At 42.7% G+C, this 461,373-nt stretch carries 365 protein-coding genes, 3 tRNA genes, 1 other RNA gene and 1 pseudogene (2 of these 370 only partly in view); 188 read left to right on the top strand and 182 right to left on the bottom strand.

Annotation, left to right across the window (positions count from 1 at the left end):
• Positions 1–781 carry the beginning of a hypothetical protein gene (locus DXK30_RS07095; protein ID WP_114701092.1) on the bottom strand. Its footprint begins 1,304 nt before the window's first position, so the window shows 781 of its 2,085 coding nt (coding positions 1–781); the start codon lies at positions 779–781; its stop codon lies off the left edge, out of view.
• Positions 782–1,120: 339 nt separating this feature from the next.
• On the opposite strand from DXK30_RS07095, the gene ggt reads away from it, so the two are divergent.
• Positions 1,121–3,070 carry a gamma-glutamyltransferase gene (ggt, locus tag DXK30_RS07090; RefSeq protein ID WP_114701091.1) on the top strand — a complete coding sequence of 650 codons (1,950 nt, stop codon included), beginning with the start codon at positions 1,121–1,123 and terminating at the stop codon, positions 3,068–3,070.
• 97 nt (positions 3,071–3,167) lie between these two features.
• Here ggt and DXK30_RS07085 read toward each other — a convergent pair whose 3' ends face one another.
• Complete coding sequence (locus tag DXK30_RS07085; protein ID WP_114701090.1) at positions 3,168–4,298, bottom strand: restriction endonuclease; 1,131 nt, start codon at positions 4,296–4,298, stop codon at positions 3,168–3,170.
• 337 nt (positions 4,299–4,635) lie between these two features.
• Between DXK30_RS07085 and dnaE the strand changes: the two genes are divergently transcribed.
• The 4 genes from dnaE to cysE all read left to right on the top strand — a co-directional run bounded on the left by dnaE (position 4,636) and on the right by cysE (position 10,787).
• Positions 4,636–8,355 (top strand): DNA polymerase III subunit alpha, encoded by a 3,720-nt coding sequence (gene dnaE / locus DXK30_RS07080; protein WP_114701089.1) that lies wholly within the window; start codon positions 4,636–4,638, stop codon positions 8,353–8,355.
• Between the two features lie 72 nt (positions 8,356–8,427).
• Positions 8,428–8,808, top strand: a complete 381-nt coding sequence (locus DXK30_RS07075; RefSeq protein WP_114701088.1) for an Hpt domain-containing protein — start codon at positions 8,428–8,430, stop codon at positions 8,806–8,808.
• The gene (locus tag DXK30_RS07070; RefSeq protein WP_114701087.1) at positions 8,808–9,689 is read left to right on the top strand and encodes an RNA methyltransferase; all 882 of its coding nucleotides are present in this window, start codon (positions 8,808–8,810) and stop codon (positions 9,687–9,689) included. Before DXK30_RS07075 ends, DXK30_RS07070 begins: the two co-directional genes overlap by 1 nt.
• A gap of 189 nt (positions 9,690–9,878) precedes the next feature.
• Complete coding sequence (gene cysE, locus DXK30_RS07065) at positions 9,879–10,787, top strand: serine O-acetyltransferase (protein ID WP_114701086.1); 909 nt, start codon at positions 9,879–9,881, stop codon at positions 10,785–10,787.
• A 170-nt stretch (positions 10,788–10,957) separates the two neighbouring features.
• Here cysE and DXK30_RS07060 read toward each other — a convergent pair whose 3' ends face one another.
• From DXK30_RS07060 to pheA, 6 genes are all read right to left on the bottom strand, one after another.
• Positions 10,958–11,491: a 2-amino-4-hydroxy-6-hydroxymethyldihydropteridine diphosphokinase gene (locus tag DXK30_RS07060; RefSeq protein WP_227670821.1), complete on the bottom strand. Its 534-nt coding sequence runs from the start codon at positions 11,489–11,491 to the stop codon at positions 10,958–10,960.
• Positions 11,481–11,918 (bottom strand): dihydroneopterin aldolase, encoded by a 438-nt coding sequence (gene folB / locus DXK30_RS07055; RefSeq protein ID WP_114701085.1) that lies wholly within the window; start codon positions 11,916–11,918, stop codon positions 11,481–11,483. The genes DXK30_RS07060 and folB overlap by 11 nt, the downstream gene beginning before the upstream one ends.
• Before the next feature lie 42 nt (positions 11,919–11,960).
• Positions 11,961–12,923 carry an EamA family transporter RarD gene (gene rarD, locus DXK30_RS07050; RefSeq protein ID WP_114701084.1) on the bottom strand — a complete coding sequence of 321 codons (963 nt, stop codon included), beginning with the start codon at positions 12,921–12,923 and terminating at the stop codon, positions 11,961–11,963.
• Between the two features lie 195 nt (positions 12,924–13,118).
• The gene (locus tag DXK30_RS07045; RefSeq protein ID WP_114701134.1) at positions 13,119–15,410 is read right to left on the bottom strand and encodes a bifunctional prephenate dehydrogenase/3-phosphoshikimate 1-carboxyvinyltransferase; all 2,292 of its coding nucleotides are present in this window, start codon (positions 15,408–15,410) and stop codon (positions 13,119–13,121) included.
• Positions 15,411–15,562: 152 nt separating this feature from the next.
• Positions 15,563–16,705, bottom strand: coding sequence for a histidinol-phosphate transaminase (gene hisC, locus DXK30_RS07040; protein ID WP_114701083.1), 1,143 nt, complete (start codon positions 16,703–16,705; stop codon positions 15,563–15,565).
• Positions 16,706–16,822: 117 nt separating this feature from the next.
• A complete protein-coding gene (gene pheA, locus DXK30_RS07035; RefSeq protein WP_114701082.1) occupies positions 16,823–17,995 on the bottom strand; it encodes a prephenate dehydratase in 1,173 nt (390 codons plus the stop codon).
• A 475-nt stretch (positions 17,996–18,470) separates the two neighbouring features.
• On the opposite strand from pheA, the gene DXK30_RS07030 reads away from it, so the two are divergent.
• Both DXK30_RS07030 and DXK30_RS07025 read left to right on the top strand, forming a co-directional pair.
• Positions 18,471–19,415, top strand: a complete 945-nt coding sequence (locus tag DXK30_RS07030) for a transaldolase (protein ID WP_102092478.1) — start codon at positions 18,471–18,473, stop codon at positions 19,413–19,415.
• Between the two features lie 110 nt (positions 19,416–19,525).
• Positions 19,526–19,993 carry a hypothetical protein gene (locus tag DXK30_RS07025; RefSeq protein ID WP_114701081.1) on the top strand — a complete coding sequence of 156 codons (468 nt, stop codon included), beginning with the start codon at positions 19,526–19,528 and terminating at the stop codon, positions 19,991–19,993.
• 151 nt (positions 19,994–20,144) lie between these two features.
• Here DXK30_RS07025 and DXK30_RS07020 read toward each other — a convergent pair whose 3' ends face one another.
• On the bottom strand, positions 20,145–20,711 hold the full coding sequence (locus DXK30_RS07020; protein WP_101204455.1) for an adenine phosphoribosyltransferase: 567 nt from the start codon (positions 20,709–20,711) through the stop codon (positions 20,145–20,147).
• Between the two features lie 365 nt (positions 20,712–21,076).
• Here DXK30_RS07020 and DXK30_RS07015 point away from each other — a divergent pair, with 365 nt between their 5' ends.
• Both DXK30_RS07015 and DXK30_RS07010 read left to right on the top strand, forming a co-directional pair.
• Positions 21,077–21,241: a rubredoxin gene (locus DXK30_RS07015; RefSeq protein WP_057759803.1), complete on the top strand. Its 165-nt coding sequence runs from the start codon at positions 21,077–21,079 to the stop codon at positions 21,239–21,241.
• A gap of 27 nt (positions 21,242–21,268) precedes the next feature.
• Positions 21,269–22,318 carry an alpha/beta fold hydrolase gene (locus tag DXK30_RS07010; RefSeq protein WP_114701080.1) on the top strand — a complete coding sequence of 350 codons (1,050 nt, stop codon included), beginning with the start codon at positions 21,269–21,271 and terminating at the stop codon, positions 22,316–22,318.
• A 220-nt stretch (positions 22,319–22,538) separates the two neighbouring features.
• Here the strand turns inward: DXK30_RS07010 and DXK30_RS07005 are convergent, their stop codons facing one another.
• Positions 22,539–23,561: a WG repeat-containing protein gene (locus DXK30_RS07005; RefSeq protein ID WP_114701079.1), complete on the bottom strand. Its 1,023-nt coding sequence runs from the start codon at positions 23,559–23,561 to the stop codon at positions 22,539–22,541.
• 481 nt (positions 23,562–24,042) lie between these two features.
• Between DXK30_RS07005 and DXK30_RS07000 the strand changes: the two genes are divergently transcribed.
• A complete protein-coding gene (locus DXK30_RS07000; protein ID WP_114701078.1) occupies positions 24,043–24,975 on the top strand; it encodes a DMT family transporter in 933 nt (310 codons plus the stop codon).
• Between the two features lie 144 nt (positions 24,976–25,119).
• On the opposite strand, the gene DXK30_RS06995 is transcribed toward DXK30_RS07000, so the two are convergent.
• Positions 25,120–26,544, bottom strand: coding sequence for a solute carrier family 23 protein (locus tag DXK30_RS06995; RefSeq protein ID WP_102092484.1), 1,425 nt, complete (start codon positions 26,542–26,544; stop codon positions 25,120–25,122).
• A gap of 586 nt (positions 26,545–27,130) precedes the next feature.
• Here DXK30_RS06995 and DXK30_RS06990 point away from each other — a divergent pair.
• Entirely contained in the window at positions 27,131–28,564 is a 1,434-nt protein-coding gene (locus tag DXK30_RS06990) for an L-serine ammonia-lyase (RefSeq protein WP_114701077.1), read from the top strand.
• A gap of 107 nt (positions 28,565–28,671) precedes the next feature.
• Here DXK30_RS06990 and DXK30_RS06985 read toward each other — a convergent pair whose 3' ends face one another.
• The 3 genes from DXK30_RS06985 to xthA all read right to left on the bottom strand — a co-directional run bounded on the left by DXK30_RS06985 (position 28,672) and on the right by xthA (position 31,668).
• The gene (locus DXK30_RS06985; protein ID WP_101204449.1) at positions 28,672–29,070 is read right to left on the bottom strand and encodes a DUF4377 domain-containing protein; all 399 of its coding nucleotides are present in this window, start codon (positions 29,068–29,070) and stop codon (positions 28,672–28,674) included.
• Positions 29,071–29,418: 348 nt separating this feature from the next.
• A complete protein-coding gene (argJ, locus tag DXK30_RS06980) occupies positions 29,419–30,642 on the bottom strand; it encodes a bifunctional glutamate N-acetyltransferase/amino-acid acetyltransferase ArgJ (protein ID WP_114701076.1) in 1,224 nt (407 codons plus the stop codon).
• Positions 30,643–30,843: 201 nt separating this feature from the next.
• Positions 30,844–31,668: an exodeoxyribonuclease III gene (xthA, locus tag DXK30_RS06975; protein ID WP_114701075.1), complete on the bottom strand. Its 825-nt coding sequence runs from the start codon at positions 31,666–31,668 to the stop codon at positions 30,844–30,846.
• Positions 31,669–31,873: 205 nt separating this feature from the next.
• Between xthA and DXK30_RS06970 the strand changes: the two genes are divergently transcribed.
• The 5 genes from DXK30_RS06970 to DXK30_RS06950 all read left to right on the top strand — a co-directional run bounded on the left by DXK30_RS06970 (position 31,874) and on the right by DXK30_RS06950 (position 38,715).
• On the top strand, positions 31,874–32,461 hold the full coding sequence (locus DXK30_RS06970) for a thioesterase family protein (RefSeq protein ID WP_114701074.1): 588 nt from the start codon (positions 31,874–31,876) through the stop codon (positions 32,459–32,461).
• Positions 32,462–32,468: 7 nt separating this feature from the next.
• Positions 32,469–33,305, top strand: coding sequence for an ABC transporter ATP-binding protein (locus DXK30_RS06965; RefSeq protein WP_162799518.1), 837 nt, complete (start codon positions 32,469–32,471; stop codon positions 33,303–33,305).
• A 150-nt stretch (positions 33,306–33,455) separates the two neighbouring features.
• Positions 33,456–34,232: an ABC transporter permease gene (locus DXK30_RS06960; RefSeq protein WP_227670822.1), complete on the top strand. Its 777-nt coding sequence runs from the start codon at positions 33,456–33,458 to the stop codon at positions 34,230–34,232.
• 458 nt (positions 34,233–34,690) lie between these two features.
• On the top strand, positions 34,691–36,388 hold the full coding sequence (locus DXK30_RS06955) for an AMP-binding protein (protein ID WP_114701071.1): 1,698 nt from the start codon (positions 34,691–34,693) through the stop codon (positions 36,386–36,388).
• A 626-nt stretch (positions 36,389–37,014) separates the two neighbouring features.
• Complete coding sequence (locus DXK30_RS06950; RefSeq protein ID WP_114701070.1) at positions 37,015–38,715, top strand: AMP-binding protein; 1,701 nt, start codon at positions 37,015–37,017, stop codon at positions 38,713–38,715.
• 94 nt (positions 38,716–38,809) lie between these two features.
• Here DXK30_RS06950 and DXK30_RS06945 read toward each other — a convergent pair whose 3' ends face one another.
• From DXK30_RS06945 to sohB, 5 genes are all read right to left on the bottom strand, one after another.
• Entirely contained in the window at positions 38,810–39,679 is an 870-nt protein-coding gene (locus DXK30_RS06945; protein ID WP_114701069.1) for an SDR family oxidoreductase, read from the bottom strand.
• Between the two features lie 125 nt (positions 39,680–39,804).
• The gene (locus tag DXK30_RS06940; protein ID WP_114701068.1) at positions 39,805–40,569 is read right to left on the bottom strand and encodes a histidine phosphatase family protein; all 765 of its coding nucleotides are present in this window, start codon (positions 40,567–40,569) and stop codon (positions 39,805–39,807) included.
• 92 nt (positions 40,570–40,661) lie between these two features.
• Positions 40,662–41,882: a phosphotransferase family protein gene (locus tag DXK30_RS06935; RefSeq protein ID WP_114701067.1), complete on the bottom strand. Its 1,221-nt coding sequence runs from the start codon at positions 41,880–41,882 to the stop codon at positions 40,662–40,664.
• Between the two features lie 172 nt (positions 41,883–42,054).
• Positions 42,055–43,305, bottom strand: coding sequence for an acyl-CoA dehydrogenase family protein (locus DXK30_RS06930; RefSeq protein WP_227670698.1), 1,251 nt, complete (start codon positions 43,303–43,305; stop codon positions 42,055–42,057).
• A 258-nt stretch (positions 43,306–43,563) separates the two neighbouring features.
• Entirely contained in the window at positions 43,564–44,544 is a 981-nt protein-coding gene (sohB, locus tag DXK30_RS06925; RefSeq protein ID WP_114701065.1) for a protease SohB, read from the bottom strand.
• 374 nt (positions 44,545–44,918) lie between these two features.
• On the opposite strand from sohB, the gene aspS reads away from it, so the two are divergent.
• The 4 genes from aspS to DXK30_RS06905 all read left to right on the top strand — a co-directional run bounded on the left by aspS (position 44,919) and on the right by DXK30_RS06905 (position 49,751).
• Positions 44,919–46,748 carry an aspartate--tRNA ligase gene (gene aspS / locus DXK30_RS06920; RefSeq protein WP_114701133.1) on the top strand — a complete coding sequence of 610 codons (1,830 nt, stop codon included), beginning with the start codon at positions 44,919–44,921 and terminating at the stop codon, positions 46,746–46,748.
• A gap of 67 nt (positions 46,749–46,815) precedes the next feature.
• Complete coding sequence (locus DXK30_RS06915) at positions 46,816–47,847, top strand: lysophospholipid acyltransferase family protein (protein ID WP_114701064.1); 1,032 nt, start codon at positions 46,816–46,818, stop codon at positions 47,845–47,847.
• Between the two features lie 149 nt (positions 47,848–47,996).
• Entirely contained in the window at positions 47,997–48,797 is an 801-nt protein-coding gene (locus tag DXK30_RS06910; protein WP_114701063.1) for a glycosyltransferase, read from the top strand.
• Positions 48,798–48,893: 96 nt separating this feature from the next.
• Complete coding sequence (locus tag DXK30_RS06905) at positions 48,894–49,751, top strand: hypothetical protein (RefSeq protein ID WP_114701062.1); 858 nt, start codon at positions 48,894–48,896, stop codon at positions 49,749–49,751.
• 59 nt (positions 49,752–49,810) lie between these two features.
• Here the strand turns inward: DXK30_RS06905 and DXK30_RS06900 are convergent, their stop codons facing one another.
• Complete coding sequence (locus tag DXK30_RS06900) at positions 49,811–50,977, bottom strand: glycosyltransferase (RefSeq protein WP_227670692.1); 1,167 nt, start codon at positions 50,975–50,977, stop codon at positions 49,811–49,813.
• 259 nt (positions 50,978–51,236) lie between these two features.
• Here DXK30_RS06900 and DXK30_RS06895 point away from each other — a divergent pair, with 259 nt between their 5' ends.
• From DXK30_RS06895 to DXK30_RS06880, 4 genes are all read left to right on the top strand, one after another.
• Positions 51,237–52,238: a Stealth CR1 domain-containing protein gene (locus DXK30_RS06895; RefSeq protein ID WP_114701061.1), complete on the top strand. Its 1,002-nt coding sequence runs from the start codon at positions 51,237–51,239 to the stop codon at positions 52,236–52,238.
• Positions 52,239–52,338: 100 nt separating this feature from the next.
• Positions 52,339–53,505 carry a nucleotide sugar dehydrogenase gene (locus DXK30_RS06890; RefSeq protein WP_114701060.1) on the top strand — a complete coding sequence of 389 codons (1,167 nt, stop codon included), beginning with the start codon at positions 52,339–52,341 and terminating at the stop codon, positions 53,503–53,505.
• Positions 53,505–54,518 carry an NAD-dependent epimerase gene (locus DXK30_RS06885; RefSeq protein ID WP_114701059.1) on the top strand — a complete coding sequence of 338 codons (1,014 nt, stop codon included), beginning with the start codon at positions 53,505–53,507 and terminating at the stop codon, positions 54,516–54,518. Before DXK30_RS06890 ends, DXK30_RS06885 begins: the two co-directional genes overlap by 1 nt.
• A 93-nt stretch (positions 54,519–54,611) precedes the next feature.
• Positions 54,612–55,379 carry a hypothetical protein gene (locus DXK30_RS06880; RefSeq protein WP_114701058.1) on the top strand — a complete coding sequence of 256 codons (768 nt, stop codon included), beginning with the start codon at positions 54,612–54,614 and terminating at the stop codon, positions 55,377–55,379.
• Here the strand turns inward: DXK30_RS06880 and DXK30_RS06875 are convergent.
• From DXK30_RS06875 to glnE, 6 genes are all read right to left on the bottom strand, one after another.
• Positions 55,376–56,503, bottom strand: a complete 1,128-nt coding sequence (locus tag DXK30_RS06875; RefSeq protein WP_227670691.1) for a glycosyltransferase — start codon at positions 56,501–56,503, stop codon at positions 55,376–55,378. The genes DXK30_RS06880 and DXK30_RS06875 overlap by 4 nt on opposite strands.
• Before the next feature lie 52 nt (positions 56,504–56,555).
• A complete protein-coding gene (locus tag DXK30_RS06870; protein ID WP_114701057.1) occupies positions 56,556–57,647 on the bottom strand; it encodes a glycosyltransferase in 1,092 nt (363 codons plus the stop codon).
• 66 nt (positions 57,648–57,713) lie between these two features.
• Positions 57,714–58,580, bottom strand: a complete 867-nt coding sequence (locus tag DXK30_RS06865; RefSeq protein WP_114701056.1) for a glycosyltransferase — start codon at positions 58,578–58,580, stop codon at positions 57,714–57,716.
• 107 nt (positions 58,581–58,687) lie between these two features.
• Positions 58,688–59,524: a glycosyl transferase gene (locus tag DXK30_RS06860; RefSeq protein WP_114701055.1), complete on the bottom strand. Its 837-nt coding sequence runs from the start codon at positions 59,522–59,524 to the stop codon at positions 58,688–58,690.
• 106 nt (positions 59,525–59,630) lie between these two features.
• A complete protein-coding gene (locus DXK30_RS06855) occupies positions 59,631–60,560 on the bottom strand; it encodes a branched-chain amino acid transaminase (RefSeq protein ID WP_101204426.1) in 930 nt (309 codons plus the stop codon).
• 376 nt (positions 60,561–60,936) lie between these two features.
• A complete protein-coding gene (glnE, locus tag DXK30_RS06850; RefSeq protein ID WP_114701054.1) occupies positions 60,937–63,801 on the bottom strand; it encodes a bifunctional [glutamate--ammonia ligase]-adenylyl-L-tyrosine phosphorylase/[glutamate--ammonia-ligase] adenylyltransferase in 2,865 nt (954 codons plus the stop codon).
• Between the two features lie 408 nt (positions 63,802–64,209).
• On the opposite strand from glnE, the gene tusD reads away from it, so the two are divergent.
• The 4 genes from tusD (at position 64,210) to DXK30_RS06830 (ending at position 65,805) form a co-directional block, all read left to right on the top strand.
• Entirely contained in the window at positions 64,210–64,677 is a 468-nt protein-coding gene (tusD, locus tag DXK30_RS06845; RefSeq protein ID WP_114701053.1) for a sulfurtransferase complex subunit TusD, read from the top strand.
• 67 nt (positions 64,678–64,744) lie between these two features.
• On the top strand, positions 64,745–65,068 hold the full coding sequence (locus tag DXK30_RS06840) for a hypothetical protein (protein ID WP_101204423.1): 324 nt from the start codon (positions 64,745–64,747) through the stop codon (positions 65,066–65,068).
• A gap of 54 nt (positions 65,069–65,122) precedes the next feature.
• Positions 65,123–65,452, top strand: a complete 330-nt coding sequence (locus DXK30_RS06835; protein ID WP_114701052.1) for a hypothetical protein — start codon at positions 65,123–65,125, stop codon at positions 65,450–65,452.
• 8 nt (positions 65,453–65,460) lie between these two features.
• Positions 65,461–65,805 (top strand): TusE/DsrC/DsvC family sulfur relay protein, encoded by a 345-nt coding sequence (locus tag DXK30_RS06830; protein WP_224737920.1) that lies wholly within the window; start codon positions 65,461–65,463, stop codon positions 65,803–65,805.
• A gap of 155 nt (positions 65,806–65,960) precedes the next feature.
• Here the strand turns inward: DXK30_RS06830 and DXK30_RS06825 are convergent, their stop codons facing one another.
• The gene (locus tag DXK30_RS06825) at positions 65,961–66,521 is read right to left on the bottom strand and encodes a tRNA (cytidine(34)-2'-O)-methyltransferase (RefSeq protein WP_114701050.1); all 561 of its coding nucleotides are present in this window, start codon (positions 66,519–66,521) and stop codon (positions 65,961–65,963) included.
• 257 nt (positions 66,522–66,778) lie between these two features.
• On the opposite strand from DXK30_RS06825, the gene DXK30_RS06820 reads away from it, so the two are divergent.
• Positions 66,779–66,919, top strand: a complete 141-nt coding sequence (locus DXK30_RS06820) for an entericidin A/B family lipoprotein (protein WP_057759705.1) — start codon at positions 66,779–66,781, stop codon at positions 66,917–66,919.
• A 100-nt stretch (positions 66,920–67,019) separates the two neighbouring features.
• On the opposite strand, the gene hemW is transcribed toward DXK30_RS06820, so the two are convergent.
• On the bottom strand, positions 67,020–68,330 hold the full coding sequence (gene hemW, locus DXK30_RS06815) for a radical SAM family heme chaperone HemW (protein WP_114701130.1): 1,311 nt from the start codon (positions 68,328–68,330) through the stop codon (positions 67,020–67,022).
• A gap of 316 nt (positions 68,331–68,646) precedes the next feature.
• On the opposite strand from hemW, the gene DXK30_RS06810 reads away from it, so the two are divergent.
• The 4 genes from DXK30_RS06810 to accC all read left to right on the top strand — a co-directional run bounded on the left by DXK30_RS06810 (position 68,647) and on the right by accC (position 73,073).
• Positions 68,647–69,126, top strand: a complete 480-nt coding sequence (locus DXK30_RS06810; RefSeq protein WP_114701049.1) for an EVE domain-containing protein — start codon at positions 68,647–68,649, stop codon at positions 69,124–69,126.
• A gap of 420 nt (positions 69,127–69,546) precedes the next feature.
• The gene (locus DXK30_RS06805) at positions 69,547–70,914 is read left to right on the top strand and encodes an MATE family efflux transporter (protein ID WP_114701048.1); all 1,368 of its coding nucleotides are present in this window, start codon (positions 69,547–69,549) and stop codon (positions 70,912–70,914) included.
• Between the two features lie 240 nt (positions 70,915–71,154).
• Positions 71,155–71,586: an acetyl-CoA carboxylase biotin carboxyl carrier protein gene (gene accB, locus DXK30_RS06800; RefSeq protein WP_102092842.1), complete on the top strand. Its 432-nt coding sequence runs from the start codon at positions 71,155–71,157 to the stop codon at positions 71,584–71,586.
• Between the two features lie 125 nt (positions 71,587–71,711).
• Positions 71,712–73,073, top strand: a complete 1,362-nt coding sequence (gene accC / locus DXK30_RS06795) for an acetyl-CoA carboxylase biotin carboxylase subunit (protein ID WP_057759692.1) — start codon at positions 71,712–71,714, stop codon at positions 73,071–73,073.
• A gap of 153 nt (positions 73,074–73,226) precedes the next feature.
• Here accC and DXK30_RS06790 read toward each other — a convergent pair whose 3' ends face one another.
• Together DXK30_RS06790 and leuA are read right to left on the bottom strand one after the other, a co-directional pair.
• On the bottom strand, positions 73,227–73,862 hold the full coding sequence (locus tag DXK30_RS06790; protein WP_114701047.1) for a hypothetical protein: 636 nt from the start codon (positions 73,860–73,862) through the stop codon (positions 73,227–73,229).
• Positions 73,863–74,079: 217 nt separating this feature from the next.
• On the bottom strand, positions 74,080–75,864 hold the full coding sequence (leuA, locus tag DXK30_RS06785; RefSeq protein WP_114701046.1) for a 2-isopropylmalate synthase: 1,785 nt from the start codon (positions 75,862–75,864) through the stop codon (positions 74,080–74,082).
• A 221-nt stretch (positions 75,865–76,085) separates the two neighbouring features.
• On the opposite strand from leuA, the gene DXK30_RS06780 reads away from it, so the two are divergent.
• A complete protein-coding gene (locus DXK30_RS06780) occupies positions 76,086–76,574 on the top strand; it encodes an Lrp/AsnC family transcriptional regulator (protein ID WP_057759684.1) in 489 nt (162 codons plus the stop codon).
• Here DXK30_RS06780 and DXK30_RS06775 read toward each other — a convergent pair.
• The 5 genes from DXK30_RS06775 to DXK30_RS06755 form a co-directional block, all read right to left on the bottom strand.
• Complete coding sequence (locus tag DXK30_RS06775) at positions 76,571–77,836, bottom strand: YbfB/YjiJ family MFS transporter (RefSeq protein WP_201507978.1); 1,266 nt, start codon at positions 77,834–77,836, stop codon at positions 76,571–76,573. The genes DXK30_RS06780 and DXK30_RS06775 overlap by 4 nt on opposite strands.
• Before the next feature lie 128 nt (positions 77,837–77,964).
• The gene (locus DXK30_RS06770) at positions 77,965–79,308 is read right to left on the bottom strand and encodes an ABC1 kinase family protein (RefSeq protein ID WP_114701045.1); all 1,344 of its coding nucleotides are present in this window, start codon (positions 79,306–79,308) and stop codon (positions 77,965–77,967) included.
• Between the two features lie 170 nt (positions 79,309–79,478).
• Entirely contained in the window at positions 79,479–80,282 is an 804-nt protein-coding gene (locus DXK30_RS06765; RefSeq protein WP_390178031.1) for a HesA/MoeB/ThiF family protein, read from the bottom strand.
• 47 nt (positions 80,283–80,329) lie between these two features.
• Positions 80,330–81,202 (bottom strand): peptide chain release factor N(5)-glutamine methyltransferase, encoded by an 873-nt coding sequence (gene prmC, locus DXK30_RS06760; RefSeq protein ID WP_114701043.1) that lies wholly within the window; start codon positions 81,200–81,202, stop codon positions 80,330–80,332.
• A 50-nt stretch (positions 81,203–81,252) separates the two neighbouring features.
• Complete coding sequence (locus tag DXK30_RS06755) at positions 81,253–83,169, bottom strand: AmpG family muropeptide MFS transporter (protein WP_114701042.1); 1,917 nt, start codon at positions 83,167–83,169, stop codon at positions 81,253–81,255.
• Positions 83,170–83,934: 765 nt separating this feature from the next.
• Here DXK30_RS06755 and katG point away from each other — a divergent pair.
• The 5 genes from katG (at position 83,935) to DXK30_RS12715 (ending at position 91,639) form a co-directional block, all read left to right on the top strand.
• Positions 83,935–86,118, top strand: a complete 2,184-nt coding sequence (katG, locus tag DXK30_RS06750) for a catalase/peroxidase HPI (RefSeq protein ID WP_114701128.1) — start codon at positions 83,935–83,937, stop codon at positions 86,116–86,118.
• A gap of 361 nt (positions 86,119–86,479) precedes the next feature.
• Entirely contained in the window at positions 86,480–87,409 is a 930-nt protein-coding gene (locus DXK30_RS06745) for a LysR substrate-binding domain-containing protein (RefSeq protein ID WP_114701041.1), read from the top strand.
• Positions 87,410–87,606: 197 nt separating this feature from the next.
• Positions 87,607–90,093, top strand: coding sequence for a membrane-bound PQQ-dependent dehydrogenase, glucose/quinate/shikimate family (locus DXK30_RS06740; RefSeq protein ID WP_114701040.1), 2,487 nt, complete (start codon positions 87,607–87,609; stop codon positions 90,091–90,093).
• Positions 90,094–90,424: 331 nt separating this feature from the next.
• The gene (locus DXK30_RS06735) at positions 90,425–91,426 is read left to right on the top strand and encodes an LLM class flavin-dependent oxidoreductase (RefSeq protein WP_114701039.1); all 1,002 of its coding nucleotides are present in this window, start codon (positions 90,425–90,427) and stop codon (positions 91,424–91,426) included.
• Between the two features lie 48 nt (positions 91,427–91,474).
• A complete protein-coding gene (locus tag DXK30_RS12715) occupies positions 91,475–91,639 on the top strand; it encodes a hypothetical protein (protein ID WP_162799517.1) in 165 nt (54 codons plus the stop codon).
• A 110-nt stretch (positions 91,640–91,749) separates the two neighbouring features.
• Here the strand turns inward: DXK30_RS12715 and DXK30_RS06730 are convergent, their stop codons facing one another.
• The 5 genes from DXK30_RS06730 to ispF form a co-directional block, all read right to left on the bottom strand.
• Complete coding sequence (locus tag DXK30_RS06730; RefSeq protein ID WP_114701038.1) at positions 91,750–92,709, bottom strand: AEC family transporter; 960 nt, start codon at positions 92,707–92,709, stop codon at positions 91,750–91,752.
• A 239-nt stretch (positions 92,710–92,948) separates the two neighbouring features.
• A complete protein-coding gene (mnmG, locus tag DXK30_RS06725) occupies positions 92,949–94,844 on the bottom strand; it encodes a tRNA uridine-5-carboxymethylaminomethyl(34) synthesis enzyme MnmG (RefSeq protein WP_114701037.1) in 1,896 nt (631 codons plus the stop codon).
• Positions 94,845–95,260: 416 nt separating this feature from the next.
• A complete protein-coding gene (locus DXK30_RS06720) occupies positions 95,261–95,821 on the bottom strand; it encodes a hypothetical protein (RefSeq protein ID WP_114701036.1) in 561 nt (186 codons plus the stop codon).
• 267 nt (positions 95,822–96,088) lie between these two features.
• Entirely contained in the window at positions 96,089–96,439 is a 351-nt protein-coding gene (gene grxD / locus DXK30_RS06715; protein WP_057759647.1) for a Grx4 family monothiol glutaredoxin, read from the bottom strand.
• Positions 96,440–96,555: 116 nt separating this feature from the next.
• Positions 96,556–97,059 carry a 2-C-methyl-D-erythritol 2,4-cyclodiphosphate synthase gene (ispF, locus tag DXK30_RS06710; protein WP_114701035.1) on the bottom strand — a complete coding sequence of 168 codons (504 nt, stop codon included), beginning with the start codon at positions 97,057–97,059 and terminating at the stop codon, positions 96,556–96,558.
• A 374-nt stretch (positions 97,060–97,433) separates the two neighbouring features.
• On the opposite strand from ispF, the gene mnmA reads away from it, so the two are divergent.
• Positions 97,434–98,546 (top strand): tRNA 2-thiouridine(34) synthase MnmA, encoded by a 1,113-nt coding sequence (gene mnmA / locus DXK30_RS06705; RefSeq protein ID WP_240314088.1) that lies wholly within the window; start codon positions 97,434–97,436, stop codon positions 98,544–98,546.
• Positions 98,547–98,758: 212 nt separating this feature from the next.
• Positions 98,759–100,150, top strand: a complete 1,392-nt coding sequence (purB, locus tag DXK30_RS06700) for an adenylosuccinate lyase (RefSeq protein ID WP_114701033.1) — start codon at positions 98,759–98,761, stop codon at positions 100,148–100,150.
• 180 nt (positions 100,151–100,330) lie between these two features.
• On the opposite strand, the gene DXK30_RS06695 is transcribed toward purB, so the two are convergent.
• Entirely contained in the window at positions 100,331–100,516 is a 186-nt protein-coding gene (locus tag DXK30_RS06695) for an NF038104 family lipoprotein (protein ID WP_057759633.1), read from the bottom strand.
• A gap of 190 nt (positions 100,517–100,706) precedes the next feature.
• On the opposite strand from DXK30_RS06695, the gene DXK30_RS06690 reads away from it, so the two are divergent.
• Complete coding sequence (locus DXK30_RS06690) at positions 100,707–101,879, top strand: cupin domain-containing protein (protein WP_114701032.1); 1,173 nt, start codon at positions 100,707–100,709, stop codon at positions 101,877–101,879.
• Positions 101,880–102,070: 191 nt separating this feature from the next.
• On the opposite strand, the gene DXK30_RS06685 is transcribed toward DXK30_RS06690, so the two are convergent.
• The 3 genes from DXK30_RS06685 to DXK30_RS06675 form a co-directional block, all read right to left on the bottom strand.
• Positions 102,071–102,763 (bottom strand): 1-pyrroline-5-carboxylate dehydrogenase, encoded by a 693-nt coding sequence (locus DXK30_RS06685; protein ID WP_101204808.1) that lies wholly within the window; start codon positions 102,761–102,763, stop codon positions 102,071–102,073.
• An 11-nt stretch (positions 102,764–102,774) separates the two neighbouring features.
• A complete protein-coding gene (putA, locus tag DXK30_RS06680; RefSeq protein WP_114701031.1) occupies positions 102,775–106,038 on the bottom strand; it encodes a bifunctional proline dehydrogenase/L-glutamate gamma-semialdehyde dehydrogenase PutA in 3,264 nt (1,087 codons plus the stop codon).
• A 745-nt stretch (positions 106,039–106,783) separates the two neighbouring features.
• Positions 106,784–108,079 (bottom strand): NCS2 family permease, encoded by a 1,296-nt coding sequence (locus DXK30_RS06675; protein WP_114701030.1) that lies wholly within the window; start codon positions 108,077–108,079, stop codon positions 106,784–106,786.
• Between the two features lie 628 nt (positions 108,080–108,707).
• Between DXK30_RS06675 and tolQ the strand changes: the two genes are divergently transcribed.
• The 5 genes from tolQ to DXK30_RS06650 all read left to right on the top strand — a co-directional run bounded on the left by tolQ (position 108,708) and on the right by DXK30_RS06650 (position 114,328).
• Positions 108,708–109,436 carry a protein TolQ gene (tolQ, locus tag DXK30_RS06670; protein ID WP_114701029.1) on the top strand — a complete coding sequence of 243 codons (729 nt, stop codon included), beginning with the start codon at positions 108,708–108,710 and terminating at the stop codon, positions 109,434–109,436.
• On the top strand, positions 109,433–109,891 hold the full coding sequence (gene tolR / locus DXK30_RS06665) for a protein TolR (protein ID WP_101204804.1): 459 nt from the start codon (positions 109,433–109,435) through the stop codon (positions 109,889–109,891). Before tolQ ends, tolR begins: the two co-directional genes overlap by 4 nt.
• A gap of 88 nt (positions 109,892–109,979) precedes the next feature.
• Positions 109,980–110,987, top strand: a complete 1,008-nt coding sequence (locus DXK30_RS06660; protein WP_114701127.1) for a cell envelope integrity protein TolA — start codon at positions 109,980–109,982, stop codon at positions 110,985–110,987.
• Positions 110,988–111,123: 136 nt separating this feature from the next.
• Entirely contained in the window at positions 111,124–112,416 is a 1,293-nt protein-coding gene (locus DXK30_RS06655) for a PD40 domain-containing protein (RefSeq protein WP_114701028.1), read from the top strand.
• A gap of 505 nt (positions 112,417–112,921) precedes the next feature.
• Positions 112,922–114,328: a nucleobase:cation symporter-2 family protein gene (locus DXK30_RS06650; RefSeq protein WP_114701027.1), complete on the top strand. Its 1,407-nt coding sequence runs from the start codon at positions 112,922–112,924 to the stop codon at positions 114,326–114,328.
• 142 nt (positions 114,329–114,470) lie between these two features.
• Here the strand turns inward: DXK30_RS06650 and DXK30_RS06645 are convergent, their stop codons facing one another.
• Positions 114,471–115,136, bottom strand: coding sequence for a TetR family transcriptional regulator C-terminal domain-containing protein (locus DXK30_RS06645; RefSeq protein WP_114701026.1), 666 nt, complete (start codon positions 115,134–115,136; stop codon positions 114,471–114,473).
• Positions 115,137–115,659: 523 nt separating this feature from the next.
• Between DXK30_RS06645 and uraD the strand changes: the two genes are divergently transcribed.
• The 6 genes from uraD (at position 115,660) to DXK30_RS06615 (ending at position 120,957) form a co-directional block, all read left to right on the top strand.
• Complete coding sequence (uraD, locus tag DXK30_RS06640) at positions 115,660–116,193, top strand: 2-oxo-4-hydroxy-4-carboxy-5-ureidoimidazoline decarboxylase (RefSeq protein WP_114701025.1); 534 nt, start codon at positions 115,660–115,662, stop codon at positions 116,191–116,193.
• 65 nt (positions 116,194–116,258) lie between these two features.
• Positions 116,259–116,627 carry a hydroxyisourate hydrolase gene (gene uraH / locus DXK30_RS06635; RefSeq protein ID WP_114701024.1) on the top strand — a complete coding sequence of 123 codons (369 nt, stop codon included), beginning with the start codon at positions 116,259–116,261 and terminating at the stop codon, positions 116,625–116,627.
• 110 nt (positions 116,628–116,737) lie between these two features.
• The gene (locus DXK30_RS06630; protein WP_114701023.1) at positions 116,738–118,117 is read left to right on the top strand and encodes a urate hydroxylase PuuD; all 1,380 of its coding nucleotides are present in this window, start codon (positions 116,738–116,740) and stop codon (positions 118,115–118,117) included.
• Between the two features lie 81 nt (positions 118,118–118,198).
• Positions 118,199–119,179: an allantoinase PuuE gene (puuE, locus tag DXK30_RS06625; RefSeq protein ID WP_114701022.1), complete on the top strand. Its 981-nt coding sequence runs from the start codon at positions 118,199–118,201 to the stop codon at positions 119,177–119,179.
• A 123-nt stretch (positions 119,180–119,302) separates the two neighbouring features.
• Positions 119,303–120,427 (top strand): allantoicase, encoded by a 1,125-nt coding sequence (gene alc, locus DXK30_RS06620; protein ID WP_114701021.1) that lies wholly within the window; start codon positions 119,303–119,305, stop codon positions 120,425–120,427.
• A complete protein-coding gene (locus DXK30_RS06615) occupies positions 120,427–120,957 on the top strand; it encodes an ureidoglycolate lyase (protein ID WP_114701020.1) in 531 nt (176 codons plus the stop codon). The genes alc and DXK30_RS06615 overlap by 1 nt, the downstream gene beginning before the upstream one ends.
• Before the next feature lie 92 nt (positions 120,958–121,049).
• On the opposite strand, the gene guaD is transcribed toward DXK30_RS06615, so the two are convergent.
• The 5 genes from guaD to DXK30_RS06590 form a co-directional block, all read right to left on the bottom strand.
• Positions 121,050–122,456: a guanine deaminase gene (guaD, locus tag DXK30_RS06610; protein WP_114701019.1), complete on the bottom strand. Its 1,407-nt coding sequence runs from the start codon at positions 122,454–122,456 to the stop codon at positions 121,050–121,052.
• A gap of 104 nt (positions 122,457–122,560) precedes the next feature.
• Positions 122,561–123,532, bottom strand: a complete 972-nt coding sequence (locus tag DXK30_RS06605; protein WP_114701018.1) for an XdhC family protein — start codon at positions 123,530–123,532, stop codon at positions 122,561–122,563.
• Positions 123,525–126,098 (bottom strand): xanthine dehydrogenase molybdopterin binding subunit, encoded by a 2,574-nt coding sequence (gene xdhB / locus DXK30_RS06600; RefSeq protein WP_114701017.1) that lies wholly within the window; start codon positions 126,096–126,098, stop codon positions 123,525–123,527. Before xdhB ends, DXK30_RS06605 begins: the two co-directional genes overlap by 8 nt.
• A gap of 95 nt (positions 126,099–126,193) precedes the next feature.
• The gene (locus DXK30_RS06595; RefSeq protein ID WP_114701016.1) at positions 126,194–127,900 is read right to left on the bottom strand and encodes a xanthine dehydrogenase small subunit; all 1,707 of its coding nucleotides are present in this window, start codon (positions 127,898–127,900) and stop codon (positions 126,194–126,196) included.
• A gap of 943 nt (positions 127,901–128,843) precedes the next feature.
• The gene (locus DXK30_RS06590) at positions 128,844–129,461 is read right to left on the bottom strand and encodes a flavodoxin family protein (protein ID WP_114701015.1); all 618 of its coding nucleotides are present in this window, start codon (positions 129,459–129,461) and stop codon (positions 128,844–128,846) included.
• Positions 129,462–130,187: 726 nt separating this feature from the next.
• Here DXK30_RS06590 and DXK30_RS06585 point away from each other — a divergent pair.
• A complete protein-coding gene (locus DXK30_RS06585) occupies positions 130,188–131,441 on the top strand; it encodes a YeeE/YedE family protein (protein ID WP_114701014.1) in 1,254 nt (417 codons plus the stop codon).
• A gap of 210 nt (positions 131,442–131,651) precedes the next feature.
• Here DXK30_RS06585 and DXK30_RS06580 read toward each other — a convergent pair whose 3' ends face one another.
• Both DXK30_RS06580 and DXK30_RS06575 read right to left on the bottom strand, forming a co-directional pair.
• The gene (locus DXK30_RS06580; RefSeq protein WP_114701013.1) at positions 131,652–132,530 is read right to left on the bottom strand and encodes a polyphenol oxidase family protein; all 879 of its coding nucleotides are present in this window, start codon (positions 132,528–132,530) and stop codon (positions 131,652–131,654) included.
• 40 nt (positions 132,531–132,570) lie between these two features.
• Positions 132,571–133,806, bottom strand: a complete 1,236-nt coding sequence (locus DXK30_RS06575) for an RluA family pseudouridine synthase (RefSeq protein ID WP_227670689.1) — start codon at positions 133,804–133,806, stop codon at positions 132,571–132,573.
• A gap of 758 nt (positions 133,807–134,564) precedes the next feature.
• On the opposite strand from DXK30_RS06575, the gene DXK30_RS06570 reads away from it, so the two are divergent.
• The 11 genes from DXK30_RS06570 to yfaE all read left to right on the top strand — a co-directional run bounded on the left by DXK30_RS06570 (position 134,565) and on the right by yfaE (position 149,726).
• Positions 134,565–135,746 (top strand): outer membrane protein assembly factor BamD, encoded by a 1,182-nt coding sequence (locus DXK30_RS06570; protein WP_114701012.1) that lies wholly within the window; start codon positions 134,565–134,567, stop codon positions 135,744–135,746.
• A 139-nt stretch (positions 135,747–135,885) separates the two neighbouring features.
• Positions 135,886–138,069, top strand: coding sequence for a DNA primase (locus tag DXK30_RS06565; protein ID WP_114701011.1), 2,184 nt, complete (start codon positions 135,886–135,888; stop codon positions 138,067–138,069).
• Positions 138,070–138,586: 517 nt separating this feature from the next.
• Complete coding sequence (gene rpoD / locus DXK30_RS06560; protein ID WP_114701010.1) at positions 138,587–140,509, top strand: RNA polymerase sigma factor RpoD; 1,923 nt, start codon at positions 138,587–138,589, stop codon at positions 140,507–140,509.
• A 450-nt stretch (positions 140,510–140,959) separates the two neighbouring features.
• On the top strand, positions 140,960–141,268 hold the full coding sequence (locus DXK30_RS06555) for an ArsR/SmtB family transcription factor (protein WP_114701009.1): 309 nt from the start codon (positions 140,960–140,962) through the stop codon (positions 141,266–141,268).
• Positions 141,269–141,639: 371 nt separating this feature from the next.
• Positions 141,640–142,599: a bestrophin family protein gene (locus DXK30_RS06550; RefSeq protein WP_114701008.1), complete on the top strand. Its 960-nt coding sequence runs from the start codon at positions 141,640–141,642 to the stop codon at positions 142,597–142,599.
• A gap of 493 nt (positions 142,600–143,092) precedes the next feature.
• A complete protein-coding gene (locus DXK30_RS06545) occupies positions 143,093–143,383 on the top strand; it encodes a YbeD family protein (protein ID WP_057762424.1) in 291 nt (96 codons plus the stop codon).
• Between the two features lie 501 nt (positions 143,384–143,884).
• Positions 143,885–146,161, top strand: coding sequence for a class 1a ribonucleoside-diphosphate reductase subunit alpha (gene nrdA / locus DXK30_RS06540; protein ID WP_114701006.1), 2,277 nt, complete (start codon positions 143,885–143,887; stop codon positions 146,159–146,161).
• 203 nt (positions 146,162–146,364) lie between these two features.
• Positions 146,365–147,438, top strand: coding sequence for a hypothetical protein (locus DXK30_RS06535; protein ID WP_114701005.1), 1,074 nt, complete (start codon positions 146,365–146,367; stop codon positions 147,436–147,438).
• Between the two features lie 274 nt (positions 147,439–147,712).
• A complete protein-coding gene (locus DXK30_RS06530) occupies positions 147,713–148,084 on the top strand; it encodes a hypothetical protein (protein ID WP_114701004.1) in 372 nt (123 codons plus the stop codon).
• A gap of 97 nt (positions 148,085–148,181) precedes the next feature.
• A complete protein-coding gene (nrdB, locus tag DXK30_RS06525; RefSeq protein ID WP_057759544.1) occupies positions 148,182–149,315 on the top strand; it encodes a class Ia ribonucleoside-diphosphate reductase subunit beta in 1,134 nt (377 codons plus the stop codon).
• 141 nt (positions 149,316–149,456) lie between these two features.
• Complete coding sequence (gene yfaE, locus DXK30_RS06520; RefSeq protein ID WP_114701003.1) at positions 149,457–149,726, top strand: class I ribonucleotide reductase maintenance protein YfaE; 270 nt, start codon at positions 149,457–149,459, stop codon at positions 149,724–149,726.
• 160 nt (positions 149,727–149,886) lie between these two features.
• Here yfaE and DXK30_RS06515 read toward each other — a convergent pair whose 3' ends face one another.
• Complete coding sequence (locus tag DXK30_RS06515; RefSeq protein WP_114701002.1) at positions 149,887–151,212, bottom strand: S1C family serine protease; 1,326 nt, start codon at positions 151,210–151,212, stop codon at positions 149,887–149,889.
• 357 nt (positions 151,213–151,569) lie between these two features.
• On the opposite strand from DXK30_RS06515, the gene DXK30_RS06510 reads away from it, so the two are divergent.
• Both DXK30_RS06510 and DXK30_RS06505 read left to right on the top strand, forming a co-directional pair.
• On the top strand, positions 151,570–152,394 hold the full coding sequence (locus DXK30_RS06510; protein ID WP_114701001.1) for a Nif3-like dinuclear metal center hexameric protein: 825 nt from the start codon (positions 151,570–151,572) through the stop codon (positions 152,392–152,394).
• A 1,021-nt stretch (positions 152,395–153,415) separates the two neighbouring features.
• Positions 153,416–154,624: a transglycosylase SLT domain-containing protein gene (locus DXK30_RS06505; RefSeq protein WP_114701000.1), complete on the top strand. Its 1,209-nt coding sequence runs from the start codon at positions 153,416–153,418 to the stop codon at positions 154,622–154,624.
• 164 nt (positions 154,625–154,788) lie between these two features.
• On the opposite strand, the gene DXK30_RS06500 is transcribed toward DXK30_RS06505, so the two are convergent.
• The 3 genes from DXK30_RS06500 to DXK30_RS06490 all read right to left on the bottom strand — a co-directional run bounded on the left by DXK30_RS06500 (position 154,789) and on the right by DXK30_RS06490 (position 159,973).
• Positions 154,789–157,791: a LysM peptidoglycan-binding domain-containing protein gene (locus DXK30_RS06500; protein WP_114700999.1), complete on the bottom strand. Its 3,003-nt coding sequence runs from the start codon at positions 157,789–157,791 to the stop codon at positions 154,789–154,791.
• A gap of 244 nt (positions 157,792–158,035) precedes the next feature.
• Positions 158,036–158,530 carry a hypothetical protein gene (locus DXK30_RS06495; protein WP_114700998.1) on the bottom strand — a complete coding sequence of 165 codons (495 nt, stop codon included), beginning with the start codon at positions 158,528–158,530 and terminating at the stop codon, positions 158,036–158,038.
• A 360-nt stretch (positions 158,531–158,890) separates the two neighbouring features.
• Positions 158,891–159,973 carry a CNNM domain-containing protein gene (locus tag DXK30_RS06490; protein ID WP_390178030.1) on the bottom strand — a complete coding sequence of 361 codons (1,083 nt, stop codon included), beginning with the start codon at positions 159,971–159,973 and terminating at the stop codon, positions 158,891–158,893.
• On the opposite strand from DXK30_RS06490, the gene DXK30_RS12940 reads away from it, so the two are divergent.
• From DXK30_RS12940 to DXK30_RS06460, 7 genes are all read left to right on the top strand, one after another.
• Positions 159,900–160,097, top strand: coding sequence for a hypothetical protein (locus tag DXK30_RS12940; RefSeq protein ID WP_390178032.1), 198 nt, complete (start codon positions 159,900–159,902; stop codon positions 160,095–160,097). The genes DXK30_RS06490 and DXK30_RS12940 overlap by 74 nt on opposite strands.
• 648 nt (positions 160,098–160,745) lie before the next feature.
• Complete coding sequence (gene yajC / locus DXK30_RS06485; protein WP_114700996.1) at positions 160,746–161,075, top strand: preprotein translocase subunit YajC; 330 nt, start codon at positions 160,746–160,748, stop codon at positions 161,073–161,075.
• A 378-nt stretch (positions 161,076–161,453) separates the two neighbouring features.
• Complete coding sequence (gene secD, locus DXK30_RS06480; protein WP_114700995.1) at positions 161,454–163,331, top strand: protein translocase subunit SecD; 1,878 nt, start codon at positions 161,454–161,456, stop codon at positions 163,329–163,331.
• A 9-nt stretch (positions 163,332–163,340) separates the two neighbouring features.
• Complete coding sequence (gene secF / locus DXK30_RS06475) at positions 163,341–164,603, top strand: protein translocase subunit SecF (RefSeq protein ID WP_101205371.1); 1,263 nt, start codon at positions 163,341–163,343, stop codon at positions 164,601–164,603.
• Between the two features lie 231 nt (positions 164,604–164,834).
• On the top strand, positions 164,835–166,241 hold the full coding sequence (locus tag DXK30_RS06470) for an MATE family efflux transporter (protein WP_114700994.1): 1,407 nt from the start codon (positions 164,835–164,837) through the stop codon (positions 166,239–166,241).
• Positions 166,242–166,388: 147 nt separating this feature from the next.
• Positions 166,389–167,120: an AzlC family ABC transporter permease gene (locus tag DXK30_RS06465; RefSeq protein ID WP_114700993.1), complete on the top strand. Its 732-nt coding sequence runs from the start codon at positions 166,389–166,391 to the stop codon at positions 167,118–167,120.
• Entirely contained in the window at positions 167,110–167,469 is a 360-nt protein-coding gene (locus DXK30_RS06460; RefSeq protein WP_114700992.1) for an AzlD domain-containing protein, read from the top strand. Before DXK30_RS06465 ends, DXK30_RS06460 begins: the two co-directional genes overlap by 11 nt.
• A 118-nt stretch (positions 167,470–167,587) precedes the next feature.
• Here DXK30_RS06460 and purF read toward each other — a convergent pair whose 3' ends face one another.
• From purF to DXK30_RS06405, 11 genes are all read right to left on the bottom strand, one after another.
• Complete coding sequence (gene purF, locus DXK30_RS06455; RefSeq protein WP_101205374.1) at positions 167,588–169,123, bottom strand: amidophosphoribosyltransferase; 1,536 nt, start codon at positions 169,121–169,123, stop codon at positions 167,588–167,590.
• Between the two features lie 236 nt (positions 169,124–169,359).
• Positions 169,360–169,857 carry a CvpA family protein gene (locus DXK30_RS06450; RefSeq protein WP_057759516.1) on the bottom strand — a complete coding sequence of 166 codons (498 nt, stop codon included), beginning with the start codon at positions 169,855–169,857 and terminating at the stop codon, positions 169,360–169,362.
• A 30-nt stretch (positions 169,858–169,887) separates the two neighbouring features.
• The gene (locus DXK30_RS06445) at positions 169,888–170,922 is read right to left on the bottom strand and encodes a quinone-dependent dihydroorotate dehydrogenase (protein WP_114700991.1); all 1,035 of its coding nucleotides are present in this window, start codon (positions 170,920–170,922) and stop codon (positions 169,888–169,890) included.
• Between the two features lie 214 nt (positions 170,923–171,136).
• Complete coding sequence (locus DXK30_RS06440; RefSeq protein WP_227670688.1) at positions 171,137–171,538, bottom strand: DUF4870 family protein; 402 nt, start codon at positions 171,536–171,538, stop codon at positions 171,137–171,139.
• A 202-nt stretch (positions 171,539–171,740) separates the two neighbouring features.
• Positions 171,741–172,310, bottom strand: coding sequence for a type II secretion system protein GspM (gspM, locus tag DXK30_RS06435; protein ID WP_114700989.1), 570 nt, complete (start codon positions 172,308–172,310; stop codon positions 171,741–171,743).
• A gap of 32 nt (positions 172,311–172,342) precedes the next feature.
• Positions 172,343–173,614: a type II secretion system protein GspL gene (gspL, locus tag DXK30_RS06430; RefSeq protein WP_114700988.1), complete on the bottom strand. Its 1,272-nt coding sequence runs from the start codon at positions 173,612–173,614 to the stop codon at positions 172,343–172,345.
• 190 nt (positions 173,615–173,804) lie between these two features.
• Complete coding sequence (sixA, locus tag DXK30_RS06425) at positions 173,805–174,263, bottom strand: phosphohistidine phosphatase SixA (RefSeq protein ID WP_114700987.1); 459 nt, start codon at positions 174,261–174,263, stop codon at positions 173,805–173,807.
• A 57-nt stretch (positions 174,264–174,320) separates the two neighbouring features.
• Complete coding sequence (locus DXK30_RS06420; protein ID WP_114700986.1) at positions 174,321–175,613, bottom strand: NAD(P)H-dependent glycerol-3-phosphate dehydrogenase; 1,293 nt, start codon at positions 175,611–175,613, stop codon at positions 174,321–174,323.
• 125 nt (positions 175,614–175,738) lie between these two features.
• Positions 175,739–176,407, bottom strand: a complete 669-nt coding sequence (locus tag DXK30_RS06415; protein WP_114700985.1) for a nitroreductase family protein — start codon at positions 176,405–176,407, stop codon at positions 175,739–175,741.
• Between the two features lie 122 nt (positions 176,408–176,529).
• Positions 176,530–177,630 (bottom strand): cell division protein ZapE, encoded by a 1,101-nt coding sequence (zapE, locus tag DXK30_RS06410; RefSeq protein ID WP_114700984.1) that lies wholly within the window; start codon positions 177,628–177,630, stop codon positions 176,530–176,532.
• A gap of 133 nt (positions 177,631–177,763) precedes the next feature.
• Positions 177,764–178,423 (bottom strand): alpha/beta hydrolase, encoded by a 660-nt coding sequence (locus tag DXK30_RS06405; protein ID WP_114700983.1) that lies wholly within the window; start codon positions 178,421–178,423, stop codon positions 177,764–177,766.
• A gap of 302 nt (positions 178,424–178,725) precedes the next feature.
• On the opposite strand from DXK30_RS06405, the gene DXK30_RS06400 reads away from it, so the two are divergent.
• The 3 genes from DXK30_RS06400 to xseB all read left to right on the top strand — a co-directional run bounded on the left by DXK30_RS06400 (position 178,726) and on the right by xseB (position 181,300).
• Positions 178,726–179,094: a hypothetical protein gene (locus DXK30_RS06400; RefSeq protein WP_114700982.1), complete on the top strand. Its 369-nt coding sequence runs from the start codon at positions 178,726–178,728 to the stop codon at positions 179,092–179,094.
• Positions 179,095–179,463: 369 nt separating this feature from the next.
• Positions 179,464–180,996 (top strand): exodeoxyribonuclease VII large subunit, encoded by a 1,533-nt coding sequence (gene xseA / locus DXK30_RS06395; RefSeq protein ID WP_114700981.1) that lies wholly within the window; start codon positions 179,464–179,466, stop codon positions 180,994–180,996.
• 58 nt (positions 180,997–181,054) lie between these two features.
• Positions 181,055–181,300, top strand: coding sequence for an exodeoxyribonuclease VII small subunit (xseB, locus tag DXK30_RS06390; RefSeq protein ID WP_114700980.1), 246 nt, complete (start codon positions 181,055–181,057; stop codon positions 181,298–181,300).
• Positions 181,301–181,391: 91 nt separating this feature from the next.
• Here xseB and pncB read toward each other — a convergent pair whose 3' ends face one another.
• From pncB to DXK30_RS06365, 5 genes are all read right to left on the bottom strand, one after another.
• Entirely contained in the window at positions 181,392–182,618 is a 1,227-nt protein-coding gene (pncB, locus tag DXK30_RS06385) for a nicotinate phosphoribosyltransferase (protein WP_114700979.1), read from the bottom strand.
• A gap of 302 nt (positions 182,619–182,920) precedes the next feature.
• Complete coding sequence (msrAB, locus tag DXK30_RS06380) at positions 182,921–184,666, bottom strand: bifunctional peptide-methionine (S)-S-oxide reductase MsrA/peptide-methionine (R)-S-oxide reductase MsrB (protein WP_390178029.1); 1,746 nt, start codon at positions 184,664–184,666, stop codon at positions 182,921–182,923.
• A gap of 316 nt (positions 184,667–184,982) precedes the next feature.
• Positions 184,983–185,894 (bottom strand): ATP-binding cassette domain-containing protein, encoded by a 912-nt coding sequence (locus DXK30_RS06375; protein ID WP_114700977.1) that lies wholly within the window; start codon positions 185,892–185,894, stop codon positions 184,983–184,985.
• An 85-nt stretch (positions 185,895–185,979) separates the two neighbouring features.
• On the bottom strand, positions 185,980–187,908 hold the full coding sequence (locus DXK30_RS06370; RefSeq protein WP_114700976.1) for a glycine betaine ABC transporter substrate-binding protein: 1,929 nt from the start codon (positions 187,906–187,908) through the stop codon (positions 185,980–185,982).
• Positions 187,909–188,305: 397 nt separating this feature from the next.
• Entirely contained in the window at positions 188,306–189,790 is a 1,485-nt protein-coding gene (locus tag DXK30_RS06365; RefSeq protein ID WP_114700975.1) for a coniferyl aldehyde dehydrogenase, read from the bottom strand.
• Between the two features lie 406 nt (positions 189,791–190,196).
• Here DXK30_RS06365 and lipB point away from each other — a divergent pair, with 406 nt between their 5' ends.
• The 3 genes from lipB (at position 190,197) to DXK30_RS06345 (ending at position 192,371) form a co-directional block, all read left to right on the top strand.
• Positions 190,197–191,021, top strand: a complete 825-nt coding sequence (lipB, locus tag DXK30_RS06355) for a lipoyl(octanoyl) transferase LipB (RefSeq protein ID WP_114701125.1) — start codon at positions 190,197–190,199, stop codon at positions 191,019–191,021.
• A 194-nt stretch (positions 191,022–191,215) separates the two neighbouring features.
• Positions 191,216–191,746, top strand: a complete 531-nt coding sequence (locus DXK30_RS06350) for an inorganic diphosphatase (protein WP_114700973.1) — start codon at positions 191,216–191,218, stop codon at positions 191,744–191,746.
• A 157-nt stretch (positions 191,747–191,903) separates the two neighbouring features.
• Positions 191,904–192,371 (top strand): hypothetical protein, encoded by a 468-nt coding sequence (locus DXK30_RS06345; protein WP_114700972.1) that lies wholly within the window; start codon positions 191,904–191,906, stop codon positions 192,369–192,371.
• A gap of 352 nt (positions 192,372–192,723) precedes the next feature.
• Here the strand turns inward: DXK30_RS06345 and DXK30_RS06340 are convergent, their stop codons facing one another.
• Together DXK30_RS06340 and DXK30_RS06335 are read right to left on the bottom strand one after the other, a co-directional pair.
• The gene (locus tag DXK30_RS06340) at positions 192,724–193,290 is read right to left on the bottom strand and encodes a transmembrane anchor protein (RefSeq protein WP_240314087.1); all 567 of its coding nucleotides are present in this window, start codon (positions 193,288–193,290) and stop codon (positions 192,724–192,726) included.
• Positions 193,291–193,360: 70 nt separating this feature from the next.
• Entirely contained in the window at positions 193,361–194,101 is a 741-nt protein-coding gene (locus DXK30_RS06335; RefSeq protein ID WP_114700970.1) for a HupE/UreJ family protein, read from the bottom strand.
• A 262-nt stretch (positions 194,102–194,363) separates the two neighbouring features.
• Here DXK30_RS06335 and DXK30_RS06330 point away from each other — a divergent pair, with 262 nt between their 5' ends.
• Together DXK30_RS06330 and DXK30_RS06325 are read left to right on the top strand one after the other, a co-directional pair.
• Entirely contained in the window at positions 194,364–194,642 is a 279-nt protein-coding gene (locus tag DXK30_RS06330; RefSeq protein WP_114700969.1) for a metal-sensing transcriptional repressor, read from the top strand.
• A 31-nt stretch (positions 194,643–194,673) separates the two neighbouring features.
• The gene (locus DXK30_RS06325) at positions 194,674–195,996 is read left to right on the top strand and encodes an MFS transporter (protein WP_114700968.1); all 1,323 of its coding nucleotides are present in this window, start codon (positions 194,674–194,676) and stop codon (positions 195,994–195,996) included.
• Between the two features lie 124 nt (positions 195,997–196,120).
• Here DXK30_RS06325 and truC read toward each other — a convergent pair whose 3' ends face one another.
• Together truC and DXK30_RS06315 are read right to left on the bottom strand one after the other, a co-directional pair.
• Positions 196,121–196,888 carry a tRNA pseudouridine(65) synthase TruC gene (gene truC, locus DXK30_RS06320; RefSeq protein WP_114700967.1) on the bottom strand — a complete coding sequence of 256 codons (768 nt, stop codon included), beginning with the start codon at positions 196,886–196,888 and terminating at the stop codon, positions 196,121–196,123.
• 353 nt (positions 196,889–197,241) lie between these two features.
• Positions 197,242–198,129: an SDR family NAD(P)-dependent oxidoreductase gene (locus DXK30_RS06315; RefSeq protein WP_057759469.1), complete on the bottom strand. Its 888-nt coding sequence runs from the start codon at positions 198,127–198,129 to the stop codon at positions 197,242–197,244.
• A 207-nt stretch (positions 198,130–198,336) separates the two neighbouring features.
• On the opposite strand from DXK30_RS06315, the gene DXK30_RS06310 reads away from it, so the two are divergent.
• A complete protein-coding gene (locus DXK30_RS06310; RefSeq protein ID WP_201507989.1) occupies positions 198,337–198,738 on the top strand; it encodes a DUF1622 domain-containing protein in 402 nt (133 codons plus the stop codon).
• Between the two features lie 79 nt (positions 198,739–198,817).
• On the opposite strand, the gene dusB is transcribed toward DXK30_RS06310, so the two are convergent.
• From dusB to DXK30_RS06290, 4 genes are all read right to left on the bottom strand, one after another.
• Positions 198,818–199,849, bottom strand: coding sequence for a tRNA dihydrouridine synthase DusB (gene dusB, locus DXK30_RS06305; RefSeq protein ID WP_114700966.1), 1,032 nt, complete (start codon positions 199,847–199,849; stop codon positions 198,818–198,820).
• A 112-nt stretch (positions 199,850–199,961) separates the two neighbouring features.
• The gene (locus DXK30_RS06300) at positions 199,962–202,007 is read right to left on the bottom strand and encodes a BCCT family transporter (RefSeq protein WP_114700965.1); all 2,046 of its coding nucleotides are present in this window, start codon (positions 202,005–202,007) and stop codon (positions 199,962–199,964) included.
• Between the two features lie 310 nt (positions 202,008–202,317).
• Positions 202,318–202,758, bottom strand: a complete 441-nt coding sequence (locus DXK30_RS06295; protein ID WP_114700964.1) for an HIT family protein — start codon at positions 202,756–202,758, stop codon at positions 202,318–202,320.
• 127 nt (positions 202,759–202,885) lie between these two features.
• Entirely contained in the window at positions 202,886–203,905 is a 1,020-nt protein-coding gene (locus DXK30_RS06290; protein WP_114700963.1) for a hypothetical protein, read from the bottom strand.
• Positions 203,906–204,109: 204 nt separating this feature from the next.
• Here DXK30_RS06290 and DXK30_RS06285 point away from each other — a divergent pair, with 204 nt between their 5' ends.
• From DXK30_RS06285 to DXK30_RS06275, 3 genes are all read left to right on the top strand, one after another.
• Positions 204,110–204,865 carry a hypothetical protein gene (locus DXK30_RS06285; RefSeq protein ID WP_114700962.1) on the top strand — a complete coding sequence of 252 codons (756 nt, stop codon included), beginning with the start codon at positions 204,110–204,112 and terminating at the stop codon, positions 204,863–204,865.
• A gap of 220 nt (positions 204,866–205,085) precedes the next feature.
• A complete protein-coding gene (gene ilvD, locus DXK30_RS06280) occupies positions 205,086–206,972 on the top strand; it encodes a dihydroxy-acid dehydratase (protein WP_114700961.1) in 1,887 nt (628 codons plus the stop codon).
• Positions 206,973–207,222: 250 nt separating this feature from the next.
• Positions 207,223–208,470: a cation:proton antiporter gene (locus DXK30_RS06275; RefSeq protein ID WP_114700960.1), complete on the top strand. Its 1,248-nt coding sequence runs from the start codon at positions 207,223–207,225 to the stop codon at positions 208,468–208,470.
• A gap of 55 nt (positions 208,471–208,525) precedes the next feature.
• On the opposite strand, the gene DXK30_RS06270 is transcribed toward DXK30_RS06275, so the two are convergent.
• The 4 genes from DXK30_RS06270 to DXK30_RS06255 all read right to left on the bottom strand — a co-directional run bounded on the left by DXK30_RS06270 (position 208,526) and on the right by DXK30_RS06255 (position 213,456).
• Positions 208,526–209,974: a serine hydrolase domain-containing protein gene (locus DXK30_RS06270; RefSeq protein ID WP_114700959.1), complete on the bottom strand. Its 1,449-nt coding sequence runs from the start codon at positions 209,972–209,974 to the stop codon at positions 208,526–208,528.
• 211 nt (positions 209,975–210,185) lie between these two features.
• A complete protein-coding gene (locus tag DXK30_RS06265; RefSeq protein WP_227670686.1) occupies positions 210,186–210,758 on the bottom strand; it encodes a beta-lactamase hydrolase domain-containing protein in 573 nt (190 codons plus the stop codon).
• 58 nt (positions 210,759–210,816) lie between these two features.
• Positions 210,817–211,731, bottom strand: coding sequence for a MaoC family dehydratase (locus DXK30_RS06260; RefSeq protein WP_114700958.1), 915 nt, complete (start codon positions 211,729–211,731; stop codon positions 210,817–210,819).
• Positions 211,732–212,055: 324 nt separating this feature from the next.
• On the bottom strand, positions 212,056–213,456 hold the full coding sequence (locus tag DXK30_RS06255) for a 3-oxoacyl-ACP reductase (protein ID WP_114700957.1): 1,401 nt from the start codon (positions 213,454–213,456) through the stop codon (positions 212,056–212,058).
• Positions 213,457–214,004: 548 nt separating this feature from the next.
• Between DXK30_RS06255 and DXK30_RS06250 the strand changes: the two genes are divergently transcribed.
• A complete protein-coding gene (locus DXK30_RS06250; protein ID WP_114700956.1) occupies positions 214,005–215,519 on the top strand; it encodes an acetyl-CoA C-acetyltransferase in 1,515 nt (504 codons plus the stop codon).
• A gap of 186 nt (positions 215,520–215,705) precedes the next feature.
• A complete protein-coding gene (ppk2, locus tag DXK30_RS06245) occupies positions 215,706–216,785 on the top strand; it encodes a polyphosphate kinase 2 (RefSeq protein WP_240314084.1) in 1,080 nt (359 codons plus the stop codon).
• Between the two features lie 166 nt (positions 216,786–216,951).
• Here ppk2 and DXK30_RS06240 read toward each other — a convergent pair whose 3' ends face one another.
• The 10 genes from DXK30_RS06240 to rsmG form a co-directional block, all read right to left on the bottom strand.
• Positions 216,952–217,299 carry a PilZ domain-containing protein gene (locus tag DXK30_RS06240; RefSeq protein WP_114700955.1) on the bottom strand — a complete coding sequence of 116 codons (348 nt, stop codon included), beginning with the start codon at positions 217,297–217,299 and terminating at the stop codon, positions 216,952–216,954.
• Positions 217,300–217,410: 111 nt separating this feature from the next.
• Positions 217,411–218,541, bottom strand: coding sequence for a DNA polymerase III subunit delta' (locus tag DXK30_RS06235; protein WP_114700954.1), 1,131 nt, complete (start codon positions 218,539–218,541; stop codon positions 217,411–217,413).
• 104 nt (positions 218,542–218,645) lie between these two features.
• Positions 218,646–219,458, bottom strand: coding sequence for a 3-deoxy-manno-octulosonate cytidylyltransferase (gene kdsB / locus DXK30_RS06230; RefSeq protein ID WP_114700953.1), 813 nt, complete (start codon positions 219,456–219,458; stop codon positions 218,646–218,648).
• A gap of 49 nt (positions 219,459–219,507) precedes the next feature.
• Positions 219,508–220,638, bottom strand: a complete 1,131-nt coding sequence (gene lpxK, locus DXK30_RS06225) for a tetraacyldisaccharide 4'-kinase (RefSeq protein ID WP_114700952.1) — start codon at positions 220,636–220,638, stop codon at positions 219,508–219,510.
• A 66-nt stretch (positions 220,639–220,704) separates the two neighbouring features.
• Positions 220,705–222,492: a lipid A export permease/ATP-binding protein MsbA gene (gene msbA, locus DXK30_RS06220; RefSeq protein ID WP_114700951.1), complete on the bottom strand. Its 1,788-nt coding sequence runs from the start codon at positions 222,490–222,492 to the stop codon at positions 220,705–220,707.
• 75 nt (positions 222,493–222,567) lie between these two features.
• Positions 222,568–222,999, bottom strand: a complete 432-nt coding sequence (locus tag DXK30_RS06215; protein WP_057759437.1) for an ExbD/TolR family protein — start codon at positions 222,997–222,999, stop codon at positions 222,568–222,570.
• Positions 223,000–223,064: 65 nt separating this feature from the next.
• Complete coding sequence (locus DXK30_RS06210; RefSeq protein WP_114700950.1) at positions 223,065–223,790, bottom strand: MotA/TolQ/ExbB proton channel family protein; 726 nt, start codon at positions 223,788–223,790, stop codon at positions 223,065–223,067.
• An 86-nt stretch (positions 223,791–223,876) separates the two neighbouring features.
• Positions 223,877–225,043 (bottom strand): ParB/RepB/Spo0J family partition protein, encoded by a 1,167-nt coding sequence (locus DXK30_RS06205; RefSeq protein ID WP_114700949.1) that lies wholly within the window; start codon positions 225,041–225,043, stop codon positions 223,877–223,879.
• 157 nt (positions 225,044–225,200) lie between these two features.
• A complete protein-coding gene (locus tag DXK30_RS06200) occupies positions 225,201–225,980 on the bottom strand; it encodes a ParA family protein (RefSeq protein WP_114700948.1) in 780 nt (259 codons plus the stop codon).
• 238 nt (positions 225,981–226,218) lie between these two features.
• The gene (gene rsmG / locus DXK30_RS06195) at positions 226,219–226,935 is read right to left on the bottom strand and encodes a 16S rRNA (guanine(527)-N(7))-methyltransferase RsmG (RefSeq protein WP_114700947.1); all 717 of its coding nucleotides are present in this window, start codon (positions 226,933–226,935) and stop codon (positions 226,219–226,221) included.
• A gap of 357 nt (positions 226,936–227,292) precedes the next feature.
• Here rsmG and DXK30_RS06190 point away from each other — a divergent pair, with 357 nt between their 5' ends.
• From DXK30_RS06190 to DXK30_RS06180, 3 genes are all read left to right on the top strand, one after another.
• The gene (locus DXK30_RS06190) at positions 227,293–230,133 is read left to right on the top strand and encodes an ATP-binding protein (RefSeq protein WP_114701122.1); all 2,841 of its coding nucleotides are present in this window, start codon (positions 227,293–227,295) and stop codon (positions 230,131–230,133) included.
• Positions 230,134–230,360: 227 nt separating this feature from the next.
• Positions 230,361–231,503 carry a helix-turn-helix transcriptional regulator gene (locus DXK30_RS06185; RefSeq protein WP_114700946.1) on the top strand — a complete coding sequence of 381 codons (1,143 nt, stop codon included), beginning with the start codon at positions 230,361–230,363 and terminating at the stop codon, positions 231,501–231,503.
• Positions 231,504–231,600: 97 nt separating this feature from the next.
• The gene (locus tag DXK30_RS06180) at positions 231,601–232,248 is read left to right on the top strand and encodes a TerD family protein (RefSeq protein WP_114700945.1); all 648 of its coding nucleotides are present in this window, start codon (positions 231,601–231,603) and stop codon (positions 232,246–232,248) included.
• A gap of 127 nt (positions 232,249–232,375) precedes the next feature.
• Here the strand turns inward: DXK30_RS06180 and DXK30_RS06175 are convergent, their stop codons facing one another.
• Positions 232,376–233,359 carry an ion transporter gene (locus DXK30_RS06175; RefSeq protein ID WP_114700944.1) on the bottom strand — a complete coding sequence of 328 codons (984 nt, stop codon included), beginning with the start codon at positions 233,357–233,359 and terminating at the stop codon, positions 232,376–232,378.
• Positions 233,360–234,048: 689 nt separating this feature from the next.
• Between DXK30_RS06175 and DXK30_RS06170 the strand changes: the two genes are divergently transcribed.
• A complete protein-coding gene (locus DXK30_RS06170; RefSeq protein ID WP_114700943.1) occupies positions 234,049–234,675 on the top strand; it encodes an OmpW/AlkL family protein in 627 nt (208 codons plus the stop codon).
• Positions 234,676–234,867: 192 nt separating this feature from the next.
• Here DXK30_RS06170 and DXK30_RS06165 read toward each other — a convergent pair whose 3' ends face one another.
• Both DXK30_RS06165 and aceE read right to left on the bottom strand, forming a co-directional pair.
• Positions 234,868–236,589 carry a 2-oxo acid dehydrogenase subunit E2 gene (locus DXK30_RS06165; protein ID WP_114700942.1) on the bottom strand — a complete coding sequence of 574 codons (1,722 nt, stop codon included), beginning with the start codon at positions 236,587–236,589 and terminating at the stop codon, positions 234,868–234,870.
• Positions 236,590–236,617: 28 nt separating this feature from the next.
• On the bottom strand, positions 236,618–239,428 hold the full coding sequence (aceE, locus tag DXK30_RS06160) for a pyruvate dehydrogenase (acetyl-transferring), homodimeric type (protein ID WP_114700941.1): 2,811 nt from the start codon (positions 239,426–239,428) through the stop codon (positions 236,618–236,620).
• A 1,020-nt stretch (positions 239,429–240,448) separates the two neighbouring features.
• Here aceE and DXK30_RS06155 point away from each other — a divergent pair.
• From DXK30_RS06155 to DXK30_RS06135, 5 genes are all read left to right on the top strand, one after another.
• Positions 240,449–242,479 (top strand): hypothetical protein, encoded by a 2,031-nt coding sequence (locus DXK30_RS06155; protein ID WP_114700940.1) that lies wholly within the window; start codon positions 240,449–240,451, stop codon positions 242,477–242,479.
• Positions 242,480–242,727: 248 nt separating this feature from the next.
• On the top strand, positions 242,728–243,192 hold the full coding sequence (locus tag DXK30_RS06150) for a hypothetical protein (protein WP_114700939.1): 465 nt from the start codon (positions 242,728–242,730) through the stop codon (positions 243,190–243,192).
• A 77-nt stretch (positions 243,193–243,269) separates the two neighbouring features.
• Positions 243,270–245,378: a beta strand repeat-containing protein gene (locus DXK30_RS06145; RefSeq protein ID WP_114700938.1), complete on the top strand. Its 2,109-nt coding sequence runs from the start codon at positions 243,270–243,272 to the stop codon at positions 245,376–245,378.
• Between the two features lie 139 nt (positions 245,379–245,517).
• Positions 245,518–250,845 carry a DUF11 domain-containing protein gene (locus DXK30_RS06140; RefSeq protein WP_114700937.1) on the top strand — a complete coding sequence of 1,776 codons (5,328 nt, stop codon included), beginning with the start codon at positions 245,518–245,520 and terminating at the stop codon, positions 250,843–250,845.
• Between the two features lie 145 nt (positions 250,846–250,990).
• Positions 250,991–251,761, top strand: coding sequence for a hypothetical protein (locus DXK30_RS06135; protein WP_114700936.1), 771 nt, complete (start codon positions 250,991–250,993; stop codon positions 251,759–251,761).
• Positions 251,762–251,877: 116 nt separating this feature from the next.
• On the opposite strand, the gene DXK30_RS06130 is transcribed toward DXK30_RS06135, so the two are convergent.
• The 4 genes from DXK30_RS06130 to glpK form a co-directional block, all read right to left on the bottom strand.
• Positions 251,878–252,570, bottom strand: a complete 693-nt coding sequence (locus DXK30_RS06130) for a TetR/AcrR family transcriptional regulator (RefSeq protein WP_114700935.1) — start codon at positions 252,568–252,570, stop codon at positions 251,878–251,880.
• Between the two features lie 236 nt (positions 252,571–252,806).
• Complete coding sequence (locus tag DXK30_RS06125; RefSeq protein ID WP_114701121.1) at positions 252,807–253,829, bottom strand: endonuclease/exonuclease/phosphatase family protein; 1,023 nt, start codon at positions 253,827–253,829, stop codon at positions 252,807–252,809.
• Between the two features lie 284 nt (positions 253,830–254,113).
• The gene (locus tag DXK30_RS06120; protein WP_057759401.1) at positions 254,114–254,626 is read right to left on the bottom strand and encodes a hypothetical protein; all 513 of its coding nucleotides are present in this window, start codon (positions 254,624–254,626) and stop codon (positions 254,114–254,116) included.
• A 246-nt stretch (positions 254,627–254,872) separates the two neighbouring features.
• Complete coding sequence (gene glpK, locus DXK30_RS06115) at positions 254,873–256,483, bottom strand: glycerol kinase GlpK (protein ID WP_114700934.1); 1,611 nt, start codon at positions 256,481–256,483, stop codon at positions 254,873–254,875.
• 542 nt (positions 256,484–257,025) lie between these two features.
• On the opposite strand from glpK, the gene DXK30_RS06110 reads away from it, so the two are divergent.
• The 5 genes from DXK30_RS06110 (at position 257,026) to DXK30_RS06090 (ending at position 263,402) form a co-directional block, all read left to right on the top strand.
• Positions 257,026–258,684, top strand: coding sequence for a TolC family protein (locus DXK30_RS06110; protein WP_114700933.1), 1,659 nt, complete (start codon positions 257,026–257,028; stop codon positions 258,682–258,684).
• A gap of 102 nt (positions 258,685–258,786) precedes the next feature.
• Positions 258,787–259,653 (top strand): YihY/virulence factor BrkB family protein, encoded by an 867-nt coding sequence (locus tag DXK30_RS06105; RefSeq protein WP_114700932.1) that lies wholly within the window; start codon positions 258,787–258,789, stop codon positions 259,651–259,653.
• A gap of 48 nt (positions 259,654–259,701) precedes the next feature.
• A complete protein-coding gene (locus tag DXK30_RS06100) occupies positions 259,702–260,901 on the top strand; it encodes an HlyD family secretion protein (protein ID WP_114700931.1) in 1,200 nt (399 codons plus the stop codon).
• 3 nt (positions 260,902–260,904) lie between these two features.
• Entirely contained in the window at positions 260,905–262,212 is a 1,308-nt protein-coding gene (locus tag DXK30_RS06095) for an ABC transporter permease (RefSeq protein WP_114700930.1), read from the top strand.
• Positions 262,212–263,402: an ABC transporter permease gene (locus DXK30_RS06090; RefSeq protein ID WP_114700929.1), complete on the top strand. Its 1,191-nt coding sequence runs from the start codon at positions 262,212–262,214 to the stop codon at positions 263,400–263,402. Before DXK30_RS06095 ends, DXK30_RS06090 begins: the two co-directional genes overlap by 1 nt.
• Before the next feature lie 103 nt (positions 263,403–263,505).
• Here DXK30_RS06090 and sthA read toward each other — a convergent pair whose 3' ends face one another.
• Both sthA and ppsR read right to left on the bottom strand, forming a co-directional pair.
• Positions 263,506–265,155 (bottom strand): Si-specific NAD(P)(+) transhydrogenase, encoded by a 1,650-nt coding sequence (gene sthA / locus DXK30_RS06085; RefSeq protein WP_114700928.1) that lies wholly within the window; start codon positions 265,153–265,155, stop codon positions 263,506–263,508.
• A gap of 151 nt (positions 265,156–265,306) precedes the next feature.
• A complete protein-coding gene (ppsR, locus tag DXK30_RS06080) occupies positions 265,307–266,203 on the bottom strand; it encodes a posphoenolpyruvate synthetase regulatory kinase/phosphorylase PpsR (protein WP_101205440.1) in 897 nt (298 codons plus the stop codon).
• A gap of 702 nt (positions 266,204–266,905) precedes the next feature.
• Here ppsR and ppsA point away from each other — a divergent pair.
• From ppsA to DXK30_RS06040, 8 genes are all read left to right on the top strand, one after another.
• Positions 266,906–269,290 carry a phosphoenolpyruvate synthase gene (ppsA, locus tag DXK30_RS06075; protein ID WP_102091300.1) on the top strand — a complete coding sequence of 795 codons (2,385 nt, stop codon included), beginning with the start codon at positions 266,906–266,908 and terminating at the stop codon, positions 269,288–269,290.
• Between the two features lie 114 nt (positions 269,291–269,404).
• Positions 269,405–270,385: an RDD family protein gene (locus DXK30_RS06070; protein ID WP_114700927.1), complete on the top strand. Its 981-nt coding sequence runs from the start codon at positions 269,405–269,407 to the stop codon at positions 270,383–270,385.
• A 291-nt stretch (positions 270,386–270,676) separates the two neighbouring features.
• A complete protein-coding gene (rpsF, locus tag DXK30_RS06065; RefSeq protein WP_101205443.1) occupies positions 270,677–271,081 on the top strand; it encodes a 30S ribosomal protein S6 in 405 nt (134 codons plus the stop codon).
• Positions 271,082–271,097: 16 nt separating this feature from the next.
• On the top strand, positions 271,098–271,328 hold the full coding sequence (gene rpsR, locus DXK30_RS06060; protein ID WP_010198808.1) for a 30S ribosomal protein S18: 231 nt from the start codon (positions 271,098–271,100) through the stop codon (positions 271,326–271,328).
• 20 nt (positions 271,329–271,348) lie between these two features.
• Positions 271,349–271,855 carry a 50S ribosomal protein L9 gene (gene rplI / locus DXK30_RS06055; RefSeq protein WP_114700926.1) on the top strand — a complete coding sequence of 169 codons (507 nt, stop codon included), beginning with the start codon at positions 271,349–271,351 and terminating at the stop codon, positions 271,853–271,855.
• A 340-nt stretch (positions 271,856–272,195) separates the two neighbouring features.
• Positions 272,196–272,435, top strand: coding sequence for a hypothetical protein (locus tag DXK30_RS06050; protein WP_114700925.1), 240 nt, complete (start codon positions 272,196–272,198; stop codon positions 272,433–272,435).
• Between the two features lie 453 nt (positions 272,436–272,888).
• Positions 272,889–274,247 (top strand): GntP family permease, encoded by a 1,359-nt coding sequence (locus DXK30_RS06045; protein ID WP_114700924.1) that lies wholly within the window; start codon positions 272,889–272,891, stop codon positions 274,245–274,247.
• 112 nt (positions 274,248–274,359) lie between these two features.
• A complete protein-coding gene (locus DXK30_RS06040) occupies positions 274,360–275,496 on the top strand; it encodes a glycerate kinase (RefSeq protein ID WP_114700923.1) in 1,137 nt (378 codons plus the stop codon).
• 110 nt (positions 275,497–275,606) lie between these two features.
• On the opposite strand, the gene DXK30_RS06035 is transcribed toward DXK30_RS06040, so the two are convergent.
• On the bottom strand, positions 275,607–276,476 hold the full coding sequence (locus DXK30_RS06035; protein WP_114700922.1) for a LysR family transcriptional regulator: 870 nt from the start codon (positions 276,474–276,476) through the stop codon (positions 275,607–275,609).
• A 107-nt stretch (positions 276,477–276,583) separates the two neighbouring features.
• On the opposite strand from DXK30_RS06035, the gene DXK30_RS06030 reads away from it, so the two are divergent.
• Together DXK30_RS06030 and DXK30_RS06025 are read left to right on the top strand one after the other, a co-directional pair.
• Positions 276,584–277,084, top strand: coding sequence for a lactoylglutathione lyase family protein (locus DXK30_RS06030; protein WP_114700921.1), 501 nt, complete (start codon positions 276,584–276,586; stop codon positions 277,082–277,084).
• Between the two features lie 229 nt (positions 277,085–277,313).
• Positions 277,314–278,126 carry an enoyl-CoA hydratase gene (locus DXK30_RS06025; RefSeq protein ID WP_114700920.1) on the top strand — a complete coding sequence of 271 codons (813 nt, stop codon included), beginning with the start codon at positions 277,314–277,316 and terminating at the stop codon, positions 278,124–278,126.
• A gap of 187 nt (positions 278,127–278,313) precedes the next feature.
• On the opposite strand, the gene DXK30_RS06020 is transcribed toward DXK30_RS06025, so the two are convergent.
• The 3 genes from DXK30_RS06020 to DXK30_RS06010 form a co-directional block, all read right to left on the bottom strand.
• A complete protein-coding gene (locus DXK30_RS06020; protein ID WP_055124581.1) occupies positions 278,314–278,652 on the bottom strand; it encodes a RidA family protein in 339 nt (112 codons plus the stop codon).
• 58 nt (positions 278,653–278,710) lie between these two features.
• On the bottom strand, positions 278,711–279,958 hold the full coding sequence (locus DXK30_RS06015; RefSeq protein ID WP_114700919.1) for an NAD(P)/FAD-dependent oxidoreductase: 1,248 nt from the start codon (positions 279,956–279,958) through the stop codon (positions 278,711–278,713).
• A gap of 342 nt (positions 279,959–280,300) precedes the next feature.
• Positions 280,301–282,502 (bottom strand): ATP-dependent helicase, encoded by a 2,202-nt coding sequence (locus tag DXK30_RS06010; RefSeq protein WP_114700918.1) that lies wholly within the window; start codon positions 282,500–282,502, stop codon positions 280,301–280,303.
• Positions 282,503–282,911: 409 nt separating this feature from the next.
• Between DXK30_RS06010 and ychF the strand changes: the two genes are divergently transcribed.
• The 4 genes from ychF (at position 282,912) to DXK30_RS05990 (ending at position 287,213) form a co-directional block, all read left to right on the top strand.
• On the top strand, positions 282,912–284,003 hold the full coding sequence (ychF, locus tag DXK30_RS06005) for a redox-regulated ATPase YchF (RefSeq protein WP_102094907.1): 1,092 nt from the start codon (positions 282,912–282,914) through the stop codon (positions 284,001–284,003).
• A gap of 128 nt (positions 284,004–284,131) precedes the next feature.
• The gene (locus DXK30_RS06000; RefSeq protein WP_114700917.1) at positions 284,132–284,740 is read left to right on the top strand and encodes a hypothetical protein; all 609 of its coding nucleotides are present in this window, start codon (positions 284,132–284,134) and stop codon (positions 284,738–284,740) included.
• Between the two features lie 272 nt (positions 284,741–285,012).
• Positions 285,013–286,428 (top strand): deoxyguanosinetriphosphate triphosphohydrolase, encoded by a 1,416-nt coding sequence (locus tag DXK30_RS05995; RefSeq protein ID WP_114701120.1) that lies wholly within the window; start codon positions 285,013–285,015, stop codon positions 286,426–286,428.
• 104 nt (positions 286,429–286,532) lie between these two features.
• Positions 286,533–287,213, top strand: coding sequence for a TetR family transcriptional regulator (locus DXK30_RS05990; RefSeq protein ID WP_057759356.1), 681 nt, complete (start codon positions 286,533–286,535; stop codon positions 287,211–287,213).
• A 22-nt stretch (positions 287,214–287,235) separates the two neighbouring features.
• Here the strand turns inward: DXK30_RS05990 and gspK are convergent, their stop codons facing one another.
• The 8 genes from gspK to tsaA all read right to left on the bottom strand — a co-directional run bounded on the left by gspK (position 287,236) and on the right by tsaA (position 295,259).
• Positions 287,236–288,267, bottom strand: a complete 1,032-nt coding sequence (gene gspK, locus DXK30_RS05985) for a type II secretion system minor pseudopilin GspK (protein ID WP_227670685.1) — start codon at positions 288,265–288,267, stop codon at positions 287,236–287,238.
• Positions 288,268–288,315: 48 nt separating this feature from the next.
• On the bottom strand, positions 288,316–289,179 hold the full coding sequence (gene gspJ, locus DXK30_RS05980; RefSeq protein WP_114700916.1) for a type II secretion system minor pseudopilin GspJ: 864 nt from the start codon (positions 289,177–289,179) through the stop codon (positions 288,316–288,318).
• Positions 289,176–289,646 (bottom strand): type II secretion system minor pseudopilin GspI, encoded by a 471-nt coding sequence (gspI, locus tag DXK30_RS05975; RefSeq protein ID WP_227670683.1) that lies wholly within the window; start codon positions 289,644–289,646, stop codon positions 289,176–289,178. The genes gspJ and gspI overlap by 4 nt, the downstream gene beginning before the upstream one ends.
• Positions 289,647–289,684: 38 nt before the next feature.
• On the bottom strand, positions 289,685–290,311 hold the full coding sequence (locus DXK30_RS05970) for a prepilin-type cleavage/methylation domain-containing protein (RefSeq protein ID WP_240314081.1): 627 nt from the start codon (positions 290,309–290,311) through the stop codon (positions 289,685–289,687).
• A gap of 367 nt (positions 290,312–290,678) precedes the next feature.
• Positions 290,679–291,362 carry a TetR/AcrR family transcriptional regulator gene (locus tag DXK30_RS05965; protein WP_057759351.1) on the bottom strand — a complete coding sequence of 228 codons (684 nt, stop codon included), beginning with the start codon at positions 291,360–291,362 and terminating at the stop codon, positions 290,679–290,681.
• Between the two features lie 233 nt (positions 291,363–291,595).
• Positions 291,596–292,384: a TatD family hydrolase gene (locus DXK30_RS05960; protein ID WP_114700914.1), complete on the bottom strand. Its 789-nt coding sequence runs from the start codon at positions 292,382–292,384 to the stop codon at positions 291,596–291,598.
• A gap of 158 nt (positions 292,385–292,542) precedes the next feature.
• A complete protein-coding gene (locus DXK30_RS05955; protein ID WP_114700913.1) occupies positions 292,543–294,330 on the bottom strand; it encodes a GspE/PulE family protein in 1,788 nt (595 codons plus the stop codon).
• Between the two features lie 59 nt (positions 294,331–294,389).
• Complete coding sequence (gene tsaA, locus DXK30_RS05950; protein WP_114700912.1) at positions 294,390–295,259, bottom strand: tRNA (N6-threonylcarbamoyladenosine(37)-N6)-methyltransferase TrmO; 870 nt, start codon at positions 295,257–295,259, stop codon at positions 294,390–294,392.
• Positions 295,260–295,685: 426 nt separating this feature from the next.
• Here tsaA and DXK30_RS05945 point away from each other — a divergent pair, with 426 nt between their 5' ends.
• Together DXK30_RS05945 and DXK30_RS05940 are read left to right on the top strand one after the other, a co-directional pair.
• Positions 295,686–296,459, top strand: a complete 774-nt coding sequence (locus DXK30_RS05945; RefSeq protein ID WP_101205461.1) for a ferredoxin--NADP reductase — start codon at positions 295,686–295,688, stop codon at positions 296,457–296,459.
• A 152-nt stretch (positions 296,460–296,611) separates the two neighbouring features.
• Positions 296,612–296,698: transfer RNA gene (locus tag DXK30_RS05940), tRNA-Leu, on the top strand.
• Positions 296,699–296,777: 79 nt separating this feature from the next.
• Here the strand turns inward: DXK30_RS05940 and DXK30_RS05935 are convergent.
• Positions 296,778–297,023, bottom strand: coding sequence for a hypothetical protein (locus DXK30_RS05935; protein WP_114700911.1), 246 nt, complete (start codon positions 297,021–297,023; stop codon positions 296,778–296,780).
• Positions 297,024–297,527: 504 nt separating this feature from the next.
• Here DXK30_RS05935 and dinB point away from each other — a divergent pair.
• The 7 genes from dinB (at position 297,528) to infA (ending at position 306,104) form a co-directional block, all read left to right on the top strand.
• Positions 297,528–298,613, top strand: coding sequence for a DNA polymerase IV (dinB, locus tag DXK30_RS05930; RefSeq protein ID WP_114700910.1), 1,086 nt, complete (start codon positions 297,528–297,530; stop codon positions 298,611–298,613).
• Between the two features lie 171 nt (positions 298,614–298,784).
• Positions 298,785–299,987, top strand: a complete 1,203-nt coding sequence (queA, locus tag DXK30_RS05925) for a tRNA preQ1(34) S-adenosylmethionine ribosyltransferase-isomerase QueA (protein ID WP_114700909.1) — start codon at positions 298,785–298,787, stop codon at positions 299,985–299,987.
• A gap of 113 nt (positions 299,988–300,100) precedes the next feature.
• A complete protein-coding gene (locus DXK30_RS05920) occupies positions 300,101–301,894 on the top strand; it encodes a FimV/HubP-related protein (RefSeq protein WP_114700908.1) in 1,794 nt (597 codons plus the stop codon).
• A gap of 50 nt (positions 301,895–301,944) precedes the next feature.
• A complete protein-coding gene (locus tag DXK30_RS05915) occupies positions 301,945–303,621 on the top strand; it encodes a FimV/HubP family polar landmark protein (RefSeq protein ID WP_114700907.1) in 1,677 nt (558 codons plus the stop codon).
• A gap of 162 nt (positions 303,622–303,783) precedes the next feature.
• Positions 303,784–304,884: an asparaginase gene (locus DXK30_RS05910; protein WP_201637741.1), complete on the top strand. Its 1,101-nt coding sequence runs from the start codon at positions 303,784–303,786 to the stop codon at positions 304,882–304,884.
• A 43-nt stretch (positions 304,885–304,927) separates the two neighbouring features.
• Positions 304,928–305,761 carry a tRNA pseudouridine(38-40) synthase TruA gene (gene truA / locus DXK30_RS05905; RefSeq protein WP_114700905.1) on the top strand — a complete coding sequence of 278 codons (834 nt, stop codon included), beginning with the start codon at positions 304,928–304,930 and terminating at the stop codon, positions 305,759–305,761.
• A 121-nt stretch (positions 305,762–305,882) separates the two neighbouring features.
• Entirely contained in the window at positions 305,883–306,104 is a 222-nt protein-coding gene (infA, locus tag DXK30_RS05900; protein ID WP_021814850.1) for a translation initiation factor IF-1, read from the top strand.
• A gap of 246 nt (positions 306,105–306,350) precedes the next feature.
• Here the strand turns inward: infA and DXK30_RS05895 are convergent, their stop codons facing one another.
• From DXK30_RS05895 to leuC, 5 genes are all read right to left on the bottom strand, one after another.
• A complete protein-coding gene (locus DXK30_RS05895) occupies positions 306,351–307,598 on the bottom strand; it encodes a L,D-transpeptidase family protein (protein WP_114700904.1) in 1,248 nt (415 codons plus the stop codon).
• Positions 307,599–307,902: 304 nt separating this feature from the next.
• Positions 307,903–309,006, bottom strand: coding sequence for a 3-isopropylmalate dehydrogenase (leuB, locus tag DXK30_RS05890; RefSeq protein WP_114700903.1), 1,104 nt, complete (start codon positions 309,004–309,006; stop codon positions 307,903–307,905).
• 63 nt (positions 309,007–309,069) lie between these two features.
• Positions 309,070–309,789, bottom strand: coding sequence for a hypothetical protein (locus tag DXK30_RS05885; RefSeq protein ID WP_114700902.1), 720 nt, complete (start codon positions 309,787–309,789; stop codon positions 309,070–309,072).
• Positions 309,790–309,927: 138 nt separating this feature from the next.
• Positions 309,928–310,578 (bottom strand): 3-isopropylmalate dehydratase small subunit, encoded by a 651-nt coding sequence (gene leuD, locus DXK30_RS05880; protein WP_114700901.1) that lies wholly within the window; start codon positions 310,576–310,578, stop codon positions 309,928–309,930.
• Between the two features lie 149 nt (positions 310,579–310,727).
• Positions 310,728–312,146: a 3-isopropylmalate dehydratase large subunit gene (gene leuC, locus DXK30_RS05875; RefSeq protein ID WP_114700900.1), complete on the bottom strand. Its 1,419-nt coding sequence runs from the start codon at positions 312,144–312,146 to the stop codon at positions 310,728–310,730.
• Positions 312,147–312,520: 374 nt separating this feature from the next.
• Between leuC and DXK30_RS05870 the strand changes: the two genes are divergently transcribed.
• Together DXK30_RS05870 and putP are read left to right on the top strand one after the other, a co-directional pair.
• A complete protein-coding gene (locus DXK30_RS05870) occupies positions 312,521–313,393 on the top strand; it encodes a LysR family transcriptional regulator (protein ID WP_101205469.1) in 873 nt (290 codons plus the stop codon).
• 456 nt (positions 313,394–313,849) lie between these two features.
• Complete coding sequence (gene putP / locus DXK30_RS05865) at positions 313,850–315,349, top strand: sodium/proline symporter PutP (protein WP_114700899.1); 1,500 nt, start codon at positions 313,850–313,852, stop codon at positions 315,347–315,349.
• A gap of 556 nt (positions 315,350–315,905) precedes the next feature.
• Here putP and DXK30_RS05860 read toward each other — a convergent pair.
• The 3 genes from DXK30_RS05860 to DXK30_RS05850 form a co-directional block, all read right to left on the bottom strand.
• Positions 315,906–317,264: an outer membrane protein transport protein gene (locus tag DXK30_RS05860; RefSeq protein WP_114700898.1), complete on the bottom strand. Its 1,359-nt coding sequence runs from the start codon at positions 317,262–317,264 to the stop codon at positions 315,906–315,908.
• A 381-nt stretch (positions 317,265–317,645) separates the two neighbouring features.
• Positions 317,646–318,875, bottom strand: coding sequence for an OmpP1/FadL family transporter (locus DXK30_RS05855; protein WP_114700897.1), 1,230 nt, complete (start codon positions 318,873–318,875; stop codon positions 317,646–317,648).
• A gap of 219 nt (positions 318,876–319,094) precedes the next feature.
• A complete protein-coding gene (locus DXK30_RS05850; protein ID WP_114700896.1) occupies positions 319,095–319,352 on the bottom strand; it encodes a SlyX family protein in 258 nt (85 codons plus the stop codon).
• 240 nt (positions 319,353–319,592) lie between these two features.
• Between DXK30_RS05850 and DXK30_RS05845 the strand changes: the two genes are divergently transcribed.
• The 6 genes from DXK30_RS05845 to DXK30_RS05820 all read left to right on the top strand — a co-directional run bounded on the left by DXK30_RS05845 (position 319,593) and on the right by DXK30_RS05820 (position 326,240).
• Complete coding sequence (locus tag DXK30_RS05845) at positions 319,593–321,536, top strand: ATP-binding cassette domain-containing protein (RefSeq protein WP_114700895.1); 1,944 nt, start codon at positions 319,593–319,595, stop codon at positions 321,534–321,536.
• 521 nt (positions 321,537–322,057) lie between these two features.
• Positions 322,058–322,642 (top strand): ubiquinol-cytochrome c reductase iron-sulfur subunit, encoded by a 585-nt coding sequence (petA, locus tag DXK30_RS05840; RefSeq protein WP_114700894.1) that lies wholly within the window; start codon positions 322,058–322,060, stop codon positions 322,640–322,642.
• Positions 322,643–322,664: 22 nt separating this feature from the next.
• On the top strand, positions 322,665–323,870 hold the full coding sequence (locus tag DXK30_RS05835) for a cytochrome b (RefSeq protein ID WP_191115374.1): 1,206 nt from the start codon (positions 322,665–322,667) through the stop codon (positions 323,868–323,870).
• Positions 323,870–324,583: a cytochrome c1 gene (locus DXK30_RS05830; RefSeq protein ID WP_114700892.1), complete on the top strand. Its 714-nt coding sequence runs from the start codon at positions 323,870–323,872 to the stop codon at positions 324,581–324,583. Before DXK30_RS05835 ends, DXK30_RS05830 begins: the two co-directional genes overlap by 1 nt.
• 471 nt (positions 324,584–325,054) lie before the next feature.
• Positions 325,055–325,669 carry a glutathione S-transferase N-terminal domain-containing protein gene (locus DXK30_RS05825; protein ID WP_114700891.1) on the top strand — a complete coding sequence of 205 codons (615 nt, stop codon included), beginning with the start codon at positions 325,055–325,057 and terminating at the stop codon, positions 325,667–325,669.
• Positions 325,670–325,802: 133 nt separating this feature from the next.
• Entirely contained in the window at positions 325,803–326,240 is a 438-nt protein-coding gene (locus DXK30_RS05820) for a ClpXP protease specificity-enhancing factor (RefSeq protein ID WP_114700890.1), read from the top strand.
• A 149-nt stretch (positions 326,241–326,389) separates the two neighbouring features.
• Here the strand turns inward: DXK30_RS05820 and dcd are convergent, their stop codons facing one another.
• The 8 genes from dcd to DXK30_RS05780 form a co-directional block, all read right to left on the bottom strand.
• Positions 326,390–326,965, bottom strand: coding sequence for a dCTP deaminase (gene dcd / locus DXK30_RS05815; RefSeq protein ID WP_058024138.1), 576 nt, complete (start codon positions 326,963–326,965; stop codon positions 326,390–326,392).
• A gap of 128 nt (positions 326,966–327,093) precedes the next feature.
• Entirely contained in the window at positions 327,094–328,245 is a 1,152-nt protein-coding gene (locus DXK30_RS05810) for a DUF2804 domain-containing protein (RefSeq protein ID WP_114700889.1), read from the bottom strand.
• Positions 328,246–328,257: 12 nt separating this feature from the next.
• On the bottom strand, positions 328,258–328,695 hold the full coding sequence (locus DXK30_RS12710; protein ID WP_162799515.1) for a hypothetical protein: 438 nt from the start codon (positions 328,693–328,695) through the stop codon (positions 328,258–328,260).
• Positions 328,696–328,759: 64 nt separating this feature from the next.
• The gene (gene apbC, locus DXK30_RS05800) at positions 328,760–329,983 is read right to left on the bottom strand and encodes an iron-sulfur cluster carrier protein ApbC (RefSeq protein ID WP_114700887.1); all 1,224 of its coding nucleotides are present in this window, start codon (positions 329,981–329,983) and stop codon (positions 328,760–328,762) included.
• Positions 329,984–330,179: 196 nt separating this feature from the next.
• Positions 330,180–330,980: a 3-hydroxybutyrate dehydrogenase gene (locus tag DXK30_RS05795; RefSeq protein WP_114700886.1), complete on the bottom strand. Its 801-nt coding sequence runs from the start codon at positions 330,978–330,980 to the stop codon at positions 330,180–330,182.
• A gap of 141 nt (positions 330,981–331,121) precedes the next feature.
• Positions 331,122–331,751: a 3-oxoacid CoA-transferase subunit B gene (locus DXK30_RS05790; RefSeq protein WP_114700885.1), complete on the bottom strand. Its 630-nt coding sequence runs from the start codon at positions 331,749–331,751 to the stop codon at positions 331,122–331,124.
• A 141-nt stretch (positions 331,752–331,892) separates the two neighbouring features.
• Entirely contained in the window at positions 331,893–332,606 is a 714-nt protein-coding gene (locus tag DXK30_RS05785) for a CoA transferase subunit A (RefSeq protein ID WP_114700884.1), read from the bottom strand.
• A 153-nt stretch (positions 332,607–332,759) separates the two neighbouring features.
• Positions 332,760–334,100 (bottom strand): short-chain fatty acid transporter, encoded by a 1,341-nt coding sequence (locus DXK30_RS05780; RefSeq protein ID WP_114700883.1) that lies wholly within the window; start codon positions 334,098–334,100, stop codon positions 332,760–332,762.
• A 411-nt stretch (positions 334,101–334,511) separates the two neighbouring features.
• Between DXK30_RS05780 and DXK30_RS05775 the strand changes: the two genes are divergently transcribed.
• Positions 334,512–335,927 (top strand): GntP family permease, encoded by a 1,416-nt coding sequence (locus DXK30_RS05775; protein WP_114700882.1) that lies wholly within the window; start codon positions 334,512–334,514, stop codon positions 335,925–335,927.
• 364 nt (positions 335,928–336,291) lie between these two features.
• A complete protein-coding gene (gene metG / locus DXK30_RS05770) occupies positions 336,292–338,391 on the top strand; it encodes a methionine--tRNA ligase (RefSeq protein WP_114700881.1) in 2,100 nt (699 codons plus the stop codon).
• A 112-nt stretch (positions 338,392–338,503) separates the two neighbouring features.
• Here metG and DXK30_RS05765 read toward each other — a convergent pair whose 3' ends face one another.
• On the bottom strand, positions 338,504–338,905 hold the full coding sequence (locus tag DXK30_RS05765) for a hypothetical protein (RefSeq protein ID WP_102094938.1): 402 nt from the start codon (positions 338,903–338,905) through the stop codon (positions 338,504–338,506).
• A 621-nt stretch (positions 338,906–339,526) separates the two neighbouring features.
• Between DXK30_RS05765 and DXK30_RS05760 the strand changes: the two genes are divergently transcribed.
• The 21 genes from DXK30_RS05760 (at position 339,527) to DXK30_RS05665 (ending at position 364,092) form a co-directional block, all read left to right on the top strand.
• Positions 339,527–340,576 (top strand): ABC transporter substrate-binding protein, encoded by a 1,050-nt coding sequence (locus DXK30_RS05760; protein WP_114700880.1) that lies wholly within the window; start codon positions 339,527–339,529, stop codon positions 340,574–340,576.
• A gap of 77 nt (positions 340,577–340,653) precedes the next feature.
• Complete coding sequence (locus DXK30_RS05755; RefSeq protein ID WP_114700879.1) at positions 340,654–341,694, top strand: ABC transporter substrate-binding protein; 1,041 nt, start codon at positions 340,654–340,656, stop codon at positions 341,692–341,694.
• Between the two features lie 441 nt (positions 341,695–342,135).
• Positions 342,136–343,035 (top strand): ABC transporter permease, encoded by a 900-nt coding sequence (locus tag DXK30_RS05750; protein WP_101204314.1) that lies wholly within the window; start codon positions 342,136–342,138, stop codon positions 343,033–343,035.
• Positions 343,036–343,099: 64 nt separating this feature from the next.
• Positions 343,100–343,894, top strand: a complete 795-nt coding sequence (locus DXK30_RS05745) for an ABC transporter ATP-binding protein (RefSeq protein ID WP_114700878.1) — start codon at positions 343,100–343,102, stop codon at positions 343,892–343,894.
• A 194-nt stretch (positions 343,895–344,088) separates the two neighbouring features.
• A complete protein-coding gene (locus DXK30_RS05740; RefSeq protein WP_114700877.1) occupies positions 344,089–346,410 on the top strand; it encodes an FdhF/YdeP family oxidoreductase in 2,322 nt (773 codons plus the stop codon).
• A 94-nt stretch (positions 346,411–346,504) separates the two neighbouring features.
• Positions 346,505–347,587, top strand: coding sequence for a formate dehydrogenase accessory sulfurtransferase FdhD (locus DXK30_RS05735; protein ID WP_227670680.1), 1,083 nt, complete (start codon positions 346,505–346,507; stop codon positions 347,585–347,587).
• Between the two features lie 784 nt (positions 347,588–348,371).
• A complete protein-coding gene (locus tag DXK30_RS05730) occupies positions 348,372–350,021 on the top strand; it encodes a sodium:solute symporter family protein (RefSeq protein ID WP_313777858.1) in 1,650 nt (549 codons plus the stop codon).
• A gap of 84 nt (positions 350,022–350,105) precedes the next feature.
• Positions 350,106–350,240, top strand: a complete 135-nt coding sequence (locus DXK30_RS12835) for a putative transporter small subunit (protein ID WP_211181310.1) — start codon at positions 350,106–350,108, stop codon at positions 350,238–350,240.
• 181 nt (positions 350,241–350,421) lie between these two features.
• A tRNA-Cys gene (locus DXK30_RS05725) sits at positions 350,422–350,495 on the top strand.
• Positions 350,496–350,619: 124 nt separating this feature from the next.
• Positions 350,620–350,706 (top strand) — tRNA-Leu (locus tag DXK30_RS05720).
• Positions 350,707–351,392: 686 nt separating this feature from the next.
• Positions 351,393–351,920, top strand: a complete 528-nt coding sequence (locus DXK30_RS05715) for a spore coat protein U domain-containing protein (protein ID WP_162799514.1) — start codon at positions 351,393–351,395, stop codon at positions 351,918–351,920.
• Positions 351,921–351,925: 5 nt separating this feature from the next.
• Positions 351,926–352,687 (top strand): fimbrial biogenesis chaperone, encoded by a 762-nt coding sequence (locus DXK30_RS05710; protein ID WP_114700874.1) that lies wholly within the window; start codon positions 351,926–351,928, stop codon positions 352,685–352,687.
• Positions 352,659–355,085, top strand: coding sequence for a fimbria/pilus outer membrane usher protein (locus tag DXK30_RS05705; RefSeq protein WP_227670677.1), 2,427 nt, complete (start codon positions 352,659–352,661; stop codon positions 355,083–355,085). The genes DXK30_RS05710 and DXK30_RS05705 overlap by 29 nt, the downstream gene beginning before the upstream one ends.
• Entirely contained in the window at positions 355,082–356,092 is a 1,011-nt protein-coding gene (locus DXK30_RS05700; protein WP_227670674.1) for a Csu type fimbrial protein, read from the top strand. The genes DXK30_RS05705 and DXK30_RS05700 overlap by 4 nt, the downstream gene beginning before the upstream one ends.
• A 570-nt stretch (positions 356,093–356,662) precedes the next feature.
• Positions 356,663–357,544 carry a trehalose-phosphatase gene (gene otsB / locus DXK30_RS05695; RefSeq protein ID WP_114700872.1) on the top strand — a complete coding sequence of 294 codons (882 nt, stop codon included), beginning with the start codon at positions 356,663–356,665 and terminating at the stop codon, positions 357,542–357,544.
• A 21-nt stretch (positions 357,545–357,565) separates the two neighbouring features.
• Positions 357,566–359,128 (top strand): alpha,alpha-trehalose-phosphate synthase (UDP-forming), encoded by a 1,563-nt coding sequence (locus tag DXK30_RS05690; RefSeq protein WP_114700871.1) that lies wholly within the window; start codon positions 357,566–357,568, stop codon positions 359,126–359,128.
• Between the two features lie 19 nt (positions 359,129–359,147).
• Entirely contained in the window at positions 359,148–360,233 is a 1,086-nt protein-coding gene (locus DXK30_RS05685) for an acyl-CoA dehydrogenase family protein (RefSeq protein ID WP_201508060.1), read from the top strand.
• Entirely contained in the window at positions 360,221–361,081 is an 861-nt protein-coding gene (locus DXK30_RS05680; RefSeq protein WP_114700870.1) for a PIG-L deacetylase family protein, read from the top strand. The genes DXK30_RS05685 and DXK30_RS05680 overlap by 13 nt, the downstream gene beginning before the upstream one ends.
• The gene (locus DXK30_RS05675) at positions 361,065–361,793 is read left to right on the top strand and encodes a class I SAM-dependent DNA methyltransferase (protein WP_114700869.1); all 729 of its coding nucleotides are present in this window, start codon (positions 361,065–361,067) and stop codon (positions 361,791–361,793) included. The genes DXK30_RS05680 and DXK30_RS05675 overlap by 17 nt, the downstream gene beginning before the upstream one ends.
• Positions 361,794–361,837: 44 nt before the next feature.
• Positions 361,838–362,506, top strand: coding sequence for a glycosyltransferase (locus tag DXK30_RS05670; protein WP_114700868.1), 669 nt, complete (start codon positions 361,838–361,840; stop codon positions 362,504–362,506).
• A gap of 902 nt (positions 362,507–363,408) precedes the next feature.
• Positions 363,409–364,092, top strand: coding sequence for a DUF421 domain-containing protein (locus DXK30_RS05665; protein WP_114700867.1), 684 nt, complete (start codon positions 363,409–363,411; stop codon positions 364,090–364,092).
• 3 nt (positions 364,093–364,095) lie between these two features.
• Here the strand turns inward: DXK30_RS05665 and DXK30_RS05660 are convergent, their stop codons facing one another.
• Entirely contained in the window at positions 364,096–364,566 is a 471-nt protein-coding gene (locus tag DXK30_RS05660; RefSeq protein ID WP_114700866.1) for a CinA family protein, read from the bottom strand.
• A 207-nt stretch (positions 364,567–364,773) separates the two neighbouring features.
• Complete coding sequence (locus DXK30_RS05655; RefSeq protein ID WP_449314284.1) at positions 364,774–365,082, bottom strand: CsbD family protein; 309 nt, start codon at positions 365,080–365,082, stop codon at positions 364,774–364,776.
• A 357-nt stretch (positions 365,083–365,439) separates the two neighbouring features.
• On the opposite strand from DXK30_RS05655, the gene DXK30_RS05650 reads away from it, so the two are divergent.
• Positions 365,440–365,868 carry an MgtC/SapB family protein gene (locus tag DXK30_RS05650; protein ID WP_114700865.1) on the top strand — a complete coding sequence of 143 codons (429 nt, stop codon included), beginning with the start codon at positions 365,440–365,442 and terminating at the stop codon, positions 365,866–365,868.
• Positions 365,869–365,932: 64 nt separating this feature from the next.
• Here the strand turns inward: DXK30_RS05650 and DXK30_RS05645 are convergent, their stop codons facing one another.
• Positions 365,933–367,561: a long-chain-fatty-acid--CoA ligase gene (locus tag DXK30_RS05645; protein ID WP_114700864.1), complete on the bottom strand. Its 1,629-nt coding sequence runs from the start codon at positions 367,559–367,561 to the stop codon at positions 365,933–365,935.
• Between the two features lie 526 nt (positions 367,562–368,087).
• Here DXK30_RS05645 and DXK30_RS05640 point away from each other — a divergent pair.
• Positions 368,088–368,555, top strand: a complete 468-nt coding sequence (locus tag DXK30_RS05640) for a BLUF domain-containing protein (protein WP_114700863.1) — start codon at positions 368,088–368,090, stop codon at positions 368,553–368,555.
• Between the two features lie 932 nt (positions 368,556–369,487).
• Here the strand turns inward: DXK30_RS05640 and DXK30_RS05635 are convergent.
• Together DXK30_RS05635 and DXK30_RS05630 are read right to left on the bottom strand one after the other, a co-directional pair.
• Positions 369,488–372,724, bottom strand: coding sequence for a type ISP restriction/modification enzyme (locus tag DXK30_RS05635; protein ID WP_114700862.1), 3,237 nt, complete (start codon positions 372,722–372,724; stop codon positions 369,488–369,490).
• 97 nt (positions 372,725–372,821) lie between these two features.
• Positions 372,822–373,121 (bottom strand): helix-turn-helix domain-containing protein, encoded by a 300-nt coding sequence (locus DXK30_RS05630; protein ID WP_114700861.1) that lies wholly within the window; start codon positions 373,119–373,121, stop codon positions 372,822–372,824.
• Positions 373,122–374,081: 960 nt separating this feature from the next.
• Here DXK30_RS05630 and DXK30_RS05625 point away from each other — a divergent pair.
• Genes DXK30_RS05625 through DXK30_RS05615 form a run of 3 tightly spaced genes read left to right on the top strand, consistent with a single transcriptional unit; the run spans position 374,082 to position 376,360 of the window.
• Positions 374,082–374,579 (top strand): hypothetical protein, encoded by a 498-nt coding sequence (locus DXK30_RS05625; protein ID WP_114700860.1) that lies wholly within the window; start codon positions 374,082–374,084, stop codon positions 374,577–374,579.
• Between the two features lie 47 nt (positions 374,580–374,626).
• A complete protein-coding gene (locus tag DXK30_RS05620; RefSeq protein ID WP_114700859.1) occupies positions 374,627–375,463 on the top strand; it encodes a hypothetical protein in 837 nt (278 codons plus the stop codon).
• A gap of 6 nt (positions 375,464–375,469) precedes the next feature.
• Entirely contained in the window at positions 375,470–376,360 is an 891-nt protein-coding gene (locus tag DXK30_RS05615) for a DUF3037 domain-containing protein (RefSeq protein ID WP_114700858.1), read from the top strand.
• A gap of 379 nt (positions 376,361–376,739) precedes the next feature.
• Here DXK30_RS05615 and DXK30_RS05610 read toward each other — a convergent pair whose 3' ends face one another.
• The 10 genes from DXK30_RS05610 to DXK30_RS05565 form a co-directional block, all read right to left on the bottom strand.
• The gene (locus tag DXK30_RS05610; protein WP_114700857.1) at positions 376,740–378,863 is read right to left on the bottom strand and encodes a DUF3987 domain-containing protein; all 2,124 of its coding nucleotides are present in this window, start codon (positions 378,861–378,863) and stop codon (positions 376,740–376,742) included.
• Positions 378,860–379,042, bottom strand: a complete 183-nt coding sequence (locus tag DXK30_RS05605) for a hypothetical protein (RefSeq protein WP_114700856.1) — start codon at positions 379,040–379,042, stop codon at positions 378,860–378,862. Before DXK30_RS05605 ends, DXK30_RS05610 begins: the two co-directional genes overlap by 4 nt.
• Positions 379,035–379,559: a hypothetical protein gene (locus DXK30_RS05600; protein WP_114700855.1), complete on the bottom strand. Its 525-nt coding sequence runs from the start codon at positions 379,557–379,559 to the stop codon at positions 379,035–379,037. Before DXK30_RS05600 ends, DXK30_RS05605 begins: the two co-directional genes overlap by 8 nt.
• Positions 379,556–379,804 carry a helix-turn-helix domain-containing protein gene (locus tag DXK30_RS05595; protein WP_114700854.1) on the bottom strand — a complete coding sequence of 83 codons (249 nt, stop codon included), beginning with the start codon at positions 379,802–379,804 and terminating at the stop codon, positions 379,556–379,558. The genes DXK30_RS05600 and DXK30_RS05595 overlap by 4 nt, the downstream gene beginning before the upstream one ends.
• 3 nt (positions 379,805–379,807) lie before the next feature.
• The gene (locus DXK30_RS05590; RefSeq protein WP_227670760.1) at positions 379,808–380,098 is read right to left on the bottom strand and encodes a helix-turn-helix transcriptional regulator; all 291 of its coding nucleotides are present in this window, start codon (positions 380,096–380,098) and stop codon (positions 379,808–379,810) included.
• Between the two features lie 182 nt (positions 380,099–380,280).
• Positions 380,281–380,637 (bottom strand): hypothetical protein, encoded by a 357-nt coding sequence (locus DXK30_RS05585; RefSeq protein WP_114700853.1) that lies wholly within the window; start codon positions 380,635–380,637, stop codon positions 380,281–380,283.
• A gap of 54 nt (positions 380,638–380,691) precedes the next feature.
• A complete protein-coding gene (locus tag DXK30_RS05580; protein ID WP_162799513.1) occupies positions 380,692–381,903 on the bottom strand; it encodes a hypothetical protein in 1,212 nt (403 codons plus the stop codon).
• A 117-nt stretch (positions 381,904–382,020) separates the two neighbouring features.
• Positions 382,021–383,262, bottom strand: coding sequence for a tyrosine-type recombinase/integrase (locus DXK30_RS05575; RefSeq protein WP_114700851.1), 1,242 nt, complete (start codon positions 383,260–383,262; stop codon positions 382,021–382,023).
• 163 nt (positions 383,263–383,425) lie between these two features.
• Positions 383,426–383,784: a transfer-messenger RNA gene (gene ssrA, locus DXK30_RS05570) on the bottom strand.
• An 85-nt stretch (positions 383,785–383,869) separates the two neighbouring features.
• Positions 383,870–384,541, bottom strand: coding sequence for an alpha/beta hydrolase (locus DXK30_RS05565; RefSeq protein ID WP_114700850.1), 672 nt, complete (start codon positions 384,539–384,541; stop codon positions 383,870–383,872).
• 402 nt (positions 384,542–384,943) lie between these two features.
• On the opposite strand from DXK30_RS05565, the gene DXK30_RS05560 reads away from it, so the two are divergent.
• The 4 genes from DXK30_RS05560 to DXK30_RS05545 all read left to right on the top strand — a co-directional run bounded on the left by DXK30_RS05560 (position 384,944) and on the right by DXK30_RS05545 (position 389,554).
• Positions 384,944–386,308, top strand: a complete 1,365-nt coding sequence (locus tag DXK30_RS05560) for a glycerophosphodiester phosphodiesterase family protein (protein WP_114700849.1) — start codon at positions 384,944–384,946, stop codon at positions 386,306–386,308.
• Positions 386,309–386,540: 232 nt separating this feature from the next.
• Positions 386,541–387,320, top strand: a complete 780-nt coding sequence (locus DXK30_RS05555; RefSeq protein ID WP_114700848.1) for a response regulator — start codon at positions 386,541–386,543, stop codon at positions 387,318–387,320.
• A 16-nt stretch (positions 387,321–387,336) separates the two neighbouring features.
• Complete coding sequence (gene creC, locus DXK30_RS05550) at positions 387,337–389,118, top strand: two-component system sensor histidine kinase CreC (RefSeq protein WP_114700847.1); 1,782 nt, start codon at positions 387,337–387,339, stop codon at positions 389,116–389,118.
• Positions 389,119–389,353: 235 nt separating this feature from the next.
• On the top strand, positions 389,354–389,554 hold the full coding sequence (locus tag DXK30_RS05545) for a hypothetical protein (RefSeq protein WP_114700846.1): 201 nt from the start codon (positions 389,354–389,356) through the stop codon (positions 389,552–389,554).
• A 130-nt stretch (positions 389,555–389,684) separates the two neighbouring features.
• On the opposite strand, the gene aroC is transcribed toward DXK30_RS05545, so the two are convergent.
• Both aroC and prmB read right to left on the bottom strand, forming a co-directional pair.
• Positions 389,685–390,788 (bottom strand): chorismate synthase, encoded by a 1,104-nt coding sequence (gene aroC, locus DXK30_RS05540; protein WP_114700845.1) that lies wholly within the window; start codon positions 390,786–390,788, stop codon positions 389,685–389,687.
• Positions 390,789–390,923: 135 nt separating this feature from the next.
• A complete protein-coding gene (gene prmB / locus DXK30_RS05535) occupies positions 390,924–392,099 on the bottom strand; it encodes a 50S ribosomal protein L3 N(5)-glutamine methyltransferase (protein ID WP_114700844.1) in 1,176 nt (391 codons plus the stop codon).
• A gap of 341 nt (positions 392,100–392,440) precedes the next feature.
• On the opposite strand from prmB, the gene DXK30_RS05530 reads away from it, so the two are divergent.
• Positions 392,441–393,844: a L,D-transpeptidase family protein gene (locus tag DXK30_RS05530; RefSeq protein ID WP_227670761.1), complete on the top strand. Its 1,404-nt coding sequence runs from the start codon at positions 392,441–392,443 to the stop codon at positions 393,842–393,844.
• A gap of 112 nt (positions 393,845–393,956) precedes the next feature.
• On the opposite strand, the gene DXK30_RS05525 is transcribed toward DXK30_RS05530, so the two are convergent.
• Entirely contained in the window at positions 393,957–394,169 is a 213-nt protein-coding gene (locus DXK30_RS05525; protein ID WP_114700843.1) for a hypothetical protein, read from the bottom strand.
• Positions 394,170–394,444: 275 nt separating this feature from the next.
• Between DXK30_RS05525 and DXK30_RS05520 the strand changes: the two genes are divergently transcribed.
• From DXK30_RS05520 to DXK30_RS05510, 3 genes are all read left to right on the top strand, one after another.
• On the top strand, positions 394,445–396,175 hold the full coding sequence (locus DXK30_RS05520; RefSeq protein WP_114700842.1) for a DUF389 domain-containing protein: 1,731 nt from the start codon (positions 394,445–394,447) through the stop codon (positions 396,173–396,175).
• A gap of 154 nt (positions 396,176–396,329) precedes the next feature.
• Entirely contained in the window at positions 396,330–399,002 is a 2,673-nt protein-coding gene (alaS, locus tag DXK30_RS05515) for an alanine--tRNA ligase (protein WP_114700841.1), read from the top strand.
• Between the two features lie 357 nt (positions 399,003–399,359).
• A complete protein-coding gene (locus DXK30_RS05510) occupies positions 399,360–400,646 on the top strand; it encodes an aspartate kinase (RefSeq protein WP_057759246.1) in 1,287 nt (428 codons plus the stop codon).
• A gap of 280 nt (positions 400,647–400,926) precedes the next feature.
• On the opposite strand, the gene DXK30_RS12875 is transcribed toward DXK30_RS05510, so the two are convergent.
• The gene (locus DXK30_RS12875) at positions 400,927–401,055 is read right to left on the bottom strand and encodes a hypothetical protein (protein WP_265089070.1); all 129 of its coding nucleotides are present in this window, start codon (positions 401,053–401,055) and stop codon (positions 400,927–400,929) included.
• Positions 401,056–401,069: 14 nt separating this feature from the next.
• On the opposite strand from DXK30_RS12875, the pseudogene csrA reads away from it, so the two are divergent.
• Both csrA and DXK30_RS05500 read left to right on the top strand, forming a co-directional pair.
• Positions 401,070–401,237: pseudogene (gene csrA, locus DXK30_RS05505) on the top strand (carbon storage regulator CsrA); the annotation flags it as partial.
• Positions 401,238–401,416: 179 nt separating this feature from the next.
• A complete protein-coding gene (locus DXK30_RS05500) occupies positions 401,417–401,791 on the top strand; it encodes a HopJ type III effector protein (RefSeq protein ID WP_057759243.1) in 375 nt (124 codons plus the stop codon).
• 126 nt (positions 401,792–401,917) lie between these two features.
• Here DXK30_RS05500 and DXK30_RS05495 read toward each other — a convergent pair whose 3' ends face one another.
• The gene (locus DXK30_RS05495; RefSeq protein ID WP_057759241.1) at positions 401,918–402,229 is read right to left on the bottom strand and encodes a YeaC family protein; all 312 of its coding nucleotides are present in this window, start codon (positions 402,227–402,229) and stop codon (positions 401,918–401,920) included.
• 55 nt (positions 402,230–402,284) lie between these two features.
• Positions 402,285–403,289 (bottom strand): NAD(+) kinase, encoded by a 1,005-nt coding sequence (locus DXK30_RS05490; protein WP_179798759.1) that lies wholly within the window; start codon positions 403,287–403,289, stop codon positions 402,285–402,287.
• Between the two features lie 315 nt (positions 403,290–403,604).
• On the opposite strand from DXK30_RS05490, the gene DXK30_RS05485 reads away from it, so the two are divergent.
• A complete protein-coding gene (locus DXK30_RS05485; RefSeq protein WP_057759239.1) occupies positions 403,605–404,327 on the top strand; it encodes a Bax inhibitor-1/YccA family protein in 723 nt (240 codons plus the stop codon).
• A 119-nt stretch (positions 404,328–404,446) separates the two neighbouring features.
• Here the strand turns inward: DXK30_RS05485 and DXK30_RS05480 are convergent, their stop codons facing one another.
• Positions 404,447–407,260, bottom strand: coding sequence for a heavy metal translocating P-type ATPase (locus DXK30_RS05480; RefSeq protein WP_114700840.1), 2,814 nt, complete (start codon positions 407,258–407,260; stop codon positions 404,447–404,449).
• Positions 407,261–407,697: 437 nt separating this feature from the next.
• Here DXK30_RS05480 and mrcB point away from each other — a divergent pair, with 437 nt between their 5' ends.
• The 6 genes from mrcB to purH all read left to right on the top strand — a co-directional run bounded on the left by mrcB (position 407,698) and on the right by purH (position 415,758).
• Entirely contained in the window at positions 407,698–410,202 is a 2,505-nt protein-coding gene (gene mrcB / locus DXK30_RS05475) for a penicillin-binding protein 1B (protein WP_390178024.1), read from the top strand.
• Between the two features lie 79 nt (positions 410,203–410,281).
• On the top strand, positions 410,282–411,067 hold the full coding sequence (locus DXK30_RS05470; RefSeq protein ID WP_227670762.1) for a tetratricopeptide repeat protein: 786 nt from the start codon (positions 410,282–410,284) through the stop codon (positions 411,065–411,067).
• 133 nt (positions 411,068–411,200) lie between these two features.
• Positions 411,201–412,127, top strand: a complete 927-nt coding sequence (gene prmA / locus DXK30_RS05465; protein WP_114700839.1) for a 50S ribosomal protein L11 methyltransferase — start codon at positions 411,201–411,203, stop codon at positions 412,125–412,127.
• Positions 412,128–412,299: 172 nt separating this feature from the next.
• Positions 412,300–413,487, top strand: a complete 1,188-nt coding sequence (locus tag DXK30_RS05460; RefSeq protein WP_114700838.1) for a DUF3426 domain-containing protein — start codon at positions 412,300–412,302, stop codon at positions 413,485–413,487.
• Positions 413,488–413,665: 178 nt separating this feature from the next.
• Positions 413,666–414,028, top strand: a complete 363-nt coding sequence (locus tag DXK30_RS12935) for a helix-turn-helix domain-containing protein (protein ID WP_114700837.1) — start codon at positions 413,666–413,668, stop codon at positions 414,026–414,028.
• A 149-nt stretch (positions 414,029–414,177) separates the two neighbouring features.
• Positions 414,178–415,758 (top strand): bifunctional phosphoribosylaminoimidazolecarboxamide formyltransferase/IMP cyclohydrolase, encoded by a 1,581-nt coding sequence (gene purH, locus DXK30_RS05450; RefSeq protein ID WP_114700836.1) that lies wholly within the window; start codon positions 414,178–414,180, stop codon positions 415,756–415,758.
• A gap of 180 nt (positions 415,759–415,938) precedes the next feature.
• On the opposite strand, the gene DXK30_RS05445 is transcribed toward purH, so the two are convergent.
• On the bottom strand, positions 415,939–417,813 hold the full coding sequence (locus DXK30_RS05445; protein WP_114700835.1) for a SurA N-terminal domain-containing protein: 1,875 nt from the start codon (positions 417,811–417,813) through the stop codon (positions 415,939–415,941).
• Between the two features lie 351 nt (positions 417,814–418,164).
• Positions 418,165–418,437, bottom strand: a complete 273-nt coding sequence (locus tag DXK30_RS05440) for an HU family DNA-binding protein (RefSeq protein WP_045445077.1) — start codon at positions 418,435–418,437, stop codon at positions 418,165–418,167.
• A gap of 524 nt (positions 418,438–418,961) precedes the next feature.
• On the opposite strand from DXK30_RS05440, the gene DXK30_RS05435 reads away from it, so the two are divergent.
• From DXK30_RS05435 to fdx, 8 genes are all read left to right on the top strand, one after another.
• Positions 418,962–419,606 carry a hypothetical protein gene (locus tag DXK30_RS05435; protein ID WP_114700834.1) on the top strand — a complete coding sequence of 215 codons (645 nt, stop codon included), beginning with the start codon at positions 418,962–418,964 and terminating at the stop codon, positions 419,604–419,606.
• Between the two features lie 394 nt (positions 419,607–420,000).
• Entirely contained in the window at positions 420,001–420,510 is a 510-nt protein-coding gene (locus tag DXK30_RS05430; protein ID WP_057759222.1) for an Rrf2 family transcriptional regulator, read from the top strand.
• Positions 420,507–421,733 carry an IscS subfamily cysteine desulfurase gene (locus DXK30_RS05425; RefSeq protein ID WP_057759220.1) on the top strand — a complete coding sequence of 409 codons (1,227 nt, stop codon included), beginning with the start codon at positions 420,507–420,509 and terminating at the stop codon, positions 421,731–421,733. Before DXK30_RS05430 ends, DXK30_RS05425 begins: the two co-directional genes overlap by 4 nt.
• A gap of 158 nt (positions 421,734–421,891) precedes the next feature.
• Entirely contained in the window at positions 421,892–422,302 is a 411-nt protein-coding gene (iscU, locus tag DXK30_RS05420; protein ID WP_114700833.1) for a Fe-S cluster assembly scaffold IscU, read from the top strand.
• Between the two features lie 227 nt (positions 422,303–422,529).
• The gene (iscA, locus tag DXK30_RS05415; protein WP_114700832.1) at positions 422,530–422,850 is read left to right on the top strand and encodes an iron-sulfur cluster assembly protein IscA; all 321 of its coding nucleotides are present in this window, start codon (positions 422,530–422,532) and stop codon (positions 422,848–422,850) included.
• Between the two features lie 174 nt (positions 422,851–423,024).
• Positions 423,025–423,606 carry a Fe-S protein assembly co-chaperone HscB gene (hscB, locus tag DXK30_RS05410; protein ID WP_114700831.1) on the top strand — a complete coding sequence of 194 codons (582 nt, stop codon included), beginning with the start codon at positions 423,025–423,027 and terminating at the stop codon, positions 423,604–423,606.
• Between the two features lie 211 nt (positions 423,607–423,817).
• On the top strand, positions 423,818–425,698 hold the full coding sequence (hscA, locus tag DXK30_RS05405; protein ID WP_114700830.1) for a Fe-S protein assembly chaperone HscA: 1,881 nt from the start codon (positions 423,818–423,820) through the stop codon (positions 425,696–425,698).
• An 86-nt stretch (positions 425,699–425,784) separates the two neighbouring features.
• Entirely contained in the window at positions 425,785–426,123 is a 339-nt protein-coding gene (gene fdx / locus DXK30_RS05400; protein WP_101206134.1) for an ISC system 2Fe-2S type ferredoxin, read from the top strand.
• 97 nt (positions 426,124–426,220) lie between these two features.
• On the opposite strand, the gene DXK30_RS05395 is transcribed toward fdx, so the two are convergent.
• The 5 genes from DXK30_RS05395 to DXK30_RS05375 all read right to left on the bottom strand — a co-directional run bounded on the left by DXK30_RS05395 (position 426,221) and on the right by DXK30_RS05375 (position 433,873).
• Positions 426,221–427,642 (bottom strand): adenylate/guanylate cyclase domain-containing protein, encoded by a 1,422-nt coding sequence (locus DXK30_RS05395; RefSeq protein ID WP_201637766.1) that lies wholly within the window; start codon positions 427,640–427,642, stop codon positions 426,221–426,223.
• Between the two features lie 291 nt (positions 427,643–427,933).
• Complete coding sequence (locus DXK30_RS05390; protein WP_057759208.1) at positions 427,934–428,365, bottom strand: HIT domain-containing protein; 432 nt, start codon at positions 428,363–428,365, stop codon at positions 427,934–427,936.
• 151 nt (positions 428,366–428,516) lie between these two features.
• Entirely contained in the window at positions 428,517–432,227 is a 3,711-nt protein-coding gene (gene mfd, locus DXK30_RS05385; RefSeq protein ID WP_114700828.1) for a transcription-repair coupling factor, read from the bottom strand.
• A gap of 217 nt (positions 432,228–432,444) precedes the next feature.
• On the bottom strand, positions 432,445–432,963 hold the full coding sequence (gene rraA / locus DXK30_RS05380) for a ribonuclease E activity regulator RraA (RefSeq protein ID WP_390178027.1): 519 nt from the start codon (positions 432,961–432,963) through the stop codon (positions 432,445–432,447).
• 208 nt (positions 432,964–433,171) lie between these two features.
• Positions 433,172–433,873 (bottom strand): NAD-dependent epimerase/dehydratase family protein, encoded by a 702-nt coding sequence (locus DXK30_RS05375; protein WP_114700826.1) that lies wholly within the window; start codon positions 433,871–433,873, stop codon positions 433,172–433,174.
• A 464-nt stretch (positions 433,874–434,337) separates the two neighbouring features.
• On the opposite strand from DXK30_RS05375, the gene rpsT reads away from it, so the two are divergent.
• The gene (gene rpsT / locus DXK30_RS05370; RefSeq protein WP_010200097.1) at positions 434,338–434,604 is read left to right on the top strand and encodes a 30S ribosomal protein S20; all 267 of its coding nucleotides are present in this window, start codon (positions 434,338–434,340) and stop codon (positions 434,602–434,604) included.
• Positions 434,605–434,750: 146 nt separating this feature from the next.
• On the opposite strand, the gene DXK30_RS05365 is transcribed toward rpsT, so the two are convergent.
• The 19 genes from DXK30_RS05365 to DXK30_RS05275 form a co-directional block, all read right to left on the bottom strand.
• Positions 434,751–435,587: a histidine phosphatase family protein gene (locus DXK30_RS05365; RefSeq protein WP_057759202.1), complete on the bottom strand. Its 837-nt coding sequence runs from the start codon at positions 435,585–435,587 to the stop codon at positions 434,751–434,753.
• 158 nt (positions 435,588–435,745) lie between these two features.
• Positions 435,746–436,558 (bottom strand): metallophosphoesterase, encoded by an 813-nt coding sequence (locus DXK30_RS05360; RefSeq protein ID WP_114700825.1) that lies wholly within the window; start codon positions 436,556–436,558, stop codon positions 435,746–435,748.
• 210 nt (positions 436,559–436,768) lie between these two features.
• A complete protein-coding gene (gene pyrF, locus DXK30_RS05355; RefSeq protein WP_114700824.1) occupies positions 436,769–437,467 on the bottom strand; it encodes an orotidine-5'-phosphate decarboxylase in 699 nt (232 codons plus the stop codon).
• Positions 437,468–437,570: 103 nt separating this feature from the next.
• Positions 437,571–437,978, bottom strand: coding sequence for a lipopolysaccharide assembly protein LapA domain-containing protein (locus tag DXK30_RS05350; protein WP_102091942.1), 408 nt, complete (start codon positions 437,976–437,978; stop codon positions 437,571–437,573).
• Positions 437,979–438,040: 62 nt separating this feature from the next.
• A complete protein-coding gene (locus DXK30_RS05345) occupies positions 438,041–438,346 on the bottom strand; it encodes an integration host factor subunit beta (RefSeq protein ID WP_057759195.1) in 306 nt (101 codons plus the stop codon).
• A 322-nt stretch (positions 438,347–438,668) separates the two neighbouring features.
• Positions 438,669–440,357, bottom strand: a complete 1,689-nt coding sequence (rpsA, locus tag DXK30_RS05340) for a 30S ribosomal protein S1 (RefSeq protein ID WP_114700823.1) — start codon at positions 440,355–440,357, stop codon at positions 438,669–438,671.
• 307 nt (positions 440,358–440,664) lie between these two features.
• Positions 440,665–441,432, bottom strand: a complete 768-nt coding sequence (gene cmk / locus DXK30_RS05335; protein WP_114700822.1) for a (d)CMP kinase — start codon at positions 441,430–441,432, stop codon at positions 440,665–440,667.
• 189 nt (positions 441,433–441,621) lie between these two features.
• Positions 441,622–442,146 (bottom strand): tRNA adenosine(34) deaminase TadA, encoded by a 525-nt coding sequence (gene tadA / locus DXK30_RS05330; RefSeq protein ID WP_227670764.1) that lies wholly within the window; start codon positions 442,144–442,146, stop codon positions 441,622–441,624.
• Between the two features lie 27 nt (positions 442,147–442,173).
• Positions 442,174–442,911 (bottom strand): uracil-DNA glycosylase, encoded by a 738-nt coding sequence (locus tag DXK30_RS05325; protein WP_114700820.1) that lies wholly within the window; start codon positions 442,909–442,911, stop codon positions 442,174–442,176.
• Between the two features lie 172 nt (positions 442,912–443,083).
• The gene (locus DXK30_RS05320) at positions 443,084–445,624 is read right to left on the bottom strand and encodes an AAA family ATPase (protein WP_114700819.1); all 2,541 of its coding nucleotides are present in this window, start codon (positions 445,622–445,624) and stop codon (positions 443,084–443,086) included.
• A gap of 638 nt (positions 445,625–446,262) precedes the next feature.
• Positions 446,263–446,658, bottom strand: a complete 396-nt coding sequence (locus DXK30_RS05315) for an ATP-dependent Clp protease adaptor ClpS (protein ID WP_101206289.1) — start codon at positions 446,656–446,658, stop codon at positions 446,263–446,265.
• Between the two features lie 166 nt (positions 446,659–446,824).
• Complete coding sequence (locus DXK30_RS05310; protein WP_114700818.1) at positions 446,825–447,691, bottom strand: hypothetical protein; 867 nt, start codon at positions 447,689–447,691, stop codon at positions 446,825–446,827.
• A 103-nt stretch (positions 447,692–447,794) separates the two neighbouring features.
• Positions 447,795–448,862 carry an N-acetyl-gamma-glutamyl-phosphate reductase gene (argC, locus tag DXK30_RS05305; RefSeq protein ID WP_114700817.1) on the bottom strand — a complete coding sequence of 356 codons (1,068 nt, stop codon included), beginning with the start codon at positions 448,860–448,862 and terminating at the stop codon, positions 447,795–447,797.
• Between the two features lie 136 nt (positions 448,863–448,998).
• On the bottom strand, positions 448,999–450,135 hold the full coding sequence (gene hemE, locus DXK30_RS05300) for a uroporphyrinogen decarboxylase (protein ID WP_114700816.1): 1,137 nt from the start codon (positions 450,133–450,135) through the stop codon (positions 448,999–449,001).
• A gap of 92 nt (positions 450,136–450,227) precedes the next feature.
• The gene (proB, locus tag DXK30_RS05295; RefSeq protein ID WP_057759177.1) at positions 450,228–451,400 is read right to left on the bottom strand and encodes a glutamate 5-kinase; all 1,173 of its coding nucleotides are present in this window, start codon (positions 451,398–451,400) and stop codon (positions 450,228–450,230) included.
• Positions 451,401–451,478: 78 nt separating this feature from the next.
• Positions 451,479–452,684: an Obg family GTPase CgtA gene (gene cgtA, locus DXK30_RS05290; RefSeq protein WP_101206151.1), complete on the bottom strand. Its 1,206-nt coding sequence runs from the start codon at positions 452,682–452,684 to the stop codon at positions 451,479–451,481.
• Positions 452,685–452,974: 290 nt separating this feature from the next.
• Complete coding sequence (locus DXK30_RS05285; protein ID WP_114700815.1) at positions 452,975–454,417, bottom strand: glyceraldehyde-3-phosphate dehydrogenase; 1,443 nt, start codon at positions 454,415–454,417, stop codon at positions 452,975–452,977.
• A gap of 344 nt (positions 454,418–454,761) precedes the next feature.
• A complete protein-coding gene (locus DXK30_RS05280) occupies positions 454,762–455,994 on the bottom strand; it encodes a lipocalin family protein (protein ID WP_114700814.1) in 1,233 nt (410 codons plus the stop codon).
• 449 nt (positions 455,995–456,443) lie between these two features.
• Positions 456,444–457,577, bottom strand: a complete 1,134-nt coding sequence (locus DXK30_RS05275; protein WP_114700813.1) for an NUDIX domain-containing protein — start codon at positions 457,575–457,577, stop codon at positions 456,444–456,446.
• A 298-nt stretch (positions 457,578–457,875) separates the two neighbouring features.
• On the opposite strand from DXK30_RS05275, the gene hemP reads away from it, so the two are divergent.
• Positions 457,876–458,034 (top strand): hemin uptake protein HemP, encoded by a 159-nt coding sequence (gene hemP / locus DXK30_RS05270; RefSeq protein ID WP_227672156.1) that lies wholly within the window; start codon positions 457,876–457,878, stop codon positions 458,032–458,034.
• A gap of 151 nt (positions 458,035–458,185) precedes the next feature.
• Here the strand turns inward: hemP and DXK30_RS05265 are convergent, their stop codons facing one another.
• Positions 458,186–461,373: the 3' portion of a translocation/assembly module TamB domain-containing protein gene (locus DXK30_RS05265; RefSeq protein ID WP_114700812.1), read on the bottom strand. 1,807 nt of this gene lie beyond the right edge of the window; only the last 3,188 of its 4,995 coding nucleotides appear in the window; the start codon falls outside the window, past its right edge — the gene reads right to left on this strand; its stop codon occupies positions 458,186–458,188.

Raw genomic sequence — 461,373 nt, 5'->3', positions numbered from 1 at the left:
AGTCATCTGCTGTATCGTAAGCATACTCGTTCTCGCTGTTGGTATCACTGCTCGTCGGCTCATTCTCCCCCGCTTCAGCCAATATAGCTGCAATAGCTCTTCTTTCTGCTTCAGCTTCTGCTCTAGACTTATCGTAATCACTAGGATAGTCGGACTCTATCGAATCTTTTGCGTCATCATAATCGTTATAGTCATCATTGTATGGCTCATCATCACTTTCGCTATATGCACCTTCAGGCTGATACACATAGGTTTCTATGATCGTTCTGAGCAAGCTACTCGATCCTGCGTCGATACTATCTGGGTCAATGAATGGTGCTGAGCGATAATTGGCTGTGGCGACTGCGACATGCTCGGTCGCCAAGTGTTGACGAATGGCTGCAAGCAAGTGTGATTTGGCTTGGTTTTCGGTATTTGGATACTTCTCTTGATCAAACAGCTGCTCATAACGCGCGGCCTGAGCATTTTGACTGGCAGTAAAGGCTTGACCCTGACGTTGGCTCTGCGCGGCATCTGCAACACTAAAGTCCATCATGGTACTAGAGACGCTGCTATTCGACGGCAGATTGGAAGATGAGCTAGCTGGAGTTGATTGGCAACCTGCGAGTACAAGTGAAGCACTACCAACTATCAAGGCGATAGAAGTCAATTTACCGGTTGGATATAGATGACTGTTATTGTTTTTACCATTATATTTTTTATGATCAGTGTTAGATGAATAAGCAGGCGCAGTCTCAGAGTAGCGCTGTCGATTGCGGTTATTAATATGGTGTGATGACATAGTAATCTCTTTGTATAAATAGACAGTCGATAATGAGTGTACAGTGGTACCGTTATTTATATCACAAGACGTTACAACTTAGTAATATTAGCGAATATTTTTAAAGGATTTCTTCATTCATAAATAATTTTCTCTATATAACGGCTGTCTTATCAGTAGCTTCATTTACTTGAAAATTAGCCTCGTTTATTTGAAATGTAGCTGATACAGCCAAGCGCTATAAAAGCGTACACCACAAAAGATAATAAACAACTTTCTACTATTTCATATTTTCGTTACTATTTAGGCTTATCTATTTCTTAGCTCTATTCTCTCCACTCGCGTAAAAAGGACTTTGCGATGTCACAGTTATTATCTCGCCACCATCGAACCGCTCAGCAGCGTAAACCAAAAATTAATACCTTACTCAAATCTAGCGTCGTGCTCATTACCAGTACGCTACTACTATCTATATCCGCACAGGCTGTAGAGCCAACGACCTCAACAAGTAACGCCACGGTCAACAATACATCAATCAACACCAGTGCCATAAACTTGGCCATCATGGCTGATAGTCCAACGGTATTATCTGAAACCAAGCGCATCACGCGAGCGAAGACCAATACCCTTAACACCACATATAGTAAAGCCAATAGCGACCAAGCTATTTACTCTGAAGACGCCATTCATCATCCAGTTTGGGCGAAAAACGGCATGGTCGCTACCCAAGAAGCGCTTGCTTCTGACATTGGTCTACAGATTCTAAAAGATGGCGGTAATGCAGTAGATGCTGGCGTTGCAGTGGGTTTTGCCCTAGCAGTAACCTTGCCGCGTGCGGGTAATATCGGTGGTGGCGGTTTTATGATGATTTATGATGCCAAGCAAGGCAAAACGGTGGCGCTTGATTACCGTGAAAAAGCACCAAGTAGCGCCTCACGCGATATGTACCTCGATGAAGCAGGCAATGCGGTCAGCGACTTATCTCGCTATCATGGCTTGGCAGTTGGCGTACCAGGGACAGTAGCAGGACTACTAAAAGCATTAGAAGAGCATGGTACGATGAGCCGCGAGCAAGTTATGGCACCAGCGATAGCACTGGCTGAAGACGGCATAGAAGTCACCGCTGGCTTGTCAGAGTCACTCACGGCGTTGAGTGATCGCTTACAGAAATGGCCAAGTACCAAAAAAGTGTTTTTTAAGCCTGATGGCAGCGCTTATCAGCCGGGTGAGCGGTTAAAGCAGCCTGAGCTTGCTCGTTCGCTAAAGCGGATTGCGGTACAGGGTACCGATGGGTTTTATAAGGGTGAGACCGCTCAAAAACTGGTCAAAGCGGTTAATGAAGCAGGCGGTAGCATGAGCATGCAGGATTTGAGCGATTATGAAGCCATCGCGCGCGAGCCTGTCAAAGGCGACTACCGTGGCTATGAGATTGTCTCAATGCCGCCGCCCTCCTCTGGTGGTATTCACATCGTGCAGATTTTAAATATCTTAGAAGGCTATCCGCTCAAAGACTACGGACAAAACAGCGCACAGACTATTCACTTAATGGCCGAAGCGATGCAGTTGGCTTATGCAGATCGAGCTGAGTATCTGGGAGATGCTGACTTTATTGACGTCCCTGCCAGTGGCTTAACGTCACAAGCCTACGCAGATAAACTGCGTACGTTGATTGATCCCAATAAAGCCACGCCAGCAGCCACTATCAAAGCAAACAATCCTCTGCCGTACGAGAGTGATCAGACTACGCATTTCTCTATCGTTGATAAAGATGGCAATGCGATAGCCAACACCTATACGTTGAACTTCTCTTATGGTACTGGTCTCGTTGCGGATGGCACAGGCATTTTGCTCAACAATGAAATGGATGATTTCTCTGCCAAACCGGGCGTACCAAATGGCTACGGCTTACTTGGTGGCGACGCCAATGCGGTGGAGGCCAATAAGCGTCCACTGTCTTCTATGAGTCCGACGCTCGTGTTCAAAGACAGCAAACCTTATATCGTTACTGGTAGCCCAGGTGGTAGCCGTATCATCACGACTGTCACTCAGATTATCTCCAACGTCATCGACCATGATATGAATATCGCTGAGGCAACACATGCGCCGCGTATCCACGATCAATGGCTACCTGATGAGATTCGAGTGGAAAAAGCACTGAATAGTGATACCGTGAAAAAGCTCGAATCAATGGGTCATACCGTCAGTCCAAAATCCGCGATGGGATCTACGCAATCGATCATGCTCACACCAAACGGCGTTTATGGATCGTCTGATCCACGCATTGTCGATGCGGCGGTGGTTGGTTATTAAATTATGAATACCTGTCTCTAGTCATTATAAAGAAGCTCTACGTGTTGCTATAACTCATAGAGCTTTTCTTGTATAAATAAGTAAATACTGACCTGTTTTAATATAGCTTAATTCTTTCAAAAAAATCATTATCTAATAATAATTTTGGTCTGGCATTCACCTCTTTTAAACCGACTTTATGTTGCATCATTAACTCGATCAAGTTCATTTGATCAATGAGAATAAGACTGTGCGAATCAGTCGAATTAGCATAGTCTTGAGCAGGCTTAGTAAAGCTTGTGGTAGTAATAAAGATGCCATGATGATTGGTTTTTTGTGGAGGATATGCACCTATGAAATTTCTCAAGTCGCCATTAGATATATTATTGCCATTACTATAGAGCTTGGCCTGTATATAATAATTGTGCACCTCACCATCTGGAAAGTCCTGAATAATTAGTCCATCAATACCATTATCGTTAGACCGCCCTGTATGACGAGATGTTAGATTACTTTCAGGACTTTCTATCTCCAAGGATCTCTCAATTAATTTCAAACAAAACCATTCAAACTGTAAAGGTGATAAGCTTTCAAGTTGAGCCATGATCATATCAGGCGTCACTTTGACAAAATCATTACCAACAGCAGCATCTGCATAATTATTCATAAATATAGAGGTTCGACGTTTAGTTTCGTCAATCAAATGACTAATAAGTGCGTCACCATTTTTGCCATAAGCAGCAATATTAACTTTTTGCAAATCAGCAAAAGATTTGCTATCGAAGCGTTTAAAGTTAGCAATATAATCACCATTTGGTATTCCTTCACCAATATATTGATTAAAATTATTACCCGCTAGCCAAAAATAAACTTTACCGAAAGGGTCTAAACGTATGATATTTTTAGGCGTTACTTTCTCATCGAAAGTAATAAAATTGGCAAAGTTCTGATTTAGATTAGGAATCAAACTAAATTTATCTTCTTTAACCAAGCCCATTGCAGATAAGCATACTAAGATCAAATCAATAATTTCGTCGTAGCAAGGCGAACCATCATGACATTCATGGCGTATATCGTAATTACTCATATAGTTGATTTCTTTATGATCATTTACGATTTGCGCTAATTTCTCAAACTCTCTGTAAAATACAGTGCGCCCAATAGTATTTCGCGTACTTAAATTTTTTATAGTTTGTATTCCAGCATTTAACATGTCGCCAAATGCAGGCAGCTTAGTAATATTACTCATAGTATTATCGTCTTTTTTGATTGCGTGAATAATATAGTGAAATCGGCATAGCATTACAATTATTTAAAAACAAATGTTTATGCTAACAACTATTGAGAGAAAGCGCAGCAAAATTTCATATTAATAAGTAAGAAAAACAAATCCTCTCACGCAGATTAAACCCTTTGAACCTGTGGCTGTCTGCGGCAAATAATGCTATTATTGACGACCCCATTTAAAACGTATCAATATGGCTATCGAGGTCTTATTCGCCTCTAGATAACAGCATAATTGATTGATAATAATCAATTATTTTATCGCTAGCTTATTTCTTTGATCGTACCAGTAAGAGTCTTCTATGGCATTTGTACACCTTGGCATTCACAGCGAATATTCCATCACCGATTCTATCGTGCGTATCAAGCCGCTGGTAAAAGCTGCTGCGGCTGATAATCAGCGTGCGTTGGCATTGACCGATTTGTCCAATTTATATGCCACGGTGAAGTTTTATCGTGCCTGTTTAGGTGCTGGTATCAAGCCTATCATTGGCAGTGAAGTCATCATGGATAATGAAGACACACGGCTCACCCTACTTGCGATGAATAACGAAGGGTATCAAAATATTACCCGTATCGTATCGCTCGGGTTTACCGAAGGTCGCGCTGATCCTGTCAATCATGGCACGCCAGTTATCAAGCGCAGTCATATCTTAGAGCATGCAGCAGGTGTGATTGTACTGCTCACAGAAAAGTCAGACGTGGGTCAAGCATTGGTCGGCTCGATGCCAGAAAAGGCCGATGAACTACTTACTGAATGGCAGTCAAAATTTGATGATCGTTTGTACTTTGCGATCAAGCGTACCAATCGTTCAGGCGAAGATGCTTTTATTAGAGCAGCCATCCATTCAGGTGCCAAACACAACATCCCTATCATTGCGCATAATGACGTGCGTTTCTTAGAGCAAGATGATTTTGATGCTCATGAAGCCCGCGTTTGTATTGCAGGCTCTTATGTCCTTGCTGATCCAAACCGTCCGCAGACTTACTCGGATGAGCAGTATCTAAAAACCCAAGCTCAGATGGAGCAATTATTTGCTGATATTCCGCAGGTCATTGACAATACCTTGCGCCTCGCTACACGCTGCAACGTTACCCTAACGCTTGGTATTAACGTCCTACCTGATTTTCCTGTGCCTGAAGGCGAGACGATTGAATCGTTTTTCCGTGCCGAGTCAATGCGAGGTCTTAACAATCGATTAGACAAACTGTTTCCGGTTGAGGAACGCAGCGATAACTGGAGCGACTTTCGCCAAAAATATGATGAGCGCTTAGAATACGAGCTAGAAGTTATCTTATCTATGGGATTCCCAGGTTACTTCCTAATCGTCATGGACTTTATCCGCTGGGCAAAAGCCAATGGCGTGCCAGTAGGCCCTGGACGTGGTTCTGGTGCAGGTTCATTGGTCGCATACGCATTAAACATTACCGATCTTGACCCGATTCATTACGATCTATTATTCGAGCGCTTCTTGAACCCTGAGCGGGTATCGATGCCCGATTTCGATATCGACTTTTGTATCGAAGGTCGTGACCGCGTCATTGATTATGTCGCGCAAACCTATGGTCGTGATGCCGTATCGCAGATTATTACCTTTGGTACTATGGCCGCAAAAGCGGTTGTGCGTGATGTGGCACGCGTACAAAGCAAATCGTACTTTTTGGCTAATAAAATATCCAAGCTGATTCCAAAAACGCCTGGCATCACACTGAGCCAAGCGCTTGAGCAAGAACCACAGCTCAAAGACTTGATCTCTAATCCTGATAATATGGATTATGAAGATGCCATTGAGATTTGGGAGATGGCGATTAAGCTGGAAGGTGTCTGTCGAAACGTCGGTAAACATGCCGGTGGTGTATTGATTGCTCCGCACAAGATTACTGACTTTAGTGCCATTTACTGTGATGATGAAGGTCACCGCGTCAGCCAGTTCGATAAAGACGATGTAGAAGCTGTCGGTTTGGTGAAGTTTGACTTTTTGGGTCTACGCAACTTAACCGTCATCAACGCAGCGGTTGAAAATATCAATTTGCGCCGTGCAAAAGAAAACGTACCTGCCTTAGTTTTAGAAGATTTGCCGCTAGATGACAGCAAAGCCTATAAGCTGCTACAAGATGCCAAAACCACGGCGGTCTTTCAGCTAGAAAGTATGGGCATGAAGAAGTATCTTGCTAAACTGCAACCGACCAACATCGAAGATGTTATCGCCATGTGTGCGCTGTATCGTCCCGGCCCACTCGATGCAGGCATGGTAGAGATGTATATCGACCGTAAGCATGGTCGCGAAGAAGTCATTTATGACCATCCCAATCTTGAGCCGATTTTAGAGAACACCAATGGCGTTATTGTCTATCAAGAACAGGTCATGCAAATCTCACAGGTGATGGCAGGCTATAGTTTGGGCGGTGCAGATATGCTACGCCGTGCGATGGGTAAAAAGAAACCTGAAGAGATGGCAAAGCAGCGCGATATTTTTGTCACTGGTGCCACCTTACAAGGCATTGATGAAGTCACGTCAGGCGGTGTGTTTGACTTGATGGAAAAGTTCGCAGGTTACGGTTTTAACCGCTCGCATTCTGCGGCTTATGGCGTATTGGCTTATCAAACGGCCTACTTAAAGCAATACTACCCTGCTGAATTTATGGCAGCGGTCTTAACTTCAGATATGAACAACACCGACAACGTCGTGTTCTTTATCAATGACTGCCGTGAAAACTTTGGGTTAACCGTAGTCAATCCTTCGGTCAATCGTAGTGAATGGCATTTCGTTGCCGATACTCCGACCAATATCATCTATGGTCTTGGTGCAATTAAAGGCGTGGGTGAAGGTGCGGTAGAGTCTATCGTAGATGCACGCCGCCGCGAAGGTCCTTTTAAGGACTTGTATGACTTCTGCCGCCGTGTTGACATCAAAAAAGTCAATAAGCGCACCCTTGAAGCGTTGGTCAGTGCTGGCTGTTTTGATGACTTTGCTGCCACGCTACGACCTGACTTGCCAGCCGATGAAGCTTACGAGATTCGTGGTGCTTTAATGAGTCAATTGCCAAGCGCCGTACAAGCCGCTGAGCAAGATCGTCAAAACCGCGAAATCGGTATGATGGATTTGTTTGGTGAAATGGACGGTGTGGTCGCAGCGCCGCCGTTAGTCATGACGCCAGAACTGATTTGGGGTGACAAACACCGCCTAAAAGCTGAAAAGAACACCTTGGGACTGTACTTAACGGGACATCCAATCAATGAGTATTTGGATGAGCTCAAACGCTATACCTCTGGTGCACGTCTCGATAAGTTAACCGATACTGGTTATAACGGCAGCTGCTATTTCTCGGGGCTTATCATAGATATGGCCAACTTTGGTAATCGCAACGTGATTACTTTAGATGACGGTACATCGAGACTCGAAGTCAGCTGCTACGCTGAGCGTTTTAATCGTGTCAAAGAGCAGTTGAAAATCGATGAAGTTGTCATCATCAAAGGCAGCATCCGTGAGCGTGATGGACGTTTGTTCGCACGTCTTGATAGTGCCATGAGCATGGTAGATGCCAGACTACGTTGGCTCAAAAAAATCAGTATCAAAGTCCATGGTAGCGATATTGACCTACTTACACGCTTGCAACCATTACTCAAATCCGCACAGGCTGGCATTATTCCCGAGCCGCGTCTGGCTTATAACCAAGAGCAAGACGAGCAAGGTAGCAGCAGTAGTAATGTCTACGACCCTGCGATGGGTGGCAGCTTGTATGATGAAAACGGCAATGATTTATTGGCATTAGAGAGCGACATTAACCATGACGTGGCCAATCAAAACGGTATGTCAGCCAGTTATGCCAATAATGCCCTAAGTAATACTGACGCTTCTATCAATGATAACTGTCTGCCACTTGGGCTAAGCATTTATGAGGTCTATGGCATCGCCAATGTTGGACTGTCTGAGCACTGGCGCGTTTACCCAAATGACGACAACCTTCAGACATTGAAGACTTTGGTCAGTGAAGAGAACTTACATTTCCATTACAGCTAAGACGTACATTACGTTTTAAAAATTCATTATAGTAATCTTATTGCTTTAACTTTTATAAATTGGACAACCACCATGGATGACACTACAAATAATAATATGCTAGGACAAACCGATGAAGAAATTATCAATCATGAACAGTTCGAGGACATGCGTGACCTGCTCGAAGAAGACTTTGTTGGTTTGATACAAGTATATTTTACTGATAGTCAGCAAAGAGTTGCAGCACTGCGTATTGCCCATCAAAAAGACGATAATGCCAATGGCTTTGAAACTGCTCATGCTCTAAAAGGTGCCAGCGCCAATTTAGGTACGACTCAATTAGTCCGCCTTAGCAGTCAGTTACAAGAGTACTGCCGTGAGCGCCGTATCAATGAACAAGCCGTTCTTGTCGAAGAGATTGCCATTGCATTACACCGTGCTGAACAAGAAATCAATCAGAGACTGGGACAATAATGAGTAACGACGCTTCATTAGCCGTATCATCACACACAGTAAGCGACTACCTTGCTTGCCTACAAGTAGTCATGGTCAATACCACTTTACCTGCCAATATTGGTTCGGCTTCCCGTGCGATGCATACCATGGGTTTATCTCGCTTAACGGTTGTCGATCCTAAACTACCGATTGATGAAACCAGTGTGTCTCATGCAGCAGGTGGCAGTGACCTATTATCTTCAGCTTTGATTGCACCAACTTTAGAGTCTGCTATCTCAAACTGTCAGTTGGTGTTTGCCGCTAGTAGCCGTAGCCGTCATATGCCACGCCCTGTCGTGACACCTACGCAAGCCGCTAAGATTATGTTTGACTTTATCGATGCACAGGCAGCTTTAAGTGCAGACGATAGTAATGTTGATACCTCATCTGCTACTACTTCTAGCAAACCAAATATTGCTATTTTATTTGGACGTGAAGACCGTGGATTGACCAATGAAGAATTGGCTTATGCCGATTATCACATTCAAATCGATGCCAATCCTGCTTACCCTGTGTTAAATGTTGCATCAGCGGTGCAAGTCATCGCCAGCTTTATTTTTGCTTATGCTCAAACGCATACTCAGACATTAGATAATTTAGATTCGGATACAAGCACAGACGCTCAATCGACAATCAACGTGAATTTGCGTCAGCATTGGGATGAGCCTGCTATTAATCAACAGCAGCTGCAACAGCTCACTCAGCGCACCACTGACCTTATGGTGCAGCGTGGCCTAGCAAATAGCGAACATCTAAAATCATTACCATCACGCTTGTCTAGACTTGGATCACGCCTACAGCTTGATCAAAAAGAATATCAGCTATTAAGCGCTTTGATTGCAAAACTATCAAAAGACTAAAGCAAGCCATAGTTTATGAGCTTGCGTTTATTTGACAGCTTTTTACTATATTTTGCGGTATAAAGCTGTTATAACTTGCAGAAGCTTAGCGAAAATATATATTCCTGATTATCCGAACTTTATAACCACAGATTAGAGGCATCGCTGTTTTCGCAACGACACTCTACCGACGAATAGATAGGACGCTTTATGTCATTGCCATCCAAATTATTCAAATCGCTTATTACTATCAAAAACGATTTGAAAGAAGATATTGATGCAGTATTCACCCGAGATCCTGCGGCGCGTAATAGTCTGGAAGTGATCCTAACTTATCCGGGCATACATGCGCTTGTTTTGCATCGCGGTGCACACTGCCTTTGGAACAATGAACAAAAACTAGCGGCACGCGTGATCTCCTACGGCTCGCGCATCATGACAGGTATCGAAATTCACCCTGCTGCTAAGATTGGTAGACGCTTTTTTATCGATCATGGTGTTGGCGTCGTCATCGGTGAGACTGCTGAGATTGGCAACGATGTGACGCTATACCATGGTGTTACTCTAGGCGGTGTGTCTTGGAATAATGGCAAGCGTCACCCAACGCTAGAAGACGGTGTAACCGTTGGTGCTGGTGCAAAAGTCTTAGGGCCATTTACGGTTGGTAAAAATGCTAAAATCGGCTCAAATGCAGTGGTAGTCAAACCAGTACCAGCAGGCGCTACGATGGTTGGCAGTGCTGCACGTATGATCTCAGATCATCACGATGAAAAAGGCAATCCAATCGCGACAAAAGTACAAGACGCCAAGCAACAAGAGAAGGTCGCGCAAGCTGGTGAGAGCAACGATCAAACTAAAGACACTACCCCTACTGCCAAACGCACCAATACCTTCCGTGCTTATGGTATCGATCCCTATTCACAAGACCCTGTTGCAGAAGCTTTTGCTAAAATGCTTGAGCACATTCAGCAATCAGAGAACCGTCTAGATCAATTGCAGTCAGCGATGTGTGATATTGATCCCAATTTTTGCAAAAAAGAATATGACAAGCTTTGTTTAGAAGATTTAGATGTGATTGGTCGTGCTGATGTTAATGACGTAGATAACGAGCAGAAGTAACTACTAACATTTCAGTAAAAGAAATAAAACTAAGGGGCGTACAATATACTGTACGCCCCTTAGTTTTATCTACTGCAAAAATATTAGATGTAGTCAGTGTCATTTGAAATAAATTACTTTATCACCTACCAACTTATCATCGACTTTTTCTTAAAACGCTCTTTAAACGTTTAATCAGTAGATACGGTTAATTCCCTGACTCCCGCTTCCTCATGGGCTTTAAATGGATAACGATTGGCCATCACAATCCAATCAGATATTGATTTAAATATCAAATTTTTGCTTAGGCTATTTTCTATATTAGCCAATTTAATCATCAAAATATCAATATCCATTGTCACTCGACGTACTTGATTTGGCTTAGTCTGTCGACATCTATTACAATCGCCTTCAAGGTTTTTAAAAATTTGCTGTAGTTGCTGCAGGCTTATCGGTGTGGTCAATGTTAGATGGACACATTGATTGGTATAGTCAGGCTTTGGTAATTGGGTAGTCGCGGTAAAATCAGGATTTTGAAAAGCCGTAGATAATCGCACCTCACCTAGCGCTGCTAATCGCTGCCGAGCAAGCGGTAGATACTTGTCAGCTTGATAGTTACTACCTAGCGCTAACACTACCTCTACCACAGGCTGTGCTTGCACAGTCTCAGGTGCACAATGTGTGAACGTTGCCACATTCAAATCCACTGACTTTTTATGCATCATCGACTTGGCTATCATTAACTTCTTTGGTAACGTCTTTAGTAGCTGGCTCATTGGTTAGCGCTGGCGCATAACGTGTTATTTGTACCCCTACCGCATCTGCTTGGGCAATAGCAGTCGGTTTGGCAATACTTAACGTGATCTTTTGACAGTGATACTTTGCAAATATCTTATCAGAGATCTGACCAGCTAAATGCTCAAGCAGCTTTGCTTGAATCTGTTTGCACCACTCGCTCACATCATCGCAGACTTCTTTATAACTCAGGGCATCGCTGACATCATCTGACACAGCAGCACGGCTAATGTCAGTCTCAAGCGCGATATCAATGAGTAACGGCTGAGTGATAGCACGCTCCCAGTCAAAAACGCCAATTACCGCTTCAACTTCTAGACCTTTTATAAATACAACATCAGACTGAGTATGAAACATCCTTTCATCCTTGTTTGCTAATTTTTTTCGTGTTTTTAATATTTACTTAGCCGATTTTAGCGCTTCTTCACGTAGGCGCGCCGCTTTTAACACTTTACTTGGACGATGGCGCCACAGGTCGATGCTGAATAATAGCAGACCTAACCAAATCAAACCAAAGACTGCTAAACGATGTAAATCGAATGGTTCTTTATAATAGAACACTGCCAAAAAGAAAATGAAGGTCGGCGTCAGATAATTCATAAAGCTCAGAATACTGTATGCCACGAGCTTGGTAGATTTATTGAATAATAAAAGCGGTATTAGCGTAATCGGGCCTGCAATCATCAGTAGCCAAATGTTTGAGCTAAACCAAAAGCTCAGTTGATGACTTGCCACATCAGACTGCCAAAACCACCAAAGACATAAAGGTACCAACATTGCGGTCTCGACAAACATGGCATCAACAGCAGTCAATGGCGTTTGTCGTTGAATAGTCCCGTAAGTACTGAAACTAAATGCCAAAATCAACGATATCCACGGCAGACTACCAAGCATCACCACTTGAATGACCACAGACAATAATGCAAAGCCAATGGCTACCCATTGTAGCGTGCGCAGGCGCTCTTTGAATAAAATCATGGATAGCGCAACGCCAACCAACGGCCCGATAAAGTAACCCAAACTGGCCTCAAGGATACGATCATGATTGACCGCCCATACATAGGTCAGCCAGTTGGTTGCGATGATTAACCCAGAGACGAGTGATAGCGCAATCCATCTTGGGTTTTGCTTGAGCGTTTCTACCCACCCCCAGCGTTTGGTAGCCACTAACACAATCAGTAGGCAACAAAACGTCCAAACGATACGGTGACCAATGATCTCCGTTGCATCATAATCAGATAACTGTTTGAAGTATAGCGGAAATCCACCCCAAATAAAGAACGCGATAAGCGCAGTAATAATGCCGCGTCTGGTTGTGATGATTGGGGCAACGGGTTTTTTGATGACATTTTGGGTAGTCATAATATAGGACAACTTTTTAGAGCAAAGCGCGCTCTCACCTAATTCTAATTATTATTGTCAATCGAATAGTGAGAGTGCAGGGTTACTACAGTGAGATTATAAGATAAAAAGCAATGTACTCATGCCAATAGTGACATGAGTACATTGCTAACGATGTTAGATTAAATCTTTAAGAGTTAATGGTAGTTTAGCGACTTACTCAGCACCAGTATCCACTTGGATAGACATACCGATTTGGTTGGCAAGTTCAGCAAATCCTGGGAAGCTAGTATTAACAGTCTCAACTCCTTCAATGGTGATTTGCTGGGATGCACGCAGACTGGCTACAGAGAAGCTCATTGCAATACGATGATCATGATGCGAGACAATATGACCACCACCAAAGACAGGTTGGCTATTGTTTACTTCACCGTTTTCGGTAGCTACGCCTTTGCCTTCGATAATCAGACCATCATCAGTTACAGTACAATCAATACCGAGCGTGTGCAATCCTTCTGCCATCACAGCGATACGATCTGATTCTTTGACACGCAGCTCTTTAGCACCAGTCAATACTGTACGACCTTGTGCACAGCTAGCCGCAATAAATAGCACAGGGAACTCATCAATCGCTAGTGGTACGAGATGCTCCGGTATCTCAATACCGACCAAGTTTGAGCTGCGAATCGTAATATCAGCAACTGGCTCGCCGCCCACATGTGTCTCATTGCTTAGGCTAATATCTGCATTCATTAATTTAAGAATATCAATGACGCCAGTACGCGTAGGGTTGATACCTACTTGGGTCAAGGTCAGCTCACTGTTTTGACTGATGGCCGCTGCCACCATAAAAAACGCTGCAGATGAGATATCAGCAGGAACCGCGATATCGCCGCCTGTTAGTGTGCCGCCACCGGTGACACTGATGCGATTGCCTTCTACGGTTACCGGGTAACCAAAGGCCGATAGCATACGCTCAGTGTGGTCACGGCTGATCTCAGGCTGTGTGACTGTTGTCGTACCCTCTGCCCATAGACCTGCTAGTAGCAAGCAAGATTTTACCTGAGCTGAAGCGACTGGCATATCATACTCAGTGCCTTGTAATGGCTTACCCACCGTGTCACGACCAGTGATGCTGAGTGGTGCAGTACCACTATGACCAGTGCTCTGAATCACAGCTCCCATAGACCGTAGCGGTGCAGCCACGCGCTCCATTGGGCGTTTATTCAAGCTAGTATCACCTGTCAATACACTATCAAATGATTGCGCCGCCAAGATACCAGATAGCAGACGCATACTGGTGCCAGAGTTACCCATGTACAGTGGGGTTTTGCTAGGTTTTAAACCATTCATACCGACGCCATGAATGGTCAAATTGCCATTATCAGGGCCTTCGATCGTCACACCCATATCACGGAATGCTTGTAGCGTTGCTAGCGCATCTTCCCCTTCCAAAAACCCAGTCACATTTGTCACGCCTGTGGCAAGACTGCCGAGCATAATGCTGCGATGCGAGATAGATTTGTCACCAGGAATCGCAATGGTGCCAGAAACAGTATTGCTAGGGGTAATATTATAAGAAGCTGACATAGCAGAAGTATCCGTATAAGGGGTGCTGGCTAACATATGGCCGAAATGTCGCCGTGCGGCTTGCGCGCGGCCCAAAAGTCCCATCAGGGCGGTTGAATCTTGATCAATGATAAGCTGGCGCATCGTCTGTAAATAGACACCATACTCATCAAGGGCGCTGACAATCGCGCTTTGGTTGGCAAAAAATATATCATGCCACATTTTAGGGTCACTGGCGGCGATACGGGTAAAATCGCGGAACCCACCAGCAGCATAACGAAACATATCTAAATTATCATCATGGCTTGCCAATTGCTCAACCAAATTAAATGCAAGTAAATGTGGCAAATGGCTAGTGTGCGCTAATATGCGATCATGGTGCTCAGCATCCATTGACATGACATTTGCGCCTACTGATTCCCATAATAGTCGCAACTTTGCAATAGCGGTTACACTGGTTGTCGGCAGCTCGCAAATAATGACGCTATGATTGACGAATAAACTGGCGCGGCGCGCATGATACCCTGAATTTTCAGCCCCAGCAATTGGGTGCGCTGGCACTAATCCTATCGGCAGCGAACCGAACACTGCTTTAGCCGCATCAATGATATTGACTTTAGTACTACAGACATCCGTCATGATGCAATCACTGGCAAGCTGTCCGTTATCCATCGCTTGTTTGATATCAACGAACACTGCTTGAACTGCCTGTACTGGCACTGCAATGATGATTAAATCACTGCCAGCGATGACGTCTTGTAGGTTTGCACTACCAGCATCAAGTAGACCATGCTCGATGGCTTCTGTGATACTTGGTGCATGCCTATCGACTGCTACCAAACGCTCGCTCAAGCCATTATCTTTAATAGCTTGAGCAAAACTGGCACCAATCAGCCCAAGTCCAATCACACAAACTTGTTCAAATATAGGTTGATGCATATTTAAAGAGGGCTGAAGATTATTTTTTTTCTGACTACTCACGGCTTTTCTCGTTGGACACACTAAGACATAGATAGGGCCAGTCTTAGTGTTATAAATTTTAATGGCTAATTAAGAACAGTTTTTAAATTACAAAGCACTTATAGATGCGCTTAGTCTTCAGTCAAAATAGAACGCAGAGTATCAATCAAACGCAAATTGTCTTCAGCCACACCTACTGTGATACGTAGCCAGTTAGGCAATCCATAAGCATCCAACGGACGGACGATAACGCCTTGTTCAAGTAACGCTTGGTGGATAGAAGCAGCGGTTATATCTTCCATCTCAACCTGCACTTCGACCATAATAAAATTGGCATGCGACTTCACAAAACCCAATCCTAGCGCGTCAAACTGCTTTTCTAGCCAGCGCATTTGCTCATCGTTTATCAGACGAGTTTTTTCGATAAAATCTTGATCGGCAAGTGCAGCAGCAGCGGCAGCTAAACCAACACGGCTGACGTTAAATGGCTGACGAATTCGGTTTAGTAAATCCGCCACTGCCACCGAGCTTAGAGCATAACCGACGCGTAAACCTGCCAGCCCATAAGCTTTAGAAAAAGTACGCACAATAATGACATTATCGAACTCATCTAATAGTGCGCGGTTGTTGCTCTCAGGACTATACTCGATATAAGCTTCATCTAGTACCACCAAGACTGAACTTGGTACACTGGTAACGAACTGATACAGCTCTTTTTGCTCTAGCTGCGTACCCGTTGGATTGTTCGGATTGGCAATAAAAACGATTTTGGTATTCGGATTATCTTGTACCGCTTGGCTCATGGCTTTTAGATTATGGCCAAAGCGTTGAGCAGGCACTTCAATGCCCGTGGCACCTTGCATCTTCGCTAGCATAGGATAAACCACAAAAGCATACTGGCTATAGACGATGGCATCATCAGCACCCACAAAGCTGCGTGCTAAAATATCGAGCAAATCATCAGAGCCATTACCCAAGGTAATTTGATTGGCATTGACATCGTTAAAGTCAGCTAGCGCTTGCTTTAGATAGTAACCGTTGCCATCAGGATAGCGCGACAACTGCCCTAGCTGCTCAGTCACTGCTAGCGTCACTCGTGGTGAGCATCCCATTGGATTCTCATTGCTAGCCAGCTTGACCACGTCTGAGACACCATACTCACGTGTCAGCTCTTCAATTGGCTTACCGGTTTGATAAGGTGCCAATGCCAAAATACTGTCGTAAGCTGGCGTTAACGGCGATAGATCTGACGCGGTCAATTGAGTAGTCTGCATGGTTTATCCTTAGATGGTATCTGTAAATGCTTTTTTAATGCTATCTGCAAAAGCTAAGACCCATCTATTATGTATGAATACCAGTGAATAAGCCTATAGTTATCTATAAGTAGTTGCCTATAGGACAGCTTTTGGATATGAGCCTAATATGCGCAAATCTTTGACCAATGGACGAATATCATTGATGGCGGCGCTAACGTTTGGATCATTAACATGACCATTCATATCGATAAAGAATACGTATGCCCACTTGTTAGGACGCTCAGGACGCGTCTCAATACTGGTCATCGATACACCATGATATGACAAAGGTTTCAAGATTTCGATCAGTGCGCCTGCTTTATCGTGAGCGGAGACGACGATAGAGGTTTTGTCTTGACCAGATGGTGCAATCGCTTCATGACCGATAATAAGGAAGCGTGTGGTGTTGCTTGGATTGTCTTCGATATTTGAGTACAGCTTATGCAAACCATACTCTGCAACAGCGACGTCACCTGCAATCGCAGCTGAATGCCATTCGTTTTTAAGGCGGCGAGCGGCTTCACCATTACTTGATACAGCAACGCGTTCGACATTAGGGAAGTTTACATCTAGCCAATGACGGCACTGAGCAAGCGACTGCTGATGCGAATAAATACGGCTCAAGCCATCAATCTTGGTATGCTCAGCAACCAAGAAGTTTTGATGAATGGGCAATTCAACTTCGCCTATGATCTTCAAGGTAGAAGACAAGAAACCATCTAGAGTATGGTTGACTACGCCTTCTGAAGAGTTTTCGACAGGGACCACGCCATACATCGCTGTCCCCGCTTCGACTTCGCGGAACACATCAGTAATGGTTGTCATCGGTACGGTATCCGCTGCTTTACCAAAATGCTTGAGCGCAGCGGCATGCGTGAAGGTACCGACAGGGCCCAAGAAAGCAATACGCTGCGGCGCTTCTAAGTCCAAACATACTGACATGATTTCACGGAATAAACGCGCCATTTTCTCATCAGCGATGGGACCCGTATTACGCTCCATGACAGCTTTTAGCACCTGTGCCTCACGCTCAGGACGGTAAAAAATAGGATTGCTATTATCATCAGCGGCGGTATGATTTTTCTTTACCATGGCTACTTGCTGAGCCAACTTTGCACGGTTATTGATTAACGTTTGGATCTCACAGTCTACTGCGTCAATATTTTGGCGAATATTGTCTAAAAACTCTTTTTCAGTTGCGGTATCGCTAGCGCCTGTAGTGGTTTGATTTAGATTATCCATTGTTTGCTCTGGTGACTGCTCGCTCATTACCGCCCATCCTTTTTAGATTTTATCGCTGTTAGATATTACTATTATTTAAATTCTGCTATTACATTGCTATTACTTAGGTAGCACTATTGCCAAATCTGACTGTTTTCTGTTTTTAATTAAAGACTAAGGCTGCTGATAGAAACTATCTTCAAAATCAACCTCAAAACAGTCTATCAAAAACACCTTATATTGCTAGTGCCATTTGGCGTTAATGCTATATTTACTGCCAAATACAGCAGCTTGATACATAGCCGGCTCTACTATAGCAAAAACTAAGGTCAGTGCCCATGCGTAAATGCGTATAAATATACCAACTGTTATTAATATTAGCACAGCTGAGCCAGATAACAGCGACGCATAGCATAACTATGAGGCAACACCTGCCCAAAACTGTGTTACAGTTCCAGTTCAGCTCCCTACCCTGCTATATATAAGAGGAGCATCATGTGATTAATAAGAAAAAGGATACCTGATGAGCGCATTACAACAGCTACGCACTATGACCACGATTGTTGCTGATACTGGTGACCTTGCCGCTATTGCCCGTTTAAAACCTATCGATGCAACCACCAACCCAAGCCTTATTACCAAGGCTCTGATTCATCCTGATAACCAAGGTATGCTGTCAGAGACCATGAGTCGTCACAATGGTGACGTGGATGCCGTAATCGATGCGCTGACCATTCAGGTTGGCTGCGATATTTTAGAGCTGATCGAAGGCCGAGTCTCTACTGAAGTGGACGCTCGCTTATCTTATGATACTCAAGCGACGATAGATAAGGCTCTGGCCTTTATGGATGCTTACCAAAAAGCGGGCGTCGATTCAGAGCGAGTATTGATAAAAATGGCAGCAACTTGGCAAGGTATCGAGGCGGCGCGCTATCTTGAGACTCAAAATATCCACTGCAACCTGACCCTACTTTTTGGACAACACCAAGCGATTGCCTGTGCAGATGCTGGCGTGACCCTGATATCACCTTTCGTTGGCCGTATTCTAGATTGGCAAAAACGCCAACAAAGCCGTCAAAACGTACCAGCTTCTGATGACATGGGCGTACAGTCAGTCAAGCTCATTTATCAGTATTACAAACAGCACGGTTACGAGACGCAAGTAATGGGTGCCAGTTTCCGCTCTACCGAGCAGATTTTGGCATTGGCAGGTTGTGACTTACTGACGATAGCTCCCAATCTCATTGATGAGCTGGCAGCCATGGATACCGAGGTAACTCGCCAACTGTCTCCGAGTATGTCGATGGATATGAAGGCGATGACTCAAGTAAGCTTAACGCACGAAGAGTTTAGTGCTGCGTATCAGCAAGACAAGGTTACACAGGACTTGTTACCTAAAGGTATTGACGGTTTTATCGGGGCGCGTGACGAGCTGGCTAAGACATTAGCAGCCATTCGCGGACAATAATAGCCACACGACAGAGGACGACTGATACTGGGCTGGCACAAAAGATATTTGCCTACTAATAGTAAGTTGGCTATCATTACCTACTTCAAATGACAAGAAGCAAGGCTTATATGAAACGGCTATCAATATTATTGGCAGGCAGTGCTTTAGCGATCAGCGCCCAGGCAGTCAACTGGGTAAAGGTGTCCGAGAGCGGCTCTGGATCAGTTTTTAGTATAGATTTGGATTCTATTGAAAGCTCTGATATCAGTATCATAGATGAAAAAGACGTCGAAAATATCACGGTATCTATCCTTAGAACCTATCCTAAAGACAAAGACACCAAATCCGATGACTCGAAGGAAGAAAAAAGCAATATTGACCATAGTGAGCAACAACTACTCATTTCATGTAAAGACGCCAGTTACTATAGACGAGCCTTTGTTAACTACGATGCTGAAGGCAAAGTAACCAAATCATGGCAGTCAGAAAAACCAATATTGACCACAAAAGACTTTAAAGTCACCACACCAAAGACAGTCGGTCGTACAGTGATAGAGCAGTCTTGTAAAGACTACGAACAAGACGAAGAGCAATAAATACAGCCTACTTAACACAGTACTAAAAAACATTAGTACAGTATCAAAAAAAGCGCCCTGACATAGTATCAGGGCGCTTTTTTATTTGGAGAATCGTTTAGCTATATCGACAATACGACGTGTCTAGTAGTCAAAAACATAGCAATTCATTTTAGGCTTTTAGTACCGTATAAACAGGTACTGGGAACTCGCCATGCAAGTCGACCAAGTCCAATAACACTAACGCACCGACCACAGTATGGTCAGCTGATTGACACAGCTCGTAGGCAGTGGTCAACGTACCACCAGTCGCCAAGATGTCATCGACCAATAGTACGCGCTCAGGCGGTAGATTGTTTTGCATCTCAAGCGTGTCTTTACCATATTCCAGTGCATAGGCTTTGTTGGCAACAGGCGGCGGCAGCTTACCTGGTTTACGTAGCAAGATCATGCCTTTGCCCAGACGGCCTGCTAGCATACTGGCAAATACAAAGCCGCGCGCTTCCACTGCACCCAGACAATCTACCTCGTCCATAAGCCCTTCTGGCAAAGCGGCAAGTAGCGCGTCAATGACAGCGTCAATATGACTGCGCAGTAACGGGGTAATGTCATAAAAATCAATGCCAGCTTTTGGAAAGTCTGGTACTGTGCGAATAATCTGCCAAAACGGATGGTCAGTATTGAGCATATGTGACGTCTCATTGTTGGTGGCGGATGTGGCGGCGGCATTGGTACTCATGATGACCCTTAGCTTATGTATTTAGATGGTTTAGTTAGTTTAGATAAGACAACAACTGGATGATATATCAGCGATAAATGCTAAGCATTACTGTGAATTTAGCGGCGATTATTATAGCATAATTGGTTTTCGTATGGCGGGCTGGCGTCCAGTCTTGTTATTAAGCGCTAACAAGGTAACGTATGTGATTGACTTGATAAAAGAAAAGTCATCTCAATATACAAGTGTAAACTTAACTATGAAAATTGCGGTTATATGCTAAACTACGTGCGTTTTTGCAGTCTAATATAATAGCTGTAATATTAAAAATGAGCGTTTATAGCACGCTGTAACTGTAATACTGGTAATGATCGATAGGACTATTTATGAAACGTTATGAATGTATTGTCTGCGGCTGGATATATGATGAGGCGCTTGGCTGCCCAGAAGAAGGTATCGCACCTGGTACTAAGTGGGAAGACATCCCTGATGACTGGACTTGCCCTGAGTGCGGTGTCGGCAAGCTTGATTTTGAGATGCTTGAGCTGTAGTAGATGACCCTCTAATTAGGACACTTCATGACAAAATCAAATGACATCAATAGTGCCAAATTGCCTGAAACGCTAGATAACAATCTAGAAGATCATCTGAATAACTACCCTACTCCTGAGTGGCGCAAATTTGGGGAGCATCAATGGCGCGACTCTGACTTGAGTAAGCACCTTCGTCAAGCAATGATTGACATCGGTGATGGTATTGAGTTGTGTGTCGAAGCTGGCGGTAATCCTAATAATCCGCCGCTGCTGATGATCATGGGGCTAGGCTCACAAATGATATTTTGGCCAGACAATTTTATTAAGCGCTTTATCGATGCTGGTTTTTTTGTGATTCGTTTTGATAATCGTGATATCGGCTTGTCTTCTAAAGTACAGATAGAAGGCTTGCCGCGTATTAGCCAGCTCAAAATGATGGTACGTCTACAGACAGGGCTGTCTAACAAAAGCACGCAGGTTGCTTATAACTTGACGGACATGGCTGAAGACACCGCACGTCTAATTAAAGCACTAAAGCTCGGTAAGACACATCTGCTTGGGGCTTCAATGGGCGGTATGATTGCACAAATCGTGGCGGCACGTTATCCAAGCTTAGTACAACGAATGGCACTTATGTTCACCACGACCAATCGTGCGTTTTTAAAGCCGCCCAAGCCCAAACAGCTATATACCCTTATCAACCGTCCAGAGAGCCACTCTGAGCGTGATATCGTGCGTCACAGCGTTTGGTTTATGAAGACCGTTGGTACACCAGGTCATGTGAATGTGCGTATGGTGCGTGAAATCGCTAAGATTCGCTATCAGCGTAATTTTCATCCGCTTGGTACGGTACAACAGCTCAATGCTATCTTAGCATCAGGCTCTATCAGCCGATTTAGTAAGCAAGTTAAAGCACCGACGATTGTATTGCATGGTAGCGCCGATGGACTCCTGCCTGCCTCACAGGGCCGAGTCGTTGCTAAGACCATTCCTAATGCTACGTTCCATCTCATCGAAGGTATGGCGCATGACATTCCAGAGTATTATCAGCCTTATATGGTTGACTTAATCAGCAATCATTTATCGAGAAAATAGCTTTAGAAGACTAGGCCTTGTCTTCGATTCAATCGATAGTTATCCAAAGTCATCTAAGTGAGCTAAAAACATCAGTTTCAAAAAAAAGAGTGTAAAACCTAGCGAAAAATCACAGGTTTTACACTCTTTTTTATTGTCTATTTAATCCTAGGGCGTGTCCTCAATTCAATCGATAGTTATCTAAATGGGTTAAAAATGAGGACACGCCCTAGTAATTGCATCAATCACAAGCAACGCCAGCGCCTTCCTTATCAATGCACATTTTATTTCCATTCTTTAGGTTACCAATCCACGCCTTACCACCTGTAAATACAAAGGATGGTTTGCCCTGATAGCTATCGTTAGCGTTCACACTATTATCAGCAAAGCGAAAAGGAATCACTAGCTCACCGCCTAAATTGACAAAGCCCCACTCTTCACCGATACGCACGCCAGCATATTCCTCAGAAAATGGACGCACTTCATCAAATGAGTACGTAATCATAGTGACATTATTGTCATCGACGAAACCCCATTTACCATCTTGCTGACGCGATTGAAGCGTCGTAAAGCGCGCCGGTGCAGACTGTGATGCTGTGCTAGATTTTTCGTTAGAAGAAGTAGGTTTGTTCACTGCCTGAGTGTCATTCTGGGCATTTGGATCATTCGCTGCATTACCGTTTTTATCCACCCAACTGATTGCACGGCCTTTGCGTACACGCGCTACTCCATTACGATAATTATCGATATCATCAATCGCTGCAGAAAACGAGACAACGGTACTATTGGCTGTGTTAATCACACCATAGTTACCCTCTTTTTTTACCACGATACGCCCATCCGATACAGGCCGCGCCCATCCTTGACTCTCTGTCAATATATCGTACATGGCAGGCACGACCTCACGGCCCTGCATATTGAGATAACCGACGCGACTGTTACGCAGTACAGGCAACAGACCGCCTGACAGTTTATCGGCATCGACTTTTTGATAACGTGATAAATCAACGACTCGTTTGCCTTTTTTATCAATTAAAGCCACTGGCGCACCAAAGTCTTTTATCGCTAAAAAGTAACTACTACTGGCCGTGCAGGAGACGTTTTTATAATAACTTTTTGGGATTTTACAGCTGGCGGCATGTGCGCTAGGCATCAAAAACAATGCGCTAGATAGCATCGTCACGACGAAACTGTATTGCGATATTTTTGGTAGCAAGCCAGATGATATATGTGACTGTTTTTTTGATAGTAATCGTTGAAGCATAAATAAACCTAGACAAATAATATAGATTGTTTGGTATAACCAATCAGACGTTAAGTACATTATATCGTCAATCTACTATACATATGTTCCAGCATTAATTTCGTTTAACGTGCTACACACATATCCTCCGTGCAGAAGTATCACTTGTATACATTATGCGCTTTCATACTCCTACGAATCGTCGCCCTGATACAAATATTTTGATATAAGTACTATTACCCAACTGTTATAAGTCTATTGCGAAAAACGCAGCTATATCAGATATTTTGGTTATTTATTTGCGTTTAACGTGCCCAATAATTTTCCGCATAGCGATAGTAGTTGTATTCAGCATAATAAATTATGGTTTTGCCATTTCATTTTGCGTTTAAAACCACGACAATATGGCTTTATGTCAACATAAGTTCTGACATGATGCAATGATAATAAGAGTGCTGTTATTCAAAATGCTGTTATTCAAATACTGTTATAAGGACAAATTATGGCTATTGCTTCAACGCGATCTGCACCTATTGGCTTAGTCATTGGTTGTATCATTTTTGGATTGGGCAGCTTAATTGTCGCTCACGTCGATATTGGTGGTTGGGCCATGTCATTTTGGCGATTGGCTGTTTCTGGTATTGTATTTGCGGTATTGGCTAAGATAATGGGCCAACGTATGCCCAAATCAAAACGCGCTATTTTTTATGCGCTATTATCAGGGGCATTTTTAGGATTAGATTTGGCGCTGTGGCATGAGAGTATTTATGCGGTTGGGCCTGGTATTTCGACGCTGCTTAATAGTCTGCAAATATTTTTCTTGGCCGCTATTGGTTTTATGTATTTTAATGAGCGTCAGTCTATCGTACAGCTTATTAGTTTGTTTTTAGCCATGATAGGCGTGGCAATGATAGGTAGCCCTGAATTCGCACACAACACCGCTGCGACTTGGGGTTTTGTCACTGGTATTGTCTCGGGTGCCATGCTGGCGGCATCAATGACATTTATCCGCAAAACGCACGACACTGAACCGACGCCTATATTTATGCTAATGCAGCTGATCAGTATCGGCGGCGTCTTAGCCATGATTATACCGATGTTTGTATTTGACACAGGTAATATCCTGCCCAATACATGGTCTGAGATTGGCTGGGTGCTTATCTATGGTACGGTAATGCAGTGCTTGGCATGGGGATTGATTGCCTACTCTATTCCTAAGCTATCTCTGGCACTGACTGGACTGCTATTGTTGACTGAACCTATTGCAGCCCTTGTCATTGACTATAGCTGGCTAGACAAACCGATTAATACTTTGCAGTGGAGTGGCGCACTATTAACGATGTTTGCTATTTACTTAGGCTCATTGAAACCAAAACCACGCGCCCTTCGCCGCTATCGGTTTTTTTCAAGATTTTATAAACGGGACTATAAGTAATATTGATTTTTTCAATACTTTTGCTCAACACTGCTATACAAAAAAGCGCCCATGCTATCGATAGTATGGGCGCTTTTTATTACAGGAGATATGCTTTAGCCATCTTTATTTGACAGACTCAAACTTCAATCTCATCAGTATTACTTATTTCGCTTCAGAACTTTGGTTAAACAGAGCATTTAACACGATAGCGGCTAAAGTAGCAGTACCGATACCGCCTAAATCAAAGCCACCTAAATGCAAGCTAAAGTTACCAGTACCCATAATGACCGTCACTGCCGCGATGATTAGATTGCTGTTTTTACTAAAATCAATATGGCTATCGATCCAGATCTTTATCCCAGCAACCGTGATAAGGCCGAAGACAACAATAGAAGCACCGCCCAATAGAGCCGCTGGTATGGTCTGAATGATCGCACCAAACTTTGGTGACAGTCCCAATATGATAGCAACCAAGCCTGCTACGACAAATATCGTCGTGCTATACACTTTGGTAACCGCCATGACACCGATATTTTCAGCGTAAGTAGTAACACCTGTACCACCAAATCCTGCCGAAAAAGTTGTGGCTAAACCATCCGCCAAAAATGCTCGGCCCATATAAGGAGTCACACGAGCCTTGGTCATGCCCTCTACTGCCTTAAAGTGCCCTAGGTTTTCAGCCACCAAAATAAAAGCCACAGGTGCAATTAGGATAATAGCGCTCATCTCAAAGCGCGGCGTATGAATGCTTGGTAGTCCAAACCATGAAGCGGCAGCTACTGTACTAAAATCAATCGCTGTACCAAAGCCTAAAATATTGGTCATGACAAAATAAGCAACGTACGACAGCACCAGACCGACGAGTAACAACAGACGTCGCAACATACCGCGAGTAAATACTGCCACACCACTAATGAGCAGTACGGTCAAGGTGGCCATCCAAGCATCAAACTGATTGGCAGACACGCCTTGAATGGTCACTGGCGCCAAGTTAAGACCGATAATCATGACAATCGCACCCGTCACGATAGGCGGCATCAAGCGCTCAATCCAACCTGTACCCGTCTTCATCACTAGCAGACCAATCAATGCATAAATGATACCGCAGGCCATAATACCGCCTAGCGCAACATTTAGATTGTCATTGAACCCTGCGCCTGCATAAGCGGTCACCGCGATGACTGGACCAATAAAAGCAAAGCTTGATCCCAAGTAGCTCGGCATACGCCCACCGGTAATCATAAAGAACATTACCGTACAGATACCGGACATTAAGATAGCTAAGTTAGGATCAAACCCCATCAATAAAGGCGCAAGCACAGTTGCACCAAACATCGCAAATGTATGCTGTATACCGAGCAATACGCTTTTTGACGGAGGTAGATAGTCGTTGATACCGACTGGATCACGATCCAAGTCGCCCTTATAAGGACGCCATGTCGGAAACCAACGGCCATTTTCAAAATCTGGATTGTGCGGATAATTGATAGCGGCTGAATCAATGCCTGCAGATTCCAAGGCATTTTGAGTCGATAGATCTTGAGCGCTATTGTCTGACGCTGATGAAGGGTCTTTTTGAGATGGCATGCGCGCTTGTCCTATGTGAGCTAAGCTAAAGTAATAGGCTGGGGCGTGTTGAATATTCGACCATGGCACTGACAGAGACTATTTGTGAATGTTCAATACGCCCTTGAATAACTGATAAAATAAGAATATTAATAAATGGACATATTTCTAAGGGCTTGTATAAATAGCAGAACGTTAAGTCCTTCTATCTATAATATGTCATCCCAATTCATTCATTTATGTTGTAATATGACAAACCAAAAGTATTATTTGGTATGATAACCATATCTTACTAAATGTATTGATACGGATGTGTCTGACTGAAAATTTTAGTCTTTTTTAATCCGTCTTATTTTACGATGATAACCAACTTACAGGATGTTACATAGTTGTTGACTGCGAGCATGATAACGGAGTTTCAAAATAAATAAAAGTTATTATTCAACTGCCCTCAGTGCTCATTTACCTTATAACCTTCATAAATAGTGTCTCGCGCCCACCTGCCAACGGTGACTAGGAGCGATGGCTGTCTATTATATTTTTCACAAAAGCGCTCAATGCCATAGATAAAATAGGCTAAAGCGCTTAAATTTTTTGGTGACTTATTATGATCAGTGTTTTTGATTTATTTAAAATCGGCATCGGCCCATCCAGTTCGCATACAGTCGGACCGATGGTCGCTGCAAACTTATTTTTGACCTCGCTAACTGAGCAGATGGAACTGACTGCGGTTAAGACCATTGAGATTGAGCTGTATGGTTCTTTGGCGGCGACCGGAAAAGGCCATGCAACAGATACCGCTATTTTACTAGGCCTACTTGGGCACACGCCTAGTACGATAGACACACGCATGACCAGTAGCTACCTATCTCCTATCTTCTCTGACAAAATTCTCAGTGTATCAGGCACGCATACGATTGCTTTTGATACAGAGCAAGACATCTATTGGTATGATGATACTGTGCTACCTTATCACCCTAATGCATTGACGCTACGCGCTATCTCAACTGAAGGTGTTCGCTATCAGCAAACTTACTATTCAGTCGGTGGCGGTTTTGTCATCAATGAAGAAGATGCAACTAACCCAGACGAAGATCATGCCAGCCCGACCATCGATAGAGTTCCCTACCCGTTCAATAACGCAGCAGAGCTACTAGAGCAATGTCGTGAGCATGACTTAAGCATCAGTGAATTGGTACTGGCAAACGAATGTCACTTCCATGCCAAAGAAGAAGTATTTGCTTATCTAGATAGCATTTGGGAAGTGATGCAAGACTGCGTCAAACAAGGCTGTGAAAATGGCGGCATCTTGCCGGGCGGATTAGATGTAAAACGCCGTGCCCAAGATTTGCATACGCAGCTGTGTGCTGAAAAAGACCAACCTATCACCAAAACTGATAAGTTAGCCGCCATGGACTGGGTCGATTTGTACGCGCTCGCCGTTAACGAAGAAAACGCAAATGGCGGCAAAGTAGTCACTGCTCCAACCAATGGCGCAGCAGGTATCATTCCTGCCGTACTGCACTACTATCGTGACTTTTTGCCTAACTACAACCAAGATGGCGTTCGTAAGTTTTTGCTAAATGCTACTGCTATTGGCAGCCTTATCAAACAAAATGCCTCAATCTCTGGTGCTGAGGTCGGTTGCCAAGGTGAGGTTGGTTCTGCGTGTGCAATGGCAGGCTCTGCACTGGCAGAAATAATGAATGGCACGCCAGCCAAATGCCTAAATGCAGCAGAGATTGGCATTGAGCATAATCTAGGCCTTACCTGTGATCCTATTGGCGGACTGGTACAAGTGCCTTGTATCGAGCGTAATGCGATGGGTGCAGTCAAGGCAATCAATGCAGCACGCTTAGCCTGTAGAGGCAATGGTCAGCACTTCGTCTCTTTAGATAAAGCGATAGAGACGATGAAGCAAACAGGAGCTGATATGTCTGATAAATATAAAGAAACAGCACGAGGTGGCCTGGCGATCTATGCTGACAATAGAATCCCTACGGCAACGCGCGGTGTCAGTGTTAATTATAGTCAGTGCTAGGTTAACTTCTCGAGAAACAATTTACTGACAACAAAAAGGCCTCTAACGAATTAGAGGCTTTTTTTGTCATGTATAACTGGTTTATCGTCTATGTATTGATATCAATATTATTCAGCAGTTTTTGATACCACTTCATTTAGAATCCAAACTGGCTGTACTACGTTAGAGCCTTCTGCGGTTACTGCTTCTTGGCGTACATCTAGCACATAACGATAGTTCGGCTCATAGGTAAAGCCTTGAATATTGCCATTTAGCGTGGTGTAGTTTTTCTGATAGGTCTGACGATACTGCAAGCACTGTGATTCAACCATACTACCATCAGTAGCAGTCAAGTCACATACTGCTTTACGCGGTGCAATTTCCACTTCAAAACTTGGGATATTTACTACTTTTACATTCATAGGTTGTCCTTCAACAACCATCGTGCGCTCATCATCCATACTCATCGTAGAGCAACCAGAAAGGGCAAAAGTTGTCATCAATGCTGCAAGTGCTAATTTCTTCATTATTCAATCCTCAGATAATTGTTATTAATTCTTTATTAATAGTTTAGTTACTGGCTTAACTACTAACTTATGGTTGCTTAGATAAAATTATTATTTTGAACACCTTATCTTGCTTTGCTACAAGCTAATAAGGTTGTTTGCTTCTTACTGAAACCAGTATAGGTCGCTAGTCGTCTTACCCTCTATGACTACTTTGTAAATTAACGTCAGCTTTTGCAACTGATGTTAATGAAGCGTATTGAATAGCAGAGTTATTTGCTACTGAGCAGAAGTTTGACATTAAAAAGCCAGAACAAATATTGTTCTGGCTTTGATGCAACTACGCAAATTCTGTTTTATGGAGAAGTACTAGCTACGATAATCAGCGTTTATTTTGACGTAATCGTATGACAAATCGCAGGTATATACGGTATCGCTAGCATCGCCACGTGCAAGGTCGATATGAATGGTAATCTCAGGTCGGCTCATGACTGTTTTGCCCGCCTCTTCTGTATAGTCAGGTGCAACACCGCCATTTTGGCAAATCATTACCTCGTCTAGATACACATCGACTTGCTCTGTGTCTAGATCTTCGATACCAGCATAGCCCACTGCTGCTAATATGCGACCCCAGTTAGCATCACTAGCAAAGAATGCCGTTTTTACTAAGGGTGAATGTGCGACTGCATAAGCCACATCGCAGCATTCTTGCGTGGTTTGACCACCAGTCACTTTGACTGTCATAAATTTGGTAGCGCCTTCGCCATCACGCACAATCAGTTGTGCCAGACGGACAAACACATCAGCCAATGCATCGAATACAGGCTGATAATGTGGATGCTCTGTGCTATCAATCACCTCTGAGCTAGCAGCACCTGTTGCGATTAACACACAACAGTCATTGGTTGAGGTATCGCCATCGACAGTAATGCGGTTGAAAGACTGCTCGTTGATAGCGCTTAGCATCTCTTGTAATAAGTCAGCAGCGATGTCGGCATCTGTCGCCACATAGCCCAGCATAGTCGCCATATTTGGGCGTATCATTCCTGAGCCTTTAGACATACCAGTGACATGATAGCTAGTACCTGCTACATCAATTTTTTGGCTGGCCAATTTAGGAATGGTATCTGTTGTACGAATGCCATTAGCAGCGGCTAGCCAGCTATCAGGTGCTAGATTAGCCAATGCATTATCCAGACCTGCGATGACTGCATCACTATTTAACGGCTCACCGATAACACCAGTAGAGAATGGCAATACCGTATTGGTATCTACACCGGCCTTTTCAGCCAATGCTGTACAAATATCAATGGCGCGGCGCTTGCCATCAGCGCCCGTACCTGCATTTGCGTTACCCGTATTGGTGACTAAATAGCGCGGACTAACCTTAGCAAAGTGCTCACGCAATACTCGCACTGGCGCTGCACAAAAGGTGTTTTTAGTGGTCACAACCGCAGTAGTGGCTTTGTCAGATATTTCGATAACTACTAGATCATCGCGGTCTTTATAACGAACGCCTGCCGCTGTGGCACTGAGCTTGATGCCGTCGATGGGATAGATAACGTCAGGTACTGATACATTTCCAACAGCCATAATAAAATCCTTATTTTTCAATTTTTATCGTTATTTATGGAATACGAAGTGATAAATATATAGTCAGTTCAAGATTATTCAGATACAAGGAGAGCTAGCTACAGTGCTACAACCAGCAGACTGAGCAAGCTAATCATCGTATCTAATTGACATGAGATTGACATGAGATTGACTATATATAGGTATCACGGTATATAAGTATTACGGTCTCTTTAGGTCAAATGCTGACCAAATCGGTGCATGGTCAGACGGTTTTTCCATAGCACGTAGCTCATAACTGATACCAGCATCGATACATTTATCGATTAGATCTGAGGTACATAGAATATGATCAATACGTAAACCGCGCTTAGGTTCATCATTGAAGCCGCGACTGCGATAATCAAACCAACTGTATAACTCGGTGCTCTCTGGATAATGCAGACGGTAAGTATCTGTCAGCTCACGTGACATCAATGCTGAATACCATTCGCGCTCTTCTGGCAGAAATGAGGTTTTTCTATTTTTCAACCAACGCTTAGCATTGACTTCACCAATACCAATATCGATATCTTCTGGTGCGATATTCATATCACCCATGACGATAATCGAACGACCTTCCGCTTTTAGCGTATCAATATAAGCCATCAAATTGGCATAATAAGCGCGCTTCATAGGAAATTTGGTTGGGTGATCTTGGCTCTCTCCTTGCGGAAAGTAACCATTGAGCACATCCACTTCACGACCTTCAAACTCATAACGTGCATGGATAAAGCGCTTTTGGGCTTCTTCATCTTCGCCAGGAAAGCCTTTTTGTACAAATACAGGTGCAGCTTTGGATAGGAGTGCAACGCCATAATGCCCTTTTTGTCCAAAATACTCGACGTGGTAGCCAAGCCCTTCGATATCGCTAAGCGGAAATTGATCATCATGAACCTTGGTTTCTTGTAGGCCCATGACATCAGGATCGATTACCTCGCGCACCGCCTCGAGCTGATGCTGACGTGCACGGATACCATTGATGTTAAAACTGACAAAACGGGTCATAAACTGTCCTATACTGATTGGTTAGAATATAGCGCTCTATAAATGAGGGAAATATAAACGGCTATGATAACAAATGTAAGCGTTTCTAGCGGTTGCATGGCCTGATATCTTGAGCTAGAGTAGCTCTATTATAAGCACTATCTATTATTGGTCTATCTGAAACACTTTTATTCAACAATACTTATTAAAAATATCGAGCATCACTATGACAACAATTAAGCAAAAAAATACGACATCAGCCATGAATGATGACATCAAACCATTATTTGCTAAAGATTATAACGTCTATATTAACCATACTGATGCTGGCGGTATAGTCTATCACGCCAATCATTTGGTGTTTTTTGAAAACTGCCGACGCGACTGGTTTACTGAGCTGGGCTTAAATGGGTATTTTTTGCAAACTGACAGTGGTGAAATACAGCATTTTGTCGTGAGTCAGGCGGATTTGCAATACAAAAGAGCCATTCTATTAGATGAGGTAATTAGCGTACGTATTGATAAAGTGGAGCTAAAACCTGCCAGCATCATATTTTATCAAAGTATATATCGCAACCTACCGAATCATGGTACTACCGAAACAGATAATATCCAGCTACTAAGCAGCACCAAAATCGTCATTGCCTGCGTACAAAACCTCGTCAAACCAGAGCCAATGAGTAATGACGAAATAGGCAGCGATAAACCAGATACTTCAGCGACAACCCCACCAATGCGTCCTATACGTGTACCAAAAAAACTCCGCGTTACGATCCAAAAAGCTATTGACGAGCAAGTAAATGGTCAGCAGTAGAACTGCTATGAACATAGATACGGATAGAGTACTACTTGAATTTGATAATCTATGGGTGCATAGCCAACGGACGATACGTACTCATAGCGTTAAAAATAGCAAAGAAGCTTCGAATAAAATCTCTATGCCGTCTAGCATTTATCAAAAGTGGACAAGCAAGCTAACCGCAGACGCTTCACTGAATAAAGAGCTATCAACTCATGATCGAACGCTAATAAGCGGTGCGAGCGGTATGCTATTGTCAAGGCAAGTCACTGTTTTGACAGGAGCGTCTAGTAGCGGTAAATCAGTACTGCTGCGAGTATTGGCAGGATTACTGCCCATGAGCAGCGGTACTGTTCGTTTGAGCAATGACACGTCAAGTGATGTTTATCACGATATTCATGAGACTTCACCTATACGATGGCGCAAGCAAGTTGCCCTACTCGCTCAGCACCCACAGTTGTTAGACGGCAGTGTCCTTGAAAACTTACAAATGCCTTATCAATTGCATGCTCACCAGTCGCAGACTTTTGACACAGACTGGCATGTTGCTCAGCTTGAACATTTGGATAGAAGTGCAGATTTTTTGCAACAGGACGCCAAGCATTTATCTGGTGGCGAGCGCCAACTGATCAATACATTGCGTCTATTGCAGCTTAGTCCAAAAGTTCTATTGCTAGATGAACCAACTGCTGCTTTGGACATGGACACTTCAGCACAGCTAGTCAACTTACTTATCAACTGGTTGCACACAGATGCACAGCGCACACTCCTATGGATAACTCACGACACAAAAGATATCATGCCTTTGGCAAATAGACACTGGCATATGCAAGCCGGTGTGCTCACCGTAGACTCTTGAAGAACTTTTATACAAGAATATTTAATCAAGTGATTAAGTCGTCGCTTAGTTGCTCAGACAATTTAGCACGTTAATAACTTCAACCCTCACCGTGTATTATTACTACTGTAATTACTTCCTAAATAAGCTCATATGAGTGGTACGAATGATATGAAAATTTTTCTCACTTATAGTGATATCGCTCTTGCTAGCAGCCTAATTATCATTGTATTACTCATCTCTTGGCGCTTACGTTTAAAGCTAAGCAAGACCCTTTTGATAGCGGCACTTCGTACGATCATACAGCTTAGCTTTATTGGGCTGATACTGGCGTGGATTTTTGCACGTGAACAATGGTATGAAGTGCTACTTATCTTAACGGTCATGACTCTAATTGCAGGAAGTGCCGCCAAAAATCGCGTTAAACGCAGCTATAAAGGGTTATTGACAGATACGTTATTGGCAGTCGGCATCTCAGCAATATTAGTAACGGCGATTGCGATTATAGCGATTTTGAATGTGCAGCCTTGGTATACACCGCAATTCATTATTCCTATATTGGGTCTGATATTAGGGAACTCTCTGACTGCTATTTCGTTGACGAGCAATCAATTGATTGAATCCTTTCATGAGCAATCAGGGCGTATCGAGATGATGCTCAGTCTATCTGCTAAGCCATTCGAAGCCGTCCATGAGCAGATAAAAGCAGCTATCACTAATGGCATGACCCCAACCCTGAACTCTATGCTAGTCGTCGGTATTGTTAGCTTGCCAGGCATGATGACGGGTCAAATCCTAGCGGGCGTCGATCCCACTCAAGCCGTACGCTATCAAATAATCACTATGTTCCTGATATGTGTCAGCAGCACGCTTGGTTGCACTATCAGTGCCTTACTTATCTATCGACGGTTCTTTAATAAGCATAAACAGTTCATTTTACCGCAATAATTTTGGCATCTATATTCGTTTGTATTTCGTCAGCTGACCAATGCTAGTCACATAGTAATCCCTTTATGCGGCAACAAAGCCAATATATTCTTTTAAGTTAATATATGTACTGCTCAGTATCGCTTACTAGTATTGCTTTGAGTCCTATTCGTGCTAATGTATTGCTTAAATGTATTGTTTTATTAATAATTTGGTTGCGAATAGTAGACTATTATTTTAGAACGAACATTATTTCGTTGCTATACTTTCTACTCAATTGTTTTACTTAGCTTTCATATTAAGAATCATTAAGTAAAACACTATACTGACCAAAAAATGGGTAATAGTTAGTCAATAGCCAAGGATGCTATTAAATACAGTACATACTACTTAGATAAGTATTGGTTTGTACTACTAATAGATTGATGAATGCTCTCTTTTACAACTTCAACTTATATTAAATTGCAAGGATGCTAACCATGATGCCGAACAAACCCTGGCTTTCTCAATATCCCGCAGGTGTACCAAAAACTGTTGACCCGGATAGGTATAGTAGCATCATGGAACTGTACGAAGAGTGTTTCGATCGTTTCCGTGGTCATCCGATGAGTATTTGTATGGGAGTGACCCATACTTACAACGACATTGACAAAACCTCATTGGCGGTCGCTGCTTGGCTGCAAAATCAAGACCTACCTAAAGGCAGTGTAGTGGCTCTTATGATGCCAAATGTTCCGCAATACCTACCAACCATGATTGGGATTTTGCGTGCAGGCTACGTTTGTACCCCTGTTAACCCACTATATACTGGGCGGGAATTACGCCATCAGCTTAACGATTCTGGTGCCCAAGCAATTTTTGTGGTCGACAACTTCGCCCAAGCGCTTGAGCAAGTCATTGAAGAAACGTCTATTAAACGTATTGTCCTGTCTAAAATGGGCGATATGATGGGATTAAAAGGTATTTTGGTCAATACGATTATTCGTCAGGTCAAACGCTTAGTACCTAAGTACAACCTCAACGACCCCAAATACCATGTCACTAAGTTCCCTGATGTGCTGAAAAAAGGTAAAAGCTTACCTTTTCAACAACCAACCATGTCTTTGGACCAAAAAGCATTTTTGCAATATACAGGTGGCACCACAGGACTATCAAAAGGCGCTATTTTGTCACAGCGTAATATTGTGGCCGCAGCGATGCAATCAGAAGCATGGACACGGCCTATCACGTCAGAAATTAACGAAGTGTATATTAATATGGTGATGGCGCTACCGTTATATCATATTTTTGCATTCATGCTTAGCCTACTTGGTATGCGTTCAGGCTATACTTTTATACTAGTACCCAATCCTCGTGATATTCCTGGATTTGTCAAAACCCTATCAAAGCAACCATTCCATATTTTCCCTGCAGTCAATACTCTCTTTAAAGGGTTACTTGATAACCCAAACTTCAAAGATTTAGACTTTAGTTCATTGCGTATCACACAGGCGGGCGGTATGGCGGCCACTGAACAAACTGCCAAACGCTGGTTAGATGTGACTGGTTGCGCAATGATCGAAGGTTGGGGTATGACAGAAGGCGTTGCAGTTGGCACCGCCAACGTTATTACCAATCGTGAGTTTAATGGTACTATCGGAGTGCCCGCTCCTGGCGTAGATGTCATTATCATTGATGAAGAAGGTAAACATGTAGGATTAAACGAAGGGGGTGAGCTATGTATTAAAGGCCCTAACGTAACTTCTGGGTATCTTAACAGAGATAGTAGTGATGATTTTACTAGCGATGGTTATTTCCGTACTGGTGATATCGTTAGTATGGATGACAAGGGCTACATCAAACTGCTAGATCGTAAAAAAGATATGATTTTGGTCTCAGGCTTTAACGTTTTTCCAAACGAAATTGAGTCTGTGATGCTTGACTGTGATGGTATCCTAGACTGTGCAGTGATTGGTATCCCTGACGACCATCAAGGTGAAGCGGTCAAGATATATGTGGTACCTGAAGATAATAATGTGACTAAAGAAGTTATTACAGATTTTGCGTTAGATAATTTGACTGGTTATAAATGTCCACGCCATATCGAGTTTGTTAGTGACTTACCAAAAAGTAATGTCGGTAAAGTACTGCGTCAAAAGTTACGTGAAAAACATCAAGCAGATCATCCTCAAAGATAAATCAATATTAACTTTAAAAAATCAAGAAAAAAATTATCAGGTTTTATTATTTTTTGTTGAAAAGCACCTTATATTTAATGTTAGGTGCTTTTTTCGCATGTTAAAAATTTTCTCCTTGTATATAAATACACCCACTAACATTTTATACTTATTTATGTAAGGCTTTTCAAGTGAAAATAATCGTTGTTCAATCAAACAGATTATTAATCTTTTTAATCAAGCTTTATAGTGCTCAACATATATTTTCCTATTTAGCAAACTTAATCCTAAACTATTAAGTTCTTGTATAAGAATAACAAATATGGTTGTAATTATGTTAGTTTATTGCCAAAATATGTTACTAAAATTTCTGTCGTTACATTTTATAGTAATTAAATTATTTAATTACTAATATTTCAGAATGACAGTTTTTATCAAAAGCAATAACCAGTTCGAACCTTTTTAGATTCTTGCACTTTGCGGTTAACTCAAACTTTATAACGGCCCCGTATTTTAGCAGTATGTGATAATTATAGGATAACACTCAACAGTTTATTGCTCAGGGAGCAGTAATGTAAATTGTTGACATGGATGTAACTACTTTTTTATAGAGCCTTAACTTATTTCGATATTTAAGGACGCTCATCATGGCAGTAGATAAACCTTGGCTTGCTCAATATCCAGACAACGTACCCAAGACGATTAATCCTGATCAATATGAAAGTCTCATAGAGTTGTATGAAGAATGTTTTAACCGCTTTCGTATGCATCCAATGACTATCTGTATGGGTGTGACCCATACTTATGGTGATGTAGATAATGCTTCACTTGCAGTCGCAGCATGGTTACAAGCACAAGGCTTACCCAAAGGCAGCGTGGTGGCTATTATGATGCCAAACGTCCCACAATACCTCCCAACGATGATCGGTATTTTACGTGCAGGCTACGTTTGTACGCCTATTAATCCGCTATATACAGGCCGCGAACTTCGTCATCAGCTAAACGATTCAGGTGCTCAAGTTATATTTGTCGTTGATAACTTTGCGCAAGCTTTAGAACAAGTTATTGAAGAGACAAATATTAAGCGTATAGTCTTATCAAAAATGGGCGATATGATGGGATTAAAGGGTGTTTTGGTCAATACCGTTATTCGTCAAGTCAAACGTTTGGTGCCTAAATACAACCTAAATGATCCTAAATATAACGTCACTAAATTTCCTGATGTTCTAAAAAAAGGCAAGAATTTATCGTTTCAAGCATCAAAGACCACCATGCAACAAAAGGCTATTTTGCAGTACACAGGTGGCACCACAGGTCTATCTAAAGGGGCCGTTTTAACGCAACGTAATGTTGTTTCCGCTGCTATGCAATCAGAAGCATGGTATCGTCCAGTCACCTCAGGTATCAATGAGGTATATATCAATATGGTGATGGCATTGCCGCTGTATCATATTTTCGCATTTATGCTGAGTCTACTTGGTATGCGTTCAGGTTATACTTTCGTGTTGATACCCAACCCGCGCGATATGTCAGGGTTTATTAAGACTTTATCGAAACAGCCTTTCCATATTTTCCCTGCCGTTAATACTTTATTTAAAGGTCTGCTTGACCAACCAAATTTTAAAGACTTGGATTTTAGCTCATTACGTATCACTCAGGCCGGCGGTATGGCTGCAACCGAACAAACAGCAGCGCGTTGGTTAGAAGTGACGGGCTGTCCTATGGTTGAAGGCTGGGGCATGACTGAAGGGGTGGCTGGTGGTACTGCCAATGTAATCACTGATCGTAAGTTCAACGGTACTATTGGCATCCCAGTTCCTAGCGTTGATATTATCGTGATCAACGAAAACGGCGAACGTGTTGGCATGCATCAATCAGGTGAGATGTGCATCAAAGGTCCGAACGTTATGTCAGGCTATTTCAATACAGACAATACAAATGATTTTACTCACGATGGTTATTTCCGTACTGGTGATATCGTTAGTATGGATGAAAAAGGCTACTTTACCCTACTGGATCGCAAGAAAGACATGATATTGGTGTCAGGCTTTAATGTGTTTCCGAATGAAATCGAATCTGTCATGCTCGATTGTGATGGTATCGTCGATTGCGCAGTAATTGGTATTCCTGATGAAAACCAAGGTGAAGCAGTTAAAATCTATATCGTACCTGCAGATAACAATGTCACCAAAGAAGTTATCAAAGAATTCGCGCTTGATAATTTGACTGGTTATAAATGTCCGCGTCATATTGAGTTTGTTAGTGAACTACCAAAAAGTAACGTTGGTAAGGTACTACGCCAAAAACTGCGTGAGCAGCATATGTCAGATAACCCTCAAACATTGTAATAATCGCATTACAAATTTAAAGTAAACAAAAAAGCAGAAGCCCACTAGATTGTAGTGGGCTTCCTGCTATCTAGCCTTTACACAGCCAATCTTATTAGCTTATACGATTCATTACCTGTAATGGCAAGTGCTTCATTGCATGACTGATTATTGACCAAGGCAGACTTGGCACACACGCTTCAGCCACCCCTGCCTCAATCGCCGCCACAATCGCTTTGGTTCCAGTATCTGCATCGACCTCAAACGGCAACGGCTTAGAGCCTTCATTAATCTCTGTACGAATATAACCAGGATAGATGGTAGAAACCTTAATAGGAAGGTTAGTCAAAAGCATATCAGCTCGAATGCCTTCTGCTAAGTGAGCCAAGCCCGCTTTACTTGCCCCATAGGTGGTCAAGTGTCTAGGCAATCCACGCATGGCTGACATACTCGATATCACTACCAAATGCCCGCTATTTTGAGCACGGAAGATATTCATGGCCGCTTCACACTGTGCTAGTGCGGCTACGAAATTGACATCAGCAGTGCGACGATTGGTTTCAAAATGCCCTTTACCAATGCGGCGGCTATCGCCAATGCCGGCATTAACCACTACTCGCTCAATGCTGCCGAAATCATCTGCAAAACCATCAAATACTTGAAAAACTGAATCATAGTCACTCACATCTAATGCTTGGTATACGACTCGAATATCAGGATACTTGTCCATCATCTCCGATTTTAGATGCTCTAAACGATCAGTACGGCGCGCACATATGGCCAAATTGTAGCCGAGGCTAGCAAACAGTCTTGCCATACCTTCGCCTAGACCTGAACTGGCACCTGTGATAAGTACCGTTTTACCGTTGCCTACTTGCTGCTTACTCAAGTCTTTTAAATAACTCGAAGGTCGAACCGCACCCACTATCTGGTTTTTACTATGGCGCGCACTTTTAGCTACCAATGTTGTTAATTTATTTTGCATGTACAGTCCTTTGTATATCGACATTTAACAGAGCTACTTTATATAGCTTTGCGACAATTTTTTGTTAGTATAAACATGAACGATATTGGCAGCAAAAAGAAGACCTCGCTATAGCATACACATGTCTATCGCCATGTCACGAAGCGCTTACCTTCAGAAAAAAGATGACTATGCTCATTCAAAGACAACAATCGAGTACTCTTATCTTTTAAAGTAACAGAGGTCACACCAGTATTAACCAAACTTTTATTCAGCTGATAAGCTGTCTCACTGCCTTGTCGTAGTAACTGTGCAGTGATTGCAGCAATGATGCCACCTGAAGTAAATACCAGCACCGTGCTATCCTGATCCAAGCTCATACTTGATACCTTTGTACGCACTTGTTCAAGGGCTTGCTGTGCACGGTCATTAAACTGTGGCCAACTTTCAAGATAATCTTGATCATTATCACCAGCGTGCCAGCGCTGCATTGATTGATCAAATAGCTCAGCCAGTCGCGTGGCTGGCGATTCTGCTTTGGCGATTTCAGCCGTTATATCAGCTAGATTACCCGAGGCAGTAGCTGATTTTATAAAGACATCTTTATGGTTAAACTCATCAAATTGGGGCAAAATGTAGCTATTGGGATGATCAAAATCAATTGCAGGCAAACTAGGTACGTCACCTCTATTACCAGTATACAAAGATGAATAGTAAGAGTCCCAAAAATGGCGAGCTGAATCCTGTTGTCTGACTAAATTACCTGTAAATATTACATCTATACGGCGCTGTGTGGCTGCGTAGTGCTGACCCAGCATTTTTGCTTGAATACTGCCCAGCTCTGAGAGTTGATCATAGTTTTCTTGACCGAAAGAGGCCTGACCATGACGTGCTAAAAGTATGGTTGTCATAAAATATTGCCTTCAATTATATTTCTCGAAATACTATTTTTTAACCGCTTACACTTCTTTTTAATTGCTTACACTTCAGTGGAGCGAGAAGTCTAAGTAAAATAGCCTTTTGGCAAAATGCTTTTAACTACTTTTTGAACAGGGCTTGGCAGTTGCTCAATCGTTTCAGCATCAATACCCATTTCTGCTAAATGTGGCTGTACGTAATTATTAAACAATCCTTCGCCTTCATACTGCGCAATCAACTTAAGACACTTAGCATGCAATACATGCACTATTAGCCAAAAATTTTTAAAAGCTGGATTTGTGGTTTGTTTATTATAATAACGATAGTAAATTTGCTGAACAATGCCTGATAGGCGGAACAACCCAAACACTTCATAAAAGGTCCAATTATTTATCTCTAAACCTGATTGTTTTAGATAGTATTCAACCACTTCATCACGTGTCATCATGCCTTCTAAATGTGTCGGCTGACGGCGTGACTGTTGCATGATGATGTTATCATTTTCTTCAATCCAGTATGCCAATGCGCTACCCAAATCCATTAGTGGATCGCCAAGGGTTGCCATCTCCCAGTCAAGCACGCCAATAACTTTGGTCGGCTCATCTGCGTCAAGTATGACGTTATCAAAACGCCAATCATTATGAATAATACAGGTTTTACTATCAGCAGGCGTGTGCTTAGCCAGCCATTGTCTGACCAATGCAAAGCTCGGTACGTTAGGTGTTTTTGCTTTGACATAACGTTTGTCCCAGCCACTAATTTGACGTTCACAGTAGCCTTCACCGCGGCCCAAATTAACCAAATCAGAGTGTTCTGTGTAGTCTATCTGATGCAACTTCACCAAAGCGTCTAATACATTGGTACAAAGCAGACGTGTTTGCTCAGGATCTAGATCGATACCTTCTGGTAATTCTGCGCGAGGGATAACACCTTCCATCCGCTCCATTACATAAAAATCAGCGCCGATAACAGCTTCATCCGTGCATAGCGCAATCATCTCAGGTACGTAAGGATAAACATCTTTTAATGCTTTTTGAACCGTATACTCACGAACCATATCATGTGCAGATTTTGCCTTGGTGCCTTTTGGTGGACGGCGTAATATGAGGTCTTGGTTTTTATCTTCACCCTCATACTGCAGTCGATACGTCCAGTTTGATGCGCCGCCCGAGAACTGAGTGACTGTAGGCTCGCCTACTACATCGACACCTTGTCTGCGAAGCCATTCACTAACTGCTGTGGCATCAAGCTCTTCGCCTTCGCGCACGGCACCGCCTTTGTCTAGTACTTTATTATCAGTTGCCATGGGATATTCCTTATCATGGGGTCATTTATTTTTATAACAGATGTGAGTGATAGATGAAAAATTCACTACTAAATCGTTAATAGTGAATTTTCAATTAGCATTTTAATTGGCTTATTCTGGATAACAGTTGCGCGAGCAAATCAACATTGGCTCACACAACCGTTTGTTAAGATTAAGCTTTGTCAGACTTAGCAGAACGACTAAAACCCTGACGTTTTAGTTCTAGTTTAGCAATCATAGTTTTATGTACTTCATCAGGACCGTCCGCTAGGCGTAGTACACGAGCTTGGGCATAGAACCCTGGCAGCATTGTGTCTTGACATACACCCATTCCACCATGAATCTGAATCGCCATGTCGACTACTTCTTGTAGCACAGTTGGCGCGACTACTTTAATAGCAGAGATTTCAGTCAATGCTTTTTTCGTGCCTTGAGCATCCATTTTTTGTGCTGCGTACAATGTGAGCAAGCGTGCTTGGTCGATTTTGATACGGGCCTCGCTGATACGCTCAAAGTTACCACCTAATTGTAGTAATGGCTTACCAAAGGCAGTACGTGACATACCACGCTTGACCGCTAATTCAAGAGATTTTTCGGCAGCACCGATACAGCGCATGCAATGATGAATACGGCCTGGCCCTAGACGACCCTGTGCAATCTCAAAGCCCTTACCAGGTCCACCAATAAAGTGGCTGACTGGCACACGTACGTTCTCAAAGCTGATTTCACCATGCCCGTGCGGTGCATCATAATCACCAAATACTTTAAGCATACGTTTGATGTTCACACCCGGAGTATTGACTGGCACAAGCACCATCGAATGCTGATGATGACGGTCTGCGCTTTCATCCGCGGTATATGCCATCACAATCAAAACATCAACCGCAGGATCACCAAGACCGGATGACCACCATTTACTACCGTTTATGACAATTTCATCACCATCGACCATGGCGGTCGCTTGCATATTGGTGGCATCGCTTGAGGCCACATCAGGCTCAGTCATACAAAAGACAGAACGCGTCTCACCTTCTAACAACGGGGTAAGCCATTTGTCTTGTTGTTCTTGAGTACCGTAACGCCACAATAGCTCCATATTACCGCTATCAGGGGCATTACAGTTGAATACATGCGGTGCTAGTAAACTACGACCAGTTAGCTCTGCAATAGGCGCATAATCAGTGACTGAAAGTCCTGCACCTAATGTGTCATCCGGCAGGAATAAATTCCACAAGCCTTCTTCACGTGCTTGCTTGCGCAGGTTTTCGTAGGCTTCTGGCCACTCCCAGTTTTCCCAATTACCATCAGGATTTTTTTTGTGACATTCTTCCCAGAATTGGGCTTCGATGGGTTCAATATGCGTCTCAATGAACGCTTTGACTTTGGCGTGCATGGATTGACCATGTTCTGTTGCGGTAAACATTAAATTGTCGTTAGACATAAATGACTTCCTTTTCTTTATTGATTGTCTGAATCAAATGTTGATAAAAAGCTCTACTAGAGCTTTAGTGCACGCACGTATACTGTTTTCCGTGAGCTACATTTATAACACAGCATTTATGATTAAACAGCAAAAAGGCGCGACCAGCTAGGCCACGCCTTTTACAAAATATAAACAATGTATCTAAAAATTTCTGAGCACTAAAGCACCCTTACTTAACTACCATAATGATAACTAAAATTATTTTAGAATGTTTAGACGACTATTCAAATCAAAACGTGCGAGCGTATCTGGCAGTTTATCCACGGCCATACTCAGTGTTGCCTCTGCTGCTTGAGCCAATCCTAGCTTTTCTGCCAACGTCGGCTTTTGACGTGAATACAATGCGTATACTTCGTTATCTTCCATACGCTCCAAAATATAACTGTCTGAAGTCTGTAGACTATCAATTAAGTTAAGCTTCAACGCATCTTCGCCATACCAATGCTCTCCAGTGGCCACTTTTGCCACATCTAATGTTGGACGGTAGTTATTAACGAAATGCTTGAATAGCTCATGTGTCTGCTCTAGCTCTTCTTGGTATTTGGCACGGTCTTCGGCATCATTCTCACCAAATACAGTTACCGTACGCTTGTAGTCACCAGCGGTAAACATCTCATAATCGACGTCATGGTTTTTTAGCCATTTATGGAAATTTGGCAGCTGCGACACCACACCGATTGAACCAATGATAGCGAATGGTGCGGCTATTACTTTGTCTGCAACACAAGCCATCATATAACCGCCGCTTGCCGCCACTTTATCAACACAGACCGTCAGTTTTAAACCAGCATCTTTTAGGCGAACCAATTGCGCTGCGGCCAAACCATAACCGTGTACCAGACCACCGCCTGATTCGAGACGGACGATAACTTCATCACCTTTATTTGCGGTACTAATTAGAGTACTGATTTCTTCACGCAAATGTTTGACCGCAGTTGCTTTGATATCACCATCAAAATCGAGCACAAAAACTTGTGCCTTATCCTCAGTATGTTTTTTCTTATTTTTAGTTTTTGCTTTCAATGCTTGTTTGGCTTTTTTGGCCATGACTTTTTTGAACTGTTTGAGGGCAGCTTTGCCTTGGGTGGCTTCCATCAAATCTTCACGGCGCTGCTTTTGAGCATCATTTAAGTGGCGTATTTTAAGCTCAACAGGGTTTTTAGGGGGATGAAATAGCATGGTTACAAATCCTCAAGTCAGTAAATATATTGATATGGCTGTTTTTATTAACGTGCGGTTGATATGTGCACACTAAGTGGTGTTTTCAAGCATGATGACAATATTTAACCCAACATAAATATTACTGAATAAATACGTTAGATACTTGCAGACTCCCGTTCTTTGATTGAACTCAGCTGGTTGTATAACAAAGGCAGATTAGGCATAATATGCGTTTATATCAAATTTTCTGCAGCCAACGTGATGACCATATGTCTTAATCGCGTTGTTTGTGTGTTTTTTTTGCAAATAGCTTGAAACGCACGACAATGGCTGCATTATTGTACTTCGAATTGGGCTGATAACTGGATAACCATATTATGACGCAAAGCACTATGACGCATAGCGAATACCGAGACGAGTATTGCGGAGCCGTAACCGAGAGCTTGCTTGAGCAAACCATTAGTATCGTAGGCTGGGTACATCGTCGTCGCGATCACGGTGGCGTGATTTTTTTAGACATGCGTGACCGCGCGGGTATCTTACAGGTCGTGGTCGACCCTGATACCCCAGAAGCTTTCGCAGCAGCTGATGCTGTACGTCCTGAATACGTGCTAAAGATAACTGGCCGTGTACGTCGCCGTTATGAAGGTACTGAAAATAATAATATGACCAGTGGCCAGATTGAGCTATTGGGCAAAGAAATTGAAGTACTGGCTAAGTCTGAAACACCGCCATTCCCATTGAATGACGAAAAAACGACTGTATCTGAAGACTTGCGTCTGAAGTATCGTTATCTTGATATGCGTCGTCCGCAAATGCAAGAGCGTATGGTATTCCGTGCCAAGGCAACTTCAGCGATTCGTCGTTATCTAGATGATCATGGTTTCTTGGATGTTGAGACGCCTATCTTGACTCGTGCAACGCCTGAAGGTGCGCGTGATTATCTTGTACCATCACGTACTCGTCCAGGTAACTTCTTTGCCCTGCCGCAGTCACCACAGCTATTTAAGCAATTATTGATGGTGTCAGGTTTTGACCGTTATTATCAAATTGCTAAATGCTTCCGTGATGAAGATCTACGTGCCGATCGTCAGCCTGAATTTACTCAAGTGGATATCGAGACTTCTTTCTTGAATGAAGAAGAAATCATGAACATCAATGAAGGTCTTATCAAGCATTTGTTTAAGACAATGATGGACGTTGAGTTCGAGCAGTTCCCACGCATGACTTACGCTGAAGCAATGCGCGACTATGCATCAGACAAGCCTGACTTACGTATTCCTCTAAAGTTGGTTGACGTTGCAGATTTGATGAAAGACGTTGACTTTAAGGTATTTGCAGGCCCTGCTAACGATCCTAAAGGTCGTGTGGCTGCCCTACGCATCCCTGGTGGCGCATCATTAAGCCGTAAGCAAATCGATGCTTATACCAAGTTTGTTGGTATTTATGGCGCACGCGGTTTGGCTTATATCAAAGTCAATGACGCTAGCAGCATCAACAACGGTGTGGATCAAGAATCTGGCCTACAGTCTCCAATCATCAAAAACATGACTGATGATGTACTTGTGAGCTTGATCGAGCGTACTGCTGCAGAAGATGGCGACATTATCTTCTTTGGAGCGGATAAAGCCAGTGTTGTGAATGATGCAATTGGTGCATTACGTCAAAAAATTGGTCTAGATCTTGAAATGACGACTTGTGAATGGGCCCCACTTTGGGTGACCGACTTCCCAATGTTTGAAGAGACTGACGATGGACGTTGGACGTCAATGCATCATCCGTTCACTAAGCCTAAAGGCTCAGTTGAAGAGTTGAAAAACAATCCAGAATCTGCCCTTTCTATCGCTTATGACATGGTATTGAACGGTACAGAAGTTGGCGGTGGTAGCTTACGTATCAATACTTACGATATGCAACAAGCTGTACTTGAAGCGTTGGGTATTGGTGAGCAAGAAGCTGAAGACAAGTTTGGCTTCTTACTTGATGCCCTAAAATTCGGTGCACCACCGCATGGCGGCCTAGCATTTGGTTTGGATCGTTTGATTATGCTCATGGTAGGTGCTGACTCTATCCGTGATGTAATTGCTTTCCCAAAAACCAAAACTGCGGAGTGTCCATTAACCCAAGCACCTGCTGGCGTTGATAGCAAACAACTACGTGAGCTTGGTATCCGTGTGCGTGAAAAAGCACAGGCTGATGCCAACAACAAGCCTACTGAATAAATCGCTTGATGATGCGCGATTGCTGTCTACAGTGCTTGTTACGTGATTCATTACCATGTGAGTGGTCATGAATCCGTATAATATTTTCAAAGTCGTGCCATTGTCTGTACTGCAGATGTTGGCACGTTTTGTTGCGTGGGTTATCATTAAGATACCCAGTCTAAGTATCATGCGTACCATTCAGATCAATATGGCGCTGATTACTCATACATTGTCTGAGCAGCAAAAGCGAGCGTTGACCAAAGACATTATTTATCATCAATGTCTGACCAGTATTGAATCTATAAAAAGCTGGGCGATGCCTCCTGAGTGGAGTATCGCTCAGATTCGTGATGTCCATAATAAAGACATTTTTTTAGAGGGTCTTGCCAATCCAAATGGCATGCTTGCTATCGTACCGCATCTCGGCACTTGGGAGATGATGAATGCTTGGCTCAACCAGTTTGGTGCGCCAACCATTATGTATAAGCCAGTTGACGGCAAATTCGCTAACGATTTTATCCTTCAGGGTCGAGCGAGACTCAATGCTACTTTGGTACCTACTGATGGTAGCGGAGTCAAAGCTGTGTTTAAAACGCTCAAGCAAGGTGGTTTTAGTATTGTACTGCCAGACCATGTTCCAGAGCCATCAGGCGGCGTTGTCGTTCCGTTCTTTGGTATCAAAACATTGACCAGTACCCTTGCCTCTAAACTGGCAAGCAAAACCAAATGTGCGCTGGTTGGCTTATCTTGTATTCGCCGTACCGATGGACGCGGTTTTGATATTTACTGCTACAGACTCGATAATCCTGCTTTATACGACCGTAATGCTGAAGTGGCGACTCATGCTCTCAATCAAGCTATGGAGCGTATGATTACAGACAACTACAGTCATTATATGTGGGGCTATCGACGTTTTAAGCGTATACCAAACTTAGGCAATCCTTACCGAAAAGATAAAGAGACTTTAGCAGCTTTTATCCAATCTCACCATTCTAGCGTTTCTAGTCATTCTGATAGCGATATCAACGATAGCGTTCGAAATAACAACGTTAAAACCGACAATGTTAAAAACGATAGTAATGTTAAAAATGATAACACTAAGCTCGACAATCATTAGTCATCACCAACCTAACGTTGCCTATTTAGACATACCATCAGTTTAGACGTACCATCAGTCATAGCTATGCTAATATTGGCTGAACTCTATATTCCTTTACTTTTATTAGTCCTTCATTTATCTGACTATTATCTCAATACGAGTGCATTATGACATCTGACGTAACTAAGACCTCATCTATAGACCCTGATCAAACGAGCACAAATGCTGCTGAACAGCGTTATATCATCTGTATGAAATGGGGCGACAAATATGGTCCTGAATACGTCAATCGTCTCTACAACATGGTTAGTCGCCATCTAACCTTAGATTTCCAAATGGTTTGCTTGACCGATGACAGCACAGGTATTGACCCTGCGATTGCCTGTTATCCGATACCTGACATGGATTTGCCAGCAGGTCCTGAACGTGGTTGGAAAAAACTGACTACCTTTAAGCCTGAGCTGTATGATTTAAAAGGTGTGGCCCTATTTTTAGACATTGATATCGTCATTGTCGATAATATCGATGCGTTTTTTACTTATCAAGCTGAGCATGAGGACAGCGTCGTCATCATCCGTGACTGGAAAAAGCCTTGGCGCATGATTGGTAACAGCTCTGTCTATCGCTTTAATATTGGCATGAATACCTATCCTGATTTGCTGTCTAATTTTGAGCGGAACTTTGAAACCATTCGCACCCAAGTACGTCACGAGCAGGCTTACCTCTCTAACTATTTGCGTGAGCATCACCACTTAGAGTATTGGGATAAGACGTGGTGTGTCAGTTTTAAATACCAATGTATTGCGCCGATTCCTTTTAACTTTGTACGCACACCTACTCTGCCGGATGATGCAAAAATCGTTATTTTCCACGGTGAGATTAACCCGCCCGATGCGATTGCTGGTAGTGGCGGTAAATGGTATCGACATGTGAAGCCAAGCCCATGGTTAAAAGACCATTGGCAATAGATGCTTAGCAATTAACCATATGTAGACAATTTATAATTAGCGTAAAGGCAGTGTATTAAGATATAAGATAGGTGAAATAAACGACTGGAACATAGTATGGCGCTATATTTAAGATTACCTGCTACTGCTGGGTTCAATATTGATAATGAGCTCATCATTATCAATGCTTTTAATGCTAATGAACCTGAACAAAGTCTGCATGGAAAAGACGTCAATATTATCGCCTCAGGGCCATCTATACAGCAGCTGCCGTTATCAGAGCTACTAGATACGCCTACTATTTTTGTCAATGGCAGTATCAGCCTGATTGGGCAGCATCAGTTTACCGATATTGCTGGTTACGTCATTAGTGATGCGCGCTTCATCAATCATCAGCCTGAGATTTTACAGCAGTACTATACAGGTCAACCTCTATATGCAACGTTAGCTGTCTTTGAAGCGATGGCCACCACGCACCCTGATATTATGCAAACGTACCATCATGCCATGCGAGTGTTGTATCCCGTAGATAGGCCATGGGGAGTCAAGTCAAACAAGCTATCTTTTAATAAGCTTATCTTTAAGAAAAAATTACTCAATAAAAAAATGCCGCTATCGTACTTTATCAATAATCCAAACTTTATCATTGATAGCGATCATAAAGCGGCTGACATCGGCGTCTCTCTTAACATTACTCATGGATTTGTGGAAGCAGGTACTGTCGCTTATGTAGCGGCGCAGTTGGCTTTTTCGCGTCAAGCAGCGAGCATTCATCTGTATGGTATTGACCTACTTAACTGTAAGCAACCACGGTTTTATGAAAATAAAAATAATATTGCGCCAAGTATGCTCAGCAAAGTCATGCACGAGCGCATTGTACCTTCATTTAACTTGCTCGGCAGAATCTATCAGTCGCATGGTGTTCCTGTCGTCAATCACTCTCCTATCTCTAAATCGCTATTCGACACTTTCTAGTTGATGACTCGCAATTAGTAACCTCTACTTGATTGCGTTTAATTAAGAACCACTACACGTTATAAACCCTCATTTTTATCTGAATCTAAAACAGAACCAAACGCTAAGTACTGTCTTGCAATATGTTCAGGAAGTAACTGCTGGTTTAGCGGAACGATATAATCTGTAAGGTTATCTATGGCTTGATCGATGAGCATGGCCAAGCCATCAATATCACCTACCGCAATCAAGTTTTGCTCAGGTAATAATTCTCTTGGCCCAAAAGGACAATCCGTACTGATTACTGGTACGCCCAGTGCTTGCGCCTCTACAATGACATAGCCAAAGCCTTCAAACTTAGAGGTGAGTACCATCAGTGCAGCTGTTCTAATTAATGGATAAGGGTTGGTCTGAAAGCCTAAAAACTTAATACTATCGCTAATCCCAAGTTCGGTCGCAAGCTGCTTAATCTCTTCTTCAAGCTTACCTTTACCTACTAGTACTAACGGCAGCTTTCGTTCTGTTTTGGCATACGCCTGTAGCAAGTCTCGATGACCTTTCATGCTATCAAAAGAGGCAACATGTATAATGTACTCTTTATCTACTAAGCCGAAATGTTCAAGATGGCTAGATGCTGCTGCTTTGGTATTTATAGCAATAGCATCACAAGGATTATAGATTGTTGTGGTTTTGGTGATATCTCCTATAATATCAATCAAATCTTGGCGTGCACCCTTACTTACACAGCTGCAAAGATGAGCGCCATAGACCATTTTCAAATGATTTATAGTCTGTACTGGCGCCTCTAATAATTGGTTTTGGAACTGCTTTGATAGCGCTGTATGCAGTACATTTACGATGTTTGGCAACTGGCTATATGCCATAATCCAGTTTATTTTATAGATATTAGCCAGTATTAAATCTGGCTTCCCTATTTGGCTAAGCACGTAAGTATCAATACGTTTAGCAACTGATTCGTAGGCTTGTGCTTGCGTAGATTCTGGGTCGAGATTCTGCTCAGAAAACACCTCATCATATGGCACGATATGATATTGAACACGAGCGTCTAGTAGCATATCTTGCGTCGCTTCCAAACATAAGATATGAGTACGATAGCCCATATCTGCATAAGCGCTTGCCAAAGTCGTAACCATACGCTCAGCACCGCGACCTTCAAGCGCTTTTAAAATAAATAGAATAATAGGTGGCATTAGTGTCTCAGCTTGATTTTTTAACGGTATAGGCATGATAGTTTAGCCAAATGAATGCAACTATGGTCATAATTATTGCAGCGTTCTGACTTTATATGCTAGTCTCACCTACCGCTGGTGCTCGGCATTTACTCAGTAAAGTACGAGCAGGATTTAACGGTATCTCTATAAAAATTATAATGAGTCTAACTATCTAAATCGATTAAACCTTGTTAATAATTGCATCAGCAAATATCATAGCTGATCTAATATAGCTACTAAAATAGATGCATATCCGAAAAGAGCAGGATCAGTTATGAAGCAGCCTGATGAGAGAACCTTAGACATCGTCATTGCTTGGGTAGATGGCGCAGACCCTATATTCAAACAAAAGCGAGAACAGTACAAGCCAAGTAAAGAAGTGGCATCTGACGCAATAACTGACACGCGTTTCGCTAGCGACGATGAGATATATTATAATATTGCTTCTATCATCAAATATGTGCCTTTTTGTCGTCATATATATATTGTCACAGATCAACAAAAGCCAGCGTTCATCGATGAATTTGCTAAGCAAGGTATTTGCTCAGCAGATAAAATACGCATCGTTGATCATAAGGACATATTTTCGGGTTATGAGCAGTTTTTGCCTACGTTTAATACCCGATCGATTGAGTCGATGATATGGAATATTGAGGGGTTATCTGATTACTTCATCTATATGAATGATGATTTCTTTTTTAACCAACCAGTAAAAATAGATGACTTTTTGGATGGCGAAAAGCTGAATATTCACGGCCACTGGCGTAAAAGTGCGGCATTAAATGCTAAGCTTAATTTCCGAAAATCGCGCTTTAAACTATTTCGCACACCGATTCAACCAAGGCATACTATCGCCCAAATGCTAAGCGCCAAAATAATCGGTATGGATCAATTCTTTGAAATTCATCACTATCCTCATATCGTCGATAGGAACATACTGAAAGATTATTTGCTAAATCATCCTCAGCTACTGACAGAGCAGATTAGATATAAATTTAGAGACGTGGCTCAGGTGAATCCGATAACCCTGATGAATCATCTAAAAATTCAAAAAGATGAAGCAAATCTAAAACCCGATACCTCTGTCAACTATCTAAAAAATGAAAGTAGTGTCGATGACTTTATTACTGCTTTAGAAGATAAATCTATCAAGTACGGTTGTATTCAAAGCCTAGACCTTCTTGAGACGGATTCGCACAAGAAAATCAGCCAAGCTATGAAGCATAAATTTTTAGCGCATCTTCCCGCTTCTGTGACGGGAATACCAGCTCTCTGAGCTAAGGTGATCTGACACGGTATTGTAATTTTGAATCTTATTTAGCATAAACCAATTTTGGATTAGATCCATCAAAGCGTAAACATTACTTGGATATATTATGAAAATAGCAGTAGTAGGTACAGGTTACGTAGGCCTATCAAATGCAATGCTATTGGCACAGCACAACGAAGTCGTCGCTGTCGACATTGTTCCTGAAAAAATCGACTTATTGAATACTCAGCAGTCCCCTATTGAAGATGAAGATATTGAGGATTTTTTATCAAATAAAAATCTCAACTTTTCTGCGACACTTGATGCGGCGGCAGCCTATGAAGGCGCTGATTTTATTATTGTGGCGACACCAACTGATTATGATGCCAAGACCAATTACTTCAATACATCAACGGTAGAAGCAGTGATTGAGCAAGTACTTTTGGTCAATCAACAAGCAATCATTATTATAAAGTCTACCGTACCAGTGGGATATACGGCGAGTGTTAGAGAACGTTATGCAACTGACCGTATTATCTTTTCACCCGAGTTTTTGCGAGAAGGTAAAGCGCTGCATGACAACCTTTACCCTTCTCGAATCATCGTAGGTGAACAGTCAGAACGAGCTCAATTATTCGCTAACTTACTCCTTAAAGGCGCGATCAAAAAGGACGTACCGCTACTATTTGTAAAGCCCACTGAAGCTGAGGCAATCAAGTTATTTTCTAATACTTATTTAGCAATGCGCGTGGCCTACTTTAATGAGCTTGATACTTATGCTCAAACATTTGGGCTCGAAACCAAACAGATCATAGAAGGTATTGGGTTAGACCCGCGTATTGGTGATCATTATAACAACCCATCATTTGGCTATGGTGGCTACTGCTTGCCTAAAGATACCAAACAGCTATTGGCAAATTATGATGAAGTGCCAAGTAACCTAATAAAAGCCATTGTCGACTCCAACAGAACTCGTAAAGACTTTATCGCTGATAAAGTTATTGAACGAAAACCAAAAATTGTAGGTATACACCGATTAGTTATGAAAAGCGGATCAGACAATTTTAGAGCTTCTGCCATACAAGGCATCATGAAACGTATTAAGGCAAAAGGTATCGAAGTCATTGTTTACGAACCAGTATTGAAAGAAAGTACCTTTTTCAACTCACAAGTTATTCAAGACCTAGAAGCGTTTAAATCAATGAGTGATGTCATTGTGGCAAACCGTTTATCTGCTGAAATCGAAGATGTGGCGGACAAAGTCTTTACCAGAGATTTATTCGGGAGCGACTGATGAATATATTAGTCACTGGTGCGGCAGGTTTTATTGGTTTTCATTTAATCAAAGCCCTATTACAAATACAGCTGCCTAATAGCAATAACTGCATCGTTGGTATTGATAACATCAACGACTATTATGAGGTGAGCTTAAAAGAAGATCGATTAAAACTACTAAATGAAATATCAGAACCAGAATACTTTACGTTCATTAAGCTAGACCTTGCTGATCGCGAAGCTATGTCTGATCTTTTTTCTACCTATCAATTCGATATTGTCATTAATTTAGGTGCACAAGCAGGTGTCCGCTACTCTATCGAAAATCCGAATGCTTACATTGATTCAAATGTGGTTGGCTTTGTTAATATACTTGAGGGCTGCCGCCATCATGATATCAAGCATTTAATCTATGCCAGCTCCAGCTCAGTCTATGGTATGAATATAAAGCAGCCATTTACCACTGCTGATTGTGTTGATTTTCCTATCAGTTTATATGCAGCCACGAAAAAATCAAACGAGCTCATGGCACATAGCTACAGCCATTTATATAACATTCCTACGACAGGATTAAGGTTTTTTACCGTTTACGGTCCTTATGGTCGACCTGATATGGCCTATTTTTCTTTCACCAAAAAAATTCTAGCTGGTGAGCCAATCAATGTCTTCAATAATGGTGATATGCAGCGTGACTTTACCTACATTGATGATATTGTAAAAGGTATTATTCGAATAATGGATAAAGCCCCCTCTCCTCAATATTCTAGTATCACTACAGCGATTGCCCCTTATAAAATATATAACATTGGCAATAACCAACCAGTAACTTTACGTCGTTTTATCACTGCCATCGAAAGCGCTTGTGACAAAAAAGCGCAAGAGAATTTATTGCCGATGCAAGCAGGTGATGTGCCTATTACTTATGCAGATATAGACGAGCTAGTAGATGATATTGATTTCAAACCTGATACCAGTATCGAAGATGGAATCACAAAGTTTGTCGAATGGTACAAGCAATACTATTCAGTTTAAGCAGTAATATTTCATAAATTATTTTGGTATCAATTTTTTCGACAGACGTTTAAGCTCTAATTGCATCATACTTGTTCAAAGGATTTTAGTGACATGACTACACCTTCAAACTGGCAAAGCAAACTGCTATTGATATTTCTAAGTGAAAAAAGATTGAACGCAGGTAAGATTGTCAAAAATTATGATGGTAAAAGCTTTGATGAGATGAAAACGACAATAATCACTGAGTCATTGTGTGATATTGAAGCACTGACAGATGAGCGTAAAAGTACAGACTTAGAAATCCACTTAAATAACTTAAAGTATCAATCTTTAGGAGAGTCTGAGCTCTGCTTTTATCACAATACGCTTATCATATTGATGCGCCGCAAATACAAAATAGATAAAACTTTTTCTGAATTTGAAAGGCTTTGGGAGTCAGAAAGCGACTATTTATTAGAGCATCTGTCGCTGCGCTGGATTGTCTCAGCCTGCGATACTTTCATTGATCACTCAAATAACAGTCTTAGAGCTGCTATTTTAATGAACGTTATCACTCTAATGAATACCTTAAGAGTTCATGAGACCAAAAACTTTTTACAACTAAGCGCTAATGCTGAACCTATGCCGTTATTAGACGAAAAAACCGACATACTGTATGCCGGCGATTTGCCTCTATACGATGGACTTACTTATTTCCGTATTGGTACCGATGATAGCTTAAGGAATATGCGTAAACGCTACAACAAATTTCAGAAAGTCGATAAGTTAGCTACAGCTATACTGCTTGCTGTATTCGAAAAACTACAGAACAACCAGAGTGCTTTCGCTACTCTACGGCAATTACATAGAGATGATTGGTCCAAATGGTGGCTAGATTAAGACCTTTTATCTGTATTCTTAACATTCGATGCAAATTCGATATATTTCTTGGCTATTGTGACAGGAAGGAGTGCTTCGCTAAACTCAGAGTGAAATTGCTCTGGATCCTTCATGGCTAGGCTCAATTTAGCTGCAATAGCATCTATGTCTCTCATAGGCATTAGGTTTTTTTGAGGTAACAACTCACTTGGCCCAGATTGGCAGTCAGTACTGATAACTGGCGTTCCCAAAACTAAAGACTCTGCAATCACCAAAGCAAAGCCTTCCCAGTCTGAAGTTAATATCTTAAATTTTGCATGCTTTATATAAGGAAAAGGATTTTCTAAAAAACCTAAGAAAACCACCTTGTCCTCCAAATTAAGTTCTACTACCAATTGCTCTATATCGTTTTTGAGCTTACCTTTACCTAAAAGCAATAAAGGTAGAGACTGATCTGTTTTAGCATAAGCTCTTAGCAGCATATCATGACGTTTTGCCTCTTTGAAGCTACCCACATGAATAATATAATTCTGATGTTCAGGAACGAATGCATTAGCTAGCTCTAAGATACAATCTCTGTCTATTGGATTATGAATGGTTGCAGTTGGTGTTATATCGCCAAAAATTTCTATAAAGTCTTTTTGAACACCCTCACTAACACATACGCAGCTATTCTTTGAGTAAATGTCAGAAAAAGCTAGTTTTTTCTGCTCATCATCTAAATTTTTGAACTTGTATGATAATGATAGCGTAGTGTGAATCACATAGATAATATTAAGCATTTTGCTGTGGCTAAGAATACTGTCCGCACGATCAAGGTTTGATAGGATAATATCCGGCTGACCAATTTTCTTTGAGACATATCTGTCAACCACACCTGAAACAAATTTGTCACGACGCTCTAGTTTTGGTATGAGTTTATATTTCTTAAAGTTAATTAAATGATAATTGAGGTTCGGATTAAGGTCATACTCTACCCGAGACTTGAATCTTAAAACATGTACTTCATATCCCAACTCATAAAAGCCCTGCCCTAATGTAAGTACAACACGCTCAGCGCCACCACCTTGTAGGCAGTTGATGACTAAAAGTATTTTTTTCTTATTTTCTCTGGGTAAATTATTGCTCATGGCATTGTTAGTCATTTTAAACTTTCTTAGAAGTGAGTGTTTTGAGTATAAAGAGGGTTTGATATTATCACTTTGTGACATTTAGTCTTTGAGAAAATTCTAGATATTTCTCAGCTATTTTGACTGGAAGAAGTGACTCATCAAACGGGGCATGAAACTGTTGTGGGTTGCTCATTGCCTGACGCATTTTTTCAGCAATGGCTTCAACATCTCCCATCGGCATCAAGTTGCTTTCAGGTAGCAGCTCACTTGGACCTGACGGACAGTTGGTGCTTATAACTGGCGTACCTAGCACTAAAGCTTCAGCAATAACTAAAGCAAAACCCTCCCAGTCAGAAGTCAGCACTTTAAATTGTGCATGTTTGATATAAGAAAAAGGGTTTTCGTGAAAGCCTAAAAACATCACTTTATTTTCTAGCTTCAAATCTGTAACTAAATTCTCTATCTCACTTTTATGCTTGCCTTGGCCTAACAGTAACAATGGCATAGATTGATCAGTTTTTGCGTAGGCTTTTACCAATACATCATGACGCTTCGCATCTTTGAAGCTTCCCACATGAATTATATAGTTCTGATATTCAGGAACAAAAGCATCGGCCTGCTTTTGAATACTGTCTCTATCGATCGGATTGTGAATGGCCGTCGTTGGTGTGATATCGCCAAAGCTTTTGACAAAATCCTTTTCAGCACCCTCACTCACACAAACACAAGGATGTTTAGAATAAATTTCAACCATTTTCCTTTTCAATTGCTCAGCATCTTGATTTTTATTGAATTTGTAGAGAAGTGATACGGTGTTATGAATAATATAGGTGATATTCGGTAGCTTACTATTACTCAAGATACTGTCCGCACGATCTAGATTAGAAAGTATCATGTCAGGCTGACCGATATTTTGCGAAACATACTTATCGACAGAACGTGCAAAAACCTTATCACGTCTTTCAGATCCTGGTATGAGCTTGTAGGGTTTAAATTTTAGTACATGGTAATGAAGGTCTGGGCTCAACTCATACTCTACCAATGGTTTGAATCTTAGAACATGTACTTCGTAGCCCAATTCATAAAACCCTTGACCTAACGTTAATACCACACGCTCCGCACCGCCGCCTTGTAAGCAATTAATAACAAGTAACACTATTTTTTTGTGCTGTTTCATAAACTACGACCTATCGAGTGATATCTTTGTCCACTTAAAGAAACTTATAATTATTTGATCGAAAAATCAGCGCTTAAAGAGCCTAGAAAACAGTGATTTAGAAACACTCGGGCGAGTGACTTTATTACCATTGTAGCCTTGTTGAGATTTTTTTGGAAAATTACCGAATGGCTCAATTCGATAACTTTCTAGATCATATCCAGCAGTAAGCGCTTCATTATAGTAGGTATCGAAAAGATCGACCAAATCCTGTCTTGGATGTGGTAACACCTCACCGTCAAACCAATGCTCAATTCCTTCCTCATTCACTCTAGGTAAGGAGTACTTATGACTGAATTGCGTTCCCATATCCGAATAATGCAAAATTTTGATTTCTTCTATTGCTAAGTCTTCACCATCGATACAGTTATAGCTATCTTGATAAGGCTCAATCAGTTGCGTGTTTTTCTTAAACAAAGCCATCATCTCTTTGTGACTTTTGGGATCTTTTTTAAGTTTCTCGATAGGCAAAACCACATTTTTTGCAGCATCACAATCCCACACACAGGTGCATAGACGAGTCATATCAGCATTTGCTTTGGCGGCTACTATAGACTGCCCTTGGATAGGATGCTGCCATAGCTTTGCTAGATCGTCTAAAATGACAACATCAGCGTCCATATAGATCGCACGTCCAGAGTAATTGCAATACTCTGGAATCGCCCATCTAAAACCAGAAAAAGGCGTTGACCACTTAGTAGTATCCCAACCCTTACCAGTCTCAGGATTTGAACACCAGTAGCTATCCGGATCGCGCGATAACTGCATCCATACTATTTCTACTGGCATACTAGTATGTTTATGAATACTATAATCTAGAACCATCATCTGCTCTAAATCACAGTTATTTGGGTCACAGCCAACAAAGACTCTGATGGTATCATTTGTTTTCATAATTCTATCCATTCACTGGGTAATGCTTCTATCTTCACGAATATAAAGATAGAACACATCAATACTAACGTTTGCTGATATGACAATACTTAACTAGAGAATAAAATCTACTCTTTCCAGTACTTCTCAATCCACCCTACTGGCAAGATAAAATGACGCAAATGGCGCAATGGGCGTTTCAAGTTTTTAGGCTCAGTAAGTCTTTTTAAATGGTCTTTAGCATTATTGGCGGCGTTTTTATTGTATCTACCTTCGATAGCGTGCGTAGGATACAAATCACCTGGGAAAATGACAATACGAGCGCCTTTAGGAATCTTCGGTTCTTTGAGGTAGTTAAGCGGAAATGGTTGGCGACATTTACGTCTAAAGTGTGCGACCCAAGCTTTTGGAAATAGTTTTACACCACCTGGTGCATTGCGGGTGACAAAGCGCTGCTCAAAACGATATTCATCAGCGATACCTTGTGGATCAGCTTTGAACTTCTCTTGAAGTGAAACAAGTGACCCTATCTGAAATCTAAAGCAAGATGTCTGCCCTAAGCGCTCTAATGGATTACTCGGGTTGTAAGACAAGATAACATCATCTGGTTCGCCATATTCAAAGAAAGGATCGAGGCTATCGACGATGATCACATCCAAATCTACGAATAATACTGTCCCTGTTAAATCACCGAGCTTTTCACCCCACAAACGAGATTTCGGCCACTTTCCTAACGTATTGGTTGGCATAGTGACATCTAATGGTGGCAATTCTTGACATTCGATTTCTGGACGTACATCAGTCGTATCATCCGTAAAACAGACAAAGCGAAACGGTGGTGTAATATTACGAGATACCATACCATATAGTTTATTTGCGTAATCAGCACCGTACTTTGTACCCCATTTAATACAAATAATTTGTTTGATATTTTTATTATCGACTGTACTAGAATCTATTGGCATTGACTGCTCACTTTAATCGTATGAATAAATATGATGGCTATATTAGCATAAAAAAAAGACTGAACAATTATGTTGAGCCTTTTTGGTCTTTAAAGTAACGGCATTATCAATCAATAAAGCTTAACCAGTCCATATATTTCTCATTACGACCATGAACCACATCAAAGTATAAGGTCTGTAGTTTTTCAGTCAACTCACCGCGACCACCATTACCGATGATACGATCGTCATATTCACGAATAGGCGTGACTTCTGCAGCGGTACCTGTCATAAATATCTCGTCAGCTAAGTAAAACTCATCACGAGTGATGCGGCGCTCGATGACATTGATACCTAGGTCAGCTGCGAACTGCAAGATAGTACGACGAGTAATACCGTCTAATGCACCACCTGATAGGTCTGGCGTATGTAGCTCACCATTTTTTACTAAAAATAAGTTCTCGCCTGCGCCCTGACATACAAATCCTTGTGGATCCATCAAGATAGCTTCGTCATAGCCATTGCGCGTCACTTCTTGGTTGGCCATGATAGACACAGGATAGTTACTAGAGGCTTTAGCCTTACACATAGTCACGTTTGGCATGTGATGCGTATATGATGACGTTTTTACACGGATACCATTTTTGATGCCTTCTTCACCAAGATAAGCACCCCAATGCCAAGCAGCAACCATTGCATTGATGCTGTTGTCACGTGAAGACAGGCCAAGTTTTTCTGCACCTACCCAAATGAGCGGACGAATATAAGCTTCTGCTAAGTTGTTTTGCTTGACCACATCCTTATGTGCTTGCTCTAGAGTGGCAGCATCAAAAGGTACGTCCATTTGAAAAATTTTGGCTGAGCCAAGTAGACGCTCGGTATGTTCTTTTAGGCGGAAAATAGCAGTACGATTATCCGCTGTTTGGTAAGCGCGTACGCCTTCAAACACAGCCATACCGTAATGCAAGCTATGTGTAAGCACATGAACTTTAGCATCTGGCTGTTCGATCATTGTGCCATTCATCCAAAGCTTACCATCTTGTGTTGCCATATTCATTTTATTGTCCTTATGCTAGCACTGACGTCTAACTTTTTTTAGGTAGGTTTTATTTAACAGTATTGATCAACATCGTATGATAACACCGCAGCGTCAATTTTTATTGCCTAAACAACAGCTTCATTATGACAAACGACTGACAGTATTATGATGATGTGTGACCGATTATATCACTGGCCGTCTTGGCAAATGAAATCTTTTGGTTTGGCACTATATGGTTTTTAATTATATCGTTCCTAGCTACCGATTCTATCCATAGTTTTCGTTTATAGCTTTTATTGATAGTTTTTATTCATAGTTTCTATTTATCATAACGCATTACAGTTTAAGCGTCTCTTGGACTATCGGCAAGGCCTTAATCATACGAGTTACGATATTACTCGTCGTCTGTCTCTACGCCCATGAGATGCTGCCACTGTGACTGTACTAACGCTCGCGTCTCCTGCCATAATGACTCATCAACGAGCAAAGACTGCTCTGATAGTGCTAACTGATGCGTAGCAGCACGTATCCTTAGATAGGCATCAGTCAAATCCTGACAGACTTGGTCATCCCAAATACTAAGCAAAGCAACTTCTGCAAAAATTCGCACATTATCGCTCCATTTAGTCAAACTTGGATATTCATGCGAGTAAGCCAATACAGCAAACTGTGCTAAGAACTCAATATCTACAATCCCGCCTGCATCTTGCTTAAGATGAAACTTACCCGCTTCCTGCTGCCATTGACTCGTGCCTAGATGCTTTTGCATTTTGATACGCATGCTGGTGACTTCACTACGTACTTGATCCAGTGTCCGTGGCAATGACAATACGTCGCGGCGAATATCACAGAAGCGTGCAGTGACTCGTCTATCTCCGCAAATCGCACGAGCACGTACCAACGCTTGATGCTCCCATGACCATGCTTTATCCATTTGATAGGTTTCAAACGCATGACAAGACACTACCATCATGCCAGCATTTCCTGAAGGCCGCAGACGCATATCAATCTCATAAGCACGGCCATCACGTGTTTGAGTATTGAGATAATTCATCAGCTTTTGTACAAGACGCGCGGCAAACTTCATACCGCTGACTGATTTTTCACCAGTAGTCATACCTTGCTCTTTTATCTTGTGTAAAAATACCAAGTCCAAATCTGAAGAATACGACAGCTCTAAACCTCCAAGCTTGCCATAACCGATAATCGCAAAGCCGCAGTCCGCTTCAGTGACCGGATCGCCATCTTGGCCAATAGGATACCCATAACGATTAACAATTTCTGCAAAAGCGCGCTCCAATGCGGCTTCTAATACGACCTCAGCGATGTAAGTCAATGAATCTGACACTTTCATAATCGGGCGTTCAGCCAATACATCACTAGCAGCGACCGCCAACACTTGATTCTTTTTAAACAGACGTAGGACGCTCAACAGCTCTTCTTCATCGTTTGGCTCGACGCGTAGCAACTGTTGACGCAAGATATCACGCAGCTCACGTTTATCTGGTAGATGGCGATAACGCTGCTGCAAAAATGTATCCAATAATACAGGATACTGAGCCAACTCTTTTGCGATCCACGGGCTGGCAGATAACATTGGAATCAGCTCAATCGTTGCATTGGGGTTTTCAGCAATCATGACCAAGTAGATAGAACGGCGGCAAATCGCTTCAAGCAGTGAGATCAATCTTGGTAAAGCAGTATTGGCAAGTTGCTGATGTTCTTGATGCGCTAACAACGCATGGACAATGACAGGATATGCGTCGTCTAAACGCTCTCTGGCCTCATCACTTAAGTTAGCTACCATTTTTGATTGCCAAAAGTTCTGTAATAACTCGCGATTTTCTTCTGTCAGCACTTCATTTAAACGGGCAATTTGCTCATCTAAGTGCTCTGGTTCTAGGTCGGTATCTTCGTTATCAGGTACTTGGCGCTCAGTGACCATACGCTCAAACGGCACATTGACACTTTCGCGATGACGATTAAGCTGATCTAATAAGGCATTCCAGTTTTCAAAATTTAGCGTCACTGCTAGATTATGCTGCCACTGCTCATCGTGTGGTAAGCGCTGGGTCTGCTGATCATTAATCGCTTGAATAGCATGCTCAAGCCGGCGTAAGAACCGATACGCGGCCTGTAGCTGCTCATAAGTTGAATGTTCCAGATAGCCAAGCTCACATAATACTTGCATCGCTTGCAAGCAAGGTTTGATTTGCAGCTGTGGATGCCGGCCACCATAGATAAGCTGAAAGGCCTGTACGATAAACTCAATATCTCTAATGCCGCCCGCACCAAGCTTGATATTGTCCAAGTCTTCACGCTGTGCAACTTGATTTTGAATAAGAGATTTCATTTCTCTCAATGCTGAAAACGCACTGTAGTCCACGTAATAACGAAAGACAAATGGCTTAATCAGCGATTGTATCTCTTCATAAAATGGTTGGTCTATTTGTCCGACTACGCGTGCTTTTAACCAAGCAAAACGCTCCCATGCACGCCCATGCATCGTAAAATATTTTTGTAATGCGGACAGATGAATGGCCAAGTCACTTCCATCGCCCCATGGACGTAAGCGCATATCTACTCGAAAGACAAAACCGTCAGCGGTCTTGTTATCAAGCAGTTTAATAATGCCTTGACCCAATCTGGTCATAAAGCGTTTGTTGTCTATGCTACGTGTGCCTTTTGCCTTATTGCCATTGGTCTCGCCGCGTGCTTGATGTACAAAGATAAGGTCAATATCACTTGATAAATTCAGCTCTTGCGCACCAAGCTTACCCATGGCCATAATCGCCATATCATCAATCTGTATATTGCCTTGTTCATTGATAAAGGTCGGCTCGCCATATTTAGCAACCAAATGCTGATAAGTATAATCTTTAGCAAAAGAGATACAGCCATCTGCAAACTCAGACAACTCATCGGTCAGCTGCTCCAGACTGATCGTTTGCAAGGCATCTTGCCAAATCCAGCGCATCATTAGTAGCGTGCGCAAGTGACGCAGACCACTCATGACCTTGATTTCATCAGCGAGTTGATAGTTCTCATCTAACGTATAATCTTGTATCAGATCATCGATTTGCTGACGGGTCAGCGTACTATTCAATGGATAGCTACGCAAAAACGTCTGACATGAAACGGTCCGACTCTCCCAAATCTGATAAGCAAATTCGCTCGCTGTCTGCAGGACTTGCAGTTGTTCTACGGTAGGCTGATAATCTGTACCATTGTTCACACGTGAGGGCATAGCAGGTAACATAGTGACAAAAACTCCTTACATAGAATGGTAAGACTACGTGAACCTAGCTCATAAGTTTATTGTTTTTTCTTACGAGGCAGTCACAGCATCAAATAATAATACTCAATGTGCCTACACTTGAGATAAAACCACGTTAAATAACAGTGACTCTACTTGGTTTGCGGCGCTTTATGTTAGCATAAACATCTTTGATAGAGACGACGCACCTCTCTTTTATGACATAACGCTATTTGATGTGACAGTATGATCCGCTGTATGTCGCATTATCAGTATAAATTCTGTTTTCTGTCACGCAAATTTGCACACAAGCACTATAATAATAACGACCAAATTACTTTATACAAAGCACTTATAGCAACTCGGCCATAATTTTTAAACTCTAATTTATAATATGTGATACCGCACCTTATGACGACCACTTCCCCGTTACTACTGATTACTGCTGACCCTAGTCACCCATTGGCACACTTGGCGTTACGCTACGCACGTGCTTATCTGAAGGGCGCAGCGAATAGTCATGATATTGATAACAATGACACTAATAGTACAGGTACAGGCAGCAGCGATAATGCTGCCTCTGAACAACCTCTGCTCAATGTCTTCTTTTATGGCGACTCGGCTCACATAGCCAATCGCTTGCGTTGGCAGTCAGCCGATCAATTAGACTTGACCAAAGAATGGCAGTCTTTGGCTGAGCAGTATCAATTACCCCTGCCTGTCTGTGTCAGTACAGCACTCAGCCGCGGTGTGAGTGATGTAGACAACAGCTCACGTCACCAGCTTGACGGTGCCAATCTTGCGACAGGGTTTACCTTAGTGGGACTCAGTGAGCTTGCGATGATGATGCAGGATAACTGTCGTTTGATACAGTTTTGATAGCGTGTCGTTTGATGGTTTGTCTATTAACATCACTGGTAGCGGTAACTATTTTTAGGAATACATAATGAGATTATTAATTCAGCTGCACACGCCCACTGAAGCAGCAAGCTACGAAGGTTGTGCGCTTGCGCTAACTTTAGCGACATTTGGTCATGAGGTGCAATTGTTCTTAGATGCGCCGGTCTTTGGCTTATTGATGCAATCTGACTCGCGGCTGCATGGCATGATTCAGTCACTTGAGCTTTATGACATGCCTGCAGCTTGGCTACCTGATGATGTCTTTAGTGGCTGGGTCACCGGTATGTTGCCGACAGATCTGGCATCACAGCTCACACTTGTGCCAGAGGTCATCAACTCACAAGACTTTGAGCAGATACTTACCTTTTAAATCGCTATATTACTTAGATTTATAAAATAATAAAGCACGTAATCGGACACTTTTATGGCAACTTTATATCAATTGCATAGCACGATGGCTACCCTTAGACGCAGCACCGAAGAGATGTCTCGCACTTGGCGCACGGGTGACAGCATCCTTCTGCTTGGCAGCACCCCTGCTTTTATCGACTGGCTCAATGCTTATTTAAATGATAGCGATATAGATGGTATTGCTGGTATTTACGCATTAGCAGATGACATCGCCCAGCTAACAGCAAATACAAATGGCAAACTTAATTTAGAGACTAAGTTGACTGCTATTTTAACCGACGCAGAATGGGTGAATCTGACTCAGAGCAGTCAGTTTGACAAAATGGTGACAATTGCCTTATGAGTAATGACATGACCACTCACAACGCTGCATTATCAGCAGCTGATATCGAATTAGATCAAGACGGCCATCTATGTGACCATACGATTTGGACACCTGTTATCGCGCAGCAATTGGCAGACACACTAGAGGTCAATCTGAGCGATGAGCATTTAGAAGTTTTGCAACAAGTGCGAGCGTTTTTTGACAAATTTAATCACGCGCCAGCAACCCGTCCATTAATCAAATGGCTACAAAAGACTTTGCCAGAGCTCGATATTAGCAATCAAAAGCTACAGCAATTGTTTAATACAGGTTTGGTCGCGCGTCATGTCAATCGCTTGGCAGGATTACCCAAACCACCAAATTGTTTATAAGTACTTTATAAGTACTTTATAAGTGCTTTATAAGTGCTTTATAAACGATAAGATATGCTCGATGTCGCACTAGAAACTCATCATATGCTTTGAGCAGTGTATAACTGCTCATTAAGTACGCAAACTAAGTCTATAGTTATTGCTTTGTAGAATCGCTATTTTGGGTCGTAGACTGTCAATGTCTCATAACCAACGCTACGACCTTCATCACCTGCAAATCCTTGCTGGCGCCATATCTCGTACAAACAAATGGCTACGCTATTTGATAAGTTCAAACTGCGCGAGTCAGCTAGCATGGGTAATCTTAACCAGTTATCAGCACCGATATCTTCACGTATATCATCTGCCAGACCTGCCGTTTCAGAACCAAAGACTAGCGCAATATTTGGCATAGCAGCCTTATTAGATGCTTCAGAGTCCGAGGGTTTACCAAAGTCATAATCGTAGAACGGTTTGCTCAGTTTGGTTGTCAATGCCGTAACCACATGGCAATCAGCGGCTTGTAGAGCTTGTCTCGCAGCTGTCCAATCGTCATGCACTTGCAAATGAGCATATTCATGATAATCAAGACCTGCGCGGCGCAGCTTTTTGTCATCAAGCTCAAACCCTAATGGTCTGACTAAATGTAGCTGTGCGCCGCTATTGGCACACAGTCGAATAATATTGCCAGTGTTACTCGGCATTTTTGGTGCTACTAACACGATATGAATGGTCATTCTTACTCCACAAATATTCAACGCTCTATTATTTAAATTTATGAGCAGTAGGTAATCGAAAGTTACAGTTTACTGCTAATAATTACATTTTGATACTGTGCAGCGTTTTTAACTTTCACTATGATGTCTGTAATGGATAACGCGATAGCATTTATGTGTGACTGTCTCATCCAATACCCCTTCAGTGAAGCTTGAGCACGATGCTTAGCGTCACTGTTGTGATTTATAACCATTCATTTATCTTTGAGGATACTATTATGAAAAAAGTAATCATCGCATCTTTAACTGCTATGTTCGTTCTAACTGGTTGCAACACGTTCAAAGGCTTTGGCCAAGACGTATCAAGCGCTGGTGATGCTGTAACTGGCGGCGCACAAGAAGTACAAAACAAAATCTAAGGTCTGCTTTTTTTAGATTTTAAAAGGGCTTATCATTTATTTGATAAGCCTTTTTTGTGTTCTTACTTCGTTGCTGTTAAACATTCACTCAAGCACGATTTTATAAAAACGCGCGTAATATCTGATTGAGATAACGCTGCCCTAATATAGTCGGTTGCAACTGCGTATCACTATCTACCAACAGCCCTTGTTTGACCAAACTGTTTACTTGTTCAGCAATACTATCAAGCGTTAATCCAGTTCTCTTTTCGAACATAGACCAAGCGACACCGCCATGTAAGCGCAGTGCGTTTAGCATAAACTCGCTCACTAACTCATCTTGATCAATCGCTTGCCAGCCAACCATTTTTGGTGTGATTTGGCGTATCTCAGACATCTCCATGACATCTGGATTCATTACTACATAATCTTTTGGCAAACGTGATTTGCTAAAGCGGTAGATACCTGACGCTACTAACAAGTCATCTTCCATTTTATCTTTTACGTCTGATGAATGACCACCATTGCTATCGTTACAACCAATCGTTACTTTGCCATGAGCTCCAGCGCCGATGGCTAAATAGTCGCCAAACTGCCAATAGTTGATATTATGACGACATGGTTTGTCTGACGCACCTGCCCATGCTGATACCTCATAATTGCTATAACCTAATTGCTGTAATAACGCTTGCCCTGCTTGTTCGATATCTGCCAAATTGTCTTCATCGGGTAAAATAGGCTGGCTACGGTAAAACACGGTATTTGGCTCAATAGTCAGTTGATACCAAGAGATATGCGTTGCACCAGCATCATGCGCCATTTGGATATCTTCTAGCGCTTCATTCATGGTTTGCTGCGGTAGACCGTGCATCAGGTCGACGTTGACCCGTGCAAATCCAGCCGCTTTGGCAGCGCGAATTGCTGATAATGCTTGTACAGGATCATGAATACGCCCAAGTACTTTAAGCTTGTCAGCAGCGAAGCTCTGTACGCCGATAGACAGACGATTGATACCAACCTTTAGATACTGCGCAAATGGTGCATGCTCAAGCGTGCCAGGATTGGCCTCCATCGTGACTTCGATGTCTTCTGAAAATTCAAAACATGTACGTAAACCAGTAAACAGTCGCTGATACTGAGAAATGGGTAGCAAAGACGGCGTACCACCACCGATAAATATCGAACCAATTTTTCGGTTCTGAGTTAAAGGTCGCTGCATCGCGGCGTCTAACAATAATGCATCGACGTATTTCTCATACATGGATAGCTCACTGTCTATCGGTAGCTCATGCGAATTAAAATCGCAATAAGGACATTTCTTCACACACCACGGGATGTGAATGTAAAGAGACAATGGAATGTCTGTCACATCTACCGCGATAGTATCCGTCGTTGTTTCAGTAAGACTTAACGTATTCAGGTCATTTGGCATACTGTCTGTATTCACTTTGGGCATAAATAAACTTATTTTGTAGTGAGCAATAATGATCGATATCAAAAGTAACGCTAGGATAGCGACTAGATGAGATAAAGAAAAGCCTATCTATCATAAAATTATTAACAAAAACACGTATAAACGCCCTATTCACCATAGCAACTTATGGGCAATATATAGAGAATCTGTTAAAAACAGCCTCTACTAAGAACAGAAACTATTAAAAACGGGTTTGAGAGTGAGTCAATAGAAACTAACTCTGATAATTTTAAGCACAAATTGAAAAATAAACAAAAAATCGAAGGACAAATATATGGCGTATTGGTTAATGAAATCCAACCCTAAATTTTTTGGTATTGAAGATTTGCAGCGCTTGGGCACCGACGGTTGGGACGGCGTTCGCAACTACCGTGCGCGTAACTTTATGCGTGATGATATGAAAGTTGGTGACAAGGTATTCTTTTATCACTCTAGCGCCAAGCCGTCTGGAGTCGCTGGTATCATGACAGTCACTACAGCAGGGTATCCCGATCCTACTCAGTTTCACCCTGAACACCGTCACTATGATCCTATTGCGACTGAAGATGCACCTCGCTGGTATATGGTCGATCTTACTTTTGAGCAAGCTTTTACAGAGGTATTGCCACTATCAGAGCTAAAGTTTTTGCCAGCTTTGGAAGATTCTTTATTACTAAGGAAAGGCTGTCAGCAATTAACAGTGATTCCATTAGAGCCCAAGCATTGGCGGGCGATTATGGATATGGCGGAGACACTTGAGTTGTTGCCGGAGTAAACTTATTAAATCATCTCTGAGCTATTGGCTATTGGCTATTGGCTATTGGCTATTGGCTATTGGCTATTGGCTATTGGCTATGAAATAGAGTACAAAAAACCTAAGATTAATGCCTGCATAGCGGCGCTAAAGCGTTGACATCATAGTGTGGCTTCTTTACCATCTTACTATGTATATGACCTGTCAATCCACTACTTGGATCGACGGGTTATTTTTATTTTAGTGTCTTTACTTTTATTTTCATACTCTGCCTATCTACTTATGCAACATTATAAGCTTGCTCATATTATTTATCGGAGTATTATCGTCGGCACTACACTCTCCTTGCTGTGTCAATCTTAGTCGATTGATAGCAGTGTTTGTTTATTAATAATAAATACCTTAATAACAATTACCGCAAAGAATAAAAAGTTGCTTACCATGGTTTTTCCATTGTCTTTCAAAGATTTTAAAAGCTACAGCTTACGTTTAGGCGTACTTGCCCTCCCTATTTTGATTACTCAGTTTTGTCAGGCCGCACTTGGCGTGGTCGATGCCATCATGGCAGGTCAAGTCTCGGCGCTTGATTTGGCTGCGGTAGCCGTTGGGTCTGGTATTTGGCTACCATTGTTTTTATTGGCCACAGGTGTGCTTATCGCCACCACGCCGCTTATTGGTGAAGCAATTGGTCAAGACCAGCACGGCCAAGTACCTCATATCACGCAGCAGTCCTTATGGACCGCAGGTGTCATTGGCATTATCGGTTTTATCATTGTCAATTTGGCTCCCAATGTTCTTGGCATTATGGGTGTCCCAGAAAACATTCAGCCGATAGCGACGCAGTATTTACATGGTGTCTCATTTGGTTTCCCAGCGCTCGCTGTATATGCCGTTCTACGCAGTTATTGCGAGGCATTGGGTCGTCCTGAGCCTGTTACTGTCATTAGTATCATTGGCCTACTTGCAGATATTCCTTTGAACTATATTTTTATTCATGGGTTATTTGGCATGCCAGAAATGGGCGGTGCAGGCTGCGGGGTGGCGACAGCAATGGTGTTATGGATAAATGTCCTATTGCTTGCGGCCTATACTAGCTTCACGAAACGTCGCGAATTTGTGAGCACGCGATTTTTTTATGGCTTTTCTAGCCCTAATCGTACACAGATCAAAAAGCTGTTAAAACTTGGTATTCCTATTGGTATCTCCATCTTCTTTGAAGCCAGTTTATTTAGCTTAGGCGCACTCGTTATCAGTCCATTGGGTGAGCTGGCAACCGCATCGCATCAAGTGGCGCTGTCAGTGACCTCACAGCTATTTATGATACCGATATCTGTCGCCATGGCGCTCACTATCATGGTCTCCAATCGGTTTGGTCAAAAAAACCTATTAGCACTTCGCCAAGTGCAAGCTACTGGACTGGTATGGACCGTATTGATCGCTTTGACTTGTATGCTTGGGATATGGCTATTCAGACCAGAACTGGCAGCAGCATTCACTGATAACCCAGAGGTTAGAGCCCAGTCTATGCATTTGCTTATCTTTGCACTCGCCTATCAGTTATTTGATGGCTGGCAAGTTAACGTCGCTGGTATATTGCGCGGTATGCAAGACACCACCATACCGATGTGGGTAACACTATTTTGCTATTGGTTAGTTGCCCTACCACTTGGCGTCTATCTAGTGCGTTTCACTGACGTTGGTGCACAAGGGTTTTGGATGGCGTTGATTACAGGTTTATTCTTATCATCTATCTTACTTACGTTGCGTCTACGCTATCAGCAAAAACGCTTAACTGTGCTATGGGGTTAAATTATTTGCTTATGAATTAAATTTTATGATTATCATAAGCGTCATTTGATCATACAGACTATGAAAAATCGTAGATATTTTCTTGCTAAAAAGATGGCTTACGTCAAAATATGTAAAAATTCTCAGTTAACAACTGTACATTGATTGCTCATTGCCCTGAATCTAGGTATCATTAGCAATTAATTAGACAATATTTAGTTACACTATTTCTCGAATTTAGTACAAGGCCAGATAAAAACTATGGATATTGAAAAAATACGCACCCTCATCGCCCTTATGGAAGAAAGTGAACTGGTTAATTTAGAAATCAGTTCTGACGACGAGCATATTAGCTTAACTCGTCACTATGACGCGCCTGCGCCAACTATGATGGCTGCCCCAGCTGCGAGCGCTGCTCCTGCTGCCGCTGTCGAAGGCAAACCTGCAGAAAAAGCGGGTAGCGTTGAATCTTCACCAATGGTTGGTGTTTTCTATTCAGCACCAAGTCCTAATGACCCACCATTTGTGAAAGTCGGTCAAAAGGTTCAGGCAGGTGATACTTTAGGTATTATCGAAGCTATGAAAATCATGAACCCGCTTGAAGCGACTCAAAGTGGTATTGTTGACGAAATCTTGGTAGATAACTCTGAAGTCGTACAGTTCGGTCAACCTGTCATACGCTACAAAGCGTAACGATATTTGCCATACTTTATTTCATTATGGCTGACTTTTGGTATATATACCGCGTCAATGCTAAATAACATGATGCTATGTATCGAAACTCAGTCAATGACTGACGCTTCGACAAGGATGAACCCATGATAAAAAAATTGCTCATTGCCAACAGAGGTGAAATTGCCCTGCGCATCGTCCGCGCCTGTAAAGCGCTAGGTATCGAAACGGTAGGTGTCTACTCTACTGCAGATGCCAACTTGATGCACTTGCGCTTTGTTGATGAGGCAATTTGTATTGGCAAGCCTAATGCTAACCAAAGCTACCTTGATATCAATACCATCTTAACCGCTGCTGAAATCACTGGTGCAGATGCTATCCATCCCGGTTATGGCTTTTTGTCTGAGAATGCTGAATTTGCTGAACAAGTAGAAGAAGCAGGATTGACCTTCGTTGGTCCTAATGCTGATCATATTCGCCTTATGGGCAACAAAGTTTCTGCCATCAACGCCATGAAAAAAGCTGGCGTACCAACTGTACCTGGTTCAGTTGGCGCTGTGACCCTACATAATGCTGAAGAGCAAGCCCGCAATATCGGCTTCCCACTATTGATTAAAGCGGCTTCTGGCGGCGGTGGACGCGGTATGCGTGTGGTTGAACGCTTTGACGAACTAATTGGTCAAGTACAAGCGGCCAAACAAGAAGCTGAGCTCTGGTTCGGTGACGACACTGTCTATATGGAGCGCTATCTACAGAATCCGCGCCACGTAGAAGTACAGGTGTTGGGTGATGGTAATGGTAATGCTATCCATCTATATGACCGTGATTGCTCATTACAGCGTCGCCATCAAAAAGTACTAGAAGAAGCTCCTGCGCCTGACATCCCAGATGATGTACGTGAACCGATCTTAAAAGCTTGCGTAAAAGCGTGTGAGCTTGTTAAGTATCGCGGTGCCGGCACATTTGAGTTCTTGTTTGAAAATAACGAATTTTTCTTTATTGAAATGAACACTCGTGTACAGGTTGAGCATCCAGTGACTGAGATGATTACTGGTATCGATGTTGTGGTCGAACAGCTCAAAATTGCTGCCGGTTACGGCCTGTCTTATCGTCAAAGTGAGATTGAGATCCAAGGTCATGCGATCGAATGTCGTATCAATGCCGAAGATGCAGCGACTTTCGTACCTTGCCCAGGCACTATCAGTCAATTGTTCACGCCAAGTGGTTCTGGCATTCGTTTTGACTCTCATCTATACCCTGGCTATGAGATACCGACCTATTATGATTCATTGATTGGTAAGCTTATCTGTCACGGTCAAACTCGTCAGCAAGCTATTGCTAAGACAGTACATGCCCTTGATGAGCTGATTATCGAAGGCATCAAAACCAATATACCTTTGCATCGTGATGTAATTTTGGCGGATGATAACTTTACTCGTGAAGCGCAAAACATTCACTATCTCGAAAGAGAGCTGCTGACTGCGAATAAAGCTAAAAAAGACTCGTAGGCTAAAATACTTATAAAGTTCGCTAAGCTTATTAAATAATTTAGTCGTAACTTTAATTAAAACAGCACATAAAAAAACCGCTATTAATATAGCGGCTTTTTTATGTCATCAATAAGCTGTCAATTATACGTAAAGTACAATGGACAATCCTGATTACGGCAACACTCTATTGAAGTTCATAAAGCATTCGTTACCATCAGGGTCAGCGCACCATTGCATCTGATTACCATCATGATTGATAAATGCAATCAACGCTTCATCAGTCTGGTCGATCTGGTTACCTGAGCAATCTACTTCATTATTATCATAAACGGTCTTAATCGCAATCACTGGCAGCCCTTCTTCACGGTGGGTGACCAGATAGCGGCCGTATGTCCACTCTTTGCCACTGACAGACCACATCTCATTATCCGCACTAAAGTTATATAGCTCGCGGCACTGGTTAGACTGACCAACTGACGCAAGTAAGTTCTTACTAGTAGCTGGTTGAATGTTTAGGACCCGCTTTTCACTTTGAGTCAGTACGCCGCCGTCCATGCCCGTCATCACCTTAGGCTCTACACTGCTTGCTTGTTGCGCACTATTTGATACTGACTGGTTAACTTCCGTTTCCTTGGTCATCATGGCGTGAGTAGAATGAGCGCTGCTGTCCAAGTCTATTTCCCACTGTCCGGCAATGGCTGGACTAATATGAGTGGTGATGGTCGGCTTGGTAATAGCCTCACCGTTCGCAGGCAACGAAGCCAAAATAGATGCTAGCGTGAATGAAGCAAATGAGATAGGTTCCATAATTAACCTTTTATTTATAATATTTTAATATATACATTAGCGTAAGTCTTAGACACCAAAAACACAAGTAACATTATGCTATTGCTCATAAACCTGTAGTCGGAATGTCATAGGTATTTATGGCAAAAAATAACGCCATCGCTTTACTTGCTAGAGACAAGGAGCGATGGCGTTATTAGCATACAGAATTTTGCGTGATATCAATGACTACTTAACACTAAGCAGCTTCTGTATTTAGCGCTTGAGCAAAAGCTGATAACGCCCCTTTTAGCATGGCTGATACTGTACTGCTACAAGTACCGATGCCAGAGTATACCTCGCCATCGACATTAAGCTGTATATAAGCGGCAGCATTGGCATTGGTTTTGTTATCACTATTGGTATCATCATCGATACCATTGCCACTGTTATGATGCGGATTAATCGCATGCTCTGCATAGTTAATAATATGCAAGGATTTGCCAGTATGCTGCGCAAGTCCGTCAATAAACGATGATAATGGGCCGTTACCCGTGCCATCAATATCAATAGTATCGCTATTCATCTGTACTTGACCACTAAAGTAAACTGCGCCGCCTTTATTGTTGACGCTATAGTCTAGCAGTTCAAACTTGCCCTGCTGTAAGTAAGTATCTTCAAAGGTCTGCAAGATTTCATCATTCTGCAGCTCGCGTGCAGCCGCTTCAGCTTGCTTTTGTACCACACGGCTAAAGTCAATCTGCATCCAACGTGGTAAGTTGAAACCGTAATTACGCTGCAAGATATATGCGACGCCGCCTTTACCCGATTGGCTATTGATACGTACCACGTCTTGGTAGCTACGGCCAATATGCGCAGGATCGATGGGTAGATAAGCCACGTCCCAGACATTATCCGTTTCGCTCTGATTGCTTTCATTGTAATCAAGAGATTTTTTGATAGCATCTTGATGTGAGCCACTAAATGCCGTGAAGACCAACTCGCCTACATAAGGATGACGTGGGTGCAATGGTAAGTTATTGCATTCGCTCACAACCTGTACGATTTCGCTCATATTGCTAAAATCAAGCTCAGGATCGATACCTTGGCTAAACAAGTTCATGGCCATGACCATGATATCCATATTCCCTGTACGCTCACCGTTACCAAGCAATGTGCCTTCGATACGATCCGCACCTGCAAGTACGCCCAATTCAGCTGCCGCTACCGCACAGCCACGGTCATTATGAGTATGCAAGCTTACAATCACGTGCTCACGCTGGGCTAAATTACGGCAGAAGTACTCTACTTGATCAGCAAAGACATTGGGCATAGAAGCCTCGACCGTCGCTGGCAAGTTAAAAATAACTTCCTGACCTTGCTGTGGTTGCCACACATCACACACTGCATCGCAAACCTCTACTGCATATTCAGTTTCTGTCTGGCTAAAGCTCTCTGGCGAGTACTGAAATACCCAATCTGTCTCAGGATACTTTGCTGCATATTCTTGTAATAGCTTGGCGCCTGTAATCGCAATCTCTTTGATTTCAGCTTTATCTTTGCCATAGACTTTTTCGCGTTGTACACGGCTGGTTGAGTTATAGACATGGACAACCGCACGTTTCGCACCTTTTAATGATTCAAAAGTACGGGCAATCAAATGCTCGCGCGCTTGTACCAATACTTGTAGCGTTACATCTTCAGGTACGTGGTTTTCTTCGATAAGCTTACGCGCAAAGTCAAACTCTACCTGCGCCGCTGACGGGAAACCAATCTCAATCTCTTTAAAACCAACATCTACTAAGGTCTTAAAGAAGCGCATTTTTTGTTCAATGGTCATCGGATCAATCAGTGCTTGGTTACCATCACGCAGATCCACACTTGCCCATATCGGTGACTTCTCAATCGTCTTGCTTGGCCAAGTACGATCTGGCAGCGATGGCGCAAATGCAAATGGACGGTATTTACGGAAGTCAAAATCGGCACTTTTTGATGTGATCTTTGCAGTCCCTGTGGCTACAGTGTGCGTGGCTTGGTCAGACATAATCAATCCTTAGATGATATGGTTATTTATATATTTAGCTAGGCGATTAGCTGTTGATTAGATCAGTATTTATCATACGAGATAACTAGTGTTCATACCATAATAATATCAAAGTTTAACAGAGAGAAACCTGCTTTCTTTTACTTTATTTTCTGTTATTTTAGTGGAAAAACACAATTTAGACATTATAATCGAATAAATTCACTATTAAGGCTTAAGAAATGCCAGATAATCATATTGATAGTACAGGGACTGCAGATATAGACGAGATAGATAGACAGTTGCTACGCTTATTGCAAACACAGGCGCGTATGAGCATTACTGAACTCGCTGAACGCGTCAACCTGTCTGCCACCCCTTGCGCACGTCGTATCAAACGCTTAGAAGATGCAAACATTATCACTGGCTACCATACCAAAACCGATGCGCAAAAACTTGGCTATCCGCTAGCCGTGTTTATTGCTATTAGCATGGATCGTCATACAGCAGAACGTTTTGAGCAATTTGAACGCAAAGTTCAGAGCTTTGAGGAAGTCATTAGCTGTAGTATTGTCACAGGTCGCACCGAAGACTATCTGATTAAGGTTAGAGTACGTGATATGACACATTATGAAGAGTTTTTATTACATCGCCTCAATCGTATCGAAGGCGTGGCCCAAGTTCATACCAGTTTTGAATTACGAGAAGTATTTAGCCGTAGCGTGGTTTAGACGATCTTAGCTGTCTTTGGCGACTGTCGACGAAACCATACCAATAGTACAAATCCGATCATTAATCCGATAGCAGCGACAAGCAACCCTGCATTGAAATTGCCATCCTTCCCTGCCAGTGCCACTGTCACCAAAGGTCCCAAAAACTGCCCCAATGCATAAGCCAACGTTGCCAAAGCAATCAGTAAATTAGAATAGGCAGGGTTGATGTTTTTAAATAAAGTCAGTGTCATCGATACCATACCGACAAAGGTCAATCCCAAAATCGCAGCATTGCCATATAATCCAAGTGCACCATCAAACCATATCGGCAAGCACATGCCAAATGCTTGCAATACTGTTAGCCCCATTAAGGTTTTTATCTCACCGATACGTTTAGCAAGCGCGCCCCATAGAGGGTTTGACAACATCGCAAAAATACCAACGACCAACCAAATCATCAATCCAGCATACGTCTGTGTCGTTAGACGCTGCGCTGCCATGACTGGTAAAAAAGTCGCTGAGCTAATATAACCAAACCCTGCCAGTACGTAGCTGACGAAAAGTAAAGTAAGCGCTTTATGATGTCCAGAGATGGCCTCATATAAGGAGCGTTTAAAGTTCAAATAGGCCTGGTGCACTGACACTTGCTGTTTAACATCAATCTGTTGCGAATCAACAGTCTCTACCTGTCTCGGTTTTACTGCATACAGTAGCCATATCAGCGGTAAACTGGTGACGCCTGCTACTAGCCAAATTACATCGAAGTGATAGCCTAATTTTAATAGACACCATGTCACTATGGCAGAAGCGCTAATACCAACGCCAATACCTGCATAGTGGACTGCTGATAATACAGAACGGCGCTCAGGGCTAAGGGTTTGAATCACAAAAGATGAGCTTAGAATCATCGCCACACCACTTGCAATGCCTGCAATTAAGCGAATGATATACCATAGCGTGAGCGACATATTTGGTATGACGAGTAACATCGTGGTGACAACACTGATAATCGCCCACAGCGTCATCGCCTGCCATGTCGAGCGCTGAGGTACAAACATGGCGATAAGAGCGCCAATAAAGTAACCGATATAATTGATTGATGCCAGCCAGCCAGCAATCGTCGTTGATAGCGACAATTGCACCATAATATCAGGTAAGGTGGCGGTAAAAAGAAAGCGGCCATAACCCATGACGACTGCCATGCAGTACATACCGATACAGGCAATGGCAGCTTCGTTAGTAATCGTCGGGACCATACGGCTTTTAAAAGCAGTCATCATGACAGAGCCATTTTTGCGGCAATTAGCACACAATCCTTTGTGTTAGACAGTCAAAAGCAGTAATAAATAAACGCAGAAATAGAGAAGTTATCAGATGTATTAGGCCAGCATAAAGTTATTATAGAAAACTATAATACGTCTAACGTTGGCGTATCTACCGTATCCTGTCCTAGCATTTGTACCCGCTGATCGCTAAACATATCCATATCTGGAGCTAGCGTACGCATAAACCGATCAAAATACAACATCTGTTTGGTTAATAGAGCAAAGTCGCGTGGGAAATGGATGCCATGACGTTTACCAACCTCAACAATCTCAAGCATCATTTTATTCAGCTCATCGGCTTGTTCTTTACTATTAAACGGTACACCACTGGTAAAGGTCTTATCTTCTGCCATGATGGTTGTCATCATTCGTTGCAAGTCATTCCCCAGTGCAGCCACATCGACTTTATTGCCACCATGCGTCATCTCCATATCAATCATATGGCGAGCCATGGCTTGATAGTCACTGTCTTGCATGGCTTGCATCATGCCCATACATGCACGCCAGCTCTCAGCTTTGAGCTTACCGACGATACCAAAATCCAAAAATCCAATACGGCCATCAGTCAATAGCATTAGATTACCAGCATGTAGATCCGCATGGAAACTATTGCATAACATGAGACTGGCAAACCATGTGTTTAGAGTGTCTGCCATGACTTGCGCAGGATCTGCACAGTATTGGCGCATGAGTGACTCATCGACCATAGAGACGCCATATAGACGGCTCATTGTTAGGACACGCTTGGTAGTCAGCTTTTCATAGACAGTTGGTGCAACGACACGAGTATTACCTGATACCGCTAAGAACTGCTGAAAATCGCGGATGTTCTGGGCTTCAGCGATAAAGTCAGTCTCGGCAAGCATACGCATGCGAATCTCATCAATAATCGGCGCAATACTCGCAAACTTCATCGATGGCATCAGTATTTCAAGTAGCTTAGTTACGCCATGCAATACGCCTAAATCAGTCTGCATGATAGTCTCGACGCCAGGTTTTTGTACCTTTAGCACCACTTCATCGCCATTGTGCAGACGTGCCGCATGAACTTGAGCGATAGAAGCTGATGCTAGTGGCTCTGAGTCAATATGCGCAAACGTATCATCAAGTGTCATGCCGTCAGTCGCTAGCTCTTCTTTTAGCACTTGCTCGATATAAGCATAAGACAATGGCGTGGTTTGATCCAAGCAGCTCTGGAAAGCCTTGACATAATCACGTGGAAACAATGACGGCGTACTGGCGATAAATTGACCGATTTTGATATAAGTCGTACCTAACTGCTCAAAGGTTTCTTTGAGTAGCATCGCGTCAGGTTTCTCACCTTTTGCCACTCTTAGCGCAGACAGACCTGCTACGCTCGCTGTTTGGCGAACACGGTTCATGACATTAAAAGTATGCTTTAATAAATGTGGACGATGAATTTTCATAAAAAACAACTATGGTAATAAGAAGGATGTTTGAAGATAGGCAGTACAATATAAAAATGCGTTAAAATCAGATTACTCAGTTATAGTCTGTTTAATATAATTTGGATACAAGGAAGGCAAGTGAAAGTACTACCAGTCGTAGACTAAGCAAGCCTGACACCGTATCCAATTTATAGAGAGCTCACTATAGGACTGCTACAGACAGGACACTGTGGGTCTTTTCGATACCCCATCAGTCTCTGCTGCATTTGGCTACCATCCCATATGAGCAGCTTGTTTGTCAGTGGATTTTTGGTTAATCCTAAATATTGTAATGCGGCATTGGCTTGCAGATTCCCCATGACGGCAGTGGTACTGGCAAGCACTCCTGAATTGGCACACGTACGTTCGTCAGCGGCTTCGTCGAGCACTACGGAGCCAAACACGCAATGATAGCAACCAGTGTCGAGCTGAGGTTCGAACAGTGCTAGCTGCCCTTGCATCGCAATTGCTGAGGCAGATAATAGAGGGATCTGGTAGCGTACACTAATACGATTGATGATGTCGCGCGTGGCAAAATTATCCGTACAGTCTAAGAGTAAGTCAGGCTTGCAGGCTGCTATATCGAGCAATTCATAAGCGTTGTCTTCATCTAATCGTGCGACTGTGCCGTAAGTCTTTATCAAAGGATTGATGCGCGCTAACATATGCGCTGCGGTCAGTGCTTTAGACTGACCAATATCTTCTGGCAAAAACAGCGTCTGCCGTTGTAAGTTGCTCGCCTCAATTTCGTCATCATCAATCAGGTGGACGTGCCCCACTCCAGCACGTACCAATGTCTCAGACGCAGGGCAACCTAGCCCGCCTGCCCCTATTATGACCATACGTGCTGTCTTTAATCGCAGCTGAGCATCCATATCCCAACCGTCTAATAAAACTTGTCGAGCATAACGCAGCAGCTCATCATCAGATAGCTGTACCATCTCCTCTACCATATTCATCTACAACCTATAATCAAAGAAATCTACTATCAAGAAACTATCTATTGGATTTGCCCTAGCGTGACGCGATCATTATCACCGTAATCTTTTACGGTATGCACTGACTCAAAACCACTATTCAAAAACAACTTGCGAACAGCATCCCCTTGATCATAGCCATGTTCAATAGCTAATAATCCACCTGTACATAGATAGGTTGTTGCCTGCTGGACGATATGATCGATATCAGCCAAACCCTGATTGGGCGCACTCAACGCGCTTATCGGCTCAGCTGTTAGACCTGCCAAATGCTCGTCTGTCTCGTCAATATAAGGAGGGTTAGAGACAATGATATCAAACTGGGGCTCATCATTAGTAGGTAGCGCTTGATACCAACTGCTTTGGATAAACTCAATATTGGCAACATTATTGCTCACGGCATTGTGCTGAGCAACTTTGAGCGCCTCTGACGATAAATCAACCGCCACGACTTGCCAATTAGCGTGTTTTAATTCATGGGCAAGACTGATAGCGATACAACCTGACCCTGTTCCCAAATCTAGCAATCGTTTGTTACCAAGTTGCGCTGGCTGAGCGTTTATCCAATTCAATACTTGCTCGACCAGTACTTCGGTATCAGGCCTAGGAATCAAGGTATGCTCGTTGACACTGAAGCTCATCGACCAAAACTCCTGCTGTCCGGTTAGATACGCAAGCGGCATGCCTTGCTGCATTTTTACCACACCGTCATTGAACCGTGCGACTTCACTATCAGTTAGCTGATAATCTTCATCCGTCATTAACGCTATCGCAGGCTTATCAATGACATGCAATAACCAATCAGTGAACCAAAATGACGGCGGCTGATTATCTGACTCACCATTCGTTAGTTGTTGAATCTGCTGCTTGATTTGACGAATGGTCGATATGGTCATAGATAGCTCTTAAATAACAGTGAATGAATAAAGGTAAAATACTGTTTAGCCTACTCTGATGCGCGTGGTGGCTCTTTGGTATCGGTCAGGTTAGGATTGGTTTTGCTTAGCTTGTCACCTATTCCATTACCCCCGCTACCATCATTATTGTCATCGCCATAAATATCATCGTTATCACCAATGACAATATGTCTATCGACAAAGTAGATCAGTGCCAGAATTGGAATACCAATAGCAAAGGTAAAGATAAAGAAAAATGGATAACCCATATTATCGACGATAGCACCTGAGTACCCACCCATCACTTTTGGTATCAGGGTCATCAATGAGGAAAAAATCGCATACTGTACAGCAGTAAAACGAATCGATGTCAGTGCTGATAAGAAAGCGATGAATACAGCGCTAGCAAGGCCCGCAGCCAAGTTATCAAATATCACTGCCATATACATGATCGGCAGGCTACCTGGGTTATATGTCAATACCACAAACAACAGGTTGGTCGCACACGCTAAAATCGCACCAATCATCATGGCATGCATGATACGGAAACGTTGAGCCAAAATCCCGCCCAAGAAGCCACCTGCAATTGCCATAATTACACCGACCAGTTTTACGGCATTGGCGATATCTGTTTTGCTAAAGCCCATATCTTGATAAAAGACGTTGGAGATCACGCCTGCGACGATATCTGAGATACGGTATAGTCCAATCAAGGCTAATAGCAGCAGGGCTTTTTTGCCATAACGTCGGAAAAAGTCTAAGACAGGCTCAATCCAGGTTGCCATGGCCACTTCTTTTTTTACCAGTCCTACTTGTACCAAGGCATAACCTGCTGCCATCGCCGCGCCTAGGCTTACTAATAAGTGCAAGGTTTCTACAAAGAAGCTAGAAAACGCGCCTTCGAACTCTGGCAGGACTTGCCCCATCAATATATAAGCAGCGATAAAGGCAATCACTGAAAATACAAACAACGCTACTAGTCTGACGTAGTCTTCACGAGTTTCAGCGACCAACGGGGCTTTGTTAATGATTTTTGGTTGATTGATAATAAAGTACAGCAATAATAATGGCGCGCACGCGACCAATGCTAAAAAGTAAAATTTAATCGCTGGCATTACCATTAGCGGTATCAAGGCCACTGTGCTATCAAATACTGTATTGATCAAAATATTAATCAGGTAAATAACACCAAACAGCAGGCCTGGGATAAGCAGTAACGCTGAATAAATCAGGAATACTTTTAAGTTACCCTTTTGCTTTTTACTTTGCAGGGTCTCAGCAGTTGGCTCATAACTGGCAAACGTCGTTAATACCCCTAACGTCATAACCCCTGCCATGATGTAATAGGTGTTGCGCCACGCTTCATAACTATAAAACGTCTCATTTGAACCGAAATAATCAGCTAAATATAACGCCCCTGCCCCTGCGACAATCATACCGATACGATAGCCTGACACATAGATAGAGGACAGAATAGACTGCATAGACGGCGGCGCAAGCTCAATACGATACGCATCAATCACGATATCTTGCGTCGCAGAAGAGAACCCAAGCAGCACGGCCGCGCCTGCCATATAAACCAAGACGTCTTCGCTAACAGGATTTACCCTTGCCATCAAAAAAATAGCCAACACGATAAGCAGCTGTGATACCACCATCCAGCTACGACGACGCCCTAGCCATTTGGTCAAAAACGGCACAGGAAGCGCATCAATCAATGGCGCCCAAATAAATTTGAACGAATACCCTAGGGCTGCCCAGCTGAACATAGTGACCACACTACGATCAATACCTGCTTCTCTCAGCCATAGCGACAGACTTGAGAAAATCAGCAGAATGGGTATACCCGCTGAGAATCCCAAAAATAGCATAATAATGACACGAGGATCGAGATAAGCTTTTGTGGCCTCGCCCCATGACTTTTTGGCAATTGGTTGATTGGGCGGTACAGATTTCACAGCAGACATAATAACTCACCAACAATTCAGACAAATAACACAACCATGCACAATTTTTATCAATCTTTAGAATCAGTTACCGACAAAAGGATCGATAAAAATTGCTCTACGTTGCACCAATATTATGATTACAACAAAATCCAGTTATGGTACTTGAGAACCTTTATCTTGACTAGGTGTTTTTGCATTAACTTAGCGATTGCAGGCCATGTGCAATCGCTTATATTTCTTAATCGTAACGCAAAAAACTGCAGTGTCTTATCAAGGTTATCTTAGCTCTCTTTTTTATTGCTAATTTCTATTTTGAAAGATATCTGACAATGACATTATTTATAGGTAATATAAAGATAGTAGTAAAATTGACGCAGGCTTTATTGGTTGAGTGCAATCTATTGCTTTACTCTTAACTGGCGATAATAAGCAAGGGCGTTAATAAAGATTTAGATAAACAAAACATCAAGCTTTTTATGATTGGTAATTTAAAACTTATAATTCTTATATATTAGTTTTATAAATATACTCAGCTTAGCTATGCTTTGTACATAAACAACGATTACCAAGATTAACGGTTTGTTCTTTCTATTATCATAGCCTAGGAGTTACAACATGTCCGACTCAACCAATAACATTGCCCCAGATGCTGCGCGTTGTCCTGTAGATCACGAAAGCAATAATAATGCATCAACCAATACCACCTATGATCAGGGTGATGGTCAAGGCCCAACGATCCATAGCGAAAACGTTGATAACTCGCACGAGCCTCAGCGTCCTAGCATGGGCGGCTGCCCTGTTATGCATCAGGCACATACCACCACTGCTTCTGCTGCGACAGATTGGTGGCCAAATGCACTGAACTTAGACATATTGCATCAGCAAGACAAAAAGACTGACCCAATGGGTGAAGGCTTTGACTATGCTGAAGCCTTTAAACAGCTAGATCTAGAAGCGGTCAAAACTGACCTAAAAAACCTAATGACTGAGTCACAAGAATGGTGGCCAGCGGATTGGGGTCATTATGGCGGACTGATGATTCGCATGGCCTGGCATTCAGCTGGTACGTATCGCGGTGCTGATGGTCGCGGTGGCTCTAATACTGGCAACCAACGCTTTGCACCATTGAACAGCTGGCCTGACAACGTCAACCTTGACAAAGCCCGTCGTCTATTGTGGCCAATCAAGAAAAAATACGGCAATAAATTATCATGGGCCGATTTGATGATTTTGGCAGGTAACATGGCTTATGAATCTATGGGTTTCAAAACTCTAGGATTTGCTGGTGGCCGTGCTGATATCTGGCATCCAGAAAAAGACATCTATTGGGGTTCTGAGCGCGAATGGTTAGCCGCTACTAAAAACCGTTATGACAGCGACGAAGACCGCGCGTCGCTAGAAAACCCACTAGCAGCCGTACAAATGGGCTTGATCTATGTCAATCCTGAAGGTGTCGATGGCAACCCTGATCCGCTCAAAACAGCGCAAGATATGCGTACTACCTTTGCTCGTATGTCAATGAACGATGAAGAGACTGTCGCTCTAACCGCTGGTGGACATACCGTTGGTAAATGTCACGGTAATGGTGATGCGACGATACTAGAAGACGAGCCAGAAGCCGCTGACGTCAAAGAGCAAGGTCTAGGCTGGCGCAATCCTAAAGGTCGTGGTAATGCAGGTGATACCGTTTCAAGTGGTATCGAAGGCGCATGGACCACCAACCCTACCCAGTGGGACCACGGTTATTTCGAGCTACTATTGAACCATGAATGGGCACTGACCAAAAGTCCAGCGGGCGCATGGCAGTGGGAACCAACTGACATCAAAGAAGAAGATCGTCCACTAGATGCTCATGATCCAAGTGTACGTCGTAACCCCATCATGACTGACGCAGATATGGCGTTGAGCAAAGATCCTATCTATCGTGAGATTTCAGAGAAGTTCCATAACAACCCAGAGTACTTTGATGAAGTATTCGCTAGAGCGTGGTTCAAACTGACTCACCGCGATTTGGGACCAAAATCTCGTTACTTAGGTGCCGATGTACCAAGCGAAGACTTTGTATGGCAAGACCCTATTCCTACAGGTAATGCGGACTTGACTACTGATGATATTGCAACGCTAAAGTCGCAAATATTAAACAGTGACATTAGTCGTCGTGAATTGATTATCACAGCATGGGACAGCGCTCGTACCTTCCGCGCTTCGGACTACCGCGGCGGTGCAAATGGTGCACGCATCCGTTTAGCCCCACAAAAAGACTGGGCAGGCAACGAGCCAGAACAGCTACAACGTGTACTTGAGACATTGACCAGCATTCAGTCTGGCTTTGATAAAGACGTTAGCTTAGCAGACCTTATTGTATTGGCTGGTAACGCCGCTATTGAACAAGCAGCAAACGATGCAGGCGTAGATATTACTGTACCGTTTAATCCAGGTCGCGGCGATGCTGACGCTGAAATGACTGACGCCGAATCTTTCGCTGATTTAGAGCCGCTACATGATGGTTATCGTAACTGGATTCAGGGCGACTATGCGGTATCACCAGAAGAGATGCTACTTGATCGCACGCAGCTAATGGGATTGACAGCACCTGAGATGGTCGTATTGCTTGGTGGTATGCGAGTGCTTGATACCAACCACGGTCAGAGCCAACATGGCGTCTTTACTGAACGTGCTGGCGTGCTTACCAATGACTTCTTTGTCAATTTAACAGACATGAACTACACATGGCACCCTGTAAAAGCAGCCGACAATACTGCTAATAGCTACGAAGTACGTGAGCGTGGTACAGGAAACGTCAAATGGAAAGCAAGCCGTGTAGACTTGGTATTTGGCTCTAACTCTATATTACGTGCTTATGCTGAGCTATACGCGCAAGATGATAACTTAGAGAAATTCGTTCGTGACTTCGTCCGCGCTTGGAACAAGGTTATGAATGCAGATCGCTTTGATATTGCAAAATAAACCAAGCTTGAAGTTGGTCAGTATCAACTAATTATCAGTAGTAAATAATTTTATAACTAACGAACAGCTATCTTTTAGAAGGTAGCTGTTTTTTTATGCTTAGTTTTTTATGCTTAATGATGACCGTTCTTTATGAGTTGTTAAGTCAAATGGTTTCACTGACTAAGCAGCATTTACTGAACGAATAATTTTTTAGCATTGCAAAATACAAATTCTATATTCATAATTATCATAAATTGATAGCTATTTATTATATACAAGAATAATAGCTTTGTTTTACACTACTTTATTACTGTATGTTCAGACATTTTTACTTTCATATACAGACGAGGTTTGTATATTTATACAATAGGATTAAGTTATGGCAATCGACGTAGTGGTCAACCAACGGCATTTGCAGATTCAGCTCAAACAGCTAGAAACAGTATGGCATACGGTGATTAACGGTTATAACTTAAGCCAAGCGGCGACCGTGCTACATACCAGTCAATCAAGCTTATCAAAGCATATTGCTGCGCTAGAAAACCAGTTAAAAACGGAAGTGTTTGTGCGTCAAGGCAAACGCCTGACGGGACTGACCACCATGGGCACAGCGCTCATGCCTCATATCGAGTCTATCTTTGCTGAAATCCGTACCATTGAAAACCTCAGTTTAGATTTTAATAATCCAAACATCGGTACGTTGACGATTGCCACCACTCACACACAAGCGCGTTATGTACTGCCGCAAGTGGTTAAAGAGTTCAAAGATCGCTTTCCTAAAGTAAATTTGATTTTGCAACAGGCAGATCCTGAGACCATCGCTCAGATGGTCATACGTGGTCAAGCCGATATCGGTATCGCCACTGAGTCTTTGCTACATAATAACTATCTTAGATGCTACCGTTACTATGACTGGACGCATCGGGTCATCGTACCGAGTGATCACGAACTGGCTAGCCAAGAGTCTATTGACCTGCCCACACTTGCCAGCTATCCGATTGTGACTTATCACGGTGGTTTTACAGGACGCGGCGCGATTGACAAGACGTTTGATGAAGCAGGGTTAGAGCCAGATATCGTATTAGCGGCACTTGATGCCGATGTAATCAGCACCTATGTCGGTCTGGGCCTAGGTATTGGTATCATCGCAGAAATGGCATTTGAGCCAAGTCATTACCAAAACCTGACTGCCATACCCGTCGATCATTTTGGTCGCTTTACCAGTTGGATGGCGGTACGCGATGATGCAGAAATCCGCCAATATGGACGTGCGTTCATGGAGCTGTGTCAGAAACAATTCGACAACTAAAACTAAGCCACTAAGGAGTGGGTCTTACCTTACTCCACCTTTACTGAGCTTAAGCATAAGTGATAAAATAATGTCTAGAACGTTATTCAACGTTTTATTTTTCATTTATGCATGTATTGCTGGACGCCTAGCTAATAACCACTGGGTGTCGATCACTGCATGTCCATTTGCTCTTATATAAACAGGTGGTACCGCTCATGGAAAAACTCATAGCGATCATTATGGCAGTATTTGCCGCCCCCTTGCTTATTGGCGGCGCTTATTTGCTCTCTCTAGGCGGTAGTCCTTACTATCTTTTTGCTGGCGTTATTATGCTGACGACAGCTTTTTTATTGTTTAAAAAACACTGGAGTGCTTACGGACTCTACGCAATCTTTATCGTAGTAACTGTGGTTTGGGCACTTTGGGAATCCGGATTTTATTGGTGGGGGCTAGCGCCTCGAGTTGGTTTCCCGCTCATATTTGGTTTGCTCATGCTATTGCCATGGGTATCTAAAAAAATGCATGGGTCTAGAGCTCAGTTAACAACGAGCGCTGACCGTACTGCCGCATCAACTGCAGACACTGCTAAGAAAAATCCGCTGTACTATTGGGGATTGCTCGCTAGCGTGGTTGTGGGTGCACTGCTCTCTTTTGGCAGCTTAGCAAACAACGCCACTGATAAATTAGGCGAGCTTGATTTGACTGGTGCAAACGATGATGAGCAAAACGTCAGTTCAGATGAGACGTCTGCTAACCTTGGTGATCCACTATCAAATGGTCAGCAGACTCCAGATGGCGAATGGAGCGCGTATGGTCGTACTGATTATGGACAACGCTATTCTCCTTTATCTCAAATCAATACTGATAATGTCAAAGATCTAGAGCTGGCTTGGCAAATCCAAACAGGTGATGTTAAAGGCCCTAATGATGTTGGTGAGACCACTTATCAAGCAACGCCACTAAAGACTGGCAACGCTTTATATATGTGTACCCCTCACAACTGGGTAATGGCATTGGATGCAGACTCTGGTGAGACACTATGGAAATTTGATCCAAAAGTAGAGAAAAACCTACAACGTCAACATCAAACATGTCGCGGCGTCTCTTATTATGCGGGTCAAGCGACCAGTCCTGTGCAAGTACAAAAAATTGCTGGTAATACCTTTGAAAACGCATCTAAGCAATGCGATGCCAAGATATTTATCCCAACTTCTGATGCGAAACTATATGCACTCGATCCAAATACTGGGCAACGCTGCCAGGATTTTGGTGATGATGGTGCATTAGACTTGATGCATAACATGCCATTCAATCAAGCAGGTTACTATTATTCTACGTCACCACCAGTTATCGCGGGTGATACCATCATCGTAGCTGGTGCTGTCAATGATAACTATGATGTTAACTCGCCTTCTGGTGTGATACGTGCGTATGATGTCAATACCGGTGAGCTTCTTTGGAACTGGGACTCAGGTGATCCTGACAATACAGCACCTTTCGATGTTAATGATCCGACTCAAACATACAAAACTAGCTCACCAAATTCATGGTCAACTGCCAGTGCTGATGAAGAGCTTGGATTAGCATACTTCCCAATGGGTAACCGTACGCCCGATCAGCTAGGCAGCTATCGTAACGCTGCTGAAGAAAAATATGCAACATCTGTGGTGGCATTAGATATCAAGACAGGAGAAGCGCGCTGGGTACAGCAGTTTGTCCATCATGATCTATGGGATATGGATACGCCAGCTCAGCCAACATTATTAGATTTAGATACAGCTGATGGTGTTCAACCTGCTTTGGTTGTACCGACTAAACAAGGTGATGTCTATGTCTTGAACCGTGCTACAGGTGAGCCAATTGTACCCATCAAAGAGCGTGATGCACCGCAAGGCTACCTCATTGCAGGTGAACATGCGGCCCCTACTCAGCCATATTCTGGTTTGAGCTTTGAGCCTGAAAAACTGACTGAAAAAGACATGTGGGGTGCCAGCCTCATCGATCAGATGATGTGCCGTATTGAGTTCAACCAACTCAATTATGACGGTCGCTACACGCCACCATCAACCAATGGTAGCTTGGTCTATCCTGGTAACTTTGGTACCTTTAACTGGGGCGGTATCGCTGTCGATCCTGAAAATGGCGTGATGTTCGGTATGCCAACTTACCTTGCCTTTACCTCAAAGCTCATTCCCAAAGAAACACTTGGAGATGTCGAAACCAATAAAGGTGAGCAAGGTGTAAATTCCAATGAAGGCGCGGATTACGCAGTAGAAATGGGACCGTTTTTATCACCGCTTGGTGTACCTTGTCAGCAGCCACCATGGGGCACAATCGCTGCTGCCAACTTAGCTACAGGCGAGATTGCTTATCAGCGCAAAAACGGTACGGTACAAGACCTGTCTCCTATTCCAATTAAATTGGAGCTGGGTGTGCCAGGTATCGGTGGACCTATCGTCACTAAAGGTGGACTAGCCTTCTTATCAGCAGCGACAGAAAATAATTTCCGAGCCTATGATCTGAAAAATGGCGATGTGCTATGGAATGTTCGTATTCCAGCAGGCGGTCAAGCAACGCCAATGACTTACTTGAACTCTAAAGGTGAGCAGATGGTAGTCCTAGTCGCAGGTGGTCATGGTTCAGTTGGAACCACTATTGGTGATTATATCGTAGCCTACAAACTGAGTGATAAAGATAAATAGTGCTTTATTTAGCTATGAAAATAGCAATGATTTGACTTATTGTTTTTTGATAAAAGATTCACTAAAAAAGCAGGTAACCTAGGTTGCCTGCTTTTTTTAATGCCATAACATAATGCCGCGAAGTTCTCTTATCACCTTACTTATGGTTTATCTATCGCTTATTTTTACCAACGACAACCTTTATAAATACACCTTAATAATTGTTAAGTGAGCTTAAAAACAGAGTTAGCCTACTTTGTTATGATTCATTAACAGTGACTAGCGGCACTTGAAACTACCACTCTCTATAAGCATATCAATAGAAAATAATTTACACTCTACTGGAACATTTATGAATAACAAAATTCCTTTATCTTTCTTAGATCTCGCGCCTGTCCCTCAAGGCAAAACCATCGCTGAAGGCATCGCTCAAACGGTCGAAACCGCGCAGCAAGCAGAAAAATCAGGTTTAAACCGCTACTGGATGGCAGAGCATCACAATATGCCGGGCATCGCCAGTGCAGCCACTTCAGTACTACTATCGCATATCGGTAGTCAAACTGACCGTATCCGTATTGGTGCTGGCGGCGTCATGCTACCGAACCATGCCCCTCTCGTGATTGCTGAGCAGTTTGGTACTTTGCAGGCATTATATGGCGACCGTGTAGACTTAGGTCTAGGCCGTGCACCTGGTACTGATGGCGCGACGTTTCAGGCACTACGTCGACAAATGAAAGATGCAGAACGCTTCCCACAAGATGTCCAAGAGTTGATGTATTTCCTAGGTAATGATACAGATGGCAGTCCTGTACAGGCATTTCCTGGTGCAAAATCAGGTGTGCCTATCTGGATATTAGGCTCTTCTCTTTTTGGAGCGACCTTGGCTGCACATTTAGGGCTACCTTATGTGTTTGCCTCTCACTTTGCCCCTCAAATGCTTGGGCAAGCAATTGAGGCTTACCGTGAGCAGTTTAAACCATCTGTCTATCTAGATAAGCCTTATGTAATGCTGGCTGCAAACTTACTATTGGCAGATGATGATGCAACCGCTCAGTATCACTTTACTTCAGCACAGCAGAGCTTTGTACGTTTGCGCCGTGGGGAAACAGGTCAGATGCCCAAGCCTACTCACGATATGGACAGTATCTGGAGTCAAGCAGAAAAAATGATGGTAGATAATGCATTGTCAGTATCATTCATTGGCTCTGTCGAAACGGTCAAGCCGAAACTGGCTGCGTTTTTGGCCACATATCAGCCCGATGAGTTGATCGTAACGGCTAATATCTATGACCAAGCCACCCGTGTCCGCTCACTTGAACTTACACCGGAGCTAAACTTATTTACTTTACAATGAAATGAGACACTTGCATAATTATTGATGAACCTTAGCTGGATTTTTGACATGGAAGCAACTCCTATTATCAGTGCGTCGCTCATGATTGGCTCGTCAATATTTATGTATATTATCGCCTTTCTTGCGGTCATGGCTGTCGGTGGTTATTTGACCTACCGTACTAGTCCAAAGCGCAAGCAGCGCCGTGAAGAAAAGCGTAATAGTGAACGCTAAGTTAATACCAAAAGCCCTCTTTTCTTATTTGAAAAGAGGGCTTTTTTAATGCTGTCAAAGTTAGGTAAAGCGAAAGTACTTACTTATTTAAAAATAGTATAAAATCTGCATTACATTAACCCCAGCGCACGTAACGTCGCTGCTCCAATAGCCATGCCAAACATGCCGACAACGGTAGTAAAGGCAAGTATATTGGCAGCGAGTACATCATTGCCACCCATTGCTTTTGCCATGACATAGCTGGCTGCAGCCGTTGGTGATGCGACCATCAAAAACAACACCCCCATATGCACGCCTGATAGCCCGAACCCAAGTCCAACAGCGATCGCGATTAATGGTGCGATGACAATTCGACCAATACTCGCCTGCATGGATAAGCCCGAAGGATGCAACATAGACTTTAGATTAATACTAGCACCTGCACAGATCAGTGCTAGCGGCAGAGCCACCGCTGCCAGTAAATCACCAGTCGTATGAATCACACCAGTGAGTGGCGGTAGTGGCAGTGCCTTATAGACGAATGCCCCAACCAATGCCAAAATCAGAGGATTGGTCAGTAATTTTTTCACAATCATCGTACCGCGACTAACCCATGTGTCATCCACACTTTTGGATACGCGACTCAAGGTAATGACTGCCAAGATATTAAACAGTATTGTCACTACGCCCATATAGACAGCACCGATACTTAATCCTTGCGCGCCATAAGCGTTGGCCACGGTTGCAAGGCCAATGATGGCCATGTTGCTACGGAATACGCCTTGTACAAACACGCCTTGGTCTTCAGGACGCTTGACGAAGCGTTTGGCATAAAACTCTGCGCCAATAAATAATATAAACGTCACCAAGATACCAACAAGGATAAGCGTAATTTGCTTACCATAATCGACGTCGCTATCGACCACGCTAAAAAACAATAAACACGGCAAGCAATAATTAAAGACAAAACTTGATGCCTGATCGATAAAAGTTTGGCTTGCCTCACCACGTCGTTGCATAAAAAAACCCAACCACATTAAGGCAAGGTTGGGTAAAACAATGGTAATAGCAAAAACAATAGCATCAATCATAAGTAGACTCAGTTCGGTGACAAGCCCATCAATATATGGACATCAGCGAGACAAATTAACAAGTAGTAAGAAAATTTACTGACCTAGTATAGAGACAAAGTAGTAAGTAGGACAAGGTTACATGTGACTTTCTTTCAAAATCGACTGTTTTTTTGACAAACAAAAGCCCGTAACGAAATGTCGTTACGGGCTTTTTATACTATAAGTACTTTATTATAAAAGGCTTTATTACATAGCTGTTATGAGTCCAATGCAGCTTTTGCTTTTTTATGCTTTTTAACCGTCATTGCCAATAACTGAATGGCAGCAGGGGTTACACCGCTTACACGTCCCGCCTGAGCTAGCGTCGCAGGACGAACTTGCGTGAGTTTCTGTACAATCTCGTTCGATAGACCTGACACGATACTATAATCAAAGTCTAAAGGTAGCGCCGTGTTTTCTAGTCGCTTCATTTGATCGATATCTTCTTGTTGACGGTCGATATAGCCTGCGTATTTGACAGAAATCTCTATCTGCTCACCCACTTGTGTATCGACCTGCGAATCAGTAATAGCAGCGATATCAGCAAAATGTATCTGCGGACGCTTGAGCAAATCAAAGGCTGTCGCTTCTTTGCTAAGCATCTCTCCTGTTTGCTCTGTCACTTTTTTGCCTAGCGCATTAGCAGGGGTTGCCCACATATCTTTTAGGCGTGAAGTCTCTGTCGTGATCGCTTCCATTTTTTCTTGATAAGCCTGCCAGCGCACATCGTCTACTAGACCTAGCTTACGACCAGTCTCTGTCAAACGCTGATCTGCATTGTCTTCACGTAGCAATAAACGATACTCTGCGCGGCTCGTAAACATACGATACGGCTCGGTAGTACCATGGGTAATCAAATCGTCAACCAACACGCCAAGATACGCTTCATCACGGCGCGGTGTCCACACGTCAAACTCGCTGTTATTAGTGGTGACCAATGCTGCGTTTGTACCTGCCAATAAACCCTGCACGCCCGCTTCTTCATAGCCCGTCGTACCATTGATCTGGCCAGCAAAATACAGACGATCAATAGACTTAGTTTCTAGCGTTGGCTTTAGGTTTTGTGGATCAAAATAATCATACTCAATGGCATAACCTGGACGAGTAATATGGGCATTTTCTAACCCTTTCATACTATGAATAAAGTCTAACTGCACATCAAACGGCAAACTGGTTGAGATACCATTTGGATATAACTCATGCGTGGTCAGACCTTCTGGCTCGATGAAAATCTGATGGCTGTCCTTGTCTGCAAAACGGTGAATTTTGTCTTCAATCGATGGGCAATAACGTGGGCCCACGCCTTCGATTTTTCCAGAGAACATTGGTGAACGGTCAAGGTTTTCACGAATGATGTCATGAGTACGCGCATTAGTATGCGTAATATAACAATTGACCTGTTCAGGGTGCATAGAGACGTCACCCATATAGCTCATCACTGGCAATGGCGTATCACCCGGCTGTACCGTCATTACACTGAAGTCAACACTACGCGCATCGATACGTGCCGGCGTACCCGTTTTTAGACGACCAACTGGCAGCTTAAGCTCACGTAAACGATCTGCTAATTTGATAGACGGCTGATCCCCTGCACGCCCACCATTGGAGTTTTCTAGACCAATATGGATAACGCCGCCCAAGAAAGTCCCTGAGGTCAGTACCACTGTTTCGGTCTTAAAGATAATACCTGTAGAAGTCACGACTGCCGTCGCACGGCCGTTTTCGACCAAGATATCATCAGCGGCTTGCTGGAATATATCTAGGTTTGGCTGGTTTTCTAACGTATGGCGGATAGCCGCTTTATACAAGATACGGTCTGCTTGCGCACGCGTGGCACGAACGGCAGCGCCTTTGCGACTATTTAGTACACGAAACTGGATACCTGCTTTGTCCGTGGCCAATGCCATTGCACCGCCTAGCGCATCAATCTCACGTACTAGATGCGATTTACCGATACCGCCAATCGCAGGGTTACAGCTCATCTGCCCGAGCGTCTCAATATTATGCGTCAACAATAAGGTCTGTGCGCCCATACGTGCAGCCGCCAGAGCAGCTTCTGTACCAGCATGACCACCGCCGATCACTATCACGTCGTAATGTTTTGGGTATTGCATATGTGCCTCACTTGACTCATAACGCTGCTAATTGCCATATCCTATGTTCAAATAAGAAAACAGGCAGCAAATAAACGTCAGTCGAATTTATAAGAAGATAACGACTCAGATAAGTCGTTCATAATTGGTTAGGGCGTGTTCTTATTTTGAAAATGGTGATAAAAATGAGGTAAATTGCAGTCAAACAAGGAAAGTAGCGCAGATAATATCAGGATATTAACCAGCTATTTGACATAGTTTGGCAATATTTAACCATTTTTAGCCCATTCAGATGCTTTTGTTCAGATTAAGGACACGCCCTGAATAACCCATAATTATAACAATTTTTTGATACTTAAAAAATGTTAGAACAAAAACTATTAAAATTAAGCGAAAAGTTCTCTACTCTAGTTACTGTCTTGCTAGTTGTCGCCTTACTAGTTACTGTTTTGATTATTATTTTGGTTATTATTGCCAAGACTAAGCGGTACGATCTGATCTGATTGCCCACTAGACAGCATATGATGACTACCATACCCTTCTGGATTGATTTGTAGATAGGCGTTCATTTGACCAATCGCTTCACCATCATCACTGGCTAAAATCTGCTCTTTGATGAGATCAACTGGCGGTAACGGTAAGTTTTTAAGCAATGCCAAGCGCTGATGGTTATCACCCTTGTTGACTACCAACTCGATAAGCTGACGGGCATCGATTGGCAAATCAGGTGTGTTTTGTGCTAAAAGTGCCAAATGATAAGCACCTGCAGGATCTTGGTCTACAACGATACGCTGCTCGATAGCCACATATGTCGCTTCAGTTGCACCACCTGCCACACTAAGCTGATGAATACATTTAAGTGCTGAGTATGATTCATTGTTGGCAATCTCAATAATGCGTGTCGATTCATTTTTCAAACGTTCACGGCGCTTTTCAATCGCCGCCTGCTCAGCCGCTTCTCTTTGCTCATTTAACTGTTCGCTGGTTTGGTTATTCATAAAGTTCTCTTACTCATCTGATAATTATTATTTATATCGCTGGTATCTTGGACACTATATGGGGGTAAATCCTATAAAAACAACGAAACCTAATGACATACGCGAGTGGCAATACTAATGGGGACAATAATAAATACGGTACTAACGTTACTAATAGCGACAATAAAAAAACCCAAACAGCCATTAAATGACTATCTGGGTTTACTGTGCTTGTAACTTGCAAAGGCTAATTGGACATTAAAGACATCCAATTCGCACTTTCAAGTATTAAGCAGCAGGGCTGTTTGCTTCAACCAATGGCTTTAGCTCGCCTGATTGATACATTTGCAAGATGATGTCTGATCCACCCATCAGCTCACCATCAATCCATAACTGCGGGAACGTTGGCCAATTCGCGATTTTTGGCAACGTTGCACGGATTTCTGGGTTTTCTAAAATGTTTACAAACGCAAATGGACGACCAATCTGAGTCAACACTTCGATAGAGCGCGCAGAAAAACCACACTGTGGAAATTGCGGTGTGCCTTTCATGTAGATAATAACTTTATTGTCACGGATTTGATCACGGATCAATTGTTCAACGTCGTTTGCAGCAGTGTTTGGGGTTTGCTCACTCATAAAAGCTCCTATTGATAAAGCGGTTCATTAAAATGATTATTTATATAAAATAATTGTGTAAAGATGTGGCTGATACATGGGGCGACTGCCGCTGTATTACAAGCACGAATTTCTATCTATATAGGTTCGATAGCATTAGGGACTAATAATACCACGGCATTGGCCATGATGCCCTCTTGACGACCCGTAAATCCCAATTTTTCAGTCGTGGTCGCTTTCACGCTGATATTGCTAATATCTGTTTGCAGGTCACTGGCGATATTAGCTCGCATTGCTGGATTATGCGGCGCTAACTTTGGACGCTCGCACATCACCGTAATATCAGCGTTGCCTAGGCTATAACCAGCCTCTTGCACTTTACTATAGACATAACGCAGCAGTACTCGTGAATCCAATCCAGCATGTGCCGCATCGGTATCGGGAAAATGCTGCCCAATATCGCCAAGCGCCAATGCACCAAGTAGCGCATCAGCAAGTGCGTGCAAGACCACATCCCCATCAGAGTGTGCGAGCAAACTGTGAGTATGCTCAATAGGCACGCCCGCTAGTATGACATATTGTTGCTGCTGACCATTATTATGGAAAGCATGAACGTCGATACCTTGACCAATTTTTATCATTATTATTCCAAGATGAGTTAAAGGTGATTAAAATAATTCAAAACCACTATCTGAATTTTCAAAGTGGTTTTACTAGTAGCCAGACACCATCGGTCGCCACCAGTTTCAATTAACTGGTATAATATGACGTTTATTTTATCATAATACCAGATCCAAAAGACAAGCTGACGTTGTTATGCTGAGACTACGTCTTGTAGTGATTACATAACACTTATCGTCAATATGTACTTTGGATAACGTATAAATAGTTGAGCCGTTTTATGTCAGCCATACAAAATACCTCAAGCACAACCGTTTCTGAGTCTTTTAATGCTCATCGCCCTTTAACACTTGCTGATGTCGAAAATCCTAGCACCAAGCATGTAATCGTCGGTATGTCAGGCGGGGTCGATTCTTCTGTATCAGCCGTGTTACTTCAGCAGGCAGGCTTCAAGGTCGAAGGCTTGTTTATGAAGAACTGGGAAGAAGATGACGGCACCGAATACTGTACGGCGATGGATGATCTAGCAGACGCGCAAGCCGTATGTGACAAAATCGGTATGAAGCTGCATACGGCTAACTTTGCTATGGAATACTGGGATCGCGTATTCGAGCACTTTTTGGCGGAATATAAAGCAGGCCGCACTCCAAACCCTGATATTTTGTGCAATAAAGAAATTAAGTTTAAGGCGTTTTTGGACTATGCGTTGACCCTTGGGGCAGATTATATCGCTACTGGTCACTATACGCGCCGCAGTGTGAACTATACCAATGCCGAAGGTGACGAGGTTGCACAGTTATTGCGCGGACTTGATAATAATAAAGACCAAAGCTATTTCTTGCATGCGGTTGGCGGTGACAAAATCGCCAAAACGCTATTCCCAGTCGGCGAGCTTGAAAAGCCAGTGGTACGTCAGATTGCTGAAGAGCATGACCTAGCGACGGCTAAAAAGAAAGACTCTACAGGTATTTGCTTTATTGGTGAGCGCCGTTTTAAAGACTTTTTACAGCAATATCTGCCTGCACAAAAAGGCGAGATACTTACTGATGATAATAAAGTCATCGGTACTCATGATGGCCTCATGTATTACACATTGGGTCAACGCGGCGGCATCGGCATTGGTGGCGTTAAAGACCGTCCTGAAGAACCATGGTTTGTATTGGCAAAAGACTTAGAGAAAAACAGGTTAATCGTCGGTCAAGGGCATGAACATCCCATGCTAATGAGCAACGAGCTAAAAGCCTATAAGCTCGATTGGATCGACGGTTTACCACCTGCGGATGTGTTTAGCGACGAAGGTCTAGCCTGTATGGAAAAGTCTCGCTATCGCCAGCCAGACCAAGCGTGTCGCGTATTTGCGATCAATGCTGATGGCAGCAAAGTGCGTGTGGTATTTGATGAGCCACAGCGCGCCGTCACTCCTGGTCAGTCAGCGGTATTTTATATTGATGAAGTATGTCTGGGTGGCGGCGTGATTGAATCTATCGATGCACCTTGCGGATTTTAATTGATTCCTAAGACCCAACTTAAAGCACAGATGTGGATGCAGTGAATAGATTGATTTTAACGAGCGTCAACATCGCTTTATTTGCATAGACCGCTTTTTTAATATCATATTTCTGCTATATTACGCGCAACGATTTCTACGTCGTTTATTATATGGTAATTTTTTATCTAGACTCTTGCAGTTTTTTATTTCATAACTACTGAGGCATAACCATGACCCCACTTACCGCTCTCTCTCCAATTGATGGCCGTTACGCATCAAAGGCTGACAGCTTACGTCCTTATTTGTCTGAATTTGGTTTGATTAAAGCTCGTGTGACCGTTGAAGTTCGCTGGTTACAGTCATTGGCTGACAATGACGCGATTGGTGAGCTTGCAGCATTTGATAAAGATACCAATGCGTTTTTGGATAGCATCGTTGATGACTTTAGTGAAGCCGATGCCCAAGCTATCAAGGACATCGAAGCGACGACCAATCATGATGTAAAAGCGGTTGAATACTTCATCAAAAACAAATTCCGTGGTCAGGACGCACTCATTGATTCGCTAGAGTTCATTCACTTTGCTTGTACCAGTGAAGATATCAACAACTTGTCATATGCCTTGATGCTCAAAGACAGCCGCGAGATTGTGGTTGCTAAAATGCAGCAAGTGACCGATAGTATCGTTGATTTGGCCATTACTCACGCCGAGCAGCCTATGTTATCACGCACACATGGTCAGACAGCCAGCCCAACGACCCTTGGTAAAGAAATGGCAAACGTGGCCTATCGTCTCGCCCGCCAAATCAAACAAATCGGTCAGGTTGAGCTATTGGGTAAAATTAATGGCGCGGTTGGTAACTATAACGCTCATTTTTCAGCCTATCCTGATGTAGACTGGCAATCACATGCTGAAACCTTCATCGGTGAGCGTCTTGAGCTAACCTTTAACCCTTACACCACTCAGATTGAGCCACATGATTATATCGCTGAGTTGTTTGATGCTGTTAAGCGCTTCAACACAATCTTGATCGATTTTAACCGTGATATTTGGCAATATATCAGCTTAGGCTATTTCAAACAGCGTCTAAAAGACGGCGAAGTGGGTTCTTCTACCATGCCGCATAAAGTCAACCCGATTGACTTTGAAAACTCAGAAGGTAACTTGGGCGTTGCAAATGCGATGTTGGCACATTTGGGCGAAAAACTGCCTATCTCACGTATGCAGCGTGATTTGTCAGATTCTACCGTATTGCGTAATATCGGTGTTGGTCTGGCACAAAGCATGATCGCTTTTGATGCTTGTTTAAAAGGCGTTGGTAAACTTGAATTGAATGCACAGCGTTTGAATGACGACTTAAACAATGCACAAGAAGTATTGGCTGAGCCAATTCAGACCGTAATGCGTCGCTACCGTGTGGAAAACCCATATGAAAAGCTTAAAGCATTGACCCGTGGTAACGCCATGACTCGCGAAGCCATGCTAACGTTTGTCGAAAGTGATGAGTTGTCTGCCGTGAGCGACGCTGATAAAGCACGTCTACGTGACATGACACCGGCCACTTATATTGGTAATGCCACTGAGCAAGCACGCGCTATTAAAGAATGGATTGCCAAGCTTTAATAACTAATAAGAGCATACTGATAATAAGATCGGACTAGAAAGGTAGGAGCGCCTAGTATTATTTACTCGCTCCTATCTTGATAGCTATTGTCTAAATAAACAGTAACCTTACTTTGAATACTATGACTGGTTTTGATTCGATTGCTTTTGATTCAAAACCCATAGTCGATAAGTAAGGTTTTATTTTTTATCATCATCGTCATCACTGTCGCCCGGTATGATAGCTTTACCCACAGCAACGGTTCCTTTGACCACGCCTTTGGTAGTTTTATAAGCGATTTTTGCGGGTACTGTGACAATTTTATGGACACAGGCCTGTAGCAAAAATACGCTAGCGATGATGACAACAAAATGCAGCTTTTTCATAACGTTCCTACGATTGAGTGGGTGCTCTGCTAACAGCTATTATTTTGATAATCGTTATTGCTTATATGTACTATATAAACGTCACCAAAATAATAGACATCAAATAGATGACAATCTTAAACTATTAAAACCTTCCTATAAAGCATCCCTTATTATTAATCTTGTACACCGCCAAAATATGGATTTATCAATGACTTCTATCCCTCTTTGTTTACCCGACTCTATCACGCCTGAGCAATTCCTGACTGAATATTGGCAAAAGAAGCCACTGCTTATTAAGCAAGGGTTGCCGCAGCTAGTTGATATGTTTGAGCCAGATGACATGATTGGTCTTGCACTTGAAGAAGATGCTAGTGCAAGACTGCTGACACAAGCAGCCAGTAAAAAAGAAGGTCAGGCACAGTGGCAACTCAAAAAAAGCCCACTGAGTGAGACTGATTTTGAAAACCTACCAGAGCAATGGACCGTATTGGTACAAAATCTTGAACAATGGTCACCAGAACTTGGTCAGTTGTGGCAAGTATTTGACTTTATTCCGCAATGGCAGCGTGACGATATCATGGTATCTTACGCACCAGCAGGTGGTTCGGTTGGTAAGCATTATGACGACTACGATGTATTTTTGGCACAAGGCTATGGCTCTAGACGTTGGCAGTTGGGCAAGTTTTGTGATGACCAGACAGAGTTTGTTTCTGATGAGCCTTTACGCTTGTTCGACGACATGGGTGAGCTTATTTTTGATGAGATACTAGAAGCGGGTGATGTGCTTTATGTACCGCCTAAATTATCACATTTCGGTGTAGCACAAGATGACTGTCTGACTTTTTCATTTGGTTGCCGCCGTCCAAACCTGATGCAAATCATCGATAGTGTGGCCGATATTGCGACTAACGACAGCAAGCTGTTTATCCCGATGCTACTACCGCAAGCACTACAAGCGTCAGGTGAATTGCAAGCAGATAGTATTGCCGCTATCAAGGCGCAATTGCTAGAAATGCTACAATCTGATCGCGGTGATGATATGATTCGCCAAGCAGTTTCTGAAGTGGTTAGTAAACGCCAATATGATGCGTTGATGCCAGAAGAGACGTTAGATACCGATGAGCTAATACAGGCCCTATCAGAAGGGGCCACATTGCAGGCGGACTATAGCAACCGCCTACTCTATAGCCAGACCACTGATGGCACCGTGCTGTATGCCAATGGTCAACGCATCGATGGGCTTGATGAATCGGCGATAGCAGTACTAGTACGCTTGGCCAATGGTGAAGCATTACAACATAGCGACGTCACCGATGTTGATGCAGATGATTTGAGCGAATGGCTAGAAAACGGTTGGGTATGGGTTGATATTGCTAAATAACATCCTGTCATCAGGCTTCAGTTAAACAGCATAAATAAAAAAACCGCTATCTGATAATTACTCAGATAGCGGTTTTTTCTTATACATCTTATGCAATCACTGGTTTGGTAGTTATAGCGCTACCAAACACCGCTTAGCCTTTATAAAAGTTGATATAAAAACTAAGCGGATTCGTAATTACTGCATTGACTCTACTCTGTACCAAGCTCAAGCAAGCTCGCGTTACCACCGATTGCTGTGGTATTGATAGTCTTGACTCGCTCAGTGACAAAACGATGTAGGTAATCAGGCGTTAGCATTTCTGACAAGCCTTCCATATCAGTAACACTAATAACCTGCGTCAAAATACCGTCAGTATTGGCAAGCTCTTGACTGATGGCTTGCACTTCGCTGCGGCTACCAGAGACAGCCACTTGTGCTAGACGATCGATATATAAAAGCGTGACTGTTTGCGAATCGTTAGCCACACTCAATACATCTTCGCTGATACCTGTGTCGTGCAGTATCTTAGCAGCTTCATTACACATCTCATCTTGGCTTGGGCAGTGCAATATAACTTCATTACCTGTTAGGAGTGCCGCGATAAGCTGACCTAATACTGCCATGGCTCTAGCAGTTTCGCCACCGATGACCATCGTCTTACCACGACCAGTCACATACAAGTCATTGGACTCGCCTGTTGCCCCTGTCATACGATGCATCTCATCCAAGCTAGGCGCAGCGCTCAACAAATGGTTGAATAAACGCTTTGCTTTATTGGCATCACCAGTAAGCAATGCCAGTTTTGGAATGGCTGCTTGTAGATACGTTGCGCGATTCACTGCGCCGAGTAATCGCCAAGATTCACAAACCTGGGCATGATTTTTTTTGAATTCAGTCGCCATGTTGCTACTCCTTATGCGAGTTCTGTTTGAGTGGTAGTTTGGGTTTCGGTCGCTGTCATATGAGCAGCTGACTGTTCAGCGTTGACTGTTTCTGAGCTAAGTTGCATGAGACGTGCGACATAGTGCGGGCCACCAGCTTTAGGACCAGTACCTGATAGACCACAACCACCGAATGGCTGTACGTTTACGACCGCGCCGATTTGGTTACGGTTGATGTAAGTGTTGCCGACAAAGGCACGGCGCTCAATGTGCTCAACAGTATTTTCGATACGGCTATGAATACCTAACGTCAAACCAAAGCCTGTGTTGTTAATGGCATCAATCAGCTTATTCAAATCACGTGCTTGATAGCGCAGTACGTGTAGAATTGGGCCAAAGTGCTCACCACCGATCACATCGATGCTTTTCACTTCGATTGCGGTTGGCAATACAAAAGTAGACTTCTCTTGACTGACGACTGAGCTTGAGCTCATCGGCGTCTGTGCCAAAATAGTAGCAGTCGGCTCAGCACCCATACGTTCGATATGCGCCTCTAAACCATGCTTAGCATCCGCATCAATTACTGGACCTACATCTGTGGCAGCATATAGAGGATTACCTACAGACAGCTCAGCCATATTACCTTGCAATAGCTCGATTAAGTCATCCGCCATTTCTTCCTGTACACACAATATGCGACAAGCTGAACAACGCTGACCTGCTGAACCAAATGCTGATAGTACCGCATCTCTAACGACTTGCTCTGGCAATGCTGTTGAGTCAACGATCATTGCGTTTTGACCGCCAGTCTCAGCGATAAAGACAGGCAATTCGCCACTGGTTTGTGCATGGTCATTTAAGCTTTGGTTGATACGTTGGGCTGTTTGAGTCGAACCTGTAAATATCACACCTGCGATATTATCAGCAGCCGTCAAAGCACCACCTACGTCGCCTGCACCAATGACCAATTGCAATGCTTCGGCTGGTATACCCGCTTGATACATCAACTGGGCACCAAAATGAGCTACCAAACTGGTTTGTTCAGCAGGTTTCGCTACTACGGTGTTACCTGCAGCAAGTGCAGCTACAATCTGTCCCGTATAGATAGCCAATGGGAAGTTCCATGGACTGATACAGACAAAAGTACCGCGTGCTTTATACACTTGACGAGACTGCTTACCAGCCAAGTCTGTAAATTCATGCACGACATCATCTAGGCGCTCTGCTTCGTCAGCATAGAAACGACAGAAATCAACGGCTTCTTTGATTTCATCGATGCCATCTTGCATGGTTTTGCCCGCTTCAACTTGGCATAGTGCCATTAGCTCAGCGTAGTTTTCTTCGTATAGCTCAGCAATCTTACGTAATATCTCAGCACGCTTAGCAGCTGGTACATTTTTCCATACCTCTTGACCAGCAACAGCAACGTCAATCGCTTGGCGAGCCACTTCAGCGTTGGCATAAGTTACTTTACCAGCACTAACTTCGTGGTTCCAAGGCGCAAGTACAGTCTGCGTATCAAGTTGATTCGTTTGACCATCTACTTCATAGGTATCAACAGCTTTACCATTAATGATAGAGGTTGCTGACCATGTTTTGTGTAGATGGCTATCAATAGCTGATTTGAACGGCAACCATTGTGACTCTACAAAGATATTAGGGCCAAAACTTGCACGACGCTCACCGTAAATCTCTAACGGTAACGGGATGTCTGGATTGTGCAATGTTGCATTACCAAGCAGCTTGTCGTATGGATGGACCGTTAGCTTTTCGATTGGGTAAGACTTGTCTAGCAACTGATGAACAAACGAGCTGTTGGCACCGTTCTCAAGCAAGCGGCGTACCAAGTACGGTAGCAAGTCTTTATGTGCACCTACTGGCGCATAGATACGTACAGGAATCTCATAAGCTTGCAAAATATGATCGTAAAGCGCATCGCCCATGCCGTGCAGACGTTGGAACTCAAACTCTCTATGTGCACTCATGGTCATGATTGATGACAGTGTATGCGCATTATGCGTCGCAAACTGTGGCCAGATTAGCCCGCGCAGATGGTCTGACAATAAGAAGCGCGCACAAGCAAGATATGCAGTATCCGTACCTTCTTTACGTGTCCAAACTGGATAGCCTGATAGACCTTTTTGCTGAGCAAGTTTGATCTCAGTATCCCAGTAAGCGCCTTTTACTAGACGTACTGGAATACGATCACCGACTTCAGTAGACAAACGAGCAAGCCAGGCTAATACAGCGATAGCGCGTTTAGAGTACCCTTGTACAACGATACCTAAACCATCCCAGTCCGCCGTTAAATTATCACGGTACAAAGACTCAAACAGTTTGAGAGAAATCTCCAGACGATCTGCTTCTTCAGCATCAATACTGATATCGACATTGACTTCACGTGCCGCTTCAATCAATAGCAGGCAGCGCTGACGCAATAAGCCCATTACTTGTGCTTCTTGCGTGGCTTCATAGCGAGGATGCAGTGCTGATAATTTGATAGACACTGACGGCTTTGGCATGCCTTCTTTGACTTTTACGTTAGCAGTGGCTCTAATCGCATGTAGATAGTCATTGAAGTATTTTTCCGCATCTTTATGCGTGATGGCCGCTTCACCTAACATATCAAATGAATAGGTATAGCCTCTATTACGATATGGCTGGCTGTTTTTATTGGCGTCTTCGATGGTCTCGCCCAATACAAACTGATGGCCCATGATACGCATGGCTTTTTGCATCGCACTACGAATGACAGGCTCACCCATCTTCTTAGTCATGCGATCCAAGAAACCTGATGCAGTGGTGCTGCTGTCAATACTGACAACGCGACCAGTCATCATCATGCCCCAAGTAGAGGCATTGACCATAAAGCCATTGTCATTTTTAATGTGCTTTTTCCAGTCAGCCACACTCATTTTGTCATGAATCAACGCATCAGCCGTATAGTTGTCTGGTACACGAATCAAGGCTTCTGCTAAGCTCATTAGCAAGATACCTTCTTGGGTATCAAGGCTATACTCGAGCAATAATGAGTCAACCATCTTGACGGCTTTACCATCATTACGCACGTGCTCGACCAGTTTGCGCGTTTGCTCAGCAGCAGCATCGCGTTCTTCTATACTGGGTTTGGCAAGTGGCAATAACTCAGACAACCAACGTTCTTCATCGGCGCTATATAGCGGTGAGATACGCTTATTTAGCTCTTCTGCTGACTGGGCGAGATACTCAGGCGACAGCATATCAACAGGATTAAACAAGATCGGCTCTTGCGGGGTAAACTGGTCTACTGGGTTCATAATAACTCCATAACTATCGTTTAAAAACCATAATAAATGGTGCTTTAGGAAGTCTGATCGTCCTGTATAACTGCTCATAACCGCTATCAAAAAATAGTGGTTATTGACGGATATTCACAGCAATAATCAAAAGACCAAACGGCGCCATCACAAAACTAAAAATCCAGCATAGGCTGGAGACGGTTAAGTAGGTCGTTCGACTGTTAAACGGGCTACGTTAACAATACAAAGGCAACAACGAAAAGCTAAGCGGCATTAGTGCCTTCTTCTTGTTAGTAGTGAAAGGAGTGTGATGACCAAATATCGCCTTATTGAACCGAAAAATCGCTCTAATAATTACAAATCTGTCATCTTTGATGATGCTAATTCACTGTAAGAAAAACCTCTACGGCGTTGATTGAGGTGATGCGCTTAACTCGGCTATAATATCACGATTTTTTTTTTCAAACTAACGAAATTAATCATTTTCAAATAATTAATTTCTATCTAAATAACAATAACTTACAAGCAATTTACTGACTATGACTCTTTGGTTACGTTTTTTTGTTTGCTATTGCCTATAGTTTGTCATCACGCTGCTTAACACTAGTAACAAAAATACCAAACATTAGCATCGAGCATACAGGGCTTAGATCAAGACGATAGGCTTATTTACTGACAAAGAAAAACCCTCCTTATCATCAAATGATAAGGAGGGTTTCTTGTTTAAGACACTATCTAATGTCTTATAACGCCTTGCATTGCATTATAAGAAAATAATCTTGAACAACAATATAGCAGTCAAAATCCAGACAGCGATACTGATATCTGCAAACTTGCCCGCAATTGCTTTTACAGCCGTAAAGGTAATAAAACCAAGCGCGATACCGTCAGCGATAGAGTATGTAAGCGGTGTGAATAGCAATACGACGACCACTGGTGCTGCTTCTGTTAAGTCGCTCCAGTTAATGTCCTTTAGAGTACCCATCATGAGTACGGCTACATAAAAGATAGCGCCAGCGGTTGCATAAGCTGGAATCATACCTGCTAGCGGCGAGAAGAAAATACTGAACAGGAATAACACACCTACCGTAACAGCCATCAGGCCCGTACGGCCACCTGAGGCGATACCAGAGATACTCTCGATATAACTGGTCGTCGATGAAGTACCCAGTAAAGAACCAGCTACTGTCGCTGTTGAATCAGCGAGTAGTGCTTTACCCATGTTCGGGATATTGCCATCTTTGTCCGTTAGCTTTGCTTGGCTAGTGGTAGCAATCAAAGTACCAGCGGTATCAAACAAATCGACAAATAAGAAAGCAAAAATCACACTGATCATGCCCACATCAAATGCACCAGCAATGTCTAACTGCATAAGTGTCGGTGCAATAGAAGGCGGTGAAGAAAGGATACCTGTAAACTGTGTATAACCCATTAATAAGCTAATCAACGCAACCAATAAAATACCAATGGTTACCGCACCTGGGACTCTCTTATAAGACAGGCCAATGATAACAACAAAACCTAGTGAAGCCATGACAGGACCAAATGATGTCATGTCCCCAAGACCAACTAAGGTTGCATCATGATTAACGATGATGCCTGCGCTTTGCAATGCAATAAACGCCAAAAACGCACCAATACCAGCGACTACGCCGTTTTTGAGAGACGTTGGAATGGCATTAATAATTGCTTCACGAATCTTAAATAGACTCAGTAGTACAAAGATACAACCAGACAAGAATACCGCACCTAGCGCAGTCTGCCATGCGTAGCCCATACCCAGAACCACACCATAGGTAAAGAAAGCATTAAGCCCCATACCTGGTGCGAGCGCGACGGGTAATCGGGCATAGATACCCATGATGAAACAACCTACCGCTGCTGCTATACAGGTTGCTACAAATACGGCCCCTTTATCCATACCGGCATCGGCTAAGACGTTAGGGTTAACAAAGATAATATAGGCCATCGTCAAGAACGTGGTTATACCAGCGATGATTTCTGTTTTGATCGTGGTATTTTCACCATTAATCCCAAAATAGCGTTCAATTGCATTCATAAGTGTCGCCCCCGACTGGCTAATAAAAAGTCATCATTACCTAAAATTAAACATGACCTCAGCGAAAAAATAACGATGCCACAATAAGAATAATGTAGTAACAAAGCGTAACATATTAGACCAGTTATCTTACAAACTCAATCGTTGATAATGTCTATCTCGTACAAAATGCGATTTTGAAAGACTTCAAGACTATTGGTCAGAAAAGCCATATGAAAAGCCACATACAGTCATGTTGCCCTACGCTATTTGAAAAACGACTTTCTATTCGTTATTAAGGTAATATTCGATTTGAGTCATGAGTTTTAGGTGATAAGTGTTTGCTATGTCATTATTCATGTTATCCAACTAACTAATGACTTAATCAGTAGCAGCCTAACTAAATAGTCGTTTAACACATTAATAATGACCTTTCTCTCATTTAGAAGTAAACTAGGGGGTTATTATACCGATACCTAAATCGCGATACTTACTGTTGCAGCATTTTTCTAAGCACAGTTACAAATTTTAGTGAAGAAACCTTGCTGCGTATTAAATAATAAAAAGTAAATAGTGTTTGTTTAGGGGTTGTCTGGTTCGGATATCACTATTCCAGCCAGCTGTTATCAATTATTCGTGAGTCCATTACATGCCTGAATCATTAAATATTGTCGATCTTATTACCCAAGCCAGTCTATTGGTGCAGATTGTGATGGCACTATTGTTATTAGCCTCTTTACTCAGCTGGGTTATTATCTTTCGCATGAGTGCGCGACTTGGTACAGCCAAAAACTTTGATCAACAATTTGAGACTTGGTTTTGGTCAGGCGAAGACTTGGCCAAGTTATATCAAGGTATTCAGGGTTCTCCTGACCGTCAAGGGCTTGAGCAGATTTTTTATGTTGGCTTTTCAGAATACCTGAGAATGCACAAAAAACGTCAACCTAAAGATGACATTATCGATGGTGTTGAACGCAAATTGCGCGTCGGCCTAGGCCGTCAACAGCAATTGCTAGAGTCAGGACTGACGACGCTAGCCAGCATTGGCTCCGTTGCTCCGTACATCGGATTGTTCGGTACAGTGTGGGGTATCATGAATGCCTTTTTGGGATTGTCTCAAACTGAGCAAGCTACCCTCGCTTCTGTCGCTCCTGGTATCGCCGAAGCACTAATTGCCACAGCCATGGGTTTGTTTGCTGCTATCCCTGCAGTATTGGCATACAATCACTTCACAGCAAAATCGAGCCGATTATATGACTCGCGTGCCTTATTTTGTGATGAAATGACAGGCATGCTACAGCGTGAGACCAGCGTACAAAGCCCTGTTATGAGAGAAACCCAAGTAAGTGCCAATACCACTCAGGTGAAAGGGCTATGAAACCAAACCCCTACGGCCGTGAAAAAAAAGCCCTTAATGCAGAAATGAACGTCGTTCCTTACATTGATGTCATGCTGGTGCTACTGGTGATATTTATGGTGACAGCGCCGATGCTAATTACAGGCGTCGATGTTGATTTGCCAAAAGAGCAAACCAATACCATGAGTCAAAGCCAATTACCGGTGATTGTCTCATTGACTGACAAGGGTGATATTTTTATTAGCTATGAAAGCAATGTCGACGTACCTGTAAGTGAGCCTGAGCTGATTAATACATTATCTAACCTACAGTCTCAGAGCGATAATAGTAACGCTGAGCCAGTACAGGTAATGATCAATGCTGATCAAAACAATCAGTACGGTGCCATTATGACGCTCATGGCAACCTTGCAGCAAGCAGGTATCGAAAAAGTTGGATTACTGACCGGTGCACCTCTACCTACGCCTTCTTTATAGCGATAAATGATTCTTAGTAAATGTCTCATATCATAATAGCCAATCCTAGTAATCAATCTGACAAACCACGTTCATGAGTATCCTTACCATGCATAATGCTCCTGCCGTCTATGTACCTACCGAACCAGAAAGCAACGGACTAACTCTGCCGACGTTGCTAAGCTTGCTGGCGCATGGCCTTATCATTGGCATACTGGTCTATAACTATCAAACCACTGAGGTTGAGACTGCTGGTAGCATCGAAACGGTCATGGTATCTCCTGAGCAACTTGCTGAAATGCAAGGACAAATATTGGCCAACCGTGCAGCAGCCAGTGCGATGCAGATGGATAGTAGCACTAGCGATTCGTCCAGTAGTGCCCAGGCAGAAGTGTCTGGCAGTAGCGTTAGTGCTCAAAATCCAAGCCAACCAAAATCCCAGCATGTCCCTGTATTTACGCGATCTGAAGAGCCTGCCAGTCAGCCTATGCTCATGAGTGAAGAACAGCATCAACGCCTACGAGAGCAAAACCAAGAGTATGAGCGCAAAATGGCTGAATGGGCGTCTGAATTAGACGATTCCGCGATGGAAGAGCTGGATCAAATTGAACAAGAAAAAAGAGAGCAAAGAATTGAAGAGCAAAAGAGGCTTGGAGAATTTCGTCAAAAGCAAAACAACCCACCCAAGATAAAACGTCCTACTGCTACTGATCGCAATATAGAAATTGATACCAATGGCTCTGGCAATGCAGGTAGAACCTTTAGTCTGTCAGACGGACAGTCAACGATTTCTGGAGATACGTCAACTACTAGCACATCCAAAGGCAGCAGTCGCTCTGCATCTAGTGGCAGTCGAGGTGCTAGCAACAGTGAAATCATCAATTTAATCAAACGCAACTATACACCGCCTACCGCCGCGCGAGGTTCTACCCAACGTGCAACCCTGACCATCACTGTCAATGCAAATGGCGATGTGGTCAATGTGACCGCCTCTGGACCTGATAACACGGTCAACGAAGCGGCGAGACAAGCAGTACTCAATACAGGCAGTCTCCCAATTGATGCTGACGACCCTAAATACCCGACTTTTACCATACAGTTTAAAGGCAGCAATTAATCAGTTGCTAGGTCCTTATAATATTGGTAACGTGACGTTAAGCGGCTTGTCTCGCATAGGTTGCTGCCTCATCTAGATGCTTGTCTCATTAAATAAAAAATGAATATCATACTAATTTTAGGAGCTCCATTTACTCATGCGTACCCAAAAAAAATTACTAGTCTCATTACTCGCCAGTACCTCAGCATTGCTGATATCGCAAAGCGTGCTCGCTGCACCTGTTGTACTAGAATTGGACTATGAAATTCCTGTTCAGCAAAACCAAGTCGCGTTTGTATCGTTTGCAGGCGACTCTGTCTTATCTCCAATTATATTAAATGATTTGAGTAAAACCGAGCTAAAAGTAACCAATCAAGATCTACCGCAGCAGCCGCACAGTAGTAAAGAGCTGACAGGTACATTACCTGTTTGGCAAAGCATGGGCATACCGTATCTGGTTGTCGGCAGTACGCGTACCAATCGTGGCAAAATAATCACCGATTATGAAGTCATCGATGTCAAATCTGGTCGCGTGATAGAAGGCAAGCAAAGCCTAACCGCTGACAACAATAGAGAAAGTATGCGTTATGCCGGTCATGTCATTGCAGACAAAGTATACGAGCTGATCACTGGTATTCCAGGAGACTTCTCAGGGCGCATTGCTTATATTGAAGAAACAGGGACTGGCAAGCAAAAGATCTCTCGTCTCAAAGTGATGGATGCGGATGGCGAAAATGCTAAAACCATTACTCAAGTGGCGGGCTCTATCTTCTCACCAGCATGGTCGCCTGATGGCAATCGTATCGCCTACTCAGTACAGCGTGAAAAATCATATCCTATCATCTACGTACAAAACGTCAGTGGCGGCAGCGCAACTACCCTGACGCCTTTTTCAGGTAGCAACCTAAGCCCTTCATTCTCCCCTGATGGCAGCAAGATATTATTCTCTAGTAGCTTTGAAGGTAGCGCTGATATCTATGAAATGAGCGCCAGCGGCGGTACACCTAGAAGACTCACTAATTTACCAAGCAGTGAAGTACAGCCAAGCTATGCACCAGACGGCAAATCTTTCGTTTTTGTCAGTGATAAAACTGGCTTTAACAAGCCGCAAGTTTATCGCTACGAGTTTGCCACAGGACAAACGACTAAAGTGTCAAACGGTGGTTATGCAACCAGTCCGCAGTTTAGCAGTGACGGTACACAAATTGCCTTTTTGAGTGGGCGCTCAGCGGCTATTATGAATAGTAATGGTGCTATCACTACCAATCTTGGCAATACAGGTATTGATGAAGCTCCAAGCTTCTCACCAAACGGCAAACGCGTGGTCTACGCATCGACCCAAGGCGGCAAAGGCGTACTGACCATCAAATCTCTCAACGGTGGCGAAGCGTTTGGTAAATCAGGACAAGGTGTTATCCGCTCACCCGTATGGTCATCAAGCCCAAAATAATTGGTCGTACACCAAAGTAGCAATTTTGGTTATAGTGGAATAAATATCAACTGTTAAGCAAACTGGTAAAAGCCCCAATCATAGTCGTTATGGTTGGGGCTTTTTTTGATTAAAAAACAGGAATAGAAATAACGATAAATCTTAGTACTTATATATTCTAAATGGTCAGCACCCCTCGTCTTTAATCTACTTTCCAATGTTACCTAACCCTACCTCCTTCGTAACAAACCTGTAAACGCACTAGTACCAAAAAAAACATTGCAATGACTTGTATTTTACCTATACCCTAAATAGACCTGACTAATTGGTCAGGTTGTTCAAATATTAGCCGATATATGTTAGTTAATTTTATTACTTATCTTACAGACGGATGCGTACCCCTATTGTGTACATCGATAAAAAACAAGTCAAAGACTGGGTTAAAACTTTGATCTCGTGATCTACCACATTGTCTGATATCTACAGTTAAGCGGGTGCTAAGCAGTTATTTTAGGAGGAAACCACCATGAGTGAAAACGTTCCAGCAAATACCGATTTACTGTATAGACTGCATGACCGTCCCACCCCCATTAAAGCATTTTTAGGTGCTATACAGCACGTACTTGCAGCGTTTGTAGGTATCATCACACCCTCTCTTATCATAGGTGGCACATTAGGTTTAGGAGAGCATATCCCCTACCTTCTTAGTATGTCATTGATAGTATCTGGCGTCGCAACCTTTATTCAGACCCGTAAAGTAGGTCCTGTTGGCTCTGGTCTCATGGCGTTACAAGGCACCAGCTTTGGATTTTTGGCAGCGGTACTGACAGCAGGATTTGTGGTAAAAAACCGCGGCGGTGGTCCAGAAGAGATATTATCCGTTATTTTTGGCGTTTCATTTCTCGGTGCATTTGTTGAGATATTTTTGAGTCAATTTATCACCAAACTCAAATCTTTTATGAGCCCTATTGTTACAGGCTGCGTGATTGTCACGATTGGTTTGTCATTAACCAAGGTAGGTCTGACCGACTTAGCGGGCGGGTTTGGTGCTGAAGATTTTGGTAGTATTCCGAACTTGCTTTTGGGCGGTGGTGTGCTGGCAAGTGTCGTACTGATTAGCATCATCAATAATAAAGTCATTCGCTCAAGCGCCATCTTTATCGGTTTGATGCTCGGCCTTATCGCGGCCGTATTTATGGGACGTATCGATTTCTCACTGGTTTCTGAAGCGGCTTTTTTTACGGTGCCAATCCCTTTTAAATATGGCTTTGGTTTTGATTGGCAGGCTTTTATTCCTATCGCCTTTATGTACATCATTACCAGTATTGAGACTTCAGGCGATTTGACGGCTACCTCAATGATATCAGGTGAACCGATCAAAGGTCCTCTCTATGAGAAACGCATCAAAGGCGGCGTACTAGGAGATGGTGTTAACTCTCTGATTGCGGCAGTATTCAATACCTTCCCCGTGACGACCTTTAGCCAAAACAACGGTGTGATCCAGATGACGGGTATTGCCAGTCGCTATGTGGGTTTCTATGTGGGCGGCATTCTATGCCTGATGGGGCTATTCCCCGTCCTTGGTGCTATTTTTACCCAATTACCGAAGCCTGTCGTTGGCGGTGTCACGCTACTGATGTTTGCGACGGTGGCGACTGCTGGCATTCGCATCTTATCTACCGTGCAATTTACGCATCGTAATGTCTTAATCATTGCCACCTCACTGGGTCTGGCAACGGGTATCGCCTTTGTCCCTGACGTACTGTCACAAACGCCGCAGTTCTTTCAGAATATCTTTGGCTCAGCGGTAACGATGGCAGGGATTGTGGCCATCACCCTTGATATGATTTTACCCAAAAACTATGGCATCGAGTTTGATACTAAAGCACAGCATGCTGACGACGGTTTAGAACCAACGCAAGAAGTCGCTTAAGGCTAAACACAAGCTAAGGCTGAACATATCGAAGTGTTTCGCCGTAAACGAGGTGCACAGAAAAATAGAAACAATCTGTGCACTTCGCTGATTAAGCACCTGACTTATTAAATAGGCACCCTGTCAAATAGGTACCTTGTCATTATTCAAGGCCACAGCCTTTTAAAATAAAAGGCACCAGAAAGTCTGCCGCACGCGCTTCATCTGCTGCGTCATAAGCGGTCTTATCCATCAATCCAACGATTTCAATTTCAAATTCAGCATAACGTTGGGTAGTCGCCCAAATCAAAATCAGTAGTTGTAAAGGATCAGTAATCCCAATTTTGCCTTGCTTGTGCCACTCTTTCATTACCTGTGCTTTATCGTGTACCCACTCCTTCATCGTGGTGGACATAAATTCATGCAAATGCGGTGCACCGCCGATGACTTCAATTGCAAACAGTTTATGACGACTTGGATTGATAAAGGCTTGATGTAGCTTGGTACGGACGAATTTTTCGATGACTATTTTTGGGTCGCTATCTACTGTCATGGTTACCAAGCCTTCATTCCATTCTTGAATGATCGAGCGCAGCACTGCCATGTAGAGATTCTTTTTATTTTTAAAGTAGTAGTGAACATTGGCTTTAGGTAAGCCTGCTCTATCGGCAATACCCTGCATCGTAGCGCCGCGATAGCTTTGGAGCACAAACTCTTCTTCAGCTGCCGCTAAGATAAGCGCTTGATTCTGTGCGCGAATGGCTTGTTGGCTACGGTGCGAGGGCGTATCAGTCACTGAGGTTTCTTCCTTTTGATTGTTTTGAGTCATAGCAGTGGTATCTCACTCTAAGAGACAGGTTCGACAAAATAGTCGCTATATTTTGCTGTGTATTCTTATATAAACACATAGATTTGATCAGCATAACCTGTTAAATAAAAATATTTCGCATAAAACAGTTGACCAATTAGTCAGGTTTTAGCAAAATGGGAACTGTAAATCAATCACGCCGTCATTAATTACCTCTTGCCAGACGTTTTGGACGGCTAAAATATCAGTGTTTCCTTAGCAAATCTGTTTCATATTGTCAGTTCACTATAACTTGAAATTACGCAAAGCGTATATAAGCGCCAAAGCTCTGACTACAAACACATCGATTATCGTCTTTTGATTTTAAGCAAATTAGTAGCGACTAGCTTAATCAAATCATCCATAAAGCTGAAGCAACCGCTACTTATCAAGATTACTGCTTATACCTATAAGTTTATGCAAATAACCATACGGTATAAACCTCTATCAAACATTTATCGCCCGATACAGATAGCGGGCTACCCTATTAGAAAAGGATGTCATCGTGAGCTTAACCTTAGCGCAATTCAACGATCTATCACAAGAAGTCGCCATCGCCCAACTATTAACTTGCTGCACCAGTAGAAGTTGGGCCTATAAGCTTGCAGACGCCCGCCCTTTTGCAGACGTTGACGCACTGCTAACAAGTAGCGACGCTATCTGGAACAAAGTACAAAATGATGAGGCTAACTTATTAGAAGCGTTTGATGGGCATCCACAAATCGGCAATGTGGCATCTCTAAAAGAGAAATACCGCAACACACAAAGTAGCGCTGCACACGAACAATCAGGCGCTAACGATGCAGCAGATGAGGTGCTCGAAGCACTTGCCAAAGGCAATCGCGACTATCTCGATAAATTTGGCTTTATTTTTATTGTCTTTGCAACGGGTAAAAGCGCGCAGCAAATGCTAGATCTGCTATTAGCGCGCTTGCCTAACGATCGTGCTACTGAACTAGCTAACGCAGCCGCTGAACAGAATAAAATTACGCGTCTACGTTTAACTAAATTGCTAGGTAATGCTTCGACAAGCAAATAGTAGTCGCAGAGTTAGACTAGCATTTTCACCCTATTTATATTTCTCATAAATTTAAAGGAAGCATCATGTCTGCCACCCTATCATCACATATCTTAGACACTCATCTTGGCAAACCTGCGGCTGATGTCGCCGTTACCTTACACCGCATACGAGACAACGGTGCCGCCACATTACTAGCGCATGGTACAACCAATAGTGATGGCCGTGTCACACCAGACGCTTGGCAATTTGATACAGCCATCGATAGTACTGAACGTCAGCTAGATACCGGACGCTATACCGTAACGTTCGATACTCAGTCTTATTTTGATGCTCAGCAGCTGACAGCATTTTACCCGCAAGTGGTTATCGACTTTGTGGTAAACGATACCAGTCATTATCACGTGCCGCTTCTGCTTAGTGCGCACGGTTATAGCACTTATCGCGGATCGTAGCTTTGGTGTTGTTTAGCTCTCTGCTTTGTTTTTAATTTTCAAGAAATACTATCAAAAGAAATTACCAAGACATTTTATAAGACACTGTCATATTAAAGGACATTTATTACATGGGCGCCTATCTTCTCGAATGGTTGAGTTTATTTTTCCGCTGGTTTCATGTTATCGCTGGGGTAGCATGGATTGGTGCATCGTTTTATTTTGTGTGGCTAGATCTAAGCCTACGCAAACCACCACAGTGGAAAACAGACAAAGGCATTTCGGGTGATCTTTGGGCCGTCCATGGCGGCGGGTTTTATGAAATTGCCAAATACAAACTCGAACCCGAAGAGATGCCAAAGACGCTACATTGGTTTAAATGGGAAGCTTATACCACTTGGCTAACAGGTGCGGCGATGATGTCTATCGTCTATTATGCCAATGCAACTGCCTACCTAATTGACCCAAGTAAAGTGCCTTTTACTAGTATCGGTGCCATTGCCACCAGCTTGCTTTTCTTGTTTGGCAGTTACTTCATTTATGAAGTTATCGTGCGCAGTCATTTGGGTAAAAACGCGTTTATCTTTAGTACCCTGATTTTTATTTTACTGGTCATCGCGAGTTGGGGTTCTTACCAGCTGTTTAGTGATCGCGCTTCATTTATACATATCGGTGCTATCTTGGGCACGGTGATGGTAGGTAACGTATTCTTCGGTATTATGCCGGCTCAGCGCGCACTCGTTGACTGTGTGCGGCGCGGTGAAAAACCAGGTAAAGAAGTGGCTGAATTAGCATTACAAGCCAAAAATCGCTCACTGATGAATAACTATTTTACCCTACCGCTGATTTTTACCATGATCAGCAACCATTACCCAATGATGTATGCTCATGAGAAAGGTTGGTTGGTATTGGTCTTCGTCGGTATCATTACCGCGACTGCCCGTCATTACTTTAACCAAAAGCACTTAGGTCATAAAAAACCACGCTACTTGGTCATTCCAGCCGTATTAACCGTATTGTTGATTATTTGGATGCGACCTGAGCCGATTGAGCCATTGCCTGCAATGCCTGCTACTGCCTCAGTAGCACCTACGACAACTGATAGCACCCCCACAGCTACAAGCACGACTACTGACTCAAGCACTGATACCGTTACTAGCGCTAATAACAGTGCTAATAGCAATGCTAATAACAGTGCTAATAACAGTGCTAATAACAATATTAGTAATGATGCAGCTACTGCTGAAGCCGTACCCGTGAGCGCGTCAGCAGATGACGCTATGATGAATGTCGTGCATACGCGCTGTAGCACCTGTCATGCGGTGCAGCCAACACAGCAAGGCTTCGCCGCACCCCCAGCAGGAATCATTTTGCAGACACCAGAAGACTTAAAAATTCATAAAGCGAAAATCGTCACTGCGGTACAGACTGGCTACATGCCGCTTGGTAATATTACTCAGTTGACGGATGCCGAGCGCCAACAGCTCGTAGCCTATGCATCATCACTTTAATTTGTGATAAAAAATAACTGTCCTTTACGAGCAATATTTTAATAAATATCTAAGGCTCTAAGAGATATAGGAATATAGATAATGAGTAAAAAAATTACCAGTGACTTTGATATCAGTACGTATCCCCGCGACCTAAAAGGCTACGCTGGCAATCCACCAAAAGCGAACTGGCCAGGCGGCGCAAAAATCGCCGTACAATTTGTATTAAACATCGAAGAAGGTGCAGAAAACAGCGTCATCCATGGCGATGGACAATCAGAGCGTTTTTTGTCTGATATTTTAGGCACACCAGAATTTAACAACCGTCACCAGTCTATTGAATCTGCATTCGAATACGGTAGCCGTGTCGGTGTATGGCGTGTGCTAGATGTCTTTAAAGATTATGGTATTCCTATCACCACGTTTACCTGTGCCGCCGCTGCTGAAAAAACACCGCATATTATCGAGCGTGTATTAGAAGACGGTCATGAGATTGCCAGTCATGGTCTACGCTGGATCACTTATCAGGATATGTACCGTGAGACGGAGCGCGAACACATTCGCTGTGCCACCCAAATATTTAAACGTATGCTCGGTGGTCAACCTCTCGGTTGGTATACAGGACGTGATAGTCCAAATACTCGTGAACTGGTTGCCGAGCAAGACGGCTATATCTATGACTCTGACTCGTACGGTGATGAGTTACCATATTGGCTCAATGTAAAGGTCCAAGACGGCAATATGATTACGCGTAAACCGCACTTGGTCATACCTTATAGCCTAGAGACCAATGACATGCGTTTTTCTTCTAGCCCGGGGTTCACCCATGCTGAGCCATTTTATCAATACCTAAAAGACAGCTTTGATACCTTATACGAAGAAGGTGCACACACCCCTAAAATGCTGACCATCGGCTTGCATTGCCGCATTATTGGACGTGCAGGACGTATCAAAGCGCTAAAGCAATTTTTGCAATATATCACCAGTAAACCTGATGTATGGATATGCCGCCGTGATGATATCGCTAAACACTGGTACGAAAATCATCCTGCCACGCCGGACAACACGGCTAACTGGATGTAAGCTTATTAGGCTATCGTCCTAGTACTCGTTCTACCTAGCTAAGCGAGTACGAATTATCATAGATGAATAAATAAGATAGCACCCACATTATTAACACACACTATTATTAAAAAAGGAATCATTGTGAGTCAAAATACTTCAGAAGTTGGACAAATTATCTCCGCAAACAATCTACCTGATACCCTGCCAGCATTTACCAAAAAATCAAACGTCGCCGACAGTCGCTTGGGCGCAAAATCCCTATTTGCAACCGATGATTTCTTTGCGGATAAAAGCCGTATTCTAAATCCTGATGCGCCTATCTTTGTGGTTGGTAAGTTCGATGACAACGGTAAGTGGATGGACGGCTGGGAAACTCGTCGCAAGCGCCATTTGGGTTATGACTATTTAGTTATCCAGCTTGCTCGCCCAACCAAAATAGCTGGTTTAGACATTGATACCAGTCACTTTACAGGTAACTTCCCATCTTCGGCCAGTGTCGATGCCTTGTACGCGCCAGAGCTGCTACAGCAAGATGAATCTGAACTCGCCAGTCTAAGCAAAGAAGACTGGGATAGTAAAAACTGGCAGGCCCTAGTAGGTATGACCCCATTGCAAGGTCACAATCATGAGCTTGTCGAGATTGATAATGGGCAAACGGTAACCCATATTCGTTTAAACATTTATCCAGATGGTGGCATTGCCCGACTACGTGTCTATGGTGATATTCAACTTGATGCCAGCCTAAATACACAAGGCGAGATGCTTGACTTGGCAGGCGCATTAAATGGTGGTCGTGCGATTGCTAGTAACGATGCTCATTTTGGTGCGGCTAGTAACTTACTACTACCAACTAAAGCGCCTAACATGGGTGATGGTTGGGAGACTCGTCGTCGCCGTGAGCCAGGCAATGACTGGTGCATCATTGCGCTAGGTCAAGCAGGTATCGTTGATTCCATCGAGATAGATACTGCCCATTTTAAAGGCAATTACCCTGATAAAGTCTCGATCCAAGCCGTCTACTCACCGAATACACCAGAGCAAACTTTAGTGACTCAGAGTATGTTTTGGGAAACCCTGCTTGAACCACAAAAAACCAATGCTGACGACGTTCATACTTTTAGTAAAGATCAGCTTCAACTTGATAAACCCATTACCCATATTCGGGTTAATATTTTCCCAGATGGTGGTATCAGCCGTGTACGCGTGTATGGCAAAATTTCTGAGGCTGATACTGGTGCTGATACTGACAGTAAAGAGGCAAAATAATGAGTGTCACTCTAACGGCTAAGCCTTTAACCAAAGCAAATTTTGCCCCCTATGGCTCGGTCATCGAGCGCTATAATATTGATGAGCAAACCGCTGACAATACTTATGAGATCAACAATGGCTATGCGGTTCGTCATCATGCACTTGCCGAAAGTAAGCTAGACGGTGGCTCAGTTGGTATGAGTATCTTTCGGGCCAAAAAACGTGAGAACCCGATTGCGCTCTCGGTCATGGAATACCATCCACTTGGGACACAGGCGTTTGTATCTATGGAAGGCCAAGACTATATCGTCGTGGTTGCTAAAGCTGGCGTGCCGCCGCAGTCAGCTAATGATCTAGCCGTGTTTTATGCAAAATCTAATCAAGGCGTACAGTATGATGCCAATGTCTGGCATCACCCTCTACTCGCGCTTGGACGTGACAGTGATTTCTTAGTTATTGATCGTATCAATGGCGAGGGTGATAACTGTCATGAGATTGATATCACGGATTGGCATGTGTTTATTGAGTTAGAAAACGAATGCAGCTAGTCTATCGTTAAGCACAAATCAAACTGATAAAAGCCCCGTTCATGATAAATATAAACGGGGTTTTTTCGTTATTCATATTTTTCGCTAGTTTATCAAGACATAGATTTGTGATATCGACTCACGCCTGCGATTACGGTCTCCTCAATTACTCTATCATCGCCTAGCATCATTAGTACAAACAACTGTTCTTCCAGTGTCTTGGTCTGCGCCATACGCCGCTCAAGCAATGCCGTTGCACCCATATCGATGACCACAAAATCTGCTTCTTTATTGGGCATAAAGTTACCAATTTTATTATCCAATACTAGAGACTGTGCATTGCCCAAGGTAATTTGATATAGCCCTTGATGAGCGGATAGTTGATTACTTTGTAGTTGTTGGATTTTATACGCTTCTGACAGAGTGGTCAGCATCGATAGACTCGTCCCTGCCCCAACATCAGTGGCTATACTCACGCCAGTATAATTTAACGTCTTGGGTAAATCGAATAGTCCACTACCCAAAAACAGATTGGACGTCGGACAGTGTGATATTTGCGTACCAGTCGCGCGCAGACGCTCATACTCCGATTTTTCAAGATGAATACCATGTGCCAAAGTGGTGCGGCGACCCAGTAATCCCATCGTATCATAGACGTCGAGATAGCCTTTATGATTGGGATACAGTTGTTTCACAAAGGCTATCTCATCATGATTCTCTGCAAGATGCGTCTGCAGATAAACACTCTCGTAACTGGCATACAGCTCACCTGCCATTTGTAGTTGCTTGGGTGTCGAAGTAATAGCAAATCTTGGCGTAATAGCCACATGTTGGCGGCCACGCTCATGCCAATTATCAATGATGTTTTGGGTATCTCGAATGCCCTGCTCAGCAGGCACACACAAATTATCAGGCGCATTTTGATCCATCAAGACATTGCCTGTGATCATACGAGTATTGAGCTTGTGACTTTCCGTAAAAAATGCGTTCACTGATTCAGGGTGGCTGGTAGAAAACACCATGGCGCTCGTTGTACCATTAGCAAGCAATTGGTTTAAGAAGAACTGCGCCGTGTCATGTGCTACTTTTGGATCGCTAAAAGTGGCCTCAGTAACGAAAGTATAATTGTTAAGCCAGTCAAGTAATTGCTCACCATAAGCAGCAATCATATCTATTTGCGGATAATGTACATGAGTATCGATAAAGCCTGGCATGATAAGTTTGTCGCGATAGTCATGTACTTTGACTACTAACTGGCCTACTTGCTCAGAGATATTATTATATTTCGCTAATATTGTCTCGTTATGCCCATACTCTACAATGCACCCTGTCACAGCATCTACGACAAGCGCACCATCAGCGATATATTCAGGATAAACCTGTACACTTTCAATCACTGGTAGTAACGTAATGTCTCGTTCCACAGCTAATGTCTGTGAATGATCAGAGGTTGCACGCTCAGTACGATCGCTTTCGGTCAAATAGTGTAGCAGTCGAGCTTGATAGATATGTAGGGTCATTCGTAGATCTCACAATGGCTTGATGTTACTGAGCGTTTCGATAAATAGTACTGAGTGCTTTAATAATTTAATAACAAGTATAAAAATTATATGGAGTGAACCGTTCAAGAAATAGCTTGATGATACTGCTGTAAGAGCTGCGCCACGATAGAAACTGCCACTGCCATCGGCTCTTTTCCGCCAATTTGCAATCCAATCGGCATGACTAACTGATTGACCAGTTGCTCACTGTAGCCACGCTGCATCAAACGATCTCTAAAACGCTTGGCTTTGGTTGCCGAGGCAATGCAACCTATGTAAGGTATCAAAGTATCTGAACATTGATCGTCAGATGAGCTAGTGTCAGAAATAGTATCTAATGCCGCCCGTACTAACTCAAAATCAACACTATGGTCATGAGTCATAACCAGAATAAAACGCTGACCACCCTGCTCGATAAATGGGCGCACAAAATCTACAGGCTCATCATCGATATGCGGACGGATATGCGCTGGTAAGTTATAAAGTTTGGATTGATTAGTAGTAGATTCATCAACTAAGTAACGCTTAAACATCTCTGGGCGACTTTCCACCCAATCTACCTGACAAGGTAGCTCAGCGAGGATGGTCATTAGCGCTGATGCTACATGCCCTGCACCAAACACTAGTACTGACATCGGCGGCGTTACATTGAAGCATTCGAACATAACGGTGACGCTACCGCCGCAACACTGTGCCAACTTTGCACCTAGCGGATAATGCTTAGTGTAGACAGCATCACGGCGCACTGCTTTAGAAGGGATTAACGTGCTTTCACCGTCAGTTTCAGCGACTTTTGGTTTTACTTCTTTTGTTACCGTTGCCGCTATTTCACCATTTAATAGCTGCCGTGCCGTGTTGATAACATCGTGCTCTAGACCGCCGCCGCCCAGCGTATCCACGATATTGTCTTGCGTGATGATCATCTTCGCCTGTAGCGCTCGAGGAGCAGATCCGTTCACAGCTACGACCGTCGCTAACACATGAGCGATGCCGCGCTGCTGATATCGCGCTAGACCTTCATACCAAACGACTGGCGGTGCTAACGACTCATTCACTGTGCGCAGGACCTCTTGCCCCTGCTACATTTGGATGCTCTATCGCATTAGGCTGGTCATCGGTTTGTTTGCCTTCGACTTCTTTTGGATCGATGTCTTTAGCATGACGTACGTCTTGCGGCATTACTTTATCGTTGTAAAGGTCACTGTTCTCTTCTGCGCCTTTGACCAAACTATCAATCGTATCTGTATCGGCTTCAGTTGTTAAATCCCACGTCGTACCTTGCATGCGCATCACTGCTTTTAATACCGCTTCTGGCGTCGCAGGCATGGTCAGCTCTGGATTCTTTTTATAATCACCAAGGCTCGCGACTGCATTATTGAGGGCACACCAAACACTGGCTGCCAACATAAACGGCGGCTCGCCAACGGCTTTAGAGTTATAAATCGTTTGTTCTTCGTTTTTGCGATCGTACAATTTGACATTCCACTGCTTAGGTAAGTCATGGGCAGTTGGGATTTTATAATTAGCAGGACTATCAGATGCCAGCTTTCCTTTGTCATTCCAGATCAACTCTTCTGCCGTGAGCCAACCCATACCTTGCACAAAGCCCCCTTCAATCTGCCCAATATCAATGGCAGGGTTGATCGATTGTCCTGCATCATGCAGCACATCACAGCGCAGTACTTTGTACTCACCTGTCAATGTATCAATCTCAACCTCAGCACAGGCAGCACCCAAGGCAAAGTAGAAGAACGGACGTCCCCATGCTTTAGAGCGATCATAAAATATCTTAGGCGTTTTATAGTAGCCAGTAGACGACAGACTGATGCGGTTCTGGTACGACAGTTGAATCATTTCGGCAAAAGTAAGCGTTTCTTTATCACCGATATAGACATGGTTCTTTTCAAAACGTATGTCTTCTTGCGCTACGTCGAAATGCTCAGCAGCAAATTCAAGTATGCGCGCTTTGATACTTAGACAAGCGTTCTGTGCCGCCTTACCATTGATATCTGTACCTGATGACGCAGCTGTTGGTGAGGTATTAGGTACTTTGTCGGTACGCGTCGCTGATACTTTGACTGTATCCAGATCAACGTCAAATTCATTGGCAACAATTTGGGCGATTTTAATATATAGCCCTTGCCCCATCTCCGTACCGCCGTGATTGAGGTGGATACTGCCATCAGTATAAATATGTACCAATGCACCTGCCTGATTAAGCGTCTGCACCGTAAATGAAATACCGAATTTTACTGGCGTTAGAGCAAGACCCAAGCGTTTGTCACTGCCTTCAGCGGCAGCTTTTTGATTGGCTTCTAGGATTTGCTGACGGCGATTGTCATAATCGCAATCGTCTGCCAACTTAGTCATGATGGTCGCTAAATCAAAATGCTCAATAGTCTGACCGTAATGCGTACTTTGACCATTTTGATATAAGTTTGCCAGGCGTACTTGCAACGGATCTTGCCCCAGCGTATAGGCAATATGATCCATCATATATTCAGCAGTCATCAAACCTTGTGGACCACCAAACCCTCGATAGGCAGTATTGGATACGGTATGCGTTTTGCAGCGATGACCCGCAACATGAGCAGCTGGATAATAGTAGGCATTATCACAATGGAACATTGCTCTATCGACGATGGCATCAGACAAATCTGGCGCATAGCCACATAAACCAGCCAATTGCATATCGACGCCCAATATACGACCAAACTCGTCTAAACCAACTTCATAACGGTTGGCAAACTCATGACGCTTACCCGTCACCACCATGTCATCTTGACGATCTAGACGCATACTGACAGGAACGTTATGACGTTTGGCGATAATACCACACAGACATGCCCATGCAGCGGCTTGCGTTTCCTTACCACCAAACCCGCCACCCATACGGCGCACAACTGTATTTACCGCATGAAATGGCAGATCTGTCACTTCGGCGACCAGCTGTTGTACTTCGCTTGGATGCTGTGACGACGTGTACACTTCTAGCCCGCCATCGTCACAAGGCACGACATAAGATACTTGGCCTTCGAGATAAAAGTGCTCTTGTCCGCGCATATGAATATGACCTTCAATGCGAATCGGTGCGTTCTCAAGTGCAGTCGCCGCGTCACCACGCTTCATAAAATGACTCGGACGCACAAACAACTCTTGCTCTAACGCTTTATCAATACTAAGTACTGCTGGCAATGGCTCATACTCCACCACTGCCTTGGTAGCCGCTTTTTTGGCAGCGCGATGACTGCTCGCTACTACTACAAATAACGTCTGACCCACATACTCTGTGATGTCATCCACCATCAGTGGCTCACCGTCGAACACCGCACCGATATCCGTCTGCGCAGGCAAATCTTTAAAATTTAAGACATCTACCACCCCATCCGCATCTCTAACAGCGCTCAAATCCATACTTAATACACGTGCGTGAGCATGGCTGCTTTTACCTACTGCTAGATGTAGCGTACCTTTTGGTTTTGCAATATCATCCACATAAGTTGCCGTTCCCATGACATGGCTGATCGCACTATCATGCTTAGCCGAGGTGCCAATTTTACTTTTTGGTGGACGCACGCGGCGGATACTATAACTGTCAAATAAGGACGAATGATGGCTCATGGCGGATCTCTTTTATTAGGACGCTTTTATTAATGCTCTTTTATTCTTGGCAAATATAACGATAAGGCGGTATTAGCAATTTACAACTCTGCTAATTAAGCAGTCTCAGTCTGTCTACCTGCTACCAACTGCTTACCGCACTTCACCAGTAGACGCTGTACCACATGTGAGCGATATTCACGGCTGGCTCTGACATCAGTCATAGGTGTAACGTCTGCAGACAAGACTTGTGCTGCTTGCTCAAAACTTGCAATTTCAGCAGCTTGTCCAATAAGCGCTTGCTGACAGGTTGTGGCTAATAACGGTATGGCAGCCATGCCACCAAGTCCAAGCTTTGCATTCTCTATCGTCATGCCATCTGCTGATACATCGATTCGCGCAGCCAATAGACACGCTGAAATATCATCCTCATAACGTTTGCTAATTTTATGAATAAATAAGTGCTGATTGTCATGCATCAGAGGAATATGGATAGCAACTACATAACTGCCTGCTTGTAGCTTAGTCTTTTTATAATCTAGGAAAAATTCTGATAAAGGTATGATCTCATCCGTATAAATATCATTGCTATTATCTGATTCTTCACGATTAGGCGCGCAATGACGCAGATGAATTGACGCATCTAACGCCAATAAAATCGGTGGTAAATCACCAATTGGAGAAGCGTTGGCTATATTGCCGCCGATGGTACCCATATTACGAATTTGCGGAGAAGCAATGCGCTCAAATACTTGCGCAAAGCTTGGAAGATATTGCTCAAGCACAGGCAACATCTGCTGATAGCTCATGCCAGCACCAAGTACTAGTTTTTGGCTAGGAGCTTGCTCGTTATCTGACCCTTCATTGCTTGAGTCAGACTTTGTGTCAAGTAATGACCATGACTTTAACGCCTCGACAGCTGAAAGCTGGATAATGACCTCGTGATCAACCAAATGCTGGGTTACACTCAATCCCAAATCCGTACCGCCTGCCCAAATCGTAGCCTGCGGATAGGCCGCTAATACTTGATTAAGCTCATCTAGTGACTTGGGCATATATAACTGTCGCCCAGCATCACTGATTGCAGGGGCAATAGCTTTCGACTCTGCATTATTTAATTTAGTTTCAGCTGGCACATGTTCAGAGACTATCGACTCTTTTGTACTTGCCATAGCATCTGTTGCGAGACTGATCGTCAAGTCTTTCACCGCTGACTGCTCCGCCTCTCTCTGCTGACCGATATCGCTCATCAGTAGACCAGCTTCGATAATTGGCCTGTACCCTGTGCAGCGGCATAGGTTGCCAGATATTGATGCAACCACTTCATCATAGCTCAGCTGCTTGGCATCGCTTTGACTTGCTATCTCTTGATTTGTCTGCATACGATTGTTTTCGTAAACGCAAGCAAGCGACATTACAAACCCAGGCGTACAAAAACCGCACTGTGATCCGTGACATTCAACCATCGCTTGCTGCGCCGGATGCAGTAGAGCACGTTGTGGGTGATGTTCTGGATTGTCAGCCAAATAAGAAGCCGTCATCAGATGATGACCATCCATGAGCGACACTAGCGTAATGCAGGAGTTGACTGTATAGAACGGTGGCGTCACATTTTTTTCGTCGCCATTTTCATCATTAAGCGCTGGCTGGCTAGCGTTAGGCAGGCGCTGAACCATTACGGTACAGGCACCGCAATCACCACTACCACAGCCTTCCTTCGTATCCGTTTGGCCTTCATGCAATCGTAGATACTCAAGCACCGTCGTATTAGGGTTAATCTGGGTTAGCTCGTGGCGTTTCCCATTTAAGTAAAAACTAATCATAGCAAGACTCGGCTAAAATAAAATAATGAAGATAAGCATAAGGCTTAAGGAGTTTGACGGCTTAAATGCTGAACGTAAGCACTTGGTTTACATCATGCTGCAACCGTTTAAGTACGGTTATTCTGTTTTATAACTTTTAAAGTATTCGCTGTTTTGTTTGCTAATACATTCTTAAGAGATAAAAAAAATCAGCACAACGCACTTTTTTATATCAAGTAAACTGGTTGCAAATATGAGCATTCATCGAACAAATTTGTTAGAAAACTCGTACTATAGGATACTTGACTATTTGGTCAGCTTTCAACATATTATCACTATTCTTATTTATAACACAACCCGTTAAAATGCCTATAGATACTATCGAATAGTTGGCAAATAATTGATAAATACCTTAAATCTAATTAAATACCTACACGTTTTGTAAACTTTATTCATATCAAAGCGACTCAATACCAGACGTTATTTTTATAAATAGCTTTAATCTTATATATGATAAATCAAACGAGGCGTTAGATAAGCCGTACTATAAACAGCGAGATAGCTTGCTTGAAAACAGTACTGAATACATATATCGCCTTTAAACTGCTATGACCCACCGATTTTTATATATAATGTCTGCAAATAAGCCTGACTCTACACTACTATTATTACTAATGATGATTAGTCGTAAGATATCGTTGGGCGAGAATCGTTTTTGAGATATTACTATGAAGTCATTTGCATTTACCTATTTGCTAATAGCAACGATGTTGTTAGGAGGTTGTCAATCATTTCAATTCGTTGACAGTCCTATCCCCGTGAAGCCCGCCCCTACTAAGCTTGTGGCTCCATAAAAAGCCTAGCACTTAATAGAACTTATCGCTCGATAAAAATTGGCACAAAAAAAGCAGACATCAATAATGTCTGCTTTTTTATTTGATTGCTCTGTCGGTTCTAGCTTTTTCTAGAGCTTAGCATCAGCTGGTTGATGCTTAATAATCGTTTTGGCCAGATGATCTCCAAACCAAATAGCAGTATCAATATCCCCTGAACCTGGTGTCTCTTCAGGTGGCCCATCGAGCGATTGAGTCATTAGACCCAAGAAGCTAGACAGACGGTTTAAGTCATGAGCCTCATGACCTGTCGGCATCAATGGCAGACCAATCCAATTCATACCATGTTGCATTGCATATAGAGAAATCTGCTGCAATACAGCAAGTTTATCACCGCTCAGACCGCCCGAATTGGCAAACGCTGCTGCCCACTTGCCTTCCCATTTACGATGATACCAACGCTTGGATGTCTCATCCATAAAGGTCTTAAACTCCGCCGTCACGCTACCCATATACACTGCACTGCCGAAAACCAGCAAATCTGCCTGATCTAAATAATCCCAATCAACATCATACACATCGACAGCCTTGGCTTGCGCTTCTGGCAATTGCTGATGCGCACCTTGTACTATCGCCTCAGCGACACGCTTGGTATGACCATAATTACTATGGAAGATAACAGCGATTGAGACATTAGGCGCGTTATCAGTAGGTGTAGAGGTGTCAGACGATTTAGCAGGTGTATTCATACGTACTCTAATAATAAATAATTGGTTGAATATAAACTTATAAAATATTGATATTTAGCCACAGTCGATAGCTAGTGGCTTTATCGTCACTGATAAGTACTTATCGATAGCTCAAACTTTCGAACTATCAGGCAATACAATAGAATCAAGCAACGCTTCTTTGAGTCAATTTAACTGGCAGAAATATCAATAATGGTAGAGCAATCGCATAGTCTTTAATTGCACTGTCTTTAGTTACATAGTCTCTATACGGCAGCATATACATACCAGTATATATGCGATGAACTTCATTGAATTCAAGGCCATTGTATCAGACGTATTTTTGTTTTTAAGTTATTTATTAAAGTCTGACTAATCAGATCATATATACTTTTAATATATTTTGTATAAATAAGTCAGTCACATTAACTGATAATATGACACAAACAACTTCCCGATACCTAATAAACCTATAATTATCAGCACTATAGACAACTATTAATATCAGCTCATATACACAACGGTTTATTTATTCCATATCATCATATACTAATTCTATTTCTTCTAATCTCTCCGTATTTACATTAATGACAATAGGATTATGATGTACCGCTTCTTACTGCTTAACCAAATCAATCGAATTAACAGAAATACAGTTTCCAATTCTGCAAACCTGCGTAACTATACTCATATAAATTCTTATAAAAATAATATCTGATAACATCATCGGATAAGGAAGCTATTACCTTGACTACTCTCGTTCAACCTGTAAACGATACGAAAGATCCTATCATTAGAGATGATCTGGCCTTAAATGCACCGCAAAAACCCTTGATTATGGGTGGTGGCATCGTAGGATTAATGGTGCTTGCGTATCTATTAGCCACTCAACATATCTCTCAATCATTGCTACTTGGCATAGGTCTTTTGTTAGGCTATACCCTTTTTCATGCCCGCTTTGGCTTTACCTCTGCTTTTAGACGTATGATGGCAGTGGGCAACGGTCAGGCGATGCGCTCACACATGCTAATGTTGGCAGTTGCTGTTACGCTATTTGCGCCAATCCTTGCTTATGGCACGACGCTATTTGGCGGTCCTGTCGCAGGTTATGTCGCGCCATTAGGGGTCAGTCTAGTTGTAGGCGCATTTGTATTTGGTATCGGCATGCAACTTGGCGGTGGCTGCGCCTCTGGTACGCTCTATGCGGTAGGCGGTGGACGCTCTGTTATGTTCATCACCTTTATTTTCTTCATAGTGGGTGCCACGATTGGGGCTTATCATTTACCATTCTGGACAGAAGAAATGCCTGCTTATGCGCCTTTCTCTTTGGCAACCTCTACAGGTCTTGGTTATACAGGTGCATGGCTACTGTCGCTTGCGATATTTGGTATTATCGCATGGGTGACATTGGTTATTGAAAAAAAGAGAAACGCACCTAAGATGGCGCCAGTCCCTTCTGAGTCTGGTTGGAAACGAATCTTTCGTGGTTCTTGGCCGCTATTTGCTGCCGCCATTGTCTTAGCTTTACTCAACGGTCTGACATTGCTTACACGTGGTCAACCGTGGGGTATTACGTCAGCATTCACATTGTGGGGCTCTAAAATTGCAAACGGCTTTGGCATGGATGTGGCTAGCTGGGGCTATTGGCAAGGGGCTAATGCAGCGGCTCTTGAAGCTTCTATCTTTGCAGATTCGACCACTGTATTGAATATCGGCATTATCATTGGCGCGTTTATCGCCTCTGCTGCAGGTGGTTTGTTTAAGTTTACTAAGATTACTGCAGGTAACTTTGCAGCATCGGTTATCGGTGGACTGATGATGGGGTATGGCGCCCGTCTAGCATTTGGCTGTAATATCGGCGCTTACTTCGGTGGTATTGCTTCTTTTAGCCTACATGGTTATATCTGGGGCATACTGGCAATGGCAGGTACGTTCTTGGCACTGTATTTACGTCCTCTATTTGGCTTATCAGTACCAAAATCTAGCGACTCCGTTTGTTAATACAAATGTAGCACTTAAATAAAAAAACAGCAGAATAATCTGCTGTTTTTTTATTGTTTGCCATTTTGTTTCCACTACCCATTATTATATAGTCAAATAAATCTAAAACAGCTACAAGGCAGCCGACCGTAGATTGTACATATAGTACATATAGTACATCTAGGAAGGGTAACACCGTAGCGGTTTAGTAGTTCGCTGACTATAAAGCTGCTAACGACGGACGATGACCAGTGCCATCCGACCCGTTGCAGGTTGCTGCATATGAGTCTGGCGGCGATACGAGTAATAGTGAGTATTTGCGTAGCTACAGTCAACAGGCAAGTCATTCACAACCGTAGCACCAGCAGCTTCTAACTGCATAGCAGCAAGCTTCGGTAAATCCAACTTTATTTTGTCATCATAATACGATATAGAAAACAGCGAAACAAAGTCATCGATATGCTTCTTTGACAACGTCTGATTGGCTATACACCCAGCCAATAGCTTATCGCGAACGTCTGTATTTACTTCATAGTTTCCCTGACTGATACAAACGCCTATCCAAGCTTGTATAGAACCTGAATCGGTAAAGCGGTTGACAGTCTCTTGTATCACACCACAGGCCAATCCTTGCCAGCCTGCATGAATCGCTGCGATTTTGTCACTGGTAGGGTGATATAACACGATAGGCACACAGTCCGCCGTCATGATTGCCAGACCGCGACCACTTTGTTGACTGACCATCGCATCAGCAGACATCGGCGCCATATTCAACGTAGTAGCATCGACATCATGAATATGTTTGCCATGAACCTGACTGACCCAATGTAAGCGATTAATAGCCGCATGCTGCTCGTTCTGTGCAGACTTATCGATCAGCTGCTCATTGATAGCAGCCAATAGATTCATGCGGTTATCTAATACTTGCAGTGCATTATCATTGACATGCAGACCTAGATTCAGATCGCCGTAATTTGACTGGCCTTCATAACCTGTACGCTGGTTTTTAGCAGCAGAGTCATCAATATTATCAAATGCAAAAGCAGCCGTCTGAAAAACAGCCACATTATCAATTTGCGCAATCATTGTCATCGGGAACGTCTTCGTCATGGCTGCTCGCTCTCACCTCTTATCAAGTAAACGTTAGCGTTTACTCTTCATAATAACCGTCGCTCAGTACTGCCATGAGTTTTTGCATGTCTTCAGGTAGTGGCGTCGTTACTTCAATGTCCTCACCTGTCGTCGGATGCACGAATCCTAACGTATAGGCATGCAATGCTTGGCGTGGGAAGTTATTAATAGCTTGGCGCTGAGCTTCTGTTAATCCAGAGCGCAACTGACGACGGCCACCATAGACACGGTCACCGACTAGTGGATAAGTAATGTGACTTAGATGCACACGAATTTGATGCGTACGTCCAGTCTCAAGTCCAACATCTAGCAGACAGTAGTTTTCGTTCAATGGTGTGACATTTAATAAATGCGTTACCGCTTCGCGACCAGCAGTCATCACCGTCATCTTAGTACGCTGGTTGCGATGTCGGCCAATCGGTGCATCGATACGACGATGACGAGATAAGCTTGCTTGGTCCCCTGCTACGACACACTTATAGTGACGATAAACAGATTTGTCTTTTAGCTGTTCCATCAGTGCCATCTGAGCAGGTTTGGTTTTGCCAATCAATAGCAACCCAGAGGTGTCTTTATCAATTCGGTGTACAAGACCTGCACGCGGTAAATGATGCTGCTGAGGATAATGATATAGCAATGCATTGACCAAAGTGCCGTTTTGATTACCAGCGCCAGGATGAACCACCATACCGACATGTTTGTTGATTACCAATACGTCATCATCTTCATAGACAACATCGATATCTATGTTTTCTGGTTGGTCTTCGCCATGCTGCTGCAACGTCGTTGATAGATGCAATACATCATCAGCTTTGACACGGACTTTCGGTTTTTGGACACTGCCGTTATAGAGCAGACTGCCGTCAGTAATCCAGTTCTGGAGTTGCACACGCGAAAAGTCTGAAAACGCTTGTGAGGCGACCTTGTCAATACGCAGACCAGCTTGATCTTCTGTGACCACATGCGTCATATCTACAATCACTGGTACAGCTTGACCCGCTACTGGGGCTTCATCGTCGTCACCGTCCATGTCGCTGTCATCAATATCATTATCATCAATGTCGCTATCGTTCAGATCATTACCATCATCGATGAGCAACTCTTCATTATCAAGCGCATCATCATGCACTTGCTCACTCATCATTGGTTGATTATCAGGTAGCTCATTATTGTTCAAAACATCATTTGGCATTGGTGACTCTTGTGCTGATGAATCAGTATCTAGCGATTGATTCGGTGATAAATTGGTAGTCATGGCATCATTATTCATAGCGGATTGATACATTGATACGTGGCAAAGTCCCTAACAGTGTTTTGTGAGGTGACTTCGAAGATAGTATTATAAATAGCAGTATAAAAAATTGTCGTTTTTTGATTATTGTTTTTTGCCTATAAACAGCAGATAACAACCTTCAAGGTACAAAAAAGCGAAGACAATACCGCTCTAGTGTATCATGTCGCACGCATAAGCCCTATAGAAGCTGCATGCTATCTGTTAATTTTTGAGCATATCTTTGGGCTGTAAGATGCATCGCTTAACTCTCTAGAACATGACATTGCTGTAATTTACTGTATATTTACTCATGCTAGCGACATTCGATATCGCTCGTGACAGCCGCTCATGTTAAACTGCCTATACAATATAGATGGCGAAAAAATAGACGTAGCAAATGTTATTCTATAAAGTATAGCCATGTTTTGCTGTATGCTATGGCACTGTATGCGAATGCCGTACTTAGATACAGTTTGAAAATGGCATTGGGTTTTGTTGACCGTGTTTGCCATTTAAACCGTTTGATTATAGTTAAATGCATGTGGTCTATGACTGACTTACTATACAAGCGCTATGTATCGGATCCAATCTATCAGTACAATACGTCATAACAAAAACTGCATTCGATAAAAAATTTTTGCTGGTGGATCGCTGACTATTTAGCGTCGTTTTTTATCACTAACCTTTTATATAGCATGATAGCGCCGCTGCTATTATGCGTCTTGTGTCGGAGAAGAAGTATGCAAGCTGTTGGCAATACGTTTATCAAACTGTCCTCAATAACCCTACTGGCGCTTAGCGTCAATCTAGTGGGTTGCCAGACTTTCAAAAATCTAACTGGCGCCAAAGATGGTGAGGCAGTAGAAACAGCTGAAAAATCAGAGCAAGGGTATTATAACGAGGCCGTCAATCAGATTGACAAAGGTCACTATATCCAAGGCATCGAAGAGCTGACCAATCTGCGTACATTCTACCCAACCGGACAGTACGCTGAACAAGCCTTGCTTGATATGATGTATGCACAATACGAAGGCGATAAGTATGAGATGGCGGCGGCAAGTGCTGAGCAGTTTATCCGTCTGTATCCGTCTAACCCCCAAGTCAGCTACGCCTACTATGTGCGCGGCGTTGCCAATATGGAAGGTTCATCTGAAAGCCTAAAGTTATTTAAACTGAACCAAGCTGAGCGTGATACCGCTTATTTGCGTATTGCCTTTGCCAATTTCCAAGAGCTTATCAATAAATATCCAAACAGCCCATATGCGCCAGATGCCGCTCAGCGTATGACGTTCATCTATAACCAGTTTGCTGAGAGCGAAATGAGCGCGGCCAATTGGTATATCGAGCGTGAAGCTTATGTAGCAGCGGTTAACCGTGCCAAATGGGTATTCCAGTACTACCCGCTAAGTGAGTCAACGCCAGATGCTCTTGCGGTACTAGCCTATAGCCATGAAAAACTTGGTCTAACCGATTTGGCCAATGAGTACAAAACGCTGTTGCAGATCAACTACCCAGAAATGCTAACCAGCAACGGTAGTGTGAAATTAAGCACCAAACGTGACCGTACTTGGCTCAACAAGATCACCTTTGGCAAGCTTGGTCGTTCGAACACGACTGACAAATCAGTCGCATCTGGTGAGTATAACGGCGCAACCAAGACACAAATGATTCGTAATGCGGCCCAGTTGAGATTAGCAGGGACAAATACGACGCCTGCTAATACTCCAATCGCCAATAATGCTGCTGCACGTAATGGTATTAGTGTGGGCTTAGGTCTGCCTGAAGCGTCAGCTGAGCGCGTAACCAGTCAATCAAGTACTGGCTCAACTGCAAGAGAAGCCAACGTCGATCCACTAAACACCAATCCAACACGTCGCACTACGCTAAATGACGACAGTGTGAGTGATATGGATAATAATTGATTACGTGAATTCTTTTAGCCTAGCTAACACAGTCTGTATTCATTGATAATAAGGTCAACATTATGTTGGCCTTATTTTTCTAGCAGTACCTTATTACCTCTGCCCCAACATAATCGACCTATGGTAAACTGTTTTTTGTATGAGCATTCCTAACCATATTCTTGAACAACTAAATAGCCAAGCTGACCTGATCAGCATCATTGGCAAACACACCACGCTTAAACGCGCTGGTAGTGAATATAAAGGCTGCTGCCCTTTTCACGGTGAAAAATCGCCTTCCTTTTATGTCAATCCACAAAAAAACATCTATCACTGCTTTGGCTGTAGCGTCGGTGGCAATGCCATCAGTTTTTTGCGTGATTATGAGAATTTGACATTCATTGAAGCGGTCAATGAACTATCAAAACAAACAGGCATCGAAGTACCCAAAGAAGAACAGCAAAACGTTAGTTATCAACGTCGCGCACCCAAACCTATTGCACCGCCGCCTGTGCACAATGTGCCTAGCCCAACCGTAGAACATAGCAAAGTAGGTCAAGACGGTACGAATAAAGACAGTCATCAAAACAATGTCGCCCACAGCGACCAAAACTACATCGACCAGCCCATTTATGATGACAATCAGGGCTACGAGAATTTCCCGCCGTTAGAGGCGTATGATTCAGCGTCCTATTCGATGGACTCGTATTCCTCAGAGCCGTATTCACCAAACCATGCAGATGATAGTGGCTATCCGCCAGCATGGTTGACAGATACGGATACTGGCGCTGGTATGCAGGACGCTCATGGCATTGAGCAAAGCGAGGATAAAGATGGCAATCTATATGAGCTACTAGAGCAAATCCAGCAGTTCTATCAGCACAATCTGACCACGCATCCCCATGCCAAGCATTACTTTTTATCACGCGGTATCACCGAAGACATCTTTGAGACCTTTGGTCTTGGCTATGCGCCATTTGGTTGGCAGCATCTTGAGCATCAATTTCCGCAGGATATTGAGGGTCTAAAAGCCTTAGGATTGGTACGTCAGTCAGAGTCTGGCCGCGACTACGATCTATTGCGCGACCGAGTCATCTTCCCAATTCGTGATAACCAAGGCCGTACTATTGGTTTTGGCGGTCGAGCGCTCGATGACGAAGTAAAGCCTAAATATATCAACTCCTCAGACTCACCTGTCTTCCATAAGCAGCATGTACTATACGGCTATTATGAGTCACGTCAGCAGCGCGCAGACAGCTGGCTGGTGGTCGAAGGCTATATGGATGTGATCGCCCTTTACCAAGCGGGTATCTATGGCGCAATCGCCTCGATGGGCACAGCGATTAATGAAAGCCAAATATCGCGTCTACTGACACTCAATCCAACGCTTACCTTGAGCTTTGATGGAGATAGCGCAGGACAAAAAGCCGCTTGGCGTACACTTGAAGTTGCCCTGCCTGTACTGGCCGATGACAAAGAACTGCGGTTTTTAACCCTGCCTAACAATCATGATCCTGATACTTTTATTAAGAGTCAGGGCAGCGATGCCATGCGTGAGCAAATTGCTAATGCCATGCCGCTATCACAGTATATTTTTGCCTATTTGAGTGAGCGTTATGACATGAGTCTGGCTGAAGGCAAGGCCAAGCTCATGTCCCAAGTACGCTCGTTGACGACTGCCTTGCCCAAAGGCAGTAGCTTTCGCTATTTGCTTAACAATGACGTTTATCAAAAGCTTGGCGGTAAACGCAGTCAGAATGTCGAGGCCAAAGATGCGCTGCTAGACTTTGATGGTGATATGACCATCAGTCAGCAATTGCAGCTTTGCTTTTTGTTTCAGCCACGCGCGTTAATCGACGACCCTATTGAGTCGATTTGGCAACAGTCAGGGATTAATGGCTTACACCTACCTGCCCATATCAAACAAAAAGCATCACCTGATACCTTGCGTCCTCTTGCGTGGGAAGACTTGCAAGATGCTGCCCTGCTAGACATCGTAAGCACTATTAAGCGCTGTCTTAATTACCTACCAAAAGACGTCAATGCAGCGGCGCATTTTATTTTATCAAACGTAAAACCTGCGACTCAAGATATGCTCAGCCGTAATTGGGGCGGCTTCTATAAAGCGCTAACCGCACGTAATATTTTGGGGCTTGATGGCCTAATCGAAGAGCTAGTCAGTCAGCTGCTTGAGCGCAACATGAAGAAAAAAATACAAGAGCTGATACAGAACCCTGATCATATTAAGCTTGCGATTGTCCGCAAACAAACCCAGTTATTGAATGATTGGCTACGCGCACAGCAGGCAGAACAATCGGCACAGATGGTTACTGTGCAGTCTTAATGTTTAATTTCAAATGTTGACCCTTTAAAAGTCTAGCAGCTGCCCCCACTACTAATGATTATGCCCAGTAGCATGAGCCGCTCCAAAATCATTTAGCTGATGGCAAATAATCAGTAAAAAATGGTCGGTAGCTATCACTAGCTCGTGCTTGACGACTGTGGACTGTGTTAAACTGTGTCGCTGTATATTGACAGCACTGCTTGGTGAATGATTGTGAGCATGCATCGTTAAGCACAAATTTTAGGTATTATTTTTACGTATCCGCTTTTAGATACTATTTTTTAAGTACTGTATTTTTTTAAGTACCATATTGAAGTCTTTTTAGCTTTTCTAATTTTTAGCTGTTTATCAGCATTGTTATTGTAGTGTTTTGAGCCTTTATTCATATCAACTCATTTTTGATATTATTGACAACCTCTACGCCATATTTTGATCAATCGATTGATAAGATCAACGCAAAGAGCGAGCGATAGCGAGTCACAATATAAAAATGTCCGATGCAAGTAAGCGAGTATTTATGAACGATAAGTCAGTTTCTAAGTCCACATCTCAACTGGCCACCTTAATCCAAATGGGCAAAGAGCAAGGGTATCTTACCTACGCTGAGGTGAATGACCAGCTGCCCGACTCTATTACCGAAAGCGATCAGATCGAAGACATTGTGCAAATGCTGACCGATGTCGGTATCAAAATCTTTGAATCAGCTCCTGATGCCGATGACATCTTGATGAACGATGATTCAAGTGATGATGATATGGCAGCAGATGAGGCAGCGGCAGTACTCGCCTCTGTTGAGACTGAGCCTGGTCGTACCACTGATCCTGTCCGTATGTATATGCGTGAAATGGGTACGGTTGACCTACTGACTCGCGAAGGTGAGATTGCCATTGCTAAACGTATCGAAGAAGGTATTCGTGATGTGCAGCATGCCATGTCTTACTGGCCTGGTACCGTACAGTTTGTCCTTGACGAGTATCAAAAAGTACAGGACGGCGAAAAAAAGCTATCTGACGTCATCACTGGTTTCTTAGATCCTGAAACCGAAGAAGACAAAATCGCTGCCCAAGAAGCAAAAGAAGCGGCGAAAGAAGAGCGTGAACGCATCAAAGAAGAAAAAGAGAACCCACCGGTTGTCAAAGCCAAGGTCAATGCGAAAGCAGCTGCTCTTGATGAGGAAGACGAAGACGAAGACGACGTTGAAGAAGAAGCTGAAGAAGAAACCAGCGGCCTTGATCCAGAAGAAGTTCGTTTACGTCTAGAAGAGATCGAGCATCTATTTATCAAAGCCAAGCAAGCCTTGCTTGATTACGGTCGTGGTAGCGTACAGGCTGATACAGCGTATGCCCTACTTGCTGAACGTTTTATGATGCTGAAGCTAAACAATCGCTTGTCAGACCAAGTTATGGCTATCATGCATGACGTCTATGACGACGTGCGTAAGCAAGAGCGTCAAATTATGCGTTTGGTGATTCGCCGTGGTCGTATGCCGCGTGAAGAGTTCCGTAAAACCTTCCCTAGCAATGAAACCAATGTGGATTGGTTGATTGAACGTATCAAAGGTAAGCCTGCGTTTGCTGGTACGCTAGAAAAAGTCACTGATGACGTAATTTTATTACAACGTCGTATCCGTGATTATGAGCAGCAGCTCGACATGAAAATTCACGACATGAAAGATGTGGCACGTCGTATGGCAGTTGGTGAAGCGAAAGCTCGCCGTGCGAAAAAAGAAATGGTTGAAGCTAACTTACGTTTAGTTATCTCTATCGCGAAAAAATATACCAACCGTGGCCTACAGTTCTTGGATCTTATCCAAGAGGGTAACATCGGTCTGATGAAAGCCGTTGATAAGTTTGAATATCGCCGTGGTTATAAGTTCTCGACCTATGCTACTTGGTGGATTCGTCAGGCGATTACTCGCTCTATCGCTGACCAAGCGCGCACCATCCGTATTCCTGTGCATATGATTGAGACGATCAACAAGATAAACCGTGTCTCACGTCAGTTGCTACAGGAAATGGGTCGCGAGCCAACGCCTGAGGAATTAGGCGAACGCTTAGAGATGGACGAAGTTAAAGTCCGTAAAGTGCTTAAGATTGCCAAAGAACCTATCTCTATGGAAACCCCAATCGGTGATGATGAAGATTCACACCTAGGTGATTTCATCGAAGATGGTACAATCTCAAGTCCTGTGGATGATGCGACGGCTGCTGGTCTACAAGAAGCGACGCGTGATGTACTGGGTAACCTGACTGAGCGTGAAGCACGTGTCTTAAAAATGCGTTTCGGTATCGATATGCCAACGGATCATACTTTGGAAGAAGTTGGTAAGCAGTTTGATGTGACGCGTGAACGTATTCGTCAGATCGAGGCAAAAGCACTACGTAAATTGCGTCATCCATCACGCTCTGAGCACCTACGTTCTTTCCTTGAAAATGACTAAATCCTCGGAGAAGTACTGAGCTTAGATAATAGGTTTTCGATAGTTGCTAAAAATAAAAAAGCTGAGCATGTCTCAGCTTTTTTTGTGCCTGTAATTTCAGTATATATGACTATAATTTTTTAAATGAACATGTCACTACAGTTCTTTCTCTAACGTTGATACGGCACATAAGCTTCTACTTCGTTTTTACGACTCTCTCTAACCTGCTATTTAGACCGACTGTTCAACCCATATCAACACTGATTTGATTCGGTCCTTTTCTCTCACCAATCATATGTTTATAATATCCAACAATATTCTGTTTAATAAGCAGTAGAGCGAACCCAAATGCACCAGTTTTGGATGTATACTCTACTATCGTACAAACATATATTTAGGGAACAAAAGCTTAGAATAATTACATATTAGACAGTTATTGACTATTAACTAGGTATCGATATCACACATTTTATGAATACAGAAAACATAATATCTGCACTTAACAATCCAATGCGCCGCCAAATAATCAAATGGTTGAAAGATAGATCAAACTTTCCAGCATCATTACCAGAGCATGCCAATTTGGATGGTGTATGTGTCAGCTACATTCAAGAAAAAGCTGGGTTGTCACAGTCAACGATCTCAAACTATATGAGCGTGCTAAAGAAAGCTGGATTAGTGACGTCTGAACGCCACGGTCAGTGGACACTTTATCAACGTCATGAAGCAAACATCGAAGCATTTCTCGAAGAAGTAGAAAAAGAGCTTTTAAAGCTTTAAAAATTCTTATTATTCTTGAAAATATATTACACTGAGATTCAACATCTAGATATTTCAATATAACGATAGATTGTTTTAATAGACGCCTTTCCTATCTTTACCTCTCAAAAGCTTTGACTATAATAGACTATAAAACGTACTAGACTACTTGATACCCTGTCACGTATGGTAATTTGCGATACCAACCTCAGCACGTAATAGACGTTATTTCACAAAATTTTTCATTACAAGTTCTCATCTGAGTAGTCATTCTCGATAAATAAATTTCAATAAGTTTGTCATCTTTTGGGCTTTACAGATCTCGATTCTATATTAGAATCACACAGGACGTTTAATAGTATCTCCGTATACCCCTTCACTAGGAAACTGACATGATTGTCCGGCAAACCCCTAATGCTCTTAAGATATTTTTTGCCCTGCGTGGATCAATCATTCCAAAAATCTACCCGCAAATCCTGCTAGTCACTATCCTTAGTACGTTTATAACGATTATTCAGCACTGGCTTCCTAACTCTTTTCCCTATTATGGTATGGCGACATTTACCTTGCTCGGAATCGCGTTATCGTTGTTTCTTGGGTTTCGAAACAATGCCAGTTATCAACGTTGGTGGGAGGCACGCGGGCTGTGGGGTCAGCTGGTATACGACTCTCGCAGCTTAACGCGTCAAGTACTGTCCTTTATAGATGAAGACAATGCGACTGCCATAGAGGATGGCGAGGATGAGAATGCAACTGCACGCGATACTCAGCGAACGATGATATATTTGACCATTGCTTTTGCCCATGCTGTACGTCATCGATTGCGTGGTACGCCACCTTGGGCGGACATCGAGCCTTTTGTCGCAGCGATACATCATGACAGTATGCGTCAAGCGAAAAACGTACCTGACTATATAATGCGCCTAATGGGTAAGCAGCTTGGCTATATTCGGCGTCAGGGATTGGTGTCGGAGCAAGTCATACAAAATATGGATGAGCGCCTGACCTCTATGACAATTGTACTGGCAGCGTGCGAGCGCATTCACAATACACCGCTGCCGTTTGCTTATATGCTGCTGGTACATCGTACAACCTACCTGTATTGTATTATGTTGCCCTTTGGCTTGGTAGCCTCCCTCGGTTGGGTAACCCCATTGATTTGTGCGGTGATTGCTTATACCTTTTTTGGTTTGGACGCGCTTAGTGAGGAGTTAGAAGAGCCTTTTGGCTTGGCGGCTAATCAACTACCTTTGACTGCCCTATCACGCACTATCGAGATTAACCTACGAGAAGCATTGGGAGAGACGGATATTCCACCTGATGTCACTCCTATCAATGGCTATTTGCAGTAGCTTTTAACAAAAGCTAATTCACTTACTATTTCGTGACAGAACGGACTAAATACAGACTTCACTTGAATAATCGCTTATAGACCACTATAAACAGGGCATATATTCTCTGCCTAACATAGCCATTCCACTATAAAAGTATGACAGCGTTAACCTCGCTTGAAGTATCACATGTACATCTACACTCGGTTGCCTTGTACTACTTTTAAATTGAATCGACTATAGCTTGACTGATTTAAATGCCACTTGCGACCATACTGAGCAAGTCTCAGGTTATAGTTTTGGCATTATTCAAGCGTATGCTTTACTGATTGAATGTCTATAGCAGCGATTTCTTAATTATTTACCTATTTTTTTATTTAACTATATAAGCGAGGCTCATATCATGAGTGATGATTCAAAAGACAACAAAGATAACGTCAACAACAGCGCAAATAACCCAACCAGCAATCAGCCATCAGTTAAAGTCACTGACTTGACGCCAAACAAAGGCGCATTGGTAGGCAAAAAGACCGATATTCAAAACCCAGAGCTTTGGGAGTTCCCAATGAACTATCCACTGAGCATTATCGGTCATGAAGGCGAGCGTGAGAGTTTGCTTAATGAAGTGAAGCTAATCTTGGGTAGCCAGTTCCCTGATTTTGATTTGGCGTCTATCGAAGTTAAGCCGTCTAAAACAGGTCGCTTTCACTCAGCACGGGTTAATTTGTACCTAACGGCTGCTGAGCAAGTGAATGCGCTTTATGCCTCACTTGATAATGCAAAAACGGTTCGTATTGTTTTATAAGTAGCATAAAAAACTTTCACGCCTTTTTAGTCCAAATCGTCACTCGCTAGTAATAAGATATGGGTGGCGATTTTTTGTGGTTTGATGTACAATCTGCGCCCGCATTATTGCCGCCATGACTCCCATTATCAGTCGACAATAACCGAGAGAATGAAAAGTAAATCTCACGATATTTTTACAAAAATTTTATTATTGACCGCATTTGCGTCTAACCCTTATCCCATCGTCCTTTGCCAAAATTTGGACTGCCTACAACCTTGTAGCAACATAGTTTTATTCTAAAATCAATATAGTATTTTCAAAATTTTCCCGCTATATTGTGCCTACCAATTAACAAAAACGCTATATGTAGTACTCAGTGATTTTAACCGTCACTACGAGTAGTGGTAGCTTTTTGCCCAAAAAAACAGCTAGCACAACCCCGCATAATAGCGTTATAAAGAATGTCTGCCGCTGCTTTGGCGCGCAGCATCACAATAAGCAATCAAAATAGAGGCCAGCATGACACATATTGACAAAATCCAAGTAACCAAACGTGATGGACGTTTAGAGCCTATTGATTTAGACAAAATTCACAAGGTAATCGCGTGGGCGGCTGATGGTTTAGAAAATGTGTCAGTATCGCAAGTTGAGCTAAAATCGCACATCCAGTTTTATGAAGGTATCAAAACTCGTGACATTCACGAAACCATCATCAAGTCTGCCGCCGACCTAATCTCTGAAACCACGCCTGACTATCAATATCTGGCTGCGCGTTTGGCTATCTTCCACTTACGTAAGATTGCTTATAACAAATTCACCCCGCCGCATCTGTATGACCATGTCAAAACTTTGACTGACGCTGGTAAATACGATCAGCACATCCTAGCTGACTACAGCCGTGCTGAATTTGATGAGTTAGAAGAGTATCTTGATCACTGGCGCGATATGAACCTTGCTTATGCTGCTGTTGAGCAAATGGCTGGTAAGTACTTGGTACAAGATCGTGTGAGCAAAACTGTTTATGAGAGCCCGCAGTTCTTATACATGCTCGTCGGTATGTGTCTGTTTAGCCAATACGACAAGTCAGATCGTCTTGATTTCGTAAAACGCTTCTATGATGCGACCTCAGAATTCAAAATCTCACTACCAACGCCAATCATGTCAGGTGTACGTACGCCATCGCGCCAGTTTAGCTCGTGCGTATTGATCGAATGTGGTGATAGCCTAGACTCTATCAACGCCACCACTAGCGCCATCGTACGCTATGTATCACAGCGTGCTGGTATCGGCATCAACGCAGGTCGCATTCGTGCCCTTGGTAGCCCGATCCGTGGCGGCGAAGCGCAGCATACTGGCTGTATCCCATTCTACAAACTGTTCCAAACGGCAGTGAAATGCTGCTCACAAGGCGGCGTACGTGGTGGTGCTGCGACGTTGTTCTACCCACTATGGCATTTAGAAGTTGAGTCATTACTGGTACTCAAAAACAACCGTGGCGTCGAAGACAACCGTGTCCGTCATATGGACTACGGCGTACAGTTAAACAAGACAATGTACACGCGCTTGATCAAAGGCCAAGACATCTCGCTATTCTCACCAGGCGATACGCCAGGCCTGTATGATGCATTCTTTGAAGATCAAGACAAATTCGAAGAGCTATATACCAAGTACGAAAATGATCCTAACGTTCGTAGCCGTCAAATCCCAGCTGCTGATTTGTTCAGCCTAATGATGCAAGAGCGTGCCAGTACGGGTCGTATCTATATCCAAAACGTCGATCATTGCAACACGCATAGCCCGTTTGACGCGACGGTTGCCCCTATTCGCCAGTCAAACCTATGTATGGAAATCGCGCTACCGACCAAGCCACTGGATAACATCAATGATGAAGAAGGCGAAATCGCCCTTTGTACGCTATCAGCGGTCAACTTGGGTAAAGTCGAAAACGTCAGCGACATCGAAGAGCCAGCTGAGCTAATCGTCCGTGCGCTTGATGCCCTGCTCGACTATCAAGACTATCCTGTCAAAGCGGCTCAAAACGGCAGCATGCGTCGCCGTACGCTAGGTGTGGGCGTAATCAACTATGCGTATTACTTAGCTAAGAATGGCGCACGCTATTCAGATGACAGCGCGCTTGGTCTAACCCATCAAACGTTTGAAGCGTTGCAATTCTATCTTTTGAAAGCGTCAAACAAATTGGCAAAAGAGCAAGGCGCGTGCCCTGCGTTCAATGAGACCACGTACTCACAAGGTATCTTGCCGATTGATACGTACAAAGCCGACTTGGACAAAATCTGCCAAGAGCCGCTACATCTCGATTGGGAAACGCTACGCGGCGAGATCACTGAGCACGGTCTACGCAACTCTACCCTAACCGCCTTGATGCCGTCTGAGACCTCTAGTCAGATTGCCAACGCGACCAACGGTATCGAGCCACCACGTGGTCTGGTCTCTATCAAAGCGTCAAAAGACGGCATCTTAAAGCAAGTCGTGCCTGAGATCGATAAGCTAAAAGATCAGTACGAGCTACTATGGCAAATGCCAAATAATGACGGTTACCTAAAGCTGGTCGCTATCATGCAGAAGTTCGTCGATCAAAGTATCTCTGCCAATACCAATTACGACCCAGTTCGTTATGCTGGTGGCCGTGTACCGATGAAGATATTGCTAAAAGACTTGCTAAACGCTTATAAGATGGGTGTAAAAACGTTGTACTACCATAACACTCGTGATGGTGCGAACGATGCCCAAGCGGATATGGAAGATGATTGTGCTGGCGGTGCTTGTAAGATTTAAGGTTCGCAAGAGAAACTCTTTAAATAGAATTTCTGATAGATGGCGGGTTTGGCTTTTGGGTTAAGCTCGCTACTTAGTATGGCAAGGTTAAGTATGGGATTTCTTATAAATAGTTATATTTTTTTATTTCTTTTCAAAATGTGCCCTATTTCCACTGGAATTGATTTTTTGATATAAAAAATACCTTTACGGAGAAACAATCTTTGTCAAATCAAATAGTTCGAATAGAAAATGGTGATAAAGAAATTTCTTTACCCTTTAATACTGAGCATTTAGGAGACTTTATATCAGGACTTTTAGGTCAGCCCCAATCAATTGAGAAAGTTTTCACAACCCCCTTTATAGCCGAAAATGAGTATTTTACTCACTTAATCAGCTTGATTCAGCAGAGATTAGAACAACAAAATGTCCATGAATTTGTATCTTTCCAAGCTATGGTTGGTTATAAAGATAAAACCAGAAGAAAATTCACTAGTATAGAGTCATTCGTTTCTTATTCAGAAAGCTTAAATTTGATTAGTACTGAAGTTAATTTTAAATTTGGAATACTTGTACATTTCCCCAAAAAGGACATACCAGAGAAACAAGAAATAGATATAGATTTTTCTACTACAGAGAATGAGTTACATGGCTATCCCAGAAGTATATTTAATTTAGTATTAGGTAGAAAAAAAGTTTCAGGTGTAGTTGTGGTTGAAGTAAATCATACTGAACGTACTTGGGCAGATGAAATTTTAAAATTAGTCGAGAACTCATTAGATAATATTATTATCAAAGAACCAGCTAGTAAGAAATTTGTTAGATCTATATTAGCTCCATTGAATGTTGATAATATATTTTTTGCACTCTTCCTATTAGTTCCAGTGTATGCGTTCGTAATTTCACAAACTAGAGCGAAAGATAGCAACAGCATGTCTGAATATCTTGCTATTACAGAAAAAGGCTCTATAAGTGTTCAAGCTCTCCACCAGAAGCTAGATATCATATCTACGCATTTGCTTACACGTAATACTGGTGATACAAACTCTATGACGCAGACTCTTATAATTTATCTAGGGTCTTTATTGTTTTTCGGTATCTTTATATACATCGTAAATCTATTTATAAAAACTCCAGACTCATTTATAGTTTTAACTAACGCAACTACACAGTATAAAAAAGAAATCTTACAAAAGTATAAAAATAAATTATGGATTGCCTCTATTCTCGGAACTGTCTTACTAGGGCTGATTATTAACTATATCTTTAATTTCTTACAATCATTTCACCTATTATGAATAATTTTATTTTAAATTGTAGGGTGCGCCTAATCAGCAGAGTCATTAAGAAGAAAGAAAGATGCCCTAACAAGGATTTTTAGCCCCGACTATAGTGGTATCCTGCTGACGACGATGGCGATGCGGTCTGTGTCTGGAAGTGGTCGCTCGAACGTTGGAACACTACCAGACACGATAGACTGCACGCCAGCGGCAAGGCAGATACAAGCGGTAGGCGGGATTGGCTACTGTTATAATTAAAACCTACAGATAGAACTAAAACGACGGAGGTCATGTGCAATATACCGCAATCATCAAAGACGGTGGTTTGTTTATCCCAAACGTATTTTCAGACCTAAACGATGGTGGCTCGCATATCGTACAAGTCGAGGTTGATATTGCAGAGGTGCGTCAGCAGTTAGGCATGAATGAAGCACCAAAGACAACTGTCGCCAAAAAAAGCGTGGCAAAAGCAGCCAAAAAACCAGTATCGAGAGCGGCTAAAAAAGACTTAAAAGTAGCAGCAGAAGAGCCTGATGTGAGCACCCTACGCAAAAGCGCACTTGATGAATTAGAAGCGCTCGATGATAGTGAACTGAGCGAGATTTTCAAAGCCTATATGAACGGTGGACAAGAGTCGTCACAGATATCACTAGAGAACCTTTAAGCTAAAACGCTATAATCCAAAAACGTGTCATAACATCAAATTAAAACCAGTCAAACCCATACAAATTAATAACCGTATCAATTATAAAGGCAGTCCCATGACTTACTCGATTTTTTCTCAAACGCCAAACAATGCGCTAAAAGAGCCGATGTTCTTTGGTCAGCCCGTCAACGTGGCGCGCTATGACCAACAAAAACACCCTATCTTTGAGCAATTGATTGAAAAGCAGCTATCGTTCTTTTGGCGTCCAGAAGAAGTCGATGTATCACGCGATCGTATCGACTTTAGTAATCTGTCCTCGCATGAGCAGCATATATTTTTGAGCAATCTCAAGTACCAGACCCTACTCGACTCTATCCAAGGTCGTAGTCCAAACGTGGTGCTACTGCCGCTAGTGTCTATCCCTGAGCTTGAGACGTGGATTGAGACATGGTCGTTCTCTGAGACCATTCACTCACGCAGCTATACGCATATCATTCGTAATATCGTCAATGACCCAAATATTATCTTTGATGACATTATGCAAAACGAGCACATCTTAGGCCGCGCCTCTGATATCGCCCAGTATTATGATGAGCTGTATCGCAACTCACAGCTATATAGCTTGTATGGTCCAGGTACGCACAACATCAATGGCGAGCAAGTAACCGTTGATTTGAGATCACTGAAAAAGCAGATGTACCTATGCATTATGGCGGTCAACGTCCTAGAAGCCATTCGTTTCTATGTCTCATTTGCCTGCTCGTTTGCCTTTGCTGAGCGTAAATTGATGGAAGGTAATGCCAAAATCATCAAGCTAATCGCTCGTGATGAAGCGCTGCATTTGACTGGTACGCAGCACATGCTGAATCTGATGCGCAACGGTCGTGACGATCCTGAGATGGTCGAGATTGCCGCAGAATGTTATGAAGAAAGTATTGAGATCTTCCGCAAGGCTGCTGAGCAAGAAAAAGAATGGGCAGGCTATTTGTTCAAAGACGGCTCGATGATTGGACTAAACAAAGACATTCTTTGCCAATATATCGAATACATCACTAACTTGCGTATGGAAACCGTCGGCTTGCCAGCGGCGTTCCCGAACTCAAAATCAAACCCAATCCCGTGGATCAACACGTGGTTGTCGTCTGACAATGTGCAAGTAGCACCGCAAGAGACTGAGATTAGCTCGTACTTGGTTGGTCAGATTGACTCTGATTTATCAGACAGTGATTTTGATGACTTTGAATTATAAGAGCTTTGAGCCAGAAAGACTTTGAATAATAAAGGCTTGAGCGGTAAAGATTTTAAATTATAAAATTTTTACCGCTGTAATCGTCTTATGGGTTAATAGTAGGGATAGCAATAACACAGACATATCCCAATAGGATTCACGATGACTTGGGTAATGACCAGTAAAAAGCAGTTCTATCTACACGATGACGAGAGTCTGCTAGATGGACTGCTACGCACTGGACATGAGGTCAATTATCAATGCCGCGAGGGTTACTGTGGCAGCTGCCGAGTCAAGCGTATTGCCAGCTCGCATACGGTCGATTATCCATTTGATCCGCTTGCGATGATTGAAGAAGATGAAATCCTGCCCTGCTGTTGCCGTGTGCGAGGCGTCATCTACATCAATCATGACCCGACTGAAAAGCCTTAGCGGAGTGATAAGCAGTGACGAACACTGCAAGCTACCCTAAAAACCAGCTCTAATAAATTCACTCCAACAAAAAGCGCGCTCCCTCATATAAGGAGCGCGCTTTTTTAATCTATTATCTAAATGAAAATGCTAATTTATAGTACTTTCTTACCAAGACCCACTATTGAGTGGCGGTGTCTTGCTCAAACAACTTCATCAGCTCTTCGCGCATACGATCACGCTCTGCTTTTGACATCATAGGTGCCTCTTCATCACTTTGGATGCTTGGATCTTCCATGCCGCCGATACTCTCACCTTGCAGCACCACAGGGCGCTCGACAGGCTCTTGTACTGGACGTTCTTCTAGCATTATTTTTACTTGTGCATTTTTGCCTTGACGCAATATTTGGGCATCCAGCTCAGTATTTGGCGGCTTACGGGCGACATACTGAATCAACGTATTGGCATCGGTCATCTCCACACCGTCGATGGTCAGGATGATATCACCAACGCGTAGACCACTCTTGGCAGCAGGACCGCCTTCAATGACATTTAGTACTTCTACACCAGTTGAGCTTTCAAGCTGGGTTGGGTCACGTAACTGTGATTGGATCTCGATACCTAGCCAGCCACGACTGACGCGACCATCTTTGATCAAAGCGTTCATCACTTGCTCAACCAATGCCGTTGGAATGGCAAAACCAATACCCATCGAGCCACCAGAGCGTGAGAATATAACGGTATTAATACCTACTAACTCACCGCGAGCATCGACCAGTGCGCCACCTGAGTTGCCTGGATTGATCGCGGCATCAGTCTGGATAAAGTCTTCAAATTTATTGACACCCAATCCAGTACGTCCAGTCGCTGAGATAATACCTTGGGTCACTGTCTGACCAACACCAAACGGGTTACCAATCGCTAGAGCCAAATCACCCACACGAATCGGATCTTCACGGAAGCCAAGTGGCGTCAATCCAGTCATATCGACTTTAATCACAGCTAGGTCACTATCAGGATCTGTACCGATGATTCTGGCACGGCTCTTACGACCGTCATTAAATGCGACTGTGATTTCATCGGCTTTTTCGATCACGTGAGCATTAGTCACGATATAGCCGTCTTCTGATACGATGACCCCTGAGCCTAAGTTGGTCGAGCCTTGATCTTGTGACGGCCCACTATGATCTTCAAAGAATCGACGCAGGACAGGATCATCCATATACGGATGTTCTGCCATCGTTTGGGTCGTATATATATTGACCACAGATTGCGATGCGCGTGCAACCGCATTATGATAAGAGGAAATAGGTGCTGGCGTGTCCGACACTGGCTCTGACGCTTGTTGCTCTGCAGGCGGGGTTCTCGGCGGCTCCCACGTGGCCTCCGACGTCGACTTCATACTCGTGAACAACCAGATAAACGCTGCCAACACTAGCAGCAATAAGACCCAAGGTAACCATTTTAATAAAGACGCCTTGTCATTGGTGTTCCGGGATGACGACATATAAAACCTCTATAAATTTAGTGCAAACAAACAGTGAAAAACAAAGTGAGAGAAGCGCAACTGATCAAATATCATTGATGTGGTTATGCAATTGATGGCCAGTCAGGCAGACTCACGTGTATAAATTATAACCGCAATACCAGTAAATAGTAACGTATCGTGTACCGTTTCAGTTATCCAGCTTGTCTGGTTGCTTACAGCAGCGTGTTAAAATAACTTTCATAAAGCTCAACACTTGATCATCAAGCCAGAAGCTGAAAACCGAACACTACCAAGCGCGACAGATAATACATAATTTTTGCTTAGTTAATCTACAGCACCTTACGACCTATATTTTATCGATGACAGGAAAACATAATGACTGCAAATTACACGACAGCTGACTCTACCAATCAAAGCATCAGCGCCCAGATATTGACACAGTTCTGTGACGACTATTTATCCGCCAGCGCATTTAAAGACTACGCGCCTAATGGTCTGCAGGTCGATGGTGGACGTCCGATTCAACGTATCGTCACTGGTGTCACAGCGTGCGAAGCCTTGATAGATGCAGCCATCGCTGACAATGCCGATGCGATTATGGTACATCATGGTTATTTTTGGAAAGGTGAACCTGCTACGCTTACTGGGATGAAAGGTCGTCGCATTCGCAAATTGATGCAACACGGTATCTCTATGATTGGCTATCATCTACCGCTCGATGCACACCCCATCTCTGGCAATAACGCAAAACTGGCTGACATGCTCTGCATGACGATTACTGGTGCGCTCTATCCTACCGAGTCACACCCTGTGGGTAATATCGCTACTTGTACACCGCAAAGTGCTGACGATCTCATTGCCACCATTACTCAAGCATTAGGACGCGCGCCATTACATATCTCAGCTGAGTATCATACAGACGCCTCTGCTCAGACAAGCGATAGGCTAATAGAACGCATCGGTATCTGTACAGGCGGCGCGCAAGATATGATTGAACAGGCTGCCATTATGGGCTGTGATGCATTCATCTCTGGTGAGATATCTGAGCGTACCACGCATATCGCTCGTGAGCTTGGTATTGATTATTTTGCCTGTGGTCATCACGCGACAGAACGTGGTGGTATTCAAGCGTTAGGAGAGATGGTTACCCAAGAGTTTGGCCTGCCTGTTACGTTCATTGATATTGAAAATCCAGCCTAATATAGTCATTGTATAACTAATAGTAGAGTGTCAGTAAGACAGCTTAAATAGTCTTAATTGATAGCGGCTATAAGCTCTGTTTCGACGATTGTTTGAATATTCATTGATAAGTTTGTTATCAATATCAGCATAACGCGGCTAAATTTAACCGTTTATATCGCTATTGTTAAGTTTTATCGCTTTTTTCTTAACTCCACTTGAATAATGCAAGCAGTAACCGCATATTACTACTTGTAAGAAAGAACGTTTTGTCATGAAACTTCCCATTATTACAGCTTCCGGTTATGGCACTAGAATAATGCTAACAGCTACCTAAAACCTTATTACGCTTTATAAACAATGAGATTTTAGAACGCTGACCATTGAAATGCTTTGTTTGCACAATATAATTTGGCAACACAGTGTTTTTTAATTTTAGTGTCGCGATGACGATCTTGCACAGTCTCTTTGATAGCGAAATTTTATAAACTATCAAATCTTGTTATTGTGCTCACCCTCATTGCTGGACAGAAAACTTTAGTAGCTAGTCACCTTATTACTAATAACTCAAGGTGTAGCAAGTTATCAAAGTTAGCATAGCAAAAGCAGATGGCTATATTTGCCTCAATGGTAAAATATTGCATTACTGCTTTTTCCATGTTCTTGTCTCAATAACTTACTCATGACCTTACCTATGTTTGATATATAGTTGTTTGGCCATTAGCCATATTGAATTATCGATGAAGGAATCATCTGATTTATATCCTTCGTGTAGTCGTGCGTCCAGATTTTGAGACGATTGTTTTATGCTTTTATTTTAAGTATTTAAACGACACACCGATAGCTGGCTAATCCACAATCCACATCGCTAACTCTTAGAGAGAGCATGCTAGTGGCGCTATAATCAAGCAAGATGATACGTACTTATTCTATTCAAAAGTGCTATGTCATCTAAAATACCGGATTAATATATGCCAAATTATATGCATGTATTTTTACGCGTTTTTACGGTAAGAAGGATGGCTAAAATCAGGAGACATCCATGCAACGTATTACTTATCGTGTAAAAGTATCTGCGCAAGGGGCTAAACGCCGTATTTCTCATTTGCTGAGTCCATCTAAACGCCTACTTAACACCAAAAGTAACATCGTTTCATCCGTTACCCCTACTGCGTCGGGGCGTTTTTCCAGAACCAAGAAGCTGGCACAAGTATCCAGTATAGCCCTACTCTCTCTGCCTGCGCAGAGTCTAACGACAATGGGCACACCAGTACCAGCTTATGCTAATGTCATGCTAGAAAATACCTTGACCATCGCAGCTGTACCAGGTGACAGCACCTATTTTGCCACTGATGGCTTCCAACATGGTTTTGGTTTTGATCTGGTACGCACTTATGCGGACGAGCTTGGTGTCGATATTGACCTAAAAGCCTATGCCAATGAAGAAGCTGCGCTAAAAGCCTTAAGATCAGGTGAAGCTGATATGGCATTGACCACTGCCAGCACCAAACTAAAAAGCCAGCTAAATCTATCCTCTATTAATGTCAGCTGTGGTTATGATTCTAGTCTAACTAAAAATGGTCTACATCCTAAGGTAAGTTGGACATTTAGCTCATCCAATGATCCACTATCAAGAAAGGCCAGTTACTTCTTGTGCGATAGCATCAAGCTACAAAACACACAGAAACTTGCCGCGTTCTACAATCAAAATTTGCTAAAAGATGCCTATAGTCAGGATCATTTCCAGAGAACGTTGACGGAAAAGTTACCGGACTATCAGTCTTCGTTTGAAGAGCAAGCACGCAATTACAATCACGACTGGGAACTATTGGTCGCGATGGGCTATCAAGAGTCACACCTTGATGCCAACGCTGTGTCGCCGACTGGCGTACGCGGATTGATGATGTTGACCAACAACACTGCAAAAGCAATGGGCGTCTCAGACCGCGTTGATCCTTACCAAAGCATTGGTGGCGGTGCACGCTATCTAGAGCAAGTAAAAGCGGACTTCTCTGACGTGCCAAAAACTGACCGTATCTGGTTTGCCCTTGCAGGTTATAACATGGGTCCCAATGCGGTAAAAAGAATCCAACGCGAACTACGAGCTCAAGGTATCGATGATAAGAGCTGGGCGAATGTCTATGCTTATTTAGCAGACAATAGAGCGTCGAACAGCCGCTATGGTCAAGCCATGCACTATGTCAGTAATATCAGAAGCTATCTTGAGACTATCAAAACTCAGACGGTCTAATTTGTAGATATTACTAGGCGGTTTGCAAGCTAAATTTTCACAGTTATTGATTCACGTTACATAAAAAAGCTGCTCTTATAAAGAGCAACTTTTTTTGTGCGTTACGATTCATAACTAATATTAATGACGTCTCGTTTAAACCGCATTCGTTAATATCTTACTCATTAGCGATTTGGAACAGTCAGACGCTGACCACGCTGCAACATCGTATCAGCAGCGATATTGTTCATATCAGCCAGCTCTTGTGTTGAGACACCATATTTACGTGCTAGACCAATCAAGCTATCACCCGAGCCAACCGTGTAGCTTACTGTCGCTTTTGGTACTTTAAGCGTTTGGCCGCGTTGTAGCTGAGCATTGGTCGCTAGATCATTGGTCGCTGCCAAGTCCTCTACAGAGATACCGAACTGACGTGCCAAAGCAATCAGACCATCACCAGATTTAACTTTATAGCTTTCAGTGTTGCTCAGTTTTGTTCCACTACTTGCTGAGCTACTACTGCTACTAGTAGAACTACTACTAGTAGAACTGCTGCTTTGGCTGTTACTAGATGCACTTGTCACACCGCCGCTAGCAGGGATAGTGATAGTACGGCCCAGTATCAGATTCGAGTTGGTATTCAAATTATTTGCTGATGCCAAATCACTTAGTCCAATATTGTAGCGTTTGGCGACACCCGTTAAGGTATCTCCTGATTTTACTTTGTAGCTGACCGCTTTGTCATTCAACTGACGGTCGACCAACTCTTTAGAAGCAGGAACTTTAATCGTTTGACCACGTTGCAAGCGAGCCTTTGCATCAAAACTGCTGTTTACCGCAGCAAGTTCCGTTGCACTAACTCCGATGCTGTTAGCAATGCCAATCAGCGTATCACCTGATTTTACTTTGTAATTGGTGGTCGCGACCGAGCTTGAGCTGTTACTACTGCTAGCGCCCGTAGTGCTTGCAGCATCAAAATCAACGCTGGCTGGCACTTTAAGTGTCTGACCAACATATAGCGAACTGGTGCTGTTGATACCATTGAGACTGGCTAAAGTATCTGTCGACACATTGAATTGACGTGCCAATGCAATTAAGCCGTCTCCTGCTTTTACTTTATAGTTCTTGGTCGCAGTGCTTGATTTACTCGGCTTGGTAGAAGGTGCTGCAGGTGTTGTCGCAGGGGCAGTCACTTTACCCGGTATGAGCCATAACTTCTGACCTCTGAGCAGATCAGCACGGCTGCTCAGATTATTGTAGCTGGCTAGTTGGGTAACCGATAAACCAAAACGATTGGCCGTACCGATAAGCGTATCACCACCTTGTACGATGTAACTGTCAGGCTGACTAGCAGCTGCACTGCTAGCAGTGCTCAACGGCTCGATAGTTTTGGCATCATATAGATACAACGTGCTGCCAGACAGCAGATTGGCACTGGCATCTATTTGGTTCCATTCTGCGATATCACGCCAGCTAACCCCTGCTCGACTCGCAATGTTCGAAAGCGTATCGCCACGTTTTACCGTATAAGTGGTACGTGTGCCTTGCGGTTTTGGCTTACTTACCGAAGTTTTAGCAAAGCTAAGTTTTTTCTCTGCACCACTTGCTTCTAGAATAGACTGCTGTGTCTGTACGGCTGATAGATTAATGTTGCCATCAGCATTGATAACATTGGTCTCAGAAGTATTTCTACGGATCTGATTGGCAATAAAATCACGCTCTTCTTTACTAAGCGGCGGCTCTTGGACAATCGTATTATTTTGAGTGATCTGGGCTGAGGTAGTCGGTAGACTATTACTGCTCTTTAGCTCGGCATTAATTTTTTTGGTTTCCGCACTGCTCAATGGAGGCTCAGTACGAACTGAGGCGCTACCACTATAAACAGAGCTGCTAGTTGTCTGTGCTGACGGCGAGATGTAGCTAGTCGTTTGCTGAGGTACGCTAGCGCTAGCAGCATAATCAGCCAATGCGCTGCTGTTAGATGGTAGTGACGACGAAGTATATGGTTTGTTATTATAGCTTGGCGCAGTCGCTGTCGTGCTGGAGCTACCTGCGTTATTTGAGGCGAGGACATTACCTGTACCGTTACCTCTGAGCCCGCTTAATTTGGCATCAGCATTGAGACTGACATCGTTAGGAATGATGATGCGCTGCGGACCTGAAGAGTCAACACGGCCTGATGTCAGTGCGGTATTTAGACGTTCTAGCTCATCGTAGCTAACGCCAGTCAACTGCGACACTTCCGCCAAGCTCACACCATAATTGACAGGTACACTACGGAAATGCTGACGGTTAGCGATAGCTGGTAGATACACACCATACTGCTCAGGCTTGGCAACGATTTCAGCTACGGCTAAGAAACGCGGCACATAGTTCATCGTTTCAGTCGGCAGTTGAAGTGACCAATAGTCTGTTGGTAGCCCGCGCGCTGCATTGGCATCAATTGCCTTTTGGATACGACCAGGTCCAGCGTTGTAAGCAGCCAATGCTAGCTCCCAACTACCGAACTGGTTGTGCAGTGCCGTCAAGAAGTCGTAAGCAGCACGTGTCGATTCAATCACATCGCGGCGACCATCATAAGTGCTACTTTGGTTCAAACCATAAATACGGCCCGTACTCGGGATAAACTGCCATAAGCCCGCCGCTGCCGCACTACTCGTACCACTTGGATCGTAAGAGCTTTCGATAACTGGTAACAAGGCAAGCTCTGTTGGAATATTGCGACGCTCTGCTTCCCGTACCGTATGATAGATATAGCGGCTGGCACGTGCAGTTAGACGATTTAGATAATCCTGTCTACTGGTAAACCAGCTTTTTTGACCTTCAATACGCTGATTATAGATTGGCTTACCACCATTCATGCGGTAGCCTGCGCGTAGACGATTCCACAAATCACCATATTGCTGAATAGCAAGCTGGTTACCTTCTACCATTGTCATATCAGTGGCTTCTAACAAGTCAGCCAATTCATCCAAGCTCTCTGCATCTAAAAATGCAGTTGAGTAGTCTGCACTACCCGTATTGGCCCCTTGATTGGAAGGATTTTTGGTGATGACAGATGAGCTATTGGTTGCCCCTTTGTTTTTTACCGCTGATGTATTGCTACACGCACTAATCAGTAGAGTGGATACCGCAAGCGTCAATGGCAACGCAATAAATGAGCGAGAGTGTGATAGCACAGTAGACATGATATTGGAAGTTTCCTAACGACAGAAATTAATAAGACAAAATTGATGGATAGTATAGTATGCAATGTAAAGCAAAGACCAGCCTAATATAAAAGATAATAATAGACGCTTAAATAGCCTGTAACACTAAGTAATGACTGCTTAGCCAACTAAAATTTTTTATAAGTCAAAATTGCAGCTAGCTCGACCAACTAGTGTTTATATAACCTATTGTATTTTTGAGTCTTGCTTGGTCAATGACGACTTAATTAATAGCTACCTGTGATACTGCGCGCAAGAGCACTGCATTACCAGTAGACAAGGTTAAGGTCACACGAGATGTGGTGACAAACGATACTTGCTGACCGTTTTTTACCCAGCTCTCATTGGTTGTTACATTAGCTTTAGCTTGTGAACCAGTAATCACCACATTATCTACAGAAATATCATAGCGATAATTAGACGTATCATTCCAGCTGTTTTGGAGCAGCTTTAAATAGGCATCTTTGTCCAGACTGGTAGACTTACCCCTTCTAGATAAAGAAATAAGCGCGTCATCTGACACAAGGCTCGATACTTGACTGATGCTCTGGCTATTCGCTGATGCTTTCATTGCGGCGGCATAGTTCTGTACCAAATTTTCGGTCATAGTAGCCGCTTGTGCATTGATACTGATGGTGCTGGCTACTGCTACGATTGCAGTGATGCTGGCACCTTTCACCAATAGAGCTAATAGCCTATTTCCCAATAATTTTTTCATGATAATCCTTAGCGATATTTTTTTCGTTAGTGTCATATAGTGACGATTAACGCCCTTTTATCATTTGTTTTGGCAGTGCATCTGTATAGGTATATCTATATAAGTATACTCATATCATATGCCGAGCCTATCATCGAATTCTCACAGCCATGTGACACCCTGTGTAATTATTGCGAATAAAAACACAGGCTATCAAATAAAATATTTATAAGATTTTATGCTACAAATCCAAGCTCAAACAGTTAAAGTCTCTGTAGCTCAGCTTTATAGCCAACCCCATAATGAATTGACTATTTTTAAACCGTCAATCCTTAGAACCGTTAATACTTATTAAGCTACCTAGGTTAGAGTCTGGCTTAATTAAGGCTTAAGCTCGTTGTTACTGTCTTCATACTGTTCATCATCACTGAGCTTCATACCCAAACGCTCTACCCGTCTATCCATCATCTGACGTGCTAACGCTTGCATATCTTCGACACGGTCTATCTCATCAACAATTTCAAGACCTAACAATGTCTCAAATACGTCTTCTAAGGTGACTAGACCTTTAACTTCACCATACTCACCAACCGTAATGGCGATATGAATACGATTTTTTAGCATTAACTCTAACAAGTCAAACAGCTTCATTTTAGAGAAAACAAAAGTGATGTCGCGCTGAAACTGCGTCAATGGCTTATGCATAGCATGATTGACTTTAGCCAGTAGCATGTCAGTTTTTAGGACAAAGCCTGTAATGTTATCCAAATCACCATCATAGATTGGCAAGCGAGAAAACGTCAACTTTGGACGATCAACCAATAGCTCAGCGACGGTTTTATTCTCTTCGAATGCGAGCATCACTGAGCGCGGTGTCATGATGTCTTCGACTTTAATCGCGCCAAATGCGAGCAAGTTCCGAATGATACGTGACTCTAGTGGATCAATTTGACCCGACTCTTCACCAATACTAGCAAGAGCAGCAAACTCACGGCGACTAAATGTTTGCGGCTCTTTACCGCGTACCAATAGTTTCGTCAGACGCTCTGAGAACCAAATTAACGGGTATAGCAGCATGATGATGCCACGAACGAAATAAGCAACCAAACCACTTAGCTGACGCCAGTAAACTGTACCCAAAGTTTTTGGGATAATCTCAGACAAGAATAAGATAGCAAGCGTCATGAGGGCAGAAAACAGACCAAACCACGCACTACCAAAGACGATTGTGGCCTGTGCACCAGCACCGATAGAGCCGAGTGTATGAGCAACGGTATTTAACGTTAAAATAGCGGCTAGTGACTGGTCGATATTGTCCACTTTGAGGCTTTTAAGCATTTCTGCTTTTTTTGGACTGGTTTCTTGCACATCCGCAATAAACGATGGCGTCATGCTCAGCAAAACAGACTCTGCTAATGAACAGACGAAAGAGACACCAATAGCGAGTAAGACAAAAAATATCAATAAAGAAACGCTAAGCGCAGTTGGTGCTGCGGCCTCGCTGGACGTTGATACAGCACCAGCTGCCCACACTGCCTGCGGTATCAGAAGAATTACCAATGCAGATAGTGCCGAAAAAGAAGTATAACCAAATCGAGAACTAGTAGTCATTCTCGGGGGAGGCTCTGCAGATGCGTCTTTACGATTAGCACGCGGACGACATAAACGAGGTACAAACATAAAAGTGGTGAACAAGTTAGGTAACCTAAAAAGAGAAAAAGGAAGATAATGTCATGAGCAATTTATATCGATTTTCAGATTACTATTAATGAAGTAATAAAAGACCTCTGTCTATCGTATAAATAGTTACTCAAAGCTGATTTAGCTGATTTAATCGCTATTTCAAAGCCATACTATGCTTCAATAAGCCGTATTATGGTTCAATATTTAGCATACTAAATGCAGGCAATCATTGCCATTTGATAGTAGCATTGATGATACCATTTCACAATAAGTCGCCATTTTTAAGTTTTTGTTTTTTGATGACTTTTATTACCTTACTATTAACGGCTGTATAATTACATCTTTACTACGCAATTCATGACAGTTATTTAGCCTGGGGCTTTATATGGATTATCTGAATGTAGTAAAAACATTGTTGTCCTACCCGTTGGCTGATAGTATGCCTTACGCTAAGAAAAACACGCTCAGCCTATGATTAACAGTTACTAAGTCTGGGATTTTTTGTTACTATGCGTCTAATTTTATTATTGTCTATGACTTACTGAGAGATATTATGAGCTTATTTATTCAAGCTGCCCATGCTGCACCAGATACTGCAGGTGCTGCAGGTCTATTCGGCCAGATTTTACTGCCTGTTGCGTTTTTTGCGATTTTTTACTTCTTGGTCATTCGCCCGCAGTCTAAGCGTACCAAAGAACACCGTGCCATGGTTAACGCATTGACCGTTGGCAGTGAAATCATTTTCGCTGGTGGCTTAATGGGCCGTATCAAAGCAATCGAAGGCGATTACGCTGTTGTGAGCCTAAACAACAATACTGACGTGAAAGTACAACGTGCTTCTGTTATTTCAGTATTGCCTGCTGGCACAATCGAAAGCGTCTAATTAGAATGTTCACTGGTTTTTATTAGTGAATACTCAATAGTCGTCACATTAATGAATGTAATGACTAAAAAATGACCGTATATGATTTACGGTCATTTTTCGCTATTAACACAGTAAGGTAAAATTGCTATATAAATTAGGCTTACTGTTTAGATGTCTTATCTTTATCCAATCTAGCCATATGATTTTTGGTGACCGGATAAACAGACATCTGTATTATTTGCTTTACTGTTTTATGCGTTACTATCATCGCGGATGATCGCAATGGTGCATGATGACGGCTGCTGAACATAGCACTCGACCGTTGCTATCGCTAACTTCCCATCTGCTAACTTGTGGCCTACGTCGCCAGTCGTTTATCAACTTAAAGAAGTGATTATGCAATATCCCGCTTGGAAATACTTACTAATTGCCGTCGTGCTAGTCGTTGCCGGTCTATATGCTGCCCCCAACCTTTACCCTGACGAACCTGCTGTGCAGATTACGAGCGCAGCCGCAGGAACTCAGCTATCTGAAGGCATTTTAACCGAGTCTCAAAGCTTACTCGAAGAGGCAGGTCTAGATAACCACGATGGCACGTTTGAGGGCAACAGCGCGCTGGTACGCCTCAACAACCCAGTCGATCAGCTAAAGGCGCAAGAAGTGCTACGTCAAAACTTGGGCGAAGACTATGTCGTTGCCCTTAACCTAGCACAAACTACTCCGCAGTGGCTACGTGATATCGGTGCAAGACCGATGAAGCTTGGTCTTGATTTGCGTGGTGGTGTACGCTTTGTTCTCGAAGTCGATATGGACAAGGCGCTTGAACAGCGTTTGACCAGTGCCAGTCGCGATATGCGACGTGAGCTACGTGCTGAGCGAGTAGCAATCAAAGGTATCAAAACCGAAGATCGCGGCGTGGTATTGCACTTTGCTGATACTGATACTCGTAACCGTGCACAGAACGTATTACAAGGCTCAATGAGCAATACGTTTAACTTGCAGTCTTCTATTGATGATCAAGGTCCTGCATTGGTCTTATCGTATAACGATGCGACACTTGATGAAATCAATAGCTACGCGGTCAACCAGAACTTAACGACTCTACGCAATCGTATTGCTGAGCTGGGTGTGACCGAAGCTTTGGTACAGTCGCAAGGCGCTAGCCGTATCGTCGTTGAGCTACCTGGTGTACAAGATACTGCTGAAGCAAAACGTGTACTTGGTCGTACTGCAAACCTTGAGTTCCGTATGGTAGCAGAAGATGCCGATACCTATACTGGCGGCATACCTCCAGCAGGTACAGAGGCATTCCCATTCGAAACACTGGATGGCCCACCTGTATTGTTAGATCGTCAAGCGATCGTCACCGGGGACAAAGTAACCAACGCGCAAACTGGCTTGGATGAAAGCGGTCTACCTGAAGTAAGTATTACCTTGGACAGTGCTGGCGGCAAGCTCATGCAGAACGCCACTCGTACAGCTGTTGGTCAACAGATGGCTGTATTGTTCATTGAAAACAAACAAAGAATCACTTACGAAGAAGATCCAGCCACTGGTGAAACGACTGAAGTACGCACACCTTACGCTGAAACCAAAGTCATCAACCGCGCCAACATTCAAGCAGTACTGGGTTCATCGTTCCGTATTACTGGTTTAGACAGTAGTGCTGAAGCCGCTGAGCTTGCGCTATTGCTACGTTCAGGCGCACTTGCTGCACCGATGTACTTCGTAGAAGAGCGCACTATTGGTCCATCACTCGGTCAAGAAAACATTGATAAAGGATTGTTCTCTACGCAGGTTGGCTATCTATTAGTCTTCGCGTTTATGATTATCTTCTATCGCCTGTTTGGTGTAATTGCCAACGTTGCGCTAGCCGTTAACGTTATTATTATCATTGCGATTATGTCAATTTTGGGTTCATCACTTACCCTACCGGGTATCGCAGGTATCGTTTTAACCATCGGTATGGCAGTTGATGCCAACGTACTGATTTTTGAGCGAATACGAGAAGAGATTGCCAATGGTGTCCGGCCAAAATCAGCCATTGTGGCAGGTTTCGATCGCGCATTTAGCAGTATTTTTGATGCCAACATTACAACCTTATTGGTCGCGTTTATCCTATTTGCGATTGGTACTGGTCCGATTAAAGGCTTTGCGATTACGCTAGCTATTGGTATTGTCAGCTCGCTATTCACTGCAATTTTGGTGACACGTGCACTGGTACAAATTGCTTATGGTAAGCGTAAATCCATCAAAAGTCTGAGCATCGGTTAGGAGAACATTATGGCGATCGATAATAACAACCCTTTAGAACAGCAGAATAATCCTGATCGAAATGGCTCAAACGGTGAGACGACTAATGCAAGTACGCGTCGCCGTAACAAACCGCGTCGTGATGGTAAAGGTAGCAATACTAAAACCAATAACCCTACTACCGCAAAGTCAGGCAAAAGCCCTAGTCGTCGCGGTGGTAAAGGTCAAAATGCCAAAGACAGTCAAGCGCTGTCTACCGCTATTGATTCTGACGTAATATCAGGTGACGCCGCTGATGATGCCGCAGCTGTCGCTGAAGGTGGCATCAAAGCAGTTGGTAACCAGCGTATCATTCCATTTATGAAGATAGAAAAGCCGATGGCATTACTATCTTTATTTATGGTGATCGGTAGTATCATTGCTATCGCGGTAAACGGACTGAACTTAGGTCTTGATTTTACTGGTGGTGTCTCTGCTGATGTGCGTTATGAGCAGCCTGTTGAGCAAGTTGCTGTTGTACAAGCACTGGCAGACAATGGTTTCGATGATGCGGTTGTACAGTATCTAGGTACTCGTGAAGAGCTACTCGTACGTCTACCGCCTCAGTCTGATAACGTCGATGGGCTAAGTGCAAATCTGACGCAAGCATTGGCCCTACCTAGCAACACCGCTACAATTAGCAACGTGAATATCATCGGTAGCCAAGTTGGTAATGAGGTTTATTTAAACTCAGTCATGGCATTGGTGTTAGCACTGGTATGTATGCTTGGCTATGTTGCCCTACGCTTCCAGTTCAAATTGTCTCTAGGTGCCGTACTATCACTATTCCATGATGCTGTCGTAACCATCGGTGTATTTGCACTATTCGGCTTTCCGTTTGATTTGACGGTATTGGCTGCGGTATTGGCATTGATTGGTTATTCATTGAACGATACCATCGTTGTCTATGACCGTATTCGTGAAAACTTCCGCCGTGTTCGCGGAATTACGCCTGAACAGACGATTGATTTATCGTTGACCGAGACGCTACGCCGTACGATTATGACCATTTCAACTGTTTTGTTGGTCGTACTAGCCATGCTCTTCTTGGGCGGTGATGGACTATACTGGTTCTCAGTAGCTCTGTTTATTGGTTTACTTGCGGGTACTTACTCATCGACTTATATCGCCAGCTCAATTCCGCTGCGCATGGGTCTGTCGCGTGATGACTTTATCGTAAAAGTAAAACCAGAGTTTGAAGAAGAAATCGTTACTTTCAACGATCCCAAAATGTTTGAGCAAGACAACGTTTAGTAAGGTATATTAGATGGTTTGATACGCTGAAATAGCGTGTTATCACATTCTATATAATTACTGATTGCACAGATACAACGTTTAAATAAGAGCACCTGACTCATGAATAATGAGTCTAGGTGCTTTTGTCTTTATAGCTATTTTGTCTCTTACATTAAATGTACTGCCTTACAATTTTATTATTATTTAACGAATATACCTCTTTATCGTTCACGTATAAACGAGTCACCCATGTCAGCTAAATCCGCACCTTCTCACGCGATGCCACCTATTGACACAAGCTATAAACGTATTGTCGCGATTGCACTGCCTGTACTGCTAGCCAATTTGGCCATGCCATTGCAAAGCGTGATTGATACGGCCATTGTAGGCAATATGAATGACACGGCGAAACTTGCTGGTATGGGTCTAGCCATACAGTTGCTGTCGCTATTGCTTGTTAGCTTTAACTTTTTGCAGTATGCGTCATCTGGGCTTGCTGCGCAGGCATTGGGACAACTGGCGAATAATACTAGCAATACATCAGCTGTATCAGTGCCCACGCCTTTACTGTCTATCTTGCAACGCGCGTTACTATTGGCGTTTGTTATCGGAGCAATATTACTACTGGCAAAGCCATGGCTGATTGATTTTGGCTTACAAGCACTATCAGCAAATCCTGAAAGTGGACGCGCGGCGAAAACCTATTTAGACGTACGCTTTTGGGGCGTGATCGCGGAGCTGATGAACTTTGCATTTATTGGTTGGTTTGCAGGACAAGGTAAGACCCGTTATATGCTGTATCAGCAGGGTTTTATTGCCGTACTTAATATCGTACTGACTCTGTTTTTTGTATTTGCAATGCAGATGGGATTGGCTGGTGTCGCACTAGGAACGACTATTGCATTTTGGTTTGGAATACTGATGGCACTGTGGTTGAGCCGCAAACATTTAAAAATATCGTGGTCTGTATTATTCAAAGCGGATCGACAGTATTTTACGAAAGAAAAGATGCTTAGGCTATTTTCTTTAAACAAAGATATCTTTGTACGGACGCTTATCTTAACGCTAAGCTTTGCTTGGATTACTCGCCTATCTGCCCAAAGCGGTGATGTCATACTGGCTGCCAATGCTATTTTATTGCAAGTATTAAGTATATCTGCCTTCGCTCTTGATGGCGTCGCTGTCTCTGCTGAAACGCTGAGTGGACAAGCTGCAGGACGTCGCGATTGGCCACGTTTTCGTATTATCATAAAGCGTACAGGCGTGGTTAGTTATGGCCTTGCTATCATGTTGAGCGCCATTTGGTGGCTTGCAATGCCTACGTATTTAGGATTTATGACCAATATTGAGTCAGTGTTTGCTCTCGCCTATGATTACCATTTATACGCTGTACTATTGCCTCTGGTCGGTGTTGGTGCCTATTGGCTGGATGGGATATTTTTCGGTTTGACGGCTGGTAGTGTGATTCGTAATGCGGCGCTGATACTGGCTGCTATTTTCTTCCCTTTGAGCTGGGTGCTCTATCAGCAATGGGATATGACTGGTATTTGGCTTAGCGTGTGGTGTCTATTATTATTGAGACTAGTCATTCTAGGCGGGTTTTTGTACCGTGCCAATCAGACTGGCAGCTATGAAAAACTACAACCTGAAGCTTAGTTAATTTTATACTATGTTTGCTCTATCAATTTTCGATAAATCATTTTTATTAAGCTCGTTTTTAATTTTGCAGCAATACAGTTTGAATTAATAATTTTTATATCGATAGATTTATAAAAATATCATAAGAAAAATTTAGGATGTCGTGTGAATACTCATTCAAATGAATTAAGCCATCAACATGAAAACCGCTACCACTGGGCTGAGGGCTTTAAGAAAAGCTTGCCAGTTGCTATGGGATATCTGCCTGCCGGTATTGCCTTTGGTGTACTCGCACAGGTAGCAGGTATCCCGATATGGGCAACGATTATGCTCAGTATCGTTCTCTATGCTGGTGCAGCTCAGTATGCTTGTCTGCCAATGCTAAGCGCTGGCCTACCGATTGGCAATATCGCCACCAATATTGCCGCGATTAATCTACGTCATGTATTCTATGGTATGCCGTTATTACAGTATCTACCAAAAAATAAGCTGGCCAAGACATATTGTCTGTTTGCTTTGACCGATGAGACTTTTTCGATCATGACAAGCTTACCAAATGAGTCACGACGAGCCTTGATACTTCCTATTAGCTTATTTAACCAAAGTTGGTGGGTACTCGCGAGTACGGTTGGCGTAATGATTGGTAGTACGCTCAGTGATTTGGTGCCAAATTTAGATTTTGCGTTGGTTTGTCTGTTTGCAATTCTCGCTTATGAGCAATTTCAAAGTATCAAACGCTACTTCCCAATTGGTATTGCCGTGCTTGGCTTAATCATTGCTTCGCTATTTACCAGTGATTGGTTGCTACTAGTAGCCATTACTATCTGTATGTTTATGATCTTGGTACGTGGGTTTTGGATAGAGCGTCAAAAGACGGGAGACTCTTATGACCAGTAGTTATCTTATTTTTGCCACGCTTGCCATGGCAGCAGTGACCTTTATCACTCGTGCATTGCCAGCACTGATACCTAGAAAGCTGCTCGATACACCTTGGCTACATCGGTTAAATGAGAGTTTGCCATTATCAGTGATGGTGCTGCTAATTTTGACTAGCCTGTCCTATCAAGACGTATCGACGACTGTTACTTTGAATGACACCGAGTTGCATCTATTAATGGCTCAAATCGGCGCACTTATTTTGGTATTGTTTATCTATCATATCAGCCGTCAGCTTTTGGTCAGTATGGTTGTCGGTATTGCGGCAATCAATGGTCTATTTTGGTTATTTAGCAGTTTTCTAGGCTAAAACTGTTTCGCCCATTTATATAAACGCCAGTACCCTTAGCGATATTTTAAACATAAAAAAGCTAGATTCTATTTAGAATCTAGCTTTTTTTAGCTAAAAACAATGGCTTTAGTTTAGCTTAAAGCTCTTCTACACCCATCATATCAACTGGAGTATCAGCCACTATTTGTACGCCTTTTTTACCAGTTTTTGCAGTATCATTACGCTGCTCTTGCAGGTGATCAAGATACGCTTCATTGATTTGGCCAGTGATGTAGCAGCCGTTAAATACCGCACAATCAAAACCTTCCACTCGGCTATGTTTGGTATCTTTTACTGCATCAATTAAATCATCCAAATCTTGGAAAATCAAACGATCGGCGCCGATGATATCACGTACTTCTTCAACACTATTACCTGAGGCAATAAGCTCACTACGTACGGGCATATCAATGCCGTATACGTTTGGAAATTTCACTGGGGGCGCAGCACTGGCAAAAAACACCTTGTTAGCACCAGCATCTCGTGCCATTTGAATGATTTCATGACAAGTCGTACCACGAACGATAGAATCATCAACCAATAGGACGTTTTTGCCTTTGAATTCTAGTGGCACAGCGCTCAGCTTTTGGCGAACTGATTTTTTACGCTGCTGCTGACCTGGCATAATAAACGTACGACCGATGTAGCGGTTTTTCATAAACCCTTCACGGTACTTGACGTTCATTTTTAGCGCCAGCTCCATTGCTGAAGTACGCGACGTATCTGGAATTGGAATGACCACGTCGATATCATGATCCTCACCCCATTCAGCAAGGATTTTATCTGCCAGTTTTTCACCCATGCGTAGGCGTGATTTGTAAACTGAGATATTGTCCATAATCGAATCTGGACGAGCAAAGTAAACATATTCAAAGATACAAGGCGTGTATTCTTTTTGCTCGACGCACTGATGCGTATGCAGTTTATGGTTCAAATCAATGAAAATTGCTTCGCCTGGTTTTACATCACGAACGATAGTAAAGCCAGAACCTGTCAATGCAACTGATTCAGAAGCAACCATATACTCAGTGCCGCCATTCGGTGCCATACGCTTACCAAAGATAAGTGGACGGATACCGTTTGGATCGCGGAATGCAAGTAAGCCATGACCCGTGATCAGAGCGACAACGCCATAAGCACCTTCACAGCGCTTATAGACAGCTTTTACTGCTTCAAAGATATCATCAGCCGTTGGATGTGTTTTGCCTAGATTCTGCATCTCATGTGCCAGTACGTTTAACAGTACTTCAGAATCTGAGTCAGTATTAAGGTGGCGACGATCTTCGATGTACAAAGATTTGGCCAAACTCTCAGCATTAGTCAAGTTACCATTGTGCGCAAGGGTAATACCATAAGGTGAGTTAACATAAAATGGCTGCGCTTCGGCGCTGCTAGAAGTGCCAGCTGTCGGGTAACGAACGTGACCGATACCGAACTTACCAACCAGTTTCATCATATGACGATTCATAAATACGTCACGTACCATGCCATTTTCTTTACGTAGATAGAGTCGCCCATCTTGCAAAGTGACAATACCTGCTGCATCTTGCCCGCGATGCTGTAGCATCGTCAAACCGTCATAAAGAATCTGATTGACTGGTTCGTGAGCTGCAACTCCAATGACTCCACACATAATAGCTATATCCTATTTTGACTCATACATTAGTACGACAATAACGGCAAAATTAACGACAGTATATTGCTAAAATCATTCACTGTCGCACGCCGCTAACCTGATGATATTGTAAGAAACTTAACGAGATTTTTCGATAATCTGTTTTTGATTATCAGTGACACGTGCAAACATTTAGAAGTATAAAAAGAAGTAAAATAATGGACAGTTAGATAAAATAATAGGCAATTAAACCATTATGACTGATTGACCTGATCCCAAGCCATGCCTAATACGTCCGATACTAACGCCTTACCCATCGGTGCATATGGCATTAGCTCTGGCGCTAGTACGGAGGTTTGCCACTGCGGCATCTGTACTAGCAATGGCGCACTGACGCTCAGTACAACCAAGACCATTAGTACGTTTTTGGCAGCACCCAGTACGCCGCCTGCCATTTTATCCAAGACGCCCAAACGTAAGGTTTTGAGCACGCCTGAGAATACAAACGCCATCAGATGCATGATTGCCAAGATCGCAATTACTACCAATAAAAAAGCCATTGCCATCTGTAGTACAGGATTTTGTACGATACCCGTCAATTGGGGCGACACTACTCCTGCCAGCCTAGTAGCAGCGATAAGGGCGATAAACCAACCTACCAAGCCTATTGCTGTTTTAATCAGTCCTACTTGAAAGCCGCGCCATAAGCCAATCAAGACAACAATAGCAATCACAATATCTAAACCACTCATGCTCTACGCCTTATTACCTTATTTATTGGACTAGCTTTCCATGGCATCGTAATAGCCACCGATTGCCTGAATGCAAGACTGCACCAGCCCAGGACCACGATAAATAAGCCCCGTATAGAGCTGTACCATGTCTGCGCCTGCTTCGATTTTTTTGACGGCTTTAGCACCACTATCGATACCGCCCACGCCTATCAAAGCGACTTTACCATCTAATTGATCAGAGAACTGTTGCAAAATCTGAGTACTAATATGACTCACAGGACGACCGGACAGACCACCCATTTGGTCGCCATCACGCAAGTCTTCGACACCTACGCGGCTTAGTGTGGTATTGGTGGCAATCAAACCATCAATTTCAAAGTCTATTAATTGCTGCGAGATATAATCAACTTGCAATGGCTCTAAATCTGGAGCAACTTTAAGCACTAATGGAACATAAAAACCATATTCAGTAGCTAACTGACTGTGACGATTTTTAATTGTATCCATCAGCTGAGTCAGTGCTTCACCACTTTGCAAATCACGTAGGTTTTTGGTGTTTGGCGATGAGATGTTGACCGTGATGTATGAGGCATGCGGATACACACGCTCTAAGCAATACACATAATCATCGGCGGCTTGCTCTACTGGCGTATCGGCATTTTTGCCAATATTGATACCGATATTGCCTTTATATTTACAGCGTTTGACATTGTCGATTAGATAATCAACGCCTTCATTGTTAAAGCCCATACGATTGATAATCGCGTCTGCTTGCTTGATTCTAAACAGTCTTGGCTTGTCGTTGCCTACTTGCGGTCTTGGCGTGACGGTTCCTACTTCTATAAAACCAAATCCTAGCTCAGCCAGCGCATCAATGTAATCGCCGTTTTTGTCCATGCCTGCTGCCAGACCAACTGGGTTAGAAAACTGCAAACCCATACAGTCTGTTGGTTGCATTGACTGACCATACGCCAAGCCTAAAACACGCGCTTTATGCGCTTTATCCAATAAAGATAGCGTCATCTCATGGGCGTGTTCGGGATCCATATTAAACAAAAAAGGACGAAGTAAGGCATAAGACATAGTGATGGCAGACCCTGCTTGGAAGAAATAGTGAATAAAAAATGCGAATGAAATCGGGCGCAGCGATTATATCAGCTTAACAGAAATAAGAGCAAAGTTTCAGTCGCTAAATTTCTACATTTAAGCGGTAACCAGTGCTGATGAAGCTCTGCTACGTAACGATAACCTGCCGTTTTCTAAGCTAAAAACATAGTACAAAGGTACTCTTAAAAATCTACGGTACTGGACGCCCATCAGTCAACGCAATCCAACCACGTATAATACGATATAAATGCCAAATAAAGGTAAAGGTCATAATCAGTAAACCAAGCCCGGCCAATAATATTGAGCCAATAGCAATATTGCCACTATCCGCCAATACGCTAACGCCAAAGCCGCCTAATGCAAAGGTAATCAAAATAATGCCAATGACGAACCAAACGATACTGTACCAAAAGGTCTTGATTTGCCAGTCAAAATGCGTGGCTAACCATGAACCATTAGCATCATGGCGCTTGGCATAGTTCATGACAATCGGCACAACCCACAACAGACCTGCAGTAAAGTAGCTGATCACATATAAGAAATAAGTGATATGGTTATAAGTAATTAACGAACGGCGCTTATCGTTGCTCATACTGTCCCGCATTATGTGAGGTTTTCCTTACTGGTAATATTGTTATTCAATAGTTATATGATTAACTATTTAATGGAGCCGGATAAATGGCTTTTCAATGATACCAACGATAAAGCATTATTTTGCTGTCGAGGATTGAGTGTCGAGTACTAGACACACAGTGTTGTAAGTATCTAAAATTTCTATCACAGTCTGACGCGTTTTAAGAAGTGACCGTTGCTTGTACCTGAATAGATTTATTGGTCAGGTCTTGCTGCATAGATAGCTGTGTAAATTGCCAACCTTGCTGTTCAAGCTTACCCAGTGCAGTGCTGACAACCGCTTGACTAGGATGCGTAAAGCTCAGTTGCACTGCATCACCAGTCGCAACCACCTGAGCACCTGCTATACCTGAGTTATTGAGCAGCGCATTGATACGACCAGCAGGCGGCATATCAGCCTCTCCAGTAGAGTTATTCCCAGTATTCAATGCACTACTATCAATATTACCTGCTTGAGCACGCAACCAAAAATAATCCGCCACTTGCTCCTGATAGTCACTCTTACTATCGCTCGCTGCTTGATGAACGCTATAGCCACCATAGCCGCCAATAAACAACAGTAAAAATATAGACAATATAGCTAGCGCTAGTTGATCACGGGGAGGTAATGCTTGCCAGCGCGTTGTTAGTACATTTTGATAATTGTTCATACGCTCTGAGAATACATGAGCCTTAGTACTGGTTGCAGAGACCGCTGCATTACGTCTGGTACGGCGTTGTAATTGTTTCATGTTTTGACCTTTATTACCAATACCTTGATGAGTTACGACGCTGCCGCATTATTTGCCATAGCACTGTTTTCTGCAAGATTGTTTTCCACCACATTGACAGTGACTTGACCACTAAACTGACCTTGCTCATTACTATTCACTTGCGCAAGTTTGGCATTTAAGCCTTGTGCTACCAGCGTGCTTGTAAATTTATCAAGACTACCGCGATCTGGGGCAATCAAGGTAAAGCTGAGCGCTGATGGCTGCATTACCAGCGACTGTGCATGCAATGAGGACTGTTTAATTAATGGTGATATGCGTGACAGTGCGGCCATATGCGATGCAGGCGCTTGGCTATCGCTACGCAGTTTTGGTTGCAGCTGTACTTGCAGTTTGGTGCGCGTACTCAGTGGCTCATCGGCGAACCAAGACTGATACTGTGCCGCAATTGTAGTCTTGGTTGCTGCGGTCGCTTCATTATACTTGTACCACTGCACACCATCGGTTGCCATTTGCAGCACTAACGCTGATAGCGCAACCATCATGGCCACTCGCAAATATGGTGATAATTGTGAGTCAGTAGATTTCATAAAGAAATTAAGCGCGTGACGTTCGGGACTGTCAATTGGCTTAGGTACTGTAGGCAGAGTCGTCAGTAGCAGCTGATGATCGGCGATCAACGCTTTAGTTTGCGCTATTAAATCCATGGGCGATGAGGAATCTAGTGAGTCAAGCGATGCGTCAATAGGTGCCTCAATAGACGATAGCACCATTACTTCACTCAAATGCGGGAAACGCTCAAACATTAGCGGTAAATAGCTGACGGCCATACCCTGACGCAATGATTGGCGCAGCAGCATAGTCTGCGAATCTTGATAAAGGGTCACTTGTTGACCTGCGCCCTCTTCTGGCGGTGGCAACAATAAAAAGTCTGGCAGTAACGCTACTATATTCATACCGGCTAGCTGCGCGCTTTGTTGCCATGACTCAATGTCGTTTTGTGCCAGTGCGTACAGTTGCGTCGTATCAGCATGGCTCAATTGGCGGATGTTTAATTGCTCAATAGGCGTTAATGAAGTTTCTTCAAATAAATATTGCTTGCCGCTATTACCAAGCTGTTTGAGCTGAGCAGCATTGAGCGCTGTGTCCACGTGCAATGCATGACTTGAGGGAAAATATAGACAAAGCGCCTTTTGGCTATTGGACTTATAGTTACCATAGATTGTTTGCAGCTGTTGCCAACCGTCAACCATTTGCCATTGCTGTACATCTTCGTGCCAGACAGCTAGCGGGCTATGCTGCGCTCGTAACCAAACATGTAACACTAAACGTGTCCTCAATTATTGCTGCGGTTATCAAAATATTGTTAATGATTGATGGGGTTTTTGAAAGAGCTGGACGATTTTATGTGATTGATAAAGGGCTGAACTTTGTACCAATACCATTTTAAATCCGTCATATCTAATCAATTCTGCTCTAGAAAATCGTTTCTAAGCAAAATATTAGAAGTCTAGTCTAATAAGGCTGATCAGGAACAAAACGATCAACTTCCGTTGCCATGCCAGTCATCACAAACTCCATATCAAACACTCTGGCTTCCGCTAAAGAGAACGATTCAGGATAATCGCCTGTAAGCAATCCCGCGATATAGGCGACGATAGACATATGACAAACAACGACCAAACACTCAGCTTCAATATTGGCAATATCTATCAGAGCTTGGCGCGCATCATCCGAGGGCGTGATATTGTCCTGCACAGATGAGGCTACTTGCGGTGCTCGCGACTGGAACGAAGATAAAGTTTGCTGCGCTCTAATATAAGGGCTAACCACAAAACGATCTGGGCTATAGTGAGTGGTCACATACTCTGCCGTTTGTGCTGCCTGCTGCTGACCAAAGTCCGTCAGCTGACGCGCGCTATCTGGACGTGTTTCGTCTTCTGCTTGACCATGACGTACTAATATAATTTTCATAACCTTCCTTGGAGCGCTAAGCTCGACTTTCTTAATACTGCCTTCTAATAATATATCTTACTTATCAGCATCGCTGTCTTTACTTTTGGTATTGCTACCAGAGGTTTTCATATGAGCGGTAAGCGCAGCATTGCTATGATCATGCGCCATGACAAACTCAACATCGCTACGGAATCCTGCTTCCATTAAATGTAGCGCAACGCCTAGAGCAGCCTTGTCTTCATAAATGACTGCATAGAGTGCATGGGTAATTGGCATATAGATACCCGCTTTGGTCGCTTTTTCATGTACTTGCTGAATAGTATTTACCCCTTCAGCAGTCTGTCCAAGCTTTTTGACCGCGGCATCAATGCTCATACCACGACCGAGCATATTACCGATACGATAGTTACGACTTAGCTCTGAGCTACAGGTGGCGTATAAGTCGCCCACCCCTGACAAGCCCAAGAAAGTGAGCGGATTGGCGCCTTCTTCAACACCAAAACGACTCATTTCTGCCAAAGCACGAGTAAGGATCATCGCTTTAGTATTCTCACCTACTTCATAAGCTGCTGCCATACCCATGGCAATTGCGTAGATGTTTTTTAGCGCGCCGCCAAGCTCGACGCCGCGTATATCATCACTAGCAAATACTCTAAAGAAGGCACTGTGTAATGCTGCTTGCACGGCATGACGCAACGGTTCCGACTCACTTGCGATAACCGTAGCAGACGGCATATTTTTCATGATTTCGATAGCGAGGTTCGGCCCTGACATGACGCCAAAATTCACTTCTGGCAGCACTTCTTTAATAATATCACTCATCATCGCAAAGGTGTCTTTTTCCATACCTTTGGTCAACGATACAATAGACTGACCACTGATAAAAGGTGCGATGTTTTTTAGCGTTTCGCGAAAGGCCAAACCTGGTACAGCAATAAAAACAATGTCTTTGTCTTTGACGCTTGCCGCCAAATCATGGCTGTATTTCAGTCGATCATCAAGCTTATAGCCTGGTAGATACTTTTTATTGGTCTGTGTTTTGGCCATCGCTTTTACGGTACGTTTGTTACGTACCCATAGCGTGGTATCACAGCCATTACGTGCGGCTAAATTTGCCATTGCCGTACCGAAGCTACCACCACCTAAAAATGCCAAACGCAGCTTGGTTGGATTGCTATGAATGTCGGCCATATCCTTTGCCACAGCGGATTCAACAGGACTAGGATTTGACTTTTTACGGCCGAGACCTGACTTGGTTGCCCGCTCAAAAATACCTGCAAGCATACCGTTCTGCTTTTCAGACGACTCTTTATCCGTTTCATTACTAGCACTGGTGTTGTTTTTATTGCTATTGTTAGGGCTTGTCATGTTCTTTTATCCGTGTTGACTGACGTATTATCAATAGAATCTATCGTGCTCAGCTACTGCCTTATTATCTTTCAATTACAACTTTGTGCAATTATAATCTTATTAATAGACAGCACTGAGCTACATTACGACTCGAAGCGAACTAGCGGTTCGATATCAATAGGTTTGCGTTTGGACTCATCCTTGGGACTTGTGCCAGTATAAACAAAAGCGGTCACATAATCATCTGGGCCTACGCCAAAATACGCTTTTACCGCAGGCTCATTACATAGCAGCCCAGTGCGCCAAACGGTACTAAACCCTTGAGCTTTTAATGCCAAGATTAGATTTTGCACAGCAGCGCCTGCACTGAGCATCTGCTCAAAAGGTGGCACTTTTTTGTGTTCTTGCATTTGAGTCACAGCCGTTATGATCAGCGGCGCTCGCAGCGGCATATTTTGAGTTTTAATGATAGTCTTCTCAGACAACTCTTCGCCATCTTGTAGCGCTTTTGCTTGGCCAGCTTCGAGCAAGGCACGGCCTAATTCATGGCGCGCCTCACCTTGCGTCACGATGAACCGCCAAGGACGCAATTTTTTATGATCTGGCGCAGTTGCCGCACATTCGATGGCAGATTCAATCTGCGCACGCGTCGGTGCTGGCTCATCTAGATTGCCCATACTGCGTCTTGAATTGATCCAACCTATCAGCTCGTCACTGGTAGATGAAATATCATTCGCTGCTACGTTCTTCACAGACAGTTTTTTGTCTTCTATTTCTTGGCTTTCATTATCAGCATTGTCAGCTGTAGTCATTGTTTTATCCTTAATTTATTATTATCTATCACTACTTATTATTTATAATATCATTTTCTTATTTTTTAACAGTTATAGAGCAGTTGAGAGCTACACACAGGCAGTCTCAACTCAGCAATAAACTACGCAACATCTTCGACTCGGTGGTCCATGCGTAGGTAGTCTTCTGACTGCATCTCAAGCAGACGTGAACGAGTACGTTCAATCTCAAACGCCAATTTTTCTCCTTGATACAAGTCTAGAATCGGCTGCTCTGCACGTACCAATAATTTCACACGGCGATCATAAAATTCATCGACGAGATAAATGAAACGTCGCGTTGGATCACGCAAGTCATCATCCAGTGCTGGCACGGAGTCAACTAAAACGGTGCTAAAGCGTTTGGCAAGCTCAATAAAATCAGCGGCTGATCGCGGCGCCATACAGAGATGACGGAAGTCACAGAATAAGATATCTTCGGTACAAGCGTTGATTTTCACGTCTCGTCCATTGATAGTAATGGGCTCTTTACTGATTTTCTGATTATTCGATAAGCTCGCAAAACGGTTAGCTAACCAATGGTAGTTCGCCTTAGTAAGCGGCGCTTCGTATAGCTCAGCTTGCTGCAATACGCGCAGACGATAATCAATCCCAGAGTCGATATTCATTACCGTCGTATGACGCTCAACTTCCGCAATGGCAGGCATAAAACGGTCACGATGTAAGCCATCTTTATACAGTCCAGCTGGCTCAATGTTTGAGGTCGCAACCAAAGTAATACCGCGATTGAACAGCATAGTGAACAAATCGCCCAATATCATGGCATCAGAGACGTTAGAAACAAAAAACTCATCAAAACAGATGATAACCGCTTCTTTATAAATAATATCAGCGACTTTTTCGAGTGGATCGCTCTCACCTTGTAGTTTGTTAAGCTCTCTATGAACACGCTGCATAAAATGATGAAAATGCAGACGCATCTTGCGCTCGATGGTCAACGAGTCATAAAACATATCCATCATCCACGTTTTACCGCGGCCGACACCGCCCCACATATAAAGGCCTGTTGGCGCGACTGGCTTAGATTTTAAAAAGCCAAAAAAACCTTTCTTTTGCGGAGCGCTATTGATGAGCTGATGGTATATCTCATCAAGATAGCTCATGGCCTGAAATTGCTGCTCATCCCGAGTAAACTCATCTGTACTGACGGCTTTCTCGTAACGTTGCAATGGAGATAAACTCATAATACGACTCATCGTTGGATTAAATAAATATCAAAATAGTAGGATAATTTAGCACGGTGCTGGTGCTACCAAGCAAGCCATGCTAAACCATATCAAAGCAGAAGCTATCAAGCTGAGTTAGCTATGAATAAACTTAGCTGTCTTGCCCAAAGCTATGCTTGTCTAATAAGCCTTTGAGCTCTGACAAGCGACCATGGAAGAAATGACCTGCGCCATCAACCACGCTGACTTCAATGCCTAATCGGTCTGCAAATGCCTGCATATTGTCAGGTTCAATCACTTCGTCCGCATTACCATAAATCTCAAAAGTTCTATCCGCAGGCAAACTAATATCAGTACTGTCGTTTTTTTCGACTGATGGTGCGATAAGGGCAATTTTCGTCACTTCAAAGTCACCCAGCCCCCATATATGTGCGGCCTCAAGCACTTGTTCAGCCACGCGTGCTGTGACATAGCCACCAAAAGAAAAACCACCTAGCCATAGCTTTCGAGCATTGGTTTGTTCAGCAATCCATTGTAGCACGGTCATTGCATCGACCACTTCACCTTCCGCGTAATCATGCTCGCCTGTCGATTGACCAACGCCGCGAAAGTTAAAGCGCACCACATGCATACCGTTGTCACGGGCAAAGCGATACATAGTGGTGACCACTTTGTTATTCATCGTACCATCAAACAACGGATTAGGATGGCACAGCAGCGCCACCGTGTCTGTATTTGGATCATTAGGATTGTCATTTTGCCACAGTGCGTCAACCTCGAGCACGCCAGCAGGAGCAGGAATTAATTGCATAGTATTACTTATTAATAAAAAATGAATGGCTCAATTATCCTAGATACAATTTATATTTCAAGTGATTTGCTGTGTACGGATGCGACTTGTTTTATTTTTGGTCAATAACGGTTGTCTGTAGTTTTGCAATATTGCTGTTCTTGAGGTTGCAAATTGATTTATATTCAGTGCAAGGTTCATCGGCAATATACCCGTAATACAGCACACAATAACTGTCTAGACAGGTAATATCTAGATAAGCTACATTCATAAAGCTTTGCCTATAGCTAAGACGTTCTGTTTATATAAATCAGGAATTATTTATGAATACTTTTAATAAAACTGCCAGTTTGACGGCAACGTTAGTGGCTGCACTTGCTTTGAGCGCCTGTCAAAGTACACCTTCTTCACCCGTGATTCAGCGTGCCAATTCTATCTATGAGACAACAAGTATCGCTGACACCAAAGTCAAGGCACAACAAAATGCGATCGATAGTGCTCAAAAAACCTGTCGAAGCAAGCAAGTGATTATCGTTGATGATAATGTAAAATATAATGGCATCTTAAACGAGCGTACTGGCCGTATGGTTGGTCAAGTAGGTGCTGTTGTTGGCTCGATATTTGGCACGGGTACACCAGATTTGTCACGCAGCGATGATTACGAATACACCATTAACTTCCGTTGCCAATAAATATCGTCAATACCATATAAATCAGATACAGTGTCAGGCTCACTCAGTCTATTATTTGTAGCACTTTCACTTGCCTTCCTTGTATCTGAATTATCTTGAACCGACTATATCTAGCTAAAAATATCTATCTACTTTTCTCTACACGACAATCTCTTTTAGACGCAAACAGGTTTACGATCTAACCGCTAACATTAAGTGACATACAATCCTTCTCTGATTGAACAGCCAACAAACTGCGATATAGATAATATATCAATCAAAGCTTGTTGGCTTCGCTTTTTGTACTCTCTTTTTTAAGTTAAACTATCCGCTACGTATTCAGCACATCCTCGTCAGTCTTTATATTTTCATTATCTTTGGTCTAATATTATGCGCAAACCCAATCTTTCAAATATTAAACAGGCCAAAGTATTAGCACCTGCCAAAGATTTGGCCACTCTAGAGGCGGAACTCGCTGAGCAGGAAGACCATCTAGAGGATACGGTCCTACGCCTAAGTGATTACTTGTCAGCGGTTGAAATGGTCATCAAACAAACTTTTGACCACCGTGTCTGGGTAAAAGCTGAAATCCGTAATCTGTCGAGTAAAGGTGGTCATTACTACTTTGAACTGGCAGAAAAAGATGACGATGGCAAAGTAGTCGCCAGCTGCCGTGGCAATCTATGGCGCTTTAAAGCTGCGCGTGTATTAGCTAAGTTTGAACGTGCGACTGGTATGCCGCTTGAGCGTGATTTGACCGTACTCCTTAAAGTATCGGCAGGCTTCCATGCCCAGTACGGCTTTTCAATCACGATTGAAGATATCGATCCCAGCTATACGCTAGGCGACTTGGCACGGCAGTATGCAGAAATGGTTGACCGCTTAACAGGTGAAGGGCTATTACATCTTAATCAACAGCTACCTGCTCCTTTTGATATCGAGCATGTGCTGGTCATCGCGCCTGAAAAGGCAGCCGGACTGGGTGATTTTCAAGCAGATGCGGATCGCTTAGCCAGTACAGGTGCGTGTCAGTTCCACTACCATAATGCGACTTTTCAGGGCAATCATGCGCCCGCTGAAATCCGTCAAGCCATCGTTAATGCCCAGCAGCAGTTTTACGATACTTATCAGCGTCTACCAGACTTGTTGGTCATTATTCGCGGCGGCGGTGCGGTTGGTGATTTGGCTTATCTCAATGATTATGAGTTGGCCGCTCTGGTTGCTGAGCAGCCTGTCCCTGTCTGGGTGGGCATCGGTCATGAGCGTGACAAAGTCATCTTAGATGAAGTGGCACATACCAGTTTTGATACACCTTCAAAAGTAATTGCTGCTATCCATAGCCACTTGGCCCAGCTCGTCACTCAGACGCTACAATATCAAGCGCAAATCAAGCAAGCGGCTCAGCGTCAATTGAATACTGCTGAGCAACAAACCGCACGCCAGTTAAGCCAAATGCAGTCGCAAACGATTGGCCAACTCACTGCTCTACGAAAAGACAGTGACTATGCATGGCGCAGTATTCAACAAAGCGCCCAGCGCCAAGTAAAGCAAGCAGTCAGACTGACGGTTGAGCGATATACACAAACGCAAACCTTAGCGTATCAACAGCTCGCAAAAGCCGCTATTAATAGCAGAAGTTATCAAGAGTCAATCATGCAGAACGCGCAGCAGAAAATTGTGCAAGCACAGCGCGATAGCGAACATCTACGTGATATTGTGCTATTACATCGCCCGTCTCGCGTACTCAAGCAAGGCTACACCATGCTCACGGATGCTCAAAACAAGCAGACGCTCACTAGTAGTACCCAACTGTATCCTGAGCAAACCGTCAATATCATTTTAAAAGATGGCAACGCAAAAGCTCAGATTATCGATATCACTATAGATAAGAAAGCGACAGAAACCTCAGGCGCTCCAACTTAACCACATAGTAATATCTAACGATTACTCATCAACTTACCTTTAAAAATTAGGAAATTTTATGACAACCCCTACTCGCAGACGCAAAAAAGCCGCCCCAAAAACCTTTAAGGCGGCTTACGATATCTTAAAAACCAATGCGGCTGAATTACAGCAACAGGATGACCCTGATATTGATAATCTAATGACAACGGTTGAAGAATCTATTGCCGCTTATCGCGTTTGCGAGACTCGTATCAATGCTGTACAGCAAGCATTGGATGCAGCCTTTGCCGAAGAAAAATCTACCAGCAGTGTTGAGAGTTAAAAAAACAGCCACTAGGTAGCAGCTGTTTGGCCAAACCAAGCGCATCAATCTCATTTGGCACATTTGGCAACGCAACAGTTTGATATTCGGTTTACTCTGGTTCATCAACCTCAAAGACTTGGCGCAGATAGGCAAGATACGTGTCGTTATTGATCATAGTCTTGCCTGGGCTATCAGAAAGCTTGGCGACTGGCTGACCATTACACTCTACCAATTTAAGCACGATATTAATCGGCGTAATGCCCATATCATTGGTCAAATTGGTACCAATACCAAAGCTGGTTCTAATGCGACCTTTGAAATATTGATGCAGCTCCCACGCCTTCTCTAAATTTAACCCATCGCTAAAAGTTAGAATCTTGGTTTTTGGATCTATTTTTAGCTTCTCATAATGGGCAATCGCCTTATCACCCCAGATGTAAGGGTCACCGCTATCATGACGCAGACCGTCGAATAGCTTAGCAAAATACAAATCAAAGTCACGTAAGAAGGCATCCATTCCGACCACATCTGTCAATGCAATACCTAAGTCGCCACGATACTCATGCACCCATGCTTCAAGCGCAGCCTTTTGTGAGTCACGCAGACGCACATCTAATGCCTGAAACGCCTGCATAAACTCATGCGCCATGGTGCCTATTGGCGTCATTCCTAACTGCTTGGCCAAATACACGTTTGATGTACCGCCGACTATCTTTGGCTCAGCTTTATGTAGTGTCTCTACAACATGTGCTTGCCAGCGTCGACTAAAGCGTCTACGCGTGCCAAAATCAGCGACGATAAATGGCGGTGTATCCTGATCGTACTGGGTTTGCTCTTCGGCATACTGATGTAATAGCGCTACTTTTGCATCGAGGCGACGTTGTCCTTCTTCAATCACGCTGTCATTAGATAGCGCATTAAAATACAGCTCATTGACAATGGCTAGTACAAATACTTCAAAGAACATCGCTTGAATCATTGGCCCTTCGATATCGATAAACAGGCGACCTTTATCGTCTGTACTTACCGTAATAAAACGACGTTTTAGCTTAAATAATTCTAGATAATCAACGAAATCTGAGCGAATAAAGCGTAGGCTACGTAAGTACTCTAGCTCATCTGGCAAAAAGCGCAATTCGCATAAGCTGTCTAGTTGCTGCTCTAGATCTTTTTGGATATCAGCCAACGGATAGGCTGCATCTTTGTTATTACGGCAGCGAAAGCGATAAACACCATGGGTTTGCGGGAACTGATGCAGCATGGCTTGTAACATCGTAAATTTGTACAAATCATTATCAAGCAGTGAGGTAATAATGGGTGAATAGGTAGCAGTCATGCTATGGCCTTAAAAGTGCAGAAATGAGAAACAAGTGTCACCGAAACGACCAAGCGACCTTATGTCTGAATAATAAATGATATCTGGATAATAAATAATAGACACTCATAGAGTGTGCATCACCAATAAACCATCAAGTATAGCGAAGTTTGGGGTTTATTTCAGAATTCGCGTTAGATTGCAGCAAAATTCGTACAACTACCGAAAATGACAATCAAATATCTAATAGTACATGGCACAAAAAAGACGCTAAGATTGAACTTGGCGTCTTTTTTATTTATTCAAAGGTGGCAATAAAACGACTATGATTTAACCAGTTTTACCAATGGTGCATAGCCTGATTGCGGCATCACACTAACTGGGATGAACTGTAGCGCCCCGCCATTGATACAATAACGCAGCCCGCCACGGTCTTTTGGACCATCAGGAAATACATGACCCAGATGTGAGTCAGCCACGCGGGAACGAACTTCAGTACGTACCATATTAAAGGCATTATCCTGATGCTGAGTAATCACTTGCATATCAATAGGCTTGGTAAAGCTGGGCCAGCCGCATCCTGACTGATATTTATCAGTCGACAAAAACAACGGCTCACCACTGACCACGTCAACATAAATACCAGGCGCAAATAAATCGTCATATTCATGACTAAAGGCACGCTCCGTCCCAGCCTCTTGCGTGATATTGTATTGCGCTTTGGTCAATGTGTTCTTTAGCGCATCTTTATCAAACTTAGCATAGCGCTTGGGATCTAACGTCTCAGCGACCGTATTAGCTGGCGCAAGTTTGGTACGAGCTGCCCCTTCAGGCTTATCATCAGCAAGACTCAAATCAATATGACAATAGCCGTTTGGATTTTTTGCTAGATAATCTTGATGGTACATCTCAGCCAAATAGAAATTATCTAAAGGCTCATTTTCGACCACGACTTTTTGCTCGTACTTGCTTTGTACACGCTTGAGCGCAGCATCAATCACCGCTTTATCTTCTTTGTCGGTGTAATACACACCTGAGCGATACTGGACGCCCCGATCATTGCCTTGTTTATTTAAGCTCGTTGGATCAACCACTCGGAAATAGTATTTTAAGATGGTATCGAGGTCTGTTTTGTCGGCATCATAGGTAACTTTTACGGTTTCTGCATGCCCTGAACCACGAATGACTTGCTCATAGCTTGGGTTGGCTGTATCGCCATTGGCGTAACCTGATACGGCATCAATAACGCTGTCGACACGCTCCATATAAGCTTCAACACCCCAAAAACAGCCCCCTGCAAGGTAGATTGAGCGGGTGTTGATTGGTTTGCCTGTCTCATTGTAATACACGCCATCTTTTTGCTTGATGGTTTCGATTTTATTGTTGTCTGATGCTTGTGCATTGGCAGGTTTAGCGTTACCTGCTTTGAGCTCAGCGAAGCCATTATCTGCATTTTCGGCAAGTGCGTAAGCCTGCTCTGCTGATATATTACCTTTTACCAAGTGTACCAGATTGCCATTTTTATCGAGGATAGCCCAGCTCGGATAAACTTGCACGCCAAGCTTATTGATAAGTTCACCTGAAGGATCAGTCAAGACAGGCAAGTTTGGGTAGTCAGCTTGTACGCCCGCATACCAAGTACTAAATTCACCATCAGCTTTTTCATTGAGATGACCGGGGCTTGCGACTGTCACCACGTTTAAGCCTGAAAACTTAGGATCAGTGCGCCACGTCTCAGTCTCCTCTAATGTACCCAAACATAACGGGCACCAGCTTGCCCAGAATTTTACCAAGGTCGGCTTATTAGGATCAATCACTGCCGCACCTGTGTCGCCTAAGCCCTTTGTTAGCTGCGGCAATGCTTGCATTTGTTTGAGCATATCAGAGGGCAACATGTCACGCGAGCTGGTGACGCCAGTATTTTGACTACCTGATTTGGTACTACTGCTTGCGCTACTTTCTGCATTACTCATCTGGCCACAGGCGACTAATATGCCTGCACTTAGCACTGTTGTCATGCTAAAGGCGCTAACGTTTTTTAGCCAGCTTGATGAGCGAGGTTTCTTAATTTCTTCATGATTACTATTTTTTTGATTGTTTTTATATGACATGACATGTCCTTGTTACGAATGGTACGAGTTTTGGCAACCATGAGCGATAAATAGCTCAAAATTCTATTGTGAGGGAACTCAAGTTAAAGAGATAAGACTTTGAAAAATGGTGGAGAGACAGTGATTCTGATTGTTGAAACGCATTAGTTTGTCTTAATAGTATACAACGCTATTGGAGCCTACTTTAATAGTAAGCTGTCGATAGCTACACTTATTTAACAGGATAGTAAGAGTCCTGATATAGAGGGCGCTTCAATACAATAATCAGTGCATATCAAGCCTTTGCACTCATAAATTGCTCAACATAGTCATCGGCAGGATTCTGCCGTAAGTCGCTTGGCGTTCCTGTCTGTATTAAGCGTCCACCATTTAGAATACTGATGCGCTGACCGACTTTGACTGCCTCATCAATATCATGGGTGATAAAAACAATGGTTTTATTGAGTCGATCTTGCAATGCAAGCAGTTGATCCTGCAACTGGGCACGAATGAGGGGATCAAGCGCAGAGAACGCCTCATCCATCAACAAGATGGGATTGTCCGTTGCTAAGGCTCGAGCCAGACCAACTCGCTGCTGCATCCCGCCAGATAGCTCATCAGGGTAGCTGTTTTCCAAATTGGATAGACCTACTTCATTAAGCCAATGTCGAGCCGTTTCATGTCGCTCGTTTAAGCTCATTTTTCGGACACGCAGACCATAAGCGACATTTTGTATGACCGTCATATGCGGCACTAAGCCGAAATGCTGAAAAACCATACTGACGGTCTGCTGACGATAATGCTGCAACTGCTTATCGTTGAGCGCTAAAATATTAATAGCCGCAGCAGAGCTTTCTTCTACTACCGTACTCATATTATCTATCACTGATTGCCTATCAGCTGTTGTATGAGTTGTATGATCTCTATTCAAAGCAGTATCTACCCATATCTCGCCACTGGTTGGATCGATCAAACGGTTAATATGGCGTATCAGCGTTGACTTGCCCGAGCCTGACAGTCCCATGATGCAATGCAACTCGCCGGCCTTGATATCTAGATTGATATCATAAAGACCAACTGAATAGCCCGTTTGCTCTTTTACCTTGATGCTATCCATACCCTCAGCCAGCAATGCCAATGCAGACTGTGCTTGCGTACTACTGGCATTATAAATCTTACTGATATTTTTTAATTGGATATGATTCATCGGTGCTCTCACTATTCACGTGGTTTTTATTATTAGGGCTTCGGTCGATTACCATGGATTCAGTCATATACCACTAGATAATTTTTTATCCAATCGGACGTCTGCCAGCTTCGATGGTTTTTTGACGGGTACGCTTACCTTGACCAAATGCTTGCGTAATACGGTCAATGATAATAGCAACGATAACGATGGCCGTACCTGCTTGTAGGCCCTGACCGATATTGAGCGTTTGGATAGACTGCAATACATCTTCACCAAGCCCAGGAGCACCAATCATTGAGGCCAATACCACCATGGCAAGTGACATCATCACAGCCTGATTGATACCTGCCATAATACTGGGCAATGCTTGTGGCAATTTAATCCAGAGAAGTAGCTGTAAATGCGTACTACCAAAAGAGCGTCCCGCCTCAACCATTTCATGATTGACTTGTGTAATCCCTAATGTCGTCAGACGAATCAAGGGTGGCAGTGCATAAATCACGGTCGCAAATAACGCAGGCACTTTACCAATACCAAACAGCATCAGCACTGGTATAAGATATACAAAACTCGGCATGGTCTGCATGATATCTAGCACTGGCGTCACAATCTTGCGTAGTAGTTTGCTACCTGACATAGCGATACCGATAGGAATACCAATCACCACCGTGACCAGTACCGATACGATAAGCAGCGCTAAAGTATCGATCAGTGCGTCCCATAAACCAAAAGCGCCAATCAAAAACAGCCCTGCACCACATGCCAGCGCAAACCAAATCTTGCGAACACCAAACCAGCCAAGCACAGTCACAAATGCAATAATCAGCCAAGGTGGGATAACCGTTAATAATCGTTCAATAGGTAGTAGCAAATAAGTAAGGGCCATCGTGCTAATAGTACGAAATACATCACCATAGTTTTGAACGACGTTTGCTAAAGCATTATTGAGTGGGGTCTCAAGCGACCATGAGGGAAAGCTTGAGGCGAGCGCTGACGCATTGATACTAGATGTAGTTGTACCGGTAGAGGTAGCACCCGTTGAGCTAAGGCCTAACTTGGTAGCGAGATTGGTAGCAGCCTCATCGGATAACCATGATTGCCAAACCTCTGGGTTGCCACGCAAAAACACAATGGCCTGCTCATCGCCAGTACGTTTACTTTCGCTCATCTCCAAGATAGCACCGTTTAGCTCATCAGAGGTAAATTGCACCTTTTCAAAGACAGCTGCTAGTTCAGGATTGGATTCGACAAACGGGGTAGAAACGGCAATACCTAACGGTGATACTGGGAATCCTGACACGCAATCCATCTTACCATCAGCGAGCAGCAGATTTTGCCAACAAGCATCCTCATAAGCTGGAAACTCTAATGGCGCAAGGTCATATTTTGCCATTAGTCCAGTGGGCTGCCAGTAGTAAAATAACAGTGGCTTATGCTGTTCAAAAGCGGAGGCAATTTCGGCATCGAGAGCAGCACCCGTACCAGGGTGTGCGTTGTTAAAAAGACTGTCTAGGCCGGTGGTTTTTAGCAAACGTGTGTTAAAAATCTCACACGTCCAACCAGAGGGGCAGTTCATAAAGCGAGATCTGCCAGGGTCTTCAGGGTCTTTAAATAGCTCAGTATATTTGGGTAAATCTTGATAGCTGCGAAGTCCTGGATTCTCTTCCAAGACGTATCGCGGGACATACCAGCCTTGAGTTGCACCACCTTTTAGCGTATCGCCGATGATGGCCACTTTATTTTGCTCAATGGCTTTTTCCATGATTGGCGAACGGCCGACCCACTGTTCCCCGATGACCTGAATATCGTTCTGTGATAGCGCTGTATCAAGTGCAGGCCCTGCCCCTGGTACTTCCTCTACTGTGCAGCCGTATCCATCTTCTACGATATGTCTGAGTACGCCGGAGGTAAACTGCCCACTCTCCCATGTCAGTGCCCCAAATTTAATCGGTGAGTTGCAAGCTGCAGACGCCGATACAGACAATAGTATCGCGCTCATCCACAGTAAGCTTAATGCAATCCATTGGCGCATGCTCTTTCCTATTATTATGTTGTATCGGCATGAAATCACTATTAAAACAATAGAACTAAAAAACAGCTGAAAGGTCTATATCATGTTTACTAATGAATGCTAGCCATAGACCATTCAGCTACTATCCACTGTTGTTTAGACTTACTACAAAGTGTAGCGATTTATAGAAGTGATGACAAACACTTATTTGTCGATTAACGCATTAGATAAATTTACGATAATTTTGATAAAGCTCTTATGACAAGTCGCTCTTAATTTTAAAAATCTATATTTGAGAAGTCATATTTTAGACAAAAAAATAGCACCTATCTGGATAGGTGCTATTGGTTATGGTATCGATTAAAAAAGGTTACTATTAATTCCTATAGCTACTATAAAATGTCTAACTAAAGAATTGTTATTTCAAAAACAGCGCCATCGCCTTTTTAAACAATCCACCGTAAGGCGGCAATAATAAATTCAAGCCATTGAGCTTGGTTTGGACAAAAACCGGCTTCATATGGCTGAGGCGTTCAAAGCCAGCCTTACCATGGTACGCACCAGTACCAGAATCACCCACGCCACCAAACGGCAAATCGTGCTGGGCAACATGCATAATCACCTCATTAATACACAGACCACCCGAGACCGTGTTATTACGCACGTTTTCGATACTGCTGTAGTTATCACTGAACACATATAGTGCCAATGGCCGTGGACGCGAGTTTACAAAATAAATGGCATCATCAAGCGTCTCATAATGCATCAGCGGCAAGATCGGGGCAAAAATCTCGTTTTGCATAAGGTCGCTGTCAGGCGCAGGTTCACTGACGATGACTGGTGGCATAAGACGGGTTTCTATATTAGGCTCAACGGCAGTTAGCGAATGCACCTCGCCACCTGTTAGCGTATCTAAATAGCCTTTTACCCGTTTGAACTGCTCACCATTAATAATGCGAGAGTAATCTGGGTTTTCTTCGATATCAGGATAATGCTTGGTCATCCACTCTTTTGCGAGTTGGATAAACTGGTCATGGTATTGACGTTGAATCAAGACATAATCTGGCGCAATACACGTCTGTCCAGCATTTAATGTCTTACCCATCATCACTCGATTGACAACAGACTCTAGATTGGCATCATCTAGTACGATCACTGGTGATTTACCACCAAGCTCAAGCGTCACTGGTGTTAGATTAGGTGCTGCTGCTGCCATGACTTTTTTGCCCACCGCAGTCGATCCAGTATATAGCAGATGATCAAATGGTAGCTCACTAAAGGCAGCGGCAATCTCAACTTCACCGAGTACCACACAGATCATATCTGGCGAAAAATAACGAGCAATGGCATCAGCAAACGTCTGAGCAAATTGCGGTGCAGCCTCACTCATCTTGACCATAATGCGGTTGCCTGCGGTGATTGCATCAATCATCGGGCCAATTGCTAAAAATAACGGATAGTTCCAAGGCACCATGATACCGACCACACCCAATGGCTGCGGCTGAATTTCATTGTGGGCTGGCATATATAGCGCTGAAATAGGCGCACGATGTGCTTTCATCCATTTTTTGCCGTGTTTTTTGGCGTGGCTGATACCGGTAAAGCTAGGAAATAACTCAGCAAACTGCGTCTCTGACTGGCTACGATAGCCAAAATCTGCACTAATCGCCTTTGCAAAACTCTCTTGGTTATCGCTAAGCATCACTTCTAGATTGTCTAGCTGCATCGTACGAGTGCCCCAATCATTGATTGGCTGGGTACGGCTTAACATTTGCAAGCGTGAAAATTGCACTTTCATCTCATCGATAGTCGTCGCCGTACTTAGGGCTTCAGGCACACGTTGCAGTGCAAAACCTGACTCGGTCACTGCCTGCTCATGGGCGCTTTGGTTGCTATCTGTCATTTGTCTTCCTTGTCATAATCATAGTAATAGTCATAAGGTTTGTAATCACTACATTATATTGGGTTAGAGGCTCTATCTTTCTAGTCAGGTGCACTCTTTGATAACCTACTCTGACTATAAATTTCATCAGATTCCATTCATCACACTTTAATGTAGCGCATCGACTGAGCAATGAACAGCACCTTTGGTTGACTACTGCGTCTGTACTAGCAGTACCGCTATGAACCACTTGCCACTGTTCTATACCTATTATTTCGTCATCAATTGCTAGCTGTTTATTATTAGCATTTATGCCACTTACAGACATTACGACAGTATATATCTTTGGGCGATAGTCACCAAAACTGCTACACTACCGATGAGCATTATTTATTTTAAACTTGATAATAATAAGACAGATACTCTCATGCAAAATGACACACAACTCCTTAATGATACGCTTGTCAGCAAATCTCTCTCAGCGGCCGATTATGTCCCTACTCTCGATGCGATGCTAGCACGCACCCTTGAACGTATCGATCTAAAGAAACAACAAGGGCTGCGTACGCCTGATGAATTATGGATTGTCGATCATAACGATGTCTACACGCTTGGACAGGCAGGCAAAGAAGAACACATATTACAGCGTACTGATACGCCTATCATCAAGACCGATCGCGGTGGTCAGGTGACATGGCATGGTCATGGGCAGTTGGTTATCTATTGGTTGTTGGACTTGGACAGTCTCAAATGGAGTGTGCGTAATCTCGTCTCCCATGCTGAGCAAGCGATAGAAGACGTCATCAATGACTGTTTGCGTAGCTCACCATCTGATAGCGACAATATCAGTGCTCATGCGCGCCGTGATGCCCCTGGTGTCTACTTATATGCAGATACTGCTGCAACAGATGACAGTACCTCTACAGAAGACAGTTCTCTTGATAATAAGATTATGCTTGGAAAAATGGCTTCGCTAGGCTTTAAAATTAAGCATGGCTTTAGCTACCATGGTATTGCGATTAATTTAAATTGTGACCTGTCCTCATTTAACGCCATTAATCCTTGTGGCTATGCCGGCATGCAAATGTTGCGACTGTCTGATTTTGTTAATATGCAGACAGAGACAGATGCGCAAACCGAGCAACAAATGAGCGATTCATTCAGCTATGAGACAGTCACTCAAAAACTTATTGATAACATCGCCAAGCGTCATGCTGGGCTGATTGAGTTGCGAGCTATCGCGCCCAAGTAAATGTTGAGTCCGTTTTTGCATAATCTTTTTTTGCATAATATCTTGCACGCTTAGACTTAAGCATTAAGAGAAAATTCAGTACAAACTTGCTATAATCGCATGCAGTACAAATCGGACGCAGCAACTATCCTTGCTGGATCCCTAGCTCAGCCCCTTATTCAAACATTTAAAACAAAAGCAAATTGGAGCATCTTATGGCAGATTTTAACAAAATTTTGGACGCAGGCGACGTAGACGGCGGCATCATCAACGTAGTAGTAGAGATCCCAGCTGGTAGCAGCCATAAAATTGAGTGGAATCGCGAATTAGCAGTATTTGAGCTTGACCGTATTGACCCACAGATTTTTGCCAAACCTTGTAACTATGGTTTCATCCCGCAAACACTTGACGAAGACGGTGATGAGCTTGACGTATTGCTACTGACTGAGCAGCCATTACCGACTGGTATTTTCTTAAAAGCCAAAGTTATCGGTGTGATGAAGTTTGTTGATGATGGCGAAGTAGATGATAAAATCGTTGTGGTCCCTGCTGACGATCGTGACACGGGCAATGCTTACAACAGCTTAGAAGACCTACCAAAGCAGTTGATCAACCAATTAGAGTTCCATTTCAGCCATTACAAAGACCTGAAAAAAGCTGGTACGACGGTTGTTGAATCTTGGGGTGATGTGAGCGAGGCCAAAGTAGTTATCAAAGAGTCTATCCAACGTTGGAAAGATCTATAATTATCGAATATGGGCAAAAATGCCGATAACGATAAATAATAAAATACCGCAGTCACCATAGTGGCCGCGGTATTTTTTTGCTTGAACATTGCTTATCTAACATGGTTATAATGAGCGTATTACTCATTCACACTTATACGCCGCAATAAGGACAGTCATGTTTAACCCCGACCCTAGCGCAAAACCGGTCAATACCAAGTTGCCAAGAGACGTCATTATGATGGTCGAGAAAAACAACCTAGTAATGGCTATTAAAACTTTGGCGGCAGACGAAAACATCAGTATAGATGAAGCCAAAAGTAGAATTGATGCTTATGAGACCCAGCTAAAAGTAAAGCAACAACAGAAGCTCAATACCATCGCTAGTAAACAAGGCATTCCTAATCAGGCCATTAGCTTTGATAGAGAGCAAGAAATCGAAGACAATCCTGAACCACTGGTAAAAAACCGCGTAAAAGCCGCTAGTCAGAAACAAGACTTTAAAAGCCTACAAACTGGTATGGATAGTAAATTAAACGACTTGGGATACAAGAAACCTCTACTGCCCTATTGGCTAAAACGATTGCTCATGATCGCTATATTGATGATAGGGTTGTTTTGGATATTGTGGCGTGTGTTTGGTTAAAAAAAAATACTAGAACATCATGCTTCCTATAGCATGATATTTCGATGAGTGACAGTATTTATACATAACTATCCAAATAACTGATTACCAAAAATCCTGACAAAGTCTACTATTTTTAATGGTCTTTTATAGTTGTTTCCTTTTTGACAGTTTGCGGTAAGTAGCCTATTAACTGTGTTCATCGCTTGATTGGCTGGTCCCGCTGTGGTATACCTCAAAAATCAAACGGAAAATAGACGTTATTTTTCAAATAGCGTTATGGTATAGATTTGCTAAAAATAAGTTGATGCATACCAAGTGTATGCATCATTACCTAATTCAATAAATCATCTTTCCAGTAACATTAAGAAGTTTATTTTTTGATACTGCTGTACTCACCACTGGTACGCAAGACAATCTGAACATCTGACTGTCCTCGGTTGCGCCAGAACCAACCATGATTGCCTGTAAATGCAGCTTCTAAAACGCCTTCATCAGAAGCAACCCCGCGACCTTTTTCATAGCTAATGGCTTTACCCAAGGCATCACCGTGAGTGTCAAAGTTAACCTCACCGCCAGTGACTACCCAAGAGTATTTTGCTTTGTCACCTGAATCCATTTTCATTTTAATTTCTATTCCTTCACCTGGAGTCAGGATGAAGGGAATTTCATCTCGCCACTGTCCATCAGCGACAGTAGTATCAGTAGGCGTGGTATCCATTGTTTGTTCTATCACATTGTCGATGTCTGGGGTTTCGGTTGCTAGTAAACCAGCAGCATCAGCGGCGGCTTCTTCTGCTAATTGCTGCTTAACCTGTCCCATTTCCGTCAAACGAAGCAGTTTACCAACCCCAGTTGGGTCAATACCATATTCAGCTGGGAGTACCACCGTAAATAAAAGAACTATGGCTGCAATTACAGCCAGGATAGTAGATTTCATAAGCTGCTTTGAGGAGGGAAGTTCAGCCTGCAAGGGGGTATCACTGTTATACATATTAGAAATCCTTAGATTATTGAGACATTAAATAGCCAGTGAGCTGCATGCCCACTAAAATAAATCCTGCGCTCATCATGGCAACGTTGGCGGTATAGGCGTTACGGATGAAACTTGACGTGCGTCGCCAGTAGCTCATACCAATCAATATGATCGCTAGAGCCAGTAGTTGCCCAACTTCCACACCCACGTTAAATGCGAGCAGGTTAGGAAGTAGACCGTCAGGTGACATCTCATATTCAAGAATTTTAGTTGATAACCCAAAGCCATGGAAAAAGCCAAATATAAGCACTGCTATTTTGGTGTTTGGTTGATACCCAAACCATCGCTGAAAAGCCCCAATGTTATCTAAAGCTTTGTAAACGACAGAGAGACCAATAATGGCATCAATCAGATAACTGTTCATACCGATGTTGAAGTACACGCCTAAAATCATCGTAGTGGAGTGACCTAATGCAAATAGGCTCACATAGATACCAATGTGCTTCATGCGGTAAAGAAAAAAGATGACCCCGAAGAGAAACAGTATGTGGTCATACCCCGTTATCATGTGCTTAGCGCCCAAGTACATAAAGGGCAAAATATTAACTCCTGAAATCTCCTGGATATACCCTTTATCCCCTGCGGTTACAGCATGAGCAAGTGCTTCATTGCTGCCAGTAAGAAGGTAAATAAGAAGTACTGAGAACACTAACAAACGAGTCTGCCAAGTCGCCCATGGCGAGCTTAAAAGCCCATTTAAAAAATGGCTATACATTAAGAATCCTATGGTCTAAAAATAATGAATGCGTGGTGTGATGCAATGCGATAAGAACAGGGAATCTTAACCAATAGAGTAATTATGATTTATGTTACTAAGCATTTGCTTACAGACTGCTAAGTACAATCGTGAATTTTTTGAATGCAAACCGAGCGATTATGGAGTAAGATACTATCCCCTAGGGGGGGATGATGTCAACCATAAAAGCTCAAGTCTTATAGGGTATAATTGGGCTCTTTAGAGGAAGGACACTGTCATTATGAAAAAACCACATATACACGCTTCTCATCCAGCCGTTATCACACGACTTAAAAAAGCGAATGGTCATCTAAGCAGTACGATAGAGATGCTGGTTGAGGGTCGAACCTGCCTTGATGTAGCCCAACAGTTACAAGCGGTAGAGAATGCGATTCACCAAGCCAAGAAAATTTTAATCCAAGACCATTTAGATCATTGCCTTGAAGATTTGTTAGGGACTGTTGATAAAGATCAGCAGAATTCTATCGAGGAATTCAAGGAGATAACCCGTTACCTATAAGATCAATCGACTGATCTAAAGAGCCACTCTCATGCTTAGTATCTTTGCAAACCGAACTTATCGCCATTTATTTGCCGCGCAAGTGATTGCTCTGATTGGCACAGGTTTAGCTACTGTAGCGCTTGGGCTACTAGCTTTTGAGTTGGCTGGTAATAATGCTGGGGTCGTTATGGGAACCGCATTGGCCATCAAGATGGTTGCTTATGTTGGTATTGCACCAATTGCAGCAGCCTTTGCCGAACGGCTGCCCAAACGCACGATGCTGGTAACGCTGGATCTGATACGAGCAGGGGTAGCCCTGCTTTTACCATTTGTCTCCCAGATTTGGGAGGTTTACGTGCTGATCTTTGTATTGCAATCTGCCTCAGCAGCATTCACGCCGACCTTTCAAGCAACTATTCCTGATGTTCTACCTGACGAGCAGGATTACACCAAAGCCTTATCGCTTTCACGCCTTGCGTACGATATGGAAAGTCTGGTCAGTCCTATGTTAGCAGCAGCATTGCTAACAGTAATGAGCTTTCACAATCTGTTTACAGGGACGGTGCTGGGATTTTTGGCGTCTGCCTTATTGGTCGTATCGGTCACGCTACCAGCGCATGCCATGCCAGAGCGTCGTAGCATTTATGATAGAACCACACGCGGTATTCGAATATATTTAGCCACACCACGATTGCGCGGATTACTCGCTGTCAATGTTGCTGTCTCTGCCGCTGCATCTATGGTTTTTGTGAATACAGTGGTGATTATTCAGGGTGGCATGGGACTAACTCAGAGTGCAGTCGCATTAGCATTAGCGAGCTTTGGTGCAGGCTCTATGATTGCTGCATTGGCTTTGCCAAGCCTACTAAGTAAGCTGACAGACCGTAGTGTCATGTTGAGCGGCGTGGGGTTGTTAGTAGTGGGCATGTTTGCTGGTACATTGATGATAGGACAAAACTCGCTCATGGCCTTATGGTTCGTGTTAGGGTTGGGCTATTCTGCTGCTCAGACACCTTCGGGGCGCTTGCTATGGCGATCTTCACATCAGGAAGATCGTCCTGCATTGTTTGCTGCTCAGTTTGCCTTATCTCATGTCAGCTGGTTGGCGTTTTATCCTTTGGCTGGTTGGTTAGGTGCGCGCTACAGTATGACGGTAGCTTTTGTAGTACTAGGTTGTGCGGCTGCATTAGCGGTATGGGCTGCTTTTAGAGTCTGGCCGTCTATTGATTTAAAAGAGATTGAACACGAGCATGCCAATCTACCAGAGGGTCATGCCCATGCCACTGGATCTCTTACACCTAATGGAATACGCCACTCGCATCCTTTCGTAGTCGATGACTATCATCCGCGTTGGCCGAGCTCAGGTCGTTAATTTTTAATCTCTACCTGAAGGAGCGGCATTTCATATTGAAAGTACGCTACTATGTACACTGACATGCTATAAATAACTAAAATCATTGATAAAAAACCCTTAAACTGGGGTGTTCAAGTCCTCACTAGGGACTTGAATGTTCAGTACTTTCTAACCAAGAAAATTCTTCTAAGATGCGCATCCATTGATCATCGAACCCCGCTGTTAACAATAATGGCTCACCAGTAACGGGATGGCTGAAGGCTAAAGTCTGAGCATGCAGTAGCATGCGCGTACAGTCGTAGTGATTACGAAAAAATCGTGTGTGCCGTATATCACCGTGGCTAGTATCACCTACGATATGATGGAATATATGTCTCATATGGCGACGCAGCTGATGTTTGCGTCCTGTCTCGGGTGTCAAGCGAACAAGACTATATCGGCTGGTGGGGTGTTTTTTTGACACTGCAAATGGCAGCTCAATTTTCGCCAAACTCTGCCAGTGAGTGACCGCTTCTTGAGCAGGTTTATCCAGATTGGCAAATTTATCAGCAATGGCATCAGGCTTAAAACTTAACGCATAATCAACGGTGCCCTGCTCAGACACAAAGCCGCGCACCACAGCTAAATACTGTTTGGTTACTTTGCGTTCAGTAAACGCTTCGGTAAGGCTGCGTGCCACGGCTGAACTCTTGGCAAATAACAACACGCCTGAGGTAGGCTTGTCTAACCTATGTACAGGAAACACATGGCAGCCGACCGCATCACGGGTAAGTTGCATGGCAAAACGCGTCTCGCCTTTATCAAGCCAACTACGATGCACCAATAGACCAGCTTCTTTATTAATCGCCACCAAAAATTCATCTTCATAGATAATTTCTATTTGGTCAGTGGTACCACTTTCGATATCCATTTTTTCAGTGCACATACTTTATTTACCACACTTATATATTGTTTTTAGTATCCCCATAGGGGTATAAAAAATTTGACCTGTGTTTGTATGATGTATACATATGAGAGATGTTTATAATCAACCCTATACAATTGAATTCTGTAATTGCAAATACATTCCTATAGACTGCTTTTTTCCATAAAAAAAACGATGGTAAATAGTGACTAATAGGTATTGAACGCGATAAGCAGTTGGGGGCAAAACACTACTATACCCCCTACGCACTTATATGAATGCCAGCAATTTTTAAAGCACTAAAAAAGGATACCGTAGTATCCTCTCTCATCCTATTTGAGGCTGATAACAAATCGATTCTAGTGATGCTCACCAGGTAGAATTTTGGCAAAGGCGCGCTGAGCGAGGTTAGGTTTGCTATCTGTTGTTTGCGCTGCAGTCGAACTTGGAAAAATACGATAACCAATGGACTGAACGCCAACATTGAAGGCTGGTACCAGTGAGTAAGTCGCCGATGCAAATTTGCCCATATTGCTAGCAATACTATTTGGCTTATGAACGATGGCTTTTGCGACCATCATCGCTGCTTCGTCAGGCATCAGTGCTGGCATATAACGGTATAGCTTGGTTGGCGCAATCATTGGAGTACGCACAAGTGGCATAAAGATATTGGTTACTTTAATATTATCTCCTTTGACTTCAGCAGCCAAACAGCGACTAAATGCATCTAAGGCCGCCTTTGACGCGACATATGCTGAAAAACGAGGGCTATTTGCCAATACCCCAATTGAAGAGATATTCACGATTTGACCGGTTTGGCGACCAATCATCGTTGGCAAGAAACCCAGAATGATTTTGACCGCGCCAAAATAATTAATCTCCATGGTACGTTCAAAATCATGAAAACGATTAACCGACTCATGCACTGAACGGCGAATCGAACGACCTGCATTGTTGACTAGTACATCAACATGCTTAAAGTCAGCCAAAATCTTTTCACTGGTTTTTTCAATCTCATCCATATTGGTAAGGTCGCATGGATAGTAACTGGCCGCGCCGCCAAGCGTTTCAATGTTTTCTTTGACCATTTTTAGCTTATCTTCAGTACGGGCCAGCAAAATAACATGCGCGCCACATTCACTGAGCAAAAAAGCCGTACGCTCACCGATACCACTTGAAGCGCCTGTAATGATAATATTCTTGCCTTTGACGGCTTTGGTAATTGCTTTTTTCGAAAGATTGGCCATAAAAAGTCCTTTTCATTTATTCTATAGTTATTGGTATTCGGTTATAGCATAGCAAAAAAATGTCGTATGGAGTGAACAAAACCATAGTGGGCTTTAGCTAACGGGACCTTTACAAAACTCATCGTCGACATAAATATTTATAAATACATTTTTAGCTTGTTGCTAAGTACTATGCTTTTTTCTAATCAATTATGAGGAGTATCTGCTTTGATAAACACACTAGCTCACTATATCGACTTAATTGCCAAAATGATCGAAGTCATTGGCGTCCTCATTATGTTTTTTGGGCTATTTCTTGCTTTATATAGGGCTTTTCGAGCATCGAATCATTTTAATAACGACACTTATGTCGAGATCAGACAGACCGTAGGCAAGTCTATATTGTTGGGGTTAGAAGTACTGATTGCCGCTGATATCGTGGCTACTGTCGTCACCGAGCCATCGCTGCGCAGTGTACTAGTGCTAGGTTTTATCGTACTGATTCGAACCTTTTTAAGCTTATCGCTACAGGTTGAACTAGAAGGTCGATTCCCTTGGCAAAATAGAAAACCTGCGCCTGACAAACAGTCTGATACTGATACTGATACTGTGCCAATTGATAAAGCATAGCTGTCTGACAAAAATACCATCAAGAAACGATGTATAGAAATGATTAGCACTGGCTTATAAAATAAGACTCAAGCGTTTGCTATTCATGCGCCTGCAAAAAATTTTCGACTACTTTAAATTGCCCAGCGGTACTTTCTTCGCCATACATCGCTTGTCTAAAGGCATTAGAGTTTGGAATACCTGTCGTATACCATGCAATATGTTTGCGAGCGATGCGGCAGCCTGAATACTCCCCATAGAAACCATAAAGCTCTTGCAAATGGGCCAGCACGATCTCTTTTATCTCACTGACGCTCGGTGCCTCTAAACACTCGCCAGTACGCAAAAAGTGCTCAATATCGCGAAATATCCACGGCTGCCCTTGTGCAGCACGCCCAATCATCACCGCGTCACAGCCTGTCATTTCATAGACGTGTTGGGCTTTTTGTGCGCTATCGATATCACCATTGGCTATAACAGGAATACTGATACTTTCTTTGACTTCGCGTATCAGCTCATAACGCGCATTGCCTGTATACATGTCCTCACGCGTACGTCCATGAATAGCAATCGCCGCAATGCCTGCCTGCTCAGCACGCTTGGCGACTCGCAAGATATTTTCACGACCATTTTCAAAACCTAGACGTGTCTTTAGCGTGACAGGCGCGTCCACTGCGTTGACCGTTGCATCTAGCAAACGCGCGACCAAATCTTCGTCTTGCAACAATGCAGAGCCTGCCAGCTTACGACAGACCTTTTTGGCCGGACAGCCCATGTTGATATCGATAATCTGTGCGCCATTATCAATTTGATAACGGGCCGCTTCAGCCAATTTGTCCGGCTCAGCACCTGCTATCTGCGCTGAAATAGGCGCAATCTCATTGTCAAAATTGGCACGGTACAGGGATTTTTTGCGCGCATAAAGTGCGGTATCAGCGATGATCATTTCACTGACCGCATGCCCCGCACCAAATGACTTACACAATCGGCGAAAGGGATTGTCTGTCACGCCTGCCATCGGAGCGACCATGAGACGGTTTTCAATCTTCAGGCCACCGACATTTAGTGGCTGCAATAGCGGATGGTCGGACACTGGTACAGACGTGGATACAACAGAAGAATCATTAGACATAAAAATAACGGCTTGATTTGTAAGGAAAACAAGCCGTTATTCTAAGGAATCCTGCATTTATTGCAAGCGATTAACGTGAATAGCTTGCATTAGCCATTCTCATTTCAATCCATTATTTATCAAGCACACTATCCTGCTCTAGCGTGATGTCATCATCATGCTCTTGCATGCGCCACGGTAGACTATCAGGCGATACATTAAGGAAGTGTAAGTACTTCTCGAACTGATCGATGATGTCATTAATCACTGATTCAGATTTGTAACCATATAAATCATATGTCTGACCTCCACGGCGTAGATACACCTCAGCACGATGATGATGCTCTTGCGGCAAGGTATCTACGCTGTCTTCAGTATAATAATCGGGCGCATCATGCTCAGATAAGCGCACTTCATACCAAAACTCGACATCGTCACCCCGTTGCAACTCAAGCACAGCACGGTTGTTGACCGCGTCATAATTGACCTCAGTCGTCCAGCCAGTTTCTGCAAATTTAGACGATACCTCCATCATCGATGGCATAACCACTTCTTTGATGTAATTCAACACCTTTTCACGTGTCGGCTTGTCAGCCATATAATCGATACGCTCCCGCCATGCTGACGGTTTGAGCAGATGCGGCGGTAGTTTGTTGTTTTGATCAAGGCTCTGATTACGATGTCCTTCGATACGCAGCGCACGCCACATGCCAAACATTGAAATAAGAATAATAATGGCAAAAGGTAGCGCACTGACAATAGCCGCCGTTTGGAGCGCCGTTAGACCACCTGCAATCAATAGGACCGCGGCTACAGCCCCTTCGGTCACTACCCAAAAACTGCGCTGCCACCACGGCGTATCACTGCGACCACCAGCTGCTAGCGAGTCGATTACCAATGAGCCAGAATCAGATGACGTCACAAAAAAAGTAATAATCAATAAAATGGTCAACGACGACACAAATTCAGTAAATGGTAAGTTCTCTAATAGTTTAAACAGAGCAATCGCTTGATTGTTTTGCACCTCACTGATTAATGAGGTATAACCATCGACCATAATCATATGTAGCGCAGTATCACCAAACACCGAAAACCAAAAGAACGTAAAGAAAGTTGGTACGAGCATCACACCCAATACGAACTCACGGATGGTACGACCACGGCTAATCTTGGCGATAAACAAACCCACAAAAGGCGCCCATGCAATCGTCCATGCAAAAATAAACAAGGTCCAGCTACCGATCCAATCGCTATTTTCGTACGCTTGTAAGCTAAAGGTACGCTCAACAATATTACCCAAATAGCTACCTGTATTTTCCATAAAGGCATTCAAGATAAAAATCGTCGGACCGACAACGAATACGAACAGCATCAGCGCCGTTGCCAATAGCATATTTAAAATAGATAAGCGTTTTACGCCCTTATCCATACCTGCCAATACCGATACCAATGCGGCGGCTGTCACCAATGCAATGGCAATCACCTGTACAGTCGTATTCACTGGAATAATATCTGGCAGTAAATAATTCAACCCCGCATTGATTTGCGACACTGACAAACCAAGACTGGTAGCAATACCGAACATCGTGCCCAGTATCGCAAACACATCGACAGTATGCCCAATAGGGCCATAGATTCTATCACCAATAAGCGGGTACAGCGTCGAACGTATCGATAACGGTAGACCATGCCGAAACGCAAAATACGCCAGTGACAACCCTACTACCCCATAGATCGCCCAAATATGAAAACCCCAGTGGAAATATGCAATTTGCATTGCCTCTTTTGCTGCGGCAATAGTCTGCGGGTCCGACATTGGCGGACTGGAAAAATGCATGACTGGTTCCGCTACTCCATAAAATAGTAGCGCAATTCCGTAGCCTGCCGAAAATAACATGGCAAACCATTCGAGGAACTTATACTCTGCCTCGGCATGATCAGGGCCCAGCTTAATACTGCCATAAGACGAAAATGCCAGTACAATAATAAACATCAAAAACAACGCCACGGCCAGCATATAAAACCAGCCGAACGTCTCGGTTGTGAAGGCAAGTACATCATTGAATAGCGCACCAGCTGCTTCAGGATTAATTGCAGTACCGATGACCAAGAGCAACATAATAATGGCTGATGGCACAAAAACGGGTAATAAAATAGTCGAACGAGGTAACTTACTCATGAAAAATAATATCCTCAAGATTTAACAATGCCTTTTTATAGAAAAGTTTTAATTAAGGCAAAGATTAGAAAATGTGTGTGAATGGTCATAATAATTATCACACTCTTTTCCAAAACCCTAGGAAAGCATCCAACTCGTAACATGACTTTAACGAATGTTACATGACTATTACCAAGAAAATAAAAAAGGCAGCTTGCTAGCTGCCTTTTGATTGTATATGTATTTTTTTAGTGATTTTTAACCTGTAAATATTTGACGACGTGAAGATACCCATGTTTTTCACTTATGTTAAAAGCATGCCGCTTTCTAACTAAGCATCAATCACTGCTAACAGTTTCTGCGCAATATCTGCCAAATCACTATTATCGGCTTGGGTCACCGCATGACGACCCAATTCATGAATACTTGATGGAATGAGATGTACATGATAATGAAAGACCGTTTGACCTGCTTGTGAACCATTTAACTGCATTTGGATAACGCCTTCACGCTCAAACACTTGACGTTGGGCTTGCATGACCTTTTTAGAGGTCATTAATACCGCAGCGGCGTACTCTGGCTCAAGATCTGCCAAATCTACCGCTTTTTGCTTCGGTATCACTAATACATGACCTTCTGCTTGCGGCATGATATCCATAAAGGCGAGCGTTTTATCATCTTCATATACTTTGTGATATGGAATATCACCGTCTAGCATTTTGGCGAAAATATTGTTGTCATCATAAGTAGTCTGTTGATTCAATTCAGTCATTATTTTTCCTTTGATTACATGATTATTAGATACTTCATTATATTTATAATGGTGCTGATCACTTTTTATATAGTGGACGAAATCCAAACTGAGTACAAGCCAACAATGTGAGATCAAGATTATTAAATCAATTATAACTGGCTTTGTTAACGAGCTTTAAAAAAATACTTTTCCAAAAAACAAACCAGCCATAAAAAAACCGGATACCAAAAACGATAAATATATATAAACCGTTGATATATAAATTCTCGAACCATGCTTCTTGATCTATCAGACCTAATGTGAACCAGTTTGCATTGGTTAAAAAACCTAACGTGCCAATAGTCATAAAAAATCCAAAGATAAGTGACCAAGCACAACTACGTAAAAAAGACATGACGCTATGAATATTTCTGGGATCAATCTGCTGCATACCCATAAACTTTAGTGGCTTCCACAATACGATCGACAATGCCGCTAAGATAGGAACAAACATGACCACTCGAATAAAGTGGTAAAACATTTCGACATCACCAAATGGAGAAGCCAAAAATGCCCATTCATCTCCAAAATATTCTTTCAGTATCTTTTCTTGTCCATTGTAATCACCAAATGACAAACTAAAGAGCTTCCTATTTTCGTTAAGTGGTGGTAGCGTCAAGTTATTATGTATCCAACCAATGCAGGCATTGACCCAGTCAGGCTGCCACACTAGGCTCAGACCCCTTATCCAGCAGCGGGTATACAATATATCGAATAGTATGAATGCAAATAAAAATGCCAGTGATAGCGTTTCTAGTCGGTTAGGTGGCAACTTGCCATTGCTAGTAATCTGCTTATGTACCTGCTCTCTTTGTTCAACATCTTCTATGCGGCCTAGCGTTTCATACACTTTGGCAGTGGCTTGAAACAGGTACGCATTTTTGCCTTTTATCATCCGATACCAAAACTTAGGAACACTTAAGGCCACACATAAGAGCAAAAACCATACTGAATTGAGGATTAGGTTTTGAATATCATTGAATACTGGTATGCGTATACCAATAGAAAACAAACCAACGAAAAACCAAAATAGGCATATGAGTAAGTAGTAGAAGAGATACTCTTCATAGAGACGATTTGATGTTATCCATTCTTGGATAGATTCATTATCAGAGAACTTTTTCATTAATTCCTTTGCTTATATTTCCATCCAAATTATCGACTATATTTTAGATTATTTTAATAGACAAAAGACTATTAATTTATAATAAGTTATTCAACTAAAGATATTATCTTATACGTATAAACTACCATCTTATCCCACCAATTTATTGGCGAGTCATGCCCTTAAAATGTTATATTATCCCTCTATTTTAATAACGTTATGTTTATGGATTTGCCTACTTTGCCAACTCAAAAAAATATGGATAACACTGCTGTAACCCTTGATAATCAGGAAGGATACTCTGATATTGAGAGTGAAAGCAGTACTCAAACCATTGATCCGAACGCTATCATATTAGCAGAAGCATTGACTGATAAAGCCATCAGCTGGCAGATACACAATTGTAAAATTATAAAGAAGACTGTTACACAAGATTTGCCACTGCCTTTTCTGTATCACTATGACAGTTTAGATGATGCGATCAAACAGACGCACCCGCTTACTCCTGAGCTACTGCTTCAATTCAATACACCCATGTCGGCTCATGAAGCTGCCAAATTAATTGGCATTGACGAAGAACTATTGACCAGTCCTTGGCATGTAAAAATTATCGGCTCGTTGGTAGTATTTAGTGAGGCATTGCAATTGGCCGTACGACTACACTGGACCAATACGGGTAAAGAGACGCAGCAGGTATATACTAAGGATGCCGCCGACGCTATTATTACCGCTTTTAAAGACTGGCAGTTTTTTGGTCGTGTAGACGTCCTTTATAAAAACAATAAGCAAATATTAATTAGTATTGACGAGCTAAACCCTAACACGCAAGCACTACCTGCCGAGTCACTGTTGACGATTGAAGCTAGCGGCGATTATCAACAGCTACTGGCTACTCATGCGCTTGCAGCCATTGTGAAATTAGAAGCAGACAAAGCTGATCTTCCTTGGTTTGACAAAGCCATATTAGAACGTATCGAATAGCTATTTTGAATAACTGTTTTTTTGCTCATCGCTTTTGATTATTAATTCGTTATTATTAATTCACTGTTATTAGCATAATGTTTTTAGTTATTCATATCTAATGGTATGGTAACGAATTAGTATTATTCACTAGTACTCACTCTCTATAAAAAGCACACTATCCCTATTAAAACTGAGGGTGCACATTTTAACAACCCCGCCTATTTGTAAGGAATATCACATGGATTATCGCTCAAAAACTTCTACCGGCGGTCGTAATATGGCAGGCGCGCGCGCATTATGGCGTGCAACCGGCATGACTGACGGCGACTTTGGCAAGCCAATCATTGCGATTGCTAACTCTTTTACCCAGTTTGTACCCGGCCATGTGCATCTAAAAGACCTTGGACAACTGGTCGCCCGTGAGATTGAGCAAGCAGGCGGCGTTGCAAAAGAGTTCAATACCATTGCGGTCGATGATGGTATTGCGATGGGCCATAGCGGTATGTTGTACTCGCTACCAAGTCGTGATTTGATCGCTGATTCTGTCGAGTATATGGTCAATGCCCACTGTGCAGATGCGCTAGTGTGTATTTCCAACTGCGACAAAATCACTCCGGGTATGTTGATGGCCGCCATGCGCCTTAACATACCAGTGGTGTTTATCTCAGGTGGCCCAATGGAAGCGGGCAAAATCTTAGCCAGTACCGTTGGTAAGAGCCACAATACCGATAGTAGTGACAGCAGTGCTGTTCGCAAGCTTGACCTTGTCGATGCGATGATGGATGCTGCTGATGATAGTATTAGCGATGAAGACGTCGCTGCTATCGAAGCTTCAGCCTGCCCTACTTGTGGCTCATGCTCTGGTATGTTTACCGCAAACTCGATGAACTGCTTGACCGAAGCTTTAGGCTTAGCTTTACCAGGTAACGGCTCACTACTAGCTACTCATTCATTGCGCCGCGAGCTATTTTTAGAAGCGGGTCGTACCATCGTGTCGCTTGCCAAGCGTCGCTACGAGCAAGATGATGACTCTGTGCTACCACGCTCTATCGCTACCAAAGCTGCTTTTGAAAATGCCATGAGCTTAGATATTGCCATGGGCGGCTCAACCAATACCATCTTGCATCTACTTGCTGCGGCCAATGAAGCAGAAATCGACTTTAAGATGGCTGATATTGACCGTTTAAGTCGCGGTGTGCCTTGCCTTGCAAAAGTAGCCCCTGCCTCACAGAAATACCATATGGAAGACGTGCATCGTGCTGGCGGTGTCTTTGCATTACTCGCTGAGCTTGATCGCGCCGAGTTACTAAAAACTGATGTGCCAACTATCCATAGCGCAACGATGAAAGAAGCGATCGATAAGTGGGACATCATGAACCCTGACAACCATGAAGCTCGCGCACGCTTCCTTGCAGCACCTGGTGGCGTACGTACCACGGAAGCATTCTCACAATCAAAAGAGTGGTCAAACCTCGACGTCAACCGTGAGTCAGGCTGTATCCGTAGTGCCAAACATGCCTACTCTACAGATGGCGGCTTAGCCGTACTATATGGCAATATCGCTGAGCGCGGCTGTGTGGTCAAAACCGCAGGCGTTGACGAAAGCATCTTGACCTTTACTGGTCGCGCGCGTCTATTTGAATCACAAGAAGATGCGGTTGCTGCGGTATTGGCTGACGAAATCGTTGCAGGCGATGTCGTCATCATTCGCTACGAAGGCCCTAAAGGTGGCCCTGGTATGCAAGAGATGCTATACCCAACGACTTATCTGAAGTCAAAAGGATTGGGTAAAGAATGCGCCCTACTGACTGATGGTCGTTTCTCGGGTGGTACATCAGGTCTATCAATTGGTCATGCTAGCCCAGAAGCTGCTGAAGGCGGGGCGATTGGTTTGGTCAAAGAAGGCGATAGTATTCATATCGATATCCCAAACCGTACCATCAACATGCAAGTAAGCGATGCAGAATTAGCTGCTCGCCGAGAAGCTATGGAAGCGCGTGGTCGTGATGCATGGAAGCCTGTTAACCGTGATCGTCATGTCTCGCCGGCATTACGTGCTTATGCTGCTATGACTACCAGTGCTGATACTGGTGCCGTACGTGATGTGAGTCAAGTCGAGCGTTAATCCATAAACTATTGATACTTCAAACATACTGATAAAGATATATTAAGCCTGCGCAATGCAGGCTTTTTTTTCACCAAAAAACAACGTAGCTGTCGTTTTGATAACTATTTTTTGCGGTAATTATTTTATTTTGACGTCATGATAAAGAGTATCCGTGACTGACTATCAACCATTGCTGTGAATTGTCATCAATACCTAAAACTACCCTCTTAAAATTGACCCTTAAAACATAACGACGTGCGTAAACCTTATGATTGAAAAATACAACTTATTCTTATTAATCTGCGGGATTGCCTTTTTACTCGGGGCCTTGTTTCCTGTTATTTTTAAGCGCACCTCTATATCATTACCGATGCTCCAAGTCAGCTTCGGTCTGATGATGGGCTACTGGTGGACGTCTTTATCCTTTTTAGACCCACTTGATAACGGTTTACTCATCGAAAAGCTGACTGAAATTGTTGTATTGGTCTCATTGGTTGGTGCTGGTATTAAAATCGATACAGAGTTGTCTTGGCGCTTGTGGCGCCCAACAGTAAGACTGCTACTCATCACCATGCCTATTGGTATTTTTGCGATGGCAGTCTTGGGGTATTACGCGTTTGGTTTGAGCCTTGGTGCAGCTATTTTATTAGGTGCAGTGTTAGCGCCTACTGATCCCGTGTTAGCTTCGAGCATTCAGGTGGGTCCTCCCAATACAGGAGGAGAAGACACACCGCGCTTTACCTTAACGTCAGAGGCAGGATTGAACGATGGCCTGGCTTTTCCGTTTGTGTATCTAGCGATTAAAATTGCGGAAGCATTCAGTGAAGGCAAAACCTTTACTTACGAGATGCTATGGTCGTGGTTTACTCATGACGTCTTGTGGAAGATTGGTGCAGGCGTAGTGGTGGGTGTATTGGTTGGTAAAATATTGGCCAAAGTCGTGTTTTCTAAACACACTCGCGAGACGACCATTTCGCAAGGCTATGTGGTTATTGCGTTGACGCTACTAGCCTATGGACTTGCCGAGTATGTACACAGTTATGGCTTTATCGCTGTATTCGTGGCTGCATTTGCGTTTCGTCGCTCAGAACGTGAGCATACCTATCACCAAAAATTACATGATTTCGCTGAGCAGTCAGAAGGCTTACTGATGTCATTAGTGCTAGTTATCTTCGGTATGTTCCTTGGTCAAGGGTTACAAGCAGGTGTCGAGCTGACATGGCGCGTCTATATCGTCAGCTTTACCTTCCTACTACTTATACGACCGATTGGTGGGTTTATTGCCTTATCAGGATTGAACCTACCACATACCGAGAAATACGCAATATCGGCTTTGGGTATACGTGGTATCGGTACCCTATATTATCTGTCCTATGCGCTCAATCAAGGGTTCTTCGCAGATGAAGATGCGCTTAAACTGTGGATTGTTTGTTCGATTGTCATTTTGACTTCTATCTTTATCCATGGTCTTAGTGCATCAAGATTGCTTAAAATGACACCAAACAAGCAGCATTAAAATTAATGCTGCTTATATTTAAAACAAAATCAATTCGCGGTTGAAGTTGGCACTATTAAAGTATCTCTTCTACCCAGCTCAAGACGGCTTCTGTCAGTGCAAACTGACGAACGTCATTGAGCATGGTGGTATCAAAATTATGAATAAAAGCAAATGACAATTGGCGCCCAGGGTCGCACCAAGCAACCGATCCGTTATATCCCATATGCCCAAATCCTGATAATGCAGGACTCATTCTCTTATCCGTATCATCGTTGTTAGCATACAAGCTGAATAATCTATGGTAGCCCAATCGCCAATTCATGGCCGCTGGCATAACCGCATCTAAACCCTCGACCTGCGGAGTAGATAACTGCTTAAAAGTAGCACTATCAATCAGCGTTTTTCCTTGCCATACACCGCCATTAGCAAGCATTGCATAAATCGTTGCCAGTGCTTTAGCGGAAGCGACACCATTTGCCGCTGGAATGACTGCCTGTAATGTTTGACGGTTATGATAATTAAGGGCATGTTTGCCAGCAGGTATCAGCGCGGCCTTATAGTTTTTTAGATTAAGCTGACTGGTATTGAAATATAAGCTATTGATACGCGCCGTATTCAATACAGGTTGTACGCTATCAGTATCAGAGCTATTCAAACTATCATCAAGGCTGTTATCAAGGCTGTTATCAAGGCTACTTTGCGTCTCAGCTGCACACTTGTCACTTAGCATTTTCTGTTGCCAGTAATGATAACTAGGTAAGCTTGCATAAGTACGTAAAGTCTCTTGAGAGTCTACTTTTAAGGTTGGTTTTTGGCGTCTCGATTTTAATTGGGAACTCGTAGCCTCTGTTTCTTCAAAATCTTTGGCCAATTTTGCCACCTGATCTACTTTGCTATCCGGCACACCAAAATAGCAGCTGTCGGCAATGCCCAGAGGCTCTGTTAGATACTGGCGCAGTGCTTCAGCTAGCGACAAATGAGTAACCGCCTCTACTACGCCGCCCAATACCCAACCGTAGACCAATGCACTATAAGCGCTGTCATATTTGGTCACATCTTCGGGAGAGATAATGGGCATCGCTGCAATGTGGTGCAGCATCGTATCCCAATCGAGTACTGTCTCGCTATCGACATCGATACTTTGAATCGAAAACAAATCAGCCTGATGTGACATGGCTTGTCGCAACGTAATTTGGTCTTTGCCTTTTGCAGCAAATTCTGGCCAGTAATGAGCAATAGGTTTGTCATAGTCAAGCAGCTGCTGCGAAACCAGCACATGAACCAACGTTGCCAATACCCCTTTACCGGTAGAAAAATTAATGGCTAACGTATCAGGCTGCCACGGCATATCAGGACGCGCCATACCTGTACTGGCTTGTGCAATACACTGACCTGCTTGATACACGGCCACAGCCCCGCCAGCAGGTGCATCATCAAGCTGCAAATCTGTCAGTAATTGCTGTAATTTGTTTTGAAAGTCAGCGTTTATGGGTGTATTAGAATTTTCTGCATTATGATTCATTATTATTACCTTGCTCCAGTGATATGAATTATTCTATTTTTAAGATGATAGTAATACACAAGCTATATAAAATATTCGAACCAGTATAAATGAATTGTGAGCCAATAAAAAAGGCCACCTATTGGTCGCCTTTTTTATTATTTATTTTAATGATATTTTTAAATTTTGCTCACGTCTAAGACAGCACTAATATTCAATGCCACAAATCTGGTTAGCGCGGTACTAACAAACGGTTATGAACTTCTTGTTCAAGCTTAGTCAGGCCATGACTGCGACCACGTTCCATCGCTGTATCCATCTTACGTCCACGTAACCATCCTGCCCGCAGCGCAATTGCGGCTCCTACTCTATTACCCGATCCACAGTGCATAGCGACTTTTTTGCCATGATGTTGACGTAGCACATTATCAAACGCCAATATTTTAAGCTGCTTTAGCTCTTTAGCGCCGCTGATAGGCAGCTGTTCATAATACATACCTGCCTGCTCAACTGCCGATGCCTCATCAAAGCTTAATTCGTCATCAGGCTGCAGGTTGATGACGAGCTCGACGCCCGCTTTCGCTAAAGCCGCAACTTTTTCGTCATCTAATGCACCGCACACAATAGTGTTTGCATCTGGACGAAAATAAGGCTCAAAGATATCGGCCAAATCAATGCCATTATCGGCACTAACATGAATGTTAGCGCCGCTATCGTTAGCAGCGACCGTATCAGTCGCGACCAAGCTATCTGTTTGATCTACGTCTATCGCGTTTTCTTCTGAAGGCATGTTTTGTGAAGTCATAATAATAAATATGTACGTTAAATATGGCTGTTAAAATAGAAGCTTTATGATGTTTATATTACTTGCTGTCGCTCTTTAAGGTCACAACACCCGCCAAATGCGGTTTATTGTTTTTAGAGCTATATAATCCAAACTCACAAGTATCATCTACGTTTTTGAGCTGGGCTACTGGCTCAGCAATCAGCTCTACTTCAGCTGGCAAAAAGATAGGCAGCTTAAATGAGACGTCAATTGTGTAAGCATCAGGCAAATCACCCATTAGAGCAAGACACTTAGCTTTTGACCACATACCGTGCGCAATCGCTTTAGGGAAACCAAACGCACGTGCTGATAGCGGATGCAAATGAATCAAGTTAAAGTCGCCTGAGACAAAGGCATAACGACGACCGATATCTTCCGGCACTTCAAAAATGCTATGAACACCTGCTTCGTTTACTTCAGGCTTGACAATTACTGGACGCGGCGCGCTCTTCTTATCTTTACTGCTAGGTTTCTTGCTACGTGATAAATAAGTCGACGTACCTTCCCAGATGACTTCATCTTCTGACTTTACGATAGTCACGAAGTCAAACTGCTGACCTTGGGCATGATCGCGCAGGTTATCAAAAGTGACCGACATTGCTACCGTTTCACGCTCTCCAATCGGGCGATACTGGGTGACGCTATTATCAACGTGAACAAGACCTAACATGGCAAATGGGAACGGCTCTTTGACCATCATGTTCATCTGCAGCGTCTGTGACAATACCGAGAAGTAAGTCGCTGGCACTTTACCATCATCAGCAAAACCGCAAATTTTGCGATAATCATCTAGGTTTTCTTGATCGATATGCAAGTCATCTACATAGTAAGTAGATTGTGGCAACTGGTCTCTACTGACCTTGCCACCATTACCGATAGGCAATAAGCTTTTGACAATATTGGCATAAGTGGTGTGCGCTTTTGGCAACGCATCATAATGTTTGTCTGACATAAGTACATCCTAAGTGTGGCTTGAACAAGTTCTTTAACGTATATAAAGACAATCTGCAGTCATTGACTAAAGCCTACTATTAAATCATCTAATAAGCATTAAATTTAATCAACCTCATGAGTATCTTTAATAGCAAAAAATAGTTTGGCTATTGGTTCTTGTGTTTTTATCATAAAAAAGCCACCCTTGGGCAGCTTTATTACACTTTATCAGAGATTATTTCGTAAGCATATGTGATACAAACGAGAAATAATAGGCCATATGATACAACTACTGTCTCTATCTGTACCTTATTTCTCACATATACCTATTAATTACTCAACATTATGCACCAAGTAAGCTTTGACCACAGACGCGAACCGTGTTGCCATTTAGACCGCCAGACGCAGGTGACGCGAACCATGCGATAGTCTCAGCCACATCTACTGGCAAGCCGCCTTGGCTCATTGAGTTCATGCGGCGACCAGCTTCACGAATAGCAAATGGAATGGCTTCTGTCATTTGGGTTTCGATGAAACCAGGAGCGACTGCATTGATCGTCATGCCTTTAGCATTGTCTTCTAATTGCTTGGCAGTTGCGTTAACCAAACCAATCACCCCAGCTTTAGAAGTGGCATAGTTAGTCTGACCCATGTTGCCAGCGATACCTGAAATTGATGATACACATACGATGCGTGCATTTTCTTTCAGTACGTCATTGTCCAACAAGTAGCGATTCAATCTAGCGATACTGCCCAAGTTGATATCGATGACCATGTTCCATTTTTTCTCATCCATCTTAGCCAACGTCTTATCACGAGTCACGCCAGCATTATGGATGATTGAATCTAGACCACCACGTTTTTGAGCAGCGTCAGCGATTTCTGCACCAGCGTCTTCACTAGTGATATCTACTGTCAAAGCAGAGCCGCTGATTTCGCTAGCAACTTTTTGTAGGTCAGCTTGCTGCTGCGGTACATCTAGACAGATAACATGCGCCCCTTCACGAGCCAATACACGAGCGATAGCTTCGCCAATACCACGACTTGCGCCAGTCACTAGCATAGTTTTACCGCCCAAAGGCTGGTTCCAGTCAACATCGACTGAGCTGCCTTTACTGACACGTACTACTTGTCCTGATACGTAAGCTGAACGAGCTGAGGTAAAAAAGCGTAAGGTTGAATCTAGGTTTTGCTCTGCGCCTTCTTCAACATAAATCAGCTGCGCTGTGATACCGCGCTTAAACTCTTTACCCACTGATTTCACAAAACCTTCAAGCGAGCGTTGAGCCATTGCAAATTCAATATCAGTGATGTTCTCTGGCGTACGGCCAACCACAACCACACGGCCTGATTTTTCTACGCGGCGTGCAACTGTATGGAAAAACTCGTAAAGCTCTTTTAGCTGTTCAGCATTGCTGATATTACTGGCATCAAAAAGCAGTACTTTGAATTGATCATCGCTACCCGTGTTGGCTTTTGCCTCAACGCCTGCATCAGCAAGTGCGTCTTTGATGTCATCACTGCTGTTTACATATACTTCGGCATGGACGTCTGACAGGATACGGGCAACAGATTCACTGACGCTCTTGTTATCACCAGTAGCACGGCCAACCAATACGCTACCACGCACCAAACGCTCACCGCTTTCGAAACGATCAAGCGTCGTTGGCATCGGCAAACCTAAGTTTTTTGCTACTTTTTTGCCAATAGAAGATTGAACAAAATCACCATAACGGTCTGACATAATATAATCCTTATAATTAATGATTCGTATAATAATAAAAAATGCAATGAATCTATTATATAGAGACATTGACATCGTCATTATTTAAATTTAGTAAATCGCCTCAAAACTAGCCTAACTATACACTTCCCTTATAAACAAGTCCAAAAACAGATAATGTCTACAACAATCTGTAAACAAGTCAGTATACAAGCCAGTCGTTTTTAGCAGCATTAAGCGCCACTATAACATGTTAAAATCTGACCTATAGGTTATGGCATACTTAACTATTGATAACAATATATTATCAAACGTACTGTTATGCAATGCTAATATTTCTTACTAGCCAGTCTATTACAGCGATGCGTCATGGTCATGAATCTACTACCGACCTCATACAAGCGTCACATAGTTTGCTAAAGAGATACATTAAGTGAATAAAAACGCCTTATGCTAAACAGCTGTATTGCGTAATAAATGATAATATTTGCTTGTATAAAACAACTTAACTATTTTTTATTATTACCTATCACTTTTTACTTCTACCCATACTTTTTAAGGATAATATTATGAGTAATAAAAACAATCATCCAGATAGCCCTGTAGTTGAAAGTACAGTTGTTAAAGCAACGGATACAAAATCAGATACAGCAAAAAAAGAAACCGCTGCAAAAAACACCACGACTAAAGACACCAGCACTAAAGAAACTGCTAGCAAAAAAGCGGTCGATGAAAAAGTAGAAACCACTGCTGCCAAAAAACCTGCTCCAGCTAAAAAAGCCAGCGCGACCAAACCAGCTTCAAACCTTAACCGTGTTGCGATCTTAGGTGGTAACCGTATTCCATTCGCACGTTCAAATGGATCATACGCTGATGTTAGCAACACAGACATGCTAACCGCTGCATTGGACGGCTTGGTTGAGCGTTATAACCTACAAGGCGAAACAGTAGGCGAAGTGGTATCTGGTGCAGTCATGAAACTTAGCCGTGATATCAACCTTACTCGTGAAGCGACATTAAATACCGCGCTAAACCCACATACGCCAACTTATGATATCTCACAAGCTTGCGGTACTGGCTTACAAGCAACCTTTGCTTCTGCTAACAAGATTGCACTTGGTCTGATCGATTCGGCAATCACTGGCGGTGTAGATACTACTTCTGATGCTCCTATTGCTGTCGGCGATGGCTTACGTAAAGTACTGATCAAACTTGGTGCGGCAAAAGACAACAAACAACGTCTAAAAGCGCTAATGGGTCTCAATCCAAAAGATTTAATCGATTCACCACAAAATGGTGAGCCACGTACTGGCCTATCAATGGGTGATCATCAGGCAATTACCACGCTTGAGTGGAATATCAGCCGTGAAGCGCAGGATGAGCTTGCGTTTAACAGCCATCAAAACCTAGCACGCGCTTATGACGAAGGTTTCTTTGATGACTTGATCACACCATACAAAGGCCTAACTCGCGATAACAACTTGCGTCCAGATACTACATTAGAAAAACTGGGTAAATTAAAGCCAGTATTTGGCAGAAAAAATGCCAATCCAACGATGACAGCTGCCAACTCTACGCCGCTTACTGATGGTGCTTCTTGTGTGCTATTGGGTACTGATGAGTGGGCAAAAGAGCATGGCCTAAAACCACTTGCTTATATCGTCCATCAAGAAACGGCAGCGGTAGACTTCATCGGTAAATCTGGTACTACAGAAGGCTTACTAATGGCACCAGCTTATGCGGTACCACGTATGCTTGAACGCGCTGGTCTGACTCTACAAGACTTTGACTTTTATGAGATTCATGAAGCCTTCGCTTCACAAGTACTATCAACCTTAGCTGCTTGGGAAGATGAGAAATTCTGTGAAGAGCGCTTAGGCTTAGATGCCCCACTAGGGTCCATTGATCGTAGCAAGCTAAACGTAAACGGTTCATCATTAGCCGCAGGTCATCCATTTGCGGCAACTGGTGGTCGTATTTTAGCTACTGCTGCTAAATTATTGGATCAAAAAGGTTCAGGCCGTGCACTTATTTCTATCTGCGCAGCAGGTGGTCAAGGCGTGACTTGTATCCTAGAAAAATAAGCTTGGTCACTTTTAAGTGAAAAAGATACGCTGACTTATTATTTTAATCAGTACATATCTATCAATAAAAAAATGCCCTTTAATTTATTTAAAGGGCATTTTTTATTGTCTGTACTTTGCTATGATAGAAACGACCTAGATAGTAGCCTCTTAAAAAAGCCGATACGCAAAACAAAGGTAATATTTATGGGTAAGACAAAAATTTTATTAAAAAAAATGAGGCAAGTTATTTTTGGCTCTGAAAAACTGGTGATGACAGAACCGCTTACAACCGCTGATTTTCAATCTCTAACGACTGAAGAGGATTTAGATCGGTACCATCAGGAACAAGCCATTCTTACTGAACGCATCGAAAAAGACATTCTTGATGATGATTTACGTCGAAAAATGCACCAAGACTTAATTGATACCTATGATGAAGAACTAGAAAATGAAATAGATGACTATGCACGTGACTTTCGTTTTAACGGACGTGAAATGAGCGAGCAAGAAAAACTGGATCGACGCACCTACTTTCAAGAGTTGGTACGACTACAGCGAGAACTGATAAAACTACAAGATTGGGTCGTTGATCGCGGTGAGCGTATTGTCGTTATCTTTGAAGGGCGAGATTCTGCTGGTAAAGGTGGCGCCATTAAACGCATTACCCAACGATTAAACCCACGCGTTTGCAGGGTAGCTGCCCTGCCAGCTCCCACTGAGCGCGAGCAAACGCAGTGGTACTTTCAACGTTACGTGGCCCACTTACCTGCAGCAGGCGAAATCGTATTGTTTGACCGTAGTTGGTACAACCGCGGAGGCGTTGAGCGTGTCATGGGGTTTTGTACTGACGCGCAATATGAGGAATTTTTTCAATCAGTACCAGAGTTTGAGCGTATGCTCGTACGCTCAGGCATTCGCTTAGTAAAATACTGGTTTTCTATCACCGATGATGAGCAACATGCACGATTTATGAGCCGAATATATGATCCGCTTAAGCAGTGGAAACTCTCACCGATGGACCTACAGTCGCGCCGACGCTGGGAAGATTACACCAAAGCAAAAGAAACCATGTTTGAGCGAACTCATATTCCTGAAGCACCCTGGTGGGTTGTCGAAGGCAATAATAAAAAACGTGCTAGGCTGAACTGTATTGCCCATTTGCTCGACCAAATCCCTTACAAAGAAGTGCCTCGTGACGAAATTGAGTTACCCAATCGCAAACGCGATGATGAATATTACCGCGAACCTATTCCCGATGATATGTATGTACCGCCTCGTTATTAAGCGACTAGCACCTACTACTATAAAAAATTAAATACACTTGATCTAAAAAAGCAGCCTTACTAAATAATAAGGCTGCTTTTTTTATATTAATAAGTTCAAAACCACAGCCAAACTTATTAAAGATACAGGTGTGATTTCTAGAGACTACCTAGTTATTACCTAGATACTACATAGTATAAGTCGATTGCAAGCTATCGATTTTTCCCGCTAGTAGGCGCTCAACCTCATTCTTGATTCTTTGACCAGAGACATCACTACCAATTTGCACAGCAAACCCTGCTGGGCGACTGCCTTGACTCTTAGAGTTAATCCAAACCACCTTACCATTCATTGGTAGACGTTCACTAGAGTTGGGTAGCGTGATAGCAATAAACACTTCATCACCCAATTGCTGAGATTTATCAGATGGTACAAATAAAGCACCATTACTGACAAATGATAAATAGCTGGCATATAACATCTCGATACTTTCATAATGACAGGTTAAAATCCCGCCACGTCCTGGCATTGCCATAGTCAGCTTCCTTTATCAACTGGGTTTAATATATTTATATAAATAATTGATAGTATATAGTTAAGAACAATTGCAAATTTTCGAACAATAATTAAGCGCTCAAGCATGGCTCTATAAGCTTGCCAACTCTTGCATTAGCTTATCATAGGCAAATTTTTCTTGCACATTTTGTTGCAGTGCGATTTTGGTCTGCTGCACGCTGTTGGCAAATGCCTCTAACCCGCTATCAGTAGGCTGATAAGTCGCCAATATCGTTGATAGATTGACATCCTTTTGTAGTTCACTCAGCCCCAAACAGACACGGCGTATATCAAGGAACATCAGCTCAGACAGCTGTATAAACTCTTTAATATTAAGCTGACCTTGCCAATAATCACTTGCCGCCACACCACTACGTTTACCACTACGTAATGCCTGCCACGTGGTCAGCCATAGGCTGCGCTTGCTATACCATGGTGCTTGTGCCAAAGCTATAGCAGCTAAAGGCGCACCATTGGCCAGTTGTATCAACTGCTCAATCGCAGCGCTACCGACGGCTTCGCGGTTAATCGTGTGACCTAATGCATGCGTCACGTAATCGACAGCAACAGTCGGCTCAATTGTCTGTAGTGCTAACTGTTGAACACGACTCTTAATCGTTGGCAATAGCTGAGCAGGCGTATCACTAATCAAAAACAGATGCACCTGCGCTTGCGGTTCTTCCAATGTTTTAAGCAGCGCATTGGCAGCGGCCACCGTCATTTTTTCAGCGTGATCTAATACACAGATGCGCATCCCTTGCCCGCCTTGATAAATAAAAGGCTGCAAAGCACGAATATCATCTACTTTGATCTTAAGTGCGCTGTTGCTAGTAGCTTTAGCGCCTTTTTTATCTTTTGTGCTACTTGATTTTTCTTGAAGCGCATCGCTCTCGGCACTGATAGGCATACTAACGAGTGGTAATACTTGTAGGCTCGGATGAGTTCCCGACTTGAGCCATTGACAGCTCTCACACACTTCACAAGCACCTAGTGGGTGTGCGCCACGCTCACGGCATAATAGCCAAGCGACCAATCGCCATACAAAGGCGCGTTTGCCCATACCTTGCATACCAGCAGCGAGCAATGCATGCGGCAAAGACTGCTGCTTAAGTACGCGCTTGGTCAACTGTAACCACAGTACTTTTTGCCATGGCAATAGTGGCGCAAAATATATACGGTCTGTGTTATCTAATGCGTCCATATTTCCTGTCAAATTATTCATGGTTATGGCTCTATCACATTGATTAGGTATTTCAGGTATAGCCACGACAACGATACTTTAGCGTTGTAGAAAACTTAGAATCGCACGCAACTTTGCTCAGACTATTACTTATGAGAGTTATGAAAGTTATCTAAGCTCATCGCATTTAGACGGTCTAAATCTTCTTGTGTGTCGACGCCAGCTGGTAGCTGACAGGCAGCTTCTGCGATAGCGATATGCTGACCATTTTCTAAAACACGTAACTGCTCTAAGCTTTCAAGTATCTCAAGTGGCGTTTGTGGCCAGTTTACGAACTGCTGTAATAGACTGACACGATAAGCGTATAAACCCAAATGGCGATAGGCGCTCTTTGGTGGTTGCGTCTGATTATTATCAGCTAATACGACGTCACGGTCACAAGGAATCGGTGCGCGGCTAAAGTAAAGCGCACGCTGTAAGTTATTAGCAAATTGGCTGACTACTTTTACTACCGATGGTCTTTGGAACGTATCATAGTCATCGATAGGCTCACAGAGTGTGGCCATCACGCTATCCTCATCCGCTACCAAAAGCGCCTGTACTTGCTCCAAAAGCAATGGCGGTACAAGGGGTTCATCGCCTTGCATATTCACCACAATATCGTGGTCAGCCCAACCTTTGATAGCTGCTACTTCTGCCAAACGATCCGTACCTGAAGCATGCTCACTACTGGTCATAACAACATCAAAGCCTGCATCGGTGCAAACTTTTGCGATTTGCTCATCATCAGTCGCTATACACATGTCATCAGCAAAACTTGCTGTCTGCGCTTTTTCTGCTACCCAAAGTATCATCGGCTTACCATGAATAGCTAGCAATGGCTTACCAGGTAAGCGCGTACTCTTGAAACGTGCAGGAATCACGATATGGGTTTTGGCAGGTGTGGTGGCGAACGACATGGCGTATTCCTATAAAAGTGGTACGGAGATTTAAAACATTAACTGATATTTATAATGAGGCTGACGTGTTCATATCATGGTCGATACGAACCCCTAGTGCCTTTAGTTGCTCATCTAGATTATGATAACTATTCTCTGATAATACAGCCGTCACTGGCAACACCCATAGTCTACTGACAAGTTCTAAATACTCATCATTGAGTGCTTGTGTCGCTGTATAGTCCGCCAATAATGCGCTGATTTTTACCGCATCTTTACTGGTTACGATAATAGGATAGTCATTATATTGTAAAAGCTCAGCCAAACTAAAATCATAATGGTCAGGATAAGGATGCCCTATGACCTCAAAGCCAATAGATTCCAAGGTATCAAAAAACCGCTGCGGATAGCCGATACCACTAACAGCATGAACACGACTATTATTAGTAGGCATCACACTATTAAGTTGTGCTGCGCTCGATGTAGGATTCCATAGACGTTGTAACTCATCAGCTTGCAAATGCATGGTCAAACGGTCAGTAGACTGTATCTTATTACCATTTCTAGAAGTCCGAGTTAAATCTGTACTTGGTTTTTCATGATAGATAACATTTGCACCCTCTAATCGTGACATCGGCTCACGCAAAAAACCTGTTGGTAATAGCTGCTTGTTACCAAACCCACGGGCAGCATCTACCACAATCCATTCGATATCACGCTGTAGTGCATAATGCTGCAAACCATCATCTGCAATAATCAATTGCAAATTAGGTTCTGCCTTTAACAGAGTAGCAATCGCTTGTTGGCGATTGGGGCAGACTGCCATAGCAGCGCCTGTCATATGAGCAATCAAACACGGCTCATCCCCTACTACATGGGGTAAGCTGGTAGCACTAACCAATTCTGGCATTTGACTCGTATCACCGCCATATCCGCGACTGATTACCCCTACTTTTATGCCTTTTTTTTGTAAGTAGCCGACCAAAGCAATAATCAGCGGCGTCTTACCACTACCGCCCACACTGATATTACCAATGACCATAACGGGAATAGGTGCTCGATAGCTTGATAATAGGCCGGCCTTATAAGCTTGACGACGCAGAAAAGTGATGAAACCGTATAACCAACTGATAGGCAGCAACAACCACAACCAAACAGCTTGACGTTGCCATGCGCGGGTGACTGTCGTCTCAATACTCATCAATAAATATCGCTTATCTTATTGGTTCATGGCTGCGTGAAAATTGGCTAAAAGCTTCTAAACTGGCTACTCAAAATCTCGAGCATACATTTGCGCATAGTGGCCTTGCAGCTGCATCAGCTCATTGTGCGTTCCTAACTCAACAATCTGGCCGCCATCCATCACAGCAATACGATCCGCTGATTCGATAGTCGTCAGTCGATGGGCAATGACCAATGTAGTACGGTCTTTCATCACATTATCTAGCGCTTGTTGGATATAATATTCAGACTCATTATCAAGCGCGCTAGTGGCTTCATCTAAAATTAGAATCGGCGCATCCTTTAATAATGCACGAGCAATAGATAATCGCTGACGCTGACCGCCTGATAGTTGCAACCCTTCGGCACCAATTTCGCTCTGATAGCCATTTGGCATTTTTATAATAAAGTCATGAGCGAAGGCATCTTTTGCGGCTTGTTCAACCTCAGCTTGAGTCTTGTCAGCTAGGCTGCCGTAAGCAATATTATTGAATACAGTGGTATTAAACAATACTACTTGTTGGTTCACCATTGCAATCTGGGCACGCAAACTCTCTAACTTAATGTCTTCAATAGGCATACCGTCTAATGTGATTTGCCCTGAAGACGTCTCTAGAGTACGTGTTAATAAATTGACTAGTGAGGACTTGCCCGCACCACTTCGCCCTACTAATGCAACTGTCTCGCCTGCTTTAATATTCAAGGTAAAGTCACGTAGAGCCACCGTCGAATCTGGATATACCAAGCTGATATTATCTAACGACATTTGCCCTGATAGCGCTTTGCTGATTGTGCCCGTGTCCTCTTCTTCTGGCTCATCAAGTAGCGCAAAAATCGACTCACCGGCAGCCAGACCTTTTTGCAGCTTCTGATTAATATCAGTCAGTGAACGTACTGGCTTACTCAATAAACCTGCGGCTGCAATGTAAGAGATGAACTCACCTGCTGAAATATCGTCTATTACTGCAGGTCGCAGCGCAAGCCAGACGACAACGGCCATCGCAATCGCCATCAACAGCTGTACGGCTGGCGTATTAATACTATTGGTAACAACAACCTTCATACCTTGGCGTAAGTTTTTCTTGGATGTTTTGTCAAAACGTGCTGACTCGTATGATTGACCGCCGTAGTTTTTGACCACTTGATAGCCGCCGATGACTTCATTGGTAATGTGACTGACATTACCCATTGTCTCTTGGATACCTTTTGAGAGCTTAAGATAGCGCTTTGATGCAATGCGCACCAGCCATAGTATTGGTGGCAAGACAACAAACAAAATAAGCGTTAGACGCCAATTACTATAGAACAAAAAGCCGATCAATGCGACAACGGTCAAACCATCACGCAGCAAAGTCTTCATTGAGTCTGTACTGGCGGCCGTGACCTGTTCAACATCAAATATCAATTTCGATGAAATCGTACCGGCTGGATTGGCCAAATAAAACGAACTAGGCAAGCGCAGTAATTTATTAAAAACTTCTACACGTAGCTCATAGACTAAGTTGCGTGAGACCAATGCAGAGTAATAGTTACCCAAAAAACTACCAACCCCGCGCACAAAGAATAGCAATATAATCAATAGCGGAAATAAGGCTTGTTTGCTTCGATCATTCTGATTGATAGCATCAGTAATATATTGCAGAAGCTTGGCGGTCCAAATCTCTGTCCCTGCATTAATTGCAAAACCTAACGCTGTCAATAGCAATGCCCACCAATAAGGCTTTAAATACCTTAATAAGCGTAATAAGGTCTTACTCTTAGGAGTAACGGGCGATACTGCCGATGCATTTTTAGCAGAAGATTTTTTAGAGTCAGGTAAATAAGCTTGGCTCATAAAAGCCTCAATTTGGGTATCATGGTATGAATGGGCTGTGTGTTACACAGTTTTATGATGATAAGACTATATCTGTTATTGCGGCAGCGTTTGGCCAAGTGGTACCACTGTACTGATGTTTAAATTCAAAAATCCGAGCTTTCCAGCGATATCCATCACTCGTACCACAGACTGATGAGTCGCATTGGCATCCGCTGCAATGACAAATAACATATCGCGATTGCTGCCCGCCTCTTGCTGCAACATACTGGTCAGTTCAGCCTCATTGCTACTAGCAAGTGTAATGCCGTTGACCAAATAGCTACCATCTTCTTGCACAGCTACTTCGATACTGTTGTTTTGTTCTGTCAGTGCGACACCTTCCGCTTCAGGAAGGATAATATTTAAACGACTAAAGTGATTAAATGAGGTAGCAAGTAATAAAAACACAATCAAAAACAGTAAACAATCAATCATCGGTGTTAGATTAATTTCAAGTGGTTCAACCGTTGGTTTTCTAAAACGCATATCAATCTCTTTAATTCAGCTACCATTTATAGGCTTAAGATTTCTATTCTTTAAAACCGTATTTACTACACTGCTGCTATACTGGTTTTATCCGAGTCCAACGCACCGAATGAACGTTCTTGCACAATGCTATCATCTATTGACTTATGGCTAGAAGATGTAGATGCCTGCGTACTAGCAAGCAAATGATAATCATACAGCTCTTGAATCATAAGCCCTGCTTGAGTCTCAAACTGAGCGTTAATATCAATGATACGGCGCTGAAAATAACGATAAGCAACCAACGCAGGGATAGCAACAATCATACCAGCAGCGGTAGTGATTAGTGCCTGTGATACGCCAGCGGCTAGCATCGTTGGATCTTGCATGGCACCATCGGTAATCGCTAAGAATGAAGAGATAATTCCTAGTACCGTACCTAGTAGACCAAGTAACGGAGCTATCGCACCGATAGTGCCTAACATATTGATGTTTTTTTCCAACTGATGAACTTGGACGCTGGCACGATTTTGCATGTGCATCGTCATCGACTCTAGCCCATACTGACGATATAGCAACCCCGTTGCCAAGATATCGCCAAGCGCCGTCTTTTCTTTTACATTCATCAGTTGTATACGGCCAATATCGCCATTTTCACGTAAACGAGTTATCAACTGGTCGCGCAGCCTGCTAGGAGCGACTTTGTTAAACTGCAGCGTATGACTACGCTCAATGATAATAACCAAAGCCAATACAGAGCAAACAACAATAGGTGTCATTAGCCAGCCACCTGCTTTTACCAATTCCCACATACTCACTCTCTTCCATATTTTTGCAAAAATAATTATTACAGAGGCGATTTAGCATTTGGATAGATACGGCTAACTCGCAAACGTTATTAAGCCTGAGCTTCTATATGTTTAATCAGCGCAGCTAATTGATCTTGATTGTGGAAAAATATCTCAACACTACCTTGACCATCTTTTTTATGCTTTAGTTTGACTTCAGCACCAAGCATGTCTGTCAATCTTTGTGTCAAACGCTCTACATCACGAGATTGTGCTTGTTCAGCACGATTGATTTTGGGCGCTGGCTGCAAGATTGATTTGACCAATTTTTCAGCTTCTCGCACGGTCATACCACCATCGATAATCTTTTGCGCGATGATAGGTTGCTGTTCAGAGGACAATGCTAAAAGCGTACGAGCATGACCCATATCTAGCGCACTGTTGGCTAAATGGTCTTTAACTGTATCATGCAGCTGATTTAAACGAAGTAGATTCGATACTGTCGTACGCGCCTTGCCAACGACTTCAGCAATCATGGCATGACTCATACCAAACTCCGTATGAAATCGCTGCAATGCTGCCGCCTGCTCAATCACTGACAAGTCTTCGCGCTGAATATTTTCAATCAGTGCTAATGCAATTGCCAACTCATCAGATAAGGCGCGCTCAATCGCAGGGATAACTGCTTTTCCTGCCATTTTTGCTGCGCGCCAGCGGCGTTCACCAGCGATAATTTCGTGAGTGACGAATGCTTCACTCTTATCCTCATTTGCCAATAGCGGGCGGATAACGATAGGCTGCATCACGCCATGCTGCTCGATAGAAGATGCCAATTCTGCAAGTGCTGTCTCACTCATATCACGACGAGGCTGGTACTTACCTGCTTGCAAACGTGTGACATCAATCTGCACAAGGCTAATCTGGTCTTCGGTTGCGCTCGTATCTGCACTATTGCCACGTGATTTGTTGAGCGACGCCTTACTAGTAGCACGAGATGAACGTGGCGCGCGAGTACTACTCTCACTAGCAGCATCGTTAGTAGTCTTCGCAGATAATTTTTTACTGGCTTTTTTTGGAGTGATATCAGGCGCTATATCTGTGGACACAGTATTTACAGGCGCATTAGTATCTACAGGCACATTAATATCTGGCGCAGCATTTTCACGCGCCACCATGTCGTCTTGCAAGGCAGAGGCGGTAATTTGCTTTTCTTTTTTGATTGACCCTAATAAGGCATCTAAGCCCCGATTAGCAGCCAACCCTCTTTTCTTCGCCATGATTACCTATCCTCTAACGCTAAAATAAAAGCCAATTGATTAATGATGCGGCTTACTAAATACAATGTTAAGTGTTCTATACTTATGCTATTCATTTACTGTCTTGATCAATGACGCTTTTTATCTAAAACCCTTTGTAAGAGACTTTAGATAAAAACTAGCTACTTTGTTTCATCACTTCAGCGGCCAGCTTTTGATACGCGCGCGCGCCTTTTGACCATCTCTCATACGCAATAACTGGTAAGCCATGCGCAGGGGCTTCTGCCAAGCGAATATTTCTCGGAATATGGGTTTTATACATAATATCGCCAAAGTGCGCTTCTAGCTCAGTAGATACATCACGGGCAAGCGTGTTACGCGCATCAAATAGCGTTCTGACCACACCGCGAATGTACAGCTTAGGGTTCAACTCTGTAAGGCGTTCAATCGTTTGCGATAAGTCAGCCAATCCTTCTAGTGCATAGTACTCACACTGCATAGGGATAATCACACTATCTGTAGCCACCAGCGCATTAATCGTCAGTAGATTCAAACTAGGCGCACAATCGATAATCACATAATCGTATGGCTGGTTTTGTTTGGATACCTGATCGTTAACCAATTCAGCCATCGCAGTTTTGAACAGCTCATGACTATCGGTCTTGCTCATTAAGGTAATGTCCATGCCAGCCAAATCTCGATTGGCACCGATGACATCGAATCCAGCAGGACTAGTAACAATTGCTTCAGACAACGCGACACCATCTAGCAAAACGTCCGCTATGGTAAGATCCAACTCGTTTTTGTCAACGCCTGTACCACTGGTCGCATTACCTTGTGGGTCTAAGTCAATCAGCAGTACATGCTTGCGTTTAGCAGCCAAGCTGGCGGTCAAATTTACTGCCGTTGTGGTTTTACCCACACCGCCTTTTTGATTCGCAATGGCTATGATTTCCATACACTCACTCAATTTTATTAGGGTCTATTACTTTTGACTCGGTTGGTACGATTATTTTTGTTCAATCTTGTACAGCGACACTCGCTCAATATTTAAAAATAAGCAATTTATGGTCTAAAATGCTCAGTTTGCGGTCGAGCATTTTAAATGCTTTTAAATACTATGTCATTTAGATACAGACGTAAACTGTGTTTCACAAAAAACAGTGCCTGTTTCATGACTGCGAAGTGTTTATGGTTCAACTATCTTTAGCAGACATTTCAATTAAATGACGACTGTCGTGCAAACGTGGCACCGTCAGTTTAATAGTTTTGATATGCCAATCGCTATCGAGTGCTTGTAGCTCTTCCTCACTCGGAACTTTGCCTTTCATAGCACATAAGAAGCCGCCATTTGCTAATCTTGGCTGCGCTACTTCTACAAAATCTATCAAACTGGCAAACGCTCGTGATGTCACCACTGCATAGCTTGCTTCATGCGCTTCAATACGCGATGCAATCGGCTGCATATTACTCAAACCGAGCTCGCTGCTGATTTGCTTAATAAAGCGAATTTTCTTCTGATTGCTATCAAGCGCCGTACACTGGCGCTCAGGCTGACAAATGGCAATAATCACTGCTGGTAACCCTGCTCCCGTGCCAATATCTAGCAACGATCCAGCAGGTAAATGCGTTATAATAGACAGACAATCTATCACATGCTTGATCAGCGCTTCTTCTGGATCAGTGATCGCGGTCAGATTATACGCTTTATTCCATAGTAAAAGCTGGTCTAAGTACAATAATAACGTGCGCTGCTGCGTTTCACTTAACGGCAGACCCAGCTCATTTATCGCTTGCGCCAAGATATTAGCCAGCTTTGGCAGTTGCGCACCAAGCTTTACGAAACCAGCCGGATCAATATTGATATTACCCATACTAGCAGACGATGAAGAGTTTTTAGCGGAAGCTGACATACAACGAGTTATCCAGTTTTGACTTGTGAACCGTTTATTTTATCATGCAGTCTGCCCATTGAATAGTTGCAGATTGCGCCAATGTGGGACATCTTATACTATCTACGCTTGTCATGAGGCGTTATTCTGCTTTGATTGTCTCCAATTCGTTGATTAAGTCATTCGTTTTTTACTGTTTACGCTCAAGCATTTGTCTAAATATGATACAAAACTGCGCTTAATGACTTCGCTAATAGGTGACTATATCTTGTAAGATGTCATGATTGATTATAAAAAACTCAGAATACGCATGACTAGATAAAACCAATCACTTCTCATATTCCTTTAATACTTTTTAAGATGATTTTTCAAACGCCTATGACAGAACAACCCTACACCCCTATATCGCAAGTATCAAAAGACGCTAACAATATGGTAGTACCTGCTACCGATACAAAAAATACTAAGCAAACAGCACCTGATACCCCAAACCCTATCTTCATAGAAGTTCAGCAAAATTGTCGCATTTCCGCTGAGCAATTAAAACGCTATAGCGACCCTGATGAGTTACCTACAGATACACGTACTGCGCCTGACTTAGATGTTGGTTTCGGCCAACAACGCGCGCTTAAAGCATTGCATACAGCGCTGGATATTAAAGCCAGTGGTTACCATGTGTTTGCCGCTGGTGAAAACGGTTTGGGCAAACGTACTGTGATTAGTCGTCTTTTGACGCGTATTGCCGCCGACGCACCAACGCCAGATGATTGGGTATATGTGCATAATTTCACCGATCCACGCACACCATTGGCGCTGCGTCTACCAGCTGGTCAAGCCTCGCTATTACAGCAGCAAGTTAATAACTTATGGCAGCAAGCAAAAAAGCGTTTAAGCCAACGCTTTCGTAGTGATCAATACCAGAGCAAAATCGAAGCCATCAAAAACAGTACTCATCAAAAAGAAAGTCATGCCTATGACGCGCTTAATGCTGAAGGCAAACAATATGACCTAGCATTGACGTTTCGCTCGTTCGATAATAAGGCCGTATTTGTTCATCCTAGTCAATTACCTACAGAAAGCAACAGCGATAATGACAAGCAAATAAAAATACCCAGCAATCATAAAAATTCAGAAAGGCTCGATGATAGCGAAAAAGTTAATATCTTGAGCGATAAAGCTAACGAGAGTAAAGAAAACCAAGACTCTACATATAGCAATAATGAGTATGAAGCTGAGCTGAATAACTTCGTGCAAAAGAACCATATGCAAAAGCGCCTAAGTCAATTAACCATCGCTTTAGAGCAATTAGAAGACGAAGCCAACGATGAGATCGAGTCGCTACATCGTAGTATTGCCCAACGTGCTCTACAGCCATTATTTACCCCTATCTACGAGCAGTTTGCGACTCATCCACTTGTCGTGGCATATCTCAAGGCTGTATTTGATGACATGGTCACTCACGTAGAGCGTATCGTCAATGGCGATGATGAGGAGTTTGTGACGGCAGTGTTGGCTACGACGCCCAGTCGTTATGCGGTCAATGTTATTGTCAGTCACACACCTGACAGTGGCGCACCCGTGGTTTTTGAAGATTTGCCAACCCATCTCAATTTATTGGGGCATGTCGAGCAAATCACCCAATTAGGCACAGTAACCACTGACGTGAGTATGATTCGTGCAGGTGCTCTACACCGTGCTAATGGCGGCTATTTATTGTTAGAAGCCAGCCACGTACTTGAGCACCCTTATGCGTGGCAAGGCTTAAAGCGCGCATTACAGTCACGAAAAATCAAACTATCGAGTCTAGAGCAAATGCTGACGCTAACCGGTAGCTTGTCTCTCTCACCAGCGCCTATTGATTTAGATATCAAAGTTATTTTGTTAGGTGAAGCAGATTTATATTACGAACTACTAGAGCTTGAGCCTGAATTTGATGCAGTATTCAAAGTCCGAGCTGACTTTCATGACGATGTACCTCGTACCACTGAGCATGAATTGGCATTGGTCGCAAAAATGGCCGATATCATCGACTATGCCAACCTTTATCCGTTTGATAGTAGTGCACAGGCCACGCTACTTGAGCATTTAAGCTTGCAAGCTGAAGAACAAGATCGCTTAAGCCTACACAGTGACTTATTGATTAAACTATTGCATGAGTCAAACCGTCACGCTCGATTAAACAATGAGACTATGGTAACGGCAGATCATGTCATTCAAGCAATTGATGATATGGATGAGCGTTCAGGATATTTACGTGATCTGTACTGGGACGAGCTTAAAAATGGCCAGCAGCTGATCCAAACGCAAGGCAATGCTATCGGACAAGTTAATGCTTTAACCGTAGTCAGTTATGCCGATAGTGAGTTTGGCATGCCAGCACGGCTTACTGCAGTCATTCAGCCCAATATTGGCACAGGTGAAATTCTTGATATTGAGCGTGATGTAGACTTGGGCGGTAGTTTGCACGCCAAGGGCATGCTGATTATGACCAGTTATTTGCGAGCGCTGTTTAGTCAACATCATGCACTGAACTTTAGTGCTTCACTGGCATTCGAGCAAAGCTACGCGCAAATCGATGGCGATAGTGCTACCGTTAGCGAAGGCTGTGCATTACTATCCGCATTAGCAAACGTCCCCATCAATCAGTCTCTCGCGATTACTGGATCTATGAACCAGCTAGGCGAAGTACAAGCGGTTGGTGGCATCAATGCTAAAATCGCAGGTTTCTTCGACGCTTGCCGTGAGCAAGAGCTAACAGGCGATCAAGGCGTCGTCATTCCGATGGCTAATGTCAAACAACTGATGCTACGTGACGATATTATCGATGCAGTAAATAGAGGCAAATTTCATATCTATGGCGTTTATACTCTAAGTGAGGCCCTGACGCTGATGACTGGCTTGCCCATCGACACCATGAATAAAAAAGGCCGTTATCGTAAAGATACTTTATTTGGCAAAGTATTAAGTCGTCTGATGCTATGGGATGAAAATCAAGACAGCACGGACGACATCGATGATGAAAAGTCCAAAAAGAAAGCGAAGAAAAAGCGTAAAGAAAAACGTCAAAAGAAAGAAGATAAGAGAATAAAAGAAAAGCGAAAAGGTGAGAGAAGTGATAAGAAAGGTAGCGAGGAAAGTAACAAGCAAAGCGATGCTAAGCCTATTGATGACACCCTAAACGATAGCGAGACAACAGCTGTCGATGAGGATGGCAATTAAAATTTAAACGGTACTACCGATACGCACGCACATTGCTGTTCGACTAGATTCATTGTTATGTCTATGGCTAGATCGAGCAGCAACCATCGAATAGCAACTATTAAATAAACATACGCATGCATGAACGTCGCTAGACGCTACGCTGCTTTTCTGCGATGATTAACGGTTCCTGATCGAGTAATATCGTGCCAGAAACCGACTTGTAACTTCATAAAGGGTATCTCTTAATGACTGTACATCCTACTGATGCTGATAACATCCAAGCTCAGTCCAATCCTAGTGAGCAGGCAGGTGCGCTTGCAGCTGTAGATACTGGTACCTCAAAAGAGGTCAATGTCGCCAATATTAGTGACAATCGACATGGTGCGGCAACGACTGCTCGGCAATGGCAGGTACTATCACAGCTACAGCGCAATCGCTGGGTAGGCACCACACATATTTATGAGCAGCTGATGATGGCAGGCTTTGATATCAGCCTACGTACTGTCCAACGTGATTTGAACGCCCTTGCCAAACGCTTCCCTATCGAAAAAAATAATGCTAATCCTCAAGGATGGCGCTGGAAAGAAGACGCACCGTTACAAAGTTTGCCGCATATGAACTTATCACAAGCGGTTGCTTTTAATATGGTCGAGGCCAATCTGACCCAGTTACTGCCACCTGTTATTTTAGATGAATTATTTCCTTGGTTTGACTTAGCACGGCGACAGCTCAAAAACAGCAAAGTGACCCACTCTTGGATAGACAGAGTGCGTATTGAGCCTGCCACCCAGCCGCTTATCGCACCAGATATAGATTTGGACAGTAAAGACAATATTTACCACGCGCTATTTTATCAACTGCAGATTCATGCTTGTTATACTCGTAGCAACAAATTACAAGCCAGCGAATATATCCTAAATCCAATCGCAATTATTCAGCGCGGCGTGATTATCTATCTACTTGCAACTCGTACTGACGATCCAGAAGCCACCATTCGCACCTTTGCCTTACATCGTTTTGATAGTGTTGAGATTCTCGAAACCGCTGCAAAAACGCCAGAGAACTTTCAACTCGATACGTATTTGGATGAAGGCAGTATGGGCTTTAGTCATCCACTGTTTGGCGAATTGGACGAGCGTGGCAAGAATACCGCTGTTGAGCTTAAGTTCACTAGGCAAGCAGGTAAGAGTCTGACTGAAAGTAAGCTTAATGACGATCAAACCGTTACGTTAAATGAGGATAACACCCTTACTGTAAAAGCCACTGTTAACTTAACCTCACAGCTGGTCTGGTGGCTACGTGGATTTGGTAGTGGGTTATTAGATGCTAAGCCTGAGCTGCTCTATCAAGCGGTATTAGATAAGTCTTCGACAGCAATCAGCGAGTGACATCACTGACCTGAGATAGGCTAACCTCAGCACGCCTTAAGTAAGCAAACATCAAATCTAGATAACGGTTAGAAACTAAGAATAAAAAAGGAAAGTTATGTCGACCACTGCCCCATCACCACTGTTGTCAGATAGTTTACGAGGACTGGGACTAGACGCAGGAACTTTATTCTTTGCGCTCAATTATGAATTTACCAAAATTGAGCCAAAAGGCATGTTTAAGCGCTTCAAAAAAAATCAAAGCGCGATGGATATTGATTTGGCTTGCGTATTATATGATGATAATTGTGTCATCAGTGACATCGTTTGGTTTAAGCAATTACGAGATAAAGCTGAGTCGGTCAAGCATCAAGGAGACAGCTTAAATGGTAAGGATCGCGGCGAGCAAGCCATGTATCTTGCCCCGCTTGATCAAGAGCAGATCAGACTGGAGCTTGAGAAAATACCCACTCATATTACTCATATTGGTTTAATTGCCAACTCATACCATGGCCATTCGTTTTCTAGAGTCAAGAAAGGCGAAATTCATCTGAGTGACGATGAAGGAAACCGTTGTTTTGAAGTCAACCTTAAGCAGCTGCCACGCGACTGCACCACGCTATGGGTAGCGCATCTGCGTCGATCTGTTGATGACTGGCACTTAACATTGCAAAACTTACCACTCACTGCAGAAGATTTGGCAGATGCAGCACAAGAAGTGGCTCATGAGTTAGCACGTGCACTGCCCGTTCCTCAGGGAATATAAGAACAATTAGTCATCGAATATAAAAGAGGTCTTGTGCCATGCAAACACAAGACCTCTTTTTATGGGTAAATTATTGGCTGTAATTAATTGCTAAAAGCCTATCTGTTATAAATCATTTAATACTTGCCTATAAAACTTCACCGCAATGCGGACAGAAGTTCTTTTGGCGCGTTTCAACTTCTGTTTCACGCCGTTCAAGCTCTTGCTCTCGAAGTACCTGTAAGACGATATTTTGCGCCTGCTCTTTATCTAAACCTAGCTCTCGACGAATTTTATCAATCATCATCTGATTCTGTACCAGATCAAAATCGCTATCAATTAACTGCTCACGAAAATGCTGTTCAAGCTCTTCACGGCGCTGAGCCAATTCATTTGCCAATCCTGTCGCTAGAATACCAGCCGGCAGTGCGGCAAGACCCACACCCAATATCGTAATGACAGCACCCAGTATTTTGCCCGCATTAGTAATTGGCGTGACATCTCCGTATCCTACCGTTGTCAGTGTCACCACAGCCCACCACATCGCTTTAGGTATGGACTCAAACTCATCTGGCTGTGCGTGATTCTCCACTAGGTAAATACCGCTAGAGGCAGTCACAATCATAATAATGAGAATAAAGATAACAGCCTGAAATGAGCCTCGCTCCTTGCTAATCACGACTAGCAAAATACGCATGGAAGCAAAATAACGAGTCAGTTTTAGGATTCGAAACAAGCGTAAAATGCGTAAGAAACGCAAGTCAATATTGACAAAGAAATTCAAAAATGCTGGCACGATCGCTACTAAATCAATCAACGCTGATGGGCTTCTAATCCAATCCCAACGCTGTTTCCACGTAGTATTGTCAGGCTTGGCTTCAGCGACACTCCACAAACGCAATAAGTACTCAACAGAAAAAACAACGATAGAAAAGTTTTCAAATAAGGTGAAGTAATCTTGATAAGGGTAATACCATTGATCGACAGACTCCGCTATCACAGCGGCTACGTTAGTCATGATCAAAAATATGAGAAAGTAATCGACGTAACGGCTAAATAACGTGTCATGTTCTTCATTTTGTAAAATATCATAAACAAAATGACGCAAGCGCCGTATAGATTGGAATAACATGCCAGCCCTATATAGTGGTATACCGATTTAGTATTAATAAAATTAAGCAACTATCATAAACTACTTGCAAGGCTTATTCACAATAATCCGCATTCTCACTTAATAGATTTTCTGATAAACACTGGTGTGTTGGGTATTGATACTATCAGCTGACTAAACAAAATATAAATAATAAATATAGATTGATACCAACAGTATAAACACAATCAATAGCATAGAGAACCTCAAGAATTGCTCGTAACTACGAAGCTGCTGACTTATATCTTGAGCTGGTATTAAATGTAAGTGACATTTCGGACAACAAGAATCCACTTGGTTCAATAACTTTGTATTGCGCGCATTTTGACAGCGTAGAGGCGAATTACTGCAATAACCAAGCATTATATATTGCACCTCTTGTCAGATCATAAATAAGAGATACTAACTCACGTCAATACATCTTACTTAGATAGTCGTTTTACTTCGTTTAAACATCAACTTTAGTAAATTATGACGGATACCAATGTAACTTATTGCAGGAGCATTGCTACTTTATTATTAAAACCTTACCAATAATAATGAGTTTCGTACTATAATAGAGACTAAATGTTACAGATTAAACATTAATCAGGACATTGTGTGTCAGTAGCTAATGCCATCCCTCATTAGAAAACTGCTGATAACTTTCTATTACGTTAAGGAATTAAATGATGAAACTACAATCCCTAGTTTTAGCAACTGCTGCTGCACTTACAATGACAACTGCTTTCGCTGTCCCAGCTGGTACTTGGTCTGTTGCTGCTGGTGCACACTATGTTGATCCTAAAAGTGACAATGGTACTCTAGATAACGGTTTATCTGTTGATGTTGATGGTGATGTACGTCCTACTATCAGTGGTGAGTATTTTATCGCTAACAACGTTGGTGTCGAACTACTAGCGGCGCTTCCATTCCATCATGATTTTGATTTAAATAGTGCTGATGGTACAAAAGTTTTAACAGGTAAAACACAGCATTTACCACCTACTCTTTCTGTACAGTATCACTTCGATAACGGCAGTATGCCAATGAATATCAAGCCTTTCATTGGCGTTGGTGTGAACTACACAACCTTTTTCAAAGAAAGAATTTCTACTGGTGGTGACTTAGACCTTGATGATAGCGTTGGTGTGGCTGGTCATGTTGGTCTTGATATTCCTTTTGCTCCTACCGAAGCTTTCCGTATCGATGCTCGTTATATGGACATCAAAACGGACGCTACTTTAGATGGTACAAACCTTGGCGAAATTGACATTAGTCCTTGGGTATATGGCGTAGCATTCGTTAAACAGTTCTAAATTAGTCAAAATATTATGTGTAATAAAAGCCAGCTACCAGGCTGGCTTTTTTGTGCCCATTAATGATGGCTATTACTAGTTACTCTAGCTACTAAGCAATTATTTGCAAAAACGGCTAAGATCCTATAATGACAAACAATCTCCATAAAAAAAGACCACCCGTGGGCAGTCTTTTTTAATTGCTAGCTAGCTTTAGATTAAAATACGACGTGGGTCCGCTAGTAGCGTTGCGATATAACGAGTAAATACAGCAGCGTCTGCGCCATTGATCACACGGTGGTCATAAGACAAAGACAGTGGCAGCATCAAACGTGGCTCAAAGCTTTGTTTTTTAGCATCCCAACGTGGCTGCATACTTGCTTCAGAGACACCTAAAATACCAACTTGTGGCCAGTTAACTAATGGCGTAAATGCCGTACCACCCAAGTTACCTTGGCTCGATATAGTAAAGCTCGCCCCTTGCAAATCTTTAGTGCTGAGCTTCTTATCACGAGCTTTTACTGCAAGCTCGCCGATCTCAATCGCAATTTGCTTCAGACCTTTATCTTGTACGTTTTTGATAACCGGTACGATAAGACCATCATCTGTTGCCACAGCAATACCCATATTGACGCTTTTGCGCAATATAACCTGAGTATTATCATCGCTCAAATGACTGTTGAATCGTGGATGCTGGGTCAACGCGTAAGCAGTAGCTTTAACCACAAATGCCAAGATAGTAAAGCCAACACCTTCAGCTTTCATCCCACCTTTTAGCTCACCGCGTAGTTTCTCGGTCTCAGTGATATCAGACAGATCGAACTGCGTTACTTGCGGTAGCAAAGTATTGTAGTTGAGCTGTGGTATCGAGACTTTCTGTAAGCGGCTGAGGTCTTGTGTTTCTGTCTCACCCCAGATCTCAGCGTTACTCATGTCAGGCAGTTTCGGTAGACCTGAGCTAACAGGATTACTGCTCACAGGTGCCGCTTTCTGCTTGGTTAGACTGTTTTTAACATGTGCAAACAAGTCTTCTTTTAGAATGCGATCGTTTAGAGCTGAACCATTCACTTGTGTGATATCAACGCCTAACTGACGCGCTAGTTTACGGACGGCAGGACCTGCATACACATCAACCAATTTTTCATTGACCTGTGCTTCAGTTAACTTACCCTCTGTTTTGCTAGCAGCTGTATCAGTATTGGTCGGTTTGGCAGCTTGTTTTGGCTCGCCAGTAGTTTTAGCAGCTGGTTTATCTTCTGTTTTGGCTGGTGCTGACTCTTGTGGCTTAGGCGCTTCAGATTCACTATCACTAGCATCATCTGTACTACTTTCCATAATAACGATAAAGTCCTGACCATTAGCAACCATATCACCTGCTTCAACTAAGATTTTCTCAATCTTACCGGCAACTGGCGCTGGTACTTCAACCGATGCTTTATCTGATTCGATTAGCAAAATCGACTGCTCAGCGCTAACAGTATCACCAACGCTCACCATGATTTCAGAAATTTGTGCCTCGTCAACACCTAAGTCAGGTAATGCATGAGTAGTTGCTTTACCAGCATTAGCGGCTGGCTTGGCAGCAGACTCTGATTGCTTTGACTCAGTTGTAGCAGGTTCAGGTTTTGATTCTGGTTTAACATCGTCTGTGCTGTTCGCTTCTTGCTCTTCAGCAGCAGCACTGTCATCGTTGCTTTCTGCGCTATCCTCTGCGCTTTCAAGCTCAATTAGCACCATACCTTCGCTAACTTGCTCACCGATAGCAACACTAATCTTAGTCACTTTACCAGCAGCAGAGCTTGGTACTTCAACCGATGCTTTGTCAGATTCTAATAATACGATGTTGTCGTCTTTTGCGATGACATCACCAACTTCTACCATAATCTCGCTGACTTCGGCGCTGTCCACACCTAAATCGGGGGCTTTAATGTCCATGATTTATTTCCTCGTCTTATGGTTATTATTATTTGACATCTTTATCATCGAGCAAATTTGCATCTGCTTGATCTTCAGCACGACCTTCATTACTGATTTCGTCATCGTCTTCAGCGATAAATTCAGGTACAGGATTTGGATTTACGTTACCTGGTGCTGGTGCATCTGGAGACTGGTCATAGTAAGACTGCTGTTGCCATGCAGGTGGATGATCCACATCGATACCTAAGCTTGAAATCGCGTCTTTAACCAAACGCATTTCAACTTCGCCTTCATCCGCTAGGCGTTTAAGCGTTGCTACAACGATATGAGCAGCATCAACATTGAAGAAACTGCGTAGGTTTTCGCGCGTATCAGAACGGCCATAACCATCGGTACCCAGAGTCGTGTAAGGACGGTTATCTGGTAACCAAGCACGGATTTGCTCTGAGTAGTTACGCATATAGTCTGTCGCTGCAACCACGATACCTTCGTGCGGTGCTAACTGCTCAGTAATCCAAGGCACTTTCTCTTCATCCATTGGATGTAGACGATTGTAGTCATCACAAACCATACCATCGCGAGTCAGCTCATTAAAGCTGGTTACGCTCCAGACGTTGGACGTAATATTGAACTCGTCTTTTAGTATCTGTGACGCTTTTTGTACTTCGCGTAAGATTACACCAGAACCTAGTAGCTGTACTTGTGTTGAGCCATTGTCCTCTAACAAGTACATACCACGTTTGATACCTTCCTCGGCACCTTCTGGCATTTCAGGTTGCTCGTAGTTTTCGTTCATCAACGTCAAGTAATAGTAAACGCGCTCGCCTTCACCATACATACGGCGTAGACCGTCATGCATGACAACGGCTAGCTCATAACCAAAGCAAGGATCATAACTGACACAGTTTGGCACGACATTGAATAGAATCTGCGAATGACCATCTTGATGCTGTAAGCCTTCGCCATTAAGTGTCGTACGACCAGCGGTTGCGCCTAACAAGAAGCCCTGTGCTTGACAATCACCTGCCGCCCAAGCCAAATCGCCCACACGCTGGAAACCAAACATTGAATAATAGATATACATCGGAATCATCGGTAGCGCGTTCACAGAATAACTGGTTGCTAATGCAATCCAAGTACTCATTGCGCCTGCTTCGTTGATACCTTCTTCCAACATGTGACCATCGATAGCTTCTTTATAGCCCATCAACGCTTCACTGTCTTCTGGCGTATATTTTTGACCAACAGCCGAGTAAATACCCAATTGACGGAACATACCTTCTAGACCAAACGTACGCGCTTCGTCAGGTACAATTGGTACGACGCGATCTTGGATGTCTTTGTTTTTAAGCATCGCAGATAGTAAGCGTACAAATACCATCGTCGTAGACTGCTCTTTACCATTGCTGCCTTTTAATACCCGATCAAACATTGATAGTTCAGGGATATTCAGTGGGATATGACCACTACGACGGTTTGGCAGATGACCACCTAACGACTCACGACGACCTTTGAGATACTTCATCTCCGCCGAACCCTCTTCAGGGCGGTAGAATGGTAGAGTCTCTAACTGCTCATCAGTAAATGGCAAATCAAAACGATCACGGAAATACATCAACGCTTCTTGATCAAGCTTCTTAACCTGATGCGATTTGTTGACTGCTTGCGTTTGAGCAGATAAGCCATAACCTTTAACGGTCTTAACCAAAATAACCGTCGGTTGGCCTTTGGTTTTCATAGCTTCGCTAAAGGCAGCATAAACTTTAACTGGATCATGACCACCACGGTTCAGACGTGAGATTTCTTCGTCAGTCAACGCATCTGCCATCTCTTCTAACTCTGGATATTTACCAAAGAACTCTTTGCGGGTAAATTCAGGCGTACGCGCTTCATATAGCTGATACTCACCATCCACCACTTCTTCCATACGTTGTTTAAGGACACCCGTATGATCTTTACCAAGTAATGAATCCCAGTTACCGCCCCAAATGACTTTGATGACTCGCCAGCCTGCGCCGCGGAATACCGACTCTAGTTCCTGAATGATTTTACCGTTACCACGGACTGGACCATCAAGACGCTGCAAGTTACAGTTAACTACCCATATTAGATTGTCCAACTTCTCACGGCCAGCGAGAGAAATTGCACCTAAGCTTTCTGGCTCATCAGTCTCACCATCACCTAAGAATGTCCAAATCTTACGACCTTCTTTTTCTAGCAAGCCACGGTTTTCCATATAACGATGTACATGGGCGTGATAGATGGACATGATTGGACCAAGTCCCATTGATACGGTTGGGAACTGCCAGTAATCCGGCATGAGATATGGATGCGGATAGCTTGATAGACCTTTGCCGCCTACTTCACGGCGGAAGTTATCGAGCTGATCTTCGGTCAAACGACCTTCTAGATAAGAACGTGCATAGATACCTGGAGCTGAGTGACCTTGATAATAAATCATGTCGCCACCGAAGTGATCGCTAGCTGCGCGGAAGAAATGGTTAAAACCCGTTTCATAAAGTGTTGCACTAGAGGCGAATGTCGCTAAGTGACCACCTAGATCATCGTCGTTTTTATTAGCACGCATGACCATGGCAAGTGCGTTATAACGAATTAGCGCACGTATCTTACGCTCCATGCCTAGATCGCCTGGGTACATTGGCTCGTCTTCAACAGCGATACTATTGACGTACGCAGTGTCTAGTCTGTTGAACGGCAGTCCTTCTTGAACCGCCATATTGTATAAGGCTTTTAGGAGAAACTGAGCACGGTCCTTGTCTGCGTGTTTAACCACAGACTCAAAGGCTGCCAGCCATTCCTGAGTTTCGGTGCTATCAGCATCCTTATAATAATTCATTCTTGTTAATCCTTTTATATCAGTCATACCTACCTAATGGCAGGTCTTCATTGAAAAATGCATGATGAGAGATTGGTTTACTTATGACATCCTTGCTACGTCCAAGCATTCCATTGTTTTATGCGGTGACATATTGCTCGATTATAAAAATAGTACTACTCGTATCAACGAATGCATCAAATCAACACATCCGTCAAACCGTAATAATACTGTAACCATTCATTTAATCGTTAATTGACTATGACATTCCATTATAAGCGTTTACGCGCTAGTTGTTTATGGCTGTAGAGAAATGATGAAATAACAAGTATTTTTTAAATAAATAATGATTAGTTTTTTTAAAAATGACTATATTAAGCTCTCACACTGTTCCGAGTATTTCTTCTATTAGAAAGGCTTACAGTTGCATAGTACCTGCTAGTGTACTAGTCAACATAATAAGAATCCGTCTTATAAAAAGTGAACCAACTGTGTGGAATTACTCAGGAGACAGTACTACAGATAGCCAAGAGATCACGCTCACAAATTACGGCTGTAACTACAATAACTCGGATTTCGGTGATATCGCAGCAAATAATATCGCCTTAATATTCATATAATGACAATATATTTATGAGCATGACGACAACTTAGCTTGTCCAAATATTAGCAACCATAGCGTTGACATACCACAGGTTTTAAGGGTGAAGGTCATTCTAATAAGTACAGTTTGTTGTCTGTCGTTATAAGTGGTACACAGCCAAACTCAGCAGGACTATATTTCAATACTAAATATACTTCACCGCAATAAAGCTTATCTTTAGAGAACGGTGATTTACTATTCTTATCTCATTTCATATATGTATAAATACTTCTAGTTCAACTTGCAAATTATTTGCATTTCGTCATACTATAACTACCTTTCGTAACATATAGTTAGTCTTTATTAACTATTGTATTTAAGATTACTCATTGAAATACTCTTAAATACAATGTTTGATTTTTTGTTAATTGAAAGCATAAACTAGAAGGCGCAATAGTATGTTCTATAAAAATCAAAATCATTTGTATTCATACTTGAGTAGTGTCTTTGCTTATCAACTAATTATCCTAACTGCTGTCTCATTAGGCTTCTTAAGTAATAATGCCAGTGCCAGCTTTGAATCAACAGAAAGTTCCAATACTGGGATGTGTCCTGCCAACCATAAAATGTACTACATTGGTGCGAATGCGCCTACATCAACTACTAACGCGCCTGTAGTCAGCACTTCTTTAAGTTGGACAACGGGAAACCTATCAAATACTTTTACGTTTAATGAAGCATCAGGAAATAAAATATTCAGAATAAATTTTTCTTCAGTAATAGACTTGAATAGTAACTATGGTGGTACGCCACCTTTTTACGGAACATTAAATGGAGTCACAACTTCAGCCTTAAACCTAGTACACAACTCTCCAGTATCATCTACCTCTAGAACCAATCATGTTGTGGATGTGAGTGTCAATCGTCCAACTAGCAAGATGGGGTATAAAATACAGGATCTGGACTCAGTGACTAACGGCTCTTTGACACCATATATAGAACAGATTGACGTATCTGCCAATAGTGGACAATTAACACATAACAGTTCGTTTCACACTATTAACACGAATAGAAATATAGTAACTGGTAGAAAAGGCCTAAACTGTGGTACAGGTGAATGTACGATTGACGCGAACTGGAATTATACACTTGCTGATATTGCACTTAATTTAAAACATAACAATACGGTAAGTGAAACAAATAGTCCTCATGGGGTAGGTTACTCTGATTTTTACTTTTGTCTCGCGCCGCCCAAAATCATAGTGAAGAAAGCATTAAGTGGTGCACGTATTAATAGCAATGATCAATTTGAGATTGTAGTTAGTGGCGGTTCAGTGGCTACAAATAGTTTTACTACTACTGGAACAGGCTCAACAATTACTAATGGTACTAGCGCTACACTTACCTTGACAGAAAGTACAACTTATACCATTACTGAACGCGTGATGAATGGTACCACCTTGGGCGATATAGCAAGCTATAACGCTACTTATAAATGTAGTAACGCTACTACAGGTAGTACCACCGTCATGCCTAGTTCTGCAATGAGCTATAACTCCACGACCAAAACTCGTTCATTTACGCTCAGTAATACGACTTACGGTGATGAAATTACGTGTACAATTACTAACACTCCTGCTAGTTATACTTTCTCAGGTTTTGTATTTAATGACAATGGTAATGTTTTAAGTCCATCTAAGGATGATATATCTAGCAAATACCTAAGTAATAGTTTTTATTTCAATGGCAAATACGATTCACCGACTGAATCTGGTATTCCCTTTACTACGGGTCATACCGTTACTCTAAATAAATGTACAACTGATAGTGGTACGTTCTCACCTCAGACGGTAAACATTGGTAATGATGGAACCTATAGTTTTAGCTTGACGGCAGCACAAGTAGGTAGTTATACAAGGCTTTGCGTTACTCAAAATGAGCCTAGCAATTATACATATTCTGTAGATACTACGAGCAATGTCCTACAAATAGACATTACTAACAGTAAATACAACTACCCTAGCAATAATTTCGGTGATGTTGTTCAAGAAAATTCTGCGTTGGTATTAATCAAAAGTCAGTATGTCCATGACTGTAGCCTAAACAACCTTGCCACAATTGGTGTTAATTATGACGGTAGTGCTAGTAGTGCGTATAGTACAAAACCAATATCTGACATTATCCCTGGACAATGTATCGCTTATAGAATTGAAGCGATAAATCGTGGTAACGTTTCCCTAGCAGATATTATTATCAAAGATACACTACAGAGTAAAAATGACTCTAATAATTCGTCGATTACCTCTACCTTAGTCAATCCAACACCTATTGGTGAGAATAGTGGCACTCCATCATTTGCAACAAATTCGGTATCTATTGGCAACAACGGTACAGTTACCACCAATACTTTTTCTTTAGGTGCTACCACCGCCACTCGCCGTCAGGCTATTCGTTTTAATACTAAATATGGTACTACCATTAGCAACTAAACACCTGTTTATCAAATCACTGAGCACTTAATCAAGCCCTGTCTAGCCAGACAAGGCTTTTACCGTTTGTATGCTCCAAAATGCCAGTTATCATTCTTGTTATGATTAATTGTATTAATTATGTGAAAATAGAAAAAAGGGAGATAGATGCCTTTTAAATGACGAATGATATTAGATTACTAGTTTCTCTACCATAATATACGACGTTCGCTTTTTACTGATAGTCATGTTCTAAGAAAGGATTTTATATGAAACGTTTTAACTTCTTACATAATGTCATGCTAGCAACCTTTGCCTCCACTTGTTTGCTAGGTACTGCTCATGCTGACGACGCTCTAAAAATGGAACTGACTGCTAATCAGGTCATTAAGAATGCGGACGGCAAAACAGTATATTCACCAGTACGTACAGCACCAGCTGGTACTGTCATTCAATACAAAGCAACTTATACCAATACCATCAATAAAGACATTAATGATCTGATGGTGACATTGCCTATCCCTGCAAACATGACATTTACTGGTGAGGCAAATCCTGCCAGCGCACAAGCCAGCACTGATGGTAAGAACTATGCTGATATGCCGCTAATGCGCAAAGTCGATGGCAAAATGGTTAAAATTCCGTATTCTGAATACCGTACCTTACGCTGGAATATCAAGTTGTTGCCAGCTAAAAAATCAGCTGCTGTGGCTTTAAACACTACTGTTAACTAATCAACAGAAGATTAAACCTTTATTTTTCACCCTTCCATTATTAATTCGGCCTTTTACCATCCATTTTGGAGTACTACATGAAATCAAATACTTTTAACTATAGCTTGCTTGCTGTCGGTATTGCCGCAGTAATGGGTATCTCTGGTGGTGCTAATGCAGCTACTCCTAATACTACTGGTGGTGTTAGTGCAGGTGCTGCTGCCATCAATAACGTTGCAACCGCAAACTACAGTGTTGCTGGTATCGCTCAGCCAAACGTGACGTCAAACATCGTGACTGTCAATGTTAGCGAAACGGCTAACTTTGCACTCACGTCGACTGTTGATGATGGCAGCATTGGTGACGATATTGCTATCAATCAGACTGCTACGCCAGGTGGTACGACTACCTTTACTCATAATTTAACCAACACGGGTAACGTGACGGATACTTATACCATTAATACCACAGGTAATGACTCAGCACTAGTAACGGCTAATCCAGACTATGCTTTAGGTACTGCGCCTGTTACGTTTACTATTGTACAAGCAGATGGTACTCCTTTAACTTCTACTCAAGTAGCCGCTTTGAATGGTCAGGCACAGACAGGTACCCTAACCAATGGTGGTACTATTAGACTACAGCCAGGTACTAGAGCTAACTTAAGCTACGAAGCAACTACGCCAGACGCTCGTAATGGTAATGACAAAGGTGTAGGTACATTAACAGCAACCAGTACTTTCTTTACTGCTAATCTTCCAGCAAATGCGACATTGGTGAATGAAAACCAAACTATCGTGAGATTGCCTACCTTCAAAATTGTAAAAACAGCGACGAGTACTGTCGATTTGACAGTAGCTAATCCGCAGATCAACTATAGTATCGTAGTGACTAACGCTACTACTGACTATAGTGCTGCTGCGACTGATATTGTCATCAGGGATGTCCTTCCTGCAGGTTTAAGTTTGCCTAATGGCGCAGCATCAGACGTGACCGTAACTGGTGCTGGTACCGCTACGATTTCCACTGTCGGTACTCGACAAGCTATTAATGTTGCCGTAGCAAACTTAGCTGTTGGCGCAAGTCGCACGATTACTTTCACGGTTAACGTCGATAGAGATCAGTATACAGCTGCTAATAGTTCAGTAACTAACAACGCAGAAGTCTACGATAAGTTCGTCGGTCCGGTTAGCCCGTTAATTGCTGCTCCTGTACTTGGTACTGACTATGATATTTTTGATAGTACAGATGGCACTATAGGTGTTACTAGAATACCTGATGATGCGGGTGAAGGTAACGGCGCTGGTATAGATACTGCTGGTGTGACTAACTTTACCAGACGAGCGGTTATAGTGAGCAATCCAACGACTAGAGAAATTGCCCCTGCCTCAGGTACTGATGGTCAAGTCACACAGAAGACTACTATTATTAACAGCGGTCAGGATGCTGAAGGTACTAATACCAATCCATTGACTTTCACTATTGCTGATGGTGGCAATAATGCGGCTGTCAGACCGGTTACTGATCCTATCAGTGTTACTTATACACCGCCTAATGGTGGAGCTCCAGTTACTATAACGCTACAACCTACCGTTGCTGGTGGTAATACGTACACTCTTAATAGCACTACACTACCAACCGCTCAATTTCCAAATGGTATTGCACCTGGTGGCACATTAGCAATCAACTATAATGTCTCTTCAGGTAATGTCACTACTCCTGCAACTGCTGCTGATGCGGCGGCTGTTGGTAGCACTGAAACGACTATCGTAACTTTGACCCCAGCTGGTGTTGGTGCGCCTGCTGCTACTTCAGTGACTGATACGACTAATGTCAGAGGCTTATCTTTAGTGAAGTCTCAATCACTAGATACTGCTTGTGAAGCTACCGTTGCTGCAAGTACCTTTGTTCAAACTGTGCTCAATGCAACCCCTGATCAGTGTGTTATCTATCGTATTCAGGCGACTAACACTTCTTCAGCAGCATTAGGTTTTAATCTTACTGGTGTAACGATTTCGGATTTGCTGTCTAACTTTTCAGCTGGTGCGGATTTAGTAGCTAACTCACCTGCTACTTCTGCTACTACGTCATCTACTGCAGGCACAGCTAGCACTTCGGCTACTGCGGTTCTTGGTAGTAACTACACTATAGTTCCTGGCGGCGTTGGCACCTTGACCTTTAAGATCAAAATCAAAAACGCTCGTTAATTTATATTTAATATTTCAAAGTCTATAAGCTTCACGAGACGCTTATAGACTAATGCTCCAGCTTGACCTAATCGATTTTGATTAGCCAAGCTGGAGAGTTACTACTCTACCCCTTTATATTTTATTGGATAAGCGACATATGACTAAATCTTTAATGACACTGTCTAATCGTGCTACGTTGCCTACAGCGAAGATCTCTGCGCTGTCATTTGCAATGTTGCTTATGCAATCAAATACCGCATCTGCTGCAACTGATACATTGGTACAGCTGATCAGCAATACTGCTCAAGCCAGCTACAACGTTGACAGTGAGACCAGCACGACTATCAGTACTGACTCAAACCAAGTACAAGTAAAAGCCTCAAATTTACCTGAATATGGTATCAGTTTGACTCAGCATGCTTTACGTACAGTCATGCCTAATACACAGGTAAGTTGGGTCAACGTACTGAGTAACACCAGCTATAGTGATCAGACTGTTGAATTGACACTTGCTATATCACCAACTGTTTCTAATTTAAAGGTCTATCAAGATCTTAATAATAACGGAGAAGTCGATTCAGAAGATCGACAAATCATGCTCGATAACCTGAGCGCTCAGATCAAACTTGGTCAGAGTGAGAGTATTCAGCTTATCGTACAGGCTCTATCAGATGCTGACGGTGAAGATGGCGATACCGCTGATGTGAAGATTGGCGCTATCATATTAGAAGATCCATCCATCGCGGCTGTTGAAGCAATTGACAGACTGGTTATTGTTGAACCTAAAATCAACTTTACCACCCCTCAATTTGACGGTACTAAAACCACCTCGCAAATCGGGGACAACGTTTATATTGATGCCAGTTACGCGCAGTGTAACGTGCAATCTGATAAACCTGATCAAGTATGGATTACTGTTAAGTCGCCAATGACTGGTGATACCTACTCTCTTAAAGGAATTGAAACTGGTAATAATACAGGCAAATATCACTTATCTGCACCAACACAGAATAATGCCAATGCTATTGACGATAAACTGATTCAGACATTGGTCGACGATACGTTGACTGCTGAGTTAACAGCTTGTATTGCTCCTTCTGTTGGCACAGGTGCTGATCAGCTACCAAATGATAGCGATTTTACTGTACGTATCGATGATCTGAGCTCTCAAGTAAACATCATCGATAATAATGCAAGCCTAGTCGTCACTAAAGAAAGCGATGTCAAAACTGCAGAGCTTGGTGATTATGTCAGCTATACCATCGATATTACCAATAACGGCAAATCGACTGCTTACGATGTACAACTAAAAGACGCTTTACCACGTGGTTTTGACTACGTTGAGAACAGTGTACGTGTTAGTCCAACGACTAATCTTGATATCAATCAAGCACAGACTACCGAGTTTAAAGCTGATGGTAAATATCAGGTATTGAACTTAGGAAACATGGCAGTTGGCGAAAGTAAAAAAATTACTTATCGTGTGCTCATCGGTGCGTCATCACTAGGCGGCGATGGTATCAATCGCGCGACTGCATACGGTCGTGATGACAGCAACAATACATTGACATCAAGAGAAGCGCAGTGGCCTGTCGAAGTAAGCCGCGGCGTGATGAATACCGATGGTATTATCGTAGGTAAGGTCTATCACGATATCAACCGCGATGGTATTCAGCAAAAAGAAGATGGCGAGCTGGGTGTCGCTGGTGTACGTATCTATATGGAGAACGGCAACTTCATCGTGACTGATCCTGAAGGTAAATATAACTTCTATGGTATCAGTGCAAAAACACACGTACTAAAGGTCGATCGTACTACCATTCCTAGAGAAACTGAACTGGTCACTCAAAGCAATCGCAATGCTGGTGATGCCGGTAGTCGTTTTGTTGATTTGAAATACGGTGAACTGCATCGTGCAGATTTTGCAATCGTTGGTGGCATGGCAGATAGCACTGAGCGCTTAAACGCTGAGCTAATTGCTCGTAGCAAATTAGTAGAAGCTAAAAATGACACGTTAGAGCAAGCGGTAAAAACCGAACTGACTTTGGATCCTGACTATGATACCGATACTACCGATAATGTAGATGCTAGTGGTTGTAACATTAATGGTGACTTAGACCTTGGTAATAGTTGTGATTCGGCTATCGTTAATGACATGGTCAATCCAGTAGATAGCCGTGTTGACATGACGGTAACCACTGTTGCTCCACCAGTAGAAAAAGAGCTCGAAGAATACTTAAAAGAAGTGGCGAGTAACGATGTTGCCTTCATTAACCTAAACGAAGGTCAGCAGCTTAGCACTTATAAACAAATGGTACAGGTTCAGGCACCGCTTGGGTCTGTGTTCACACTATATGCCAACGGCAAAGCTGTATCAGAACAAAAAATAGGTAAAACTGCTGAGCAAGAAAAACAGAATGTAACGGCTTTCGATTACTATGCTGTTGATTTACAGCGCGGCAAGAACACCTTACGCGGTGTTGCGACTGATATAAATGGTCAGATCATCTCTGAGCAGACGATTAAAGTACTAACTCCTGACAGCCTACAAGCTATCGACTACCGTACTCAAGCACAGTTAGTTCCAGCTGACGGTATTAGTGAATACCAAGTCGTCATCAGCCTAAAAGATCGCGATAATCGCCCTTATATTGGTACTACTTCTCTTACGCTTGATACTAATATCGGTCGTATCAATTTGGAAGACAGCAGCAAAGATCAAGCTGGCACCCAAGTGACTGTATCAGGTGGTGAGCTGTTAATACCCGTAACTGCACCTAGCGTACCAGGTAAGGGCGAGCTAGTAATTGACACTGGTAGCAGCAAACAAATCATTCCGTTACAGTTTACAGCTCAACTACGTCCACTACTTTCTGTTGGTATTATAGAAGGTGCTATTTCACTAAAAGACTTTGACGGTAGCAGCATTACCGATGCTCAAGGTGCATTTGAGCAAGAGCTAAATGACTTTGCTGGTGGTGATGATTACACAGCTTCTGGTCGTGCCGCAATGTTCCTAAAAGGAAAAGTGCGCGGCGACTACCTGCTAACGCTTGCTTATGATAGTGATAAAAAAGGCGAGCGTTTGTTCCGTGATATCGAGCCGGGTGAATACTATCCTGTCTATGGCGACTCATCAGCTAAAGGCTTCGATGCTCAGTCTACTAGCAAGCTTTACGTGCGCCTTGATAAAGGTCGTTCGTTCGCTATGTATGGTGATTTGAAAACTCAGATTGATGACGACGAAGGCATCAAGCTTGGTCAATACAACCGCACATTAACTGGTCTAAAAGCTCAATTTGAAGATAGCAATACTCGCGTTACTGCCTTTTTAGCAGAAACCAGTACTAGCCAACGGGTAAATGAGACTCGTGGTTTGGGCATTTCAGGCCCATATCCATTGGCTGAGAACTTCGATGCGGTATTAGAAAACTCTGAAACGGTTGAAGTTATTACTCGTGACGCCAACAACCCTGGGTTGATTATCAATCGTGAGGCGCTTACTCGCTTTGCTGATTATGAGATTGACCCTATCAGCCGTAGCTTATTCTTGACGGCACCGATTGCTAGTCAAGATATCGAAGGCAATCCTATCTATATCCGTGTCACTGTCGAAGTTGATGAAGGCGGTGAAGATTACTTCGTCGGTGGTATTGCAGCGAAGCAGCAACTAACGAACAAAGTCGCCATCGGTGGTAGCTATGTGAATAGCGATGACCCAATGAACAAAGAAGAGTTGGCTAGTGTTAACAGTGTTGTTAAATTCAATGATAAGCTGAAGCTAGTCGCTGAATATGCGATGAACAAAGCTGAGAACCCAAATTTTCAGCCAAGTAATCAGATCAATACCACAGAATTAGACGATAACAATGTTGAGGGCAATGCCTTACGTGTCGAGCTTGACTTTGATAATAAGAAAGACACGCGTGCCAAGGCTTATTACAATGATGCAGATAAAGGTTTTGTCACTGGTGCATCACCGCTTACTGCTGGACGTACGGAGTCTGGCGTAGAAGTCATCCATACATTCAACGACAAAAAAACAGCGCTGAAATTAGAAGGCATACGCACAGAAGAGCATACTACTGACGCTAGCCGCGAAGGCGTGCAAGCAAGCGTTGAGCATCGTTTAAGTGAAAACATCGTTGGTGAAATTGGGGTTCGTTATTACAAACAAGACGCGACTGCTGCCTCACGTAATACTCAAGCCGCGACAGACGTTGTAGATATTACAGACGACACTTTGTTTAATGATGACATCATCAATCAGTCAGCGTTGAGCAGCGTTAGTAACGCTGAAGAAGATATTGAAGGTACGACTGTTCGTGCTCGTATTACCTCTCGTCTACCTAAGTTGAATAACAGCTTGGTATTTGCAGAGTATGAGCAAGATATCGAAAATAGCTCACGTAATGCAACTTCTATCGGTGGTGAGACAGCGCTTGGGGACTTGGGTCGTCTATACGCTCGTCATGATTTGATCAACAGCCTATCTGGCACTTATGGTCTTGATGATACAGATGAGCGTCAACGTACCACTGTTGGTTTTGACGCGACTTACATGAAAGATGGTAAGGTTTATAGCGAATACCGCATGCGCGATGCCATTAGTGCACGTGAGGCAGAAGCAGCTATTGGTCTAAAAAACAAGTGGTATGTTCAAGAAGGGCTAACTTTAAATACTTTATTTGAGCGTGTCGAATCTCTCGAAGGTGAAGAAAGTAACACTGCAACAGCGGCAGGTATCGGTGTTGAATATCTTGCTAAAGAGAATTATAAAGCATCAGGACGTTTTGAAAAACGTTGGGGTGAAACAAGTGATACGCTACTTGGTAGTGCTGGTATCGCCTATCGCTATACTGATGAGGTTACCTTCTTAGCCAAAGATATCTACTCACGTACTGACTATAGTGATGGCGATCGCACTATCAATCGTTTTCAGCTAGGTGCTGCGTATCGTGACTACGATAGCAATCAGTTAGATATGCTTGCAAAATTCGAATATCGTTTGGATGATAATAATACTGGCGATGATGTTTATCAAAAAGATACCATGATTTGGTCATGGAATGGTAATTACCATCCTACGCGTCCGTTGACGTTGTCTGGACGTTATGCTGGTAAGTATACAGAATACGAAGCAGACAGCTTAACCAGCAATAACACGGCTCACGCTGTTTATGGCCGCGGTCTTTATGATATTAGTGAGCGCTGGGATATTGGATTGCAAGCAGGTACTTACTGGAATGATCAGGCAAATGACTTAGCTTATATGCTTGGTGCAGAAGTGGGTTATAGCCCTATGACCAACCTTTGGTTATCACTTGGTTATAACTTCATGGGCTTTGAAGATGAAGATATTGCTTATGACGACAGTACTCAGCAAGGTGCTTACTTCAGATTGCGCTTTAAGTTCGATGAAGACTTATTTAAACGTGAAGACCCTCGTAAGAACCAGCGTCTAAGCAGCAATTCTGCATTTTAATTGATGATACTGTCGTAAGTACAACCTTATAACAGTATCATGATTGTCTTATGATGAATTATTTTGTCATTCAATAAACAATTAGGTCAGCCCTAGTAATGGTAAGTAATACCAACGTTTATTACCTTAACATAAGGTTTACACCATGTTTGATTCAGTCATCAAAGCAGCACCTTTCAAGCGCTCAGTATGCGTTACACTATCAGCTTTATTTTCATTAACCTTTATGCAGCCTGCTTTAGCTGAGAGTGAGCCTGTCCAAGTGGCCAACTCAACTAGCATGGTTGAATATTGCCGCGATGATAGTCAGACTCAAGCACACTCTTATAGATATCAAAGCGAACAACAGCGCCTTTTAAACTGTATGGTAGCGCAATTACAACCCTATCAACAAAAAGACAAGACAGCAGCTCAGCAGTATTTCGCTTATAAAGCGCAAGCCTGGTTGAATTATGCCATTCATCAAGACAGTATGAATAGCCGCTCATCTGTTGGTCAAGTTGCGTTAGAAATGGCAGAGCCTATATTGCAAGCGCTAGATAATGACACGGTACAAGCCTTGGATTTGCATCAAGACATTCCATCTACCTTAATGCGTTCTGATCTATGGGCAACTTTAAGCGCACTCAAAGACGGTGATGGCATAGCGTCAGCACCACGTGAAATGGCATTTAGTGAAGTCGCTTTGATTTGGGCTGCGACCAATCAATGCGCACGAGGCTGGCGCGAATCTGGTATGCATTTTCGCATGGCAGACCGTTGGCTTGAGCAGGCCCGCGAAGCTTATGTCAATGCCAATGACTCACAGACCAATGTAACGCTAGAGAAGTCAATAGTCAGTTATCATAAACAGTACTCGCCTTTAGACGCGAGCAATGATACTTGCCATGGACAAGATTTGACATCTAACCGTTAGAATAATCGCTGTTTTATTAGAAATATCACTCTCTATTACTTTCAATCTTATGCTAAAAATTAGACGCGAAAAAGCCGACATATTTGTCGGCTTTTTCGCGTCTAATTCGAGTTCAATTAGCGGTTTTTACGTGGTAATTTTTCTGGTAGGTAGCAACGTAAATAGGCGATAAATGCAGTATTTGCTTCTTGAATGTAGTCCTCAGTAATACTCTGATGACGACGATAAGACAAGGTAAATATAGCATTAACAATACTATAAGCAATCAATAACGTGTTTTGGATATCATCAAAGTTTGGCATCTCATAACGCTCTGACAAACGCTTATAGACCAGATCAACGATTTGATGATCCATATCCTCACCGAAGCTATCACCTTCAAAATCAGGTGTGTTGGTATCATAGATAAGTTTGGCTTTTGTCTTGTCATTATGAAATATAGTGACACAGCGATCAATGAGTGCTGTTAAGTAACCCTGCCATCTATCATAGTTACCAATATCAACAGTTTCTACTATCTCTAATATTTCAATTGCATTTAAAAAACGCAATGCTAAAAATATTGCTTCGATATTAGGGAAAAAGTGGTAAGCAGAAGCTCTCGGTATGCCAGCTTCCTCACACACAGCTGCTAACGTAATATCGTTAATAGCATGTGTTTCGCTCAGTTTTTTGGCACCTGCCAATAGCTTTTGTCGACGTGCACGACCTTGCTGGCTAGTAAACTTAAACTTATTAGGTACAAGCTTTTTTGCCAATTCTGAATCTACCAACACATCTTCAATCTTTTCGTCTTTGTTATCACTCATTATAAATCTCTTAATGTTACGCCCTATTTTATAAAAACAATCTTCATCGAATGATAGTTATTCTTAAATAGAAGGTGAATCATCATTGGCTAAAATGTAAAGCCAATATTATCACTACTATATTCAATGAAGAGGCATAATAAACGCTTGCACACTATCAAGCAAGGGCATGAATAGGTTAAAAAATAATACGACAATCAGTAATTTAATAGAGGCAACCGTCTAAATTTATGAAGTTAATCATTGAGTTTTATTTTCGCCCTTATAATACCATGATCAGTGACTCTATCGGCATAGTCCCACTTCAAATGATCATTAAAATAATCTACCCGTTCGACATATCCAAGCGAAAACTTGCTATTGGGTAAGAACTCTTCTGAGACAAACAGTTGGTCGATAACTTCTGGCATGCCTTGATATATATGGGTATAGGCAACGTCCTTCATCCATCCGTATCGTGCTTGAATACGAGCGGCATCAAAAAGTGCGACATCACGCATACTTTTATCGTAATTGACTTCCCCAGTTTCTGTCATCAACTGAGTAGTCACGCTACCTGTAACATCATTCATATCGCCCAATAGGATCAGTGGTTCACGAGTATGCTTTAATCGCTCTATGATAGACATACGGATAGAGGCCGCTTCTGCCGCGCGCATACATAAACTACGAAGCTTGGCGCGAACTCGAATATTTGGATCTTCCATGTCTTCTAATAGGTCACCATTGTCGTCACGTAAGAAAAAAGCACGTTTGCTTTTTAGATGCGCTGTAATAATAGTAATGGGCTGCCCGTATGCGTCAACACGTAATACCAATGGAGGACGGTTGAAGCGTTGATAAGGACCGATATCAGGTACATCAATAGTGGCTTTTGGTGCTATATCTTCTAGCAAACTGGTTTCTAACTGCTCAAATCGGCTGATAATACCGACAGCAGGTGTATTCTGTGCACCCATGCCTTTGGTATATATACTAGCGTTATCATTACTTGCAAGTGGAATGACTGCATGCTCGGGCTTGAAACCTAGTGAAACAGCCAACGCTTTTAATGCATCACTATCCCAAACCTCTTGGACTGCGATAATATCAGCATGCGCTTTAGCCAACAGATCTGTAAGACCTCGTAGCTTATGCTTATAGGCTTTATCGTTATAAGCTGGGGCATTCTCATAGTAAGTTCGATTAGGGTTCGCAAAGTTCAGCAAGTTTGCCGTTGCGATATAAAACTGTTTATTACCTTCAGTATTATTACTCATATATTCCCCATCGCTCTCATTATTATAGTACATAATATTCACGTATATGTATACATTGCAAATTTCATGCCTAAAAAAACTCCCAAAGTTAAACCTTGGAAGTTTTAAAATAGCATAAATATCGATAAGCAAGCTCACTAATAGAACTTAGCATACAATCGCTCTATCTTATGTAAGGATATAGCAATCCCTGATACTAGCTAATCAACAGGGGCACTGTTTGTCAACAGGGCACTGTTTGCCAAAGTATTTAACTGGCAGTTCTATTGGTTGTTTCATCTTTCTTATGATACGCGGTTCCATGCATCACGTGATGCCTGACGCGCTTCGTTCCATTCCATACGAGACTCACCTTTTACTTCGTGCCATGAACGCTCTAAGTCTGCTTCATGATCTTCAAAACGAGCATCTACTGGATAACGAGCGCGGTTCGCATAACCGACTGCATATGCTGGATGCAAATCGCGGTCAAAGTCGTATTCTTCTCTATGGTAATCGGCGTTTGCATACTCTGCACGCCAGTACGCTTCTTCGTGAGTTGGGTCAATGGCTTCAGCTGCTGCATGACCTGCACCGCCACCAACGATAGCACCAATAGCACCACCAATTAGTGTACCTAACGGACCTGCCATCGTACCGATAGCTGCACCTGCTGCTGCACCGCCTACACCGCCGATACCTGTACCTACTGGATGTGAACCTGGCTCACCGGTGATGATGTCTGCATTTAAATCTTCTTTTGTCTCTTTTGACATATGTTTTACTTCACTGCGATCGATAGCATCATGGTTACTCATAGTATTGTCCTTGAATTATTTATTATTTGTTGAATTATTTATTTGCTAATCATTAGCGGTCTTACTAAATCCAATTGAAGTATAGAAATTTATAGGTAAGGACAGATAGGCCGATTATGTAAACTGTGTCCGTATTGCGATTATCTTGCGTTACAGCCTGTATCTTTATCACGTTTGTGTACGGCAGCTTCATACTTTGAGTAATTATAAATGTACAGCCATGATTAATTTACTAAGTAACCAATCTTATAACGGCATCAAAGACCTTTTAATAGCTTGTTGCCATTTAGCAAGATGTCGCTCACGAGCATCAGCCGACATGCTTGGTTCAAACACGCGATCTACTTGCCATGAAGCTTTCATTGTCGATTCGTCATATAGCCCTGTCTTTAAACCTGCGAGGAGTGCTGCGCCCTTCGCCGTAATCTCTGTATCTCTAGGACGTAATACCGGAACACCTAGCAAATCTGCTTGGAACTGCATGAGTAAATCATTATTTGCAGCGCCACCATCTACTCTCAGCTCAGTCAAAGGATGAGGGCTGTCCTTTTGCATAGCGATAAGCACATCATAGGTTTGGTAAGCAACGGCCTCCAATGCAGCGCGAGCAATATGTGCCTTAGTAGTGCCGCGGCTCATACCAGTGATGCTAGCGCTGATATCCGAACGCCAATAAGGTGCACCCAATCCAGTAAATGCAGGTAATAGAACGACATCTTCGCTACTGTCTACTTGACGAGCTAAGTCTTCGACATCACTACTCTGTTGAATCATACCCAAATTATCACGCAGCCATTGAACGATAGCCCCTGCCATAAAGACACTGCCTTCTAAGGCATAAGTGACTTCCTTTTTGGGTGGCTGTAGCATGCGTTTGCCTGACTGTACGATTTGGTCAAATGATAAATTGTCCGGACGAATTGCTGAGGTTTTGCGTTGCCACGCGATGGTGGTTAGCAGCTTATGCTCACTCAACTTTGGCTGCTGCCCAATATTCATTAGCATAAAGCAGCCTGTACCGTAAGTGTTTTTGGCCATACCTGCATCAAGGCAACCTTGTCCAAAAAGCGCTGCTTGCTGATCACCCAATACTGCTTGAATGGGTATTTGCTTTGCAAACAGGCCTTTTTTAGTTTTGCCAAAATCGCCGTCGGACGGTAGCACTTTAGGCAATATATTCATAGGTATGGCGAAGCGGTCACAGAGTGTCTCTGACCATTCCAGCTTATGGATATCGAATAACAATGTGCGAGAAGCATTGGTCACATCAATGACATGCTCCCCACCTGTGAGCTTATAAATCAGCCAACTATCAATCGTGCCGACCGCTATCTCACCTCTGCTGGCTCGTACACTCAGCTTCGGGTTGTTTTCGAGTAACCAAGCAATCTTACTGGCACTAAAATACGGATCTAAACGCAGACCTGTAATACGCTGTACTTCATGTGCCATATTGACACTATCAACGCCTTGATGCACAGGGTCATTCATGCTATTGGTAGCGCTTTCAGCAGCAAGCGTCTTACAGTAATTTGCGGTACGCCTATCCTGCCAAATGATGGCGGGAGCCAGTGGCTTACCAGTTTGCTTATCCCACATCACAATCGACTCACGCTGATTGGTAATCGCGATACTGGTAACGTCAGTGGCAAGCAGCCCTGCCCGATTAATAACATCGTGTGCACAGCTAATCTGAGTTTGCCAAATCTGCTGTGCATCTTGTTCAACGAACCCAGCTCTTGGTGTTTGCAGCGTCGTTGGCTGTTGTACCATTTTGATAGGACGCGCATGATCATCGTACAATATTGCTCGACTCGATGTGGTCCCTTGATCCAACGCTAAAATATACCCTGCCATGACACACCCTCTGCTAATATTATTTATTCTGTTTGATAGCCATTTAGTGACTATTCATTGACTGCTACTTATTAATTGCTACTTATTGACTGATGCTTATTGAGCGCTTTCTACTCGTTAATTACTGCCTAAATGCTTTAACAATAAAATTAAAAACAAAATCTATTTAAAAATAAATCGCTTGTATCTAAAACGTCTTATTACCTATGTTATTACTTATAAACAGATATTTAAAAATTAAATCAATCCTCTATCATACCGCTACTGGTCGCACAATAGAAAACGGCAAAATACTGAGCATTGACCCGTCACCATTGTGGCTCTACAGTGTACCTCTTATGACGAATGACCGCTTGTTAGCACTTTTAATATAGACGTATTTTTATATTAGAATAAGAATGATTTATTTAAGCATCATTTTTTCGCTAGCTGGCAAATAGTCTATAATAGTTCAGCGACTTTATATCCTGAGCAATGAAACCTATCGGTGCTGTTCCTTATTTTATAATACCTTACATTCTAATTAATGGCTTATGTGACTTATGAAATTCATTTTATCAGCGCTACCGACTGCTATGATGACAGTTGCAGTCATGAGCGTGCCTGTCATGACTTACGCGAGCACTGACACTGACAGTATAGAAGTGTCAGATGATGTTACACCAGTGGCTGTGACACAAATCATAGATGCTGATAGTCCAACTGATAATAATAAACCAGCTGTAGCGCCTTTTCATACAGTACCAAGCCCTCAAAACGCTGAGTCGCAGGCATTGTCTACGCTTGTTGACCCTATTACACATAAAACAGTTGATAACAGCTACGCACTAGACGTCTCAAGCTTTTTGAGTTTAGAGCAAGCGCAGAAGCTGCTGGTACAAGTATCACCTAAAATCGCTGCCAATCAAGCAGCGATTGCCGCTAGCGAATACCAAACTGACGCGCTAAGAACTATCGACAATCCGCTCGTATTTGCTCGAGTATCTGCCAGTGCCTATCATTTAGATGAGGATATAGATTTATCTTCTCTTAGGAGCGGTATCGTCAACGAAGTAAACAATGGGGTAGATAATATAGTCCCTCCTACAGCAGACTTACCAGATTTTGGTGAGCTGGTTGGTGAGCGTATTCCCGACTCCTACAACCTCAAGCGCTCAGGCTCTACATCAGGCGCAGGTCTTGGAGTCGTTTGGCCTATTTATACTGCTGGACGTACAGACGCATTGACTGGCGCCTCGGATGCACGTACACAAGAAGCGATGGCTGATAGCGTACTGGATAAAAATGAGCTTTATAATACGTTAATTGAGCGTTATTTTAAGGCACAGCTAGCGATTATCGCTGCTTACTTACGAGAAGACGCTTACGATACATTGCAGCAAACCGATCATATGGCCGAGCGTCTGTTTGAAGAAGGTTTTATCTCACGTGTCGATAGACTAGAAGCACAGTCGGCGCTTGCGGATGCCAAGAGTGAATCCGTCAATGCCAATAATGACGCGCGCCTAGCTATGATTGCGCTACAGCGTCTACTACGTACCGACTACCGTATCAAACCGACCACGCCTTTGTTTGTCTCTAGTCGCCCTCTACCAGATGTGAGCTACTTTCAGGACTTGGCACTAAACAACCATCCCGGACTGCAAAAAGTTGCAGCCAAGCGGGCTCAGGCTCAGCAGTTACATGCGCTATCAGATACGGGCTACAAGCCTACGGTGTTGCTATACGGTTATGGTCAGGTAGAGAAAGATCCAAGCTGGGTCGCTGGTATCTCTGCCAGTTGGAAACTATGGGGCGGACTCGATAAAGCCGCATCACTAGCATCTAGTAGTGCCAAAATACGTCAGGCCGATCTCTCTGAGATTGAAGTCAGTGACAATTTATTGCTACTGGTAGAAAAAAACTGGCACGATGTCAATAATGCCCAATCACGCTATCAGGCATTGCAAAGTAATGTTGATTTGGCAGCAGAAGTATTGCGACTACGACGTTTAGGATTACAAGAAGGTGTAAATACTACCGTTGACGTGGTGCAAGCACAAACTCAATCACTTAAGGCACGTACCGAGCAAGCACAGGCTGCTAATGACTATGTACAGTCACTGGCTGCCCTTATGCAAAGCTGTGGTACGCCACTTGCTTTTAATGCTTATCTCAATGCCGCTGACATTCAATTGCCTACTTTATATACTGAACAATGATGTGATGTGAGAAACCATAAGTCGTGCTGATAAACGCTTTGTATTACTATAAAGCCGACATCGAAATTACTATTACCAACCCTATTACGAACAGCTGCTTTTATGAAAAAATTGACCTCTAAATCGATAAAAAACTGGCTACAGACGTTACTAGAAACGTGGCGTATTGCCAATAACTCTAATGTTTGGGCGCATTGCGCAAGTGTAGGTTTCTTTGGATTCTTATCAATTTTTCCAGTGATGGCTGTATTCGTCCTGCTTTATGGTCTCGCGTTTTCTCCTGCCGAAATGCAAGAGCAAATCTCGCTTTTGAGTCAATTTATACCTGATACAGTATATGAAGTGCTCAACTCCCGTCTGAGCGAGTTGGTTTCTACGACTACGTCTGCTCTGACTTTCAGCCTGCTTATATCGTCCTTGCTCGCACTTTATGCGGGTTCTAAAGGTATTAAGTCTTTAATTATTCTTATTAATCTTGCGTTTCATATCACTCAAGAGCGTAGCTTTGTACAAAGCACGATCCGCGCAGTTGGTTTGACCTTTGCAGCAGTAGTCGTATTGATTATCGCGGTCTCCTCTATCGCGATTATTCCTTTGGGAGCCGCCTACTTTCCTTTCCCTCAGATAGCAAAGACAATTGCGCTTTGGAGCAGGTGGCCCATATTGACAGGTATCATATTCTTAAGCTTTTTAGGCCTTTATCGCCTAGCCCCAAATCGTGATGCCGTCGCCCTCAAAAAACTAATGCCGGGCGCTGCGCTGGCAACGGTTTTATGGATTATATTGTCCATCTTATTTTCAATTTATGTGCAAAATTTTAATAACTATAGTGCTGAGTTTGGCGCGCTTTCAGCTGCTGTGGTCATTATGCTATGGCTCTATTATTCAGCATTTATCGTCGCCCTTGGTGCTATTTTTAATTCTGAAACTATAGACAACGCCAAGCCTTATGCGTTTCGAGTGTACTAGTAATAAACCCTTTATTTTCAACTTTGTTGCTTTAGGAATCTCATTGTCATGACAGAATTACCACGCGAATCAGACGACTCAAATAAATCAGCTGATGCAACCGAGTCAGTGACTTCTCAAGATACACAAAATTCAGTCGACCCTGTAGAAGACGTGTCTGATATTGAACCAGAGCAACCGACACCTACTTATAGTCGTGGCGCCTCTAAAACTGACAAATCTGCGCGTATGAAAAAAGGATTACTTGCACTATTCATACTGATTGTCCTTGGTACGATTGCGTACGGCTTATACAAAAGTAATGCGCATAGCGAGCCAGAAGTTATTACGCTGCAGGGTCAAATGCAAATGCAGCAAACGTCGATCGCTGCAAAAGTACCAGGGCGTATTGCCCAAATTATGGTAACAGAGGGTGATACGGTAACAGCAGGTCAGCAATTGGTTGAGATGGATTCGCCTGAGATTAATGCCAAGATTAATCAAGCACGTGCTGGTAAACAAATCGCGCAAAGCCAATTAGACAAAGCAGAAAATGGTGCGCGCCCGCAAGAAATCGCCCAAGCAAAAGCCGCTTGGCAAGCCAATAAAGCCGCGTCTGACTTGGCAGAAAATACCTATCAGCGTGTCAATCGCCTTTACGAAGAAGGACTGATGGCGCGACAAAAGCGCGATGAGGCGTATGCGCAATATCTCGCTACTCAAGACCAAACCGAAGCAGCCCGCTTGCAGTATGATCTGGCGCTAGAAGGCGCACGTACTGAAGATAAGTCAGCGGCCACTGCACAAGTCGCACAGGTCGATGCAAAACTTGATGAGGCGTTAGTAGCAAAAGAGGAAGCGAACCTAAGAAGTCCTATCGCTGGTATCGTTGATAATGTCATCGTGAGTGCTGGAGAAGTCATCGGTCAAGGGGTTCCGCTCCTGACGTTGGTGGATACCAATGACCAATGGGTGGTACTTAACGTCACTGAGTCTTACTTAAATCAATTTGCTATTGGTCAGACATTTACGGGTACTATCCCAGCACTGTCATCAGCGGATAAACCTTATACAAAACAATTTACCGTCTATGCGACATCGACTCTATCAGACTTTGCCACTTGGCGTCCGACCAACAACGATGATGGTTTTGATGTGCGTACTTTTGAGGTAAAGGCACGACCCTCTAAGCCCGATGCCCGTATCCGCTCAGGTATGAGTGTGGTCGTACGTATCAATCCTACTCCTGTCAATCAGAACCAAGAGTAAGCCATGCACTTGACTAAGTTAAGTGAGGCTTTTTTACGCAGTGCAGCCTACGAGCGCCGTTTTTTGGCAAAAAATCATTGGGACTTTAGCATGGTGGTATGGATACCACTGGCAACGGTGCTGCTAATATGGTGGATATTTTCACAGACTCAAATTACCGATTTGCCTATCGGAGTCATCGATCAAGACAACAGCGCTGTTGCCAATACTGCCGTCCGTTACTTAGAGGCCAGTCCTACTTTGACGGTCAGACAGCTGTATTACTCCCAAGCGGATGCAGAGGCTGCCATTTTACAGCGCGATATTTACGCTGTCGTCATTATCCCAGAGGACTTTTCTCGTAATATCTTATCGAGCCAGCCTGCTCCGTTGACTCTACAAGTTAATGCACAGTACGGTACGCACTCTGGTATTATTCAGGCAGGTGTCCAAGCGGTCGCTAGTACATTATCCGCAGGTGTAGAGATCAAGCGATTGGTCAAACAAGGCGTAGCGCCATCACAAGCGATGACGGCTTATGCGCCTATCAGTGTGCAGCGTATTAGCTTATTCAATGCTGCGACCAATTATCAGCAGTTTTTGGCTTCGACCGTCATACCTGCCTTATTACATATATTGGCAATGGTCATTGGCGCAACCACGATTGGCCGCGAGTTACGTGATAAGAATATCGGTCGCTGGTACCGTTTTATTGATACAGGAAAGCCTAATCTAACGTTATCCAGAGCCTCAGAAACATCATCTTCGCTATCAACCAAACAAAATAGCAGCTATAACAAAGCATCATCGAATGCAAAAATGCCCAATTCGGTCAGCCTATCAGTTTTAGTATTTGGTCTATTGGGTAAATACTTTTGGCCAATACTGGCATATAGCTTGTGGTCAGCGTTGATATTGTGGCTGGCAACGTCCAATCAGAATATAAATATTATGTCTCTTTTGGCAGTCTATGCTGGGTTTTTGTGCCTGATGGTCCTTTCGTTTTGGTTAGGTGCTATTTTTACTTTAAATTCTTTTTCATTACGTATGGGTCTATCGACTACTGGATTTATTTCAGCGCCTTCTTATGCCTTTGCCGGTGTTACTTTTCCTTATATTGCGATTAGTGATAGCGCGCAATATTGGTCAAATGCCCTGCCGCTAACGCATTATCTCAAACTCCATATTGCACAGTTACAAATGCAAGCACCGATCGCCATCTCGCTACCTATCGTCTATGGCCTTATGCTTGCGGCCATAATAGCGCTAGTACTTGCAGCACTATTAACCAAACGCGCATTGGCGCATCCTGAACGTTGGGGAGCACGCTAATGTCTGCACAATCAAATAATACACACTCAAAAGCTACATCAACCGACACTCCGGCATCACACAGTTTTTGGAGCAGCTTTATTCAAACTTTCAAAGACGTCTTTGGCGATAAAGGCGTACTTTTGATGTTGATTATTGCCCCTATTATCTATGGGTTTTTCTATCCTTGGCCTTACTCGTCTGAGGTGGTCAATCATGTGCCAGTAGGTATCATTGATCATGATAACAGTAACTTATCGCGTACTCTCGTACGCTATGCGAGTGCTAGCCCATACCTAGACACTGAACGATTTATCAATGAGCAGGCTGCCAAAGAAGCCATATGGTCAGATCAAATTGCAGGCTATATGGTGATTCCAACTGGTCTTGAAGAACAAGTTCAGTCCGGAGAGCAAGCACACGTTAGCGTACTGGGTAATGGCGGTTATTTTATTTTAAATAAAAACGTCCAACTGGGTTTCTCTCAAGCGGTAGGTACGGTATCCGCCGGCATAAAGGTAAAGAAAAGCATTGCGAAAGGCGCTTATGCACCTACCGCAGCACAGAATACGCAAGCTGTACCGCTACGGATTATGCCACTGTATAACCAAACTGAGGGCTATGGTGCTTATGTCGTACCTGCTGTCTCTGTTATTATCTTACAGCAGACACTTTTGATGGCGACAGCAATGCTGATTGGCACATGGTATGAGCAGCGCCGTCATAGTACCAGTATACGTGGCTGGCTAGGACGTATTGGGGCTTTGAGCTCGCTTAGCTTTATCGTTGGCTGCTTTTACTACGGGTGGGCGTTTGAGCTACATCATTATCCACGCGGACAAAACATGCTTGGTACGCTGCTGTTTTTGGCACTATTTTGTCCGACAGTCGCAACGCTCGGCTGCGTGCTCGGATTATGGTTCCGGCAGCGTGAGCGCAGTATGCAGATCTTAATTTTTATCTCCTTACCGATATTCTTCTTGAGCGGCTACCCTTGGCCAGCAGACCAATTGCCTCAAGTATTACAAGTAATACGTTGGCTAGTACCGACTACGCCTGCAATTAACACCTCTGTGCAGCTTAACCAAATGGGTGCCAGTGTCTCTCAAGTCGCTATAGGATTTTATGCGTTGGCTGGCTTGTGGTTGCTCTATTTTGTTTTATTGCTATTTTTACGCAAGCGTATTCCGCAACGAAAAGCCTACTTGTAAACCTTCAAATGAATTAAACCTATGAGCATAAAAAAAGCGCCTGCACTATTAATAATATAGTAGTAGGCGCTTTTTTTATTTATACGATATTAATAGCGGTAGTTTAAAACACTCGGTTCAAACCATTCAATGCTGCCACACGGTATGCTTCTGCCATCGTGGGATAGTTGAAAGTCGTATTTACAAAGTATTCAAGCGTATTGTTACTCTTGCACTTCATCACTGCTTGACCGATGTGGATAATCTCTGAAGCGTGGTTACCGTAGCAATGGATACCTAGAATCTCTAACGTATCACGATGGAACAATATCTTTAATACGCCCGAACGTTCACCAATGATTTGTGCACGTGCCAGATGTTTAAAGAACGCCTGACCCACTTCATATGGGACTTTTTCATCCGTAAGCTCTTGCTCTGTCTTACCAATACAAGAGATTTCAGGAATCGTATAGATACCAGTCGGCACACTAGATACTGGCTCGGCATCACTATCACCAACCATAAAGGCAGCAGCACAGCGACCTTGGTCATAGGCAGCAGAAGCTAGTGATGGCCAACCGATTACGTCGCCCGCCGCATAGATATTGTCGACGTCCGTACAGTAAGTGTCATCTACTTTTAACTGACCACGGCCGTTTGCTTTTAGCCCAATGGCTTCTAAGTTCAAGCCTTCAGTATTACCTGAGCGACCATTTGACCAAAGGATGGCATCAGATTTGATGCGCTTACCACTCTTTAGGTGCAAGACTACATAATCATCATGAGTCTCAAGATGATCAATCTCTTCGTTACTACGGATAAGTACACCGAACTGTCTAAAGTCATGCGCGATGGCATCACTGATTTCGCTGTCTAAGTAATTAAGCAATTGATCTTGGTTATTGATTAGATCAACTTTGTAGCCAAGACCAGTAAAGATAGACGCGTACTCACAACCAATTACCCCTGCACCATAAATAATGATTTTTTTGACCACATAATCCATTTGCAAGATTTTGTCAGAGTCAAAAACGCGTGGATGGTTAAAGTCTAAAATCTCAGGACGGTAAGGACGACTACCGACAGTAATGATGGCTTTATTGAAAGTGATGGTTTCGTACACATTTTCATCGACTTCAATACGTAGCGTGTGGGCGTCAATGAAACTTGCCCAACCTTGGATGACTTCAATACGGTTGCGCTCATAAAAACGTGTGTGGGTACTGACTTGACGACGAATAACTTGACGCGCTTTGGCGAGTACTTCATTTAGCGGTACTTGCTTATATTCCATCGCCTTGGTAAACATCGGATCGCGGCGGAAGTTAATCAAGTTAAATACAGATTGGCGCAATGCTTTACTTGGAATCGTACCAACGTGAGTAGAGTTACCCCCTACTTGATCACGCGGATCGACGACCACGACTCTTTTACCAGACTTGGTCAGCTTCATGGCAGCGGCTTCACCGGCAGGGCCCGCCCCTAAAACAACGGCATCATACTCATACTCATGATCGTCACTTTTTAGACGACGAGAGTCTTTGGTAAAACCAGATTTAATATCGATTCGTGTGTCATCGAGCGGATTCACTAAGTCAGGATGATGCATGACATCATCAGTCACTTGCTCGTGAGTCTGCTCTATCTTTTCTTTTTTGTTCTTACCTTCGGTATGTTCAGGGCTTGGCACGTGTCCGCTAGATTTATTTGATACTTCGGTATAAATATCTTTACCAGTATCGTTGGTCTCGTCGCTTGCACTTTTACTTACCATGATGTCCTCTTTATTTGTCGATTCTATTTATATATTTATGTACGAGTTAATATTCTTAAATTTGGGCAAGTTATTGGAATTGAGCCCACCATAAGCTATGAGTGTAGTTTTTACAATATTGACATAGAGTAACTACTACAAAAGCCTCTAATTAACCAATACGGCGTTTGAGACCTGTCATCTGCAAAATACGCGTGGCAATCTCTTCAACAGACATCTCTGATACATCTAAGCTTGGAATGCCATGCGTGATATAAATACCCTGAATCGCGCGCTGCTCTTGCTGACATTGCTGATAGCTAGAATAACGACTGCCTGCACGGCGCTCTTGACGGATTTTTACCAAGCGATCCGTATCGATGAGCAAACCAAACAATTTGTCTTTGTGCTCACGTAATGCTTTCGGCAACTGATTGTCGTACAAATCATCTTCAGTCAAAGGATAGTTAGCCGCTCGAATACCGAATTGTAATGCTAAGTATAAAGAAGTCGGCGTCTTACCAGAGCGCGATACACCCACCAAAATAATATCGGCTGCATTATAGTGACGAGTACGCGCACCATCATCATTGTCTAAGGCAAAATGCACTGCATCAATACGCTCTTTATAGGTTTCAGAGTCGACATCGTCATGTGCATGCCCTGAATGACCATCTGGCTCCACGCCAGTTTCTTCTGCAACACGGCCGATCAGACCTTCATACATATCCAAATTACAGCTGTGTGCCGAGTTAATTTTTTCACGAATCTCTGGATTGACGATCGTATCAAACACCAATGGCAACGAACCATCGCGCTGATACGCCATATTGATTTGTTCAACCGCATCTTCTGCACGCTCTAAGCTATCGACATATGGCAATACTCTTGTCTCAAAAGGAACTGAGGCAAACTGACTCAAAATAGCGCGTCCAAGTGTCTCAGCCGTAATCGCTGTACCATCTGAGATAAAAAACGCCGTTCTAATGGCTTGTGAGCTGTCCAAGTTTAGCGCATGGCGATTTTGGATAGTGGACTTAACTTGTTCAGATGGATTACTTGAGTACATATCGTTGACACCTCGGTTGAAAACTCAATAGTGACCTTCATTTAGTTTTTGGTATAGATCTTAGTAATAATTCGGACTTGGTAAGCATTTATCTTTTACTAACTATTAATAGCATTACTTTGACTATCATTAATAGTGTGGCTTTTACTTAGATTTTTATAGTTACCTTTATAACTCGTATAACTAAGTTTTATAACTGCCTTCTTAAAACGAGCCTTTTTTAGCACCTATACCGCACATTTATCATGCAATGTGCATCAACTATCTATGCGCTACATTATACGCATATTAGCCTCTTAATAGAAATCAATGTTACAGGCGTACACTTAGCACCAACATTGTTTTTCATCTTGTTGTCATAGTTAGTTCACCTCTCATTAAGGCGTTTTTTATGGCATCTTCTATATAGGAACATAGAATTGAAACATAAATTATAGAAATACTCTAAATATGGCTCATTTGAATACGTCTATTTTATGCAGTAATAGGCTTTTGAAACCGTATAACATCGTCACTAGCAATGAGATTTTTTATCTGAGTAAATACGAAACTTGATTAGACTGGCCCTGATTTATGTAGCAAACCCCACAATTTGTATATTTTTAACAAGTTTTTTGGTGAAAACCCTCGAAATTGTCCTAATATGGCGGTATAATTCACCGTTATAATCTTTACTAAATAACCTTATTTTCTGGAGTTATCATGGCCGCGCAATCTACAGCACTTGTAATCAATCTTGATCAGCTAGGAAAAGACGACATCGAAATGGTTGGTGGTAAGAACGCTTCGCTTGGCGAAATGATCAGCCATCTTTCTGATTTAGGCGTTAGTGTTCCAGGCGGCTTTGCCACCACTTCAAATGCATTCAACCGCTTTTTGACTGAAACGGGCTTGCTTGACAAAATCAACAGCGAGCTAAAAACACTAGACGTAAATGATGTTAATAAGCTTGCGGCTACTGGTAAAAAGATTCGTACTTGGATTATTGAACAAGAACTGCCAAAAGATCTTGAGCAAGAAGTACGTCAATCATTTGAAACCATGAGCGGCGGCGAAGACATCGCTGTTGCTGTCCGTTCTTCTGCCACTGCTGAAGATTTGCCAGATGCGTCATTTGCCGGTCAACAAGAAACCTTCTTGAACATTCGCGGTATTGATAACGTCCTAATTGCTATTAAAGAAGTATTTGCCTCTCTATATAACGACCGTGCAATCTCTTACCGTGTACACAAAGGTTTTGAGCACGAAGGCGTTGCACTATCTGCTGCCGTACAACGTATGGTACGTTCAGAGACTGGTGCTGCTGGTGTTATGTTCACGCTAGATACCGAAAGTGGCTTTGATCAAGTGGTATTCATCACCTCAAGCTATGGCCTAGGTGAAATGGTTGTACAGGGTGCGGTTAACCCAGATGAATTCTACATCTCTAAGAAATTGCTAGCCAATGGTAAGCCGTCAGTTATTCGTCGTAACCTAGGTAGCAAGCATAAGAAAATGGTTTATGGTGATGAAGGCAGCACAGCTAAATCAGTTAAAACCGTTGATGTTGAAAAACAAGATCGTATGCAATTCTCTTTATCTACTGAAGAGCTAACCTCACTTGCCAAACAGGCGGTAACGATTGAACAGCATTATGGCCAAGCGATGGATATCGAGTGGGCAAAAGATGGCGATACTAACGAAATCTTTATCGTTCAAGCACGTCCTGAGACTGTTAAGAGCCGTCAAGACAGCAACGTAATGGAGCGTTATGTCATCGACACGACTGGCGCAAAAGTATTGTGTGAAGGTCGTTCAATCGGTCAACGTATCGGTTCAGGTAAAGTGCGTATCGTTAGCAACCTAAACGAGATGGACAAAGTAGAAGAAGGCGACGTATTAGTATCAGACATGACTGATCCGGATTGGGAACCAGTTATGAAGCGCGCTTCTGCTATCATCACCAACCGTGGTGGTCGTACCTGTCACGCTGCGATTATCGCGCGTGAGCTAGGTGTGCCAGCTATCGTTGGTTGTGGTAACGCAACTGAGCTATTGGTTGATGGTCAAGACGTAACTGCTTCTTGTGCTGAAGGTGATACTGGTTTCATTTATGAAAGCCAGATTGATTTTGAAGTACAGACTAACTCTGTTGAATCTATGCCAGAGCTAGCATTCAAAGTGATGATGAACGTTGGTAACCCAGATCGCGCATTCTCATTTACCCAAATGCCAAACGAAGGTATTGGTCTTGCACGTTTAGAGTTCATCATCAACCGTATGATTGGTGTGCATCCAAAAGCTTTGCTAAACATGAACAGCTTGCCACGTGAAATTGCGCAGGCAATCCAAGAGCGTATCGCAGGCTATGCGTCACCTGTTGACTTCTATGTTGATAAATTGGTTGAAGGTATCTCAACCCTAGCTGTTGCCTTTATGGATCAGCCAGTGATCGTTCGTATGTCAGATTTCAAATCAAACGAATACGCTAACCTGCTTGGTGGTAAGTTATACGAGCCATCAGAAGAGAATCCAATGCTTGGTTTCCGCGGTGCTAGCCGTTATGTGTCTGATAATTTCCGTGACTGTTTTGAGCTTGAGTGTAAAGCACTAAAACGTGTACGTGATGACATGGGCTTGACCAATGTTGAGATCATGATTCCATTCGTACGTACTGTTGGCGAAGCCAAAGAAGTCATCGAGTTACTTGAGAAAAACGGTCTAAAACGTGGCGAAAATGGTCTACGCGTTATCATGATGTGTGAGCTACCAACCAACGCCCTATTAGCAGAAGAATTCCTAGAGCATTTCGATGGTTTCTCAATCGGTTCTAACGATTTGACTCAGTTAACGCTTGGTCTTGACCGTGATTCAGGTATCGTCTCACATCTATTTGATGAGCGTGATCCTGCTGTTAAGAAACTATTGTCTATGGCTATCGAAGCTTGCCGTAAGCAAAACAAATACGTCGGCATCTGTGGTCAAGGTCCATCAGACCATCCAGATCTAGCGTTTTGGTTAATGGAGCAAGGTATCAGCTCAGTGTCATTGAACCCTGACTCAGTACTAGATACTTGGTTCTTCTTAGCTGGTGAAGAAGCGAAGTAAACCGCTACGTTCAGTCACAGCGGTCATTCACACAGTCATTAAAGATACCACTATTAGGGTCTATTTGATTTTTTCAAATAGACCCTAATATAATGTCCTAAGACATGACTAACTATGCAGGCAATTATGCAGATTTTCCTTGCTCGAAATAACGTACAAGCTGGCCCATATCAGTTGGAGCAGCTGAATATCATGCTGGCATCTGGTGAAGTATTGCTTGATGATCTGATGTGGCATGAAGGCTTAGCTCAGTGGCAGCGCGTAGGTGATCTTACCAATAACCAAACGGTTTATCGCCCGACCAGTGCTAACACGCCTGAAGTAAATGACTCTATCATCAATAACGTGACCGTCTTCCCTGAAGATACCAATAAGGCGAAAGATGATAAGTCAGTATCGTTAGATAGACTATATGGCAAGCCTGAACGTCCTAAAAACGTAAAAGCAGACATGATGACCAATCGTCATCAAACGCCGCACAACAATGTCTCATTAAACAAGTCTATTCTCAAAAAGGCTGTTGCAGACAATGACAAAGTCGTCGGCAACGTGGTACTTGCGCCGATTATGTCACGCATATTGGCGACTGCATTGAATGGCCTACTTTATATATTGGCCATACTGCCGCTAGTAATGGCACTGACTAAGATGGATGTGGATTACACCAAGTTCCAAAACATTCAAGATATGGGCGCCGCCTATCAATATTCCATGACGCTCATGGAAAGCCTTCCTAGTAGCACATTGATGATGTCACAGGTGATGGTCTTTGGTCTATTTGCCTTACAATTGGTATTTATTACCATGCGCGGTCAATCACTAGGCAAGCTGATCACTGGTATTCGTGTTGTGGATCAAACCACGCATCGCCTACCTTCATTTATTAAATTGATTGGTACACGTACGTTATTGTTATTTATTATCTATAACTTACTATTTTCGTTTACCAGCTTTTTAGGCTTTGTGATTATTGCTATCCATTATTACATGGCATCTAAAAGCCCTGAAAACATTGGTTGGCATGACAAACTTGCCAAAACATTAGTGGTAAAAGCAGACAGTAGCCAATTGGTAAAAAAATCAAAACCTGAATAGCAGTATTTTGATTTGGCTATTGGTTTTATAGCTCCTTATACTTAAAAAAGCTGCGTACTATCGCGGCTTTTTTATTTAGCAAAGCCTATTTAGCCTTTATTTATATTTTATTGGCAGTAGCTTAGTGATTAACCTTTGTGTTAGTTGCCGAGTACTGTTATAATACGGCGCTTTATAAACTAAGCTTATTCTTGATTGTTTTTTATAAAATATGATTAGAATTGGGCTTACCTTATAAATCTCCTTGCTATTAACATAGGGTTAATAGCTACTAATCCGTAAGGAGTCATAATGCGACATTACGAACTGGTGTTACTTGTACACCCAGACCAAAGCGACCAAGTGGTCGGCATGGTTGAGCGCTACATCAAGTTAGTTCAAGACAACAACGGTGTTATCCATCGTCTAGAAGATTGGGGCCGTCGTCAACTGGCTTATCCAATCAACAAGATTCACAAAGCTCATTACGTTCTTTTCAACATTGAAACTGACGGTGAAACTTTAGCTGAACTTGAAGAATTATTCCGTTATAACGACGCGATCATTCGTAGTCTAGTTATGCGCCGTGACGAAGCTGTCACTGAAGAGTCGCAGTTAGCCAAGAATGCCGATGAAAAACGCGCACGCAAAGCAACTACTCGTCGTCCAGACAATCGTGAAAACGATAATGACGACAACGACAACAGTGAAGACTAATTAAAGGAGAATACTCATGGCACGTTTCTATCGCCGTCGCAAATTCTGCCGTTTCACTGCTGAAGGCATTACTCACATCGACTATAAAGATGTTGAATTGCTAAAACAGTACATTAGTGATAATGGTAAAATCGTACCAAGCCGTATTACTGGTACATCTACTAAATATCAGCGTCAATTAGCGACTGCTATCAAGCAAGCTCGTTACTTATCGCTACTTCCATACACTGATAACCATCAAGGTTAACCGCTAACTAGGAATGACTCATGCAAATTATTTTGTTACAGCGTATCGTCAACCTTGGTAAACTCGGTGAAACTGTCGATGTAAAACCAGGTTACGGACGTAACTTTCTTATCCCTCAGGGCAAAGCACTACCTGCTACTAAAGCTAACATCGAAAAGTTCGAAGCACGTCGTGCTGAACTTGAAGCTGAAGAAGCAAAAGAGATCGCTGTTGCTCAAGAGCGTGCTGATGCATTAACTGATGTTAATGTTATCATGCGTGCTAAATCAGGTGACGAAGGCAAGCTATTCGGCTCTATCGGTACTCGCGATATCGCTGAAGCATTGACTAACTCAGGTCTAGAAGTAGACCGTGCTGAAATCAAGCTACCTGAAGGCACTCTACGTCAAGTTGGCGAATACAATGTTGATATTCAGCTACACCATGACGTTACTGCTAGCATCTTAGTTACTATTCTTTCTGAAGATGGTAACAACGAAGATTCAGCTGACGAAGAAGCGGCTGACGAAGACTATTCTGAAGAGTAATCTTCTATATAGTTAGACTCAGTCTACGAAAAAGCCAGTAACCTTAGGTTGCTGGCTTTTTTTTGGCTTAGAGTTATGTATCTAAGCTACCTCTATATTAACCTCGGCAGTTTCTAATCGATAAGTTAGGATTTTATATAACCCTAAAAAGCTCAAGATTATCAGAAAATGTATTGCTATAGTACCAATGTTATTTATGCAATGTTGCAGTAACTAATTGCAACAACTACATTAAAAATACTATACCTAACAATAAGATAGTGCCTATATAATCATCTTTATTATCATTAGCAGAGATTCATAATCTACTGCTATCTTATATACTGATAGGGCGCAAAAAATGACAGACAACAATAATATTCATACTGAAGATAAACTCATTTGTACCAAAGGCAATGACTACTACGCCGAAGGAGAAATATATACTGTCGGTAGAATAGTTAATGACAAATATTTTCAGCTGTTGACGAGTGGCAACGATGATCATTGGTATGCCACACTGGATGACCAAGGGATTTACGTCAGCTTTGATACTTCTACAGTTACCAATAACAAAGCTTTCTTTGCTAAGATTGCTTAATCTGTAGATCAGGGCATTTTCTGAAAGTATTTATCTTAAAAATAATTATTATTCAGGTAGGTAAACACTCCTTAAAAAAGAACTGGTCATTAGAGATGGCCAGTTCTTTTGGTTAAAAGCGTTAGCAATTGCTGGCCATATAAATATTTGCACATATATTTCTTACATCTTCCTGCAATCAAGAACTTCTCAATTTTTTATCAATAGCGCCAACTATTTAACGAATCTATTTCCTAGCAGCGTCTATTTACTATAAAATATCTCCCTTGAAAATTTCGTATCGTTATTGATGCAAATAATTGGTTTGATATCGTTTGAATGTAGACATGGTAAAAGCGCGTGAAAGTACTATACATAGTAGACTGAGCGAGCTAGACACCATATTTAACCTCGATACAATTGACTATATTTGTATTGGTAATCAATTAAGATATAAACCATATTGAGACAGTGATGATTGTATTTTGGCTTGTGCTGACTATTCTTTTTATTATTTTCGCTACCGCAAAATTAAAGTGGCATCCCTTTTTAGTGTTGATTTTATCCGCTTTCTTGGTCGCACTATTTTATCAAGTACCGCTTAATACTGTCGCAAAAACGATCTCAGATGGTTTCGGCGGTATTTTAGGCTATATCGGACTTGTGATTGTATTTGGTACCATTATTGGCTTAATCCTCGAAAAAACCGGGGCTGCTATCGTAATGGCAGAGTCAGTCATCAAAGTATTGGGGCCACGCTTCCCTACTTTGACCATGTCTATCGTCGGTGCAGTCGTTTCGATACCTGTATTTTGTGACTCTGGCTATATTATCTTAAACTCTCTAAAAGAGTCTTTAGCTGAGCGCTTACATGTATCAAGTGTCGCGATGAGTATTGCGTTGGCCACTGGTCTATATGCTACCCATACCTTTGTACCACCGACGCCAGGCCCAATCGCGGCAGCAGGTAACTTAGGTCTAGAATCAAACCTAGGTTTGGTCATTATGGTCGGTGTGGTGGTGACAGCAGTTGCTGTACTGGCGGGCTGGTGGTGGTCTAATCGCTTTCTTAACGCCACTCCTGACAATATCAATGCGGCAGACGCTCCTACAGCCGCAATGCCTGAAGGAATGAAAACTCGTGATGATTACAGCCACTTGCCTTCAGCAACAATCGCGTTTTTACCTATTATCGTGCCTATCGTATTGATCTGCTTATCCTCTGTTGCTAATTTCCCAAGCGCACCATTTGGCAGTAGCATAGTAGCGGAGATTTTGATATTCATTGGTAACCCGCTTACTGCACTACTTATCGGTTTGTTCTTATCGTTTTTCTTGATTAAATCAAGCCAAAAAACGCAAGAAATCAGCGACAGTATCTCGCAAGGCTTGGTAGTAGCAGCCCCTATCCTATTGATTACTGGTGCTGGTGGTGCATTTGGTGCCATGCTAAAAGTTACGCCGATTGGCGATTACCTAGGTTCGACGCTATCTGCTTTGGGTTTAGGTATCTTCATGCCATTTATCGTCTCTGCTGCGCTAAAAACAGCACAAGGCTCAACCACAGTCGCATTGGTGACGACTTCTGCTATGGTTGCCCCACTATTGAGCCAGATTGGTCTAGACAGTGAACTTGGACGCGTGTTCTGCGTGATGGCAATCGGTGCTGGTGCCATGACCATCTCACATGCCAATGACAGCTTCTTTTGGATTGTTAGCCAGTTTAGTCGCATGAGCGTCGCACAAGCGTACAAGGCTCATTCAATGGCCACTGGTATCCAAGGTGTGACTAGCATCGTATTTATCTGGTTGTTGACCCTAGTGTTTATCTAGTTCATAAAATTGGGTATTTCTACATACGTTTATTTGATGATTGCTAAGTAAACGTTTTAAAACATGACACTATCGCAATGATCGTGTCATTAAGATATTCAAAGAGAGCCGTATGAAAATTTTGATCGCCCCTGACTCGTTTAAAGAAAGTTTAGAAGCACTTGATGTTTGCCACGCCATTCAATCTGGCTTTAGTCAAGTGTTTCCAGATGCTGACTACAAGCTACTGCCAATGGCCGATGGTGGTGAAGGTACTTCAGCGGTATTGTCTTATGTATTGGGCGGGCGCTGGAAAGAAGTCAGAGTACATGACCCGTTGATGAGGCCGATTACGGCAAAGTATCTGTTACTACCTGACGCGACCGCTGTTATCGAAGTGGCGCAAGCGTGCGGATTGCATCTACTGACAGCTGATGAGCGTAATCCTGTTATTGCGAGCAGTTATGGGGTTGGGGAGCTGATCGATGATGCATTAGCAGAAGGTGCTAAGCGTATCATTATCGGTCTGGGTGGTAGCGCAACCAATGATGCAGGCCTTGGCATGCTAATGGCGCTAGGCATAACATTTCATGACATCAATGATAGCCTACTCACTCATGGTGGTGGCGCACTTGCCAGCTTACATAAGCTCGATAATACTAGCCTTCACGCAAAGATATCAGACACGGTATTTGAAGTTGCTTGTGATGTGACCAATCCATTATGCGGTCTGCTGGGAGCAAGCGCGGTGTTTGGCCCACAAAAAGGCGCCTGTCCAGAGCAAGTCAATACCTTGGACAAGGCACTCAGTCACTTTGCTACCATATGTGGACAGCATGGCTATGAAGACTGTCAATACGTTGAAGGTGCTGGCGCTGCTGGCGGTCTTGGCTATGCGATGATGACTTTCTTTCAAGCTCAGTTGAAGTCAGGCTTTGATACGGTTGCCGAAGTGGCTCACCTGTCACAGCATATCGCAGAAGCAGACCTTGTCATCACTGGCGAAGGTAAGCTTGATGCACAAACAGCCATGGGTAAAGTGGCAGGCGGTATCAGCCAAATCGCTAAGTCCAGCCGTACACCTGTTATCGCTATCTGCGGCAGCGTCGATGGGCTAAAACCTGCCCAGACCAGTCAGTTCGATGTTGTTATGCCGAGTATCCAAAAAGTAGACACGATTGATAACGTGTTAGGCTCAGCTTACAACAATATTGAGACTACTGCTGCTAATATCGCTGCAAGTATCAAACTTGGGCAGACTTTAAGATAGACGCAATCTTTCATAGTCACAATTTATCAATAGCATCCTCCACTAAATGCACAGCTATCGAGCCTTTTATTAACTCTTTGTTAGCTGTGCATTTATCATTCTCAACATATCTATAGCCATTTTTTTACTTCGTCAATGACCGTATGCATTCTATTAGAGAGTACCTGCTGTCGTCTGACAGCCAAATATAGCGTTTCGCTAACAGCAACTGGCAGATAATGACTGTTAATCAGCTCAGGCTTCGGATAAGCGGCCACGGCATGGGCTGGCAAAACAGTAAATCCTATTCCTCTGCTGACGGGCTCTAAAATTAACCCTATCTGATTAGAAAATCCTTTTTTCTCAAAATCATTGATATGCTGAAATTGCTCATAATTGGCAGTCAGTAGCATGCCTGCATGATGGGCGCCATCCGGATGATCGATAAATCCAAGCTCGATAAGCTGCTCCCAGCTAGGCTCTACTGTAGCCGCAGGGGTTACTAGTATCAATGTCTCTTGCGCCATAGGCTTGCAACTAACCGTTTCATCATCTGAGATATCCGTCATAAAGCCAATATCAATCTCGTGATTTGCCAGTGCCCGCTCAATATCAGAATTGGGTGCAAAACGGTAATCAATCACTAGTTTTGGATACTGCTGCTGTAATGTCAAAAGCTGCGGATATAGCTTTAGTCCCACACTACCCGGTGACATCAATCGCACCAATCCTTCATAAGGTGGATCTTCACCGATACGCTGTTCTAAATTTGATAATCGCTGCAATATCTCGCCTGCTTCTTTATAGAGCTGCTCACCTGCATTGGTCAATGAGAACTGCTTTCCTTGTCGAATCAACAAGTCTGTATCTAGTTGCTCCTCTAACTTACTTATGTGTTGGCTCACACCGGACTGCGTCATATATAGACGTTCAGCCGTACGAGTAAAGTGCCCAACTTCGGCAAGCGTACAGAAAGTTCGTAACCATGTGATATTTATCATTACGTTTCATACTTATTTATATAATATTTGATAATTTTACATAATGAATATGCGTTTGTATACTGGCCTCACGTTAAACAAGAGTACAGCAAACAGGAGCACAAATTATGAACAATGTTTATCCAAGAAGCTTTTCGCACATCGGTCTGTCAGTCCCTGACCTAGATGCAGCCGTAAAATTTTATACCGAAGTGATGGGTTGGTACACCATCATGGAACCAACTGAGATTGTCGAAGATGACAGTGCCATTGGTGAGATGTGTACCGAAGTATTTGGTGCTGGTTGGGGCAGCTTTCGTATCGCTCACCTGTCCACTGGTGACCGTATCGGCGTCGAGATTTTTGAATTCAAAAATCAAGAAGACCCTGAAAATAACTTTGAATACTGGAAAACGGGTATCTTCCACTTCTGTGTTCAAGATCCAAATGTTGAAGAGTTGGCTGAGCGTATGGTTGCAGCAGGCGGTAAAAAACGTATGGAAAAACCACGCTACTACTACCCTGGCGAAAAACCTTACCGCATGATCTATATGGAAGACCCGTTCGGCAACATCGTTGAAATCTATAGCCACAGCTACGAGCTTATCTATAGCGAAGGCGCGTACTAGGTTCAGTATAAATACAGCTTAGTATAAATTTAAGTTAGTATAGATTTAACTTATATCTGACTGAAAAACCAATAGCGTACTCATCACCTGAGTGCGCTATTTTTTTAAGCGCTCTATATTAATAAACTATTGTATAGAATATGAGCCATGCTACTATTTAAAACGCTTTATATAACTTTATAAATAATAATATTTTCCAAACCAAACAACCCATTATCAAGGATGATAAATGACTCAATCTGGCATTACTCTAGACCTAGACGACCCTCTGGTTATTAGAGAAGACAATAAAGAAAGTGGCGTCGTCACGCTCACCTTAAACCAACCCAAACAATTCAATGCCCTGTCCGTTGAAGTACTGTCTACCATGCAAGCAGAACTGGATAATATCACTCAAGACGATACGATCAGAGTCGTGGTTATTCAAGCGACAGGCAAGGCATTCTGTGCTGGTCATAATCTAAAACAAATGCGCGTACACTCAGATGCAGCATTTCACCGTGCCCTATTCCAGCAATGTAGTAAAATGATGCTTACCATCAACCGTATGCCACAAGTCGTTATCGCAAAAGTACAAGGTATTGCCACCGCTGCAGGGTGTCAGCTAGTCGCAGCTTGTGATTTGGCCGTTGCCGCTGATGATGCAAAGTTTGCTACCTCTGGGATAAATGTGGGACTGTTCTGCTCTACACCTGCTGTAGCCGTCAGCCGTAATCTACCTCGTAAGCAAGCATTTGAGATGCTGATTACAGGTGAATTTATCGACGCGCATACTGCCTTGCAATATGGATTAATCAATCGAGTTGCGCCAGTAGAGCAACTTGATCAGACACTACAGTCACTGATAACAGTAATCACTGCCAAGTCTCCGGTAGCGGTGAGAACTGGCAAAGATATGTTTTATAAACAACTGGATATGAACGTTGAAGATGCATATGACTATGCCAGTGAAGTAATGACGGGCAATATGATAGCAGACGATGTGGATGAAGGTATTGATGCTTTTATTGAGAAACGCCAAGCGGTATGGAAAGGGTGCTAATTCCTATAATAATCATTGTATTGCTTAGCTGACGTCACATAGCGTAAGCTTTATCTAGAAAGCTAGTACGCTGTTTTGCAGTAATTAAACTTGCTTATTGCCAAGTACAAAAAAGGCCACGATATCGCTATCATGGCCTTTTTTATTTCTATTTGATACAGATACTACAGATACTGCGAGCCGTTTATTACTCAGCAGCGATGGCGATCATCTCAACCAATAGCTCAGGACGTGCTAAAGCTGACTCACCACAAGCGCGAGCTGGTGGCTGAATACCTTCAAACCACTGGTCATAGACTTCATTCATGGCAGCAAAGTCAGCCATGTCTTTGATCCACACCGTGACTGATAGTAGCTTTGATTTGTCGCTACCAACTTCTTCTAGCAACGTTTGAATTTTTTCTAAACAAGTCAATGTTTGCGCTTTGATATCGTCTTCTGCGTTACCTACCTGACCACACAAATAGATAGTTTGGTTATGGATTACGGTTTTGCTCATACGTTGATTGCTGTGTAGCTTCTTAATCATGTCTATACCTTTCATTTATTAATTTAAGTCTGTGCTAAATCTAACAGATATGCGCTTATTTTGAAAAACGCTGAGCACTAAATGGTGCAAGGTTTACTAATGATGGCTTTTCATGGATCATCTCTTCAACCAGACGCCCTGTCATTGGCCCTAAGGTAAAGCCTTGGTGGCTGTGACCAAATGCGAACCATAGTTTGTCATGCTTGTCAGCAGGACCGATTACTGGCTTCATATCAGGCATACAAGGACGTGACCCTGCCCATGCTTCACTCTCAACCGCATCTTCTAGTGGCAAGATTTTTTTAGCCAGCTTCAATACAGTTTTTAACTGACCAAAGTTCTTTGGCGCATTCATCGTGGTCATCTCAGCACCAGTGGTGATACGGATACCCTGCTGCATTGGCCCCATCACAAAGCCTTTGTCCATATCAAACATACTGTGATTGATAGTGTTCTTTTCTGTCACTTTGAAATGCTGATGATAACCACGCATTGGGAACAATGGCAAGTTATAGCCAAGTGGTCTGATCAAGTCATTAGACCATGGGCCTGCTGCGATAACCAATTTGTCACTATAGTAGGTATCATTATCAGTGATAACTTTCCAGCCTTCGCCGTCTTGAACGATTTCTTTTACATCACTTTCTTTGATCGTACCCTGCATATCTTGGAAGTTTTTTGCATAAGCTTTCACGAGCGAGCTTGGGTTTGATACTTGCCAAGAGTTTTTCCAATGAATCGCGCCAACGAAACCTTCGAAATTGGCACTAGGTTCCATTGCTTTTAGCGCTTCAAGGTTTAGTACGTTATGCTCAACACCTTGGTTACGTGCATCAATGGCTGCCACTTGCGCTTCTTTGAAAGTTTCTTCCGAGCGATGCAGTTGTAACCAGCCGTCACGCGTGATTAGCTCATCAGCACCAGATGCTTCAATCATCGTTTGATGCTCACTGGTACAATGCTCAATCAACGTCTGCCACTCTGATTCGATTTTTTTGACTGAAGCTGGCGTAGAGTATTTCCAGTACTGAAGCAGTGCTTGGTGATAACGCAAAATGGCCGGAATACGATAGCGAATGTCAGTCCCTTGGTTTGGCAACACTCTAATCATTTCTGTCAGCTGACGAGGAAAAGGATGTGTATGAATGGCTTCGCGCTGAATCAATCCTGCATTGCCGTATGAGGTCTCTGACCCTGGCAATTTTTTGTCTAACAATAATACATTTGAGTTATTTTTTTGTAGATGCCACGCGATTGACGTGCCAACCATACCTGCACCGATAACGATAACTTCGTAGCGCATAACCTATCCTTTTCTTAGGGTGTTAATACAGAGTATCAAATATAAGGGTCTAACCAAATTAGGTGGTAATAGTAACGCATTAGGATAAATTTGAAACCCTTATCTGAGAAATATTTTCGAGTCACATACTTTTGGTTATGGGGTTTCTGAGAAGGTATTTTTGATAGGAATAATAATAGCCTTAAGCAATAATCTAGCAACAATTTTAGTGAAAATAACGATAAGTTATCTAATGTTTTTGGTTATAAAAAGTTCAAGTATTCGAAAGCTCACTTATCTATATTACTGAACGGTTTTATTAGCTTATGTTTAATTGATTGGATAATCAACTAAACATGGGTATTACCACCAAATGGGATCATCGTCTTCTATCATGGTTCGCCTTGTCGTCTCAACCGATACCTCGTTCGCAGATAGTTCAGCGATAAACCGTGACGGCTTATCAAAATATCCAGAATAACTAGAAAAGTAGTTTGGTGCTGTCAGATATAACTGCGTTTTGGCACGACTACAGGCAACATAAAACAGCTTACGCTCTTCTTCTAATGCTTCAAAGTCATCTAAAGAACGATGATGCGGCGTGATTCCATCTACTAATGAGTTAACAAACACTACTGGCCACTCAAGCCCCTTAGCACTATGAATGGTCGAGATAGTGACTTTGTCATTGCTACTGTCTTGTCCATTATCCAGATTACCCATGACAGCAACCGAATCATTAGGTGGGTCCAAAGCGAGATTTTCTAAAAAGCTATCAAGGCTTGTGTGCTCTGTCGCTAAATTCTTTAATACCCGAAAATCTTCGGTACGCTCACGCCAATTTTCTTCAATCAGCTTTAACACTGGAATATAAAACTCAAGAATATGTTCAATAGCTGTCTCGACCGACTCAGCTTGCTGTGCCTTGGTAAGCGCATGATATAGAGGTTCTAGCTGATCACTTTTTTTCGCAAAGGGCGCGGCCAGTAAGGATTCAAATGCATTATTGTCAGCAGTAATGGCTTGGGTTAAGCGCGTCGCCGTTACTGCACCCACCCCTTTAAACAAAGTTAAAATACGATGCCAAGCAATCGTATCATTTGGGTTATAGAGTATTTTAACAAAGGCCAACACATCTTTGATATGACGTCTTTCAATGAATTTGATACCGCCCACGACGATAAAAGGAATATTGCGCGCCATAAACTCTAGCTGTACGTAATTGGACTGAAAAGACGTACGGCATAATACCGCAAAGTCGTTGTAGTCATACTCTGGCTTTAGCGCGACGATCTTATCAGTGATATAGCCCGCTTCTTTTGGCTCATCACTGAGTCGTCGAAATACTGGTTTGTGTCCTTCTATCGGCGCATCAGAATACAGCTGCTTTTGATAGCCCAAGGTAATTTGCTCTGACAAAGCATTGATATAATTTAAAACGGACGGCGAGCTGCGATAATTTTGCTCAAGTTTAATAAGTTTGGCATGAGGATAGGTCTCACCAAATAGCAGAATGTTTTCATAATTGGCACCGCGAAAGGCATAGATGCTTTGATTGTCGTCACCGACTACCATCAGTGATACCGACTCAGGCTCACATATTAAGTCGATTAGCTGCTTTTGAGGAATGTTGGTATCTTGATACTCATCAACCATAATATAACGATATTGGCTTTGCAGCAGCTGTCGAAAGGTATCATTGGTTTTTAAATGACGTACGACTTGGCTGATGATGTCATCAAAATCATATAAGTGATTGGTGCGCTTGTACTCATGGAAATCAACTGCCAGCTGCTCGATGATAGGAATATGCACGACAATATCTGGGTAGTTACTTTCGATTAGGTCGCGAATTTGTATACGTCTATTTCTAGACGTCGATATGATATTTTGCAGCGTTTTTTTGCGTGGAAAGGCTTGTGACTTGGTCTGATTAGGATAGTTTTTTTCTTTATGCACCAAGTCGATAGCATCCTCACTATCACCCGTATCCAAAATCGTAAACCTTGGATTGATACCGAGTAGTCCTGAATACTGACGCAGTAACATATTGCAAAACGAGTGAAAAGTACCACTAGTGATGCTATTTAATGCTTTATCAGTTGGCAGCTTATCCTCAGCCAGCTCATCTGATAGCTCTTGATTTGAAAGACTGCTTGCTAGCAAGGACTTAGCTCGATCTTTTATTTCATTCGCGGCTTTACGCGTAAAAGTCAGGAGCAAAATCTCTTTAGGCGACACCCCATTTTCCAATAGATAACTGGTCCGATAGGTCAAGGTTTTGGTCTTACCTGAGCCAGCTCCAGCAATGACCAATACTTTGCCGTCGATCGTAGTCGCGGCCATTAGCTGATCGGGATTTAACTCACTGGCATAATCGACCTTTAACCCCAATCCACTATCTAGCCTCTGCTTTAACAACTTAAGGTTTGTCGGCTCAGCCGTATCAATTAAATTTGCCTCTAGTTTTTTAATAGCCTGCTCAAGTCGAGTCAGTTTAGGCTTCATCTCAAGGAAGTTTTGCGGGTATTTATAGTGGCGTGTGTCAAAAATCGAAGTTGTCATTGTCTAAAATTGCCTTACATTTTATTTTGGCGATATTATCAGCTTATATCTGACTATCTATAGCTTTAGAATAAGTATGATTTGCTAAAATTGGCAGAATATATGTGCTGAATTTTTGTGAAATTTAGGCCCTTATCGATGTGTGATAGTTTAGCATATTAAAAAATAGGGTTTATTAGCCCACATAAGCTATGTGTCACTCATACTAGTTAGCCTTGTTCATTTTCAAGCTCCAAATATGACCTGCTTTTATCATAAAGCCGTGTATTATCATCAGGTAAAAACCTGGGCATATACCGTAACAACCTCACCCCTATTCAGGTAAATTTGCTACAATGTGCCCAATTTTGATTTATCATTTAACCAAACTTTATACCAACTGATTTTATTAATACATTGAGAGAATGTTATGGGTTTTAATTGCGGCATCGTCGGCCTACCAAACGTGGGTAAATCCACCTTGTTTAATGCATTGACCAAAGCGGGTATCGCCGCTGAAAACTTTCCATTTTGTACCAAAGATCCCAACACGGGTATCGTACCAGTACCAGACCCACGCCTAAAACAACTGGCTGACATCGTCAATCCTGAGCGCGTATTACCAACGACGATGGAGTTTGTCGATATCGCAGGTTTGGTCGCAGGCGCGTCAAAAGGCGAAGGCATGGGTAACCAGTTCCTAGCCAACATCCGTGAGACTGATGCGATTGCTCACGTTGTACGCTGTTTTGATGACGACAATGTCGTACACGTTGATGGCCGCGTTAGCCCGATTGATGATATCGAAACCATCAACACTGAGCTCGCATTGGCAGATTTAGAAGCTGTTGAACGCGCGGTATTTAACTTGACCAAAAAAGCAAAAGGCGGCGATAAAGATGCTGGCGCCATGCTTGATGTGTTCAAAAAGATTGAGCCATTACTAGCAGAAGGCAAAGCGGCTCGTGCTGCTAACCTAGATGCTGATGAGAAAAAACTGATCAGAAGCTATGGTCTAATCACGCTAAAGCCAACCATGTATATCGCTAACGTTTCTGAAGATGGTTTTGAAAATAACCCATATCTTGACGCTGTTCGTGACTATGCCACTGGTGAAGACTCTATCGTTATCGCACTATGCAACCAGATCGAATCTGAAATTGCCCAGCTTGATGAAGACGATAAAAAAGACTTCCTAGCTGAAATGGATATGGAAGAAGCTGGTCTTGATCAAGTCATTCGCGGTGGCTATGACTTACTTGATATGCAGACTTACTTTACCGCTGGCGTAAAAGAAGTACGTGCTTGGACTGTCGCTATTGGTGCGACAGCGCCGCAAGCAGCTGGCGTGATTCATACTGATTTTGAGCGTGGTTTTATTCGTGCTGAGGTCATTGCGTATGACGACTTTATCGAATATAACGGTGAAAAAGGCGCTGCTGCTGCTGGTAAATCGCGTTTAGAAGGTAAGACTTACATTGTGCAAGATGGCGACGTGATGCACTTTAGATTTAACGTATAACTTTAAATAGTATAGCTTGTTTAAAGTTAATTAGCCGATGTTGGATATTCTCCATCATCGGCTTTATTTTATATATTAGATGTTATATTATAACATATCTTTATTTTGCTTATTTAAGGACTTATATTATGGCGGCTTATCTTTCTAAACTTGCAGGTATTACTATACTAGGTAGTGTGATGGCAGGCTCTTTACTGGGCTGTCAGCCGAAAAACGATTCCGATGCAGCGGTATCTGAAGAAGCGCCAGTAGATAATCACGCCGAGCATGAACAAGGTCATGAAATGCATGACAATAAAGAGCATGAAGATCACGGCCACGAAGAACATAGTGATATAGAACACGATCATGAAGGGCCTAATCATGAAGATCACAGTCATGAAAGTCATAGCCACGAAGAGCATACGCATGCAGGTCACGATCATGCAGTACACGCCAGCAACAGCACTCCTTTCTCTTGTGAGCCTACTGCTACTATCGGCGTTTCTTATCATAGCGACAGTACACCACAGACAGCGCATTTGCTCATCGATGGTATTGAGTACGATTTAACAGCTACTGCTAATAGTGAAACTGATGCTGATAAGGGCATCTATACTAGCGATATTGGATTAGACGATACCCACGGCATCATATGGCAAGTAAATGGAGACAAAGCGACATTGCTTAATAAGACACTGGACAGCGATGTAGCTATCAACGAGGAAGACGTACTTTTTAACTGTCAAAAGTCTTAATATAGTTGATTCAATATAATTTGGATACAAGCAAGGCGAGTGAAATTACTACCAGTAGTAGGCTAAGCAAAATTGGCACCGTATCCAATTTATAGGGCATTAACTCTAGTCAAAGAAGTCTAAAATGGGTACAAGGCAGCCGACTACAGATTGTACAAATAGCACCTCTAAAGAGGTAACACCGTAGCCACTTAGTAGTTCTCTGACTATATAGCTGTACCAAGGGCGCTATTTTGCTATGCTAGAGGCTCCCTTGGTTCCGGATGTTTAATATGCTAAGTACACCAACCTCTTTGCCGTCCCCTACCACACAATGGTCACATCTTCTTAATTCACAGCGTCTTGGTGCTTCCAAAAAATTTAACGCCAATACCAGTACTCGCTCTCAGTTTCATAAAGACTATGACAGACTGGTATTTTCTCACTCTTTTCGCCAGTTAAATCAGAAAACCCAAGTCCATCCACTGACCAATCAGCTCGGTATTCATACGCGCCTGACTCACTCGCTAGAAGTTTCTTCTATTGGTCGCTCTTTGGGAATGATGGCCGCCGAAAAAATTCATGATGCACTAAGTAGCGGCCTACCAGCAGGAGTTTCACCAGCAGACGTCGGTGTGATCGTACAAGCAGCTTGTCTCGCTCATGACATTGGTAATCCACCTTTTGGCCACGCTGGAGAGTATGCGATTCGTGATTGGTTTAGACAGCCTGAACCGCAAGCGATTTTGCAAAATTTAAGCAGCAATGAGCGATTAGACTTACTGGCATACGAGGGTAATGCTCAAGGATTTCGCCTATTAGCACGTAATGAGCATCATCCTGACAAGGGTGGCATGCGGCTTACCTGTGCCACGCTAGGCGCCTTTATGAAGTATCCATGGTTGGCAACTCACAGCAACGATGTCAATGACAACCATTATAATGTGCAAAAATTTGGCTGCTTTTATAGCGAAGCGTCTCAACTAGAAGAGTTAGCTGCGTGTTTGCACTTACCGCGCTCAGAGCAACACGATGGCTTTGTGCGCCATCCATTGGCTTACCTGCTAGAAGCAGCAGATGACATCTGTTATGCGCTAATCGATTTAGAAGATGGCATCAATCTGAATATGCTAACCTATAGCGAAGTTGCCACGATATTTTATGAGCTGATTGGTGAACGTCCAAGTAGCGTAAACTTGCCAGCGCATATGTCTGTCAGACAAAGCCTCGCTTCTCTGCGGGCACGAGCCATGATGCGGTTGGTCAATACCGTCACCGATGCTTTTGTAGCCAACAGTGATGCATTACTAGCTGGCACACTGCAAGGCAGCCTATTTGCCCATTGCGATACCAGCGTACAAAATGGTATCAATCAAGCTAAGCAACTGGCACGCGAAAAAATATTCAATCATCCGAGCAAAGTAAGAATGGAGCTGATGGCCAATCAATGCTTGCATAGCCTATTGAATGCCGTTATGCCGCTCGCTTGGACTGGCTCTGAATCTGCTACTACGCAACCGCCGATGTCTTTTGAGCAGCAACGTCTGTTAAGATTGCTACAGCCTCATCTTGACGAACATCGCCGCATATTGTCTGACGATATCTACCATAATGTCCTAAATATTTTGGATTTTATTACAGGTATGAATGACCATGAAGCTTATCGACTGGCGCAAGAACTGCAGGGTCATTGGGGCACAGTGGTTTAAAAGACCAGTGCAGGTTTAGTAAATTAACACGAATGGCGTATTTCAGTCGTATTTATGCGTTGAAATGAGTATGATAAACACCTACCGGACAATTTTGAAATATTATGAGCAGTCGCGAACAAAAGAAACTTCAAACTCGGCACGCCTTTTTTAATGCTGTGCTCGATTTATGTATGACAGGGCAATCTTTTAGCTCTATCAGTCTCAGACAAGTAACACGTGAGGTTGGCGTTGTGCCGACTGCGTTTTATCGCCATTTTGATGATATGGAGTCACTCGGGCGCGCTTTGGTCATTGAGGAATTGGGCGGTACGTTAGCCACGTTAAGTGATAGCCTGCAGATTGGCCGTAAACGTAGCTTTGATCGTCAAATCGCAAAAAGCATTCAGCTATTCTTGTACATGGTCAGCGATCAGCCTTATTACTGGCAGTTCTTGGTCAGTGAGCGTTATGGTGGGTCAGAAGCAGTACGCAAAGCAATTAATGAGTTGATTAAGATACACGCTCAAGGTTTGGCAGACGACTTAGCGTTGCAGCCAGCGTTTACCCATATCAATGCTTATGACCGTCGTCTATTGGCTGAAGCTGGTGTGAATATGTTTTTCTCTTGGATTATTGATTGGCTAGAGCTGACCTATACGGAAGATCATGATGATGAAATTGATCTAAACGAAATCGAAGAAAACAAGCAGCTGATGCTGCATAACTGTACTCGTCAAGCACAGATGCTTTTTTACGGGGCTTATAACTGGAAGTCTAGCGAAGAAACACGCCTAAAAGACTAAACGTCGATCCCAATACCATCTGCTAAAAGCTCGGACGAAATGCCCATAGTCGCTGTGTCACTACTTTGACTTCCTTGGGCATTTTACTGTCTACCTCACTACTATTACTCGCCTGATTATTATCAACGACAGTTTTAATAATCAAGACTGTGGCAAAACGCTCTCTTGCCTGACCAACAGTTGCATTATCAGTCGCTGTGATAAGCGCCATAAATGCTTGGCTATCAACGGCGAGCATTGGCGTTAATGCTTTTCGTTGCTTATCATTTACACTGCCAAATATCGGTAATTGCCATACTGTATCAATAGACGTCAGCGCCTGCTGTGCGCGCATATCTACCAGTGATTGCATCTGTTGGCTGTTAGCACCATCAATTAGTGCGGCTAACAATACAGGACTGGCAGTATTGATATTAATAGGCACATAATAAGGCACTGCGGTAAGATAAGGCCGTAATACTGCTAATGTCTCAGCGCTTACCCCTTTCACTTCTAGTAGCTGATCGATACTGACAAAAGGCTGATTTGGCAAAGCATCTGTTGCTACAGCGTTTGACTGCTGCGCATATACCGTGCTTTCATCTCCGCCATCTTGATATACCTCGCCGTCTGCATCTTGCCAATCAAGTATAGCAATAGCGATATCAGGCTCTAGATTTAGTTGCGTGAGTAGTCGTTGGAATACTGCTAAAGCAGTGGTGTTGGCCGTCCCATCTTGATACAAGTTATTAATGTTAAAACGACCAGACTCATCGCGTAGCTCAATGCTGACACTGTGACTAGCCAATGTATAAGGTGGTATTGGCTGCGCCCAGATATCTTGCGCACTATCCGTATCATTGAGGTTGCTATCAGCAAGAATCATCGTCACTGCCAACTGTTGACCTGCATCGATGTCTTGCAGCAACTGATTTTGATCGAATAACAGACCACTACGCCTAATTGCAATTTTTTGGCTAGCAAGCATCGACCCTGCAACCACAGTAATACTTACTACTAATAATAAGATAGTCAGCAGTGCAACACCGCGTTGAGAGTTCGCAGTCATCGACATACATAGCCTTTGTTATTGAGCAATTGATGCATTTTAACTACTACCTTCTCAATTATTCGTTCCTAAATTGCTATTATCCGCACTACTATTATTGTCACTACCATTACTACCGCTGTTGTCATTATTAGCATTATCATTGCTGCTACTATCTGTGTTATTGACTGTACTTTGACTATTGCTATGCGATATCGGTTGCGGGGCGAGTGCCCATTGCCAAGTGATTGGCATATCTTGGTATGTAAAGCTGACCGCGATTCCTTTCGGTAATAAAACAGCTGTTGGCTTAGGACTCGCTGTATTCGCTGATTGTCTCACCGCTGTATTTGTACTACTGCCACTGTTAGCGTCATCGCTCGGAAACTTGGTACTTAGCTCTGGTAGATAAGCTTGCCAGCGTCCTGCTGTGACACCTTCGAGCAATACGCTGTCTAGGCTGACGCTGTCACGCCCGCCTTCCATACTAGTATACTGACGACGTATCAAACGCTCATCTGCAAAAATATATTCGATACGTTGGATACTATTACTATTCTGATATCGTGGATCAGGATCGGCAAAGCGTACAAAGCTGATATGCTCGCCATCTAAGCTCATAAAGGGCTCAGGCGCTATCTCGTTTATTTGCTCGCTTGATTGGGAGCTAGTGTCCGCGTTAGTACTATCGCTTGGACTGTTATTCACCGCACTGACACTTTGAGTAGTCGATGCTTGATAAGGGATAATTTGACCCATGTCTTGCTGTAACTGTAAATAAGCGTACTGCAGGACAGCCAGATTGTCAGCATGGAATTGTGCGCGCTCACGAGCACGGTTGACCCCATCAAACACTTGCCAGCCTGCAACGGCTAGCATCGCAAATATTGCCATCGCAACCATTAGCTCAAGCAGTGTAAAACCACGCTGATGCTTCATAGACCGCCCCCGGCCTGCTCGCTATTACCTGCTATGCTTAGACCACTTAAATCCAAACTGTTCGTATCTTGCTCAGCATTACTTAGCATCACAGTGATATCAGTGACCGATGTGCGTGTCTGTCCATCTATAATAGGCGAAACTGCGATATTTACTTCTTTTAAGGCAGGTGTGATGGCGTCACCGACTGTCATTTCTATTTGCCAATTGCGCCCTTGTGCATTAACGGTTTGGGTGCGGTTGGCTGTCAGCCACGTCTCTTTAATACGTAAATCAGCGGCGGCATTTTGGGCAACGAAGTGAGCAAGCGTACGAGTACGCAATATATCAACCGAACTCAGATACGCACTACTGGCACGGCTCGCCGCGACTGCTACCACTGCCAAAATAGCCAGAGCAACCATCACTTCGATAAGGGTAAAGCCGCTCTCGCGCCCACACTTGAGTGATATGGATTTTGATGACATAGGCTGGCTTGTCATAGGAGGTTTATATAATTTAGTCACTATACCCCCTGTCCGATTCGCATACTGCCATCTGGCATTATAGTAATCACCTCGCCCACTAAACGCGAATCATGAAGCACTTCAATGGTGACAGGCGTTGCTTGTCCCGTACCAAACCACAAGACTTGTGGTACGTTTTGGTCGCTAAACCAAGGCTGTAACGTTTGGGTTCGTCCCATATTTTGTAAACTACTAGAATCTAAACTTTGAACTCTAATACTTACGCCAGTAGGCGGTTCAGGCAAATTGATGCCCGACTCAACCTCCCAACTTGGCGTTGGTTTTTTCTCATTAGTAGAGCCTGATAGACCAGCCACCTCTGCCGACAGCTCCATAGCATTTTTAGGCTGACTGTCGGTGCTATCTGACATCATCTCCGTTGTCTGGTATGCGACATATGGATTTGATAGGGTAACAATGACTGGCTCTTCTTGACCTTGCTTATCTGCCTGCATACGCAAACCCATCGGCTGCATACGTTCAGCCGACAATAGGCGAACGTAGCTCAACGAATCGGTAAGATGCTCATAAAAAGCGCGGTTTTTGCGGGATTCACTGCTACCGACAGACAAACTCATTATGCCAGCAAATATAGACAAGATAACCACTACCACCACGATTTCCACCAATGTAAAACCAGCCTGTGTCCGACTGTTTATTGATGAGAATGATGATAAGTGATAAGCATTTCTTGATATGGAGACGCAGCTTCGACAATAGTCTGTAGGTCTTGTATCTAAGCAGCTTGACTGAGACGTTTGATTAATTAGAGTAAAAGAGCAAGTAGCCGCTGAACTGGACTGAGTCTTGACAGTGACCGGCATATTGCACCTATAAGCCCAATTTTAATTATCGCAGAATGAGAAAGGGTTTTTGAAGAATATTAGAAGATATATGAATTCGTGCTGCAATAGTAAGCATTGCAACACGATTTATTAAAGCCAGGAACGGTTCACAACCCAAAAATTACTTGCTACTTTATTACTTGCTACTTTAGTAATTGGTATTACGGTGCTCTTCTGATTCAGTATCGATTTGCTCTACCAGTTCTTGCATATCCTCATCCATGACCTCTTCATCATCAGCAGGATAATGGCTTGGCAACTCTAGCACTTGCTGAACAAAAGCATAACGTAGCGTATCACGGCGACCTAAATAGCGTTGGTAAAAGCTTGAGTTTAGTAGTCCTGCACCGCCCTGACCAATCGCCCAAATAGACGATAGATAATCACGAGTACTTAAATTACTATGCTCATCTTTTAGGTATGCGCTAATAATATCAATCAAACGCTTCATGCGCTGGCGACGGATATCATATAACTCACCAAACAAACGATTGAGCCCAGTCACTGATGCTGCCAGACGCTCTTCAATTTGGTTCAATAGCATGGCTTTTTGCGGGTTGAATAACTGCTGAAAAATCATACGGGCAACGCCTGCTGAGGGGCAGTCATCAATACGGTTAATCTCAAACAATTGCTCTTCGTAACGAATAATAATACGCAGATAAAGCTCATCTTTACTGGAGAAATGCTTGTACAGGGTGCCTTTAGCCAAATCGAGCTGATCTGCCAAACTGTCTAAAGTGATATCACCATCGCCTGACTCAAGTAGCAATTGTTCTGCCATCGCTAAGATGTTCTCTTCTCGTGCCTTGAACTGGTGCTGACGACTCATAATCTCTCCTAAAACATGACAAGATTAAGCATATGACCATCAATTATGTGCGTACATTTGGCAATGAGCGTATAAAACTATACAAGAACTGCTGAAATACCATAAAAGGGATATGCTTATATTTACAAATATTCATTGATAATCATATAGTTACATTTAGTAAATCAAATACTAAAGGGGATTAAACTATGAGACCATCACATAAATGACTGACTGGTCATAGCATAACCATTTTAGCGATACTGTGCCAGTAAATTTTCAAAGTTTTTTGCGGTTAATGCTCCAATCTCGTTACTATCACACCCGTACATATCTGCGATAAAGCTTGCGACGTAGGGTACGTAGGCAGGCTCATTGGGACGACCACGCTTAGGCACAGGCGCCAAATATGGACTGTCGGTCTCAATCAAGATTCTGTCTCTAGGCATGTGCCTTGCAGCGTCTTGGATATTTTGGGCACTTTTAAAGCTAACAATACCTGAGAAAGAGATATAAAATCCTAAATCTAAAGCACGTTTCGCAGTCTCCCAATCTTCAGTGAAGCAATGAATAATACCATGCTCAGCACCTTCGCTCTTTAGGATATCGATCGTATCTTCTTTTGCATCACGCATATGTATGACAAGCGGTTTTTTTAGTTGCTGACTGGCATGGATATGACGTGCAAGACTGGCTTGTTGCTCTTTTTTATTTTCTGTAGACCAGTAGTAATCTAGCCCTGTCTCGCCTATTGCCCATACATTGTCTTTATCAGCAGTCTCTATTAGACGCTCAACCGTCGCTGATTTCAGTACCTCGATATCTTCACAGGGATGAATCCCTACACTCATCCCTAGATTTAGTGTCTCGTCGCCGTAGGTGCTCACAATATTGGCAATCTCGTCATACTCCGCAAAATCACACATGATTGCCATTGCACGGGTAACATTAGCAGTTTTCATGGCGTCAATCGCACCAGATAATTTACCATCGTATTTCGTCAAATCTAAACGGTTGAGGTGACAATGAGTATCTGTAAACATAAATAATCTCGTTGTTGAAACTTTCTCAATTAAAAGTCTGGGAATTAAAAATTTGAATCTTGTTTGCATTGATTGCTGTGAAGGAAGCTGTTTTCAAGTAGCATCGTATTTCCTACTCTTAAAATACTATTCACCAATCCATGTCCTAATATATGAGACTAATTAAGAGGCACGACTCGCATTACCTCTTCTATGGTTGTCACACCTTCACTAATACGTTTTGCCCCTGATAAACGTAACGGCTGTAGACCTTCACGATAGGCTTGTTGTTTGAGCACATCTAAGTTTGTATCGGCTGCGACCAGTTTTTTTAATTCGTTAGACAACGGCATGATCTCATATAAGCCGACTCGTCCCTGATAACCAGTGTGTCGACAATGCTCGCAGCCTTGAGCCATATAAATTTGTGCTGGGGCAGGCGCACGCCAAGGTTGTACCAACTCCTGCCATTGAATGGAAATCTCACTGTCTGGCACAACGTCTACCGCTTTTTTGCAATGCGGGCATAGCGTACGTAACAAGCGCTGTGCCATTACGCCTAAGATAGTCGCTGATGTTAAAAATGGCTGAATCCCCAAATCATGCAAGCGAGTGATTGAACTTGGCGCATCGTTAGTATGTAGTGTCGAGAGCACCAAATGCCCTGTCAATGAGGCTTGTACTGCCATATTGGCTGTTTCAGCATCACGAATCTCCCCCACCATAATGATGTCAGGATCTTGACGCATCAATGAGCGAATACCGTCAGCAAAGTTTAAATCGACACCTGGATTCACTTGCATTTGGTTAAATGCAGGTTCAATCATTTCAATAGGATCTTCAATGGTACAGACATTGACTTGTTCAGTTGCTAACTGCTTGAGGGTACTATATAAGGTCGTGGTCTTACCCGAACCTGTAGGCCCAGTGACCAAAATAATGCCGTTTGGATGAGCAGTCAATTCATGCCATGTTTCAAGCTGCTTGCCGGATAGACCAAGCTGAGCGAAGGAACGCACCAGTACTTCAGGATCGAATACCCGCATGACCAACTTTTCACCAAAAGCGGTTGGCATCGTCGATAAACGAAGCTCTGTCTCTAGTCCCTTCGGCGTTCGCGTCTTTAAACGACCATCTTGCGGTTTACGCTTTTCTGCAACATTTAGCCGTCCTAGAATTTTGATACGTGCGGTTACCGCGACGATGATTGCCAATGGCATCTCATACACCGTATGGAGCACACCATCGATACGGAAGCGCACCTTACCTGTTTCACGGCGTGGCTCTAAATGGATATCACTAGCTCGTTGCTCAAAGGCATATTGCAACAGCCAATCAACGACTCTAACAATATGTTGGTCATTGGCATCGGGATTAGTATTGTCGCCCAACTGCAATAATGCTTCGACATTGGTCACGTCGGCAGCTGCACGCTTATGGACACTATTTGCGCCTGCAATCGCTTGGGTAACTTGATAGAACTCTTGCCGGAAGCGTTTGATCTGCTCAGGATTGATATAGACTGTGCGATAGCTTTTTGACTTGATCAATTTTTCAATACTTGAATGCCAATCAGTATAAAAAGGTTGATCTGTTCCGATAACCACTTCGTCTACAGCGACCTCAATCGGTAAAATATGCTGTGAACGTGCATATTCAAATGACATCAATTGCGTCACTGCAGGGACATCGACTTTTAGAGGGTCAATACGAACGAGAGTCATATCTGCTTTAGCCGCCAACCACTGGTTGAGCCAAGCCAATGTTAACTTGTTTTCAGTGCTATTGTCCGTCGCATGGCCATTAGGCAAGCCGAATTCACTAATCGTTAGTAGAGGGTGCTGCGCTTTGTCACGACGGCTAGTAATGACTAGGTTATAGCCGCGTTGGTCAATCACTTTATCTGCCAATAGCTCATCTAGACACCAACGCAAATCAATCACTATCGAGTACTGTTGAGCAGACATATCTCTCTTCTTCTATTATTTTAAAATGTGTTGTCAAAAACGATACCAATGCAAGCCAGCTACACCGTAACCACAGCGATTATCTGTAGCTGTCCTGATTCTATCAACTGAAAACTCACATCAATGGATTTATAACGCATAACAAATGGCGTGGCTATCTCTGTCCGTCGATAAGCTGGACGAGGGTCTTGGGCAATTAGCTCTTTAATAATGCTCATATCTGAGGCTATCAATTGATTTTGTATACGATGAATCGTAGACGCAACTGTCGCACTATTCAATCCAGTGTTTGCGTCTTTGATACTTGTATCATTGTTGCTTGTATCATTATTAGCATTACTAGGCTTGCCTGCGCTTACTAGCATCATAAACTGTTCGTTAGCAGCATCGGTCACGGTCACAGTTAATGACTCTGGAGCAGTTGGTGCAAAACCATTTTCCGTCTGTGTCAGCGCATCACTATAGGCTACATATGGCTTTATATCGATGATTGGCGTGCTATCTATCATATCAGCACCTTTGATAATCAATAATACACGGCCTTGTATTATTTTGACCTGTTCGAGCTTGACGACAGACAAACCTAGTCCTGAAGGACGATACATACTGCGACTGGCAAACACCCCTATTTTTTGATTACCACCCAATCTTGGTGGACGTACTTGAGCGCGAAAACTAGTACTGGTTTCATTGTTATTTTTATATCGATAATTATGATGAAACTGCCAACTCACCCATATATGACTAAACTTATCCAAACCATCAAATGCAGCTGGCGTATCATATGGCGCTAACATCTCAATGACACTAGTCAGGGCAACCAGGTTTGGCTGGCGCGGCGCACCGAATTTTTGTGAAAGCGGCGCACGGTGATAGCCAATAACAGGAGCTTGATGGTAGTTATCTAACAGGGAATTCTCATCAAGCATAGACCAACTCCAGTAATACAAAACTGCCCTGATAAGGCAGTTTTGCCAAATGATACAAAATTACTCACTAACGATATTCCATTTTATCATGCTAGACAATCACTACTAGACGGATTTTTATTTTAAAGTTTGGTATTATGAGCAAGAAATTTGATGAGAGTCATTTACATTTGGGCGATATGACCGGTAATGCTGTCATCGTTGACGCAAATTTACTATGTCTAATGACGTAATAGCTGGCTATATATAAGCTGATAAACCAGCTGTATTACGCTTACTCATCATTTACTCGTTCATAAAAATAGCAGTTTCGACAACGATTAAAAAACTGATACGTTTTTATAATGTTCAATTTAACATTGAAAATTCTGATTTAATACTTATTCAAACTTAACACACAAATAACAACTTATTAACGAGGACTTTATGTCAAAACTTCGCACCGAAACGGTCACAGAGGTTCATCACTGGAATGACTCTCTATTTAGTATCAAAACCACTCGTGACGATGGCTTACGCTTTCGTAATGGCGAATTTGCGATGATTGGACTTGTTGTTGATGGCAAGCCACTACTACGCGCTTATTCAATTGCCAGCCCTAACTATGAAGATCATTTAGAATTCTTCTCTATCAAAGTTCAAGATGGTCCATTAACCTCGCGCTTGCAACACATTAAAGTAGGCGACGAGCTGTTAGTCAGTAAAAAACCAACGGGCACATTAGTATTGGACGATCTGCTACCAGGTAAGAATCTTTACATGCTCTCTACAGGTACTGGCCTTGCTCCCTTCTTGTCACTAGCACGTGATCCTGAAGTGTATGAGCGTTTTGACAAAATCATCTTAGTACATGGCGTACGTCATGTTCATGATTTGGCTTATCGTGAAATGTTTGAAAATGAGCTGCCTAATGATGAAATCTTTGGTGAATGGTATCGCGAAAAATTCATCTATTATCCAACTGTTACGCGTGAAGAGTTTAGAAACCAAGGACGTGTCACTGATTTGATGAAATCAGGTAAATTGTTCGAAGATATTGGTTTACCGCCAATGAATAAAGACGACGACCGTGTCATGCTTTGTGGCAGCATGCCGTTTAATGCTGAGGTTTCTGCTATTTTAGATGACTTCGGCCTGACTGTTTCACCACGTATGGGCGTGCAAGCAGATTACGCAGTTGAGCGTGCCTTTGTCGGCTAGAATGATGCTAAATAGCATCATTAGAATAAATAAAAAATTGTATAAAATAATACTTGACGCAATTAAATAGGCTGCTATAATACGCAGCCTATACAGTCAACACTGTAGCCCAATTAGATAATATTTAGTCAATAATTATTATCACCTAACATGCCAGTGTGATGGAATTGGTAGACATGACGGATTCAAAATCCGTTGCCTTTAAAAGCGTGTCGGTTCGAGTCCGACCACTGGTACCAATACTTAATACAAATTAGCCTCCTTTATCGGAGGTTTTTTTGTGCTTATTATATTTGCTTTAATAAACTACTAACTCGTTTATATCGATACTTCAAATGACATAATGGCACTTATCTTGATTGGTACCGCATAACTCCATGGCATACCAGCACTACAATAAAAATATCCTTCATTAAATGACACAATATAAGCGGTAAAATCATTACCACACTGATCCATCATCGCTTGTTCATCGCTTTCATCACAAACCGCACACCATATTTTTTTATCACCGCGCGCTAGCATTGCTCGTGTCAAATCACTCCCTTTTAACTCATTACTCATTATCAGCTCCTTAATTACCTTGAACTTTCTAGTCAATACGTTTTTAGAAAGTTAATTTACCAGTACTCAATTCACAAGTTTGGTATGAGCTATAAACAATGTTTTATTAGGAAATAAAACGCCTATAAAAGATCATTTATTACTTTCATAACTATTTATTATCGTGGTTAATATATTGTAAAACGATAGCATCAGAACTGTAACATATAGCTTTAAAATTTATGACAGAACGACAAACCATCAAGACAGACGGTATAGAAAATATAAGACGGCTAGTATATGCGCAAAAATACATATAAATTAGTGAATATATGTTAACTAAAATTAATTTATTCAAGTTATATGCTGCTATCTTCCTGACTATTAACCTTACACTATATTTAATTATTGATATATATTTTATTTACATATTGCTATATAAAGGTTGTTTATATAAGAACATCTTTTTTAACATTTAAAAATTTCTACTAAAATAAAAGTGCTGATTCCTGTAAAATATCAATTATGATGACTAATAAAAGTGTCAATTTTCGTAAGATTATTCATGTAGATATGGATGCGTTTTACGCCAGTGTAGAACAACGTGACTTTCCTGAACTACGCGGTAAGCCACTAGTGGTTGGTGGTGATCCAAATGGTCGCGGCGTTGTAGCAGCGGCTAGCTATGAAGTACGTAAGTTTGGAGTGCGCTCAGCCATGTCTTGCTATGAGGCGCGCAAACGTTGTCCAGAGGTAGTATTTGTAAGACCACGTTTTGAGGTTTATCGAGCTGTCAGTAATGATATCCGCCGCATCATGCATGGGTTAACGCCCCATGTGGAGCCGTTATCGTTAGATGAGGCATATCTTGATGTTACTGGACTCACCATACATAAAGGCTCAGCGACATTAATGGCCAATTGGTTAAGAGCAGAAATATTGCAACATACAGGATTGACTGCTTCTGCTGGTGTATCCTTTAACAAGATGTTGGCCAAGATTGCCTCTGATATCAATAAGCCTAACGGCACTGCTATTATCACACCAAAAGACGCTGATGCTTTTATTAGTACACTGCCTATTGAACGATTTCATGGGATAGGTAAAGCAACGGCAAAGCGTTTGCACAGCATGGGTGTAAACAATGGCGCAGATCTTCGGCATATACCAGCTGCCACGCTAGTTCAGGAGTTTGGCAAACGCGGTCAGTTTTATCACGATATCGCTCATGGTCGCGATGAACGTCCGGTTAAATCTGAGCGTACATATAAATCCGTTGGTTCAGAGACCACATTCAGAGACAACTTGACTGACGATGACGAACTGCGTCTGCAAATCTATGAGCAAAACGCCGATGCCTTTAAACAGATGCACCAAAAGCAGTTAGTTGCTCATACCATCACCCTTAAAATCAAATATTCAGACTTTACTCAAATCACCCGCTCACATACTCTCTCTACAACATTTGATAGCGCTGAATCGGCACATTACTGGCTAGACAAGCTGTTTTCAGATATTCCACGTCAACTCTCTATTCGGCTGGTTGGCGTTACTTTTTCTTCGTTAGCACCTGCCGCTCAGTTACTACCCCAACTAAATCTATTTGAGTAATTTAATCAACGATTGATAAAAATGTTCGGTGTTAGTAAGCTTGGTTGTTACTTAGGCTATTTATAGGCTTAAAGGATACCTTATATATGATTACTATCGAGTAAAATATCCTTTCACAAAAGCATTTCTGCTACAATTATGCCAAAATCCCTATCAATTCAAAGACTGATTATGACTGAACTTCACATTGCATCTTCTGATACCAATGCTCCCATTGATACCAATAAAAATAATGACGTCTTAGATTATCTAAGCGTAGAAGATTACGACTATGACCTACCAGATTGTTTGATTGCGCGATATCCATTGGCACAGCGTTCTGCTTCAAAACTTTTGTACTTGCCTGCTCACACTGACACGAATGCTACGCCTGTAAAGGACTGTTTGTTTTCTGAGTTGCCTGAATTATTAGACGCTGGAGACCTGATCGTCTTTAATGATACAAAGGTGATGAAGGCACGCCTATTCGGTCAAAAAGATACTGGCGGTAAACTTGAGGTTTTGATTGAGCGATTGGTTACTGTCTCAGACTTAGATATAACGACACTGCATTTAGAAGATTCAAATAATGAATCAGTCAACCAAGAACATATTGCCCTGTGCCATGTAAAAGCCAGCAAAGCACTGAAACTTAGTCAACGTTTTCAACTTGCTGATGGTCATATGAGTGGCGCGATGATTGGTCGTCAGGACAACTTGTTTATTTTAGCCTTTGATGCGCCAATTTTGCCTGATTTAGAACTTTACGGCGAGTTACCTATCCCACCCTACTTTGAACGTCATGCTGATGACACTGATAATACCCGTTATCAAACGGTATTTCATGATCCCGCTAAGCTTGCAAGTGTCGCTGCCCCGACAGCAAGTTTGCATTTCGATGACTTGGTGCTTAATAAGTTGGCAGAAAAAGGCATTAATACTGCTTTTGTGACATTACATGTTGGCGCTGGTACTTTTGCTCCTGTCAAAACAGACAACCTGCTCAATCATACTATGCATAGTGAATATGCACATCTGCCACAAGCAACTGCTGAGCTGATTAATCAGACGCATGCAAATGGTAATAAGGTTATCGCGATTGGTACCACGGTGACTCGCGTCCTTGAAACGGCTTATCAAAAAACAACTATTAATGGGCAAGCACTCTCTAGCTGGTCAGGGGACACGGACATCTTTATTTATCCAGGGTTTAAATTCGGTGTCATTGATCGGTTGCTTACCAACTTTCATTTACCCAAATCGACGTTGCTAATGTTGGTATCAGCTTTTTCTGGCAAAGCATCGATTGAACACGCTTATCAACATGCTATTGAAAAACAGTATCGATTCTTTAGTTATGGCGATGCCATGCTGCTAGATAGAAAAGCTGACTGAACACTACATAGACATTTTGTGCATTGGACACAACAGTTGTGAAATAAACTGGTAAACTAAACGGTATTTTGATATAACAGCAAAGACAACTTATTTATCCTAAAGGGCCGCTCATGTCTTGTCATCTATCTCGTCGCTTGACTACTGTACATCGCGCGGTATCAATGGCACTACTTTGTTCTGTAGGCTACGCCGTACTAGTGCCAAGCGTACAAGCGGCAACCATTGGTAAAACTGTAGTCACTTCAGCCCAGCATGAGCCTTTAGTAGCAAGCATCGTCGTCAGTAATATTCGAGCAGCTGATTTTTCCGCCAGTTTGGCAAACTCGACCATTTACCAGCAAATGGGTTTGACGCCAACTGACTCTATGACCGTACGCTTTCAGCCTACCTCAGCGACTAGTGGTCAAGTTTTTATTACCACCTCACAGCCTGTATCTAAGCCTTTTGCTGATATCGTATTGGCAATAAATGATGATGGCCAGCGTAATATGGTGCCAAAAACATTATTAATGCCATTAAAAGATAGTGTACCTATCAATACTGGCAAAGATATCGCCACAGGTGCCAAGAAGCCAAATTTGCCTAGCGTTTCTGCAAGTAATGCCATGCCTTTGACGGTCAGAAAAGGCGCGCCGCCGCCACTGATGTCTACCCCTGCTATCTCCTCACCTAAGTTATCAAAGCCAAATAAAACAGCGACTGAATTGTTGGCTTCTAAACTGCCAGCACCTAATATTCAAACGCCAACAGTGACAGCTACCTCACGGGTCCATAGTCTTGCTTATGGAAATAGCCGCTTGAATAATGGGGATTTGAATAGCGGTTCTAACAATAATACTAGTCATTCAACTGTTATTGGTGAAAGCCAGCACTCTGTGAGACCTTTAGATAACAGTTTGCTAAGTGTAGAGAGTAGCAATAGCGGCGCAATGACAGCTGATGGTAACCATACCAATGTGCGCTCTGATAAAAATGCAATAGATACAGTTACGGTAGATAAGCCAAGTACTAACAATCAGCTTGATACCCTGAACATAAAGGTGACACGCCAAATACAGCTAAGTAGTAAAACAGAGACAGACCTTGTGGCTAGCTCCCCTCTTGCACCAACACCAACCAATAAAGCGAGAGATGACTCAAAAAGTGAGATCGACTTAGATAGCACTGTTATCGAAACAGCTCAAGGCAGCAATACACCTATTGATACAGTATTACCTGCACCATCCAAGACTGCTGCTAATCCAATGGAAGCTAGCAATAAAGTAACTCGTAATACTATTACTCAATATCAGGTGCAACGCAACGATAGCTTATGGGCGATCGCGGAGCAGATCGCGCGCGAGAACAATCTAGCTACGCCAGCAGTGATGAAACAGATTCAGTCACAGAACCCTGACGCTTTTATCAATAAAGATGCGGATCAATTAAAAGCCGATGCGAAGCTTAGTCTACCTAGCTACGATGTCATACCATCGCAGAAAAATTTAGAAGCTGCTATTAGTGCTCAAAGACAATACAGTCGTAGAGCGAACACACCTGTAGTAAAAAAACCAGCACAACCATCATCCAAAAAGTCGTCTGAGATAGCGCAAGCAGCCAACGTGTCGAAGAAATCAACAACCACTAGAACACAGAAACTGCCACAAGCGCAGTTTTCTGTCCTTGCCCCTAGTCGTGGTGGTGATGCAGATGGCACACAGGCGAAATCAGCTGGAGACAAAGGAAACGGTCTGAGCACCGACATATTAGCAGCGCTAAAATCATCGAGACAAGAGGCTGCTTCACAAGCTCAGCGCTTGTCAAAGACCAGCAGTGCGCTGGAAAACTATACTAAAAAGCTCCAATTACAAAATCAAAAACTGGCTGAGCTACAAGCTCGTCTCAAAAAACTACGCAATCAATAATTGCCTAACTGATCAATGCAAGATGCTGTGATCTTAGGATAGGAGTAACTATGGACAATATGCTTTATATCATCGCCGGATTGGTGCTTATCCTGTTAATCGCTGGTTTTTTATTACGCAAAAATAAAGCTCACAAGCAAAGTACGCAACCGCCTGTAAGCTCAGTAAGAAATGACACTGCTCCAGCACCAAAAATGGATTATGGCACTCCTGCCCAAAGCAATCAAAATGATAGCAACAAGTTCGATCATATTACGATTGCACAACGTTTTGTCGATCAACAACGCTATGATAAAGCTATTGAAGCGATCAATCGCGGACTGAACGAAAAGCCTAACGACAGTCAATTATCTATCAAGCTACTTAGTATATACGCTACATTAGATCAGCCAGAAAACTTTAATAATGTCTATGACACCATTAAAATACATAACGGCGCAAAAACGCTTACACTTGCTAATGAATTAAAAGATTTATACGTGGGAGAGCAAAGTCCAACGGCCGTACAAGAGCTAGTAACAGAAGATAACCAAGCTAGTTTTGATGCTTTAGATTTTGACCTATCTACTACTGATCAAGTCGATGATGCAGCTGAAATAGCTGAACATCCTGTGGTTGAAGATAGTCACGATGCTGTAATAGATAAACCTATCGATAGCCCAGTATTTTCAAACGAGATTGATGACATTAATCCTAATACTGAAAATGCAGAAGATAGCTTTGATTTGACGCTCAGTGAATTAGAAGAAGACTTCAATGAGCCCGATGCTGATAATGAAGCTCATGTCACACCATTGTCCATTACAGATAATGATAACCTTCATACCTCTACAAGTGACAGTGCCGATACTATTAAAAATGATAATGTCATTGAAGACCATGATCTTAGTGATTTTGAGTTCGATTTTGACGCACCTACAGAGACCACTTCAATTGAAACATCTGACGTACCAGATGTCCGAGATAGTACTAACGAAACGTTAGCGTTAGAAGACGACTTCATCCTAGACTTCGATGATCTATCAGCCGATGCAGATAAAGATATAGTGGTAACTAATGACGGAGATACTAATACACAAGAATACTCTATAGATGCTACCCAAAGCAGCGAAGATGACTTTGCTTTATCTCTAGAGAGCTTAGATACATCAGATAATATAAACACTACCTCAAATGACGTACTACCTGCTACTGAAAACAATGATAATATCGATAATTTCATTTTTGAAGACATTGACTTTGCAGACAATACCTCCGAGAATCTCAGCCTTAAAGATGATATCTTTGCAGATATTAATCTTGAGGAACCATTACTCAAGGATGAGACAGAGATTACTGATGTCGAAGAATCGAATATCGCACCTGATGAACCATTGGTCTTCGACGATAGTAAACTAATAGACGATAATTTTGATATTGATGATACCCGCTCTCTATTTGACTCTCCATCGGACACTGAGCCAGTGTCTACTGCCGCACCAGTTGAGGCCGAAACCCCTGTCCTACCTCAAGATACTGAGTCAGCCGAAGAATTCTCATCACGTTTCGCAGCAGATTTTGATTTTGTAAAGTCATTAGATAGTAATCAAGTCACGTTAGATTTGGCAGGGCAATATCTACAACTGGGTGAATACGACAGTGCAAAACGTTTACTCAATGAGGTGATAGCTCAAGGTAATAGTGAGCAGAAACAGCAAGCAAAACTACTACTTGAACGTACTGCGTAGTTAATAGCCTAGTCTCTCATCAGCAAGTACTTCCTAATCACAGGATGCTTGCTGTTTTTTTTGCATTTAACTCTAATACTATCTATTATTAAACCCTTTAGCTATCGTTGCTCAATTCTTTAGCACCTCTTTTCTTCCATACTTGTTTACTGTGTTGATACTATGCCATCTTCTGTTATGCTCAAAAATCTATCCGATCCTCTTCAACTGATTTATGCTGGCGGTACCTTTGGTAGCTACGGCAGGCCCTTAGCGCCATTATCCGCAGAAGTGTTTTTGCCTACTTTACAGCAGCTATTGTCTGAAAAAGACAGTACGAACAGTTTACCAACAGTCTCATGGTTAGAAAACACCCTGATCAAAGACAGCAGCCAACTTACCCCTAGTGATTTTACGCATTTCTATCAACTACTACTGAATGCTTATACGAAAGGTGATAGACGCTTTGTACTCATCACTGGCACGGATACGTTGAGTTACTTAGGCGCATTTTTAGCAGAAGCTTTTGCAGGTAGTGATATTTGTATTGTTCTGACCGCAAGTATGCGTCCATTATTAGACAGTGAAATATTGCATTGTTATAACATTGATGAACATAGCGATGCTTGGGGCAATCTCAACGACTCATTAAAGTTAGCCGCTGCTGGTGAATCAGGCGTGAAGGTTAGTTTTGGCGGCGAATCATGGCCTGCCCAAACGGTACAGAAAATTCACAGTCATGATCTGATGGCATTTACTGGTCATTCTCGCGCCGCTTATCCAGCCAATAGCTATATAAAAAATCTACCTGACACTTGTAGGCAGCATTGGCTTGATGACCAACAAGACTTGCTGTCCAGTATTAAAACACGCGCTGAAAACGCGAGTGTTCATGCTCTATACTGCCTACCTAACGATGTTTCGATGATAAACAACCAGCTACAAGCTTTATTGTCGCAGCCACCATGTGGCATTATTCTACTAGGATTTGGCTCCGGTAATATCTCTTACTCAGCTGCACTAGCAGAGACACTTAACCTTGCTCATGAGCGTGGACATATGGTGATATCGGCCAGTCAATGTCCGTTTGGCGGCGTCAGCGACAGCTATGCGGCGGGCAGTTGGCAGTACGAGCATCATGTCATTGCTGGTGGGCGTTTGACCATACCTGCTATTTATGCCCGATTACTATGGTTGTTACTTCGCTATGATAGTCCAGCCAGACGCAGACAGCGTTGGTTAAATAACGTCAATCAAACTGGCACTAGCATCAAAAAGCGATAAGCACCTTTTAATTAATTCCCATTTTATAAGTTTAGAAACCCTAATGTCTGAGACTGAAATTGTTGAAATTGAAATAACCTACACTTTAGCGATTGCTATTGAGTTCTTAGGAACTCATTATCATGGCTGGCAACGACAACGAGAGGTTTTGGGCGTACAAGAAGCCTTAGAAACAGCTATCGGCAAAGTGGCTAACGAGCCTGTAGAAGTCATCGCAGCTGGGCGTACTGATGCCAGTGTACATGCTAGCAATATGATTGCCCATTTTACAACTCATGCGTATCGTCCTACTCATAATTGGTTGCGTGGTGTAAACAGCTTACTTCCCGATGATATTGCTCTACGCTGGGTACAACCCATGCCAGCTGATTTTCATGCGCGTTTTGGTGCTATTGCTCGTCGCTATCGTTATATTACGCTCAATCAAGCACAGCGCCCTGCCATACTAAATCATCAAGTAACTCATATCTATGATCCGCTTGATTTAGAAGCCATGCAGCAAGCAGCAGCCGATATCGTCGGTACACATGATTTTAGCAGTTACCGTGCTGCGGCCTGTCAATCCAATCAACCGGTGCGTACGATTAGCCATGCCAACCTTTTTGCTCATGGCCAATTTATCGTTTTTGATATACAAGCAGATGGATTTTTACATCATATGGTTCGCAATTTGATGGGTACATTATATGCCATTGGTAGACATGAGCTAGAACCAGCAGATTTTTTGAATATTTTGCACAAAAAGGATAGAACGATTGCACCACCTACCGCTTCAGGTGATGGACTATATTTTATCAATGCCTATTATCCTGAACGTTTTCAAAGCTTATTACCAGATGCACCCCTAACGCCTCTTTGGTTAAACCTACCTGAATAAATCGATGTAATTTGACATACATATCACTCACATGCTGTCAAGTAAAAAGCAGGTTCGTATTGCTTTAATCCGCTAACTTACGTATAATATGGGCTTATTTTTTAATTGATTGATACAAATTATGGCAAAAGACGATATTATTGAATTTGAAGGCGAAGTCATTGATACCCTTCCTAATACTTTGTTCAAAGTTCGTTTAGAAAACGGGCACGAAATCATTGCGCATATTTCTGGTAAGATGCGTAAGCATTATATTCGTATTTTGACAGGTGATAAGGTTAAAGTTGAAATGACACCTTATGACCTATCTAAAGGCCGCATTACCTACCGTGGTAAAAACTAAATACTTACTAATCAATATGGTTGTGAAAGTATTGACGCTGGTAAAAAGGCAGTCAACAATCAAATGGCTACGTTATCGCTGATAGCTGATATAGACGCTTGAGTGGTTTAACTGATAATAATAATGAAAACGCTAATCTGCTCATTATTGCCTATCACTGTTTTAGTCATTTAGTATGGACTGTTTGTTTTTACCATAAAAAATACCGCTAAATTCAGCGGTATTTTTTTGTTTCGCCTTTATGAATTACTTGAACTCAACAGTGGCACCTTTCTTTATAACACCGAGTAGGCTAAGCGCGTCCCAATTGGTGAGGCGAACACAGCCTGCTGATGCCTGACGGCTAATACGTTCAGGATCTGGTGAGCCATGAATGCCATACGAGGGTTTACTCAGACCGATCCATACCAAGCCAACAGGATTATTAGGACCTGTAGGGATAATAGATTTTTCGCCATTATCGCCAGTGTAAGTGTAATTAGGCTCATGAATTTTGACTTTTACCTGATGCGTACCCGTTGGTGAAGGCGTGGCTGTGCTACCTACTGTAGTCGGATAACTGGCAACTAGGTTATTACTGTCGTCGTATGCATAGAGGGTTTGCGTGCTTTTATCAGCGACCACGCGGCTCACTGGTGTAGTGTTAGGATTGCCTGGATTGTATACCGTGATAGTCTCACCAGCCGTAAAATTGGCAGTAGGATTAAGCGATTTGAGATAGTCACGACTGATATGAAACTTCTCTCCCAAGGCTTCAAGGACGCTTTCATAATACATACCCTCTAGCTTGGCTTTGGCTTCAGCACTAGCAGGAATTTGGGTAGTTTTGACATTCACATCAGCATCTGTCAGCTGATAACTGACTAATACAGGCTGTGAAGTAAGCGTGGAATTCTTATTCAATGCTTGCCACGTTTCTTCATTGACCGCTTCGGTTACTGGTAATCCTTGAGCCTTTTGAAAAGCTTGCATGGCTTTACGCGTGTTTTTCCCCCAGTACCCATCAACTGCACCAACGCCACTATGATTCCAGTTCAGTAGCGCTTGCAGTTTAGTCCCGACATTGCGATCAATTTTAGTGTCAGCTGTCCATGTCGCTTGATTCACTTTTTTAGCGGTATCTGACAGCTCTTTTGTACTGTATGTAATCTTAGGTAGTAATTCATTGAGCGAATCTGCTGCTTTGCTATTGCCATCTATTTGCTGACTAACACCGTTGGTTACTGGACTGATGTCGTTACTATCAGTCATCCTGCTGTCCATCGTATCAGCATCGATACTGTTACTAGTAGATTGATTGCTACTAGTATTCATCTCTGCTTCGGTGCCTGCATTGTTATTATGATCTGTCATGCCACTATTGGACGACTTGCTCTCATTAGTCGTTTGTACGCTATTTTCAGCATTATTAGCATTGCTGCTACAACCCACTAATAATGCAGACGTTGTACCCATCACTATAACAAGGCTGCCAACCTTAAGTAGTTGAGACATAAAAAAACTCCCTAAATAATTACCATGTATCGAAAAATATCGAAAAATATCGAAAAATTTATCATAGAAATATATTGCCATAGCCCTACCACTATTCCCTAACAGCTTTATGTTAATAACTGACTCTTCCTACTGTGCATTTGTTAATAGGGTGAACAAAAACACTGATCCGTTTACAATAAGGCACGACTCAGTCCCCTATAACATAAAAAACCCATAAATTGCTCAGCAACTTATGGGTATAAAATGAACGAGATTAAACTGTAAAAACTACATAAAAATGGTCTGCATTAGATTAGCTGACTCATACCAGTTTAGCCAATACCGCTTGCCCCATCTCTTGGCAGCCCACTTGCTTAAGTCCAGCTTCACTGCTATCCAAGATATCAAGCGTACGTAGACCATCATCAAGCACATCACTAACTGCCTGCTCGATTGCTTGTGCCGCTTCTTCTTGTTTGAAGGTATAACGCAGCATCATAGCAACAGATAAGATAGTCGCTAATGGGTTGGCTTTATCTTGTCCTGCGATGTCAGGCGCAGAACCATGACACGGCTCATACATGCCCTTACCTGACTCATCTAAGCTTGCCGATGGCAACATACCGATAGAGCCTGTCAACATCGCGGCTTCATCAGATAGGATATCGCCAAACATGTTACCCGTTACCATAACATCGAATTGCTTAGGATCTTTAATTAACTGCATGCAAGCGTTGTCAGCATACATATGTGACAGTGCCACATCGCTATAGTCAGTTTTTTGCATCTCGATCATCGTCTGTTTCCACAGCTCGGTGACTTCTAATACATTGGCTTTATCAACTGAACATACCTTAGCTGCTGTACCTGCTGCTTGCGCACGCGTTTTTGCCAATTCAAAGGCAACTTTACCAATGCGCTGAATCTCACTTGTGCTATACACCATCGTGTTATAGCCCTGCTGCTCACCGTTTTCTAGTGTGCGGATACCACGAGGCTCACCAAAATAGATACCGCCTGTCAGCTCACGAACGATCAATAGATCTAGACCTGAGATAATTTCAGGTTTGATACTTGAGGCATTAGCCAACTGTGGATATAGCTTGGCTACGCGTAGGTTGGCAAATAAACCAAGCTCACCGCGAATCTTAAGCAAACCACGCTCAGGGCGTTTACTACGCTCAATTGCATCCCATTTAGGCCCACCGACCGCACCTAGCAACACAGCATCTGCAGCACGAGCACGCGCCAATGTTGCATCTGGTAAGGGCTCACCAGTTGCATCAATAGCCACACCGCCAATCAATCCAGACTCAAGCGTTAAATCCAACGCAAATTTATTATTGACCGCGTTCAGTACATCAATAGCTTGAGTCATGATCTCAGGTCCGATACCATCACCCGCTAATGTTAAAATCGTTGCCATACTGATCCTTTTGGAAATATTTCTATTGGTTGGTTATATTTTTGAGCGCTTAACACTCATGGCTTATGCTACAATTTTTTTGGCTTTGGATGCTAATGAAACCGTTTTCGCCATACCAGTCTCTATAAACTCTCCTTGATGCTCAGCATCTAGTTTTTTACAAAATCGGCGCTGCACTTTACTACCTTGCCATAGCTCAATACACAAGGGTTCAGGTGATGCTGTGTCCAATAGACTACCTGATTTTCCACTGCTTTTCTTTTGATAAGCACGTAACTGATAGGTACCTGCTTCAGTGAAATCATGGATCATCGCAAAGCGCTCAACATAACCCATGTTATTTTCTGGATAGAAATTAACATGTACCTCACGTTTTGCAGGCATGACCCGTGCATAGTAGTTGGTCAAGCCTGGCATACTCGAAGCTGCTAACGGCACAACTTTAATGGCATTTTTGTTAATGAGAGGTGTCATATCCATGTTGATTGGTATTTCTACTGTACCTTTTCGACTTGGTAAAGCTGTCGCAATCTGAGGATTGATTGGCTCATGACTATCAGGCGCAATAATGAGTGTTTTATCTATCTGCACAATTTCGCAATGATATGTACCCAGACATGCAATATTTACTTCACCAGCAATAGGTTTAATTTTACCAATCCATGCTTCGGCACTTTCTGCCTCATCTATTTTTTGATAGCCTGTCAACAGTTGACAGCCTGATAATAATAAGCTTCCAGCAACAATTGTACTTGTCCATAAAGCATAACGTTTCGTATTCATAATGACGGCTACTATTCAAGAGAGATAATAAAATGTAGTGAAAAACTATCTTTCATTTTAGACAGTTCACTGCCATAACTCAACGCTGCGTTGCGACTACATCAAATTTTTTTGAACCATAGAGTATAGAGTTACTCTCTACGCTCGTACGTCGTTAAATATCCACGGTGTTTTTTGCATCATTTTTTGCTCATAATCTTTGATAGCATCACTTTGCTGTAAAGTTAAGCCAATGTCATCAAGTCCGTTTAACAAGCAGTGTTTGCGAAAAGCATCTACTTCAAAAGCATACTCTTCACCCATTGGTGTGATAACGACCTGACGCTCAAGATCTGCGGTCAACTCATAACCTTCATTATCAAAAGTTGCCTTCATTAACGTATCTACAATCGCTTCATCCAACACAATCGGTAACATGCCATTTTTGAAACAGTTATTGTAGAAGATATCTGCAAAACTAGGCGCAATTACCGTACGGAAACCATACTCTGATAACGCCCAAGGTGCATGCTCACGACTAGAGCCACAACCAAAGTTTCTGCGTGCTAGCAAAATAGTAGCGCCTTGATAACGTGGTTTATTCAACACAAAATCTGGATTGATGACTCGTGTGCTGTTGTCTTGACCAGGATAGCCTTCGTCAAGATAGCGCCAATCGTCAAATAGATTTACGCCAAAACCTGTACGTTTAATAGACTTCAAAAACTGTTTTGCGATAATTTGGTCGGTATCGATGTTTGCGCGATCAAGAGGGCAAACGATACCTGTTTGGGTGTTATAAGCTTGCATAAAATTTCCTATCAATTATATTTTTGCTGGCTGATGATCTTGATAAGCATATTAAATAGTAAATAGTAAATAAGTTTTTACCATCTTTGACATCATGCTCATATATTTATCGTTAATACGAGCATGATGTCAGCTACTTACTATCAGACTTAAAACGTGCGTACATCCACAAAATGACCAGCCAATGCTGCTGCCGCTGCCATCGCTGGGCTAACCAAATGCGTACGACCACCATTACCCTGACGACCTTCAAAATTACGGTTAGACGTCGAGGCGCAGTGCTCTTGTGGCTCAAGTTTATCGGCATTCATGGCAAGACACATCGAACAACCCGGCTCACGCCATTCGAATCCAGCTTCGGTAAATAACGTATCTAAGCCTTCTGCCTCTGCTTGCAGCTTCACTTGTCCAGAACCTGCAACAACGATCGCTTCTTTTACGTTATTAGCCACTTTACGCCCTTTGATTACCGCTGCCGCATCACGTAAATCTTCGATACGTGAATTGGTACACGAACCGATGAATATACGGTCAAGTTGGATATCCGTAATTTTCTGACCTGCCTCTAGCCCCATATAAGTATAAGCACGTAACCAGCCCTCTTCTTGAGCTTCATCAATGGCTTGATCTGGTGTCGGTACAGATTGCGTGATATCAACTACCATCTCAGGCGATGTCCCCCAAGATACCTGCGGTGCGATCTGGCTACCATCGATTTCTACCACAGTATCAAATACCGCGTCATCGTCTGAATACAATGTACGCCAGTAAGCTTCAGCTTGTTCCCATTGTGCTTCGCTTGGCGCATAGGGACGACCTTTGACATAGTCAATCGTTATGTCATCGACCGCAACCATACCGACACGCGCGCCTGCCTCAATCGCCATGTTACAGACGGTCATACGACCTTCCATACTCATGTCTTCGAACACTTGACCTGCAAATTCAATCGCGTGTCCTGTTCCACCTGCTGTACCAATTTTTGCAATAATAGCTAATACTACGTCTTTTGAAGTGACGCCAGCACCAAGTTGGCCAGTGACACGGATCTGCATATTTTTTGATTTCTTTTGGATCAAACACTGCGTTGCTAATACATGCTCAACTTCGGAGGTTCCGATACCGTGAGCCAAGCAGCCAAGTGCCCCATGAGTCGCTGTATGCGAGTCACCGCAAACAACCGTCATACCCGGTAAGACCAAACCTTGCTCTGGACCGACCACGTGCAAAATTCCTTGACGCGCATCATTGATAGTAAATTCAGCAATATCAAACTTGGTGCAGTTATCGTCCAACGTGACAACCTGCAAGCGTGATACCTTGTCTTTAATCCCAGGCACCCCTTCTAGGCGCTCTTTTGTGACGGTCGGCACATTATGATCCGGACTGGCAATGTTGGCCGATAAACGCCATGGCGCTCTGTTTGCTAATTCCAACCCTTCAAATGCTTGCGGACTCGTCACTTCGTGCAACAGGTGGCGGTCGATATAAATCAGGCTCGAACCATCGTCGCGCTTAGTGACTTCGTGAGCGTTCCAAAGTTTGTCATATAACGTTTGACCAGCCATGTTGCTATCCTTTATAGGTTACTAATTACTTAATTTTTACTTACTTGCACATTGCCAAGCAAAGATTCTATGTAAATGCTATGTCTATCTATAATGTTTGATAATTACTGTCATATCTAAGATTTAAATATTATTTCTTTACGAGACTCAACATATGACTAAAATTAACGCTTAAAATACGTTTTAAGTGGCAAATAGCCAGTTTTTTAGGATAAATATGTCACAATACGCCTCGATGTCTTGTGATTATAGCAGGCAAATCCTATAATAATAATTGATGATTTTTAACCAGACGCAAACTTTTTTTTCTAATACGTTGTGATTGGGTCAGCCAACTTTTATTTATAGCTCCTAGAGTAGCTAAGGACATTCGTTTGAACACCACAAACTTGACGACATTCGTTACCGTTATGCACACTGGCAGTATCTCAGGTGCCGCAGAAAAGCTGTTTATCACTCAGCCTGCTGTCAGTAAACGTATCAAAAACTTAGAAGACGAGTTTAATATTACCTTGTTTGATACGGTAGGACGTGGAATTGTACCTACTCAAGCTGCTAGTGAAATGCTACCTCATGCCAAGCGTTGGCTAGAAGATTATGAGAATTTTAAAATCAACTTGCAGCATTCTCAGCATATCGTCTCTGGCAAATTAGTCATTGGTACTAGCCATCATATTGGCCTACATCATTTAGCACCTGTCCTTAAACACTTCATTCAAGCTTATCCAGCTGTTCAGTTAGAAGTACACTTCGTAGATTCTGAAAAAGCTCATAAAGCAGTACTAGATGGTGATTTGTCTTTGGCCTTTGTAACTCTACCTCCTGTATATGATAAGCGCTTAACTTATCACACGCTCTGGTCAGACCCTCTTTATTTTATGACGGGTACGCTATCACCTTTGGCTACTAAATCTAATGTGACGTTGGAGCAGTTAGCGCGCTATCCTGCCATTTTGCCTTCTGCCAATACCTTTACCAGTCAAATTACCTTGGCTGAGTTTGCCAAGCACAATCTGAAGCCTTATGCCACGATGAGCACCAACCCTCTTGAGTCTATCCGTATGCTGGTATCTGTTGGTCTTGGTTGGTCAGTACTACCACAAACGATGGTCAGTCAAGATTTGGAACGTATCGATATGGCTGACAATATTGAATTACAACGCTATTTAGGTGTGGTCATCAATCCAAAATTAACTCAATCTAGCAGCGTGACCGCCCTACTAGACTTACTTGCGCCTATTGAATAAAAAGAGCTCACTATAACAGTCTAAGAATTAAGCTATTCGCATTTGTGACTCTCATGCGTTATAATACGCTTGACGTTGCTTTTATAACAAAAATTTACCACAAGGACACTGATAGTCATATATTGAATACTTCTAGTAAGATATGATGGTTAACAGTAGGTTTAATGGTTTAGATTGATGATGTAGGTTGCTAATACTCATATATAAATAGCAGATGCGAGCAATAACAATAGATAAGTGGAATGCGATGTTCCCGTTGTTCTCTATCTCTATATGAGTGCTAGCCATAGAACAACATCAATCATATAAAACTACAGAAGATACTGAAAAAAGCCATTATGTCTCAATTAATGGCTTTTTTTGTCTTTAAATATTGTTTTGAACATCGCCTTGCAGGACAAAACTTTTATAGTTAAAAATAATTACAGCCAACGATGTTGGTTAAGGACAATTTATATGAACGGAGTTTCTAGTGGTGTGCTGATATCACTCGGCGCCTATTTCTTAGTGATGATTGGGATTGGTGTTTACGCTTATTTTAAGCAAGCCAATGATACTGAAGGCTATATGTTAGGGGGCCGTAACTTAGGCCCAGCAGTAACGGCACTTTCTGCAGGTGCATCAGATATGTCAGGTTGGTTACTACTTGGCTTACCTGGTTATATGTTTGCCGATGGTGTGGTCAGTATTTGGATCGCGCTAGGTTTGACATTAGGTGCATTATTAAACTATCTCATCGTAGCACCTCGCCTTCGTGTTTATACCGAAGTGGCTGACAACGCTATCACCCTGCCCGATTATTTTGCTAACCGCTTTGAAGACAAGTCGCACATGCTACGCGTCATCTCAGCCGTGGTCATCATTCTATTCTTTACCGTCTATACCGCTGCAAGTCTTGTAGGTGGTGGTAAACTCTTCGAAAGCTCACTTAACCTCTCATATAGCACGGGCCTATGGGTTACTGCTGGTGTGGTTGTTGCTTATACGCTATTCGGTGGTTTCCTAGCGGTATCTATGACCGATTTCGTACAGGGCGTCATCATGCTATTTGCCATGGTAATCGTACCTGTCGTTGCCTTTACTGATCTTGGTGGTATTTCAGCCACGACAGAAGCGGTGAGAAATATCGATCCGACCCTTTTAGACGTTACTAGCGGTATGAGTGTCATCGGTATTATTTCATTAATGGCATGGGGTTTAGGCTACTTTGGCCAGCCGCATATTATTGTACGTTTCATGGCGATTCGTTCAGTTAGAGATGTACCGACCGCACGTAACATCGGTATGAGCTGGATGGTTGTGAGTCTTGTTGGTTCACTAATGACTGGTTTTGCTGGTCGTGCTTATGTACAAAAAACAGCAATGACGTTAGACGATCCTGAGACTATCTTCTTAGTATTTACTCAGTTCTTGTTCCATCCATTGGTTTCAGGCTTCTTACTGGCAGCTATTTTAGCGGCAATTATGAGTACTATCTCATCACAGCTATTGGTTGTATCAAGCTCTCTAACCAAAGATGTATATAAGCTGTTCTTTGATAAAGATGCACCAGAAGCTCGTCAGGTATTGGTTGGTCGCGTTTCTGTCGTAGCGGTTGCTTTAGTATCTATTATGCTTGCTTCTAATCCAGATAGCTCAGTATTGAACCTAGTTTCTAATGCGTGGGCAGGGTTTGGCGCAGCATTTGGTCCGCTAGTTATCTTCAGCCTTACATGGCGCGGTATGAACCGTAATGGTGCTGTTGCTGGTATGGTTGTTGGTGCGTTGACTGTTATCCTATGGATTTATGGCCCTTTCCAAGTAGATGGTATGGCACTAAATAGCTGGTTATATGCTATCGTTCCAGGCTTTATCTTAAGTACTATCGCTATCTTTGCCGTTAGTATCATGACTGGTGGCCCAAGACCTTCAGTTTCTGCGAAATACAAAGAGATGGAGCTGAACTTACATAAGTAAGTTTACCTAAAGTCTTAAGCTTATTGTTATAAAAAAACCTCGTCACTATTGGCGAGGTTTTTTTATAAATAACAATTTAATATACTTAACCTACCACAATATCGAGCCAAGATAACTTATGACAAATGAGATAGTAGTATCTAATAGCTCTATGATGGATGTACCAAGCTAGATTGTTCTAGCCTATTTAGCAATTCAACCGCTCCCCATTGTTACGAAGTAGGCCTTCATTAATACAACTACTTCTCTTTAGCGTTGTATTTGGTTATCTACTTATACAACTTTGTATACCTCAAATATGCTACGTTCTTAAAAGCTAATTGGGTAAGGTATGAGTAATCATCAACCTTTGATCCGTAAAATACTCGCTATATATAGACACGAAGCTAAATCAGGCAAATAAAATGTAGACATGCTATATAAGTTAGTAATGTGAAAATAATCTTTGCTGTTCTACCTGCAGCTAAATATTAACAATCAAATACTTATTAATAATCCCATAAAAAAGCGACCTATCATAGGTCGCTTTTTATTCTTTTACAGTTATACCAAGAGATTATCTTGCTTGATAAGAAAGCTTCACACCAGCAACATAACCATCATTGTCTTGGAAATCACCAACGATTTTGCCTGTTGGTAATTGACCTTGTGCATCACCGAACCATAAGTATTTGCCACCGGCTGATACCGCCCAGTTTTCAGTCACATTGTATTTGGCCCCCAGACCCACACTATAGTATCCATCGACAGGACCTAATGATGTCGTTGGATCACCGGCTCCACTATCCCAACCAACCGTACCACTGATCGCAAGTGCTGGTGCGATACGCTTAGCTAGACCTAGCTCTACTTGCCACTGATCATCATCATATTCAACCAAATTTAATCCATCATCACCATAACGACCACTGGCTTGGCTAGCTTCATTATATAAAGGCGGAGTCAAGACAAAATCACTCCATGGTACCCAGCGTACTTTTGCAGTGGCTAGTGTCGTCGGGTTAATACCTGTTTGGAAGTCGAAATTGACTGATTTAGGTGTTGTCACTTCAATTTTTCCAGTTTGACTAGCCGGTATAGCACGCGGAGGTGTAGCAGCTCCACCAATAACTTGTGCTAAAGGATAAGACTCAAATGTATCAGCATTATGATCGATCTCAGAGCGATATGTTAATGCTGCCTTTAACGCAATCTCAGGCTTACTAAAAGACATACCTGCAATATAGCCATAATCCATATCAGGGCTCATATGCGAAGTGTAACCAGTAGCCAGGCCGTAAGCAAGACCTCGTAATGCTGTGTCAGCTTGAATACGCTGAGCTACTGGACCACCATAAACTTGGAAGTTCTTATTAGCACCAAACTTCATACCTAAAATAGCCGTCACACTTTCACTACGAACTTCAACTTTAGTCGTTTCGCCAGAAGTACCGTTTTCAGCACCGATTATAAATGGTTCTAGTGCTGCTGTCGTAGCACCATCTACAGGATTGTTAGGTGCAGGATCATTTGCGAACTCTCCTGCTGAATCAACTGGATTAGTGTTTGCAACAAAATTGTTATCACCTTTATATTCAGCAGAAGCACCAAAAGGCTCATCATATAAGATACCAATACTAAAAGTATCATTGATATCAGTTTTTACACCATAACGGAAAAAGTCATAAGATTCGGCAATGTCGCCTGTCTTATTGCCACGTACGTAGTTATTATTGAAAGGATCGTTGTTAGAACTATCGTAACCACTTACATCAGCATCGATATAAGTATAAACGGCTTCAGCGTAAGTGCCATCTTGCAAGAAGGCGGTAATATCCTGACCTGAGCGGTCAAGACCAGCAGCATTAGTCATGCTAGCGACAGAAAGAGTAGCGATTGCTACTGCAAGAGTTCTCAAATGAAAGGTAGTGCGCATTGTATATCTCCAACGGTCCTTGTTGTATTACTACTTTGATAATCAATGAATAGCATTGCTACGCTTAACATTGAAGTTATCAAAGTCGTGTCCTAAGTTGAATACTAATGCCTTTTTGACACTAAAACAACAATTAAAGTGCTTTATTTCTCAATTATGACTGAACAGTACAAATAAGATATATACAGAAAGTTGACGTTTACTTCTCGTCTTGATTATGATTTTTAATATGTTATATATTAATAGCAAGTAATTATTTACTTTCGCTTAAAATTCTCTAAATACATTTTCATTAAGAAAGCACCTACAAAAAAGCGACCCATAAAGGATCGCTTTTTTCGTTATTAAACGACAAATATCATTATATAGCTAATTTATAGTCTATTGTGCTTGGTAAGAGACTTTTACACCAAGTACAAAACCGTCATTACTTTCAAAGTCACTAACAATCGTTTTACTTGGGATTTGACCCTTAGCATCACCGAACCATAAGTATTTGCCACCAGCAGATATAGCCCAGTTTTCAGTAACATTATATTTTGCACCAAGACCAGCACTATAATAACCTTCGATAGGACCTAGTGAAGATACTGGGTTGCCGGCACCACTATCCCAACCAACAGTACCACTGATCGCAAGTGCTGGTGCGAGACGCTTAGCTAACCCTAGCTCTACTTGCCACTGATCATCGTCATAACTGACAAGCGCGAGGCCATCAGGTCCATAAGCAGAGTTAAGTTTGCTAACATCATTATATAATGATGGTACGATTGCAAAGTCGCTCCATGGTACCCAGCGTACTTTTGCAGTCGCTAAAGTCGTAGGATTAATTCCGGTCTGGAAATCGAAGTTTACTGACTCAGGCGTTGTAATTTCAATGTTATCGCTTCTGTTTGATACCAAACCTAGCCCAGCTGGTAAATAATCAACAAAAGGATAGACTTCAGAAGCTTGTGTATTGTGTTCAATTTCAGAACGATACGTTAGTGCCGCTTTTAGCGCAATTTCGGGCTTGCTATAAGCCACACCAGCTAACCAACCATAATCTTGGTCAGCACTGGTGTGTAGAGTATAGCCATCTGCTCGTTCATATGCCTTTCCACGTAACTTTACATCAGCTTTGACGCGTTGGGCAACTGGACCACCATATACTTGAAAGTTTTTGTTTTCACCAATTTTTGCTCCCACGATACCTGTGATACTTTCAGTACGTACTTCTACATTAGTACTTTCACCGTTTGGCGGTGTAAGAGGTAAACTAGGGTTTTGCTCATTAGAAACAAAATCGTTCTTACCACTATAGTCAGCTGCGGCGCCAAAAGGCTCGTCATATAAAACACCAATGCTGAAAGTATCATTGATATCTGTTTTTACACCGTAACGGAAAAAGTCATAAGATTCTGCAATATCATCAATCTTGTTGCCTGAAGAGTCTTTACCAGTCACATCGGCATCGATATACGTATAGGCAGCTTCTGCATAAGTGCCATCTTGTAGGAATGCGGTGATATCTTGACCTGAACGATCAAGGCCAGCAGCACTAGCAACGCTAGCAACAGAAAGAGCAGCAACAGCTACTGAAAGAGTTTTTAAATGAAAGGGGTGACGCATTTTATATCTCCAAACATCCGCATTGTTTTACTGTTCTACCTAGCTTTAATAGGTAGTCAGCATCCGAGGTGGAAGATAGTAAAGATTTTTTAACACTAAAACAACTACAAAAACACATTATTTCTATGTTATGACCACATAGTCATTGGACAGTATCTATATATAAAAATACGTATATATCTTATACCATTGAAAGCTTTTCTTTCTAACTTCCACTTATTAATAATGTGGCGGTCTATCTGCCATTACATCGAATGGTGCAATACCACTTTCTGTATCCTGACCCTCAATCTGTGTATAAATAAGCTGTAGTTGACGTTGTAGTGTATGAATATCCTTATCTTGTCGCGTAATTACGTCATCCAGTCGTTCGACGGTTACTTCGAGGTGCGCTAGGTTCATTTGCAGATCGATTACTTGGGCTTGCAAATCATCTTGCACTGTAGAATTATTGTCTGTAGTTTTAGATTGATTCATATTTTTCTCTAAATTATAGTAAGTATTAAATTGAAAGGATGAATTATTAAGGGGTTTGAAGAGTACTGTAGATTAGCGATGAATCTACAAACATAGTCATTGAATAGCAGCAGTTAGTAAAAGCAATAAATAGTACTGATAAAACTATTTACTCGCACTACAGTAACGCGGTGGCATGTTATACTGCAGGCAATTTTGCAACAACCCCTACCTCACTATTATATAAGCTTAAGATACTCTATGGCACTGATTCATTTAAAAGACATTCACTTAGCCTTTGGCGTTGCGCCTGTTCTTGATGGTATTGATTTTTCTATCAATACAGGCGAGCGTGTGTGCTTGATTGGCCGCAATGGCGAAGGTAAATCCACCTTATTCAAACTGATTAATGGCTCATTACAGCCTGACAGTGGTGAGATTATTACTAACAGTAGCATGCGTGTGGCGATGCTAGAGCAAGACGTCCCTGAAACCAGTGGTCGCATATTAGACATCGTCATGGGTGGTAGTCGCCGCACTGCTGATTTGCTCATTAATTACAATAAGCAAGTGGATATGTGCGCCAATGGTGATATGGACGCGTGTGAGCATATGGCGACACTGCAGCATGATATCGATGCGGTACATGGCTGGGACCTAGAACGTGATGCCATGCGTCTGATCACAACGATGGGACTTGATCCAGAAGATGACTTATCATCACTATCTGGTGGTCGTAAACGCCGTGTGCTACTTGCTCGTGCGCTAGTGACCAAGCCTGATGTGCTTTTACTCGATGAGCCAACCAACCATTTGGATGTTGAAAGTATTGAATGGCTAGAGCGCTTTTTACTCGATTGGCAAGGCCTAACATTGTTGTTCGTGACCCATGATAGAGCATTCGTAAATAAACTATCGACTCGCATTATTGAGCTTGACCGTGGCCAGTTGACCAGCTATGACGTAACACAAGGTGAAGGTGGTTACGCGCGCTATCAAGAGCTAAAAGAGCTACAGTTGCAGGCTGAAGAAAAGAACAATGCCAACTTTGATAAAAAACTGGCACAAGAAGAAGTTTGGATTCGCCAAGGTATCAAAGCCCGTCGCACCCGTAATGAGGGCCGTGTCCGTGAACTAAAAGCCTTACGTGAAGAGCGTAGCGATCGCCGTGAGCAAGTGGGCAATGTAAACATCACAATGGGTCAAGGCGAGAAAAGCGGTAAGCTTGTCTGTAAAGTTAAAAACTTACATCTTGAATATGACGGCCACGTCTTAGTAGATGATTTTACGACCACTATTATGCGTGGCGATAAGATTGGTATTGTCGGCCCTAACGGTGCCGGCAAAACTACGCTTATTAAAGCCCTACTCGACATGTCTGATGACGAAGTCACTAAGTCTGGTAGTGTCGAATTAGGAACCAATCTGAAAATCGCATTCTTCGATCAGCTGCGTGATCAATTGGATCTTGAGGCGAGCGTGGCACAAAACGTTTCGGAAGGTTCTGACTTTGTCGAAGTTGGCGGCCGTAAGACGCACATCATGAGCTACTTGCAAGATTTCTTATTTGCGCCAGAGCGCGCACGTACACCTGTCAAAGCACTGTCTGGTGGTGAGCGTAACCGAGTACTACTGGCCAAACAGTTATTGAAACCTGCCAATATTTTGGTACTCGATGAGCCGACCAACGATTTGGATATGGCAACACTTGAGCTATTAGAAGAGTCAGTCGCCAGCTTTGGTGGTACGATTTTGCTAATCAGTCATGATCGCTCATTCATGGACAATGTTGTTACCTCTACGTGGGTGTTTGGCGAAGATGAAGATGGCAAAGGAGTGGTCAGTGAGTATGTAGGTGGTTATCAAGAATACCTCATACAAAAAAACCGTGAAGAAGCATCCCGTGCTGCCAAAGCACCTGCCAACAATGCAGCTAGTAATAAAGCGACAAACAAGTCTGGTACAGCAGCGAAACCAAATAAGGCAGCCAAGAAGCTAAATTATAATGATCAACGCGAACTGGATAACTTGCCAAAAGAAATCGCTGCACTCGAAGCCGAACAGGCTCAATTGCAAGAAAAGCTGGCCGATGGCTCTTGGTTCAATACTGACTTTGATGCGGCGACGGCTGCTAGTGAGCGTCTCTTAACCATCGAAGATGAGATGATGCACAAGCTTGAACGTTGGAGTGAGCTTGAAGGCTAGTATTGGCAACTCTCTAGCTGAGTTTATTGGAATATCGCATATGTACTTTGCATTGCGTATTTCGATAAACTAGTTTCTGATCGCCTGACAAAACATTATTAATTATTATGAAAACATCACTACTTTATTGTATAGAGTGGTGATATTTGTTTTACAGCAACTTACAAAGTAGTTAGATGGTGAAAGTTAGTGAACATTACCTTAATTTCAAGTATCATTCGCTATTGCTGAAAATCCTTATTATTTATAAGGTCATCACATCATAATCCTTGTTAAAGCAAAGTTAGCGTTAAACGTTGATAATCCAACTGTTTTGGTTTGATTGTCATATTCAACCTTCTAATATGTCCTATTAAGGTTGCTTTATTTTTAACGCAATAATTTATTTTATCACCGAAATAGCTTAGAATAGCAACAATTAGCAAAATTAGGCACAGCTAAAGTGGCTTGATATTGTATATTTTCTAAGCCACAGACCCAGTGTGGGATAATCCCATTTCATTCACCTGGAGGAAGTATTAATGAGCCAAGCCGAAGGCGTTAATGTACAACGCCGTAGAGTTCTTATTGCCTCAACTGCCGCGATTGGTGCAGCTGGGGTAGCTGCCGTGGCGACACCTTTTGTCCGTTCTTGGTACCCAAGCGCTAAAGCTGAGGCTGCAGGGGCTGCAGTAACCCAAGATATCGGTGCTATCGAAAATGGTCAAATGATCGTCGTCAAATATCGTGGCAAACCTATTTATGTGGTTAAGCGTACTGAAGATATGATCGCAGGATTAGAATCAGTCAAACCATTATTGTCTGACCCTGACTCTAGTGCATCAGTGCAACCTGAATATTGTACCAATCCTACTCGCTCTCTTGACCCAACCGTATTGGTGGTTGAGGGCGTTTGTACACATTTAGGCTGTGCGCCAAACTATCGTCCTGATGTTGGCGCAGCTGACTTGGGCGGCAATGACTGGTATGGCGGGTTTTTCTGTCCGTGCCACGGGTCAAAATATGACTTAGCGGGTCGCGTCTTTAATGGCGTTCCTGCACCGCTGAATCTACCCATCCCAGAATATGGTATGGATGGTACCATCTTGACGGTTGGGGAGGCTTAATATGAGTATGGGTAAAAAGTTAATGCATTGGGTAGACGCGCGTTTTCCAGCGACTGAAACCTATGAATACCATATGTCAAAGTACTACGCACCAAAGAACTTTAACTTTTGGTATTTCTTTGGCGTGCTATCAATGATTGTATTGGTCAACCAATTGGTGACTGGTATATGGCTTACGATGATGTACAACCCAAGTGCCGAAGGGGCATTTGCGTCTGTTGAATACATCATGCGTGACGTAAAAGGTGGTTGGCTCATTCGCTATATGCACTCAACTGGGGCATCTGCGTTTTTCGTCGTTGTATACCTGCATATGTTTAGAGCCTTGCTATATGGTTCATACCAAAAACCTCGTGAGCTTATTTGGCTCATCGGTATGGGTATTTACCTAGCACTTATGGCAGAAGGTTTCTTTGGATATCTACTACCTTGGGGCAACATGTCATTCTGGGGTGCTCAGGTTATCCTGAACTTACCTGCGGCGCTACCTGTTATTGGTGATGGTCTTGCTGAATGGGTACGTGGTGACTATATCATCTCTGGTATTACCCTAAACCGTTTCTTTGCTCTACACGTTGTTGCTATTCCATTAGTGCTTGTAGGCCTAGTATTTATGCATATTGTGGCATTGCACCATGTGGGTTCAAACAACCCTGATGGCATCGACATTAAGAAACTAAAAGATAAAAATGGTGTGCCATTAGACGGTATCGAATTCCATCCTTACTACACTGTGCATGACATGGTAGGTATCGTTGTATTCTTTATCTGCTTTTTTGCAGTGGTATTCTTCTTCCCTGAAGGCGGCGGTTTCTTCCTTGAGCCACCAAACTTTGAGACAGCGAACTCACTGAAAACACCAGCACATATTGCACCAGTCTGGTACTACACACCGTTCTACGCTATCTTACGTGCGGTTCCTGATAAGCTTGGCGGTGTCGTCGCGATGGGTGCTGCAATTGCCGTACTATTCTTGATACCATGGCTGGATAGGTCACCAGTACGTTCTATACGCTATAAAGGTATATTGTCTAAGATTGCTTTAACAGTATTTGCGATTAGCTTTGTCGTACTAGGCTACTTGGGTGCAACCCCAACGACTCCAACAGCGACCTTGATGGCTCGTATATTTACGATTCTATATTTCTTGTTCTTCTTGCTGATGCCATTCTACACTGCCATTGAGAAGTGCAAACAGCCACCAGAACGCGTTACCGGAGGTCACTAATGAACACGCTAATTAAATCCCTAGTTGGTCTAGGCTTAGGCGCGGCATTGACGTTGACTGCTGGTACAGCAATGGCTGAAGGCAGTGGTTGCGGCACGTTTACTAATGCTGAAGGTGTTGAAGAGCATTTGGCTTGTAGTACTGCTCCTGTTGATTTTACCAATAAGGGCTCACTACAAAATGGCGCCAAAATCTTTATGAACTACTGCGCTGGGTGTCACTCAGCCAAATATGTTCGTCATTCTCGTATTGCACAAGATTTAGAGATACCGCCTGAGTTAGTCGAAAAGTACCTAATGGTTACTACCGATCAAATCGGTGACCACATCACTGCTGAGATCGATCCTGAGATCCAAGCGTCTTGGTTTGGCGCAGCGCCTCCGGATTTATCACTTGAGACAAGACTGCGTGGCGATGACTGGGTATACACTTATCTACTATCGTTTTACGAAGATCCAAACCGTCCTTGGGGCGCCAACAATCTAGTGCTCAAAAACGCTGCTATGCCTCATGTCTTGCATAATATGCAAGAAGAGCTAAGTGCAGAAGAGTTCCAGAGTGAAGTTGGTGACTTAGTAAACTTTATGGCGTGGATGGGTGAGCCTGCTCGCCATGATCGTCAAGTGATTGGTTTCTTCGTCATTCTATTCTTATTGGTATTACTCATCCCAGTGTACTTGTTGAACAAAGAATTCTGGAAAGATGTCAAATAAGTTATAGTCAGCAGCCAATTCTTAGAAATAAAAAAGGCACTACTTCGGTAGTGCTTTTTTATGCTTTGATCTTAGGGCGTGTTGAACAATCACAAATAGGTACTGCTGACTGCTAAAATTGTTCTAGACAAGGTATAAAACAATGATAATGACTTAATTAGGTTCACAACAGCATTGCTTATATAAACCTAGAGAACAACTTTAGTATCAGCGCGCAGGGATCAGACTCTTTCTTACCATTTCATGGTTAAAAATAGAGGATTAAAACCACTAAACTTACTATTCTTAAAGTCAAAGCATCTAAGAAACAGTCTCTGTCAGTGCCATGGTCGAATATCTAACACGTCCTAAGCTTAAGTAATAGATGAGCCAGAGAATAAGTTGCTCAGCGCTAATGTTTACGTACTCTACCTTGATAAACGTTGCGAGTTTGTTTACGATGACAGCCTTCACTCTTAACATTAGGTTTTCATGATTGACGCAAATGATATTCCAAGTAGTCAGCTGATTTTGTACGCTGACGACGGTTACGACAGTCATGTGGTACGCCTATTACTTGAAGAAAAAAAACTTGATTATTATTTGTCACGTTTGCACTCTGAGCGTCCTGAAGATCTGACTGAGCTGAACCCCTATCACACCTTACCTGTATTACAGCAGCGTGAGATTGCACTTTATGAGATTAATGTCATTTTTGAATATCTTGAAGAGCGTTATCACACAAACAAATTGCTCCCTGAGACACCGCAGGAACGTGCACAGTTTCGTCAATTAGCTTGGCGCATACAACGTGATTGGCTTTCGCTCGGTAAGCGCCTGCTTATCCATCCAGACAGCTTTAACAAAGCACAGGCAGCGTTGGCCAAAAAACAGCTCAGTGATTCGTTAATTACCTTATCTCCGCTGTTCGCCCACAAGCCTTATTTTATGGCTGATGAATTTGGTTGGTGTGATATATTATTAGCACCATTATTATGGCGATTAGATGAGATGGGTATTGAGCTGCCACGTGCCATTAGCCGTCCATTGTTTGAATACCAAACGAGAGTGTTTGAGCGCAGTAGCTTCCAAAAAAGCGTGCGTTGATTAGACAAGTATCAAAAGCTGTCCTAAAATAAAGTATAAATAAGACAGACGTTAATTAGCATTTGTTATCTGATAAATTGCTGAACGAGATATTTTTCAATTATTAAAAATTACTAGTATAGGAAATCATTAGATGAGCGAAACTACCTCTATTACCCCAACTCGTCCTTACATGGTGCGGGCGCTATATGAATGGATAGAAGATAACGCCTTGACACCTTATCTGATGGTCGATGCTACTGCCGATAACGTACAGATACCGACAGAGCATGTGCAAGACGGTCGTATTGTACTTAATATTGCTAGTCGTGCTACTGGTAATATGAGCATGGAAAATGAGTACATACATTTCAGCGCGCGTTTTGGTGGCGTCTCACAAGAGATTTGGGTACCGCTTACTGCTGTAATGGGTATCTATGCTAAAGAGAACTCACAAGGAATGTTCTTTGATCCAAAAGAGTATGATAATTATGTACCAGAAGACGACTCAGCGCAAATTTCTAACAATAGCCCTGCTAAAGCGCCTAAACCAAAGCGCGATAATAAAGCGGGTCTAAAAGTCTTAAAATAAAAACTATTGAAATAAATAGAACCTTAGACCAGTTCTATTTAACACAATGAAAAAGCTAGCCATATTAAATATGACTAGCTTTTTTATTAGGTATTTGAAGACTCATCGGCTTTGTATAGTTAATGAGTTTTTGAACAGACGCTTACTGATTAGGTTCTTGGCAGTGTCACGCCACGTTGACCTTGGTATTTACCACCGCGATCTTTATAGCTGGTCTCACAGACATCATCAGCATCACTTTGAAAGAACAGCATTTGCGCAACGCCTTCGCCAGCATAGATACGGGCTGGCAGATTGGTGGTATTACTAAACTCTAAAGTGACGTGCCCTTCCCACTCAGGCTCAAGCGGCGTTACGTTGACAATAATACCGCAGCGCGCATACGTTGATTTACCTAGGCAAATAGTCAATACATCACGCGGAATACGGAAATACTCCATAGTACGAGCTAAAGCAAACGAATTAGGTGGAATGATACACTCGTCACCAACGATATCGATAAAGCTTTTATCATCGAAGTTTTTAGGATCAACGACCACTGAATGTACGTTGGTAAAAACCTTAAATTCAGGAGCACAGCGCACATCATAACCGTAGCTTGAGGTGCCGTAGCTAACCAAACGCTCGCCTGCATCATTAAAGCGTACTTGACCTGGCTCGTATGGCTCAATCATGCCGTGCTCTTCGGCCATTTTACGAATCCAGCGGTCAGACTTAATAGACATTGTTGTTCCTTAGCAAATATTTAATAGCGACGATTATACGGAATTGACGGCTGAATTTATAGAGGAGCGGCTACTTAAAACTGAATACAGCCAATAATCTCATTTATCCCCATCTTATATTTTAGAAGCTACCATTTGGCAAAATGATCTTCTGCGAGCCCCATGACATTATCAAGCCTAATAACTTCATCTCTTATTCGAATTTCACCACTATAAAAACCTATCCACTGCTCAAAGGTACTGGCTATCACACCAAAATTATCGGTCTTTTTATAGACGGTAATCGGTGTAAAGCTTAAATCAATATCGACATTGCTCCACCCGAGATTTTGATGATAGATACGCCATGGCTTTGAGATGCTAGCATCACTTTCTATACTTGGCTCAAGACTGTCTAGCTGACTTGATCGAATATTTGAATCCTCACGAGCAAACATAACGGGTGGTAAATAAAATATCTGCCCATCAAGCCAGCAAGCATTTTCACTGGCTCCTGTCTCATTGACACCCATAGACAGATTGAGCAAAAAGCGACGGCCATCTGACAAATAGCTAGTGATACAGCTCCAAAACCAATTGGTCTCATGACGCATATAGCCGAGCGTCCAATCTAGATTGGCAATAGTGGCATCGGTGAAAGTTATTTTTTGAGGTTGAGCGTCAGGAGCATCAGTATGAAACTTTGACTTGGTTTTAATAAGTAAATGCCCAGATAGTGCGGTCAACGGCTCTTTTTGCGTAAACGTCCAGCCACGCCTACCAGTCGGCGTACATATGGCTAACGGTTGTGCGCTTCGTGCTAACGCTGCCGTGATTGCAACATACTGACTGTCGAGCGCAATAGTCATCTGAGCAGGACTAAAATCCAAGGTGACGCTGAGCTTTGTATGTGTAAATGCCATCTGCCCTTGATAACCATCACCGTCTAAGTGCGTATGATGCGTCAAAGGCTGTAGCGCCTCACAAACTTCCAGCTGCTTAGTATCCTCATTATAAATGTAAACGAAAGCACTAGTCGCAAGCTTAATCGTTGCGAGCGCGAGGCACACTCGATAAGGGGGATGGAGTATCTGAATGAAGCAGAATTGGTTGGCTTTTAGTTCTTTACGCCAGTTAGGTAAGGATTTTTGTGAAATGAGATGACTATGATAGTCTAAGTAATTGATACTTTTGACTTGGGAGAAAACACCAAAGGTAGGCTGACCATTTTGGATAAGATATTCGAGATTTTCCAGTTTTAAGTTGGCGGCAGTATACAGTTTGTCGTGGCTTTTATTCATGATATCGGCATCCTAGCCAAATTTTTCTAAAGGTACTATCTGTCCTTGATAGCTCACGGTGCTATGTGAAATTCTTCTTTTTGCCTGTACAGCACCCACAAAAAACGCTTCAGTTATCACCTTAACTTCAATATTGGTTAATCCATCTGCTAGTGTTTCTGTAACATTGATTGATGCAAGCGCACTCATCCATAAAAAGTGTCTTGGAAACTTTTTTAACAGCTCAGCGAGAGCCTTTGCGAATTTGTTAAAATCGGTAATTACCATTCGGCGATTGCTAAAGTCAGCATTAATCTGATAGCGTTTGCTACTGCCATCTTTATAGTAGCAAACGGCAATCAACTGATTGTTTGAGAGTTCAATGATGTATATCGGTGGGCGAAATAATCGTAAGACTCTATACTGCTTGGGAGTATTGTCTAAATGGCTTTGATAAATAGATAAGTTCAAGATATCCTCTTTTTAGACAATACATTCACTTTAAAAGTCGCCAGCTTAGGCTACTTCTCCATCATCAAAAAATCCGCTTATCATCGACAGGCTTTGCGAATTTATTGATATTGGTTTCGATATTTTTGGCAATGCTCAAATAATAGGTCGCAAACTCATCATCAGCTAAGACGCTTGGTACGCCTTTATCAACTTGTGCACGAATGCCACTGGCAAGTGGTAGCTGACCCAATAGCGGTACCTGATACTGCTCAGCGATAAATTCACCGCCACCCGTACCAAAGATTGCTTCGGTGTGGTTGCAGTTGCTACAAGTATGTAGCGCCATGTTTTCAACCACGCCAAGCACAGGAATGTTGGTTTTATTAAACATCTCAACGCCTTTTTGCGCATCGAGTAAGGCAACATGCTGCGGTGTCGTGACAATGACAGCACCTGTGACTGGAATACGCTGCGCCAATGTCAACTGTATATCACCCGTACCAGGCGGCATATCAATCACTAGATAGTCTAGCTGCGGCCAGTTGGTTTGATTATATAGCTGCATCAATGCACCCGTGGCTTTTGGTCCACGCCATGCAACCGGAGTATTATCTCCATCAAGCAAACTACCGATAGAAAGCATTGCCATGCCATGCGCATCAACTGGCACGAACTGCTCGTTTTCTAGTTGCGGCTTCACATCAGCGACGCCCAACATCGTTGGCATACTAGGACCATAGATATCGGCATCTAGCACACCAACACGATTGCCAAGCTTCTGTAGTGCTAAGGCAATGTTGACCGTGGTGGTTGATTTACCAACACCGCCTTTACCTGATGCCACAACAATAATATGACGGATACGAGGATGCGCGGCCAATGAAGCTTGGGTAGGTGCAGCTTTTGTAATCGGTGGCTCAGCGTTAGTGCTACTAGTATTGTTATTAGCGCCAGATGAAGGCTGGGATTCCATCGCATTGGTTGTCTTTGGCATCTGCTTTGGTAAGCTCGAGCCTGAACCCTTTTCTGGCGCAGGCAGACGCACGTTCATATGAATCGTGGTAATACCATGCGGGTGTAGCAACTGCCCAAGCTCCTGCTGGATAACTTCAGGATTGCTATCTTTTGGCAAACGCAGGTCTAACGTAAGTGCTTCGCCATCACGCTCAAGCCCTGTGACCATCGTGGCAATACTGACAGCACCTATCTCATATCCAAGTAGGACTTTGTCGACGGCACTATCACGCTCTGCCTGCTGCTGAGGCGTTTCGGTTTTTGTGGTTTTTTTCTTCATAAAGTTAAACATAGCTACTATTATGGCCTATACAAGTGGGTAGATCTGGCAAATTGCTCAAGCCGTCTCGTTGCGCATATTACAACCGATAACGTTAATGAGTATATTAGCCAAACCTTCTATCGTGACAGTGTAGCTGAATTGGAGGCATAAAAAAACCACAACGCCAGTAGGTCTGACGTTGTGGTATATGCAAATTGTATATATATTAATTCATGAACCAACCATGACTGGCAACGATAGATTGTCCAGTGAATACATTGGTTGGGAAAGCCGCTAAAAATAGCGCCAATTGGGCAATATCTTCTACTGTCGTAAATTCTTTATCTACGGTATTGACCAGCATAATATCATTAATAACCGACTCTTCACTGATGCCTTTCTCAGCCGCCTGCTCTGGAATTTGTTTTTCGACCAATGGCGTTTTGACAAACCCTGGGCAAATCACATGCGAGCGTACTTTATGCGCTGCACCCTCTTTGGCTAACACACGACACAGTCCTAGTAGTCCATGCTTCGCGGTCACGTACGGGGCTTTATATAATGAGGCCTCATGCGAGTGAGCGGAGCCCATATAAATAACTGTGCCGCCCTTATCGCCTTTATACATGTGCTTAATCGCAGCTTTGGTAGTCAAAAAAGCACCGTCTAAGTGGATATTGAGCATTTTTTTCCAATCGCTAAACGCCATTTTATCGATAGGATCAATGATCTGAATACCAGCATTAGAAACCAAAATATCAATACCGCCAAAGGTATCAACCAGCTGCTGCACACCGTCATTTACGGCATCTTCTGAGGTAACATCCATGGCAATCGCCAGAGCACGTCCACCAGCCGCTTCAATAGCATCGACGGTTTTTTGTGCCGCTTCAAGGTTGATATCAGCAATACCAACCGCTGCGCCTGCTTTTGCATAAGTTTCAGCGATGTCACGCCCGATACCACTTGCAGAGCCAGTGACCAATGCTACTTTGCCTGTCAAATCTTGTTCTAATTGGGTCGCCATACATATTCCTTATCATGGTCTAAAATATTATTAGTTTTTATAAAATTGAACTGAACAAATACGCCACTATGATTATAGTGGCGTATTTATTTGCGGGATAAAACATATTAATCTTACGACAGTCACCTTACTGTACAAAGTTTACTGAATAATACTTACTGGTGTTTTTTCTTGTAGCTCGTCAAAGCTCACACCATCTGCTAATTCAACCAGCTTCAGACCCTTATCAGTAACATCTAATACAGCAAGCTCAGTGATGATACGATCAACCACGCCTTTACCCGTCAATGGTAGTTCACAGTTTGCCAAGATTTTTGGTTCGCCATGTTTATTGACCTGCTCCATCAATACAATCACACGCTGCACGCCTGCGACCAAATCCATCGCCCCGCCCATGCCTTTGACCATCTTTTTAGGAATCATCCAGTTGGCAAGGTCGCCTTTTTCTGAGACTTCCATTGCACCCAATATCGCCAAGTTGACATGACCGCCACGAATCATAGAAAAAGACTCTGAGCTACTAAAATAACTAGCCCCAGCTTCTGCAGTCACCGTTTGCTTGCCCGCGTTAATCAAGTCCGCATCTACGTTTTCTGTGGTAGGGAACTCACCAATACCTAGCAAGCCATTCTCTGATTGTAGCCATACGTCTACGCCTTCAGGAATGTAGTTGGCGACCAACGTTGGGAGACCGATGCCTAGGTTCACATAGTAGCCATCTTGTAGCTCTTTTGCAGCGCGTTGCGCCATTTGCTCTCTTGTCCATGCCATGCTGATTTCCTTATTTTTTGCGATATTCTATTTTTATTCATTTAGACAGCCAGTTATTTAATCAATTGGCTGTCTAAACTATTATCCATCTAAAATTAACTGTTGATTTCACGTACGATTAAGCTCCGACCACGTTTTTATTTACGCGCCTTCTACAGCTTTAGTCGTGGTTTTTTCGATACGTTTTTCAGGGCTAGCATTCAATACGATACGCTGAACAAAAATACCTGGTAGATGCACATCATCTGGATCAAATGTACCCGTTTCAACGATTTCTTCGACTTCGACGATCGTGATTTTACCGGCCATCGCGCAGTCTGGGTTAAAGTTACGAGCAGTTTTATTAAAGATTAGGTTGCCCGCTTTGTCTGCCTTTTGCGCTTTGATTAAGGCGACATCAGCACGTAACGAATGCTCTAGCACATAAGTACGCCCATCAAAATCACGAGTCTCTTTGCCTTCAGCGACTAATGTACCTACGCCTGTTGCAGTATAAAACGCAGGGATACCAGCACCGCCTGAGCGCAGTTTTTCAGCCAAGGTCCCTTGTGGCGTCAACTCAACTTCTAACTCGCCTGCTAAGTATTGGCGCTCAAACTCTTTATTTTCGCCCACATATGACGAAATCATTTTTTTGATCTGGCGTGTCTGTAGTAGTAGACCAAGACCGAAGTCATCGACACCAGCGTTATTACTGATACAAGTCAGCTCTTTAACTTTGCTGTCACGCAGCGCTTCGATTAATGCTTCTGGAATACCGCATAGTCCGAAGCCACCGATCGCGAGCGTTTGCCCATCACTGACGACGCCTTTTAGCGCTTCTTCGGCACTGTTATATACTTTTGACTGACTCATGCTTGTCTCCTATGACTGTTATTTATATTTTTAATGCTTGCATATACTAGGACATGTCCTAATGCTGAATTAATTGTCTCAACTATCCGTTTGATTGTTACGAAAATTAAGAACTAAAAGCGAAAATGAACCACGCTAATTTTCTATTGAACCTTATACCACTAGCCAGAACACGCCCATAATAATGGCACCAGAGACTGCCAGTACTATCAGGCAGTAGCCCATGATAGCGCGCGCATCCAAACCTGCGATACCCAATAATGGCAAAGCCCAGAACGGCTGAATCATATTAGTCCATGCGTCACCCCATGCAATTGCCATCGCAGTAATAGCTGGACTAACACCTAGCTCAATACCAGCAGGAATCATAACAGGACCCTGTACGGCAAACTGCCCACCACCTGACGGTACAAAGACATTGACCAGACCTGCACTTAAAAATGCAAAAATCGGGAAACTGTCTGCGGAAGCGGAATTGACAAAAAACTCGGTCACTTGCGTACTGATAGAGATACCATCCGCATTTGCTCCCGTCATGATGCCCATGATGCCGCCGTAGAACGGGAACAATAACACAATACCTGTGATGCCACCGATACCTGAGTGTACAGCACGATAATAACGCTCTAACGTGCCATGCGATAGCAAACCTATGAATAAGAATAGCCCAATGACGATGTTTAGCCCTAGGTTAAAACCGTTACTACCAAACTCGCTGATATAGTACATCAATGCCAAGGCCAATAAGATGACAGCAATAATACGGCTATCATCTAGCTTTTGTGCAGGCGTGTCTCTTTGGGGCGCGACGTAGATCTCTTCTTTGATCAGCTTAGCATCAATAACCGTAGGGTTCTTTGGGTGCATAAAACGATTGACAAGGGGCAAAATAACGATAAGCAAACCTACTAGCAGCATGTTGTAGCCTGCAAATACCGTTTGAGATAAAGGCACCGCTTCTGTCATAGTATTGCCTGACAACGTCAGTAACGTATCACCACCAGAGCTGAGTGTCAGAGGTATCGAACCTGAAAAACCGCCATGCCAAATTACAAAGCCTGAGTAAGCAGCAGCGACCAATAGTGGATAATCGACATTAGCCACTTTTCTAGCCAGTGCCTTTGCAAAGATTGCCCCGATGATTAAACCAAAGCCCCAGTTTATCCATGAACCAACCAGTCCAACCAAGGTTGATACGATAATGGCGGTCGTAGGAGAGTGAACTCTACTAGCGAGATTGTCCAATAAGCGTTGAATAAATGGGGCGCTAGCAAATGCATAACCGGTCACTAGGACCAACGCCATTTGCATGGCAAAGCTATGCAATGACCACAGTCCGTTGCCCCAGTGCCCTGCCATAGCAATCATGTTTTGGCCAGTAGTAGTCAGTCCTACAGCAAACGCGATAAGGGTCAAAACGATCGAAAATACGAATGGGGATGGTAGATAGCGATTGACTAGCTGCACGCTCATATTAGTGATGGCACTAAACATATTCACATTCCTTGTAAATTTGATGTTTGGTTTTGAGAGTTGTTATTAGCGCTTTGTTGAATGTTTATCAGATTTGAGTGCGGTTATCGCGACTACACCTGATAAATGGCAAGCATTATATTTTACATTGGCACCCATAACAATACATTCTATCTCGCTATATCATGCGTGAAACACTTGTGCTAACTTAACATATTATTTTCGTAGCGACTAGAAAATAACTATCAGCGCATGTGAGTCACCGCTGTGCAGGAGTTAAATTGTCGAGATGTTAATTCATTATCAGTGTATAAGTCTAGATTTATGTTTGATAAAACAGACGAAATAGGCTTATTTTGATTAATTTTATTGACCTATATTGACAAGCACGGCATACTCGCTGCCTTATTTTTTTTGCCAAGGAGGGCCGTCATGTTTAGTACACTTGCTATTGTCATTACCCTATTATTGCTCATGTTTTTTGCTTATCGCGGTTATTCTGTGCTGATTCTAGCACCGATTATGGCAACATTAGCAGTCTTACTGTCAGGTGACTTCTTAAGCACCATTCCCGCTTATACCGATGTCTTTATGGGCGCGTTAAGTGGATTCTTACTCAAATTCTTCCCGATATTCTTGCTAGGCGCACTATTTGGCCGCCTAATGGCAGACTCTGGCGCAGCAACCGCCATTGCCAATACGGTCGTCGAAAAGCTCGGTGCTAGCAAAGCCATCCTTGCGGTGATTTTGGTCTGTGCTATTTTGACCTATGGCGGCGTATCATTGTTCGTTGTGGCTTTTGCTATCTATCCAATCGCCAAAGACTTATTTAGAGCGGCAGATATTCCAAAGCGTTTGATTCCAGCAGCGATTGCTCTAGGGTCATTTACGTTTACGATGACCGCATTGCCAGGCACGCCAGCTATTCAAAACGCTATTCCAATTCCTTACTACAATACCAACGTATTTGCCGCGCCTATCTTGGGTATCATCGGTGGTACGATCATGTTTGTTTGTGGTTGGATGTGGCTTCAGTCACGCGCCAGAAAAGCCAATGCAGCGGGCGAAGGTTATGGTCAGCATGACGAAGAAGATGTAGGCGGTGTTGGCGCAACGGCAAAAGAAGCTGAGGTATTAAACACTCACCATACTTCTTTTACCATTGCGATGATTCCACTTGTATTGGTCATTGGCTTAAACGCTATATTGACCTATGTGGTATTCCCATCGATAGACTTTAGTAGTCTACAAACTCAATTCCCAGACTTGAATATCGCAGGCTCGCTTGGGTTATGGTCAATTATTATCTCGTTGGTGGTGGCTTGTGTGGTGTTAATTCTGCTCCGTATCGGACATTGGAATAATCTACAAAAAACCATTAACCGTGGTACTTATGATTCTATGTTGCCGATTTTTAATACGGCATCAGAAGTAGGTTACGGTGCAGTTATCGCGTCGCTCGCAGGCTTCCTTATCATTCGTGATAGCATCCTAAACCTAAACCCTGACAACCCTCTGATCTCAGAAGCGGTCGCTATGACTACGCTTGCTGGTATCACAGGTTCATCGTCTGGCGGCTTGAGTATTGCGCTATCTACATTGGGTGAAGATTATTTAAGAATGGCGGTCAATGCCGGTATCGACCCTGAGCTAATGCACCGCGTAGCCGTCATGGCGGCAGGTGGTCTCGATACGCTTCCGCACAGTGGCGCTGTCATCACCTTGCTAGCGATTTGTGGTCTGACCCACAAGCAGTCTTATTTGAACTTAGCAATGGTTACGATGGTCATTCCATTGGTCGCTGTGGTCGCTGTGATTATCTTAGGTACGATGTTCGGTTCATTCTAAGTTAGCTTAGTCATTTAATCATTTAGTCACTTAGCCATTTATTATGACTAACTACTGATATCTAAGCGAATAATGGATAAATAAAAAACCCACTTGGCATACTGCTCAGTGGGTTTTTTATGGCCAGCTGATAACTACTAAATTCGATGCAAGGCTATTGTTTATGGATAATAAATGCCTGCCAAATGAGAAGTAATTACCAAGGAATATCACAAATTTATTTGATTTACGGTATCATAGGCACACTTTTTGAACTTTTACTATTTTTAGAAGTTTTTAGCATTAACGATGTCGCATCGATGAGTGATGAACCGCTTAAGATGTTCGATAACTAACCCGTTTATATAAAAATATAGGTGATTTTGTGCGTGAGATTCTAGTAACCAGTGCGCTGCCCTACGCCAATGGCTATATCCATTTGGGGCATCTTGTAGAATATATTCAGACTGACATTTGGGTACGTGCGATGAAAGCGCAAGGCCATCAGGTCACCTATGTCTGCGCGGATGATGCACACGGTACGGCAATCATGCTCAAAGCAGAAGCCAACGGCGTAACACCAGAAGAGCAAATTGCCTCAGTTAAAGCCTCACATGAAGCGGATTTTTCAAAGTTTCTTATCAACTTTGATAATTACCACAGCACTCATTCAGAAGAAAACAAACAGTTCTCTGAGCTGATTTATCGTCGTCTAAATGATGCTGGTCATATCAGCACAAAGGATGTCGAGCAGTTATTTGATCCTGAAAAGCAATTATTTCTAGCCGATCGCTTCGTTAAAGGTACTTGTCCAGAATGTGATTCACCAGACCAGTACGGTGATAACTGCGAAGTATGTGGTACTACGTACGATGCAACGGATCTAAAAGACCCGCATTCGACACTGTCTAATGCAACGCCTGTGCTCAAAACCTCTAAGCATTATTTCTTTGATTTGCCAGAGTTTGAACAGTTCCTAAAAGACTGGACGCGCAGTGACAACCGTTTGCAAACGTCAGTGGCTAACAAACTTCAAGAATGGTTTGAGGCAGGACTTGCCAGCTGGGATATCTCGCGTGATGCACCCTACTTCGGTTTCCAAATTCCAGACACCCCAAGCGATGAGCCAGACAAATACTTTTATGTGTGGCTAGATGCGCCAGTTGGCTACATGGCAAGTTTTAAAAACCTATGTGACAAGCGCGCAGGCACCGACCAAGCGCTTGATTTTGACCGTTACTGGGCACAAGAAAACGAGCACAAAACCGAGGTCTATCATTTCATTGGTAAAGACATCGTTTACTTCCATGCCTTGTTTTGGCCAGCGATGCTGGCGGGTAGCGAATTGCGTACACCAACTGGTGTCTTTGCCCATGGCTTCTTGATGGTCAATGGCGAAAAAATGAGTAAGTCACGTGGTACTTTTATCAAGGCCGAGACGTATGCTGAGCACTTACATCCTGAATACCTGCGTTATTATTTCGCCAGTAAACTATCCGACAAAGTTGAAGACATCAATTTAGATTTAGAAGACTTTATGCAAAAGGTCAACTCTGACTTGGTTGGTAAAGTCGTCAATATCGCCAGTCGTAGTGCAGGGTTCTTGGTTAAGAAGTACGACGGCATGTTGTCAGAAGTTTGCGTCGAGTCAGAGCTGTTAGAAGACATTACTAAAACGGGCGATGAGATTGCAGCTGCTTATGAGAATCGTGAATTCTCGCGTGCTATGCGTTTAATTATGCAATGTGCGGACAAGGCCAACGAATATATCGATGCCAAGAAGCCATGGTCATTAGCGAAATTAGAGGGTACTGAGCAAGAGGTTCAAGACGTCTGCTCGGTCGCTATCAATATCTTCCGCCAATTAATGGTCTATCTTGCGCCAGTATTACCTGAGCTGACTAATAATGCCAAAGAGTTTTTGAACCTTGAGGATTTAAGTTTTGCCAGTCGTAATGAGTGGTTACTAGGTCATAAAATCAATAAGTTCAAACCACTGATGCAACGTATCGAAGAAAAAGATATTGAAGCGATGGTAGAAGATTCTAAAGCATCCTTAACTCAAGCAGACACTCCTGCTGCGACTGAAAGTAGCAAGCCTGCCGCAAAAGATAAAACACCTGCAACAGACGCTAATACTGATGCCGAGCAAATTGACTATATTGGTATCGAAGACTTTGCCAAAGTTGAGATGAAAGTCGCACACGTTGTAGAGTGTAACCATGTAGAAGGTGCTGATAAGCTACTACAGTTCACGCTCGATGTTGGTGAAGACAAACCACGTAACGTGTTTAGCGGTATTCGCAAGTTTTATGAGCCTGAGCAATTGATTAATAAGAAAGTTATTTGCGTGACCAACCTTGCTCCGCGTAAAATGAAATTTGGCGTATCAGAAGGTATGGTATTGTCAACTGGCGAGCCAAAAACGGGCTTAACAGTCGTTACCTTGCCAGATGCTTGTGTTGTTGGTGATGTATTGGCTTAGCTGTTATTTTTAACATTAAAAAATAAAAAAAGATGCCACTAGGGCATCTTTTTTTATGGTTGATTTAGCAAATGACTAAAAACCAAGCCTTATATTTATCTGCTCAAAATACTTATCTACTCAAAATATCGATAATCTGCAATGTATCATTGATCACCGTCACAATATTATTCTCTGGCGTACGAATACGAACGTAACGGTCATCATAACGGTCTAAAACGACAGAACGGTCATAATCCCTTCTATCAATCTTGCCGACTACTCTATAACCGTATCTATCAAGATCACGCTTGAACGAAGCATTCGGGCTGGCATTGCGATAAGCGTTAATACTTGGGTGGGCGTTGCCATTATGCTTATAGTTTTTACTGACATGGGCAGAGTTACCTTTGCTATTACCATGTCCATTACCGTGCCCGTTTCCATGACCATCTTTTGCCATAGCAGGCAATCCAATCAAAGAAGTTGCTGTGATACCAGCGATGGTTAATAATTTAAGATTAGCAGTGTTCATAATATTATCCTTAAAATAGTCATTCGAAAAATTTAGATAAATAAAAAAATTAGATAAATAATAGCGTCTATTTCACATCCATTATGGCAGCACAATGTCACCAAAATGACTGGATTATCCTTAGACCCATCATGTTTCTCGTATGAAAATTAGCTTACGTTAATTATGAAGTGAGTACGTAATAGATGCGTTGCTAGGATGTAAGCCTTTTGCATATGGTTTGAGCAAACAAAAGTACCCTAGTGGCATTCTTTATATTTAGATATACATAAGAGCTTCAATGCATCACGCGTCTTGATAAGATAAAAAGAAGTGATGATTTTTTTATTATCCATCACCATGACCGCTACACATTAATTTCTTATTGCGATAACTTACATTACTGTCATAATATGAACATAATAATCGATGGAACGATTACTGTATTTAATTGTTAGCCTGCTATCTCAGCATCAACATAGCATTGACTTGGCTAATCTGCATTCTTCAATATCATGGCAAAAAACCAAAGTACACCAAACAGATGAGCAAAATTACTACTATATAAATTAGTAGGCTCAGTCAGTCTGGCGGTATCCATTTGGTTTTTGCAATTGATATAACCTATGAGTTAACCTAATAATGACTATCGCTTCTACTCTACGCTTAAGCCTATATGGCGTTGCTCTTAGTGCCATTAGCACACTTGGACTAATCGGCTGCTCAAACTCCTCTACCGAGAACGCAGCGACTGCTGAAAATAGCACGGCTACAGACAAACCTGCCAAATCTATTGCCATTACTCAAATCGTTGAGCATCCATCATTAGATGATATGCGCCGTGGTATTATTGATGAGTTGGCAGATAACGGCTATGTCGAAGGTCAAAACCTAACTGTTAACTTTCAAAGTGCGCAAGGAAACACAGCGACTGCAGGACAGATTGCCAAGCAATTTGCAGGAGACAATCCTGATGCGATCGTAGCAATCTCAACGCCTTCTGCGCAGTCAGTGGTAGCCGCCACCACCACTATCCCTATTATCTACACTGCTGTGTCAGATCCGCTAGGTGCCAAACTCATCACGGCAGATGGCAAGCCTTTTCAAAGCAACTTGACGGGATTATCGAGTCAGCTACCGCTAGAGCCGCAGTTGGATTTGTTACAGCAGATAAAACCCGACTTAAAGACCATTGGTTATGTCTATAGCCCAGGTGAGGCAAACTCAGTATCATTACGTGAAAATCTAAAACAAGCTCTGCCAGCACGAGGTCTGTCACTATTAGACATTCCTGCCAATCGTCCAACGGATATCGGTATGGCGACGCGCAGCTTGCAAGGACGCGCAGATATAATCTATACCTCATTTGACAACAATGTTGCTTCTGCCTTTGAGGCCATGACTCAAGCAGCAAATGAGCTAAAGTTACCGATTATCGCGTCTGATGAGTTCAGTGTAAAACGCGGCGCGACTGCTGCGCTTGGTGTTAATGACTATGACTTTGGTCGTACTACTGGCAAAATGGTATATCGCGTGTTAAATGGCGAAGCGGTCAATACTATCAAACCTGAAGTCATGAATGATCTGACCTTATATGTCAGTCCTAAGCACGCCAAAACACAAGGTGTCAGCTTGCCAGCAGAGTTACTAAAAAACGCTATCAATGTTGATATTGATGCCGAAACCAAATAAAAAGTAGTAAGCTATCTATTAGCTCGTCAATTATTTATATAGTGTACGGACACACTATTATTTTAGGAGTAAGACCCATGTTGTCTCAAAATCGTTTTGGTCGTTTTAATTTCGGTAAGGCTTTATTATTAGGCGGTGTATGTACGGCTATCTTGACTGGTTGTAACCAATCAGCGCAAGATGATGGCTCCACTGATGCTGCCGCTACTGGTGATGCAGCGACAGCTATGAAGACCGTTGCTATTACCGCTATCGTCGAACATCCGGCGCTTGATGATGTACGTAAAGGCGTCATCGACGAGCTAAACGAAGCAGGCTTCAAGGACGGTGAAAACTTAACCGTTAACTTCCAAAGCGCGCAAGGAAACACTGCTACTGCTGGTCAGATTGCCAAGCAATTTGTCGCTGATGCGCCAGATGTTATCGTCGCTATCGCAACACCGTCTGCGCAGTCTGTTGCCGCTTCTACTAGCAGCATTCCATTGGTATTCTCAGCAGTTACTGATCCAGTAGCCGCAAAACTGGTACCTAAGCTAGATGGCTCAGGCACCAACGTTACAGGCGCATCAGATGCCCTACCGTATGAACCACAAATTGATTTGATGCGTCAAATCATTCCATCATTAAAGAACGTCGGTTATGTCTATAGCCCAGGTGAAGTCAACTCAACGATTATCTTAAAAAATCTAAAAGAGAAGCTAACGCCGCTCGGTATCAATGTACTTGAAGCACCTGCACAGCGTAGTAATGACATTGCAATGGCAGCGCGTAGTCTCGAAGGTAAGGTCGATATGATCTATACTTCAACTGACAACAACGTAGTATCAGCATACGAGTCACTTTATCAAATCGCTAAACAAAGTAAGATTCCTTTAATTGCCTCAGACACCAGCTCAGTTGAGCGCGGTGCCGTTGCTGCTCTAGGCGTGAACTACTATGAGCTTGGCCGTGAAACTGGTAAAATTGTCGTACGTATCTTAAACGGTGAAAAAGCAGGTGCTATCCCTGTTTACACTCCACAAGCGCTTGATCTATACGTCAGTCCAAAACACGCTAAAGAAGAAGGCATCACCTTGCCACAAGCGGTTATCGATAAAGCTAAAGAAGTGGTAGAATAACGCACCTTTGTATTTGGCTCACAATAGCAGGTATAAATAGGAAAGCGACACTACTTAATACTGTGTTGCATACCTTAAATATACGGCTAATGATTGAATAAGAAACCCAGCTATGAGTCATTAGGCTGGGCTTCTTGTCTAAACAGAGTCTTTTTTGCAAGTGTGTTTAATAGTGCTGTATTTGTCTGCCAATTTATCTGATACTTGTTAAGTAGAGGATAGGTCTATTGATTGCATTGCAGTGCCTTGAACCATCGCTTCAAACCAAGGTAGCTTATGATCGCTGTTAATCGTGATATGTTTTGGTTTACCCTAACCGCAGATTGCTTAATCTGTTAAATTCACCGCTTAGCTGTTTAGCAGGTAGATGATTTTGGCAATTGCCATTTACTTATCTTGGTACCATACGCTAGACACTTGGTTATGACTTACTGATCTCTTATGTCTTTAATTGCTTTTTTTGGTGCGCTTGAAAGTGGTCTGATTTATGGCCTAGTAGCACTCGGTGTGCTTATCTCATTTCGTACGCTCGACTTCCCTGATTTGACCGCTGACGGTAGTTTTCCGTTAGGTGGCGCAGTCGCTGGTATTTCTATCATCGCTGGTATCAACCCATGGTTGGCCTGTGCTTTTGGGATGTTAGCAGGTTCAGTCGCTGGTATCGTCACGGCATGGTTGCATGTCAAACTTGGCATCTTGCAACTGCTTGCCAGTATCTTGGTCATGGTTGCCTTATATTCTGTCAACCTACGTATTATGGGCGCGCCAAACCTACCCCTGCTTGGTGAAACCACAGTGTTTAGCACCTTGGTGACCGATGGTAATGGTTATTGGATGCGCTGCCTGATTATTGGTGTCGTTGTCGCAGCTGCCATGTTATTTTTGAACTGGTTCTATAGCACTGAGACAGGTCTGTCGATGCGTGCTACTGGCTCAAACCTAAGAATGGCACAGGCGCAAGGTATCAATACTTCGTGGATGACCATCATCGGTATGGCGATTTCTAACGGTTTGATTGCCCTAGCAGGTGCGCTGTTTGTTCAGACTCAGGGTGGCGCAGATATCTCAATTGGTATCGGTACGATCGTCATTGGTCTAGCAGCAGTCATCATCGGTGAGACAATCATTCCTGCCAAGCGTATTTGGCTGATTACCTTTGCCGTTGTTGTCGGCGCGGTATTGTACAAACTGTTTATTCAGGTTGCACTATCAAGCGATACGCTACGTAGTATCGGCTTTGGTCCACAGGATTTGAACTTGATTACCGCATTGCTCGTGGTACTAGCCTTGGTATTGCCAAAAGCGAAAACTAAGTTTTTATCACGCAAGGTTCGCGCCTAATGACAGTCAAAGCAGGTATTTTTAATACTTGCGACGCTTGAAGAGACAATAAGGAATAACGATTATGATGCAAGCCACTGATTTACGGTTGACCTTTAACCCAGGCACGCCTATCGAAAACCCTGCCCTACGTGGTATCAGCTTAAACATTGCTGATGGTGAATTTGTCACTGTCATCGGTACCAATGGCGCAGGTAAATCTACTTTTTTGAACGCAGTAAGCGGTACGACGCGCATCGATAGTGGCTCAATCTTGCTAAATGGCATTGATGTGACCAAAAAGTCTGCTCATCAACGTGCGCATTGGGTTGCTCGTGTCTTTCAGGATCCGATGGCGGGCACTTGTGAAGCGCTAACGATTGAAGAAAATATGGCTTTGGCCTACAAACGTGGCGGTAATCGCGGTCTGAAATTTGCATTGAACCAGAACAACCGCGATTTGTTTCGAGAAAAACTATCCGTTTTAAAATTAGGTTTAGAAAATCGTCTAACCGATCGTATGGGTTTACTCTCTGGTGGTCAACGCCAAGCAGTAAGTTTGCTAATGGCATCATTGCAGCCCTCTAAAATCTTGCTACTTGATGAGCATACTGCAGCTCTCGATCCTAAGACTGCGGCGTTTGTCTTAGAATTGACTGATAAGATTGTCACGGATAATAAACTGACCACGATGATGGTCACCCACTCAATGCAACAAGCATTGGCACATGGCACACGCACCGTTATGCTGCACCAAGGTCAAGTCGTGTTGGATGTGGCTGGTGACATTCGTAAAGGTATGACCGTACATGATCTACTCGATATGTTCGAGCAAACACGTGGCGAAAAAGTTGAAGATGACAGTTTGATTTTGAGCTAAGTTTTTCTGAGCTGATAAAGTAGTATTTGTCAGATAGAACCATCTTTGATAACTTCTAAGACCTTCAAGAGAATTGATTTTTCTTGGAGGTTTTTTGTTATCTATAGTTAATGATCATATGAACTTTTCACTGACCATTATATAGTTGTCGTCTATCAAAGCTTCGCTATTGTCATCTATCTATGAGGTCTGTCATGCGCAAAATTCCTATTTACTCCCACCCTGCTGCTGGTTGGCCTGCGCTGATCTCATCTACCCAAAAGCTAATGGACTATAAGACATTTTTGCGCGGCGGTATAAGTGTATTTAAAAGCAATCAGCCGCAAGGCGGATTTGACTGCCCAGGCTGTGCTTGGCCTGATCATAAGTCACACAAAGCCATCGATGTCTGCGAGAACGGCATTAAAGTCATTGCCAGTGAGACTATGACCCATAAAGCAGATGCCGAGTTTTTTGCAAGACATACCGTTACTGAGCTACAGGGATGGACTGGTTACGAGCTTGAACATAGTGGCCGTTTATCAGAGCCGATGTATTACGATGCGGCGCAAGATCGCTATGTTCCTATTCCTTGGGAAGCTGCTTATAGCATAATCGCTGAACAGTTAGGACAGCTAAATTCACCTGATGAGGCGCTATTTTATACGTCAGGCCGCGTGACCAATGAGCCTGCCTTTTTATTTCAGTTATTTGTACGCTGCTTTGGTACCAATAATTTGCCTGATTGCTCAAATATGTGTCACGAGCCAACCTCAGTAATGCTAAGCAGACAGCTAGGTATTGGTAAAGCGACAGTGATGCTAGAAGATTTCGAGCAGGCCAAGCTGATATTGATGTTTGGGCAAAACCCAGCGACTAACCATCCACGTATGTTAGAGATGCTCGCCCATGCGCATGAGCAAGGCTGTCGAATCATCTCAATTAACCCGATGCGTGAGCAAGGCCTGAGTAAATTTAGGAATCCACAAAAACCAACGCACATGGCAGCTGGTCAAAGTGCTGACATGGTCGATGATGTTATTCAAATTCAAATCGGCGGTGATGCAGCGCTATTGACGGGCATTGCCAAGTGGTTAATTGAAAACGATAAAATAAATCATGATTTTATTACCACTCATACTTCAGGCTTTGAACCTCTAAAACAGTGGCTAACAGAGCAATCATGGACAGATATCACACTTGGCTGCGGTATTTCTCAGACAGATATTATTAATCTCGCTGAGCTCGTGGCTGATAGTCCAGCAACGATTTGCACTTGGGGCATGGGCATTACTCAGCACGTACAGGGTGATGATAATGTCGCGATGATTACCAACTTGCTCCTGCTGATGGGCATGATCGGTATTGATGGCGCTGGTGCCTCTCCAGTACGTGGGCACTCCAACGTACAGGGCGATCGCACCATGGGTATCCATGAGCGTCCTAACAAAAGCTTACTAGACAGTTTAGAGCACGTGTTTGAGCACCCTATGCCGCAAGAGCATGGCTACGATGTCGTCACAGGTGCCAAGGCTCTTATCGCAGGTAAATTGAAAGTCTTTATGGGCATGGGTGGTAACTATGCAGTGGCTGCCCCTGATACCAGTGCTATTGAGCAAGCTTTAACCACTACTCAGCTTAATATATTTGTCGGTACTAAGCTCAATGAGACCATGCTATACCCCGGTGCAAACAATTTGATCCTACCTTGCTTAGGCCGTACCGAACGTATTGTCACAACAAAGGGTGAGCAGTTTGCCACTATCGAAGACTCTATGTGTCAGATTGTACCCACTCAAGGCAAGCTAAAACCTGTTAGTGATACTTTAAAATCTGAAGCGCAAATCGTGGCAGATATAGCGACTTATGTACTCGATGCCGGCTCGTCTATTCCTTGGCTTGCGATGAGTGAAGATTTCGATATTATTCGAGACTATATCGCTCAAGCGATTAATGGATTTGAAGACTTTAATCAGCGTATACGTACCTCTGAGCGTGGCTTTCATTTGTATCATGCGGCGCGTCATCGTGTATGGAATACCGAAAGCGGCAAAGCTCAGTTTGAAGTGCCACAATATCCGATTACTTTTGTCGCTGCACAAATGGCAGCTGCAAACGATACCGATAACCATGCGGATACAGCACAAAAGGTTTGGCAATTGACCAGTGTCCGTAGCCACGATCAATTCAACACTATGATTTTTGGGTTTAAAGACCGCTATCGTCAAACGGATCGCCGTGATGTGCTATTCATGCATCCAGATGAGATAAGCCGTTTAGGTTGGCAAAAAGGTGACCGTGTTATGGTCACTCGCCAGCGTGCCAAAGATAGTCTAGAACAGCCACGCATATTAGGCCCATTGGTATTGAGCGAGATGGATATTGCCTCTAACGCTGTTGCCGCTTACTATCCTGAATGCAATGACCTCTTTGATTTGGAGACACATGCGCCAGACTCTCATATCCCAGCGTACAAATCGACGACCGTCGTTTTAGAGCGCGTAGAGGCAAATGCGTCGATCGCGACGCCTGCGTAAATCATACTTCGAAGGGTAAATGAGAATGACATTTTCATTTGCCCTCCCTCTAGATGACCATAAGCACACTCATAATTTTAGGCCATGATAAATCGTGATAACCATTGAAGATAACGCTGAGCAAAGTGAGGCTTTTATTGACCCTACTATGATAGATAATTCAACTAGCACTAAGATAGTTACACCTGAGCTTTCTAACGATGATAGGTTGTCAGAGACACCACTTGCTCGTAGTCACTTAGCACAAAAACATCATTACCCGTCAATTAGTAGTGATCCTAATCATGACTCTCATCTTCAAATTGAATCTCAGACCACCAGCTTAGCAGTCGAAGCTGCGGTCTCTATCATTATTAATGGAATTCATTATGCTGTGTTGATGGCCAGTCCACATCAGCTAGAGTATTTAGCGGTTGGGTTTTTATTTAGCGAAGGATTAATTCAATACAGTCACGAGCTACTCGACTGGGAAGTGACTCACCTTGCAGATCTAGCTAGCTATCAGCAGTTTGCGCAAGATTCGAATGACGAAGATCTTGATTCAGTATCAATTGAGCAAAGCTTAGAACAATTTCAAGATTACGATATCTATGTCGTGGAACTAGTATTAAGCCAACGCTGCCATCAACGTATCCAAGCACAAAAACGTCAGCTAGCAGGGCGTACGGGCTGCGGTATGTGCGGTATTACTGGATTAACACAAGCTTTGCCTGATCTAAGCGCTTACTCACCAGACCATTTACACCATGAACATAACCGACAGACAGGTATAACTGGCATTCAAACGGTCGCACCAAGTCTTGACTCCCTATTGGCGCTGCGTCAACAAGTGGATGCCACGCAGCATACACATCAGCTGACAGGTGCGGTACATGCCGCAGCGACGATACATAATCAGCAGCTATATTTATTTGAGGATGTAGGCCGCCATAATGCACTTGATAAACTCATCGGCTGGCAATTACGCCAAAAAGCAGACGTTAGCTGTGTGCTTATGACTTCGCGTCTGTCTATTGAACTGGTTCAAAAGTCTATTCGAAGTCAAATCCCATGGCTAGTTGGCATGTCAGCACCTACCAGTACAGCCGTGCGCGTGGCTGAGCGTTATGGTCTTGGATTGGCTGGATTCTTACGTAATAACCGAGTCACTTACTATACCAAACAAGATAATATATAAAAATTCACTTCTACTTGTTCATTGAGAGCAACCATCTATCGCTCATTATCTATTTCTTTTTAATGAAAGTTTCAGTTACTTACTCATAGTTATAATTTAGCTCATAGCGATATATCACTCGATACCGCTCATAATAAAGCCCTATCTTTCAATGCTTTATTAAACATCTTATTAAATCTCTTTAAATAAATACTTATATGTCATCTTCGGTCATTATCTGGTAAATATCGGATAATGTTTGAGGTTAGTGACGTAATAGGTTACTCTTACCGCGCAAATATGTTACAGGTACTTAACAAATATGTAGTTTTATTTATTAATGCTGCTTAGTAATACATCAATCGCAATAGATAAGTAGAGACTTCCTACCTATTGCTTATTACAGCTGACAAGGCTGTCTAAATCGAGTTCGGGTCATGTAATCATGGCTTAGTGCTTATTCGTAATTCCGCTATAGACACTCATCACATGAGTTTTCTTTAGCACGTAGCTACCTTTGTGTATGCCTATTAATAGCGTGATGGTTTACCCATTAACTGACGCCTATTGAGAGTAGTCCCTGTCTTTTTGATTTGACACTATTTGTCTCATTAAGATTTGGGCGTGACACTTAGCATTTGCTTACCACTACAGTTGGTATTTTCGCTATTTATATTAGCCACATACGTTCGGTATGAGGGCTGTGTAGGCTGTGCTGTATTCCTAATGGTTTGGTATCTTTCATTTTTACTGAACTTTATTCATCAACTAACAATTGCGAGGTCTGAATTTGAAAACTGAGTCATTGTTCCAATTTTCATCATTGACGATTATTTTATTATTATTAGCATTTTATGGCGGCACCTATTTACTGTCCTTATTAATCAAAAAAGATAAAGAGACAACTTCTGGGTTTATGGTCGCAGGTCACGGTGTTGGCTTTGGTATGGGTGCAGCCAGCATGACCGCCACTTGGATTTGGGCGGCCTCATTTTACGCTGCTGCTACCTCTGGCTATAAATACGGCGTATCAGGGCCGATACACTATGGATTTTGGGGTGCATTGATGATTTTGTTCATCTACCCTTTCGGTATGCGCTTTCGTGAATTGGCGCCAGACGGCCATACGCTAGGTGAACTGATTCATGCCCGCCACGGTTCATCAAGCCAATTAATCTTAGCCATATCCAATATTATGGGCAGTTTAATTAGCTTGATGGTCAACTTTACCGCTGCTGGAGCATTGGTGTCAGTTTTATCACCATTATCGTTCCAAACAGGGGTAATGATCGCAGGTATCGGTGTACTAAGTTACACATTGACATCAGGGTTTCGAGCGTCCGTTTTTACCGATTTTGCCCAATTGGTCGCTCTAATGGCCATTGGTATTGTCATTATTCCCGCCGTGTTATTTGCCATGGGTGGCCCTGAAGTTATGGTCAGCGGCCTATCAAACCTGACATTAGAGCAGCAGGATTTCTTCTCATCTGAGGCATTCTTTCAACAAGGTGCGCCCTACTTCGTCGCTGTATTAGCATATGCTATCGGTAATCAAACCATCACTCAGCGCCTATTTGCGATCGATAAAACTAAGATTAAAGCGACGTTTATCACTGCTACAGTAGGCTACGCTGGTATCGTGATTGGTCTTGGGATGATTGGACTAATGGCGGTGACTATTGGCGTCGAGCCACTTGATGGCAATATGAATAACCTCATTCCTCAAATGGTCAGTACTTATCTGCATCCCGTCTTTATCGCCTTATTCTTTATTTTAGTGATTGGGTCATTGTCCTCGACCGCTGACTCAGATTTATCAGCGCTATCAACCATTATGATGGCGGATGTCTACGGTAAAAACATTGCCAAAAAAGGCCATGTTAAACCTAAAACGATGATGCTAATTGGTCGTGGCACGATGATTGTTGCGACGGCAGCTGGACTAATCTTTGCAAGCTTTAAGCTTGATATTCTCGTCATGCTAGTATTTGTTGGTGCACTATGGGGCGCTATCGTCTTTCCTGTTATTGCCAGTGTGTTTTGGAATCGCGTCACCAATACTGCCTTTACCTCAGCAGTTATCGTCGGACTACTCTTATTTTGCGTTGCCCGTTTCGAATTACTTCCAATCACTGGTGTCACCGCCCTATTCTTTGAAATACTGGCCAGTGTCGGTGCAGCAGTCGTTATTGGTCTAATGGTCTTTGGGTTCTTAGGTCGTAAGATTGGCATGGTCGCCGCAGCTATTACGCTTGTGTTGATGCTTATCTTCGCTACTGGCTTCTTACGTCAATATATGGTCCTGCTAGCCTCTCTAACAGCTTACGGCGCTAGTACCGTCGTCTGTGTGATTATCAGCCTGATGGGAGACGAACACTTCGACTTCGACTTAATTAAGCAGCGTGTGGGCAATTACGATAAAAAGTCGGAAATCCCATCGTCACTTAAATCTTAAACCAAAGTCACTTTATCCGAGTAGTGATTGGTCAGCAGTACTTGGCTAATCGTTACTTACTTAGCAATACTATAAGGAGATATCATGGACAACGTTTTTATCTACGGCTTATATATCTTAATTTGGCCTGCCATTACTCTTGGCGTACTCGTATTAATTTGCACGGCCACTTATCGTGATGTGAAAAGTGCCAAACGTGACAATAGAGATATTGTTTAGCGCATTATATTTTAAACGATCATTATTAAACGCTGGATTACTGATGGTTTGAAAAAGCCTATTAATAGTATAAATGTCCTGAAATTGGGGCTAAATATAGACAAGATAATAAATAAGCTGTTTTTAACGAAAAAAGGACTTGTAATTTACTATATTTTTGCTAATATAGGCGACCTTGATTGGCTGGATGGCAGAGTGGTCATGCAGCGGACTGCAACTCCGTTAACGCCGGTTCGATTCCGACTCCAGCCTCCAATTATTTATTAACTTTACGTTAATTTTGGCTTGCATTATTATCACAACCGATTATAATAGCGACCACTTATCTAGTAACTAGATGGTCTATCAGCTAGTTTACATTTTAGATAAAACAAGTTTTGCCCGGGTGGTGAAATTGGTAGACACAAGGGATTTAAAATCCCTCGCTAGCAATAGCGTGCCGGTTCAAGTCCGGCTCCGGGTACCATTATATAGTCCTATACTATCTTATAGAACAGCTAAAGCCCCTGATATCAGGGGCTTTGTTGTATCTGGCGTTTTGTCTGATTTACCATAATTATCTACTTTCATTATCGTAAAAATGTGGACTATAGAAATTCATAGTTTCCCCTAAGCTATCAACATGCATGAGTCTAAAAGACTATTGCCCTCCTTTTAAAAACCGTTCCATACTCTTCTTAAACGAGAACTGCATTCGTACAAGTTCAGAATGCTTTTGCATTTAGATTGTATCTCCTGAATCATATTATTCGTAAAATACTAATGACTAGTTTGTAACTGATCCCATACCATTTTTTTATATACCATTCGAGGAATAGTAGAAGATACTAAGGTTACATCTTAAAAAACATAAATATATCACTTCTTTTGCTCTACTCCTATCACCTATCATAAGTACCTCTCTTATAAACTATAAAATCTCTTAGCTTTACCTACTTTATAAATAGACAATATTAATCAAACATTAATCGTGCAATTTTGTAACGACTGTATTACAATGCACCAACAAAAGTGACAAACGGTTTATATTGGCGATAAAAGGTTTACATTTTATGTGTAAACTTATAGGTAACTGTAGCTTATACCTTCTATCCGTATATTAGCGATTTTATAGAACGTCATTAAATGATTTATACTCAATGGAGATTTACCATGCAATTCAACAAAACGCTGCTTGCCGCTACACTACTTACTGCTGGTGGATTTGCCGCTATCTCTAGTGCGAATGCTGCTGATACTAGTGATTTTAAAGTCACAACGACAATTGACGCTAGTTGTACAGTAGACGCTAGTGGTGCAAATATTGTTTTTGGAACCATCGCAGCTAACACTCTAGCAGAGGCTACTACGATTTCAAATAAAGCATCTGCTGAGGGTATTTTAGTAACTTGCTCTAAGGGTGCTCCCTATGTTATTAAACTGGCGTCAGCTGGCATAACTAGCACTACTGGTGAAGGTAAAATGATTGGAACTGGAGTTAATGATAATACGATCACCTATCAGTTAAACTCTACTGATACGGGTACAGCTTGGGGCAATCTTGAAAGTAATGATGTGACTGGTACTGGGCTAGGCTTATCTACTGCTGTTCCTCATCTCGTATACGCAACAATAACAGGTAGCACCGACGTCAAAGAAGATACGTATACAGATACTATTACTGCTTCTATCACTTACTAATAATTATGTTAAATTTTTGGTTACACTGCGTTGCCCGACCTATAATTATCTCAGCCTTGCTACTGTCGCCTAGTTTGGCAGTAGCAAGCGGATTGCAGGTCTCTCCCATCTCTTTGAGCTTAGAAGCCCGGGAGACTGCCAGTGGTCTGACGCTCAGTAATTCTGGTAGCAATATAGTACACGCACAAGTGCGGGTGTATCAGTGGTTGCAGAATGAAAAGGGTGATCAGCTCATCCCCTCGCGAGGACTATTGGCCAGTCCACCCATGATTGAGCTAAAACCGGGTGAAAAACAACTCATCCGGATCATTCGCGCGAAGGCACCGCCGCAAGGTTCTGACGCGGTAGAAGATGCTTATCGAATATTCGTCAATGAGATACCAAATAAATCTGGCAGCCAAACCACAGGTTTGCAATTTGCGCTCAGCTATTCACTCCCCGTCTTTGTACAGCCTGTTGGGGTGACTAAGACCAGTCCACAGTTGCAGTGGAGTACGCATCTGCAACCAGATGGTAAAGAGGTAATACTCCGCGTCAGCAATAGTGGCAATGGTCGTGCTCAATTGGCCAGTCTGAGCTTTATAGATACAGCAGGTAATAGTACGGTGATTAATCCGGGGCTGCTAGGGTATATCTTACCCGATGCAACTATGAACTGGACACTGAAAATACCGCCCTCTGCCCTGGCGGCAGGCGGTAAATTCAAGGTTATGATGAATGGCACTCAGACGACACCAGATGTCACGATGGACTCATCCATTCGCTAAAGCAGTTTTCCTGCAGTGCGTGGCAGTATCAGCCAGTCACGCCGTAGAACTCAATGATGTTGCTACAGACATTGACGCCACTGAGCTTGCCCAGCTCAATTTAGATAGCTACAACCCTGACGACGATGAAGCTGGGTTAGATCTGTATCTAGACGTAACCCTAAACGGCGCTAGTGCGGGTTTAACCCATTTTTACTATCGTGACGATCAACTGTGGGCAAGTACTAATATCCTGCAGCAGCTTGGTTTTGTCGTACCTGCTAATAACGCTGAAGCCATATTACTAAATAGCTTACCTGATCTTAATATCGATTATGACGCTCGACAACAAACACTAAGTCTTATCGCACCTCTAGATATGCTCAATCTAGATACTACTGTCCGTAGCACTCGTACTAACAAACGACCCCAAGCTACATCATCTTCTGGCATGTTGCTCAATTACAATATCTATGGCACTCAAACTCAAGACAGCACGAAAAGCTTAAGCGCTTACACCGAGCTGCGCGCATTCAATAAGCTAGGTGTACTTAGCTCTACCGCCTTAACCAGTGCAAATAGTGGAACTGATAATAACAGTGATTGGGATAGGCGTAGCGTGCGTTTGGATACTAGTTGGAGTCAGTCATTTCCAGATAAACTCATAACAGTTCGTGCAGGCGATATCTTGACGAGCGCACTATCATGGACTCGCTCCACGCGATTGGGGGGCCTACAAATTGGCACTAATTTTTCTCTCCAACCTTATAAGTCAACCACACCATTACCGTCGTTTTTTGGTACAGCCACGCTACCCTCAGCGGTAGAGCTTTATGTCAATGGTCTCAAACAATATAACGGTGACGTACCGGCAGGACCATTTGAGCTTAATACAGCACCTAGTTTCAGTGGGGCAGGTACTGCTCAGCTGATAGTGACCGATGCTTTAGGACAAAGCACCACACTTAATTTCTCTCTATACGATGCCCACCGTTTATTACAGTCAGGTCTTTCTGACTGGTCCGTAGAGCTTGGGACGGTGCGAAAAAGCTACGGCATTCATTCTTTTGACTACGGTAGCGATATTGCTGCCAGTGGAACATGGCGTTATGGGGTTAGCGATCGCTTTACTGCAGAGACACATGCTGAAGTGACTAACGATCTCAGCAACGGGGGTATAGGAGGGACATGGTTACTAGGTAAGTCAGGCGGCATATTATTTGTATCATTAGCAGGTAGCGAGAGCCAAGGTCAGAAAGGTATGCAGTACAGCGCAAACTACTCATGGAACAATAGCCGCTTCAACTTTGGCCTCAGTGCTTTGGGCGCTTATGGCGATTATCGCGATGTCGGAACCCAATACGGCTCTGCTCCTGCTCGTCGAAGTGAGCAGATATCAACTGGTTATAGTACAGAGTCTATGGGTCGTTTTGGTATAAGCTATAATCAAGTGTCACAATCAGAACGAGAGAAGGCACAGTTTGCTAGCGCTTATTGGTCGAAATCCTTTGGTCGTAAATTGAGCCTGAGCGCCAATTACAATCACGATATCAACAGCGCTGAGAATAACAGCCTGTATGTTAGTGCCTCTTTATCATTGGATCGTGGCATGTCGCTAAGTAATAGTGTACAGCATACCGATAACGATACTCTGTTTGCAACTGACCTCTCAAAGCCAGCATCGAACACTGGAGGTATTGGCTGGCGAGCACAAGCAAGACACCGCCTAAATACTGGCAAAAACAACAAGGATAGCACTAGTGGCGTTGCTGAGCTGAACTACCGTGGCCACTATGGTCAAATACAAGCAGGTATTGCAGGCAACAGTGGTGACTATTCAAGCTATGCAAGTGCTACAGGCGCCGTGGTTACGATGGGTGGTGGCTTGTTTGCTGCTCGACAGATAAATAGTGGCTTTGCCGTAGTTTCTACGAGTGGCATCGCTGATATACCTGTGTCTTTACAAAACAGCGCCATCGGCACGACCAATAGTCACGGTCTATTGTTGGTAACACCACTGAATGCTTATCAAGAAAATAAGATTGGCATTGATCCTATGAAACTGCCCGCAGACCTGCGTATTGATAAAGTAAACATAAATGCGACGCCGACCGAGCGCGCCGGTATTTTTGTCAATTTTGATATCATGCCAGTACGCTCAGCCTCTGTCATATTAGTAGATAGCAGTGACCAACCGCTACCGCTTGGCAGTCAAGTACGTCAGCTTAGCAATGAAGAAGTACCAGCAACCGTCATTGGTTTTGACGGAGAAGTATATCTCGACACCCTTGATAAACATAATGTACTAGAGATAACCACCCCTTCTAATGATATCTGCACTGTTAGTTTCGATTATTCCAAACAAGGTGATGAGATACCTCTTATTGGTCCTTTTGTCTGTCACAAGGTACAACCATGATAAAAGCAATTCAATGGCCTTACGGATTACTATTGCTCACCCTTACAGTATGGTTCTCAATCAATAGTGCGCATGCTGACCTCATTTGTACAGCGAGCATGAGTAGCAATACTATCAACATTAGCAATACTGTTACACCTGCTACTGCTAACAATGCGAAAATCACTGGAACTTTAAGCTACAGCTGTACCAATAACACGGAATCAGATAGATACGTTTCCGTTTGCCTTGGCGCTGACGGTGGCAACTATGATAGCGCTACTCTTAACCCACGTTATATGACTGACTCGAATGGCTCTAAACTGGCATTCACTATGACACTACCGGACGGAACACTCTGGGGGAATGATAATAGCTCTTTTTACCAACCTGACTCGTTTCTCATTCCTAAAGACAAAACCGTCAATGGCAACGTAGTTATCAATGTTTCGTTATTACCAAATTTTAACAACGCCTATGCTACCAAGGGGCTCTATAGTAGCAGTTTTGAAGATAGTCATACGACACTGGTATACCAATCTTACTTTTCCAAGCCAGCTTCATATGACTGTCAGACAGGTGTTTATGAACGTAATTCCTTCCCGTTTAAAGTGCAAGCGACTGTCGTTAACGATTGCAAAGTAAATACGACATCTGACATTGTCTTAGGCCGTCAACCTGCAAGTACCACTAGCTTTATAGGCAGTAACAACGAAGCTATTAACATGGTCTGTACCAATGGCACTCTTTACAATATTGGTTTGTCCCCATCTAACGATGATAAAAACGGTGCAGGTGTTATGATAAGTACGGATAACGAAACCTATAGACTCCCTTATCAACTGCTTTCGAACCCTTCAGGAATGGTATGGGGCAACAATGGTAACACTTATGACACGTTAACCAACGGTGTCACTGGACAAGGTAAGGGCACCGCACAATTACATACCGTGTATGTTAAAGTGCCAAACTCTGATGTTAAACCTGCCAAATATGTCGACACAGTAACAATTTATGTAAACTATTAGCAGCTGTTTATACAAAGCTGGCCCCCTTATCCTCTATTCTCGAAACAGCTTCACTCACTCATGCTAAGCACCTTCTCTTACGCATACGATTAGACGAAAAACATCTGTCGCACTCTTATCTACTACAGTGATGTTTGTATAAACCTCAATTGGCCTTGATGGAATTCAAAAAGAAACCTATAAAGACTTATTAGCGCTAATTGCTACGATCCCCCTTCCATAATTTTTATAATTACTCATTCCTTGTAAGCATTATAGACAACCAATCGAAAAAAATTTTAAAAGCTTATTCTCTAGTTATTTAAAAATTAATCTCACCAAGTACTTTTATCTTTGTAAAACACTGCTTAATCAATATCTTTTAATTTTCACAATATTTAATCAATTACATAAACCATAATAAATTACTTATTATTACTACCAGAACGCCATTAATTTTATGGCAATCTTATTACGATTTATAGACTTTAGTTTATTTTATAAAAATTTTTTTATAATGCAGTAAAGCAGAAATACTATATAAAAAACAATACTTTTTTAAATATCATACAAGTATGGGCTACTTTTAATATGAGTAAACGACCTATATACATTCGACCGAACAATTTTGCTGACTATCTAAGCCATCGGCAAGATTACTATTTATTTTTAGATATAGATGGCACACTTTCAAATTTCACCATAAATCCTAATGACAGTATTATTCCCCGCACTACCTTAGATCTTTTACAGGCGTTGCAAGACCATGGCATGAATATCGCTGTAGTAACTGGTCGTAGCCTTACAGAAGCCAAAAAAATGCTGTCGCCCTTATCGTTACCAATTGCAGCAACTCACGGTCTAGAAATAGCATTGGATAGTAGTTTGAATCAAGATGAAGATCTGAATGATGTAAATACGCTTTCTATTGATACCTTAGAGCTAGATAAAATAAAGCAAGATATCCTCCGCTCTTGTACTGTCTATGACGACTTCTTCATAGAAAGTAAACCTTATTCCGTCGCTTTACACTTCAGAAAAAATCCAGTTTTGGCTGATGAGGCTCATGCCATTATGAAAAAAGTGTTAAAAAATCATCCTGCCTGGGTATTGACGCCCGGCAAGTATGTTTGGGAAGCGACACCAAAAGGTATAAATAAAGGAACTGCTATTCTATATCTATTAGACAAAATAATAGACAAGGCTAGTAACAATGCTTGTGCCATTTTTATTGGTGATGATATTACTGATGAAGCGGGTTTTAAAGCCATACAAGGTTTAGACAAGCTAGCTAAGGGCTTAGACCAACCACTAAAAGGGCTAGGTATTAAAGTGGGAGGGGAATCAACCTGTGCTCATTATTATGTCAATGATATTAATGAAGTAACAGATTTACTCCGTAATCTGCTAAGTTTTTGCCGGAAACGCGGTGTGTCGCCATCTGGACCAACAAACGTTAATTCTCACTATTGAGAAAAAATTAAGGTCAATGCTATGAGTCGCTTAATTGTATTATCAAATCGAGTTAAGCTCCCTGATAATAAACCGATGGCTGGCGGTCTCGCAGTAGCACTACAAAATGTCTTAATAGGGAGTTCAGTGGTTTGGATGGGGTGGAATGGCAAGGTCGTTGAAAACCATAGTCATGATAGCGGTCCTACTAATTCATTTAGCAACAAGCAAACCGATTTGACAGGTAAAGACACTTGTATTACTTATATGACCACCGCTCTTACCAGTGAACAATATAATCAATTTTACTGTGGTTTCGCTAACAATGTTTTGTGGCCGTTACTACACGAACGAACCGACCTAATCAGTCAGAAACCCCAAGATTACGCAGGCTATCAAGCGGTAAACCATCTGTTCGCTAAACAACTAGAAAGGATTATTGAGCCTGATGATGTAATTTGGGTACATGATTATCATTTTTTAAGCGTGGCATATCATTGTAGACAGTTAGGCATCTTTAATCGTATCGGATTTTTCTTACATATCCCCTTTGCCTCATTACAATTTTGGAAAACGCTCAAACAAAGCCGTGAGATTGTGCATCATTTGGCTCATTATGATCTAGTAGGTACGCAAACTCAGCGAGATAGAAATAATTGCTTGAATGTCTTGCAGTATTATTTGAAAGATCATTTTATACACGACCAGCTTGTAGCAAGCGCGCCGATAAATGTGTTAGATATGAAGCAAAATTTTGCTCCGCCCTATACCTGTACTAGAGCAAAAATGACGCTCAATTTAGCGCTGAAATCTCAGCACTCTTTAATAGTGGGTGCTTATCCAATAGGTATCAATGTGGCACAAATTCAAAAACAAGTTAGCCACTTACCTTTAGAGTCTTCGTTGGGTTCTACCAACTCTAATCAAAATACAGAGCATACCTTCCAACAGATCATTGCAGTAGATAGGATAGATTATTCAAAAGGACTGTTAAAACGCTTTGCAGCATATGGCGATTTTCTGGCGCAACATCCATCATATCAAAACCGTTTGCAGTTATTACAAGTCGCCTGTCCTAGTCGCTTAGATTTGCCGACATATCAAAGTCTCTATAATGATGTCAAAAAGAAGGTTCATAAAATTAATCAGCAATACTCATCTGAGAAGAACGCTTGGCAAGCCATTAATTATAGCGAAACCGTATTGAGCCATGAGAAATTAATGACGATGTTTTGGCAAAGTGATGTCGGTTGGGTGAACTCACTTAAAGATGGCATGAACTTAGTTGCTAAAGAGTATGTTGCTGCCCAAAATCCTGATAATCCTGGTGTGTTATTACTCTCGCGTTATGCTGGAGCAGCTGAGCAAATGCAAGACGCTGTCATTATAGATCCTAATAACTCAGACAGTATGCTAACAGGCTTGCGAACGGCCCTCAAGATGCCATTGGAAGAGCGTCAGTCTCGTTACCGGTCGTTACTGCAAGGGCTACAAAAAGATAGTTTGCAGATTTGGCAGCAGAGTTTTTTGGATGATTTATACAACGAAAGCAGCAGTCAAATAAGTAGCATGGAGCCCGTCAATATTCACATGTCTGACTCATAACGATAACTAGGAGACTCTCATGCGATCGACAAATATAAAAAATGACTTATTGAAAGATATTAAAGTCGCTGTCGATAGAATAATAGCTACTGACAACCAAGCGATGAGTACGCTTAGTCTAAGCGATACGTTACGCTACGAAATTTTAAAAACATTGGTGAGTTATAGCGAAAATATCCCTCATCCAGCAAGCGGTATGGCTGAGCATAGTAGGCTTTCAAATACTTTAATCCGTTGGCAAGTTTTGGCATATGCTGCAAGTATTGATCTAACGATTGCTAAATGGTTCGAGTCGCATTTAGATGCTTTAAGTATTCTGCATGAAATTGGATATAGTAAAGTAGTCAAAGGTTTATGGGCCGTTTGGGCAGCAGAAGGCCATCCCGACCCGCTACGTTATGAACAAGGAAAAGCCATTGGTCACAAAGCATGGTGTTCAGGAGCTAGCATGGTAGATTATGCCCTCGTTACTTATCTTAATAGCAACAATCAATCACAACTAGCAATTATAGACATGCATCAGGCAGGTATTGAAATTAATAGTAGTGAGTGGCAGGCAGTAGGTATGCAAGCCACAGATACAGCTACTGTGAAGTTTTGTGGTGTATCAGCAAGTTTAGTTGGAAAAGAGAATGCCTATCTAGAACGTGCAGGGTTTTGGCACGGGGCTGCAGGGGTTGCTGCGTGTTGGTATGGCGCAGCAGCTTGCCTAGCAAGCTATTTGACCACTGCTTATCAGCAAAAGCCGAATGACTATAAAGCAATGTATTTAGGTGAAGTTAGCACTGCATTAGCAGTTACTCAACAATATCTTTATTACGTCGCCGATCTAATAGACACAGAGCCATCGCTTTGCCATGAGCTTACTATACGTCAATTGAGAGCTCAAATTGAAAAAGTCGCGCGCTACACAGTAGAGGTAGTGGGTCAAGCATTAGGAGCCGCACCATTTTGCCATAATGCTCATTTTGCACAATTGTCCGCAGATCTTCCTGTGTTTATTCGTCAGAGTCATGGTGCTTTCGACTTACAAAAAATTGGTGAGTTGACCAACTTTTTACACAGTCATTCGACTCATGGGCAGGCAAACGTATGGCAACTATAACATCAGATCAGAGTACAAAGCTTATCCCCAAAGATAGTAACGTCAAGTCTACTACCCTTCTTCGTCACGCTCATCCGATCGTAGGGGACCGTATTATTGAAGGTGCTGGTACCAGCTCAGACACATGGCAAAACTGGACGGGATTACAAAAATTGCCTCCATTGAATATTCAGACCAGCTTCGGCTCACATCAACGCGTCTGTATCTTTGCACCGCATCCTGATGATGAGATATTAGGCTGTGGCGGATTATTACAGCAATTAGCAGATAATGGTAACCCTATAGTCCTCATCCACGTGACTAATGGTACCCAAAGTCATCCAAACTCGAAGATTTACTCTCCAGAACAGCTGAACATTATCCGTCCAAAAGAAAGTGTTGAAGCTCTAAAAGCATTGAGCGTGAACCACCAGGTTACGACACTTGCTTTAAACTTAACAGATGGCGATGTATTCGCGCAACAAGCTCTCTTTTATCAGAAATTAGCAAGCATCCTCCAACCTGATGACATTTTAGTCACGACTTTCACACATGATGGGCATCCTGACCATGAAGCTACAGGGCAAGTGGTCACCTCATTTGCCAAGCACCACTACCTGCTCTGTTATCAAGTACTGATCTGGGCGTGGCATTGGGCAAAACCTGATGACAGTCGAATCCCTTGGCACCATACTGTGAGAGTGGACTTAACGCCTGAGCAATTAGAGAAAAAAATCCAAGCTATCCACTGCTTTAAAAGCCAAACCACTGAAGATGTAAGTACAGGCAACTCGCCTATTCTAACTAAGCAAACGATTACTCGAATCAGCCAACCTTGGGAAGTTTATATATATGAACCATACCTCTAAAGACAGCTTGGCTAATTCAAGTCAGTACAGCGCCTATTCGGATTCATATTTTGACAAATTATATAATGACAATACTGACCCATGGCAATATCAAACTCGTTGGTACGAAGAACGAAAACGTAATACTTGCTTGGCTCTACTACCCCAACCACACTATGAACGTGCGATTGAATTGGGCTGCGGTAATGGCGTACTAAGCGAGTTATTGGCGCATCGTTGTCAGGATTTAATCAGTATCGATGGCAACCATCAAGCAGTGAAACTTGCTAAAGAGCGTTTAGCAGCACTACCTCATGCTAAAGTCATACAGGGCATTGTTCCCGAGAAACTATTTTCTTTAAAGGAACTAGTGGGACAGAAAAGTTTGTCATCAGAAGATAATTCTATCAATCAACCGCCCTTTGATTTAATCGTTATTAGTGAGATTTTATACTATTTATCATCCAAAGATGTCGATGCAGTCATCAATTGGGTACTACACAATCTTACTCTAAATGGCACTCTGCTGTGCTGCCACTGGCGATATGCTATTGATGGTTTTGCAATGACAGGTGAGGTTGTACATCAACGTTTGCATCAAGCCTTTAGCGTTGCAAACGAAAAAAATCATCACGCTTTCAATCATCAGAGCCAAATGATAGATAGCGATTTTTTATTAGATATTTGGCAACGTTCTTCCACGTCAGTTGCTATGCAAGAAAACCTAATATAGAAAACCAGAAAGAATCGTAAATTATATCGGGATTGGTAGATATTATGAAAATTAGTATTGTAATTCCTGCTCATAATGAAGCAGAGACTATCGCCCAGTGCCTGGCGTCTGTACAGATTGCAATCGATCAGTTACCTTCAACTTTCACTGCTTCTGTACTGGTGGTACTAGATAGCTGTACTGATGACACATTGAGAATTGTCCAAGCGGCAGGGGTCGATTATTTATGCTGTTATTATCAGTGCGTGGGACAAGTCAGGGATCTGGGCATCCGCCACGCGATTGTAAATGGTGCAACATGGCTCGCTTGTACCGATGCGGATTCTTCAGTTTCTGCAGATTGGTTATTACAGCAAATTGAACATATCCGCCATCAAAAAACTGATATGATTTGCGGCGTAGTAACTGTTGATAATTGGTCACATTTATCCCTATACACAAAGAAAGCTTATATGGCTCACTATCAAGATAAGATGGGGCATCGTCATGTTCATGGGGCAAATTTAAGTTTTAGCAAAGAGGCATACCTAGCTAGTGGAGGTTTTGCGGCACTAGCTTGTCATGAAGACGTAGACCTTGTAAATAGATTTGAAGCTCAATGCTATGCGATTACTTGGAGCAATCGCGTCCGTGTACTGACCAGTAGTCGATTGCAAGCTCGAGCAAAAGAAGGTTTTGGTGCATTTTTAGCAAACCTTGAGACAGTCAGCTAGTAAGCATCATATTAAATCTGTTACAGCTCAAGTCTATGAAAAATTGGGATTAAAAGACGTCACCTTTACTAGGTTTATCTATATTCTCGGGCACAGACACCATCTTATAAGTCTCATCACTTCCCTCTTCTATAATCGTTGCTTTGATGATTTTTTCTTTTTTTGTCTCAATTCCTTTAAGTCCCAAAGCCGCTACAAAATATATTTGTCAGAAACCTCAATGTGCTCATCAATTCTTAACCTAGTATCGTCTGTAAGCCTCCCATCATTTAAAAGTACAAAATTAGCGTGTTGAATACCTTTTGTACTAGATGTATCAATTAAAAAATATAAAAAGACTGGCATAAGCAACAGGGCTATCATTATTCTTTTAGTAAGTGATTCAGCAGGATAGTATCTTCATGTATATAATGGCGCTAATAACATTACGACGCATATGCTTAATAAAATGGTGAACAAATAATGGGTAGGCGAGTAAAATATAGTAATCAACATAGTCGGAATTTAGTCCTGACAGCGCGTTTTATAAAAATAATCTTAATAATGAATAGAAATATTCTTTTACATATTTATCTAAAAATCAGATTTTAATATAATAGTTACAAACTCTCTATTAATATACCATCCATGACCAACCTTCATTTTTATAAAAAACTGATAATTTTTTATATCACTTTTCCCTCTCGAGTACTAAAAATAACAATGGGTAATTATGTACATATAATAAAAAATTAACTATATTCCTCCCTTTATTTATATATTATTTTAATAAATCACATTACTCTATTTTATTATATTTATTAAAATTTAAGTAGCTGCTTTATATTTACTCTAAACTATAGAGCTAGAAGTTTTCATTACTACCACTACAAACGGTTAAAGAATAATAATAGGAGAATAAAATGAACTGGTTAAGTATCTTTATTTACGATACGACATGGTCTTTTGCAGCAGAAATAGCCATACGTACCGTTATCATGTTCAGTTTGGTTATTTTATTCCTAAGATTTACAGGTAAGCGCGGTGTTCGGCAACTGACTATTTTTGAATTGACCATTATCTTATCACTCGGCTCTATCGCTGGTGACCCCATGTTTACTGAAGACTTACCCGTAATCCAAGCGGTACTTATCATGAGTATCGTACTGTTGCTTTATAGATTATGTACTTGGCTTGCCTCCAAACATAAAGCCTTTGAGTTACTACTAGAAGGCAAACCTACTTACATTGTCGAAAACGGTTTATTGGTGTTGGAGGATGTCAAAAAAGGCAGGATGTCTCATGATGAGTTCTTTACTGAAATGCGCAAACAAGGTATACGTCACTTAGGGCAAGTGCACATGGGATTACTAGAAACCGATGGGGAATTTAGCGTGTTGTTATTTCCAGATGATGAGACTCAATACGGTTTGCCAGTTTTTCCTAAAGAGTTTCAGCCAGCACAATTTATAGAGTTTGGGCATAGGTATGCCTGTATGCACTGCGGTTACGTTGATCGTATCTCAGACCTAAACAGTCCATGTAAGCGTTGTCATCATAATACTGTAGGCTGGGCAAGAGCCCTCAATAATAAGATCGTAAACTAACGCTTAATAATTACTCACCACATCAATAACACTTTTACAAACTAGGCTATAGATGCTACGCAATTTTTGTTGGGATGGTCCATTACATAAGCTGCGGAAACTGTGCACCTTGCCCTTATAGCCAATACAATAAAAAAACGTTCCGACTGGTTTATCTTTAGTCTCAGATCCTCCATGCTTTAACAGCCCTGTACATGCCACATGCAAATCTGCCTCAAATTTTACTTGAGATTGCTTGACGAGCTCTTGAGTAACCTCCAAGGATTCAGGCGTATATTCATCAATTAGCTGGCTCGATATGTTCAATACATTCTGTTTTATCACCGCGTCATAACATACCAATCCGCCTATCAGTACATCGCCTGAATAAGGACTGACAGAAAAACGATGGGCAAGATAGCCTGCGGTCGCGCTTTCAATAAACATGACCGTTAAATTTTTATCTGCTAAAAGTTTCACACAGCTATCTGACATGGCCTTCTCCTCCCATAGTTAAAACATCCTCACATAACTAAAATAGCAGTCACATAGAAATCACTCTGTATTTTTATCTCTTTTCTCGTAACTTCTTTTTGCTTAAAACTCTGTCATGATAAAAATAAAAAGAGGCCACATACACAGTATATGACCCCTTTGTGGCTTGGGCATTAGCCACTAGTTAAATGCCAACTAATACGGTGTTTAGTATTGGTTTTCGCGACGCCAATTATCCACATCACGCTCTGCATCTTCTCTCGAATGGCCATAACGCTCTTGGACACGGCCGACCAGTCTGTCACGATCACCTTCGATATGGGTAAGATCATCATCGGTTAATTCAGCCCACTTTTGCTTTACTGTCCCTTTGAGCTGATTCCACTCACCTTTTAGCGTCTGATTATCTATATCTTTGTTTTTAATGTCTTGATTGTTCATATTTTCACCTTCCATTTTTTGGTTGTTTTTATATTGTGTGTCCATGCTTTGCTCATTAGTATTCGGAGTATCCATTACAGCTATCCTTTTATTAGAGACTTTGTATCAGCCATAACCAAACCCGACTGATAAAAATAATATAATACATTTCACCCGATATTTTCTGTATATAGAGTGTTTTCGTTTATATGGCATTATTAATAATTTAACAACATTATGTCTTATGTTTAATTATTTTTAGCAAGTTAGTGTTTATTATAATTATCGCTATTACCATTAAATTATAACCATTATTTATTGATTATTTTAAATAATACATTGAATTTATTGAAACATATTAAATTCATCTTTACTAAATTAATTATACTTTTGTTTTTAGTTACGCTATATTTTATCGTGAGAATAACTTTAAATACTCTTTGAGCCGCCATTATGTTTAACTTTGACATTAATCTAAAAATTTTTATATACCATGCTTTGCAGTTGGGTATTGCCTTTATATTGTCGTTACCAATTGCTCTTAACCGTGAGCTTGAGGACAATGGCGCTGGTCTCAGAACCTTTCCTTTAGTAACCATTGCATCATGTGCCTTTATGCTAGTAGGCATGGATATATACCCAGAGCCTGATGCTGAGGCTAGAATTATGTATGGGATAATTACTGGTATGGGTTTTATAGGTGGAGGAGCTATTTTTAAAAATGAGGATGGTGCCAAAGGCACTGCCACCGCTGCGGGATTATGGAATACAGCAGCGATTGGTATTTCAGTTGCCTATAGCCGTTACGAAATTGCCATTATATTATCCATAGTTGGTTTTTTAATCCTACAGTTTTCTAAGCCTTTTAAACCAAAAGCCTAATATCAAAAATAATTTTGATACTAGGCTTTTGGATAGCATTATTAAGGATTCTTAAAATACATTATTAAGTAGCTAACAATACGTTGCCATAGTCATCACGCAGATCTTTTTTCACCATTTTTCCAGCACCATTCAGCACAATGTTATCTACAAATATGACTTTATCTGGTATTTGCCAGCTGGCGATTTTACCTTCGTAAAAGCTCAGTACTTGCGACTCATCAATTTCTGAATCTGGCTCCTTAACCACAATCAGTACTGGACGTTCGCTCCATTTTTTATGCTTTGCAGCAATAGCGGCCGCCATTCTTATCTGTGGATGTGCGACTGCGATGTTCTCTAGCTCTACTGATGATATCCACTCCCCACCAGATTTAATCAAATCTTTTGAGCGATCTCGGATATTCATATAGCCATCGGCATCAATGGTTGCAATATCACCTGTGTCGAACCAACCATCTTCAGTTATCGCATCAGGATTCTCTGTGTAATAATCATTGATGATCCAGTGCCCTTTAATCTGTAGACGACCTTGAGACATACCATCTTCTTCGACTCGCTGTAGCGGCGCGTCAGTATCTATGAGGCGTAGCTGAACGCCATAAGGTGGGCGACCTTGAGAGTTGCGTAATTCGTTAATCTCATCTTTACTCAGTGATTTATGCTTGGCTTTTATTTGATTCATCGTGCCAAGTGGACTGGTTTCTGTCATACCCCATCCATGTATTGCGTCGCAATTAAAATCTTCTCTGAAGGTTTTGATTACCGATGGTGGGCAAGCTGCTCCACCCACGATGGTACGGGTCATACTATCAAGCTTGCTACCTCTGGCTTTGGCAGCGGTCAATAGACTTTGCCAAATCGTTGGAACGCCTAAAGCAACCGTGACATGACAATCATCGATGAGAGATACTAAGCTATCACCATCGAGATTTGGACCAGGAAGTATGAGAGAGCAACCAGTCAAAGCAGCTGCGTAAGGTGTGCCCCACGCATTGACATGGAACATCGGCACTACGGGTAACAAAACATCTTGTGCAGACAGAGCAGAGACATCAGGCATGCATAAAGCCATTGCATGTAGCACAGAAGAGCGATGAGTATATAAAATCCCTTTAGGGTTACCAGTAGTTCCTGATGTGTAGCATAAAGAGCTGGCTGTCGCTTCATCGAATTGAGGCCAGTCAAAGTCAGTAGAATTTTCTGCTAATAGCTCATCAAAGAACAGTACATTAGGCAGTTTTTCTACGATACTATCATCTCGACCACTTAAACAAATGAAGTGTTCAACACCTTTGATATGCTCTTTGATTGCCATAATTAGCGGTAGGAAAGTAGTATCAAAAAATAGTACACGATCATCAGCGTCGTTAATAATGTAGCTAAGCTGCTCGGGGAACAAACGTGGATTGATAGTATGGCAAACCATACCACTGCCTGAAATCGCATACCAAGCTTCTAAATGACGTCGATTATTCCAAGCCAAAGTCGCTATGCGTTCTGATGATTTAAGTCCTAGTGTAGCCAACGCATTGGCCAATCGTTTTGAGTTATCTGAGACAGTACGCCAGTCGGTATGTGTCATCTGTCCGTCGACTTCTTTGGACAAAACTGCCGTATCGCCATGGTAACGGGCAGCGTGTTCGATCAGACCACTGATTAGCAATGGCTGATACATCATTTTTCCTAACATAATACATTCCCTGTAGTTATTTGAAAGTCCGCTTATTCTTGCTACTGCATCGTCTAATGCGAAGAATAAGCCTCAACTAAGAATAATCAGAATTATTCTTTAAGACAAGTTAATATTATGCTCCCTATAGACAACAAAAAACTGTGATTCAACTCAAAAGATTTAACTATATTAGCTTTTATTTAATTAACGGACCTTTATATCTGTATTTCCCATTAATAGCACCTTATAAGTGGCTTATCATGGCATGAACTATTCGTGCTCGCATAAATGCTGTTTTATGGCTTTAAATCGTACAGTTATTTATTTTCATTGGTTGGGATAATTTACTCTTATGAAACATGTACACATATAAATTCCTATATAGTACAGCATATCTACACGCCTGCTACATTTGACGCGTGTCCTAAATAGTAATAGCTACTACCATTATTTCCTCATTTTTGTAGTTATAATTAAAAATCCCAATTTTGGTAGTAATATTTAATAATCAAACAAAATAACCTTTTATTAGATGGAGTAAAATATGGAGCTAAATCCAACCGAGCTTCGAGAGAAAAATAATTTAGACATGCATCAAGGCGAACATATAATTCTGCGTTTAACTTATGTTAGCCGCTATAACACTGAAAATGCAAATGTCGAAGTAGCACGCATTCTTGAACAAGCGCAAAGGAACAATGAACGCAAAGGTATTACTGGAGCGTTAGTGATTAATGAAAACTATTTCATCCAAGTTATTGAAGGCGCAAGACCTGTAATTAATGACCTATTAAGCAAGTTGATTAACGACAAACGACATTTCAATTTGGATATTATTGAGTGTCGCGAGGTAGACGAGCGACGTTGGAATACATGGTCAATGAAATATTTAACGATCAGCGACCAGAATCAAGAATATGTTCTGAAGTACTCAGCTACGAATGAGTTTAAACCGTACCTAATGACTGCTTCTCAAATTATGATGTTTATTGAAAAATTATCAGAAATATAAGGACTACGAGAGAGACGTGAATTTGATATTAAAATACACTAATTTTTAACTAGATAGTTAACATAAGCTCAAATTGATCTTTGTGGGAATAGCTCACTGCGACATTTTGAGTGTTTTTACTTTTTATATCCTAAGATAAATAAACTTTGAGGCTTAACTATATCTTATATGGTTCGCCATACCCCTACGAGGTAGTGAAAACCCAAAAAACGCCCAAAATAAAGGGCTAACAGTCTATGACGGTCAGCCCTTTATCAGTGTTTGGTGGAGATGGCGGAAACTAAACTATACTTATAAATAATTGATAATAAAAGTTATTAATATTTTCAAAATAGACGATACCAACCATAATACCAACAATAGATTTTAGTTTTAGCTGTTGTTGAATACTGACTATTTTACTTATATATTATTTGTAACTTATTGCGCTGATGTGCTGTTACTTGACGTCACGCTTAATTTCGCTCGATATATTTAACTTCGCTCACCATGTCGTTAAAAGTTAAGCGTTTATCGCGCATTTTTTGTGCGTGTTGCCTGTATAACCCTGTAACGTCCATATTACGGTATATTTCTTCGCTCAATAAGTATCAAGGCGCGCGCGAGAACGAGCGAAATATGATCCCCTATGTAATTTGAACTGAACAATATGTGCGCTTTTATGCGCACAAACACACGTTTTCACACTCATAAAAGCGCACATTTCGCGTATTTCTAACTGTGATTACCTTGCGTTTTTGATGAGTTTACCGCGCAAGTAACTCACCTTGTAGTTATTGAAGTATAGCCAAGTCATAATTGCATCAGCTGTACGTGCTGGATTCAGTCAGGGCGGACAGTTTGGTAGTGCAATCATACTTGCCAGCCACAAAAAAAGGCAAACGCTTAACCCTGATTACTTTATCTTAACGTAATTTTATCGTTAGACCGATTTAACCCACCACGTTGATATTATCAATCTGTTGCACCAGCTCATTTGTTAGGCTAAGTGACGCGATGATATTCAGATAATGCTTAATATCATGATGGTCTAGCGTACGCTCACGGCGGTCTTTTAGCCATTTTTGCGCGGGCTGATAACCACCGATATAGAATTCCCATGCGACTCGTGGCACATTGGTAAAATACTGAGTATCGTTAAGCCAAACTTTACCAATGCTGCTATCTACTTCGTCAGGCTCAAAACCAACGCTAGCCTTGATCATCTTACGCGTAACACTATTATCCCCTGATATTGGATAGCCAAGACTTAGCGCCTTAATCTGTGTGGCAAGCTTTGGTGATTCTAACAAGTGAATTTGACGTAGCTCGCCACCTAGCGACACTAGCTGCCAAAAAGTAACGGCATCGCTAGGATATGGCACGCGTGGGAAGTCAATTTTAAGAAACTCTTTATAAGTCTCACGGTATGTCGGGCTGTGCAATACAGCATAGATATAGTCAAGAATATCTATCGGGGCAAACGTGCCAGCGGTATCTTCCTTTTCATTAGTAAATCTTAAGCCAATTGCTTTGGCAATGTCTGCCACGATTTTAGGGTCAAGGTTTGGTATTCGGGTTGAGCTGCCTTCTTCTGGATATAGGTATAGTGGAAGGTTCATAGCATTTGAACCACTCTTAGAAGATAAGTATATCGCTTCTGATATTTTATTGGTTATAAATGAATGTGCAAAGCTACTATCTCTATGCGCTTTAGTAACTAAAAGCGATAGGTTGTCTTTATTTATAATCTGAGACATTACCTCGTAACGCCATCTCCATAGAAGCTTGTTATCAAATACAGTAAATCTATTATCAAAAGGTCTAAAGCTTATAACAGTTGCTTTCTTTTCAATTTTGCTTATTTCAGCCTTATTATCATTAATCCACTTAGGATAATTTTTCCCTAAGCCATACTTATTTTTTAGTTGCACATCAGTGTATTCGTTATTTAAAAAATCAGAAATTCGATTTATTAGCTTTTCTTCTTTTTCATCAATTATGAAGTTATCCCCCATAGTAACAATGCCACTAGAAACCTGTGGAAATAGCTCATCTAGCTTAAAATATAATTCGTACTCATATCTTCCTTTTTCATCTTTAGGATTAAAGAAAAAATTAGGTTTACTATAAGAGATTGACTTAAAAGAGATTTCACTTAAGGAGTGTTCTTCTAAGAAGGTGTATTTTGTATCTCTCTTACCATATAGGTCATAGTGATAAATTTCCCCTAGTTCTTTATCTGATTTTTTTCCACTTTTAACAAATATAGTGATTGCTACACCTTGCATAATATCAAAAACATTTTCGTCTATACTCCCGTCTGGACAAACTTCATGTCTATTACTGTTGCCATGCAAATCAATGGTGTAGATTTTATCGAATGTTTTTAACAAATTCCAACGCATACCGCGGAAAGTTGGATTATCCAAAAACCCATGTGGATTGATAAAAGCTAAAATACCTTCACCATTCTTCTCAACAAAACGCTGACCATAGCGTATAAATTTTACGTAATCATCGTTTAGCCAATGCTTACGTTCATTAAAATGCTTACCGTCTATATATTTATACTCTTCGATTAAATTTGAAATCCATTTACCGTTATTTTGAGATACACCACTATAAGGCGGATTACCCATCACTACCATCACCGGTGCATCACGCTTGATAGCACTGGCTTCGTTCGCCTCAGCAGACAGCCAGCCAGCAAATATTGTCCCTGTATCGGGGTTATGTTCCTCTAATGAGTTGGTCAGATAGACTTGCAGACGCTTGGGCTTAACCGGTTGATACCCTGTCTCAGTCAATAGCATATCTAGCTTGAGATGCGCGATTGCGTAGCTCGCCATAAGCAACTCAAAGCCATGTAAGCGAGGCAATAGATCTTGTTCAGCATAACTGCTCCACATACCACCCATGTTCTCAAACTTACTGTGGAATATATAATGAATAATAGTGGCTAAAAATGTCCCTGTACCAGTCGCTGGATCAATGATTTGTACTTTATGCACTAGCTCTTTTACGGTCTTATAGCCTGATTTGGTACGACTATCGGGTGTTTGCGTTTCTTTGTCTATCTCAATCTTACTGGTATCAGCAATACCTTCGGGCAAATCAAACTCAGACTTCAATATATCGTCCACGGCACGCACGATAAACTGCACTACTGGTTTAGGCGTGTAATAAACACCTGCACCTTTACGTAGTTCAGGATCGTATTTTTTTAAAAAAGTCTCATAAAAGTGAATAATCGGGTCTTGTGTTTGAGTGGTCTTACCGAAGTTTTGAAGAATAGCCGCGACATCAGTTGCTCTAAATACATCAGCTAAGTTATCTACAGTTAGCTTGATACGGTCATCAATATCGACGCCAGCGACGTGAGAGAATAGTTTTCGTAAGAATGGATTGGTCTTAGGTATCAGCTCCGCCGCTTCTTGGCGGCTAAAAGTGTCTAAGGTGTCGTCATTCAAACGTGCAGCAAACATACCGTAAGCAAGTGTCTGCGCGTAAATATCAGCAAATGCTTTTGGCGTTAGATCATGAATAAGCACGTTCTTAAAAGTATTGAACTGATCACGTAAATCTGAATTATCGTCTGAATCCTCATCGCTCGTTAATGCTTGGTGCAGTATGTTTTCAAGTAGTCTCGCTTTACCTGCCATCATAATCGCAAGGCGTTGAGCTGATTTAATGGTTTGACCTTTATAACCACAGAACTTTTTTAGTGCTTCAATAAAGGAACTATAATTTTCTTCACAATACTCATTACCTACTAAAGAATTCTGATAGTTTTCATCGGCTTCTGTGATATAAGCCAAGCGAACAGTATTTATTAGCTCTCCATACTCGTAAAATTCAAATACTGTGTAATCAGTAATGATTAAATTATCAAGTGCTGCCTTATAGCGATCAAACTGTTCTATATACAGTTTAGAACCTAAATCTTTGCCAACGTCTTTAGCCTCAATGAAGCCAATAGGGATACTTTCTTTACTAACTAAATAGTCAGGGTTACCGCATTCCGTTGCTTGTTTTGGCTCATTGGTCACTACTACATCAGGTACTAAAGCATTAATTAAAACTTCTAAGTGTGTGCGGAAGGTATGCTCTGAGGCACCCCCCTGCTTGACCCTTGATGCTACTTTATTGAGGTAATCGCTAATGTGATGGTGATTGCTATCTGACATAGATATCCCTAAGTTTTACTGATAAATAGATGGGTTGGATTATGAAATTTTAAATAAGATCGAAAAGTTGTGAGGGTTAACCTATAGAGTCAGAGTACTATATCAATATGACATCACTGTTTGGCATCTTAGCGATAATACTCACCTCGCCACCTAACGCTCTGACATAGTTTTGCAAAGTCGATAGCTGAATATCCTTACCGCTTTCTACCTTTGATATACTGGCTTGTGACACACCCATAATGACGGCAAGCTCGGTCTGTTTTAACTGTTTGGCTTTGCGTAGTTTGGCAAGCTCAATAGACTGGATTAATATCTTAGATTTATTATTGATCGCTTGTTGGCTATCGGCTGGCAAGTCTGCTACATAATGATTCAGTGCGCTAAAATGCGTCATAGATTAGACCCCTGTTCTTATATGTCATCATAATACAACAATACAGTTATATTTTGTCGAGTTTTGGGCTATGGGTTTCAGTCCATTATAATAATGATAGGAGTATCAGTTATACAAAAAGGCAGACAATGTAAGTGTACCTAAATGATAAAGACTATGTACGAAATAGTAGGTCTAGGGGTGACGAAAAATGACGAAAAATTGACTATGATTGGTTATCTCTACTATATGTATGTCTCTAATATTTGTTTCCATCTATGCAAAAAATATGAAGAGTAATATTTACTGCTCTTCATATTGGCAAGCTGTCAATGATAGTAAGATCATAAAGATTAACTTATTCATCTATCCACCTATATTTATCCACTTTATGAACCATACCTTAGGATGATTAATAAAAGTCATGCTTTAACTTTTTAACATGGCATTAACCTACTCATAGTGTCTGTAAGTCACGCGCTTACGTTACTTGTCGCGAAAGTCTTTTTAACTTCTGTTTGAAACGGTTTTTTTCTTGTGCGTGTGAATGGTGGCGGTGTTCATTGGTCTGCCTGTTCAATCTCGATTTACAGCTCACTCTCTAACGTGTCCGAAAACTAGCACCCTCTGTCAGGAGTGCGAGCATCAACCATATTTATTATGGTCAAATTCCAATGATAGTTCTTTGACTAGATCTGAAATTAGAACAAAATCTAAAGCTTATTATTACCTGTTGTGCATATAATACTGCAATCTACAGTGTGTTGTAGCTTATAGTTGCTTGCCGATATTGCTCAAAGCTTACTAATCGGTTAAAGTTGACTAATATTTAGCTGTTTGCTAACAACGATTAGCATGTGGTTTATCAAACTATGAGTAATACAAGTAAGAAAGGTGGTGACTTGGATGAGGCTAGAGAGATAGGCTGAAGGTATGTGTAACCTGAGGCCTTTGGATTGAGACTAATATAAGGACGTGATTATGCTGTTAGATAGAGAAATGCAGTTGACTATTTTGACTGAATTAAGTGAAACCTACCCCTCATCAGTGAACGTTAGTGAAAAATATGATTACGGAAGTGATGATTACTATAAGTTCATCGCCAACTTGGCTTACCTAAAAGATCATAAACTCATTTCTGAAAAGAGCCTGCTTGTATCGCCGTCTATGCAAGGTGAATCTTTCCAACCCCATTTGGCTTCTATCACTCATATAGGCATGGACTTTCTTGCAGATGATGGCGGGCTATCAGCCATCTTAGGTGTAGTGACTATTAAGTTTGAAGCCGAACAGTTTAGGACAATCCTAGAGTCTATGATTCTGTCCTCTAATCTACCAACTGAACGTAAACAGACAATGATTGACGCGCTTCGAGAGCTGCCCGCTGAGAGTATAAAACACCTGACAACAAGAATTGTGGATGCGGGCTGGGATAATTTAGACTCTCTAATGACAATAATTCAAAACAGTCTTCTTTAAGAGCATAAGAAAAAGTTGAGATGATCAACTAATCATAGGATGTTGTTATGAAAAGAATACTAAAGCTTGTTATGCCGTGCGATATAGAACGTATTATTCAAACTAAAAAAAATGACCCTATTAGCAACGTATTAATGGGTAGCTTACTTCTAAACAATCAGCCTCATTCTGTGTATTTTAAATTTTATTCGCTAAAGGAAGGCAATCGTGGTTTGCTCAATGAGATTCTTGGTTATTTATATGGCACAATTTCAAATATACCTCAGCCAGAATTTGCAGGAGTTGCATTAGTACCAACTAAAATGCTGCGTCCTTTTTATCAGTTGCTTACCAAAGAGATGCGGGAATATGTTGATCAAGAAGAAACATTACCTGCTTTTTTTACCACGGCTGCTACTAGCACACACTACGAGTTTCATACCTTAAATGACTGGCTGCGCAATCAAATACTTAAATGGAAAGACTTTAATAAGGCTGTTGTGTTTGATGAGGTAATAGCGAATACTGACCGTTATCCGCGCAACCTTATTCATACGGGAGATAATCTTTTTTGCTTGATCGACAATGGGTTTCTAGCGACTGAGGATAACAATAATCCAAACTGGAATTACAGCTCCCTCCAGCCTCAACTCAATTACTCAAACCAGCTTGCTTCAATTAATCAAAATGAGATAGAGTCTGATGTCAGGAAAGGTAACCGCTTCATATCTGTTGCTGAAGATTATTTCTTGTCACATCAACACTTATTACCTGAGATGAAGTTCTGGATAGATCACTTTGCCACTGATAATAAAAAAGATTGGCAATCTTTCTTGAGTTTCTTACAATGGCGAACGGATAATGTGAACGAATTAATAAGCAATCGTTATGGTTTACTGGGGTAGTTAGTGATGAGCTGGAAGAGTTTACTAGAAAATACCGAACAGCATAGGGTAGCTGGCCATTACCAAGTAATTAAATTTACTCCAAACTTAATTGCTCAGGAAACTTTTAATATTGGCATCGTATTTCACGACAGTGAAGATAATCGTCATGTTCGTATGTTGAAAAATGCGAAGGCCTTTGAATGCTTATACGGCAAAGAAGGCGCAGCCCAAGTTCAGAACATGCTTAACTATGCAAAAGATATTGCTGAGAAATTGGGCGATACTGTTATTGCTTCACCTCATTTGAGTTATTCCGCACCCTTATTTACTCAAGGCTTAACTATTGACCAAATACTATCTAGCTTGTATGGACAGTATATTAATTTGATTTGCGATCATATGGAGATTCAATCAACCCAACGTCAATCAATAAATACCGACTCTTTACGTAAAAAATTATTCAAAGATTTACGCAAAGCCAACCCAGAAGGCTTCAAGGATATCTTGCGTGAAGATCCTTTTATTATTGGCGGTGATAGCAAAGTTGAGATAAATATGCCTATTTGGAAACATGGGGATATTTTCAAAAACAACTTTTTTGGTACGTTGGTATCAGCAGACTTCATTCCAGAAGCTTATTTAGGATATAACCTAGATACGCTTGGCGCCATGAACCTACAAACAGCATGTGAGATATCGGGAGGAAAAAGCAGAGCCGGATTCTTTATCTATTGCCCCACACCTGATAATAGTGACATTAGCGAAGAGAATTACACAAACATAATCAAGCACATAAATAAAACATCAAATAATGTTAAATATATGGCAGACCGTACTAACATACCTTTAAAGTTTGTTCAGTCTGATGACCTAAAGAAACTATACGAAGATATATTAAATTTTACTTACGCATAACCAAAAATTTGTTACTAGTAATAAGGCTTTTAATTACTTGCGAATAACTACTCAAGCTTCTCTCTAACCGCCCCAGTGGCGATTTTTACTATTTACTCATCGCCCACCTTGCGTTAAGCGCGCTCTTTTAATCAATTAAAAAGTCGCTATAGTTGCTAAAGTTGGTCATAAGCCTTTGTTGTCAAGTCTTGTAGGTTAGCTCACTACCTGCTAATGGTCGCTAAAGTTGCTATAGTTCGTCTGTTTTGGCTAAGTTTAGCGATAGATTAGCAAATTTAGCTATACTTAGCAGCACATCACCTAAAATTAAGCCCTTGACTGGTAAGGGCTAGATAAAGTTTAGCAAATTTAGCAGCTTTTTAGGGGTAGCTAAGGTTAGCTATTCATTAATTAGTTTAGGATTAATGCACACTAAACGCCTGCGCCCCTCACTTTCTAACCTAACATGCCCCATGCTTTCTAGATCATCAAGTAAGCCGTTCAGCTTCTTACCTCTAATAGAGTTAGGTGCATTTTGTGACACAAACGACTTATTCAAGATAGGTGGATTTTTACCCCTCACTTTATCCACTAGCCAGCTGCTTAGCTTCTCACTGTCGTTCTGCTCACCTGTAGGCGTTGCATCAAGGTAGCGTAAGCGTTCACTGGTAGAGTATTCTACAAGCATAAACGCCCGTTTAATATCATCAGTAGTGATCGTATTGCGTCCATCAAAGAAAGCCATTAATGACGCGATACGGCTCGCGTTCTCCGCCATACGTGACGCATATGCTTTTAGATACTCCAACGGCTGCCCCTGTGCTTGCCTATCCTCTATCGCCTGTTTGAAGTCACTAAAGACTTGCCTAGTCTGTTTATCTGCCCATTGCATTTTAATGCGCTTCGGTGCGCCTATGCTGTCACTGGGTAGGTTGGCTGGTAATGGATCAAGTAAGCTTTGACAGCGTGACCAGTATTCTATTAAGTAAGGGTTGTCATACGGGCTGTCATTATTGCGCTGCTCATCGTTCCATACTCTTTGACCGCGCAAATCTTCAGGACAGGCAATTAAGGCACGGGCTAAAAACCCCTGTCCATTCATCACGGGGTCGGCTAGTGCTGGTTCTAAGATAACGCGCTGTCCTTGTAGTAATAGCGTCATACGCACGTTGTAAGCGTCTGTGTGCGGTGTTGCATAGGCAGACTTTTGCGAGCGCAAACGGGACACTTCACCATCACTGTATAGCGTTGTTAATGATGATAAAGCATTGCCTGCGGTATCACCTTTCATGGTATGACCATTAAAGAACTGGGCTGCTTCGTCTGTCGTCCATGACGCATTACTGATACTACCATCAATAAATTTATCGAGTATCGGCTCGATGGTCGCTTCTTTAAACATGGTCTTAGGGTTTTGGGGCTTTGGGTTGGACTCTAAGAAGTCGGCTAGCTCTTTACCTTTTAGACTTGTCTTATCATTCTCCCATGATGACAGTTCAATAAGATAATCAGCATATAACTGCTTTTCATACTCACGTATTTTGAAGTGAGTTAAGCCCATAGCCTGTGACTTACCGCTACCACTTTCGCCCTCTGTGATTAATATTAAACTGGTCGGCATGTGCCCGTGTCCCATCGGTGCATCAATAAACCGTTGCCCCATGTGTGCCAACGCCCCTAAAACGCACTGACCTGCAATAGCTGTCGGTGCTTGCGTGTAGTGTGCGACTGCCTTAACAACGTGCTGTAGTAAGCCTGTGAACGCATCTATAGGGTATGGCGTGGGCTTGTTTGGGCTATTGGCTAATGGTTCAGGCTCGCCCCATATCTCAGCCTGTAGATCTAGTATGGCTGTATCATCAAGGGCTAGTATGTCTCTATAGCTTAGATTGCCGTATTCTAAATGCTCTAAGACGTTTCTATCACTGGTAACAATGGCTTTAACGTTCTCACCTTTGAACGGCTTACAAACTTTGTCTTTCTGATCTAAGGTAGTAAAGATAGTCACGGGATAAACTTCGGCAAAGTGACTAACCATGCTATTGAATAGCAGCTTATCAAGGCTTACCAGTAGCGTAACGTTATCGGCTATGAAGTAGTGAGCAAGCTTTATAACATCCTCTAGTGGGTTATCAATCGCTATGACCTCATTACCACTGTCTAACGTGCCAATGATTAAAGCAGACGGCTGCATACGGTCAATTATTAACGGCTTTTGATTGCTGTTAGGTGTGACGCTGGCAAGGGTTACGGGGTCATCTTGGTTGCTGCTCAACACTAGCCCTATTGTGCCAGCCGTGGGCGCTATAGTTCCTGTATCAAAGCCTGTGGTTATGGTAATATTATCATCAATGCACAATAACTTATCTTGTATGCCTAATTGCTCACATAGGTTATATAAATTTAATAGTGCATTGTCATCTGCTAGCCCTTGCCGTGTGGCTGCATCAAATCTACTTATCATTTCAAAGCCTGCGCTAAATGTGTGGGCTTTTTCATGGGTGTTTGTTGATGTGGTGGTCATTCAGCCCCCCTTACCTGTGTTTGGTTAGGCTGGCGCATGGCTCTATACTTGTTAAATTTACGCTGTTTACTTTGAACAACAGACAAACCCTCATCATGCGCACCGTTAATGGCTTGATTGGCTAGTGTGATATTGGTAGTGGTTTGAGAGTTTGAGGTCGTGCTAATTGAGTTAGCCATGACAGCTACCTCCTAGTGATTTATGAGTTAATGCCACGCTATACAGTAAAAGTATAGGGTGACGGGTCTTACTCTCGGCATCACTAGAAGCCGCCCCGCATATTCGCCTTGCGGCTATTGTATTTTGCAGCGTCAACCCGTCATAGTCGGTTAGCAAGTGATTTGCTATAAATATGAGGGAATATCCCCTTGTCACGCTTAAATGCGTATTTGGGGCAGTGCTTGATGGCATAGTGACAGCTTGAGAGGCTGGGCTATTATCAGGCACAAAAAAAGCCAATAAATAACGGCTGGCTTGTCCGCTAGTGATTTTTGAGAGGTATATATAGTAACGGCTGTTATCGTCACTTGCAATCTGTTTTGTAATGACGGGCTGGCATGTGACAAACAGTAGTAGTAAGCCAATACACACTACCCATGCCATAAAGATGGTAAATCTAAGTAGTAATCCGCGTTTGGCAGTATATGCTCCGTGGTGAGACTTTAGATCAAGTTTAACCTTATGATTGTTGCTCATAACTGTTCACCTCCGCTTATGGCATTGGGTAGCTGCTCTATCCAGTAGCGTTTAAAGCGTTTGCCGTTATTCTTCACCCATTCATCTTGAATAGCTATGCCTTGATCTCTTAGCTCACTGACACGCTGTAAAAAGCACGTTATGTTATAGAGGTCGTAAGCTTCATAAGTGGATAGGCTTTTACCTGCCAGCATGTGATTAAGAATGATCTGCTTATATTTCTGCTTTGTTTGCCGTGTATTCATGGATTACACCTCGCTAGTGTTTGAGGTGTGACTGTTAAGCCAGTTGTGAACGTCTGCATAGCTCCATGCTGTCATCGTTGGTGATAACTTTCTGCCAGCTGGGAAACGCCCATCTTTTGACCATTCAAACAAGGTAGTTTTGCTAAAAGGTAGAAACGGCAAAATGTCCTTAGCTCTGCCCATGCCAGTAGTGGGCAGTTGCATAGCTGAACTGTTTACGGTGGTTGGTTCGGTATCGTTCGAGGTGTTATCAGTAAAAGCAATTACTGGCGTGTTTTGGGTTGGGTGTGTCATGTTTATATCTCCATGTCAGCTGTAACGGTGTGCTACGGCTTTCAACATGGTTCTATGATATGTGGTGGGGCTTTACGGAGGTTCTACAGTAGATAGCAAGTTATCTATAGTAGATTACTTACTATCTACATTCATAAAAAGAACCGCCTGTTAAGACGGTTGCTATTATTAGATATTAAGTTTCAATCATTGAGCTGTTTATGCAGTTGAAGCATACTTTTTAAGCTATCAATACTATCAGGATATTTCTTAGCAAATTCCATAACAGCATCGTTATCATTTAAATTAAGACTGCTCATTTCCTGCATTGCTTTCTCATGCTGTTTTCTAGCTTTTCGAGCGTCCCATGCTTTTCTTATATCCTGACCTTCTTTGAAACTCTTACTCCAATCACTAGTATCAATTACTGCATCAGTTGCCCTTGGTGGTGCATCGTTATGCCGTTGCCATGATTGGTCATGAACATAAACGTCGTAGCGTTGGGCATGAGACAATATAGCCAGACTACATCCTAAAGTAATTACAATTAGTTTTTTCATCAAACAATCCTTGTCCTTTGTCTAAATCGTAGATAGCAAGTTATCTACTATAGATTACTTTAGTGGTTTTATATCGTTAATGCGTGACAGCCATTTACCTACTGCTTGGTACTCAAGCGTTAATCCGTCATTTTGCAATATGGTAGTGATACTAGCATTCAATGATGGGTTATTTTGGCTATATGGTTCTGTATTATCTAGATTAGACAGTTGAGCCATTGCATACATTACTCTATCTACAGTTCTGTATGATTGATGAGGCACTTTATTTAAGTCATCGGCCGGCTTGTTTTCTAGTTCGGCTTTAGCTTTTTCTAACTGGCTATCGAGGTCTGCTATTTTGATGTTAGCGGTTATCAGTTCTTGGCTTAACTGTTCAAACGTTTTAGGATCAACTTGCGTAACTGGGGACGTTCCCATCGAGAGACTACCAGTAGCTTTTACATTTGCTGCTTCTTTTTCAAATTCTACTACGCGTTTTTGTAGTTCTTCGTTTTGCACTGATTGCTCTATTGTTAAATCAGCATTAAAATTTTTATAAGTAAAACCACATTTGGCTAGCCATACTTTAACTTGCTCAGCCTTGATCTTCTCTTCCTCATCGATCGGTGTTAATTCGTTGGCATCTATTGCATTACTTACCATGTCCCAATATACCTGATACTTTTCATCGCGATTGATACGAGTTGGATCATCATTGGTCATTAGGCATATTATTTGCTCAGGGCTATAGCTTACAAGGTTTATCAGTTCTCTCTGATAGATGCCTAAATTTATATAATCTTTTATGGCTTGCTGACTACTTTTCGGTAATTCGTAGTATTCGCTATCTCTTCTGTTTATCATATTACTGTACATGGAATATAGAGCGTTACTATCACTCCAAACTACTAGACTGGTATGTTTAGCTATCTCCTCTATTTTTAACAAGTCAAACCTTGACCATAAATTTTTCTTCAAACAACGTTGTAATGTAATATATTCATCAAAATTGTTATCTTCATGAATAAATTGTCGTGAAGCCTTTCTATAATCTCTAACTTTCTGCTTTAATTCATAACTATTGGATATGGGTTTGTAAATAGGGTTATAAGCGTCTAAGCTATTTAATTCATATACTGTCAAAGAAAACAGACCTAAACTATCCATTATATGGATAACGAATTCTGTATCATCGCTACCTATAATGTCTATAACATCGAAAACTGATAAATACTTCTCTCGTTCTGCATTGTCTTTTAATGTAATCGCTTCAGCTAACCCCACAATACACACCCCTACACCCTTTAATCAAAATAGGTGCAAGGCAATGACAGCATAAGGGTGTGTAAATAGCTGTCGTTCGGGTAATTAGTCCTAGCCTTGCATAGTTAGCGCTAAGTGTTAGCCTAGCTTTTGTTTGTGTTGTTTGAAGTCTGCACGGATCACGTTGTCTAGTTTGCCAGCGTAAGCATCGTCAATGAAGTTTGCCCATTCATTCATCATGTCTATTCTGTATGGTAGGTGCTGCGCTCCGTTGTATGCTGCGCTTATCTTGTTTTCTCTGTCATGTGCTAGCTGTAGCTCTATTGCTTCGTGCATAAACTCTTTTTCATGTAGCGTGGTACTGGCAAGTCCACGGAAGCCGTGACCTGTCATTTTACCTTTATAACCCATATTCCATAGGGCATTAATAAATGCGCTTTGACTGTATGGCTTACGAGTTGAGGTATTAAAGAAAACGTACTGATCCGAAAAACCTAGCTCTTTTATCTGCTCCAGTATCGCCATTGCTTGCGGTGCTAACGGTACAATGTGTAAACGCTTGGCTTTCATCTTATCAGCTGGTATGCGCCATAAGCCATGTTTGTAGTCAATCTCTGACCATTCCATAAAGCGTAATTCATTGGTACGCACAAACGTATAGCATAAAAACCATAAGCCTAGCTTCACCAGTACATCACCTTGATAAGCATTGATGTCTGTTAGTAGCTTTGGCAGTTGCTGGCTAGTAATGCGGTGATGGTTGATAGTTTTGTGTGGTTTGATTGCTTCGGCTAGGTCGGTGGCTGGGTTATGCGTGGCTAGTCCATTGCGTATGGCATGTTTGAATATCTGCCCTACTTCTCTAATGGTACGCTTTGCCATTTCATTAGCTCCGCGGCTTTCTACTGCTTTACCAATAGCCAATATATCAGGCGCGGTTATGTCGTTGATGTTCTTTTGACCAATAGAGGGCTGAACATCGCGCATATAGGCGGAATAGTTACGGGTAAAGGTGCTTTCTGCTAGGTAGGTTTTGCGCTCGCTATACCATGACTGGGCTATGTTATCGAAAATATTTAAACCGTCTTGGCTGGCTTGCTGCTCTTTTTTATGGTCTTTAGGGTTCACACCATCAGCTATTAAGCGTTTGATCTCAATATTGCGCTGCCTTGCGTTCTGTAAGCTCATAACTGGATAAGTGCCAATAGTGAGGGTTTGCTGCTTACCTTGCCAGCGGTATGCGCTGATCCATGACTTAACGCCCGTATAACGCACCCATAATTGCAGCCCGTTACCGTCACTATGCTTGTCAGGTCGCTTTGTATCAATCGAGGTGCTACTAGGTTGTAGCTTATTGATGACGGTATGAGTTAAGGGCATTAGGCTATCCTTTGTTGGTATTGAGAGTGTGTATAAACTCTAATACCAACAATAATACCAACATTCTATATAGTTCGCCATACCCCTACGAGGTAGTGAAAACCCAAAAAACGCCCAAAATAAAGGGCTGACAGTCTATGACGGTCAGCCCTTTATCGTTGTTTGGTGGAGATGGCGGGAGTTGAACCCGCGTCCGCCAGCATTACGCTCATGAATCTACATGTTTAGTTTCTGTCTTTAGTTTTAATCCGCACCGATCCGACAGTCAGGATGGATTGGACGATTCTCTACTTTTGAACCCAAGCAATTGAGACAATCACTTGTGGCGAGCCTACATGCGGACGCTTCAACTTAGTTAACCAACTGTAGGTGACCAGCAACTAAGTAAGCAGGGTTTAAGCTGCTAGAGCGTAAGTTTCGTCGTTTGCGACTATAACAATATATGTTTGATTAACGAGAGGACATACACTCTCGACATGCATCATTGAGTTTCATCACCAGCGTCGAAGCCAGAACATCCCCAATAAGGTCGCTTATTATATAGGAGATACCGGTTAGGTTTCAACCTATAAGTAGCCTGCATTACATTACGTTACAGCTTAATAGGTTAGGCCAAGACAGTGTTTAACCATTTGCCGATATTTTGAATCTGCGGCATACAGACTTGATGTGCCATCGGATAGGTATTGTAAGAGACATTATAATTCTTTTCTGATAATAACTGCTGTGCTTGCTCACCTAGGACGACAGGAACAACTGGATCATGAGAACCATGTTCAATCAAAATCGGCATGTCTTTGTTGGCAGCACTATACGCAATATTGTCGTTGGTTGCTAAGTAGGTAGAGAGCGTCATCAAGCCAGCCAAACGTTTTGGATAGCCAAGTGCCACATGATACGCAACTGCCCCGCCCTGCGAAAACCCTGCGATGACGATATGCTCTGGTAACACACCGCGCTCTATCTCACGACTGATCAAATCTTGTATCTGCTGAGCAGACTCTTCAATCTGAGCCACATCTACTTTACGCTCCAGACTCATCTCTATGATGTCGTACCATGCTGGCATCACCATACCGCCATTTACCGTGACTGGGCGTTTAGGGGCATGTGGGAAGATAAAACGTACTGCCATATCATCCGCCAGTCCAAGCTGCGGTACAACTGGCTCAAAATCATGACCGCTAGCACCTAGACCGTGCAGCCAAATCACTGCGCGATCTATCTTTTTTTGAGAGGGATTGTGCTCAACGACGACTGCATCTAAATAATTACTCATAGTTATCCTTAATAATGTAGTGAGATATGCCCTAAGCATTTCTATATTTTTTGCCAAAATAACGTGTGTGTCATTATATGGTCAATATCATCTGTTAGTTTGAGAGTATGGTCAATAGTGAGGTGCTAAACGGACAATAGCAAAAATGTGAAAAGACATGTATGACTTTATGACGAATAGTTTCAATACTATCAAGCTCAAATACTGTCAGCTGTCTATTTAGTACATGTGCCTACAATTGTATCCGTATCAAGGCTAAGTTCTTACAAGACTAAGCTCTTATAAGAATACACGACCTTTAGTTTCTTTTAGCAAACATCAACCAATAGTCAAACGTTAATCTTTTAATTCCTATCCCTACGTCTGATGGGATTTTTTTATAATTTTGCAGGAACATTTTACATGACAATTTCTAATAAATCAGCGCTTGAGCTGAGTAAGCACACGCTGGCCAAGGTTAATAAGATTAATATCGCCTTACCTTTAACGCTGATCAGCTCATTATTGATAGTAGGCTGCACTACCGATAGCCGCTCAACGCTCACATCAAAAGCCCCTTTATCGACAGTGCAATCACAGACACAATCGCCCACACCTGTCGCATATACCTATGGAGTGCGTCCGTTTTATTTGATAAATGATATGGATGAAGGACCACTAAAAGAAGAGCTACAGGCATGCAGAGGGCAGCTGCCAAGTAAGACAGACTTCTCTATTGCGCATCGAGGTGCGCCATTACAGCTGCCTGAACATACTTATGATAGCTACGTGGCGTCAGCACAAATGGGTGCTGGCATCTTGGAATGTGATGTCGCTTTTACCAATGACGGTGAGCTTGTCTGTCGTCATGCCCAAAACGATTTGCACACCACTACCAATATTCTAACCACGCCGCTCGCCAAGCAATGTACTGTGCCGCCTATATTGGATGCTAAAGGCAAACTTACTAATGCCGATAGTATCGAATGCCGTACCTCAGATATTAGCGGTACTGAGTTTAAAACACTGACGGGTAAGATGGATGCTGCCAATAAAAAAGCAACCAGTATTAGCGAATATATGAATGCAACTGCGCCTTGGCGAACGGACTTATACTCGCAAAATGGCAAAGTATTAACCTTAAAAGAGCATATCGCATTGGCTCGTAAGCTAGGTATGAAGCACACGCCTGAGCTAAAAGCACCTGTAGTGACTATGCCGTTTAACGGCTATCGTTTGGACGATTACCGTCAACAGCTGATAGATACTTATAAGGCAGCGAATGTACCTGCAAGCGATGTATTTGCTCAGTCATTCAATATAGAAGATCTTGATTACTGGATCAAAAACGAGCCAGCTTATGGTGCTAATGCCGTCTATCTTATTGATGACAGCAATGAGACCGCTAAGGATAAAACATTTGATAAAGATGACGCAACCACTTGGAAGCATTCATTGGCTGATATCAAAGCACGCGGCATCAACACCATTGCTCCAGCACTTTGGTTGTTAGTCACTACTGATGGTAAGGGAAATATGCAACCATCAGAATACGCAAAACAGGCCAAAGCCAATGGTCTAAAAATCATTACTTGGTCGATAGAGCGTTCAGGACCATTAACCGATGGTGGCGATTGGTACTATAGCGGTCTTAGTGATGCTATCAACAATGATGGTGATATGATGAATTATATTGACGTACTAGCGCAGGACGTCGGTGTCCAAGGCATTTTTTCAGATTGGCCCACTACGGTGAGCTACTATGCCAACTGCAAAGGTCTTAAATAGATTTTCGCTCAGTCTATTAATAGATAATCACGCTTAATCTTCGTTACCAAGGCCAGCTTATTTATTGAGCTGGCCTTTTTGTTGAATGTATTGAAATTATTACATCGCAAACTGTCTACTGAGCACCCTACTTTTCCATTAACTTTTCACACCATTTAACTCGTGGCAGCAAGAGCAACCTGCTGTTTTGTGCTACGATAATTTACTAAGCTTGTAAAACGATGTAGAGACTATGACCCATATTTTACTGGTAGAAGATGATCCTGCGATCGCGATGTCGCTTAAGGTTACCTGCAAGCGCGAAGGCTGGCAGATAACTTGGCTGGATAACGCCAGTAGCGTGCTACCCATGCTGCATAGTCATGAAGCACAAAATCTATCGGCGATCATTATGGATGTCGGTCTGCCAGATGGTGACGGCTTGAGCCTATGTCAACAAATACGTCATACACCTGATATCGACGCCTTAAAAGATTTGCCTATCGTGTTTTTAACTGCACGTAGCGATGAGGTCGATCGTATTTTGGGGTTGGAGATGGGCGGTGATGATTATTGCGCCAAACCCTTTAGTCCACGTGAGTTGGTCGCTCGTTTAAAAGCCATTTGGCGACGTGAACAGCTGATTCAACAGTCAAGCTCTCATACCATAAACTCAGATGACAGTACTGATACTACTCCCTCGAATAACCTATCAGGACAAGCATTAACGTTTGAGAACCAATCTGGCGTTTGGCATTATCAACCGCTGAACTATTCATTAACATGGCAAGAGCAAAAGCTTGAGCTTAGCAATACAGAACGCAAAATTTTGCTGACACTATTGCAAGCACCGCAGCAAGTCTTTAGCCGTGAGCAATTGCTTAGCGCAGTAAGCGACTATCCTGACCACCGTTTGGCACGCACTATAGACAGTCATATCAAGTCAATTCGTAAACAGCTCGCTATGGTAGATGCTAATGTCGATGTCATCCATACGCATCGCGGACTGGGTTACGCACTATGTCCCGCTTAACGGTGGCTGCTAGTTTATGAATAAAAAAACCAATCCTGCTGAAAATGATATTCATAATGACCAAAGCAATTGGTATGCCAAACTGCACCCTATTGGTACTGCTCAGCAAGCTCCTAAACGTAAACGACTGCTCAATTTAAGTATATTTTTTAGAATTTGGCTAGCCGTTGCGTTAGTGCTCGTCATATGCGGCGTAGTTGTGTTTACTCAATTGTTTGGCTACGTTAAGCCAACAGCGCAGCAGGTTATTGAAGACACGCTCCTAGACACCAGTAAATTACTCGCGGCCAGTCTACAGGTGCCGTTATCTACAGGACAGTTATATGACGAGGAATATCAAGCGCAACTTGATGCTGCATTTGTGGGCATGCCAGCGATGGGCGAAATACTCAGTCCTGTCGATCAAACCAAAAGCTATAGCAGCTTTCGAGTATACGTAACGGATAGCAGCGGCGTGGTCATTTACGACTCGCTACCTACACCTGACAATAGTGAAGGGCAAAATTATGGACGCTGGAATGATGTCTACCTCACTCTAAAAGGACAGTACGGCGCGCGAAGTACACTGCGAGACTATCAGCGGCGTGATGGTTCGGTCATGTATGTGGCTCAGCCCATCAAAAATCCGTCTGGAGATATCATCGGTGTGGTCAGTGTCGGTAAGCCTGTTGCTAGCGTATTGCCTTATTTAGATGACACGCGTAACCGCATGCTTATCACCGCACTACTTATCAGCATCGCCGCCCTTATACTGGCAGGTCTAGTAGCATGGTGGCTTAAGCAAAGTATTACCTTAGTGACTCAATATACCAGTGCATTGGCAGAAGACACTAAAAAGCCCTATTTTTATCTAGGGCATGAATTAAATAGCCTGACAGATACCATCGAGACCATGAAGCATCGACTCGAAAACCGTGCTTACGTCACTGATTATGTCCATACTTTGACCCATGAGCTAAAAAGCCCTTTAACCGCCATACGTGCCAGTAGCGAGCTGTTAGAGGACGATGGATTAGATGGCAATAAACTGGATAATGAAGATCGGCAGATGCTCATTGAAACGGTTGGTGAGCAAAGCGTAAAAATGCAACAGCTTATCGACCGACTTCTGTTGCTCGCTAAAGTAGAACAGCCTACCTTTAAGCTTAACCGACAACTGACTCCCCTATTACCACTTTTGCAAAGTTTGATCAAAGATAATACGGCCAAGCAGCAACAGCAGAATCTATACCCTATCGATATACATATTAATAATAAGAATGTGACCAACATTGCAAACTTGCCAGTAGAAGTACTGGCATCGACCAGCGTGTATGCTGACCAATTTTGGTTAATACAGGTACTGCAAAATGTGCTTGATAATGCAATACACTTTGCAAATCGTACCGTTGAGATTTCATTGCATAGCACTGCTCGAACCGTCACTATCGATATATTCAATGATGGTAAGCTGCTACCCGAATATGCTGTCGCAAAAGCTTTTGAGCGTTACTTTAGCTTGTCTCATCAAAGCCAATCATCATCTCAAACAACGAATCGCACAGACAGCAATGATCTATATACAGAGTCGGCAGATCCGACGACTGAGCCGAGGCAGACTGACCATAATAGTAATACGCTTAAAAAAGGCACGGGCCTTGGACTCACCTTAGTAAAGCAAGTGATTGAACATCATGATGGTCAGGTAGCCATCAATAATGTCTATGCCAACGATAATAAAATTAGCCCTGATAACACTGATACTGGTAAAAAGCAGCGTTCTGGTGTGATGGTTAGTATCACCCTACCACTAGCTTGAGAATAATAACTTATAGTCGATTCAATTTAAGAGTAGTACAAGGCAACCGAGTGCAGATGTATATGTAATACTTCAAGCGAGGTTAACGCTGTAATACTTTTATAGTGGAATGACTATATATGGATTCATCAATTTTCCATCATGACTGCACAGGATTTCTACTTCTTTATTTTACGATAGCACTAAGATCTATTGAACCATCAAATTCGTAAAGCAGATTAGAAGGAGAACATTTATGTCACGTCAATTAACTGATGACCCTATCATCAAGCACCTGATCGGCCTCAGCCGTCATCACTGCGTACAAACTTTATTGAGCCAAGGTGTCGGTAGTATTGAGTTTGGACATTGGTTAGCGATTCCTAGTCAGCGGTTATTGTTGGTGTTTCGGCATCAGCAATGTGTAGCTATTGATGAATATCAACTGGCAGCCTAATACCTTGCTAGCTCAACATGTTGATTATACTTAAATATAATTTACATTATAACAAGCTATAAAAAAGCCCTTTATCATTTCTAGTATCAAACTACTGGAAACAACAAAGGGCTGATTACGTTAAAAAATACTAAGTAATCGATTGTACTGGCGGCTTCACATCCGCGTTCTGACCACGATGACGCAGATAATGATCAAGCACTACAATCGCTAGCATCGCTTCGGCAATAGGCGTGGCACGCACACCGACGCAAGGATCATGACGGCCTTTGGTTAGCATATCGACTGCTTCACCTTGGGTGTTGATACTTTTACCAGCGGTGGTAATACTAGATGTTGGCTTAAGCGCAATACTCACACGGATATCTTGCCCTGATGAGATGCCGCCCAAGACACCGCCCGCATGGTTGGCTGCAAACCCATCTGGGGTCAGCTCATCACGAGCGCTATGCCCGAACTGACCTGCTACCGCCATTCCATCGCCAATCTCGACGCCTTTGACCGCATTGATACTCATCATCGCATGAGCGATATCGGCATCTAAACGATCAAATACTGGCTCACCAAGACCTACAGGTACACCGCTCGCAATGATATCAAGGCGTGCACCGCAACTGGTGCCTTCACGGCGCAAGTTGTCAATCAAGGTCTCAAAACGGCCAATCGCTTCTTTGTCTGCGCAGAAGAACGGATTACTATTTACAAATTCCCAATCGATCTGGTTCGGGTCTAGTACATTGCTATGCTCATTGCCGATTTGGGTAACGTGACCACGAATTTGTACGCCCAGCCGTTCTTGTAAGTACTTCTTGGCGATAGCACCGGCTGCCACTCGCATAGCCGTCTCACGCGCTGACGAACGACCACCACCGCGATAGTCACGGAAGCCATATTTCATACTATAAGTATAGTCAGCGTGTCCAGGACGGAAAGTATCTTTGATATCGCTATAGTCTTTTGATTTTTGATTGGTATTGCGAATCAATAGACCGATAGACGTACCTGTGGTTTTGCCTTCAAATACGCCAGAGATAATCTCAACTTCATCAGACTCACGGCGCTGGGTTGAATACTTAGACGTACCCGGTTTGCGACGATCTAAATCTACTTGTAGGTCGTCTGCAGATAATGCTAAACCTGGTGGTACGCCATCAACGATGGCCATAAGGCCTGCCCCATGCGACTCACCGCAAGTGGTAACCGTAAAAACCTGCCCAATACTATTGCCTGCCATAACTGTCCTTAAACAAGTAAACGCTACTGATGACTATTTGACCAATCACTCATGGTTATTGCTTGTCATGAGTGATTGTATTGTTATTTATAGTTTCGGCTAGTGTAGCCGATGCCTATCCGACCTAATATTTGTCTACTGAAGGCTATCTAATAGCTGAACATAAGAGGCAAACAATTGACGGTTTGAAACTAGCTCATCATAGGTAATCGCAAAGACACCATGCCCGCCATGTGCAAACTTCAACCAATCAAATTGAATCTCAGGATAGGCTTGTTTTAATGCCCATTCGCTGTCGCCCACTTCACAGACCAGCAAACCATCTGGGCTAAGGTAATCTGGCGCTTCAAATAAGATACGATGTACCAAATCCAAGCCGTCTTGGCCCGCGGCTAGTGCATGCTCAGGCTCGTATAAGAATTCAGGCGGCAAATCTGCCATGATAGCCGCATCGACATACGGCGGATTGGTGACAATAAGCTCATACTGGTTCTCAGCAGGTATCTTGGCAAACAAATCAGACTCGATTACATTTACTTGATGGCCAAGGTCATGATGATCGACATTGACCATTGCCACGTCCAGCGCGCCTTTATCGATATCAACAGCATCAACCAATGCATCAACGAAACGGGTAGCAAGCGCGATAGCGATACAACCAGAGCCAGTGCACAAGTCTAAGATACGCTCAGGCTGCGATAACTGCTTCACATCCAAGCCATGATCATAGAATACCGCTGACTTTTCATTCGGGCTAACACCCAGTGGTTTGGCGAGCTCAGTCACATCAAAGTACGGATGGAACTGCTGACGAATCAACTCTGCGATTGGCGAGCGCGGGATAAGCACGCGTTCATCCACATAAAAAGGCAAATCACAGAAGTATGACAAGTTAATCAAATAACTCAGCGGCTTACGTTCAGCAATACGCTCTTCTAACAGTCCCAGCACTGCCTGCTTCTCTGACGTGGTCAAACGGCAGTCTAAAATTTGCTCATTGGCTGACCAATCTAAAGACAACGAATGCAATACAATGGCTGACGCTTCCGCAAACTCATCAGTCGTGCCTTGTGCGACAACCACATCATAGTTACGTAATTGTGTGACGGAAAAACGAATAAAGTCGCGAATACTCACCAGCTGCTCGCGTGCTTCATTCAGCTCTGCTTGCAGGTTAGCAAATTCATCGTGCTCACCAAGAAGTCCAGTCTCTAAATCATACTCCATCTCACCGTCTAAGCCCTTAGACTCATCATCGTTGAAGTATTGGTTTTGAAACTCTTCTGCACTCATCGTTTGGTCTTCTGACATATCGCACCTTATGGATTAACTATTAGCGGGTTAAATGGCTTTTTGCTAAAAATCGATCTATTAATGAAAAAATTAATCATACATTATAGACGTAAACACCAAATAGCGCCAATCACTGTCGTTTTTACTGAAACAAAAAATAGTGAAAATAATGAGGAGTTTGCGTAAGAATCTAGCATGGCGCCATACACACCTTAGCTAAATTATTACCCAACTGTAGCGAATACGTCAGCAGTTGACGTTTAGCCAGCTCTAAATGCAAAAAGATATACCAAAAGTTTGCGAAGCAACCGAATTATGCGCATAATAGCCGCATTAGTAGCAACCACAAGTGATTCAATATGATGAAAATAAAGCCTATTATTACTGCTATATCTATCGCTGCCATGAGTGCCAGCGTTGGCGCACTTGCCGCCACCGCTGATAATGCTCGCACATTGCCAGTGCGTACATCGAACGCTATGCCAGGCCTTGCCCAAAAGGTTAGCCTCAATGTGCAAGAAAACCGTAGTCGCTCAGATGGTGCTGCTACTGTGCAGTTAAATACAGAGAACACAAAACCCGTTGATAGCATGAACCAGCTGATCAACACCAAACAAGAAGCTAGGCAAAACGCGCCAGCGCCAGCTGCTGACAATATGAGCGCAGCAGAACTGACGCGTAAAGATGAGCAGTCAGATAGCACTGATGATATCAGCGAAGGTCAAGCCGTTGCCGCGCCTAGCGATGTCTCATCTATTGACTCATCTGATCCGCTCGCCTTTGAGCTACCGGAGAGTGAAAAGCGTCAAGACTTCAGTGATGATCCGACTATCAAGAATATCGAAGATAAAGATGGTAAGAGATATACCACATTAAACTTGTCAAATTACGCACAACAAGTCAATAACGCTGTCTGGTCGCCTAACATGAAAGTCAACTCAGCGATGACGATCAAAATGCAAGCGTTGCTCGATTGGAACCATGCCTCTCCTGGTCCTATCGACGGTGGCTGGGGTATGAACAGCAAAAAAGCCCTTATTAATTTCCAAGCGATGAAAGGCTTGCCAACCACAGGCAAAATGGATCAAAAAACGTGGGATGCCTTGGTTAAGAACATTCCTGCAACCAAACCTGTACTCGTCACTTATACGTTGACTGATGATGATATCAATACCAACTTTGCCACCACGCCTGCTGGTGCAGAAGCCAAGTCAAAAATGAAAGGACTGTATTATCAAGACATCAAAGAGATGCTTGGTGAACGCTTTCATATGGACGTACGCTATTTAGATAAGTTAAATAAAAACAAAGAGTACAAAGCGGGTGAAACCATTACAGTGCTCAATACTCGTGGTGCGCTAAATAAGCGAATCAACCGCGTGGTCGCTAATAAAGCTGATAAGACATTATATGCTTATGATGGTAACCAGCTGGTAGCGACCTACCCAACGACCGTTGGTAGTGATGATACTCCGTCACCACATGGTACTTATAAGATTGTCAATAAAGTCAAAATGCCGTGGTATAAAGCCACAGTCGGTGAAGGCGCTCAGAAAAAAGTGCATATGTTACCACCAGGACCAAACAATCCAGTCGGCGTGGTATGGATGGGCTTATCTAAGCCTTCGTATGGTCTACACGGCTCACCAAAACCTGAAGGCATCAGTCGCCAAGCGTCACACGGTTGTATCCGTCTGACCAACTGGGATGTGCTTGAGGTTTATGCCAATATCGAAAACGGCGCAACGGTTGAACTCAAATAGTTATTTATCATAATCAGTCATCTACGATGGCTAAAAAAAAGATCTCAATATTGAGATCTTTTTTTGTTTGCTGATAGGCAGCTCCACTCCATATCGATACCGCAGTTCGCCTTTATGTTTTATAGCCTTCTTCACTCCCAGTAATACTACCAATCTTTTTGGTAAAGAACAGCCCTGCAGGTATCGAAGCTAAAATACCCAGTCCAACTGCTATTTGAATATGAAATATCTCATCAAACCCTGTAATTAGAGCACCAATCATAAAAAGTCCGATAGTCACGGTGGCTGTCATTGAGTAGATGACAGAAAATAATGGCCAGTTCATAAGTTATTCCTTATCTTTATTGTGGATATAATATATTTAACCTTAATTCCACAAAAAAAGTAAGTATTTACCGTGAACCCTTGTAGCATCTATATTGAATGACTTCAGAATAAAAACCATGCTATTATTAAGGTTTTAGACTTAATCATAAGGAACATCAGTTCCTACTCCCATCTTCTCTCAACTCTTTTTTATATTTTCAAGAATCTCCTATATCTTTATCTATTTATCATTACAATAATGACTTTCTTTATCTACTAAGAACGCTATCTGCTATGTCCTCATCTGAAAAAAATACTACGCCTAACTCAGTGGATCAAAACGATTCATCAGTCACTACTGACGCTTCTAACAATCAAGACGCGACAATTGACCCAGTAGTTGATGATGCCGCTGTAAACAATGATAAAAGCGAAGACAATCAACACAAGCAATCGACTGATACAGATGGCGAAATAGACTCCGAAGTAGACACTGAATGTGCGCAGCCACCTGACGCCGAAATAACGATGGAAACCATCAGTGACGATGTGGTCGTAGCAACATTGGAATCGACAGAACCTGAGTCACAGTCAAATACTGAAGCATCAGAGAGTGCAGAGTCAGAATCTATAGAAGCAAAAGAAAAGTCCGATTTCTTCCAGTCGGATACGGCAGAGACAACAGAAAAAAATGCTCAAGATGATAGTGATGCTGAAGTAACGGTAGAAGCAGAAGACGACTATGCTGATGACCAAACTATCGCAGTACAGTCATCAGATAATAAAGCAGCCAATCAACAAAAGATCAGAAATGCATCTAGTCGCGATGACGACCATCAAAATAATGACTCAGAAGATAAAAGCCAAAATAAAGACACCGATGTAGAAGATAGCGATGTAGAAAACGAGAGTGACGAAGACGAGGTTCAAGAAGAAAAAGAAGCCAAACTTGAGTCTTATAAGCAATTTGTTGCTGAGCAATTCAGCAATCAAAAAGTAGATTACCCAGAGGTACGGGTTAGAATTGAGGCGAACGCCCTGCCTAGCAAGATGTACTTCATCATGAATATTTTGTCTGCCATCATTGCCAGTTATGGCCTAGTGACCAATTCAGCAGCCGTGGTCATCGGAGCGATGCTGGTTGCGATGATGCTAGGCCCTATCACGGGTATAGCACTAGCAATTATCGATCACCGTATGCCATTGCTACGTAAGTCGCTTTTTACCGTCATCATCGGTGTCTCATTGGTGGTATTGGTCGGCTTTATCGTTGGTTGGCTACATAAAGACCAACCGCTAACGGCAGAAATCCTATCTCGTACCCAGCCTACTTCCATGGATTTAATGATTGCCTTAGCTGGCGGTACGGCTGGCGCGTACGCGATGGTATCCCCGCATCTCTCGGTTGCCGTTGTCGGCGTTGCGGTTGCCACAGCCTTGGTACCACCACTGGCTGCTAGCGGTATCTTGCTCGCTAATGGCGAGATGCAGCTTGGGCTTGGTGCGCTTCTGTTGGCAGCGACCAACATTCTTGCTATCCAGTTTACCAATGCGCTTGTCTTATGGGTCTTAGGGTTTCGTCGTTTGGTCGATGACGACTATAAATCAAATACCTATCTGACTTTTTTGCAGCGTAACGCGGTGACTTTATTACTACTTGGCGGCTTAGGTGCCTACTTAACCATCAACCTACAGACCAATGCTAAGCAGCAAGTATTCGAGAGTAGTGTCAAAGAAGCCATCAACAACTACTTTATCGATCAAGGCAATGTATTGACCAATACGCAGTTTGATACCTCAGAAGAAAACCAAGTGGTGCGAGCAATCGTGCGTGGAGAGACATTACCGAGCTCATATGACGTACGCCAGATTGAGACACTCATTACTAATGATATGGCAGAGAATTTCCCAGAGTACTTGCCAATCAAGCTTCAACTACGTTATTTGCCTGTGCAAGTAATCGAGTCCAATCCAACCACACAAGACAAATTGGATGAAACGGATGCGGCAATTTTGACCAACTAGTCTGCATACGCTACAAATTAGGCGATGACTAGCACACGTATAATAACCTAGTAGTTATAACTCTTGTACCAAGAGCTTGGGCGTTTGTGCTAAAATCGCTTGCAAAATTATTTTATGTCATTTACTCAATTCTATCCGTCAGTAAGGAGCCGCTGTGAGCCAGCCATTTCGCTCAGCCGATATTCGCCAAGCCTTTATCGATTTTTTCATAAGCAAGCAGCACACCCAAGTTTCATCGTCTAGCTTGATTCCACACAATGATCCGACATTGCTATTTACCAATGCCGGTATGAATCAGTTTAAAGAGACCTTTTTGGGTATGGAACCACGTGACTATACACGTGCAGTAACCTCTCAAAAGTGCGTACGTGCTGGCGGCAAACACAATGATTTGGATAATGTCGGCTATACCGCACGTCATCATACTTTCTTTGAAATGCTTGGTAATTTCTCATTTGGTGATTATTTCAAGCAAGCAGGCATCGAGTATATCTGGGAGTTTCTAACCTCAGATAAGTGGTTAGCGATTGATAAAGATCGTCTCTATGTCACGATCTATGAGACTGATGACGAAGCTTTTGAGATTTGGAATAAAAACATCGGCATTCCGAGTGAGCGCATCATTCGTATTGGTGATAACAAAGGTGCTCCTTACGCTTCTGATAACTTTTGGACAATGGGTGACACTGGTCCTTGTGGTCCTTGTACCGAAGTCTTTTATGACCATGGCGCCGATATCGAAGGCGGCTTGCCAGGTACGCCAGAAGAAGACGGCGATCGCTATATTGAGATTTGGAACTGCGTATTCATGCAGTTCAATCGCCAAAAGGACGGCACGTTATTACCACTCCCTGCACCTAGCGTCGATACCGGCATGGGGCTAGAGCGTATTAGTGCCATCATGCAAGGCGTTCATGGCAACTACGAGATCGATTTATTTGTCCATTTGATGGATGCAGCAGCTGACATCTTAGAGATCAATAATGAGCAACAATCATCACTAAAAGTCATCGCCGACCATATTCGTGCTGTGGCGTTTTTGATTGCTGATGGTGTCACGCCAAGTAATGAAGGTCGCGGCTATGTATTGCGCCGTGTCATTCGTCGCGCAGTACGTCATGGCAACAAGCTTGGCGCTGATAGCGAGTTCTTCTATAAAATGGTTGCGCCGCTTGTGGCTGAAATGGGCAGTGCCTATCCTGAGCTACAAGACAAACAAAGCGTCATAGAAAATGCTATTCAAAAAGAAGAAGCACAGTTTGCTAAAACATTGGCCCAAGGCTTACGTTTACTTGCCAGCGAACTTGAAGGCTTACAAGATGGCGATACGCTATCTGGTGAAGCGGCGTTTAAGCTCTATGATACCTACGGTTTCCCACTTGATTTGACCGCCGATATCACTCGTGAGCGTGGTATTGCTATTGATGAAGCCGAATTTGATGAGCATATGCAGGCACAACGTGAGCGTGCACGTGATGCTGGCAAGTTTGACGTCGATTACAGCAGCGTTATCCAAGTAGAAACGCCAACGACATTTATCGGTTATGAACAGCTTGAAGAAGACGGCGTGACTATTGACGCGCTTTATCAAGACGGTAACCCGGCAGACAGCTTAACAGAAGGCATGGAAGGCGTTGTAGTCTTGGATCGCACCCCATTTTATGCTGAAGGCGGTGGTCAAGTCGGTGAGCTTGGTGAAATCCGTACAGCATCTGGCGTCTTTGAAGTGCAAGATACCAAAAAATCTGGTCAGGCGATTATCCATTATGGTGTCGTGACCATGGGTGATATCAGCACCAAGCAAACCGCTGAATCGCAAGTACTGTCTAGCATTCGTGCAGCCAGTGCCAAAAACCACTCGGCAACTCACCTATTGCACGCAGCACTAAGAGAAGTGCTAGGCGATGCGGTCACGCAAAAGGGCTCACTAGTCTCAAGCGAAGTGTTACGTTTTGACTTTGCTTATGACAAACCTGTCAGCGCTGCTGAAATTATGCGTGTCGAACGTCTCGTTAATGAGCAAATTCAAGCCAACACCCCTGCCCGTATCGAGCACATGTCGATTGACGAAGCGATGAACCAAGGCGCTATGGCACTGTTTGGCGAAAAGTACGGCAGTGACGTTCGAGTCCTAACCATGGGTACAGACCGTATCGTTGATGGTCAGCGCAAGCCTTTCTCTATCGAGCTATGCGGTGGCTTGCACGTACAGCGTACGGGCGATATCGGTGTGCTAAAAATCACCAGTGAGTCTGGTATTGCGGCTGGCATCCGCCGAGTTGAAGCCGTCACTGGCATGAACGCGGTCAAAAACATCCAGCAAAGCGAGCAACAGCTAAGTGAATTGGCAAGTCAGCTAAAAGTAAAACGTCCTGAAGTAGCGCAGCGTGTCCGTACGATGGCTGATAAGCAACGCGACCTAGAAAAACAACTAGAGCGCTTGCAGCAAAAAATCGCCAGTGCTCAAGCAGCCAATTTGCTTGATGATGTACAAACGATCGCAGGTACGCCAGTTCTTATCAGCACCTTAAGTGGTATCGATGGTAAATCCATCCGTACACTGATGGACGATATCAAATCAAAACTGCCTGATAGCGTGATTGTATTGATTGGTGATAAAGATGACCAATTAGCACTCGCAGCAAGCGTCGCAAAATCTGTCACTGCCAAAGTGAAGGCTGGTGATATTATTCGTCATTTGGCAGGTGAGCTTGGTGGTAAAGGTGGCGGTAAGCCTGACTACGCGCAAGGCGGTGCACCGAAGTCTAGTAACAGTGCAGCGGTTATCAGCGCTCTACCTGCTTGGATTGAAACCCAGCTTAGCTAAGCTAGTGAATATTAAACTCGCGAATATATTGGTATAGCGCATCACAAAGTACTTTATATTTATCGCATAGCTTTACTCTACTACGCATAGAATACATGATTGGTTATAACTACTATAACCAATCGCCATACATCTAAGCGCTCCTGAGACTTAAAGTTATGCGGTAGATATGGTATAAAGGTCAACGTTTGGGCATATTGTTCATTCCATAAGGTTGATAGATACCATTAGAAGAATGAAAGACCTAAAGGCATAACTCTTATCATCTGGCTTTATCTATACAAGCATTGACGAGCATCACATTGACTCTCCTCAATGACAATAAAAAGTCATTATTGAATAAATAGGTAGATTTTTATGGCGTTAATAGTACAGAAATACGGCGGCACCTCGATGGGCAGTATCGACCGCATCAAAAACGTCGCCAAACGAGTCAAACGCTGGCATGACAATGGTCATCAAGTCGTCGTCGTGGTCTCAGCCATGAGCGGCGAAACCAACCGTTTGATTGATCTAGCTCGCCAAATTAGCACGCAGCCTGATCCTCGCGAATACGATCAGATGGTCTCAACAGGTGAGCAGGTTTCTATCTCACTACTCGCTATGGCCATCAAAGAGCTTGGTATTGGTGCCCGTTCAATGACTGGTCGCCAAGTAGCAATTAAAACCGACAACGCCCATAACAAAGCCCGTATCGAAAGCATCGATGATAAAAACATACGTGAACAATTAGATGCTGGCAATATCGTTATTGTGGCAGGTTTCCAAGGTATTGATGAAGAAGGCAACGCGACCACATTAGGACGCGGCGGTTCTGACACCACAGGTGTGGCGATTGCTGCGGCCTTAGGCGCTGACGAATGTCAAATTTATACCGATGTCGATGGCGTCTATACCACTGACCCTCGTGTGACCTCAAAAGCCAAAAAACTTGAAAAAATTACGTTTGAAGAAATGCTTGAAATGGCAAGTCTTGGCTCTAAGATTCTACAGATTCGCTCAGTAGAATTCGCTGGTAAATATGGCGTGCCGCTGCGTGTACTTTCTAGCTTTGATGAAAACACAGACGGTAGCTTTGACCAAGAATTTCAAGACAACGTGGGTACCCTAATTACGATAGACGAAGGAGACAATATGGAACAGGCAATCATCTCAGGTATCGCGTTCAACAGAGACGAAGCAAAAATCTTAGTACGCGGCGTGCCTGACCATCCTGGTATCGCCTCTGCTATCTTAAGCCCAATTGGTCGTGCCAATATCGAAATCGATATGATTGTACAAAACCTTTCAGATAACGGTACTACTGACTTTACTTTCACGGTTAACCGCACTGATTTAGATAAGACGCTAAAAGTGCTTAACGAAGAAGTGAAAGATGAAATTGGTGCCAAAGAAATATTAGGTAACAGTGAAGTTGTTAAAGTTTCATTGGTTGGTGTTGGCATGCGCTCACACGCAGGTGTTGCTAGTCTTATGTTCCAAACACTGGCTGAAAACAACATCAATATCCAAATGATTTCAACCAGCGAAATCAAAGTGTCGGTTCTGATTCAAGATCAACACTTAGAAAAAGCCGTTAAGTCATTGCACACGGCATTTGGCCTAGATCGTGAAGACGGTGAAAGCAAAATCGCTGGGCTATAAGACATAAAAACTGTTAAAATATAGTCTTAACATTGATGGTTATCTATTAACCGCTATTAATGACTTTATATAGTATGTATATAAACAGCATTTAAATTAGTAGCGTTTGAATTAATAGCATCTAAATAAAAACAGTACTTAAATAAAATAGGATCTTTTTAGGTCCTATTTTTATTTTTTAGCATAGTTGAAATGAGCATTTACCTAATAGTTTTGTGAAAAACCGTGACAGTATCTGTTATGCCGCCTATAATGGGGCTTTCATTTGGGCTAAATGAATCTACCTATCATTACCGCTATTGGCACGATATTTAGCATCGTGATAATGGTTATATTGCATGTTTGGTGCTGCGGTGATGTTCTGCAATTGAGAAGTAATCTGATGAGTAATAATTTGTTGATGCGACATAAGGAGTGTGACGCATGTTAATTTTGACACGCCGCGTGGGCGAAACGCTAATGATTGGCGACGAAGTAAGTGTGACGGTTCTAGGCGTCAAAGGCAATCAAGTACGTATCGGTGTAAACGCACCTAAAGATATTGCAGTACACCGCGAAGAGATTTATCAACGTATTCAGCATGAGCGTTCTGTACAGTCGCAAATGCAGCATCTTGAGCAAGGCAACTTTTCGCCTTCGTTTGATGACGAAGACTACTTTAATCGCTAAGCTAGCTAAATTATAATGCTGAACGCTCAACGGCTACTATCATCATTGAGCACACATAAATATTATATTGTTTTTTTAATCTGCTCTGAGGTCATTTATTTATGAGTATCCGCCAATCAGATGTATCGGCATTACTTAATGGTTTGAACAAAAAAGCCATTGGATTCAATGATGTCATCAGCTTTATCGATGATTTTTATCGCTATGCGCCTGCCCCTTTTGTAAATGGGATGGTACATAATGCAGCCGGTGAGAACGAAGGTAGCGCAAAGATTTTTGGTTTTGCTAAGCACCATGGCCTGAACCAATTGGACACGCTTAAATTATTTGGCGAACATTATGCCAAGGTTCAAGCAACGCCTAACGGTACCGATCATGCCAATATCCGTAATTTTTTACATTGGGGCTGGCAAGGATTTTTGATGCAGAAGAACCCGCTAACGGTTCGTCCTAGTGTCGATACGACTGCTATTTAATCATCTATGATGATTAAGCTATTTCTGATAATTCAATTATTGGTAAAGTAAAAAAAGCCACGCTATATAGCGTGGCTTTTTTATGATGAGTGTTTTTATCACAACTATTATAGACTTCTTATAGACCTATTTATCACGAAACTTAACAGGCTGTACCGCACCTTTAGGATTCGGCATATTAGGATAGTGATGCTCGTGCTCGACATCACATTCAGCACCAACGACAGAACCATCATCTTTTACAGGTTTATGAATATAACCTGTACGCTCAGCTGGCGGTAGGTGCTCGTGCTCCCATACCATCACTGCTTGCATACAAGTCTCGCGCTGCTCAGCGGTAATCTTACGACCGTCAGGCCATTTACCTAGCTCAATCGCCATACGAAATTTATCAACCACTTCGGGCGTTAGACTTGCTAGTATTGTTTGTTTATCCATCTTACCTACTCTCCACTACCATTTTTTGTATCATATTTGGGTCTAATAGATACGCTTATTCATCGTCTATAATATCATCATCGACATCAAGACTGAATTCTTCGGCATGTACGTTCCAGTGCAGCTTTGTACGGCAGGCCTCATAAAAGTCAAACCCAGGTGGGTGCAACAAGGTAAGCTTATCAGGATGCTTACGAATATGTAGGCGCTGTTCTTGCTCAAGTGGCACACTCGGCTTACCGTCTGCACTCACCATTGGCTGAGTACGATTGTCTTCGTGGATACGAATACAGACCTCACTATTACCGCTGACCACAATCGGTCTGCTAGATAATGTATGGGGATGCATTGGCACCAGACAAATAGCGTCCATACTCGGATGAATGATTGGACCGCCACCTGATAAAGCATAAGCAGTAGAGCCAGTCGGTGTTGCTGCTATCAAGCCATCACTATGCTGTCTATAAACGTCATGTCCATCAATTTTCATCTGAAAATCAATCATATGTACGGATTTACCGGCGTGCAGTACGATGTCGTTCAGCGCCATATCTTCATGGATAATTTTGCGACCTTCTCGTATCTCCATCGTCAATAAAAACCGATGATCCAGTTGATAGTCTCCCATCAATACTTGGCGTAACTTAAACGCAGCTTCATCAGGTTTTACATCTGCTAAGAATCCTAGACGACCACGGTTAACCCCTAATACAGGTACACGGTAGCGTGCTAGCGCTTCAGCAGCATGTAATATCGAACCATCACCGCCAACCACGATGACTAAATCACAAATTTCACCAATCAAACCACGTTTGACGATTTTGACTCTTTCTATGTCTGTGAGGTCAAGCGTTGGCAAATTGGCAGTTTGTACATCCATTATCAAGGTCAAATTCATGTCATTGACGGTTTGGGCAATCTGTACCAAGCTTTGAGTGACACTACGTTTACCAGCACGGCCCATTAGACCAATACGCCTAAAGGCAGGGTTTTTAATAGCGTGGAATAGCTCTGATTCATGTAAGTGTGGCAATCTTGCTGACTGCGCTGAGTTTTCCATAAAACGACTCGGTATAACGGTGAAGTACAAGGTAATGATAGCGATAAATGCGCGCTTAGACTAGCATGTTTATGAATTATCGTTGTTAACTGTCGTAACTGACCCCATATAAAAGCTATCGAATGTTTTACTTAGCCGAATCTGTCCAGTTGTCAAATTAGCGTATTGGACGATACAGTAGCTCGATGCGCTAGCCAATGAGCAGCCTAAGGTCGAGCCATAGCGGTTGTCACGCAAACACAGTTGACAATAATGGCGGTTTTGCTAAAGTAACTAACATCACTATTTTTATATTTTATTATTAAGGACTTATGTATGGCCAATCCTATTGTCAGTCGCGCAGAACTTGCGATCGGCGGTAATCCAATGACGGTCAAGGGCGTAATTCAAAAGACCAGCTTGTTACTTGGTTTATCAGCTATTACTGGTGTGGGCTTTTTCTTTTATGCGCTTATGGCAGGTTTATCGCAAGGTTTTATTACGATGGCAGCCTTTGGTAGCATGATTGCTGCGTTTGTTCTGGCGCTTTTTATTACCTTCAAGCCGCAAAAAGCCAAAACCTTGGCTGTGCCTTACGCCTTACTAGAAGGTATCTTTTTGGGCGGTATCTCATTATTTTTCATGAGAATGTATCCAACAGTACCAGTCACGGCAATGTGTGCAACTTTCGTCACAGCTGCGGTTATGCTTGGTCTATATCGTTCAGGTTTAGTTAAGGTTACTGAAAAGTTCCGTTCTATCGTGACTTCAGCTGTTATTGCTATCATGCTTGTCTATGTAGCACAGTGGGTACTGTCTCTAGCGTTTGGTTCATCATTGCCATTCCTATTTGAAGGTGGCGCTATCGCTATTGGCTTTAGCTTATTTGTCATCGTTATCGCTTCTTTCACCCTACTATTAGATTTCGATAATATTGATCGCGGTGTTGCGATGGGTGTGTCTGAAGATTACGAGTGGTTGTTCAGTATTGGTATTCTGGCGACCCTAGTCTGGATGTATATCGAGTTTATGCGTCTGCTAAGCTATCTACAAGACTAATTGAAAATAGCTACCTAACAGTATCTCTGTATAGAAAAGACCGCCTTCCATTTGATGGAAGGCGGTCTTTTTATGGGCAAACTTTACAGACTTGTTTAAATTAAGCACTTCTAAAGAGGCTAAGCACGTTTTAAGCGCAATGCATTTAATACGACAAATAGCGAACTTAGCGACATACCAATCGCAGCAAGCCACGGTGGTACATAGCCTAAAGCCGCTGGTATCAGGACGATACTGTTGTAAGCGAGCGCCCAGCGAAAGTTTTGCTTGATAATACGTTCCGTCTTATCAGAGATGCGTTTAGCCGCAGTGATAGCTTCGATTTGTCCGTTTAAGATAATACTATCACTGGATACTTGTGCTAAGTCTGCCGCACCTGCAATCGAGGTCGAGACATTTGCCGCTGCTAACACTGGTGCATCGTTAATGCCGTCACCTACCATCAGTACCACGGCACCGTTAGCTTGCAACTGCTGAATATGATTGACTTTATCAGTCGGTGATAGTCCGTTGTATGCAGCTTGCATACCTAAACTCTCAGCCATGACTAGCGCTTGCGGGCTTGGATCACCTGTCAACATAACAGACTCGATACCTAGCTCTTTGAGCGTATCGAGCATCGACTGCGCACTATCACGTACCTTGTCATTGAAATAAAAACATGCCAGCGCTTGCCATCCGTTATCATCAGTGTTCTGACAAGATAACACCACTGCTGAGCTGGCTCGTTGCGCTACTAGATCGATGGTTAAATCGTTACTCTCAGAGACATTATTGACACCGTCATTTATTTTGTCTAACGCAAAGTCCTTGTGACCGATTCGATATACAGTGCCATCAATCATCGCTTCTACACCGCCCGCTGGATAATGCTGTACGGCTTGCGTCGATGGTAGATGTAACTGATAGGCCGCCGTCAGTAACGCATGGGCAATTGGATGACGACTCCCTACTTCTAATGCAGCTGCAATTGCCAAAAGCATATCTTTTTGCGCTGTTAATGATAAATCGTCAATTTCGGTCTGGCTTTTTGGTGTGATTAACTCAATATTTAATAAATTCGGCTTACCATAAGTCAGCGTGCCCGTCTTATCAAAAGCAACATGCGTGATTTCAGCAAGCGTTTGTAAGGTATGTCCACGCGTCGTCAAAAAACCATAGCTTGCCAGACGGTTGGTTGAGACGGTCAAGGCAATCGGCGTCGCCAATGACAGTGCACAAGGACAAGTAGCCACTAAGACTGCCACCGTCGCCCAAATGGCTTGGCTTGGATCAACGATATACCAGCCGACAAATACTAAGACTGACAGCACCAAAATGCGCGCCACAAACCAACGTGCTAGCTTATCTGCTTGCTGAGCCAATTTGGGTTTTTCGCTCATGGCACGATTCATCAATCGATCAATTAAACCTATCTGGCTGTCTTTTGGCAAGGCAGTGACTAGCATCTCAAAAGGCTGGCTATCGTTTTGTGCACCACCAACAATATAATCACCTTGAGATTTGATGATTAAATCACCTTCGCCAGTCAGGAGACTTTGTGACACCGTTGCAGTAGAACTTAGCAAGATACCATCACTAATAATCTCAGAGCCCGCTTCAACCAAAATGATGTCGCCCACTTGTAAACTGTGAGCGGTGACCATTTGCTTTGACTCTATATCGTCTTCGGGTTGTGATTGTGCATTCTGCTGGTTGCGTGACTGCTGCCAATCTTGAGCGATACGCGATGTGAGCTGATAAACATTGGCGTCCATACGCTGCATAAAATCAGGCATCGGCTCTACTGTAGCCGACTCACCTTTAGTAGTTTCATTTTCAGTAAGCTCACTTTTAATAAGCTCATCTTGTTGATATTCATTCTCTTTTAGCAGTTGTAATATACACTCGGCAGCTGCTTTGTCTTCAGCAATTTTTTGTACCAATACTGGCTCAACCACCACCAAATCATTAGCCATAGTCGCGGCTTTTAGACGTGCGTTGTGCTCGATATAACGCCCTGCCAGCAAAAAGAAAATAAACATACTAACCGAGTCATAGTATGTCTCCCCTTGCCCAGTGATGGTAGCGTAGAGACTCGCAAAGAAAGTAATAATCAACGCAAGACTGACGGGCACATCCATATTGACTTGGCGCGCACGAATTGCTGACCATGCAGAGGTAAAAAAAGGAATACCAGCATAGAAAAATACAGGCGTACTCACAAATAAAGACACCCAACGCAAAAAGTCACGCTGAAATATCAACATGTCGCTATACTCGCCAAAATAAAGCGCAACGGCATACATCATCGCTTGCATCGAACCTAGTGCAGCGATGCCGAGACGCAATAGCATTTGATTATTATGACGTGCCAACATGGCTTCGTGAGTATCTTGGCGATAAGGCTTGGCTTCATAGCCGATTTCATTGATGACCGCTAGAATACGACTGATAGGTAACTTATCTTCATCCCAAATAACCCGCATACGTTGGTTGGTCAAATTTACCTGACATTTACCAATACCCTCTAGCTCATCGAGGCGCGACTCAATCAGCCAAGTACAGGCAGCACACCGTAAGTTGTTAACAGACAGCTCTGCTACTGACATACCATCTTGCGCGTAAACGAACTGTGATTTTATCTCGTCATGATCGTAGACCTCGAGACGCGTCAGCTGAGTTGGCAAACTTGCCGTACGATTAATCTCTGAACGGTCAAGATAATATTGCTCAAGACCAGCCTCTACAATGCTTTGGGCAGCTAACTGACAGCCCATACAACACATCTCTCGTGACTGACCTAATATCTCAGCATGAAACGGTGGCTGAGGTACGGGGTCGCCGCAGTGAAAACAGTGGTCAGCCAGCGGGAGCACTAAGCCTTCGATGATAGAAGTGTCTTCATAAGAATGATTGGTAGCAGATGATACTGATGATGGGATACTAGACATAGTCGCGCTTACTTCCTTTGACAGGCTTGCTCAAAATGCATTCATTTAAAGCAAACTTGCTCGTATTGACTGTACTGTACGTCATGCAATAGAGCCGTTTTTAATCACTTAAATATCACTACCGCTAGTAGCATAGTATTAATAACAAACGGCTAATAGCAAACAATGAGCAACAGCGAATTCATACAAAATACATCGTGAGGACAATCGTAAATTGTTATCTTATATGGCGTTTATCTACCAGATTGAAAGTGACTGACGCTTTATTACAAGTATCGGTATTTTAATAGGGATTATACTATAAGCTATCGCTATGAGCAGTATCATCGCTCATGGTCTACGTCCAATAAATGCCTGCGTTGACGATGATAGATTGAAAAATTTGTCAATTTGCGTCATTATGAGGCAGTTTTTTATCCAAAAATGGTGCGACATCCGTGCAAAAACCTAATTACAAGTTACCAAATACCAAGTTATCAGCGTCATCTAAGTCTGCTATGCACACGCTACCCTCGCAGCAGCGCGGCTTGGTCTTTAGTAGTCTGCTATTAATTATTATCATCGCAGGCATGGTGCTGTTGGCGCTGTATTTGATCAAACTTGATCGCACCATTACTCATAAGTTTGAGGGTAAGCGCTGGGACATTCCAGCCAAAGTGTATTCGCAGCCGCTTGAGCTGTATCAAGGCGCTAATGTCGATAGAGATACGATGAAGACATGGCTAGAGTTGCTTAATTATCAAAGCAACAAAGCTTATGATCGTACAGGTACTTATCATCGAACAGGCAATACTTACTTTATTCACACGCGCGGCTTTACGTATAGCGCCAATGATAAAGATGCCGAGCAAGTCATCAAAATGACGATTTCTGGCAATAAAGTAGAATCTATCCAGAGTACCCTACCTGCCAAAAGCGGCATCATTCGTCTAGAGCCTGTCAATATCGGTGGGATCTATCCTGACAGCAATGAAGATCGGATGGTTGTGTCTTTGGACGAAGTGCCTCAGCCGTTAATTGATGCCCTTATCGCTACCGAAGATCGCGCGTTTTATGAGCATAAAGGGGTATCGGTACGTGGTATCGCCCGTGCCGTAATCAATAACTTTACTGGTGGTGCCAGACAAGGTGGCTCGACCATCACCCAGCAGCTGATTAAAAACTTTTACCTCAATTCAGATCGCACTATCAAACGCAAAGCCAATGAAGCATTGATGGCCGTGCTACTTGAGCTGCACTACAGCAAAGATGAAATTTTACAGACCTATTTGAATGAGATTTATCTGGGTCAAAATGGCAATCGCTCTATCAATGGTTTTGGTCTGGCATCACAGTTTTATTTTGACAAACCTCTTAATGAGCTGCGCTTAGATCAGCAAGCGATGCTGGTTGGTATGGCAAAAGGCCCAAGTATCTACAACCCACGTCGTAATCCAAACGACTCAAAAGCACGCCGTGACGTAGTGCTTAACAACATGCTAACAATGGGCACATTGAGCCAAGAAGACTACGACAAAGCCTTGAAACAACCACTTGGTATCGTGGATAAGCCTGCTGAAGGCAAAAGCCAGTTCCCTGACTTCTTAGATATTGTCAAACGTGAGCTAAATACCGTCTATTATTCTGATGACCTCAAGAACGAAGGTCTAATTATTATCAGTACTCTAGACCCTATCGCTCAATTGGCCGCAGATAAAGCCGTTGATAGAAAACTTGGTGAACTGCGCCGTAACAGTAGCAAAACTAAGGACTTGCAAGGTGCATTAGTAAGTGCCAATCCTGAGACTGGCGAGCTCGTGTCTGTTGTAGGTAGTGGTAGTGAATTTACAGGGTTTAACCGTGCGGTCGATGCTAAACGTCAAGTCGGCTCGTTGCTGAAGCCTATCATTTATATGACTGCGCTTGAGAGCGGTCGTTATAACTTGGCCAGTTCAGTAGATGACTCACCTATTACGGTCAATCTAAACGATGGTACTGACTGGAACCCTAAAAACTACGACAACCGTGATCATGGCTATGTACCATTTACCACGGCACTGTCTCAATCCTATAACCAAGCGGCAGTACGCTTAGGTATGGAGTTCGGCGTTAATACCTTTGCCAAGCAATTACAGCGCATGGGTATCAAAGAAAAAATCCCACCTTACCCATCAGCGTTACTAGGCTCAGTTAATTTGAGCCCGATGGATATGCTTGGTATTTACCAAGTATTTGCCACTGGTGGCTTCCGCACTCCTATTCATAGTATTCGTACGGTCATTGATGATCGCGGCCGTATCTTACAGCGTACTGGGCTTAACACTCAGCGCAGTATTCCACCTGAAACCAACTTTTTGACCAACTATGCATTACAGCAAGTCGTCTCAAATGGTACGGCTAGACGTGCACAATCGCTAGGTAGTAATTTAAACCTAGCAGGAAAAACGGGTACGACAAATGATTACCGTGATGCTTGGTTTGCAGGCTATAGTGGCAACTATGTAAGTGTCGTTTGGGTTGGCCGTGATGATAACAAACCGATTGGTTTGAGTGGTGGGACTGGCGCCTTGCCAGTTTGGGTAGATTATATGAAACGTCTAAAACTGACTCCGGTTGCTCTACCAGAGCCAGAAGGTATCGAGTGGCTATGGCTAGAGAACAATTCAGGCAAACTGTCTAATGAGCGCTGTGCTAACGCTCGCTACCTACCAGTAATGTCAGCTCACCTACCAGAAGAAGCCAGCAGTTGTGCGCTGAGCCTGTATCAGCAAGATCGCGCTCGTGAACAGACACAGTTTCAGAACCAGCAAGGTGATATCAATCAACAACGTCGCCGCGAAGGTTTAGAGATTCCAAATGGCGAAGCTGTTGAATCTGAGGGTGCAGAAGGTAGCAGCGAGCAAAGTGAAGGTGATGAAGACCGTGCTGATACTTGGTATGACCGCGCTGTTGAATGGTTCTAGCTATTGAGTGATGCTAGCTGTTGAATGGCTCTAATAGTGTTTTTGATATTTAGCTTTCAATGTTTAAAAAGGTTTTAACATGATGGTGTCATCTTTACGGACAACTACTTCAGTAAAACAAGTAATGATGCTATGGCGTAATAAAATCACGTCAAGCAATACCTTACTTGCAGGCAGCGCGATCGTTGGCATGTTAAGCCTAAGTGCTTGTCAGACGGCACCTAGCACGTCGACTACAGTGCAAACGGTCCCGTCAGCGCAATCAACGACGACTGCCCAAACGCCTATCACTGAAGCAGATGATGAAAGCTATAATCCAGCTGAGCCTTACGATGCAGTTGAACAGCCTGAAACGCCAAATCCATTAACGCAAGAGACACCTATATTTACGCCTCCTGCTCCAGAAGTAACACAGCCTGATCCTGTTATCATTGCGCCTTCTCGTAACGACTATATAATCTCTGAACCATCAGTACCGTCACATAATGAGCTACTGGAGCGCGCTAGAAGAAACTCGCAGCAACGTACTCAACAATCTGCCAGCAACAATAGTAATCTGCCTGCGTTTCGCAATTTGATGCAAGTAGGTATCAGTCAGTTGAAAGCGGGCAATCTAACCAATGCAGAGAACAGCTTTACCCGTGCACAGCGTCTAGCGCCCAAGTCATCAGCGGTATATTTTTATTTGGCACAAGTAGCATTAAAAAAGAACCAGCCTCGTAAGGCAGAAGCGATGGCACGTCGTGGTCTTAGCGTCTCTCAAGACAGTAATCGTAGACGAGCACTATGGCAGGTTATATTACAATCAGGACAAGCTCAGGGTAACTCACGCGTGGTCAATGAAGCAAAAAAAGCATTGCGCTAATAACTGATATTTGCACATTTTAGATTCATTAGTTAAAACATCTATATACATCATGCATTTCATTGTATGTAGATTTATCTAGGGCAACCCCTAACACCTATACTTATTTTTATTTCCGCTTAAGGTTATCTTTATGGCATGGCAACAACTTCATTTACAATGTGAAAAATCAAACGTCGACTTGGCTGAAGCGCTTCTATTAGAAGCAGGCGCATTATCAATAGCTTTGGACGATGCTGGCGATCAACCTTTGTTTGAGCCACTTCCAGGTGAATCACCGCTGTGGGATGAGGTGATACTAACAGGGCTATTTGATGCGACGACTGATGCTGGTAGTCGTCAAGCGGTTGAGCAATTAAGTCATGAAATTGCTGCACAAGTACACGCTACCCGTATTTGGCTAACTGCTGTTGATGATAAGGACTGGGAGCGCGAGTGGATGAGCAACTATCATCCTATCGAATGTGCTAATGACTTATGGATTGTACCTGACTGGCTAACGCCGCCTAACCCTGAGGCTACCAATATCATTATGGATCCAGGCTTAGCATTTGGTACTGGCTATCATGCTACGACTCGCCTATGTCTAGACTGGCTAACAGAGCAAGACCTAACAGACAAAGTGGTTATCGATTATGGTTGTGGCTCAGGCATTCTAGGGATTGCTGCTTTGCTATTGGGTGCACGTCAGGTATATGCAGTCGACATTGACCCGCAGGCGGTACTCGCTACCAACCAGAATGCGGTACGCAACAATGTAGGCGCGCGTTTGCAGGCATTCTTGCCAGAAGAATTCACAGAGTATTGCTCACAAAATGATGTGTTGCCTGTAGAAGTGATCGTTGCCAATATCTTAGCGAAGCCACTTATTGGGTTAGCACCTTACTTTGCAACACTGATAGCGTCAAAAGGTCGTATCGTACTGGCAGGTTTGATTGAGTCGCAAACCGAGCAAGTAACTGAAGCTTATCAGCCATATTTTGCACTGGATCCAAAGCATGCTTTTACTGCGCAAGAAGACCAACACTGGCAGCGTTTATCAGGTACATTTACTAGCTAGCAACATTTAATTACATCTGTTACGATAGAGGGCAGTCAAATGTTATGTATTTGACGCCACTCTGTCTTTGCCCATAATTCATCGAAATCATTTAAGTATAATGCGTATTATAGATAGCTTTTCGTGATTGGCTAAGCGGTATTGATAACCATAACTACTTGGATTCATCTCTATGATCACGCCAATCAGAGCCCAATGCCCTCACTGCCAAGCTGATTTTACAATTCAAAAATCTCAACTAAATAAAGTCGACGCCACTATTCGTTGTAACCAGTGCAAGCAAGAATTTTTAGTGAACAAGCACCTCATAGTAACTCAAGATGTTAGTGATCACTCCCTTACTCAAGCTACTGAAACAACATATCCTAAAGCTAAATCTCCAATTAATAAAAAATGCTCGGCTGATAACGTAGTTTATGATGACTTAATATATGATGACATGGAGGTCGATGAGTCAGACGACATTATTTTGGAGTACGACTCATTAGAGAGTATGGATACCTGGTTGACTCAAGCAAGTACCGCAAACCTTAGTACAACAGGAATCACGGATGTCTTGCGAAAAAAACCCTACAAAAATATTGATGATAGTCATGAACGACTATCAACGCCCTCTACCACTCACACAGCAATAAATTCTTCGCCAATAGTGCAGGGAGCATTAAGCTCAACCGCTGCTAACGATATTCATGCAAGTATTGACAACACCTCTGACAATTCATGGCTTGAAGCACTTCTTAAAGAACAAAATCCGCATCAGGAGCTGCCAGTAGAGGATACCGATCTATCACAGTTACTTATAGAGATGGGGATATCTAAAAAAGATGAAGATAGTTTTGTTAAACAGCATGTCAGAAAGGCGCCGTTACAAACAGGAACAATGTCAGCCGCCCATTCTATTGCCTCTATGCTTTGGATCGTTGGATGTTTAGTATTGGCACTCTTACTTGCTGCACAGTACGTAATGTTTAACTTAGAGACATTAATCAAAAATCCTAACAATGCTCAGCACCTTCAAAAATTATGTGTAGTGGCAGCTTGTAGCCTACCAAATGCCGATTTAAAAGCTCTTACTGTTACTAATCTTAGTCATAGGTCCAGTCAAGTTCAAACGTCAGGTATATTTAGCGATATAGGCGCCACTTTAAGTAATGAAAGCACGCAGGCACAACTATACCCAAATATAAAAATAAGCGTTTATGGTAAAGATGAGCTTATTGGAGAGTTCATTGCAGATCCAAACGATTATTTATTAGGAAAGCAAAGTCAGTTAGCTGCCAATACAGAGAGACAGCTATTGTTTACTATCCCTGTTGCTAATGCGCAGATTCGCGACATCACTATGACCGCTCTTTATTAAATTAGGGTGTCATATATAGATAAGCATGAGTAGAAAACATATTGTAAATTCATTTTCAATTAGACCGTGATAGCCAAGATAACGATGAATCTATCAGCGCTAGGCGATATTAATTTGATATACTATGGTTCTGACCCCTTACAATCAGAATTTTTCTTCATCTCAAGGATATTATTTTATGGCACCTCATGCACAGCATAATGCCAATCATTTTGCTAAAAGCTCTGAGCACCCTGCCGATTATAATAAAGACGAATACCAACCACCTACGCACGGCTTTGATTTTGCTAGTCAAAACTATACAAGTAGTGCGCAGCAACCTCTACGAGTTCATGTAGAGCGTGTGGTGCGTCAGTACTTTGCGATGCTAGGAGATGAGATGCCCACTGATTTATATGAGCTGATTTTAAAGCAAGTCGAAGAGCCTCTCTTATCTGTCGCTCTAGAAAAAACAAGAGGCAACCAAACCAAATGTGCTCAGATATTAGGCCTAAATCGAGGCACCTTGCGCAAAAAAATGAAAACCTATGATTTAATGTAGCATTGTTATATGAGCTTACCCATCATCATTGACTATCATTATGTATGGCAATTAAATGTTTCTCGCTTTATCTATCATGATACGGCATACCGTTGTCATCATCACCTTGCCAGACGTTTACGTCAGGCTTTTTTTATGGAAAATTTCTTATGAGTACAACCCCACTTGCCCTACTATCGGTTTCCGATAAGTCTAATATCGTCGAGTTTGCTCAAGGCCTTCTCAAAGCAGGTTTTGGTTTATTATCTACTGGCGGTACTTATCGCCTGCTCACAGAAAACAATGTCGACGTGACTGAAGTATCAGATTACACAGGCTTTCCTGAAATGATGGATGGCCGTGTTAAAACGCTGCATCCTAAGATTCATGGTGGCATCCTAGGACGCCGTGGTACAGATGATGCAGTAATGAGTGATCATGCGATCGAACGTATCGACTTGGTCGTCGTGAATTTATATCCATTTGCTGAAACGATTGCACGTGCTGACGTGACTATGAACGACGCTATCGAAAACATCGATATTGGTGGCCCTACCATGGTACGTTCAGCAGCGAAAAACCACGCACATGTAGGTATCGTCACTGATCCAGCTGATTATGACCGTGTACTTAATGCGTTAGACGGTGGCACTAAACTGACGACTGCTTTACGTTATGATTTGGCAGTAAAGGCGTTTGAGCATACTGCACAGTACGACGGTATGATTGCAAACTTCTTAGGTAGCCGTGTCAACGCAACTCAAGAACCAGAAAACTTCCCACGTACATTCAATGTACAGCTTGAAAAAGCACAAGACCTACGCTACGGTGAAAACCCGCATCAAAGCGCGGCTTTCTATACTGAAAACCAGCCTTTAAAAAGCAAACAAGCCTCAATCGCAACAGCTAAACAGTTACAAGGCAAAGCATTGTCTTATAACAACATCGCTGATACCGATGCTGCGCTTGAGTGCGTTAAAGCTTTCAGCGCTCCTGCTTGCGTTATCGTTAAGCATGCCAACCCTTGCGGTGTTGCGGTTGATAATGACCAAGTAGCGGCTTATCGTACTGCTTTTAGCACCGATCCTGAATCATCTTTTGGTGGTATTATCGCATTCAACCGTCCGTTGACGCTTGCTGCTGCAAAAGCCATTATCGACAATCAGTTCGTAGAAGTAATCATTGCACCTAGTATCGAAGACGGTGTACTTGAAGCGACAGCTACCAAGAAAAACGTACGTGTATTGGTATGCGGCGAGCTACCAGCACCAGATCAGCGCGATATCCAACTTGACTATAAGCGCGTTAACGGTGGCCTACTGGTACAAGAGCAAGATCTAGGCTTAATCACTGCTAACGACCTAAAAATCGTCACTGATGTACAACCAACTGAAGCGCAAGTGGCAGATCTACTATTCAGCTGGAACGTGGCAAAATACGTCAAATCTAATGCCATTGTCTACGCAAAAGGCCAACGTACTATCGGTGTTGGCGCAGGCCAAATGAGCCGTGTTAACTCAGCACGTATTGCTGCTATCAAGGCAGAACATGCTGGACTAGCAACTGAAGGCGCTGTTATGGCATCAGATGCGTTCTTCCCTTTCCGTGATGGCATCGACAATGCTGCTGAAGTAGGTATCTCTGCTATCATTCAGCCAGGTGGCTCTATGCGTGATGATGAAACTATTGCTGCTGCTAATGAGCATGGTATCGCGATGGTATTCACGGGCATGCGCCATTTCCGCCATTAAATAGTCACCTATTAGTTTAAAACTGGAATTAGTTGTAGCAACTGTATTTGTTACTGCAACTAATCCCAGTCTATATAGTATTTGTGATAATTATCGTTAAAGCATCATCCATAAAAAAGCCACCGTATCAATTGATACAGTGGCTTTTTTAGTATCTAAGAATAACGAACTAGCAAATACTTAGCGTCCTTGCGCGTTTGCTATGTTACTTTCATTAATCTCAACCGTATATACCATACGTAGATAGTCCAAATAGTCTTGCAACTGGTCTTGGCCTAAATTGTCACGAATGATACTGGCTGTTTGCGCTCTTTGCATATCAGACAGCGGTGACTGCTGCTCAGTTTTAATACGGTCTCCAACCAACAGCGTTGCACCCATCTCAGTCTCACTAGCAATCGCGACGACACCATTATCAGCGGCTTGCTGGCTAAATGCCAATCCACGCTCTTTGTCTGTTAGCTGTGTTGTTTGACGGTTAATCTCACCCAGTGCTTGGAAACTTACCGACTGCTTACTGATATCAGCTGACGTTTTGATACCAGCAGCCAATGCTTTAGCATCTTTTAAAGCTAATGCTGTAGCTTTCTGCTGACGTAGTATTTGAATGATTCTTAGCGTTGCATTTGCCAAAGCAAGCGTCTTAGTAGGGCGATAATTGCTTGGCTGTAACCATACGGTACCGTTGCCAACTTCTACGCCTGCCGTTACCGCTTGATCCTGAATAGTAAATTCATCAAAGGCCTGTTTAACGACTGCTGGTTGCGGCAGTGCAGACTTGTTGTTCACTTTACGATAATCTTTGATACGCTTGAGGCTGACGTTTTCTTGCTGCGCAATATCTTCAATACTGAAACCATCTGCCGCCAAATCATTGATTGAAGTCACTTTATCAGCATAGATTTCCTGACGTTTATACTCTTTTGCTTTTGCAGTCAGCTCTTCACGCATACTGTCTAGGCTTGGAATTTTTTTGCCATTGTCTTCAGTAACCGTAAATATCTGATAACCAAAACTGGTTTTGATAGGCGCAGTCACATCACCAACGCTCAAACCTTCTAGTGCCTCTTGCACAGTATCTGCATCACTGCCAAACACTGACGGATTAAAACGTCCGATATCACCACCTGTTTCACCTGATGGATCGTCCGACTCTGCTTTAGCAAGCGCAGCAAACGCTTCACCTTTATTCAGACGTGCTTTCACTTTATCGGCTCGTGTCTTAGCATCTTTACCAGTAAACAGAATCTGACTGACTTTACGCTCATCAGTAGCCGCGATGCTTTGTTTATAAGCTTCGTACTGTTGCTGCAATTCTTCTGAGGTTACTTCATCAACCTTAATAGTTTGCGGGCTAAGCTGGATATACGCCAAGTCAACCATCGCTGCACTTTTCAGTGTGTCTTTGTTAGCATCATAATATGATTGAATGTCGGCTTTGCTAAGCTTAACCTTGTCAGCATAGTCTTGCCAATTAAAGCGATGCACCCAAACGTTGCGCGATTCAAGTTGCAAATCAATTAATTGACTGACTGCTTGCATAGGATAGACAGCCGTACCAACGATACTGGCGTTTAATTGATCCAAGCTTAACTGATTGCGAAATTCTGCAAATAGCTGGTTTTTGGTCATGCCGCGCTGACGCAAGAAGTTTGAGAACTGATCGTTTGAAAAGTTACCCTCTGCATCTTGGAATATTTCTTCTTGACGCAGCAGACGATTGATCGTATCGTCAGAGACTGTCATACCAAGCTTACCTGCTTGCTGCTCTAACAACGTACGGTCGATTAGACCCTTTAATACTTGCTCATGAAGCACATCTTCATTCAACAAGCTGGCATCTTCGACTTGCTCTAGCACTTCAGAACGACGGCTATTGACAGCAGTTTGATACTCGGACAGTCCTACGCTTGCCTCACCTACCTGCGCAATCTGGTTGGGATCGACGTTGCCGCCAAAATAGCTTTCGACACCCAAGAGAGCGAGCGGCGATAGGCATAAAATCAATAAAATGCGACCTGGCCAGCTTTTTAAGAAATCGCGCAATTTATCCATAGTTATCTCTGCTTTATTAACCTATATTGATGAAAAACCATTGTAATACTGTTAGGAGCTGTTGAGTGCAACCTGCCAATATCAGTGCTATCTAAGCTCGCAATGGTAAGAGTAAGAGCGTATGCATTTTATAGTAAAAAACAAAATTTACTAAAGAAATCTGACTTAAATGACACACCTATCGCGCGCCCTATGATACGTGATTTTTCATGCAGACTCAAAATATTCACGACGCATGATACAAACTATAGCGATAAAAAAAGCACCTAAATATTAGGTGCTCTCTTCGATGGTTAGCTCATTACTTCAGCTATAGACCACCGACTATCATTTTATGCTTAAAAAATCGGCTTAGTTCAAGCGCTCTTTTAAGTTTTTACCAGCTTTGAAGCTTGGTACTTTGCTTGCTGGAATGCTTAGCTCTTCGCCAGTCTTAGGATTGCGACCAGTGCGTGCTTTGCGATCTTTTACACTGAAAGTACCAAAGCCAACTAATGAAATGCTATCGCCAGCTTCTAGCGCTTCGCCAACACTTTCCATAACAGCGTTTAATGCATCACCAGCTTGGGTTTTATTTAGACCACTTTTGTCTGCGATGCTATCAATTAATTCTGACTTATTCATAAAATTTCCTTCAAGTTTAAGGGGGTAATAAATGCTCACGCCAAGTATTGTAACGCTCTCATGGTGCTTACGCAATAAAAACTACCTAACTGGCGCATTAACAGGTTCTTCTTTGTTATCGTCTTTATATCAAGGCAGCATAAGGAGCGCAAGCGATTTTACATATTTTTGTGCTCTACACTACGTATTTGACACCTAATGTTACGCAAAGCGTTAGGAATTTATATATAAGTGGCTCTGCATAACTGAGACGATTGGCTTTCCTATTTTCTACGCTTTGACAGATTTGTCAATTGCCGTCTGTGCATTGCTATACATTAAGTTTGTATATTACTGGTCATAAATAAGAGTGTCTTTATTGACTGCTAAATTGTAATGTAATAGTTTAGCCACTACAGAAACTAGCGTTACTTTTTATTATAAAGACGTTACTATAAGCAAAATATCACTGCAAGCCTTGCGCAAATACAGACTTCTGTTTGCTCAATATCTAAAACTTGCTAAATAAAAAACGGATTACTTACATGAAGCGTTCTACGTTGTCTCACTCTTTTCTTAATATCATTTTAGTATTTATCGAGTCGGCGCTGACATTACTGTTACGTTTGGATCCTGAACTGCGTAAGGCCGCTTATCCGCTCGCCAAGCAAGGCACCGTGGTGGCGCTTCGCCTGTATTTACCGCATGTAGAAGTATTTGCCACCTTTAGTACCAAAGGCGTGTTACTAGATGCTCAGCTGCCGATTGGTCGTAGTGAGCCTGACGTGGTTATCAATGCCTATAGCATTCAAGTTATCAACGCCATCACCACTCATGATAGCGAAACCACTGAAAAGCTACAGATGCGCGGTGAGTCGATTCAAGTACAACTGGTCAAACAGTTTATTATGCAACTTGGGCTTGGCAGCTTGATTCAGGGTCTGATCAAAAAGATAAAGGGTGGCAAGACTAAAACCAAACCTACAGAAGCTGATTTGGAAGAAAAAAAGAATAACTATAAACTTCGTATTAAAGAACAGCAAACACAGATTAACACCTTAACCATTAAAAACCGTGAACTTGAAACAACCGTGAGAGAGCTTCAGAGCAAGCAAAAGACGTTGATGATTGTCACTGTTGTCGCCCTCGTCATTATGATCGGCTCAGTCATCGCATTATTGATGAATTAGTTTTAGTTCGCTGAATTACCTATAAATAAGCGTTCAATGTCTTCTATAGATATTGAACGCTTATTTTTTACTTCGTCAAACGTATCTGTAGCAGACAAATTAAGCTACTTATGTCTCACTCATATATCTATTCTAAACATCATTGTTTTTATCAATTACAGCAATAAGCTTGATTAACCATTGAACCACACTTTAATCTTGACTAAATTACTCGGGATTAAGTATAATTACCTCAATCGTTGCACACATCGGGTTAATCATCTGTTGTTCAATAACGATAAGACAAAACTTAGCTGACGTATTATTGGTTGCTCTCTTTATCTTATGAGCGCTGATTCAAACCTTTGCTAAGATCGTTGTTAAACATAAATGACATCAAGTTTGGAGATAACACATGCGTTTGACTACTCGGGGCAGATACGCTGTTACCGCATTATTAGATTTGGCATTACAGACCAGCCAACAAGACAGTGCTGTATCATTATCCGATATCGCCAAACGGCAATCGATTTCAATCTCGTATCTTGAACAGTTATTTTCTAAACTTCGTAAACGCGGTCTTGTCACGAGTATTCGCGGTGCTGCAGGTGGTTATCACCTAGCTAAGCCATTGAATGAGATAGATGTGATGAGCATCATATCTGCGGTTGATGAGTCAGTAAACGCGATGCAGTGTGAAGGACGCGGTGACTGTCAAGGTGGTACAATGTGCCTAACTCACGATCTGTGGTGTGCACTGTCGAATCATATCGAACAGTACTTGAAAAATATAACATTAGCGCAATTATTAGATATGGAAAACGTGCAGTCAGTCTCAGAGCGTCAGCACACCTCTACAAAAGATATTTCCATAAAAGACATTAATACTATTACTCTATCGAACAGCGAGGCAAACCCAGCATGAGCCAACATAACAACCTTATATACTTAGATTATGCCGCCACTACCCCAGTTGCTAAATCAGTAGCTGCCAAGATGAGCGAGTATTTGACTGTAGATGGTGTCTTTGGTAACCCAGCTTCACGCTCACATGGTTACGGCTGGCAAGCGGAAGAAGCAGTAGAAACTGCTCGCGGTCAAGTTGCTGAAGTTATCAACGCTGATCCACGCGAAATCGTCTTTACTTCTGGCGCGACTGAGTCTGATAACCTAGCCATTAAAGGTGCAGCACATTTTTATCAGTCTCGTGGCAAACATATCATTACCAGTAAAATTGAGCACAAAGCTGTATTAGATACCTGCCGCGAGCTTGAGCAAGAAGGTTTTGAAATTACGTATCTTGAGCCACAGCCAAGCACAGGTCTTATCCTACCAGAGCAAGTAAAAGAAGCACTACGTGATGATACGATTTTAGTATCACTTATGATGGTGAACAATGAGCTGGGTACTATTACTGATGTTGCAGCGATTGGTGAAATCACTCGCGAAGCTGGCGTGGTTTTCCATGTTGATGGCGCACAGTCTGTTGGTAAAGTAAAAATCAATCTTGAAGAAATGAAAATTGATTTGATGAGCTTCTCAGGTCATAAAGCATACGGCCCTAAAGGTATCGGCGCATTATTTGTTCGTCGTAAGCCACGTATTCGTTTGAAAGCTGAGCAACACGGCGGTGGTCATGAGCGCGGTATGCGTTCAGGTACACTACCAACGCATCAGATTGTTGGCCTAGGCGCAGCATTTGCTTTAGCTAACGAAAGCTATGAAGCCGACCATGCACATGCAGCCAAATTACGTCAGAAACTTTGGGATGGCCTACAAGACATCGAAGAGATTTACTTAAACGGTGATCTTGAGAACAGCGTACCAAACATTGTAAACATCAGCTTTAACTTCGTTGAAGGCGAGTCATTGATGATGTCACTTAAAGACTTAGCGGTATCATCAGGTTCAGCCTGTACGTCAGCGACGCTTGAGCCATCATATGTACTACGTGCAATCGGTCGTCCAGATGAATTGGCACATAGCTCAATCCGTTTCAGCTTCGGCCGTTATACTACTGACGAAGACATCGATACTGTTATCAAACAGATGCATGAAGCCGTTGATAAATTACGTGCCCTATCACCACTTTGGGATATGTACCAAGAAGGTGTTGATCTAAACTCAGTCGAGTGGGCTGAGCATTAATTTCTAATATAGCTTTTTAGTATAGCTAGCAATATATATATATTTATTAAACAATTGATCAGACAATTAAATTAAGCGTTTGACCCCAATTATCGATGAGTAGTTAGACATTTAAAGTTGATAAACGACTACTCATCATCTAACTAGGAGAAAACCCCATGGCCTATAGTGACCAAGTTATTGATCATTACGAAAACCCACGCAACGTTGGTAATCTTGACAAAAACGCCAAAAACGTTGGTACCGGCATGGTCGGTGCCCCAGCATGTGGCGATGTAATGCGTCTACAAATCCAAGTCGACGATAATGGTATTATCGAAGATGCACGTTTCAAGACTTATGGCTGCGGTTCAGCGATTGCTTCAAGCTCGCTTGTTACTGAGTGGCTAAAAGGCAAGAGCTTGGATCAAGCTGGCGAAATCAAAAACAACGATATCGCTCAAGAGCTCGCATTACCACCAGTAAAAGTGCATTGCTCTGTACTTGCAGAAGACGCCATTAAAGCTGCTATTAGCGACTATAAAGGAAAGCATGGCGTAGCGGCTTCAGCAGAAGAAGCTGCGATCTAAGCTAGGCTAAACCTGCTAACGTATGCGCTACGTTGTACTAGCAACGCTAAAGTAGCAATGTATAATCGCTACTGACGCTAAAGAGGTGACAATGACACTTATGTAATTGTCACCTTTTGTTTTCTAATAGTCGTAAGCCTACACTTTTGGCAATCTTGTAATTCTGATTGTCAATTTATCTAGATTTTTTTATTGATATTTATGATTAATAGTCAATGGGAGTTGGCATGATTGAAATGACAGAACGCGCCGCTCAGCATGTTCGAGACTTTTTGGACAATCGCGGCAAAGGCGAAGGCATTCGAGTTGGTATCCGTACGGCGGGTTGCTCGGGCTTGGCTTACGTTTTAGAGTTTGTAGATACCCCTGATGAAAATGACACGTGTTATGAAAGTCGCGGCGTTAGCATCTTTATTGATCCTAAAAGCCTAGTATATTTAGACGGCTTGTTGATGGATTACGAAAAAGAAGGTCTAAACGAAGGCTTTAAATTCACCAACCCTAACCAGAAAGGTGAATGTGGTTGCGGTGAGTCCTTTACAGTTTAATTGTTCAATGGCTGAAAACTGATAGACTTATGCTTCAATAAGCTTTCATAAGAATAGTGCAGTATTTCTGCTATCGCTATGAAGAAAGGTTAATGTAGTTGAGTAGCCAAGCGATTCAGTATTCTTAGCTAGGTCATGACTTCAAAAACAAATAAAAAAGCAAGGCATCGGATTATGACAGATATTACTTCAGAACCACAGTTTGATAACTTCTTTGCCCTATTTGAGCAGCCTGTACAATTTGAAATCAACCAAAGCAATCTAGAACAACGTTTGCGATTGCTGCAGAAACGCTATCATCCTGATAATGTTGCCAAAAATCAGACCGATATGGTTCAAGCACAGTTGCAGTCTGAAAAAGCGTCCGCTTTAATCAATCAAGCGTATCAAACACTAAGCGCTCCTGATAGTCGTGCTGGTTATTTATTAGACATGGCAGATCAAGCACAAAACATAGAGCACTCAATCGCAGATTTGGACTTTTTGGAAGATGCGATGCAGATGCGTATGGATCTAGATGATGCTATCGAGGACAAAGATCTTGCAGCCTTGCAGCAATTACATCCTCAAATTACAGAGCGCTTAGCAAATCAATCTGAACGCTTTAATAATGCTTATCAAAATCAAGATTGGCAAACAGCGATTGATGCGACACAGAAACTGAAATTTTTAGTTAAGCTAAATGCTGATGTGACGACTGGGCTTGATGATGTTGCAAATTCATCGCATTCAGATGACGATGACTTATACGTCTAAATATCTGTGGTTATGGCTCTCACTAACAAGCTAAATTCTATATATTTGGTTAAAATAGCGACCGTGATACCGTATAATCTTTGAGTCTAAGCGCATTAAACTGTCAGAATCTATCCTCTTTATGGAATGAGATTACCGACGTTAAGCTCTTTTACTGCATATGCTATATTTGCTCCATTTCACTTATTCATTTTATCTCTGAGTTATCCTTATGTCTTTAATGCAAATTGCTGAACCCAATCAAAGCGCTCAACCTCACCAACATAAATTTGGCTTGGGAATCGACCTCGGTACTACACGCTCGTTGGTTGCTGTGGTGCGTTCAGGTAAGGCACAAGTCTTAGAGGCAGGCGCAGCGACAGATACATTATTACCGTCTGTTGTCTATTATCCAGCTACTGGTACGCCATTGGTTGGCTATGACGCCCTAACGCATTTAGCGGATGATCCAAAAAATACGATCGTCTCGGCTAAGCGTTTTATGGGTCGTAGTCAAGCTGATATCAAATTCTCTCATCCTTATGAGTTATCTGGTAATAAAGATGATATGCCCGCCTTTGTAACGGCTCAAGGTGAGGTTTCTCCTGTTGCAGTATCAGCACGTATATTAGCGGCTCTTGAGGAACGTGCAGCAAGCGCCTTACCTGCAGATAGTATTGAGGGTGCCGTGATTACGGTTCCCGCTTATTTTGATGAAGCACAGCGTCAAGCAACTAAAGATGCTGCTCAAGCAGCGGGTATCAACGTACTTCGCTTGTTGAATGAACCAACGGCGGCGGCAGTCGCTTATGGTCTTGACCAATCGTCAGAAGACAGTAAAAAAGAAAGCTATTACTTAATCTATGATTTGGGCGGTGGTACTTTTGACGTCTCTATCTTAAAGCTGACCGACGGTGTCTTTGAAGTATTGGCAACTGGTGGTAATAGCGCACTAGGCGGCGATGATATCGATCGTCTTATTGCCAATTGGATTATTAAACTATTAAATATCGATCCAAAAGATGTAAGCCTGCATGACAAATCAATACTAGCTCAACAAGCCAAAGCTTATAAACAAGCATTGACTGATGCTGAACAAGTAGATATCAGTGTTAGTGTCAATGGTCAGTCTTATCAAGGCGTATTAAGCCGTACAGATATACTAAATATCGTAGAGCCTGTTAGCCGCCGTACGCTAAGCGTGTGTGAACAAGTCCTACGCGATGCCAAGCTGTCTACTACAGATCTAGATGAAGTTATATTAGTGGGCGGTTCAACTCGTATGCCTGCCGTACAGAAAGTTGTGACTGAATTTTTTGCTAAGCAGCCACTTTGCCGCCTGAATCCAGATGAGGTGGTTGCTTTAGGTGCTGCCCAAACTGCTCATCAATTGGTTAATGGTGATAGTGACAACAATTTATTATTATTGGACGTAACGCCATTATCATTAGGTCTTGAGACCATGGGCGGTTTGGTTGAAGTACTCATCCCACGCAACACGCCTATCCCTGTGAAGAAACGTCAAGTGTTTACCACTTATCAAGATGGTCAAACAGGTATGGTGATTCACGTGGTGCAAGGTGAGCGCGAAACGGTAGAAAACTGTCGCTCGCTTGGACGTTTTGAGCTGTATGGTATCCCGCCAATGAAAGCTGGGTTTGCTCGTATTGAAGTCACCTTTAGTATTGATGCTAACGGTCAGCTTACTGTCAGTGCCCAAGAGACGACGACCAAAACAGAAAGCAAAATCGAGATTGTGCCTTCTTATGGTCTATCAGATGAGCAAAAAGAACAGTTGCTGATTGCAGGGTTTAAACACGCAGAAGAAGACAAAAATGCGCGTTCTTTAATTGAGACAAAAGTAGAAGCGGAACGTGAAGTACTTGCCCTAGAGTCGGCACTTAACGAATTTACAGCGTTGCTTTCTGCTGAAGAACAACAGTCACTAGCAGAGCATATACAAGCGCTACGTAACTCTCTTAGCACTAATGATTTAGCGCTTATCGAAGCACAACAAGCGCAGCTCAAGCCACATAGTGATGCCTTTGCTGCACGTATTATGAATCAGAGCGTCAAGACCAGTATGGCAGGTACTAGTGCCAAAGACTGGTAATAAATACATCGACATATATCGCTTAACTGACACGTTAAGCTAACTTCTAATATTTTTTAAATTGATTAGCATCGGACAGATAATTTATGCCAAAAGTTACCGTACTACCCCATCACGAAATTTGCCCTGAAGGCGCAGAAGTTGAGCTACAGGCTGGTGAAAACTTATGCAAAGCACTATTAGAAAAAGGCATTAAAATCGAGCATGCTTGTGAGATGTCAAAAGCTTGTACCACATGTCATGTCGTAGTGCGCAAGGGTTTTAATAGTTTAGATGAGATGGATGATATCGAAGCTGATCTGCTTGATCGTGCTTGGGGACTAGAGCCTGACTCACGTTTATCTTGTCAGGTCATGCTTGATGATGAAGACTTGACCATCGAAGTTCCAAAATATACCCTCAATCATGCTAAAGAAAATCATTAAACAATAATAACACTTTCTAGTTATGATTAAAAAAGGCCAGCTATCACATAGCTGGCCTTTTTCTATATATGATTATGAGATATTGAACTTGAAGCGCTTACTTGTGATTGGTGTCATTATGCTTATTTTCTGCAGCCATACTCGTGACTACTTTTTCTTCTTCTTGCTCGACGCGTTCAAGTGCAAAATTTAAGCGAGCTCTAATATCTTGATAATCATTGTCTTTCATATCTTTAAAATTCAAATGCAAATTGAAACCAGGCAATGTGTGGTCGACCCATTTAGACAGGTGACCTGTATTAGCACTAGGATCAAATACTTGCCATGCGTTGACCTTTTCATCAAAGCCTTTTAAGTGAAACGCTGCAACGTGTTCGCATTCATAGTTATGGCATATATAATCGTAAGTACTTTCGCTGACCAATATCTGATCTTTACCCGCACAGGACTCAAGCCTAGAAGCTAAATTGGCTTCTTTACCGATGATTGTATAGCTTAATCGGTTATTGCTACCAAAATTGCCAACGTGACAATAGCCGGTTGTGATGCCAACACGTATATATAAGCCTTCAAACCCCATCAGCCGCCATTTCTGCCGTAACGTGCGCATTTCACGGCGCATATCTATTGCCATAGCCACACAATCAAGCGCATCTTGACGCGAGCCTTGACTATCAGGTTCACCAAAGAAGCATACCATCCCATCACCAATGAACTTATCAAGCACTGCGCCATGTTTATCAGCGATTAAGGTCATGCAATGCATGTAAGTATTGAGAATATCCGCCAAATTGTCAGAGCTTAGACTATCAGACAGCTTAGTGAAGCCGACAATGTCTGAGAACATGATAGTCAATTTGGCACGTTTGTTGGACACATTAACCGTGCTATTAGCTCTAACAATGGGTTCCCAAATTTGAGGCGGTACAAAACGGGTTAGCTTATTGATTACCGATACCATAGTATTCAATCGGCCGCCAGCCTGATGGGCACGTGCTTTAAAAGTCGTATGTTGCTGATAGATACGCCAGAACTGATACAAAATAACGCCCATACTTGCCACCATTACTATCAATGGTAATAAGCCTTCCTGAAAGTCCATACGATCTGTATCTAAAATCGTGCTGACATAGTAAAACACAATGGTTGTTACGAAAGATACAGATAGCAGTCTGAGGTGATTCTCGGGTCGGCTAAGAATGATACGTATACCAATCAAAGCAGCCAAGCTGACTGATATGATCGTACAACATTGTAGAGAACCGATGACAACCGATAATAGAATAATAACTATATTAGACGTCCAAAAGCTGGTCTGACGTCGGTAGTTGTATATCAAGATCATAAGACTTGGCAAGGTAATAATAACCAATAATGCCATTGAGATAGGACGGAAGTCGTAATATATAGCACGTAAAATAACTGTCAGTATTAAAACGAACACTTCTGGATAGTCGAAATGACAAGTCCCCGTATCCTTTAACGGCGTAACTAGTTTGAATGTCTCTGAGAGGGGCATACATGATTTCACTTAAATGGGACGAGCTATTCGAGATATAAAATGTGTAACCCTAGCACATGCTTATGAAACGCCCTTATGACAACTCGTCATAAGATATATCTAATAATATATTATACTTTTGAAATAAGTTAAAACAAGGTTAGTGATGACCAAAAGGCGACCTTTTGTCTAGTTTATCCATATTTGAGGTAAAAGAAGAGGCCAGATATCTTTAGGCATCTGGCCTCTTCTTTTACCAATACGGCTACGGTTCAATCTATTCTTATTAAAAGCAAGATAGAACGATTATTACATTTGCCAATCAAACGGCATTTGGTGATGACCACGTAGCGCCATCATCAATGTTTGCTGCATTTGCGCTAGTACTTCTTTAGTGTATGGAACAGCAGGCACGCCCCATACAGGGTTTGGCCATTGCATGTCGTTTTGATAACGAACAATATGATGAAAATGAAGTTGTGGCACTTGATTGCCCAGAGCGGCTACATTCATTTTATCAGCTTGGAAGGTTTTAGCTAACTGACTCGACAGCCAGCTCGACTCTCGCAAAAACTGTGTTTGGTCTGCTTCAGACAGCTCATATAACTCTTTGATACCTGAGACTCGTGGCACTAATATAAGCCAAGGAAATTGGCAGTCATTGATTAAACGACAAGTGGATAATGGAAAATCCCCCACTAAAAAACTATCAGCAGCAAGTTTATGATGAAGTTGGAACATAATGACGGTTCTCTTGTTGTTTAATGCAAATAAAAATACAGAAGGTTAAAAAGTTAGTTTGGCTATTTTATCAGTTATCTGGTTGATAAAATAGCACCATGATTTATTGCCTTAGACTAACTATCTAGCCTATTTGATATCCAGCTATGTACTAAGCAGGCTCTGTCACCATATGCTCGCTAAAATAGCGCAACAGTTCTTGTATGACCGTCACTCGCTGTTGCGGTGTAGCCAGTTTATCGCTATTTTGATAACGAATACCAGATGCGCCATTCATACGGTAATGCTGACCATTTGATTGGATCAACTTGATAATCGCTAATGCATCGACTGGGGTATCTGGCGCAAACTCCAGCGTCATACTACTACTATTGGCATCGATTTTATTAATTTTCAACGGCTCTGCTTGTAAGCGTAATCCATGAATGGCGAATAATTGCTTGGTTTGATCTGGCAGTGCACCGAAGCGGTCTATCATTTCCGTCCGAATATCCGTCAATGCCTCTTTATCATCGGTATTGCTAATACGCTTGTAAAACAATAAGCGCTGATGCACGTCATGTAGATACTCTTCGGGAATAAGAGCAGAACTATGTAAGTTAATTTCACTAGTCAATGACAATGGTGTATTTAAATCAGGCTCTTTGCCAGCTTTGATGGCTTTAGTCGCACGCTCAAGCATATCCATATATAAGCTAAAACCAATCGCCTGCATATTACCACTTTGCTGCTTACCCAATATCTCACCTGCGCCGCGAATCTCTAAATCTTCACTTGCCAGCATAAAACCTGCACCCAAAGTATTGGCGCGTTCAATCGCATGCAAACGGCGCTTGGCATCGCCTTTGAGTCCTTTCAGAGAAGGCACTAGTAAGTAACAATACGCTTGATGATGACTACGTCCTACTCGGCCACGCAGCTGATGTAATTGCGCAAGACCAAACTTATCTGCACGCTCAATGATGATCGTATTGGCATTGGGCACATCAATGCCCGTCTCGATAATAGTAGAGCAAACCAACACATTGAATTTTTTATGATAAAACTGCTGCATGATCTGCTCAAGTTGGCGCTCTTGCATTTGCCCATGAGCTACTCCTACTCGTGCTTCTGGCACTAGGTCACGAATGGTCTCTGCCATACGCTCAATACTAGCAACATCATTGTGTAGTAGATAGACCTGCCCACCACGTAATAACTCACGCAATATGGCCTCTTTCATCAAGGCTTCTGTCTTTTGCATTACAAAGGTTTTGATGGCAAGACGACGGGCAGGCGGTGTGGCGATAATCGACATATCGCGCATACCTGAGAGCGCCATATTAAGCGTTCTAGGGATCGGAGTCGCCGTCATAGACATGCTATCCACATCTGTTTGAATGGCCTTGATACGCTCTTTATGACGCACTCCAAAGCGATGCTCTTCATCAACAATCATCAGGCCAAGGTTGGCAAATTTCACATCCGGTTGTAGCAGTTTATGAGTACCAATAACAATGTCCACTTTACCAGCGGCCAAATCAGCCAATACCATTTCTTGATGTTTTTTGCCGCCAAAGCGCGATAAGCTCTCGATACGGACTGGCCAATCTGCAAAACGATCGCGGAAGTTGTCTTCATGCTGACCGGCAAGCAACGTAGTAGGCACTAGTACGGCAACCTGATAACCAGCACTAACGGCAATAAACGCCGCTCGCATCGCGACTTCTGTTTTACCAAAACCAACATCGCCGCAAATAAGACGATCCATCGGCTGGTTTTGTCTCATGTCTTCCATTACCGCATGAATGGCATTGGCTTGGTCAGCGGTTTCTTCAAAGGCAAATTGACTGGCGAATAGCTCGTACTGTGATGGGTCTATCTTAAAATGAATACCTACTTTGGCCTCACGTCTTGCCTGCATATTGAGCAATTCAGCAGCGACGTCATGAATTTGCTCTAATGCTTTTTGCTTGGCTCGGTCCCATTTACCACTACCAATCTTATGTAGCGGTGCTAAGGCAGGATCGCCGCCACTATAGCGACTAATCATTTGCAGATTGGCCACTGGCACATAGATACTAGCGTCATCAGAATATTTTAAATGGATAAATTCTTGCTCACCATCGCCCACATCTAAGGTAATCAAGCCATTATAACGACCGATACCATGCTCAATATGCACTACTGGACTGCCATCTGTTATCTCAGTGACGCTTTTAACCAAGAACTCTTCTGATACCCCGCTTTGGCGACGTCGGCGCGTCTGTAAGACTTGACGACCAAACAGCTGTGTCTCGCTAATCAACACCAAGCGTTCAGGCACATAGACACCGCGCTCAATTGGCGCTACGGTCAGACCGACATGCGGTAGATGACTGTTATTAATAGCGCTGGTTTTATCTGCGGCTAAAAAGGCTTCAAAGCTATCGTACGCCTTGATATCAATCTTGCCCTTAAACAGTTCAATGAGAATCTCGCGACGGCCTGCGGTTTCTGCAACGATTAGTACGGGTGTTGAAGTCTTTGATTGCGTATCCAAGAAGTCGAGCAATTCAGATAATGGTTCAGACTTTTGATGATTGACTGCTAACTGTGGCGGTTCTTGAGCACTTAATGTCACCAGTCCTTGTTGTTTAGTGACACTCGATGGCAATGGTATTTGTGAGGCATCTATACTTTCTGACACTGCCACATCATTCATCGTAGCCAGTTCATCACGAGCACTTAATATTACTCTTGGATACTGATTGAGCTGTTCGTTAAGCGCGTTAGATAGTAGATACAGCATTGCTGGCTCTACGATAGGCTTATCAATATCATGTCGACGTTCTTCGTAGCGGCGCTGGATTTGTGACCAGTAATCAGCTTGTTTTTCATTGATTAACTCATCGGTGATAAACAATGCATCACTTGGTAAATAGGAAAATAAACTACTCTCCGCCTCCCAGTCTTTTAAGTCAAAAAATAGCGGCTGATAATACTCTAATCCGCTACTAGCAATCCCTGCCATTACGTCTTTATGCAGCTCAGACTTTCGGCTACTTGTATTGGGGAACATCGCGGCAAAGTTTGTGCGGAACGTCTCACGCCCTTCATCGAGCGGAAACTCTTTTGCAGGCAAGATTTGAAATTGGTCGATAGGTTTAGAGATATCTGGCATTTTATGCAGTAGTGACAATGACTCCTTCGCCATACTGGTATCGTTGCCCGTCAACATCACCTTCAAATCATCGGCAGTCAATGTACGCTGCGTTTGAGGATGGAAAAAGCGAATCGTTTCGATTTCATCATCGAACAAGTCCAAACGTAGCGGAAAAGGCTGACCCATGGCGAAAATATCAATGATACTGCCACGTACTGCAAACTCACCTGGCTCAAAGACATTTTCAACCGCGCGATAACCAGCCTTAGCCAACAGCCCGCGTTGGGTATTGATATCAAATCGATCGCCGACACTCAAATCAAAATGCTGTCCAATCAACCAGCTTGGTGGTGCGACGCGATGCATGAGGGCTTGTATCGAAATAAGTAGCACGCCCGTTTTCGGCATATCCGTCAACAGATTGATGCGTTCGCTAACGATGTCTTGATGTGGAGATAGCTCATCATAGGTTAGCGTTTCCCAGTCAGGGAATACGTAAGCATCGACTCCGCAAAATGCCAGCTCAGTCTCTATTTGATTGAGTTGGTTCTGGTCACGTGCCACCACAACTTTTAGGCGCTCGGCAACATTCCACATAGGTGTTTGAACCAAGCTTGCCAGCCATAAACTGCTGACCGCACCATGGACAGGCGCTAGCCAACGCCGCTCGGCATTTTGGATAGGAAACAACTGCTGGTTAATAGGGTCAAACGCGTCAGTCAGAGCAGTAATAGGCATAAAGAGTAGAATCAAAGTTAAGGAGTCAGAAAGCTATTATACGAATATTTGAGCAATTACCAAAACTTATGCCGTAACGGTTTGTCACTTAAGAGTTTACTCATTAATGATTGAGGGTTAACAACGATTATTGCGCTTTAACTGTCATTACACAATAAAAAACCCCAACTTATCAGCTGAGGTTTTCGTTTTTGCTAATCAAGCCAAGCCTAAAACTTCAGCTGATAAGTGGTTTATCGCTAGCGATGATGCCATTGTTATCAGTATAAACAAACATGCCCGAATTCAACGTTAAATCACCGAAGCTGATTTCCACATCTGTTTGACCTTCATCTCGGCGGGTTGATTTGCGCGGGATACAACCAAGCGCCATCACGCCAAGATCCATCGCTGCCATGTCATCAACATCGCGGACACAGCCATATACAATAACCCCAGCCCAGCCGTTGTCGATAGCTGATTGTGCAATCATATCGCCTAGTAATGCACAGCGCATAGAGCCGCCGCCATCAACGACCAATACCTTACCATTGCCTTCTTTGTCTTTACCATCGCTATTCAATAGAGATTTAACACGGCTATTGTCTTCAAAGCACTTAACCGTCACGATTTCACCGCAGAATTTGTCTTTCGCACCAAACTGACGGAATGACTTGCCTTCGATATTTGGTAAGCATACTTGCGACTCAGGATTGGCATCCAATAGATCACAAGTGACAAAATTTCCTCTATCCATTTGTATCGATTCTGACATTGCTCCTGCTCCTTGTTTTTAGTGATTCAACTGACTGGTATTCAAATACTTATTGATGCTTTGATAATAGTTATTGTATTTTTTACTCTTGTACTATGGTTTTGATGCAAACTTGTTCTGACACAATTAAAAATCGATATCTATAGATTTCCGGTTTTGAGACTGAGTCTGTCACTAGAAAACATGTACTTTATTTTTTGACACGAGTCATCGCTAGCATCTGCTTATTTTCGATAATGTCGATATGCTTGATTTGAGGTTCAGTACGGTATTTACTGCGATGGTATATACCATGAGCACTCATGGCCATGGCGCTGGCAACGCGTTTAGCAGAAATAGGATGTAACGATAGCGACTCTGACACGAGCGGCGAGATGAGTTTAAAGGCTTTTTGACCAATGCTCTCAAGCGGACGACCTTTATGCTTACCAAGTAATAATGACGGACGGAAGACGACCAATTGGCCAAAATCTAATGCCATAACAGCCTGTTCTGTCTCAGCCTTGACTCGATTGTATAAAAAACGACTGTCAATATCCGCATTCATTGAGGAGAGTAAAAAGAAATTCTCTACCCCTTTGTCACGACATAATTTGGCAAAGTTTACATTATAGTCTCGATCTACCTTGCGAAAAGCCTCGTCACTACCAGCCTGCTTTTTTGTCGTACCCAAACAACTAAAAGCATCCGTAGTTCGGTCTGCGCCAACGCTTGCAAACACTTCAGAGAGATTATCAAAATCATTGATTTGATAAAAACGCATGCTGGCATTAATGTAGCGTGGCGGGCGGCGGGCAATCACAATCAATGTGTCATAAAGCTCACTCAGTTGCTTTACCAAATGCTGCCCTACTAACCCTGTTGCGCCAATCACAATTGCTTTTCGCTGCATACCCTATCCACTTATATAACATTAGATGAACTATATTGATGAGAAAATACCTATATCAAGGCATATCGTTAGAATATCATACCTAAATTCTTCAATAACTGACGCTATTATATAGGATATATTGTAAGAGATTTTATCAACCCTCTACGTCTATCAACGCTTACTATTGATTTAGTTACTAGAATGACCCAAATTCGATGATATTACGTAACTTCTTTAAGCATTAATCATCAAATATATTGTCCTTAGTTCAATAATTTGCTAAGATAATCGGCTTTACACGTCAACGCTGTTTAATTATTCCAAACAGCTCTGACGCTTACGATGATCTATTCATATTAGATACTTTAATATCAGACATCGACATCATATTTGACGAGACGGCTGCTCGTCACCGATGATTGTTAAACCCATTATTGCAATCAACATTCATATTTTTATCTATCTTTATCAAGGAGATACGCGTGGCTAATACTGCACAAGCTCGTAAACGCGCCCGTCAAAACACCAAACGTCGTCAGAACTCTGCGTCACAACGCTCTATGGTTCGTACTTACTTAAAACGTGTTGATGCGGCTATCGCAGCTAAAGATTATGACGCGGCTACCGAAGCTTACAAAAAAGCGGTACCAGTTCTTGATCGTATGGCTGACAAAGGTATTATTCATAAGAATAAAGCTGCTCGTCGTAAGAGCCGCCTAAACAAAACAATCAAAGGCCTACAAGCTTAAGATTTGTATTGATTAGACCGCATTTCGCTTTTATAGCGTAATGACTAAAACCTTGTTACTGGTTCTAATACCGTAGCAAGGTTTTTTTATGCCTGTTTAAAATGTATTCAAAGAATATCAACTCATTTTAATGTTTGAATAAAACATCAATTCCACTGCACTTCTGGCGGCAATAGCAACTTGCTAGGATGGTAACCAGCTGCACGATAGCCATCTAATAGTGAACTAATCGGCCGAGTATATACTTGACCTCGCCAGATGAAATGGGCGCTCGCTTGATCAAATGGCTTATCATCAAACCATAAGAATACGCCCTCCATCATCTTTGGCCAATCATTCCAATCAATCTCTACCACATCAAACATGACGGCTAAGAACGCAGATAGCAATGTGTCATGACTCACAGCGAGCATCAGATGGCCATGTTGCGGCTGATTCTGGTAAAAAAGCGACAGAATATCCAAACCGCCTTGATAGGTATTTTTAGTCCCTTCGAGATTGCCTTGCAAAAAACGATTGATAAAGTTCAACACGCCAATTTCTTTGAACACAGGGTTGGCTATTTCAGGCTCGGTGACGAGGCTACCAGGCTCAACTAACAATGATTGATGCGTAATGTCACGCCGTAGTCCTGCCCCCTCTTGCATCAGCTGCGCGGTATCGATACAACGCCCAATGGGGCTAGAGATACTATCGACATCGAGCGAATATGGTAGATGACCTGATAACCAACGACCCCAAGACTTTGCCAGTATGCGTCCTTTAGGAGTCAACGGTAACTGATAGCTGGCAAAACCATTACCATCAGAACGCTCGCGTAAAGAGTGCCTAGTAAATAGAATCAGTCGCTTATTTTCAGGCAATAGGCTGACAGAGGAAATCATACTATCTGGTAGGTGCGAAGGTGCAGGCGCGCTTGGTGTATGACTCGCAAGCTTGTCAGCAGATATTTTGGACAGGGTGTTATTCAGATATTTACTCATGACAGCAAGCCTAGCAGATTTCTTATCAGGAATGAACCACAGACAAATCTAGTTGCAATATATCTTATAAATACTCTGCACTCTTTCAAAAAGACGCTTTATTCAAAAGAGTCTATACCTAGAATAAATGGAGATTTGCAGGATATTTACACACGGTCCTAGCCAATATCAATGACTTTGTCCCATGCAAACTCTAATGCCGTACTACTGACCTCATTAGGATAGGCTCGTGGATTGACAATCACTCGCGTATTACCAATTTTATAATCAAATGCTTCATGAGTATGTCCATGTACCCATAACATCGGTGACCAATCCTCGTGCATCCATCCTGATAAATCACTAACGAAAGCCGCATTACTCGGTAGATTGGCATATTTTCCAGACACCGATAATGCACTGACACTATGATGACTCATGACTACTGTTTTTTTACCAAGTTTATGAGACTCAATCAAAGCTTGCTGTAGCCAATGACGATGCTCAGCATGAATCTGCATAGATACTTCAGGTGAAAACAATTCATTGCCTGCATAGATTTGCTTGTAATCACGCATAAAATGACGAGCAGCGGCCATGGTATCTTCATTAGCATGATACTGATAGTCGGTCCAAAGCGTACAACCTAGAAGGCGTATATCACCGATATCGATATGCTGACATTGTAATACGCGAACGCCTTTATTAGACGTAGCATCATAGTTATTCCAAGTTGCCAGTTTACGGTCAAAGCTCAATACGTCTTCATCAAAGTATTCATGATTACCAGCGATAGTAATTAGTGGAACTTCTAAGCGCGCCGCTTGTTCTTGCAGCCACGGCATGCCTTTGTCACTATTAGCAGTATCTCCTGCTACTAATACTAAATCTGCATCAGTTTTAGGAATATGTCCAACGGGGTGCGATTGACGTGCATAACTATCAATATGTAAGTCACTCAATATCTGTAATTTCATATTATCCAACATCATTTAGTGGCGTTATTATTAAAAATCCAATTAGCGATAAACGCTCATAGCAGTACTACTGATATCTAGCTACATGAGCGTTTTTAATATAGTTATTATATTTTAGAAAGGTTGTAAGAATAAATTTAAGTAGTGTAGCAGCTTTTTCTATACCATCAAAAAGTAAAAAGACAGCCATTTAGGCTGTCTCTTTTTCTTAACGTCTATTCAAACTTAAATACTTTGAAGTATTGTCTGTAGTTTAGTAGCAGGGTCTGAGGCTTGAGTGATCGAACGACCAATGACTAAATAATCAGAACCGTCTATTAGCGCCTGACTTGGTGTACAGATACGTTTTTGATCATCTGCATTATCTTCAGCTAAGCGAATACCAGGCGTTACCAATTTAAAATCCTGACCACATAATGCTTTAAGTGCCTTTGCTTCTTGAGCCGAGCATACCACACCATCAAGACCAGCTTGCTTGGTCAATTGTGCTAGTCGGCTCACTTGGGTATCTAAGCTATCAGTGATGCCTGTTTGCATCAACGCTTCACTATCCATAGAGGTTAATACAGTAACTGCGATAAGCAAGGTATCAAGATCTCTATCTAGCAAGCGCTGTTTTGCCAACGACATGGCCTCTAGACCTGCGCTAGCATGGACATTCACCATCCAGATACCAAGTTCAGCGGCAGCCAATACTGCTTGAGCAGTGGTATTCGGAATATCATGAAATTTTAAGTCTAAGAACACTTCAAAATCACGTTGATGCAGTGCCTTGATGATATCAGGACCACAACGCGTAAACAGCTCTTTACCGACTTTCAATCGACATTTAGATGGATCTAACTGGTCAGCTAGCGCTAAAGACGCCTCTACCGTCATATTGTCTAGAGCGACGACAACTGGAGAGTTAATTACATTATTCATGGTTTTACCATATATTTTGAGTTATCAAAGTATTGTATTTGAGGTCAGTACTGCGTTCGTTGAACTATCAACTAGCAGATTACCTAAAAGGTTACCTAACAACTTAATCTCGTCTACGCTTAGACAGAGTAGAGCCTTCAGTTAGGCTAGTTGCGTCACTACTTTGCACATTAGCAGCAGAAGCACCATAAACAGCTTCATCTACTGTTGGCGCGCTTGCTTGACGATCGATAACTGTATTGGCTTGAGTCAATTGCTCTTGTAGATTTGCATTTGCTTTTTGCAGACGTGAGATTTCCCACTTATTCTGTAGCACACGAAAGATAAGCAATGCCAGTAAAATACCAATAACAATACCTAGCATTAAACACAAAATAAGTAGCAACCCTAGATTCATCGTAGGTGCTTGTGAAAACAGTAGGTTGACTCCGACCTCAGTATTATTTGCCAATACCAAACCAAGTGAATAGGCAAAGCTCAAGAACAGCAATACAAATAGTAGAAAGCGCATGAGACAGTTACCTCTGTTTGGAATGATAAATTTTGACGGTTAGATAGTAAGTGCTGGTTTAACTAACCGTTTGCTACCGTATCGTTTACTGCTTCACGTAAAGCCTTGCCTGGCTTAAAATGCGGAATTGCTTTAGCCGGTACAGGTACACTTTCACCTGTCTTAGGATTGCGTCCCATACGGGCACGGCGGTGATGTAAACAAAAACTACCGAATCCGCGAACTTCGACTCGGCCATCATTGGCTAAAGTATGGGTCATCAAGTTTAAGATTTCACGCACTGCGTCATCAACCACGGTATCTGCCATGTTGTCACAGTTTGCACTCAAATTACTAATAAATTCGGATTTGTTAATCGCTTGCTGCATTATTACGCTTGCCTTGTTGATTGATGGATAAGCTGATGATAAGTCAACGCTCTATAGCATGAAATGCGTTTGGATAATTGAATTATAAAGACTGAATCTTTTAAAAAAATCTTCAGAATCACATTATGACTATAAAAAGCTTATAACTATCATCTCGTTACTCAATGGTGCAAATGATAGCGGATATTAGCGTAAATGGGAATAAGAGTTTGCCCATTTGGCCAAAAACCTCGATTACTAACTGTGTTAATAAAATCTAATCATAAAAAAAAGCGACCGAAGTCGCTTTTTTTATATTACTTTTATATCAATAGTTTGCAGCTTACTGCATTTGCTCTTTGATCAAATCACCAATAGTTTTTGGCTGTGCATCAGAACCTGGAGCAGCAGTAGTGTTCGTGCTACCAAGATCTTTAATCGCTTGACGCTCTTCAGCTTCGTCTTTCGCTTTGATAGACAAGTTGATGTTGCGTGTTTTACGATCAACACTGATGATTTTCGCTTCAACGTCATCACCAACAGCCAGATGCTTAGTTGCATCTTCAACGCGGTCACGTTGGATTTCAGAAGCACGTAGATAAGCTTCAACTTCATCAGCAAGTTCGATAGTAGCGCCTTTAGCGTCTACTTCTTTTACTTTACCATTAACGATAGCACCACGGTCATTGTTGACTAGGTATTCGTTAAATGGATCAGAGCTTAACTGCTTAACGCCTAGGCTGATACGGTTAGCTTCTGCATCTACAGACAATACCATTGCTTCAACGGTGTCGCCTTTGTTGTAGTTACGGATAGCATCTTCGCCAGTTTCGTTCCAAGAGATATCAGATAGATGAACAAGACCATCAATACCACCGTCTAGACCGATAAAGATACCGAAGTCAGTGATTGATTTGATAGTACCAGTGATTTTATCACCGCGCTCATGTTTCTTATCAAACTCATCCCATGGGTTAGCTAGAGTTTGTTTGATACCTAGGCTGATACGACGACGTTCTTCATCGATATCAAGAATCATCACTTCAACTTCATCGCCCACTTGAACCACTTTAGATGGGTGGATGTTTTTGTTGGTATGATCCATTTCTGATACGTGTACTAGACCTTCGATACCTTCAGAAATCTCAGCGAAACAACCATAGTCAGTCAAGTTGGTTACGCGAGCTTTTACAACACTACCTACTGGGTAAGTGCCGCCAACGTTATCCCAAGGATCAGTACCAAGTTGTTTTAGACCTAGGCTAACGCGGTTGCGTTCACGGTCAAACTTCAATACTTTAACTTTTAGGTCTTGGCCAACTTCAACAACTTCAGATGGATGCTTGATACGGCGCCATGCCATGTCAGTGATGTGCAATAGACCATCGATACCACCTAGATCAACGAACGCGCCGTAATCAGTAAGGTTCTTAACGATACCTTCGATCTCGATGCCTTCTTCAAGCTTGTTCAATAGCTCTTCGCGCTCAGCTGAGTTTTCAGCTTCCATAACTGCACGACGGCTAACAACAACGTTATTGCGCTTCTGGTCAAGTTTGATGACTTTGAATTCTAGCTCTTTGCCTTCAAGATGCGTTGTATCACGGATAGGACGTACATCTACCAATGAACCTGGTAAGAACGCGCGTACTGAACCGATATCTACAGTGAAACCGCCTTTAACTTTGCTTGAGATAATACCTTTAACGATTTCATCGTTATCAGCGATTTTTTCAAGGAAGTTCCAAGTTTCAACACGTTTAGCTTTCTCACGTGACAGCAAGGTTTGACCCATGCCGTTATCAACCGCTTCAACTACGACATCAACGCTATCGCCAACTTCAACTTCAAGTTCGCCTTCTTCGCTTAAAAACTCTTCACGAGCGACGATACCTTCAGATTTAAGACCAGTATCTACTGTGATCCAATCGCTATCGATGGCCACAACAGCACCTGTAATAACCGAGCCACGCTCGATATCTAGGCCCTGCTCTTCAATGCTCGCTTCAAATAGTTCAGCAAATGATTCCATTATGTCTACCTTTGTATAGCCGTATCCTGTCCAGCACAGTACGGATCAAATTTATGATTGTATAGAACGAAATACTGGTTTTATATCCCATGCAATCATATAAAAAAACGTTTGTTGATAGCGAGCTCATCGTAATTAAAACTGACTAACAACAACTGTCTTATATCGAATGCAATATCTTGAATAAACTAAGTTTTTCTTACTGCTTTAATAAAATTTAACTTAACCGTATTATTTTATACTAAAACAATGATTAATAGGAAACTTTTTAGTACTTAATATGTTGTTTTTACTAGCTATTAAATGACTAGCTAGTGAAAAACACACCTTTATCTTGGCAATGCTTTTTGACCTGCTCATATACTGCATCAGCATTAAGCGCTGAACTATCAAGTAATAAAGCATCTGCCGCAGGCTTCGACGGCGCTGTACTACGATTTTCATCACGGTCATCACGCTCTTTTATCGTCGCTAAAATTGCCTCAAAATCTGCTGTTTGACCAGCGTTCAACAACTGAGTCACACGGCGCTCTGCACGCGCTTCAGCACTGGCCGTCAAAAACACCTTAACATCAGCATCTGGGAAAACAACCGTACCCATATCGCGACCATCAGCAACCAAACCTGAACGAGTGGCCATATCTTGTTGTAACTTGAGCAACGCTTGGCGAACCTGTGGAAAGACAGCTATCTGTGATGCATAGCCTCCAACCGTTTCATTGCGTACTTGCTCACCTACTGCTTGTCCATTAACAATGATGTCTACACGCCCTGAGTCATTATTTGGTACAAACGCTATCTCCAAGCTTTCAGTCAATGCTAATACAGCATCTTCGTCAATTGATTGGCTAGCATCTGCGCTGATTAAGCCCGCTTCAAAGGCTTTTAGACCAACAATTCTATAAAGCGCACCAGAGTCTAATAACTGATAGCCTAACACTTGTGCTAGACGCCATGTGACAGTGCCTTTACCAGCGCCACTAGGACCATCGATACAAATAATAGGGTAACGCAATGATGAGGTATGGCTATCCTCTGTATTGAGTAAAACATTATCAGGTGTAAAACTAGTCATAATACTTACTCAATAATATGCGTTACTTATATCGCTTATCGTATGTCATTAATAAAACGACATTTATTCGTATGTTAAGTCTTTAATAGCCTATTAAGATGGGTGCTATCAAATAGGGCAATATTATAGCAAAAAATCATCGTGACCACTAGCACCAAGACTGATATCTTATTTATTAGTATTTCTAGTTTACATAGTGGCCTTATTCTTTTTTGTCGCTTGCCTACGCTCACGAAAAAATGTCTTGAGTATTTGACTACTATGCTCGCTGCATAATCCATTATAGGCTTGAATACTGTGGTTATAGAAAGGTTGTAACGATAAGTCCATTTGACTACCAACCATACCAGCACGCGGTTCACTTGCTGCGTACACCAACTTGTTTACACGCGCATGGATTAAAGCACCGATACACATCGTACAAGGCTCCAGAGTGACATATAGAGTAGTCTGTAGCGGCAGTCGATAGTTTTTTAAACGTGTACAAGCGTCTCTCAATGCAACTATCTCTGCATGAGCAGTAGCATCATGGCTACTAATAGGTTGATTAAACCCTTGGCCGATAATCTGCTGATCATGTACCAATACCGCACCTACCGGCACCTCTCCTCGTTCAGCACCTTGCTTAGCAAGTTGGATTGCTTGTTGCATCCATTTAATATCTTCAGCTAACCAAAAGGTGCTGGCCTGAATATTTAAAGATTGGTACGGCATTAAGCTTATATTCTGTATATTTTGCATTTATTGTGGTAATTGCCAGTCAATTGGAGTTTGGCCATACTGCGCCAAATAGTCATTTGTTTTAGAAAAAGGTTTAGTGCCAAAGAAGCCGCCACGATTTGCTGCAAGTGGTGATGGATGTACCGCTGTCAGAATCAAATGCTTATCCGTATCGATATACTTACCTTTTTTCTGGGCTTTACTACCCCACAAAATAAACACGGTATGCTTTGTCTGTTCATTCACTGCATCGATGACGGCATCAGTAAACTGTTCCCAGCCCTTATTCTGATGACTGTTTGGCTCGCCTTCTCGGACAGTTAGTGAGCTATTAAGCAGGAGAACGCCTTGCTGCGCCCAGTACGTCAAATCGCCATGCGCTGAAGGGCGAATGCCAATGTCATCTGCCATTTCTTTAAGCAAATTATTCAATGATGGTGGCTTTGGAATGGCTTTAGGAACAGAAAATGATAACCCCATAGCCTGACCTGGACGATGATAAGGATCTTGGCCCAAGATTACCACTTTGACTTGTGATAACGGCGTAAGATTAAGCGCATTGAACATTAATGGTGCAGGTGGATAGATACTATCATCCGACTGATACGCCTCTTTTAAGAACGCACGTAGATTGTCCATATTCTCAGACGTTAATTCATCTGCTAATGCCGTTTTCCAATCTTCTGGTAAGCGGACATTGTCTAAAATCGCTTGCTTTTGTTCTGGAGTCTTTGTTGTCGGTTCATCAAATAGTTCCATAGTGTGTCCTTTTTATACTTGTTATAAGTTCCATAGCTTTATTAAAGCCAGCTTACTGTAAATAATCATACTAACAAAAAATGGTGTGTGCTTTATTGATGAATTATAGCAATAAAAAAACGGCTACCGCAGTAATACGGTAGCCGTTTTTGTGACATCAATATTAAACAACTTAGCTAGCAAGAGACTCAGAATCAGGATGTGGTTCGTGAGTTTCAACGACTGTCAGAATAATACGACTATCAGCTGAGCCTTTGTCTGATACCTTATCAAGCTTCATCGTATCATTCTCTTGAGAATCATCGACTTTAGGCTCTAAGGTCAGATGCACGACACCGCCATTGATCAAATCACCAAACAAAATCATACTTGCCAATGGTTTTTTGATTTCATCCTGAATCAGACGTTGCATCGGACGTGCACCCATTAGACGATCATAGCCTTTGTCCGCCAAGTAGTCACGTACATCATCATCAATCTCTAATGTCACTTGCTTATCATCAAGCTGTACTTGCAGCTCAACTAAGAACTTATCGACAACTGATACAACAACTGACGTATCTAGAGGGTTGAACTGAATAATGGCGTCTAAGCGATTACGGAACTCTGGCGTAAAGACACGTTTCAATGATTCTGTGTTATCACGGCTATGGTCTTGTTGAGTGAAGCCCATTGACGAGCGACTGATACTATCAGCACCAACGTTCGTTGTCATAATAACGATGACTTGCTTAAAGATTGCCACACGACCATTGTTATCAGTTAACGTACCATGATCCATTACTTGTAGTAACAAGTTGAAGACATCTGGATGCGCCTTTTCAATCTCATCAAGCAACAACACACAATGTGGATGCTGATTGATTTTTTCAGTAAGCAAGCCACCTTGATCATAGCCAACATAACCTGGAGGCGCACCGATCAAGCGTGATGCCGTGTGCGCTTCCATATACTCTGACATATCAAAGCGTACCAATTCTACGCCTAGCAGGTTCGCTAGCTGACGCGACACTTCTGTTTTACCCACACCAGTTGGACCTGCAAACATAAATGAACCGATTGGTTTATCAGGTGCTTTTAATCCTGCACGTGATAGCTTGATAGCATCAGCCAACGTAGTAATCGCCTCATCTTGACCAAACACCAAGTGCTTCAGATCTCGATCTAAATGCTCAAGGATACTCTTGTCATCACTCGATACAGATTTGGGTGGAATACGTGCCAGTTTAGCAATAATAGCCTCGATATCAGCAACATCGATTTTCATCGGTGGCTTTTGACCTTTTGACAATTTCACACCATCTGCTGATTTAGCACTATCGCTTGCTTTCGCAGTCGCTGCTTCATCTTGCATTTCATTATCTGTATCGCCATCGATACCTTCGATATCAGCATCAATCTGCGCATCAAAATCTTGCTCTAAATCAGCAATGAAACTTTCTTCCGCTTCGATATCATCGACATCAGGCACCACGCCTAAGCGCTTGTATGCACCTGCTTCGTCAATTACATCAATGGCTTTGTCAGGTAAAAAACGCTCATGAATATGCTTGGCTGATAACTGTACCGCTGTGACCAACGCTTCATCCGTATACTCAACATTATGGAATTCTTCATAACGAGGTTTTAGGCCGCGTAGGATATCGATAGTGTCATCCACACTTGGTTCTTTAACATCGATTTTTTGGAAACGACGTGACAATGCATGGTCTTTTTCGAATACTTGGCGATACTCAGTAAAGGTTGTTGAACCGATACAACGTAGCTCACCGTTAGCAAGTGCAGGCTTAATCAAATTAGACACATCCATATTGCTGCTCATAGATGAACCAGCACCAATAATCATATGAATTTCATCAATAAAAAGAATAGCATTTGGTTTTTTCTTCAGCGCATCAAGCAATGACTTCATGCGTTTTTCAAAGTCACCGCGATACTTAGTTCCCGCAATCAGTGAACCAATATCAAGGCTATAAATCACGCAACCGTTAAGGGGCTTTGGTGCTTTATCGTTAATGATTAACCATGCTAAACCTTCAGCGATAGAGGTTTTACCTACGCCAGGCTCACCTACTAGCAATGGGTTATTTTTACGACGACGGCACAGTACTTGGGCAGCACGTTCAATCTCAGAGGCACGACCAATCAAAGGATCTGTTTTACCTTCGGCAGCTCGCTGGTTTAGATTGGTCGCAAATTCAACTAAGGGATCTTTGCTGGTTTTTTCAGAGGCACTACGGCGTTCAGTGCCTGCAGAACCACGTGATTCAGATGGCTCCTCTTTATCTTGGCCGTGTGATAAATACTGTGTTAGTTCAAGGCGACTGATACCTTGTTTTTTAAGCAGGTAAACAGCATAAGTATCATGCTCTGAAAACATAGAGACCAAAATATCAGAGCCTTCTACCAAACGACCACCACCAATCGACTGCACGTGAAAAATAGCACGTTGCAAGATACGATCAAAGCTTTGAGTCGGCTGCGGTGACTGTTCTGTATCAGCATCGATAGTTGGCGTGTGTTTATTAATATAAATCTCAAGCTCAGTACGCAGCGCCGAGACATTAGCATTACAAGCAGTCAACGTATTGGCAGCATGAGTGTTTTCTAATAAGGCCAAAAGCAGGTGTTCAACAGTGAGATACTCATGCGATTTTTGGCGCGCAAGCGTCATTGCTAAACGTAGAGAAACTTCAAGATGACGACTTAACATAACAACTTCCTACGGTTATATCTATCTTTATAATTGATAGTTTTATGAATGAGTTAGTAAGTAAATCAGGGCGGTAGATGAATTGTTCAAGGGCTATATTCGTATTATTAGAAGTCATGAATAAATGAGGTGAGCGGTAGACTATTGATTAAATACTATAATCTCGCTATCAGCCAACAGTAATCACAACTATCAATGGCCGCTTTTCTTTATATCAACACGATACTTCGACGGAGTCAATCTATTAACACAGACTAAAATGTATCAAAGCGTGCTACAAGTTAGTAGCGACAACCTTAATAACAAATATTAAATATTGAAAACTGATTAGATAGAAAGAGAGAGATTGATAGTTGAGAGTCTAGTGATGACGTAGTTTTAGCAAATTCAACGGAGATACTTAGTCTAAGACTATTGAATAGGACTCTCTAATAGATAGGGTTATTTGCTATAAAAATCAAGACTCTATGGATAATAAAACTATTTTAAGAAGCAAAGTTCATATATAAGAGGGGTGACTGAAAAGTCGGAAAAGCTCACTATAAAAGTGAGCTTTGATATGGATTGCTTAGGAATAGAGAACAGTAGGTAAAGCTTTAATAGAGCCATATATCAGTATAAAAAATTAATAAACTGCTCTACTCGCCTTGATGTGGTTCGATTTGGGTCAATAACGGATAACCTTCACGATGCGCCAGACTATTTACTTTTTTGGCCTTAGTCTCGGCGATATCTTTGGGATAAATGCCAGCAATGCCTTTACTGCTATTATGAATAGTTAGCATAATCTCGACCGCAGAATCCATACTATGACGAAATTCTGACTGTAATATGTATACAACAAACTCCATCGGCGTGTAGTTGTCATTATACATAACGACCGCATACATAGGCGGTTTGGCTACTTCAGGCTCTGCGACCAATACATCTGCTTGCGGTGACGTTTCACCATCGGTATCACCGTCTTGTGCACGATGAGCAGGCATATTGGGAAAGTGCCAATCAGCAACCGTTGGCGTGGCTTGTGATATCATTTTTTTCATCATAATCAAAATATAATTATAAGGTAAGTTTAAGATAAAAGAGGTTGTTAATGCAGGCGATAAGGCATGGTATAAAGCACAACCACTAATTAAGGTCATTGTGCTTTGATTTCAACCACAGCATCGTCACTGAGTATTTTATTAAGACATGAGGTAATTAAGGTACGATAGGACTTTCATCAACTTCTGGTAAATCTAGGAGCGATGGTAGCATGTTATCCACACTATCACCGAGCTTCCAGTCATACAACTGCTCTACTTTTTGACCACCAGCTTGCAAAGTCAGTTTGGCTTGCAATGGTCTAAAGCCTGATGGCATTACAAAGCGACCACGTATCCGAACGATACCTTCGATCATATGGTATGCAGGGTCAAGTGGCACCTCTACAAGGTCATCATTATTAAGTAGCGTCAATACAGGCCTTAAGCGTTTGGCTTGACCATCGTTACTGAGCATCCCAATATCAAAACCATACTCAAAAGCATTTTCAGGTAATGGCGAAATCTTTGCACCTAATACCTGTAAAGGCATACCACCTTTCTTACGGATGACATCTGAATATAGCTCATTGAGCTGTGATACTTGCTTATTTTCTACTGTTAATTCTTGCTGGCTTTCACGCAGCTCTTTTAAGTTAGCCAAACTGATAGCCAGTTCTTGTTTGGCAGTTGCCGCTTGGTTAGTAGCTATCTTATTGCTAAGGCGCAAGTCTTCTAGTGCTTGTGTCGCTTCAGTGCTATCGATGATTGCTTGCTTGGCTTCTGTTTCCATCGAATGAAGGCCACGTTGGTAGCCAAGCTTATGACCGAATGCCAGCCCAACTACTGCTGTCACTAATACGACCACTACAAACAGTGCCAATACCAATGTAGAAGCCCCGCGTTGTGAGCTAGCAATACCACTTATCGGGACATTATTATTTCTAAAGGAATGCTGTTTGCGCTCCAAGCTAGGTATAACCGAGTCTTTGCACGATAGACGTGCTGGCTGTGAGCAAAAGCGTAGTACGAGCTGAAAACGCATTTAGACAGTATCTCTTAAGGGTAAGGGCAAGTCATTATAGCCGAATTTATAATCAATACCTAGCACCGTAAATGTGAATGATTGGAATATGAAGTCGTTGATATTAAGGCACAATCGGTGCAAAGTTAAGCCCCATTGACTCATCAAAACCGAACATCACATTCATGTTTTGCACAGCCTGCCCAGCAGCACCTTTGACTAAGTTATCTTGAACGACGATAACCGTTAGCTCGGCACGCTCATTATCCTGATGTACCGCAATGCGTAGACGGTTACTAGCGCGAACACTGCGCGTATCGGGATAAAGACCTTTTGGCATGACATCAACAAACAACTCTGACGCATAGCTATTTTCAAACGCTTGCTGCCAATCAATAGCAGCACCAGCATCGGTCAGTTCCATATGAATAGAGCTTAGCATGCCACGAATCATCGGTACTAAATGCGGCAAAAAGCGAATACGGTGTGTAAACTGACTGTCTAATAACTGTGCAACACCCTGTTCAATTTCAGGTAAATGGCGATGACCTTCGACGCTATAAGCCTTGAAGCTATCCGTTGTCTCAGCATAGTTAAGTGCAAGTGATGCTTGACGACCAGCACCAGACACACCAGATTTTGCATCGATAACAATACGAGACTCAATCAAACGCTCTGCTTGCTTATTCTGGGCTGCGATAATTGGTTTTAGACCCAAAATCGCAGTAGTTGGATAACAGCCTGGGTTGCCTACTAGTAACGCATTCGCAAGCTTGTCACGATTGATTTCTGGTAGGCCGTAGACTGCTGTTTTCAACAACTCAGGACAAGCGTGCGACTGCTTGTACCAGTGCTCAAAGTCAGTCAGTGACTGCAAACGAAAATCAGCAGCCAAATCGATGACCTTAACGCCAGCTTGGGTAAGCGCCTCGGCTTGTTTCATTGCTACACCATGCGGAGTCGCAAAAAACACAACATCGCATTTTTGCAATGCAGCAAGCGTATTATCACCTAAGTCACTAAAAACGATGTCAGACACACCGCGTAAGCTCGGGAAAATTTCATCAGCACGAGTGCCAGCTTCGCTACGAGAAGTTAATAAATCAATAGAAACCTCAGGATGGGCAGATAATAAGCGAATGAGCTCAATACCCGTATAGCCTGTACCACCGACGATCGCTGCTGAAATCATAAAACACCCTTTTCTTGGTAAATACTAAATATGCACTGATAGGTTCTATATTTGCTTATAACTCATGCAGCTCTATAAATTATACAGTTCCACAAATGCGAACAAATACAGAATCAGTCTCTAAATATTCTGACTCTTAAATTTTATAGTCGTGTACTGCATCCACAAACACTTTGGCATTGTCAGGATTAACCCACTGGGTGATACCGTGACCTAAGTTTGCTATGTAACCAGTCTTTTCACCATCAGCGTAAGCACGGTCAAGCATCGCATTAACTTCAGAACGAATTGTCGCAGGCGAACCATATAACGTCGCTGGATCTAAATTGCCTTGGATAGCTTTGCTGCTTTGCAATTTCTTATGCTTTTTGGTCAACTGACGCTGACTCTCGGTCAATACTTGACGCGCACGATCAATCGGCATCGTCCAGTCTAGACCTAACACGTCCGCTTCGCTGTCAGCCTGGATATCAAGCCATAACCCACCACCTTTAGTGAATAGCACTACAGGTACTTGTGGATGACGTTCCTTTAGTTCGGCGACAATACGCTTATTATAAATGTGTGAAAACTCGATAAATTGACGATGACCTAACGCCCCGCCCCAACTATCAAATATCTGTACAATTTGAGCACCAGCGACGATTTGGGCATCTAAATAGTCAATAACTGACGTCGCAAGCTTGTCTAATAACTGATGTAGAAAATCAGGGTTACTATACAAAAAGCCTTTAGTATAACGATAATCCTTCGAGCTACCGCCTTCTATCATATAAGTAGCCAACGTCCACGGACTACCAGAGAATCCAAACAATGGCACTTGACCATTTAGCGCTTTGCGAATACTGGTTACAGCACGCATTACATAGTCAAGAGAATCATTAGGCTCAAGCACTGGCAATCTATCAAGATCAGCCTGCTCACGGATAGGATGTTTAAACTTAGGGCCTTCACCTGTTTCGAAATATAGGCCCAATCCCATCGCATCAGGGATAGTTAGAATATCACTAAACAAAATAGCAGCATCTAAATCATAACGGCGCAATGGCTGTAGAGTCACTTCAGTAGCGCGGTCTGTATCTTTGCACAGACTCATAAAGTCACCCGCTTCAGCACGAGTGGCCTTATATTCTGGCAAATAGCGACCAGCTTGGCGCATCATCCATACCGGTGTGGTATCGATGGGCTCAAAACGTAATGCACGTAGCAACCTATCATTTTTTAAAGGTGCAAACTGTTGCTGAACCGAGTTACTACTGTCTGAAGCACTCATGTACAAATCTCCAAAACAGCACAATATCCATATTTATAAATGGATATTGTGCTGGATAAAATAAGTTGAATAAAAAAGGTTATATAAAAGCGCTATACAGTTAATGCAAGATTGTCGCGGTGTACCATGACGACACGTTCTTCGCTACTGCCAAAGATCTTATCGAACTGTTCGGTACGCTCACGAGCAACGCGACGCGCATCATTCGATGAGAAGTTTACCTGCCCAACGGCAATACGCTCACCTGTATCTTGATGAATAATTTCTACCACATCACCTTCATCAAAACCGCCCTGCACTTCTACAACACCCACTGGCAATAAACTTCTATTGTGCTCAGTCAATGCTCTTGCAGCACCTGCATCGACGACCAAGCTACCTGACATACGTAGATGCGCAGCTAGCCACTGTTTACGCGCGATAATTTTATCTTCGTCATTAGTCGTTAGTAACGTACCTACAGCTTCGCCTGATACCACACGAGTGATAACGTCATCGATAGCACCGCTGACAATAACGGTAGGACAGCCACCCATTGCCGCAAGGCGTCCAGCACGGATTTTGGTCAACATACCACCACGTCCAAGCTTACCGCCGTCTCCTGCAATATCAAATAAGTAATCCGCCATTGCACGTTCTTGACGAATCATCTTGGCATCAGGATTATCACGTGGGTTATCAGTAAAGACGCCTTCTTGATCGGTTAAGATAATGTACAAATCCGCATTAACCATTGCGGCTGCCATCGCACCCAAGGTATCGTTATCACCGAATTTAATCTCATCAATCGTGATGGTATCATTCTCGTTGATAACAGGTAGTACGCGCCATTCTAATAACTGTGTCAGCGCACCTGTCGTATTAAGATAACGACTACGATTAGACAAGTCATCATGAGTTAGCAGTAGCTGCGAGCTTTGAATGCCATGCTGAATCAAAGCTGACCACCATGTTTCAATCAATCCCATTTGACCAATAGAAGCACAGGCTTGTAGTGCTGCTAGTTTTTTGGGACGTTCCTCAAGGTTCATACGTACCACACCTTCAGCAACAGCACCTGATGATACCAACAGTACCTCAACGCCTTTTTTGTGTAGCTTAGCAATTTGCTTTGCCCACTCATATATGGCAGTACGATCCAGCCCTCGACCGTTATTGGTTAATAGTGATGAACCAATTTTGACAATAACGCGCTGAATATCAAAGTTGCGAGTTTGCTTAACAAATCTTGCTTCTTCCATCGTGTTTGCTATGTCATCTGCCATATAAACTCCTTTTTTTCATATCAATTGATTGTAGGGATTAAATTCACAATTCAAGTATAACTGCTCAAGCATACTAGCTTAAGGAACGTACATTACCTCAACGCCATCGTCATCATCGTCGTCAAAATCAGACGTATCCAAGCCTTCACGCGCCGCTTTACGAGCTGCACGATAGGCTTCACGCTGTGCTTCAGTGTTCAGACGTACTTCAGCTTCTAGACGCTCAAAACGTTCTTTTTGTGCTTCAGCGAAGATAGGATCTTCTATTTCACGCTCACGCTCAAGTTCGATATCATTCATCAAATGATATTTGACCGCATCAACGCCTTCACCAGTTAGCGTTGCTGTGCGGAAGACCATACCAGTCCAACCAAGCTCTGCGACGATATGAGTACAAAGCGCATTCAAATCTTCATCGTTGACCTGATCGATTTTGTTTAATACCAAAATCTGCGGCAAGTTGGCCAATTCAGGAGAAAAACGCTCAAGCTCGTTTAAAATAACACGGGCATTCTCGACTGGGTCGCTGCCATCAACAGGCTTAACATCAACTAAGTGTAGCAGACGACGCGTACGCGCAACATGTTTTAAGAAGCGAATACCAAGTCCGGCGCCTTCTGATGCACCTTCAATAAGACCAGGAATATCTGCCATTACAAATGAGCGATGACGACCAATATCGACCACACCCAAGTTTGGTACTAGGGTGGTGAAAGGATAATCAGCCACTTTCGGTCTAGCAGCAGAGACTTGACGGATAAAGGTCGATTTACCAGCATTAGGCAAACCAATCAAACCAACATCAGCCACTACTTTTAGCTCAAACTTAAGAACTTTCAGCTCACCTTCGAAACCTGACGTCGCTTTACGCGGTGCTTGGTTGGTTGAGCTTTTGAAATGGGTATTACCTAGACCACCGTCGCCACCTTTTGCAATCAGTAGTGTCTGGCCAATCTCAATCAAATCGCCCAATACTTCGTCTGTCTCGGTATCAACTACCGTCGTACCGACTGGTACTGGTAAATAAAGATCATCAGACCCTTTACCTGAGCAGTTTCTACTATGGCCGTTCTCAGCACGCATGGCGTCATGACGACGCGTATAACGATAGTCAACTAGGGTGTTGGTGTTGTCTTCTGCAATGACGTACACATCTCCGCCCTTGCCGCCATCACCACCATCAGGTCCACCACGTGGGACATACTTTTCTCGGCGAAAACTGGCGATTCCGTTACCACCGTCACCTGCTTTTACCGTTACGACGGCTTCATCAATAAATCGCATCTTACGTTCCTTAATTCACAATCCAGTCTATAAACTGGTTACAACCAACGGTTGTATTTTGGGGTTTTGCTATGTTGTTGCGTCAAAATACACACTGTATAAAGTCTACTTTTACTTAGTGCCCATTATGACAATAACACCCGATAATCAATCGGACTATCGGGTGTTTAAGTATGACAGTTAAAATCCTACCAAGCTATTTAAAGTAGCATCTGCTACAGCGCCATTCTTATGACACGATAGCGCTACTATACTTGGTATGACGTTATTGCTCTACTGTACTTAGTAATCTATGCTGGAATCTGAGCGTAGCTGATTCCGGCCATCTGCGTCGCCAAACGCAATACCTGAGTACTATAACCTACTTCGTTGTCATACCAAACATATACGATAGCTTGGTTATCAGTCAAAATAGTAGCTTGAGCATCGATAATACCAACATGAGTCGTACCAACGAAATCCGTTGATACCGCTTCTGTAGAATCTGTATAAGCAATCTGCGACTGCCAAGTGCTGCTGTTAGCCATTTTGCGCAAGAACTCATTCAACGCATCAGCGCTTGCTGGAGCAGTTTTCAGATTCACGTTCAAAATCGCTAGGCTGACGTTTGGTGTTGGTACACGAATAGCGTTACCCGTTAGCTTACCGTTTAGTTCTGGCAATGCTTTACCAACGGCTTTTGCAGCACCAGTACTAGTGATAACCATGTTCATCACAGCACTACGACCACGGCGGTCTGCTTTATGATAGTTATCAACCAAGTTCTGATCATTGGTAAATGAGTGAATAGTCTCTACATGACCATTTACAATACCGTACTCATCATTCAATACATTCAGCGTTGGTGTAATCGCATTGGTCGTACAGCTAGCAGCACTAACGATCGTATCATCACCAACAGTGTCATTGTTCACACCATAAACGACGTTTTTGATATCACCGCCAGCAGGTGCTGTTAGTAGTACTTTTTTCACGCCAGTAGACTGTAAGTGCTTGCCAAGACCCGCTTCGTCTTTCCAGATACCCGTGTTATCGATAACAAGAGCATTGTCGATACCATAAGCAGTATAGTCGATTTCGCTTGGGTCTTTGGCATAGATAACTTGTACAAAACGACCATTAACGATCATGCCGTTATTATCATCATCAATGCTGATGCCGCCTAAGAATCTACCATGGATTGAGTCACGCTCAAGCAATGAGATACGCTTAGCTAAGTCACCAGCAGCGGCTGGACGTACAACGATCGCTTTTAGTTGTAGACCTTTCGCACTTGACGCTTGTGACAATAGCAGACGAGTCAAGATACGACCGATACGGCCAAAACCGTACAGTACAACATCTGTCGCACCGTTTACAGCACCAGCGTTGTTGATAGACTGTAGAGCGGTTTGTAAATCAGTATCGTTAGCAATCAATTGACCAACATCGATACGAGTGGCTTGGATATCAGTGTTTTCTGAGATAACTTTTACCATCGCTAGAGTATCAGCGATATCGATAGCTTTGGCGCCATGGTCGCGTAGTGCTACTTTTTGATGCAAAGCAAGTATTTGACCAACTGAGGTAGAGTCTAGCGTTTCGCCAAACAAAGTCACTTGTACGTCTTGCTTGTTATAGAGCTTATTTAGTAGCCCCATAAGCTCAATCGCTTGTTGCTCTTGATTGTTGTAGTTGTTCAAGTGGTCTTGATGTAATTGGCGTAAGGTATCAGCGTTGCTCACGAGAAACATCCTTATGGTCAGTAATGTATGATCAATAAAATATGAAGAAGTGTAAAATAGATAGGTCGTGTATGCTCTAAATGGCGACTCTAATATGATAATCAACCACTATCAATATGGGTTATTGACGCTAGAGTATTTGAATCGCCTAGATTTTAGCCTAAAACGCCTCATTTTGCCAGTAGTAACCGATTAGCTAGCGTGCATAATAGGTTTCATTCTCTTATATAGTTCTTATATATAACTAGTAATAAAAACAAAGGCAGCTATATATGCTGCCTTATTCGAGACGTAATGAAATAATAATCGCTATAGGGCTTAATTAGTTAGAGCAGTAGATTTAGTTATAACGCTTATGGTGCTAGACTTACCGTTTGGTTGCTCTGCGACGTCAATGTAAACTCTTTTAAGTCATAACCTTGCTGCTGAGCAATTTGACGATATTTAGTATACGTTTCCTGACTGATATTTGGCGAACGTGCTAGTAGCCATAAGTATTTTTTGTCAGGCGTTCCTACTAGCGCAGTTTTATACTCCGCATCACGTGCCAGTACCCAATAGTCAGCACGGCCGACTGGAATCCAACGAATCCACTTCGGTAAGAACGTCACTTTTAGTTTGCTGCCACTCTCATCGACTGGCTTAGCCAAACCCTCTGCCACAATACCCGAACCGTCCTCGCTCACACACTTATTAGTAACCGTGATTCCTGAGCCATCATGTTTTTGAGCATAGTTGGCGGTGACATCACCAGCACACTTACGCTGAAAATACATCGGCAAGCGGCCAATCTCATACCAAGTACCTGCATAGGTATTAAGATCTACGCTATCTACGGTAGTTGGCGTGCTTGCAGATTTATGAATAATATCACTTGGCTGAACCGATAGCATATCGGTCGTGGTCTTCTCACTCATCGCATCATCAGACATGCCATTATTTGCTACGTTGTTAGTTGCCGAGTTCATTGGCGGCGTGGCCGCATAGGCTGAGAACGCTGCTAACGGTATTATAATCGCTAAGGCAATGCCTGTATGTTTGATCAGTCCATTCATAAATATGCGCTCCGGTATTTCTTTGTAGGATGAATTATTTGTTGATGCATCACTCATTTGCTCAGCGTCAATGGCGTGTTCAGAACTACTGTTTAGATTATCTATTTGATCCTCTAACAGTCCTGACATTAATGGCTCATCTTCATTTAGTTTTTGTGGTTGCTTATTTTGCGCTGACTTATAGCCAGATGATTTATAGCCACCAGCCACGTCATGATTGTCCTCATTGCTATTTTTTAGATCTTTGCTTATCTCATTGTTACTCATAGCTGACTCTTTTGCCCTAGGGCTTTTGTCGGCGCTTTTGTATCCAAAATAGCTGTCTTGCGAAGACGTGTCTTTTGCCAGATGGTGCGAATATTCGCCATTCGAGCTGTCGTGATTATAGCTAGCATCGTTACTAGCTTGGTTTGTCTGTTGCGTGTCGTCGCCATATTCATTGTCATTGAGCGATTGCTTAGGCTGCTGAAGTTGAGAACCAGCTGCCTGTGAATCAGTCCATGCTGACTCAGGTAACTTATTGGTTTTCATAGGAGTACCATTCTTAAATAGTGATTGTTAAAAACGCTTTATGTACGGCATCTATTTGGTCTCGTTTTCTAAAAGCCATTTGCTTTGGTATAAATTATTTGTGCAAAACTTGACTCTACAAAAGCTTTTTTATTATTGTATTTTGAACATCACTTTTGAACAGTCACTCGTCTATAGAAATAAGATCAACGTATCGTAGATATGCAATATATATTAAGGACAACTGGACTATTAAAACAGTAGTGCAATGTAGGAAAACGCAACGGTTTGTAAGTAACTATGGGGTTTGAGTGTTGTTTGAACACATCATAACCACACAGTTACTTGCTGGATAACTAAGTTAAAAATCAGTTATTTGAACTTACTAAGCTTAATACGCACGTCTAATACGAGTCACATTCAGGCACATGACACCGTAGATTCCCTGTAGCTTTCTTGAGTCATGCGGATTATATGAACTGACGAATACCTGCCACACTGATACCGCCATACTGCAATGCTTGATCGAGCATTGCAGGCTCCAAACCACCTAACCCAATGACAGGCATATCAACTAACTCTGCTAATGCTGACCATGCTTCCCAGCCAAGCGGTGTGTCATCAGGATGCGTTTGGGTGGCGAGCACAGGCGATACGAAAGCACCAATCACTGGTGGCAGCCCCTGTTGTATCCTCATGCTGGCAAGTTTGTTGGCGACTGTTATGCTCGCGATGTCATGACAGCTGACGATGAGCGGACGGTCTTTAGATAGCGACTGTGTGAGAGCTGTAGGATTGCCATCTTCATCAAAGCATTGCATCAGTGTCGAGTGTGTCAAATGCTTGGCAACTATTCGCTGACCAATCTTTGTCTCATTAGCGGTTAATAACTCTTCATCGTCCAAAGATTGCTCATTATCATTAGGTAAAATCGCTAAGATATCTGGACGTGCCGTTATCAATTGGCAAGCAAGATGCTTAAAATTTGTTTCCTTCAGGCGGATATATACCCATGATTCTGATGTTAGATTTTCTTGGTAATATTGTAGCCATGCCTCCGCTGCATCAGTATGTGTGCCAAAATGTGCCAAAGGATAAGTAATCGCTATCTTCGATGGGAGCTTCAACCATTCAAGGATTGTCTTATTAGCAGCAGGCAGATGATACTCTCCTGCCAAAAGTTGTGATTTGGCCACCCAAGTCAGTGCCTGCCCTTCTAAACCCTGATTACGGTGTTTATGCTGCTCGTACTGCTCTGCTGTCAGCTCAATCTTATAAACCTGTAAGCTGACCTGCTTATCGCCATAATCATGATGCAAACGCCCAAGTTTAACGATAGTATTATCATCAAGCAGGATACCCGTCTCTTCAGCCACTTCTCTTATTAACGCCTGCGCTGCTGACTCATTTGCTTCTATCTTTCCGCCAACGAACTCGTAACGATTCCCCTGATGCTGAGTAGCATCTCGAAACCCAAGCAAATACTGATCTTTATAATGAATGACAGCCACTGCAACATTTACGATATTTACGATGCTGGGTTTGTTAGTTTTCGTCTTACTGTCTTTCTTGTTTCCTGACTGTTGATATAGCCCATTCGACATACTTATATCCTTTATTTCGGTATTTACTCTGATTATTTCTGATAATTTAATAGTTTTTACAGGCTAGATTATTCAGTTAAATTTATTACCTAACCTACTAATTTATATAGATAAAATTTTTATTCTAGATAGTTTATGACAGCGAAATTAGATAAGTTTACATAATAACTGCATTTTATTTTATCAATTGCCTTGCAAATTTATCAAATCTAAATGATAATTATTATCGTTAAAAACAATTACGCTATGGTTAGCCAATTTTTAAGCCACTTCTTCTCAAAAGGAATTTACTATGAGCATGGTCATCTCTCGTTATTTAAACTGTCGTGAAAACCGTCTCCCTACTCTGCAATCACAACATCTATTTGCACTGACTAAAGAGGTACGTATCGAGCATGAAGGCGAAGAGTATCGACTACGCCTAACTCGTAACAATCGCTTGATTCTAACCAAGTAACGTCTATTTCGATAATATCTGTTTCAATGCTTCTATAAAAAAACGCCTCATAATGAAGGCGTTTTTTTATAGGCTATCTAACTTAAAAGTAATTTCAAAAGCTCTTTCAGTTAACATCAACTAGAAAACAGTCATCCTCTGAATGAACAATTTAGAACTGCCAACTATAGACCACATCCACTGCATTCTCGGCGGCTGAACTGGCTTCCACATAGATACGGCGTGTCAATTGATAACGAACAGAGAGACTGTTTTGCGCATTGAAAACACCCACACCATAGCGAATATATAAGTCAGGCGTTACGTAACCTGTGACGTTGACATTGGTGTCCTCGCTACTACCTGAGGCATCGACTGTCAGACTTTGTAAGCCAAACGCTTGCCCGATTTGATTGGTTAGGCTACGAGTGCCACTAAGACCAAAGCTCAGTCCAGCGGCGGCCAGATTATTGGTCACTTGGGACTTAAACCCTTGCTCACTAATTTGCGTCGCGCTCTTATTATCGATGCGGCCTGTCACCAGTGCGTTCATTGCTTGCTGCTGGGTCAAACCTGCATTGTTGAAGACAATAATATTGGGGCTTTCGGCCGTCCCTTTGACACGCAGACCTACTGTTTTGCCATTAATCGTTTTGGCCGCTTCAATACTCAAGCTTGGCTTCATCACGTCGCCATTGAAACGAACTTGACCATAGTTAAGTTCTAAGTTTTGACCCAAAGCATTGATGTTGGTACGTCGTGAGACCTGCACAACACCTCTAGCACGCATGATACCTATGCCATTCTGAGTAATATTAATCGCACCTGCCAATGGAATGACTGCGCCAAAACCACGGAAGTTGATATCATCGCCCAAATCGACACCGATATCAGCATTGATTGACCAAGGTTTTGAGATAGCCAGTACTTCATCGATATTACCAATCAAACGGCGATCTAGTACAACTGCATCCTCAGTCTGAGTGATGATATCTTCGCTGGCTTCAGGTGGACGAATGGTCGCAGACGGTACACTGATCGCCCCTTTTATATCGACATAACGATCGCCTGGACGCACGATAATATCGATATCAGGATCAATTTCAGCAACCAGTAGTGGCGGTTGAGTGATAACTAGGCCTTCACCGACAATACTCAACTTGGCCTGCAGTTTTTGCTGCCAATTGACTGTTCCTGTCAATGCGCCTTTACCTGTACCACTATTGAATGTACCGTCAATGGTCGCTTGCGTACCGCGTATTTTTGCAGCAGCATTTACTTTGGACAGATTCACGGGCAAATCAAGCATAGCTATACGGCCGTCAGAGAGTTTTACGTCGCCATAGAACTGCGGTTTGGTTAAGGTGCCACCTAACCCACCCGCCATTGTGACGTTACCTCTTAGGACGCGCATACCAGGGAAGAAAGGCTTAAATATCGCAAGATCAAGCTCGTTCAGTACCAATGCACCAGAGATTGGTTTAGGGTCTTTGTAAGGATCAACGATCACTTCAGCATATCCACGCGCACCGCGTCCAGTATTGATATCAGTACGCAGCTTAATACCCTCAGGCACAGACAGAGCAATGAGAGAGACACGCTTGTATGGCAAGGTCATTGATGTGCTCTCGCCATCTTGAACGAGGCCAATCTTGCCGTTGTCTGAGTATAGCGTGGTATTAATGGTTGGCGGACGACCACGTTGCCATCCCACGACTGCTTTACCATTAATCTTGCCATTCCAGTCAATATCTTCTGGTAAGAACACTGAGAATAACGACGTATCTAAATTCTGCAACGCTACATTGACTTCACCTTGGTCTGGCGATGCCACTAGTTTTTCACGTAGACAGAGCTTGCCAGTTTGATCCGTGGCCTGCCAGCAGTGGGCGGCAAGCTGTACTTTTAGATCACGGTTCTCACCACCCTGATTGTAAGGTAAATTCACAATCAGCTGTGCAGGTTGCAATTGATTCAAAGTCGCATATTTAGATTTAATGCGGCCTTTTCCAATGACACCTGACCAGCTTAGCCTGTCTCGATCAAAACCACCTTTTAGCCTAGCGCCGACATCGAGTTGCTTATTGGCCACATTTAGATCGACCACATGAGATTTTTCGGTACCATTAAAAGACGCTTTAACGCTATCGAAACTTTGACCAGCAGCATCTAGACCTTCAGCCGTCACGATTAACTGGCTTGGGCTATTGGCTAAGTTGACCAGCTTGCCGCGTACACGGCCTTGACGCAATATAAAGCCAGGTAGCGCGAGTCGCTCACCGACCAAGTCAATATAAATAGTAGGCAGTGCTTGACCAGCTGGTTGAGATAGCGTGGCACCGCCCGTGACTTTTCCAGCCAATTGACTAGACAGTTGATCTAGACTGGTGATGTTAATTTTGGTTTGTAGCTGTTTGGCATTACCGTTAGCCGTGACGTAATTATCACCCCAACGCAGCACAAGGTTATTAGCGTTTAAGCTATCAATCAAAGCATTTACTTGCTTGTATTGTGCTTGGGAATCTTGGGTCTGAAGTTGTTTAAAGTAACTTGCTAAATCTTTAGGCAAACGCATTTTCGCTGATAGGCTACCTTTGGCACTCAGTTGCTGCCCCTTTAGCATGCCATTCAGATTGACTTGTTTAATATTGACGATCTGCTGCGTGTCACTCCAGCGGCCATCTGTATCAATCGTACCAGTGATAAGGCTTGGGGTATCTTTTAGGAAGTAGCCAATGTTAAAACGATCCATGACCGCGTTGATATCCCATGCAACGCCTTGACGCACATCAACGGTTCCGCTGGCATCGATACTACCTGCCGCACCCACATGACGGAAACGGTTGATACGTATCAGCTGACTGTCACCACTGGCTTCTATATTCAGCTTACCTGCTGGCAATTGCTCGGCATCCAATATGCCGTTGAAATTTACGGCAAAGCGCTGCAATGTCCCTGCGGTGTTTTTGCTGTTTTTTGGCGCATTTTGCCACTCGCCACTGGTTTTTAGATCGCCTGTGATTATCGCTGGATTATTGGGTAAAAAATAACCCAAGTTGAACTGATCAAAACGACCATCTATGTTCCAGCCGATATTTTTACGTAAGTCGATAACCCCTTTCGCATCAACTGCGCCCGCTTCACCCTTATAGTTCAGCTTACGAATACTAATCAGCTTTGGTGTACCCGCAGCATCGATAAACAGACGGCCTTGTGGTACATCTGCTGTATCAATCCGACCATCAAAACGCGCATCAAATACTGACAGCTCACCACCTACTATATCGACACTGGCATCACCAGCACCTGTGATACCGACAGCACGATCTGCTTGCGTCGCATCGAGCTGCGCTTGCATAT

Source organism: Psychrobacter proteolyticus (assembly GCF_003350005.1).
Taxonomy (GTDB): Bacteria; Pseudomonadota; Gammaproteobacteria; order Pseudomonadales; family Moraxellaceae; genus Psychrobacter; species Psychrobacter proteolyticus.
Note: the sequence above shows the minus strand (reverse complement) of the source record. Positions and strands in the feature narration are given on the sequence as shown.

What these genes read in the sequence shown, in the direction of transcription:
- DXK30_RS06510 (WP_114701001.1), top strand. Translation starts at nt 151,570, where the DNA reads ATGACTGCAAATTACACGACAGCTGACTCTACCAATCAAAGCATCAGC.
- ppsR (WP_101205440.1), bottom strand. Translation starts at nt 266,203, where the DNA reads ATGTACTCAAGTAATCCATCTGAACAAGTTAAGTCCACTATCCAAAAT.
- DXK30_RS06900 (WP_227670692.1), bottom strand. Translation starts at nt 50,977, where the DNA reads ATGCCTATACCGTTAAAAAATCAAGCTGAGACACTAATGCCACCTATT.
- rplI (WP_114700926.1), top strand. Translation starts at nt 271,349, where the DNA reads ATGCAAATTATTTTGTTACAGCGTATCGTCAACCTTGGTAAACTCGGT.
- DXK30_RS06875 (WP_227670691.1), bottom strand. Translation starts at nt 56,503, where the DNA reads ATGACTAACAATGCCATGAGCAATAATTTACCCAGAGAAAATAAGAAA.
- DXK30_RS06780 (WP_057759684.1), top strand. Translation starts at nt 76,086, where the DNA reads ATGCCAGATAATCATATTGATAGTACAGGGACTGCAGATATAGACGAG.
- gspM (WP_114700989.1), bottom strand. Translation starts at nt 172,310, where the DNA reads ATGAAACAATTACAACGCCGTACCAGACGTAATGCAGCGGTCTCTGCA.
- DXK30_RS06860 (WP_114701055.1), bottom strand. Translation starts at nt 59,524, where the DNA reads ATGCCAATAGATTCTAGTACAGTCGATAATAAAAATATCAAACAAATT.
- xdhB (WP_114701017.1), bottom strand. Translation starts at nt 126,098, where the DNA reads ATGAGCCATCATTCGTCCTTATTTGACAGTTATAGTATCCGCCGCGTG.
- pheA (WP_114701082.1), bottom strand. Translation starts at nt 17,995, where the DNA reads ATGAGCGAGCAGTCACCAGAGCAAACAATGGATAATCTAAATCAAACC.
- DXK30_RS05665 (WP_114700867.1), top strand. Translation starts at nt 363,409, where the DNA reads ATGAACTGGTTAAGTATCTTTATTTACGATACGACATGGTCTTTTGCA.
- DXK30_RS06330 (WP_114700969.1), top strand. Translation starts at nt 194,364, where the DNA reads ATGAAAAAACCACATATACACGCTTCTCATCCAGCCGTTATCACACGA.
- rraA (WP_390178027.1), bottom strand. Translation starts at nt 432,963, where the DNA reads ATGGATAGAGGAAATTTTGTCACTTGTGATCTATTGGATGCCAATCCT.
- DXK30_RS06325 (WP_114700968.1), top strand. Translation starts at nt 194,674, where the DNA reads ATGCTTAGTATCTTTGCAAACCGAACTTATCGCCATTTATTTGCCGCG.
- infA (WP_021814850.1), top strand. Translation starts at nt 305,883, where the DNA reads ATGGCAAAAGACGATATTATTGAATTTGAAGGCGAAGTCATTGATACC.
- DXK30_RS06290 (WP_114700963.1), bottom strand. Translation starts at nt 203,905, where the DNA reads ATGAAAAAGTTCTCTGATAATGAATCTATCCAAGAATGGATAACATCA.
- DXK30_RS05600 (WP_114700855.1), bottom strand. Translation starts at nt 379,559, where the DNA reads ATGAGCAACAATCATAAGGTTAAACTTGATCTAAAGTCTCACCACGGA.
- DXK30_RS06590 (WP_114701015.1), bottom strand. Translation starts at nt 129,461, where the DNA reads ATGAATACACCTGCTAAATCGTCTGACACCTCTACACCTACTGATAAC.
- leuC (WP_114700900.1), bottom strand. Translation starts at nt 312,146, where the DNA reads ATGGCTGGTCAAACGTTATATGACAAACTTTGGAACGCTCACGAAGTC.
- DXK30_RS06550 (WP_114701008.1), top strand. Translation starts at nt 141,640, where the DNA reads ATGATTGTCCGGCAAACCCCTAATGCTCTTAAGATATTTTTTGCCCTG.
- DXK30_RS06140 (WP_114700937.1), top strand. Translation starts at nt 245,518, where the DNA reads ATGACTAAATCTTTAATGACACTGTCTAATCGTGCTACGTTGCCTACA.
- nrdA (WP_114701006.1), top strand. Translation starts at nt 143,885, where the DNA reads ATGACACATATTGACAAAATCCAAGTAACCAAACGTGATGGACGTTTA.
- DXK30_RS06990 (WP_114701077.1), top strand. Translation starts at nt 27,131, where the DNA reads ATGATCAGTGTTTTTGATTTATTTAAAATCGGCATCGGCCCATCCAGT.
- truA (WP_114700905.1), top strand. Translation starts at nt 304,928, where the DNA reads ATGTCTGAGACTGAAATTGTTGAAATTGAAATAACCTACACTTTAGCG.
- DXK30_RS06720 (WP_114701036.1), bottom strand. Translation starts at nt 95,821, where the DNA reads ATGAATAACCAAACCAGCGAACAGTTAAATGAGCAAAGAGAAGCGGCT.
- DXK30_RS06915 (WP_114701064.1), top strand. Translation starts at nt 46,816, where the DNA reads ATGAATCCGTATAATATTTTCAAAGTCGTGCCATTGTCTGTACTGCAG.
- xseB (WP_114700980.1), top strand. Translation starts at nt 181,055, where the DNA reads ATGACAACCCCTACTCGCAGACGCAAAAAAGCCGCCCCAAAAACCTTT.
- DXK30_RS05775 (WP_114700882.1), top strand. Translation starts at nt 334,512, where the DNA reads ATGTTTAGTACACTTGCTATTGTCATTACCCTATTATTGCTCATGTTT.
- apbC (WP_114700887.1), bottom strand. Translation starts at nt 329,983, where the DNA reads ATGTTTAACTTTATGAAGAAAAAAACCACAAAAACCGAAACGCCTCAG.
- DXK30_RS06200 (WP_114700948.1), bottom strand. Translation starts at nt 225,980, where the DNA reads ATGGAAATCATAGCCATTGCGAATCAAAAAGGCGGTGTGGGTAAAACC.
- DXK30_RS06970 (WP_114701074.1), top strand. Translation starts at nt 31,874, where the DNA reads ATGACAACAATTAAGCAAAAAAATACGACATCAGCCATGAATGATGAC.
- DXK30_RS07025 (WP_114701081.1), top strand. Translation starts at nt 19,526, where the DNA reads ATGAAACGGCTATCAATATTATTGGCAGGCAGTGCTTTAGCGATCAGC.
- DXK30_RS05430 (WP_057759222.1), top strand. Translation starts at nt 420,001, where the DNA reads ATGCGTTTGACTACTCGGGGCAGATACGCTGTTACCGCATTATTAGAT.
- DXK30_RS06870 (WP_114701057.1), bottom strand. Translation starts at nt 57,647, where the DNA reads ATGAAACAGCACAAAAAAATAGTGTTACTTGTTATTAATTGCTTACAA.
- DXK30_RS05860 (WP_114700898.1), bottom strand. Translation starts at nt 317,264, where the DNA reads ATGCGCACTACCTTTCATTTGAGAACTCTTGCAGTAGCAATCGCTACT.
- aceE (WP_114700941.1), bottom strand. Translation starts at nt 239,428, where the DNA reads ATGAATTATTATAAGGATGCTGATAGCACCGAAACTCAGGAATGGCTG.
- DXK30_RS06570 (WP_114701012.1), top strand. Translation starts at nt 134,565, where the DNA reads ATGCAAGCTGTTGGCAATACGTTTATCAAACTGTCCTCAATAACCCTA.
- DXK30_RS06825 (WP_114701050.1), bottom strand. Translation starts at nt 66,521, where the DNA reads ATGACCATTCATATCGTGTTAGTAGCACCAAAAATGCCGAGTAACACT.
- xthA (WP_114701075.1), bottom strand. Translation starts at nt 31,668, where the DNA reads ATGACCCGTTTTGTCAGTTTTAACATCAATGGTATCCGTGCACGTCAG.
- DXK30_RS05680 (WP_114700870.1), top strand. Translation starts at nt 360,221, where the DNA reads ATGGCAACTATAACATCAGATCAGAGTACAAAGCTTATCCCCAAAGAT.
- DXK30_RS06250 (WP_114700956.1), top strand. Translation starts at nt 214,005, where the DNA reads ATGAGTAATAAAAACAATCATCCAGATAGCCCTGTAGTTGAAAGTACA.
- DXK30_RS05560 (WP_114700849.1), top strand. Translation starts at nt 384,944, where the DNA reads ATGACAATTTCTAATAAATCAGCGCTTGAGCTGAGTAAGCACACGCTG.
- DXK30_RS05620 (WP_114700859.1), top strand. Translation starts at nt 374,627, where the DNA reads ATGAAAAGAATACTAAAGCTTGTTATGCCGTGCGATATAGAACGTATT.
- DXK30_RS05275 (WP_114700813.1), bottom strand. Translation starts at nt 457,577, where the DNA reads ATGTCGAATGGGCTATATCAACAGTCAGGAAACAAGAAAGACAGTAAG.
- DXK30_RS05565 (WP_114700850.1), bottom strand. Translation starts at nt 384,541, where the DNA reads ATGAGTAATTATTTAGATGCAGTCGTCGTTGAGCACAATCCCTCTCAA.
- DXK30_RS06740 (WP_114701040.1), top strand. Translation starts at nt 87,607, where the DNA reads ATGGAAAAACTCATAGCGATCATTATGGCAGTATTTGCCGCCCCCTTG.
- DXK30_RS06445 (WP_114700991.1), bottom strand. Translation starts at nt 170,922, where the DNA reads ATGTCTTATGCCTTACTTCGTCCTTTTTTGTTTAATATGGATCCCGAA.
- dusB (WP_114700966.1), bottom strand. Translation starts at nt 199,849, where the DNA reads ATGTCTAATGATTCTTCTGTTGTATCCACGTCTGTACCAGTGTCCGAC.
- DXK30_RS06950 (WP_114701070.1), top strand. Translation starts at nt 37,015, where the DNA reads ATGGCAGTAGATAAACCTTGGCTTGCTCAATATCCAGACAACGTACCC.
- DXK30_RS06155 (WP_114700940.1), top strand. Translation starts at nt 240,449, where the DNA reads ATGTTCTATAAAAATCAAAATCATTTGTATTCATACTTGAGTAGTGTC.
- DXK30_RS05650 (WP_114700865.1), top strand. Translation starts at nt 365,440, where the DNA reads ATGTTTAACTTTGACATTAATCTAAAAATTTTTATATACCATGCTTTG.
- DXK30_RS05595 (WP_114700854.1), bottom strand. Translation starts at nt 379,804, where the DNA reads ATGAATACACGGCAAACAAAGCAGAAATATAAGCAGATCATTCTTAAT.
- aspS (WP_114701133.1), top strand. Translation starts at nt 44,919, where the DNA reads ATGACGCATAGCGAATACCGAGACGAGTATTGCGGAGCCGTAACCGAG.
- DXK30_RS06905 (WP_114701062.1), top strand. Translation starts at nt 48,894, where the DNA reads ATGGCGCTATATTTAAGATTACCTGCTACTGCTGGGTTCAATATTGAT.
- DXK30_RS05615 (WP_114700858.1), top strand. Translation starts at nt 375,470, where the DNA reads ATGAGCTGGAAGAGTTTACTAGAAAATACCGAACAGCATAGGGTAGCT.
- DXK30_RS06820 (WP_057759705.1), top strand. Translation starts at nt 66,779, where the DNA reads ATGAAAAAAGTAATCATCGCATCTTTAACTGCTATGTTCGTTCTAACT.
- DXK30_RS06275 (WP_114700960.1), top strand. Translation starts at nt 207,223, where the DNA reads ATGATTGAAAAATACAACTTATTCTTATTAATCTGCGGGATTGCCTTT.
- DXK30_RS12935 (WP_114700837.1), top strand. Translation starts at nt 413,666, where the DNA reads ATGGCACCTCATGCACAGCATAATGCCAATCATTTTGCTAAAAGCTCT.
- DXK30_RS06270 (WP_114700959.1), bottom strand. Translation starts at nt 209,974, where the DNA reads ATGAATCATAATGCAGAAAATTCTAATACACCCATAAACGCTGACTTT.
- DXK30_RS05835 (WP_191115374.1), top strand. Translation starts at nt 322,665, where the DNA reads ATGCATTGGGTAGACGCGCGTTTTCCAGCGACTGAAACCTATGAATAC.
- DXK30_RS05920 (WP_114700908.1), top strand. Translation starts at nt 300,101, where the DNA reads ATGTCTTGTCATCTATCTCGTCGCTTGACTACTGTACATCGCGCGGTA.
- DXK30_RS06350 (WP_114700973.1), top strand. Translation starts at nt 191,216, where the DNA reads ATGGCAGATTTTAACAAAATTTTGGACGCAGGCGACGTAGACGGCGGC.
- DXK30_RS06945 (WP_114701069.1), bottom strand. Translation starts at nt 39,679, where the DNA reads ATGCAAAATAAATTAACAACATTGGTAGCTAAAAGTGCGCGCCATAGT.
- DXK30_RS05445 (WP_114700835.1), bottom strand. Translation starts at nt 417,813, where the DNA reads ATGGATAAATTGCGCGATTTCTTAAAAAGCTGGCCAGGTCGCATTTTA.
- DXK30_RS06295 (WP_114700964.1), bottom strand. Translation starts at nt 202,758, where the DNA reads ATGACTGAATTGAATCAACAGACTACTTATGATGACAACAATATTTTC.
- DXK30_RS05395 (WP_201637766.1), bottom strand. Translation starts at nt 427,642, where the DNA reads ATGCCCCTCTCAGAGACATTCAAACTAGTTACGCCGTTAAAGGATACG.
- DXK30_RS06595 (WP_114701016.1), bottom strand. Translation starts at nt 127,900, where the DNA reads ATGATTAGTTTTTACTTAAATGGGAAACGCCACGAGCTAACCCAGATT.
- DXK30_RS06930 (WP_227670698.1), bottom strand. Translation starts at nt 43,305, where the DNA reads ATGTTTACCGCAACAGAACATGGTCAATCCATGCACGCCAAAGTCAAA.
- putP (WP_114700899.1), top strand. Translation starts at nt 313,850, where the DNA reads ATGAACGGAGTTTCTAGTGGTGTGCTGATATCACTCGGCGCCTATTTC.
- rarD (WP_114701084.1), bottom strand. Translation starts at nt 12,923, where the DNA reads ATGACTACCCAAAATGTCATCAAAAAACCCGTTGCCCCAATCATCACA.
- DXK30_RS05995 (WP_114701120.1), top strand. Translation starts at nt 285,013, where the DNA reads ATGCTAAGTACACCAACCTCTTTGCCGTCCCCTACCACACAATGGTCA.
- ilvD (WP_114700961.1), top strand. Translation starts at nt 205,086, where the DNA reads ATGGATTATCGCTCAAAAACTTCTACCGGCGGTCGTAATATGGCAGGC.
- DXK30_RS06790 (WP_114701047.1), bottom strand. Translation starts at nt 73,862, where the DNA reads ATGGAACCTATCTCATTTGCTTCATTCACGCTAGCATCTATTTTGGCT.
- DXK30_RS06495 (WP_114700998.1), bottom strand. Translation starts at nt 158,530, where the DNA reads ATGAAAAAATTATTGGGAAATAGGCTATTAGCTCTATTGGTGAAAGGT.
- DXK30_RS06150 (WP_114700939.1), top strand. Translation starts at nt 242,728, where the DNA reads ATGAAACGTTTTAACTTCTTACATAATGTCATGCTAGCAACCTTTGCC.
- DXK30_RS06105 (WP_114700932.1), top strand. Translation starts at nt 258,787, where the DNA reads ATGAAAAAATTGACCTCTAAATCGATAAAAAACTGGCTACAGACGTTA.
- DXK30_RS06365 (WP_114700975.1), bottom strand. Translation starts at nt 189,790, where the DNA reads ATGACAGATAGCAACCAAAGCGCCCATGAGCAGGCAGTGACCGAGTCA.
- DXK30_RS06615 (WP_114701020.1), top strand. Translation starts at nt 120,427, where the DNA reads ATGAGTGTCACTCTAACGGCTAAGCCTTTAACCAAAGCAAATTTTGCC.
- DXK30_RS07070 (WP_114701087.1), top strand. Translation starts at nt 8,808, where the DNA reads ATGAGTAACGACGCTTCATTAGCCGTATCATCACACACAGTAAGCGAC.
- DXK30_RS06040 (WP_114700923.1), top strand. Translation starts at nt 274,360, where the DNA reads ATGAAAATTTTGATCGCCCCTGACTCGTTTAAAGAAAGTTTAGAAGCA.
- DXK30_RS05320 (WP_114700819.1), bottom strand. Translation starts at nt 445,624, where the DNA reads ATGTTAAGTCGTCATCTTGAAGTTTCTCTACGTTTAGCAATGACGCTT.
- DXK30_RS05825 (WP_114700891.1), top strand. Translation starts at nt 325,055, where the DNA reads ATGATTGACGCAAATGATATTCCAAGTAGTCAGCTGATTTTGTACGCT.
- guaD (WP_114701019.1), bottom strand. Translation starts at nt 122,456, where the DNA reads ATGACCCTACATATCTATCAAGCTCGACTGCTACACTATTTGACCGAA.
- leuA (WP_114701046.1), bottom strand. Translation starts at nt 75,864, where the DNA reads ATGTCTGACCAAGCCACGCACACTGTAGCCACAGGGACTGCAAAGATC.
- DXK30_RS06755 (WP_114701042.1), bottom strand. Translation starts at nt 83,169, where the DNA reads ATGTCTGCTGTGAAATCTGTACCGCCCAATCAACCAATTGCCAAAAAG.
- DXK30_RS06735 (WP_114701039.1), top strand. Translation starts at nt 90,425, where the DNA reads ATGAATAACAAAATTCCTTTATCTTTCTTAGATCTCGCGCCTGTCCCT.
- DXK30_RS06500 (WP_114700999.1), bottom strand. Translation starts at nt 157,791, where the DNA reads ATGTCTACTGTGCTATCACACTCTCGCTCATTTATTGCGTTGCCATTG.
- DXK30_RS05315 (WP_101206289.1), bottom strand. Translation starts at nt 446,658, where the DNA reads ATGATATCACAAGCCACGCCAACGGTTGCTGATTGGCACTTTCCCAAT.
- DXK30_RS05715 (WP_162799514.1), top strand. Translation starts at nt 351,393, where the DNA reads ATGCAATTCAACAAAACGCTGCTTGCCGCTACACTACTTACTGCTGGT.
- DXK30_RS06070 (WP_114700927.1), top strand. Translation starts at nt 269,405, where the DNA reads ATGCAGGCAATTATGCAGATTTTCCTTGCTCGAAATAACGTACAAGCT.
- DXK30_RS05345 (WP_057759195.1), bottom strand. Translation starts at nt 438,346, where the DNA reads ATGCAGCAAGCGATTAACAAATCCGAATTTATTAGTAATTTGAGTGCA.
- cgtA (WP_101206151.1), bottom strand. Translation starts at nt 452,684, where the DNA reads ATGCGATTTATTGATGAAGCCGTCGTAACGGTAAAAGCAGGTGACGGT.
- DXK30_RS06555 (WP_114701009.1), top strand. Translation starts at nt 140,960, where the DNA reads ATGAATACAGAAAACATAATATCTGCACTTAACAATCCAATGCGCCGC.
- DXK30_RS06010 (WP_114700918.1), bottom strand. Translation starts at nt 282,502, where the DNA reads ATGACAACTTCGATTTTTGACACACGCCACTATAAATACCCGCAAAAC.
- DXK30_RS12875 (WP_265089070.1), bottom strand. Translation starts at nt 401,055, where the DNA reads ATGTCGCATCAACAAATTATTACTCATCAGATTACTTCTCAATTGCAG.
- DXK30_RS05585 (WP_114700853.1), bottom strand. Translation starts at nt 380,637, where the DNA reads ATGAAAAAACTAATTGTAATTACTTTAGGATGTAGTCTGGCTATATTG.
- DXK30_RS06865 (WP_114701056.1), bottom strand. Translation starts at nt 58,580, where the DNA reads ATGAAAACAAATGATACCATCAGAGTCTTTGTTGGCTGTGACCCAAAT.
- rpsF (WP_101205443.1), top strand. Translation starts at nt 270,677, where the DNA reads ATGCGACATTACGAACTGGTGTTACTTGTACACCCAGACCAAAGCGAC.
- DXK30_RS06180 (WP_114700945.1), top strand. Translation starts at nt 231,601, where the DNA reads ATGTCGACCACTGCCCCATCACCACTGTTGTCAGATAGTTTACGAGGA.
- DXK30_RS05945 (WP_101205461.1), top strand. Translation starts at nt 295,686, where the DNA reads ATGTCAAAACTTCGCACCGAAACGGTCACAGAGGTTCATCACTGGAAT.
- lipB (WP_114701125.1), top strand. Translation starts at nt 190,197, where the DNA reads ATGCAAAATGACACACAACTCCTTAATGATACGCTTGTCAGCAAATCT.
- DXK30_RS05915 (WP_114700907.1), top strand. Translation starts at nt 301,945, where the DNA reads ATGGACAATATGCTTTATATCATCGCCGGATTGGTGCTTATCCTGTTA.
- DXK30_RS06175 (WP_114700944.1), bottom strand. Translation starts at nt 233,359, where the DNA reads ATGTTATTCCAATCTATACGGCGCTTGCGTCATTTTGTTTATGATATT.
- purB (WP_114701033.1), top strand. Translation starts at nt 98,759, where the DNA reads ATGACCCCACTTACCGCTCTCTCTCCAATTGATGGCCGTTACGCATCA.
- DXK30_RS05760 (WP_114700880.1), top strand. Translation starts at nt 339,527, where the DNA reads ATGACTATCGCTTCTACTCTACGCTTAAGCCTATATGGCGTTGCTCTT.
- gspJ (WP_114700916.1), bottom strand. Translation starts at nt 289,179, where the DNA reads ATGAAGCATCAGCGTGGTTTTACACTGCTTGAGCTAATGGTTGCGATG.
- DXK30_RS06345 (WP_114700972.1), top strand. Translation starts at nt 191,904, where the DNA reads ATGTTTAACCCCGACCCTAGCGCAAAACCGGTCAATACCAAGTTGCCA.
- DXK30_RS06110 (WP_114700933.1), top strand. Translation starts at nt 257,026, where the DNA reads ATGAAATTCATTTTATCAGCGCTACCGACTGCTATGATGACAGTTGCA.
- argC (WP_114700817.1), bottom strand. Translation starts at nt 448,862, where the DNA reads ATGATTTCAGCAGCGATCGTCGGTGGTACAGGCTATACGGGTATTGAG.
- ppsA (WP_102091300.1), top strand. Translation starts at nt 266,906, where the DNA reads ATGGCCGCGCAATCTACAGCACTTGTAATCAATCTTGATCAGCTAGGA.
- truC (WP_114700967.1), bottom strand. Translation starts at nt 196,888, where the DNA reads ATGGATATCGAAAGTGGTACCACTGACCAAATAGAAATTATCTATGAA.
- mfd (WP_114700828.1), bottom strand. Translation starts at nt 432,227, where the DNA reads ATGCCTATTACTGCTCTGACTGACGCGTTTGACCCTATTAACCAGCAG.
- mnmG (WP_114701037.1), bottom strand. Translation starts at nt 94,844, where the DNA reads ATGCAATACCCAAAACATTACGACGTGATAGTGATCGGCGGTGGTCAT.
- DXK30_RS06370 (WP_114700976.1), bottom strand. Translation starts at nt 187,908, where the DNA reads ATGCGCCAATGGATTGCATTAAGCTTACTGTGGATGAGCGCGATACTA.
- DXK30_RS07060 (WP_227670821.1), bottom strand. Translation starts at nt 11,491, where the DNA reads ATGATGCATAAAAAGTCAGTGGATTTGAATGTGGCAACGTTCACACAT.
- DXK30_RS05520 (WP_114700842.1), top strand. Translation starts at nt 394,445, where the DNA reads ATGTCCTCATCTGAAAAAAATACTACGCCTAACTCAGTGGATCAAAAC.
- DXK30_RS07085 (WP_114701090.1), bottom strand. Translation starts at nt 4,298, where the DNA reads ATGAGTAATATTACTAAGCTGCCTGCATTTGGCGACATGTTAAATGCT.
- DXK30_RS06165 (WP_114700942.1), bottom strand. Translation starts at nt 236,589, where the DNA reads ATGGACATTAAAGCCCCCGATTTAGGTGTGGACAGCGCCGAAGTCAGC.
- DXK30_RS05630 (WP_114700861.1), bottom strand. Translation starts at nt 373,121, where the DNA reads ATGACGCATTTTAGCGCACTGAATCATTATGTAGCAGACTTGCCAGCC.
- DXK30_RS06985 (WP_101204449.1), bottom strand. Translation starts at nt 29,070, where the DNA reads ATGAAGAAATTAGCACTTGCAGCATTGATGACAACTTTTGCCCTTTCT.
- hisC (WP_114701083.1), bottom strand. Translation starts at nt 16,705, where the DNA reads ATGCAGACTACTCAATTGACCGCGTCAGATCTATCGCCGTTAACGCCA.
- rsmG (WP_114700947.1), bottom strand. Translation starts at nt 226,935, where the DNA reads ATGTCAGCTTCCGCTAAAAACTCTTCATCGTCTGCTAGTATGGGTAAT.
- DXK30_RS06450 (WP_057759516.1), bottom strand. Translation starts at nt 169,857, where the DNA reads ATGAGTGGTTTAGATATTGTGATTGCTATTGTTGTCTTGATTGGCTTA.
- dnaE (WP_114701089.1), top strand. Translation starts at nt 4,636, where the DNA reads ATGGCATTTGTACACCTTGGCATTCACAGCGAATATTCCATCACCGAT.
- rpsA (WP_114700823.1), bottom strand. Translation starts at nt 440,357, where the DNA reads ATGGAATCATTTGCTGAACTATTTGAAGCGAGCATTGAAGAGCAGGGC.
- DXK30_RS05960 (WP_114700914.1), bottom strand. Translation starts at nt 292,384, where the DNA reads ATGTTTACAGATACTCATTGTCACCTCAACCGTTTAGATTTGACGAAA.
- nrdB (WP_057759544.1), top strand. Translation starts at nt 148,182, where the DNA reads ATGACTTACTCGATTTTTTCTCAAACGCCAAACAATGCGCTAAAAGAG.
- DXK30_RS05525 (WP_114700843.1), bottom strand. Translation starts at nt 394,169, where the DNA reads ATGAACTGGCCATTATTTTCTGTCATCTACTCAATGACAGCCACCGTG.
- DXK30_RS06910 (WP_114701063.1), top strand. Translation starts at nt 47,997, where the DNA reads ATGACATCTGACGTAACTAAGACCTCATCTATAGACCCTGATCAAACG.
- DXK30_RS05460 (WP_114700838.1), top strand. Translation starts at nt 412,300, where the DNA reads ATGATCACGCCAATCAGAGCCCAATGCCCTCACTGCCAAGCTGATTTT.
- DXK30_RS07005 (WP_114701079.1), bottom strand. Translation starts at nt 23,561, where the DNA reads ATGCTTCAACGATTACTATCAAAAAAACAGTCACATATATCATCTGGC.
- DXK30_RS05635 (WP_114700862.1), bottom strand. Translation starts at nt 372,724, where the DNA reads ATGTCAGATAGCAATCACCATCACATTAGCGATTACCTCAATAAAGTA.
- DXK30_RS05645 (WP_114700864.1), bottom strand. Translation starts at nt 367,561, where the DNA reads ATGTTAGGAAAAATGATGTATCAGCCATTGCTAATCAGTGGTCTGATC.
- DXK30_RS12835 (WP_211181310.1), top strand. Translation starts at nt 350,106, where the DNA reads ATGGACAACGTTTTTATCTACGGCTTATATATCTTAATTTGGCCTGCC.
- mnmA (WP_240314088.1), top strand. Translation starts at nt 97,434, where the DNA reads ATGTCAGGCGGGGTCGATTCTTCTGTATCAGCCGTGTTACTTCAGCAG.
- DXK30_RS06940 (WP_114701068.1), bottom strand. Translation starts at nt 40,569, where the DNA reads ATGACAACCATACTTTTAGCACGTCATGGTCAGGCCTCTTTCGGTCAA.
- DXK30_RS05820 (WP_114700890.1), top strand. Translation starts at nt 325,803, where the DNA reads ATGAGCGAAACTACCTCTATTACCCCAACTCGTCCTTACATGGTGCGG.
- DXK30_RS06655 (WP_114701028.1), top strand. Translation starts at nt 111,124, where the DNA reads ATGCGTACCCAAAAAAAATTACTAGTCTCATTACTCGCCAGTACCTCA.
- sohB (WP_114701065.1), bottom strand. Translation starts at nt 44,544, where the DNA reads ATGCTATTTCATCCCCCTAAAAACCCTGTTGAGCTTAAAATACGCCAC.
- DXK30_RS05545 (WP_114700846.1), top strand. Translation starts at nt 389,354, where the DNA reads ATGTCACGTCAATTAACTGATGACCCTATCATCAAGCACCTGATCGGC.
- DXK30_RS06090 (WP_114700929.1), top strand. Translation starts at nt 262,212, where the DNA reads ATGTCTGCACAATCAAATAATACACACTCAAAAGCTACATCAACCGAC.
- DXK30_RS05790 (WP_114700885.1), bottom strand. Translation starts at nt 331,751, where the DNA reads ATGGCATGGACAAGAGAGCAAATGGCGCAACGCGCTGCAAAAGAGCTA.
- DXK30_RS05610 (WP_114700857.1), bottom strand. Translation starts at nt 378,863, where the DNA reads ATGACCACCACATCAACAAACACCCATGAAAAAGCCCACACATTTAGC.
- pyrF (WP_114700824.1), bottom strand. Translation starts at nt 437,467, where the DNA reads ATGAATAATGTAATTAACTCTCCAGTTGTCGTCGCTCTAGACAATATG.
- DXK30_RS05685 (WP_201508060.1), top strand. Translation starts at nt 359,148, where the DNA reads ATGCGATCGACAAATATAAAAAATGACTTATTGAAAGATATTAAAGTC.
- DXK30_RS05935 (WP_114700911.1), bottom strand. Translation starts at nt 297,023, where the DNA reads ATGAGTAATGAGTTAAAAGGGAGTGATTTGACACGAGCAATGCTAGCG.
- DXK30_RS06400 (WP_114700982.1), top strand. Translation starts at nt 178,726, where the DNA reads ATGAATACTTTTAATAAAACTGCCAGTTTGACGGCAACGTTAGTGGCT.
- DXK30_RS06995 (WP_102092484.1), bottom strand. Translation starts at nt 26,544, where the DNA reads ATGCCATCTCAAAAAGACCCTTCATCAGCGTCAGACAATAGCGCTCAA.
- DXK30_RS06135 (WP_114700936.1), top strand. Translation starts at nt 250,991, where the DNA reads ATGTTTGATTCAGTCATCAAAGCAGCACCTTTCAAGCGCTCAGTATGC.
- zapE (WP_114700984.1), bottom strand. Translation starts at nt 177,630, where the DNA reads ATGAGTTTATCTCCATTGCAACGTTACGAGAAAGCCGTCAGTACAGAT.
- prmC (WP_114701043.1), bottom strand. Translation starts at nt 81,202, where the DNA reads ATGACCATATCGACCATTCGTCAAATCAAGCAGCAGATTCAACAACTA.
- DXK30_RS07010 (WP_114701080.1), top strand. Translation starts at nt 21,269, where the DNA reads ATGACAAAATCAAATGACATCAATAGTGCCAAATTGCCTGAAACGCTA.
- DXK30_RS06000 (WP_114700917.1), top strand. Translation starts at nt 284,132, where the DNA reads ATGGCGGCTTATCTTTCTAAACTTGCAGGTATTACTATACTAGGTAGT.
- DXK30_RS06440 (WP_227670688.1), bottom strand. Translation starts at nt 171,538, where the DNA reads ATGAGCAACGATAAGCGCCGTTCGTTAATTACTTATAACCATATCACT.
- DXK30_RS12715 (WP_162799517.1), top strand. Translation starts at nt 91,475, where the DNA reads ATGGAAGCAACTCCTATTATCAGTGCGTCGCTCATGATTGGCTCGTCA.
- DXK30_RS06210 (WP_114700950.1), bottom strand. Translation starts at nt 223,790, where the DNA reads ATGTGGGAATTGGTAAAAGCAGGTGGCTGGCTAATGACACCTATTGTT.
- ispF (WP_114701035.1), bottom strand. Translation starts at nt 97,059, where the DNA reads ATGATAAAAATTGGTCAAGGTATCGACGTTCATGCTTTCCATAATAAT.
- DXK30_RS06965 (WP_162799518.1), top strand. Translation starts at nt 32,469, where the DNA reads ATGAACATAGATACGGATAGAGTACTACTTGAATTTGATAATCTATGG.
- DXK30_RS06855 (WP_101204426.1), bottom strand. Translation starts at nt 60,560, where the DNA reads ATGAATATGGCAACACAAGATGGTAAGCTTTGGATGAATGGCACAATG.
- DXK30_RS05470 (WP_227670762.1), top strand. Translation starts at nt 410,282, where the DNA reads ATGATGGTGTCATCTTTACGGACAACTACTTCAGTAAAACAAGTAATG.
- DXK30_RS07015 (WP_057759803.1), top strand. Translation starts at nt 21,077, where the DNA reads ATGAAACGTTATGAATGTATTGTCTGCGGCTGGATATATGATGAGGCG.
- DXK30_RS06675 (WP_114701030.1), bottom strand. Translation starts at nt 108,079, where the DNA reads ATGAATGCAATTGAACGCTATTTTGGGATTAATGGTGAAAATACCACG.
- DXK30_RS06375 (WP_114700977.1), bottom strand. Translation starts at nt 185,894, where the DNA reads ATGAATCATATCCAATTAAAAAATATCAGTAAGATTTATAATGCCAGT.
- DXK30_RS06470 (WP_114700994.1), top strand. Translation starts at nt 164,835, where the DNA reads ATGTCAGCTAAATCCGCACCTTCTCACGCGATGCCACCTATTGACACA.
- DXK30_RS06745 (WP_114701041.1), top strand. Translation starts at nt 86,480, where the DNA reads ATGGCAATCGACGTAGTGGTCAACCAACGGCATTTGCAGATTCAGCTC.
- DXK30_RS06050 (WP_114700925.1), top strand. Translation starts at nt 272,196, where the DNA reads ATGACAGACAACAATAATATTCATACTGAAGATAAACTCATTTGTACC.
- accC (WP_057759692.1), top strand. Translation starts at nt 71,712, where the DNA reads ATGATAAAAAAATTGCTCATTGCCAACAGAGGTGAAATTGCCCTGCGC.
- argJ (WP_114701076.1), bottom strand. Translation starts at nt 30,642, where the DNA reads ATGGCTGTTGGAAATGTATCAGTACCTGACGTTATCTATCCCATCGAC.
- DXK30_RS05640 (WP_114700863.1), top strand. Translation starts at nt 368,088, where the DNA reads ATGGAGCTAAATCCAACCGAGCTTCGAGAGAAAAATAATTTAGACATG.
- DXK30_RS05590 (WP_227670760.1), bottom strand. Translation starts at nt 380,098, where the DNA reads ATGACACACCCAACCCAAAACACGCCAGTAATTGCTTTTACTGATAAC.
- DXK30_RS05485 (WP_057759239.1), top strand. Translation starts at nt 403,605, where the DNA reads ATGGCCAATCCTATTGTCAGTCGCGCAGAACTTGCGATCGGCGGTAAT.
- DXK30_RS05325 (WP_114700820.1), bottom strand. Translation starts at nt 442,911, where the DNA reads ATGGAACTATTTGATGAACCGACAACAAAGACTCCAGAACAAAAGCAA.
- gspK (WP_227670685.1), bottom strand. Translation starts at nt 288,267, where the DNA reads ATGTCGATGACTGCGAACTCTCAACGCGGTGTTGCACTGCTGACTATC.
- DXK30_RS06035 (WP_114700922.1), bottom strand. Translation starts at nt 276,476, where the DNA reads ATGATAAATATCACATGGTTACGAACTTTCTGTACGCTTGCCGAAGTT.
- DXK30_RS06650 (WP_114701027.1), top strand. Translation starts at nt 112,922, where the DNA reads ATGAGTGAAAACGTTCCAGCAAATACCGATTTACTGTATAGACTGCAT.
- DXK30_RS06255 (WP_114700957.1), bottom strand. Translation starts at nt 213,456, where the DNA reads ATGTCAGACCGTTATGGTGATTTTGTTCAATCTTCTATTGGCAAAAAA.
- proB (WP_057759177.1), bottom strand. Translation starts at nt 451,400, where the DNA reads ATGGCAGATGACATAGCAAACACGATGGAAGAAGCAAGATTTGTTAAG.
- DXK30_RS06095 (WP_114700930.1), top strand. Translation starts at nt 260,905, where the DNA reads ATGCACTTGACTAAGTTAAGTGAGGCTTTTTTACGCAGTGCAGCCTAC.
- DXK30_RS12940 (WP_390178032.1), top strand. Translation starts at nt 159,900, where the DNA reads ATGCTCAGCAAAACAGACTCTGCTAATGAACAGACGAAAGAGACACCA.
- rpoD (WP_114701010.1), top strand. Translation starts at nt 138,587, where the DNA reads ATGAACGATAAGTCAGTTTCTAAGTCCACATCTCAACTGGCCACCTTA.
- otsB (WP_114700872.1), top strand. Translation starts at nt 356,663, where the DNA reads ATGAGTAAACGACCTATATACATTCGACCGAACAATTTTGCTGACTAT.
- DXK30_RS06840 (WP_101204423.1), top strand. Translation starts at nt 64,745, where the DNA reads ATGAGATTATTAATTCAGCTGCACACGCCCACTGAAGCAGCAAGCTAC.
- DXK30_RS05375 (WP_114700826.1), bottom strand. Translation starts at nt 433,873, where the DNA reads ATGCAGCGAAAAGCAATTGTGATTGGCGCAACAGGGTTAGTAGGGCAG.
- DXK30_RS05955 (WP_114700913.1), bottom strand. Translation starts at nt 294,330, where the DNA reads ATGTCTGCTCAACAGTACTCGATAGTGATTGATTTGCGTTGGTGTCTA.
- DXK30_RS06300 (WP_114700965.1), bottom strand. Translation starts at nt 202,007, where the DNA reads ATGAGTAAGTTACCTCGTTCGACTATTTTATTACCCGTTTTTGTGCCA.
- DXK30_RS06765 (WP_390178031.1), bottom strand. Translation starts at nt 80,282, where the DNA reads ATGGTAGAGGAGATGGTACAGCTATCTGATGATGAGCTGCTGCGTTAT.
- creC (WP_114700847.1), top strand. Translation starts at nt 387,337, where the DNA reads ATGAATAAAAAAACCAATCCTGCTGAAAATGATATTCATAATGACCAA.
- hscA (WP_114700830.1), top strand. Translation starts at nt 423,818, where the DNA reads ATGTCTTTAATGCAAATTGCTGAACCCAATCAAAGCGCTCAACCTCAC.
- DXK30_RS06960 (WP_227670822.1), top strand. Translation starts at nt 33,456, where the DNA reads ATGAAAATTTTTCTCACTTATAGTGATATCGCTCTTGCTAGCAGCCTA.
- DXK30_RS06580 (WP_114701013.1), bottom strand. Translation starts at nt 132,530, where the DNA reads ATGACGAAGACGTTCCCGATGACAATGATTGCGCAAATTGATAATGTG.
- kdsB (WP_114700953.1), bottom strand. Translation starts at nt 219,458, where the DNA reads ATGTCGTTCGCCACCACACCTGCCAAAACCCATATCGTGATTCCTGCA.
- DXK30_RS06130 (WP_114700935.1), bottom strand. Translation starts at nt 252,570, where the DNA reads ATGAGTGATAACAAAGACGAAAAGATTGAAGATGTGTTGGTAGATTCA.
- secD (WP_114700995.1), top strand. Translation starts at nt 161,454, where the DNA reads ATGCAATATCCCGCTTGGAAATACTTACTAATTGCCGTCGTGCTAGTC.
- DXK30_RS05435 (WP_114700834.1), top strand. Translation starts at nt 418,962, where the DNA reads ATGAAGCGTTCTACGTTGTCTCACTCTTTTCTTAATATCATTTTAGTA.
- DXK30_RS05625 (WP_114700860.1), top strand. Translation starts at nt 374,082, where the DNA reads ATGCTGTTAGATAGAGAAATGCAGTTGACTATTTTGACTGAATTAAGT.
- DXK30_RS05605 (WP_114700856.1), bottom strand. Translation starts at nt 379,042, where the DNA reads ATGGCTAACTCAATTAGCACGACCTCAAACTCTCAAACCACTACCAAT.
- DXK30_RS06215 (WP_057759437.1), bottom strand. Translation starts at nt 222,999, where the DNA reads ATGCGTTTTAGAAAACCAACGGTTGAACCACTTGAAATTAATCTAACA.
- DXK30_RS05490 (WP_179798759.1), bottom strand. Translation starts at nt 403,289, where the DNA reads ATGGAAAACTCAGCGCAGTCAGCAAGATTGCCACACTTACATGAATCA.
- DXK30_RS06420 (WP_114700986.1), bottom strand. Translation starts at nt 175,613, where the DNA reads ATGACAAGCCCTAACAATAGCAATAAAAACAACACCAGTGCTAGTAAT.
- DXK30_RS05845 (WP_114700895.1), top strand. Translation starts at nt 319,593, where the DNA reads ATGGCACTGATTCATTTAAAAGACATTCACTTAGCCTTTGGCGTTGCG.
- DXK30_RS06235 (WP_114700954.1), bottom strand. Translation starts at nt 218,541, where the DNA reads ATGAATAATTTGACAGGAAATATGGACGCATTAGATAACACAGACCGT.
- ychF (WP_102094907.1), top strand. Translation starts at nt 282,912, where the DNA reads ATGGGTTTTAATTGCGGCATCGTCGGCCTACCAAACGTGGGTAAATCC.
- DXK30_RS06805 (WP_114701048.1), top strand. Translation starts at nt 69,547, where the DNA reads ATGGTTTTTCCATTGTCTTTCAAAGATTTTAAAAGCTACAGCTTACGT.
- DXK30_RS06335 (WP_114700970.1), bottom strand. Translation starts at nt 194,101, where the DNA reads ATGTATAGCCATTTTTTAAATGGGCTTTTAAGCTCGCCATGGGCGACT.
- DXK30_RS06315 (WP_057759469.1), bottom strand. Translation starts at nt 198,129, where the DNA reads ATGGCCAATCTTTCGAAAAAAGCAATTACCAAAGCCGTCAAAGGCAAG.
- DXK30_RS05440 (WP_045445077.1), bottom strand. Translation starts at nt 418,437, where the DNA reads ATGAATAAGTCAGAATTAATTGATAGCATCGCAGACAAAAGTGGTCTA.
- yajC (WP_114700996.1), top strand. Translation starts at nt 160,746, where the DNA reads ATGAGCTTATTTATTCAAGCTGCCCATGCTGCACCAGATACTGCAGGT.
- DXK30_RS06015 (WP_114700919.1), bottom strand. Translation starts at nt 279,958, where the DNA reads ATGCGCTACGAAGTTATCGTTATCGGTGCAGGTATGGTTGGCACGTCA.
- sthA (WP_114700928.1), bottom strand. Translation starts at nt 265,155, where the DNA reads ATGGTAAGTAAAAGTGCAAGCGACGAGACCAACGATACTGGTAAAGAT.
- DXK30_RS06030 (WP_114700921.1), top strand. Translation starts at nt 276,584, where the DNA reads ATGAACAATGTTTATCCAAGAAGCTTTTCGCACATCGGTCTGTCAGTC.
- DXK30_RS05425 (WP_057759220.1), top strand. Translation starts at nt 420,507, where the DNA reads ATGAGCCAACATAACAACCTTATATACTTAGATTATGCCGCCACTACC.
- DXK30_RS05780 (WP_114700883.1), bottom strand. Translation starts at nt 334,100, where the DNA reads ATGTTTAGTGCCATCACTAATATGAGCGTGCAGCTAGTCAATCGCTAT.
- DXK30_RS06170 (WP_114700943.1), top strand. Translation starts at nt 234,049, where the DNA reads ATGAAACTACAATCCCTAGTTTTAGCAACTGCTGCTGCACTTACAATG.
- prmA (WP_114700839.1), top strand. Translation starts at nt 411,201, where the DNA reads ATGGCATGGCAACAACTTCATTTACAATGTGAAAAATCAAACGTCGAC.
- DXK30_RS05555 (WP_114700848.1), top strand. Translation starts at nt 386,541, where the DNA reads ATGACCCATATTTTACTGGTAGAAGATGATCCTGCGATCGCGATGTCG.
- purF (WP_101205374.1), bottom strand. Translation starts at nt 169,123, where the DNA reads ATGTGTGGAGTCATTGGAGTTGCAGCTCACGAACCAGTCAATCAGATT.
- DXK30_RS06565 (WP_114701011.1), top strand. Translation starts at nt 135,886, where the DNA reads ATGAGCATTCCTAACCATATTCTTGAACAACTAAATAGCCAAGCTGAC.
- DXK30_RS05810 (WP_114700889.1), bottom strand. Translation starts at nt 328,245, where the DNA reads ATGAATAAAAGCCACGACAAACTGTATACTGCCGCCAACTTAAAACTG.
- DXK30_RS06125 (WP_114701121.1), bottom strand. Translation starts at nt 253,829, where the DNA reads ATGAGTAATAATACTGAAGGTAATAAACAGTTTTATATCGCAACGGCA.
- sixA (WP_114700987.1), bottom strand. Translation starts at nt 174,263, where the DNA reads ATGAAAATTATATTAGTACGTCATGGTCAAGCAGAAGACGAAACACGT.
- tadA (WP_227670764.1), bottom strand. Translation starts at nt 442,146, where the DNA reads ATGCCGTACCAATCTTTAAATATTCAGGCCAGCACCTTTTGGTTAGCT.
- DXK30_RS05690 (WP_114700871.1), top strand. Translation starts at nt 357,566, where the DNA reads ATGAGTCGCTTAATTGTATTATCAAATCGAGTTAAGCTCCCTGATAAT.
- DXK30_RS05310 (WP_114700818.1), bottom strand. Translation starts at nt 447,691, where the DNA reads ATGCGTTTTCAGCTCGTACTACGCTTTTGCTCACAGCCAGCACGTCTA.
- DXK30_RS06340 (WP_240314087.1), bottom strand. Translation starts at nt 193,290, where the DNA reads ATGAAATCTACTATCCTGGCTGTAATTGCAGCCATAGTTCTTTTATTT.
- DXK30_RS05705 (WP_227670677.1), top strand. Translation starts at nt 352,659, where the DNA reads ATGTCACGATGGACTCATCCATTCGCTAAAGCAGTTTTCCTGCAGTGC.
- DXK30_RS06955 (WP_114701071.1), top strand. Translation starts at nt 34,691, where the DNA reads ATGATGCCGAACAAACCCTGGCTTTCTCAATATCCCGCAGGTGTACCA.
- DXK30_RS06810 (WP_114701049.1), top strand. Translation starts at nt 68,647, where the DNA reads ATGGCGTATTGGTTAATGAAATCCAACCCTAAATTTTTTGGTATTGAA.
- lpxK (WP_114700952.1), bottom strand. Translation starts at nt 220,638, where the DNA reads ATGAGTATTGAGACGACAGTCACCCGCGCATGGCAACGTCAAGCTGTT.
- leuD (WP_114700901.1), bottom strand. Translation starts at nt 310,578, where the DNA reads ATGCAAGCTTATAACACCCAAACAGGTATCGTTTGCCCTCTTGATCGC.
- aroC (WP_114700845.1), bottom strand. Translation starts at nt 390,788, where the DNA reads ATGGCAGGCAATAGTATTGGGCAGGTTTTTACGGTTACCACTTGCGGT.
- DXK30_RS06240 (WP_114700955.1), bottom strand. Translation starts at nt 217,299, where the DNA reads ATGGCAATGCCAGGACGTGGCGGGATTTTAACCTGTCATTATGAAAGT.
- DXK30_RS06260 (WP_114700958.1), bottom strand. Translation starts at nt 211,731, where the DNA reads ATGTCAGACAAACATTATGATGCGTTGCCAAAAGCGCACACCACTTAT.
- DXK30_RS07020 (WP_101204455.1), bottom strand. Translation starts at nt 20,711, where the DNA reads ATGAGTACCAATGCCGCCGCCACATCCGCCACCAACAATGAGACGTCA.
- DXK30_RS07075 (WP_114701088.1), top strand. Translation starts at nt 8,428, where the DNA reads ATGGATGACACTACAAATAATAATATGCTAGGACAAACCGATGAAGAA.
- gspI (WP_227670683.1), bottom strand. Translation starts at nt 289,646, where the DNA reads ATGTCATCAAAATCCATATCACTCAAGTGTGGGCGCGAGAGCGGCTTT.
- DXK30_RS06100 (WP_114700931.1), top strand. Translation starts at nt 259,702, where the DNA reads ATGACAGAATTACCACGCGAATCAGACGACTCAAATAAATCAGCTGAT.
- ggt (WP_114701091.1), top strand. Translation starts at nt 1,121, where the DNA reads ATGTCACAGTTATTATCTCGCCACCATCGAACCGCTCAGCAGCGTAAA.
- DXK30_RS06405 (WP_114700983.1), bottom strand. Translation starts at nt 178,423, where the DNA reads ATGCAATTAATTCCTGCTCCTGCTGGCGTGCTCGAGGTTGACGCACTG.
- ppk2 (WP_240314084.1), top strand. Translation starts at nt 215,706, where the DNA reads ATGGGTAAGACAAAAATTTTATTAAAAAAAATGAGGCAAGTTATTTTT.
- DXK30_RS06575 (WP_227670689.1), bottom strand. Translation starts at nt 133,806, where the DNA reads ATGACTACCAATTTATCACCGAATCAATCGCTAGATACTGATTCATCA.
- DXK30_RS06690 (WP_114701032.1), top strand. Translation starts at nt 100,707, where the DNA reads ATGACTTCTATCCCTCTTTGTTTACCCGACTCTATCACGCCTGAGCAA.
- DXK30_RS05480 (WP_114700840.1), bottom strand. Translation starts at nt 407,260, where the DNA reads ATGTCTAGTATCCCATCATCAGTATCATCTGCTACCAATCATTCTTAT.
- DXK30_RS05785 (WP_114700884.1), bottom strand. Translation starts at nt 332,606, where the DNA reads ATGAGTCAGTCAAAAGTATATAACAGTGCCGAAGAAGCGCTAAAAGGC.
- DXK30_RS05670 (WP_114700868.1), top strand. Translation starts at nt 361,838, where the DNA reads ATGAAAATTAGTATTGTAATTCCTGCTCATAATGAAGCAGAGACTATC.
- DXK30_RS05710 (WP_114700874.1), top strand. Translation starts at nt 351,926, where the DNA reads ATGTTAAATTTTTGGTTACACTGCGTTGCCCGACCTATAATTATCTCA.
- DXK30_RS05850 (WP_114700896.1), bottom strand. Translation starts at nt 319,352, where the DNA reads ATGAATCAATCTAAAACTACAGACAATAATTCTACAGTGCAAGATGAT.
- uraH (WP_114701024.1), top strand. Translation starts at nt 116,259, where the DNA reads ATGTCTGCCACCCTATCATCACATATCTTAGACACTCATCTTGGCAAA.
- DXK30_RS06190 (WP_114701122.1), top strand. Translation starts at nt 227,293, where the DNA reads ATGACAGAACAACCCTACACCCCTATATCGCAAGTATCAAAAGACGCT.
- tolQ (WP_114701029.1), top strand. Translation starts at nt 108,708, where the DNA reads ATGCCTGAATCATTAAATATTGTCGATCTTATTACCCAAGCCAGTCTA.
- DXK30_RS05700 (WP_227670674.1), top strand. Translation starts at nt 355,082, where the DNA reads ATGATAAAAGCAATTCAATGGCCTTACGGATTACTATTGCTCACCCTT.
- hemP (WP_227672156.1), top strand. Translation starts at nt 457,876, where the DNA reads ATGGTCATCTCTCGTTATTTAAACTGTCGTGAAAACCGTCTCCCTACT.
- putA (WP_114701031.1), bottom strand. Translation starts at nt 106,038, where the DNA reads ATGAACCCAGTAGACCAGTTTACCCCGCAAGAGCCGATCTTGTTTAAT.
- DXK30_RS05495 (WP_057759241.1), bottom strand. Translation starts at nt 402,229, where the DNA reads ATGGATAAACAAACAATACTAGCAAGTCTAACGCCCGAAGTGGTTGAT.
- DXK30_RS06185 (WP_114700946.1), top strand. Translation starts at nt 230,361, where the DNA reads ATGACTGTACATCCTACTGATGCTGATAACATCCAAGCTCAGTCCAAT.
- DXK30_RS06830 (WP_224737920.1), top strand. Translation starts at nt 65,461, where the DNA reads ATGACCACTCACAACGCTGCATTATCAGCAGCTGATATCGAATTAGAT.
- DXK30_RS05895 (WP_114700904.1), bottom strand. Translation starts at nt 307,598, where the DNA reads ATGTCTCAACTACTTAAGGTTGGCAGCCTTGTTATAGTGATGGGTACA.
- DXK30_RS05285 (WP_114700815.1), bottom strand. Translation starts at nt 454,417, where the DNA reads ATGTTTCTCGTGAGCAACGCTGATACCTTACGCCAATTACATCAAGAC.
- puuE (WP_114701022.1), top strand. Translation starts at nt 118,199, where the DNA reads ATGAGTAAAAAAATTACCAGTGACTTTGATATCAGTACGTATCCCCGC.
- DXK30_RS06505 (WP_114701000.1), top strand. Translation starts at nt 153,416, where the DNA reads ATGCAACGTATTACTTATCGTGTAAAAGTATCTGCGCAAGGGGCTAAA.
- DXK30_RS07030 (WP_102092478.1), top strand. Translation starts at nt 18,471, where the DNA reads ATGAGCGCATTACAACAGCTACGCACTATGACCACGATTGTTGCTGAT.
- purH (WP_114700836.1), top strand. Translation starts at nt 414,178, where the DNA reads ATGAGTACAACCCCACTTGCCCTACTATCGGTTTCCGATAAGTCTAAT.
- petA (WP_114700894.1), top strand. Translation starts at nt 322,058, where the DNA reads ATGAGCCAAGCCGAAGGCGTTAATGTACAACGCCGTAGAGTTCTTATT.
- DXK30_RS05830 (WP_114700892.1), top strand. Translation starts at nt 323,870, where the DNA reads ATGAACACGCTAATTAAATCCCTAGTTGGTCTAGGCTTAGGCGCGGCA.
- DXK30_RS05655 (WP_449314284.1), bottom strand. Translation starts at nt 365,082, where the DNA reads ATGGATACTCCGAATACTAATGAGCAAAGCATGGACACACAATATAAA.
- DXK30_RS06695 (WP_057759633.1), bottom strand. Translation starts at nt 100,516, where the DNA reads ATGAAAAAGCTGCATTTTGTTGTCATCATCGCTAGCGTATTTTTGCTA.
- DXK30_RS05740 (WP_114700877.1), top strand. Translation starts at nt 344,089, where the DNA reads ATGCGCAAAATTCCTATTTACTCCCACCCTGCTGCTGGTTGGCCTGCG.
- DXK30_RS06515 (WP_114701002.1), bottom strand. Translation starts at nt 151,212, where the DNA reads ATGTCGTCATCCCGGAACACCAATGACAAGGCGTCTTTATTAAAATGG.
- iscA (WP_114700832.1), top strand. Translation starts at nt 422,530, where the DNA reads ATGATTGAAATGACAGAACGCGCCGCTCAGCATGTTCGAGACTTTTTG.
- DXK30_RS06120 (WP_057759401.1), bottom strand. Translation starts at nt 254,626, where the DNA reads ATGAGTAACCATGATGCTATCGATCGCAGTGAAGTAAAACATATGTCA.
- rpsR (WP_010198808.1), top strand. Translation starts at nt 271,098, where the DNA reads ATGGCACGTTTCTATCGCCGTCGCAAATTCTGCCGTTTCACTGCTGAA.
- DXK30_RS06645 (WP_114701026.1), bottom strand. Translation starts at nt 115,136, where the DNA reads ATGACTCAAAACAATCAAAAGGAAGAAACCTCAGTGACTGATACGCCC.
- DXK30_RS06880 (WP_114701058.1), top strand. Translation starts at nt 54,612, where the DNA reads ATGACTACACCTTCAAACTGGCAAAGCAAACTGCTATTGATATTTCTA.
- DXK30_RS06265 (WP_227670686.1), bottom strand. Translation starts at nt 210,758, where the DNA reads ATGACTTCACAAAACATGCCTTCAGAAGAAAACGCGATAGACGTAGAT.
- folB (WP_114701085.1), bottom strand. Translation starts at nt 11,918, where the DNA reads ATGTTTCATACTCAGTCTGATGTTGTATTTATAAAAGGTCTAGAAGTT.
- DXK30_RS06630 (WP_114701023.1), top strand. Translation starts at nt 116,738, where the DNA reads ATGGGCGCCTATCTTCTCGAATGGTTGAGTTTATTTTTCCGCTGGTTT.
- accB (WP_102092842.1), top strand. Translation starts at nt 71,155, where the DNA reads ATGGATATTGAAAAAATACGCACCCTCATCGCCCTTATGGAAGAAAGT.
- DXK30_RS06660 (WP_114701127.1), top strand. Translation starts at nt 109,980, where the DNA reads ATGCATAATGCTCCTGCCGTCTATGTACCTACCGAACCAGAAAGCAAC.
- DXK30_RS05360 (WP_114700825.1), bottom strand. Translation starts at nt 436,558, where the DNA reads ATGATGTTGGATAATATGAAATTACAGATATTGAGTGACTTACATATT.
- DXK30_RS06835 (WP_114701052.1), top strand. Translation starts at nt 65,123, where the DNA reads ATGGCAACTTTATATCAATTGCATAGCACGATGGCTACCCTTAGACGC.
- pncB (WP_114700979.1), bottom strand. Translation starts at nt 182,618, where the DNA reads ATGACTGCTACCTATTCACCCATTATTACCTCACTGCTTGATAATGAT.
- DXK30_RS05280 (WP_114700814.1), bottom strand. Translation starts at nt 455,994, where the DNA reads ATGAAAACCAATAAGTTACCTGAGTCAGCATGGACTGATTCACAGGCA.
- DXK30_RS06025 (WP_114700920.1), top strand. Translation starts at nt 277,314, where the DNA reads ATGACTCAATCTGGCATTACTCTAGACCTAGACGACCCTCTGGTTATT.
- DXK30_RS05530 (WP_227670761.1), top strand. Translation starts at nt 392,441, where the DNA reads ATGATGAAAATAAAGCCTATTATTACTGCTATATCTATCGCTGCCATG.
- DXK30_RS05750 (WP_101204314.1), top strand. Translation starts at nt 342,136, where the DNA reads ATGTCTTTAATTGCTTTTTTTGGTGCGCTTGAAAGTGGTCTGATTTAT.
- iscU (WP_114700833.1), top strand. Translation starts at nt 421,892, where the DNA reads ATGGCCTATAGTGACCAAGTTATTGATCATTACGAAAACCCACGCAAC.
- DXK30_RS05510 (WP_057759246.1), top strand. Translation starts at nt 399,360, where the DNA reads ATGGCGTTAATAGTACAGAAATACGGCGGCACCTCGATGGGCAGTATC.
- hemW (WP_114701130.1), bottom strand. Translation starts at nt 68,330, where the DNA reads ATGCCAAATGACCTGAATACGTTAAGTCTTACTGAAACAACGACGGAT.
- hscB (WP_114700831.1), top strand. Translation starts at nt 423,025, where the DNA reads ATGACAGATATTACTTCAGAACCACAGTTTGATAACTTCTTTGCCCTA.
- glnE (WP_114701054.1), bottom strand. Translation starts at nt 63,801, where the DNA reads ATGTTACCTGCTATGCCCTCACGTGTGAACAATGGTACAGATTATCAG.
- DXK30_RS05755 (WP_114700879.1), top strand. Translation starts at nt 340,654, where the DNA reads ATGTTGTCTCAAAATCGTTTTGGTCGTTTTAATTTCGGTAAGGCTTTA.
- prmB (WP_114700844.1), bottom strand. Translation starts at nt 392,099, where the DNA reads ATGTCAGAAGACCAAACGATGAGTGCAGAAGAGTTTCAAAACCAATAC.
- DXK30_RS06415 (WP_114700985.1), bottom strand. Translation starts at nt 176,407, where the DNA reads ATGACTACAGCTGACAATGCTGATAATGAAAGCCAAGAAATAGAAGAC.
- DXK30_RS06775 (WP_201507978.1), bottom strand. Translation starts at nt 77,836, where the DNA reads ATGATGACTGCTTTTAAAAGCCGTATGGTCCCGACGATTACTAACGAA.
- DXK30_RS07045 (WP_114701134.1), bottom strand. Translation starts at nt 15,410, where the DNA reads ATGCATCAACCTATATTTGAACAAGTTTGTGTGATTGGACTTGGGCTG.
- yfaE (WP_114701003.1), top strand. Translation starts at nt 149,457, where the DNA reads ATGACTTGGGTAATGACCAGTAAAAAGCAGTTCTATCTACACGATGAC.
- DXK30_RS06730 (WP_114701038.1), bottom strand. Translation starts at nt 92,709, where the DNA reads ATGATTGATGCTATTGTTTTTGCTATTACCATTGTTTTACCCAACCTT.
- leuB (WP_114700903.1), bottom strand. Translation starts at nt 309,006, where the DNA reads ATGGCAACGATTTTAACATTAGCGGGTGATGGTATCGGACCTGAGATC.
- DXK30_RS06460 (WP_114700992.1), top strand. Translation starts at nt 167,110, where the DNA reads ATGACCAGTAGTTATCTTATTTTTGCCACGCTTGCCATGGCAGCAGTG.
- DXK30_RS05885 (WP_114700902.1), bottom strand. Translation starts at nt 309,789, where the DNA reads ATGAATACGAAACGTTATGCTTTATGGACAAGTACAATTGTTGCTGGA.
- msbA (WP_114700951.1), bottom strand. Translation starts at nt 222,492, where the DNA reads ATGAGCCAAGCTTATTTACCTGACTCTAAAAAATCTTCTGCTAAAAAT.
- katG (WP_114701128.1), top strand. Translation starts at nt 83,935, where the DNA reads ATGGGCGGCTGCCCTGTTATGCATCAGGCACATACCACCACTGCTTCT.
- queA (WP_114700909.1), top strand. Translation starts at nt 298,785, where the DNA reads ATGACTGAACTTCACATTGCATCTTCTGATACCAATGCTCCCATTGAT.
- DXK30_RS06885 (WP_114701059.1), top strand. Translation starts at nt 53,505, where the DNA reads ATGAATATATTAGTCACTGGTGCGGCAGGTTTTATTGGTTTTCATTTA.
- tusD (WP_114701053.1), top strand. Translation starts at nt 64,210, where the DNA reads ATGACGACCACTTCCCCGTTACTACTGATTACTGCTGACCCTAGTCAC.
- DXK30_RS05390 (WP_057759208.1), bottom strand. Translation starts at nt 428,365, where the DNA reads ATGTTCCAACTTCATCATAAACTTGCTGCTGATAGTTTTTTAGTGGGG.
- DXK30_RS06770 (WP_114701045.1), bottom strand. Translation starts at nt 79,308, where the DNA reads ATGAAAATTCATCGTCCACATTTATTAAAGCATACTTTTAATGTCATG.
- DXK30_RS05855 (WP_114700897.1), bottom strand. Translation starts at nt 318,875, where the DNA reads ATGCGTCACCCCTTTCATTTAAAAACTCTTTCAGTAGCTGTTGCTGCT.
- cmk (WP_114700822.1), bottom strand. Translation starts at nt 441,432, where the DNA reads ATGACTAGTTTTACACCTGATAATGTTTTACTCAATACAGAGGATAGC.
- DXK30_RS05765 (WP_102094938.1), bottom strand. Translation starts at nt 338,905, where the DNA reads ATGAACACTGCTAATCTTAAATTATTAACCATCGCTGGTATCACAGCA.
- DXK30_RS05965 (WP_057759351.1), bottom strand. Translation starts at nt 291,362, where the DNA reads ATGAGTCGTCAGCACCAGTTCAAGGCACGAGAAGAGAACATCTTAGCG.
- DXK30_RS05350 (WP_102091942.1), bottom strand. Translation starts at nt 437,978, where the DNA reads ATGCGCTTTCTACTATTTGTATTGCTGTTCTTGAGCTTTGCCTATTCA.
- tolR (WP_101204804.1), top strand. Translation starts at nt 109,433, where the DNA reads ATGAAACCAAACCCCTACGGCCGTGAAAAAAAAGCCCTTAATGCAGAA.
- dcd (WP_058024138.1), bottom strand. Translation starts at nt 326,965, where the DNA reads ATGTCTATTAAGTCTGACCGCTGGATTCGTAAAATGGCCGAAGAGCAC.
- DXK30_RS05660 (WP_114700866.1), bottom strand. Translation starts at nt 364,566, where the DNA reads ATGTCAGATAGCTGTGTGAAACTTTTAGCAGATAAAAATTTAACGGTC.
- DXK30_RS06890 (WP_114701060.1), top strand. Translation starts at nt 52,339, where the DNA reads ATGAAAATAGCAGTAGTAGGTACAGGTTACGTAGGCCTATCAAATGCA.
- tsaA (WP_114700912.1), bottom strand. Translation starts at nt 295,259, where the DNA reads ATGCTTGATGAGAATTCCCTGTTAGATAACTACCATCAAGCTCCTGTT.
- DXK30_RS06205 (WP_114700949.1), bottom strand. Translation starts at nt 225,043, where the DNA reads ATGGCGAAGAAAAGAGGGTTGGCTGCTAATCGGGGCTTAGATGCCTTA.
- DXK30_RS05745 (WP_114700878.1), top strand. Translation starts at nt 343,100, where the DNA reads ATGATGCAAGCCACTGATTTACGGTTGACCTTTAACCCAGGCACGCCT.
- DXK30_RS06285 (WP_114700962.1), top strand. Translation starts at nt 204,110, where the DNA reads ATGGATTTGCCTACTTTGCCAACTCAAAAAAATATGGATAACACTGCT.
- DXK30_RS06145 (WP_114700938.1), top strand. Translation starts at nt 243,270, where the DNA reads ATGAAATCAAATACTTTTAACTATAGCTTGCTTGCTGTCGGTATTGCC.
- DXK30_RS06045 (WP_114700924.1), top strand. Translation starts at nt 272,889, where the DNA reads ATGATTGTATTTTGGCTTGTGCTGACTATTCTTTTTATTATTTTCGCT.
- DXK30_RS05365 (WP_057759202.1), bottom strand. Translation starts at nt 435,587, where the DNA reads ATGAGTAAATATCTGAATAACACCCTGTCCAAAATATCTGCTGACAAG.
- dinB (WP_114700910.1), top strand. Translation starts at nt 297,528, where the DNA reads ATGATGACTAATAAAAGTGTCAATTTTCGTAAGATTATTCATGTAGAT.
- hemE (WP_114700816.1), bottom strand. Translation starts at nt 450,135, where the DNA reads ATGAGTGCTTCAGACAGTAGTAACTCGGTTCAGCAACAGTTTGCACCT.
- DXK30_RS07000 (WP_114701078.1), top strand. Translation starts at nt 24,043, where the DNA reads ATGGCTATTGCTTCAACGCGATCTGCACCTATTGGCTTAGTCATTGGT.
- DXK30_RS05795 (WP_114700886.1), bottom strand. Translation starts at nt 330,980, where the DNA reads ATGGCGACCCAATTAGAACAAGATTTGACAGGCAAAGTAGCATTGGTC.
- xseA (WP_114700981.1), top strand. Translation starts at nt 179,464, where the DNA reads ATGCGCAAACCCAATCTTTCAAATATTAAACAGGCCAAAGTATTAGCA.
- grxD (WP_057759647.1), bottom strand. Translation starts at nt 96,439, where the DNA reads ATGAGTGAGCAAACCCCAAACACTGCTGCAAACGACGTTGAACAATTG.
- DXK30_RS05675 (WP_114700869.1), top strand. Translation starts at nt 361,065, where the DNA reads ATGAACCATACCTCTAAAGACAGCTTGGCTAATTCAAGTCAGTACAGC.
- fdx (WP_101206134.1), top strand. Translation starts at nt 425,785, where the DNA reads ATGCCAAAAGTTACCGTACTACCCCATCACGAAATTTGCCCTGAAGGC.
- secF (WP_101205371.1), top strand. Translation starts at nt 163,341, where the DNA reads ATGGCGATCGATAATAACAACCCTTTAGAACAGCAGAATAATCCTGAT.
- glpK (WP_114700934.1), bottom strand. Translation starts at nt 256,483, where the DNA reads ATGGCAGGGTATATTTTAGCGTTGGATCAAGGGACCACATCGAGTCGA.
- cysE (WP_114701086.1), top strand. Translation starts at nt 9,879, where the DNA reads ATGTCATTGCCATCCAAATTATTCAAATCGCTTATTACTATCAAAAAC.
- DXK30_RS06935 (WP_114701067.1), bottom strand. Translation starts at nt 41,882, where the DNA reads ATGGCAACTGATAATAAAGTACTAGACAAAGGCGGTGCCGTGCGCGAA.
- DXK30_RS05575 (WP_114700851.1), bottom strand. Translation starts at nt 383,262, where the DNA reads ATGCCCTTAACTCATACCGTCATCAATAAGCTACAACCTAGTAGCACC.
- DXK30_RS06685 (WP_101204808.1), bottom strand. Translation starts at nt 102,763, where the DNA reads ATGGCGACTGAATTCAAAAAAAATCATGCCCAGGTTTGTGAATCTTGG.
- DXK30_RS05910 (WP_201637741.1), top strand. Translation starts at nt 303,784, where the DNA reads ATGCCATCTTCTGTTATGCTCAAAAATCTATCCGATCCTCTTCAACTG.
- DXK30_RS05500 (WP_057759243.1), top strand. Translation starts at nt 401,417, where the DNA reads ATGAGTATCCGCCAATCAGATGTATCGGCATTACTTAATGGTTTGAAC.
- DXK30_RS06895 (WP_114701061.1), top strand. Translation starts at nt 51,237, where the DNA reads ATGAAGCAGCCTGATGAGAGAACCTTAGACATCGTCATTGCTTGGGTA.
- DXK30_RS05990 (WP_057759356.1), top strand. Translation starts at nt 286,533, where the DNA reads ATGAGCAGTCGCGAACAAAAGAAACTTCAAACTCGGCACGCCTTTTTT.